305 protein-coding genes, 9 tRNA genes, 2 other RNA genes and 1 riboswitch (1 of these 317 only partly in view) are annotated in these 339,530 nt (G+C 62.0%); of the genes, 190 read left to right on the forward strand and 126 right to left on the reverse strand.

Annotation, left to right across the window (positions count from 1 at the left end; translation table 11 throughout):
* The 3 genes in view from D3250_RS03475 to D3250_RS03485 are tightly spaced (at most 14 nt apart) and all read left to right on the forward strand, a layout consistent with a single transcriptional unit that may run on beyond the window.
* Positions 1 to 1,427 carry the 3' portion of a flavin monoamine oxidase family protein gene (locus D3250_RS03475; protein WP_119901930.1) on the forward strand. The gene continues 349 nt to the left of window position 1, outside the view, so only the last 1,427 of its 1,776 coding nucleotides appear in the window; its start codon lies beyond the left edge, outside the window; its stop codon occupies positions 1,425 to 1,427.
* Positions 1,424 to 2,305: a carbon-nitrogen hydrolase family protein gene (locus D3250_RS03480; RefSeq protein WP_119901931.1), complete on the forward strand. Its 882-nt coding sequence runs from the start codon at positions 1,424 to 1,426 to the stop codon at positions 2,303 to 2,305. Before D3250_RS03475 ends, D3250_RS03480 begins: the two co-directional genes overlap by 4 nt.
* 14 nt (positions 2,306 to 2,319) lie before the next feature.
* The gene (locus D3250_RS03485; protein ID WP_119901932.1) at positions 2,320 to 2,811 is read left to right on the forward strand and encodes an Lrp/AsnC family transcriptional regulator; all 492 of its coding nucleotides are present in this window, start codon (positions 2,320 to 2,322) and stop codon (positions 2,809 to 2,811) included.
* 76 nt (positions 2,812 to 2,887) lie between these two features.
* Here D3250_RS03485 and D3250_RS03490 read toward each other — a convergent pair whose 3' ends face one another.
* The 3 genes from D3250_RS03490 to D3250_RS03500 are packed head-to-tail and all read right to left on the reverse strand — an operon-like array spanning position 2,888 to position 6,478.
* Complete coding sequence (locus D3250_RS03490; protein ID WP_119901933.1) at positions 2,888 to 4,957, reverse strand: TRAP transporter permease; 2,070 nt, start codon at positions 4,955 to 4,957, stop codon at positions 2,888 to 2,890.
* Positions 4,954 to 5,421 carry a DUF1850 domain-containing protein gene (locus tag D3250_RS03495; protein ID WP_158583057.1) on the reverse strand — a complete coding sequence of 156 codons (468 nt, stop codon included), beginning with the start codon at positions 5,419 to 5,421 and terminating at the stop codon, positions 4,954 to 4,956. The genes D3250_RS03490 and D3250_RS03495 overlap by 4 nt, the downstream gene beginning before the upstream one ends.
* 31 nt (positions 5,422 to 5,452) lie before the next feature.
* Positions 5,453 to 6,478 carry a TAXI family TRAP transporter solute-binding subunit gene (locus D3250_RS03500; RefSeq protein ID WP_264080517.1) on the reverse strand — a complete coding sequence of 342 codons (1,026 nt, stop codon included), beginning with the start codon at positions 6,476 to 6,478 and terminating at the stop codon, positions 5,453 to 5,455.
* Positions 6,479 to 6,797: 319 nt separating this feature from the next.
* Between D3250_RS03500 and lhgD the strand changes: the two genes are divergently transcribed.
* On the forward strand, positions 6,798 to 8,054 hold the full coding sequence (lhgD, locus tag D3250_RS03505; RefSeq protein ID WP_119901936.1) for an L-2-hydroxyglutarate dehydrogenase: 1,257 nt from the start codon (positions 6,798 to 6,800) through the stop codon (positions 8,052 to 8,054).
* 79 nt (positions 8,055 to 8,133) lie between these two features.
* Here lhgD and D3250_RS03510 read toward each other — a convergent pair whose 3' ends face one another.
* Positions 8,134 to 9,678 (reverse strand): aminopeptidase P family protein, encoded by a 1,545-nt coding sequence (locus D3250_RS03510; protein ID WP_119901937.1) that lies wholly within the window; start codon positions 9,676 to 9,678, stop codon positions 8,134 to 8,136.
* Positions 9,679 to 9,739: 61 nt separating this feature from the next.
* Between D3250_RS03510 and D3250_RS03515 the strand changes: the two genes are divergently transcribed.
* The 4 genes from D3250_RS03515 to D3250_RS03530 all read left to right on the forward strand — a co-directional run bounded on the left by D3250_RS03515 (position 9,740) and on the right by D3250_RS03530 (position 13,116).
* Positions 9,740 to 10,597 (forward strand): PHP domain-containing protein, encoded by an 858-nt coding sequence (locus D3250_RS03515; RefSeq protein ID WP_119901938.1) that lies wholly within the window; start codon positions 9,740 to 9,742, stop codon positions 10,595 to 10,597.
* A 40-nt stretch (positions 10,598 to 10,637) separates the two neighbouring features.
* Positions 10,638 to 11,270, forward strand: coding sequence for a TetR/AcrR family transcriptional regulator (locus tag D3250_RS03520; RefSeq protein ID WP_119902278.1), 633 nt, complete (start codon positions 10,638 to 10,640; stop codon positions 11,268 to 11,270).
* 89 nt (positions 11,271 to 11,359) lie between these two features.
* Positions 11,360 to 11,593 (forward strand): DUF3107 domain-containing protein, encoded by a 234-nt coding sequence (locus D3250_RS03525; RefSeq protein ID WP_119901939.1) that lies wholly within the window; start codon positions 11,360 to 11,362, stop codon positions 11,591 to 11,593.
* 8 nt (positions 11,594 to 11,601) lie between these two features.
* Positions 11,602 to 13,116: a DEAD/DEAH box helicase gene (locus D3250_RS03530; RefSeq protein WP_119901940.1), complete on the forward strand. Its 1,515-nt coding sequence runs from the start codon at positions 11,602 to 11,604 to the stop codon at positions 13,114 to 13,116.
* 43 nt (positions 13,117 to 13,159) lie between these two features.
* Here D3250_RS03530 and D3250_RS03535 read toward each other — a convergent pair whose 3' ends face one another.
* Genes D3250_RS03535 through D3250_RS03550 form a run of 4 tightly spaced genes read right to left on the reverse strand, consistent with a single transcriptional unit; the run spans position 13,160 to position 16,265 of the window.
* A complete protein-coding gene (locus D3250_RS03535; protein ID WP_119901941.1) occupies positions 13,160 to 14,080 on the reverse strand; it encodes an ABC transporter substrate-binding protein in 921 nt (306 codons plus the stop codon).
* A 25-nt stretch (positions 14,081 to 14,105) separates the two neighbouring features.
* Complete coding sequence (locus tag D3250_RS03540) at positions 14,106 to 14,768, reverse strand: ABC transporter permease (protein WP_119901942.1); 663 nt, start codon at positions 14,766 to 14,768, stop codon at positions 14,106 to 14,108.
* Positions 14,765 to 15,406: an ABC transporter permease gene (locus D3250_RS03545; protein WP_119901943.1), complete on the reverse strand. Its 642-nt coding sequence runs from the start codon at positions 15,404 to 15,406 to the stop codon at positions 14,765 to 14,767. Before D3250_RS03545 ends, D3250_RS03540 begins: the two co-directional genes overlap by 4 nt.
* A gap of 13 nt (positions 15,407 to 15,419) precedes the next feature.
* Positions 15,420 to 16,265 (reverse strand): ABC transporter ATP-binding protein, encoded by an 846-nt coding sequence (locus D3250_RS03550; protein WP_119901944.1) that lies wholly within the window; start codon positions 16,263 to 16,265, stop codon positions 15,420 to 15,422.
* Positions 16,266 to 16,445: 180 nt separating this feature from the next.
* Between D3250_RS03550 and D3250_RS03555 the strand changes: the two genes are divergently transcribed.
* Positions 16,446 to 16,964, forward strand: coding sequence for a GNAT family N-acetyltransferase (locus tag D3250_RS03555; RefSeq protein WP_119901945.1), 519 nt, complete (start codon positions 16,446 to 16,448; stop codon positions 16,962 to 16,964).
* Between the two features lie 339 nt (positions 16,965 to 17,303).
* Positions 17,304 to 17,597, forward strand: coding sequence for a hypothetical protein (locus D3250_RS03560; protein WP_119901946.1), 294 nt, complete (start codon positions 17,304 to 17,306; stop codon positions 17,595 to 17,597).
* Positions 17,598 to 17,779: 182 nt separating this feature from the next.
* On the opposite strand, the gene D3250_RS03565 is transcribed toward D3250_RS03560, so the two are convergent.
* The 12 genes from D3250_RS03565 to D3250_RS03620 form a co-directional block, all read right to left on the reverse strand.
* The gene (locus tag D3250_RS03565; RefSeq protein WP_119901947.1) at positions 17,780 to 18,115 is read right to left on the reverse strand and encodes a hypothetical protein; all 336 of its coding nucleotides are present in this window, start codon (positions 18,113 to 18,115) and stop codon (positions 17,780 to 17,782) included.
* A complete protein-coding gene (locus D3250_RS03570) occupies positions 18,115 to 18,438 on the reverse strand; it encodes a hypothetical protein (protein WP_119901948.1) in 324 nt (107 codons plus the stop codon). Before D3250_RS03570 ends, D3250_RS03565 begins: the two co-directional genes overlap by 1 nt.
* Position 18,439: 1 nt before the next feature.
* Positions 18,440 to 19,279 (reverse strand): phage major capsid protein, encoded by an 840-nt coding sequence (locus tag D3250_RS03575; RefSeq protein WP_119901949.1) that lies wholly within the window; start codon positions 19,277 to 19,279, stop codon positions 18,440 to 18,442.
* 109 nt (positions 19,280 to 19,388) lie between these two features.
* A complete protein-coding gene (locus D3250_RS03580) occupies positions 19,389 to 19,796 on the reverse strand; it encodes a hypothetical protein (RefSeq protein WP_119901950.1) in 408 nt (135 codons plus the stop codon).
* Positions 19,797 to 19,798: 2 nt separating this feature from the next.
* Positions 19,799 to 20,065: a hypothetical protein gene (locus tag D3250_RS03585; protein ID WP_119901951.1), complete on the reverse strand. Its 267-nt coding sequence runs from the start codon at positions 20,063 to 20,065 to the stop codon at positions 19,799 to 19,801.
* A 12-nt stretch (positions 20,066 to 20,077) separates the two neighbouring features.
* Entirely contained in the window at positions 20,078 to 20,512 is a 435-nt protein-coding gene (locus D3250_RS03590; protein WP_192892550.1) for a hypothetical protein, read from the reverse strand.
* Positions 20,509 to 21,051: a hypothetical protein gene (locus D3250_RS03595; RefSeq protein WP_119901952.1), complete on the reverse strand. Its 543-nt coding sequence runs from the start codon at positions 21,049 to 21,051 to the stop codon at positions 20,509 to 20,511. The genes D3250_RS03590 and D3250_RS03595 overlap by 4 nt, the downstream gene beginning before the upstream one ends.
* A complete protein-coding gene (locus D3250_RS03600; protein ID WP_119901953.1) occupies positions 21,048 to 22,349 on the reverse strand; it encodes a phage portal protein in 1,302 nt (433 codons plus the stop codon). Before D3250_RS03600 ends, D3250_RS03595 begins: the two co-directional genes overlap by 4 nt.
* Positions 22,346 to 23,818 carry a terminase large subunit domain-containing protein gene (locus tag D3250_RS03605; protein WP_119901954.1) on the reverse strand — a complete coding sequence of 491 codons (1,473 nt, stop codon included), beginning with the start codon at positions 23,816 to 23,818 and terminating at the stop codon, positions 22,346 to 22,348. The genes D3250_RS03600 and D3250_RS03605 overlap by 4 nt, the downstream gene beginning before the upstream one ends.
* A gap of 414 nt (positions 23,819 to 24,232) precedes the next feature.
* Positions 24,233 to 24,457, reverse strand: coding sequence for a hypothetical protein (locus tag D3250_RS03610; RefSeq protein ID WP_119901955.1), 225 nt, complete (start codon positions 24,455 to 24,457; stop codon positions 24,233 to 24,235).
* 157 nt (positions 24,458 to 24,614) lie between these two features.
* A complete protein-coding gene (locus tag D3250_RS03615) occupies positions 24,615 to 25,280 on the reverse strand; it encodes a hypothetical protein (RefSeq protein ID WP_119901956.1) in 666 nt (221 codons plus the stop codon).
* 246 nt (positions 25,281 to 25,526) lie between these two features.
* Positions 25,527 to 25,793, reverse strand: coding sequence for a helix-turn-helix transcriptional regulator (locus D3250_RS03620; RefSeq protein WP_119901957.1), 267 nt, complete (start codon positions 25,791 to 25,793; stop codon positions 25,527 to 25,529).
* Positions 25,794 to 25,883: 90 nt separating this feature from the next.
* Here D3250_RS03620 and D3250_RS03625 point away from each other — a divergent pair, with 90 nt between their 5' ends.
* From D3250_RS03625 to D3250_RS03635, 3 genes are read left to right on the forward strand one after another with little or no spacing between them, the layout of a single operon-like run.
* On the forward strand, positions 25,884 to 26,441 hold the full coding sequence (locus D3250_RS03625) for a helix-turn-helix transcriptional regulator (RefSeq protein WP_119901958.1): 558 nt from the start codon (positions 25,884 to 25,886) through the stop codon (positions 26,439 to 26,441).
* Entirely contained in the window at positions 26,425 to 27,564 is a 1,140-nt protein-coding gene (locus D3250_RS03630) for a tyrosine-type recombinase/integrase (RefSeq protein ID WP_119901959.1), read from the forward strand. The genes D3250_RS03625 and D3250_RS03630 overlap by 17 nt, the downstream gene beginning before the upstream one ends.
* Before the next feature lie 47 nt (positions 27,565 to 27,611).
* Complete coding sequence (locus tag D3250_RS03635) at positions 27,612 to 28,193, forward strand: arsenate reductase/protein-tyrosine-phosphatase family protein (RefSeq protein ID WP_158583058.1); 582 nt, start codon at positions 27,612 to 27,614, stop codon at positions 28,191 to 28,193.
* Here the strand turns inward: D3250_RS03635 and D3250_RS03640 are convergent.
* The 3 genes from D3250_RS03640 to groES all read right to left on the reverse strand — a co-directional run bounded on the left by D3250_RS03640 (position 28,185) and on the right by groES (position 30,973).
* Positions 28,185 to 28,970 (reverse strand): CPBP family intramembrane glutamic endopeptidase, encoded by a 786-nt coding sequence (locus D3250_RS03640; protein WP_119901961.1) that lies wholly within the window; start codon positions 28,968 to 28,970, stop codon positions 28,185 to 28,187. The two genes, D3250_RS03635 and D3250_RS03640, sit on opposite strands and share 9 nt — an antisense overlap.
* A 72-nt stretch (positions 28,971 to 29,042) precedes the next feature.
* Positions 29,043 to 30,641 (reverse strand): chaperonin GroEL, encoded by a 1,599-nt coding sequence (gene groL, locus D3250_RS03645; RefSeq protein ID WP_119901962.1) that lies wholly within the window; start codon positions 30,639 to 30,641, stop codon positions 29,043 to 29,045.
* 35 nt (positions 30,642 to 30,676) lie between these two features.
* The gene (gene groES / locus D3250_RS03650; protein WP_119901963.1) at positions 30,677 to 30,973 is read right to left on the reverse strand and encodes a co-chaperone GroES; all 297 of its coding nucleotides are present in this window, start codon (positions 30,971 to 30,973) and stop codon (positions 30,677 to 30,679) included.
* Positions 30,974 to 31,530: 557 nt separating this feature from the next.
* On the opposite strand from groES, the gene guaB reads away from it, so the two are divergent.
* The 5 genes from guaB (at position 31,531) to D3250_RS03675 (ending at position 37,426) form a co-directional block, all read left to right on the forward strand.
* Complete coding sequence (guaB, locus tag D3250_RS03655) at positions 31,531 to 33,042, forward strand: IMP dehydrogenase (protein ID WP_119902279.1); 1,512 nt, start codon at positions 31,531 to 31,533, stop codon at positions 33,040 to 33,042.
* A 12-nt stretch (positions 33,043 to 33,054) separates the two neighbouring features.
* Positions 33,055 to 34,188, forward strand: a complete 1,134-nt coding sequence (locus D3250_RS03660) for a GuaB3 family IMP dehydrogenase-related protein (protein ID WP_119901964.1) — start codon at positions 33,055 to 33,057, stop codon at positions 34,186 to 34,188.
* 166 nt (positions 34,189 to 34,354) lie between these two features.
* Positions 34,355 to 35,722, forward strand: coding sequence for an NAD-dependent succinate-semialdehyde dehydrogenase (locus D3250_RS03665; RefSeq protein WP_119901965.1), 1,368 nt, complete (start codon positions 34,355 to 34,357; stop codon positions 35,720 to 35,722).
* A gap of 170 nt (positions 35,723 to 35,892) precedes the next feature.
* Positions 35,893 to 36,723, forward strand: a complete 831-nt coding sequence (locus D3250_RS03670) for a FadR/GntR family transcriptional regulator (protein WP_147383471.1) — start codon at positions 35,893 to 35,895, stop codon at positions 36,721 to 36,723.
* Complete coding sequence (locus D3250_RS03675) at positions 36,713 to 37,426, forward strand: PDC sensor domain-containing protein (protein ID WP_158583059.1); 714 nt, start codon at positions 36,713 to 36,715, stop codon at positions 37,424 to 37,426. The genes D3250_RS03670 and D3250_RS03675 overlap by 11 nt, the downstream gene beginning before the upstream one ends.
* Here D3250_RS03675 and D3250_RS03680 read toward each other — a convergent pair.
* Genes D3250_RS03680 through D3250_RS03710 form a run of 7 tightly spaced genes read right to left on the reverse strand, consistent with a single transcriptional unit; the run spans position 37,407 to position 43,990 of the window.
* Positions 37,407 to 38,219: a gamma-glutamyl-gamma-aminobutyrate hydrolase family protein gene (locus tag D3250_RS03680; protein ID WP_119901968.1), complete on the reverse strand. Its 813-nt coding sequence runs from the start codon at positions 38,217 to 38,219 to the stop codon at positions 37,407 to 37,409. The two genes, D3250_RS03675 and D3250_RS03680, sit on opposite strands and share 20 nt — an antisense overlap.
* 2 nt (positions 38,220 to 38,221) lie before the next feature.
* Complete coding sequence (locus tag D3250_RS03685; RefSeq protein WP_119901969.1) at positions 38,222 to 38,974, reverse strand: gamma-glutamyl-gamma-aminobutyrate hydrolase family protein; 753 nt, start codon at positions 38,972 to 38,974, stop codon at positions 38,222 to 38,224.
* A complete protein-coding gene (locus D3250_RS03690; protein ID WP_225973108.1) occupies positions 38,971 to 39,693 on the reverse strand; it encodes a substrate-binding periplasmic protein in 723 nt (240 codons plus the stop codon). The genes D3250_RS03685 and D3250_RS03690 overlap by 4 nt, the downstream gene beginning before the upstream one ends.
* Positions 39,694 to 39,718: 25 nt before the next feature.
* Positions 39,719 to 41,206 carry a glutamine synthetase family protein gene (locus D3250_RS03695; protein WP_119902281.1) on the reverse strand — a complete coding sequence of 496 codons (1,488 nt, stop codon included), beginning with the start codon at positions 41,204 to 41,206 and terminating at the stop codon, positions 39,719 to 39,721.
* 29 nt (positions 41,207 to 41,235) lie between these two features.
* Positions 41,236 to 42,504 carry an NAD(P)/FAD-dependent oxidoreductase gene (locus D3250_RS03700; protein ID WP_225973109.1) on the reverse strand — a complete coding sequence of 423 codons (1,269 nt, stop codon included), beginning with the start codon at positions 42,502 to 42,504 and terminating at the stop codon, positions 41,236 to 41,238.
* Positions 42,505 to 42,510: 6 nt separating this feature from the next.
* On the reverse strand, positions 42,511 to 42,705 hold the full coding sequence (locus tag D3250_RS03705; protein ID WP_119901971.1) for a ferredoxin: 195 nt from the start codon (positions 42,703 to 42,705) through the stop codon (positions 42,511 to 42,513).
* Positions 42,706 to 42,760: 55 nt separating this feature from the next.
* Positions 42,761 to 43,990, reverse strand: coding sequence for a cytochrome P450 (locus tag D3250_RS03710; RefSeq protein ID WP_119901972.1), 1,230 nt, complete (start codon positions 43,988 to 43,990; stop codon positions 42,761 to 42,763).
* Between the two features lie 434 nt (positions 43,991 to 44,424).
* Here D3250_RS03710 and D3250_RS03715 point away from each other — a divergent pair, with 434 nt between their 5' ends.
* Positions 44,425 to 45,759: an ethanolamine utilization protein EutH gene (locus D3250_RS03715; RefSeq protein ID WP_119901973.1), complete on the forward strand. Its 1,335-nt coding sequence runs from the start codon at positions 44,425 to 44,427 to the stop codon at positions 45,757 to 45,759.
* Between the two features lie 330 nt (positions 45,760 to 46,089).
* Here D3250_RS03715 and D3250_RS03720 read toward each other — a convergent pair whose 3' ends face one another.
* The 7 genes from D3250_RS03720 to D3250_RS03755 all read right to left on the reverse strand — a co-directional run bounded on the left by D3250_RS03720 (position 46,090) and on the right by D3250_RS03755 (position 50,705).
* Positions 46,090 to 46,350 (reverse strand): GlsB/YeaQ/YmgE family stress response membrane protein, encoded by a 261-nt coding sequence (locus D3250_RS03720; RefSeq protein WP_119901974.1) that lies wholly within the window; start codon positions 46,348 to 46,350, stop codon positions 46,090 to 46,092.
* Between the two features lie 478 nt (positions 46,351 to 46,828).
* Positions 46,829 to 47,824 carry a PASTA domain-containing protein gene (locus D3250_RS03725; protein WP_119901975.1) on the reverse strand — a complete coding sequence of 332 codons (996 nt, stop codon included), beginning with the start codon at positions 47,822 to 47,824 and terminating at the stop codon, positions 46,829 to 46,831.
* A gap of 24 nt (positions 47,825 to 47,848) precedes the next feature.
* The gene (locus tag D3250_RS03730; RefSeq protein ID WP_119901976.1) at positions 47,849 to 48,229 is read right to left on the reverse strand and encodes an ImmA/IrrE family metallo-endopeptidase; all 381 of its coding nucleotides are present in this window, start codon (positions 48,227 to 48,229) and stop codon (positions 47,849 to 47,851) included.
* Positions 48,230 to 48,322: 93 nt separating this feature from the next.
* The gene (locus D3250_RS03735; RefSeq protein ID WP_225973154.1) at positions 48,323 to 48,604 is read right to left on the reverse strand and encodes a PIN-like domain-containing protein; all 282 of its coding nucleotides are present in this window, start codon (positions 48,602 to 48,604) and stop codon (positions 48,323 to 48,325) included.
* A 233-nt stretch (positions 48,605 to 48,837) separates the two neighbouring features.
* Complete coding sequence (locus D3250_RS03740; protein ID WP_119901978.1) at positions 48,838 to 49,389, reverse strand: site-specific integrase; 552 nt, start codon at positions 49,387 to 49,389, stop codon at positions 48,838 to 48,840.
* A gap of 348 nt (positions 49,390 to 49,737) precedes the next feature.
* Positions 49,738 to 49,829, reverse strand: a tRNA-Ser gene (locus D3250_RS03750).
* A gap of 87 nt (positions 49,830 to 49,916) precedes the next feature.
* Complete coding sequence (locus D3250_RS03755; RefSeq protein ID WP_119901980.1) at positions 49,917 to 50,705, reverse strand: tyrosine-protein phosphatase; 789 nt, start codon at positions 50,703 to 50,705, stop codon at positions 49,917 to 49,919.
* A gap of 82 nt (positions 50,706 to 50,787) precedes the next feature.
* Between D3250_RS03755 and ffs the strand changes: the two genes are divergently transcribed.
* Both ffs and D3250_RS03765 read left to right on the forward strand, forming a co-directional pair.
* Positions 50,788 to 50,884: signal recognition particle sRNA small type (gene ffs / locus D3250_RS03760), an RNA gene on the forward strand.
* Between the two features lie 73 nt (positions 50,885 to 50,957).
* Entirely contained in the window at positions 50,958 to 51,362 is a 405-nt protein-coding gene (locus tag D3250_RS03765) for a hypothetical protein (RefSeq protein ID WP_225973110.1), read from the forward strand.
* A 22-nt stretch (positions 51,363 to 51,384) separates the two neighbouring features.
* On the opposite strand, the gene D3250_RS03770 is transcribed toward D3250_RS03765, so the two are convergent.
* Positions 51,385 to 52,047 carry a thermonuclease family protein gene (locus D3250_RS03770; RefSeq protein ID WP_225973111.1) on the reverse strand — a complete coding sequence of 221 codons (663 nt, stop codon included), beginning with the start codon at positions 52,045 to 52,047 and terminating at the stop codon, positions 51,385 to 51,387.
* Positions 52,048 to 52,331: 284 nt separating this feature from the next.
* Here D3250_RS03770 and aceA point away from each other — a divergent pair, with 284 nt between their 5' ends.
* On the forward strand, positions 52,332 to 53,693 hold the full coding sequence (gene aceA, locus D3250_RS03775) for an isocitrate lyase (protein WP_119901982.1): 1,362 nt from the start codon (positions 52,332 to 52,334) through the stop codon (positions 53,691 to 53,693).
* A 49-nt stretch (positions 53,694 to 53,742) separates the two neighbouring features.
* On the forward strand, positions 53,743 to 54,321 hold the full coding sequence (locus D3250_RS03780) for an aldolase/citrate lyase/malate synthase family protein (protein ID WP_119901983.1): 579 nt from the start codon (positions 53,743 to 53,745) through the stop codon (positions 54,319 to 54,321).
* 103 nt (positions 54,322 to 54,424) lie between these two features.
* Here the strand turns inward: D3250_RS03780 and D3250_RS03785 are convergent, their stop codons facing one another.
* The 3 genes from D3250_RS03785 to D3250_RS03795 all read right to left on the reverse strand — a co-directional run bounded on the left by D3250_RS03785 (position 54,425) and on the right by D3250_RS03795 (position 57,616).
* The gene (locus D3250_RS03785) at positions 54,425 to 55,438 is read right to left on the reverse strand and encodes a glycine betaine ABC transporter substrate-binding protein (protein WP_225973112.1); all 1,014 of its coding nucleotides are present in this window, start codon (positions 55,436 to 55,438) and stop codon (positions 54,425 to 54,427) included.
* A gap of 70 nt (positions 55,439 to 55,508) precedes the next feature.
* On the reverse strand, positions 55,509 to 56,465 hold the full coding sequence (locus D3250_RS03790; RefSeq protein WP_119901984.1) for an ABC transporter permease: 957 nt from the start codon (positions 56,463 to 56,465) through the stop codon (positions 55,509 to 55,511).
* Positions 56,462 to 57,616: a quaternary amine ABC transporter ATP-binding protein gene (locus D3250_RS03795; RefSeq protein WP_225973113.1), complete on the reverse strand. Its 1,155-nt coding sequence runs from the start codon at positions 57,614 to 57,616 to the stop codon at positions 56,462 to 56,464. Before D3250_RS03795 ends, D3250_RS03790 begins: the two co-directional genes overlap by 4 nt.
* Before the next feature lie 207 nt (positions 57,617 to 57,823).
* Here D3250_RS03795 and D3250_RS03800 point away from each other — a divergent pair, with 207 nt between their 5' ends.
* On the forward strand, positions 57,824 to 59,320 hold the full coding sequence (locus tag D3250_RS03800) for an XRE family transcriptional regulator (protein WP_225973114.1): 1,497 nt from the start codon (positions 57,824 to 57,826) through the stop codon (positions 59,318 to 59,320).
* Here D3250_RS03800 and D3250_RS03805 read toward each other — a convergent pair.
* A complete protein-coding gene (locus D3250_RS03805; RefSeq protein WP_119901986.1) occupies positions 59,317 to 60,021 on the reverse strand; it encodes a haloacid dehalogenase type II in 705 nt (234 codons plus the stop codon). The two genes, D3250_RS03800 and D3250_RS03805, sit on opposite strands and share 4 nt — an antisense overlap.
* A gap of 123 nt (positions 60,022 to 60,144) precedes the next feature.
* Between D3250_RS03805 and D3250_RS03810 the strand changes: the two genes are divergently transcribed.
* The 6 genes from D3250_RS03810 (at position 60,145) to D3250_RS03835 (ending at position 67,301) form a co-directional block, all read left to right on the forward strand.
* Positions 60,145 to 60,906, forward strand: coding sequence for a LamB/YcsF family protein (locus tag D3250_RS03810; RefSeq protein ID WP_225973115.1), 762 nt, complete (start codon positions 60,145 to 60,147; stop codon positions 60,904 to 60,906).
* Positions 60,903 to 62,561 carry a 5-oxoprolinase subunit B/C family protein gene (locus D3250_RS03815; protein ID WP_119901987.1) on the forward strand — a complete coding sequence of 553 codons (1,659 nt, stop codon included), beginning with the start codon at positions 60,903 to 60,905 and terminating at the stop codon, positions 62,559 to 62,561. The genes D3250_RS03810 and D3250_RS03815 overlap by 4 nt, the downstream gene beginning before the upstream one ends.
* Positions 62,558 to 64,315: an acetyl/propionyl/methylcrotonyl-CoA carboxylase subunit alpha gene (locus D3250_RS03820; RefSeq protein ID WP_119901988.1), complete on the forward strand. Its 1,758-nt coding sequence runs from the start codon at positions 62,558 to 62,560 to the stop codon at positions 64,313 to 64,315. Before D3250_RS03815 ends, D3250_RS03820 begins: the two co-directional genes overlap by 4 nt.
* A 9-nt stretch (positions 64,316 to 64,324) precedes the next feature.
* On the forward strand, positions 64,325 to 65,050 hold the full coding sequence (locus D3250_RS03825; RefSeq protein ID WP_119901989.1) for a GntR family transcriptional regulator: 726 nt from the start codon (positions 64,325 to 64,327) through the stop codon (positions 65,048 to 65,050).
* A 128-nt stretch (positions 65,051 to 65,178) separates the two neighbouring features.
* Entirely contained in the window at positions 65,179 to 66,498 is a 1,320-nt protein-coding gene (locus tag D3250_RS03830) for an NRAMP family divalent metal transporter (RefSeq protein WP_225973116.1), read from the forward strand.
* 2 nt (positions 66,499 to 66,500) lie between these two features.
* The gene (locus D3250_RS03835) at positions 66,501 to 67,301 is read left to right on the forward strand and encodes a putative hydro-lyase (protein ID WP_119901990.1); all 801 of its coding nucleotides are present in this window, start codon (positions 66,501 to 66,503) and stop codon (positions 67,299 to 67,301) included.
* A 58-nt stretch (positions 67,302 to 67,359) separates the two neighbouring features.
* Here the strand turns inward: D3250_RS03835 and D3250_RS03840 are convergent, their stop codons facing one another.
* Positions 67,360 to 68,664 (reverse strand): MFS transporter, encoded by a 1,305-nt coding sequence (locus D3250_RS03840; RefSeq protein ID WP_158583061.1) that lies wholly within the window; start codon positions 68,662 to 68,664, stop codon positions 67,360 to 67,362.
* A gap of 29 nt (positions 68,665 to 68,693) precedes the next feature.
* Between D3250_RS03840 and D3250_RS03845 the strand changes: the two genes are divergently transcribed.
* From D3250_RS03845 to D3250_RS03860, 4 genes are all read left to right on the forward strand, one after another.
* On the forward strand, positions 68,694 to 69,473 hold the full coding sequence (locus tag D3250_RS03845; RefSeq protein ID WP_119901992.1) for a LamB/YcsF family protein: 780 nt from the start codon (positions 68,694 to 68,696) through the stop codon (positions 69,471 to 69,473).
* Positions 69,473 to 71,188: a 5-oxoprolinase subunit B/C family protein gene (locus D3250_RS03850; RefSeq protein WP_119901993.1), complete on the forward strand. Its 1,716-nt coding sequence runs from the start codon at positions 69,473 to 69,475 to the stop codon at positions 71,186 to 71,188. The genes D3250_RS03845 and D3250_RS03850 overlap by 1 nt, the downstream gene beginning before the upstream one ends.
* 137 nt (positions 71,189 to 71,325) lie before the next feature.
* Positions 71,326 to 71,553, forward strand: coding sequence for a hypothetical protein (locus D3250_RS03855; RefSeq protein ID WP_119901994.1), 228 nt, complete (start codon positions 71,326 to 71,328; stop codon positions 71,551 to 71,553).
* Positions 71,554 to 71,645: 92 nt separating this feature from the next.
* Entirely contained in the window at positions 71,646 to 72,587 is a 942-nt protein-coding gene (locus D3250_RS03860; protein WP_119901995.1) for a DUF368 domain-containing protein, read from the forward strand.
* Here the strand turns inward: D3250_RS03860 and D3250_RS03865 are convergent, their stop codons facing one another.
* Both D3250_RS03865 and D3250_RS03870 read right to left on the reverse strand, forming a co-directional pair.
* On the reverse strand, positions 72,588 to 73,118 hold the full coding sequence (locus tag D3250_RS03865; RefSeq protein WP_119901996.1) for a CBS domain-containing protein: 531 nt from the start codon (positions 73,116 to 73,118) through the stop codon (positions 72,588 to 72,590).
* Positions 73,115 to 73,645 carry a CBS domain-containing protein gene (locus tag D3250_RS03870; RefSeq protein ID WP_119901997.1) on the reverse strand — a complete coding sequence of 177 codons (531 nt, stop codon included), beginning with the start codon at positions 73,643 to 73,645 and terminating at the stop codon, positions 73,115 to 73,117. The genes D3250_RS03865 and D3250_RS03870 overlap by 4 nt, the downstream gene beginning before the upstream one ends.
* Before the next feature lie 182 nt (positions 73,646 to 73,827).
* Between D3250_RS03870 and D3250_RS03875 the strand changes: the two genes are divergently transcribed.
* Complete coding sequence (locus D3250_RS03875; protein WP_119901998.1) at positions 73,828 to 75,330, forward strand: hypothetical protein; 1,503 nt, start codon at positions 73,828 to 73,830, stop codon at positions 75,328 to 75,330.
* Here the strand turns inward: D3250_RS03875 and glsA are convergent.
* On the reverse strand, positions 75,327 to 76,409 hold the full coding sequence (glsA, locus tag D3250_RS03880) for a glutaminase A (protein ID WP_119901999.1): 1,083 nt from the start codon (positions 76,407 to 76,409) through the stop codon (positions 75,327 to 75,329). The two genes, D3250_RS03875 and glsA, sit on opposite strands and share 4 nt — an antisense overlap.
* A gap of 109 nt (positions 76,410 to 76,518) precedes the next feature.
* Between glsA and D3250_RS03885 the strand changes: the two genes are divergently transcribed.
* Genes D3250_RS03885 through D3250_RS03895 form a run of 3 tightly spaced genes read left to right on the forward strand, consistent with a single transcriptional unit; the run spans position 76,519 to position 84,039 of the window.
* A complete protein-coding gene (locus D3250_RS03885; RefSeq protein ID WP_225973117.1) occupies positions 76,519 to 77,766 on the forward strand; it encodes a DUF6361 family protein in 1,248 nt (415 codons plus the stop codon).
* Positions 77,759 to 79,567, forward strand: coding sequence for a phospholipase D family protein (locus D3250_RS03890; RefSeq protein WP_119902001.1), 1,809 nt, complete (start codon positions 77,759 to 77,761; stop codon positions 79,565 to 79,567). The genes D3250_RS03885 and D3250_RS03890 overlap by 8 nt, the downstream gene beginning before the upstream one ends.
* A complete protein-coding gene (locus D3250_RS03895; RefSeq protein WP_119902002.1) occupies positions 79,564 to 84,039 on the forward strand; it encodes a helicase-related protein in 4,476 nt (1,491 codons plus the stop codon). Before D3250_RS03890 ends, D3250_RS03895 begins: the two co-directional genes overlap by 4 nt.
* Positions 84,040 to 84,101: 62 nt before the next feature.
* Here the strand turns inward: D3250_RS03895 and D3250_RS03900 are convergent, their stop codons facing one another.
* Positions 84,102 to 85,451 (reverse strand): UDP-glucose dehydrogenase family protein, encoded by a 1,350-nt coding sequence (locus D3250_RS03900; RefSeq protein ID WP_225973155.1) that lies wholly within the window; start codon positions 85,449 to 85,451, stop codon positions 84,102 to 84,104.
* A 153-nt stretch (positions 85,452 to 85,604) separates the two neighbouring features.
* On the opposite strand from D3250_RS03900, the gene D3250_RS03905 reads away from it, so the two are divergent.
* Positions 85,605 to 87,179: an N-acetylneuraminate synthase family protein gene (locus tag D3250_RS03905; protein ID WP_158583062.1), complete on the forward strand. Its 1,575-nt coding sequence runs from the start codon at positions 85,605 to 85,607 to the stop codon at positions 87,177 to 87,179.
* Between the two features lie 242 nt (positions 87,180 to 87,421).
* Positions 87,422 to 91,498, forward strand: coding sequence for a glycosyltransferase (locus tag D3250_RS03910; protein ID WP_119902005.1), 4,077 nt, complete (start codon positions 87,422 to 87,424; stop codon positions 91,496 to 91,498).
* Positions 91,499 to 91,593: 95 nt separating this feature from the next.
* Here D3250_RS03910 and rfbA read toward each other — a convergent pair whose 3' ends face one another.
* Complete coding sequence (rfbA, locus tag D3250_RS03915) at positions 91,594 to 92,481, reverse strand: glucose-1-phosphate thymidylyltransferase RfbA (protein WP_119902006.1); 888 nt, start codon at positions 92,479 to 92,481, stop codon at positions 91,594 to 91,596.
* 75 nt (positions 92,482 to 92,556) lie between these two features.
* On the opposite strand from rfbA, the gene rfbB reads away from it, so the two are divergent.
* From rfbB to D3250_RS03955, 8 genes are all read left to right on the forward strand, one after another.
* Complete coding sequence (rfbB, locus tag D3250_RS03920; RefSeq protein ID WP_119902007.1) at positions 92,557 to 93,555, forward strand: dTDP-glucose 4,6-dehydratase; 999 nt, start codon at positions 92,557 to 92,559, stop codon at positions 93,553 to 93,555.
* A 1-nt stretch (position 93,556) separates the two neighbouring features.
* A complete protein-coding gene (locus tag D3250_RS03925) occupies positions 93,557 to 94,990 on the forward strand; it encodes a sugar nucleotide-binding protein (protein WP_119902008.1) in 1,434 nt (477 codons plus the stop codon).
* Positions 94,991 to 95,347: 357 nt separating this feature from the next.
* On the forward strand, positions 95,348 to 96,409 hold the full coding sequence (locus D3250_RS03930; protein ID WP_147383473.1) for a hypothetical protein: 1,062 nt from the start codon (positions 95,348 to 95,350) through the stop codon (positions 96,407 to 96,409).
* Positions 96,410 to 96,416: 7 nt separating this feature from the next.
* Entirely contained in the window at positions 96,417 to 97,541 is a 1,125-nt protein-coding gene (locus tag D3250_RS03935) for a hypothetical protein (protein ID WP_147383474.1), read from the forward strand.
* Positions 97,531 to 98,820, forward strand: a complete 1,290-nt coding sequence (locus tag D3250_RS03940; protein ID WP_119902011.1) for a class I SAM-dependent methyltransferase — start codon at positions 97,531 to 97,533, stop codon at positions 98,818 to 98,820. The genes D3250_RS03935 and D3250_RS03940 overlap by 11 nt, the downstream gene beginning before the upstream one ends.
* Positions 98,821 to 98,969: 149 nt before the next feature.
* Positions 98,970 to 101,156, forward strand: coding sequence for a glycosyltransferase (locus D3250_RS03945; RefSeq protein ID WP_119902012.1), 2,187 nt, complete (start codon positions 98,970 to 98,972; stop codon positions 101,154 to 101,156).
* A gap of 591 nt (positions 101,157 to 101,747) precedes the next feature.
* On the forward strand, positions 101,748 to 103,109 hold the full coding sequence (locus D3250_RS03950; protein WP_119902013.1) for a hypothetical protein: 1,362 nt from the start codon (positions 101,748 to 101,750) through the stop codon (positions 103,107 to 103,109).
* Between the two features lie 1,455 nt (positions 103,110 to 104,564).
* Positions 104,565 to 105,965, forward strand: coding sequence for a hypothetical protein (locus tag D3250_RS03955; RefSeq protein ID WP_147383475.1), 1,401 nt, complete (start codon positions 104,565 to 104,567; stop codon positions 105,963 to 105,965).
* Positions 105,966 to 106,136: 171 nt separating this feature from the next.
* Here D3250_RS03955 and D3250_RS11915 read toward each other — a convergent pair whose 3' ends face one another.
* Positions 106,137 to 106,349 carry a hypothetical protein gene (locus D3250_RS11915; RefSeq protein ID WP_225973162.1) on the reverse strand — a complete coding sequence of 71 codons (213 nt, stop codon included), beginning with the start codon at positions 106,347 to 106,349 and terminating at the stop codon, positions 106,137 to 106,139.
* A gap of 902 nt (positions 106,350 to 107,251) precedes the next feature.
* Positions 107,252 to 109,000, reverse strand: coding sequence for a hypothetical protein (locus D3250_RS03965; protein ID WP_119902016.1), 1,749 nt, complete (start codon positions 108,998 to 109,000; stop codon positions 107,252 to 107,254).
* A gap of 272 nt (positions 109,001 to 109,272) precedes the next feature.
* Between D3250_RS03965 and D3250_RS03970 the strand changes: the two genes are divergently transcribed.
* Genes D3250_RS03970 through D3250_RS03980 form a run of 3 tightly spaced genes read left to right on the forward strand, consistent with a single transcriptional unit; the run spans position 109,273 to position 113,209 of the window.
* Positions 109,273 to 111,699: a glycosyltransferase family 2 protein gene (locus D3250_RS03970; protein ID WP_158583064.1), complete on the forward strand. Its 2,427-nt coding sequence runs from the start codon at positions 109,273 to 109,275 to the stop codon at positions 111,697 to 111,699.
* Entirely contained in the window at positions 111,696 to 112,100 is a 405-nt protein-coding gene (locus D3250_RS03975) for a hypothetical protein (protein ID WP_119902018.1), read from the forward strand. Before D3250_RS03970 ends, D3250_RS03975 begins: the two co-directional genes overlap by 4 nt.
* Positions 112,100 to 113,209 (forward strand): ATP-grasp fold amidoligase family protein, encoded by a 1,110-nt coding sequence (locus D3250_RS03980; protein ID WP_119902019.1) that lies wholly within the window; start codon positions 112,100 to 112,102, stop codon positions 113,207 to 113,209. Before D3250_RS03975 ends, D3250_RS03980 begins: the two co-directional genes overlap by 1 nt.
* On the opposite strand, the gene D3250_RS03985 is transcribed toward D3250_RS03980, so the two are convergent.
* From D3250_RS03985 to D3250_RS04000, 4 genes are all read right to left on the reverse strand, one after another.
* The gene (locus D3250_RS03985) at positions 113,206 to 114,303 is read right to left on the reverse strand and encodes a hypothetical protein (RefSeq protein WP_119902020.1); all 1,098 of its coding nucleotides are present in this window, start codon (positions 114,301 to 114,303) and stop codon (positions 113,206 to 113,208) included. The genes D3250_RS03980 and D3250_RS03985 overlap by 4 nt on opposite strands.
* A gap of 47 nt (positions 114,304 to 114,350) precedes the next feature.
* On the reverse strand, positions 114,351 to 115,433 hold the full coding sequence (locus D3250_RS03990; RefSeq protein WP_158583065.1) for a glycosyltransferase family 2 protein: 1,083 nt from the start codon (positions 115,431 to 115,433) through the stop codon (positions 114,351 to 114,353).
* Between the two features lie 127 nt (positions 115,434 to 115,560).
* On the reverse strand, positions 115,561 to 116,160 hold the full coding sequence (locus D3250_RS03995; protein WP_119902022.1) for a short chain dehydrogenase: 600 nt from the start codon (positions 116,158 to 116,160) through the stop codon (positions 115,561 to 115,563).
* Positions 116,161 to 116,174: 14 nt separating this feature from the next.
* Positions 116,175 to 117,707 (reverse strand): alanine/glycine:cation symporter family protein, encoded by a 1,533-nt coding sequence (locus D3250_RS04000; RefSeq protein ID WP_119902023.1) that lies wholly within the window; start codon positions 117,705 to 117,707, stop codon positions 116,175 to 116,177.
* A gap of 212 nt (positions 117,708 to 117,919) precedes the next feature.
* On the opposite strand from D3250_RS04000, the gene D3250_RS04005 reads away from it, so the two are divergent.
* The 3 genes from D3250_RS04005 (at position 117,920) to amaB (ending at position 121,531) form a co-directional block, all read left to right on the forward strand.
* Positions 117,920 to 118,600 carry a GntR family transcriptional regulator gene (locus D3250_RS04005; RefSeq protein WP_119902024.1) on the forward strand — a complete coding sequence of 227 codons (681 nt, stop codon included), beginning with the start codon at positions 117,920 to 117,922 and terminating at the stop codon, positions 118,598 to 118,600.
* A gap of 117 nt (positions 118,601 to 118,717) precedes the next feature.
* Positions 118,718 to 119,905: an NAD(P)/FAD-dependent oxidoreductase gene (locus D3250_RS04010; protein WP_119902025.1), complete on the forward strand. Its 1,188-nt coding sequence runs from the start codon at positions 118,718 to 118,720 to the stop codon at positions 119,903 to 119,905.
* Positions 119,906 to 120,004: 99 nt separating this feature from the next.
* Positions 120,005 to 121,531 (forward strand): L-piperidine-6-carboxylate dehydrogenase, encoded by a 1,527-nt coding sequence (gene amaB, locus D3250_RS04015; RefSeq protein WP_119902026.1) that lies wholly within the window; start codon positions 120,005 to 120,007, stop codon positions 121,529 to 121,531.
* A 93-nt stretch (positions 121,532 to 121,624) separates the two neighbouring features.
* Here the strand turns inward: amaB and D3250_RS04020 are convergent, their stop codons facing one another.
* From D3250_RS04020 to D3250_RS04035, 4 genes are all read right to left on the reverse strand, one after another.
* Positions 121,625 to 122,251, reverse strand: a complete 627-nt coding sequence (locus D3250_RS04020) for a hypothetical protein (protein WP_147383476.1) — start codon at positions 122,249 to 122,251, stop codon at positions 121,625 to 121,627.
* Positions 122,252 to 122,253: 2 nt separating this feature from the next.
* On the reverse strand, positions 122,254 to 123,705 hold the full coding sequence (locus tag D3250_RS04025) for a sodium:solute symporter family protein (protein WP_119902028.1): 1,452 nt from the start codon (positions 123,703 to 123,705) through the stop codon (positions 122,254 to 122,256).
* Positions 123,706 to 123,783: 78 nt separating this feature from the next.
* On the reverse strand, positions 123,784 to 124,026 hold the full coding sequence (locus D3250_RS04030; RefSeq protein ID WP_119902029.1) for a hypothetical protein: 243 nt from the start codon (positions 124,024 to 124,026) through the stop codon (positions 123,784 to 123,786).
* Positions 124,027 to 124,029: 3 nt separating this feature from the next.
* Positions 124,030 to 124,998: an ornithine cyclodeaminase family protein gene (locus D3250_RS04035; RefSeq protein WP_119902030.1), complete on the reverse strand. Its 969-nt coding sequence runs from the start codon at positions 124,996 to 124,998 to the stop codon at positions 124,030 to 124,032.
* 233 nt (positions 124,999 to 125,231) lie between these two features.
* Here D3250_RS04035 and D3250_RS04040 point away from each other — a divergent pair, with 233 nt between their 5' ends.
* Positions 125,232 to 126,392: a Glu/Leu/Phe/Val family dehydrogenase gene (locus D3250_RS04040; RefSeq protein WP_119902031.1), complete on the forward strand. Its 1,161-nt coding sequence runs from the start codon at positions 125,232 to 125,234 to the stop codon at positions 126,390 to 126,392.
* 28 nt (positions 126,393 to 126,420) lie between these two features.
* On the opposite strand, the gene D3250_RS04045 is transcribed toward D3250_RS04040, so the two are convergent.
* Both D3250_RS04045 and D3250_RS04050 read right to left on the reverse strand, forming a co-directional pair.
* Positions 126,421 to 127,347, reverse strand: a complete 927-nt coding sequence (locus D3250_RS04045) for a LysR family transcriptional regulator (protein WP_119902032.1) — start codon at positions 127,345 to 127,347, stop codon at positions 126,421 to 126,423.
* 69 nt (positions 127,348 to 127,416) lie between these two features.
* The gene (locus D3250_RS04050) at positions 127,417 to 129,594 is read right to left on the reverse strand and encodes a thiamine pyrophosphate-dependent enzyme (protein ID WP_225973118.1); all 2,178 of its coding nucleotides are present in this window, start codon (positions 129,592 to 129,594) and stop codon (positions 127,417 to 127,419) included.
* A gap of 243 nt (positions 129,595 to 129,837) precedes the next feature.
* On the opposite strand from D3250_RS04050, the gene D3250_RS04055 reads away from it, so the two are divergent.
* Positions 129,838 to 130,560, forward strand: a complete 723-nt coding sequence (locus D3250_RS04055; RefSeq protein WP_119902033.1) for an acylneuraminate cytidylyltransferase family protein — start codon at positions 129,838 to 129,840, stop codon at positions 130,558 to 130,560.
* Positions 130,561 to 130,632: 72 nt separating this feature from the next.
* Here the strand turns inward: D3250_RS04055 and D3250_RS11925 are convergent, their stop codons facing one another.
* Positions 130,633 to 130,833: a hypothetical protein gene (locus D3250_RS11925; protein ID WP_225973119.1), complete on the reverse strand. Its 201-nt coding sequence runs from the start codon at positions 130,831 to 130,833 to the stop codon at positions 130,633 to 130,635.
* Between D3250_RS11925 and D3250_RS04060 the strand changes: the two genes are divergently transcribed.
* From D3250_RS04060 to D3250_RS04075, 4 genes are all read left to right on the forward strand, one after another.
* Positions 130,783 to 131,829 (forward strand): ATP-grasp fold amidoligase family protein, encoded by a 1,047-nt coding sequence (locus D3250_RS04060; protein ID WP_225973156.1) that lies wholly within the window; start codon positions 130,783 to 130,785, stop codon positions 131,827 to 131,829. The two genes, D3250_RS11925 and D3250_RS04060, sit on opposite strands and share 51 nt — an antisense overlap.
* 102 nt (positions 131,830 to 131,931) lie before the next feature.
* A complete protein-coding gene (locus tag D3250_RS04065; protein ID WP_119902035.1) occupies positions 131,932 to 133,914 on the forward strand; it encodes a tetratricopeptide repeat protein in 1,983 nt (660 codons plus the stop codon).
* Positions 133,915 to 133,918: 4 nt separating this feature from the next.
* Positions 133,919 to 135,595 (forward strand): glycosyltransferase family 29 protein, encoded by a 1,677-nt coding sequence (locus tag D3250_RS04070; RefSeq protein ID WP_119902036.1) that lies wholly within the window; start codon positions 133,919 to 133,921, stop codon positions 135,593 to 135,595.
* Positions 135,592 to 136,344, forward strand: coding sequence for a histidine phosphatase family protein (locus tag D3250_RS04075; RefSeq protein WP_119902037.1), 753 nt, complete (start codon positions 135,592 to 135,594; stop codon positions 136,342 to 136,344). Before D3250_RS04070 ends, D3250_RS04075 begins: the two co-directional genes overlap by 4 nt.
* Here D3250_RS04075 and D3250_RS04080 read toward each other — a convergent pair.
* From D3250_RS04080 to D3250_RS04135, 12 genes are all read right to left on the reverse strand, one after another.
* Positions 136,341 to 136,895: an adenylyltransferase/cytidyltransferase family protein gene (locus D3250_RS04080; RefSeq protein ID WP_119902038.1), complete on the reverse strand. Its 555-nt coding sequence runs from the start codon at positions 136,893 to 136,895 to the stop codon at positions 136,341 to 136,343. The two genes, D3250_RS04075 and D3250_RS04080, sit on opposite strands and share 4 nt — an antisense overlap.
* A 12-nt stretch (positions 136,896 to 136,907) precedes the next feature.
* Complete coding sequence (locus tag D3250_RS04085) at positions 136,908 to 137,714, reverse strand: GvpL/GvpF family gas vesicle protein (RefSeq protein WP_119902039.1); 807 nt, start codon at positions 137,712 to 137,714, stop codon at positions 136,908 to 136,910.
* Positions 137,711 to 138,034: a gas vesicle protein K gene (locus D3250_RS04090; protein WP_119902040.1), complete on the reverse strand. Its 324-nt coding sequence runs from the start codon at positions 138,032 to 138,034 to the stop codon at positions 137,711 to 137,713. Before D3250_RS04090 ends, D3250_RS04085 begins: the two co-directional genes overlap by 4 nt.
* Positions 138,015 to 138,995 carry a gas vesicle protein gene (locus tag D3250_RS04095; protein ID WP_225973120.1) on the reverse strand — a complete coding sequence of 327 codons (981 nt, stop codon included), beginning with the start codon at positions 138,993 to 138,995 and terminating at the stop codon, positions 138,015 to 138,017. Before D3250_RS04095 ends, D3250_RS04090 begins: the two co-directional genes overlap by 20 nt.
* Positions 138,996 to 139,001: 6 nt before the next feature.
* Positions 139,002 to 139,442: a gas vesicle protein gene (locus D3250_RS12120; RefSeq protein ID WP_318778940.1), complete on the reverse strand. Its 441-nt coding sequence runs from the start codon at positions 139,440 to 139,442 to the stop codon at positions 139,002 to 139,004.
* 58 nt (positions 139,443 to 139,500) lie between these two features.
* Positions 139,501 to 140,019, reverse strand: coding sequence for a gas vesicle protein GvpO (locus D3250_RS11935; RefSeq protein ID WP_119902041.1), 519 nt, complete (start codon positions 140,017 to 140,019; stop codon positions 139,501 to 139,503).
* Between the two features lie 11 nt (positions 140,020 to 140,030).
* Positions 140,031 to 140,273 (reverse strand): gas vesicle protein GvpG, encoded by a 243-nt coding sequence (locus D3250_RS04110; RefSeq protein ID WP_119902042.1) that lies wholly within the window; start codon positions 140,271 to 140,273, stop codon positions 140,031 to 140,033.
* 6 nt (positions 140,274 to 140,279) lie between these two features.
* Positions 140,280 to 141,035: a GvpL/GvpF family gas vesicle protein gene (locus D3250_RS04115; RefSeq protein ID WP_119902043.1), complete on the reverse strand. Its 756-nt coding sequence runs from the start codon at positions 141,033 to 141,035 to the stop codon at positions 140,280 to 140,282.
* Complete coding sequence (gene gvpJ, locus D3250_RS04120) at positions 141,032 to 141,439, reverse strand: gas vesicle protein GvpJ (RefSeq protein WP_119902044.1); 408 nt, start codon at positions 141,437 to 141,439, stop codon at positions 141,032 to 141,034. Before gvpJ ends, D3250_RS04115 begins: the two co-directional genes overlap by 4 nt.
* 60 nt (positions 141,440 to 141,499) lie before the next feature.
* Positions 141,500 to 142,678 (reverse strand): SRPBCC family protein, encoded by a 1,179-nt coding sequence (locus D3250_RS04125; RefSeq protein WP_119902045.1) that lies wholly within the window; start codon positions 142,676 to 142,678, stop codon positions 141,500 to 141,502.
* Entirely contained in the window at positions 142,675 to 143,310 is a 636-nt protein-coding gene (locus tag D3250_RS04130; protein ID WP_119902046.1) for a hypothetical protein, read from the reverse strand. Before D3250_RS04130 ends, D3250_RS04125 begins: the two co-directional genes overlap by 4 nt.
* Positions 143,311 to 143,486: 176 nt before the next feature.
* The gene (locus D3250_RS04135) at positions 143,487 to 143,966 is read right to left on the reverse strand and encodes an adenylyltransferase/cytidyltransferase family protein (RefSeq protein WP_119902047.1); all 480 of its coding nucleotides are present in this window, start codon (positions 143,964 to 143,966) and stop codon (positions 143,487 to 143,489) included.
* A gap of 159 nt (positions 143,967 to 144,125) precedes the next feature.
* On the opposite strand from D3250_RS04135, the gene D3250_RS04140 reads away from it, so the two are divergent.
* On the forward strand, positions 144,126 to 145,187 hold the full coding sequence (locus D3250_RS04140) for an LCP family protein (RefSeq protein WP_119902048.1): 1,062 nt from the start codon (positions 144,126 to 144,128) through the stop codon (positions 145,185 to 145,187).
* Between the two features lie 40 nt (positions 145,188 to 145,227).
* Entirely contained in the window at positions 145,228 to 146,640 is a 1,413-nt protein-coding gene (locus tag D3250_RS04145; protein ID WP_119902049.1) for a variant leucine-rich repeat-containing protein, read from the forward strand.
* Between the two features lie 14 nt (positions 146,641 to 146,654).
* Here D3250_RS04145 and D3250_RS04150 read toward each other — a convergent pair whose 3' ends face one another.
* The gene (locus tag D3250_RS04150) at positions 146,655 to 147,776 is read right to left on the reverse strand and encodes a CDP-glycerol glycerophosphotransferase family protein (protein WP_119902050.1); all 1,122 of its coding nucleotides are present in this window, start codon (positions 147,774 to 147,776) and stop codon (positions 146,655 to 146,657) included.
* 160 nt (positions 147,777 to 147,936) lie between these two features.
* Here D3250_RS04150 and D3250_RS04155 point away from each other — a divergent pair, with 160 nt between their 5' ends.
* Together D3250_RS04155 and D3250_RS04160 are read left to right on the forward strand one after the other, a co-directional pair.
* Positions 147,937 to 149,244 (forward strand): M16 family metallopeptidase, encoded by a 1,308-nt coding sequence (locus tag D3250_RS04155; RefSeq protein WP_119902051.1) that lies wholly within the window; start codon positions 147,937 to 147,939, stop codon positions 149,242 to 149,244.
* 16 nt (positions 149,245 to 149,260) lie between these two features.
* Positions 149,261 to 149,770 carry a MogA/MoaB family molybdenum cofactor biosynthesis protein gene (locus D3250_RS04160; RefSeq protein ID WP_119902052.1) on the forward strand — a complete coding sequence of 170 codons (510 nt, stop codon included), beginning with the start codon at positions 149,261 to 149,263 and terminating at the stop codon, positions 149,768 to 149,770.
* Between the two features lie 67 nt (positions 149,771 to 149,837).
* Here the strand turns inward: D3250_RS04160 and D3250_RS04165 are convergent, their stop codons facing one another.
* Together D3250_RS04165 and dapB are read right to left on the reverse strand one after the other, a co-directional pair.
* Positions 149,838 to 150,278, reverse strand: a complete 441-nt coding sequence (locus tag D3250_RS04165) for a hypothetical protein (protein WP_119902053.1) — start codon at positions 150,276 to 150,278, stop codon at positions 149,838 to 149,840.
* Positions 150,275 to 151,036, reverse strand: a complete 762-nt coding sequence (gene dapB / locus D3250_RS04170) for a 4-hydroxy-tetrahydrodipicolinate reductase (protein ID WP_119902054.1) — start codon at positions 151,034 to 151,036, stop codon at positions 150,275 to 150,277. Before dapB ends, D3250_RS04165 begins: the two co-directional genes overlap by 4 nt.
* 218 nt (positions 151,037 to 151,254) lie before the next feature.
* Here dapB and D3250_RS04175 point away from each other — a divergent pair, with 218 nt between their 5' ends.
* The 4 genes from D3250_RS04175 (at position 151,255) to D3250_RS04190 (ending at position 154,225) form a co-directional block, all read left to right on the forward strand.
* A complete protein-coding gene (locus tag D3250_RS04175) occupies positions 151,255 to 152,079 on the forward strand; it encodes a DUF4397 domain-containing protein (RefSeq protein WP_119902055.1) in 825 nt (274 codons plus the stop codon).
* A gap of 2 nt (positions 152,080 to 152,081) precedes the next feature.
* Positions 152,082 to 152,792, forward strand: a complete 711-nt coding sequence (locus D3250_RS04180) for a class F sortase (protein WP_119902056.1) — start codon at positions 152,082 to 152,084, stop codon at positions 152,790 to 152,792.
* A gap of 76 nt (positions 152,793 to 152,868) precedes the next feature.
* Positions 152,869 to 153,381, forward strand: a complete 513-nt coding sequence (locus D3250_RS04185; protein ID WP_225973121.1) for an RNA polymerase sigma factor — start codon at positions 152,869 to 152,871, stop codon at positions 153,379 to 153,381.
* Positions 153,374 to 154,225 (forward strand): anti-sigma factor, encoded by an 852-nt coding sequence (locus D3250_RS04190; protein WP_158583067.1) that lies wholly within the window; start codon positions 153,374 to 153,376, stop codon positions 154,223 to 154,225. The genes D3250_RS04185 and D3250_RS04190 overlap by 8 nt, the downstream gene beginning before the upstream one ends.
* Here the strand turns inward: D3250_RS04190 and D3250_RS04195 are convergent, their stop codons facing one another.
* Entirely contained in the window at positions 154,226 to 155,455 is a 1,230-nt protein-coding gene (locus tag D3250_RS04195) for a heparan-alpha-glucosaminide N-acetyltransferase domain-containing protein (RefSeq protein WP_119902058.1), read from the reverse strand.
* Positions 155,456 to 155,473: 18 nt separating this feature from the next.
* Here D3250_RS04195 and dapA point away from each other — a divergent pair, with 18 nt between their 5' ends.
* From dapA to dapF, 13 genes are all read left to right on the forward strand, one after another.
* Positions 155,474 to 156,469: a 4-hydroxy-tetrahydrodipicolinate synthase gene (dapA, locus tag D3250_RS04200; protein WP_119902059.1), complete on the forward strand. Its 996-nt coding sequence runs from the start codon at positions 155,474 to 155,476 to the stop codon at positions 156,467 to 156,469.
* A gap of 69 nt (positions 156,470 to 156,538) precedes the next feature.
* The gene (locus D3250_RS04205) at positions 156,539 to 158,173 is read left to right on the forward strand and encodes a ribonuclease J (protein WP_119902291.1); all 1,635 of its coding nucleotides are present in this window, start codon (positions 156,539 to 156,541) and stop codon (positions 158,171 to 158,173) included.
* Between the two features lie 250 nt (positions 158,174 to 158,423).
* On the forward strand, positions 158,424 to 161,396 hold the full coding sequence (locus D3250_RS04210; RefSeq protein ID WP_119902060.1) for an FtsK/SpoIIIE family DNA translocase: 2,973 nt from the start codon (positions 158,424 to 158,426) through the stop codon (positions 161,394 to 161,396).
* 59 nt (positions 161,397 to 161,455) lie between these two features.
* Positions 161,456 to 162,076: a CDP-diacylglycerol--glycerol-3-phosphate 3-phosphatidyltransferase gene (gene pgsA / locus D3250_RS04215; RefSeq protein WP_119902061.1), complete on the forward strand. Its 621-nt coding sequence runs from the start codon at positions 161,456 to 161,458 to the stop codon at positions 162,074 to 162,076.
* The gene (locus tag D3250_RS04220) at positions 162,073 to 162,687 is read left to right on the forward strand and encodes a CinA family protein (protein ID WP_225973122.1); all 615 of its coding nucleotides are present in this window, start codon (positions 162,073 to 162,075) and stop codon (positions 162,685 to 162,687) included. The genes pgsA and D3250_RS04220 overlap by 4 nt, the downstream gene beginning before the upstream one ends.
* Positions 162,688 to 162,782: 95 nt before the next feature.
* Entirely contained in the window at positions 162,783 to 163,184 is a 402-nt protein-coding gene (locus D3250_RS04225; protein ID WP_119902062.1) for a helix-turn-helix domain-containing protein, read from the forward strand.
* Positions 163,185 to 163,259: 75 nt separating this feature from the next.
* A complete protein-coding gene (locus tag D3250_RS04230) occupies positions 163,260 to 163,766 on the forward strand; it encodes a MarR family winged helix-turn-helix transcriptional regulator (RefSeq protein WP_119902063.1) in 507 nt (168 codons plus the stop codon).
* 5 nt (positions 163,767 to 163,771) lie between these two features.
* Positions 163,772 to 163,990: a DUF3046 domain-containing protein gene (locus tag D3250_RS04235; protein WP_119902293.1), complete on the forward strand. Its 219-nt coding sequence runs from the start codon at positions 163,772 to 163,774 to the stop codon at positions 163,988 to 163,990.
* Positions 163,991 to 164,196: 206 nt separating this feature from the next.
* Complete coding sequence (gene recA, locus D3250_RS04240; RefSeq protein ID WP_119902064.1) at positions 164,197 to 165,231, forward strand: recombinase RecA; 1,035 nt, start codon at positions 164,197 to 164,199, stop codon at positions 165,229 to 165,231.
* A gap of 6 nt (positions 165,232 to 165,237) precedes the next feature.
* On the forward strand, positions 165,238 to 165,885 hold the full coding sequence (locus D3250_RS04245) for a regulatory protein RecX (RefSeq protein WP_119902065.1): 648 nt from the start codon (positions 165,238 to 165,240) through the stop codon (positions 165,883 to 165,885).
* A 90-nt stretch (positions 165,886 to 165,975) separates the two neighbouring features.
* A complete protein-coding gene (miaB, locus tag D3250_RS11940) occupies positions 165,976 to 167,493 on the forward strand; it encodes a tRNA (N6-isopentenyl adenosine(37)-C2)-methylthiotransferase MiaB (protein ID WP_119902066.1) in 1,518 nt (505 codons plus the stop codon).
* Positions 167,480 to 168,415, forward strand: coding sequence for a tRNA (adenosine(37)-N6)-dimethylallyltransferase MiaA (gene miaA, locus D3250_RS04255; protein ID WP_225973123.1), 936 nt, complete (start codon positions 167,480 to 167,482; stop codon positions 168,413 to 168,415). Before miaB ends, miaA begins: the two co-directional genes overlap by 14 nt.
* A gap of 8 nt (positions 168,416 to 168,423) precedes the next feature.
* Positions 168,424 to 169,341, forward strand: coding sequence for a diaminopimelate epimerase (gene dapF / locus D3250_RS04260; RefSeq protein WP_119902068.1), 918 nt, complete (start codon positions 168,424 to 168,426; stop codon positions 169,339 to 169,341).
* Here the strand turns inward: dapF and D3250_RS04265 are convergent.
* Positions 169,325 to 170,698 (reverse strand): folylpolyglutamate synthase family protein, encoded by a 1,374-nt coding sequence (locus D3250_RS04265; RefSeq protein WP_119902069.1) that lies wholly within the window; start codon positions 170,696 to 170,698, stop codon positions 169,325 to 169,327. The genes dapF and D3250_RS04265 overlap by 17 nt on opposite strands.
* Positions 170,695 to 171,318, reverse strand: a complete 624-nt coding sequence (locus D3250_RS04270) for a class I SAM-dependent methyltransferase (RefSeq protein ID WP_119902294.1) — start codon at positions 171,316 to 171,318, stop codon at positions 170,695 to 170,697. The genes D3250_RS04265 and D3250_RS04270 overlap by 4 nt, the downstream gene beginning before the upstream one ends.
* 212 nt (positions 171,319 to 171,530) lie before the next feature.
* On the opposite strand from D3250_RS04270, the gene hflX reads away from it, so the two are divergent.
* Both hflX and D3250_RS04280 read left to right on the forward strand, forming a co-directional pair.
* Positions 171,531 to 173,126: a GTPase HflX gene (gene hflX / locus D3250_RS04275; RefSeq protein WP_119902070.1), complete on the forward strand. Its 1,596-nt coding sequence runs from the start codon at positions 171,531 to 171,533 to the stop codon at positions 173,124 to 173,126.
* Positions 173,127 to 173,129: 3 nt separating this feature from the next.
* Positions 173,130 to 175,157 carry an ATP-dependent DNA helicase gene (locus D3250_RS04280; protein ID WP_225973124.1) on the forward strand — a complete coding sequence of 676 codons (2,028 nt, stop codon included), beginning with the start codon at positions 173,130 to 173,132 and terminating at the stop codon, positions 175,155 to 175,157.
* Here the strand turns inward: D3250_RS04280 and lexA are convergent.
* Positions 175,144 to 175,866: a transcriptional repressor LexA gene (lexA, locus tag D3250_RS04285; protein ID WP_119902071.1), complete on the reverse strand. Its 723-nt coding sequence runs from the start codon at positions 175,864 to 175,866 to the stop codon at positions 175,144 to 175,146. The genes D3250_RS04280 and lexA overlap by 14 nt on opposite strands.
* Before the next feature lie 208 nt (positions 175,867 to 176,074).
* Here lexA and D3250_RS04290 point away from each other — a divergent pair, with 208 nt between their 5' ends.
* The 6 genes from D3250_RS04290 to D3250_RS04315 are packed head-to-tail and all read left to right on the forward strand — an operon-like array spanning position 176,075 to position 180,524.
* Positions 176,075 to 176,440, forward strand: coding sequence for a LysM peptidoglycan-binding domain-containing protein (locus tag D3250_RS04290; RefSeq protein WP_119902072.1), 366 nt, complete (start codon positions 176,075 to 176,077; stop codon positions 176,438 to 176,440).
* Positions 176,441 to 176,472: 32 nt separating this feature from the next.
* Entirely contained in the window at positions 176,473 to 177,579 is a 1,107-nt protein-coding gene (locus D3250_RS04295; protein ID WP_119902073.1) for a histidinol-phosphate transaminase, read from the forward strand.
* 12 nt (positions 177,580 to 177,591) lie between these two features.
* The gene (hisB, locus tag D3250_RS04300) at positions 177,592 to 178,224 is read left to right on the forward strand and encodes an imidazoleglycerol-phosphate dehydratase HisB (protein WP_119902074.1); all 633 of its coding nucleotides are present in this window, start codon (positions 177,592 to 177,594) and stop codon (positions 178,222 to 178,224) included.
* On the forward strand, positions 178,221 to 178,862 hold the full coding sequence (gene hisH / locus D3250_RS04305; protein WP_119902075.1) for an imidazole glycerol phosphate synthase subunit HisH: 642 nt from the start codon (positions 178,221 to 178,223) through the stop codon (positions 178,860 to 178,862). The genes hisB and hisH overlap by 4 nt, the downstream gene beginning before the upstream one ends.
* 20 nt (positions 178,863 to 178,882) lie before the next feature.
* Positions 178,883 to 179,638: a bifunctional 1-(5-phosphoribosyl)-5-((5-phosphoribosylamino)methylideneamino)imidazole-4-carboxamide isomerase/phosphoribosylanthranilate isomerase PriA gene (priA, locus tag D3250_RS04310; protein ID WP_119902076.1), complete on the forward strand. Its 756-nt coding sequence runs from the start codon at positions 178,883 to 178,885 to the stop codon at positions 179,636 to 179,638.
* Between the two features lie 10 nt (positions 179,639 to 179,648).
* Positions 179,649 to 180,524, forward strand: coding sequence for an SseB family protein (locus D3250_RS04315; RefSeq protein ID WP_119902077.1), 876 nt, complete (start codon positions 179,649 to 179,651; stop codon positions 180,522 to 180,524).
* A gap of 18 nt (positions 180,525 to 180,542) precedes the next feature.
* Here D3250_RS04315 and D3250_RS04320 read toward each other — a convergent pair whose 3' ends face one another.
* The 9 genes from D3250_RS04320 to D3250_RS04360 form a co-directional block, all read right to left on the reverse strand.
* On the reverse strand, positions 180,543 to 181,037 hold the full coding sequence (locus D3250_RS04320; RefSeq protein ID WP_147383477.1) for a MarR family winged helix-turn-helix transcriptional regulator: 495 nt from the start codon (positions 181,035 to 181,037) through the stop codon (positions 180,543 to 180,545).
* Between the two features lie 35 nt (positions 181,038 to 181,072).
* Positions 181,073 to 181,732 (reverse strand): CoA transferase subunit B, encoded by a 660-nt coding sequence (locus D3250_RS04325; protein WP_119902079.1) that lies wholly within the window; start codon positions 181,730 to 181,732, stop codon positions 181,073 to 181,075.
* Between the two features lies 1 nt (position 181,733).
* On the reverse strand, positions 181,734 to 182,528 hold the full coding sequence (locus D3250_RS04330; RefSeq protein WP_119902080.1) for a CoA transferase subunit A: 795 nt from the start codon (positions 182,526 to 182,528) through the stop codon (positions 181,734 to 181,736).
* 67 nt (positions 182,529 to 182,595) lie between these two features.
* Entirely contained in the window at positions 182,596 to 183,378 is a 783-nt protein-coding gene (locus D3250_RS04335) for a 3-hydroxybutyrate dehydrogenase (RefSeq protein ID WP_119902081.1), read from the reverse strand.
* 50 nt (positions 183,379 to 183,428) lie between these two features.
* A complete protein-coding gene (locus tag D3250_RS04340) occupies positions 183,429 to 184,892 on the reverse strand; it encodes a GntP family permease (RefSeq protein ID WP_225973125.1) in 1,464 nt (487 codons plus the stop codon).
* Positions 184,893 to 184,971: 79 nt separating this feature from the next.
* Complete coding sequence (locus D3250_RS04345) at positions 184,972 to 186,165, reverse strand: PucR family transcriptional regulator (protein WP_119902082.1); 1,194 nt, start codon at positions 186,163 to 186,165, stop codon at positions 184,972 to 184,974.
* An 8-nt stretch (positions 186,166 to 186,173) separates the two neighbouring features.
* Positions 186,174 to 187,493 (reverse strand): short-chain fatty acid transporter, encoded by a 1,320-nt coding sequence (locus D3250_RS04350; protein WP_119902297.1) that lies wholly within the window; start codon positions 187,491 to 187,493, stop codon positions 186,174 to 186,176.
* 244 nt (positions 187,494 to 187,737) lie between these two features.
* Complete coding sequence (locus tag D3250_RS04355) at positions 187,738 to 188,352, reverse strand: PepSY domain-containing protein (RefSeq protein WP_158583068.1); 615 nt, start codon at positions 188,350 to 188,352, stop codon at positions 187,738 to 187,740.
* A 73-nt stretch (positions 188,353 to 188,425) separates the two neighbouring features.
* The gene (locus tag D3250_RS04360) at positions 188,426 to 192,214 is read right to left on the reverse strand and encodes an FtsK/SpoIIIE domain-containing protein (RefSeq protein WP_119902084.1); all 3,789 of its coding nucleotides are present in this window, start codon (positions 192,212 to 192,214) and stop codon (positions 188,426 to 188,428) included.
* Between the two features lie 241 nt (positions 192,215 to 192,455).
* Between D3250_RS04360 and D3250_RS04365 the strand changes: the two genes are divergently transcribed.
* The 13 genes from D3250_RS04365 (at position 192,456) to D3250_RS04425 (ending at position 203,824) form a co-directional block, all read left to right on the forward strand.
* The gene (locus tag D3250_RS04365; protein WP_119902085.1) at positions 192,456 to 193,652 is read left to right on the forward strand and encodes a TadA family conjugal transfer-associated ATPase; all 1,197 of its coding nucleotides are present in this window, start codon (positions 192,456 to 192,458) and stop codon (positions 193,650 to 193,652) included.
* A complete protein-coding gene (locus D3250_RS04370) occupies positions 193,649 to 194,530 on the forward strand; it encodes a type II secretion system F family protein (RefSeq protein ID WP_225973126.1) in 882 nt (293 codons plus the stop codon). The genes D3250_RS04365 and D3250_RS04370 overlap by 4 nt, the downstream gene beginning before the upstream one ends.
* 5 nt (positions 194,531 to 194,535) lie before the next feature.
* On the forward strand, positions 194,536 to 195,465 hold the full coding sequence (locus D3250_RS04375; protein WP_158583069.1) for a type II secretion system F family protein: 930 nt from the start codon (positions 194,536 to 194,538) through the stop codon (positions 195,463 to 195,465).
* A gap of 20 nt (positions 195,466 to 195,485) precedes the next feature.
* Positions 195,486 to 195,674 (forward strand): hypothetical protein, encoded by a 189-nt coding sequence (locus D3250_RS04380; protein ID WP_119902087.1) that lies wholly within the window; start codon positions 195,486 to 195,488, stop codon positions 195,672 to 195,674.
* Positions 195,671 to 196,060: a TadE/TadG family type IV pilus assembly protein gene (locus D3250_RS04385; protein ID WP_225973127.1), complete on the forward strand. Its 390-nt coding sequence runs from the start codon at positions 195,671 to 195,673 to the stop codon at positions 196,058 to 196,060. The genes D3250_RS04380 and D3250_RS04385 overlap by 4 nt, the downstream gene beginning before the upstream one ends.
* A gap of 49 nt (positions 196,061 to 196,109) precedes the next feature.
* Positions 196,110 to 196,469: a hypothetical protein gene (locus D3250_RS04390; RefSeq protein WP_119902088.1), complete on the forward strand. Its 360-nt coding sequence runs from the start codon at positions 196,110 to 196,112 to the stop codon at positions 196,467 to 196,469.
* Positions 196,466 to 196,909, forward strand: coding sequence for a hypothetical protein (locus D3250_RS04395; RefSeq protein ID WP_119902089.1), 444 nt, complete (start codon positions 196,466 to 196,468; stop codon positions 196,907 to 196,909). Before D3250_RS04390 ends, D3250_RS04395 begins: the two co-directional genes overlap by 4 nt.
* Before the next feature lie 57 nt (positions 196,910 to 196,966).
* Complete coding sequence (locus tag D3250_RS04400) at positions 196,967 to 198,295, forward strand: HNH endonuclease signature motif containing protein (protein ID WP_147383478.1); 1,329 nt, start codon at positions 196,967 to 196,969, stop codon at positions 198,293 to 198,295.
* 127 nt (positions 198,296 to 198,422) lie between these two features.
* A complete protein-coding gene (gene prfB, locus D3250_RS04405) occupies positions 198,423 to 199,535 on the forward strand; it encodes a peptide chain release factor 2 (protein WP_119902091.1) in 1,113 nt (370 codons plus the stop codon).
* Between the two features lie 21 nt (positions 199,536 to 199,556).
* Positions 199,557 to 200,714 carry a cell division ATP-binding protein FtsE gene (ftsE, locus tag D3250_RS04410; RefSeq protein ID WP_119902092.1) on the forward strand — a complete coding sequence of 386 codons (1,158 nt, stop codon included), beginning with the start codon at positions 199,557 to 199,559 and terminating at the stop codon, positions 200,712 to 200,714.
* On the forward strand, positions 200,711 to 201,628 hold the full coding sequence (gene ftsX / locus D3250_RS04415) for a permease-like cell division protein FtsX (protein WP_119902093.1): 918 nt from the start codon (positions 200,711 to 200,713) through the stop codon (positions 201,626 to 201,628). The genes ftsE and ftsX overlap by 4 nt, the downstream gene beginning before the upstream one ends.
* Positions 201,629 to 201,678: 50 nt before the next feature.
* Complete coding sequence (gene smpB / locus D3250_RS04420) at positions 201,679 to 202,182, forward strand: SsrA-binding protein SmpB (RefSeq protein ID WP_119902094.1); 504 nt, start codon at positions 201,679 to 201,681, stop codon at positions 202,180 to 202,182.
* Positions 202,183 to 202,249: 67 nt separating this feature from the next.
* Entirely contained in the window at positions 202,250 to 203,824 is a 1,575-nt protein-coding gene (locus D3250_RS04425) for a DNA-3-methyladenine glycosylase 2 family protein (RefSeq protein WP_119902095.1), read from the forward strand.
* On the opposite strand, the gene D3250_RS04430 is transcribed toward D3250_RS04425, so the two are convergent.
* From D3250_RS04430 to D3250_RS04485, 12 genes are all read right to left on the reverse strand, one after another.
* A complete protein-coding gene (locus D3250_RS04430) occupies positions 203,790 to 204,281 on the reverse strand; it encodes a methylated-DNA--[protein]-cysteine S-methyltransferase (protein WP_119902096.1) in 492 nt (163 codons plus the stop codon). The two genes, D3250_RS04425 and D3250_RS04430, sit on opposite strands and share 35 nt — an antisense overlap.
* 105 nt (positions 204,282 to 204,386) lie before the next feature.
* Positions 204,387 to 204,762, reverse strand: a transfer-messenger RNA (tmRNA) gene (gene ssrA / locus D3250_RS04435).
* Between the two features lie 95 nt (positions 204,763 to 204,857).
* Entirely contained in the window at positions 204,858 to 205,262 is a 405-nt protein-coding gene (locus tag D3250_RS04440) for a CrcB family protein (RefSeq protein WP_119902097.1), read from the reverse strand.
* A complete protein-coding gene (locus D3250_RS04445) occupies positions 205,259 to 205,777 on the reverse strand; it encodes a fluoride efflux transporter FluC (protein ID WP_158583070.1) in 519 nt (172 codons plus the stop codon). Before D3250_RS04445 ends, D3250_RS04440 begins: the two co-directional genes overlap by 4 nt.
* 22 nt (positions 205,778 to 205,799) lie before the next feature.
* On the reverse strand, positions 205,800 to 206,519 hold the full coding sequence (locus D3250_RS12125; RefSeq protein ID WP_119902099.1) for a metal-dependent transcriptional regulator: 720 nt from the start codon (positions 206,517 to 206,519) through the stop codon (positions 205,800 to 205,802).
* 40 nt (positions 206,520 to 206,559) lie between these two features.
* Positions 206,560 to 207,423 carry a metal ABC transporter permease gene (locus D3250_RS04455; protein ID WP_119902100.1) on the reverse strand — a complete coding sequence of 288 codons (864 nt, stop codon included), beginning with the start codon at positions 207,421 to 207,423 and terminating at the stop codon, positions 206,560 to 206,562.
* A complete protein-coding gene (locus tag D3250_RS04460) occupies positions 207,420 to 208,151 on the reverse strand; it encodes a metal ABC transporter ATP-binding protein (RefSeq protein ID WP_225973128.1) in 732 nt (243 codons plus the stop codon). Before D3250_RS04460 ends, D3250_RS04455 begins: the two co-directional genes overlap by 4 nt.
* Positions 208,152 to 208,157: 6 nt before the next feature.
* Positions 208,158 to 209,075 carry a metal ABC transporter solute-binding protein, Zn/Mn family gene (locus tag D3250_RS04465; RefSeq protein ID WP_119902101.1) on the reverse strand — a complete coding sequence of 306 codons (918 nt, stop codon included), beginning with the start codon at positions 209,073 to 209,075 and terminating at the stop codon, positions 208,158 to 208,160.
* A gap of 25 nt (positions 209,076 to 209,100) precedes the next feature.
* A complete protein-coding gene (hisN, locus tag D3250_RS04470) occupies positions 209,101 to 209,922 on the reverse strand; it encodes a histidinol-phosphatase (RefSeq protein WP_119902102.1) in 822 nt (273 codons plus the stop codon).
* Positions 209,923 to 209,931: 9 nt separating this feature from the next.
* On the reverse strand, positions 209,932 to 211,008 hold the full coding sequence (gene rsgA, locus D3250_RS04475) for a ribosome small subunit-dependent GTPase A (RefSeq protein WP_119902103.1): 1,077 nt from the start codon (positions 211,006 to 211,008) through the stop codon (positions 209,932 to 209,934).
* A complete protein-coding gene (aroA, locus tag D3250_RS04480) occupies positions 211,005 to 212,336 on the reverse strand; it encodes a 3-phosphoshikimate 1-carboxyvinyltransferase (protein ID WP_225973129.1) in 1,332 nt (443 codons plus the stop codon). Before aroA ends, rsgA begins: the two co-directional genes overlap by 4 nt.
* A 14-nt stretch (positions 212,337 to 212,350) precedes the next feature.
* Positions 212,351 to 212,992 carry a DoxX family protein gene (locus D3250_RS04485; protein WP_119902104.1) on the reverse strand — a complete coding sequence of 214 codons (642 nt, stop codon included), beginning with the start codon at positions 212,990 to 212,992 and terminating at the stop codon, positions 212,351 to 212,353.
* A gap of 169 nt (positions 212,993 to 213,161) precedes the next feature.
* On the opposite strand from D3250_RS04485, the gene D3250_RS04490 reads away from it, so the two are divergent.
* The 3 genes from D3250_RS04490 (at position 213,162) to D3250_RS12220 (ending at position 214,233) form a co-directional block, all read left to right on the forward strand.
* Positions 213,162 to 213,794 (forward strand): sigma-70 family RNA polymerase sigma factor, encoded by a 633-nt coding sequence (locus D3250_RS04490; RefSeq protein ID WP_119902302.1) that lies wholly within the window; start codon positions 213,162 to 213,164, stop codon positions 213,792 to 213,794.
* Complete coding sequence (gene rsrA / locus D3250_RS04495; RefSeq protein ID WP_119902105.1) at positions 213,794 to 214,069, forward strand: mycothiol system anti-sigma-R factor; 276 nt, start codon at positions 213,794 to 213,796, stop codon at positions 214,067 to 214,069. Before D3250_RS04490 ends, rsrA begins: the two co-directional genes overlap by 1 nt.
* A gap of 89 nt (positions 214,070 to 214,158) precedes the next feature.
* A complete protein-coding gene (locus tag D3250_RS12220; RefSeq protein ID WP_373868394.1) occupies positions 214,159 to 214,233 on the forward strand; it encodes a 50S ribosomal protein bL37 in 75 nt (24 codons plus the stop codon).
* Between the two features lie 47 nt (positions 214,234 to 214,280).
* On the opposite strand, the gene D3250_RS04500 is transcribed toward D3250_RS12220, so the two are convergent.
* Together D3250_RS04500 and D3250_RS04505 are read right to left on the reverse strand one after the other, a co-directional pair.
* A complete protein-coding gene (locus tag D3250_RS04500) occupies positions 214,281 to 214,898 on the reverse strand; it encodes a GDSL-type esterase/lipase family protein (protein ID WP_119902106.1) in 618 nt (205 codons plus the stop codon).
* A complete protein-coding gene (locus D3250_RS04505; RefSeq protein ID WP_119902107.1) occupies positions 214,898 to 218,797 on the reverse strand; it encodes a multifunctional oxoglutarate decarboxylase/oxoglutarate dehydrogenase thiamine pyrophosphate-binding subunit/dihydrolipoyllysine-residue succinyltransferase subunit in 3,900 nt (1,299 codons plus the stop codon). Before D3250_RS04505 ends, D3250_RS04500 begins: the two co-directional genes overlap by 1 nt.
* A gap of 126 nt (positions 218,798 to 218,923) precedes the next feature.
* Between D3250_RS04505 and guaB1 the strand changes: the two genes are divergently transcribed.
* From guaB1 to D3250_RS04535, 6 genes are all read left to right on the forward strand, one after another.
* A complete protein-coding gene (gene guaB1, locus D3250_RS04510) occupies positions 218,924 to 220,405 on the forward strand; it encodes a GMP reductase (protein WP_119902108.1) in 1,482 nt (493 codons plus the stop codon).
* Positions 220,406 to 220,570: 165 nt separating this feature from the next.
* Positions 220,571 to 221,959, forward strand: a complete 1,389-nt coding sequence (locus D3250_RS04515) for a hemolysin family protein (RefSeq protein WP_119902109.1) — start codon at positions 220,571 to 220,573, stop codon at positions 221,957 to 221,959.
* Positions 221,956 to 223,029 (forward strand): hemolysin family protein, encoded by a 1,074-nt coding sequence (locus tag D3250_RS04520; protein WP_119902110.1) that lies wholly within the window; start codon positions 221,956 to 221,958, stop codon positions 223,027 to 223,029. Before D3250_RS04515 ends, D3250_RS04520 begins: the two co-directional genes overlap by 4 nt.
* Before the next feature lie 37 nt (positions 223,030 to 223,066).
* Positions 223,067 to 223,993 (forward strand): metal ABC transporter substrate-binding protein, encoded by a 927-nt coding sequence (locus D3250_RS04525; RefSeq protein WP_119902111.1) that lies wholly within the window; start codon positions 223,067 to 223,069, stop codon positions 223,991 to 223,993.
* The gene (locus D3250_RS04530) at positions 223,990 to 224,775 is read left to right on the forward strand and encodes a metal ABC transporter ATP-binding protein (RefSeq protein WP_119902112.1); all 786 of its coding nucleotides are present in this window, start codon (positions 223,990 to 223,992) and stop codon (positions 224,773 to 224,775) included. The genes D3250_RS04525 and D3250_RS04530 overlap by 4 nt, the downstream gene beginning before the upstream one ends.
* Complete coding sequence (locus tag D3250_RS04535) at positions 224,768 to 225,637, forward strand: metal ABC transporter permease (protein ID WP_192892551.1); 870 nt, start codon at positions 224,768 to 224,770, stop codon at positions 225,635 to 225,637. Before D3250_RS04530 ends, D3250_RS04535 begins: the two co-directional genes overlap by 8 nt.
* On the opposite strand, the gene D3250_RS04540 is transcribed toward D3250_RS04535, so the two are convergent.
* Together D3250_RS04540 and D3250_RS04545 are read right to left on the reverse strand one after the other, a co-directional pair.
* A complete protein-coding gene (locus tag D3250_RS04540; RefSeq protein WP_158583071.1) occupies positions 225,604 to 226,329 on the reverse strand; it encodes an alpha/beta hydrolase in 726 nt (241 codons plus the stop codon). The genes D3250_RS04535 and D3250_RS04540 overlap by 34 nt on opposite strands.
* Before the next feature lie 7 nt (positions 226,330 to 226,336).
* Positions 226,337 to 226,753, reverse strand: a complete 417-nt coding sequence (locus tag D3250_RS04545) for a Fur family transcriptional regulator (protein WP_119902114.1) — start codon at positions 226,751 to 226,753, stop codon at positions 226,337 to 226,339.
* 62 nt (positions 226,754 to 226,815) lie between these two features.
* On the opposite strand from D3250_RS04545, the gene D3250_RS04550 reads away from it, so the two are divergent.
* On the forward strand, positions 226,816 to 227,250 hold the full coding sequence (locus tag D3250_RS04550; protein WP_119902304.1) for an HIT family protein: 435 nt from the start codon (positions 226,816 to 226,818) through the stop codon (positions 227,248 to 227,250).
* A 157-nt stretch (positions 227,251 to 227,407) separates the two neighbouring features.
* On the opposite strand, the gene hrpA is transcribed toward D3250_RS04550, so the two are convergent.
* Complete coding sequence (gene hrpA / locus D3250_RS04555) at positions 227,408 to 231,283, reverse strand: ATP-dependent RNA helicase HrpA (RefSeq protein ID WP_119902115.1); 3,876 nt, start codon at positions 231,281 to 231,283, stop codon at positions 227,408 to 227,410.
* A gap of 128 nt (positions 231,284 to 231,411) precedes the next feature.
* On the opposite strand from hrpA, the gene D3250_RS04560 reads away from it, so the two are divergent.
* Both D3250_RS04560 and D3250_RS11955 read left to right on the forward strand, forming a co-directional pair.
* Positions 231,412 to 231,495: transfer RNA gene (locus tag D3250_RS04560), tRNA-Leu, on the forward strand.
* A 221-nt stretch (positions 231,496 to 231,716) separates the two neighbouring features.
* Positions 231,717 to 231,902, forward strand: coding sequence for a DUF8730 family Cys-rich protein (locus D3250_RS11955; protein WP_119902116.1), 186 nt, complete (start codon positions 231,717 to 231,719; stop codon positions 231,900 to 231,902).
* Between the two features lie 14 nt (positions 231,903 to 231,916).
* Here the strand turns inward: D3250_RS11955 and D3250_RS04570 are convergent, their stop codons facing one another.
* Positions 231,917 to 232,618, reverse strand: a complete 702-nt coding sequence (locus D3250_RS04570; protein WP_119902305.1) for a lysophospholipid acyltransferase family protein — start codon at positions 232,616 to 232,618, stop codon at positions 231,917 to 231,919.
* A gap of 83 nt (positions 232,619 to 232,701) precedes the next feature.
* On the opposite strand from D3250_RS04570, the gene D3250_RS11715 reads away from it, so the two are divergent.
* The 3 genes from D3250_RS11715 (at position 232,702) to D3250_RS04585 (ending at position 236,473) form a co-directional block, all read left to right on the forward strand.
* Positions 232,702 to 233,067 (forward strand): hypothetical protein, encoded by a 366-nt coding sequence (locus D3250_RS11715; RefSeq protein WP_147383479.1) that lies wholly within the window; start codon positions 232,702 to 232,704, stop codon positions 233,065 to 233,067.
* 94 nt (positions 233,068 to 233,161) lie between these two features.
* Positions 233,162 to 234,991, forward strand: a complete 1,830-nt coding sequence (locus tag D3250_RS04580; RefSeq protein ID WP_119902118.1) for an AMP-dependent synthetase/ligase — start codon at positions 233,162 to 233,164, stop codon at positions 234,989 to 234,991.
* Between the two features lie 138 nt (positions 234,992 to 235,129).
* Positions 235,130 to 236,473: a class II 3-deoxy-7-phosphoheptulonate synthase gene (locus tag D3250_RS04585; protein ID WP_119902306.1), complete on the forward strand. Its 1,344-nt coding sequence runs from the start codon at positions 235,130 to 235,132 to the stop codon at positions 236,471 to 236,473.
* Positions 236,474 to 236,482: 9 nt separating this feature from the next.
* Here D3250_RS04585 and D3250_RS04590 read toward each other — a convergent pair whose 3' ends face one another.
* Both D3250_RS04590 and D3250_RS04595 read right to left on the reverse strand, forming a co-directional pair.
* Positions 236,483 to 237,967 carry a protein kinase domain-containing protein gene (locus D3250_RS04590; RefSeq protein WP_119902119.1) on the reverse strand — a complete coding sequence of 495 codons (1,485 nt, stop codon included), beginning with the start codon at positions 237,965 to 237,967 and terminating at the stop codon, positions 236,483 to 236,485.
* A gap of 75 nt (positions 237,968 to 238,042) precedes the next feature.
* Positions 238,043 to 239,161: a polyprenyl synthetase family protein gene (locus D3250_RS04595; protein WP_119902120.1), complete on the reverse strand. Its 1,119-nt coding sequence runs from the start codon at positions 239,159 to 239,161 to the stop codon at positions 238,043 to 238,045.
* A gap of 12 nt (positions 239,162 to 239,173) precedes the next feature.
* On the opposite strand from D3250_RS04595, the gene dinB reads away from it, so the two are divergent.
* The 24 genes from dinB (at position 239,174) to nrdR (ending at position 266,778) form a co-directional block, all read left to right on the forward strand.
* Positions 239,174 to 240,388, forward strand: a complete 1,215-nt coding sequence (gene dinB, locus D3250_RS04600) for a DNA polymerase IV (RefSeq protein WP_119902121.1) — start codon at positions 239,174 to 239,176, stop codon at positions 240,386 to 240,388.
* 125 nt (positions 240,389 to 240,513) lie between these two features.
* Positions 240,514 to 240,927, forward strand: a complete 414-nt coding sequence (locus D3250_RS04605) for a DUF3040 domain-containing protein (RefSeq protein ID WP_119902122.1) — start codon at positions 240,514 to 240,516, stop codon at positions 240,925 to 240,927.
* 382 nt (positions 240,928 to 241,309) lie between these two features.
* Positions 241,310 to 241,741, forward strand: a complete 432-nt coding sequence (gene mraZ / locus D3250_RS04610; protein ID WP_119902123.1) for a division/cell wall cluster transcriptional repressor MraZ — start codon at positions 241,310 to 241,312, stop codon at positions 241,739 to 241,741.
* A 143-nt stretch (positions 241,742 to 241,884) separates the two neighbouring features.
* A complete protein-coding gene (gene rsmH / locus D3250_RS04615) occupies positions 241,885 to 242,886 on the forward strand; it encodes a 16S rRNA (cytosine(1402)-N(4))-methyltransferase RsmH (protein WP_119902307.1) in 1,002 nt (333 codons plus the stop codon).
* Positions 242,883 to 243,527 (forward strand): cell division protein FtsL, encoded by a 645-nt coding sequence (ftsL, locus tag D3250_RS04620; protein ID WP_119902124.1) that lies wholly within the window; start codon positions 242,883 to 242,885, stop codon positions 243,525 to 243,527. The genes rsmH and ftsL overlap by 4 nt, the downstream gene beginning before the upstream one ends.
* Positions 243,528 to 243,548: 21 nt before the next feature.
* A complete protein-coding gene (locus D3250_RS04625) occupies positions 243,549 to 245,324 on the forward strand; it encodes a peptidoglycan D,D-transpeptidase FtsI family protein (protein ID WP_119902125.1) in 1,776 nt (591 codons plus the stop codon).
* Positions 245,321 to 246,940: a Mur ligase family protein gene (locus D3250_RS04630; protein ID WP_225973130.1), complete on the forward strand. Its 1,620-nt coding sequence runs from the start codon at positions 245,321 to 245,323 to the stop codon at positions 246,938 to 246,940. Before D3250_RS04625 ends, D3250_RS04630 begins: the two co-directional genes overlap by 4 nt.
* Complete coding sequence (locus D3250_RS04635; RefSeq protein WP_119902127.1) at positions 246,940 to 248,400, forward strand: UDP-N-acetylmuramoyl-tripeptide--D-alanyl-D-alanine ligase; 1,461 nt, start codon at positions 246,940 to 246,942, stop codon at positions 248,398 to 248,400. The genes D3250_RS04630 and D3250_RS04635 overlap by 1 nt, the downstream gene beginning before the upstream one ends.
* Positions 248,401 to 249,507, forward strand: coding sequence for a phospho-N-acetylmuramoyl-pentapeptide-transferase (gene mraY, locus D3250_RS04640; RefSeq protein ID WP_119902128.1), 1,107 nt, complete (start codon positions 248,401 to 248,403; stop codon positions 249,505 to 249,507).
* Positions 249,504 to 251,030, forward strand: a complete 1,527-nt coding sequence (gene murD, locus D3250_RS04645) for a UDP-N-acetylmuramoyl-L-alanine--D-glutamate ligase (RefSeq protein WP_225973131.1) — start codon at positions 249,504 to 249,506, stop codon at positions 251,028 to 251,030. The genes mraY and murD overlap by 4 nt, the downstream gene beginning before the upstream one ends.
* An 11-nt stretch (positions 251,031 to 251,041) precedes the next feature.
* Positions 251,042 to 252,511: a putative lipid II flippase FtsW gene (ftsW, locus tag D3250_RS04650; RefSeq protein WP_119902130.1), complete on the forward strand. Its 1,470-nt coding sequence runs from the start codon at positions 251,042 to 251,044 to the stop codon at positions 252,509 to 252,511.
* 18 nt (positions 252,512 to 252,529) lie between these two features.
* Positions 252,530 to 253,624, forward strand: coding sequence for a UDP-N-acetylglucosamine--N-acetylmuramyl-(pentapeptide) pyrophosphoryl-undecaprenol N-acetylglucosamine transferase (locus D3250_RS04655; RefSeq protein ID WP_119902131.1), 1,095 nt, complete (start codon positions 252,530 to 252,532; stop codon positions 253,622 to 253,624).
* The gene (gene murC / locus D3250_RS04660; RefSeq protein ID WP_119902132.1) at positions 253,621 to 255,027 is read left to right on the forward strand and encodes a UDP-N-acetylmuramate--L-alanine ligase; all 1,407 of its coding nucleotides are present in this window, start codon (positions 253,621 to 253,623) and stop codon (positions 255,025 to 255,027) included. The genes D3250_RS04655 and murC overlap by 4 nt, the downstream gene beginning before the upstream one ends.
* The gene (locus tag D3250_RS04665; RefSeq protein ID WP_119902133.1) at positions 255,024 to 255,785 is read left to right on the forward strand and encodes a cell division protein FtsQ/DivIB; all 762 of its coding nucleotides are present in this window, start codon (positions 255,024 to 255,026) and stop codon (positions 255,783 to 255,785) included. The genes murC and D3250_RS04665 overlap by 4 nt, the downstream gene beginning before the upstream one ends.
* Before the next feature lie 323 nt (positions 255,786 to 256,108).
* Positions 256,109 to 257,299 (forward strand): cell division protein FtsZ, encoded by a 1,191-nt coding sequence (ftsZ, locus tag D3250_RS04670; RefSeq protein ID WP_119902134.1) that lies wholly within the window; start codon positions 256,109 to 256,111, stop codon positions 257,297 to 257,299.
* 33 nt (positions 257,300 to 257,332) lie between these two features.
* Positions 257,333 to 258,043, forward strand: coding sequence for a purine nucleoside phosphorylase YfiH/LACC1 family protein (locus D3250_RS04675; RefSeq protein ID WP_119902135.1), 711 nt, complete (start codon positions 257,333 to 257,335; stop codon positions 258,041 to 258,043).
* Between the two features lie 39 nt (positions 258,044 to 258,082).
* Positions 258,083 to 258,907, forward strand: coding sequence for a YggS family pyridoxal phosphate enzyme (locus tag D3250_RS04680; protein WP_119902136.1), 825 nt, complete (start codon positions 258,083 to 258,085; stop codon positions 258,905 to 258,907).
* Between the two features lie 49 nt (positions 258,908 to 258,956).
* On the forward strand, positions 258,957 to 259,583 hold the full coding sequence (locus D3250_RS04685; RefSeq protein WP_119902137.1) for a cell division protein SepF: 627 nt from the start codon (positions 258,957 to 258,959) through the stop codon (positions 259,581 to 259,583).
* A gap of 53 nt (positions 259,584 to 259,636) precedes the next feature.
* Positions 259,637 to 259,924, forward strand: a complete 288-nt coding sequence (locus tag D3250_RS04690) for a YggT family protein (RefSeq protein WP_119902138.1) — start codon at positions 259,637 to 259,639, stop codon at positions 259,922 to 259,924.
* A 95-nt stretch (positions 259,925 to 260,019) separates the two neighbouring features.
* A complete protein-coding gene (locus tag D3250_RS04695) occupies positions 260,020 to 260,976 on the forward strand; it encodes a DivIVA domain-containing protein (protein ID WP_225973132.1) in 957 nt (318 codons plus the stop codon).
* Positions 260,977 to 261,070: 94 nt separating this feature from the next.
* Complete coding sequence (locus D3250_RS04700) at positions 261,071 to 261,694, forward strand: signal peptidase II (RefSeq protein WP_119902139.1); 624 nt, start codon at positions 261,071 to 261,073, stop codon at positions 261,692 to 261,694.
* The gene (locus D3250_RS04705; RefSeq protein ID WP_119902140.1) at positions 261,694 to 262,635 is read left to right on the forward strand and encodes an RluA family pseudouridine synthase; all 942 of its coding nucleotides are present in this window, start codon (positions 261,694 to 261,696) and stop codon (positions 262,633 to 262,635) included. Before D3250_RS04700 ends, D3250_RS04705 begins: the two co-directional genes overlap by 1 nt.
* An 8-nt stretch (positions 262,636 to 262,643) precedes the next feature.
* On the forward strand, positions 262,644 to 266,183 hold the full coding sequence (dnaE, locus tag D3250_RS04710) for a DNA polymerase III subunit alpha (RefSeq protein ID WP_119902141.1): 3,540 nt from the start codon (positions 262,644 to 262,646) through the stop codon (positions 266,181 to 266,183).
* Positions 266,184 to 266,277: 94 nt separating this feature from the next.
* Positions 266,278 to 266,778: a transcriptional regulator NrdR gene (nrdR, locus tag D3250_RS04715; protein WP_119902142.1), complete on the forward strand. Its 501-nt coding sequence runs from the start codon at positions 266,278 to 266,280 to the stop codon at positions 266,776 to 266,778.
* Positions 266,779 to 266,870: 92 nt separating this feature from the next.
* Here the strand turns inward: nrdR and rpe are convergent, their stop codons facing one another.
* The 5 genes from rpe to D3250_RS04740 are packed head-to-tail and all read right to left on the reverse strand — an operon-like array spanning position 266,871 to position 271,428.
* Complete coding sequence (gene rpe / locus D3250_RS04720) at positions 266,871 to 267,518, reverse strand: ribulose-phosphate 3-epimerase (protein ID WP_119902143.1); 648 nt, start codon at positions 267,516 to 267,518, stop codon at positions 266,871 to 266,873.
* The gene (locus tag D3250_RS04725; protein ID WP_225973133.1) at positions 267,515 to 269,026 is read right to left on the reverse strand and encodes an RsmB/NOP family class I SAM-dependent RNA methyltransferase; all 1,512 of its coding nucleotides are present in this window, start codon (positions 269,024 to 269,026) and stop codon (positions 267,515 to 267,517) included. Before D3250_RS04725 ends, rpe begins: the two co-directional genes overlap by 4 nt.
* Complete coding sequence (locus D3250_RS04730) at positions 269,023 to 269,973, reverse strand: methionyl-tRNA formyltransferase (RefSeq protein ID WP_119902145.1); 951 nt, start codon at positions 269,971 to 269,973, stop codon at positions 269,023 to 269,025. Before D3250_RS04730 ends, D3250_RS04725 begins: the two co-directional genes overlap by 4 nt.
* Entirely contained in the window at positions 269,970 to 270,509 is a 540-nt protein-coding gene (locus D3250_RS04735) for a peptide deformylase (RefSeq protein ID WP_119902146.1), read from the reverse strand. Before D3250_RS04735 ends, D3250_RS04730 begins: the two co-directional genes overlap by 4 nt.
* 49 nt (positions 270,510 to 270,558) lie before the next feature.
* Positions 270,559 to 271,428 carry a cytochrome gene (locus D3250_RS04740; protein ID WP_119902147.1) on the reverse strand — a complete coding sequence of 290 codons (870 nt, stop codon included), beginning with the start codon at positions 271,426 to 271,428 and terminating at the stop codon, positions 270,559 to 270,561.
* Positions 271,429 to 271,546: 118 nt separating this feature from the next.
* Between D3250_RS04740 and D3250_RS04745 the strand changes: the two genes are divergently transcribed.
* The 22 genes from D3250_RS04745 (at position 271,547) to D3250_RS12180 (ending at position 293,239) form a co-directional block, all read left to right on the forward strand.
* A tRNA-Gly gene (locus tag D3250_RS04745) sits at positions 271,547 to 271,620 on the forward strand.
* Positions 271,621 to 271,650: 30 nt separating this feature from the next.
* Positions 271,651 to 271,721, forward strand: a tRNA-Cys gene (locus D3250_RS04750).
* Positions 271,722 to 271,749: 28 nt separating this feature from the next.
* Positions 271,750 to 271,821: transfer RNA gene (locus D3250_RS04755), tRNA-Val, on the forward strand.
* Positions 271,822 to 271,842: 21 nt separating this feature from the next.
* A tRNA-Gly gene (locus D3250_RS04760) sits at positions 271,843 to 271,916 on the forward strand.
* 71 nt (positions 271,917 to 271,987) lie between these two features.
* Positions 271,988 to 272,114: riboswitch (FMN riboswitch) on the forward strand.
* 13 nt (positions 272,115 to 272,127) lie between these two features.
* The gene (gene ribD / locus D3250_RS04765) at positions 272,128 to 273,207 is read left to right on the forward strand and encodes a bifunctional diaminohydroxyphosphoribosylaminopyrimidine deaminase/5-amino-6-(5-phosphoribosylamino)uracil reductase RibD (RefSeq protein WP_225973134.1); all 1,080 of its coding nucleotides are present in this window, start codon (positions 272,128 to 272,130) and stop codon (positions 273,205 to 273,207) included.
* Positions 273,208 to 275,235, forward strand: a complete 2,028-nt coding sequence (gene ribB, locus D3250_RS12130) for a 3,4-dihydroxy-2-butanone-4-phosphate synthase (RefSeq protein WP_119902148.1) — start codon at positions 273,208 to 273,210, stop codon at positions 275,233 to 275,235. It begins immediately after the preceding gene.
* Entirely contained in the window at positions 275,232 to 275,729 is a 498-nt protein-coding gene (gene ribH / locus D3250_RS04775; protein WP_119902149.1) for a 6,7-dimethyl-8-ribityllumazine synthase, read from the forward strand. Before ribB ends, ribH begins: the two co-directional genes overlap by 4 nt.
* A 23-nt stretch (positions 275,730 to 275,752) precedes the next feature.
* On the forward strand, positions 275,753 to 276,016 hold the full coding sequence (locus tag D3250_RS04780) for a phosphoribosyl-ATP diphosphatase (RefSeq protein WP_119902150.1): 264 nt from the start codon (positions 275,753 to 275,755) through the stop codon (positions 276,014 to 276,016).
* 12 nt (positions 276,017 to 276,028) lie between these two features.
* Positions 276,029 to 276,955 carry an ATP phosphoribosyltransferase gene (gene hisG / locus D3250_RS04785; protein WP_119902151.1) on the forward strand — a complete coding sequence of 309 codons (927 nt, stop codon included), beginning with the start codon at positions 276,029 to 276,031 and terminating at the stop codon, positions 276,953 to 276,955.
* Between the two features lie 43 nt (positions 276,956 to 276,998).
* On the forward strand, positions 276,999 to 277,763 hold the full coding sequence (hisF, locus tag D3250_RS04790; protein WP_119902152.1) for an imidazole glycerol phosphate synthase subunit HisF: 765 nt from the start codon (positions 276,999 to 277,001) through the stop codon (positions 277,761 to 277,763).
* A 13-nt stretch (positions 277,764 to 277,776) separates the two neighbouring features.
* The gene (gene hisI / locus D3250_RS04795; protein ID WP_119902153.1) at positions 277,777 to 278,100 is read left to right on the forward strand and encodes a phosphoribosyl-AMP cyclohydrolase; all 324 of its coding nucleotides are present in this window, start codon (positions 277,777 to 277,779) and stop codon (positions 278,098 to 278,100) included.
* The gene (gene trpE / locus D3250_RS04800; RefSeq protein ID WP_119902154.1) at positions 278,100 to 279,755 is read left to right on the forward strand and encodes an anthranilate synthase component I; all 1,656 of its coding nucleotides are present in this window, start codon (positions 278,100 to 278,102) and stop codon (positions 279,753 to 279,755) included. The genes hisI and trpE overlap by 1 nt, the downstream gene beginning before the upstream one ends.
* The gene (locus tag D3250_RS04805; protein WP_119902155.1) at positions 279,755 to 280,339 is read left to right on the forward strand and encodes a Trp biosynthesis-associated membrane protein; all 585 of its coding nucleotides are present in this window, start codon (positions 279,755 to 279,757) and stop codon (positions 280,337 to 280,339) included. The genes trpE and D3250_RS04805 overlap by 1 nt, the downstream gene beginning before the upstream one ends.
* An 83-nt stretch (positions 280,340 to 280,422) precedes the next feature.
* Positions 280,423 to 280,833 (forward strand): HGxxPAAW family protein, encoded by a 411-nt coding sequence (locus tag D3250_RS04810; protein WP_119902156.1) that lies wholly within the window; start codon positions 280,423 to 280,425, stop codon positions 280,831 to 280,833.
* Positions 280,834 to 280,844: 11 nt separating this feature from the next.
* A complete protein-coding gene (trpC, locus tag D3250_RS04815; RefSeq protein ID WP_119902157.1) occupies positions 280,845 to 281,660 on the forward strand; it encodes an indole-3-glycerol phosphate synthase TrpC in 816 nt (271 codons plus the stop codon).
* A gap of 56 nt (positions 281,661 to 281,716) precedes the next feature.
* On the forward strand, positions 281,717 to 282,925 hold the full coding sequence (trpB, locus tag D3250_RS04820) for a tryptophan synthase subunit beta (protein ID WP_119902310.1): 1,209 nt from the start codon (positions 281,717 to 281,719) through the stop codon (positions 282,923 to 282,925).
* Complete coding sequence (trpA, locus tag D3250_RS04825; protein WP_119902158.1) at positions 282,922 to 283,713, forward strand: tryptophan synthase subunit alpha; 792 nt, start codon at positions 282,922 to 282,924, stop codon at positions 283,711 to 283,713. Before trpB ends, trpA begins: the two co-directional genes overlap by 4 nt.
* Positions 283,714 to 283,726: 13 nt before the next feature.
* Positions 283,727 to 284,779 carry a prolipoprotein diacylglyceryl transferase gene (gene lgt / locus D3250_RS04830; protein WP_119902159.1) on the forward strand — a complete coding sequence of 351 codons (1,053 nt, stop codon included), beginning with the start codon at positions 283,727 to 283,729 and terminating at the stop codon, positions 284,777 to 284,779.
* A 220-nt stretch (positions 284,780 to 284,999) separates the two neighbouring features.
* Positions 285,000 to 289,601 carry a glutamate synthase large subunit gene (gltB, locus tag D3250_RS04835; RefSeq protein WP_225973136.1) on the forward strand — a complete coding sequence of 1,534 codons (4,602 nt, stop codon included), beginning with the start codon at positions 285,000 to 285,002 and terminating at the stop codon, positions 289,599 to 289,601.
* A complete protein-coding gene (locus D3250_RS04840; RefSeq protein WP_119902160.1) occupies positions 289,594 to 291,060 on the forward strand; it encodes a glutamate synthase subunit beta in 1,467 nt (488 codons plus the stop codon). Before gltB ends, D3250_RS04840 begins: the two co-directional genes overlap by 8 nt.
* 107 nt (positions 291,061 to 291,167) lie before the next feature.
* The gene (gene pyk, locus D3250_RS04845) at positions 291,168 to 292,700 is read left to right on the forward strand and encodes a pyruvate kinase (protein ID WP_119902161.1); all 1,533 of its coding nucleotides are present in this window, start codon (positions 291,168 to 291,170) and stop codon (positions 292,698 to 292,700) included.
* Positions 292,701 to 293,005: 305 nt separating this feature from the next.
* The gene (locus tag D3250_RS12180) at positions 293,006 to 293,239 is read left to right on the forward strand and encodes a tryptophan-rich sensory protein (RefSeq protein ID WP_225973159.1); all 234 of its coding nucleotides are present in this window, start codon (positions 293,006 to 293,008) and stop codon (positions 293,237 to 293,239) included.
* On the opposite strand, the gene D3250_RS04855 is transcribed toward D3250_RS12180, so the two are convergent.
* Positions 293,134 to 294,174 carry an FUSC family protein gene (locus tag D3250_RS04855; RefSeq protein ID WP_119902163.1) on the reverse strand — a complete coding sequence of 347 codons (1,041 nt, stop codon included), beginning with the start codon at positions 294,172 to 294,174 and terminating at the stop codon, positions 293,134 to 293,136. The two genes, D3250_RS12180 and D3250_RS04855, sit on opposite strands and share 106 nt — an antisense overlap.
* Before the next feature lie 344 nt (positions 294,175 to 294,518).
* Here D3250_RS04855 and D3250_RS04860 point away from each other — a divergent pair.
* The 5 genes from D3250_RS04860 (at position 294,519) to ilvD (ending at position 299,821) form a co-directional block, all read left to right on the forward strand.
* Positions 294,519 to 294,601 (forward strand) — tRNA-Leu (locus D3250_RS04860).
* A gap of 95 nt (positions 294,602 to 294,696) precedes the next feature.
* On the forward strand, positions 294,697 to 296,736 hold the full coding sequence (locus tag D3250_RS04865; protein WP_119902164.1) for a DEAD/DEAH box helicase: 2,040 nt from the start codon (positions 294,697 to 294,699) through the stop codon (positions 296,734 to 296,736).
* Between the two features lie 98 nt (positions 296,737 to 296,834).
* Positions 296,835 to 297,449: an ANTAR domain-containing response regulator gene (locus tag D3250_RS04870; protein WP_119902165.1), complete on the forward strand. Its 615-nt coding sequence runs from the start codon at positions 296,835 to 296,837 to the stop codon at positions 297,447 to 297,449.
* Positions 297,450 to 297,672: 223 nt separating this feature from the next.
* Positions 297,673 to 297,933 (forward strand): EamA family transporter, encoded by a 261-nt coding sequence (locus D3250_RS12185; RefSeq protein WP_225973137.1) that lies wholly within the window; start codon positions 297,673 to 297,675, stop codon positions 297,931 to 297,933.
* Positions 297,934 to 298,054: 121 nt separating this feature from the next.
* Positions 298,055 to 299,821 (forward strand): dihydroxy-acid dehydratase, encoded by a 1,767-nt coding sequence (gene ilvD, locus D3250_RS04880; RefSeq protein WP_119902312.1) that lies wholly within the window; start codon positions 298,055 to 298,057, stop codon positions 299,819 to 299,821.
* A 20-nt stretch (positions 299,822 to 299,841) separates the two neighbouring features.
* On the opposite strand, the gene D3250_RS04885 is transcribed toward ilvD, so the two are convergent.
* From D3250_RS04885 to D3250_RS04920, 8 genes are all read right to left on the reverse strand, one after another.
* A complete protein-coding gene (locus tag D3250_RS04885) occupies positions 299,842 to 300,621 on the reverse strand; it encodes a FadR/GntR family transcriptional regulator (RefSeq protein ID WP_119902167.1) in 780 nt (259 codons plus the stop codon).
* Complete coding sequence (locus tag D3250_RS04890) at positions 300,622 to 302,418, reverse strand: dipeptide ABC transporter ATP-binding protein (protein WP_119902168.1); 1,797 nt, start codon at positions 302,416 to 302,418, stop codon at positions 300,622 to 300,624.
* Positions 302,415 to 303,302 carry an ABC transporter permease gene (locus D3250_RS04895; RefSeq protein WP_119902169.1) on the reverse strand — a complete coding sequence of 296 codons (888 nt, stop codon included), beginning with the start codon at positions 303,300 to 303,302 and terminating at the stop codon, positions 302,415 to 302,417. The genes D3250_RS04890 and D3250_RS04895 overlap by 4 nt, the downstream gene beginning before the upstream one ends.
* The gene (locus D3250_RS04900; protein WP_119902170.1) at positions 303,299 to 304,243 is read right to left on the reverse strand and encodes an ABC transporter permease; all 945 of its coding nucleotides are present in this window, start codon (positions 304,241 to 304,243) and stop codon (positions 303,299 to 303,301) included. Before D3250_RS04900 ends, D3250_RS04895 begins: the two co-directional genes overlap by 4 nt.
* 21 nt (positions 304,244 to 304,264) lie before the next feature.
* Positions 304,265 to 305,833, reverse strand: a complete 1,569-nt coding sequence (locus D3250_RS04905) for an ABC transporter substrate-binding protein (RefSeq protein WP_119902171.1) — start codon at positions 305,831 to 305,833, stop codon at positions 304,265 to 304,267.
* On the reverse strand, positions 305,830 to 307,266 hold the full coding sequence (locus D3250_RS04910) for an amidase (RefSeq protein ID WP_119902172.1): 1,437 nt from the start codon (positions 307,264 to 307,266) through the stop codon (positions 305,830 to 305,832). The genes D3250_RS04905 and D3250_RS04910 overlap by 4 nt, the downstream gene beginning before the upstream one ends.
* 103 nt (positions 307,267 to 307,369) lie before the next feature.
* Positions 307,370 to 308,146, reverse strand: a complete 777-nt coding sequence (locus tag D3250_RS04915) for an SDR family NAD(P)-dependent oxidoreductase (RefSeq protein ID WP_119902173.1) — start codon at positions 308,144 to 308,146, stop codon at positions 307,370 to 307,372.
* A gap of 15 nt (positions 308,147 to 308,161) precedes the next feature.
* Positions 308,162 to 309,625: an aldehyde dehydrogenase family protein gene (locus D3250_RS04920; protein ID WP_119902174.1), complete on the reverse strand. Its 1,464-nt coding sequence runs from the start codon at positions 309,623 to 309,625 to the stop codon at positions 308,162 to 308,164.
* 166 nt (positions 309,626 to 309,791) lie between these two features.
* Between D3250_RS04920 and D3250_RS04925 the strand changes: the two genes are divergently transcribed.
* The 21 genes from D3250_RS04925 to D3250_RS11775 all read left to right on the forward strand — a co-directional run bounded on the left by D3250_RS04925 (position 309,792) and on the right by D3250_RS11775 (position 334,648).
* Positions 309,792 to 310,937, forward strand: coding sequence for a 3-isopropylmalate dehydrogenase (locus D3250_RS04925; protein ID WP_119902175.1), 1,146 nt, complete (start codon positions 309,792 to 309,794; stop codon positions 310,935 to 310,937).
* Positions 310,938 to 311,172: 235 nt separating this feature from the next.
* Positions 311,173 to 312,996 carry an acetolactate synthase large subunit gene (locus D3250_RS04930; protein WP_119902176.1) on the forward strand — a complete coding sequence of 608 codons (1,824 nt, stop codon included), beginning with the start codon at positions 311,173 to 311,175 and terminating at the stop codon, positions 312,994 to 312,996.
* A gap of 3 nt (positions 312,997 to 312,999) precedes the next feature.
* Positions 313,000 to 313,545: an acetolactate synthase small subunit gene (gene ilvN / locus D3250_RS04935; RefSeq protein ID WP_119902177.1), complete on the forward strand. Its 546-nt coding sequence runs from the start codon at positions 313,000 to 313,002 to the stop codon at positions 313,543 to 313,545.
* 35 nt (positions 313,546 to 313,580) lie between these two features.
* Complete coding sequence (gene ilvC / locus D3250_RS04940; RefSeq protein WP_119902178.1) at positions 313,581 to 314,606, forward strand: ketol-acid reductoisomerase; 1,026 nt, start codon at positions 313,581 to 313,583, stop codon at positions 314,604 to 314,606.
* 102 nt (positions 314,607 to 314,708) lie between these two features.
* Positions 314,709 to 316,304 carry a phosphoglycerate dehydrogenase gene (gene serA / locus D3250_RS04945; protein ID WP_119902313.1) on the forward strand — a complete coding sequence of 532 codons (1,596 nt, stop codon included), beginning with the start codon at positions 314,709 to 314,711 and terminating at the stop codon, positions 316,302 to 316,304.
* Between the two features lie 9 nt (positions 316,305 to 316,313).
* Positions 316,314 to 317,924, forward strand: a complete 1,611-nt coding sequence (metG, locus tag D3250_RS04950; RefSeq protein ID WP_119902179.1) for a methionine--tRNA ligase — start codon at positions 316,314 to 316,316, stop codon at positions 317,922 to 317,924.
* The gene (locus D3250_RS04955; protein WP_119902180.1) at positions 317,924 to 318,997 is read left to right on the forward strand and encodes a 3-isopropylmalate dehydrogenase; all 1,074 of its coding nucleotides are present in this window, start codon (positions 317,924 to 317,926) and stop codon (positions 318,995 to 318,997) included. Before metG ends, D3250_RS04955 begins: the two co-directional genes overlap by 1 nt.
* A gap of 15 nt (positions 318,998 to 319,012) precedes the next feature.
* On the forward strand, positions 319,013 to 320,086 hold the full coding sequence (locus tag D3250_RS04960; protein WP_119902181.1) for a branched-chain amino acid aminotransferase: 1,074 nt from the start codon (positions 319,013 to 319,015) through the stop codon (positions 320,084 to 320,086).
* Positions 320,087 to 320,184: 98 nt separating this feature from the next.
* Complete coding sequence (locus D3250_RS04965; RefSeq protein ID WP_119902182.1) at positions 320,185 to 320,958, forward strand: fumarylacetoacetate hydrolase family protein; 774 nt, start codon at positions 320,185 to 320,187, stop codon at positions 320,956 to 320,958.
* A gap of 73 nt (positions 320,959 to 321,031) precedes the next feature.
* Positions 321,032 to 322,567, forward strand: coding sequence for a glutamate--tRNA ligase (gene gltX, locus D3250_RS04970; protein ID WP_119902183.1), 1,536 nt, complete (start codon positions 321,032 to 321,034; stop codon positions 322,565 to 322,567).
* A 65-nt stretch (positions 322,568 to 322,632) separates the two neighbouring features.
* A tRNA-Gln gene (locus tag D3250_RS04975) sits at positions 322,633 to 322,704 on the forward strand.
* A 126-nt stretch (positions 322,705 to 322,830) separates the two neighbouring features.
* Positions 322,831 to 322,903 (forward strand) — tRNA-Glu (locus D3250_RS04980).
* A 324-nt stretch (positions 322,904 to 323,227) separates the two neighbouring features.
* Positions 323,228 to 323,641, forward strand: a complete 414-nt coding sequence (locus D3250_RS04985; protein WP_225973138.1) for a phage holin family protein — start codon at positions 323,228 to 323,230, stop codon at positions 323,639 to 323,641.
* Positions 323,642 to 323,739: 98 nt separating this feature from the next.
* On the forward strand, positions 323,740 to 324,975 hold the full coding sequence (locus tag D3250_RS04990) for an ion channel protein (RefSeq protein WP_119902184.1): 1,236 nt from the start codon (positions 323,740 to 323,742) through the stop codon (positions 324,973 to 324,975).
* Between the two features lie 64 nt (positions 324,976 to 325,039).
* Positions 325,040 to 326,527, forward strand: coding sequence for an NCS2 family permease (locus D3250_RS04995; RefSeq protein WP_119902185.1), 1,488 nt, complete (start codon positions 325,040 to 325,042; stop codon positions 326,525 to 326,527).
* A gap of 80 nt (positions 326,528 to 326,607) precedes the next feature.
* On the forward strand, positions 326,608 to 327,120 hold the full coding sequence (locus D3250_RS05000) for a flavodoxin family protein (RefSeq protein ID WP_119902186.1): 513 nt from the start codon (positions 326,608 to 326,610) through the stop codon (positions 327,118 to 327,120).
* 186 nt (positions 327,121 to 327,306) lie between these two features.
* Complete coding sequence (locus D3250_RS05005) at positions 327,307 to 329,769, forward strand: helix-turn-helix transcriptional regulator (RefSeq protein WP_119902187.1); 2,463 nt, start codon at positions 327,307 to 327,309, stop codon at positions 329,767 to 329,769.
* Entirely contained in the window at positions 329,766 to 332,387 is a 2,622-nt protein-coding gene (locus D3250_RS11975; RefSeq protein WP_225973139.1) for a helix-turn-helix transcriptional regulator, read from the forward strand. The genes D3250_RS05005 and D3250_RS11975 overlap by 4 nt, the downstream gene beginning before the upstream one ends.
* Positions 332,388 to 332,700: 313 nt before the next feature.
* Positions 332,701 to 333,351: a WecB/TagA/CpsF family glycosyltransferase gene (locus tag D3250_RS05015; protein WP_498365835.1), complete on the forward strand. Its 651-nt coding sequence runs from the start codon at positions 332,701 to 332,703 to the stop codon at positions 333,349 to 333,351.
* The gene (locus tag D3250_RS05020) at positions 333,348 to 334,379 is read left to right on the forward strand and encodes a glycosyltransferase family 2 protein (protein ID WP_119902189.1); all 1,032 of its coding nucleotides are present in this window, start codon (positions 333,348 to 333,350) and stop codon (positions 334,377 to 334,379) included. The genes D3250_RS05015 and D3250_RS05020 overlap by 4 nt, the downstream gene beginning before the upstream one ends.
* 107 nt (positions 334,380 to 334,486) lie before the next feature.
* Complete coding sequence (locus D3250_RS11775; protein ID WP_158583072.1) at positions 334,487 to 334,648, forward strand: hypothetical protein; 162 nt, start codon at positions 334,487 to 334,489, stop codon at positions 334,646 to 334,648.
* 138 nt (positions 334,649 to 334,786) lie between these two features.
* Here the strand turns inward: D3250_RS11775 and D3250_RS05025 are convergent, their stop codons facing one another.
* A complete protein-coding gene (locus D3250_RS05025) occupies positions 334,787 to 335,953 on the reverse strand; it encodes a trans-sulfuration enzyme family protein (RefSeq protein ID WP_119902190.1) in 1,167 nt (388 codons plus the stop codon).
* Positions 335,954 to 335,963: 10 nt separating this feature from the next.
* On the reverse strand, positions 335,964 to 337,184 hold the full coding sequence (locus D3250_RS05030) for an aminotransferase class I/II-fold pyridoxal phosphate-dependent enzyme (protein ID WP_119902191.1): 1,221 nt from the start codon (positions 337,182 to 337,184) through the stop codon (positions 335,964 to 335,966).
* Positions 337,185 to 337,240: 56 nt separating this feature from the next.
* Here D3250_RS05030 and thiL point away from each other — a divergent pair, with 56 nt between their 5' ends.
* Positions 337,241 to 338,314 (forward strand): thiamine-phosphate kinase, encoded by a 1,074-nt coding sequence (gene thiL, locus D3250_RS05035; protein ID WP_158583073.1) that lies wholly within the window; start codon positions 337,241 to 337,243, stop codon positions 338,312 to 338,314.
* A 16-nt stretch (positions 338,315 to 338,330) separates the two neighbouring features.
* Here the strand turns inward: thiL and D3250_RS05040 are convergent.
* A partial coding sequence (locus D3250_RS05040; RefSeq protein WP_147383482.1) for a UDP-glucose dehydrogenase family protein occupies positions 338,331 to 339,530 on the reverse strand: 1,200 nt, incomplete at its 5' end.

Here is a 339,530-nt window from a genome sequence, read left to right on the forward strand (position 1 = left end):
AGCTTGGAGGGATGCGGTTTCCCGTCTCCTCGACCAGCTTCTACCATTATCTCGAGCTCCTCGGGCTACGGACCGAGCCCTTCCCCAACCCGCTCACCGAAGCTGCAGGAAGCACGGTGATCGATCTCGGCGGGGAGACCTGGTACGCGGAAACCCTCGCTGACCTCCCCGACCTCTTCAAAGAGGTAGCCGAAGCCTGGGACGCGGCATTGGAGCGGGAGTTCGGCCTCAGCGGCCTGCAGGAAGCGATTCGCACTCGGGATGCCCAGACTTTGAAGTCGCTGTGGAACAAGATTGTTGCCGCGTGGGATGAGACGAGTTTCTACGAGTTCGTCTCACGGGCCGAGGAGTTCGCAGATCTCTCCTTCCGACACCGCGAGGTGTTCGGCCAGGTAGGTTTCGGCACCGGGGGGTGGGACTCCGACTTCGCCAACTCCATGCTGGAGATCCTGCGTGTAGTCGTCACTGAGTGCGACTCCCACCAGGAGCTCGTGGTCGGCGGAGTCGAACAGCTGCCTGTGGGCCTGTGGAACCGTGCCGTGAATGACAGCCCCCGTTGGCCGAAGGGCACCACACTTGCCAGCCTGCACACCCCCAGGCCCGACCCCTCGGAGGCTTCACGGACCGGAACGCCGCGCGGGGCCGTCGCCTCACTGCGCCGGCTCGCGGATGGCCGGATTGCCGTGACAGAAACCTCCGGGGAGGTCTGCAGCTATGACGCGGTGCTCGCCACCTGTCAGAGCTGGCTGCTCACCACCGAAATCGACTGCGACGAGAGCCTGTTCTCGCAGAGCCTGTGGATGGCGTTGGATCGTACTCGGTATATGCAGTCCTCAAAGACCTTCGTAGCCGTGGATCACTCGTTTTGGAAAGAGATCGACCCGCACACCGGACGGCAGGTGATGAGCATGACGCTGACCGACCGGCTCACGCGTGGGACCTACCTCTTCGACAACGGGCCGGACCAGCCTGGGGTCATCTGCCTGACCTACTCGTGGATGTCCGATGCGCTGAAGATGCTGCCCTACAGTGCGGAGAAACGCGCAGAACTGGCAATTCGGGCGCTGGAGAAGATCTACCCCGGTCTGGACATCCGCAGTCACATCATTGGTGAGCCGGTGACCGTCTCCTGGGAATCCAATCCCTACTTCCTGGGCGCATTCAAAGGCGCACTGCCCGGACACTACCGCTACAATCACCGCATGTACGGGCACTTCATGCAGGAGGACATGCCGGACTCCGAACGCGGCATCTTCTTGGCTGGTGACAGCATCTCGTTCACCCCTGCGTGGGCTGAGGGGGCCGTACAGACAGCTCTGAACGCAGTGTGGGGAATTCTCACCCACTTCGGTGGACGCACCCATCCTGAAAATCCCGGGCCAGGGGATCGCTACCCTGAACTCGGTCCAGTGGAGCTTCCGGAATGAGTTCGATACTCCGACTCGCTCTGGGCCAGGTCCCACCACGCACCGGCGCCAAGGTGGAGAACCTTCACACCATGGATGAACTGGCCGCTGCGGCCAGCGACGCCGGGGCAGACGTGTTGATCCTGCCGGAGATGTTTCTGACCGGCTACGTCCTGGGCAGGGCCCAGACTGTTGCGCTGGCAGAATTTGCGAACGGTCCTTCGGCGCAGAAGGTGGCTGCCATCGCAAGGGACCACCAAGTGGCCATCATCTACGGTTACCCGGAGGAAGATGACGCCGGGCGAATCTTCAACACCGTCGGGTTCACCGATTCCGACGGTGTGCGGATGCTTGACTACCGGAAACTGCACTACTTCGGCGACGTGGACCGCGAACAGTTCGACACCCAGCCGGTAGACCCAGTCCAGGGGAGCACCGGTGGGGCGACCGGTGAGGGCCAGCTGTCCGCCTGCCCTGTGGTGCCCTGGCGAGAGTGGCGGCTGGGAGTAGCAATCTGCTACGACATCGAATTCCCAGAAGTGGCACGGGGGCTGGCCCTCCACGGCGCAGACATCATCTGCGTGCCGACCGCCAATATGGCCGCCTACGACCACGTGCAGCAGATACTTCTGCCAGCGCGCGCACTTGAGAACCAGGTCTACCTTGCCTACGCGAACTACTGCGGGGAGGACTCAAGGTTCCGTTACGGCGGACTCAGCTGTGTCATAGGCCCCGACGGCGCCGTGCAAAGCCGTGCAGGGCGCGAGGAGGAACTCGTGATCTGCGAGATCAGCCGCGAAACCTTGGCGGCCTCACGGTTGCAGAACCCCTACCTGCGGGATCGGCGGTTCGATCTCCACCCCCGTCCTGACGATCCGGACTGGGGAGCGCCGAGTTGAGATACTCTGAGCAGATGGCAGGTGCTGGAACACACGACGCGATCGACGCAGCCATTCTCCGGGAACTCTCCCGGGATGCCCGCACCACTCTGTCCCAGTTGTCCGAGAGAGCAGGCCTCTCCGTCTCAGCAGTTCAGGGGCGAGTCCGCCGTTTGGAGACCAAGGGTGTCATCCGCGGCTATAAGGCTGAACTGTCCCCGGAGGCGCTGGGCAAGCCGCTCTCGGCCTTCATCGAAATCACACCGCTGGACCCAGCTCAAGCCGATGACGCACCCCAGCGGCTGGAGCACCTCGAAGCCATCGAAGCCTGCCACTCGGTGGCCGGCGACGCAAGCTACATGCTCTTCGTCCGCGTGCCCACGCCCCGCGACCTCGAAGCACTGATCCGCGACATCCGCCAGGCAGCCTCGGTCAACACCCGCACCACCGTAGTGCTCCAGACCTTTTTTGAGGGCAGACCGATCACCGTTCCCGCTCCGGAGGCTTTGCCGGATCAGCTGTCCTGAAGCGTGGCGATCCTGACCGGTGCGGTGATCAGCAGCATGCCCTGACCCCGCCCCGGCCGGTTGAGCCGCCCCTGGTTCAGATCGCCTTGATCCTCAAGTTCTCATTCTGGCGGGCCTTGATCATCTGCACCGCAAGGACTGCCAGCACCATGCCCAGACCTATCAGGTCATAGAGCAGGTTTGTGTTGAGCATCATGATTGCTCCGGCAGCGATGATCGGTCGCAGATACCAGGACATCGGCTCCATGAAGTGACCTTCGAGGGCGATGGAGAGCAGCAGTACGGCGACGATGGCGGACGTCACCACCCAGACGCCATCGATGAAGCTGACATCGCGCAGCAGCAGGTCCGGGTTGAACACGAAGATGTAAGGGATGACGATGCCGGCACCGGCGAGCTTGAACGCCGCTCCGCCGGTGGCCATCGGCCGGCCCCCGGACACCCCGGCTGCGGCAAAGGCTGCAAGCGCCACGGGCGGAGTGATATTGGCAAAAAGCCCGAAGTAGAACACGAACAGGTGGGCGACCAACGGCTCGACGCCAAGCTGTGTCAGCGCCGGGGCTGCCATCGTGGCGGTGACGATGTAAGCCGGGATAGAAGGAAGCCCCATGCCCAATACCAAGCAAGCGATCATTGTGAAGAACAGCGTCCAGAACAGCACGCCGCCGGAAAGTTGCACGATGGCAGAGGCCAGAGTCACGCCGAAGCCGGAGATGGTCACTACTCCGACGATGATGCCGACTGACGCACAGGCCACTGCGACCCCGATCGCCGAGCGGGTCCCGTCCTCCAGGGCTTGGAGGATATCCCGGAAGTTCATGCGGCTGGTTTTGCGCAATGTGGCGCAGGCAATTGTGACCAGGATGGTCAGGAGTGCCGAGTAGAGGATGGTGCGGCCCGAGAAGAACAGCATATAGAGCAGGAAGACCAGTGGGAGGAGCATATGGCCGCGCTCTTTGAGCACGGTCAGCACGGCCGGCAGGTTGTCCTTGGAGATCCCTTTCAAACCCAGACGGGTTGCACGCAGGTGAATCTGGGCGATGAGGCTGATATAATACAGCATCGCGGGGACAATAGCTGCCAGCGCGACCGTGGTGTAGGGCACCCCGATGGTCTCGGCCATGATGAACGCGGCGGCGCCCATGATGGGCGGCAGGATCTGTCCGCCCACCGAAGATGAGGCTTCCACGGCCCCGGAGAAGTTCTTGCTGTAACCGACCTTCTTCATGAGCGGGATGGTGAAGGCTCCGGTGGAGACCACGTTGGCGATTGCCGAACCGTTGATCGAGCCCATCAGGCCCGAGGCCAAGGTGGCCACCTTGGCGGGCCCCCCACGAGTCTGTCCCGCGATCGCCAGAGCAAGGTCGTTGAACAGTTGACTCATCCCGGACTTCGCCAGGAAAGCGCCGAACAGAATGAACAGAATGATATAGGTGGAGGAGACACCGATGGCAGTGCCGTAGATCCCCTCAGTCGTAGCGAAGAACTGGTAGGACAGAGTGTCCCAGTCGAAACCGCGGTGGCGCAGCAGCCCGGGCATATCGCGGCCAAACATGCCGAAGAGGATGAACAGGATCGCGAGGATCGGCAGAGCCCAGCCCGTCACGCGGCGTGCGGCTTCGAGGACGAGGACGACCAGAAGAGTGGCCACCAGCGCATCGGTCGCAGTGAATCGGCCGGCCTGGAGCACCAACTGTTGGTAGTTCAGCCAGATGTAGAGCCAAGGAACCAGTGAGAGCAGGGCCAGCGCCGCGTCGGGGATCCGCCACCAGTTTGCTTTGCTCCGGCGTGTGGGTGGGTACAGCAAGAACACCAGGAACAGCATGAGGCTGACGTGCAATGCGCGGTGGATCAGGGTGGGAGGGGCGCCGAAATACGCCGTGTACATGTGGTAGACGGCGGTGAAGACCGCCACTGCACTGATGACTAGGGCCAACGGCCTCCAGTGTGTCTCTCTGATGCGGGACTCGGCGTCATACTTCGCAGCGGCCTCGGAAGCTTGCTTCTCCTGGGCTCGCCGATCCTCCTCGGAATCGGGGACCAGCGTCAACGGTTCGCGCCCTGAGGTGTCGGTGTCTGTCTCTGCCGCACGATCCTCTGGGTGCTCACCTGAGTTCCCAGTAGTCGTCCTTGCGTCCCTGCTCATCTGGGCCTCAGTTCTATGGGTTCGCGGTCGGGCAACTCGTCGGGGTCTATGAGATCAGTGTCGCCGTCGACGCCGATCCGGTAGCCCACCCGGTGCGAGTGAATCCAACCGATAGCTTCGAAGGGACGGTCGATATTCTCGATCACTATCTTGCCGTCTTGGAAGGTGAGGTCCCCCTCATCCAAGGGCATTCCGGCTCCGTACTCTTCAAATTCGGTGCTGATCAGCATCAGTCGTTCTCCGTCGAAACGATACCTGTCCGTCCAACGGGACAACTCGATGGAGTGCAGCCAGGAGTGAGTGATGATCGCGCCGAGCTTGATATTCAGTTCTGCATACACTTCGCCTGTGCGTTGATGCTGGCAGAGCAGTCGGTGCCCCTGCTCCTCGGCACATCCGGTGACCAAGGCCAGCGCGGAGGAGGCAACTGCCGCACGCAGCAGCTGCCGCCTCCGCAGAGGCACTGAGAGAAGTAGCGCAGACCGGGTCGGACTACTACTCGTCGGCGTCCTCGTCACTGCCTTCATCGGTCTCGACGCCCTGCTCCTCGTAGTACCGCTCAGCGCCGGGGTGCAGGGGGATCACCAAACCGTCGGTGGCGGTGTCCAAGGTGATGTTCTCCGCCTCGGCATGGGAGCCATGGATACGATCAATGTTGTCGAACAGCGTGGCCGTGATGTCGTAGACCGCATCTTCACTGAGCTCGGAGTTGACGATCAGGTGGTTGGTCACGCTGACGGTCTCAACATCGGAGTCGTCATCGTAGGTGTCCGCTGGGATCGTGGCTTCCTGGAAGAACTCGTACTCAGAGAGCAGGTTCTCCCGGCCATCGCCATCGATCGGCACAGTGCTGAAGTCCGTATTGGTGGCCAGCTCGGTCAGCGATGGGTTAGGCAGACCAGAGGTCGCAAACAGCGCGTCGATGTGCCCGTTGGCCATCTGGTCAGTAGCCTCAGCGTAGGAGAGGTAGTCCTCGTTCACGTCGTCGTAGCTCATGTCATAAGCACCGAGCACCATCTGAGCGTTGAGCTCTACGCCGGACCCGACGTCCCCTACAGCCACATTTGCCCCGGCCAGGTCCTCCACGGACTCGATGCCAGAACCATCACGGGCAATCAGCTGCACGGTGTTGGGGTACATCGTCATGATCGCCATCAGACCCTCGCGCGGGTCATCCTCGAACGGTCCGGACCCCTCCAACGCTTGGACGGTGGCGTCCCCCATGGTCATGGCCAATTCGGCATTGTCATCGGTGATGAGGTTGATGTTCTCGGCAGATGCGCCAGTGGCCTGCACTGAGGTGTCTGAACCGAGTTCCTCAGCCAGCACATCGGACATCGTGGCGCCGATCTGGTAATACACGCCGGATGAGCCGCCAGTGGCCATAGTCAGGAATTCGGCGTCCGTATCGCCGACCTCCTCCTCTGCACCCTCAGCTGCTCCGTCTTCTCCGTTGCCATCGTCGCCGCATGCTGACAACAGCAGCGCACTGGCAGCCAATACCGCACCTGCGGATGTCAAACGTCCTCGTCTTACTAACATGGTGCTCCTCTAACTTTTGTGGCGCGTTGTTTCCTGTTGTAGTTCGTGAGCCATCTTACTTTGAACCTCCTTTTGAGAGGGACAAGACGATGGCGTGCTGATGCTACGTCCAATCGAGACGTGCGCAGTCGATGCGATCTCGCACCCCGTGCAGGATGATGGCGAGGTGTGACGCGCGTTTCACCGTACAGTGTTGCATGCAACAAGCCCATCGGCGTACGTTGACCTGAGAATCTCATGGGTGAGCTGCGGTCTGCTGTCGGCTGGGACACCCGCATACAAGCGTGAAGGAGTGTTGATGAGCCTGGGCCGAGTAGCCGTCATCGGAGGAGGGATCATCGGGCTGGCCGTTGCCCGGGAGCTCCTGGACCGCCGCCCCGGTTCGGAAGTGGTCGTCTATGAGAAGGAGGACCGCGTCGCTGCGCACCAGACCGGCCGCAATAGCGGTGTAGTCCACGCGGGCCTGTACTACACCCCAGGCGGACTCAAAGCCCGGTTATGCCGTCGTGGCGTCGGTCTGCTCCAGGAGTTCGCCCGAACTCACGGAGTCAGCTATCAGGAGTGTGGCAAGATCGTGGTGGCCAAGGACCAGGTGGAACTGGAGCGGCTCAAGAACATCTACCACCGGGCCACCGCCAACGGCGTGCCGGGGATCCGAATGATCGGTCCGGATGAGATTTCAGAGGTCGAACCGGCTGCGGTGGGCCTGGCGGCCCTGCATTCTCCGACCACAGCGATCGCAGATTTCGCCGGTGTGGCCGAGGCGTTGTCGCGAGAGATTACAGCGAGTGGGGGAGAGGTGCGGCTCTCGACTGAGGTCCGGAGCATTTCGGAGGGCGCGGCGTCGTCGGCCTCTTCCGCTCGTGGTGCTGTCAGGGTTTCCGCCGAGTCTGCGGGCACAAAAGGCGGCTCACCAAAGATTGATCACTTTGATCTGGTGATCACCTGCGCCGGCACCCAGTCGGACAGACTCGCCCGAGGCAGTGGGGAGGACGCTTTTCCCAAGATCGTGCCCTTCTATGGTGACTACTTCATGTTGTCAGAACAAAAGGCGGCCCAAGTCAACGGCCTGATCTATCCCGTGCCTGATCCGCAGTACCCATTCCTGGGGGTGCACATCACCCGGCGCTACGATGGAGAGGTCATGCTGGGTCCCAATGCGTTTCTCGCTCTGGGCAGGGAGCACTACAGCAGGCTTGGGCTCAATCCGCGGGATGTGTTGGAGGTTGTGAGCAGCCCAGGTTTCTGGAAGTTCGCGTCCAAGAACATCCCGGCGGCGATCCGCGAGACCCGCACCGCGATGAGCAAGCGCGTTTTCGTCGGGGAGGCCAACAAGTATATGCCCGGCATAGCGCTCAGCGACGTCACTCGGGGGTCACGGGGCATTCGCGCTCAGGCGATGAATGCCGATGGGAGCCTCGTGGACGACTTCGTCATCACCGGTTCTGCCCGTCTGGTGCATGTGCGCAACGCGCCCTCTCCGGCGGCGACCAGCGCTCTGGCTATTGCCGAGCACATCGTCTCTCAGGCCCTGCGCGAAGAGCACACTGTGTGAGGCGCTGCTGGAGCTGGAACACAGTGGAGTGTTCGGCCCGGGCGGACGCTCGGCCGCACACCCATCAGGGTCCCGGCCCTCAACCCTGAAGTTTGGCGATCCAGCCTTCCACGGCCTCTGGAGTGCGGGGAAGCGCACTGGAGAGGTTCTCGGCGCCGTCCTCGGTGACCAGCACATCATCCTCAATCCGAATGCCGATGCCGCGGTACTCCTCCGGCACTGCGAGATCCTCCTCCTTGAAGTAGAGCCCCGGCTCAATGGTGAAGACCATTCCCGGCTCCAGAATCCCATCCAGGTACAGGTCCCTTTTGGCCTGTGCGCAGTCATGGACGTCCAGCCCCAGGTGATGACTGGTCCCATGCGGCATCCATCGCCGGTGATGCTGACCCTCAGGTGAGAGCGCCTCCTCCAGCGGCACCGGCAGCAGACCCCACTGATCCAGGTGCTCGGCCAAGACAGTCACGGCCGCCTGATGGATCTCCCGGAACTGGATTCCGGGCTTGACGATGTCGAAAGCTGCATCAGCGGCAGCCAGAACCGCCTCGTAGACCCTCCGCTGCACAGACGTGAACGTCCCGGAGACCGGGATGGTGCGGGTGAGGTCCGCGGTGTACAACGAATCAGCTTCGACCCCGGCATCGAGCAGCAGCAGCTCCCCGGGCTCAATCCGGTCATGATTGCGGATCCAGTGCAGGACGGTGGCGTTGTTACCCGACGCCGCAATGGTGTCGTATCCCAGGTCATTGCCCTCCAACCGCGCTCGGGCGAAGAAGGCCCCCTCCACAATCCGCTCACCACGGTCGTGGCCGACGGCGCGGGGCAGGGCGCGCACCACATCCTCAAACCCGGCGATTGTCGCGTGTACCGAGTGCCGCATCTGGTCGACCTCCCATTCGTCCTTCACCAGGCGCAGTTCGGAGCAGAATTCCGTGAGCTCCGCGTCCAGCGCATCAGAAGCCTCCAGATCCACCCCGGTGTTGATCCGGGAGGTGTCCACCAGCGCCTCCACGTTCAGGTCGACCTCGCGCAGCAGCCTAATGCGGGTTCCTCCGATCTCTACCGCGCCGGCGTTCTTGGTCACGGCGGGCTCCAGCTCACCGAGATCCTTGGCTCGAATCCCTAGCCGTTGTTCGAACTCCTCCAGCCCCGGCCGCGGCCCGATCCAGAACTCTCCGTAGCGGGAGTCCGAGTAGAACTCCTCAGTGGAGCGTCCGGCCATGGGCTTGAAGTACAGGGTGACCTCGTGGTCGCCACCGTCGTCACCAGTGCCGGGCTCCACCGGTTCGAACACCAGCACTGCGTTGGGTTCGTGATCAACGCCCAGGCCGGTGAGGTGGGCGAAGGCTGAGTGGGGCCGGAAGCGGTAGTCGGTGTCGTTGGAGCGCACCTTCAGGGGGCCGGCGGGAACCACCACGCGCTCGCCGGAGAACCGCTCGGATACCGCCCGACGACGACTGGGGGAATACTCAGCGACCGCATCGGGGGCGTGGGTGCTCGTCGCCGACTCGGCCCAGTGGGAGGCCATGAACTGTTTGAAGGCCGCTGACTGCGGGCGCTGCGATCGGTTGTTGACCCGGTCTTTGAGCTGCTGGGCGTCCTGGCTGGTGTGCTCTTCGGATGTCATGAGTTTCAGTCTAAGTGCCGACTCTCGGCTTGGCATGAGGTGAGCTGGATACAGTAATAAGATGAGCTTTGACCTGCATACGCACTCCACGGCATCTGACGGAACAGAGCCTCCGGCGCATGTGGTGGCTGAGGCGGCTCGTGCCGGCGTGGCTGGCTTGGCGCTGACCGACCACGATTCCAGCGCCGGTTGGGCCGAAGCTCGGGCGGAAGCTCTCAAGCAGGGACTGGCGTTCATTCCGGGGATGGAGGTCACCTCTAAGACCGCCAATGTCAGTGTGCACATGCTCAGCTACCTCCACGATCCGGAGCACCCGGGGATGATGGAGATCAACGCTGCCGCACGCGGTGGCCGGATGGAGCGGGCTAAACGCATCTGCGACCGGCTTTCCGAAGACTTTCCGGTGACTTGGGAGCTGGTGCTGGAACACATACGGGCCGACACTTCGATCGGCCGTCCGCACCTGGCTGATGCTCTGGTAGCAGCTGGGGTGGTTTCCAGCCGGAGTGAGGCTTTCAACAAGTACCTGCACCGCGGAACCAAGTATTTCGTCGATCAGGAGAACCCGCATCCCGTGGATGTCGTGCAGCGGATCCGGGCCGCCGGTGGAGTGCCGATCATCGCCCACGCCATGGCTGGCGCTCGCGGAGGTACGCTGAGCCGCGCTGAGTTGGAGGAGCTCGTTGATGCCGGGTTGTGCGGGGTGGAGGTCTACCACCGCGACAATCCGGAACCGGGACGCCAGCTGCTGCTGGACCTTGCGGCACGGCACGATCTCATCATCACCGGATCCTCTGACTACCACGGCGTCCGCGGCAAACCGAACCTGTTGGGGGAGAACACGACTGAGGCTGAGCAGGTGGTGCGAATTCTGGAGCTCGGCGCCGGGAGCCCAGCGGTAGGCCCGCTGCCCAGTTAGCGTGTGCTCCGGTTCACAGGGTGCTCTAGACTCTTCAATCATGAGCACGGCACCGGTTTCCGAACCCACCAGAGCCAAACGGCTTCCGCGCGAGAAGCGCCGCCTTCAGCTGTTGGAGTGCGCGCTCCAAGTATTCGTAGCCAAGGGTTTTCACGCTGCCTCGATGGACGACATCGCGGAGGCTGCTGCTGTCTCCAAACCTGTGCTGTACCAACACTTTCCGGGCAAGCATGAGCTCTTCTTAGATCTGCTGGACACCCATCTGGGCCAGCTGCAGCACGAACTCACCACAGTGCTCGCAGAGGAGGAGACGAACAAAGGACGCGTCTCCGGGACGATCACCGCCTTCTACGAGTTCATCGCTCGGAAGGATGAGGCGTACCGGCTGATCTTCTCCTCCGGGATGGACAATGACGACGACGTCACTGAACGTCTCGAGCGGTTCCATGACGATATGGCAGGGGCCATCGCGGAGGTTATTGCCGATGACACCGGCCAGCCGATGGCAGAAGCCACCATGCTCGGTCATGGGCTGTTGGGCATGGCAACAGCCGCGGCCCGGCACTGGTCGATGCTCTCCGAAAGGCCTGACCTGGAGACTTCTGCGCAGCTGACAGCTCGTTTGGCCTGGAGAGGAATATCCGGATTCCCTAAAGAATCCGAGAGCTGGTAAAAGGTAGGATGGGAAGTCAAACTTGTACTGCGGCGTCGTCGTGCTCTCTTTCAGAGTGATCCGGCGCTGAACCCGAACCAAGGAGTGGCATGGAAGTACGCATCGGAGTCCAGAACGTTGCCCGGGAGATCGTCGTCGAGACAGACGCAACTGCCGAGGATGTTCAGAAGGCTGTCGCCGAGGCAATCGAAAAGTCCACGCCGCTGCTGAGCCTCACCGACCGCCGCGACAAGACCGTGGTGGTGCCGGTGAACTCCATCGGATACGTGGAGATCGGCTCTGACACCAAACAGACGGTGGGTTTCGCCGCCGTCGCTGAGTGAAAGTACGAATGACAGACACTTCAACAAACACGTTGACCTTCGCGGACTTCGCGGTCCGCAGCGAAATCGTCGAGGTTTTGGCCGAGAAGGGCATCACTGCGCCCTTCCCAATCCAGGCGGAGACGCTTCCGATAGCGCTGGCCGGAAATGACATCATCGGCCAGGCAAAGACCGGCACGGGAAAGACGCTCGGTTTCGGCATCCCTGTTCTGCAGCGGGTCGCAGCGCCCGGCACAGAGGCCTACGAGCAGCTCCCCAGCCCGGGGGCCCCGCAGGCGCTGATTGTCGCGCCGACCCGCGAGCTGGCAGTTCAGGTGGCCGGAGACCTCACTACCGCCGGCAGCAAGCTCCGCGCGCGTATCGCCACCATCTACGGCGGCCGCGACTACGAGCCACAGATCAAGCAGCTCAACGCGGGCGTGGAGATCGTGGTCGGCACCCCGGGACGGCTGATTGACCTGCACCGGCAGAAGCACCTGAATCTCAAGAACGTGAAGATCGTGGTGCTGGACGAGGCTGATGAAATGCTCGACCTCGGGTTCCTGCCCGATGTGGAGAAGCTGCTCTCCTACGTCCCTGACGTCCGGCAGACCATGCTGTTCTCGGCCACCATGCCGGGCCCAGTGGTCTCTATGGCGCGGCGCTTCATGACCAAGCCCACGCACATCAGTGCGGCCGATCCGTTCGACATGGGCGTCACCAAGAAGGACATCCGCCAGGTGGTCTACCGGGCTCACCAGTTGGACAAAGATGAGATGATCGCCCGAATCTTGCAGGCGGAGGGCCGCGGCAGGACGATCATCTTCACCAGGACCAAGCGCCAAGCAGACAAGCTCTCCGATGAGCTCAAGACCCGCGGGTTCGCCGCCGGCGCCATCCATGGAGACCTGGGCCAGGGTGCGCGTGAGCAGGCCCTGCGCGCATTCCGGAATGACAAAGTGGATGTGCTGGTCGCCACCGACGTCGCCGCGCGCGGGATCGATGTCACAGATGTGACCCACGTGATCAACTACGTATGCCCTGAGGACGACAACACCTACCTGCACCGCATCGGGAGAACCGGTCGTGCAGGCCAGAAGGGCACTGCTGTGACCTTCGTCGATTGGGAAGACATGCCCCGCTGGAGTCTGATTAACAAGGCTGTCGGTCTGGACATCCCTGAGCCGGTGGAGACCTACTCCTCCTCGCCGCACCTATTCGAGGACCTGGACATTCCCAAAGGGACCAAGGGTCGGCTGCCCCGCCATCGTCGCTCCAAGGAGGGACTCGAGAGTGAAGAGCTCGAGGACCTCGGCGGTCCCGGCGGAGCGCAGTCCAAAGGTGGTCGCGGCCGTGACCGCCGATCCGGCGGTGGGGGGTCCAAGAACCGCGGTCGCAGCGGAAGGGGCTCAGCGGACCGCTCCGCTGAATCAGGTGGGGACTCCGGCCCCCAGTCCAAGCAGGCGGCTCCTTCAGGTGCCGGGAGCGGACAGCGCCGCCGTCGTCGCCGCAGAAAAGTCTCCGGCTCTGAGAGCGGCGGCTGAAGACTCACGTCGACCACCTGGGAGCAGTGTTCGGCTGGCTGAGTCAGTCGAGCATTCCCTGGTCCTCCAACCACCACTGAGCCACGTCGGCGGGACTGTCCTGGGTGGACTGGGAGTGAGAATTAATGTCCAGCAGTTCCTGTTGGTCTAGGACGGCTTGGACCTCGTTGATGGCATCTCGTGCAGCGTCGTCCACACTCTCGGAGACGATCGGCACCACGTTCTGCGGGAGCACCAGCGACTCGGTGTCCTCCAGGATAATGAGGTCGTTGTCCTCAATCGCCGGGTCTGCGCTGTAGATGTTGGCGACCTCCACCTCCCCGTCGAGCAGTGCGCCCAGGGTCAGCGGACCCCCAGAGTCCTCCACGGGGACCAGGTCCAACTCCACTCCGTAGGTCTCGGCCAGACCCTCGATCCCGTAGGGCCGGGTCTCGAACTCGGCATTTGCCGCGATGCTCAGATCCTCGTCCACCTCAGCAAGGTCCGCGACCGTGCTCAGGTCGTGTTCCTGAGCGAACTCCTCGGTGACCACGTAGCTGTCCTGATCTGTGGCTTCGGCGTAGTCCAGCGCCTGGAGGCCCTCGGGCAGTGCCTCCCCAAGATCAGCGTGGACGGCATCAGCTTCCCCAGACTCATTGTCTGGGTCGAAGTAGTCGAGCAGGTTCCCCGTGTACTCAGGGAAGACGTCAATGGCCCCGGCTTCCAGCTCCGGGATGTAGACCTCGCGCTGGCCAATCTCGTACTCCCGCTGGATCTCGTAGCCCTCCTGCTCCAGCACCTGTGCGTAAATCTCAGCGATGATCGTATTGGAGTAGTACTGCTGGGATCCGACGACCAGCGCACCATTCTCACCGGCTGGTGAGGCGTCCTCGCCATTGTCATCGGTCTCCAGCGGATCCCCTCCGCCGCAGGCGCTCAGAGTCAGCAGTGCGAGGCCGGCGGTTGCTGCAGAAATACGTTTCATGGTGGTTCCTCTTCTTATTCGGGGATCAGACCAGACCCATCCGGCGCCGGAGCAGCCGTTGGGACAATTCGAACAGTGCATCCAAGATAATGGCCAGCAGTATGACGGCGATGGAGGCAGCCAACATCAGTGGGTAATCCTGAGTCCGCAGCCCTAGGAACAGTTGCCGACCCAGACCACCGGCCCCCACGTAGGCGGCTAGGGTGGCTGTGGCGACGACCTGCAGGGTCGCATTGCGCAGCCCGCCGATAATCAGTGGCAGGCCCAGGGGTATCTCCACCCGGAGAAGCACCTGCCAACCACTCATGCCCTGGGCTTTTGCGGCATCCTTGGTGGCAGGGCTCACCGACTCGACACCGGCATAGGCGCCGGCCAAAATCGACGGGACAGCCAGCACCACAAAGGAGATCATCGGCGCGGTGAGTCCAATGCCGACGAACAAGGCCGCCAAAGTGATCACGCCGAGGGTGGGCAGAGCCCGCACCATTCCGCTGCTGATCACCGCGAGCGCACGCCATCGTCCCGTGTGCCCCACTATGAGCCCGACGGGAAGCGCGATCGCCGCCGAGATGAGCAGCGCGAGGGCGGTGTACCAGAGGTGTTCTATCATGCGGGCGCCAAATCCCCCGGGCCCGCTCCATGCATCAGGGTCCAGAAGCACCTCAAAGGCCTCGATCAGGTGATTCATGATTGGCCCACTCGTGCCCACGGCATGATCAGGCGCCCCACGGCCACCAGGAGCAGATCCAACAGCAGCGCCAGCACCGCGGTGAGCACTATCCCCGCGGCGATGGAAGGAATGATGGCGCGTTCGAATCCGTCTGTGAACAGCGAACCCAATGACTGCACCCCAAGCACGGCGCTGACTGAGACTAGAGAGATGGTGCTGACTGACACGACGCGGAGCCCAGCCAGCAGCGCCGGGCCAGCCAGCGGGAGCTCCACGGAGAAGAACCGCATGGCCGGAGAGTAGCCCACCGCAGTGGAAGCCAATCTGACCCCGGCGTCCACGGAGTCCAGCGCATCGGCTGCAGAGCGGACCATCAGCGCGAGCCCGAAGATCGTCAGTGCCACGATGACGTTGAAAGTATCCCGGACTCCAGTACCCAGGAGGATCGGCAGAACGATGAACAGCGGCAGGGAGGGCACCGCGTAAAGCAGTCCGGTGCCCGAGACCACCACCTCACGCAGGGGCCGCACCCGGTTCGCGGCCCACGCGATCGGAACCGCGATGAGGAACGACGCCGCAACTGCCGGCAGGGCAAGCATCAGATGGGCAAGGGTGAGATCGGTGATGCGGGGCAGGTTGTTGAGAATCCACTCCATAACAGGCGCCGGCTCAGTCGGTGTCTGTGTGCTGGTCCGGTACCGTGTCGACCACTCCCAGCGGTCGGCCGCGACCGTCACTGACGAGCCAGCCACCACCATCGCGCGGTGCGGCGTTCAAGGACCGGCGCGCGGAATCGAGACCCAAGAACTGGGCGACAAAGTCATTGGCCGGGGCTTCAACAATCTCTTGCGGCTTCCCGATCTGGGCGACTTCGCCGCCTTTCTTCAGGACCACGATCTGGTCGCCCAGCGTCAGTGCCTCGTCAATATCGTGCGTGACAAAGATGATCGTCTTGCGCAGCTCGGTCTGGATGCGCTGAAGCTCCCGCTGCAGCTCCACTCGCACGAGCGGGTCAACGGCGCCGAAAGGTTCGTCCATCAGGAGAATGTTGGGATCTCCGGCCAAGCCCCGCGCCACCCCTACCCGCTGCTGCTGTCCCCCGGAGAGCTGTCTGGGGTACCTGCGAGCCATCGCTGCATCCAGCCCTACGATCTCCATCAGCTCGTTGGCTCGGCGGTGTGCCTCGGCCTTGGAGGCTCCGTTGAGTCGCGGGACGGTGGCAATATTGTCGACCACCCGGCGGTGGGGGAGCAGGCCTGAATCCTGCATAACGTACCCGATGCGCCGGCGCAGGGCCACCGGCTCAGTGGTGGCGACGTCGTCGTCGTCGATCAGGACGGCACCTGAGGTGGGATCCACCATTCGGTTGACCATGCGCAGCAGCGTGGATTTCCCGCATCCGGAGGAGCCGAGAAGCACAGTGCAGGTGTGCGAGGGCACATGCAGGCTGAAATTGTCCACCGCGACAGTGCCGTCGGGATATGTCTTGGTCACATTGCGGAACTCAATGGCCATGGTCAGCCCCGTTGCTCATGCGGAGGCGACGGGCAGAGCTGCGCCGAGGGCCGCACCAGGCGCCGTAGATGCCTTCCATAGGACCACTCTAGATCCTGTGATGGCGTTTTGGGGAAGCTGACGGCCTGTGTGCGGCATCTGTCCAGGAACTGACAGCGCGCTGTGAAAAGATAGTGACCTATGACAACCACCACGTCAGGCACGGCGTTGATCCGCGCAGCTCACCCCAGTGAGTTCTCCCGTGTCGGGGAGCTCACCGTCGCCGCCTACGTTCACGGCGGGCATCTGCGCCGCGAAGACTTCTATGTCCAGCACCTGGTCCGAGTCGCTGAACGAGCCGATAGCTCAAGCGTGCTCGTGGCGGAGGTGCACGGCCAGATTCTCGGCACTGCCACCGTCACGGACTTCGACGGGCCTTTCGCGGAGGTCTCCAGGCCGGGGGAGCTGGAGTTCCGGATGCTGGCCGTGGCGCCGGAGGCTCAGGGTCGCGGCGTCGCCCGGGCTCTGGTGCGGCATATCGTGCAATCAGCAGCATCTCGCCCTGATATCCGAGCCGTCACCTTGTGCAGCCTGAAGTCCATGACCGCAGCCCATGCGCTCTACGAGTCCGAAGGTTTCGTTCGGAATCCGGACCGAGACTTTGTGTTGGACATTCCAGCTAAGCGTGAAACGTTCCCGTTCTTCATCAGAGAGGTGTAGCTGGGCAATGACGCTGTGTGGAGTTCGCCTAGTTCCTTGTGTTTCCGGGGTTTTGTGTATCTGATTCTCAACGGCGGATTACGGTCTCACACGCTGTTCATGTTGGGAAAATGTTGGGGTACATGGACAACAGGCGACCTTCGGTCCCCTGCGGAAGCTGAACGTCAAGGTGCCGACCCCTGTCACTCAGTTATTGAAGGGCCTACTGTGTAGTTCATGAATAGTCGCAAAGCTTTTTTAGGCATACTTTTCACTTCGGCTTTGACTGTTTCAGCATGCGACGAAGGCGACTCAGAGTCGTTAGGAGATGGTGTTGATTCAGGTGTACAGGGAGTCCCAGTGCCAGAGGCGGCAGAAGAGCGGGAGGACACTGAGGGGATTTGGGATGTCCCCGACGCCAACTACGAGGAGGTGGTCTCCTGGTATGAAGAGCAACTTCCTGTCGGCGACGACTACGAAGACCTTGAGTTCTGCGAGACTCAAGAAACGGAGACCTCCACTCATTGGTTATGGTGGGAAGAGGCACCAGAAGGCCATGATGGAACGCCGTGGCTGTCAGTCGTGGTCTTCGAGGAAGACTCCGTGGACATCTTGATTACCTATAACGATGAGGACCCCAGCGCTTGCTACTAACTTGAGCCCGCTGATCAAAACTGTACCCTTCCACCTTGGCCTTACGGGAGCCGTCTAGAACGGTTGCCGTCTCAGCGAGGATGGAAGGGTACAGTCCGCAATTCAGTTCCATGCCTCCCGGTAGAGAGTATGCCCTTGGACTTCTCCACCGTTCGGTGCTTCTATTCTATCATGGAATCCTACTAGCCGGTAACTTGTTCAGAGACGAATTCATAATGACTTATCCGGCCCCTGAGCATCTGCGGCTGTATGCGCCCATCAACCCGGATCGTTTTCCCTCTCCAGGTCACTTCATCCACACCGGTCGGGTCGAAGTCGAACGGTGCTTTGAGCATTACACGGTAGCGGCTGATGAGCTGCCCTGAGTTGGCGTCGTCTCCGTCAGACGTGCGTGCTGGGTCAACCTGAGCTGGGAGCACCTTAGTCGTGGGCGGGGAAGTTATCGGCATTCCGAAATCGTCATATTCGCCAGTTTCTCCACCGGGGATATGGACGGTCACGCGGTCGTGGAGCAGCATCACATTGCCCTTTTGCGGTATCGGTTGAGCACGAATGTTTCGGCCAGTGTCCACCCTCTGAATGCGCCTGAGACGCGTGCGGAGCCTGCTGCCCATGACATCTGCTCAGGGTTGGCTACGAGGCGCGCTGTGGCGGCTACGAGGACGGCGTGAATGTCTTCTGTCACTTGCCCGTTCTGGAACCCTTTGCCCCGTGTGTATGCCTGCGCCATAGCTCGGACGATAGGCGCGTGTTCCCCGGCCAGGGCGACGACGGCGGGATCGTCTCCTTGACCGAGGAATTGCGCTATGTCCTCACCAGTGGGCGGTGGGACATGATCCATATCAGGCTCCCGCGCTATCGAGGACTACGACGCCTTGCGGGTGCAGCAGACCGAGATCGAACCGTGCGGTGACTCGGATTGCCTGCTGATCGTATTCGGCGTATCGCTGGTCCAGGATCTTGATCTGCGGGTTGGTGTCCCGCGCGACTGCCACCTGGGAGATATCTGCCAGCAGCGCTTTGCCCTGCGGAACCTTATTGGACACGGCGACCGGTACGCCGAAGAGCCGGTAAGTGGTGTCCCGTGTCAGGTCAGACTCCAGCAGGTAGCGCCCGTTCTGGTCTTTGAGCTTCCTCACCGTGATGAAGTCCCCGGCGTTGAGGAACCAACGGTTCGGTGTCACTTCGGCTGCCGTGGTGACTGCCAGAGCGTCCAGGAACGTATCTGCCGACTCCAGGTCCAGCGGGGCGCTCTGGGTGCCGGGTTGGTTGAAGAGTCCGGTCACTGAGTCGCTGGTGCCGTCGCCGTTGAGGAACGCATCGTCCAGCATAGAGGAGACGTCATTGACCAGTCGGGCGCGGAGAACGGCGTCCAGACCGACCACGGACTGGCGCGCCAGCTCGTTTGAGTAGCGTGTAATGACTTTGACCGATTTACGGTCCTCCGGCATGAGTCTTACTTCATCAAATTCTGCGGTGTAGTCGTCCGGGATCAGCTCGGACTCACCTATCCATGCGGGGGTGCCGGAGCCGACCAGTTTGGGGATACGCAGCGGTGACGCGGTGTCGAAGATTCGAGGTCCAGCGGCCAGCACTATCGAGGCTGTTTCCAGCGGCTGGATTAGTAGAGAGCTGACCTGCTCATGCAGCAGCTCCGGGGCGTCCGTGGTGTTCAGTGCCATGAGAAATGTCCTAACGATAGAGGTAAGTGTTTCTTCCTCATGCCGCCAGGACACTAGAGAGGGCCGACCACCAGGGCCGACCCTCTCATTGTATCACGCGAGTATTGAATTATTCGTCGGGTTGTTCTGGAACATCCTTAAGGTTAACCACTCTAATTCTTTCAGCAGGTAAGTGCCTTATTCTCATCCGCATTTCGAATACATGAGTTATCTTTTGCAGAATCTCGAAGGGGTCAACATTATGGATGAGAAAGTCTGTGACCTGTAGCTCCAACGCATCATCAAGTTCGCGCACTTCTGAGAAGTGCTCTCTGGTTGCAGCGACGACATGCATCTTACGACTCTCGGGGCGTTCGAACCCTCCGATGTCAAAACCAACAATTATCCACTTGTCGGGGTCAAGGCCCACCACCTCTTCAAGAGTGTCGGTGGTTTTCCGCTGGTCGAGTTGCGCTGTCCCCTTCCAATCGGGGTACGTAACCTGCGCTTCCTGTCGCCATACGTATGGTTCTTCCATATTTACCCCCTGCGGTTCCGAGAGCGAGAATTACTTAGATCCTCCGCTATGTCTTCCAATGTTGACTCGATGGAGGCAATCTGATCAGCACTCACCATTCCCCAGTGCCCGTGCTTCGGGTTTTCATAGGGCTGATTCGACTCTCTACGCGTCTGGCCGTAAACGGCTTCACGAATCAGGTAAATATTTTCATTGAGGCGTTCCAAGAGCCCGATGATGCTTTCGTTCTGGTTATAGAGGTCATCGAGTTCTGCGCGCGGTTCCCGCATAATATAACTCCCTTAGTTGGCCCCGGCCCGGAGTAGGCCGGCGAGATCTACGTTACCGGCTCCCCTTCCGCTGGCGCCTTGGCCGACGTCGCCACGGGGTCGGCGGGCGGCTAGGTGTGGTTTGGAGTGGATCAACTGCTCTATGGCCTCTGAGAGCGCTTCGGAGTCGTCCAGGTGCTCTTCGGTGAACTCCAGGTCTGTTGGGTCTGCTAGGCGTCCGTCCGCAGCGACGAGGGCGGTGTGCAGCCGGTGGGCCAGTTTGTCCGACTTCTGCGCCCGTTGCCGGAACTTCGCGTTCTCATCCCTGAGCTTCTGGACGTATTCGCGGGGGAAGGTGTCCTCTTCGGTGGTGTGCTCCTGCTCCTGGTCTTCGGCTGCCTCCGATGCAGGAGTAGTCTCCGGCTCTTCGGTGGTCTCGGTCGGGTCAGTGGTCTGTTCTTCGGTCACTGGTCTGCTCCATTCTCTGAAACGGGTACGGCTACGCAGCGGCATCCTTTGTGGTGCCACTGTTGATGTGTTGTTGGTAGGACGATGTCTGCCATGTCTAGGCAGATTTCGCAGGCGTCGTGTTCGACTTGTCTGCGGTAGAAACTCACTCCTTGGTCTCGCATAGCCCTGTTGGTCGTGGACTGATACGCCGCCATGACAATTGCCGCGCCAGCTATGCCCATAGCTGCCACGGGGTCCAGACCGAAGGATTGGGTGCCGGTCTGCTCGGTGATCGCGTCATAGGCGTGTTCCTCCAGGTCGAACTCCGGGCGGGGGGTGCTGGTCGCCCTGGGCCTTCCGGTGAGCCGGGACAGCTCCGCAGCGACCGCGAGGACCGCCAGCGAAGACGCCGCCGAAGAGCGCCGTGCGGCCTCTGTGGTCGCCAGGGCGTGGAACTCATCCCAGGTCAGCTCTTCGGCGTCCATGCGCCTTGCCAGGGCCTCCAGTCGTGTCCGTGCGGTGTCTGAGAGCCGCGCCACTGTGTCGTGAATGCTCATGAGAGCAGCGCCTCTAGGTCGGTACCTGCGCCGTCGAGGGCTTCACCACGGCGGGCGTCCCTGATCCTGCTGATCTGGTCCTCGCTGTAACCCAGCTTTTCGAGTGCTGCCGTAACTGGGAGGAGACCGGCCTGAAAAAGTTTGACCACGGCATCGGCTTCCTGAGCGACTGAGCGCGTAGCAGGATCGGCCCAGGTGAGCGTGATGTCAGCGGCCAGCGGATCGGTGTTGGTGCGGATAGCGTGCGCTAGTCCAGCGACCTTCTCCCAGCTCCTGCCGAAGGTGTGCTGCCGTTGCTCCACACGGGCCGTCAGTGAGGCTTCCGCAGCCCGTAGGCCGTCCGCGTTGGGCGGTTGGTTCGCCACGATTCCGGTGTAGTGCCCTGGGAGACTGGAGACTGCCATGATCTGCGAAACGATCGTGCGAATGGCCGTGTCATAGGAACCCAGGTCTGAGGCCGGGAGCTGCCCGAACTTCGACAGATCAGACTCCGCGATCATCATTCTGTTGGACTCCGGATACGGGTTATCGGCTTCGCCGTCCTCATCCTCTTCAAGCTCAATCCCGGTAGCCCAGCGGCGGGGCCGTGCGAAGTACTCCGAACCCACGAGGAGATCGGCCAGGAGTTTGTTCAGCGAATCTTGCAGCGGGATCACGTCCCGAAGCTCGGAGACCCCTTCATCTAGCAGCCGGTCTGAGTTGCGGAACTCCACCACCGGCACTACTCCCAGCGGATTCTCAATCGTCTCTGCCACGCGGTACTGGGCGCCTGCTGTGGCGTTCTGCGAAGCTGACCTGAACCGAGTGATCGTGTCGGGGCCATACAGGATTGCTTCCGAGCCGGTAGCAGTGTTCCACCTTTTCACCGCTGCCACGATCTGCCGGGTGCCCGGATCGCGTAGCGCGGTCATCTGGTGCGCTGACTCCACAGAGATCGTCGGCTGCCCGTAGTGGTCTGCCCAGACGATGCAGTACGCGGTTCCCAGGGTCAGGGCCTCACGGTGCAGGGTGCCTGCTAGTTGGTCGAGGTCGTTCCTAGTCCAGTCTGCCCACAGTGCCGGGTCGGGTTGGCCGTCCCTGGTGAATCCCGTAATCCTCAGCCTCTCCGAGATGGAAGTGACCGTGAGTCGGCAGAAGTTCGACGCCATGCGCCCGAACCTGTTTCCAAGTGCTTCGCGCGCCTCCGGTGATAGGAAGCTCAGTGGCGGGTTCCCGTTGTAGTAGCGGTCCAGTTGGTCGAGGTTCACCGCCCGCCCGTCGATTACCTGAATGAGTGACTGCAATTGCTCTTTGCTCATGATTTGAAGCTCCTAGCTCGTTTACGCTTTTTCTTTTTCATCGCCCGCCACTGCGCCCGTGAATGCCCCATGACGGCACAAGCTGCAAGGTCGATATGTCGTGTGGTGTGCTTCCGGGACTTATCCAGTCGCACGCCGCGCTCGCTCTCGTTGACCACCGCGTTACCGATATGTTCTGCAAGGCGAGGATCACCGGAATGTGAGACTTGGCCGTTGATGCAGGCGTTGTAGAAGTCAGTGGTCGCCGGGGTGATTCGTGCCGCGCTCCAGGGGAACTCTGAGACCGTGATGCCTTCCTTTTCCAGGACTTGCAGTGTCCGGGTCCACCGGAACGGGTCGGCCACCACCTCTAGGACGTTCCACCGTCTACAGGCCGCCCGGATCGCGTCCTCCACCTCTTCGACTGGCACGCGGTAGTTCTCATCCCCTGCCGGTTCCCAGAGACCCACCACGTCGAAGTGCGGTTCCATCCCGATACGGGCCACCAGTACCCCGGTCGCGTCCCCGTTGAAGCTGCCGTCCAGGGCGATCACCACGTCCTCACCTTCGGCGATCTCTTCGCCAGTGTTGAGTGACTCCCACTTCCCTTCAGGCAGGAATGAACCGGTGGTCTCGGTGACGAACTGACACAACCGCGCCCGCCGGAAAGTGCTCTCCCTGGTCTTCGGCGGAAGCAGCGCCCGGATCGTGTCCCTATTGAGAAAGTCACCTAGAGCCGGGTTCGCCAACTCCCAGCAGTGCTCACAATCCACCGGGTGATCGGTGAACCCAGCAGCGGAGAATTCCCGCCAGACCAGCGTCGTATCTTCTGGGAACTTCCGGTGGTAATCCCGAAGATCGGTCAACACAGAATCGTGAGGATCAGGTCCAGGTGTGCCGATGCCGATCATGGTGGAGCGCTCACGTTTGCCCTGAGCTAACGCGATCACCTCGAAAACGTCCCTATTCACGACGCCGACCTCATCCACGATCGCAAGTGACGGGTCTAGTCCCTCCAGGGCCTTCGGGGAAGCTGGCATGACTTGGAATGTGGAGCCCTTGCCAGGAACCTCTAGCCTGTCTTTGAAGGTGTGAATCCGGGTGCTCAGATCCTCGTTCAGCTCCACCATTCGCGCCGCCGTGCGGAACACGATTCCGGCCTGCTGTTCATTCACCGCAGCAACCACGATGGACGCGCCTTCATCACCGAGGATCAAGTCATAGAGTCCCAGCGCGGCCATCAGAGACGACTTTCCTTGACCTCTCGGAAGCATCCACCCGGCCTGTACCGGCCACGGGTCCGCATCCAGCACCGAGCCGACAAGATCAAGCTGCCAGGGCCTCAGACGCAGCGGAGAGCCGCTGCCGTAGCCCTTCGGGACACGGACGAACCGCTCACAAAACTTCCCGAACCGTGCGCTGCCAGTAACGCGGGGCCTGAACGGTAACGGTGACTCATCTGCCGCCTTCTTCGGGCCAGCTTTGACCATAATCCACCCCCTCCACTATGTTACCGGCGAGTAAGTTAGGTATTTGGCTTACCGGCCCGAAGTTTTCCGGCGGTCCGCTGTACCCCCGTCCCCCTGGTGTGCGTGCGTCACCGCGTGTTCGGTTGCAGTCGGAGCACACGACGCCGCCAGTATGTTCAAGCCGGATCGGTTGACGACGACGGAACCGCTCCCACGTCTCAGGTGTGTGATCCAGTTGCAAGTTCTCCTCCGAACCGCAGTCCGAACAGAAGTTCTGTAACTGGCGGGCCTTACGGGACAGGCGTGCCCACCGTGCGTCATAGCCGCGCTGTTGGGCGGTGCCATTCGGTTGACCGCGTTGCGCTTTCCGAACCTCTGGATAGTGCTCTTCGCAATAATTCGCTGAAGAAAGTTCTCCACAACTCAGACAAATCTTCATCGTCGCGTCATCTCCCGCAGCCGACGCGCCTGCTCAGCCAACTGTCGCTCACATTCATCAATACCTCGTCGCAGATTCTCCAGTTCATCGTCCGTTGGAAGAATGCTCAGCAACGGTTCCTCATCATTCAGGTCAGCAGCAGTAATACGAGTGCGCTTGAACATCAGGTGCTCTCCATCCAGGTAGCAGCCCGACCCGACCAGCAGGAGGGGCAGGGGCATGATTCATCGGTAGGGCCACGGTGGGGTTGAGGTAGGGCCATAGCCTCCACCACCCCCGGGGCAAGGTGGGCATACTTCCCACCAGGGGCCAGGGCAGCGATATAGGGGCAAGCACACGGGCCATACCCACACCGAATACAGGTAGGGGGTGCGGTAGTCACGCGGCGTCCTCCCAATCAACATTGGGATTCCGGAAGCGATTGAAGTGCTCCTGAGACGTCACCGGGTGAGGTTCGCCCCAAATGTCCTCAAAGGACTCCGAAGTGGCCGAGGAAGGGACCGATAACAATTCCCCTGTCTCATGGTCTATATGAGGAGGTAGATCCTTACCTGTCCAGGCCAGACCCTGTGGGTTTCCAGATGGGTTCCCAACTGGAAACCCATCTGGGTTTCTATCCCCTTCACAACCCATCTGGGTTTCCACCTGGGTTCCCAATTGAGATTCTTTCTTGGGGCGTCCTCCACCTTTGCCATTGACTCGATTCTTGGCATTCAGTGCCTTGATCTGCTCAAAGGTCCGCTGCTGTTCCATGTTGTGCAGAATCTGATAGTGGTCGCCGTTGTCTACCCAGAAGGTTGTCGGCTCACCGTCAGCGCCGGGCAGACTCTTGGTCGTCAGCTCGTGAAGTGCAGCTTCTAGTGCCCCGTCTGGAAACCGCCCAGCGAACCTACGAACGAAATTCTTCTGAATGCGTCCACCGTGGCGATTGTTCTGCTTCATAGTCCACACCAGCCCGTAGATGTGCAGGGCAATGGCAGCGGGGGCAAGCTCGGCGTCATCACAGTCTTCGTAAAAGTTGTCATCGAGCTTCACCCAGCTCATAACCCTCCTTCTGCGATCCATTCCGGGTGCCAAGTGGGAGCTGCTGTTGTACGCTGGTTCACAGTGATACTCCTAAGTGAGTGTCTTTCTGGTGAGCGGTCCGAGTTGTCTCTTGGCGGGGATTCTCGGGCCGCTTTTCGTTGGGTTTGGTGTCCCTAAAATGAGGGGTCTCGCAGTAGTGCTGAACCTGCTCGGGGCCGTAGTGGTAAGACTCCACAGAGCAGCGGGCGCAGTTGACGGTGGCCTTCATGCTGCTTCTCTGGTTTGGGCCTCATACTGCTCATTGATCCAGGCGTCCAAGTCGCTTTGCTTCCAGAGGCGGCGAACCCCGAGCTTAAAACTCTTCGGACCCTTGCCGATCTGCTGCCAGTACCTCATGGTGCTAGGCGTAGTACGCAAATATTCAGCCGTCTCTTCGATGGTCCGCAGTTGATCTTGAACGGGCCTGATATCTGAGTCGCGGCGGAGCTGTTGCTGTTCCAAGGTCTCTCCTAATGTCGATACTTCTTTCATTGAGCCCTGATTGGACTCGCAAAAATCATATCACGCAGTTTGCGCGTCGAGGCAATCGATCTTCAAGCAATTTCGTCGTATACTGTCGCCATGAAGCAGATGGATAAATGGATTGGGCAAAATGTGGAGCGACTCCGTGCTGCTGTCGAGATGAAACAAGCTGAAGTCGCGTTTGAGATGTCAGAACAAGGTTTTAAGTGGTCTCAACGAACTGTCTGGGCCGTTGAGAAAGGTGAGCGTCCCCTGCGCCTAGCTGAAGCGCAGGTTCTCGCGAAACTTCTCAGAACTGGCACAGGCCAGTTCGTGACGCCTCCTGAAGCTGTCAAAGTTGTGAACGCCGTTTTTGACGCAGAGAGGCTTTGTAAAAAGGCCCTAGGCGCCATCAGTGGGGGATTGGAGGATGCCAACGCCGCGCACATGATTGCAAGATCTACCCTCATGGATATGGAAGAAGAGGGTGTCGATCTAGACGCAGTGAGGGATGTTGTGCCGAGCAACGTCGTTGGAAGATACGAGCATGCCCTCGATCGGATTCGCCACTACGACCAAGGTGGGATTGCTACATTTCTGAACGAAGCACAGCAGGATTTCGCACGCATCCACGGGTGGGACGGCAACAGGAATCAAAGCGATGAACAAGAGAACTAAGACTAAAGAGCCGGGGATATACGCCGTCGAGCGTGCCAACGGAGGCAAGAGTTACGAAGTTGCCTACAGGAACACGGCCGGCCAGCGACGGCAAAAGACGTTCCGCAACTTCAACGCGGCCCGTGACTTCAAGCGCCGGTCGCACCACGAGGTCAAGGCCGGGACGTACGTGGACGCTGCCGACGGCAAGATCACCTTGGACGACTACTACCTCACGTTCAAGGCTCGGCAACTCTGGGATCAGTCCACGATTGCCGGCACGGACTTAGCGATCAAAGACTGCTCATTCTCCTCGGTCCCGATGGGCAAGGTCAGGCCTACGCATGTAGAGCGGTGGATCAAGGAACTGTCAGAGCGTCTTGCACCGTCCACGGTGGGTACGTACTTCCAGCGGGTGAATGTGGTCTTCCGAGCCGCGGCCCGTGATCGGCACATCGCTCAGAGTCCCTTGGAGAGCGCACGGCTGCCACGGGTCCAGAACGATGAGATGCACATTCCTTCGGCTGAAGATGTGGCGGTGATCCTGAATGCCTCGGAGGATCACTGGAGAGCACTCTGGGCAGTATGTTCTTTTGCGGGCCTGCGGCGTGGTGAGGCTGCTGCGCTCCAGGTCCGTGACGTGCGTGCTCTGGAGCGTCGTCTGCGGGTCGAGCGGCAGGTGTTGAACCTCAAGGGCGGCAAGGTTCGAATCAAGGCACCTAAGCACGAGTCCAATCGCACAATTTATATTCCAGAGGATTTGGTGGAGATGTTGAGTGCGCACATCGCCAGCGGAATCAACGGCGAATGGTTATTCATGGGGCGGGGTGGGAATCCTCCGCGGCCCGACGCTGTGGACTACGCCTGGCGCAAGACACTCAGGGCTGCCGATGTCGAGCACTTCGGTATCCACGATCTGCGCCATTTCTTCGCCTCTGGCCTGATCGCTTCGGGGGAGGATGTCGTGAAGGTTCAGAGACAACTAGGGCACCGTTCGCCCTCAATCACGCTCAACGTGTACTCGCACCTTTGGCCCGATGCGGAGGACACGACGCGGGCGGCCGCAACTGGTCTCATGCGCCGAACTTTGAAGCCTCATGTTGGGATTGAGTTGGGTTCTGAGTCCCAGAAAGCCGCTGACTAGGTACGATGTCCATAAACCGTTCTTCATCAGAGAGGTGTGAGTCCACGGTGTCTGAAACATTTTCCGTCCTAGCCGTCTGCACCGGCAACATCTGCCGTTCACCCGCCATGGAGCGGCTGCTCGCCCAGATCTTTAGGGATGAGCCGAACATTGAGGTCAACTCTGCTGGCACCTACGCCCACGACGGCGAGGACATGCAGGAGGCTATGAAACAGCGGCTGGCTGATTACGGAGCCGACACGGAGGACTTCACAGCCCAGCAGGTGACGCCCTCGGTGATCGACCGCGCCCACATCATACTTACCGCCACCCGGGAGCATGTTGCAGACATGGCAGCCGAGGTTCCTGCAGCCCGGCCCCGAATGTTCACCCTGCCGGAGTTTGCTCGTCTGCTGCAGAGTACCGATGCAGCAGAACTCGACGCCGCCGGAGACGGGAAGACTGCGGCGGAGACCCTGGCGGCCCTTGTCCCGCAACTGAACCAGGCACGGCGCCGCGTCGGCGCTGCCACCCGGGAGGACGACGTCGTCGACCCGTACATGTTGCCAGAGTCAGTGTTCGACACCTCATTCCGGCAGATCCGTCAGCCTGTGGAGCTGCTGGCGAGGACGCTGGGGGTCTCACACTGAGCTCAGGCCGAAGACCTGCAGCACCAGAGGGAAGGCGAGGAATGCCACGGCGTCGAGCAGGAAGTGCGCGATGACCAGTGGCATCACCCGTCCGTACTTCAGGTAGACGGCTGCGAAGATCACGCCCATGAGCGCATTGCCGAGCCCGGGTCCGAATCCCTGGTACAGGTGGTAGGCCCCACGCAGCAGAGCGGTGGCGAAGACCAGAACGGCGACGGCAGCTGGGGAGTCGGTCAGCTGCGGCCAGATGCGGCGTGCGCGGTCGAACAGGTAGGCGATCATGATGATCTCCTCCAACAGAGAGTGGCGCAGCGCGGCCAGCAGCAGCACCGGTGTGGACCACCAGTATTCTGTGACATCCGCCGGGATGATCTGCGCCGTCAGCCCGAGGCTGCGTCCGGCGAGGTACACGCCCAAAGTGCCCAGACCGATGAGCGCGAACAGGCCAGCCCCCCAAGCCCAGTCCTGTCCGGCTCGCCGGAAGTCCAGTCCCCAGCGGCGGAACGGGTTCCCACCGTGCAGGAAGACCAGGTAGAGCACCAGCACCACCGGGGCCAGAGCGAAGAGGGAGTCCAGCACCTGGAAGCTGAAGTCGTAGAACTCGTCCCTGGAACGTGAGCGTTGGACGGTGGCGGTCTGGTCCGCCAGCGGCGCAATGCTCAGCCGTTCAGCCAACTGCAGCACGGCGTACACGGCGCTGCGCCCCAAGGAGAGCGCCAGCACAATTCCGACCTCCCACGCATAGAAGCGGCGGTCAACGGTGGGGGCGGCTGTCATGGCATGAAGTGTAGAGAACAGAGAAGCCGGCCCGTTAACACGGACCGGCTTCCCCAGGGGTGAATCAGAGGATCAGTGGTCCTCTTCCTCGGCCTTCTTTTCCACCACCAGGGTCTCGGTGGTCAGCACCAGGGCTGCGATGGAGGCGGCGTTCTGCAGGGCGGAACGGGTCACCTTCACCGGGTCGATCACACCCTCGTTGATCAGGTCACCGTAGGTGCCTGTCTTGGCGTTGAAACCGTGGTTGGGCTCCAGTTCGGAGACCTTGGAGGCCACCACGAACCCGTCTTCGCCGGCGTTCTGCGCGATCCAGCGCAGCGGCTGCATCAGGGCACGCTTGACAATGCCCACTGCAGCAGCGGCGTCGCCGGTCAGTGCGCTGACGTCGGAGTCCTCGTCCAGCACGCTCAGGGCGTTGATGAGGGCGGTTCCGCCACCAGCCACGATCCCTTCCTCCAAAGCGGCACGGGTGGAGGACACTGCGTCCTCGATCCGGTGCTTACGCTCCTTGAGCTCCACCTCGGTGGCAGCACCGACGCGGATGACGCTGACGCCGCCAGCCAGTTTGGCCAACCGCTCCTGCAGCTTCTCGCGGTCCCACTCGGAGTCACTGGCATCCACCTGGGACTTGATCAGCGCCACGCGGGCGTCGACGTCGTCCTTGGACCCGGCGCCGTCCACAATGGTCGTCTCGTCCTTGGTGACGGTCACCCGGCGGGCGGTGCCCAGATCGTCGAGCCCAACCTGGTCCAGCTTCAGACCCAGATCCTGAGTGATGACGGTGGCGCCGGTCAGGGTGGCAATGTCCTCCAGCATGGCCTTGCGGCGGTCACCGAAGCCGGGGGCCTTCACGGCCACGGCGTTGAGGGTGCCGCGCAGCTTGTTGACCACCAGGGTGGAGAGGGCTTCGCCCTCGACATCCTCTGCGATGATGAACAGTGGCTTCTTAGACTGCAGCACCTTCTCCAACACGGGGAGGAACTCCTGCATATTGGAGATCTTGCCCTGGTGGATCAGGATCAGCGGGTCCTCCAGCACGGCTTCCTGACGCTCGGCGTCAGTGACGAAGTGCGGGGAGAGGAAACCCTTGTCGAACTGCATGCCTTCGGTGATGTCCAGCTCAGTGGACGTGGTGGAGCCTTCTTCGATGGTGATGACACCATCGGCGCCCACCGCGTCGAACGCGCGGGCCAGCAGTTCGCCGACCTCGTCGTTCTGCGCGGAGATGGCTCCGACGTAGGAGACTTCCTGCTGACCGTTGAGCTCGCGGGCGTTCTCCCGCAGGCGCCGGGTCACGGCGTCTACGGAGACCTCAATACCGCGCTTGATCTCGCTGGGCGCGGCACCGGCGGCTACGTTGCGCAGACCTTCCTTCACCAACGCCTGTGCGAGCACAGTCGCTGTGGTGGTGCCGTCGCCGGCGACGTCGTTGGTCTTGGTGGCGACCTCTTTGGCCAGCTGCGCGCCGAGGTTTTCATAGGGGTCGTCCAACTCCACCTCACGGGCGATGGTCACGCCGTCGTTGGTGATGGTGGGTGCGCCCCAGGACTTGTCGAGCACGACGTTGCGGCCGCGTGGGCCCAACGTCACCTTGACGGTGTCGGCGAGCTTGTTGATGCCTGTTTCCAGTGCCTTGCGGGCGGCATCATCGTATAGCAGCTCTTTTGCCATATGTTCTTACTCCTTCAGAAGTCGAGCGGTGGGTTCTATTTCTCGACCTTGGCCAGGACGTCGCGGGCGTTGAGCACCAGGTACTCCTCGCCGCCGACCTTGACCTCAGTGCCGCCGAACTTGGAGTAGATGACTACGTCACCTTCCGCGACGTCGACCGGCAGGCGCTCGCCGGCATCGGACACCTTGCCCGGGCCAACGGCGACAACTTCACCCTCTTGGGGCTTCTCCTTGGCGGTGTCCGGAATGACCAGGCCGGAAGCGGTGGTCTGCTCAGCTTCCAGGGGGCGGACAACAATACGATCCTCGAGGGGCTTGATGGAGACTGACACGTCAGTTCTCTCCTTTGCTGAAGTTGAATCTTCTCTTGGCTGATACCGGGCACGACGACGCCGCGCTCGGTCTTCTTGTTGCTCGCCTTGGGAGTGACCAACCGTCGTCGCGGGAGCCGGAGGTCTCCGTCAGGCTTTGATGGTCCCAGACGGTTGACGGCCGTCCTGGACTTAGCACCCGAGTGCATCGAGTGCTAACAGCACTATAGAACGCGCATTAGCACTCAATCAAGCAGAGTGCTAAGAAGCGCCGGGTGTGGCGCCATCGGCTGAGTCAGTCACTCGAACGCCACTTGCGAATCCAGCGCCACACCAGCCATCGCCCCTGGCTGTGGCAGCCAACCACACCACTCCCGAACCTGCCGCTTCCGCAGAGCGTCTCGGGATGTGGGGAATGTGCCGCGGAAAGTGTGGAGTTTCCGACATCCCGCGACGCTCTGCTGAGAGGAGTGGCACCAGCGCCAGCGTTATGGTCAGTAAACCGGCGCCGAGTAGACTGGCACAGGTGCGGCACCGAGCCGCTGCGAACGAATCCGAGAGGTCCCACTTTGAGCCACATCCATGACGAGGGACACGACCCCTTCGCTCTGGTCGGTCTGACCTACGATGACGTGCTGCTGCTGCCGGGAGAGACCGACGTCCTCCCCTCGGATGCGGACACGTCCAGCAGGCTGACCCGCAACATCCAGCTCTCGGCGCCTGTGGTGTCAGCCGCGATGGACACCGTCACGGAGGCGCCCATGGCGATCGGCCTGGCACGCCTGGGCGGAATCGGCATCATCCACCGCAACCTCTCCATCGAGGAGCAGGTCAAGCAGGTGGACCAGGTCAAGCGCTCCGAGTCCGGCATGATCACCGACCCGGTGACCATCCGCCCTGACGCCACCATTGCTGAATTGGACGAGATCTGCGGTCACTACCGAATATCCGGACTGCCGGTGGTTGATGAGGGCGGCACGCTGGTCGGCATCATCACCAACCGGGACACCCGCTTCATCCCGGACGCCGAATACCCCACCATCGCGGTGCACGAGAAAATGACCCGGGTGCCGCTGGTGACCGCCAAGGAAGGCATCTCCAATGACGAAGTCCTGAGGATCTTCAGCGAGCACAGGATAGAGAAGCTGCCGCTGGTAGACGACGACGGCCGACTCACCGGTCTGATCACCATCAAAGACTTCGACAAGGCCGACAAGTATCCGCAGGCCACCAAGGACGACGAGGGCCGTCTGCGGGTGGGTGCCGCCGTGGGATTCTTCGGCGACGGCTACGAGCGCGCCATGAACCTGATCGAAGCAGGTGCAGACGTGCTGGTGGTGGATACCGCCAACGGCCACACTCGCGGCGTCCTGGATATGATCGCCAAACTGAAATCCGATCCCGCAGTCCGAGGCACGGACGTCATCGGTGGCCAGGCCGCCACTCGGCAGGCAGCAGCCGCGCTGGTGGAGGCGGGGGCAGACGCCATCAAGGTCGGGGTCGGACCCGGATCCATCTGCACCACGCGTGTAGTGGCCGGAGTGGGCGTACCCCAGGTGACAGCCATCTACGAATCCGCCAAGGCCGCTATCCCAGCCGGTGTGCCGGTGATCGCCGACGGCGGCCTGCAGCACCCTGGGGACATTGGCAAGGCGCTGCTGGCCGGGGCAGACTCGGTCATGCTCGGCTCCCTGTTGGCTGGTGCCGCTGAGTCCCCGGGCGATCTGGTGTTCTACAACGGCAAGCAGTTCAAGGCTTACCGCGGAATGGGCTCACTGGGGGCCATGCAGTCCCGCGGGAGGAACACCAGCTATTCCAAAGACCGCTACTTCCAGGCGGATGTGCCCAGCGATGAGAAGCTCATCCCTGAGGGGATCGAGGGCCAGGTTCCCTACCGAGGTCCGCTCTCGGCAGTGTTGCACCAGCTCACCGGCGGGCTGCGCCAGACCATGTTCTATGTGGGGGCGAACACCATCCCGGAGCTGAAGGCCAAGGGTAAATTTGTCCGCATCACCACGGCGGGGCTCAAGGAATCCCACCCGCACGATGTGATGATGACCGTCGAATCGCCTAACTACCGCGGCCGGTAAGGAAGAGTACCTGTGAACGACATCCCGATCGGATTAGCTAAGTCTGGACGCCGGGCCTGGGCCCTCGACGACGTCAACGTCACCCCGTCACGCCGCACCCGCAGCCCGCAGGACGTGTCCCTGGACTGGCGCATTGACGCCTACACCTTCTCAATGCCAGTAATCGGCGCTCCGATGGACTCCGTGATGTCCCCGGCCACCGCCATAGCACTGGGCAAACTGGGGGGCCTCGGGGTGCTTAATCTGGAGGGGCTCTGGACCCGCTACGAAGACCCTGAACCGGTGATTCAGGAGATTGCGCATCTGGACGCTTTGGAGATTTCGCCGTCCAACACGCGCCGGATGCAAGAGTTGTACGCGGAGCCGATCAAAGCCGAACTGATCAAGGCTCGGTTGGCGGAGATGCGCGATGCCGGCGTCGTCGTCTCTGGCTCTCTCACCCCGCAGAACACGCAGGAGTTTTACCAGACTGTGGTGGACGCCGGGGTGGATATGTTTGTCATTCGCGGCACTACCGTCTCCGCTGAGCACGTGTCCGAGTCACGGGATCCGCTGAACCTCAAGGAGTTTATCTACGAGCTCGATGTTCCGGTGATCGTCGGCGGGGCAGCCGGATACACCCCGGCGCTGCATCTGATGCGCACCGGTGCTGCCGGTGTGCTGGTTGGGTTCGGCGGAGGGAGTGCGCGGACCACGCACCGTGCCCTGGGGATTCGGGTGCCGATGGCCACCGCGATCAGTGACGTCGCCGCCGCACGCCGGGACTACCTGGACGAGTCGGGCGGCCGGTATGTGCACGTGATTGCCGACGGGGGGCTGGGCTCCTCCGGAGACATTGTGAAGGGTTTGGCAATGGGGGCCGACGCCGTCATGCTCGGTGCCGCTTTGGCTCGGGCCGAGGAGGCGCCGGGGCAGGGTTGGCATTGGGGATTGGAAGCGGTGCATCCGAACTTTCCGCGCGGGCACCGCACCCGGGTGGGCACGGTTGCCTCCCTGGAAGAGGTGCTGCTGGGCCCGGGTCATCACACGGACGGGTCATCAAACCTGATGGGTGGACTGCGCCATGCCATGGCGTCCTGCGGCTACGTAGACCTGAAGTCCTTCCAGCGTGTTGCCGCCACGGTTTCTCCGGTGGGCCGAGGCTGAGTCAGTCTCATCTTGTTGGGGAAAGCCACCTTGCCAGTCAAAGATCTGGTTTTAGATGTTATCTTGGTTACATTCGGTGCACACCGAAGATCAGTGCGTCTCAGCCAGAGACGGCTCCTGAACTGAAGCGCACTGAGGATGATCGTTCCTCGGACCTGGAGGCTTAATGTCAGCGACATACCAAACAGTGGATCCGTCTACTGGACACGTGACGGCGGAATACCCCACAGCGAGTGATGGGGAGGTGGCTGAGGCGATAGAGGCCGCACACCGCGGCTATCGCACCTGGGCGGCGACGCCGCTTGAAGAGCGCGTGGCCGTGCTGCACCGGACAGCCAGCATCTATCGTGAGCGCGCCCAGGAGTTGGCGGAGCTCATTACTCTAGAGATGGGCAAGCCCATCAAGCAGGCCAGGGGTGAGATCGCCGTCTCGGCAGAGATTTTCGAGTACTACGCCGACCACGCCGAGGAGTTCCTCGCCCCCCAGAAGCTCTCTGTGGAGTCTGGATCAGCCGAGATCCACCTGCAGCCCACCGGGGTGCTCTTGGGCATCATGCCGTGGAACTACCCTCACTATCAGGTAGCGCGATTTGCTGCGCCGAATCTGGCGCTGGGCAACACGATTCTGCTCAAGCATGCCGCCAACTGCCCGCAGTCGGCGTTGGCCATCGTGGAGGTCCTCCGTCAAGCGGGACTTCCTGAGGATGCATACATCAACATCTTCTCCACGCATGAGCAGCTATCGGACGTCATCGCTGATCCCCGTATCCAGGGAGTTTCCCTGACCGGCAGTGAGCGGGCCGGCGCCATCGTCGCCGAGCAGTGTGGGCGGCACCTGAAGAAAGTGGTCCTGGAACTGGGAGGCAGCGACCCTTTCATAGTGCTCGACTCCGATGATGTCGCAGCCACGGCCAAGCAGGCGGTTTCCGGGCGGCTGTCCAACGCCGGTCAGGCCTGCACCTCGCCGAAGCGGCTGATCGTCGTCGAATCGGCCTACGACCGCTTCATGGAAGAGGTGGAGCAGCGCCTGGAGCGGATCCAGCTGGGGGACCCAGCCCAACCGGAGACACGTTTGGGTCCGCTCTCCTCTAAAACGGCCAGACAGGACCTGATAGGACAGCTGGATGACGCGGTGGCGAACGGCGCTGCGCTGCGAGCGGGGGGCCAGCCGGCTGAGGAAGGTTTTTACCTCACCCCAGCCCTACTGACCGACCTCAATCGCGAGTGCAGGCTGTGGCACGAGGAGGCCTTCGGTCCTGTAGTCATGGTCTACAAAGTGGCCGATGAAGATGAGGCGGTGGAATTGGCCAACGATTCTCCCTATGGGCTAGGTGCTGCCGTTTTCGGGTCGGACGCAGCGCAGACGGAGCGCGTTGCTCAGCGGCTGGAGACCGGGATGGTCTTCATCAACAGCAACACCGATTCGCAGGCTAACCTGCCCTTCGGCGGAGTCAAACGATCAGGCTTTGGCCGAGAGCTGGGGCCGCTGGGCATCGAGGAGTTCGCGAACAAAAAACTGGTTCGCCGAGTCTGAGAGTGCAGGGTGCTCGCACAACGAGGACACAGATGTGGAAGGCCCCGTGGGGTCCTGTCCTGTCCCAATGTGCCGAGATGGGCGCGTGTGAGACTCTTGGATCGTAAGAGCTTCGTCCTACCCTCTGACAGCCGGGGGATGTGATCAGTGCAAGCTCGTGGACTCTGGGGGTGACCGTGACCTACACCGACGCACATCAGGCGCACCAGCCTGCTGGGTCGGGCGCGCCCGGGGGCAGATCACAGGGTCTTCGGCAGCATATATACCGTGCCCTCCCGGAGATCGACAGGGCAGAGGCGATCGTCACCCGGTTACGAGACTCCATGTCTCTGGGACTCCTCAAGGAAGGCGATCGGCTCCCCAGCGAGGTGGAGATGGCCGAGTCCTTCGGCGTCTCACCGACCACTGTCCGGGAGGCTCTCTCAGCACTGCGTTCGAAGGGGCTGGTGGAGACACGGCGTGGACGGAGCGGGGGCACGTTCGTGGTCTCGCTGCCGGCGGCCTCGGTGCCGCTGATGCGTCAGCGGCTGGAGGGCCTCAGTGTGGTGGAGCTTCGCGATATGGGGGATCACCGGGCGGCGGTTTCCGCCGCCTCCATCCAGCTGGCGGCCTCACGTGCGGTCGATTCCGATCTCCATGCCATACAACGTCTGGTGGAGGCCTTTGAGAACGCGGAGGGCGCCCACTCGCTGGCCCGCGCGGACAGCCGGATCTGGTTGGAGATCGCAGTCAGCGCCCAGTCCAGGCGCCTCCTGATTGCCCAGCTGCACCTACAGCTGGAGTCCTCCGAACTGCTCTGGGCTCCCCTGGGGAACCCCCGGAGCAAGGAGGCTGTACTGCCCTACTTCGCCAGCATGATGGATGCCTTGCACCGGCGGGACCGGGAGGCGGCGGTCAGTGCGGCGACGCAGCGCATTCAGGACGACACCTTTCACATGATTGATCAGAAGCTCACTCTCGCCCTGCACGAAGGCTCAAAGGATGACACTCATGTCCGTTGAAGAAGAAATCCGCGGCTTCGCCCATGCCCTGGCCGAGGACCTGGACAGATTGTTCGACGATCTGGAAGGCGCAGCCGCTCTTGTGCGACGGCGCCTGGGCTCGGAGAATGCCAATTCTCGGCGCTGGGGGCCCTTCCAACCCGATCAGCTGCGCATGATGGAGGCAGAGGCGGACAGCCTGCTGGAGCGCCACCCGCTGGTTTACGGGGCGGGGATCATCTTCGATCCCGACCGGATCGTCTCCCCGGAGCAGCTCATTCCGTGGCGAGTCAGAGGGGAGTCCGGTGCGCCGGAGGCCTACGGATTCGATTTCGACGAGCACTCCCGGGACTACTACGACTTCCTCCAGCTGCCATGGTTTGCTGAGCCGAAAGCGACCGGTGAACCGAAATTCACAACCCCCTATGTGGACTTTCTCGGAGTCGATGAGTACATCCTCACCGCGGCTGTGCCGTTCGCTGACGACTACGGTTTTGTCGGCGTGGCGGGGTCTGACATTGAAGTCAGCACCCTCGAACGGGTGATGATGCGTGCAGCTAAGAATGTCTCCGGACGCTTCGTGCTACTAGGTGCTGAGGGACGCATTGTCTGCTCAACGACGGCGCGCTTCCTCCCCGGTGAGCTCCTTGAGCAGGACACCGTCAGCGGTCATCAGCTGATGCTGCCCACTCGGGTCCCCACGCTCAGCCTCTACTGGGAGTGAGTCTCGCCCGGGACCGAGCCTCCTCCAAGAAGGCGTTAAAGAGTGTGAACCTATCCTGCTCAGAGCCGTCATCGTCTTCGGGGTGCCATTGGACGCCGACGATCCAGGTGTTGTCGATCCGTTCGGTGCCCTCAACCACTCCGTCATCAGCCACTGCGGCCACGCGCAGTCCAGCGCCGACGGTGTCGACTGCCTGATGATGCCCGCTGCGTACGGTGAGCCGCTCACGGTCGAAGATTTCCCGGACCTTGGTGCCGGGCATAAGAGTCAGTGTCTCGTCCAGGAAGCTGGGCTCGCCTTTGTCGCCGTGGTGGAGGCTTGAGGGCTGAATGTCCGGAATGATGGTCCCGCCGCAGGCCACGTTGAGAATCTGTGACCCGCGGCAGATGGCCAATAGAGTCGCATCAGTATCCATTGCCCAACGGGTGATGGCTAACTGGCGTGTGTCCGAGACGGGATCGCGACCATATTCGTTGGCGACGTCGCCCCTGTGGCCGTAGAAACTGGGATCGATGTCTCCACCGCCAAGCATGAGAACCCCGTGGGACCGGTTGAGCAGCTCGAAATCTGGCTCCTCACTGGTGACATCCACCAGGTGGATGCGCGCCCCCAAGTCCTGGAGTGTCTGCAGCGTGACAGTGGTGAACCTGCGCAGCAGCCCATGGGTTTCGTGGCTCTGCTGCGGCAGATTCAGCTGAGCGACTACGACGATCTCGACGTCTGCCTCTGCCGGGGCAGGCCTGCGCGGCATGACGTCTTCACGGGTGAGAACCAGGTCCTCGGAGTTCGACATCCTTAGGAGACCTCCTGATGAGTGCGAGTGGTGCTGCGGGCGGTGGCGCGGTAATCCGCAGCGGCTGAAATGATCCAAGTGAACAGGGCGTGGTCAGTGGGATGGTGGTGTGCCCGGTCCTCCGGATGCCACTGTACGGCCACAATACGGTGCTGGGGATCTTCGAGTGCTTCGATGCAGCCGTCCTCAGCACGGGAGACCACCTGAAGGCCCTGGCCGAGTTTTCCCACCGCCTGATGGTGGTAGCTCGAGACATCGACGGTGGTGGCCTCTCCCAGAGCCTGGGCCAAGTGAGTTCCGGGTGTGATGTCGACGTCGTGGACAGTGTCGACATGCTCCTGAGGCTCGGTGGGCCAGTGTTGGATCATCGAACCCCCGCGTTCCACGTTCCACAGCTGCATCCCGCGGCAGATCAGCAGCGCTGGAATCCCTAAAGTCTCGGCCGCCAGGATTGCCCGAGCGTCGGCGTCGTCCTGGCCGGAAAAGTCGGTTGGGCTCAGCTGCTCGTCCGGCTTCTGGCCGTAGCGGGCAGGGTCTATGTCGGACCCGCCGGGCAGGACCAGGCCGTCCAGCAGGTCCCAGTCATGAAACTCCGCGCCGGGAAAGATCACCAGGGGCTGGCCTCCGGCGCGAACGATGGCCTCGAGGACCGCGTTGGCGACCACCGACCCTGAGTAGCGTAGGCCGTTGACGGACTTGGACCACATGGCTGGCACGCCGATGCGCGGCCGTGACTGCGTGGAGAGAATGGTCATGAGGGTCTCCCTGTGTGAAGCTCCGCGGGGAACGGCAGCTGTGGCATCCATTTGGCCCAGACCTCTGCCAGCTGTCCTGATTCGATGACTCTGCTCAGTGCACTGTTCAGCGTCTCAAGAAGTTCCGGCCTGTCTTTGGCCACTCCGACGCCCCACGCATTCTTTGTGGGGGAGGTGAAGGCGATGTCGAACTCCGGATCGTCTCCCAGCGGCACTGTGACCACATCGTCGTCGACCATGGCGTCCACGCTGCCGTCGCGGACAGCGGCGATCATGTCTCCGAAGACATCGTCTGAGGCAGTGAACGGCACCGGGATGGCTCCGGGGAACGTCTCAGCCAACTGCATGTTCGCGCTGTCAGCAATAGCGGCTACCCGCCGCCCGGAAAAGTCGTCAGGTCCCCGGGCGAAATCTCCGGCCCGGACCAACACGGACTCGTCGAATATGGCATACGGACGGGTGAAGTTCACCTGCTCCTGGCGCGTTGGAATGATGCCTTGGCCGCACCACACTGCGTCAGCCTCGTGGCGCTGCACCATGGGGATCATGTTGTCCCAGGACGTGAGCATCCAGGTCACGTGCGCTCCCAATTCCTGGGCCACCAACCCCGCCACCTCGGGCTCGTAGCCTGAACGGGTCCGACCGCCGTCGGGGGAGAGGTTGAACAGTGGTGGGGCGTGGGAGTCTATGCAGGCGAGTTTCAGGTCTTGCATCGCCATGAGGCCTCCTTCGGCGCTGTCGGGTTCACGGGATGGCCTGCCAGTACTGCTTATACTCCCACTCGGTGACGGCGCCGCAGTATCGGGCCCATTCGTCGGTCTTGAGCTCCAAGTACAGCGACGCCAACTCTGCGGGAAGGGTGCTCTGAATGTATTCGTCGGCCTTGAAAGCGTCCAGCGCATCGCCGAGGGTCATCGGCAGTGGATCGCCGGTTGAGCCCGGTGCAGGGGGCTCAATGCGGTTTCCGATCCCGTCTGCCATGGCGGCCAGCAGCAGGGAGTGCGATAAGTACGGGTTGACCGAAGCATCGGGCACCCGCATCTCGGCGCGGCCGTTGGCAGAGATGCGCACTGAGCTGGCACGGTCATCCAGACCCCAGTTGGCTCGTGCGGGAGCAAACTGTCCCGGATCCCAGAAGCGCTTGTAGGAGTTCACGGTGCTGGACATGACCAGCATCATGCCCGCAGCGTGTTTGAGAATACCCCCGATGGCCCAGCGGCCCAGCTGGGACATGTGCAGCTCCTCGACACCGTCAATGACGAAGGCGTTGTTGCCGTTGGCGTCCCAGAGGCTGATGTTGTGGTGACAGCCGTTGCCCATAGAACCCAGGTATGGCTTCGGCATAAAGCTGGCCTCCACGTCGAACTCACGCGCCACCTGCGAGCAGATCTGACGGTAGGTGACCAACCGGTCAGCGGTGAGCTCGGCGTCGTCGAAGTTCCAGTTGCACTCAATCTGGCCCTGGTCCTCGTAGTCGGTCTCGATCATGTCGAAGCCGAGCGAGGTGGCGTACTCCTGGATCCTCTTGTAGATGGGACGCATCCCCTCCAGGTTCTCCACCTGGTAGGCGGGGGAGTGCCCGGGAATCAAGACTGGTTCAATGGATTTTCCGTACCAGGTCATCTCCGGCTCCGTGCCGGACTTCATGGTCAGGCCAAAGGTGTCTTTCATCAGCTGATGGGTGCGCATCAGGTGGGCGCGAGAGTCCGTCCCCAACGGCCTGCCCCCGACCTCCGGCAGGTGCGGCGGCTCATAGGTGGTGCAGAAGATGCGACCGATCTCGCCGTCCCAGGGATACTGCTGGAATGTGTCCGGAACCGGCAGTGCAACAAACTCTTTGGCGGTGATGCCGCCGATCAGGTTGCCGAAGATATCGTTCTGCAGGTCGGAGATCGCGGTCCTGTGGAAGTTGATTCCGCGCTCCAGGTTCCGCACCACGTGCTTGGCGGGCACCATCTTGGCGACGGTGCGGGACTTCAGTGTCGGAATCGTGTAATAGATGTACTTAACTCCGGAGCGGGCGATCTGCTCGGTGATCCGATCCACGGTTTCCTCAGTGAGGTTCGCACTCTGGTGGCGGTAGAACGCCTCGCGGTCGGTCAGGGCTGAGTGTGCCCGGTGCTGATAAAGGCTGGTGAGGCTCTGACCTGCAGTGCGTGTTGCCTGGTGCAGCTGGTCAATGAGGGGTTCGTGGCCGGTGGGGAGATCGGTTTCAAGGTTTGTCGTGGTCATGATGTTTCCCATCTCGATGGTTGATCTGCTCAGTTGGTCGTCAGCTGCGTGGGGGCGAGGAGTTCGGACAGTGGCTGCCCGAGGTGGCTGCGGAGCTGGATCAGGCGTGCCGGTGGCAGTGCAATAGTCACCAGACCCACAATGGTGTTGTCTCGCGTGTAAGCGACGGTGACCCCCTCATCGAGGGCTTCCAGACTGCCTTCGATGACGCGGACATCCGTAGCGTGGTGCGGTACGCCCAGACCTTGGACGCGGGTACCGAAGACATCGCTCCAGAAACTGGGAACGGAGGAGTATGGTGCTGGCGGCTGATTGCCGGTGAGGTCCGCGACCAGGCTCCGTGCGGCGGTCTTCGCGGTGTCGATCGCGCCCTGCCAGTGCTCGACCCGGCGCGGCAGGCCGTCGGTCCATTGGTCCGGATAGCGAGCGATGTCCCCTACGGCTACTGCATTCTGGGCGCCGAGGACCCGCAGGTGTTTGTCCACCAGAACGCCGTCGGTGAGATCTAGCCCGTTGCCCTGCAACCACTCGGTGTTCGGCAGTGAGCCCACCGCTTCAACGATGACCTCGGCTTCCAGCTCGGCGCCGTCGTTGAGTCGTACACCCGCCACACGCTGGTGGTGCGGATCCGTCTGGTCGGTGAGAAACTCGGTGACGACTTTTCTGGTGCGGATCTGCAGTCCACGAGAAACGAACCAATCACGCATGGCAGCGGAAACGGTCCCGCCCAGGGCGCGGTGCATTGGACCATTGGAGCCTTCAATCAGCTGCACATCGCAGCCTAGGCTGATCGCAGTGGCCGCCACCTCGCAGCCTACGAATCCGCAACCGATGACGACTACCTTGACCCCGGGGGTGAGCCGCTGCCGCAGGGCCAGCGAATCGTCGAGGGTCCGCACCACATAACGCCCCGGGGTAGGCCCGGGGACGTCGAGCCGCCGGGGCCGAATCCCGGTGGCGATCACCAGGCCGTCGTAGTGCAGCGACTCACCAGAGTCCAAGGTGATTGTCTTATCGGTAAGGCTGCATGCTGCTGCCCGTTCACCGAGCCTGAACGTCAGCGGCGCAGCTGAGGCACGCTGCCGCAGGAGTACCGAATTCAGCGCTTCATCGGGGGAGTGCTGCGAGGCAAGTGTCTCTTTGGACAGCGGCGGCCGGTTGTAAGGCGGATGGACCTCGTCGCCGACGAGGACTATCTCGTCCTTCCACCCAGCGCCGCGCATCTGCTCGGCGCTGCGCAACCCTGCCATTGACGCTCCGACGACGACGATGCGGCGCCCGGTACCCTGAGCACTCACTTCAGATCACTGCTCACCTTTGAGGAAGATCGCCTGCACGGGGCAGACGTCCATGGCGTCTTCGATGTATTCAAGGTCCGCATCCGGAAAGTCCTCTTTGTACTGCAGGACGCCGTCGGCGTCGAGTGAGAAGTTGTCCGGCGCCGCGATCGCGCACTGTCCGTGGTTGTCACAGATGTTCCTGTCGACCCAGACCTTCATGAGCTGTGTCCTTTCCCGAGGGTTTCAGTCGTTGCGGATGATTTGGGATGCAGGGCTAACCCTGCGCTGTTTCACTGGCCTCGCGCTTGTCGAACGCGATCTTCAGCCTGACGGGGCCGGTGTTGCCCGAGTCCGGCATCCATTCATCGCCGCCTTCCACAATGCCCAGGTTCGTGATGCGGGTGGCCAGCGCCGGCAGGGCAGCCTGCATGTCGGACCGGGCCACGAAGTGACCCAGACAGTGGTGAACGCCGCCTCCGAATGCATAGTGGGGCTTGCGCTCAGCTTCCAGATTGATTCGTGTCGGGTCTGAGAACACTTCCGGGTCGGTTCCGGAGGCGTAGGTGAACATGTGCACGGTGTCACCCGGGTGGAAGGTGAGGTCCTTATGCTGAAATGTGTCGACCACCTCACGGGTGACCCACCGGGTGGTGGGGTTGACCCGCAGAGACTCTTCTACGGCGGCTTCCGCAAGCTCCTCGGGTCGCGATGCCAGCAATTCCCACTGGTGCGGCTGGCGAATGAAGGACTGCATCGCAAGACCCAGCTGGTTCCGGGTGGTGTCCATGCCGCCAAAGATCAGCAGGACCAGGAGATTCTGCAGCTGCGCGTCGCTGAGGCTGTCTCCATCTCGGCTAGCATCCACCAGGCGGGTGACGAAGTCGTCCTTGGGATTCTGCTGACGATCTGAGATCAGCTGGTCGGCGTAGCGGTGCAGCTCCTCGAGTGCCGCATCGATCTCCTGGATCTCCGCCTTGATATTCACACCCAGGGCTGCACCCACTGTGGAGGCGAGCCGGTTGATGGTGGGCCACTCGTCCTCATCAATTCCGAGCATGATGCATAGGACTCTTGTGGCGAAGGGGGCGGCGAAGCCTTCGACGAACTCGACTTCACCGCTGTCAATCCACTGGTCAATGAGTTCGTTGGCCAGTTCGTCGAAGCGGTCTCCGAGGGCCTTGATCTTTCGTGGGGAGAACGCGGGATTCGCCAGGCGCCTGATGCGGTGATGATCCTCGCCCTCAAGGACCAGCAGATTCTTGGCCCACCAATCGTGGAAGAGGCCATCGTGTACACCATGGTGCTGGGGCCACTTGGCTGACCCCTGAATCATTCGCGGGCTCTTCATAAGCGTGGAGACATCCTCGTAGGAGAGGACTGCGATCCCATAGTTGGTGCGGGCGTACCAGTGCGCATCCCGAGCATCACGCACGGCCTCGGAGGCCATAGCGAAATCCGAAGCTGAGATGTCCAGGTAGGGGACTGTGTCGGCTGTGGTCGGCATGCCGGTTCTCCTTAGTAGGGGTTGTCGTGATGATCGACTCGTCCTGAAGCAGCGGCTGCCGCGATTCGGGACTAGTTGTTATCTGCATCACTCCATGTGAGATGAAATACTAACAGGAATAGAGGTTTACGCAATACCTCTGGGGTCCTAGTGTTCGAGAGCATTGCTCTCGAATCGATTCCCGGGCAATGCAGGTGCCAGGTGAACCCACTGGTGTCTGGTGATATTGCAGAAACTGAGACGAAGAGCGAGGGAGGATTCGTCCGCTGTCAACACCTATGATCAATTTTGTTACCAAAACGTGACCTGCATCACACACCACAGGCTTTATGGTTTTATCAACCAAACACAGAGGTTTTGGTGATTCGCATCTTGATCACGCGGGCTAGGACCACCTATAGCTGGCGTGTGACTCGACGACGGAGGTCACGCTCATGGAATTCTTAGGTGAAGTCATCATTTACATAATGATGATATCTCTTTTAATTGGAGCAGGAGCGCATATAGTGCGTCCCAGTTCGCAACTCGGATTAGAGTTCAAAGAAGGCATTCTGATGATGGGTCATATTTTCATACCTATCGCAGGTATAATGACCCTTATTCCAGTTATCGTTCCGGCTATCAACACCGTCGTTGCGCCGGTATATTCCGCGATGCACTCCGACGCCGCGATCGCTACCAGCACCTTCATCCCTAGTGACTTGGGCGCCTATCACCTGGCGTATGAGGTGGCCGACGGGCACGGAGCCTGGATTCTAGCCTTTACCGTCAGTCTTACCGCAGGTGCGACTATCGCATTCTGTATTCCTGTGGGTCTGTCGATCCTGGAGCGGCGCGACCACAAGTACCTGGCACTGGGCGTCATGTCAGGGTTCCTGGCGATTCCGTTCGCCTCACTCTTCATGGCCATCATCCTGCTGCAGAGTGGTGTCCCGCTGCGTGAGGGAGTCGAGGCCACAGGCGCGGGGACGCGGCCCTTTGATCTGAGCTACGGCGAGGTATTGCTTAACTTGATTCCACTCGCCATCATGATGGGTCTGCTGTCATTGGCACTGCGTTTCTTCACGCAGAAGATGATTGCCGCGTTCCTCTACTTCGGGCGTTTTCTGCAGATCGTCACCACAGCAGCGGTTGCACTTTCCGTAGCTGAATACTTCACCGGAGCATTCTCAACTATCTTCGGAAGCTGGCCGCTGGCTCCCTTCATTGCTGACGCGGAGGATCAGTTCCGGGCACTCGAAATCGTCGGTTATATTGCTGTCATGCTCGCCGGAGCATTCCCACTCATTTACATGATTCGCAAGATTCTCGCGAAACCGCTGCAGATTGCAGGCCGGAAGATCGGCATCTCTGAAGCCGGCATAGCAGGCTTCTTGGCGACCATGGCTAACGCAGTGGCACTGTTCCAGCTCGTACGCCTCATGCCACCCAAAGACAAAGTTCTGACCATTGCGTTCATGGTCTGCGCGGCGTTCGCCGTGGGGGATTACCTCGCGTTCACTGCAACATTCCAGCCGAACATGATTGTCACGATGGTGATCGGCAAACTGGCTGGAGGCCTCCTAGCTGTCGGCTTCGCCATCTGGTTGGCCCTGCCTTACGCTCGCCGGCTCGAACTGCAGGACCGGGAGGATGGCCTCATTGATGAAAATGGGATCGGCATCACCATCCCGGAGGAAGCGCCTGAGCCGGTGGTAGTGCGAGCAGATGGTCCCCCCGCAGGGCGTGGTAAAGAATTTGGGCAAGTCCCTGGAATCAAAGATGCATAAGATCCCGCGATGAAGAGCGCGACGTTCGTCACAGCTTTCGCGGCGACCGGAGTGGAGACCCGATGGTCCGCGGGTTCCACCTCAGACTGAGATTCGCAGTCAACTCACCGGTCGCCGCGGAAGCTGACCGCGCGGGGGACCGTCCTCGCGCGACCTGTTCAGCGGAGTCCCTCGGACTGAACCTTGCCCTCCGGCGGAACTGAGGATCCCGTGTAGGGAGGACTTGCCGACCCGCAACACCGCCGGGTTGATGCTCTGACGCTCTCCCACGCAAATTGGGCCCTCACCGTCTGGTGAAGGCCCAATTTCTGTTGAGTGCTGCGACACCATCTACCGTTTGCCGGCGATTGCGCTCCAGATGAAGGAGACGATGAGGCCGCCGAGGATCGCGAAGCCCCAGGTGGGGAGGTCGAAGAAGGCATCGTTGACGTTAACACCGAAAATTGCTGAGGCGATCCAACCGCCTAGAAGGGCGCCGAGGACACCGGTAATAAGGGTGACCAGGATGCCGCCAGGTTGCTTGCCCGGCAGGATAGCTCGGGCGATAGCGCCTGCAATAAGTCCTAGGATGATCCAGCCGATGATGCTCATGGTGTTACTCCGATCTAGTTGGGGAAGCTGGGGCATAACAAGATACCGCGATCCGGACACCCAACGATCACTCTGCCTAGCGTGTCGCACCTCGGAGCGGACAGGCGCTGACCTGGGCACTTGTACAAGACGCCGTTCCTGGTATGACTGACACCGCAGGCCCGCAGCGGTCTCCTCGACCGGACCGAAGGCTTGACCTCGTCTTCAGCTCAACGATCAGTCATGGCGCATGCGCTACGCCAAGGTCTGCTCCACAATAAGAAAAGTGCCAGGCCACCGAATCAACGGTGTCCTGGCACTTCACAGGGCGGAGACGGAGGGATTTGGGCCCTCTAAAACTACTCAGGAGTAATGAGCCTGCATCCCAGTAACGACGCGGAAGTAGCCGATCTGAGGGCCGGAACGTTGCCAAGAAAATACGCTCCAGGTGCACCCGTGTGACAAGGGGTAATTCCAGGTGATGTCCCCCAGGGGACATCTACTCCTGCAACTCGGGGTGGATCATGCCGCCGTCGCGAATCTCCCAGATAGTATCCCGGACCATCACGTTGTCGAAGTTGATCTGATCCACCGTCTCGCGGTCGTAGAACACTCTCAAGATCACACTATCCTCAGTGTTCCCATACTGGTCAGTCATAGGGAAGGACCCCTCAATGACAATACGCGTGCTATCCGGATGCTCCTCGAGTGCCTCCTCAATGGCTTCCAGTGTGTCTCTCCGTGCGCCGTTGCGGATCATGTTCATGGTGAAGTTGTCCGCTATATCGAACTCAACCGTAGTTTCAGACCAGCCATCACCACCCTCCTGAGTGATAGTGAAGTCTGATTGCTCCTCTTCAGCCTCTTCCTGGGCTAATTCCTCGTCGTCCTCTTCCTCTGCCTCTTCATCCTCTGGTCTGGTGACATTGACGACGACATCTGAATCGTCCTCGATTAGCTCACCACTGTCCGGGTCTGTGGACACAGCTACCCAGTTGCTCGCGTCCCACACACCGCCTTCGGTATCTGTCTCGAAATCAACGGAGAATCCAAGATCCTCTAGAGCGTCGCGTGCCTCGTCGGCTGGCATGCCCTCAACTCCAGGGACCTCTGCCATTCCTTCCAGTCGCTCAGCCTCAGCTTCAGCCTCTTCGCGCTCGCGCTCTTCTTCGGCCTCACGTTCTGCTTCTGCCTGACGCTGCTCGTCGGCTTCTCGCTCGGCCTCTTCTTCTGCTTGTCGATCAGCCTCTTCCTGCTCTTCCTGCTCGGCACGGTCGTCCTCGGCTTGCTGAGCCCTCTCCTCAGTACCTTCGGGGTCCATAATGGCGAGGCACGCACCACCCACCACGGCAAGAATGAATAATGCTAGGAAGCCACCGCAACCAAAAGTAGCGATACGGGCAATCAGCGGCCATCGCCTAAATTTCTGCCAGAGTGATACCTTCTCGGGCGCACTGGCCGGTGCGGCGGTACGCGAATTGTGTTCTTCTGACATTGCTCCCCCTGAAGCTGCAAGTAACTACGCCACCATCGAATGACGCTGATCACGGCCTATGTGTTCATGGTAGATGCGGACAACCTTCGGGAGAACCCCCAGGTCAGTGGCGACCGCGCCCACGGTGTCGTGTGCTTGGGTGGCTTGGGACCATTCGGAGCGGCGGATCAACATCGTGGCGGCGAAGACATCAGCATCCCATTCCATGCGCTGATGGCAGCCGAAGTGCTCGTGATAGGCGTGGCCGAGTTCATGGCCGAGCGTGTATTCCCGCTGCAGCGGGCCCAGGTCTGGACGCAGGCGGATGGTGAGCGTTGAGTTGCAGTAGTCTCCCCAGGCACCTCGAAACGGCCTCTCGCTCACAATCTGCACGCCGAGGGCGTACGCGTAGTCCTCCAACTCCATAAGAGGCAACCCTAGGGGAGGGGTAGGAGATGGCTAGGGGAGATCGCGAATTGGCCACCCGGCTTCAGTCGCCAGAAACAGAGATCCGGCCTTTCACCCCGCCTCACGATGTTGGGTAGCTGTCGGCCGACATTCAGCCGTTTTTTCGACCTCGCGCAGCTGCCCTTTGTGCAAGGAAAAGACCTTCGCGCCATGAACAATGATCGCCTGTTGCTCTCTAGGGCGCCACCACTTTTTCTTGTCAGCGGTGAGGATCATCCACCCGCGTTGCGCAATCTCTGGTATCCAGAACTCGTCTATTTCTTTTTGGCCATCGTCGGCATAGAGGTCTCGCATGTGAAACGCGCGGTACCCGAACTTTTCAAGGCCGACCAGCTCACCGTCGAATCCAACAGCGACCTGAGCACACGGCCTTGGCCGGGGCGGGAGACGCTATGTGTCGCTAACGGGTGGAGGCTCCACCTCGGCGCGACTAGAGCTTGACGTTCTTGCTAATACTCATCACATGGCTGATCTCACTCAGAAGAACGAAGCGCCTGCCCGAAAAAGAGTGTTTCGCGGACTATATGAGATGGTCGAGCTCGAAGAACAGCCGTATCGTCGCTTGATTAAGATTCTGGGTGCTCCGTACCCAGGTTGGCTAGTATTTCTGCCGCTGAGGGAGGTATCCCCACCCGGCGGTTCGACAGCTCGGACTTAGGTGCGCCGACATACTCGCCGGTCTCGCGGTTCTGTCTAATCGCCTTGGATACCCGAATAGCCTGCCGGGTTTCGGTGATGGTCACGTCTCGGACCTGGAGCGCCCGCAACTCAGACGGCCGCAGTCCCGTCGCCAGCAGCAGCGAGCAGGCATCAGCATGTACGGGGTGCTTGATCCGGGAGATAATCGCCCGCGCCTCGTCCCTGGTGAGAAACATGTCCTCTTCCGAATCATCAGATTGCGTGACCTTCGGCAGCATGTCCGGCTTCATAGGAATACCGTTGCGGTGGTGGCGATCCTCTGCGTGCTTGAGCGCTGAAACGAGCCACCCGCAAACGTGGTAAGTCATCTTCGCACCCAGCGGTTTCGCTTCCAGGCTGAGCACGAATCGGCGGCAGTCATCCTCGGTGACCTGATCCACAGGCCAATTGCCCAACGCGGGCCCGATGTGATTCTTCATGTATCCGCGGTAGGTCTGCTTCGTGAACGCGGCAGCGCGGAGTAGCTCGAGGCGCTCTTCGCTTATCTGGGAGACCGTGGGAGCTTTGGATTTCTGCTTGGCGAGGACCTTGTCGGCCTTGGCGGAGTTGCCCTTGACTGCCTCAATGAGATGCTTTCATTCCAGCGCAGCTTTCTCGCTGTGATACGTGCTGGATTTCTTGTCACCATCTTCGCGCCAGATGACCCGCCATGTGGTTCCCCTGGGGCGTTCGCGCTTTTCGATGCTTGCCATGAGGCTATTGTAGTGAGAACTGGGGGACAGGCCCGGAATCAGTGGCTCTACTTCCGCTTGATTCCGGACCTCTAGTGGCGGAGACGGAGGGATTTGAACCCTCGGCAGAGAATTAACCCTGCACCACCATTCCAGGGTGGCTCCTTCGGCCGCTCGGTCACGTCTCCAAAGTTGTCCTCTACTTTCACGGACCGATACATCGTAGCTGAAAACCCAACCGCTTCGCACATCGGTCTAGCGAGTCAGCCCCGCGTTCACGCCACCAGCTTGTGGTGGAGGTTCTCAGCCAACCGCTCCGGGTCTGTCTGCTGCTTCAGCAGATCGATCAGACCGGAGGCTCCGCCAAGTTCGGTGAGCATAGAATCCATGGAGTCCGCGGGTGCCGAGAGAAGTGGGTGCTTGGAGGCAAAAAACTCTGCGGTCCGCCTGGCATCATCGGAGTCAATCTCAGCGTGGCTGGACCTGCTGTAGGCGGAATGGGCCAACCGGTCGAATATGGCCGAGAGATTCTGCTCCGTGCGCGCATAGTCCTCCACAATCACGCTGCGGTCCGCCCCTAGGAGCTGCAGCACCACGGCGGCCAGGATCCCGGTCCGATCCTTGCCGGCCGCGCAGTGGAACAGCACCCCTCCTGTGGATCCGCCGATCACTTCAAGGCCCTCGGCCACCTCATGGATATGGCTGCGCACCAGCCCCGCATACCACCGGCCCACATCGAGCGGAGAGGTCATGGACGGGGCCACCTCGATCAGCGCGAGAGGATGCACCGCCATCTCAGCAAGGGGCAAATGGTGGGCCGCGACGCCGAGCTCCCCAGCCAGCCGGTGGGGGGAGTGAGCCACTTCCGGGGTCGAACGCAGATCCAAAACTGCAGACAGTCCTTGAGCAGTCAGCGCGGCCAACTCTTCCCGCGGGGACATAGTGAGATCGTCGGCTCGCCACAGCACTGCAGGCCGCACAGACCCGCCTTCCACGCGTATTCCGCCGAAGTCGCGGAGGTTGACCAGGGGCCGGGTTGTGAGGGTGGCGTCGTCGATTGTCATTGGTGTCAGTTTAGATGACGCTGGTGTGGACTCCTGCGGAGGCGTGGTTCGCGTCGATCGCAAATCACGCGGTACTATGGAGTCTGACCCCACGCGTGGTGTCATCCTGCTGAACTCCCCCAGGACCGGAAGGTAGCAAGGGTAAGCGGGCTCTGGCAGGTGCGCGTGGGGTTCTTGATTTCTACGCGACGTAGAAAACGGCGGTAGAATGAGGTCTCAGACCTTTCTATCCGCACCCATTCAAGGAGCACCATGTCCCGCGATTACGTTGCCTCACCCATGCCCAAGCTCACGTTCCTCACTGGTGCGGTTCTGGTGGTAGTGGGCATCGGGGGATACTTGGTCTCCCTCGCCAATGAGACCGACCACTGGACGGCACTGATCCCGTCCCTGGTCGGCCTGCTCTTGCTGGTCAGCGGCGCGATCGCCCTGAAGAACCTCATGGTGGGCGTGCACATCGCACTGGTCCTTGCCCTGATCGGCGCCCTGGGCATGCTGATGCCGCTGGCGAGCCTGGGCGACCTCTTCGCGGGTGAGGCTGAACGTCCCGCAGCCGTGGTCTCAGCCCTGATCTCGCTGATCGTTCTGGTGGTCTACCTCATCCTGGGCGTGCGCAGCTTCCTTGAGGCTCGCCGCTGGAAGAAAGCCAACGCCTGAGGCTCGTGACCGCCCACCTCAGCTAGCACGCTAGCTGGGGCGAGAACATGCCCGCATCCTCAGCCTCAGCCTGGGCCCACGCCTCTTCCACAACCGCCAGGAACCGGTCATTGGGTGCGAAGTATGCTGGTTCCCCCCACCCCTGGCGGGCCATGTCCTCATTGACGAACACATCCTCCACGAACACGCCCGCCAGCAGCCGGTCGTAGCGGTCCCGCATCTCTTGGTCGAAGTCCAGCACGACGACGTCCCCAGGAGCCAGCAGCCCACTGATCGCCTCGGATGCCTCCGGGCCGCCGCACTCCACCGGCTCTGTGGGATGCACCGTCTCCGGGGTGTCGATATTGAGCAGCCGCACCCTCTCATCGTCTCCTTCGATGGAGACCACGATGGTGTCCCCGTCCACTACGCGCACCATTTCAGCCGCTACCGCATCCTCTGAGAATCCCTGCGGAACCTCCAGGGGACGCTGATTCCACCAGCTCAGCGTCCCCGCGGTCGCGACGGCCAGTATCACCACGGCCACCCACACCCACACGCTTGACGCCAACGGCCGCCGCCGTGAACCTGCGCGACCCGCGGCGGGAGCTACGCTGCGCTGCGCACCCCGCTTTCCACCCCGCCGCATCAACCGTGGGGCGAGACTGCGGGCGGAGTGCCTGGGATGTCGCCGTGAGCTCCTCATTGGGTCATCACTGTAGCCCTCCGTCCCCACATGGAATGAGCTCCCAGCGCCAAATGTCGAATCCATTCGTTCTCAGCAGCTGAAGAGGCCTCAGAGCGGACGGTTTTGACACTTGAGTGGGCCGCGGGACCCCATTCGGTTCGAAAAAGGGCTCCACTTCCGCCTGTTCTTCGAAAACGCAAAGAAATGCAAATCTTTACCTGAGTTGGGGTAGCGCAGGGGTTGCACAGTGGCGAAAACTTATAAATGTCAGAGATGACGGCCACGAATCAAAGGAGATTCCCATGACAGAGACCCTGACCAACGCCACAGCTCAGAACGGCACCCCGCAGGAGAGCAGCTTCCAGCCCGAAACCCGGGATGTGTTCGAGCAGAAGGCTCAGGCACTGCAGAAGGAATGGGACACCAACCCTCGCTGGAGCCAGACCACCCGCGACTACACTGCGGAGGAGGTCATCCGCCTCCAGGGCACCGTCCAGGAGGAGCAGACCCTGGCCAAGCGCGGTTCCGAGAAGCTCTGGGCTCAGCTCACCGAGGAGCACGCCGCCGGGAAGTTCACCAACTCCCTGGGCGCACTCACCGGCAACATGGCGGTCCAGCAGGTCAAGGCCGGCCTGCGCGCCATCTACCTCTCCGGCTGGCAGGTCGCCGGTGACGCCAACCTCTCCGGCCAGACCTATCCGGACCAGTCGTTGTATCCGGCCAACTCAGTGCCCTCCGTGGTCCGTCGGATCAACAACGCGCTGCTGCGTGCCGACCAGATCGAGTACCTGGAAGGTAAGCGCACCGTAGAGGACTGGGTCGTGCCGATCGTGGCCGACGCTGAGGCAGGCTTCGGCGGTCCGCTCAACGCATACGAGCTGATGAAGCAGATGATCGGCGCCGGCGCGGCAGGCGTGCACTGGGAAGATCAGCTGGCCAGCGAGAAGAAGTGCGGCCACCTGGGCGGGAAGGTGCTGATCCCCACCGGACAGCACATCCGCACCCTGCAGTCGGCCCGCCTCGCATCCGATGTCTCCAACACCCCCAGCGTGATCATCGCCCGCACCGATGCCGAGGCGGCCACCTTGATCACCTCGGACGTCGACGAGCGTGACAAGCCCTTCATCACCGGAGAGCGCACTGCAGAAGGCTTCTACAAGGTCCGTAACGGGATCGAGCCCTGCATCGCCCGGGCCAAGGCCTACGCCCCCTACTCGGACCTGATCTGGATGGAAACCGGCACTCCGGACCTGGAACTGGCCAAGAAGTTTGCTGAGGCTGTGAAGTCGGAGTACCCAGACCAGATGCTGGCCTACAACTGCTCACCGTCCTTCAACTGGCGCAAGCACCTCGACGACGAGACCATCGCCAAGTTCCAGCGCGAACTGGGCAAGATGGGCTTCACCTTCCAGTTCATCACGCTGGCCGGATTCCACGCCCTGAACTACTCAATGTTCGAGCTCGCCAAGGGCTACAACGCCGAGCAGATGAAGGCATACGTGGAGCTGCAGGAGAAGGAATTCGCTGCAGAGGCTCAGGGCTACACCGCCACCAAACACCAGCGAGAGGTCGGCACCGGATACTTCGACGCCGTCTCCACCACTTTGAATCCCGAATCCTCCACAGTTGCGCTGCGGGGATCCACCGAAGAGGGCCAATTTTAGTAATCACCGGGCCGCAGACCCGAGTGTGAGCAGATAAGGAACCATTGTCATGAATACCGGACAGACCATCACCATCAACGGAATCACGCTTGCCGGACCGACCGTGCCACGGCAGAACGAACTGTTCACCGGCGCAGCCCTCGAGTTCCTGGCAGTGCTCCACCGCGAGTTCGCCCCACGGTTGATTGAACTGGGGCTGGGGTCGGAGACGCCGCGGTCCTCGTCCGGTTGGCAGGCACTGGTGCAGCGCCACCTGACCGAGCCGCCGAGCAGCTTCATCAGTCCGCGGAGGCTCTCCCGCAGCGAAGAGCGGATCCTGTGCAACGGCAGTGCGCTGTCGGCGGGCATCGTGGACTTCGGTCTGCACATCCACCGCAACGCTCGGCGGCTGCTGTGGGAAGGTAGGGCACCGTTCGTCTCGCTCCCCGGTACTGAAGGGGAGGAGGAGCTGCAGCTGTGGCAGGAGCTCTTCGTCCGAGCAGAGGAGCTGATGGACCTGCCGGAGGGCACCATCCGGGCTATCCACCTTCGTCCCGGCGAGCCGGACATGGACGACGACGAGGACGGCCAGGCCTGCAGTGCGGCTGTGCTCATGACTCGTCCGGGGGCTCGCGCCAAGGTCGCTTGAGATCGGGGCAACTTAGCCCGCACACCCCTTAACCCAGTGCACCCCCGGAGCCTTCGAGGTCTCCGGGGGTGCAGTGCGTGGTGCAGCAGCTGAAGGCTCAGCTTCAGTCCATGATCTCTTCGATCAGGTCGGAGTTGTTATCCATCCAGGCGCGAGCACCGGCTTCGGGGTCATCCTCATATTCGTTGACAACGAGGTCCTCGAGCTCGGCGTACTCGTCGTCGGTGAGCTCGAATTCGCCCATCCAGTCAGCCACCTCGGGGAAGTCCGAGGAGAACTCAGAGTTGGCGATGAAGTTCAGCGTCTCAGGCTCGCCGAGTGCACCTTCGGGATCCTCAAGATCCTTCAGGTCCCACTCGCCGTAGGCCCAGAACGGCCGCCAAAGGGTGACCACGATGTCCTCTTCAGCGTTGATGGCGTTGTCCAGCTCGGTGAGCATCGCCGCGGTGGAGGAATCAGCCAGGGTGAACTCATCATCGAGGCCGTATTCGGGGAAGACCGAATCGGCGGTGACGCCCATGTGTCCGGAGCCCGGCTCGATGCCCACGACCTGACCGTTGAACATGTCAGCGTTGTCGGCCAGCTCTTCCAGAGAGTCGATCTCCGTGTACTCGGGCACCGCGAGGGTCAGCACAGCGCCCTCGTAGTAGGCGCCGAGATCTTCGAGGTCGTCGCCGTACTGCTCCATGTAGTCGGCGTGGGTGACCTCAGGCCATGCGGAGGGGTAGACGTGGATATCACCGTTGGCCACGCCGGTGTACAGCGGTGCGGCATCGTTGATCTCTTCGATCTCCACCTCGTAGCCTTCGTCCTCCAGGATGGCCTCCCACAGGTATGCCAGGGAGAGACCGTCGGTCCAGGAGGGGATGATGCCTAGGGTCACGGTGCCACCGTCGCCAGCAGCCTCGCCATCCTCGTCGCCATCCTCGTCGGCGTCATCTGCGTCTGCATCGGCATCTTCGTCAGCATCGTCGTCTGTGTCCGTGTCGGTGTCCTCGACGTCCGCATCATCGGGCTCTTCGCCGTTGTCGCCGTTGTCCTCGCCGCAGGCGGCGAGTGTCAGTCCGAGCATCGAGGCGATGGCTGCGGACTTCAGGAGTGTGGATGAAGTTCTCATCTTCTGTGGTCCTTTCCTACATAGGTGCGATTCTTCATTCTGTCCCGCCACTGGGGACGGATGGTCTGTGTCAGATGTCCCTGGCGGCGGTTGCCTGCTGCTCCGCCTGCTCCTTCGGCTGTGCCTGCTCAGGGGCCGGTTTGCTGCGGCGCAGCAGCTTGGTCAGGACTCCGGAGCCGTCGCCCACTGCCGCGGTGACGCGGTCCAGGTAGATGGCTAGCACTACCACGGAGAGCCCGGCTTCGAAGCCGAGGGCGATGTCCAGGCTGCCGATGGCCCGGGCCACCTCACCGCCGAGGCCGCCGGCGCCGACGAATCCGGCAATGACCGCCATGGAGAGCGCCAGCATGATGACCTGGTTCACCCCGGCCATGATGGTCTTCACTGCAAGGGGCAGCTGAATGCGGAAGAGGATCTGGCCGGGCGTGCTGCCGAAGGCGTGGCCGGCCTCGACCACCTCGCGGTCGACCCCCCGGATGCCCAGCTCAGTGAAGCGCACACCTGGAGGTAGGCAGAAGATCAGGGTGGCGACGACGCCAGCAGGAACACCGATGCTGAACAGCGTCACCACTGGGACCAGCCATACGAGGGCTGGCATGGTCTGCATCAAGTCCATAATGGGTCGGACTGCGCCGGAGACGCGGTCAGACTTGGCTGCAAGCACGCCGACCGGTATAGCGATGACCAGTGCGACGCCGGTGGCTACAAGCACCAGTGCCAGGGTGGCCATGGCGTTATCCCACTGGTCCATGGCGATGATGGAGACCATCAGCACCAGCGTGAGCACGGCGAGTTTCCAGTCACGGACCAACCATGCGATCAGCGCGAATATCACAGACAGCACGAGCGCGTCGGGCCAGGTCAGCAGCGTTTCCAGCCAGTCCTCTGTGAGGGTCTCCAGGCCGTTGCGCATCAGCGTGAAGGCTTCACCCAGGTTCGACCGCGCCCAGTTGAAGCCGGTCTCGATCCATTCCCCGACCTCTACCCGGGGTATGCCCATTCCGTCAGTTTCCGCGGCGCGAATCATTGGGCCACCTCCTGGTAGATGGTCTGGACCGAAGACGTGGGGGTGGGATCAGCCATAGCGTTGAGCAGCGTCACCCGGGGGATGACCCCGAGCAGCTTGCCGCTTTCGTCAATCACGGCCAGACCCGCGGCGTGCTCGGAGGCGGCTGTCATGAGTTCGGCGAGGTAGGTGTCCTCGTGGGTCGCCGGCATAGGCTTGATCAACCCTGAGAGAGTCTCCTTGCCTGCGGCGACTCCCTCGGCGATGTCGTGCTCGTACACCACGCCCTGCAGCACTCGGCTCTGATTCACCACACACAGTGAGCTGGTCTGGTTTTCGCGCATCAGCCGGTGGGCCGCACGCGGGCCCTGTTCGGAGCCCAGCAGTGCCACGGGGGGCTCTTGGATCTCCCCGGCAGTGAGCACTCGGGTACGGTCCACATCCTGGATGAACTGGGCCACGTAGTCGTTGGCCGGGTCGTTGAGGATCTGTTCGGTGGTGCCGATCTGCACAATCTTGCCGTCGCGCATCATCGCGATCCGGCTGCCTAGCCGCATGGCCTCATTGAGGTCGTGAGTGATGAAAACGATCGTCTTTCCCAGATCCTGTTGGAGCTCCAGCAGCTGGTCCTGCATCTCTTTGCGGATCAGCGGGTCGAGTGCGCTGAAGGCCTCGTCCATGAGCATGAGGTCGGTCTCTGCGGCCAGGGCGCGGGCCAGGCCCACCCGTTGGCGCATGCCGCCGGAAAGCTGGTCGGGACGCTGGCCGCCATAGCCCCTGAGCCCCACCAGGTTCAGCGCCTCAGTGGCTTTCTTCTCCCGATCGCTGCGGTTCATGCCGCGCACTTCTAGGGAGTAGGCCGCATTCTGGCCGACTGTGCGGTGCGGCATCAGTGCGAAGTGCTGGAAGACCATGGCGATCTTCTCGCGGCGGATGCTGCGCAGCCGCCGACTGTTCACCTTGGTGATGTCTTGACCAAAGATCTCCACGGTCCCTGAGGTGGCCGGCTGAATACCGTTCAGAGTGCGGATCAGCGTGGATTTGCCTGAACCGGAGAGCCCCATGACCACAAAGATTTCGCCTTGGGGCACCTCGAAGGAGGCGTCGATGACTGCTGCCATCCCTTGAGACTTCAGCTCCTCGCGGGTGGCTCCTTCTTTCAATTTTTTCACAATGGACTCAGGCCGTCTGCCGAATGCCTTGTAAACATTCTGCACACTGACCGCGTTGACGTGATTATTTTCGCTAACTGACAACCCTCAAAACTTCCTGTGCAAGTGCATCGTAGATACTCAAGATACCAAACCCTCATGAATGTGCTCTATATCACGCTTAACTAGAGCCCCGCTGAGCAGATGTTTCTGACCTACACTTGCTCCATGCGCGCACCTGAGCTCGCCCCAGAAGAGAACGACGACGCCCTGGACCTCATTGCCCTGGGACGCAGGGTTCGTCATCTGCGGAAGAAACAGGGCATGACCCTAGATGACTTGGCAGAGAAGGTCGGCACCGCTCCCAGCCAGCTCTCGCTCCTGGAGAACGGCAAGCGCGAGCCTAAGCTCTCCCAACTTCAGCAGCTGAGCAGAGCACTGGGTGTGGGGATGGAGCACCTGATGGGTGCTGAGCCGCCGTCGAAGCGGGCTGGTTTGGAGATAGAGCTGGAAAAGACCCAGCGGGGGCCGCTCTACGCCGCCCTGGGGCTGCCCACGGTGCGGATCTCCAACCGGCTGCCGATGGATGTCCTGGAGTCACTGGTGGCGCTGCAGCGCGAGCTCAAGCGCCGACTGGAGGAGCAGGCCGCCACCCCGGAGGAGGCCCGGCGAGCCAATACGGAACTGCGCGAGGAGATGAAGTCCCGCAACAACTACTACCCGGAGATTGAAGCCCAAGCTGCTGAGCTGCTGGAGAGAGTCGGCTACACCTCCGGCCCGTTGGGGCACCACATCGCGGCCCGGATTGCGGAGCAGCTGGGGTTTTCCATCCGGTTTGTGCCGAATCTTCCCAACTCCACCCGGTCGGTGACCGATCAGCTCAACAAGATTATCTATCTGACCCAGGGCCGTTCCCGGGACTGGGACTCGCGGTCGGTGCTGCTCCAAGCCCTGGGCCACCATGTGCTGGGCCACACTGAGCCCCGCGACTACTCAGAGTTCCTGCGCCAGCGGGTCTACACCAATTACTTCGCCGCGGCCCTGCTGATGCCGGAGAAGCCGGCGGTCGAGTTCCTCGCCACAGCCAAGAGCGCCAAGGAGCTGGCGATCGAGGACCTGCGTGACGCGTTCGCGGTCTCCTATGAGTCCGCAGCCCACCGGTTCACCAATCTGGCTACCGAGCACTTGGGGATCACGTGCCACTTCCAGAAGGTGCATGAGTCCGGGATCATTCACAAGGCGTATGAGAACGACGGCGTCAGCTTCCCGGCAGACCACTCCGGAGCCATCGAGGGTCAGACGATCTGCCGCGAGTGGACCTCGCGTCAGGTCTTCGACGTCAAAGACAAGTTCCGCTCCTTCAACCAGTACACCGACACCCCGTCCGGGACCTTCTGGTGCACCGCTCGCACCGAGGGGCATTCCTCGGGCGTGTACTCGCTGTCCATCGGGGTCCCGTTTGAGCACGCCAAGTGGTTCCGCGGCAAGGACACCCAGTCTCGATCGGTCTCGCGCTGCCCGGATGATCCCACCTGCTGCCGGATCCCGCCTGCGGGTCTGGCCGAGGTGTGGGACGGTCACGCATGGCCGGCCTCCCGGGCCAACACCCACCTGCTGGCCGCCATGCCGGAGGGCGCATTCCCTGGCGTGGACACCACCGAGGTCTACCGGTTCTTGCAGCAGCACTCTCAGGCGGAGACGGATCTCAGGCGGAGAAACTCCTAACGCCGCGCCTCGTCGGCACCCGGATCCTGGTGCCCCGTCAGCATATTCGCGAGTTCCTCCACGGAGCCGGCGGTGATGTCGGGTGCCGCGAAGTAGCGGGGCCAGCGCCCGTCGCCCCGATTGATCCATGCGGTGCTGAGACCTGCGCGGGCGGCGCCATGGATGTCCCACGGATGGACGGCCACCAGCATCATCTCCTCGGCACTGACCCCGCACTGCCGAGCCGCGTGCTCATAGGCGGAGCGCGCTGGCTTCCAGGCGGGTGCTTGCTCGACGGAGAGCAGCCGCTCGAAGTTCTCGCCGATCCCAGCCCGTGCGAAGAGCGTCTGCGCGACTTGCGCGGCCCCGTTGCTCAGCGTGACCAACCTGAACCCTGCAGAGTCCAGCGTCTGGATCCCGCCCGGCACGTCCGGGTGCACACCGAGTTCCCCTATGCCCTCCATGACGTGGCTGACAGCATCTTCGATTCCCCTGTCCAGGGGAACGTCCTGCAGCACCTCGCGCAGCATCTCTGTGCCGATGTCGGCGAAACCTACGTTCTCTCCGGTGGCGGCAAGGGCGAAACCGTCGCGCAGCAGCTGGGCGAACCACAGTCTCGCCAGGTGCCGGGGCGCTCCGATGTCCGCGAATCGACTAGCAAGCGGCGCCATATCGGACAGTGTCTCGTTGACGTCGAAGACTATGACTGCGGGGGTCGCCATGGACTGACTCTAGTTGGGGATGCCGTTCCCAGAAAACCACCAATCGCATATTGTTGAACAATCATGTGACCTACGGCATGCTAGGGGTGAGCGTGATTCTCTCCAGCAGGAAGGTGCTTTGAAGTGAATGCAGTCATTGATCTCAACAGCGACGTCGGTGAATCCTTCGGCAATTGGCAGGTGCCGGATCAGCAGATGGTCGAGGTGGTCTCCAGCGCGAATATCGCCTGCGGGTTGCACGCCGGCGATCCCATAACCATTCGATCCACCGCAGCCGCAGCGGCGAAAAACGGGGTGGCGATCGGCGCTCACATCGGTTACCGCGACCTGGCCGGGTTCGGGCGGCGGTTCATCGACTATGACCTCAATGAACTCTCCGCTGACATTCTCTACCAGCTTGGTGCTCTGGAAGCCATGGCCCGGGCCGCTGGCTCCCGCATCAGCTACGTGAAGCCGCACGGTGCGCTCTACAACACCATCGTGACGCACCAAGATCAGGCCAAAGCCGTGATCGACACCATCGCCGAATACAACCCGGACCTTCCGGTACTCCTGCTTCCCGGGGGTCATGCTCTGGAATACGCCCGCGACCAGGGTCTGCGTGGAGTGGCTGAGGCCTTCGCCGACCGGGCCTACAACCCGGACGGATCTCTGACCTCGCGTCGCCAGGAGGGTTCGGTCCTCGAGGACGTCAACCAGGTAGTGGAGAACATGCTCCGGCTGGCTCAGGATGGCGTCCTCATCGCACACGACGGTACTCGTATAGAGACAGAGGCCGAAAGCATCTGCACACATGGCGACACGCAGGGCTCGGTTCAGATGGCCCGTGCGGTCCGCGACGCCCTCATAGGTGCCGGTATCGAGATTCGCAGCTTCGCCGGATGATTACCGGCATTCGACCCGCCGGTCGGCTCGGCCTTCTGCTGGAGCTGGAGACTCTCGATGACGTGCTCGCCGTCCACCAGCATCTCAAAACCCACCCGATGCCGGGGCAGGTCGACGCCGTGGCCGCTGCCCGGACGATTATGCTCACCTTTGGTCACCGAGACCATGTCCGCGCTGCCCACCAGCACACTGACGCGTTAACAGACCTTGAGTTCTCCACCGGGGGGCGGGAGCTAAAGAAGCTTCAAGTGGTCTATGACGGCGAAGACCTTGCTGAACTCGCTGAGACCCTGGGGATGAGTACTGAGGCATTCATCCAATGGCACTCCGGCCAGCAGTGGGTCGGGGCCTTCGGCGGATTTGCTCCTGGGTTCACCTACTGCACCCCCGCTGAGAGCACCCAGCCGATTCCCCGCCGTTCCTCACCCCGCACGGCGGTGCCGGAGAGGTCGGTGGCTGTCGCCGGGGACTTCTCTGCGGTCTACCCGCGCGTCTCACCGGGTGGTTGGCAGCTCATCGGGCGGACCTCAGCCGATATGTGGGACCTGGATCGTGCGGACCCGGCATTGGTCTCACCTGGGGATACTGTGGTCTATGTCCCGGTGTCCGCGGAGAAGCTCACCCTCAGCGCCGAATCAGAAAACCACCCCGCACCGCAGCAGGATGCCGCAACCTCGAATGACTCAGCCAACCCTCCTGACTCCTCCCTGACTCCGCCACTGACCGTAGAGGATCCAGGGATGCAGCTGCTTATCCAGGATCTCGGACGGCCCGGATACAGCGACCTCGGGGTCTCCCGTGCCGGAGTGGCCGACGAGGCCGCCGCCCGCCAGGCGAACCGGCTGGTGGGCAACTCAGAAGGTGCTCCTGTACTGGAGTCACTGATGGGCGGAGTTGTGCTCAATGCCGCCCGCACTGCAGTCCTGGCCGTTACTGGGGCCGTAGTTGAACTGACCATCGCCGCAGACGATGAACACACCCGCCATGCACGCATGTGCGAGCCCTTTGCGTTGACCGCCGGTGAGCAGCTGCGGATCGGACCTACTACCCGTGGTCTGCGGGCAATAGTGGGTCTGCGCGGGGGAGTCGCTGGGCAGCCTGAGCTGGGGAGTCTCAGCAGTGACACGATGTCCGGGCTCGGCCCGGCGCCGCTGCAGATTGGTGACAGTATCACTGCAGATGACACCTCTGCCTGCGCGGCGGTGGGTGTGGCGGAGCCAACTACGCTGATTTCAGCGGGGGAGGACGGCAGCTTCACCCTCCGCTTCACCTATGGACCCCGGGAGGACTGGTTCGCCATGGCGGAGCAGCGCCGTCTCACCATCCAGTTGTGGCAGGTCACCCAGGAATCCAACCGGGTAGGTCTCCGGCTCGAGCCCGTTGACTCCCCGGGCACAGCAGCCCGCCCCCTGCAGCGGACCCGTACTGAGGAACTGCCCAGCGAAGGCGTGGCTCGCGGTTCCCTGCAGATGCCCCCTTCAGGCAACCCGGTGCTCTTCCTCAATGACCACCCGGTCACCGGTGGGTATCCCGTCATTGGCGTCCTCCTGCCTGAAGACCTGCCAGCTGCCGCCCAGTTGCGTCCCGGCGACATCGTCCGCCTGCTGGAAGACCCTGACCCGTTTACCCCCTGTGACTCGGAGGTTCCCTCGTGAAGAAGGTTCTCATCGCCAACCGCGGAGAGATCGCGGTGCGAATCATCCGCAGCGCCCGTACCGCCGGCTACGCCACAGTGGCTGTCTACGCCGACCAGGACCTCGACTCCCTCCACGTGGAGCTCGCCGATGAGGCCGTGGCGCTCCCAGGATCGGCTGCCTCCGAGACCTATCTGAACAGTGAAGCGCTGCTCCAGGCCGCTAAGAAGACCGGCGCCGACGCTGTCCACCCCGGCTACGGTTTTCTCTCCGAGCATGCCGGTTTCGCCCAGGAGGTCAGAGACGCGGGGCTGACTTGGATCGGTCCCGACCCGGAGACAATCCGGAAGCTGGGCAACAAGGTCACCGCACGCGAGCTGGCTGTCGCCGCTGGCGCCCCCCTGGTCCCCGGCACTGAAGGACCGGTGGCGGGCGGTGATGAGGTCCGCGCCTTCGTGGAAGAGCACGGGCTGCCGGTCGCCGTCAAGGCCGCCCACGGCGGCGGAGGCCGCGGCATGCGCGTGATTCGCCAGCTGGAGGAGGTGGATTCAGGCTACGCAGCCGCAGTGAGAGAAGCCGAGGCAGCCTTCGGGGCTGGGGAGTGCTACGTGGAACGATTCCTCGATAAGCCCCGGCACATCGAGGCGCAGGTGCTGGCCGACACCCATGGCAACGTGGTGGTGGTCGGCACCCGGGACTGTTCACTGCAGCGCCGCAACCAGAAGCTGGTGGAGGAGGCTCCCGCACCGTTCCTGACTGACGAGCAGCGTCGTACCGTCCACGAGTCTGCGCGGGCCATTGCTGTGCAGTCCGGTTACACGGGGGCCGGGACCGTAGAGTACCTGCTGAGTCCTGACGGGCTGCTGACCTTCCTCGAGGTCAACACCCGGTTGCAGGTGGAGCATCCAGTCACCGAGGAGACGACTGGGGTGGATCTGGTCGCTGAGCAGCTGCGCATCGCTGAGGGTCAGCCTCTGAGCATCACCAGCGACCCCGAACCCACCGGCCACGCCATCGAGTTCCGTATCAATGCCGAAGACCCAGCGCTGGGCTTTCTGCCCACGCCGGGGCCGGTCGAAACCTTTTCACCACCGACCGGCCCCGGCGTCCGCGTGGACACCGGAGTGCGCAGCGGTGATGAGGTCTCCGGAGCATTCGACTCCATGTTTGCCAAAGTCATCGTTACCGCGCCAGACCGCTCCTCCGCCTTGGCTCGGGCGGAGCTGGCTCTTGCGGAGATGCGCATCGCGGGCCTGCCCACCGTGCTGCCCTTTCACCGCGAGGTACTTCAGGCCGCAGATTTCCGGGCCGAGGGCGAGTCCGGGGTCCAGGACGCGGAACGATTCGGTGTGCACACCCGGTGGATCGAGACTGATTTCGCCGCGACCCTGGAGGAGTCTGCGCACCTGGCCTCCGCGCTGCGCCACCGGGAGCACTCCTTGCAGCGGATCACCCTGGAAATTGAGGGCAAACCTGTCTCCTTAGGCATTCCGGCCGCGCTGAGAACTCTGCTGGGCGCTGCTGCCCCGGCGCAGGAGGACACCAGCTCCGCAGCGGAGAACGACGGCGTTGTCACAGCAGGATTCGCAGGCACCCTAGTGCGTTGGGAGTCCGAGCACGGGCAGAAAGTGTCGGCCGGTGACGCCCTGGCGGTTCTGGAAGCGATGAAGATGGAATCCACCCTCACCGCCCCTGCTGCGGGCGTGTTCTCCCGGGCAGAGGTAGAACCGGGAGAGCAGGTCACCGCAGGTCAGCGCCTAGGCACCATCGACTAGATTGGGTTTATGCCCAGCTTCACCCCTCAGGACCTCGCCTCTGACCCACCAGCTGCCGCGACTGACATCTGGGACCAATGGCTGGCACCACTGGAAGCAGCGGACCACGCCTATGTGCCTGTGCGTGTCGCCGACGTGCTGCGTCGCGCGATCTCGGCAGGTCAGATTCTGCCCGGCACCAAACTCCCAGAGGTCAAGATCACCACTCGCCTGGGGGTCTCCAGGCATACGCTGCGCAGCGCGTTCCAGATGCTGTCAGCGGACGGGCTGGTGGACCGCCGGCCCAATCGTGGGGTCTTTGTGCACGTCCCCACCAGTGAAGATGTCCGGGAGATCTACCGCATTCGGCTCATCCTGGAGACCGGGGCGGTGCGGACCACTGTCTTCCCCCCGGAGGCGACCCAGCAGCTGATCCAGATCACCCGGGGCGCTGAGCGCGCCCGCGAGGCTGGCGATGTGCTCGCGATGGGCCAAGCCAATCAGGAGTTTCACCAGCGCCTGGTGGCCCAGGCCCGCAGCTCCATGCTCGATGAGCTGATGAGCAAGGTCCTCGCAAGGATGCGGTTGGTCTTCGCCGGGCGGCTGGGGGATCCGGACTTCCATGCGGCGTATGTCGCGGGGAATGTGAAACTGGCCGAGCTCCTCAGCCGGAATAGACGTGAGGAAGCCGAAGAACACCTGGTCAACTACCTGCTCAGTGCTGAACAAGACCTCCTGCGGCGCCTGAAGACGTAGCCAGCTCCACGCGGAGCCATGCACCGCCGGAGCCACTTTGTTGCACAATCCCCTTGTGTAGATTGTTCAACAACCGTAGGCTACGTCACACCAACACTCGCCACGGACTCACCATCGAGGAGCATACTGTGCCAGGAAAACCCAGCGCCGAGACTCGGGAAGACGCCTCGGGGGAGGCCACGCCGGAGAAGAAATCCAAACCCTCGGGACCCACCTTCCTCGCCACCCGGCGCACCGCGATGCTCGGGGCGATGTTCCTCATGGCGGTCTCTGCGGTAGGCCCAGGGTTCATCACCCAAACCTCCGAGTTCACTCTGCAGCTGGGTTCGGCCTTCGCTGCAGCCATCCTGATCTCCGTGATTGTGGACATCGCCATCCAGATGAACGTTTGGCGCACCCTCGGCGTCTCTGGGCTCTACGCCCAGGAACTGGGCAATAAGATCTTTCCGGGAGTCGGCTGGGCGCTGGCCGTGCTGATCTTCTTCGGCGGGATCGTGTTCAATGTCGGCAACATCGCCGGCGCCGGTATGGGCATGAACGCCATGATGGACCTCGACCCGCAATGGGGCGGAGCGATCTCGGTGGCTCTGGCTATTGCGATCTTCCTCTCCAAAAAGGCCGGGGTGGCCTTGGACCGGATTGTCGTGCTCTGCGGCGCGGTCCTCATTCTGCTGATGGCCTACATGGCGATCGCCACTTCCCCGCCGGTCGCCGAAGCCGCTGCCCAGACCTTTGTGCCCGTTCTTCCCGAGGGAGAGGGCCTGGGCACCTTCTTCTTCGTCACCACCACGCTGATCGGCGGCACGGTCGGCGGTTACATTACCTACGCCGGGGCGCACCGGGTGATCGCCTCCGGTCACACCGGCCCAAAGAACGCCAAGACTATCGCCAAGGCCTCCGTAATGGGCATCATCGTGGCCAGCGTCATCCGGTACCTGCTCTTCCTGGCGATCCTCGGAGTCGTCTCTACCTACTCCGTTACTCAGATCGAGCAGACCGGACAGGAGAACGTGGCCGCCTCAGCCTTCTTGCTGGTGCTCGGTGAATGGGGGTTGCGAGTCTTCGGTATCGCCTTCTGGGTTGCCGCGATGACCTCCATCCTGGGAGCGACCTACACCTCGGTCTCGTTCATCACCACCCAAAAGACCTCCGCCCGGCTGCGCTCCTGGCTTTTCGTCGGCTTCCTGGTCCTCACCTGTGGGATCTTCCTTGTCCTGGGTCAGGCTCCGGCCACTCTGCTGATCATGGCCGGCGCCTTCAACGGTGTGGTGCTGCCGCTGGGCTTCGCCGTGATCCTCATCGCCGCATGGTTCAAGCGCGGTACGCTGCTGGGAGGCTACGCCTATCCCAAGTGGCTGCTGATCGCTGGCACGCTGATCTGGCTGTTGACCATCTACATGGGTCTGAACTCCCTCACCGGCATCGCCGAGCTCTGGCAGGGCGGATGAGAATGAACACCACGGACCACCCCGCCCCCGCCGAGACCACCCCAGAGCAGGCCCGGGCTCTGTTCCGTAAGGGGCTGCGCCGTCCCACCACCGGTTACAGTGCAGGCTACGCGCAGGCCAATCTCATCGCAGTTCCTCGGGAACAGGCCTTCGATATGTTGCTCTTCGCCCAGCGCAACCCCAAGTCCTGCCCGGTGTTAGGGGTCCTGGAGGCAGGTCAGCACAGCTCAGAGCTCCTGACCGGCGGGGACATCCGCACCGACATCCCTGCCTACCGGGTCTACAAGAACGGTGAGCTGGTGGCAGAGCCGGATCACGTCATCGACGTGTGGCGGGAGGATCTGGTCGCGTTCCTCATTGGCTGCAGCTTCACGTTTGAAGCACCTTTGCTGGAGGCAGGTCTGCCGGTGGCCCATATTGACCAAGGCACAAACGTGCCGATGTACCGCACGGATAGGCAATGCCAGTCGGCGGGAACGCTCTCCGGACCGTTGGTTGTCTCGATGCGGCCATTTCCGCCGGAGAGCATTGCCACGGCGGTGCGCATCACCTCCCGCTACCCAGGGGTGCACGGGGCCCCGGTGCATATCGGAGCCCCGGAAGGTCTGGGCATCAGCGATCTTCAGGCTCCTGACTTCGGTTCTCCGGTGCACATCCCGGAGGGATGGATCCCGGTCTTCTGGGCCTGCGGGGTCACACCCCAGGCGGCTGTGATGCAGTCTTCCCCAGAGCTGGCCATCAGCCACGCTCCTGGACATATGCTGATCACCGACCTGCCAAACAGCCAACTTCAGGTGCCCTAACCCCCGGTGCTCTCGCGCCGTGTCCCCTCATCGCGAGTACCTCGACTCCTAAAGCGCCTTATACGGTGGGGGTCTTGGCGCTGGGGGCTGCGTCGCCGTCGTCGTCGGTTTTCGGTGGGATACGCGGCATCACGCCGGTGGCGTCATTGACCCAGTTGTGCGTGTGGCGCCGGGCCACTCCTTGCTTGACGCCGAACTTCCCATGCACCATCCAGTAGAGGATGATCGAGACGACCACCACGCCGGCGCATCCGGCGTACATCACGTGGAAGCCCCACAGATCCACCAGTGGGCCCAATAACAGGGGCGCGAGCCCGAAACCCAGGTCCATCATGATGAAGAAGGTGGAGATGCCGATGCTGATTCGGTAAGTGCGCAGTTTGGAGGCGATGATCGCCTGAATGGCCGGCAGCAGGGAACCGAACCCGAACCCGGCCAGCACCCCGGAGGCGACCATCACGCCCTGGTTGGGCGACCAGGCCAGCAGCACCATGGAGACCGCGAACGCGCATAGGGCGGGGATGACCACCGGGTTATCCCCGTAGCGGTCCTGGACTCTGCCCATGAATAGGCGCACCACCAGCATAGTGGTGGCGTAGACCACGAAGTAGAGGCTGGCGCCGTCGGACATGCCGATGGACTGGGCGAACCCGTTGAGGAACGTCATCACCGCGGCGAAGGTCAGCCCCAGCAGGGTCGCCACCAGCGCGATCGAGAAAGCCCGCGGTTCGATCACATCTGAGGGGCGCAGCCGCAGCCGATCCCGCATAGGTGTGCCGCGGCGCTTGACCTCAGGGGTGTTGACCAGGCAGGCGCAGAGGAAGGAGACTGCCGAGACGACCATCACAGCGTAGAACATGCCGTCGAACCCGTAGCGTTCGGTGAGTTGAATCGCGGCCAGAGGACCCAGGGCTGGGGGCAGCGAGTTGGCCAACAGGTAGTAGCCGGAACCTTCCCCGCGCCGTGCCCGGGGAATGATGTCGAACACCGCAGCGGTCAGGGCAGTCTGCCCGAAACCCAGAGCTATCCCGTGCACAATGCGCAGCACGATCAGCCACTGGTAGGAATCGACCCACAGGTAGAGAATGCCAGCCAGGGTGAATAGACCGAGGCAGATCACCAGGATCGGTTTGCGGCCGAGAGTGTTGACGTACTTCCCGGCAAAGAACCGGGCGCCGAGTGCGCCGATCACGAAGGCGCTGGCAGCGAAGCCTGCCGCAGTCTGGCCTGCACCGAACTCGGTGGCCGCATAGACTGCCATCCCAGTGACTAGGATGAAGAAGGCGGTGGTGATGGCCAGGTTGATCAAGATCGCCAGGATGAAGTTCCAGCTCAGCAGCGGTTCTTTCGTATCCTGATTCACACAGTTGATTCTTTCACGAGGGGGTGGCAGTGGTCGGAGATCTTCGCATCGACCTCAACGCCGATCTCGGCGAGGCTTTTGGGGCCTGGAGCATGGGCGAGGACGCCGCGATGCTCGCTCAGGTCTCATCAGCCAATATAGCCTGTGGTTTCCATGCCGGGGACCCCGAGACCATGCGGACCACCACTGTCAGTGCCGCTCGTGCTGGGGTGGCCATAGGCGCCCATGTGGCCTACCGGGACCTGACCGGTTTCGGCCGCCGGTTTGTGGACGCTGCCCTCGAAGAGCTCACCTCTGATGTGTACTACCAGCTCTGTGCCTTAGATGGCATGGCTGTCGCGGCAGGGGAGCGGGTCCGCTACGTCAAACCCCATGGTGCGTTTTACCACGCCTCGCACACTCACACACCTCACGCGACAGCCCTGGTGGAGGCCCTCACCCTGTTTGCTGAGGTCAGCGGGCGGCAACTTCCGCTGCTGTTGGCCCCAGGTGCCCTAGCTCATGACTTGGCGGCTGAGCGTGGCTTCGCCACATTCAGAGAAGTCTTCGCTGACCGCAGCTACAACCCCGACGGCACTTTGGTTTCGCGGCGCTCGCCAGGGGCGGTGATCACTGAGGTGCCCGCCGTGGTGGAAGCGATGCAGCGGTTTGTCGAGGAGGGCACCATCATCGCTACAGATGGCACTGTGCTGCACATGGATGCCGAAAGTATCTGCCTGCACGGAGACACCCCCGGCGCCGTGGCCATGGCAGAGTCGGTACGGGCTGCGCTCTCGGGCGCGGGGGCCAAAATTGTGAGCTTCGCCTGATGCCCGAGGCCGTGCGGGCCGCCGGGCAACGTGCCCTGCTGGCCGATTTCACCACCCCCGCTGAGGTGCTGGCCTTTCACCGGCAGCTCATCAGCAAGCCGCTGGCTGGACAGGTGGAGGCGGTCCCCGCGGCCCGAACTGTGCTGGTGGTCTTCCGTACCCGCCACCACACCCAGGAGGCGGCCAAACAGCTGCGCCGGATTCGGACACGGCCCGGCGGTGTGGGAGAGGGACGCGAGGTAGAGATCCGCGTCCATTACGATGGCGCCGACTTGGAAACGCTGGCGGAACACCTGGGCATGAGCCGCCAGGGACTCATCGATTGGCACACCTCCACCTCCTGGGTGGGCGGTTTTGCCGGTTTCGCTCCCGGATTCACCTATTGCCTGCCTGAAGCAGTGGCCACCCGCCGACGGTTACGAAAGGCCGAACAACCGTTCCAAGTGCCGAGGCTGAGCTCTCCGCGCACTGAGGTGCCGGCCGGGACCGTAGCGCTAGCCGGTGAGTTCTCCGCCGTCTACCCGCGCAGCAGTCCCGGCGGATGGCAGCTGATCGGCACCACCGACGCTGTGATGTGGGACCTGAACAGACCCGAGCCGGTGTTGATCCGCCCCGGGGATTCGGTCAGCTATGTGCCGGTGGCTGAACAGATCACGGTCACCGCTGCTCCGGACCCTGCCCGGAGGCGCAGCTATGTGCCAGCCGGGGATGTGGTGGTGGATGTGCTCAGCACCGGTCCGCAGACGCTGCTGCAGGACTTGGGCCGTCCCGGACGGAGCGGTCTGGGGGTGCCCCGCTCCGGGGCGGCAGATGTGCCGGCGCTGCGCCAGGCCAATGAGCTGGTGGGCAATGATGATTCCGCTGCCGGGTTAGAGGTCCTTTTCGGGGGCCTTGAGCTGGGAGTTCGGCACATTTCGGTGCTCGCGGTCACCGGCGCGGAGACCTCACTCCAGGTGGCGACCCCGGCCGCCCCAGAGACATCCAATATGGCGCTCAACGGCACCGGGGCTGCTCAGCGCAGCGAGGCCGGGGGTCAGGAGACCGAACGGGTGCGCGAGGTTCCGCTGCGAGCACCATTTCTGATGTACCCAGGGGAGCGGCTGCGCCTCGGTGTGCCTCAGCGGGGCATCCGAAACTATGTGGCGTTCTCTGGAGGGCTGGCAGCAGACGCGGTTCTGGGTAGCGTCGCCACAGACCTGCTCTCAGGTCTGGGTCCGGCTCCGGTGAGTGCAGGGGACACTTTCGCGCTGGTGGGGGTGCCTTCCGGGTTTGTGGGGATCGCTGATGTGGCGCGGACCCCCCTGCCGGAGGTGGAGGGCCGCACCCGGCTGCGGTTTGTGGCCGGGCCCCGGGACGAGTGGTTCGCAGGCAGGCACAGCAATCCGGGACTGGACGCTCTACGGTCACTGACTTGGACCGTCACAGAGGATTCGAACCGAATCGGTCTGCGACTCTCTGCAGGTGAGGACGCGCCCGCGCCGGCGATTCCCCGGAACCACACGGAGGAGCTGCCCAGCGAGCCGATGGTACGTGGCGCCATCCAGGTTCCCGGATCTGGGGATCCTGTGCTGTTCTTAGCTGACCACCCAGTCACCGGTGGGTACCCGGTGATCGGCGTCGTGGTCCGGGAGGACCTGGGACTGGCGGCGCAGCTGCCGCCCGGGGCGGAGGTCCGTTTCCAGGCGGTAGATCCCGACACTCTGGAACCGGTGTAACCAGCCCGAAAAGAGCTCCATACTTTGAGCAAACGGCCAGATGCTGTTCGGTCTATGCCAGGCCCCGTTGGCCAGACTGAGGCTACATGCTCAGTAGAGATGAGCATTGGAAGCGCAAAATAATCACAAGGAGTAACATGCTGACGACTTTGCACGATCTCGGTGTACGTTCCAACCACGCCTACAACGCCGGCCTAGTGTCGGTGGGGCTGTCCGTAGGAAGCTGGATGCTGTCCCGGATGGTCAGCAAGGACTCCAAGCCGCAGGCTGACCGCTGGGGAATCTTTGTTGGACACTGGGCCCCTACGTTCTTCGGCCTGGGTCTGGCCCTGTCACAGCTGGAGAAGAGCTCCAAGAAGAAGTGAATCTCAAGCTTCAGGTGGGACGTTGCTTAACAGGCAGCGTCCCACGTTTGTGTGCGCTCCGGATATGTTCCGCGGGACGGTAAGCTTCACCCGTGACTCACGCCCCTAACCACCAACACCAGGTCCCTGCCGCACCAATTGATCGCCCCACATCCGTGCCGGGCAACGTCATCCGCGGTGCCCTGATCGGGGTGGTGGAAACCGTCCCCGGCGTCTCCGGGGGCACCGTGGCCCTCGTCACAGGGATCTATCGGCAGTTGATCGACTCTGCCTCCGCGGTCGTCTCAGCCATTCGCGTGCTAGTCACCGGACCAGACCGAGTGAACAGCATGTGGGCGCACCTTTCCTACGTCCACTGGCGGGTCATCATTCCTGTGGTGATCGGAATGATCATCGGACTGTTCACGGCGGTGCAGTTCATCGGCGACTGGGTGGAGACTTATCCCCAACTGACCCGCGCTGCGTTCTTCGGCATGGTCGTGGTATCGATTGCTGTGCCGTTCCGAATGGCGCGGCGCTCTGCCGGTGGATCGTTGAGCCCACGGCATTGGGCGTTGGGGGCGGTGGCTGTGGCAGTGACGTTCCTTGTGGTGTCGCTTCCACCGGGGGTGGTTCAGCCGCACTGGTGGCTGGTTCTGCCGGCAGCGGCACTGGCCGTCTCGGCGCTGTTGCTGCCCGGGTTGTCAGGCTCTTTCCTGCTGCTGACCTTTGGACTCTACGAACCGACAATCAGCGCTGCAAGGGACCTGGACGCCGGGTACCTGGGAGTGTTCTTCGCAGGCGCCGCTCTGGGCATGGTGAGCATTGTGAAGGGCCTGAAATGGCTGCTGGATCGCTATCACACGGTGACCATGGTGGTCCTGGCAGGCGTCATGTTGGGCGCGCTGCGGACCCTGTGGCCCTGGCAGACATCAGACCGTGGCCTCCTGGCCCCTGACGAGCTGCTGGGTCCGGCCTTGGGCGTCGCTGCCGTCGGCGCGGCGGTGGTGGCAGTCCTGGTGGTTCTCGACGCCCGTCTGTCACGCGCTGAGTAGTTACTGCTGACCGTTGGGCTCCGAGTCCCGGGCCAGTTGAGCTAGTTCGTCCAGGACCGCGGGTCGGTGTTCAGCACACCATTGGAAAACTGCAGTGGGTTCCAAAGCGCCGACAATGTCCTCGCCGTCAACGACCAGAAGAGGCCGAACCCCTTCGCTCTTGAGCACCTCGGCAGCGGCACCCAAGCCCTCATCAGCCTGTAGGAAGCGGGAGGGCGCGACCACCACGTTGCCACACCTCATAGCCGACCAGAGATCGGGGTGTTTGGACTGGAGTTGCTCGGTATCTTCACGAGTAATCAGGCTTAGGGGACCGTCCTCTGGATCGGTGATGACGAGATACTCCACGCCGGCAGTTCTCATACGCTGCAGGGCGGTCTCGACTCCCTCAGAAGCCAAAACGTGACCATTCAGAGGCACGAGAGCATCACGCACGGTGGAGTTTGCGCTGGGTGTCCTTTGTCCTTGTGCGTCGGTCGCGCGGTCGGGTGGCAGCGGAGGCTGAGGCGAGCCAGCTTGTGTGGTGCTCATGAGGCGTCGTCCTCCCCAGGGTCTGCCTCGCGCAACACTTTCTGGCACGCGAGATCGTCCCAGGGTGCGGTGTGGTTCTCCAGGCACCACGTCCGCACCTCGGCGGGTCGTATCAGGCCGACTGGTGTCTCCTCGTCGAAGACCAGTAAGGGCCGGATGCCCCTGGCGCGGTATTCGTGCAGAACTTCCTCCACGGGGTAGTGGGGAGACAATCGTGTCTGGTTCGAAGCGATCGCCAATGTGCTCGGCTGGGTTTGCCACCCGGTCGGGTCAGTCTGCGCGGCAGTGAGTACGTCTTCGGCGGAGATGATCCCGATGACATCCTCATTGAGGGTCACCACTGCGAAGCCCTCATCACTCTGGGCGATTCGGTCCGCGGTCTCGCGTAACGAGCGCGTGGCCTCAATGGTCGGTTCAAGCGATCTCATCAGGTCGGCGATCTGCAGGCCGGCCGGCGCTTCGCGTTCCAGGGAACCGGATGGGGAGAGGGTGTGGGCGTCAGGATGACTGGGCAGCGTGGAGGACATGACTTCGCTTTAACGTCAGAATCTGAGAGTCCGCTGCTTGAACCCGTTGACATAAGCTTAATCACACGGCGGGCCGCTGATCAAGAATCGAAGAGACCCTGAACCAGGTCCCTACCCTTCTTCCGGTGGTCGGCCAACGGCGGCGGCCAGACCGGGTGACTTCAGCCAGAGCAGGGGGAATCATGAGCGGAGAGACAGCGGAACATCGCGCTAAGCCAGACGGGAAGCACGGTAAGTTCCTCGTCGCGGATATGGAATCGTCGGTCACCGCGGTGCGCATCGTGGCGGGCTTTCTTGGTGGGACTAAGACGCCAGTCATGAGTGGCGTGCCGTCGTCCAAAGCTGCGGCGGATGTGGTGAGTCTGATGCCGCAGAAGCTGCAGAAAAAAGCTTTCGAAGTGGCCGGGCGCAGCGCAGCGTTGCGGCAGAATAAGGTCAGCGAGATCGACGTCGACGCCATTGATCAATGGGTGGTGGACGAGTATTCCGCGGAGCGCACAGGACGGGAGACCTACCCCGCGGTCATGATCGGGGCAGTCTCGGGGGCGGCGTTCTTCCTAGCCGCCGCCCTGGGAATCCCATTCCTGCCGCAGACAACCCTAGTGGCGGTTAAGGACGCTGACCCGGCTCCCGATGATCCGAAGCACGCTCTGCAGCGCTGGGCCCCGACGGCGCGCGAGATTGCGGAGAACAATCCGCGTATCTCCGTCTACCACATGCATGACCCCGCTCAGGACCGGCCCATGATGGAGAAGGTCGCCTTCTTCAGGCTCAAGCGCGCAGGGCTTGGCCCGGTTTACCAGGAGTTTCTCCGGGACCGTCTGGCACCTGGTGGCCACATCATCACATTGGAGAACACCCGCACCTGGCGGGTGACCCAGACCGGCGAACGCAGCTTCTTCCAGCTGGGGTGCCTGGGTGGGCTGCTGGAGGAGGAGTATTTCACCGGCAGTCAGCGGCTCAGCGACTTTCTTCGGACGGAGGGCTCAGCGCACCGAAAATGGGACGCTCCAGCCGCCACGGGACGGCTGCCGGACGGTGAATGGGGGTTCGACCCCGCCCTAGCAGAGGAACTGGACGACGTGGCACGCCACAACGGGTGGCAGCGGCGTCGCCTGTATCAGAATGAGCCGCAGGACGCCTCAGCGTTCATCGCTGAGTTCTTCCGCGACTGGTACCGTCGGCTGGGCTGGGAGGACAACCGGCTGCTGGCCCAGACATACACCATGCTGGATCCGGAAGTCACGATTGCCACCGGTTCGGTGCCGTTCTGGAACAGGTTCCACATGCGGCCCAGTTTCAAGGTGCTTTCTGAGTACTTGGAGAGTACAGAGGAGTATGCGGAGATCCTGGTCAGTCTGTTCTCCAACGGGGTGCGCTCGCCGGGGTTGGTGGAGCTCTCCGAGTGGGAGGAGCTGGCCACGCGGCACGCGAGCACCCGGGGAGGGGCCATCGGCATGAACCCCAAGACCTTCCCCTTGGACGCCGGTCATCCGCTGCGTTACCGGCATGCGCTGGAGAGCGTCGGCTCGCACCGGGATCTGCCGGAGTCGCTGACTGTGGCGGATATCGACGCTTTCGCCCACACTTACGGGATCGCCCGGGACGCTGACTCACTTCCAGAGCATCGCGACGACGTCACCGGCGAGGGCATCCGGAACCCCGTCAGCTGGGTGGGAGGTTAACCACCTGTGGGGATCTCCGCTTCGGCGCTGTCGTCTGAGAGGTCTTTGAGCCACTGGGCGACGTCGCGGCGCTCGCTGGCCATCAGGTGGAGCCCCAGATCGGCACACAGGCGCGCAAACATCTCCACGCCCTGGATGCTGTTGCCCTCGTCATCCAACCGCGGGGCGAAGGAGGCCAGTCCTACCTGACCGGGAAGGACCCCGATGATCCCCCCGGAGATTCCGGATTTGGCGGGGATCCCGATCCGAGCGAGCCAGCGGCCGGAGCCGTCATACATCCCGCAGGTGGCCATCACGCTCAGGGTCCGGCGGGCGGCACCTTCGGACACTACGCGCTCACCGGTTTCGGGGTGGACGCCGTTGTTGGCCAAGGTGGCGGCCATGCGCGCGAGGTCCCTGACGGTGACCAGCACGCAGCACTGGTCGGTGTAGCCGCGGACCGCCTCTTCGGGTTCGGTCGCGAGGACGTCGTGGGTCTTGAGCATGTGCGCGATGGCAAGGTTGCGGTAGTCCTTGCTGTATTCGTCCTCAGCCAGCTCATGATCCACCTTCAGATCCCGCCCGGCGAACGCGCTGAGGCCTTCCACGATTCTGGCGGTGCGAGTTTGGACGTCCGGGCTTTGTGAGGTGGTGTGCTGGCCGTTGTTCTTGGAGTCGGTCGGCTGTGGGTTGACCAGTTGGTGGGTCACGATGGCCCCGGCGTTGATCATAGGGTTCAGCGGCCGGCCCGTGCCGCCTTCCAAGGAGAGCTCGTTGAACGCCTCCCCGGAGGGTTCGGTTCCTACGGACTCATGGACTCGTTCCAGTCCGGAGTCATCCAGGGCTAGGGCATAGACGAAAGGTTTGGAGATGGATTGGATGGTGAAGTAATGCTCGTCATCCCCGGCGCCGTATTCGGAACCGTCGGCGGTGACCAGAGCCAGGGCGTGCAGCGCGGGGTCCGTGGCGCCTGGGGCGGGGATGTCCTCAGAGATTTCCCCGGAGGTGTCCTCCCCACACTCTGCGAGCACATGGTTGAGGTACTCGCTCACGGAGGATGCGTCCTCGGGCTGCTCGCGGTCATCTTCGAATCGTGTCATGGCGAAAGACTAGTCCCTCAAGGACCGCGTCCGGACCACCTGTCACCTTGGGGCGGGCTGTAGGCTGGGACGCGTATCGCCAAGGAGGGCCGGTCAGAGAGGGGGGTCTGTGGCCTCATCGATCTCATGGCTAGATGCATCGGCCGAGGAGCGCAGAAGGATGCGTGAGATCCTCGGCCATTTCACAGATAAGGAGAGCCGAGAAGAACTCGGCCTCGGACAGATTCGTGATGCCCTCTCCGACGGGCTATTCCCTGGCACGTCGACACTGCACACACGGGCTCGCTATATTCTCTTCGTCCCGTGGATCTATCAACAGACTTCGGACCGAGGCGCGCCTCTCTCACAAGCCCGCCGGGCAGAACTTCAACTCGTCAAGACTCTGAAATCGGTAGGCGGACGAGATCAAGGGATCATTGGCTATGAGGCAGGCAGCACGCTCAAGAACGTGCCGTCGGAGCTCTACTGGTCCGCCCTGGGAACCTACGGGGTTCTCCGCGACCCTGGGCTGAATCGTGAGCAGGCGGTCAGCCTTCACGGTGCGGCTGTGCCGAGCGACGTCGACGAGGTGGGACACACCAAGCTCAGCGCTTGGCACGCCACCATTCCCGCAGCTCCGCCAGAGTTTCCGCAAAGCGTCCCCGGCGGCATGAGTCTGACGCACCATGAGGCCCAGTGGCTGTGTGAACGCATCAATTACAGTGTGCCTAACTCTATGCTCAGCCACTTGATCAGGCACCCACCGACAAGGGGGAGCACAGTCCCTTGGGAGGACTCCGCAGCAGTGGCAGCACAGGGCCAACCACAGCGCCTGCTGCGTCACGCCCAGCAATTCTCCGACACAATGCACGGTGCTCAGCTCCTCTATAATCTGCTGATCGCCGAAAGCTACAACAACGCGGGTTTCACCAACGAAGAAGGACGCCGAGAGCACTTTGAAGAGCAGCTGAGACAGTGGAGTTGGCGATACGCGGCCTCACAGGGTTTCGGCGAGTGGGACCTTGATGACTTCTTCGCCTCCGTCACGGCCGTACGGGGCTTACGGGTCAACCGTGGCAGCGAACGGTTCGTCCGCGACTGGGTCGAAGTCCTGCAGGGGGTGGAGCCGGCGGCGGTGGCCACGTCGGCTGAAGCTCGCGGCCTTGTCCGCAAGCGCGAACACCGAAACAAGGGTGTGATGGCTCGAATCGGCAACCCTAAACGCCTCGCTTCGTGGGGCGGCAGTTCAGGCGCCGGACGCTACACCTACCGTTGGCCTTATGTGCTCACCATCCTCGGAGATATTCACGCAGGCCTGGCAGAACCACCGGCTTATCAAGCTCTTACCGCCGATCCTGCGGAGCACTCTCATGCTTGACCCGAACAACCGTTCCCTGCTGACAGACATGCTGCAACCGCCCCGAGGGTACGTTCTGTCTCAGGCGGTCGGAACGACCTTCACGCTCGACCTTGCCTCAGCGCTGACCGTACCGCTGTCCTTCGCCTCGCGGATAGCCCCAGAGCAAGACGACGTCGGGATCATTGCCTCCCTGGCCCAGTTCAGTGACCGAATCAACATTTTCACGCAGGCTGGTGAGATCAGATCCGGTGTTCGCTCGGATCTTGTGGCGCTGCTGGAAGAGGTGGTTCACCCGGTCCACCCGCCCAGAGGCATCTTCCACCCGAAGGTGTGGTTCTTGCAGTACAGGGCCGGGAACAGAGCGGCCTACCGATTTCTGTGTTTGAGTCGCAACCTAACTGAAGATCGCAGTTGGGACTTATCGATCCGGCTCGACGGGTCCCCGGCCCCGGAGGAGCAGCAAACACACTGGGCTGAGGTGAACACACCATTAGTAGAAATGCTGGAGCTGCTGCCCGAGCTAGCCGTGAACCCCATCGGCGAGAGTCGCAGAGCCAGTATCGCGGCGTTGGCAGAGGATCTTTCTGCAGTGCAGTGGGAGCATCCGGAGGGTGTGAGCGATCTGCGCTTCCACCTCTTGAACGGATCCGCTGCAGGAGGTTCCACAGGACAAGACATGCTGCGATGGCCTGCCAAAGATGCACTGGTCATTTCACCCTTTGTCTCCCGGCAAGGGCTGCAGGCAGTCCAGGCAAATGTCGCTGAGAGAGTGACACTGGTGTCTCGGCCCCTAACCATCGATCAGCTCCCGCCAGAGTGCCTCGATGACAATCTTGCCCAGTATGTCCTCGACGACTTGCTGGCCGAGGTCGACGACGGCGGGCCAGAGGCACTCTCGGGCCTCCACGCGAAGGCAGTGTTCATGCGGCACCGTAGAAGGTGGAGTCAGGCGCGGGCTCTCATCGGCTCAGCCAACATCACAGGCGGTGGACTTCAGACCAACATAGAACTGATGGTGGAGTTCGCAGGGCTCGCCCGAGACTTCGGCCCCGAAGCGGTCATCGGTACGCTCCAACCACTGCTCGAACCCTATGAGAGTGCCGGAGGAGAGGACGAAAGCGAGGCTGATGCCGCCCGCCAAGCACTAGAGGCCCACATTCGCACACTCGCCGCTGGCCGATTCCACGCGAGGGTGATTGCCACGGAGCCGTTTGGAATTCGCGTCTGGTGCGAGCCCGAGACCCAGGAGTTGGTGGAGCAAATGCAGCGGATCGGCGTCAGCGTCAGCTGGGCCCTCCTGTCGAACTCTGGGGGACCACAGCGGTTGAGTGCCGGAGAAAGCAACGCTTCCGAAATCAGTGGGCTCCAACTGTCAGACATTTCCCCCTTTCTGCAGATCGTTGCTTCTCAGCGGGTTCAGGACCAGCGTATTCGGGTGACTACTATCGTTCAGGCTGAGCTTCACAATGACATTGCCGGTCGGCGGGATGCCATGCTCGCCCGAGGAATCGGCGACGGTGAGACGTTTCTGAAACTTCTCCTACTGCTGCTTGGCTCTGCCGGATCAGAATGGGCACTCGGCAGAGCCACCGGCGCAGCCACAGGGGACTGGAGCTCTTCACTGTCCACGAGTGGACTCTTGGAATCATTGTTGGGCTCCTTGGCGCGTGGGGGTGATGACCTGGACGTGGCGCACCGTGTCTTCAGTGAGCTCCAGGAGTACGCGGGGGATGAGCTCGACCTGCCCGAGGGCTTCACTGAGCTTTGGAACAATGTCTGGCACGTCCGGCGCAGTCAGCCGAGGGAGAGGGTGCGATGAGTGCCGTAGACCTGGAAGCGGTGTTAGGCGGCTTGCGCAGTTTTCAGCGTGACGCGGTTGAGCATGTCGATCAGCAGTTTTATGGTCCCCGTGCCGCTGAACACAGCGGAAGATTTCTCATCGCCGACGAGACCGGCCTGGGCAAGAGCGTCATCGGCCGAGGGATAGTGGCTGAGACCATCCGCCGCTTGGAAAACGACGACGCGGTGGAACGCATCAATATCGTCTACATATGCAGCAATCGTGATCTGGCGAGTCAGAACCTCGGGCGGCTGAATGTGACCGCCCAGAAAGAACTGGCAATGGCCACTCGGCTCTCGCTGCTTGCCAAGGAATCGTCCAAGCTGAGTCAGCCGCATCTACGCGTGTCCGATGGCGGCGCCAAACCCATCAACCTCATATCGTTCACTCCGGGCACCTCATTCACCACCGCGAGCTGGCGCCAGGGAAATGCCGAGGAGCGAGCGCTGCTTGTGCTTCTTCTCGACGAGATCCTGCAGCAGACTGCGCAGCAACGGCATCTGACGCGGATCATGTTTCGCGGCACCGTGAAAACGGTGGAGCGCTTCACCCACCGTCATGTGGAGGGGCTTGCCCGGAGCTTGGGCGCTGGGATCGACCCGGTGATTAGAGGCACATTCGAGAAGCTGGCTCGCAGCTCCGGTGCCCTGAATGAGTTTCAGCGCCTGCGCGACCTGATCGGTGGCGACCTCGTTAACGCTGACCAAAACGGTGCGGTCTCGGTCGGGCAGCGCCATTGGGACCAGGTGCAGGACATGATCGGAGGTTTGCGTGCCCTGCTGGCCAAGGCCGGGGTGGAGACCCTGCGGCCGAGCCTGGTCATTCTGGATGAATTTCAGCGATTTAAGAGTCTTCTGGACCCTGAGCGAGGCGGAGAGTCGGCCGAACTCGCCGACGCACTCTTCAGCTATCCCGGGGCTAAGGTGCTGCTGCTCTCGGCGACGCCTTATAAGCCGTTCACTCGCGCCGATGAGGACGAGGAGGACCACTATGAAGATTTCTTAGCAACCGTCAGTTTTCTGAAGGGTCACCACCGAGAGTCCGTCATTGCGGTTCAAGAGGCTCTGCGTCAATATCGCGAGGCAGTCAGTACCGGTCACGGTGCTGAAGACGCCGCTGCTCGCGTCCGGCGGGAGCTTCTCCCTGTGATGAGTAGGTCCGAGCGGCCTAGCGTCATTGACGATCGCAACCTCATTGAGGTCAAGCGCCTGGAGGTTCCAGTCCCCAGTGCTGACGATCTGAGCGAATGGGTGGCACTTGCGAAGCTCAGCTCTGGTCTGAACGCCGGGGTCAGCCCTGAGTACTGGAAATCGGTGCCCTATTTTGTGAATTTCATGAACACCTATCGCATCGGTCGCCAGATCTCGGAGATCCCACCGGGACCGACACGGCAGGCCACAGCTGGCCGCCTGCGGCAGATGCGCTCGCTGAAAGAACCGACCATTCAACGCCGCGCGGCAGTAGACCCAGGCAACGGACCGCTGCGAGCGCTCTTCACCCAGACACTGGACCTCGGGTGGTGGAAGCTGCTGTGGATGCCGCCCTCGATGCCGTACTTGAAACCCGGACCGATCTACGCCCCATTCTCGGATGGCAGTGTGACTAAGCAGGTCCTTTTCTCGGCTTGGTCGGCTGCTCCGACGTCAATCGCAGCAATCATGAGTCACGAAGCAGACCGGCGCATGCTGGGTGTCAGCCGCCGTGGAAGGGCCCAAGGGACCCCAGAAAGTGTGTCGCAGAGACTCACCTACCAGCAAGGTGATGGACACGGCGCGAGCCTCTCCACTTTGGCTATCTTCTGGCCCCACCCTCGCCTTCTGGAAAGTACCGACCAGCTGGAAGCAGCTCGATCTCACGGTGGCCCAGTCGACCCCGAAGATCTGTTGGAGCAATTGACAAGGATTCTTCCGGACGGCGAGCCTGCGGAACGCGCTTGGCAGGCGTTCTTCAACTATCCCGGCGCATTTTCCGAGCATGCTGCGGACCTTGATTTCGCGGAGGAGGAAGACCGCGGTCACACGAGCTTTACCGGGCTCCGCGCAAACATTGACGAGGCTCAGGACTACGCCGGTGGACAGGTGGGCCGCAGCCTCACCCACCCGGATCTGCCACGCATCGCAGCCTTCTCCCCGGGAAGCGTTGCCTTCAGGGCTGTTTCCACCGTAGCTGGCGATCGGTGTACAGCCCGTGGAAAGTGGCGGGCCGCCTTTGCCATTTCTGAGGGGCTGCGGGCGTTGTTCAACCGACCGGAGGCCCAGGCTTTGCTGGACCAGCTCGACTCAGACCCTTCAGCACTGAGACCATATTGGCGCCGTGTGCTCGACTACTGTGCCGATGGAAATTTGCGGGCCGTTCTCGATGAGTACCTCTTCCAACTGTGGTGTGAGACTGGACAGGCTGAGCTTGACGATGACGCGCTGATCACTATTGGTCGAAAAGTCGCCTTTGCCTTGCGCCTCAGACCAGCGCGCTACGTGGCGCACAAAGCAAACATGGAGCGCACTGATCTTCCCATGCAGGCCCGCTTCGCCGTTCGTTATGGAGGAGGGGAGCAGGCCCGCGGGGAGTCAGATGCGAATGTGGCGCGTCAATCGGCAGTGCGTGCGGCGTTCAACAGCCCGTTTGCACCGTTCGTGCTGGCGTCGACCAGCGTGGGGCAGGAGGGAATCGATTTCCATTGGTGGAGCCACTCGGTGGTGCACTGGAATCTTCCGCATAACCCGGTGGACTTCGAGCAGCGGGAGGGTCGGGTGAACCGGTATGGAGGGCACGCGGTACGCAAGAATGTGGGGCTTGCCCACTGGGGCGACGTGCTCCGATCTGAAGACAAATGCGCGTGGCATGCAGCCTTCACTGCGGCATCTGAAGTGGAGACCGAAGAGGGTGACTTTTCCCCGTGGTGGGTCTACCGTGGGCCGGCGCAGATTCAGCGAGTTCTGGTGCAGTATCCGATGAGTCGAGACATTGAGCGCTACGAACAGCTCCGGTCGGCACTTACCCAGTACCGTCTGACGTTGGGCCAACCTCGCCAGGAAGACATGGTGGATCTGCTGCGGCGCCGGAACGTCGACGCCCGGGACGTGCCCACTATAGATCTGCGTCCTCCACGATCGGCCGTGAGGCAGGAGCCCGGCCACAACCCGGGTGAGGACGTCTGGGAGGATGAGCTCATGAGTGAGGACCCAGAAGCGATTGAGCAGGACACCATTACTGTCGTCGATGACGGAGACGGGGTGTTGCTTTTGGGGCCAGAGGAGCACCTGTCTGCATTGGATAAGTACGCCGACCTGAGGCCTCACCGCCCATCGAGCTTCACGCTCTCCCGGGCGGGCAACGCACTGGGAGCTGTGGCAAGGCTGCAGGCAGCCAGTGGGCGATGGCTGAAGATGGACAGCGAATCCGCTGCGTTCCTACACAAGCACAGAAAGCTTGTTGTGAACGCGGGGGTCGTCCGCGGGGACAAAGGCCAAATTCTCAAACACCTCAAGTTTGAGAACGCTGCTCTGCTGACCCCGGCTGCCCCAGCCGCTCTTTCGGCAATGGCGACGCAGGCAGCTCTCGAGGCCGCGTTGAACGACATCAGCCAGTATCTCGCATCCATTGACGCGAAGCTTGACCAGTTGCTCAAACAGCGCAAAGTCGAGGTGCTCGGTCAGCTGGGCGGCGTCACTCTTGCCATAGATGAGGCGCATTCCCTCTACAAACACACCGGAAGGATCTCGGCCGTCACCTGGTCGAAAGTGCAGGCCAACTCACTCGCTCTGCAGACCATGCAGGCGGAGGCTGTCGCCCAACTTGAGGAGCTGGCTGACAACCTCAAGGAGCAGGTGGGAAACATCGACGGCTCAGCCCAGGTACTGGCAGACGTGCGTGAAGATGCCCCATTTTGGTTGGGAGTGTTGGCCAGGTGCATGGCATTGCAGGACCGGCAATACATGATCGAACTCGCACGTGTGTCCGATGAGGAACCGGAGCACGTTGAAGCCCACCACGAGGGCATCAAATTTGCCCGCTCAGAGCGGGCGCAGAGGATCAGTCAGCGACTGGCTGCCATCAGGAAGTCGGTGGAAGGCTGCGCGGAGTTATCGAACCTGGAGCGCGTCACCAGCCCCTTCGATGCCAGACGCATTACTCGTGGGGCGAACGACGTCAACCAGACCATTACAGACTTTGCGGAGAGCGTGGCTCTGGATCTCACCGCCCATGACCACCTCGAATCAGTCACGTGGGGTACTGCTGCCAAGGCGGTGATCGGCGATGTCGGCTCGCGTGCTGGTGCCGCGGGTGACCACGTGGCCGATCAGGCCAAAGGGATTACCGCCCGGTTGCGAGAACGGCGCGAAACCGCGCTCGAGACAAAGCTCGAGAAACTGCGGAACAAGCGCCGAGATAAGTCCGAACCTGCCGCACTGGAAGAGGCGGAGAAGCTTGAGCCATCCGAGCCAGATTGAGGTAAGTGGTCCGCCAGTTCGTATTCGGGTTTAACAGCCCAGTGCCCTTCAGGCAGTGCCGATCAGTCGTGGGGGGACTGGCGTCCGAGTTGGGTGAAGGTCCAGCCTGCGTTTTCCCAGTGGTGGGGGTTCAGGACGTTGCGGGCGTCGATGATGCGTCGGGTGGTGACCTTGTGGTTGAGGTCTTCGGGAGTGAGGGTTTTGAATTCGTCCCATTCGGTGGTGAGGATGACTAGTTCTGCCCCGGTGACGGCCTCGTTGAGGGTGTCGTTGTAGGTGATGCGGGGGTAGCGTTTGGCGGCGTTGTGGTTGCCTTGGGGGTCATAGATGGCCACGTCGGCTCCGGCGTTGAACAGTCGGGCGGCCACGTCGAGGCCGGGGGAGTCGCGGACGTCGTCGGAGAGGGGTTTGAAGGTGATCCCGAGGACGGCGATCTTTTTGCCGATGACGTCTTGGTCGAGGGTGTCGAAGGCCAGGGCGACGGTTTTTTTGCGACGGCGGAGGTTGATTTGGTCGACTTCGTCAAGGAAGCGCATGGAGTGATCGAGTCCTAGTTCGGCGACCCGGGTTTGGAGGGCGCGGATGTCTTTGGGCAGGCACCCGCCGCCGAAGCCGACTCCGGCGTTGAGGAATTTGCGGCCAATCCTGGTGTCGTGGCCGATGGCATCAGCCAGGGTGGTGATGTCTCCGCCGACGGTTTCGGTGACTTCGGCGAAGGCGTTGATGAAGCTGATCTTAGTGGCCAGGAACGCGTTGGCGGCGACTTTGACCAGTTCCGCGGTCTGATAATCGGTGCTGATCCAGGGGGTGTCCCGGTCGAGGGCCTCAGCGTAGACCGACCGGAGGGTGTCCTCATCGTGGGTGTTGGTGGTGCCGATGACCAGCCGGTCGGGGGTGAGGGTGTCTTCGACGGCGAAGCCTTCGCGCAGGAACTCTGGGTTCCATGCCAGGGAGAGGTTGACCTCTGGGTGTTTGGTCTCGGCGATGAGGTCGGCCAGGCGGGCGGCGGTGCCGACGGGCACGGTGGATTTACCCACGATCAGGGCGTCTTTAGTGATCGCCCGGGCTAGGTCGGTGGTGGCGGTGTCGACGTAGGTCATATCCGCCCCGGTGCCGCCGCGGACTTGGGGGGTGCCCACGGCGATGAAGTGGACATCGGCCCAGGCGCCGACTTCATCGAGGTTGGTGGTGAAGCGCAGTTTCCCGCCGGTGACGTGTTTGCGGATCAGCTCAGGCAGTCCGGGTTCGTGGAAGGGGAGGTCCCCTGCGGAGAGGGAGGTGATCTTCTCAGGGTCGATATCGACCCCGACCACGTTGAACCCCAGTTCGGCCATGCACGCGGCATGGGTCGCTCCGAGGTACCCGGTACCAATAACACTGACATTCTCCACAGTCGCACTCACGCGGACCATCATATGCACATTCCAAGCTGAGTCGCTGTGATGCACTGACGCACCTCGTGTCGTCCTTCTAACACGTCGGCAAAGAGAGCGGACTACACTGACCATGGCGAAAAAGCCCTCAAACGAGATTCGATGCGAAGAATAGTGGAGAGCCCACCAGTCATGATGAAGTCGTCCGCGGAAGCTGTTTCCGAACTGGCAGCGTCCACTGCTGCGAAGTACAGCACTGACACCATTGTGATTCTTGGTAAAGGTCCTTCCGCTGATCAAGTGCACTCCCGCGTTTTCAAAGACGCGGTGGTGATCGGCATCAATGACGCCGAGCGCATCCACCCCACCGACATCACCATCTTCTACGAGGACTGGGTGGGGGAGTCGGTTGCTGAGGACGGTCTGCGTTCTAGCGCATATGTCACTTCCACAAGTTTCCGTGCCGCAGAACGCACGGTTGTCAGACTTCCTTATCTGCCTTTGTCTAACGACGCCGAAGACCAGGTGTTGCTACGTTTTCAGGATCGCAGCGAGGTCGCCATTGAGGAGGCGATGTTCCTCACAGCGCTTGAGATCGCTCGGGCCGTGGCCGATCACCGTGAGCGTCAGCAGACGGTGTACATGGTCGGCTTCGACTTCACCCCCGATGCGGGTCAAGCCCGGGCGGCCTCATCGCAATACAGTCCTGAGCTTTCCTCTCGGCGTCGGGCAGGGATCGAGCTGCAGGAGTACATCCTGCAGAACGCGCTGTACACGCTGAAGGACACCAACCTCGATGTCCAGCATGTAGGCACCCGGGACTTCTCCCAGCTGACGCCTGAGCTACTAAACGAGCGATTTCATGTTGCGGTCGAGGTCTCGGACGTCCCGCAGCCGGTGGATTATGAAGATGTTGAGATGCCGCCGGTGGAGGTGACGGCGGAGATCACCACGAACCACTTCGGCGACTTGGACCGTTTGGAGAAGCTGGTGCGCGCGGCCCATGCCGCTGGAGCCGACTGGGTCAAGGTGCAGAAGCGTGACGTGGAGACGTTCTACACTCCGGCGCAGTTGGCTTCCCCTTACAAGTCTCCTTTTGGTGACACCTTCGGTGACTACCGACACCAGCTTGAGCTCGGTAAGGATGGCTTCCAGTTTCTTGACGAGCTGACGAAGGATCTGGGCATCGGATGGTTTGCGTCTGTGCTAGACAAGCCATCTTTCCAATGGCTGACTAACGAGCTAGACGTGCCTCTGGTCAAGCTGCCCTCGACCATTTCGGAGAAGAAGGACTACCTGCAGTACGTCGCGGAGAACTACAGCGGCTCTGTGGTCGTCTCGACTGGGATGACGGACAAATCATACGAAAACTGGTTGCTCGAGACTTTCACCAATCAGGATGCTCTCTATCTGTTGCACTGTAATTCTGCCTACCCGACCCCGGATGAGCACACCAACATCGGCGTGGTGAGGCACTACGCCCAGCTGTCTATCCAGAAGGGGAACAAGACCGGCCCTAGAATCGTCCCTGGTTACTCCAGCCATGACTACGGTTGGATGGCATCGGCCCTAGCCGTGGCCGCAGGTGCACAGATGGTAGAGAAGCACGTCAAGCTAGGTAATACCGAGTGGGCTCACTTTGACGCAGTTGCCGTAGATATGACCACTACTGCCTTCTCAGAGTATGTGGACGCCGTCCGGCAGGCTCAGCTCCATGTGGGATCCACCCAGAAGAAGATCACCGCCAGTGAGCACCACAAGTACTAAGAGGGCTCCTCTCCCGCGCGATTCGTCAATGTCGTGAGGTTGCGATCGTCTGGTCCAGTTCTGGACGTATCTTGACATCGGCGGCCACGGAGCAAGATCTATCACATCAACTGTCTGCAGCGTCCCCTCTCGTGGGCTGTCATGAGTTTCCGGCGGTGTTTTTCCTGTGCGGGAAAGACCCCACTGTTATTCTGACCTGTGCCGTGAGTGGCGGCACTTGAGACTAGGGGATTCGTAGATTGATGCAGTACAAGGTAGTCAATTTTCGCGCAGACCGCATCAGCGGCTGGCTGTTCGATCCTGACGCGCCCGCGGTGCGGAAGAGGATCGCCGTGATGGTCAACGGTGAGTGCACTACCACACTGATCTGCAACGTGTTTCGCGCCGAGTTGTCCGCGGACGCGTTCCCGACCCGCAACATCGGCTTCCTCGGATCCCTGCCGCCGAATCTGTGGACAGGCGAAACCCATCAGGTCAGTCTGCAGGATCCCACCACGGGGGAGACATTTGTTGAGGGTGCCCTGGAGACGCCGGATGCCCGGATCTCGGCAGAGGCTGAGGTCAGCGGGGACGTTCGGATCACTGCCCGTGGGGAAGTTGGTGGCTGGGTCGCGCGAGCGGGTGACCGTACTACGGTTCAGGTGCTGGTGGATGGCCAGGAGATCTTCAAAGAGCGTGCAAACCAGAAGAAGCTGCGGTTCAACGGCAATGACTTCGAGGTCACAGCGCCGCCAGAGTTCACCTTCTCCGCGCAGGTACCGCCAGAGTACTTCGACGACGAACAGCACTTCGTGGAGGTGCGCGTCAACGCCACCGAGACCACGGTTGCGCAGTCCACGCTAAGGCTCGTATCCGCTCATCGGGAAAAAGCGGCACTAGAAGCGGATCGGCTGGCCGCCGCAGAGATCGACAAATTTGAGCCGTGGCGGAAGGACAGCTCCCAAGCTTCAGCCGTTCAGCTGGAGATGCTCAGTGTCACGGCCACCTTCGCTCGGGCCAGCTTGGCGGGTGAGCGCCTCCATGCACGATTGCTACTGCGTGTGGGCGAAGAGACCGCGGTGCTGCACCCGGTGGCGGAGCCGCACGGCGACGTCGGCTCGCTCGATACGCCGTCACAGCACTATGCCGCTGAGATCGGCGCCGGCGTTGGTTTCGAGCAGATGAGTCTATTCACGGTCGGTGACCCTTTAGCGACCACCTTCGATCTCCGGCTTGGTGACGAGGGTGGTAGGCGCCCCGCGGGCGTGCCTCACACATTGGCGGAGGACCATGAGGGAGAACTCGTCCTCTCGCCTGCGGAGCTGGATGCTGGCACGTTCGGCGGTCACGCATTCCACACGGCCGTTTTAGATGTCCCCGTCCAGGTGGTGCTGGACGAGCTGACCGAGGACGGGCCCCGCACCTTAGCCTGGGCGGAGGCCTCAGAGGGCAGCAAAGACGTGCGGCGTCGGTTCGGCATATCGACCGGCTCGTACAGCCTCCCCCTCCCAGTGGAGGTGCTGCGGCGCACGTCCCATCTGACCCTGCGAGCGGTACACGCTCGTGGCGAGGAGGTTCTCTGGGAGGATGACGAGTTCTACCCGTCCAACCAGTTCCTGCTGGCTCAGAGTCTGAACACCTCCTCTCGAAGCAAGTCTTCGGACCTGGTGAAACGGGCCCGCCAGGCAGGCCGGGAACATTTCGTTGAGTCATTCTTGGGCACTTATAAGTACGGCCAGGCCGACCTGAGCATTGAGGACATCACCGAGGCACTCAATGCCGGTGAGCAGGGCGGCTGTGATGTCCTGGAGCCCTCATCAGGGGCCATCTGGTACTGGCTCAAGGAGCTGCGTGCGCACCCAGGCCGAATCGACTGGTTTACACAGACCGCAGTGCGCAACCGGATTGGTGACGCCCGAGATGTGCTCGCCTACGCAGCTTCCAAAGGAAGATTCGACTTTCCGCGAGTCCACGGGTTGTTGGAATCCGCACGTATTGAGATGTTCCGGCAGGATGCGGAGGAGCAGCTCCGCCGAGACCACTGGGCATCGGGCGTGTTGTCGCTTGCGCGCTACCTGTACAGCGCACCGCGGGACGAGATCGATTACCTGGACGCGCTGACGCTCTACGGGATGCTGGAGAAGTGGCGCGGCCTCGAGCGGATTGAGGCAACCGACCGTTCCTACTATGGGGATCTGCTGATTTGGCGGGGCGAATTTATGCGCGCCGCTGCAGTGCTCACAGCGGTGGATCCGGATCCAGTCTTCGACTATTCGCAGAACCTGTTGGCACTGAACGCGGTGAACCCGAACGTCAACGAAGAAACCAACCTGCCGGCGCCTTGGCACAGCGAGTTCAATGAACTGCTGAAGCAGGGAGGAGCCTCAGGAATTGGATTGCCCAAGGAGAAGGTGTCCTTCTACGCGCTGACCTCAGAGGTGGAGGGCCCGCATGCTCGGATGGAGGACGGCCCTCTGGTCAGCGTTATCGTGCCCATCTTTGAGCCGAGCTGCGCCACTGATGTCGCGGTAGCCTCATTACTGGGTCAAACGTGGGGGAACCTCGAGGTCATCATTGTCGATGACTGCTCGCCCTCAATGGATGAGCATGGAGAGCCGACTGGGTACCGGGAGCAATTGGAGCGCTATTCGGCATCTGACAGTCGGGTTCGTGTGGTATTCAACCAAAAGAACCGGGGCGCCTACTCGGTCCGCAACGATGGTCTGGATCTGGCCCGCGGTGAATTCGTGACGGTTGCGGACAAGGATGACTGGCATCACCCACAGCAGATCGAGATCCAGGCGAAGCAGCTGATGGAGAACCCGGAGCTGGTGGCAAATGAGAGTAACTGGATTCGTGTCGATGAGGACCTGAAGTTCATCATGCGCTCAGCTACCGGCAAGGTGGTGTACCCGTCGCTTCCGTCGTTGATGTTCCGTCGTGAACAGGTCGTGCGGGACCTGGGTTATTGGGACCCGGTGCGGAAGTCTGGGGACTCTGAGTTCAAGAGCCGACTTGAGAACTTCTACGGGACGAAAGTGGAGCCGGTTATCGATGCGCCGTTGGCATTCGCGCTTATGGACGGCGCAAACCTGACCCGCGAGGACATGGGAGTCGGATACCTAGCTCCGGATCGGCGCGCTTATCTGCGGGGTTACAAGCGGTGGCACCGCGACATCCGGGAGGAGGGCGCAGATGCGTTCATGCCGAAGTCCCCTCAGGAGCGCCGTTTCGTGGCTCCTCCGTCTTTCTTGCCACGGAAGGTTGCCGAGCCTCCCAATTACGATGTGGTGTTCGCTTCTGAGTTTGGGTTCCTGGCGGGAAACTCAACGTCCCTATTCAACGAGATTTCGGTGTGCCTGAAGGCGGGTCTGCGAGTTGGGGTGATCCCGATCCAGAACGGCTTGATTCCTTCTGCGTCGAAGCGTCAGTTCGCTCGGAAGGTGGATGATCTGGTCCTGTCGGGGCAAGTGGATCGACTTTCATTAGACGTTGAGGCCTCTGCTGACTTGTTGATCGTGCGGTGGCCTACGGCAGTCCAGGCGGTCCGCGATACGAGCGCTCAACTAAAAGCGGGGCGGGCTGTGGTGGTATCGAACCACCCTCCGTATGAGCCGTCGGGTGAGCGGCGCAGCTACGACGTGTCACAGGTGACCCGCAATGTAGAGCGCCTATTTGGCGTGCGGCCGTTGTGGGCCCCCCAGAGTGAGCAGATTGGTGCCATGCTGGCGCCGATGATGCCTGCTTCGGATTTGGCGGACTTTTCCTGGAAGGGCATCATCGCCCTGCAAGAGGAACACGCCAGGCGGAATCGTTTTGACCCGTCACGTAGGCCCGTGATTGGCCGTCACGGGCGGGACGATGCTGCGAAGTGGCCGTCTGACAGGGCAGTGTTCCGCCAGGTGTATCCAGTGGATGGTTCCGCGGAGGTCTGCATTCTTGGGGGCACTAAAGTGCCTCAGAAGCTTGGCTACCTGCCTCCGAGACCCAAGGGCTGGGAAGTGTATGTGTTCAATGAGATCGAAGTTGGGGAGTACCTGGCCCACAAGATCGACTTCTTTGTGTACTTTCACTCGGACGGGTGGCTCGAGGCGTTTGGCATGGCCATCATAGAAGCCATGAGCTACGGGGTTGTATGCGTGCTTCCTCAACATTTTGAGCCAGTCTTTGGTGACGCGGCTGTGTATGCGGAACCGCACGATGTGCAGAGTGTCGTCCTATCCCTTTGGGATGCTTCGGAGTACGCAGAGCAGCAGAGGCTAGCCCTTGAGTTCGTGGAGCGGGAGTGCACGCCTGAAGCGTACGTTCGGCGACTCCGCAAGTTGAACGTGGGCGTCTAGGTCGGCGAGGGCACTCCCCCGGTGGGACTGTCCGCACTGCCTTAACAATGGTGTGGAGAGGCAGGTTAACACCGAGTCATCAAGAGCCGGCTCGCTTAGTGACGGGTTCTCCCCGCTTGGGCTCGTTGCAGCAGGTATTGCCCGTATTCGGTCTTTTTCAGTAGTTGCCCTGCTGCCGCGAGCTCGTCCGTCGTGATCCACGCATTTTGCCAAGCGATCTCTTCGAGACACGCCACTTTGAGGCCCTGACGCTTTTCGATCGTCTCGATGTACTGGGCAGCTTCCAGGAGGCTGTCGTGAGTGCCGGTGTCCAACCAGGCGAAACCGCGGCCCAGCCTTTCCACTACGAGGTCCCCGCGATCTAGGTAGGCTTGGTTCACGCTGGTAATCTCGAGCTCATTGCGAGCGGAGGGTTCGACATCCTTGGCAACTTCGACGATGTCGTTGTCGTAGAAATAGAGACCCGTTACGGCATACGGAGATTTCGGCTCAGGGGGTTTTTCCTCAAGGGACAAGACTTTGCCATTTTCGTCAAATTCAACGACTCCGAAGCGTTCTGGGTCCTTGACGAGGTATCCGAACACGGTGGCGCCAATGTCTGTTTGGTTGGCGCGGCGGAGCTGGTCGGAGAAGTGCTGGCCGTGAAAAATATTGTCGCCGAGGACGAGACAGGCCGGGTCGTTGTCGAGAAATTTTTGACCGATGATGAAGGCCTGGGCAAGTCCGTCGGGGCTGGGCTGTACGGCGTATTCGAAGTTCACGCCGAAGTCTGAACCGTCTCCCAGAAGTCGCTGATACTGGGGCAGATCATCCGGGGTGGAAATAATGAGTATGTCTTGGATCCCTGCCAGCATCAGCACGGAGATGGGGTGATAAATCATAGGCTTGTCGTAAACGGGCAGGAGTTGCTTTGAAACCCCGCGGGTGATCGGGTGCAGGCGTGTGCCTGATCCTCCGGCAAGAATGATTCCTTTGCGTGCCATCAGTTACTCTCCAAATTGCGACAAAAATGGCGGACGAGATCCGTTGTGCATCCTACCGGCCATATGCTGAGGGGTATGAGTCGATTATTGGTGACCGGTGGAGCTGGGTTTATAGGATCAAACTTCGTGCATTACGTCGTGGAGCACACTGAATATGACGTGACGGTGCTGGATAAGCTCACTTATGCGGGCAATGAAGCGTCGTTAGCCGGGCTGCCGCCGCAGCGAGTGAAGCTTGTGGTCGGCGATATAGCGGACGAGGACCTGGCGGATTCTATGGTGGCTGAGGCGGATGCCGTTGTGCACTACGCCGCGGAGTCCCATAATGATAATTCGCTCAGTGACCCGACCCCCTTCCTACACACGAACATCCAAGGCACCTTCACGTTGCTGGAGGCCGCACGCCGGCACGCAACGCGGTTCCATCATGTGTCGACGGATGAGGTCTACGGAGATTTGAAGCTGGATGATTCGGCGAAATTCACTCCAGAGACTCCCTATAACCCCTCCTCCCCATATTCCTCAACGAAGGCTAGCTCCGACTTGTTGGTACGAGCGTGGGTGCGGTCGTTCGGACTGGAGGCGACACTCTCGAACTGTTCGAACAATTATGGTCCGCGCCAGCACGTGGAGAAGTTCATTCCCCGGCAGATTACGAATGTGATCGATGGTGTTCGCCCGCGGCTCTACGGGAAGGGTGAGAACGTGCGGGACTGGATTCACGCGGACGACCACTCCTCGGGAGTGCTGGCTGTTCTGGAGCGTGGCCGCACTGGAGAGACGTACCTGATCGGTGCCGATGGTGAGCGGAACAACCTTGAGGTCGTCCGCGCAATTCTAAGCGAGATGGGGAAACCTGCGGATGCGTTTGACCATGTGAAGGACCGTCCAGGCCACGACATGCGGTATGCGATTGACGCTTCTAAGCTGCGTGAGGAACTCGGCTGGGAACCCGGGTTTACCGATTTCGAGATTGGTCTGCGCGACACGATTGACTGGTATCGGGAGAACGAGAGTTGGTGGCGGGGGCAGAAGGCCGAGGCTGAGGCCAGATACGCGAAAGTGGGGCACTGAGATGAGGAAGCAGAAGAGCGTCGAAATTGAGACGGGTAAGAGGCTAACCGTCCGTGAGACATCAATTCCTGGGCTAAAAGTGCTCGATCTATCCGTCCATGGTGATACCCGGGGCTGGTTCAAGGAGAACTGGCAGCGAGAGAAGATGGTGGCGCTGGGTCTGGAGGATTTCGGGCCCGTGCAAAACAACATCAGTTTCAACGCGGCACCTGGGGTGACGCGAGGCATTCATGCCGAGCCGTGGGACAAGTACATCTCGGTGTCGACGGGTCGCGTCTTTGGTGCTTGGGTGGATCTGCGCGAGGGGTCCAGCTTCGGCACGACTTTTTGGTGTGAGATTGATCCGAGCGTTGCGGTGTTTGTGCCGCGGGGTGTGGGAAATGCGTTCCAGGCGTTGGATCAGAACACTGCGTACACGTACCTAGTGAATGATCACTGGTCTGCGGAGGCGCAGAATGAGTACACGTTCCTGAATTTGGCGGATGAGGCGGCGAATATCCCGTGGCCCATCCCCCTGAGCGAGGGGGAACTGTCGGAAAAGGACGAGGCGCACCCCCGGTTGGCCCACGTGATGCCGATGAAACCCCGGAAAACCTTGGTGATTGGTTCAACAGGTCAGCTGGGTGGCGCGTTAGCTGAGTTGTGGGCGGACCGCGACGATGTGGTGCTGGTCGGCCGGGACACAATAGACCTGGCACGCCCGGAGACTTTGGAAGCGGTGAACTGGGCGGAGTACGGGACGGTCGTGAACGCAGCCGCGTATACGGCGGTGGACGCTGCCGAGTCTGCGGAGGGACGGGAGCTGGCTTGGGCTGTGAATGCTGCGGGCCCTGCGCGATTGGCGCGGATTGCTTCTGAGAGGCGCCTGCGGCTGGTGCACGTTTCGACGGACTATGTGTTTGACGGCACCCGGCAGGTCCATGATGAGGATGAGCCGTTCGCCCCGCTAGGCGTGTATGGGCAATCCAAGGCTGCGGGCGATCATGCGGTGGCCTGCACCCCGAAGCATTACATTCTGCGGACTTCGTGGGTGATTGGAGACGGCAATAATTTTGTGCGCATTATGGCATCTCTGGCTGAGCGCGGCGTGGACCCGAGCGTGGTGAGCGACCAGGTAGGCCGCCTGACGTTCACGTCAGAAATTGCCAGAGCTATCGACCACTTGTTGGTGAGTAACGCGGAGTACGGCACGTACAATGTGTCGAACTCCGGGGAGCCGGTCTCGTGGGCGGAGGTCGCAAAGAGAGTGTTTGAGCTGTCGGGGCACGATGCTGCTCGTGTTACTCCTGTGACGTCGTTAGAGTACTTTGCAGGGAAGAAAGGGATTGCACCACGTCCGGCCCAGAGCGTGTTCGACCTAACCAAGTTGGAGTCCACTGGGTTTAGCCCAGGGGATCAATTTGCCGGCCTCCAGAGCTATCTGAAGGCCGGCTGAGTATGGCCGGAGAGTCAGGGTGGCGCGGCTGCAAGTCGCTCCCGACTGACGTTGGAATGGGAGATTATCGGATGTTTGTAAATTTAGTGGTGTCCTGGGGGAAGCAAAGCGTAAGGATGAGCAGCCGATGGGGGAGACGGATGTCTCCAGCCCGCGACTCTCTGGACCTCTATGCGCTGCGGTCGTCCGTCCCGGCCCTAAATTGAGATAGATGGCGAGTATGTTTATGTCGTGCTCTAAAGTTGACTGTTAAATTGCCTGCCGTATGCGCCGCCCAATTGCCGGTGGCTTTGAGGACTACTAATGATGTTGGATCAGATGTCTGGGACAGCAGTGTCACAGCTTGCACTAGTTAATATGACCGGTGAAGTCGATGCAGAATGGATGACCGCGCTCAAGGGGACTTCTTCCGCATGGTCGATGCACACCATGCCCCGATTGAGCGACATCCAAGTCGCACTAGAGGAGAAAGAAGACATTCACGCCGTCATCGTCTGCACTCCGCCCGAAAAGTGCATCGTGCGTGCGCTCCGAGCAGCGGGTGAACCATCGGAGGCTCTGGTGGCCTGGCAGGATTTTGCCGAGTCATTGGTGCGTCTGCACGGTCGGTTTTGGCAACGTATGACGGTCATCGATACCACATTAGCCACGCCGGACGGGTTCGAGGTGTTGGCGCAGCGAATCGAATCGGTTGCGGGGATCACCCTTAGTGGACTGAATGAACTTCCAGTCACTTCGACTGCCGCGCGGCTCGGTACTGAGACGGTGGATCTCGACCTGGCCGCTCTTCAGCTGCTGAGCATGCGTCGGCCGGAGCAGCTCCGCGGAGAATTGGAAGCTATCACCCTCTCCGACAGTACGAAGCCCTACATTCCGGAACTGGTGGAGTCCTATCTGCAGCAGCGTTCCCGGGGCCGTGAGTCTGTCCGGAAGCAGGATAGGGAGTTCTCGGCAACGAAAAAAGATCTTGAAGCGGCACAGGAAGAGAACTCGATGATCATCGAGCAGCTGCACAAGACGCAAGAGGAGCTAGAGCGTTACGTCCTAAGACAGCGCGAACAGAGTGCAAAAATAGAAGCGTTGAGCCGAGGACGTGAATACCGGCAGGCTAAGGTCGCTGAACTCGAACAAAAGGTCGAGGGGTTCCGCCGAGGGAGAGATTATCGGAAGGAGCGGATCGCAGAACTTGAGTCTGAACTTCAGGAGCGTGAAGACAAACTAAAGTGGCTGCGCTCGGTCTCTGAAAAGCATCGCCAGGCAGCGAGGGAGTTTAGAGCAGAAAGTCGTGAGCGGCAGGAGCGGATGGAGTCATTGGAGAAACGGCTGGCTGATCTAGATTCTAAGCTGAAGAGTATGAGGAGTTCACGCTCGTGGCGCTATACGAAGCCACTGCGTAGGTTGAATGGTACCGGGGACTGATGGGAGCATGGATCAGAGATCCCAAGAGTTGGGTGTTTTTTCGAGCGAGAGTGCGCCGTGGGATGTGGATGGGACGATCCTCCACGTAGGTTCTGTCGATGAGCGTCTGCTAAGTGGCTATCTTTCATCTACGGCTACGCAAATCTATGTGGTTGACGCTGATCCACTTGCACTTCAGTCTGTCGAAGATAAAGCGCAACGCGACAAACGCCTTGAGACAAGTCACCGTGTAATTTCAAGTGATCACGAGTGGACAACGTTTTATATATACAGTCAGACCGCGCATAACGGACTTCAGCCTCCCCAGGAAGTGCAGAAACGATACCCCGGTGTGCAACTCGTCAAAGAAGTCGACGTCGAGACGTGTTCTGTGGAGAGCTTGCTTGAGCAGGTTGCAATGAGTGAAGCTGAGACACATTGTCTGGTGGTAAACAGTGTTCACATTGCAAATCAAGTCTTGATGCAGTTTGGTGGGGTTGTGTCCTCCAACGTACGCCCACGCCTGGTGGTGCTCGGTAATCTGGATATTGCGGAGCAACTGGGCAGAAACGGAACGCTGCGCCTACTATATTCGCGGGGCTACTCAATCACCGAGGTACTCTCCCTCCACGAAGACTTCACCTTGCTGATGGCGCAACCGACGTCTCAGATCAAGGAACTTAGCGATCGTCTGAGGGAATCCCAGGGCGAAAGAGATGAGTGTCGGGAGAAGTTTGAAGACGCGAAGCAGAAATTCAGGGAACGACTTGCTGAATTGGAAGCCCAGCAACAGATTGAACTGGCTGAAGCGAAAAACCGGTGGGACCAGCAACAACGCAGGGACAAGAGCCAGACGAAAGAAGAAGTGCGGCTCAGAGACGAGCAGGACAGTCAACTCGCTGAGCTACGAGACGATCTGGTAAAGGCCCAAGAGCAGCTTGCGTCCAGCTCCCAGGAGCTCGAAGAAGCTGACCAACGTATGCAGAAAATTGCAAAGCGAAACACGGCACTTCGCACAGAGAACCAACTTCTGAAGGCCGAGGAAGAGGAACTCAAAAAGCGTCAGAAGACGCTGGATGCCGAGATCCTCAAGGTTGAAGTCCAGTTACAGATGCTCAAGGAGTTGCTAGTTAAGGCTCGCGATGACGATTGATGCCGAATGGTTGGCGGGTCGGTGGGAAGCCGTTTCAAGCTCCCCTGTTCAACAGTCCTCCGCAAATGATGGGCAGCGGTTCCAAGCATTGCTGCAGCAGGGTCGGTTTGAGGAGGCTCGAGAGATCATTACTTCCGGTTCCATGGAACCAACGGTTGCGGCTAAAGCGCTTTCGGCGGCGGTGCACACATCTCTGGGCCGCATTGCTTTGCTTAATAATAGGGAGTCGCAGGCTCAAAGTCACTTCCAGACCAGTATAGAGACACTCGCTCCTGCGTGGGTAACCGACAATACGGTTGATATGAGAGTCCAGGAACAATTGAGGCAACTTGATCTGCCCCCGCGGGTACCAGGTACTCCCTATGAGGAGTCTCAGAGGAGAGAATGGGTGGGAGAAGCGTGGCTTGAGGCAGCCCGTGGCACCTTTCCTAAGTCGACGGAAATTTTGATAGCTCTGGCGGAAGGGTCCTTCCTTCGGAAAAATTATGATGAGGCGATCAGGCATTGGCAGCAGCTGTCTGCAGTGATGCAGGGTGCTATGCCACAGGAGTTCTATAATCGCCTTGATAAGGCGTACCAAGCTCAAGGAAGCTTCCCCTCCGGCACTCCCGACGAGGAGCAACTGCGCGGTAGCATGGATAAACATAAGTTTCTGGAAGCGATGCATCGCGATTTGGACCCCGACTTATATCTCGAGATCGGCGTGCAGTCGGGTGTAAGTTTTCGCCTCGCACGGTGCCAAGCGATTGGTGTTGATCCAATGCCATATCCAAGCTTGGGCTTGAGCAAGAACCATACCTTGCTGCAAATGACGAGCGACACTTTTTTTGATGAGGAAGCGGAAGTGTGGTTAGTGAATTCTCCTGACCTTGTATTCATAGATGGAATGCATTTGTTCGAGTTTGCTTTGCGTGATTTTATTAACGTGGAGAAGTTTTCGTCGAAAAACACGATAGTAATAATGGATGATATTTTCCCAGGGCACCCTGCTCAGGCTGAGCGTGACCGTCGCACGCGGGCGTGGACTGGCGATGTATGGAGGCTCGCTCACGCACTACGTGAGTTTCGACCGGATCTTCAACTAGATACTTTAGATGTTAGTCCCACCGGGCTTCTGGTGATTCGCAATCTTGACCCGGATAACGTTCTTCTGAGCCAAAGGTATGAAACAATTGTGGAAGCGACACTGAAGACGGATTTAGATTTAGAACGTTACGTAGAGAGAAGTAATTCTATTGATCCACATAAATGGCTCAGTGAATCGAGACTAAAAATGTAATATATTAAAGTGTGTGCGTGTTTTATATTGGTAACGTGGTAAATTACTGAACTGTCAAATTACTGTCATGTTTATAACAGTGAGAATTGCGAGTCGGGATGCATTTAAAGTGATGTTTAAAGTAGAAGAAATGTTTTGGGAGGCACGCCGTGAGTATTCTTAAGAATGCTAACGAATACTTCCGAAACGCGGAGTACAAGAAAGCCGCTAATCTATATGAACAGGTCGGTCGCGTTTATCCGGAGCTGAGTTACACACTCGCGATGAACCTGCATCTGGCACTGCAACGGGCGAAACCAGGTAGGACTGGCCAGGCACCCGGTGACAAATACAAGTTGTTGAATGAGCGCTTCACCGTAGACGTTGTAATTCCCGTCTATAACGCGTTGGATGACGTTAGGCACTGCCTCTCGGCCTTGGCTACCGAGGACGATGGGTTCGACGTTCGTGTTTTCGTGGTTGATGACGGGTCCCGAGAGGACACCGCGGCGTGGCTAAGGGATTTCTGTGAGGCAAACAGCTCTCGATTCCATCTCTTCGTGAATAAGTTGAATCTCGGTTATACCGTCACCGTGAACCGAGGCCTACGATTATCTACCGCAGACTTTGTCGTAACGTTGAATAGCGATACTCGAGTAACTTCCGGCTGGCTTACGGCCCTCGTTCGGTGCATGGTTTCGGATGATTCGATCGGTATTGCAGGGCCGCTCTCCAACGCGGCAAGTTGGCAAAATGTGCCGGAACTTTACGAGGACACGAGCTTTGCGATCAATACGCTACCGACTGGCTTTACGCCCAACGATATGGCGCAGTGCGTGCGAATGGCCAGTCACCGAGTCTATCCGCGAGTGCCATTTGTCAATGGTTTCTGTTTCATGATTGCGCGGGATGTCTTTGAGGAGGTGGGCTTCCTCGACGAAGAGACATTCCCAACGGGATACGGAGAGGAGAACGATTTCTGTCTACGAGCGGCAGAGGCAGGGTTTACGATGGCGATAGCTGATGATGCGTACGTATTCCACGCTAAGTCAAAGAGCTTCGGACATGAAAAGAGAAAGGAACTCGCGAAACGGGGCGGGGCCGCGCTCAAGGCTAAACATGGTGCGGAGATGGTCAACACCAAAGCTGGTTTCATCAGAGAGATGGAGGAGCTTCGCTCCGTCCGCGCCCGAGTGAAGTCTCAGATGACGACACTAGTCAAACGATCGATCCGGGCTACTCCTTCTCGACCATTGAAGGTCCTTTTCTGCTTACCGGTCTCAGGGGGTGGCGGAGGAGTCCATTCTATCGTCCAGGAGACGCAAGGTCTGAGGAAACTGGGCGTCGACGCGACCGTCGGAGTTCCTGCCAAGCACCGAGATAAGTTCTTGCACGCATACCGTGATATTCGGGATGCGGAAGATTTGTTTCTCGGGGTTCGCGCTAAAGATTGGAGTAGAGTTGCAGCGAATTACGACGTGATGGTCGGGACCATCTTCACTTCCATGCCATTGGTGCGTGAAGCTGTGGATGCTTACCCCCATGTCATTCCGGCGTATTACGTACAGGACTACGAGCCCTTCTTCTATGAACCGGGTTCGGCGAAATGGGCCGAGGCTCGACAGTCATATGAGTTGATTCCAGAAGCGGTCCTTTTCGCCAAGACGCACTGGATCCGTCATAAGGTGCTCGAGGAGCACGGCGTGTACGTGCACAAAGTCTCGCCGAGCATCGATCACAAAACTTATACGCCGGTGTCGAGTCAGACTCTTCAACCCGCACAGCGGCGGAAATTCGTCGTATCGGCGATGATTCGCCCGAAGACGCCACGCCGAGGCGCGTACCGCACAATGGGGATCTTAGCTCAACTGGAGGCACAGTTCGCGGACCGCCTGCGGATTGAGGTCTTCGGCACCCCTCCGGAGGATAACTTCTTTGCAGAAGTGAAAGACGGTCCAAGTAGCTACGTGGCACACGGCTTGCTTACTCGTCCAGAGGTTGCCCAGGTTCTACAGAAGTCCGATCTATTCATTGATCTTTCGGACTATCAGGCCTTCGGACGAACAGCATTGGAGGCCATGGCTACAGGCGCTGCGGCCGTCGTCCCGCAATGGGGTGGGGGAGCCGAATACTCCTGGTCGAGCGCGTGCCTCAAGGTTGATCCCTTCGATCCAGACACTGGTCGCCAAGTCTCTGATTTTGTAGAGAAGCTCGCCGCAGCGCGCTGTGGCTCTGTGAAGAAAGAAGCGACCCGAGTGGCCCAGCTCTTTACGGTAGAACGCGCCGTGCTTAGCGAGAAGAATGTCTTTACTCACGCATTCGCAAAGGGTTGGAACGGGCTGATCGACGCCGCCTAGCTGAGTTCTTGCCGAAGGGCCAGTGTGGACGCAGATACTCCGGTAGCCAGAAAAAGCACCTTCGGAACGCAATTTGGCTGGGTTCCCAACGACGGTAAGCAACAATAGCGGGGTAGTCCCACGTCCCAGAACACCTGCATTAACTCAGGTGTGTGCCCATTGAGAAGAGCGACTGCATTCCCAGGCCAAGATCGTAGATGTCCTCGCCGCCTTCACGCAGGCAGGCCAAACCTGCCTCGTGATGCGTCTTCAGAGGGCAGCCGGTGAGCAATGAGGTTATGCGTGTCGGAATCCCATAGGCGCCGGTCTCGTGATCAGACCTGTACCGGACCGGACATCAGCACCATCTTGATCTGCTGAGTAATTGCTGACCTCAGGATGAAGTTGCAGTGCCTCCTGTGGTGAAGTGCTCATAGCTACCAGTTCGTGCTCTTGCTGCCCTGCGGCAAGGCGTTGCCTTGGCCGGGAGACCTTATGGGCGGAGAAGCATGAGATCGAAGGCGATTGAAGCGCAGGTCAGGTTTTTCGACGTAGTAAGCTGTAACAGGGCTATTAGAGTTTCTTGCCAAATAAGTAGAAAAGAGATCTTCAATGAACCTGATAGGTTTCACTGAGACGCATCGAGAGGCGCTGCGCACCATTGATTTTGCACACGATATAAAGTTCCGGTGTTGGTTATTCTTAGAAAGATATCCTGATCAGTGGTGTACTATATTTTCAGTAAAGCTATCCGAAGTATTATGTTCCGTAGAAGCGCGTTTTAGGGGAAGACATCTACAGATATATCACGGCGATGGATCAAAAGTTGGATTGCTTTTTTCGGAGACTTTGAGTGAGGATATATGGCCTTTAGGTCGATGGTTTTCACTCGCCTTCGAACGGTCCGTTAAGGAAACACACACGTCGCTCTCCTTGCAGGTATCTGGTGTGCAACGCTCAACGACAGTAAACACTAGCGATGGGACGCGACATCCTTACAAATTTACAGGAAAACAACAGCCAGCAATTACTCTTCTTGGTGACGATTCCTATAACGCAATGATGTCCTTTTACCATATAGAAGGACGGGCCCAACGTTACCTGGCCTTTCGAAGCGGCCGCATAGTATCAAATATCGCGGATCAGCAGGCCCTTGGCTACCAGAGAAGAGAGCTGACCGTCGGCACAGCAAACTATGGAATGCATGTTCACACTTTAGCGTCCGATTTGAATGAACATAATTTTAAATTGGTGGAGAAAAAAACAAAACATAACGCTGAAAAAAAATTTGTATCATGTTTACGAAAATTACAAAATGATGACTATAATTTACGTCGTATATTTCCGCGGGTGTACTGGCACGATGAAGTCGATCGCATGATGACCTACCTCATGGAGTACGTACCAAACGTCGGTGAGAAGCTCGATTCTGTGGACCAATTAAGAGCCCTACGTGCGGCAGCGGTGGCTCTTCGGCAGTTGGATGAGGCAGATAGACAATACGCAATAAGTGCCAAGTTGCCAGATACTTTAAGAAAAGGACAAACGTCGCTAGAGCTAGCTTTAGAAGATGACTCCCTCAATGAGCACTGGCCTAAGCTATCGAGAATCGTCAAATTGAGAGCAGAAATAGTAGACGCAGGAACTGTTTTAGCGCACAACGATGTTTGGTGGTCAAACGTAAGTTTTCATAAAAATACGTCGAATTTTAAGCTTATTGACTTCGGCTTAATTGGCAAAAATTATTACGGCGCTGATATGCATCACGTGTTCGTACGCTATTCTAGTGATACTGATTTAGTTAAGGAATATTTAAGTGTATACGCAGAGGTTTTTAACGTCAGTTTAGAATTGGTTAGAAAAGGTGCTTTGACTTACGCCGTAGAACGTGAACTAGCCCGTTATAGATCGCCGGGACGTCCAGATAAGTCCGTCTCGCTTTTCAACTTACGACGACTTTTGAGCTATTTATAATAAATACTAATTAGAATAATAAATTCCTAAAAATTTTTTAGTATATCTTCGGTTTACGTGATACTGAGTAATCGCGACTCTGCCGCTCTGCATGGCCTCGGCGTCGGGCGTAAATGTAGATGGCGCTTTTTGGGGCCAAAGTGTGATCGACGTATGCTCACCGAATAAGCATCCCGCAGTGGCAAGACGCAGGGATTTGTTGACTTTGCGGGATGCTGTCTGATGTTCGTCAGATGCGCCGGGATAGCTTTTCGGTCCACTGACCGGCCATCCGGCTCAGCGTTGACTGACAAGCCATGTGACTCGCCATCCGGCCGGTAATGGCGTACGACACAATGAGTCACCGTGTCTGCGCAGGCGACCCGCTCGATGGGGCCCGCCGGGCACCGCAGCTTCAATGCACGCCTATTTAGGATTAGCCAAGAAATTCGTCTTGGCGGCGTCCTCCGTTGAGAAGGTTTCTGGGACGTGGACCGCTAGATTTACGAACTCAATCATTCACTATGTACGTCAATCAAAATGTATGAAGATATCTTGCCAGATCCGCTTACCAAAGAGCTGCAGGACCATTTTACGGTGCCTTATGTGATACTCAGCCGAGCCGGCCGACTGGCATGCGGGCGAGCGAAAGGTGAATTTCGTGTTGAGCTCGGGCTTGGTTTTCATTGGGAAGGAGCGCTTTATTATTAATATTCAATTTATACAGAAAAATTTATGGGTCCATCTGTCATACGCTTGAAGATTTGATTGTCTATAGGATAATTTAACTCGTTTGGAAGATGTGTACCCCGATAAGTGCTCTGTTATGAGAACGAATTATGTTGTCGTGGGGAAGTCGAAGGTCCGGGGGTGGTGAGCGCGCTGGAGTGGCGTTCTGACTTGCCCACCACGGGGGTGACGAATAGCGCGGAGTCCTGATGTTAGCAGGCCACGAGCTTCTCCTCCTGTCATGTCTTCGAATGTGGTAACCACTGCCGGCACGTCGCTGGCGGCGGTAGTAATCCGTCCGGAGAGTCTATGGGCGGGGCATGCTCGGCATCCACGTTAACAACAAGCCCTTATGCTGGTCCGTCGTGCCGGATCCATGCTCCGCCGCGACCAGGCCCCGGATGAGAAGACCCCCCCGGATCATGAAGCGACTGGGGGACAACGATCATGCCCAGAGACTGTAGCGGCCAACACCACCTATCCTGCCGGAGAAACAGTGCCTCTTGGAAGCTAACGGGCGGGTAAGAGTTAGGTGCAGAGACATCCTTCCAGGCCGCACACAGTTAGGTGGGTCAAGGCGTCACCTATATAGTGCGGCAGGCTCCTAAGCTTTCAGCAGATCGGCGCGTCGCTCCCTCTATGCGGGGCATGAAGTCACACTAGGTGGTCAGACACTTCTGGCAGGAGGTGGATGAGTGGTTGGCCTTGTGTGCTTCTGGGTCGATTGCGTATGAGACCATCGATCTTATGGGTATGCAGGCTTCTTCGCTGAGCTCGGCGAATATGGCGCTGAGAGATAGTCGGCTGGAAGACGCCGTGCATTTCTACGCCACGGCCCTTCAGGAAACTCCGGAGCTGGCGAAACACATCGACTTCAATATCCATTGGCTCAGTCGGACTCTCCAAGGCGATGAGGAAAACACCGTTCTCGCAGCATCGACCCTTCACCCGCCCACTGGCAAAGAACTGCCATCTGGTGAGGTTCTCGTCATCGTGCTCTCGCATACTCTTGCCCGAGGGGGGGAAACCGGCCGACTCCTCTCGCGACGGGCGAACCACCGCGTAGGCGTCCTCGCGCTCCTCGAAGGTGGAGAATCGACTATCGAGGCGCTCATCAGAATCCTCCGAACAGCCGAAGCCAAGTACGCCCTTGTCGTTGCCGATGAGACTTTTCCCGCCAGGGACTGGCTCCGTCAAGCCCACCATGCGTTGACAAGCCACCACGCAGAAGTCGCCTTGGGCAACACGGGTGTACCCACGTCTGTACCCGAGTGGATGAACGCTTTGGCGCCGCCGAAGCTCCTCGCGCAGGCCCTCCGAAACCGAAGCATCGGTGAAGCAGAGAAGGTCGAGGTACCAAATTTCTTGCTAGCATACACCGGCGAAGGCGACGGTGGAGCGTCCGCGAGCGCCGATATACGGAGCAATATCCAAGTGGTGGAAGTCTCTCCCAGCGAGGAGCACCAAGAGATCACTCACGTATCGGAAGATGTGTGTGTCATTATGCCTAGCGTCGACGTGGACCGGGCCCGCCACACTGCTCAGTTGCTTCATGATCGTGCCGGAATGGCATCCAGCATCGTCATTGCTTGCGACGTTGAGCGACAAGGGTTCATCCCCACACTCAACCAGGTCGCCCGCAGCAACGCCGCATCATGGGTCGTCTATCTCGCTGAGGACGCCCTCCCAGGGGAAGCGTGGTTGCGAAAGGCCCATGAGAAACTGGTCTCAAACGAAAAGAGTCTGCTTGCATTCAACTGTGGCAAATGGCACGGGCGGGTCGCTGCCTTCGGGATGGTCAAAAGGTCATGGGCCTATGGTCTCTATGGGAACCAGATTTTATATGAAGGCTACCAATCACACCGTGCTGACAACGAACTAACGGTCCTCGCTAGAGCCCAGAATGAATTTCTGTACGCGCCGGACTGTGTGCTTGTGGAGTATGACCCGCGGAAAGACTTTCGTTCATCCGAGCGCGTCGCCAGCAATTTTCGGCGAGCAGACGCACGTCTGTTTCGGGAGAGATTCCAGGAGAACTTCGGTGGCCTCGTCACGTCTGAACAGCTAGAGCCGCTTGAGGAAGAATATCTTAAGGTAAGAGCGCACTATGCCAAGCAGGGCCCAGTGATGGGAGGCTCGCAAGTCTAGGACCTCCCTTCAAGCCTATGTAGATCTGGCAGCGAGCCGTGGCAATCTGCCTGAAGCCCCCCGCCTCTGTATCAATACCGGCGCGGAACCCCACCCCCTCACAGCTTCCGCTGGAGGGGGCCGGCCTCAAGAAAAGCGAGTTGGACCGCAACTAGTTCAAAGCATGGTCATCTAGTTGATGTGTGCCCTGCGAATAATTTCATCCACAATCGCTTCGCACAGGCCCCGGCTGTGACCAAATACTGGAAGGTCATGGACGAGCGGATTCGGACTGGAATTAACTTCGATCACTGTGGCTCCAACCGCGGATGTCACATTGGGCATCAGAAAGTCAACGCCAGCGTATCCGAGCCCAGGGATGGCCTCTGCGACAGTCTCAGCCAAACGAAGCACCTCTGAGGGAACTGTGTCAGTGATGTCAACATGTACCCCACCCCGTGAAAGGTTCGCCGTTCCATTCAGAAATTGAACACGCTGTGCCGCGATAACAGTCCGTTGGTCAACTCCAGCCCTGCTGAGGTAATCCCCGTCAGGGACGAACTGGAGATGACTAAGGTACGAGTGCTGCGACCGTGCTGCTATCAGGCGCGAACTAAGCTGGTTCAGGGTAGACACTCCGTCCCCCACAACAAAGGGGGGAATTCTTGCTGCCGCCGCCAACGCACGTCCGCTAACGACAGCTATACGTACATCGACCCCAGCAACCTCATCTTCGATTAGTATCCGACCCGCTCGGGAGGTCCTCTGAGCCCTCGTCCATGCGGCTTCAAGTGCCCCCGGACTTCGAATCCCAGTAGTTACCCCTTCCCCCTGGCTGCCGTCGAGGGGTTTCACAACAACGGGGTCTCCGCCACGGCTCTCAGCATATTCCATGGCTCCTTGTACGTTGCTTCGCTCCAATAACCGGAATTCCGGTGTCGGGATTCCGGCGCGGTGAAATAGCTCCTTAGTGAGGCTCTTGGACGCGCAGATTTGGCCAGCCGTAACACTGGATATGGAGGGGCGAAGCCCGGTCAATCCACCGATGCAAGTTGTTCCGTCAAAGAACAAAGAAACTCGCCGTTCAGAAACGACTTCTAGACCTCGCGACCTGGCAACTCGGCGAAGGCGACGACCCGCGGATTCGTACGTTTCTGAGTCCGTAAGGTCAGTCCATCGCGAAGCTAGATGTTTTTCTACAAAGCGAACGTTAGTGGTTGTCAGGTTCGAGTCCGGCGACAACGGCGCAAGTTCCATACGTCTCCTCGTGGTTTGCATTTTATTGCGACTTAGAGGTTCCACAGGCATTAGGTACTTTCTCGCGACAGATCTCCGTGCGTCTTCTCCAAGGAGTCAGGCTCGTGAGATACTCGTGCGTTTACTTCATTGGAAGCGGCAAGTGTCTGCTCGAACTGCACATTCTTGCCGCGCTGCAACTCGAGTTCTGCATTCGCGGATTTGATCCTCTTGCGCAAGCGCGCCACTTCTGCCGCGGTGCGTGTAGTGCCCTTTTGATAGGCGCTCAGCGAACGATCGTAAGTGGAGGGTTCCCAAGTCTTGCCGTTCAACGGGTAGTCCAGCAACGAAGGTTGCATGCGTTCGATAATTCTTCTGAACAAGGTCAGCTGGACTCGATCCAGTTCTGGAACCGAGAGCAGCAGACGTATCATCTTCCGCGAACCGAAGAGCTGATACGTGTCGAAGGTGACGTCTGATTCGACTATGTGGGCGTGGTTCCAGTTTGCGACTCGGTGTTCCCACAAGAACATGTCGGTAAGGCGGTACCCAGTCGGAATTGAGCGCAACTTAGTCTTATCGATGTACTCCTGAAAACCTGCCTCCCCGGGTTCCCACCACGGGTCGTCTAATGGACGCTTGACGTCTTTCCCGCGCTTGGTGAGGCTCGCCATCCTGCGAGCAGAGATTTCCATAGTTTCGGCGAAATGAAGACTCTGGGCGAAGTGCCATTTCCCCACACCGTTGATTTGGCCTCGAACGTGGAGTGAGTCATGGGGGAGGTGCTGATGATAGACCCAGGAGATCACCGTATTCGAACGTCGCGGACTCAGTTCGCGAAGCACCCGGACGTACGCCTCAGGGGGTTTCTCCGCAGTGTTTAGGTCAAACATTTGGTGGGGCAAGCCAAGCTCACTCGACATTGTTGCCGCCAGTTTGTCGCGATGAAGCTCGCCGCTCTGACGGCCCGACCCTAAAGCCTTAGTATATGTGAACGCCTGAACGTTCTTCTCACCCGATCGACCAAAGGCCGCTAACGAAGTACGCGAGTCCACGCCGGCACTTGCCGAAACGATGATGTCGCGGTCACTCTCTGTCAAGATGCGGACCTGCTTCTCGAGCAGAGGCACCACCACGTCAGCGGCTTCATCTACAGATAAGGGAACAAATGGCCGCGGACCTACGCGATGGACCCGACCGGATTCAACCGAGAGTTCGGTATTCGGTGTCAGTTGCCACACCTGGTCATAAGGTGTTGTGCGACCTGGAAAGTCATTCGTGCGAACCTGGCCCACCCATTTGGTGAAGCGACTCGGTTTTCGTTTCAGGGTCTTTCCTACGATCCCCACGTGGGAGGCGACTATAGAGACTTCACGGTCGTAGAAAACGGCGCGGGACCCGATGGCGTCGCTCTGAACGCGAACCTCATCGCCTTGACGAGCAAAAACGACGTACTGGCCGAACATCTCTTCCAACACATCAAGGTATCGTCGTCGTGATGCCCCCAATGCTTCTCTCAGTCGATGGGCGATCTTCTCTAAGTTGGTCGTTTCGAGCTCAGGATGCAATGCGTGTCCGCAGATCACTACAGACTCGTCTTCGTCACTAGATTGCGCCATCGCTATGCGTGGGTCCCATCGCAGGGTACGTCCGGCGAACTCGCGACGCCTCCAAAAGTTCGGAACGTCAGGTGATAGGCCGGAATCGTGCAAGACGTAGCCCCGGCTGAACCTCAGATGCGAATAATCTTCGCTGACGTCGATTTGAGACGCGTCGCGAGGAACATGGTGCGTCCCGCCGTAGAAGTCGGCATCAAACATAAATGTGGGCTCCTGAGGTTCTTTCGGTTTCTCTCCATTGTTGCCGATTGCACACGCGTTCAGTAGTCAGTTGTCCGCCCTTTGGCCGAGGGACCGAGAACTGGGCGTTTCGGAATCGCCGATCATGTGTATGCCAATGCTGGCATACTGGAGCGTGTTTTCGGCCTGCCACAAAATTCGGAGGACTATTGGCTTCTGCGACTGCTAGTGCGCAACAGCTCCTGCGCGGCCGTCTCCTTGAGCTTTACCTAGACAACGCAGGTCCCCGCTCCGTGGCGCTGGAGCGAACTGCCCTGCGAAGCGAGTCGTTGCACATGCGTGCCCTGTTGGCCTCTGCTGCTACACAAGGCACCCTGACCTTCGCTGAGTTGAGCGATCAGGTGCTCCGGGGCAGCATTAGCGCGTTATCGATCGACCCATACGCCTTAGGCCGACTTGCCTACGTGGTGGCGCTGCAAGATCGAAATACGAACGACACAGTTTTCGCTACGAGGGCTTTGGAGACTGTTACGAGCTCTGATCTTTCTGATGTGGAAGGTAACCGGTTCAGCAAGCTTTTAGCAGAGTTGTACTTCGAACAAGGGCGGTTCAACGATCTAAGTGCCCTCGCCACCCGTTACCCCGATATTCGTACACACTTCCACTCATACTTGACGGTGGATGCCGTCAGTCCCTTCCGAGGAAATGACCTTGGTGAGGACGAGTACGAGAGATGGCTGCGCCGGTTCAATTGGCAGTTCAGTCGCAACGACCTCAAGACGGTTCACTTGTATGAAGGCAACGACGTGCCGTTCAACCGACTCACATCTCAGCCTGAACTCGGCCCGCAACCGACTGGGCCGCTGGTTACCGTCATCATGACGAGCTTCAAACCCATACGCGGCGACGTGCTCCAGGCCACTCGCTCCATCCTTGAACAGACTTGGCGCCCCCTCGAGCTGCTGATCGTAGACGACGCCTCACCCAGTGAATATGGGGGTGTACTGGATGAGGTTGAAGAGCTAGATGAGCGGGTCCGTGTGATTCGGCTCCAGGTCAACGGGGGGACTTATGCAGCCCGCAATGTAGGCATAGCGCAAGCGAAGGGTGATTTCATCACGGGCCAAGACTCCGATGATTGGTCTCACCCGCAGCGGATACAAACCCAAGTCAACGATTTGCTGCACAACCCTCACCGGCCCGGCAACCAGGTGTACACGGTCAATATGACCGAGGACCTCGTGCGCATACGGCGCGGTTACGGCCCATTCATTCCGTCTGCTCCGACCCTCATGGTGCGGACCCACATCATGCGAGAGCTCGGCGGCTACATTCCCGCACGCAAGGCAAGCGATAATGAGATGCGCGACCGTCTCTCCGCCTATGCGGGCAACCAGGTCTATGCCATACCGGAGCCGCTGATCTTCATGCGGATCCTGCCAGACTCGCTTTCCCGGTCTGACTTCAGGCCCGGATGGCAGCACCCTGCGCGGCGCGCCTTCTGGAGCAGCTACAGAACCTGGCACGCCAGTGCCAGCCGCGATGAGCTGCGGCGCGCCGCTGACGATCCCGATCCGATCTACGTGCCGCCACGGTTCACCACCGCCCCTCAGGCTGCCGTGGAGACTAAACACCTGGATGTCGTGTTTGCCGCCGACTGGTGTGAAGATGGCGCCACTCAAGCAGCAGCGCTCAAAGAGTTACGGGAGCTCATGGACGGCGGTTACCGCGTGGGGGTGATGCACCTGGAGAACGCTATACATCTTTCTCGTTACGCGCGGACTTACAACCAGTCGATCCAGAAGCTGATCTCCGACGGCGAAGTGACGCACGTGATTCCGGACGAGACCTTCTATGACGTCACACTCATTCTGGTGCGTATCCCCGAGCTGCTGCAGTTCATGCCGCACGGTCGAGTCGGCTTTCATGTCCACCGGGTCGCCGCCGTCGCAGACAAACCGGTCTGGCAGGAGCCGGGGTTCGTCGTCCGCTACCTGCCTGCCGACTGCGCCCAGCATGCCAAGGAGTTCTTCGGTGCCCGGCCGGTCTGGATCCCCACGAGTCCCACCGTTCGGGATAACCTCAGTGACCTTGTGAACCCTGGGGAGCTGACCGAGAGTGATTACAGGACTCCCTTCGATCCAGGGGCGTGGGCCGTTCCGCGTCGGAAGCCAAACCCCTCTAGGCCCGTGATCGGACGGTGGGCCGGTGAGACCGCATGGCAGTGGCCAGAGGCCGGCGAGCAGATTCAGCAGATCTGGCCCATGGACGGTTCTGCCGACGTTCGCTTCTATGGGAACCCTGCAGCAGTTCTGAAGGTCCTGGGCCGCACCAAGCTCCCCGAGGCCTGGTTAAGCTTCCAGGTTGGCGACATTGACCGGCGAACCTATTACCGCTCTTTGGACTTCTTCGTTCACTATCCGCAGCAGCGGGCGGTGGTCGACTTAGAGCTGCCCGTGCTCGAAGCGTTGGCGGCCGGATGCGTCGCGGTGCTGCCCCCGTGGATGGAACACCTCTACGGGGAGTCCGCCGTCTATGCCGACCCGGAGGCCGTTCAGCGGACTCTCGCTGCTTACATGCGGGACCGTCATTCTTTCATGCAGCAGTCCCGCCGCGGCGTAGAATTCGCCAGGACTCACCAGAGTTCGGACTACCGCAAACTCATCGATGCCGTCATCGCTGGCGGCAACATCACTGCACAGGAGGATCCACCACGGTGAAAGGCTTGTCTGTTCCGCAGCTGGGACTGCTCTCGCTCACGGCGCTAGGACTGTTGGTTTCGTTGGTGGGGGTGGTGGCAGAGGCTTGGGTGGTCGCAGCGGCTGCAGCGGTGGCCAGTTTCGGGTTCTTTGTCATCCTGGTGGTCTTCACTCTGGCTGCACTGACTCGGTCCGTGCGGCGATTGGGGGAACTCGTTCGCAGTACAGCCCCACGACTGCGTGAGACCTCCGCCGGCATACGCCGCGTTGACCAGCGCACAGCCGAGCGGTTTAAGACCCTGGACTCGGCTGAGGCGCGCTTGGAGGCCGCCGAGCGGCGCCTGGTGGCCGCTTTCGAGGCTCAGAGCCAACGCGTGGAGGACAGCGTGGCAGAAGCTGTCCAACACAACGGTCAGCGCTGATGCCCGCAACTGGGTCAGAGTTGAGCGCAGCTGAGGTGCGGGACCTCGTTCAGCAGGCTGATGAGGCGATGCGGACTAAGCTCGGTACGATGCTCACCCCCAAAGCGCGGCGGGAAGGGGGTGAGGCCCACCGAGAGGAACTGCGCGAACTCCTAGCGGTAGCGTCTCCCCACCACGTGCGTGACGTCCTGTTACACCGCATGCGGCAGGAAAAGATGTATGTGGGTCGCGGATTGTCCTTCATGGGCTTCATCGTGGCGAAGACCGAAGTCGGACGCCTCGGAGGCCGGTTACCAGGGTGGCCACTGGCTGTCACGAGCACCGGCTCCGAATTCGTGGACCTGCTCAATGTCCGGCGCCCTGCCACCTACACGCGCGGTGTACGGTTCGCGGATCTGGAGCTCACGCCGGGGACAGTCGTGAAGCCTGACCGCGGTTCCGGTTCGTTCGGATGCTACCTCGTATACGCGGAGGACGACGTCGTCCACGTTAAAGACAACAGAACCTTCAGTAATCGTGAGGATCTTCAGCGGCATGCCATGGCGGTGTTGAAGGACCGGTCATCGGTCACTAGTGCTACGCACGATCGCTGGTCCGTGGAGGAACTGATCCTCCGAGACAAGGCTCTCAAGAAACCAGCCGTTGATCTGAAGTTCTGGACCTTCTACGGGCAAGTTGCCTTTATCAATGAGGTCAACCAGCATCCAGAGACTCGCAGAGACTTCTGGAATCGCGAAGGTGAACGCATAAGCCCACCCGGCTCGTGGGGCTCTCCTTCATTCGAGGGAGAAGGTGTGAATCCCGAATATGTGGAGCTTGTGGAGAGAATCAGTCTGGAGATCCCGTACCCCTTCATGCGTATCGACATGCTTCACGGGGACGGCGAACTGATTTTCGGGGAGTTCACCCCCCGGCCTGGCGGGTCTGACTACTTCACGCCCGAATGGGACCGCCACTTGGGCGAAATGTGGGGTCTGGCAGAAAATCGTCTGCAGCAAGACTTGCTCGAAGGAAAAGAGTTTGCCGCGTATTCCAGCTTGATCAAGAAGTCCCGCCGCAAGCGAAAGAAGGCTACGCCCCAGGCAAGAAAGAAGCGGACTCAGAGTTAGTTGTTGGCCAAAGCGGCGATGCGCTGCATAATGGCGCGGTTGGGCAATTGAGAGCGGCCATAAGCGGGATACCGGAACTCACGCAGCGCGGCCGCCGGGGCGACGCCAGATACCACGGCTTGGCCCTCGGGAGCCAGTGACGGGGTCAGAATATCCACTGCTGACGCTCCTAGGCCAGGGACAGACCACATGCCGCTGACTGCCAGGTCGGTCAACTCCGGCCCAATGTGGTTCGTGATATCCACGCTCCATCCCGCGCCCATCTGACCCCGTCTGTCGTTCGTGAGCAGACGCACCTGTTCCGGAGGGAGCACCCTTTGGCCCTCCACGAGGAGAATGTCGAGCAAGTCCCGAAGATCGGCGTCTTTCACAGGCTCTAGGTGCTCGGATGCGTTGCGCCGTTTGACCGCGGCCTCAGCTAATTGATCGAGGGTGCGATTCCCATCTCCTATCGCGTACAGGGGCAGGCGAGCGACGGCCGCCACCACCTCCTCAGCGACAACGAAGAGTCGCAGAGGCAACCAAGGCAGGAAAGTCTCCACCTCGATCTGCTGCCTCATGGTTGGCATGTGTGAGACTGCCTCAGAAGTGCGGTCCCAGGCTTGGAGAAGTTGATCTCGTGTCCTGAGATCCACGGCCAGCCCCCCATGCGCCAGCCCCGCCGAAGGGAGTATGCTCACCGGGCGCTTGGTACGGTCGAGGAACGCGGCAGCAGATTTTGCCTGCGACACGTGCAACGTTTTGGCGGACAGGAAAGGAACATCAGAAAGAGCGAGACACCGGCGGGTGAGCTCGGGTGAAACGGTGGCACGCAGCGCCTGATGGCCCACTAAGGTGCTCACCCCATCCGAGACTCCACCCACGCGAACACCCGATCGGGAAATGACGTGGGTGGAACCGATCTTCTGAACACGCAATCGTCGGCCCTCTGCGGCGTCCAGAAGCAGCTTGGTTTGGCTCTTCACGGGCGCCCAGGTGTTGGGATCTTCTCGCAGAAGCTCCCGGTGATTCAGAATGAATTGTTCTAAAGGGGTGGGCCCCTCAGCACCTCGTTCGGTATCAGTGACCGACGTGTGACCAAACTCTTCTCGCATGGGCTCCACAGTATTATGCTGTGGCTCGCCCTGAGCTCAAGACGTTGTCAACGAGCAACAGCGGCCCGAACTCCCTGCACCGTTCGGCGAATGACGTCAGGGTCTTCGGATTCAAGTGCTTCAAGCACGGTGTGAGCATCTGCCACCAAACGGGCTCGGGATGTTCGTGCTCCGTAGAGTTCAGCCATTCGACACGTCTGCCGCGCCAACTCCACGACAGCGGCGGCGTCGTGCTTGCGCAGAATCAGCATCGGCACATGCAATTTCAGCAGACGGTTCCAGTAGTCCGCGCGCATGCGACCGGCGCGCTTGGCGAGTCCACCGCCCTGACCCCGCGCCAGCGCCATGACCCCGAAGCAGTCATGGAGGAACTGCAACTGCTGCACAGCTGAAATCTCTGCACGGGAGACATGCACACGGTGGCCGGCATCCGGCTCCTCCAGGGTGATGAAATAGCAGTCGACGTCGTCGACGAACGTGACCGAATCAGCGTGAAGAAACGCGCACACCATAAACGGGTGGTCGGACGCGTAGACCAGCGACTCGTTGAACCGATACGGCAAGCCACGCAGGAACGCCGTGCGGAACAGCTTCTGCACGTGCAGACTGTTCAACCACCCAGCATGATAGGTGCCCGCAGGATCGTTGCCTTTGGGCTCGAGAACATTCGGCGCCGATCGATTGACCCCCACGTAGCGACCGACCACGATGTCCGCCACCTGACTCCGCGCCGCCCGCAGCATTGCTTGGAGCGCATCCGGGCCCAGATAGTCGTCGGCATCCACGAAGAAGACATACTCGCCAGCCGCGGAGTCGAGGACAGTGTTCCTGCCTTTGGATGGGCTCCCGGTGGCTCTGTGCTGCACCACGTGGAAGCCGCCCCATTCAGCTCGCTCCGCATAGCTGCGTGCGAGCTTCACTGTGGAATCCCTGGAGCCGTCATCCACCACCAGCACTTCGATGTGCTCAGGCCCCACGGTCTGCGCCAGCAGACTGTCCAAGCACCGGCCGATACGCTCAGCCTCATTGTGGCTGGTGACGCCCACCGTGACCCGAATCTCCGGCCCGGACGCAACACCCGTGAAGCGTTCCGGGGAGCGGAGCCGGCGGGGGAGTAGAGACCGGAGCACAGGAGCCTTCTGTCGTGTGGTGGGCGGGTCAGCTAGAAGCCTATCCGAGACGGACCCTGGAACTGGACTGTAGGGCCGGGCCAGGCGGGAGTCTCGCGCAGACCACTGCGATGCATGCTCTCCACTGTTACCAGATCCGAATGACCTTACCGTTCTCCAGGCCTGCCACTGAGCGGAGGAACGCATCGGCAACCCGGCGCCCAGTTGTGGGTTCGAAACCAGGGAAGACGGGACCGTACTTGTCGAGAGACTCTTCCAACACCGTGGGGCTGACGGCGTTGAGGCGTATATCGCGTGGCAGCTCGTGCGAGGCCACATGCACGAAGGATTCCAGTCCACCGTTGATGGCTGCCGCGATGGCTCCACCGCGCACCGGCACGGCGTTGAGGATGCCGCTGGTAAGAGTGAAGGAGCCGCCGTCGCTCACATACGGCAAACCCTGGATGACCAGGTTCATCTGACCAGCCAGTTTGCCCGACAAACCTTCTTGAACCTGTTCTGGCCTGGTCTGGGGTGTGGGCACGAACGGGCCGCCTCCGATAGCCGAGACCACAGCGTCCACCTTGCCCAGGCGCTCGAACAGGGCCTGGACGGACTGTGGATCGGTGGTGTCGACTGTGTGCTCTCCGGAGCGCGATGCTGTGAGAACCTCATGGCCCGCCTCGGTAAGCCGCGAGGCTACGGCCGAGCCAATGGTTCCGCTTCCGCCAATGACAACGATGCGCATAATAAGCCGTCCTTTCAGGTGACGTTCTGGTGCCGGGGTTTGCCCAAGATCGTGGAACGTTCGGACTCGGGCACCACAGGTATAGCCCCAGTCTGCATCCCGAGGCGCTGATCGAAAATTTCCTTGCGCAGCACTTTGGCCAGGAAGTAGATGCCCAGCAGGTTGGGGACTGTGACCAGGAAGAACATGGCATCGGAGAACCGAACTACCGTGTCCAAGGTGACGCTGGCGCCCACCACGATCATAAGGATGTAGACGACGTCGTAGATGAGTTCAGCGATCCTATTTTGTCCGAACAGGAACCCTGCGGTCTTCTTCCCGTAGTAGGAGAAGGCAAGAATGGTGGAGAACGCGAAGATGACCACACAGATAGTGAGCAGGACCGTGAAGGCGGTCCCGACTGTGGCAAAGGCGTCCGAGGTGATGGCCACGCCGTCGGACTCTGTGTCCGTGTAACTTTCGGTGACGATGATCGCCAAGGCGGTCATGGTGCAGATCATGACGGAATCGATGAAGGGCTCCCATGCGGCAACGAATCCTTCCTCCGCAGGCCGTCGGTTCTTGGTCGCTGAATGGGCCAGGCCTGCGGTGCCAACTCCGGCGGCGTTGGAGAACAAGGCGCGCTGGACCCCGATGATCACCACACCAATAATTCCCCCGCTGACACCTTCAGGGCTGAACGCGCCGGTGACAATAAGTGCGAAGGAGGCGGGTATTTCGGTGAAGTTCGCCCCTAGGATTGTCAGCACGCACCCAACGTAGAGAATCGCCATGATGGGCACCATGCGTGAGGTGACCCGGGCGATCGAGGTGATTCCGCCGATGATGACCACGCCAGCAATGACGGCGATGATGACGCCCACGACCCAGCCGTGACCTGCCAGAGGGCTGTCTTCGCCGCCGGTGGTGTTGATGAGCTGTGCTGTCAGTTGGTTGGACTGGAAGATGTTCCCTGCCCCCATGACGGCGATCATCATGCAGAATGCAAAACCGAACCCGAGTATCCGTCCCAGTTTGGGCCGCCCGATGGAGCTCAGGCCATCTCTCAGGTAATACATGGGCCCGCCGGAGACTGTGCCGTCCTGGTGGATCTTTCTGTACTTCTGGGCCAATGTGGCTTCAGACATCTTGATGGCCATTCCGAGCAGGCCGCCGATGATGATCCAGAGAGCAGCACCGGGACCGCCGACTGAGATGGCGACCGCCACGCCGGCGATGTTTCCCAGACCGACGGTGCCGGAGAGCTCGGTGGCCAGAGCCTGGAAGCTCGTGACCTGACCGGGATCACTGTGGCGGCTGTAGTGACCGCGGATGACTCTGAGGCTCAGCTTCATATCCTTGAATGGTCGTATCCGCAGCCAGTACGTGAGGAACACGCCGGCTGCCAGAAGCCAGACGATGAGAAGGGGAAGCTCCGTGCCGGCTATGGGCAGCCCGAAGAACACGACGGCTTCGAGAAAATCCACGACGGGGCCGAAGAAGTTTTCAAGAAATTGGTCCACCGATGTGACGGTGAGAGATGGCGACGACTCCGGCAGGATGTGCATGAAAACCTTCCTTGCCTGACTCAGGCGAAGATAGTGCTTCTATAGTTGACCAGCGTGTGATGCGTCTCACCATAGGCTTATCGATAACCAACTAGACTTTCGATCAGATGTCAACCCTTTCTGTTTCGGGGGAGGCCGTGGTTCCGTGTGATCAGCAGCTTGTAAACTGGCGATAACCAGCGGAATCTTGGGAAGGCCGAAAATTGCCAATAATGGATCCAGTGCGGGGGGAGTGGCAGGCCGCTTTCGACTCGTCGTCAATCACGCATTCGACTCTGAAGAGCTCGATTGAACTGATGATTCGCAGGGCCCTGCTAAACGGAGATATGCGGGCCGGCGAAATCTTCTCCGCAAACAAGCTGGCGCGACAGCTGGGAATCTCCAACAGCCCAGCACGTGAGGCCATGATGGAGCTAGTGAACAAAGGGCTGTTGGAGCTAGTCAGGAACCGCGGTTTCCGGGTGGTTCAACTCAGCGACCGGGATAAGCGCGAAGTCTACGAGCTGCGACTCCAGGTGGAGGTGGAGGCGGTACGTCGGGTGGCCGCCAGCGGCGTCAGTCAGAGCCAGGCACGCGAGTTGCAGCGCCTCGCAGACGAGACATCCGAGCTGGCTCACCCTGAGACGATCGGGGATTATCTGGAAGCTGACCAACGCTTCCACATCGCCATCGTCAATCTCTTGGGAAACCGCCGATGGACTGGCATCGTTGAGAACTTGCGTGATCAGTCCAGGGTCAACGGTCACTACGACTTCCTCAGCACCGATGAGCATTTGAGCGAAGCCACCGAGCAGCACCGGCGGATCGCTCAGGCGGTGAGTGACGGTGAGTCTGACCTGGCTGCTGCACTGATGGTCCAGCACTTGGAGTACGCGCGCCCGCGAAGCAGCTGACACCGTAAGGTCTTCCCGAATGTGATCCTTGACACGTCACGGTTTAGTGCCAAGAATGGTTATCGATAACCCCTAACAAAGGGTACTTCACGACACCACCAGGGAAGGCAGGGGCGCATGGACAGGACCGTCCCACTTGCTCTGAGCACCGCGGCAAATCAGCCTCGCTCGGCCGGTGCCGTCATCATCGGCGGTGGAATCATCGGGGTCAGCATCGCGTGGCACTTGGCGAAGTCAGGCGTCAAAGACATCGTGGTGGTCGAACGCTCTGAAATGGGCAGCGGTTCATCAGCCAAGCCACTTGGCGGAGTTCGGGCAAACTTCTCTGATCCTTCGAACATCGAACTGGGGCGACGTTCCCTGCACGCTTTCGATCGGTTTTCCGCGGACTTCGGGGTCGATATAGGCCTGGAAAAAGTCGGCTATCTTTTCTTGGCCAGAGATGAAGCTCAACTGTCTGGAATGACAGAGGCTGTCCAGGTGCAGAACGGTATGGGGATCAGCAGCAGGCTCGTCACCCCGGAGGAGGCTCATCGGCTCAATCCGTTCATTGACCCCGGCGCACTGACAGGAGCTTCGTACTCCCCGGATGACGGATTCGTTCAGCCCACCCGTGTTGTTGAAGGCTATGTGCGGGCGGCCCAGGAACTGGGAGTGACGTTCCTCAATAGAACCCAGGTGCTGGACATCACCACCTCGGCAGGGCAGGTGAGTTCTGTGCTGACTCAGCGCGGTGAGATCGCCACAGACGCCGTAGTCTGCTGCGCCGGCGCCTGGAGCGCACACATTGGCGAGATGGTCGGAGTCAGCCTGCCGATCGAACCGGTCCGGCGCCTCATTGGATTCACTCCGGACTGGGCCGAACCACTGCCCACGGTGCCCTTCACCCTAGACCTGACCACCACCATGTACTTTCACAATGCCGGGCGCGGCCTGCTGCTGGGCATCTCTCACCATGAAGATCCCAGCATGTGCCGAGACTACTCCTATGAGTGGCTGGAGGCTTTCCGCGAGGCCTCCACCGTCTGCGCTCCGGCGCTCAGTGAGACCGAGGTGACCCGGGGCTGGGCAGGACTCTATGAGAACACTCCGGACCGCAATGCAGTGATTGGTCAGGCTCGGGAGACAGCGGGATTCTTCTATGCCGCCGGGTTCTCCGGTCACGGGCTGGTCCAGGCGCCTGCTGTGGGTGAGCTTATGGCCGATCTGTTCGCCGGCCGGAGATCTTTCATAGACGCCACACCGTTTTCTGCAGAGCGTTTTGAAGAGGGCGGTGCGGTGCTGAAGGAGACGAACATTATTTGACCAGCGGTCAGCAGTGGATGTTGACCATGGCGTGCCGCTGCTGAACGGTATGCGGTGTGCGGACGGCTATTGAATGTAATGCGAAAGGAGAATTAGCTGATGAGTGTGGAGCAGAAGACAGCGGATCTTTTGGATGAGGTCCGGGGTGCTTTGCAGGCCTGTGGAGTAGAAGCAAGTGCCTTGCAGGGTTCCCACCCGGTGCACACGCCGGTCACGGGACAGCAGCTGCTCAGCGTAGAACCGCACAGTGCCGGTGACGTGACTGAGATGATCGATCAGGCGCACGCGGCCTTCAAGACCTGGCGTGACGTCCCTGGTCCGCAACGGGGTGCTGTAGTCAAACGCTGGGGTGAGCTGATCGCCCAGCACAAGTCTGACCTGGGGACCCTGGTGCGTGCCGAGGCGGGCAAGATCGTCTCTGAGGCTGAGGGCGAGGTCCAAGAGATGATTGATATCTGCGACTTCGCAGTAGGACAGTCGCGGATGCTGTACGGAAAGACGATGCCTTCGGAACGTGCCGGGCACCGACTGATGGAGAACTGGCATCCGCTCGGTGTAGTCGGTGTGATCACTGCCTTCAACTTCCCTGTAGCCCCCTACGCGTGGAACACCGCCCTGGCTCTGGTGGCAGGTGACCCGGTGATCTGGAAGCCCTCAGAGATTGGGGTGCTGTCCGGAATGGCCACGAATGCCCTGCTGGGACGGGCGATGCGAGACTGTGGCGCCCCTGAAGGGGTCCATCATCTAGTGGTCGGGGACCGGGAGGCTGCGCAGCCGCTCCTTGACGATCGGAGGGTCGAGTTGGTCTCGGCCACCGGTTCCACGCGCATGGGCCGTGAGGTGGCCCCGCGGGTCGCTGGTCGATTCGGCCGGTACCTGTTGGAGCTGGGGGGCAACAACGCAGCCATTGTGACCCCGAGTGCGGATCTGGATCTCGCCCTGCGCGGAATCGCCTTTGCGGCCGCCGGAACTGCGGGGCAGCGGTGCACCACCATGCGTCGGCTGATCGTTCATGAGTCAGTGGCAGACGAGTTGGTGGAGAAACTGCGGCGAGCCTATGAGACGCTGACCATTGGAGACCCAGGTGACAGTGGAGTCCTGGTGGGCCCCATGATCCACCAGCAGGGTTTCGAGGGAATGCAGGCGGCCCTGGAGGCCGCGAAGTCTCAAGGAGGCACTCTTGTCACCGGCGGTCAGCGCGTGTTGGCCGATAAGTACCCGGAGGCCTACTACGTGGAACCGGCGATCATCCGGATGCCTGAACAGTCGGCTGTGGTGTGTGAGGAAACGTTCGCCCCGATCCTGTACGTGGTCACCTATCGTGATTTCGACGAGGCCCTGGAACTGCACAACGGAGTCCCGCAGGGGCTCTCCTCCGCGATCTTTACCTCCGATCAGGCAGAGGCGGAGGTCTTCCTCTCAGCCCGCGGCTCCGACTGCGGGATAGCCAACGTCAACCTGGGGACTTCCGGTGCTGAGATCGGAGGTGCCTTCGGCGGGGAGAAGGACACCGGAGGTGGACGTGAGTCCGGTTCTGATGCCTGGAAGGTCTACATGCGTCGATCCACCAATACCGTCAACTACTCCGGTGAGCTGCCCTTGGCCCAAGGGGTTGAATTCATCTAGAACCCTCTCAAGAGTGACTGACGGGGCCCAGAGTCAGACTCTGGGCCCCGTCAGTCATGTGGGGCGATTGAAATGTACCGCAGGCAGAATCTTCTAGCGCGTCGTCGGGCTCAGTGGGGCCAAAGCGTCGGTGTCGAGGGACAGCCAGTCCGCTGACTGCCACTGCCGCGCCATGTAAGTCTCAGGCTCAACGGTGACGGCGTTGACGTGGACCACCCGCCGTTCGGGCACTTCTGCGGTGACCTTCCATAAGGGCATGTACAGCAGCTCCAAAGAAGCCAGCTGATGCTGAGGCTTCTTCAGCACATAGCCGCGGTTCACCGTGTGCATCACCGCTTGGACATACCGCTTGGCCTGCTGCTCCGTATTGATGACAGGTTTCACCTGCCGCCCGTCATCGTTTGTTCCGTGGCTCACCTCAGGAATCCGCTCCAGCACGCCCCGGTACCCGGAGACAGCATCGACGAAAGCAGCGTTGGGAATCCGTTTCGGTGGAAACGGGGGCCTGTCGGCGAGGGTGAGCACCTTGCCAAGCCACAGCGGGTGATAGATGAGCTCTTGGTCGGTGACCGACTCGCGAAGCTCAGAGAGTCGGTGCCAGCGCCAACCCCTGACCCCTAACGATTTGCGCACTGCTCTAAGCAGCAGATCAGGGTCCAGGGCGCTCGCGGTGCCAATAGTCCCTATGGGTGTGACGGTTGTGCCGTCAGATCTCTCCATCGTCATACGCTTTCTGCATCGCGTTCTTCAGAGTGCCATAGATCGACCATGGCCCGGGTTTCGGCAGTAGGTGGTGAGGTCAGCAGGCTGACCACCACAGTGAGCACCAGTGAGATGGGGGCGGCAATGATCGGCTCGGCCACCAGTGCAAAGAAATCACCGGAGACCAGCACTATGAAGGCGATCCCGCCGCCCAACATCCCCGCCAGAGCCCCAGGTGCGTTAGCTCGCTTCCACCAAATTCCCAGCACCACGGGGAAACCGAACGTCGACAACAGTGCTCCGCCGACCCAGCCGACCATAATGGCGATGAGCCCTGGCGGATCCCAGGCGATCCACATACCCACACCTGCGGCGATGAACATCACCACAATTCCCAGCCGCACCACCGTTTTTTCTCTGGCCTGGGGACGGATGAATCCCTTGAATAGGTCCTGAGAGACACCGGCGGAGATGGCAAGAAGCATGGCATCAGCCGAAGACATGATCGCCGAGATGAGTGCCGCCATCAGAATCCCCGCCACGATGGGCGGAAGGTAAAACTCAAGGACCTGAAGGAAGATCATGTCGGTGTTGTCCAGCTCCCCCGCGATGCCTAGCCCTGCGCCCGCCAACACCATGAAGAATCCGCAGGTGAAGATCGCCGCGTAAAAGATCGAGGCGATGAATGCGGATCTGCGCGCCACCTTGGCGCTCTTGGCTGCGAAATTGCGCATGACGGCGGAGGGGGAGATGACCCCGAACCAGAGGAATGCTAAGAAGATTCCGAAGTAGGTCATCCAGTGCTGTGTCACCGAACCGAGCTCCGGATCTACGGCAAGCGCATCGCTCAGCAGATTCGCGGGGCCAGCGTGGTGCACCCAGATTGCAGTGGCAACAATGGCGAGTCCGCCGAGCATAATGATGCCTTGGATGAGGTCCGTGTAGGTGATGGCCCACATCCCCCCCAAGGCCGCGTAGAGGGTGAAGCCAGCGCCGAAGAGCAGCACGGCAAGGCCATAGTCGATTCCGAGGACGTACTGACCGATGAGCCCTGAGGCAGTCAACTGCGGAACCATGTAGAAAGTCATGGCCACCACAACGATCAGCGCCGCCACCCCGGCGACACTGCGCCCGTAACGCACTTTGAAGTACTCGGGCATTGTGCGCACACCCGCCCGGCGAATTTGGCCGGAGATGAGGAAGACCGTGAAGGGCAGGATGGCCGTTGCCGCGAACGCATACGTCATAAAGAACGGCAGACCCAACTCCACGCCGCCACCGACGGCTCCCATCAGGGAGCTGGCGCTGGCGATCGCTGCGAACAACGCCACGCCGCCGACGAAGCTGTTGATCCGTCGTCCGGCAGACCAATAGTCATCCTCGGAACTCTGGGCTCGACGTGCGAAGTAGAGCCCCATGATGATCATGAGGACCAGGTAGACGACGATGATGATTGATTCTTGAACCTGCATGTTCGAGCCTTCCTGCGCGGGGCTTTTCAGGTTCCTGGCCGTTGGCGCCTACTGTGCCGACCAAGACCTGGCGTGGAGTCAGAGGTGGGAGAGAGCAGCGCTCTCACGGCGTTCCATCCATACGACGTAGTAGCCGGTGAGGAAGACGGAGACGGGCAGCGTGGCGAACATCAGCCATGCCACCAGCGAAACCTCAGCAACGTAGACCTCAGTGGGCCACCAAATGAAAATGACTGCGGACATCAGAAGCAGCACCGCTAAGAGGATCATCCCCGGATCAGATGCAATGCGCTTCGGCGTGAGATACGGTTCCTGCGTCATGGGTTATCCCCTGTCTTTCAAATAGATCGATGAAACCACAGCGAGGTCCTGCCAAGGCATGCCCGTTCCTTTGAAGAGTTTGGGGCGGTCAGACGGCAGTTCGGCATCCCCAGCGACGAGGTCGCGAAGGGCCACGGCGTCCTTCCAGCTGAACGCTCCTTCCTCCACAGCCATGATGAGGTCCCCGGCCTCGGCCTGAGCAGATTGCAGCGACTCGATGACGCAGGCTGAGCGTCTGACCAGGGAGGCGTCGACTTCTCGTGAATCGGGATCATGGGAACCGATCGCAGCTACTACTGCGTGATTCTGCACGAGGTCACCGTCGAACAACGGTGTGCTGGCCGATGTGCAGCACAGGATGACATCCGCCTCGGCGACTGACTGACTGTCGCCGGCAGAGGCAGAGATGCCCAAGTTCTGGACCTGACGAACGAGGGTCTCAACGCGGTCCGGAGTGCGACCGACGATATCCACGTGGTCGGGGGAGAAGACCGTGCTGACAGCTCGGATGTGCGGCAGGGCCTGGACGCCGGTCCCGAACAGCACGAGGCGACCGGAGGCTCGCGATGTCAGATGGCGGACAGCCAGCGCTGTCACTGCCGGGGTGCGCAGAGCGGTCAGGGAAGCGCCGTCCAAAATGGCAACGGGACTGAGGGAGTCTCCTTCAAACAAGACGTAGACTCCCTGGATCACCGGGAGTCCGGCATCCTCGTTTCCGGGCCGCAGAGTGATGAGTTTGGTTCCACACCACTGGTTGGTGGCAGAGGGCATCTGCAGCAACTGGCCATGGGGGGTGGTATGGCGTGTGCGAGATCCGTCCTGTTCTGGGTCGAAGCCGTCTTTCAAGGTCTGCTCAAGGACGTCGACCGCTTCCTCCATGGAAAGAAGCGCGTTGACTTGCTGCCCTCCGATCCAGTGGGGTGGTGGGGAGTCCTTCTCTTGTGCGGGTGGGATGTTCAGCTCGCTATTCATGGGGCCCCTCTGCCCTAATCGAGTTATCGCTTACCATCAACTCATGTCGATCATAGTGAGGTATCTCACAAATGGGAAGGGGTTCGGCGAAGTTCATGCCCAGGTCTGAATAGTGGTCGTCCGAGAGAAAGCAATCCTTACGCCTCCTTCTTGACTCGGTGGGCTCCCGACCTGGAAGCCTGTCGCTTCCAGTGCCAGGCTGAAGGGGTTCACGCTAAGAGACTGGAGTGTCAATGTCTGCTGATCCACTTGTGTCCATTGATCATTGGGGTCCGGAGAAGGTGGTGATCGTCTCTGACCGAAAATCGGGGATGCGCGGAGTACTGGTGATCGACAACACCGCCCGTGGCACCGGGAAGGGTGGGACGCGCATGAGCCCCACTGTGACGGTGGGAGAGGTGTCCCAGCTGGCCAGGACTATGACGTGGAAGTGGGCCGCCGTCGACCTCTTCCACGGTGGTGCTAAGGCGGGCATTCTTGGAGATCCGCGTTCCCTCGATAAGGAGCGAATCCTTCGCGCTTTCGCACGTGCCTTGGCCGACGAGGTGCCGAGAGACTACGTCTTCGGGCTCGATATGGGTCTGGCCGAAGAGGATGCGGCGATCTTTGTGGATGAGCTCAATGATCGTGGCGCCTCTACGGGGCTTCCTCGCGACCTTGGTGGCCTGCCCTACGATCAATTGGGTGTGACAGGCTATGGCGTGGCCGAAGCATCCGATGCCGCCGCGCAGCACGCAGGGATCGATCTGAAGAACGCGCGCGTCGCGGTGCAGGGATTCGGTGCCGTTGGCCGGGCCGCCGTGGAGCGCCTGCACGCCTTAGGCGCCCAGGTGACCGCCGTCTCAACGGTCGCTGGTTGCATTTGCGACCCCAACGGTTTGGACGTGCCGAGCCTGGTGGCTGCTTCGAAGGCTGCCGGAGACGATGCGCTGCGGGAGCATGCATCATTCACTGCCTCACCCCAGCAGCTGTTCAACATACCGGTTGATGTGCTGATACCAGCTGCAGCCGCAGAAGCGATCACTGAGGAGGTGGCACGCAACACCACTGCGCAACTGATCGTCGAGGGCGCCAATCTGCCGACCACGGCCCGGGCGAGGGAAGTTCTGCATCAACGGGGTATCGCCGTGGTGCCGGACTTCATTGCCAACGCCGGAGGGATCATTGCTGCCGCGCATTCCAGTGATGCGCGCTATTCCCCATTTGTGGTGGATCCCGGCGGGGTCTTCTCAATGATCAGCGAGAAGCTGAGAGCGAATTCGGTCCGCGTGCTGGCTGCAAGCCAATCACAGGATATTTCCCCGCTGAAAGCCGCGCATCACCTCGCCCAAGACCGCGTGATGTCTGCAATGCGGGCCCGAGGCTTCACCCCAGAGTCCACTCCAGCGGGGTGACGCCTCGGACCCCATTCGCAGCCCCAGCTTAACCGAGCAAGCTGGGGGAAGAATGTCGAGAAGAAAGATTGGCCGCCTCTGTCTGAATCGTGGCTATCAGAGAGTCCACAGCTGGGTCGGCTGAACCTTTGATGGTGAGGAGCTCAATGTGGCGCCGGATCGTGAAATCGGTCGGGGAGAGGGTGGTCAGATCTGAGCGGTTGCCGTATGCCAGCAGCGGCACCGCTGCCACTCCCAGGCCGGCCAGAACAAAGCTTGCGATGACGTCGTAGTCGTTGGTTCTGTACTTGATCTCCGGAGAGAACCCGGCTGCAGCGCAGGCTCGTTCAACTGCTAGGTTTCCTGCGCTTTCTTCCCGCGTGGAAATCCACGGCGCTTCAGCGAAGTCGCTCAGCGTGAACTCGCGCCCCGCGGTCTGATAACTGGGCGGCACCAGAAGGCGCAGCTCTTCGGCCATCACCGGCGTCCGGTGGACAGCAGCGGGCCACCCGCGCGGCACCAGGTCATAGCGGTAGGAGACGAGCAGGTCCAGATCACCTTCCAATAGCCGCGGAACCAGAAACTCCGGCTCGCCGTCGTGGAACCTGACCTCAACATCTGGAAAGACCCGGGAAAACCGGCCGAGCACTGCGGGAATCAGCACTTCGCTGGCAGTTGGGAACGACCCTAGACCCAGCCGACCGCGAGCACCTGTAGCCATCTCACCCACCGCCTGCTCCAGCGCGTTCAGGGCGCTCAAGGTTTCCCCGGCTCGCTCGCTGAGCATACGTGCCGACTGTGTGGCACGTATGTTGTGGCCGTAGCGTTCGAAAAGAGTAAGCCCAGTTTGTGTTTCAAGGGCGCTTATCTGTTGCGAAACCGCTGACCCCGTGTAGCCCAATTCGCGCCCCGCTGCGGCGAATGAGCCCAGTCGCATGACCACCGAGAAGGTTCGCAGATGAAGAGGGTTGAGCATAAGAGGATCTTACGGCACGTTGAACCCGTGGGCTGAGGTAAGGACGAAATGGGCTTCCTAGATCAGCACCTACTCCAGGAGTTCATGGACGGCGCGGATGATTTCATCTTCGCTCAGAAGCACGGTCTCTGCTGCCGGGCCCAGGGGGAGGAAGCTGTCCGCACTGGTGACCCGAGATAGTCTGCCCCGGTAGCCACCGTCGATCAGACTGGTTGTCACCGCTTCCGAGACACCACCGCTGCGGCGGGTTTCATCCACAACCATCACAGCCTCGAAATCTGCAGCGACTCTGCGAAGTGCCGCTTCGGGCAGCGGCGCCAACCACCGCAGGTCGACGACTGTGGAGTGAACGCCGGATTCGGCCAACGTGTCTGCGGCTCGCAGACTCATGGGGACACCATTGCCGAAGGTCACCAGCAGCACGTCCTTGCCGGCACCATGTCTGGCGATCTCACCCAGAGGTGTCGCTGCATGGGGTGCTTGTGGGGGAGGGTAGGCAGCAGTCCACCCACTGTCGCCTTTCTGGTGCAGATCTCGGGTGTGATACAGCGCGATCGGCTCCAAGAAGACACAAACTCGGCCATCACTGCGGGCCAGTTCGAAGCAGGTTCGCAACAGCCCCGGCGCCTCGGCTGGGTGGCTGGGCACCGCAAGAATGACCCCGGGGATATCACGCAGCACGCTCAACGAGTTGTCATTGTGAAAGTGGCCACCGAAGCCTTTCTGATAGGCCAGCCCCGCGACTCGGACCACCATGCCGTTGTGGTACTGACCGGCGGAAAAGAACCGCAGGGTCGCCGCTTCCCCCCGGAGCTGGTCCTCGGCATTGTGCAGGTATGCCAGGTACTGGATCTCCGGGACAGGGACATAGCCGGCCAAGGCAGCACCCAGAGCCGTGCCTAGGATGGTCTGCTCGTCCAAGAGCGTGTCGAAGATCCGTCTGCCGCCGAACCGCTTGCGCAACCCGCGGGTCACCCCATAGACCCCACCCTTGACCGAGACGTCCTCTCCGAATACCAGCACCCGTTGGTCGGCTGCCATCTGGTCGGCCAAAGTGGCGTTGATCGACTGCGCCAGCGTCAACGGTTTGCCGTCCTCGGGCAGCTCGCGGCCCCATATTTGTTGCCTGGCTGCGTGACTAGGCACCACCGGTTCCGCAGGTGCAGCTTCCGGCAGGGCCAGCGGGCTCATCACCGAGTCGCGGCTGGCCAGCCGAGGGGTGTCGAGAATATTCTCCGCACCGCGCATGACATGGTCTCGTGCGTCCTCATACTTCTCGACGACTTCGGAGGCGGTCATGATCCCTCCGTTCACCAGACTGAACGCAGTGCGCAGCAGCGGATCCCTGTTGTAGTCGGAGAGGATCTCTGACTGGGTCCGATACGCGATTTCAGCATCGGACCCGGCATGTCCCATGAAGCGCACAGTCTTCAGGTGCAGCACCGCGGGGGAACGGGATTCGCGCACGCTGCTCACCGCTTCAGAGGCCACCTCAAGCAACGAGGCGGGCTCGGCGCCGTCGGCGTACCAGTACGGGAGACCGGGGATGTTGCGCAGCGCCGCTTCAGTCCATCCGGGCGGAGTTCTGGTGCTGATGCCAATGTCATTGTCCTCGCACACCAGCAGCACCGGACAGTCCAACCCTCGGTGGTGCAGATAGGCGGCGGCGTTGAAAGCCCCCGCAGCAGTTGAGTGGTTGGCCGAGGCGTCGCCAAAACTGCACAGAACAATAGCGTCATCGGGCCAAGGGGTCTCGTCGCTCGCAGCCCTTGCCATTCCCAGCGCATACGCCAGGCCCACGGCACGCGGAATATGGGAAGCAATGGTGGAGGTTTGCGGGATGATGTGCAGGCCGGGGTGCCCGAACACCTTGTGCCGGCCACCTGACATCGGGTCATTCGTTGCTGAGGTCAGGCTGGCGAGCACATCGGCGATGCCGTGCTCGCTGCCTGCCAATCCGGCCCGCGCCGCGTAGAACCCGCCGGACCGGTAGTGCAGCAGGGCCGGGTCAGTGACCCGAGAAACCAGGCCCAGCACAGCGTTGCTCTCATGACCTGCTGAACCGATCGTGTAATAGCCCTGCCCCTTGGCCTGCAACCAGCGGGCGGCGAAATCCAAATGCCGACTCTGTGCCTGGGCGGTGAACAGGGCACGCAAATCAGCGGCGTGCCCGCTGACCCGCTGTTGGTCGCCAGACGGCTGATGCGCTTCCATAGTGCTTACGAAGTGCTCGTCGATGGTCTTCAATCTTTTCCTCCGGTTAGGCGCCCAGGGGCACTCCCCAGCCTGGCTCATGCCGAGCCCTCAGTACAGCGGCCCAGCGCACAGTCTGCTAAACGTGGCCCCAAGAATCCTTGTCCTCGGGCACCGTGTGACCTGGCCGCTCCGTTCTATCGGTCGGCCACGTCAGCTGCCACTATGGTGCCAGTCTGCCTCACGGGCGGGCCGTCGGCGGTACACTACGATGCGGACTGAACGGAGTGAGACTGAGTGGCGGATACAGACCCGATCATCGCTGTGGTGCCCTGCCGGGCTGGCAGTGAACGCGTCAAGCAGAAGAACACCCGTCCTTTCGCCTCCTACCAGGGCGGTCTGCTGGAGCTGAAACTGAAACAGCTCACGCGCACCCCAGGCATTGATCAAATTATCGTTTCCTCCAATGACCCGGCAGTGTTGGACTACACCGCAGGTTTCGCCCGCACCCACCAGGATGAGCGGATCGTGGCGTTGGAACGTCCAGACGAACTGGGGCGCTCCTCCACGCCGATGAGCGAGTTCATCGACTATGTGGCGCAGCTGCAGGACACCGGGACCATGTGCATGACACACGTGACCCACCCGCTGATCGGATCCCACCACTTCACCGAGCTGATTGCCGCATGGCGTGCCGCAGCCGCCCGCGGACACGACAGCCTGCTCACTGTCACCAAGCGCCAGACCTTCCTCTGGGATGAGAAGGGGCCATACAACTATGACCCCACCGCGGAGAAGTGGCCCCGCAGTCAAGACATCACCCCGCTGTTTGAAATCAACCACGGCGCCTACCTGATCCCATTCGCGGTCATGCGGGAGGCCGGCGACCGGGTGGGGCACAATCCACATATGTATGAGCTGCCGGAAAGCGTAGTGCTCGACATTGATTGGGAGGACCAGTTCAACCTGCTCGAAGACATTGTGCGTGCCAAAGAGTTGCGGGGCATCAGTATCCTCTGACCAGATGCCTTTGCGGACCGTGGAAGGTTCGTGTGTTAGAACAAGACATCACCAGCTTCCGGTGCCGACGCATCACCACGTGACCAGAACGGAAAGACGCTCATTCAGAATCTCCCAGCTGCCAACGAGTCGCCCTTTCTCCGCTTCACCGCTGCTGAGTTCCGCAGGCGCGGCACTCAACACCGAAAGGACCTCTCCAACAAGACCAACGTCCACCAGCTCCTGGAAGACAAGACGCTGGGCGGCACGAAGATCGGCCTGCCCAAGCAGCATGCGGTGCTGACATCCACTGAGCAGATCACCCCAGAGGTGTTGGGCGAAAGAGTGGCACTGAAGTTTGCTCAGGGATGGTCGGCAAAGGGCGTCATGCTGTTGGAGCGCACTGGGGAGGACACCTACTTCGACCACATGGCGCTGCGCGAATGGAGTCTGGAAGGCATTCGCGAACACCAAGACGCGGTAGCCACCAGGTTTCGACGCAAGAATCCAGCCTGGATTGTCGAGGAACTGCTGCGCGGCGCTCAGCCAGGGATGGTGCCCTTCGACTACAAGTTCTACATGTTTCAGGGGCAGATCGGGATGGTCGCGCAGATCGACCGAAACTCCTCCCCACCGCGCATGGTCAAGCTCGACCGAAACCTCAAACCACTCATCGCTGGCCGCGACTACCGGTTCAAGCCCCAAGACCTCCAAGCTGGGGTGCCCATCGTCCCGCGCTCAGCGGTGATGCTCTCCCGGTGGGCCATAGAGCTCTCACATATGACTGATGCACCATTCGTCCGGGTGGACCTCTACGACACCGCCAACGGGCCCTACTTCGGTGAATTCACCTTCTCCTCAGGCGCTGAGTTTCGGGGCACCGTCACCTACAGCGACAGGCTTCTGAATCACTTCGACAAGCTGTTCCGCGACGCGGAGAAAAGATTAGAAGGAGAGGCCCTTGAGCAGCCCCGGGGTTGGAGCACACTGCTGCAGTCACTGGACCCCGAAGAGCTCGCACCGCATCCGCAGATCCCGCTGACTGAATATGAACGCTACGCGTACTTTCTCTACAACCAAGGCAGTCTGGGCGGGGCCCGTCTGGCCCAAGCGCAAGAGCGGCTCCTGAAGGATGACGGTCACCCGAAAGTCACTCGCTACCTCAGCGACGCTCACCGGGCCGCAGGACGGCGAGCCCAGGTCCCACGCAAACCCATCACACCGGTGATCCTGAGGACCGCACGGAAGGTTTACAGAAAAGCTTCTCAGCGCAGTCAGCGTCCAGGCTGACAAACGCGCAGAGCGAGGCCCGTATGGATCCTGGAGGCAGGAAGAGCTGGACTGGGCTGGGCTCCCACCCTCCTGAGGACCACTGGCTAGACTGGCTCACCGATGGTTAAACGTTTGGTCATGGGCGCAGAAGTCGCCCAGAAGGCAATCCGCAGTCTGTCCGCGATCCCAGCTGCCGACACAGCGCTGGCGCGCGCTGTAATCGGGGCCGACCGCATGCTGGCACCCGGCAATGCGACGGACTTGAGCCCAAAGAAATCCGCGCTTGGGTCCTTCCGAGAAAAGGTCGCTACGGTCCTCTTCGAGGCCAACCGCGGCGGGGCCATGAAACTGCTCGATCAACTGGACCCGGAGACCATCAATGATGCGGCCACTTTGGAACACTTGGCGCTGCGCTTCACCAAACTCAAGGAGTACTCCGCAGCCCGTCTGCTGCGTGAACGTGCCGCAGTCCTGGAACCAGAAAACCCGCTGAGGTGGGTCGCGCTCTCCAGGTCGCTGCAACGCAACTCCTGGGGTGCAGTCGTGCACGACCCCGTCGCCGGGCTGGAACACGGCCCTTCTGCTGACACCGCCGCTGCACGGGATGCTCTGGCCAACGCCCAGCAGATTGCTCCAGATAACGCCAGCGTCCTCCACGAACGCGGCAAACTCGAGTTTGCTGGCGGGGACTGGACCACCGGGTTGAGCCTGATGCGCGACGCCGCAGAGATGGAACCGAAAGCTCAATGGTGGAGTGACCTGGCAGCCGCCTACCGAAAACCCCACGTCGCCGAACTGGACAAGTCGTTCGATGCCTACGAGCGTGCCCTGCAGCTGAAGCCCAGCAGCCCCACCGCGTTCAGAGGACTGCTGCTGATGGGGTGCCGCGCCGACCAGGACTGGGCGCGACTCTGGCGCAACGCCGAACGCTTCGAAGGCGCCCGCACACGCCGGGGCCGGGGCACACGCCTGGGGCTGATGACAGTCCTACGCCCGATGTTCGCCGACGGTGCTGCCGACGCAGACATCAGTGCTGCACTGGTGCGACTGAAGGTGGCCGCAGTCAAAGGACACCGACTCTCCTGGCCCACCACCAGCCTGCTGATCTACCGGCTGCACTTCGCCCAGCGTATGCAACCCGGTTTCGCGCTCCGACGCCACCAGGCTGAACGCACCATCGCCTGGTTGGGCACCGCCAGCGCCGCCCATAGCAGACACCGGCAGAAACTGCTCTCTGCGCTGCTCTACCTGGAGCGATATGAGGAGGCGCAGCAGCTGATCGACCCCATGCCCTGGGAGCCGAGCAGCACCCCGGAGCGGCACCGCCTGGAAAAGATGGCCGCCGACGTGCATCTCATCCAGGGCCGCCCCGCACCTTTGGTGGACTACGCCAGAGCGCGGGCCCAGGACCTGCCGCTTCCCAATGAGGAGACATTCCGCAGCCTCATCGCCGGCCAGCGGGTAGCCGTCGTCGGCCCCGCTGATACCGGAGACCGGCTCGGGGAGATGATTGACTCGTACGATGTGGTCATCCGGCCCCGGTTGATGACCGAGTTCAATGACGACGACGCTGCCCGCCTAGGCAGCCGCACCGACATCAGCTATTTCTCCGGTCGCGACCTCACCGACTTCATGCCCGTCGCCCGCGATGCCGTAGACAGTGGAGAACTGAAAATGGTGGTCGGGCGAGGCTTAAGCATGAGCAGCTTCACTGATGAGCAGCCGGATTGGCTCCGGTTCTACCGGCATGACTTCTCACTGGGCTTCCATGGACCACCCATGGGAATCGGTCGCATTCTCTATGACGTCCTGCAGTTCGAACCGGCCCAGATCGGCCTGTTCAACATCGACTTCTTCACCGGGCAGACCGCCTTCGGCGCCGGCTACCGCGAAGACAAGGACTCCGGCCTCGGGCCTTATTCCATCGTCAACGAAATCCTCCTCGCCCACGACCTGGTGTTCGAACACCGCCTCACCAAAGCAATCGCCGCCTCCGGGGTGCTCACCGGCCATGGCGTGGCCGGCGACGTGATGGGCTTGAGCGAAGCGGACTACCTGCAGAGCCTCACAGAATCTCCAGCCCTAAGAACGCGCATCAGGTGAGCCCGTGGCAGTAAGTCTCCACGGCCTGCGCTGGAAGATCGCGGCCGCTGCACTCTTCACCAGGACCGCCCGGCGGCTTGGGCGCATCCCGGCCAGCGCTTGGCTTATCCGCAATACCGCAGCGCGTCTGCAGCCGCGCGACCAGGAAGCCACCGGAACCTACCGGGGGATTGCTGCGGATCTGCTCACCCGCACTCTGCCCGCAGACGAGCAAGCTGACGGGATCACCTATGATCCTGTGGCCGGGCTCGTTCCCGGCACGCCTGTTGAACGCCCCAGACCGATCGACTTAGCCGCGCGCGCGATAAACTCACCCTCAGCAGGGAACCATCTGGCTGCCGCCGCAGCTCACCGCAAACCCTACGTCTCCGACCTCAGCGCTGCCGTGAACCACTACGAGCAGGCGTTCGCCGTCAACCCCAAAGACCTGCGAGCGGTGGAGGGGGCGCTGACCATCGGAGCGCGGACTCACTACGACTGGCCCCGCATCTGGAATGTGGTGCAGGTCCTGACACCACGACGTGGGCCGTTGCGCGCAGGCACCGGCTTCTGGGATGAACTCTCACGCATCTTCGCCCAGGCCCCGGGCCCGCACGCCGTGCAATGTGCAAAGACGATGTTGGAGGATCACCGGGGTGAGCTTCCCAGCCTGCATCAGCTGCTTCTGGAAGCCATCGCGGCACGGATGCAGTTCCTCGGGGAGTTCGCCGTCGGATTCCAGGTCCGGGAGGCCGCTGCGCGCAACCGGGTCAAGGAGCTCGCAGGGATCCCCCTAGAATCCGGGATCTGGCTCAAACACCTGCTGGGCGCCTACGCCTACCTTGAAGACCACCAATGGCTCCGCGCCACCGCAAAGACACCCCCCGTAGACCGCTCCGACCCGCGCACGCGCCTCCACGCCCAGAAGCTGCACGCTGATGCCGCCCTGATCATGGGCGACGCCGCCCCGTTGCAGGGGCACACCCTGGACCGCCGGCACACTATGAGACTGCCTGGTGAGGAGGGAATGAGCGAATTGGTTGAGGGCAAGCGGATCGCCGTCGTCGGACCATCCTCCGGTGACGGACTGGGAGAGCTCATTGAGTCATTCGACGTGGTGGTACGCACTCGCCACGCCCCCGCAGGGACCTACGAGCACGCAGGTGGACGCACCGACATCGCCTACTACGCCGGGCGGGACCTGCTGCGGGACTTCGCGGAAATCTCCGCAGCCGCCGAATCCGGAACCTTCCAGCGGGCTGTGACCCGGCCGTTCTTTGTTGAGGCACCCAGCCTGCAGAAATGGCCACAGTGGCTGCGGCCTGCACGGTTCGAACAAGGGTTGTACTTCCGCGGAGCACCGATGGGCCTGCAGCGCATCGTCTACGACCTGCTGCAGTTCCAGCCAGCAGAGCTCGCTGTGTTCAATGCGGACCTCTACGCCGGAGAGACCTTCGCCGCCTCCGGGTACCGGGCAAGCTACTCCGCCTTCGGTCCCCACAATCAGACCAACGACGTAGTGATCATGCACGACCTCGCCTACGAATTCCGCTGGACAGCCCGCCTCCACCAGGCCGGTCTCATCACTGCTCACGGCACCACCGCTGAGGTCCTCAGCCTCAGTGAGAATGACTACCTGAGCCGCCTTGAATCCGGCCCTCTGGGCGTTGGCTCCAAGGCGCGGGAGGGAGGAGTTTCATGATTCGCGTCATCTGCGTTCGGCACGGTGAGACGGAATGGAACCGATCCCACCGACTGCAGGGCCAGTCAGAGGTCGCGCTCGCAGCATCGGGCCTTCAGCAGGCCCGCGCAGCCGGGCTCTACGTCCGGGGGCAACATCCTCAGGCCGGCTACGTCTCTCCGCTGAAGCGCACCCATGCCACGTTCGCCGAGTTCGGTCTGGGGTTCGACCCCGTGGAGGACCCGCGGCTGGTTGAGCAGACCCTTGGTACCTGGGAGGGGATGAAGACCGCTGCCGCCAAGAGCGAATACGCCGAAGAGTACATCGCATGGAAGAAGGGCACCGGCACCCCGCCCGGGGGAGAGCACCCCAGTGCAGTGGTGGGCCGGATGAAAGCCGCCTTCTTCTCGATCGTGCGAAACGCGGCCGACATCGCACCGACCGCGTCAGTGGACACCGATTATGACCTGCGCACTGTGGTGATCGTCTCCCACGGCACGTCCACCAAGGCGTTGCTGGAAGGACTGGGGCTGATCGACCGTTCGCATGTCATCTCCCTCACCGCGGCGGCCATCAGCGTGATCGATGTGCCCCTGCACGGAGGGCCCTTGTCTTCCTCCCTGCCCCAAGGCGGGACACAGGTATACGGCGGACCAGAAGAGGAGGCTCAGGTAATCCGGCAGCTGAGCGATGAGCAGATTGAGGCGTACGCCAAACTCAGGATGTACAACCTCTCCCCAGAGGTGCTGGAAGCGGCGGCAGGCGGCTAACGGCTGGGGGGACGCGGAAATCGTCGGTCCGGAGTTGATCCCAGCGAGCGCAGTTGAGCAGTGCTGGGCGGCGGGGGAGTGAAAGCAGGCGGCACCGGCTTGCGCTTTTCCGCCTCCTCGGCGGCTTGGTCCTCACGCATGTATTCGATCGCTTCAAACAACAGGTCCCGGCGGATCTCCGAGGTCGAGGTTCCCTCGGTGCGCGGCAGGTATTCCACGTCGCAGTGCTTCCGCAGGTATTCGAAACGCGGAGAGTTGGCCCAGTCGGACCCCATGACTACCAGGTCTATATCGTGCGTCCCCACGTCCCGGCTTTTCTGCTCCCAGCTCTCTTCCGGGATGACCAGGTCCACGTAGCGGATGGACTCCAGCATGATCTTGCGCACCTCAAATGGGTGATAGCTTGGCTGCTTTCCCGGCTTCGCCTCATTGAACTCATCGGTGGAGAGGCCCACCACCAAGTAGTCCCCCATTGCCTTGGCGCGCTGGAGCAGGTGAATATGACCCCAGTGCAGTAAGTCGAAAGTGCCGTAGGTGAGAATGCGCTTCATGAATACGATTGCCTAGACGCTACCCGTTTGGCCCTGAGCGGTGACAAGCCCTGCGTCGATGTCCACAAAGGAGTACGGCGGCCATGGCCCTAGGAACCGGATCTGGGCCGAGGGTGTTTCCTCCTGGATCTGGGTCAGTTCCGCCCCCAGCTGTGAGGTGTGTGCTGAGTCCACCAGGCAGGCCGCCGTGAGCACTGAGACGGCACCTTCGGGACGCTGGGTGGTGGCGTAATCCTGGAGCTGCTGGCACTGGGCGGCGATTCGCGATCGGTACTCAGGGTAGAGCCGGTCTGCCGCCGTCTCGGTGAGCTGCTTCTGCACCTTCTGCAGGCGTTTCTCCAGCAACCTGCGCACACCAGGAGCCTTACCCTCCAGATCGGCCTTCAGTGCGGTGACCTCGGGCTCGTTCTGCGAGAAATGGTCAGTATCGAGGTTGATTTCAACGCGCAGCTCGGAGGTGCCGGCCAGATCGTTGAGTCTCTGCATGAGCTCCTCACCAGTGTCCTGCAACCAGCGGCGCAGCTGGTCCGTGGCAGTAGCGCCGGACTCCTCCGAACCGCGGGCGATCACATTGAACGACACCGGCAGCACACTGGGGGCCTGGTTCCAGCACTGATCGATCACGTCGCTGTGCTCCAACACCCAGCGCTTGACGTCGTCGTCCGGGCCCTCATATGGGCTGCTGTGGTGAGTATGCACCACCGCAGAAACGAGGTCAGCGTCCACTGTGTGCAGCGGACTGCCGTCGATTCCGGTGATTGTGGGAGCTGGGCTGCCCCCGGGAATGATGGCGTAGACGTAGAGCGTCGCTCCGCTCATGTGCTCTCTTTCTGAGCTTCCTGAGCCCACCGTTGCGGGTTGATGAGTTTGTCGACGACCTCATTGACGACGTCGTCCAAGCCTCGGTGCAGATCCATCACCGAATCTGTGATCCCGTGATCGGCCTTTATCTGGTCCATCGCTTCATCGAGCTCCAGAAGCGCTTCACCCAGCCGGTTCTGCTCCTCCTCGGTCAGGTCACCGCCTTCCATGCGGCGGACCGCCTGGGTCTCCAAAGCCTCCTGGATGACTTCAACCAGGGTGACGACCAGAGTGAGAACTCCATGTTTGAGGCTCTCCTCATTCACCTGCAGTGCCACTGGTCACCTCCTGGCTCTTCTCGGGCTGCTTGCCCAGCGCTTGCTGCCACCGGTCCAAGTCAGGACTGGCCACGCGGATGTCACCGCGGTCGGTCTCTAGGCGCAGCACCTGCGCATAGTCTGTGGGGTTGGTGTGCTTCTCCGGGTGAACCGCCTTCAGCTGGCTGGGTTCGATCCGCAGCGAGGGACGATTGTCCATGGGTGATTTCCAGGTCAGCAGGCCCTCTGGAGTCAGGGTGGCCCTCCCGCCGCGCCACATCGCCCCCTGGGCGAAGGATTCTAAGTACCACATGGTGCCATTCATTGTAGGCCCCTCATCTTCGGTGGCGGCTGTGCCGGTTGCTGAGGCCTCCGGGAGCTGACGCTGCTTACGGATCAACGAGAGCAGGTGCTTGGCGTCCAGGGCCGATATTGTGGTGTCGCTGCCATCACGGAGCACTACCTTCAGCCGGAGTCGTTCTTCACCGCCGATGGATGACTCCGTGAACGATTCGACGCTGGTGATCGCGTCCAGGTCGGCCTGCCACAGAGTCTCGGCAGGATCGCGTCTGTGAATGATGAGCCGTTTGTTGGTGAGGTACGCCCTGCCGGGCCGCCAGGTTCCATAGAAGTCATCCTGATAATGGCTGGCAGCCATCGCCGCGACGACCTCCTCGCCTTCGGCCATGGGCAAGTGGCGGGTGAGGGAACGCTGCACCCAGGCGCGGGTCTGTTCGTCCCACTGGCGCATCATGCCGTATTCGATCATCGTCTCGATACCCGCGATGGTGGCGCGGAGATTGATGCCGATCAGCGGCACATCGGCCACTGAGATGATCAGGTCCAGGTTGAGGTGCACACCTTTGTTCAGCAGCACCTCCAGCAGGTCAGGGAGGGTGGCACCCGGGTCCCGCGTAGGCTGCATGGCGGAGGACTGTTCCACAGCGGAGCTGCGGGGTGGTGTCAGGTCTTTGTCAGCCACGGACCATCACTTACTGGACGCGGCTTCAGAGTCAGTCTCTGACTCTGAGGTCTCCTCCGCGGACTCGAGTTCGGCCGTACCGTTCTGTTCGAGGCGCTTGGAGTACGCCGACTGCCAACCGCACCAGGGGCAGTACTCGTCCATCAGCTGCTTCAGCGGTGACCGCTTGGCACACTCCGGGCAGGTTTCCTTCTGCTCGATCGCTTCCTTCCACGCCACGGTCTCGCGGTCTGTCCCCGCGGGGAAGTCAAGACCAAATTTGGCCGCAGTCTCAAAAGAGGCAAGTGCTGCTCGGATGCGGATCCCTAACAGCTCCACACCGGCAACGGAGACCATGATGTCGGCGTTGAGCACCAGACCCTTGTCCAGAAGTGTTTCCACCACCTGCAGGAGGGTCCCTTCGCGGCTGCGTTGGGGTTCCATCGCTTCGCCGGGCTGTTTGGCCATTTTCTGTAAGTCCTCCGAGTGTGGATGTTCGCTCTATGGGCAGTTCTGGAAGAGCGGCTCAGGCGTCGGGGCGTCCCCGCACGTAGCGATTGATCCTCTCATAGCTGAGCAGCTCACCGGAGCTGTCCAGGTCTATATCGTATTCAGCAAGTAGGTCAGAGGTGCTTGGCACGCGCTCCGCCTCGAGCACTTCCAGAGTCACGTGCCAGCCGTCATCGCTTTTCTTGACACCGATGACAGACTCTGGCGCCCTCCCTGTCAGCGTGCTGAACTGTTCGATGGCCTTCTTGCTGGCGCTCACGGCGCCGAGACGAGATGACCTCTGTGGTGAGGAGGATGACTTAGCGGATGAGCTCGACGACGAGCCCTCGCTGGCCTTCCCACTCGTCCGGCGCGCCCCGTTGGATGACCCACTCGAAGAGCCCTGAGAACTGCTGCGGCTCTTCTGGGCTGTGCTGCTTGAGCTGCCCGAGCTGCTGGATGAGCTTGAGGCGCTGGCTTTCTTCCGGGGCCGCTGCTGGCTCGTGCTCTCCTCGGACTTGGTGCTCTTCTTAGTATCTGAGTCGCCGTCACTCACAGTGTCTCTCCTTAGGTTTGTCTGCGTCGTGTGGACTCCATGAGGCGAGCTACCAGCTCACGCTCCAACTCGGAAGCTTCCTCTGGGTCCAGATCCCCCGAGCTGCGGGCTGCCTCCACATCGCGGAGCTGCCGCCTGATGCTGCCCGGATCGTAATGTTGCCGCTCAGCCTCTTGGTAGATCTGCTCGGCCACCCACACTGTGCCGCGCAGTGGTGCTAAGGGTGCGGTGAACAGCGCGGAGAACAGACCCATGGTGGTTCACACCTCCGGAACGAAGTCATAGGGCGCCTGCGGGCCGACCAGTCGGAACTTGCACCGAGGATGGTACTCGCGTGCAAGATCCTCCACAGCCTCTTCGAAGGCTTCCGTCTGGTGACTTGCGACCAGTGCCGCCACCTCGGTCACATCGTCAGGCTGTCTCCGCTCGTGCTCTGTGAGGTCGTCGGTGACCTGATTGAGACGTTCCAGCACAGGCGCGGCCGCCTCCGGCTGCCGCTGCTCCAGAGCCTTAACCATAAGTTCGCCGAGCTGGATGCGCTGTGGCCGAGTCTCATCCTCCGTGGTTCCAGCGATGGTGGCCCGCAGCTGCTCGGCCTCAGGGACCTCCTGGACGATCTCCCGCAGGAGAGTCTCACGGTCAAAGGTCACCGTCAGTGTGTACTGGGCGTGACCAGTGACATTCTGGATGGCCGAGTGGTAGGCCTCCTCACCGGGGACCAGCACATCGTCGGCGACCGCCTGGGCGTCAGGAAGCACCGTGCCGAAGGCCAGCGGAAGCACCGGGGAGTGGCTGGCTACCTCGTCCAGCGTCTTAGTGTGGGCAAGCAGGTCATCCGGAGTTCCTAGTTCCTGATCCTGGTCTACCTCGCTGGCGAGCATAGCTACGCGCCCGTGCTCCACCAGATGCACCGGCTGGGCCTGTACACCCTGCAGGTCTGAGGGAAGCTCGGTCTGAGCCGGGACTACGCCGTAGAGGTAGACCTCAGCGGCGTAGTCCCTGACATTGCTGCTCATTCTGATTTACTGCTCTGACGAGTCCGGCGCTTCGGCTGCTCTTCCTCGTCGTCGTCATCGTCACCGGAGGTGAGGGCCTCTTTGACGCCCTCTACGGCACCTTTGGACTTGCCTTCGGCGCCGCCTTCGGCCATGCCGCTCATGAGGTCCGGGAGGTCCCGGCCTCCTTGGGCAGCGAGGTCCAGACGGTTGGTCGCCTCGGCGAAGCGCAAGTATGTGTCCACGCTGGCGATCACGATCCTGGCGTCGATGGTGAGAACTTCGATGCCTACCAGGGAGACACGGATGTAGGCGTCGATGACCAGACCTTTGTCGAGAATGATCTCGACGACGTCGGCCAAGGAGCTCGATGATGGGCGGTCCACATAACTTCCGCGGGACCGCTGCATTGTTCCTGTGCTCATTGCCATACCTACTCTCTGAGGGGCGACGCTGGGGAGCCCCGCGTCCTCATCAGGGTTGAGTTATTCCTCTTCCTCAGTTTCTACTGGTTCATCCTCATTCTCAACGTCCTCTTCAGGTTCGGCCTCCTCTTCTGGGACGGTCTCTTCTTCCTCAAGCGGCTCTTCGTCGGCAGGCGGTTCTTCCTCTTCCGCCGGCTCTTCTTCTGCGTCGGCGGGAGGCTCTTCCTCCTCTTCCTCGGCAGGTGCTTCCTCTTCGTCTACCGGCTCTTCTTCTTCGGCGGGAGGCTCTTCCTCGGCGTCTTCTGCCGGAAGCTCTTCCTCCTCATCCTCTGCTGGAAGCTCTTCAGCCTCGTCCTCAGCTGGCGGTTCCTCTTCGGACTCCGGCTCAGCCTCTTCTGACTCCTGCTCTTCCTCAGACTCGCTTTCCTGAGCCTCTTGCTGCTCCTGCTCCAGAGCTTCCTCGTGAGTCGTCACGACTTCGCCGTCGCGGATTTCACCTCTCCACCCTTCGACAGAGTCGGGATCGATCATCACATCAGTCATGACGTGGTGGACGAAGAACTTCAGCTCCAGTCGAAAACGACGTCCCACGGCCCGCCAAAGATTGCCCGTCTTCTCCACGAATCCTTGGGGGTGGTACTCACCGATCGTGAGCATTCGCGTGAGCGTGGGAGTCACCTCATGGAAGGAGACGCTTCCGCTGATGCTGCCTTTCTCCCCGGTGGACTCCCACACGATGTGAGAATCGGGAACCTGCTCTGTGATGGTCGCTTCCCAGGTTCTGTGGGACAGGAAGACCTGACCCTTGATGGTCAGCTTGGCATCGTCATCCCAGTCAACATGTTCGACCTTCTTCATGTAGTCGGGCCAGTCTTCATACTGGGTGAAAGCGTTGTAGGCGACTTTGAGTGGGACCCCGACATCGGTCCACTCAACGATGTTCATGAATTTCTTCTTAGCACCGCCGGATCCCCCTGAACCGCCACCCAGCGCGCTCTTGGCCTTATCGGCAGCACCGGTGGCGAGGCCTGATGCGGCAGCCGTCACCGGTGACTTGCCCTCGGACATCTTTTCGGCACCCTTCTTGGCTGCCTCGCCTGCGGATCCTCCAGAGCCCTCGAGTCGATCAGTGAGGCCGTCGACCTTATCCCCGGCGGAGCTCAGCGCTTTCCGACCGAGTGCCGTTGCGTACTCACCCAAGTGACTCTTGAGCCCGCTCCATGCATCCTGGTCGCTCATTTCTTGGCCCCCTGGCTCTTAGTGGAAGACGTCTTGCGCGCCCCACCGGTGTTGCGCTTAGCAGGAGTCTTCCGTGATCCGGAAGATTTCGTGCTGCTGCTGGAGGACTTCGAACCACCCGATTTAGCGCTCGAAGACTTGGCGGGAGCGCGACGACGCGTGGTCTTCGGCTTCTCCTCTGCCTTCTCTTCTTCTGCGGGAGCTTCTTCCTTGGACTCTTCCTCCGCAGCAGTCTCCTCTTTGGACTCTTCCTCTGCTGGAGCGTCGTCTTTGGGCTCTTCCTCTTCGGAAGCTTCCTCCTTCGGGGAATCCTCAGACTCTTCCGTGTCTTCGGAGCTCGCACCGGAGGCCTCCTGCATGGACGCGTTCAGCTTCTCTGTCCGCTCCTGCAGGGAGGAACTGAGGCGTTCCACGCCACTGGAGACAATTCCCTGCGCGGAGTCACCGAGTTTTGAGAGCTCGGGGGTGGAGGCCCCGAAAGAGTTCAGGGTCTTCTGGATCTCATCCCAGTTCCTGAAGATTGCGGAGCCTGAGGCTCCTGCGGCCATCGTCATGGCCAGTTTCAGTTTCTTCGTGCGGCCTAAGAGGTATCCGCCGGCGAGTAAGCCGGCTACCTTCATTTTGTCGTCCATCTAATCTCCCTACCGTTGCGTAGCGCTTATCCTCGGTGCTTGTTGCATCCGTCGGTCTGATTGGCACGCTAGTCACGGAGTCTGAACACTCCCTCTGAGTTAGCCACCAGTTAGGTAAGAGGATGGATGCAGACAAGGCAGGGGTCTCTCGTGTGCGAGCGCTCGGCGGACTATGACTAGGTGGAGCGAGGCAGGGCACTGAGCTGCATGGTCCTCGGCGCATGCTCATGGGGGTAGGTGCCAGGCACGGTCACCGCATCCGCAAGCAGGTCGCGGCGAATCTTGCTGGTGGAGATTCCTGGCGTACGGGGGAGGTACACGAGTTCGCAATGGTTGCGCAGGTGCTCGAATCGAGATGAACCCCTCCAATCGGAGCCCATCACAACAGTGTCGACGTGATAGCGCCGAATGTCATCGACCTTCTGCTCCCAGGTGGACTCTTCGATCACCAAGTCCACATAACGCACAGCCTCAAGCATGTCGCAGCGAGTGCTGAACGTATGGTACGGAGCTCGTACTCGTTTTTGCCGCATGGCGAACTCATCAGTGCTGGCGGCCACAATCAGATAGTCTCCCAGGGCCTTAGCGCGCATAAGCAGCCGGATGTGGCCCCAATGCAGAAGGTCGAAAGTGCCATAGGTCAGAACTCGCCGCATAGGTCCCCCAGAACTATTCCCTTGGCAGGTGCGGCGCCGCGGAGCGTCCGCCTCAATTTCAAGTGATAACTATTTCCGCATAATAGCAAGCAGATAAAAAGGGCATGTTTCAAGCATGGGTAGAAAATCTCGAGCCCCCGACACGTTACCGTGTACCCCGTGACAGAAGAACTTTTCGGACGGGCAAGCTACGACGAATCAGAACACCGAAGCTCACGCGGGCGCAAGATCACCATCGGCGTTATCAGCGGCGCGCTGGTGCTGCTGCTGGGTGCTGCCGCCGCGGCAGCGGTGTACCTGAACTCACTGCGCGGGGCATACGAAAGCTCCGTCAACGTGATTGATCAGGAGAGCACCTTTCCCGAGGCGGCTGACCGCCCGGAGCCCCCTACCCGAGGGGAAGACCTCGACGACGAACAGCTGAACATTCTGCTGATCGGGTCCGACTCCGGTGGCGGTTCCGGGGAGGAAGAGAATGTGCCGTGGCTGCCCAACTCTGCCCGTGCGGACACACTCATGTGGATGCACATTCCACATGAGCGGGACTCCATTTACCTGATGTCAATCATGCGTGACTCTTGGGTGCCGATCCCCGGGCACGGCGAGGCCAAGATCAACGCTGCACTTTCGATGGGCGAGGGTTCCTCGCTGGCGGTGCAGACAGTGGAGGATCTGATGGGGATTCCCCTGGACCACGTAGCCACCGTGGATATGGCGGGATTCCAGAACATGGTCTCCGAAATGGACGGTGTCACCGTGGATGTACCCACTTCTTTCACTTCCAAAGACGGCTACGAATTCAGCGCCGGACCCCAGCATATGGACTCCGCGAGCGCCATGAGCTTTGTGCGTGAGCGACAGTCCTTCAGCGACGGTGACTACACGCGAGTCGCCAACCAACAGGCTTTCGCCAACGGCGTGCTCAGTGAGGTGCTCACCGCCTCAACTCTGACCAACCCCGCACGCATCCACGGGCTGGTCTCCGACCTGGCTCCGCATATGACAGTCGACTCCGAGTTGGCCGACGCGGGGTACGCCACTGACATTGCCTGGTCACTGCGCGATGTCCGAGGTCGAGACATCGAGATGTTCACCCTGCCGAACCACGGACTCGGCACAGTCGGCTCAGAATCCGTCGTCGTGGCTGACCTCGACGCCTTCACCGAAGCCGGTGAAGCCATGCGTGAGGGTCGATTCAGCGAATACGCCGCAGCGAACTGAATGTGCGCTGAAACCCGGCTCAACCTATGCTGGGTTGACAATGACCAAGAACCACGACCTCGAGGCGCTGGCCTCCAATCCGCACACTGACTGGGACGTTCTTCACTGGATCGCTGAGAACCACCCCGAACTGCGCCCAGTCATCGCTGCGAATCCCGGTGCCTACCAGGAGCTTATTGATGCCCTGGGAGCCCTGAAAAATCCGGAGATCGACGCCGCCATCGCCCAACGTGAAGCGGCCGGGGGAGTCACCGGGGCACCAGAGCCGGTCGCTGAGTCTGCTCCAGACCCAGACATGGGGCCTGGCCCCACCAGCCCCATGGACGGCCTGTGGGACACCACCGGATACACCCTCGCCGCGCAGCAGGCTGCCGCCGCGACTCCGCCACACCCGGAGCCTGAGCCAATACCGGAAGCTCAGACTCAGCCAGCGCAGGAGCCGGTTCAGCCTGCTGAGTCTGAGGACTTCGCAGAACCGGCACCCGCTGCAGCACCCGCGCCTGAGCCGCCACCTGTGGCCGTACCGGCTGAGGCATCCCAACCGGCCGCTGCTCCGGAGACTGAGCCCGTACCGGAGCGCAGACGACGTGCCACGCCGATCTACCCCATCGCCGCGGCCGTTGTCGGGATCCTCGGCGTGGGTGCGCTGATCGGCCTACTGGTTCTGTTATTCGGCGGTGATGACGACGAGGACGTGGTGGCGGAATCACCCGCGCCCACCAGCCCAGCTGACGAGGAGGACGAGGAAGCCGACGACGCCGAAGAGCCGGACGCGGAGGAGACCTCTGAGGAGGACTCGACCGAGGACGATGAGGCGGAGGCTGAGCAGGAAGCCATCGAGGAAGCCCGCTCTGCGGTAGCCGGTCTCCCTGAGGGTTCCTCCTGCGAGGCTGACTCGGACGCCTCCGTGGTGGCAGCGTTCCTCTCAGTTGCTGCCGACGAGGACTGGGCGGATGAGGACGACCCCGAGATGCTGGAGTCCACCTTCGACTCGCTGCAGTCGGAATGCTCCACCACCCACGCCGCCTCCGTGTTCGAATCCGCACGCAGCGGCTCCCAGGCGCCTGATGAAGGCCACGGCGAAATGCTCACCTCAGTCGGCACCGACTGGGTGGACCGTGAGGTCGGGCTGCGTGGAGCCGAGCAGATGAGTGGATTCTCCGCCCAGGACGGCAACGTGGAGTGCGATTTTGACGACGGCGTGACGTGCACCGTCTACCAGACCAGTCCCGCGCTCTGCGAAGAAGGAACCACCTACACCATGACCGTAGACGGGGTGGATGTGGACTGCGACGCTCAGCTGGACCGCGGGGGTCGCGATACCCTCAGCGTGGACAGCAGCGCCACAGACGGATTCCTGGTGTGCACCGAGATGAGCGACCGCGTCAGCTGCTACAACAGCATCGACCCCTTCGGGTTCGAAATGTCCAACACCGGAAACTACGCCTACTGACCCTGTACAGGAAGCTAGTCCTTCAGCTCCAGGGCGTCCACGATCCGGTCCGCGCAGGCCGGCGGCTCATCAGGCAGCGATCCATCCTCCTGGGTCACAAAGTTCAGATGCTTGGCCCGGAACTTCCGATAGTCCGGATGTCCTATGCTCAGCGCCGTCCGGACCGCCTCAGTGGCAGACCCCACAATCGGCCCAGGTACCTCCGCCTCATAGTCCACCGCCAGCCCGCGATCCTCGGTGTAGTTCCCAATGTCATAGGGCCAGAACACCAGCGGGATGTTCCGCAGCGTGGCCTCGTAGGTCACCGCCGAATAGTCGGTGATCACCGCATCGGCCACGGCCAACCAGTCCAGGACCCCCACATCAGTGCCGATGATGGTGCGTCCACCATTGGGAAGCGGCGATTTGTCGATCGGGTGAGGCAGCAGGACCAGGGTGTTGGCGGCGTCGTGCTCAGCAAAAGCGGCGGCCACCTGGGTGTAGGGAATATGTTTGCCCCGCCGGAACGTGGGAATGTACACGACTGTGCGGCCACCGCTGGCCGCACTCTCCCGCAGCTGCGGGTAACGGGTGAAGATCCGTTCGCGCCGGGAAGCAACAGTCTCGCTGTCCAGCAGGTAGTCCACCCGTGGCATGCCCAGTGGTTGCACTCGGTGGCCCGGGATGCCGAACGCCGCGGTGTACACCGAGGCTGGCACATGCCCGGAGGCGCAGACAAACGTATAGTTCTGGTGCATCCGCATTGTCGCCGCCACCCGAGGATGCGGACCTTCCCGGGTGCCGGAGGCCAGGTGCCCGAACTTCTTGATGGCTCCCAGTGCGTGCCAGATCTGGCCTATGCGCAGCCCTTTGCGGTGATTGAGAATGCTCACTGGGATGATGTAGCCGTCCACCAGACAGCCGGAGCAGGTGGCCAGGTGATACATCTCCCGGAATGCCTTGGGGATGTACGATGCGGAGAGCTTCCTGTGTTTGATAACCACGATCCGATGCCCTGGGTGCTTCCGTTGGATCGAGTCCTTCAGCAGCCGGAAATCTACGGTAATCTGACGGGGCTCACGGGTGATCAGAACCACCTTGCGCTGCACCGGCAGCAGTTTCATGACTGCGTAGATACTCCGCGCACCAGTGATCATGATGCCAAGGGGAGTGGTCAGGATGCGATTCTCCAGGACCCAGTTCCTTCCCTCACGGCGGCAGCGTTGTTACCACCGCTACCCTAACGTACGCTCCGGACTTCCTGGCTGATATATGAGACGCCGCGGTCAAGGTTCAAATCCGGTAGCGTGTGCGGCTATGCGCGTCACCATCAACCCCGATACCGAGGGCGTCCTCAACAGTGACACTGGAACTACTGTCCGGCGCAGCGTGCTGCCCTGCGGAGTTCGCGTCCTCACTGAGGAGATGCCCGGGGTGCGTTCGGCCACCATCGGCTATTGGATAGGCGTCGGATCCCGGCACGAGGCCGACCATCAGCATGGTTCCACTCACTTCCTGGAACACCTGCTGTTCAAGGGCACCGCCAAACGCTCCGCGCTGGACATCGCCTCAGCGTTCGACGCCGTGGGAGGAGACTCCAACGCTGCCACCGGCAAGGAATCGACCTGCTACTACGCCCGAGTGCTGGACACCGACCTGCCCGTGGCGGTGGACGTGCTCACCGATATGGTCACCTCTGCGGTGATCGACCCCGCCGAGCTTGAGGTGGAGCGGGGGGTGATCCTCGAAGAGCTCGCCATGGATGAGGACGACCCCGCCGACGTGGTGCAGGAGCGCTTCGCCGAGCAGGTGTTGGACAGCCACCCCTTGGGCCGGCCCATCGGCGGCACCAAAGAGGCCATCGAGGCTGCCGTCCGCGAGGATGTGCTGGACCACTACCACCGCTGGTACCGCCCTGAGGAACTGGTCATCACGGCTGCGGGGGGACTTCAGCACGATGCGGTCTGCCGCCTGGTTGCCCAGGCGCTGGAGAGCTCCCGGTGGGACACCTCCACTCCCGGCAAGCCTTCACCGCTGCGCACCGCCCGGCATGAGCAGATCCCGGTCAGGGCGGGGACTGCGCGCTACACCAAGCCGGTGGAGCAGTCCCAGGTCATCCTCGGCGGTCGGGGCATGTCAGCCTCCGACCCGGACCGGTTCGCGCTGAGTCTGCTGCATGCGATCCTCGGCGGGGGCATGTCCTCCCGCCTGTTTCAAGAGGTGCGGGAGAAGCGCGGATTGGCCTACGCCACGTACTCCTTCTCCGCCGCGTTCACCGACGCCGGATACTACGGTCTCTACGCTGGCTGCCTGCCCAGCAAGGTAGACCAGGTGGTCAGCGTGCTGGAGGAGCAGCTGCAGCGCATAGCCACCGAACCGGTCAGCGCCGAGGAGCTCGCCCGCGCCAAAGGGCAGCTGCGCGGATCTACGGTCCTGGGGATGGAGGAGACTTCCTCCCGGATGAACCGGCTGGGCCGCGCAGAATTGGTACGCGGAGAGTTCGTGGACATCTCCGAAACCCTGACAGAGGTAGACGCCGTCACCGCAACAGACGTGCAGCGGGTGGCCTCGCGGCTGGCGGAGAGCCCCCGCGCCACGACCATCGTGGCCCCAGAGAAGGGCTGAGGCGTAGGGTGGCACTATGAGTGACTACGATCCACGCGCTCGGGTGATAGCACCAGTGATCGTCTCCACACGTGCAGCCACCGGAGAGCGCGAAGACAAGTCCACCGCGGTCATCGCCGAGTACGCGGAGCAGGTCGGGTTCATCTGCCGTCCGCCGGTGATCATCCCCGACGGCGAAGGTGTGCTCGCCGCACTGTCCGAGCTGGTGGTGCAGGTAGGCCCGGCCGTGATCATCACCTCTGGCGGGACGGGGCTGACCCCGGATGACCTGACTCCGGAGTTCACCAGGCCCATGCTGGACAAAGAGATCCCTGGGGTGATGGAGGCAATCCGCGCTCACGGACGCACCAAGAACGCGTTGGCCGCCCTGAGCCGCGGGGTGGCTGGAGTGAAGGATGCCACCGTCATCATCAACCTGCCCGGCTCGCCGAAGGCCGTGCGAGACGGGATGGAAGTGCTCGTGGAGCTGCTGCCGCACCTCTGTGACCAGGTTGCCGATATTCGCGACTCGCACCTCTGGGGCTGAGCCGCCGCGCAGACTGGGCCTGAGCGGACGGGCGGCACATTCGCCGGAGAGACAACGCCCCCGGGGGCTACCGCTGGCGCTGCATATTGATGGCGCGCTTCATAGTCTGCCGAGCGCGTGACCTGTCGCCAGCAATGTCATAGGCGTAAGCCAGCCGGTACCAGACCCGCCAATCACTCGGGGCCGCCTCCGCCTCGGCTTTGAACCGATCGAACTGCTCATCGGCCTGGGCGCGGTTCGGGCGCCCAGCAGGTGAGCGCTCCACTGTATCTTCAGGCAGGGCGTCCTCAGCATCGAGAATTCGTCCCAGCTTCTCGGTACGCACCCCAAACATGATCGCGTGCCAGAGGAACCAGACGCCTACGGCCACGATCACCAAGGTTCCTGCCCCCAGAAGCCTGGCCACCACGTCGTCGACCCTCAGGAAGCGAATAGCTGAGGTCACCGCTCCGGTCATGATGATCGCCACCAAAACGATCATTACCCAGGTCCAGATCTTATTCCTCACAGGCCAAGGTCCAGGTAGCCGTCCAAACCGTGGGTCAGGCCCGGGCGCTTCGCGACGGTGCGCAGTCCCAGCATGACCCCCGGCATGAAGCTGGCCCGGTCGAAGGAGTCGTGCCGGAGGGTCAGCTGTTCGCCTGCGGAACCCAGCAGCACCTCCTGGTGCGCAACCAGGCCGCGCAGGCGGACCGAGTGCACTCGGATGCCGTCGATGTCCGCACCACGGGCTCCCTCCACCTGCTGTGCGGTGGCATCGGGGGAGAGGCCCACCCCGGCAGACTGCCGCGCCTGAGCCATGAGCTCCGCGGTGCGCACCGCGGTGCCTGAGGGCGCATCCACCTTGTTCGGATGGTGCAGCTCCACAATTTCGGCGGATTCGAAGTACTGTGCAGCCTTGGCCGCGAACGCCGAAGCGAGCACAGACCCCAATGCGAAGTTCGGGGCGATCAGCACCCCCACCTCAGTGTGGGCCTCCAGTAGCCGGCGCAGCGCCTCGAGTCGTGAGGCATCCCACCCGGTGGTGCCGACCACCGCATGCAGTCCCTGCTCGACCGCGCCGTGGACGTTCTCCACCGTGGAATCGGGCACGGTCAGATCCACCACATGCGTGGCACCGGCTTCCACGGCCTGATGTAAGGAATCACCGCGTCCTAGCGCCGCGGTGAGCTCCATATCTGGAGCGGACTCCACCGCCCGCACCGCCTCCGATCCCATACGACCGCCGGCGCCCAGCACCGCGACTCTCATAGTGTGCGCACTCATGGCCACCAGCCTACTTTCCGCCGGAGAGTGGGACCACCGCGCTCCGGTATCCTGGGGCGGGGTCGGGATCACCGCCGGACAAGAAGTGCCGCATCACGGGTTTGCAAAAAACTTTCGCAGATTCTGCAACCTTTCGCGAAGGCGGCCGGTAGTCCTGGTGTGAGCACAACAGATGTGATCACCCCAACCGCCCCTGGGCATTACGAGAGGACATCATCATGCGTAAGTCACTTTCCCTCGCCGCAACCGCCGGCCTCGGATTGGTCATCGCCGGATCCGCAGCTCCGGCCTTCGCTGACAGCCATGAAGACGGCGCGGCGCAGCTGTCAGTGCTGCACGCCGTACCGGACCTTCCGGTCGACGTCTACGTAGACGGCGAACTCACCTTGGATGACTTCAACCCGGGTGATCTGGCCGGACCACTTGAACTGCCAGCCGGCGACTACGAGATCGCCATCACCGCCGCCGACGCTGAAGATGACTCTGACCCGGTTCTCGGCCCCGTCGATGTCTCACTTGACGAGGGCATGAACTACACCGCCGCCGCCCACCTGGACGCTTCCGGCGACCCAACGGTCACACCGTTCGTCAACGACACCTCTGAGCTCGGCGCAGGTGATGGTCGGCTGACCGTCCGTCACGTAGCCGCTGCACCAGAGGTGGACGTCTGGGCTAACGGGGAGGTCGCTGTTGAGTCCCTGGCCAACCCGGATGAGGCATCCCTTGAAGTGCCCGCCAGCACCGTGGAGGCCGCAGTCTCACTGGCAGGTGAGACCGATCCCGTGATCGGCCCAGCTGACGTCGACGTCGCTGAAGGCGCCACCACTATCGTCTACGCCTGGGGATCGGCAGAGGACGGCAACCTCGCGCTGGCCACCCAAGTCATCGACGGCATGCACTCCGCTCCCGACGGTGTCCCAGCCGGCAACTACCAGGTCACCCAGCAGGGCTCACCCGTTGCTTGGGCCGCCGGCCTCGGCGTACTGGCACTGCTGGGCGCTGGCGCCGCCATCTTCGGCGTTCGGGCCAAGAGCAACGCCTGAACATGATGATTAGCCGCTGCAGCTCATCGCGGGGCCTCCGCAGAAGTGTCCCTCTGCTGCTGGTGGCCGCCCTGACACTCTCAGGGTGCGCCACCAGTGGACAGAGCACTGCCGCCGAACCTGCTGAGCCAGCGGTCCAGGACTCCCGGGGGTCTGAAGAGCCCCCCAATCCCCAGACCCCCGGGCCTTCCTCCACCCCCGGCACGGCGTCGGAGATCGACGCCGTGCCGGTCCAATCCACCGAGCTCGGAGAGGTCGAGCAAACCCCAGCGCCGGTTCGGGTCAGCTATTCCGACATCGACGCTGACATCCCCGTCATCGCCCACGGAGTCTCTGAGGACGGACAGATGTACATCCCCGACGACGCCGCTGAAGCCGCCTGGTACAAGTACGGAAGGGCCCCCTCAGACGAGACCGGAAGTACCGTCATTGCCGCCCACGCCGGCTCGGTTCACACCCCCGTGGGGCCCCTCTACCTGCTGCACGAGGCGCAGCCCGGGGAGGAAGTCACGGTGGAGGACGAGTCTGGCCGGGAGCACGTCTACGAGGTGACCGAAGTCGAGCAGCAGGACAAGGAAGATCTGGACTTCACCCCTTACTTCTCCCGCGACGGAGACCACCACCTGGTGCTGATCACTTGCGGAGGCCAATGGAACCCAGATCGGAGCAGTTACAATGACAACATCATCGTGACCGCCAAACCCGCAAAATAGTCTGGAATCGTGTGAGGTGCCCCACCCTCCTCGAGCCTAGGCCAAAGGAGGAACCCTGGATACCCAGACTCTTGCGGTGCAGTTCGCTGCCGGCGATCCCTCAGCCATGCACGAGGTCTACCGGCGGCACGCCGCACTGGTGTTCTCCCTCTGCATGGCCTCCCTCAGGCACCGGCAGGACGCGGAGGATGCCACCCAGCAGGTCTTCACCAGGGCGTGGCGATCCCGAGAAACCTATGACGTGAGCCGACCCACCGGGGCCTGGCTGACCGGAATTACACGTAGGGTGGTTGCAGATACCCTGTCAGCTCGCGAGCGGCAGCGGCAGAATGCAGAGGCCACCGCGAATGAGTTGGTCCGGCAGGAAGCGTCTCAGCCAACCGACGTGGTGGTGGACAGATTGGTGGTCCAGCAGACCCTGGAGCAGCTGGAGCCGCCCCAGGACGAGATCCTGCGGCTGGCCTACACCAACGACCTGCCGTTGAAGAGCATCGCCGAGCGGCTCGGAATGCCGCTGGGTACCGTAAAATCCCACGTCCACCGTGGTTTAGCCCGTATGAGAGAGCGTCTGGAGGTGCATGATGGCTGAACAGTCTTCCACCAGTCACGGCCCAGCGCCCACGCGGCACCTCACTGACGAGTCTCTGGCCGACCTAGCGTATGCCTCCAAGACCGGCAGCATCGACGCTGGGCAGCCCAGGTACGCCGACCACCTCATCCTGTGCGCAGAGTGCCGCGAGGCGCTCGCGACCACCATCCGAGTCCTCGAGGCCCTGCAGAACCCAGTGGAGATGGAAGAGCCCCCGCCGGAGCTGTGGGACCGCATTGCCGCAGATCTCGGCAGTGAATTCGCCCCGGACGCGAACGATTCAGAGTCTGCCGCCACCAACACTGCTGCCGCGGAACCCCCATATGCTGACCCTGCAGAGGAACGATCCACCGTCCACTACCTGCGTCCGCGCAGAAACCTCAGCTGGTGGACTCCGCTGGCGGCCGCGGCCTCCGGACTGCTTATCGGCGGCGCCGCCGTGGCCGGTATCCTCCTCAACCAGGCTGATGCCGAGGAACCACCGCCTGTGGCAACTACTACCGTGATCGGAGAGGCCACCCTGGACCCAGTCGCTGCGGAAGAGTTCAGCGGCGCGGCGTCCATGTTTGAGACCGAGCAGGGCACCATGGAGATCACTGTAGAGATCACCAGCGCACCTGAGGCCGACGACGGATACTTTGAGCTGTGGCTCCGCGACGAGGACGCCAGCCGGCTCCACTCGCTGGGAGCGGTGAGCCCCGGCACCACCACCATCGAAGTGCCCGTAGGCATTGACCTCGGTGAGTACCCCGTGGTGGACGTCTCGCACGAACACTTCGACGGCGACCCGGGCCACGGAGGCGTCACGCTAGCCGCTGGCGCAATGGAACAGGCCGGCGAGTAGCTATCGCGGCCGCGGTCCCGCCGCCGCGATGCTGATGCTATGGGTGAGGGCCTCCAGCGGCCCGCGGCGCCGCAGCAGGACCTTCACCAGCCCTGCCGCTAGCGCCGCCACCACCAGCCACAGCAGCAGATCTGTTCCCACCAACCCAGTCAGTGGTGCGCCCTCAAGCCGCCAGAACGGGTCAAGAATGATCAGGTGCCCCACGTAGAGGCTCAGCGGCATCGACCCGGCGCCCGCCAATGGTGCCAGTGGCCATTTCAGGAATCGGACCAGGATCAGCATCAGGCCCAATACCGCCACCGCGCAACTGATGGTGTGCAACAGGTCTAAGTGGCTGCCCTGGTGGGGCATCGGGATCAGAAACCACAGGGGGTCGGTCACCAACGGCAGAAAATGGTCGCCGGCCTCAAGTGAGCCCTGGAGGGCGTCGTCGCTATCAGCGTAGGGTCGCATCCGCGCCAGCACACCGGACTCAGCCTCTACCATCCAACCCACCCCATAGGTAAGAACAGCGCCCCCGAGACCGGCCAGCAGAAGCCGCAGCTGTGTCGAGAAATTCCCCAGTTTCAGCCGACCCAGTGCCATGCCGGTGAGCAGATAGGCCGGCCAGAGAACCAGCGGGTAGTACCCGGTGACGAACAGATCCAGAGCCAGCAGCCCGGGCTGTGCAAGATCAAAGATCATTGGTGAGTGCCAGAGACGTGCGGCGGGCTCAGCAGTCTCCGGTCGCAGCAGATTCTGCAACCACCAGTACAGCACCGGCGAAGCCGTCACCCACCCGGTCGCCCAGAATGCCAGTGCTTTCGCGCTCATTCTCAGAAACGGCAGGGCCAGAATGAACAGCACCCCGTAATGGACCAGAATTACCGCGACCCCCGAGTCCAACAGGGAGACGAACAGTCCGAGGCCGATGATCATCGCAGCGCGCACCGCTATCACTTTCCTGAACCAGGCCGCCTTCGCGTTGGAATGCTCAGGCGCAGCCCCGTCTTTTCCCGCACCGCCGGTCAACAGGGCTAACCCCACCCCGGCCAGCAAGGCGAACAGCGCTGCCGACCTGCCGGAGAACAGCAGCCCGGCCCACGAGGCCTCTCCGCTGCCGGGGTAAGTACTGGGCACCACGTGCACCGCCATCATGCCCAGCAGCGCCAGGCCGCGGGCGGCATCGACCCCCCAGAGGCGCTCGCCACGGGCTGATCTGAGACGGGATCCAGGTGCAGTTGAGCTCACACAGGTAGGCTAACGCCTATGACTTCCGAGTTCTCCGCTGACAGTGCGCCGCAGGACCGAACCACCGCCACCGGCCACGAGTTCGATCCCTATCTGGCCAAGGGCGAGGTCCAGCACCCCGACCAGACCGACCCGCACTTCGGACACCTCATCACCGCCATGGTCACGCCCTTCACCAAGGATGACCGAGTGGACTTCAAGGCGTTCGAGGCATTGGCGGCCAAGCTGGTGGACGAGGGCAACGACTCGCTGGTGGTCTCCGGCACTACCGGTGAGACCTCGACACTTGAGGATTATGAGAAGGCCGACCTGGTCCGTGCGGCCAGATCAGCAGTAGGGGACCGCGCCAAGATCATCGCCGGCACCTCTACCAACCACACCTCGCACGACCTAGAGATGGCGTCCAAGGCTGAGCGCGCTGGCGCCGACGGGCAGCTTGTAGTCACCCCGTACTACAACAAGCCCTCCCAGGACGGGGTGCTGGCGCACTGCCGTGCCGTGGCCGACGCCGCCGACCTCCCGATGATGGTCTACGACATCCCGGGACGGACCGGCATTCCCATCGCCACCGAGACCATCCTGAGGCTGGCGGAACACCCGCGTATCATGAGCCTCAAAGACGCCAAGAATGACATCACCGCCACCACCGAGGTGCTGACCAAGACCGGACTCGAAGTCTACTCAGGCGATGACCAGAACGTGCTGGCCTGGATGGCCATGGGCGCTGCCGGCGTCGTATCCGTCACCGCTCATGTGGCGGCGCCCAGCTTCCGGCGGATGGTAGACGCGGTCCTGAACTATGACCTGAAGGAAGCTCGCATCGCCCACACGGAGCTTGGACCGGTGATCCGTGCCCTGATGACCCGCGTGCAGGGTGCGGTGTCCTCCAAGCTGGTGCTGAGCTGGATGGGTTTCCCCATCAACACAGACGTTCGCCTGCCCCTGGTGCAGGCAAATGAGGCCGAGCAGGAGCTCGTCCTCACCGACCTGCGAGAAGCAGGCTGGAAGCTATGAGATAAGGAGCCCCACAGCACTGTGACACCTGAAAAACTCCACACCCCGCCGAAACTCCGCCAAGGCACCATGCGGATTGTCCCGCTCGGCGGCCTCGGCGAGATCGGGCGGAACATGACCGTGTTCGAGCTCAACGGCAAGCTGCTGATCGTCGACTGCGGTGTGCTCTTCCCTGAGGAGGAGCAGCCCGGGGTGGACCTGATTCTGCCTGACTTCAGTTACATCGAAGAGCGGCTCGACGACGTGGTGGGGCTGGTGCTCACCCACGGCCACGAGGACCATATTGGAGCTGTGCCTTACCTGCTGAGGCGCAAGCCGGACATTCCGCTCATCGGGTCCAAACTGACCCTTGCGCTGATCGAGGCCAAGCTCAAAGAGCACCGGATCAGCCCCTACACGCTCACCGTTCGCGAAAGTGATGTGGAGAGGCTCGGGCCTTTCGAATGCGAATTTATCGCCGTGAACCACTCCATTCCGGACGCACTGGCGGTGTTCATCCGCTCTGAGGCCGGCACAGTGATGCACACTGGCGACTTCAAAATGGACCAGCTGCCCCTTGACGGGCGCATCACGGATCTGCGGCATTTCGCGCGGGTCGGTGAGGAGGGGGTGGATCTCTACCTTGCGGACTCCACCAACGCTCACGTCCCCGGTTTCACCACCCCGGAGAAGGAGATCGGCCCGGTGATTGACCAGGTCATCTCCAAAGCGCAGCGCCGAGTGATCGTGGCCAGCTTCTCCAGTCATATCCACCGTGTGCAGCAGGTGCTCGACGCTGCCGCCGCGCATGGCCGAAAGGTCGCGTTTGTGGGTCGGTCTATGGTCCGCAATATGTCAATCGCCAAGCAGCTGGGTTACCTGGACATTCCGGAGAACATACTGATCGACCTCAAGAAGGTTGACCAGTACCCGGACCACAAAGTGGTGCTCATGTCCACCGGATCGCAGGGCGAACCGATGGCCGCCCTGTCCCGCATGGCTAACGGCGACCACCAGGTTCAGGTAGGCGAAGGCGACACGGTGATTCTGGCGTCGTCGCTGATCCCCGGAAACGAGACCGGGGTCTACCGCGTGATCAATGGGCTGATGAGCCTCGGCGCCGACGTCGTCCACAAGGACAACGCCAAGGTTCACGTCTCCGGCCACGCCAGTGCTGGCGAACTGCTCTACACCTACAACATCCTCAAACCTGGCAACGCTATGCCCGTGCACGGCGAGCACCGGCACCTGATTGCCAACGGCAAGCTTGCAGAACTCTCCGGCGTCCCCAAGGAGAATGTGCTCCTGTGTGAGGACGGATCCGTGGTGGACCTGCGCGAGGGCACCGCCCGGACCGTGGGTCAGATCGAGGCCGGCTACGTCTACGTGGACGGCTCCAGCGTGGGTGAGATCACCGACTCCGAGCTCAAGGACCGCCGCACGCTGGGCGAGGAGGGCTTCATCTCCGTGATCACCGTGGTGAACCGACAGACCGGCAAAATCATCTCGGGTCCCGACATCCACGCCCGCGGCGTGGCTGAAGAGGACGATGTCTTCAAGAAGATCAAGCCGAAGATCGCTGAGGCGCTCACTGAGGCGATCGAAGGCACTAAGGAGCACACCACGCATCAGCTGCAGCAGATTGTGCGGCGCACGATCGGCTCCTGGGTCAGCCGGAAGCTGCGCCGGAAGCCGATGATCGTCCCCGTGGTGGTCGAAACCTAGGCACACTGGGCTGGAGGCCTCTACCCACGGGGGTTGAGGCCTCCGCTCCATTTGACCTCACGTCTCCGCCCTGGCTGATTTACCTCGGGTTGTCGGGATGACCACGCGCTCTACGGCCGTGTAAGACCGACAACCCGGGGTTTTTCGTTGGGGGAGGCGGAGGCGCTGGTGCCGGCAGAGTCAGCGGCAGAGGCCCTGCGGCCGCGCGTAAATGCGGGCCTTCCGGCGGACTGCGGGCTATGTTGGAACCATGGCGACACGTACTTCCCCCTCGCGGTCGTCCGGCAAGAAGAAGCCCACTTCCTCCGGATCTCGCGCGCAGACGTCGAAGCAAACCCCTCCACAGCAGCAGGAGCGCGGCAATCTGCTGGCGCGCGCGGCCCGCGGAATGTGGATGGCGCTGGCCACCCCAGTCGGCGGTTCGGTGCGCAGCATCGGAACCCAGGTGAAGATTCACCCCGATGACCGCCGCGACGGTGCGGGACTGGTGTTCTTCCTCCTTGCCGCGCTGACCGCAGTGGTGGACTGGTGGGGCGCGCACAACTGGGACCACTGGATCTCAGACGTCGTCCACCGGGTCACTGCCGGGACCTTCGGCTGGGCATCGGTGATTCTGCCACTGGCCCTTTTCATCACCGCCATCCGCTACTTCCGGGCTCCGCAGCAGCATGAAGGAAACGGGCGCGTCGCCATCGGGCTCTCCATCATTCTGGCGGCATCCGCAGGACTGTCGCACCTCTCTGCCGGGATTCCCACCATCAACCAGATCTTCTCGCAGTCCCAGGACGGCGGGTTCGAGCAGATGATCGACTCCGGCGGCGTTCTGGGCTACCTGGTGGTGGTACCCATGGCGACCCTCGTCACGCAGTACCCGGTGTGGGTTGTGCTCACGGTGCTGCTGGTGGTCGGGCTACTGGTCCTTACCGACACCCCCGTCCGGCGGATCCCCAGCCGGCTGGCTGTGGCTCGCGATTACATCATCGGTGAGCCCAGCCCGCGCGCGGAACGCCCAGACGCTCCTCGCGGCGGTGCGGCACAGCAGGAGAACGCGGAGTACTACGACGAAGCGGCACCTAAGCCTCCCCGCCCGAAGACCCGCAGGATCGGGCGCGGCAAGAAGGATTACAAGACCTCCGATCGGCCCAGCTTCTTTGCCAAGATCGCCGGCAACGACGCCGCCGCCACTTCCTCGGACACCGCGGCCACCGAAGCTGTAGACACCGCCGCGGCTGAGGGAGCCTACGACTCCTCAGTGCACGTGGAGCCTATCGACGAGGCGTCCCAGCTCAAGCCGGGGCAGAAGCGCCCCACCAGGCAGCAGCAGGAGATCGAAGCCACCAAGCGCGCTGCCGGGTTCTCCGGACCGGGCGCGCAGGGTAAGCCAACTTCGTCGTCCCCCAAGGCCACCTCCGTCCCGGAAGCCCCAGCCCCAGCTAAGGACCTACCGGTCCGCAGCGAACAGCTGGAGCTTTCCGGGGACGTCACCTACACGCTGCCGGAGCAGTCGCTGCTGCCGGCCGGGCCCCCGCCCAAGAACAACACTGAGGCCAACGCTGAGATTGTGTCGGCACTGGACGCCACGTTCCAACAGTTCAAGGTCGATGCCGAGGTCACCGGGTTCTCCCGCGGGCCCACCGTGACCCGCTACGAGATTGAGCTGTCTCCGGGCACCAAGGTGGAGAAGGTGACCACCCTAGAGAAGAACATCGCCTATGCGGTGGCCTCCAACGAGGTGCGCATCCTCTCGCCCATACCGGGGAAGTCTGCGATCGGGATCGAGATCCCCAACCGGGACAAGGAAGCTGTGGCCCTGGGTGACGTGCTGCGCTCGAACGCCGCCCGCAAGCTGGAACATCCCATGGTCATGGGCGTCGGCAAGGACGTGGAGGGCGGCTTCGTGGTCGCCAACCTGGCCAAGATGCCGCACCTGCTAGTGGCCGGTGCCACCGGCGCGGGCAAGTCAGCGTTCATCAACTCCATGATCACCTCCGTGCTGATGCGCTCCACCCCGGACGAGGTGCGCATGGTGATGGTTGACCCGAAGCGTGTGGAGCTCACCGCGTTCGAAGGGATCCCCCACCTTGTCACGCCCATCATCACCGACCCCAAGAAGGCTGCAGAGGCCCTTGAGTGGGTGTGCAAGGAGATGGACAACCGGTACGACGATCTCGCGCATTTTGGGTACAAGAAAATCGACGAGTTCAACGCCGCCGTTCGCGCGGGCAAGATCGTGCTGCCCCCAGACTCCAAGCGCGTGCTGCGCCCCTACCCGTACCTGCTGGTGATAGTGGACGAGCTGGCCGACCTGATGATGGTCGCTCCTCGGGACGTAGAGGATTCGATCGTGCGCATCACCCAGCTGGCCCGCGCCGCCGGCATCCACCTGGTGCTGGCCACCCAGCGGCCCTCCGTCAATGTGGTCACCGGCCTGATCAAGGCCAATGTGCCCTCCCGTATGGCATTCGCCACCAGCTCCGCCACCGACTCCCGCGTAGTGCTGGACTCGGTGGGCGCGGAGAAGCTGCTCGGCCAGGGTGACGCGCTGTTCCTGCCTATGGGCCAGTCAAAACCAATGCGTGTACAGGGTGCCTGGGTCAACGAGTCTGAGGTCGAGGCCGTGGTGGCGCACGTGAAGTCACAGCTGAAGGCCCAGTACCGGGAGGACGCGGTCAAGGCGATGGAGCCCAAGAAACGGCACATCGACGAAGATATCGGCGAGGACCTGGACCTGCTGCTGGCAGCCACCGAGTTGGTGGTGACGACCCAGTTCGGCTCCACGTCCATGCTGCAGCGCAAGCTGAAGATGGGCTTCGCCAAAGCAGGTCGCATCATGGACCTTATGGAGTCCCGCGGCGTCGTCGGACCCTCAGAGGGGTCCAAGGCGCGCGATGTGCTGGTCTCCCCGGAGGAGCTCGGAGAGGTGCTGGCCGCCATCAACGGTGAGTCCGGGGACGACGCCTCGCAACCCTTCGACGGGGCGGCCGAGGTGGAGCCAGCAGAATCGGTGCCGACCACCGCGGCCACCGAGGCCGTGGACGTACCGGCACACCGGTCCGAGCAGGAATCGGGACCCGGGGAGAGCGCAGAGGATGACTGGAGTGCGGACCTGATCGCCCGGGACATGGCCGAGCGCACACGCGATCTCAGTGAGGCGGTCGACTACCACGACGTCGCTGACAATCCGACCGGTTCTGAGGATGCTTGGGCGCTCACCGGACGGTGACGGGTGCCGCATAGGTGCACCGGTCGTAGAAGCTGGCTGTGAGTAGTACTCTGACTGTGATGAACGCCAACGCCAAGGCTCCGCTGCTGAATATCGCGAATGTACTGACTATGGTGCGTATCGTTCTGGTGCCGGTCTTGATCATCCTGTTGGTCGTCGACGCCGAGCCCTCCGGAGCCGGGGTCCTGCAGCCACTGGAATCAGGCGATGGAATTTTGCGTTGGGCGGCGGCCGGTGTGTTCGCTGTCGCCATGGCCACTGACGTCATAGACGGAGATCTGGCCCGGAAGCGGAACCTCATCACAGACTTCGGCAAGATCGCCGATCCCATTGCGGACAAGCTGCTGATCGGCGCTGCCCTGGTGATGCTCTCGCTGCTGGGGGAGCTGCCCTGGTGGGTGACAGCCCTCATTCTGATCCGCGAGCTGGGTATCACTGCCCTGCGCCTGATGATGCTGCGCACACAGGTGATGCCGGCCTCACGCGGTGGGAAACTGAAGACCCTACTGCAGACTGCCGGTCTGCAACTGATGCTGCTGCCGCTGGCGGTGATCGCCGGGTGGCTGGCGGAGGTCTCATTCTGGATCATGATGGCCGCTCTGGTGGTCACAGTGATCACCGGCATCGATTACCTCCTACAGGCGATGCGCATACGCCGCGCAGCCAGGGGAGGGTCATGATGGTCGACGGCAACGCGGAGCAGGCGGCACGCAAGACGCAACACTCCACAGATCCTGAGGCGCTTGTGCAGCGGTTGGGCCGCCGCAGCCTCACCGTCGCAACGGCCGAGTCGCTGACCGCAGGTGCGCTGGCGTCACGCATCGCCGACGTCCCCGGCGCCTCTGTGGCGCTGTTGGGGGGAGTGGTCTCGTACTCCAACGGGGTTAAGGAGCAGGTGCTCGGCGTGGATGCCGAGCTGCTGGAGTCCCGCGGCGCCGTCGACGGTGGCGTCGCCGCACAGATGGCCCGGGGGGCAGCTCGCGTCTGCGCGGCGGGGATCGGCGTGGCCACTACCGGGGTCGCTGGCCCCGAGCCGCACCAGGGCAAGTCGGTGGGGACCGTTTACTTGGGCTTCTACGTTGATGCGGGAGTGGTCCAGCGATTGAGGCTCACGTTTCCTGCGGAATGTTCCTCCGAGGACACGGTGTCGGATAGGGGTGCTCTGTCCGGCTTCAGACTGTTGGGTCTCAACGGAGACAGGAAGTCGATCCGTAAGGCCAGCGTGGAAGGCGCACTCCAGCTGGTCAACGATCTTCTGCAGACCGAACCGGCCAGTCTGCCCGACGCCTAAGCCGTTTCCCAGGGACCGGAGTTACCGTGGGGGAACAAAATGGCGGTGAGTCGAGTTGGATCTAAACGAGAGTAGTACATGCGAGGGAGATTCTCATGATGAGGCAGCCAGTCACCGTCAACGGTGTGACCCGGTGGAAGGACACCGGAGCTCAGGGCGCACCTGAAGCAACCCGTGAGTCCAAAGGTGTTGTCCTGCGCCAGGAAATCGGTGACGTTCTGCGCAGCATCCGGCAGTCAGAAGGACGGACGCTTCGTGACGTCTCTCATGATGCGCGGGTGAGCTTGGGCTACCTGTCAGAAGTTGAACGGGGCCAGAAAGAGGCCTCCTCAGAGTTGCTGGCAAGCATCTGCACCGCACTGAACGTTCCGCTGGCAGCCATGTTGTTCCAGGTGGCTGAGCGCATTGCCACCGCTGAGGGCTCCCGAGTGCCGGATACGGTGCCGACCGAGCTGCAGCGCGAATTCGACTCCGGAGAGTTGGAGCTGCTCCACTGATCCTGGCTCTGCGGGTATGCGGGGTTGGATTCGGCGCAGCGCGGGCTCGAGGTCGATGCCGCTAGACTTGACTGCATGGTTTCTGAGGATCGTCGCGTGCACGTCAGGGAACTGCAGCAGGAACTTCATCGGCTCTTTCTGCGCCGGCGGCACAACGCTATTCAACTAGCTAAGACAATCGACCCGGAGATCGAACCGGCTGCCTACTCCATCCTCTTTACCCTCCAGCGCGAGGGCGCGCAGCGCATGACCGACATCTCCAGGCACTTGGGGATCGGCAAACCCACGCTGTCCCGCCAGCTCACCACTCTTGCCGAGCGAGGGTTCATCACGAAGAAGGCCGACCCAGCCGATGGCCGAGCGATGGTGATCTCGCTGACCGAACAGGGGCGATCTCGGCTCGACACCGCGCAGCAGGAACGCTCCGAACGCTATCTGCACATGTTGGAACCGTGGTCGGAGGAAGACATCATGACCCTGTCCGGCCTCTTGGCGAAAATGAACCAGACCTACGCAGAGTACGACGACGCCGGCTCCTCCGGCGAGACCCAGACCGCACCCAATCAGCCCAAGGTGGCTTAGTGGCTATGCGAGAGTCACGATTCTGGATGTTGATGGAGGAGGAGTTCGGCAAGAACTATGCTCATGTTTTGGCTGATCAGTTGGTCATCACTCCCTTCCAGCTCACCGCCCGAGAGGCCCTGGGCGCCGGGGTGTCCACCCGAGAAGTGTGGGAAGCTCTCTGCATTCAGCAGGACGTTCCGGAGGAGCGCCGACTCGGCAGAGACATCCCGCCGAAGCCTTAGAATGCCGGGGGTGCCTGCGGATGAGTCCGCCCCGGCGTGTTGATCGAATATGTGTTCGATCATTGCGTAGAATTTTCCTCAGACGTGGTCGGTGCAGGTATGCCACGCTGCATCCCGCACACACCACCCGACCGACCGAGCGCATGTCGGGGGCTGCCCCTAGTCTCGACTGTGTCAACGAACAACAACTCTCCGTGAGGTGAATCATGGCTTCCAGCCCGGATCGTCAGAAGGCCCTTGAAACGGCACTCGCCCAGATCGATAAGCAGTACGGCAAGGGATCGGTGATGCGTCTGGGTGATGAGGTCAGAACTCCCATCGAGACCATTCCCACTTCCTCCATCGCTATGGATGCCGCCTTGGGCATAGGTGGGTTCCCACGCGGTCGTGTGGTAGAGATCTATGGCCCAGAGTCCTCCGGCAAGACCACTGTGGCGCTGCATGCTGTCGCCAATGCGCAGAAGGCCGGAGGCATCGCCGCATTCATCGACGCTGAGCACGCCCTGGATCCCACCTACGCGGAGCGCCTGGGCGTGAACACCGATGAGCTGCTGGTCTCCCAGCCGGACACCGGAGAGCAGGCCCTGGAGATCATGGACATGCTGATTTCCTCCGGCTCCTTGGACATCGTGGTCATCGACTCAGTGGCGGCTCTGGTGCCCCGGGCTGAGATCGAAGGAGAGATGGGTGACTCGCATGTGGGTCTCCAAGCGCGGCTGATGTCGCAGGCGCTGCGCAAGATCACCGGCCGGCTAGCCCAGACCAAAACCACCGCAGTCTTCATCAACCAGCTGAGGGAGAAGGTCGGAGTATTCTTCGGCTCCCCGGAGACCACTTCAGGTGGTAAGGCGCTGAAGTTCTACGCCTCAATCCGGGTGGATGTCCGCCGGATTGAGACGCTGAAGGAAGGCGTCAACGCCGTCGGCAACCGCACCCGCGCAAAGATCGTCAAGAACAAGATGGCCCCGCCTTTCAAACAGGCTGAGTTCGACATTCTCTACGGTGAGGGCATCTCCCGCGAAGGCGGACTCATCGACGTAGGCGTGGAGAACGGCCTGGTCAAGAAGTCCGGTTCGTGGTTCACCTACGACGGTGATCAGCTGGGTCAGGGCAAGGAAAAAGCCAGGACCTTCCTCAAAGACAATCCCGACCTGGCTGATGAGATTGAGTTGCGCATCAAGCAGAAGCTAGGGATGGTCGCCCCGGCTGAAGAGGACGGCCCCGAGCTCAAGGCGCTCTGATCCACTATGGCTGACCCCAAAGTAGACGCACTGCGGGAGACGCTGCAGAAGTACGAATCGGGCGAGCTGCGCTCGGACCTCTTTGGCGGCGATGCAGCAACAGGCTCAAACTCATCGGACACTGCGGCCGGGGCCCCTGCCAGCGGACCCACATCGGGAGATGAGTACAGCAAGGCGCGGGCCACGGTGCTCCGCAAACTCACCGGCTCACCCAAATCCCGCCACCAGCTGGCCGAGGCCCTGCAGGATAAGGAATTCAGTGCGGATGTGATCACCTCTGTCCTCGACCGGATGGAGGAGGTCCTGCTTATTGATGACGTCGAGTTTGCCCGCAGTTGGGTCCGGACCCGTCACGAGATGAAGGGCCTCGGATCGGCGGCGCTGCGCAACGAGCTGCAGGACAAGGGGATAACTAAAGAAACCATTGAGGTGGCCCTGGAGCAGCTCTCCGTGGAGGATGAGGATGCCGCCGCGCGCGAGCTCGTTGAAGGCAAGCTGCGCGGGGTCACCATCCCGGTGGGGAACGGGCCAGAGGACAGGAAAGAACGCGAGAAGATTACGCGCCGACTTGTGGGAATGCTCGGCCGACGCGGCCACAGCCCAGGTGCCGCGTTCCAACTGGTTCGTGAAGCGATGGAAGAGCGCAGCGCCTGAGGCGCCGGCAGTGGGTATGGTCGAAGATCGTGTCTCGACCGGTAGAATTGGTCGGCACGCAAACCGTACCCGAGACACTGCTGAGCTGACATGACTGAAGCGCTTCTGGACCGTACCGAACACTCCTCCGTGCTGCGCACTTACCAGGTGCGCACCTTCGGCTGCCAGATGAATGTGCACGACTCCGAGCGCATCTCCGGGCTCCTCGAAGAGGCCGGATATGCCAAAGCCGCAGAGGGCGCCACACCGGACCTCATGGTCTTCAACACCTGTGCTGTGCGCGAGAACGCAGACAATAGGCTCTACGGAAACCTCGGCCAGCTCAAACCCATCAAAGAACAACACGGCATGCAGATCGCCGTAGGCGGCTGCTTGGCCCAGAAGGACCAGGACGCCGTTCTGAAGCGCGCCCCCTATGTCGACGTAGTTTTCGGAACCCACAACATCGGGTCCCTCCCGACGCTGTTGGAACGCTCCCGGCACAACCAAGAAGCCAGTATCGAGATCCTCGAGTCATTGGAGACCTTCCCCTCTACGCTGCCCACCAAACGGGAATCAGTCCATTCCGGGTGGGTCTCCATCTCCGTGGGTTGCAACAACACCTGCACCTTCTGCATCGTGCCGTCACTGCGCGGCAAGGAACGCGACCGCCGGCCCGGAGATGTGCTCGCCGAAGTTCAGGCTCTGGTCGGCGACGGCGCCGTGGAGGTCACACTGCTGGGGCAGAATGTCAACACCTACGGTGTGGAGTTCGGTGACCGGCAGGCCTTCGCCAAGCTGCTCCGGGCCTGTGGCGAGATCCGGGGGCTGGAAAGAGTGCGCTTCACCTCGCCGCACCCCGCCAGTTTCACTGACGACGTCATCGACGCTATGGCGGAGACCCCCAATGTGATGCCTCAACTTCATATGCCGCTGCAGTCCGGTTCAGACCGAATCCTGAAGGCTATGCGGCGCTCCTACCGCGGCAAGAAGTTCCTCGGGATCCTCGACAAGGTCCGTGAACGTATCCCGGAGGCGGCTGTCACCACAGACATCATCGTTGGATTCCCTGGTGAGACCGAAGAGGACTTCGAAGACACGATGCGCGTGGTGGAAGCCTCCCGCTTCGCCAGTGCCTACACCTTCCAGTACTCCCCGCGACCGGGAACCCCTGCGGCTGACATGGAGGACCAGATCCCCAAGGAGGTGGTCCAGCAGCGCTTCGTCCGGCTGCTGGAGCTTCAGGATCGCATCACCGCGGAAGAAAACGCGACCTTGGAGGGCACCGTCCAAGAGCTGCTGGTCACCGCAGATACCGGCTCCAAGGGCCATGAGACGGGTCGCCTCTCCGGACGGGCACCGGATAACCGGCTCGTGCACTTCAGTGTTCCTGAGGGGGCAGAGCCCCCGCGCCCCGGAGACTTCGTCACCGTTCCCATCACCCACGCCGCCAGCTTCCACCTGCTCTCCGATCCTGCCCCGGAGGACTTCACAGTGCGCCGGTCCGCAGCCGGAGACGCCTGGGACCGTTGGCAGGCTGACTCGTGCGGCGTCGGGACCACCAAAGTCGACGCCGACAAGCCCTCGGCCGTCTCACTGGGTATGCCGGTTCTGCGTGTCGGACCCTGAGCCCATCGAGCAGGCCCCCCTCATTGCTGTGGTCGGGGCCACCGCATCTGGCAAGACGGGCCTGAGCTTGGAGCTCGCTCGGCGGCTCGACGGTGAAGTCATCAATGCGGATTCCATGCAGCTCTACCGCGGCATGGACATCGGCACAGCCAAGGTCACCCCTGAGCAGGCCCAGGGCACCCCGCACCATATGATTGACCTGCTTCACGTCACGGAGGAAGCCTCTGTGGCCGACTATCAGACCCAGGCCCGAGGCGCCGTCGCAGAAGTCCGCAGCCGGGGCAGAACGCCGATCTTGGTCGGGGGATCCGGACTCTACGTCCGATCTGCTCTCGATGTCATCGAGTTCCCACCCACGGATCCGCAGCTCCGCGCCCAGATTCAGGCCCAGCTTGAGGAGGAGGGAGTGGTCGCCCTGCGCGAGGAACTGCGTGAAGCGGATCCAGAAACGGCATCCGCGATCAAAGACGAGCGCCGCCTTGTCCGTGCCCTCGAAGTCATCCGACTCACCGGACGTACCTTCACATCTTTTATGCCGCAGCGTGTCTACGAACCCAACCTCAAGCCAGTGGTGCAGCTCGGGCTCCGCGTAGACCGGCCCCTGCTGCACGAGCGTATCTCCGCACGGGTACACCAGATGCGCCAGTCCGGCCTGCTGGAAGAAGTCCGCGACCTCGAGGCAGAGGGCCTACGGAGTGGGAGAACCGCCTCGGCAGCTATCGGCTACCACCAGTTCCTCCGCGTGGTTGATGGGCTTCAAACCGAGGAGGAGGCCGTGCAGGACACCATCGTGGCCACTCGGCGATTCGCCCGACGTCAAGAGACTTGGTTCCGGGCGGACCCACGAATCACCTGGCTGGACGCACCGGATGCTCAGCTCGGTGACTACGCCATGGAAGCAATCCGACGACAGACTGGTTGAATACCAATATGCGCTTCACCAAGGCACAGGCAACCGGTAACGACTTCGTGATGATCTCCGACCCGGAGGCCCACCTCGAACTCACCGGCAGCACAGTCACCCTGCTCTGTGACCGACACCTCGGCATAGGAGCTGACGGTCTCATCCGGGCCGTCCCGGCGCACAGATTCGATGACGGCGTCACAGCGCTGAGCGAAGCTGGACTGACCAGCACCGATGAAACGCCACTATGGTTCATGGACTACCGCAACGGTGACGGCTCCAATGCAGAAATGTGCGGAAATGGAGTCCGCGCATTTGCTCACTATCTAATTGCCGAGAAGCACATAGAGCTGGGCGAAGGGGACAGTATCCCAGTGCTGACCCGCGCAGGGCTCCGGACTGTGCGCAGAGTCAAAGAGGGATATGCCGTCGGGATGGGCGTATGGTCTTTCATCGACCCCCAAATGGCCTCCGAATCGGCCTCAGACTCACTGGTCCGGGCCCACGGTCTCACGGACCCGCGCCCGGCTCTGAGCATCTCGATGGGGAACCCGCACACGGTAGTTGCCCTGCCGGACGAGACCACCCTAGAGAAATTGGACCTGCACCATGCACCCACGGTAGATCCCACCCCACCGCATGGCACCAATGTGGAATTTGTGGTGCCAGCCGAGCCTCTGGTGGCCGAGAATCAGGGGCGTGTGAGCATGCGCGTTCATGAACGAGGTGTTGGAGAGACTCTCTCCTGCGGCACCGGTACGTGCGCGGCTGCGGCTGCCGTCCGGGTCTGGGCCGGGGCTGATGCGGTGGACACCTGGACGGTGACCGTCCCTGGAGGCGAGGTCAACGTCCGTTTCACTGCACGGACCGACGGTGCGGAGGACGTTGAGCTCGCCGGGCCGGCCGAGTTGGTCTACACCGGGGACATCAGCCTGCCCGAGTGAACAGCCGCTCGGCGTCTTCGCCGAGGCTGCGCAGCACCAATGAGGTGAACAGCACCGTGCCCACTGCCAGCGAGTCAGCCTCCCGCAGCAGCTGAAGCAGCTGCTCGGAAACCGCTGTCTCATGGACGCCATGGCTTTCCAGGTCCTGCAGGGCAACCCATTCCCACTCGGGGCCGACTGGCCATTCGGACCGTTTCGGGGTCCCAGTGTAGGCACCAGGAAGCTCCACGAACACCTTGCGACCGGAAAACCCCTCCAGCTCTGAGACGAAACCGGGGAGATCTTTCAACGGGGGCAGACAGACCAGCACCTGTTGGGCCCCGCCCAGAGCATCTTCAGCGCAGACCAGCGCGGCGCGGAGCCCGCTCCGCGACACTGCTGAATCCACCACGCAGCGCCGCGGGAAACCCCCCGCAAGCGAGCCCATGGGAGGTACCTCATGGACCGACAGGCGGCCCGGATAGCGCACGGACCGTGTCACCGCAGCCAGTTGCGTCACCTCCTGTGCGGGCCGGGTTAGGTCCTGCCCCGCAGCTGCGAGGCCAGCGAGCACCCCGGCGGCTGCGTTTTCCTGAGCGAAACCCGCCGGCAGGTGTTCCACCACACGGTACAGCCATGGGTCACTGACCAGCGCCGGCATGACCAGGCGGGCTCGATGCACTTGGCACTGCTGTTCGACGATTCTCTGCACGGCAGATGTCTGCGAGCAGGAGATGACCCACTGCGTCCGGCCCGTGATCACCGCTGTTTTGTCCTGTGCGACGTCCTCAACAGTGGGCCCCAGCAGATCCAGATGTTCACCGAATATGCTGGTGACGATGACCCCCTCCAGCGGCCAGTGCGAAAGGTCATCGGAGGCTCCGCCGATCCCCGCTTCAGCCACCACGAGCTCAGCGCCGATCTCACGGGCGATCAGAAACCCCATCAGCAGGAACAGTCCTGTGGGAGCCAAGTACCCGGAGCCTTCAGTGGCAGCGGGCAGCTGGTGCTGTGCCTGTTGGATCTTCATCAAGGCGCTGTGCCGCAGGGCTTCACCCACGGTGAGACCGTCCGATCGTATCCGGTCCGCATTGGAAAGGACCCCCGGACTCATCACCGAGACCACGTGAACGCCCTGGCTGGCGGCCGCCGCCGCAGCGTAGGCAGTGGCCGTGCCTTTGCCCTTCGACCCGACCACACCAATGGTGCGATGCTTGGCGCTTTCCGGAGAGTAGTCCAGCACTTCCATCAGTTGGAGCATCCGGGGCAACGACCGCGTGGTCTTCCCGCGCAGGGCGCGCCACTCAGAAAAGACCACCTGCTCCTCCAACTCAGCCAGGGACTGGGAGGCTGGTGGAGCGTCCTCGTGCTTCCTCACGGCAGGGGCCCGCGGCAGACGCGGATAATCCGGAAGCCCTTGACGCTGGTGGCGCGCTCCACAGCAAAGTCTTCGCCTACGGCAGCGAGCATGGACTTCAGCCAGGTCAGCAAAGAATCTGCACCCAGGTTCTTCTGAACCACCAGGTGCGCCTCACCCCCGTCCTCGAGACGAGGCAACCACAGCTGCAGCAGTTGGTGCAGCGCGGGTTTGCCGATCCGGATGGGTGGATTGGACCAGATGGTGGCGAACCTCAGGCCCGAGGGCACCTCCTCCGGGGCGCAGACGGTGACGTTGTTCAACTCCAGGGCAGCGACGTTCTCCGCGCAGAGCGTGCGAGCCCGTTCGTTGACATCCACAGCCCAGACGTGAGCCTGTGGTGACAGCATCGCTTGGGTCAGTGCGATCGGACCCCAACCGCAACCAATATCCAGCAGATGACCCCTCTCGGCCGGGGCGGGGGCCTCCCGGAGAAGAATCTCGGTACCCTTGTCGATACCGTCGGGGGAGAAGATTCCACCGGCCGTAAGCGCGGTGAAACGCTGCCCCGCCAGGGTCACCTCAATGCGGCGGCGCTCGAACGGGCCCTCAGGAGAACTGAAATAGTGCGCAGAATTCATCACTTGATAGACTAGTACGCATGTGGATTCGCCCAACTCAGTACGCCCGCCACCGTTCAGCGGCCTGATTATTACGCCCCAGCTCCCGGATGACCCGCCGCGGTCCCGGTTGAGCGTGTCCGAATCCAAGAACTACACAAGTCCCGCGCAGAGGAAGAGACGCATCGGTGTGAGAGCGCCTGAGTTGCTCTGGCCGTGCGGGCAAGGAATTTATGACTGAACATAAGAACACCCCCAAGTCTGCATCCACCATTGACGAGACGATCGCCCGCATCCTCGCTGCGGATGAGGCTGCACCGGCAGCAGAGTTGAAGGCCGATTCCTTCGCCGCCGATGAAGCGGACTTCACCGTCCAGGAGGAGTCCCAGCGGCGCAGCAGAATCCTCGGCGACCGCGCCCGGGAGCTCTCCGGCGACGAGACCCACACCACCCACGACGGTGAGCAGTACGACCTCTTCGAGCGCCGCAATCTGCGGCGGGTGGAGGGGCTCTCCACCGAGTTGGAGGACGTCACCGAAGTCGAGTACCGCCAGCTGCGCCTGGAGCGAGTAGTCCTCGCCGGGCTGTGGTCAGGCGGTTCTGCGGCGGAGGCCGAGTACTCCCTGCGGGAGCTGGCTGCCCTCGCTGAGACAGCAGGCTCCACCGTCTTGGACGGCTTCATCCAGCGCCGATCCACCCCGGACCCTGGAACGTTCTTCGGGTCCGGCAAGGCAGAGGAGATCAGGGAGGCTGTAGCAGAGCTCGGTGCGGACACTGTGGTGGTCGATTCCGAACTCGCGCCCTCCCAGCGGCGTGGCCTGGAGGACATCGTTAAGGTCAAGGTCATTGACCGCACCGGTCTGATCCTGGACATCTTCGCCCAGCACGCCAAGTCCCGCGAGGGCAAGGCGCAGGTGGAGCTCGCTCAGCTGGAGTACCTGCTCCCGCGGCTTCGCGGTTGGGGTGAGTCCATGTCCCGCCAGGCCGGCGGGCAGGTCGGTGGCGCAGGGGCCGGTATGGGCTCCCGCGGTCCCGGTGAGACCAAGATTGAGCTGGACCGACGCCGCATCAACACGCGGATGGCGAAGCTTCGCAAACAGATTGCGGCGATGAAGCCGGCCCGGGAGGCCAAACGGGCCAACCGCAAGCGCAACGCAGTGCCCAGCGTGGCGATCGCCGGTTACACCAACGCCGGGAAGTCCAGCCTGCTCAACCGGCTCACCGACGCAGGAGTGCTGGTGGAGAACGCGCTGTTCGCCACCCTGGATCCCACCACCCGCAAGGCCGTCACCCCGGACGGGATCGGTTATACGCTCTCCGACACGGTGGGCTTCGTCCGGCAGCTGCCTACGCAGCTCGTCGAAGCCTTCCGTTCCACGCTGGAGGAAGTGGCCGATGCTGACCTGATTCTGCACGTGGTCGATGCCTCCCACCCGGAGCCGGAGGGGCAGATTGCCGCAGTGCGAAGTGTGCTCGCCGACGTCGACGCTCATGAGGTAGACGAGATTATCGTGCTGAATAAGGCCGACGCCGCTGAGACCCACGTCATCGACCGGATCATGCGGCGCGAACCCCACGTGGCAGTGGTCTCGGCGCACACCGGTGAGGGCATTGCCGAACTCAAAGAGCGGATCAGCGCCGCGATACCACGACCCAACGTGGAGATGGAACTACTGGTGCCCTACGAGCATGGTGAGGTCGTCTCCCGCCTGCACGAAGAAGATGCGGAGATTCTTTCGTCAGCCTACGAAGAAGCCGGCACCCGACTCTCAGTCAAAGTCGGACCCTCACTGGCCGCGGAGCTGCAGGCTTTCCAGGTAGAGTCCTGACCTGTGGCGCAGGGGAGTACGGCGGCTACGCAGCCGCAGGCAGCAGAGCGCCTGTTGGACACCGCGGTCGCATCTTTCAACGGCAGCCGGCGGTCCGGCCAGGTGGAGATGACGTGCCGAGTCTCTGACTCGCTGCGCAGCGGGAAGCATCTGTTGGTGCAGGCCGGGACCGGGACCGGGAAATCTCTCGCCTACCTCATCCCCGCGCTGCATCACGCCGTCTCCACCGACAAACCGGTCCTGGTCTCCACGGCGACGCTGGCCCTCCAGGCCCAGATCATCGGCCGAGACCTGCCCCGACTGTTGGAGAGTATTCAGGATAAGCTTCCGCGACCTCCCCAGGTCGCCCTGGTGAAAGGCCGGTCTAACTACCTCTGCAAACAGAAGCTGGCTGGCGGCTTCCCCGAAGATGACGAAGACCAGGAAGCACTCTTCGCTGCCGCAGTGGAGCCCACTGGCGGTGTCACCACCTACGAGCCCACCTCAAAGCTGGGCAAAGAAGTGGTCATGCTGCGCGAATGGGCGGACACCACCGACACCGGTGATCGCGACGATCTGCCTACCGGAGTCACTGATAAGGCATGGCGGCAGGTCTCGGTCAATGCTGTGGACTGCCTGGGCCGGAAGTGCTCGATGTTCGAGGAGTGCTTCTCCGAGTTGGCTCGCAAGGATGCCCAGGAGGCCGATCTGGTGATCACCAACCACGCAATGCTGGCCATTGACGCCTTCGAAGGTTTGGACGTTCTGCCCGAGCATGATGCCGTCATTATTGACGAGGCTCACGAGCTGACGGACAGGGTCACCTCCGCTGTCACCGCCCAACTCTCCGCCCAAATGATCCAAGCAGCCGCGAGTTCAGCGCGGAGGCACACTGCCATCAACGTCGACGGTCTCCAAGCGGCAGCCGTCGCCATAGAGTCGGCCTTCGGCGGGGTGGAAGACGGATTGCTTGCCCGCGGTCTGAACCAACAGCAGGGCAGCGCCGTGGAGTCCACCCACAACGCGGCCCGCACCGCACTGTCAGATTCCAAACCTTCCGGCGATGCTGACGCGGATCCTGGGCGAACCACCGCCAGGTCCCGGCTTCAAGCCGTCCTCGACGTCACCGAACGGATGTTGGCCAGCCCGCAGACCGCCGATGTGATGTGGCTCTCGCGCCCAGGAACGTTCACCCCCGGTCGGGGATACCAGCCCGCGGACGTCTCCGAACCGCCGCTGCTCTACGTGGCCCCCACCTCAGTGGCCGGCCGACTGAGGGAGGGCCTCTTCGGCACCAGAACAGTCGTGCTGACCTCAGCGACGCTGAAAATTGGGGAGAGCTTCGACCCGCTGGCCGGATCGTTGGGGCTGCTTGGCCCAGAAGCGCCGAAATGGGACGGGGTTGATGTGGGGAGCCCCTTCGACTACCCACGCCAGGGAGTGCTTTACGTGGCGAAGCATCTGCCTGCTCCGTCGATGAAGTCTCAGGACGCTCAGCGCGAGGAGCTGGCCGGGCTCATCGAGGCCTCCGGAGGTGCGACTCTTGCGCTGTTCTCCTCTCGGCGTGCCGCCGAGCAGTCCGCAGAGCAGCTCCGAGAGATGTTAGACATGCCGATTCTGTGCCAGGGCGATTCTACGATGTCGGCCTTGGTGAGGGAGTTCGCGGAGGATGAGCAGACGTGCCTCTTCGGCACCATGAGTCTCTGGCAGGGCGTTGACGTCCCCGGCCGGGCCTGCCGGCTGGTGGCGATCGACCGCATCCCGTTCCCGCGGCCCGATGACCCGCTGAACAACGCCCGCAGTCAGGAAGTGGCCAAAGCCGGCGGTAATGGTTTCATGCAGGTGGCTGCCACTCATGCGGCCATACGGCTCAGCCAGGGTGCCGGTCGGCTGATCCGCACCACCGAAGACAGGGGAGTCCTTGCCATCCTGGACTCACGGCTGGCGACAGCCCGCTACGGGGGATTCCTCAAGAAATCCATGCCCGAGTTCTGGGCCACGGCCAACGGTGACGTCGCTCGCAACGCACTGAGTCGACTCAGAGACTCCTGAGCACCGTCACGACTTTGCCCATGATGGTGGCCTCGTCACCCAAAATGGGCTCATACATGCGATTCTGCGGCAGGAGCCACTGGTGCCCATCCCGGCGCCTAAGGACCTTCACTGTAGCCTCCTCCTCCAAGAGAGCCGCCACAATGTCACCGTTGTCGGCGTCGGGCTGACGGCGCACCACCACCCAGTCGTCCTCGAAGATGCCGGCATCGATCATTGAATCACCGCGTACCTGGAGCATGAACAGTTCGCCTTCGCCGGTGAGCTGGCGCGGCAGCGGCATCACCTCTTCGAGATGTTGCTCGGCGAGTATCGGGCCACCGGCGGCAATGCGACCAACCACCGGAACGTCTGCAGTCCGGGAGTCACTCGCTGCGCGGTAAGCATCAAGGTTCACCACGGTTGAGTCACTGGGGGAGTTCGCAGGCTCCTCGGCGGTGAGGACTTCTGTCAGCAGGCGGCCGGAGGAATCCCGGATGACTTCCATGGCACGGGGTTTTCCAGGATCACGGCGGAGATAGCCCAAATCCTGCAGTCGAGCCAACTGGTGCGTGACCGAGGAAAGTGAGGCCAGGCCCACCGCATCTCCGATCTCGCGCATCGAGGGGGGATAGCTGCGCTCAGCCAACGACGTCTGAATCATGTCCACAATGTGCCGCTGCCGCTCTGTAAGACGTTTAGGTGCGTTCTGCTCATCGCCTGCGTTCATGGGGTTCTCCTCGCCGGGTCGGGACCATGTCCGACCCTCCTGGTGTGATTGACCACGACACCGACGTTGTCGAATGTCACTTCGAACTTCAGGCTCAGGATAGCCGAAATCGCACATAGTTTCCATAGATGGGCGTCGGTGTTCTGGATAGAGTTCGAAGATATGTGCTATATATAGAACACAGGTTCGAATAAGGAGGAACTTCCCCATGACTGCCACCGCGAACTCTGACGCACTCCGCTTCCAGCGGGGCTCTCAGATGCCTGCACTGACGCGCCGCGGCCGTGTGTTGCTGCTGGGCGTGCCGACCCTGCTGCTGACGGCAGCGCTGCTCGTCGCAGCAGTGTTCGCCGGCGCTGCGCTGTTCAACCAAGCCCAGGCCAGCACCTCGTCCGAGCCAGGGCTGGAGGCCGAGGTCGTCACTGTGACCGAAGGTGACACGCTGTGGTCCATCGCATCGGCCACAGACAGCGGCACCGAGGTACAGGTGCTGATCACCCAAATTGCTGAGCTCAATGATCTTGACACCGCCCAGCTTGCCCCCGGCCAGGAGCTCTACGTCCCTGTCGACTGAGCAGCCGGTATGTTGGCGACTACCATGGTCTGGTGACTGAATCGCAAAGTGCTGACCTCCCGCTTCGGGATGAGCTCAAAGGCCAGGAGCCCTACGGCGCACCGCAATTGACGGTAAGGGCCATGCTCAACGTCAATGAGACCACTTATGACGTCCCCTCGGAGGTCGTTGACGCGATCACCCAAGAGGTGCGCTCAGCAGCCCAGACGCTCAATCGCTACCCCGATCGCGAATTCACCACCCTTCGTCGCAAACTGGCCGCTTATCTCACCGGCGAATCAGGGGCTGATATCGAGGCCCCGCAGATATGGGCAGGCAACGGCTCCAATGAGGTAATGCAGCACATTTTGCAGGCCTTCGCCGGCCCGGGACGCTCCGTGATGTCTTTTCCCCCCACCTACTCCATGTATCCCCTCTACGCACAAGGGGTCTACAGCCGCTACATCGCAGGAACCCGAAGCGCGAACTTCACCCAGGATCCCCACGACGTCGCCACGCAGATCAGAGAACGCCGGCCGCACGTAGTGATTCTCTGCTCGCCCAACAACCCCACCGGCACTGCGCTGAGTCTCGAGGTCGTGGAAGCGGCATACGAAGCAGCGTTGGAGTCTGCGACCATGGTGGTGGTCGATGAAGCCTACGGCGAGTTCAGACAACCCGGAACACCCTCAGCGCTGACGATGCTTGCTGACCGACCCAGGCTCATCGTCACCCGGACCATGTCAAAAGCATTCGCATTGGCTGGTGGACGACTCGGTTACCTCGCCGCTGCGCCCGCAGTGACGGACGCTCTCCGCCTGGTCCGACTGCCCTATCACCTCTCCGCTATCACTCAGGCTGCCGCGAACGCAGCACTGGACAACGCGCAGACTCTGATGGCGAACGTTCAGCGGATCAAGCAGCAGCGAGACCGGCTCGTCACCGAGCTCACCGCGATGGGGCTGCACCCGTACCCATCCGATGCGAACTTCGTGCTCTTCGGCGGGCTGCAGGATGCCCACGCAGCCTGGCAGCACCTGTTGGATGACGGCATTCTCATTCGGGAGGTGGCGATCGAAGGGCATCTGCGGGTCACCGCAGGAACTGAGACCGAAACCACAGACTTCCTGGACTCCTTGCGAAGCCACCTCAACGGTTAGGATTGACTCCTTATGTCAGCAGAACTGATCGCAGGCCGCGGAACCCCCTCACGGGCAGCAGAGATGCAGCGCACCACCAGCGAATCCCAGGTCAAAGTACGTTTGGACCTCGACGGCACCGGCGTCTCAAATATTTCCACCACCGTGCCCTTCTTCGACCACATGCTCACCGCGCTGGCCAAGCACTCACTGATCGATCTCTCGGTCGAGGCCCAGGGGGACACCCACATTGACGTTCACCACACGGTGGAGGACACTGCGATAGTTCTCGGTGAGGTGCTCCGAACGGCGCTGGGAGATAAGCGCGGCATCCGCCGGTTCGGCTATGCCTCCATCCCGTTGGACGAAGCCCTGGCCGAGGCTACCGTTGATGTTTCCGGCAGACCCTACTTGGTCCACACTGGGGAGCCCGAAGGTCAGCAGTACCACCTCATCGGCGGGCACTTCACGGGTTCGATGACCCGCCACGTGTTTGAGTCCATCACCTATCACTCCGGCATCTGCCTGCACATGCGTGTGCTCTCCGGACGAGACCCGCACCACATTGTAGAAGCCCAGTTCAAGGCCTTCGCACGTGCGCTCCGGGCTGCGGTCGAGTCTGATCCGCGCACCGACGAGATCCCCTCCACGAAGGGGGCCCTGTGACCACAAAGCCCTCCGTCGCAGTCTTGGACTACGGTTCAGGCAACGTTCACTCCGCGGTGCGCGCGCTGGAGCGCTCGGGGGCAGATGTGGAGCTGACCCAAGATGTAGATGCCGTTCTCAACGCTGATGGATTGGTCGTCCCCGGGGTGGGAGCGTTCGCCGCGGTCATGGACGCGCTCAACGCCATCGAAGCCCCGCGGTGGATCGGACGCCGAATCGCCGGATCCCGACCAGTTTTGGGCATCTGCGTGGGGCATCAGGTGCTCTTCGAACGCGGGGTGGAGCACGGGATCGCTGCGGACGGCATGGCGGAGTGGCCGGGGGAGGTCACAGCCCTGCCCCGTGACGTGGTAGTCCCGCATATGGGGTGGAACACCGTCCGTCCTCCCGAAGACAGCACACTCTTCCGCGGAATTGAGAATGAACGTTTCTACTTCGTCCATTCCTACGCGGTGCAGTCCTGGGACTTCGACCAGAGCATCGGGGCCATCCCGCCGCCGAAAGTCACCTGGTCGCATCACGGTGCCGACTTCATTGCAGCGGTGGAGAACGGTCCGCTGAGCGCCACACAGTTCCACCCGGAGAAGTCCGGCGACGCCGGCATGCAGCTGCTGCGCAACTGGATCACCTCACTCTGACCCCTCAGGAGAAGCCCCCTATGACAGACACCACTGTGCCCACACCCGCCGCGCTTGAGCTGCTGCCTGCCGTGGACGTCGCCGACGGCCAAGCAGTCCGCCTGGTCCAAGGTGAGGCCGGCTCGGAGACCGGGTACGGAGACCCCCTCGACGCCGCGCAGTCCTGGCAGGACCAGGGTGCAGAGTGGATCCATCTGGTGGATCTTGATGCGGCATTCGGGCGCGGACACAATCGCCACATCCTGCAGCGGGTGGTGCAGCAGATGGCTATCAAAGTCGAGCTCTCCGGCGGCATCCGCGATGATGAGTCGCTGGACCGCGCCCTGCAGATGGGCGCTACTCGGGTGAACCTTGGGACGGCTGCTCTGGAGGACCCGGAATGGACGGCCCGGGCCATCCAACGTCATGGTGACGCGATCGCCGTGGGCTTGGACGTGCGCGGAGAAACCCTGGCGGCCCGCGGTTGGACCAAAGAGGGCGGGAACCTTTGGGACGTGCTGGCCAGATTGGAGGACGCCGGCTGCCCGCGCTACGTAGTCACCGATGTCACCAAGGACGGGACCTTGCGCGGGCCCAACACCGAGCTTCTGGCGCAGGTCGCGGCGAAGACCAACCGGCCGGTGGTGGCCTCCGGAGGCATCTCCAGCCTCGAAGACATCGCAGCCCTGGCCGGTATGGTCTCCTCCGGAGTTGAGGGCGCGATCATGGGCAAGGCGCTCTACGCCGGAAAATTCACCCTCCCGGAGGCGCTGCGGGTGGCAGCCGACTCCAGCTAGTGCGGATCCTGTGACCCACGGTCAAAAACACCTCCCAGCACACATCGCCGCGCTGCTTGACCGCCAGCAGCGCAGCGCCGAGGGCCAGGCGGCTGACTCTGCCGGCATCCCCTGGGCTGGGCGCGACCTCACCGGAGCCGGAAACCCGCTGCACACCTTCGACGGCGACGATGGCCTGATCACACCGGTGCTCAGTGCAGCACGACGCCGACTGCTCGCCGGGGAGAGCGATGAACCCGGGTTCGTCAACGCGTTGGTCGGACAGCGCCTGTTCGCCCCGGTGATCGCCACCGGACACGGCGATGCCCAGCACGGGGACAAGGAGGCAGACATCTCGCTGGTCACCCTCGCCGCCGCAGACGGGCGTTCCGCGATGCCCGTCTTCACCTCAGTCGAAGCGCTTACAGCGTGGCATCCGGAGGCAAGACCGGTGGCGGCGGAGGCCGAGCGGGTGATGCTCGCCGCATTAGCGGAGGGAGCTCAGCTGGTGGTCCTGGACCCCGGTAGTTCTGAAGATGCTGGGGCGACGTTTGTGGTGCGCCGACCGGCGGTGGAAGCTCTGGCACGGGGCGATTCGTGGATCCCAAGCTATCAGGATCAGGAGCTGGCCCAGGCCCTGGCTGACGTCCCAGAGACCTGCCCGGGAGTCGTTGGGCTGCGCCTCAGTCCCGGCCGGGGCATTTTGAGCTCGGCTGCGGACGGCAGCACCGTTCTGGGCGGAGGTGTCGGTCCGGAGTTGAGCCTCGGCGTCGTCGTCGAACATGGGACCGATGAGGTGGGTGTCCGCCTGGCTCTGGCGGCGGTCCAGACTGCGGTGGAAGACATTGACCTGCTGCGCGAACGTGCGGACTCCGTTCAGATCATCAGAGTGACCGACAGGGCCTAGGCTGCTGGCCGGCTGCAGTTAGCAGGGCTCGTCGGCCTGTTCTGCGGTGCGGTAGATCTGATCGCAGATGATCTGCAGCTGCTGCGCCTGGTCGTCGTCCACAGCCGGATGAAAGAGCTGCTTGATGTGTTGGGCGTGGACGCGGGACGCCTCGGAGAAGACCTTTTCCCCCGACGGAGTGAGCCGGGCTGTCATACCGCGTTTGTCGTTCTCGTCAGCACAACGCTCTATGAGCCCCCGGTTGGCCAGCGACTTCACCTGATAAGAGAGACGCGAGGGGGAAAAGACCATCTGGGAGGCCAGTTGCCCCATGCGCAGCTGGTGGCTGTCCGCCTCTGCGAGCAGAAGCAGAATGTTGTACTCCGCGAGCTTCAGTCCAGTCACCGCGTGGAGGCGCTTCTCCATTCGGTCGCTGATGAGCGCCGAGGTCTCGAAGAACGCACGCCACGCCCTCGCCTTAGGCGAGAAACCGGTCAGGTCGCGCTCGCGGGATGAGGTCGGCTCGGGAGTCACCCCCACATACTACCGATGCTCATCCCGCAGGACCCTCAGTGCAGCGGAGCAGCCGTGGCCTCGCGGATCTGCTCTTCGCTGACCCCGGGGGCGGTCTCGACCAGAGTGAAGTGCGGGTTCGCCGGGTCCGTGCCGACGTCTATGACCCCCAGATCCGTGATGATTGTGTTCACCACGCCCCGGCCGGTCAGCGGAAGCGTGCACTGGGGCAGCAACTTGGAGCTACCGTCCTTAGTGCGGTGGTCCATCAGTACGATCACCCGGCGTGCGCCGTGGACCAAGTCCATGGCGCCGCCCATCCCTTTGACCATCTTGCCCGGCACCATCCAGTTGGCCAGATCACCGTTCGCTGCGACCTGCATTCCGCCGAGAACTGCGACATCAAGCTTGGCGCCGCGGATCATGCCGAAACTGGTGGCGGAGTCGAAGAAGGCCGCACCGGGATTAACCGTGACAGTCTCTTTGCCGGCATTGATCAGGTCCGGGTCCAGATCCTTCTCCTCCGGGTAGGGGCCCACGCCGAGTATGCCGTTCTCCGAGTGCAGGATAACGTCGCGCCCGGGCTCAATGTGGTTCGGGATCAGTGTCGGCATTCCGATGCCGAGATTGACGTAGTCGCCGTCACTGAGCTCCTCCGCGGCCCGTGCGGCCATCTGCTCGCGGGTCCACCCCTTGGGCTGTGTCTGCTCCGTCATCTCAGCTCGCCTCCTCTTCCTTAGCGGGGGTGCGCACAGTGCGCTTCTCAATCGGCTTGTCGATCTCGGCACCGACTTCGAGAATCCGGTGCACATAGATGCCGGGCAGGTGAACAGCATCAGGGTCGATCTGCCCCGGTTCGACGAGTTCTTCGACCTGGGCGATGCAGATCCGACCTGCCATCGCTGCCGGCGGAGAGAACTGCCGGGCTGCTTGATTGAACACCAGGTTGCCGTGCCGGTCCCCCCGGGCGGCGTGAACCAGGGAAAAGTCGGCCATAATCGACTCCTCCAGCGCGTAGCCGACTGTCTGACCGTCCGGGCTGCGGAAGGGGCGCACCTCTTTGGGTCCGGACTCCTCCAGAATATTTCCCTGGGCGTCGTACTTGGTGGGAATGCCGCCGTCGGCCACCGGGGTGCCGACCCCGGCGCGGGTGTAGAACGCGGGGATGCCCGCTCCGCCTGCCCGAAGCTTCTCAGCCAGGGTCCCCTGGGGCACCAACTCAAGTTCCAGTTCACCCTCCAAGTACTGCCGGGCGAACTCCTTGTTCTCCCCGACGTAGGAAGAGATCATCTTCCGGATGCGACCGGACTCCAGGAGCTTCCCCAGGCCCCAGCCATCCACGCCTGCGTTGTTGGAGGCGATGGTCAAATCAGTTGCGCCCTGTTCCAGCAGCGCTTCGATGATTTGAATGGGGTTGCCGGAGAGGCCGAACCCGCCCACTGCAAGCGATGCGCCGTCGGGAATGTCGGCCACCGCCTCTTCCGCGCTCGCCACTGACTTATCAACACTCATGACATTCCTCCCAGCTCTCGGGTCATTTTCCCAAATCCTCCGTGGTCAGCGGTACACGTCTGCAAGCTCACGCGGCGGTCCACCCACCGTCGATGGCGAATGAGGTGCCGGTTACCATCCCGGAGGCGTCAGATGCCATCCAGAGCGCCAAGCTGGCGACTTCCTCTGTCTCCACCAGACGTTTCACTGCCGATTCTGTCAGCATAATCTTCTCAACCACCTCGTCCTCACTGATCCCGTGGAACCGTGCCTGGTCGGCGATCTGCGTTTCAACCAGGGGGGTACGCACATAGGCGGGATTGATGCAGTTCGACGTCACGCCGTACTGGGCCCCCTCAAGCGCAGTGACCTTCGACAGTCCCTCCAAAGCGTGCTTCGCGGAGACGTAGGCCGACTTATAGGGACTGGCGCGCAGCCCATGCGCTGAGGAGAGGTTGATCACCCGGCCGAATCCCCGCTCATACATGCCTGGCAGCGCCGCACGAATCAGTAGGAAGGGCGACTCCACCATGAGCCGATGCATCAACCGCCACCTCTGCGGATCAAACTCTTGAACTGGGGAGACATGTTGGATTCCTGCGTTGTTGACCAATATGTCGGCATCCAGCGAAAGTTCCTCCAGCGCAGCCGTGTCTGCGAGATCGGCGACCCACACATCGCCGCCGATCTCTTGGGCCAGCTCCTGGGCGGCATCGCCGTTGAGGTCGCAGACAGTGACATGCGCACCGGCCGCAGTGAAGGTCCGGGCGCAAGCGGCACCGATGCCGGATGCCCCACCGGTGATCAGCGCACGGCGTCCACTGAGGGCATCGGTCGGCACTGTTGAGCTGCGGGCGGTCTGTGGATTCATGGAGTACTCCTAGGTGGTTGCTGTCGGGTGCGGTGCGCTGGGTCGGCGGATCAGAAGGAGCCGACCACAGAGACGAGCCCGGCGAGTCCGAGCACGACGACCACCGGTATCGCCAGAGTCACCATACCGAGGTCCTTATAGGCCTGGCGGTGGGTGAGGCCACAGACAATCAGCAGGGTCACCACGGCGCCCGAGTGGGGCAGGGTGTCCAGACCACCGGCGGCCATGGCGGTGAGTCGGTGCATGGCTTCGAGGCTGGTGCCGTCGGCAGTGGCCATTGCGCGCAGATCCTCGCCCAGGGCGTTGAGGGCGATGGTCATACCTCCGGAGGAGGAGCCGGTCAGACCTGCGGTGATTGAGGTGGTCATGATGGAGGTCCACAGCGCGCCGGCTCCCATGTTGAACACGGAGTCGCGGACGACGGCGAATGCTGCCACAGAGGCCACCACGGCCCCGTAGCCGACCTCGGAGGCGGTGGAGAAGATGGGGAGCATGGAGCGCTTCACGCCATCAGTGAAGCCAACCTTCAGCGATCGCACGTCCCTGAAGTTCAGCGCGATCAGAACTAGGATTCCCGCCAGGATAGCGATCAGCACAGCCCAGAGGCCGCTGCGTTCCTCCATGGTGATCTCGCCGAACTGCTCGTCCGCCAGGTAGCTCCAATCCAGCGTGGGGAAGATCAGCAGCGTGCAGGTGAAGTTCACGGCAAAAACGGTGAGCAGCGGCAGGAAAGGGAAGACTCGGTTGGCGGGGATGAGGGTCTCGAGCTGTTGAGAGGAGCCGTCGTCGGCCGAACCGCCGATAATTGGGGCGCTCTCAATGCTCTCGAAATGCTCGCCCTTACGGATCAGCGCAGCGCGTCGGTACTCCAACCAGAGGAGGCCCAGGCCAAGGATCAGTGCGCCGCCGAGAAGGCCAATTCCCGGAGCGGCGTACGCCCCAGTTTCGAAGAACTGACCGGGAATGATGTTCTGCACCTGCGGGGTACCCGGGAGGGCCGTCATGGTGAAGGTGAAGATGCCCAGGGCGATGGTGCCGGGGATCAGGCGGCGGGGGATGTCGGCGACACGGAACATCTCACGTGCCAGGGGGTACATCACGAAGGCGACGACGAAGAGGCTGATGCCTCCGTAGGTCATCAGGGCCGAGGTGAGAACGGTGGCGGCGATGGCGCTGCGGCTGCCGACCCAGCCGGTGACAGTGCGCGCGATGCTCTCCGCGTAGCCGCTGACGGTCATCAGCACACCGAAGACCGCACCGACCAGGAAGACGGGGAAGAAGCTCCCGACGAAGCCGGCCATGGCTGGCATGAAGATTTCGGTGTACGACGCCAGCAGGGGTGCGCCAGAGAAGATCAGGCAGACTGCGGAGGCGACGGGTGCAGCGAGGATGACCGGTACGCCGCGATATGCGAGTGTGATCAGCAGTACGAGACTGATGATGATGCCGGCTATGCCAAAGATCATGAAAATCTCCTGGGAGGATTCGATGGTGCTGGCCGTGTGGATGAGCACTGGAATCCAGCATCCTCGCCAAAGTGTGACGTGGGCTACATCTGTTTGATCAACATCCCAACAGAAATTTTGTATCTGGCTACGAAGAAGGTCTCCGATTGATGTCCCGGTGTTTGCCGGCGGCCAGTACCCAGGAGAGTTCAATGAGGGTATCGAGGTCGCCAAGATCGGCACCAGTGAGCTCGCTGAAGCGCTGGAGGCGGTAACGCAGCGTGTTGACGTGGATGGGAATGCTCCGTGCGGCAAGGGGGATGCTCATCCGGTGCTTCAGGTATGCGTCGACCGCTTCCAGAATGTGCTGGCCGAACTCCCCGGAGTTCTCCAGGGGTGCCAGGTGCAGTCCGTAGAGCAAATCCGTGGTCTCAGGGCAGTTGTGCACACCCAACCGCCATGACAGCTGAGCAAGATCGACGACGCCGGTGCGCCCGATACTTTCTGCTGCTTCAAGTGTCATGGAGGCTGATTGGAACGAGCGCGACAGCTCCTCGAGCGGCGTCGCCTCCCCGAGGCCGATGGTCAGTCCGTGGGGTCCTGTTCCTGGTTCTGGCCGATCCACCATGATGCCGACCAGGCAACTGCCCTGAACCGCTACCAGCACTCTGATCTCGGCCCTCTGGGCCCAGGACTCGACCCGCTGCATGCGATCCACCTCATACCCTGGAGGGGCACTGAGCACCATGGCGCGAAGAGGTTCGGTGGTGGGCACGTCGTAGAGCGTGGCGCCGCGAATCCGTTCAGCTGGGGGCATCGCTGTGGTCACCACATTGCGGATCCATTCGGCTCGCAGGGCTGAGTCGGTGACCGCGCGGGAGACTTTCTTTTCCTGGTAGACGGCGACTGCTCGGGTGGAGAAAGCGTCCCCGAGCGCCCACAGCAGCGTGGAGGAGGTGAGAATCTGTTCGGTGGGGATGCCCCACTCAGGTGCCCGGGTGAGGATGTTGCGGAAAATCAACGACAGCGAGACACGGAATCCCGCCAACACGCTGCCGATCGGGACTCCTTGGGCGTAGCGCTCCACAGCCAGTGCATCGGCTTCTGCCACCTCGTCGGGAGCCGGTTCGTGACCGTCCTGAATGGTCCTGATAGTCAAAGCGATATTCCGCCGAACCGAGGCCTCCAGCGACGGCCTTGGGACGTTCTCGTACCCTGGAACTTTCTTGTGCAGGTCCGTCAAAGTCTGGTCCACCATGGCCTGGTCGCTGCTCATCTGATCCAACAGCTGCTCCCACTGGGGGGATTGCTGCCGGCCGCTGTGGGCTGTGGGCGTGTACATAGGCGGGCTTACAGCGAGACAAGCAGCAAGGCAGCGCTGAAGACAAGTCCGGAGGCGATGAGAGTGATGGTTGTGTAGCCCAGGATGTCGCGCATCTTGAGCCCGGCGATCGCGAGCAGAGGCAGCGCCCAGAACGGTTGAATCATGTTCGTCCACTGGTCACCATAGGCAACCGCCATGATCGCAACTGCCGGGTCAGTGCCCAGCGATTCAGCAGCCTCGAGCAGGATGGGTGCTTGGACAGCGATCTGGCCGCCGCCGGAGGGGACGAAGAAGTTGACCAGCCCTGCTGACAAAAATGCGAACAGTGCGAAGGTCTGCTGATTCGATATGGCGACGAATCCTTCGGAGATCACGGAGATCAGCCCTGTGCCGGCCATGATTCCTAAAATTCCGGCATAGAGCGGGAACTGCAGGAGTATCTCGCCGACGTTGGAGGCCGCCTTCTTCGTAAGTGCGATCAGTTCAAAGGGGTTGCGCACCAGCAGCATGATCAGGGCCAGGAAGCTCCAGTTGACGATGTCCAGGGTCAGGCTGCCGCCGCCGACGAAATGAATGACGAGGTAGCCCACCAAGAGCAAACCGGTGGCAAGAGTGGGGATCCGCGAGGCATCGACCCGGTCTGCAGGGGTCACCACATCCTGCTCAATCTCCACCGCCTTCTCGCGGGCGTCGACGGTGAGCGGAACAATGGCCCGTTTGCTTCGGGGGGCAATCAGGTACAGCGCCAAGGCGACCACTGCGATGGTGACTGCAGCAGCGATGAGGTTCCAGGTGGAGAAGATCGTTTCGGTGATGGCCAGTGGCTCTCCGAGCTGGTCTGCGACGAAGGAGTCGGGGGTGGCTGCCAGCAGCGGACCAGATGCGGAGTAGCCCATGTGCCACACCACGAATCCGGAGAATGCGGAGGCCACCAGCATGGGGAAGTGAACCAGCTCATCGCGGCGGCGGAACTCATAGGCCACCTCACGAGCGAGCAGTGCCCCGGCCACCAGACCCAGGCCCCAGGTGATCAGCGACGCCAACGCCGCAACCACGAACACGAACAGGTATGCCTGGATGGCTGTCTTAGGTACTCGAGCCAACCTCACCAGCAGCTTGTGCACGGGTCGTGTGTTGGCGAGGATGTACCCGAGCAGGAGGATCAGCGCCATCTGCGTGATGAACTCCAGGAGACCGGCCAGCCCGAGGCCCCATTCTTCGACTACGGTGACTGGTCCGGCATCTGTCAGGACCACCGCCAACAGCGCGACCACGAAGGTCAGGATGATGGCAAAGACCAGGGCAGAAGGGATAAACCTTTCCACCAAAGTGTTCAGCGGGCGCATCAACCCCCCTAGGACCGCCCCGCCGCCTTGTCTGGTGCTCGTATCAGCGTTGCTTGCACGGTCCTCAGGCGTCTGATCGGACACGTCCGTCCCCTCCCAGCTAGGTGCTCCTCTTCCCAGGGGCAGGCATTCTCATCAGCAGAGCCCCCCTCTCGATGTGGCACAGCTTACCCCGAGCACGGGATATCTTGGGAGCGTTCCGCGCGGAGGTCTAGAGAGTCAGACCAGCAGAGTCCGGGACGACCTACTCGTCCACCTTCACAACTTCACCGGTCGCCACGTCCACGTAGACCTCAACGTCATTGTCCATCTCGAAATCCCACACGACGATGCCGTCTTCAGTGTCGAGTTCGCCTTCGTGCGGTTGGCCGCCCGATTCCTCTTCGGCGGTCTCCAGCGCTTCAGCGATGTCGATCTCGACACCCTGTGCCTTTTCCTCATCATCGTGGTGGATACCGTGGTCCTCAGTGTGAACGATCTCGAACGATTCGGAGTCGACTTTCAGATCCCACTCGGTGGAGCCGTCGTAGACGTGCACCTTCACATGGCCGCCATCATGGCTGCTGTCCTCAAACTCTGTGATGATCCCGTCAGGGTACTCATCGAGTGTCGTCTGAATAGCCCGGTACGTCGAGTGATCGTCGTCGGTGGCGCCGGCATCGTCAGTGGCATCTTCGTCCTGGACGTCGTCGTTCTCCTCTGAATTTGGGGAGGGGGACTCCTCCGTCTGCGCCGCGTCTTCGTCTTCGGGGAAGTCCTCTTCAGGCGCGCAGGCGGACAGAGCGAGTGCTGCTGCTGCGGTGGCGGACAGGACACTGAATGTCGAACGCGACAGAGGAGAGTGGGACTCGTTTGTCATAGTAATGAGTGAACGCCTTGTTTCTTGAGATGATCCGAGAATCCTCTCGACTGGGGCTGGAATGTGAAATGTCTCAGGCATCAGGAAGCGCCCATTGGACCATCACTGCCCCCTCGGGTCTGAGATGCACAGCCCGACCGGGGATGGGGCGCGGCAGCAGGGGGATGATTGCAGCGAAGATATCTGCCTGGTTTCGGCTGGTGGGGGACAAGATGACGTTTGAGCCTTCGGTGCGCGCAGCATGGGCCCACGGCAGCTGGGTGAAAAGGGCCGACGACGCCGCGGCCGTGGCCACGACAGGCACGCCGGCCGTGACTGCCTGCTGGATATAGCTGTGCTGCTGCGCGGTGCACCGGGGAGCATCGTCGACGAGAAGTGCCGAGGGTGGGTTTGCGGGTGCAGTGCCGCCTGGTCCTAGCAGGTGGCTGTCCTCCAGCTGTCGGTGCAGCATCCGCAGGCACGTTGACTTGCCTGACCCTGCCGGACCCAGAATGAGGTTCACCGGACCCAGCTGGAGTTGCGCGGGAACGCCGGTGAACTGTTGAATCCCCACCACGGGTTGTGAGTTTGTCTCCTGGAGGCTCGCCGACGGTTCGGGCAACGCCGCTGCCGGTAGGTGCTCGGGCAGCGGTCTGACTTGCAACCTTGGGCCGTTCTCTTCTGCGGTGGCCGCCAAGAGGCTGGGTTGCTCTGTGACCACCTGCACAGAGAGCCCGGGTGGAGGAACGTGTGGTGTGAGCAGTACTCCGCGGCCGGGGACTGGGTCAGTGGTTCGCAGTTTGGGCCACAGGTATCGGGCTTCGTCCGAGGTGCCCAGCGGAAGGTAGATCCGGGTGGGAACACGGGAGAGGAGCTTACCCATCGCCAGTTCTCGTCCGCCGCAGAGGACCACCGATATGCCAACCTGGGGTCCTTCTGAGGCCAGTGTGCCCAGCAGGTGGTCCAAGCTTTGCAGTCCGGTGTGTGCAGCCGCGTTCCACTGGGAGTATCCGGTCACGATCACCACCAGCGCCCGTAACCGTTCGGCGGTCAGGTGGCCCCCACCGACACGGCGACGGGTCAGCTCATCGGAGAGTGCGCTGAGCAAATAATCGACTTCCGCAATGTTCTCCTCGGTGAGCCAACTGCCCACTCGTGAGTGGTCCTTCATTCCCGCCAGTGATCGGTCTCCGTCAAGCAGGTACACGTCCGGCTGGAGCGGAGACGCAATCAGCTGTGCCGTCAGCCCGGCGGCGGCAGCAGCAGCGCCCGAGCCGACCTCCCCGAGAACAGCCAGAGACATCGGCTCGGCAGGGTTCAACACGAGGTCCTCCTGACGCTGCCCCGCAGGGTCGTCTAGGCGTGCCACAAGAGGGCACGTGGCGTCGTCGTCCAGCCGGTCCCGCGGACCGAGAGTCTTTGGCAGTGTTGGCAGGAGCGGGGTGTGGGTGCGGTGCGCCGACTCCTTGGAGGCAGCTTCTTGGACAGTGGCAACCACCTCGCTGAAGCTCGCCAGGGTCACGGACTCTCCGGGGTGGGCCTCCGGTCTCAGGTGAAGCGGTCGGTGACCGGATAATTGGGCGCTTTGGAACACTGTGGGCACTGCACCTGGTGTCCGCAGTGCCGCCCTTCCGGGTACGGTCGGCGGGATGGCGGCAGCCAGGGGGCTGCCGAGAACATCGCGTGACTCGTCCTCACTCCGCACTCTGAGGCAGATGCTGGAGCCGATATTGGCCCGGATATCGGCAGTGACCACACCCTGGGGACGTTGGGTGGAGAGCACGAGGTGGAGCCCCAGGGACCGGCCCAGTGTGGCTAAACGCATCAGCTCGTCCAGCTGATCAGGCAGCTCGTGTGAGAAAATTCGAAACTCGTCGATGACGACGAGAATTCGCGACAGTTGCCGGTCAGGGCGGAGCTGGCGGTACTCGCTATAATCCCCGGCGCCAACCTCCAGGAAAAGACGCTCTCGGCGCACCAGCTCACTTCTGATACCTTCCAAGGTTCGTTCGGCTGCCTCCTGCGACAGGTCAGTCACCAATCCGAGAGCGTGTTCGAGCTGACCGATCCGGTGGAACGCCGCCCCGCCCTTGAAGTCGATGAGCACCAGCCCCAACTCGCAGGGCGCATACCGAGCGCACAGTGAGACCAGCAGGGTCTTGAGCAGCTCAGACTTTCCCGAGCCGGTAGTGCCGGCGATCAGGATGTGCGGTCCATCACCGACCAGGTCAAGGTTGATATTTCCATCTGCGTTCCGGCCTAGAACGGCTGTCAATGTGTCGGCGGCGGTCTCGGTGAACATTTGCTGGGGAAGGGGGTACGTGCAGGTGGCGGGAAGCTCTGCAGCAGTCGCGGTTCTTCCCATGTGGGGGAGTGTCAGTCGCAGCTGCTCGTTCAGCGTCTGCGCCGACAAGCCGTCGAGCCTCAACTGCTCTGCGCGCACGTCTGATGAGCCTGCGCCCACCTGCCGTTTCACGGTCTGACTCCGCAAGTCCACCGACCAACCGGTGGTACCGGGTTGTCCTGGGCCGACGGTGAGCACGTGCCACGAGGCGACCAATGCTCGGTGTGCGCACGCGTCCACACGGGGGTCAGTGATGATCACAATTCGGGGTTGCTCTGCTGGTGCGGAATCGGACTCCAACAGCTGCCGGAACGCCGCCGCTGAGAGTTGTGAGACGCGCGATAGATCCCGCACTTCCGTCACGGTGGGTCCTCCGATGAGGACGACCTGTGCCTGGGGCGGGCAAAGTGTAAGTTGGATCAGGATCCAGCGGATGAGTCGTTGAGCTTCCCGATCGGCGCCGTCTATAGTGGTTTGTTCACCAGCGGCGAGGGTGATGCCTACCGCTGCCTGAACCCGTGTGTCCGTATCAACCGGGGCCGAGGCTGAGTCACAGTCCACCTCCGCGGTAACCTGTCCTGTGCCCAACCGCACTGCTGGCGTTCCAGATTCGGCGGATCCTGCGTGCACGGGCTCGGATGTCTCCGCTCGCAGGTCCCTCATCAACTCACCAGGAGAGCACAGCGCACCGAAGGTACGGGAAGCCCAGGTCTGGGCTGCGCGCACTACCTCCCCTCGGTACTGCCGCATTTTTCTTCTGCCATCCCAGAATATGGCTGAGGCAATCAGCGCGCTGGCTCCGCTGAAGAGTAGGAAGAACCACATACCAGTGAAGGCCACCAGCACCACACCGGCGACCAGCGGAACAAGGGCAAAGGCGAGCATCATCTTATGCTTTCCCTCAGGCGGGCTGCCTGCCACAGCCTGCGGAATCGGGGGCCAAAGCTGGGGGATTCGTGGCGCAGGCGGTTCCACGGCGATTCTGCAGGTGGTGGATCCGAGCTTGAAAGCAGCTTCGGTGGTCAGGCGAGCCGCGACGTCGTCGTTGGATCCCTTGGCTCGGTGAAGCGTTATGGCACGCGTTCCCACCTGGAGCACGGCTTCTTGGCGTGACATGGCAGGATCTGCTAACCGGATGTCGGCTCGACCTCGCCCGATTGTTTTTCTGCCGCGATGCACCGGCACGAGTCGACCGGCATCGGGACCCGAGTCCACGCACAGCTTCAGCTGGGGCGCGCGCAGCCTTCTCAACGTCATGGTCGGAGGAGATGCCAGGATCACCATACCCGGGTGAAGCAGATCGGAACCGACGTTGAGGGTGTGAACCTCGTGTCCAGAAGTGCTCAGCCGGACGGTCGGAGCCTGAAGCATCTTTCGCAGAGCTTGGTCAAGACTGGCGCCTGAGACGGCGTCTGCCGAAGCGTCGACGACGAAGCGCAGTTCATGATCGTAGGCGCCTGGGGCCTGCCGACGGACGGCCGACCAATGCTGGTAACTCAGAGCTCCGGGAGCATGCACCACCGTGAGGCTGAAGCTCATGCGCACTCCCTCCACGACTTTTGGTAGATATAAGATTTGTTTGATAACTCTACATATCGCTTTGGTCCACTAGATGCCTTGTGGGGTCACCTGTGGATAGCATGCCCGGAGGGTTGACTTATCCACAGGAGGTGAACAGGGGCTTTTAGAAACCTGGACACATGGTTAGGGTAGGGACCGCTACATCCGTTCAGCAGCGTTGCACCGTGAGAAACTGACCGGGTTACGTGGAGGCAGAGCCGTGGACGCAGTGTCCATTGTTGAAGATGAGGTTCGGGAGTCGATTCGGACACAGGGAATCGACCCAAGTGATGACCCCACCAGCACCAAGCGACTGGTGGACGCCGCCGTGGCGGACTATGACAAGCGCTCCATGGTCGCCGCTCTGCCGATGCTTGGGGAACCTCGTGCTGCTGCTGCCCAGATTTTTCACTCGGTGGCCGGATTAGGGGAACTTCAACCTCTCCTGGATGATCCGGAGGTGGAGGAGATCTGGTGGAACCAGCCAGAGCAGGTCTTCGTGAGTCGCTCTGGACGGTCGGAGCTGACTTCTGTGACCCTGACCGAGAACCGCGTCAAGGATCTGGTCGAACGAATGCTGAAATCCTCTGGTCGCCGACTCGACTATTCCACGCCCTTCGTGGACGCCGCGCTCACGGACGGTTCGCGACTCCATGTAGCCATTCCGGATGTTACAAGGGAGGCCTGGGCGGTGAACATCCGAAAATTCATTGCCAGGACCAATTCGCTCGACGATATGGTCCATATGGGATCGCTGACCGCAGGTGCCGCCCAGTTTCTCTCAACGTGTGTGGCGGGGGGACTAAATCTACTGATTTCTGGTGCTACGGGCGCGGGAAAAACAACCATGCTCAACGCGCTCACCTCCGCGATCGGGCCTCGGGAGCGGGTAGTGACGGTGGAGGAAGTTTTCGAGTTGCAGGTGCCCCTCCGTGACACGGTGGGACTCCAATGCCGCCAAGCAAACCTGGAGGGTCATGGAGAGATTCCGCTGCGTCGGCTGGTCAAAGAAGCTCTGCGGATGCGCCCTGATCGGCTTATTGTGGGGGAGGTTCGTGAAGCGGAGAGCCTCGACATGCTCATCGCAATGAACAGTGGCCTCCCGGGCATGAGCACTGTCCACGCAAACTCGGCCCACGATGCGCTGACCAAGCTCTGCACGCTCCCGCTCCTGGCGGGAGAGAACATCACCGCGGACTTCATTCTGCCTACTGTTGCCTCATGCCTCGACCTGGTTGTTCATTGTGTTCGTACACCGCAGGGGCAACGGTACGTCTCTGAAATTCTCGCCGTGGGCGGCCGAGTGGAATCAGGCACTATTGAGACGACCGCGCTCTTCCTCCACGACGGGCAAGTCCTGCAGCGGCGTAGGGAAGCGGTATTTGAGCACCAAAGACTTCCTGGGGGCTCCTTGTGACGGCCCCGCATGTTCCGCAGGCCGTGGCTCTGGGGCTGCTGTTCGGCCTCGGGCTCTTGTTCCTCCTCAGCTCGACCACCCCGCGTCGGAACTCCGCGGAGGCTTCGACGAAAAGCCGCACGGATCGGATTCGTCGGTTCCTCGATGAAGCTGGTCATCATCGTCTGTCAATTTCGGCAGTGTGCATGAGCAGCGTCGGCTGTGCAGGTCTCACATTCATCCTGATTGTGTTGATCACTGGCGCTCTCCCGGTGGGCGTATGCATGGGCGTGTTTGCGGCTCTCGTTCCCTGGGGAATCTTGCGCTGGCAGCTGAGCCGTCGGAGAAAACAGCTGGCCGAGGTGTGGCCTGATGTGGTGGACCATCTCAGATCAGCAGTGCGCTCCGGCCTCGCGCTTCCTGAGGGCCTGACCGAACTGGGAACCACGGGTCCGGAACCGCTGCGCGAACCTTTCACAGAGTTCGGGGCAGATTGGCGAGCTGGCGTTCCCATGGGGCAGGCATTGGAACGCCTCAAAGTCAGGCTCGCTGACCCGGTCGGCGATCGGATCGTGCTGGCCCTGCGGACAACTCGTGAACTCGGCGGAACGGACTTAGGAAGGCTGCTGGATACCTTGGCTGATGTGTTGCGGGAGAATGCGCGGACTCGCAGTGAGCTTGAGGCTCGGCAAAGCTGGACAGTCAACGGTGCCAAGCTGGCTGTCGCCGCTCCTTGGATCGTTGTACTTCTCCTGTCCGCTCGGCCCGAGGCCGCAGAGGCATATCACAGTGTGACGGGTATGGCCGTGCTCAGCTCGGGGCTCATCGTGTCACTGGTCTGCTACCACCTCATGCTTCGAATTGGTGCCCTCCCAGCCGAAGAGCGGGTCCTGATATGACGGGGATGAGCTTGTGGTCAGCGGTGGCGGGCTTCACTCTCGGCATCGGCGTACTCATACTCGTTGCGGGCCTTCCTGTGATGAATCAGCCACGCCTCGTTGAGCGAGTGGCGCCCCATGTGAGGTCGGTGGTTCCCTCGGCTTCCTCCAAAGCTCGGAGCGGAACGTCAATCTCTGCAGCCGGCAGGCTCTTGACACCTGCGGCGCATCGTTTGGCGCAGCTATTGCGGCGTGTTGGCCTTGCGCCCAGTTCGGAACTGCTGAGCAGACGCCTCCGGTACGCAAATCTGCCGTGGACTCCGGCAGAGTACAGGGTGCAGCAGTTGGGGTATGCGGCAGCAGGAGCAGCTGTGGGGGCCCTGATTGCTGTCTTATCCATGGCCGTCGGAAGGTTCCAACCGATTGCTGCCATTTTCGTCGTGGTCGCTGCGGCCGGTCTAGGTATGGCCGCTAGAGATGCCGTGCTCAGCAGTCGCATCAGAGCTCGACGTCGCCGGATGATCGCAGAGTTTCCCACGGTTGCCGAGCTCCTGGCCCTATCCGTCAGCGCGGGCGAATCCGCACCGGGAGCTTTTCAACGCATCAGCACAAGTTGCCGCGGCGAACTCGCTGAGGAGCTGACTGAACTCATGCGCCGGACCCGGTCAGGTACACCGTTTGTCTCTGCGCTGCGCGCCCTCTGTGCGGAGATTGAAGTACCTGCCATTGCTAGGTTTCTCCACGGTGTCGTCGTCGCCGTGGAAAGAGGCACCCCGCTTGCCGAGGTGATGCGAGCCCAGGCTGCCGATGTCAGGGACCACTCCAAACGTGAACTGATGGAGGCAGCTGGGCGCAAGGAGGTGGCCATGCTGGCCCCAGTGGTATTCGGGGTCCTCCCGCTCACCATCGTCTTCGCCGCATTTCCTGGACTTTCTCTACTACAGATCGGAATCTGACCCCAATGAATGGAGCAAGCATGCATCGCGTCATCGAGAACCTTCGCCGCCTCGTCTCCGCAGTTCACCAGGGGGAGCGGGGTGATGTACCAGGTTGGGTGATGATCACGCTGATGTCTGCCGTGCTTGTTGCGGGATTGCTCGTCCTTGCGCAGGACGCGTTCAGGGGACTGTTTGAACAGGCCATCAGCCAGGTGACGCAGTCGTGATCCTCGCTGCGGTGCGGTCCAATGAACGAGGGTCAGCCACCGCAGAGTTCAGCATGGTCGCCGCCTTATTGGCACTGTTGTTCATCGCGATCCTGCAGGTCGCGGGAATGATCCATATACGCAACTCCCTCACTGACGCAGCCTCTACCGGAGCACGTTTCGGGGCACTAGATGACCGTTCGGCAGAAGACGGGGCTGCGCGTGCTGAAGAGCTGATCCGCGGGACCCTCGCTGACCGCTACGCCCAGGAGGTCAATTATGAGTACATCGACGTGCCCGAGGGCAGGACGCTGCGCATCACTGTGGGCGCACGCGTGCCGGTGCTGGTCGTCGGCCCCGGGGTCGGAGAGCTCGAAGTCACGGGTTCCGCCTACGAATTCGAATAATAAGAGCGACGACGGCTCTGCGATCGTTGAGTTCCTGGCCCTAGCGGTCATGCTGCTGGTTCCCACCATTTGGTTCCTGATTGGCGTCGCTCAGATTCAGGCGGCAACATACGCCGCCATCGGGGCGGCCGATCAAGCGGTCAAGATGTACACCTACTCCGAGGCACCCCCGGAAGTGCGAGCTCAGCGCAGCGAGACCGCAGTCTACTCCGCGCTCGCAGATTTCGGCATTGGGCCTGAGCAGAGCACCATAAGCAGGTACTGCAGTGCGGACTGTGAGCAGCCGGGGTCCATGGTCAGATACGAGATAAATATCCGTGTGCCGATCCCGCTGATTCCTGAGTTCGGCGGTTGGGAGCAGTCGCTTGTTTCGGTCTCGGCATCCTCGACAGGGGTGCAGGGTGAATGAGACCGGATGAAGTCACGGTTCACAGTCCCAGCGACGAAGCTGGTCAGACCACCGTGCTGATCCTCGGGATGATGTCCACATTGCTGATGTTTGCGGCCGTGATTCTTGGCGCGACCATGGTCAACGGGGAGGCCCGCCAACTGCTCTCTGAGGCTGACGGAGCTGTTTCCGCTGCGGCCGTAGCCGCCCAACCAGTCCCGGGTGCCCCTCAGATCACCGAACAGCAGGTACGAACCGCTGCTGAGCAACATCTGGCCGGGGCAGGTGCGCATGAACGGCATGCAGGTCTTGCTGTGATCGATGCTGGGACCTCACCCGGCGGGCAGACGATCTACCTGCACCTCCGGGCTGAAGCCCAGCTGCCAGGCCTGCGCTGGGTGCTGCCCTCTGGAGTGGAGGTGACCGCCGAATCGCATGCCAGAATCGCTATCAACCGTTGAATGTCAGGTGCTCGCCGGGTCGGAGCGGTGTGGGTGGTGGCACATAAAATTGGGGGTATGGAACCTCAGTTGGAGACCCTCCCACCGGTGCCGGGTCCTGCTCAGCATCTGGCGGGGGTGCCGGAGCTTAGCGCCGCGTGGGAGCACCAGGTGGCCGCTCGGCGTGCTGAGTCTGCGAAGGTCACGCATCTGCTGGCCTACCGGGACCGGTGCGCGGCCCGGGTCGTCGGAGAACCAGCGGTGGTGCGGGCGGAGGCCGATAAGGCGGCCATCCGAGATGCCGCGACCATGGTAGGGCTCAGCGAACGTCTCACCACCACCGTGCTGAATCTCGCCGGGTTCGCCCGACAGACCCTGCCCTGTATGTGGGGTGCTTTCACTGAAGGTCTGGTGGATTTGCCCCGGGTGCGCAAAGTCGCGGAGGCCGCCGTGCCAGAGCTTAACCAACAGGCCATGCGTGAACTGGATGTCCGGGCCGCGGAAGAGGCAGCCCTCCGCAGGACGGGGGACTTTCACCGGTGGCTGACCCGGTTCACCGCCGAGCTGGACCCCGAGGCTTACGCCACCACCTGCGAACGGGCAGTCCAGGACCGGTACGTCCGGTTTCAAAACAATCCCAACGGGATGAGCTACCTAGAGGCGTACCTTCCTACCCTGGAGGCTGCCGCGATTCAGAAACGCCTCCGCGCCGCCGCCCGAGGTCTGGATTCACCACCAGCCCACGACCCCTACGCCACACAACACACAGTCGACGCCGCCGCCCACCCCGACACCGGCGATAACCCCGCTGCCGGTGATGGGCGGACTTTGCCGCAGCGGGAGGCTGATCTGCTGGCTGCCTGGTTGCGTGATGGGCGGGTCTACACTGCACCAGTGGAGGCGAAGATCATGGTCATGGTCCCAGAAGCGACACTGACTGGGGAGTCTGAGGAGCCCGGGGTGGCTGCGGACCGGTCCTGGCGGGTCTCTGCGGGCCAAGTCCGGGCCCTGGCCCGGGATCCACAGGCTGAGCATCAGTGGTACCAGGGCAGGGTTCGTCGGAACCGGAAGGAAGCAGACTTTGACCTGCTCTCCGCCCGGTATGTGGGCCGTTACCCGCCGCAGAGGCTGCGGGATGCGTTGATCTTCCGCGACGGGGCCTGCCAAGCACCGGGGTGCACCCTCGCTGCTGAACGTTGCGATATCGACCACCAACAGCCCTGGCACACCGGGGGCGAAACCACCGCAGAGAACCTCTGGGCGCTGTGCCGGCGCCACCACCGTATGAAATCCCACGGCCACCTCAGCCCACCTAGGCGGCACATCCCAGCAAAGTCCCCACCTCGCTCTGGCATGATAATGGCCAGCATGAACTGGCCGCCGACCCCCATCACGGTCGTGCACTGATTGTTCCGATTGCGCGCTGGTCGCGTGTACATTCGGGAGCTGGGCGAGCCGCTGCCCCTTCGTTCCCCTCGGCACGCCAGAGTGCTTGGTCCCTCCAACCTGGCGAGCCCGGTACTGTAGATACGTTATGGCAGAAACAGACTTTCCCGCCGAGCTCGCCGAACTGCGCGACACCCTGCGGCGCATTACCGACGTCATCGACGTCGACGCCCTCGCTGCCGAGGTTTCAGACCTCGAGCAGGAGGCCGCCGACCCCAACCTCTGGGACAACCAAGAGAACGCCCAAAAGGTGAACTCTCAGCTCAGCCACAAGCAGGCCCAGCTCAATCGGGTCCGCTCGCTGGATGGACGCATCGAAGACGCCGAAGTGATGGCCGAAATGGCTGCCGAGGAGAACGACGCCGAGACGGCCGCAGAGGCCACTGCCGAACTTGTTGCCATCCGCAAGGCCTTGGCTTCCCTGGAGATCGTCACCCTGATGTCCGGCGAGTACGACGAATACGACGCAGTAGTCACCATCAGGTCCGGAGCCGGGGGAGTGGATGCCGCGGACTTCGCTGAGATGTTGCTGCGCATGTACACTCGCTGGGCCGAGCGCCGCGACTGGAACGTCAAAATCCTCGACACGTCCTATGCGGAAGAGGCCGGCATTAAGTCCGCCACTTTCGAGGTTCAAGCGCCGTACGCCTTCGGCACCCTCTCCGTGGAGGCCGGCACTCACCGGCTGGTCCGCATCTCACCGTTTGACAACCAAGGCCGGCGACAAACGGGTTTCGCCGCAGTGGAAGTCATTCCTCTGCTTGAAGGCACCGAGTCAATCGACATCGACGAGAATGACCTGAAGATCGATGTTTTCCGGTCCTCTGGTCCCGGTGGGCAGTCCGTCAACACCACCGACTCCGCCGTGCGCATCACCCACCTACCCTCCGGCATCGTCGTCTCAATGCAGAATGAGAAGTCACAGATCCAGAACCGGGCTGCCGCGCTGCGCGTCTTGGAGTCACGACTTCTGCTCCTAAAGAAGGAAGAGGAGAAGGCGCAGGAGAACGAAATGAAGGGAGACGTCAAGGCGAGCTGGGGAGACCAAATGCGCTCCTATGTGCTCCACCCCTTCCAAATGGTCAAAGACCTGCGGACCGGTCACGAGGTCGGCAATGCCCAAGCGGTCTTCGACGGCGACCTCGACGGGTTCGTCGAAGCAGGCATCCGTTGGCGCGCCCAGGGCTCCTCCAGCAACTGACTCCGCAAGGCTGACTTCCCCATGATCCGCTTCGAACACGTCACACGCACTTACCGCTCCGGCGGCAGACCAGCCCTCGACGACGTCTCTGTTGAGTTCAACCGCGGCGATTTCGTTTTTCTGATTGGGGCCTCCGGCTCGGGTAAGTCCACGCTGCTGCGCATGATCCTTCGCGAGGGTCTGCCTCAGAAGGGCAAGGTCACGGTTGCCGGACAGAACCTGGTGCTGATGCTGGAGCGTCGGGTGCCGCACTACCGCCGCAGCATCGGCATGGTGTTCCAGGACTTCAGGCTGCTGCCGGACAAGACTGTGTACGAAAACGTGGCATTCGCCATGCGCGTCATCGGCGCCCCTCGAGGGCACATCAAGAAACAGGTGATCAAGACGCTGGAACGGGTCCAGCTGGACCACTTGGCTCGCCGTTATCCCCACGAAATCTCCGGCGGTGAACAGCAGCGCGCCGCCATCGCCAGGGCCATCGTCAACGAGCCGGCCATAGTTCTGGCCGATGAACCTACCGGCAACTTGGACCCTCGGGCCTCTGAAGAGGTGATGAAGATTCTGCGTTGGATCAATACCTCCGGAACCACCGTGGTGATGGCTACCCACGACCGGGCGATCGTCGACCAGACACAGCGCCGCGTGGTGCAGCTGCACAAAGGAAAGTTGGTTCGCGACGAGGCACGAGGATTCTACGATCCACCGGAGGGCAGCCCTGCCTGGGATATTCTCTCCGACGAACTGGAGCAGAGCGCACTCCAGGCCTCAGATCCAATGCCCATGCTGGCGCAGTCGCTGCCCGTCGGACCAGAAGAACCGGGCCGCGATCCGGAAGACGATTCAGACGCAGACGAACCTCCGGGATTCAGGGTCCGCGAATATCAGGTCACCTTTCCGGAGGATGACCCGCAGCACGACGACGCCGAAACAGAAGAACCAGCAGCTGAGGTGGACGTCGCAGCACTTCCCGAGTTCGATGATGACGAGGACACCTCCTCCTTGGCCCCGCGGGACCAACCCGGAGCACTGCCTTCCCCCGCGGACACCCCATCCGACGAACCCAGCATGCCGCGACCGCGAGCCTCCACTGCTGAGGCCACCTACGCTGACACCCAACACACCGCAGATCAGCTCAGGGCCTCTAAGCCCCGCGGGGTCTTCGGCAGGAGGAAGCGATGAACCAGCTGATGTACCAGCTGGGGGAGACCTTCAGCTCTTTGCGCAAGAACGTGGCCATGGTGTCCTCCGTGGTGCTGGTGACGTTCATCTCCCTGACTTTTGTCGGCACCGCTGCGCTGATGCAGCTTCAAATCAACCAGATGACCGAGGACTTCTATGACAGGTTGGAGATCTCTGTTTTTCTGTGCACCGAATCCTCGGCTGAAACAGTCTGCCCCACGGGAGCGGTCACGGACTCCCAGCGTGATTCGATCGAAGAGATGCTCGATACCGGGGCCGCGAATCAATACGTCGAGTCCTACCGGTACGAGAGCCAGGAGGACGCGCTTGAGAATTTCCTCGCTGATCGGGAAGACAGCGTTCGGGCATCAACTGTGACCGCTGAGGACATGACTGAGTCCTTCAGGCTGCTCCTTGTGGATCCGCAAGACTTCGGAATCGTCAATGAACTGTTCGCCGGGGTCCCCGGGGTGGAGAACGTCGCGGACCAGCAAGCGGTTCTGGATCAGATCTTCGGCATCCTCAACGGTCTTACGGTCGTGGCCCTGATCATCGCCGGGGTCATGATTCTGTGCACTGTACTGTTGGTCGCCACGACGATCCGACTCTCTGCGTTCAGCCGGCGTCGGGAGACCTCCATTATGCGGATGGTGGGGGCGTCGAAGTCGATGATTCGCACGCCTTTCATTTTTGAGGGCATCATCGCAGCCCTGGTGGGGTCGCTGCTGGCCTGCGCAGCCACGTGGGTTGTCGCAGAGTTCCTGATCGGCCAGTGGCTCGCTCAGCAGGTGACGGGCATCGTCTTCATCGGGGCGGCTGAATCGTGGATCATCATGCCTGGCCTGGTGCTGGCTGCCGTGCTGCTTGCCGGATTGGCCTCCTGGGTGACGGTCAGGAAGAACCTGCGGGTATAGTTGAAGGCTCACTTTGTCGGCCACTGCCACAAGACAGAAGGAGGTGCGCTGTGGCGAAGGAGAAGAAACCTGAGGCTAGAGACCCCAAGAACAACACGGTTGCCCGTAATCGGCGTGCCTACCACGACTTCACCATTCTTGATACCTATGAGGCGGGAATCGTACTGACCGGCACCGAGGTGAAGTCCCTCCGCGAGGGACAAGCTTCGCTAGTAGACGGCTTCGCTGCTTTCGACAGCCGCCACGAGCTGTGGCTGGAACAGGTGCACATCCCCGAGTACCTCAACGGGACGTGGACCAACCACCCCACGCGGCGCAAGCGCAAACTCCTGCTCCACGCCAAGGAGCTCATCAAGATCTCCCGGCAGATTCAAGACCCGGGGCTGACCATCGTTCCGCTGAGCCTGTACTTCAAGGACGGACGGGCCAAGGTGGAGATCGGGATCGCCAAAGGTAAGCGCGAGTTCGATAAGCGGCACACACTTCGCGAAAAGCAGGACAACCGGGAGGCTCAGCGAGCCATGCGCGTCAGAAACCGTTACGCCGCATCCTAGCTCCCGCGCCAAGAGCAATGGCCGAATTCCGCTAGACATGCGCGGTCGGCCGGTGTGAACTGTCCCCATGGATGTGCAGAAAAACGCCGCTGAACGTTACCGTGCCGTGCAGTCCAGGGATCGGCGCTTCGACGGACAGTTCTTCACAGCGGTGAAGACCACCGGAATATACTGCCGGCCGTCCTGCCCAGCCGTCACCCCAAAGTCCTCCAACGTTGAGTTCTTCTCCACCTCAGCTGCGGCACATGAAGCTGGTTTCAGGGCCTGCAAACGATGTCTCCCCGAGGCATCCCCGGGAAGCCCCGCATGGAACCTACGTCAAGACTTGGCTGGCCGGGCCATGCGGCTGATCCGTATGGGCGCGCTCAATGACGGAGACTTGGACGCCCTAAGCAGCCAACTGGGCTACAGCCCTCGGCATATTCACCGAACTCTGGTCGCTGAACTGGGAGCCGGCCCAGCCGCTTTGGCTCGAGCCCACCGCGCGCAGGTCGCCCGGAATCTGCTGGTCAGCTCACACCTCAGGCTGGCCGACGTCGCCTTCTCCGCCGGGTTCGGCTCGGTTCGGCAGTTCAACGACACCATGCGCCAGATCTACGCTGTCACGCCCACCGAGATCCGCACGAAGGCGGACCGTTCCGCCTGGTCAGTCGAGACTGACCCATCGACGCTGCAGCTGCAACTGAGCCTTCCGGTCCGGCAGCCCTTTGACGCGCCCGGCGTCTTCCAATTCTTGGCCGAACGGATTCTGCCAGGGGTGGAAGCAGCACAGCTGGAGGATCGGCGGCTCCGCTACAGTCGAACCTTGTGGCTGCCCCACGGGCCGGGAGCGGTGGAGGTCACCGCGACTCCAGACGTTAACTATGAATGGCAGTTGTCCATGAGGTGTGAGGTCACATCCTTAGCTGACGTCGGCATAGTGCTGGCGAGAGTGCGCAGGCTGTTTGACTTGGATGCCGACCCGAATGCGGTGGACGCTGCGCTGAGTGTGGACCCAGTGCTGCGGCCGTTGGTCGCCGAGGTGCCCGGCACCCGGCTGGTGGGGACCGCAGAGGCTGAAGAGTACGTGATCCGGGCTGTAGTGGGTCAGCAGATCTCGGTGAAGGCGGCACGCACACACCTAAGCCGGCTCGTGGAACGGATCGGCAGCCCGGTGGAGTCGTCATTTGAGGGGCTGAGCACGCTCTTTCCCACGCCCGCGCAGATAATCTACTCCGTCCCCGAGCCGCCGCTAGAAGGGCCCTTGGATCCGGACCGTCCACTCAGGCTGGCCCGTCGTTCGATCCGCACCGTCAGGGCCGCGTCCCAGGCTCTGGAGGAAGGAACACTGAGGCTCCATCCTGGAGTTCATCCGGATCAGCTGCGCACTGAGCTGGTGTCTCTTCCGGGGATCGGTCAGTGGACCGCCGCCTACTTGGCGCTGCGGGTGCTGGGACAGCCCGACGACTGGATGACAGGCGACGTCGCACTCATCGCCGGGGCGCGCCGACTGGGGCTGCTAAAGTCGGGGCTTTCTCCTGCAGCAGCCCACCGGCAGTTGGAGAGGCGCGCCCAACAGTGGTCTCCTTGGCGGTCCTATGCCGCGATGCACTTATGGAGAGCCGCCGCTAACGGCGCTCCCGGTCCAACAGACTCCGCTTGATGTCCACCCCGTACCGAAATCCGCCGAGCGTGCCATCGGTGCGCAGCACGCGATGGCAGGGCACAAAAAGTGCTGCAGCGTTTTTTGCGCAGGCACCGGCCGCGGCGCGCACAGCCGCAGGACTCCCGGAACGCTGGGCGAACTCGGCGTAGCTCACCGGTGTTCCGGGTTCCACCAGACGCAGGGTCTCCCAGGCGTGCTCTCTGTAGGGTCCGGACCGTTGCTGGACCGGCACCGTGCTGGGTGCGTCAACGTCACCGGCGTAGTATGCGCGCACGGCCTGCTCTGCCTGGCGCGCCACACGATCCGTGGCCGGGGATTGGAGGCGGGCTCTCAGCTGCGGGTGAATGAGCTCGCCCAGAGCCGCGGCGTCGGACGTCCACCCGGATGCCAGCACAGATCGGTCATCGGCAATGATGGTGAATGGGCCATCCGGGGTGTCGATAGTCGTGTGCATAGTTCCATTTTCTCGAGCTGCGGGGACTCGCGTCTAGCAGAAACCGGACCTGGGCCTGCTGTGCGGACACAAAAATGCCCGAGCAGGCGAACCCGCTCGGGCAATCTGTGGAGACGGCGGGAATTGAACCCGCGTCCGACCTGGATTTTCGTGGACTTCTACGTGTGTAGTCCGCTGAGCGTGTTACTCGGTCCCAGGTGTCTCACGGACAAGCACCTGACGGACCCAGCCGCATTTAGTGTCGAGAACTCTCCTTGCGGCGAGAAGAGCACTCCATTGGCCATCTAGCTGATGCCAGTCACTGAGCCGATGGCAAACTCAGGCTGACAGACTCGCGTCGCTGCTATCAGGCAGCGAGGGCGAAGTCAGTGCGCTTAGATTCGGCACTTATTGGGTTGCGCAAGGGGTATTTACGTGGTCACTTGGCGTCCACGACACGCTTCTCCACGATCACCTCAGATCGTCGAAACCGATCGTCCCCGTATGGAGTTGTCAAACCCGTACCCCCGCATATAGCGGGTGTATCAGTCTATCTCAACAGGTGAAGGACTGTCATAATTCCCACCCCGCCAAAGGTCACACAGCCAATTGCCATCCGAGGACAAGTCCCGCCACTGCGGCCGCCACACCGCAGACCACGTGAATGGACCACATGCCTACTGCTTTCCAACGTGCGCCCGCAGTCCACTTCAGGGCGGCCCGGAGCGCCACCGTGGCGAAAGTGCTCAACGCCCCGGTGAGGCCCAGAGCCAATAGCCCCACAGCGAATGGCTGCCACTGCGCCTGGTCGTCGGCCGCACCGCTGGCCGCCAGCGCGCTGACTAAGCCGACCAAGAGACCGAGGGAGAGGCAGCCAATAGTGTTCGCCAGCAGGATTCCGGCGCGCAGATAGCGATCCAGCAGAAACCGAGCTATGGCTCCGATGGCGCCTCCGACAGCACCGGCTGCGATCACGCTCACGGTAAGTTCGGGCATCATCATGAGCGATCACCTTCCTGAGTGCGCGCCCTGTCACCGGAGTACCCGAACATCGCTCGGCCCACAGCGATTCCCGCCGCCGCGGCAGCTGTGCAGAAGATCATGGAAATCACCAGGTAGGCGCCTGCCTCCCAGATCTCCGGAGGCACCACCTGTGTCGACGCCATCTGGGCGAAGATATCGGGCTGCTGCACGGAAGCGCCCGCCAGGATGACTGAGGAGAAAGTAGTGAAAGACCCCAGGAAACCGGTGCCCACGACCGGAAGTGTCCAGCGAGGGAGGCCGGGCCAAGCGTAGGAGAAGCCGAAAAGTACCCCTAACCCCGCCGAGCCGGTGAGGTTCACCAGTAAAGTGATCCAGGGAAATCGCATGAACTGTTCATCCGAGAGTTGGACCAACACGAGCCGGAGCACAGCGCCGCACGCGCCGGCGAGGGCGATCCAAGCCACCAAGGCAGGCAGCGATAACTCTCTTCTGCCAGACGGTTCACGTCCGACAACTTCCTCGGATGTAGGCACGGGGTACAGGATAGACCGTCGGTCAGCGGGCGGTGACGCTGACGCGCACGGCATGGGCGATCTCATGGCCGATCGAGACGTTGCGCTCCCCGTGAGGCCCACTGATCACCACATCTCCGTTTGCAGAGGCCACCACAGTCACCGCGGACCCGATCGGCACATCCTGCTCGTCGAGAACGCGCAGCGCCGCTGGAACACTGTCATCGACCTGCTCCACGCGCACCTCAACCTCGGCCGGGACTTGGCATAGCAGAGTGGTCTCTGGATAGCTTAGGCTCAGCTCTCGGGTGGGGATCGGATCACCATGCGGGTCGGTGACGGGGTGCCCTAGTCTTGCGTCGAGCCGCTCGATGAATGTCTCCGAGACCGCGTGCTCCAGGCGCTCCGCCTCATCGTGGACCTCGTCCCAGGAGTAACCCATTTCACGGACCAGCCACGTCTCAATCAAACGATGCCGACGGACCATCGCCAATGCAAGCTTCCGACCCCGCTCAGTGAGCCGGACCGGCGCATAGGGCGTATGGTCCACCAGCCCCTGCTCCGCCATCTTGCGAATCATCAACGAGACGGACGGGTTCGAGACACCCAGAGTCTTGGCCAGTGCGCTGGCGGTGACGTCGGCACCTTCCCACTCTGCCAACCCGTAGATGGTCTTCGCATAGTCCTCCACTGACGTCGTGGCTGGTGCAGCAGCGCCGGTCGAGGGGAGGGTCGAACGGCCCTGGGCTGAAGTGCGTGGCATAGGACCATTCTGCCAGCCTCAGTGCCAGCGACGCAGGGGTTCACACCGCAACGGCGTCAGACGGCCGACGACGCCGCCACGCCTGTGCGATCACCCCTCGCCTGGGGGAGAGGAAGTAGGCCAACGCGAACTGAGCCGTGGCAGCGAGCACAATGGCTCCACCGGTGGAGACGTCCCACCAGTAGCTGGCGTAGACGCCCGCGACAGCGGCCACCGCGCCCACCCCCGCCGAGAGCGCGAGCATCGCCCCGAAGCTGCGAACCACGAGGAATGCGGTGGCGCCGGGAATCACCAGTGCGGCGACCACCAGAATCACCCCGAGGGTCTGCAGTGCCGTGACCGTGGTCAGCGCCAGAAGTGCCAGCAGGACGCCGGTGAGGGCACCCACCGGGAGGCCGATGGCCCGGGCGTAGGTCCGGTCAAACGCAAGAAGGGTGAAGTCGCGGCGCTTGAGCAGCAGCACGGCTGCAGTCACTGTCCCGAGCGCGGCTACCTGGTAAAGATCGGCACGTGAGGTCCCCAGGACGTTGCCGAAGAGGATGTGCTGCAGGTGGGTCTGGGTGGTGACTGTTGACATCAGAACCAGCCCGAGGGCGAACAGTGAGGTGAACACCACCCCAATGGTCGTATCGCGTTTGAGTGCCGTGGTCTGGCCGAGGATCCCTATCAGAGCGACAGCGGCCAACCCGAAGATGAAGGCACCGATTCCTAAGGGGACGCCAACGATGAAAGCAAGTACAACGCCGGGGAGGATCGAATGTGCTACCGCCTCTCCCATGAGCGACCAGCCCATGAGCACCAGCCATGCAGAGAGCATGCCGCAGACTGCGGCAGAGATGACCGCCACCGCCAGTGCGTTCTGCATAAAAGGGTATTGCAGGGGAGTCACCAGCAGATCGATCATGACAAGGCTTCTCCGAATGCCTGCGCCAGCTTCTCATCGGTCAGCACCACTTTGGGCGGCCCCGCCGCCAAGACTTTGCGGTGGAGCAGTATCACCTCATCGGCGAGGCTGTGCACACCTTCGAGGTGGTGGGTGGAGATCAGCACTGTGGTTCCTGAGGACTTAAGGTCGTGCAGCACCTGGGTGATGAGTTGTTCGCTAGTGCGGTCCACCCCGGCAAAGGGTTCATCCAAGAGCATCAGCGGCGCGCGCTGAGCCAACGCGCGGGCCACGAACGCTCGTTTCCGCTGCCCGCCTGACAGCTCTCCGATCGACCGCCTGCGGATGTCGCTCAACCGGGTCTGCTCCAGAGAGTGGTCCACCGCATCCCGGTCAGCGGGCCGGGTGAGGCGGAGGAAACCCATGTGCGGGTATCTGCCCATCATGACCACCTGCTCAACAGTGACAGGGAAGGTGGGATCGATCACTTCATGCTGCGGCACGTAGGAGACCAGGTTGCGGCGTCGTGCCCGAGCGGAGTCCGTTCCGAAGATGCGTATGCGCCCCTTGGAGGCCGGCACCATCCCCAGCAGTGCGGAGAAGAGAGTGGACTTTCCGGATCCGTTGGCACCCAGCAGCGCGGTCACAGTTGCTGGAGCCAGACCAAGACTGACGTCCTCCAGTGCGGTGACTCCGGGGTAGCCCGCGGTGAGGGACTCGACTAAGACCGGTATGGGTGCAGTATTCACCTGAGCTCACTCCGCCTGGCTCAGTATGGTGTCCGTTGTGTGCTGCAGGAGCTCGAGGTGGGTGGGTGCGGGGCCGTCGTCGTCGGTCAACGAATCCACGTAGAGGGGGCCGGCAAGCTCTGCACCGGTGGTTTCGGCGACTTGGGATTGGGCCGCGTCATTGACGGTTGACTCGCAGAAGATAGTCTCAACGCGGTGCTCTTCGATGAATCGAATCTGCGCCTCCACCTGCTGGGGGGTACCTTCGTTCTCGGCGTTGAGCGGCCAGAGGTAGTGCTCGGTAAGCCCCAAATCGTCCGCGAGGTACCCGAAGGCGCCCTCACAGGTGACCAGCACTGGGTCGGACGCTGCTGCAGCATGGGAACGGAACTCTTCAGCGAGTGCCTGCAGCTCGGCCCGGTAGTCCGCTGCATGCTCTGTGAAGCGCTCCGCGTCCGCCGGCGCGAGTTCGCTGAGGGCGGACTCAATGTTGTCGACGTAGATCAGTGACTGCTCCGGAGAGATCCAGCCGTGCGGATCAGTCGGCAAATGTGAACCTGTTCCCGGATCATCCGGATGGCCCGGAAGCCTCGTGATGGGGCGGGCGTGCATGCCCTCGGAGGCGGTGACGGTGGGCGCGTCCGAGTGGGCTGTGAACTGGTCGAACCATTCTTCCAACCCCAGACCATTCTCGATGATCAGGTCAGCATCAGCCGCGGCCTGCACGTCCGAGGGGGTGGGATCGTATTCGTGCACTTCAGCACCAATAGGAGTAATGGAGCGCACCTGAACGCTGTCTCCAGCAATTGTCTCGGTCATATCGGCGAGAACTGAGAAGGTGGTCACCACCATTGGGGTGCCCTCTGTGGTGTCAGGTTGATCTTGGACACATCCTGTGAGGGCCAAGATGCTGATAGCCGGGACTGCCAGAGAATACTTGGGCATGCCCCTACTCTAAAGTTAGACATGCCTAAAAGTCGAACGTCGGCTCGTTGGGCTGGGACTGAAGGGCTTGAAGGGCCTCGCTGTGAAGTCGACCGTTGGTCGCGAGTGCGTTGGGCCCGGTGCAGCCTGGGTCGTTGTCCAGGGAGGTGAACTGTCCACCCGCCTCGGTGACAATCGGGACTAGGGCCGCCATGTCGTAGAGCTCCAGCTCGGGTTCGGCAGCAATGTCGACGCTGCCTTCGGCAACCATGCAGTAGGACCAGAAATCACCGTAGGCACGGGTGCGCCAGACATTCTTGGTCAGGGTGAGGAACTGGTCGATGCGGTCAATGTCCCGCCATCCGTCCAGCGAGGAGTACGAGAAGCTCGCATCGGCGAGGTTCGAGACCTGGGAAACAGCGAGGTGTTTGGCGGCTGAGAGGGATTTTCCGGTGTACGCGCCTCCGCCCTGGGCGGCCCACCAGCGCCGTCCGAGGGCGGGCGATGAGACGAGTCCGACCACGGGCTCGCCATGATCTGTCAACGCGATGAGTGTGGCCCAGACGGGCACGCCGCGGATGAAATTCTTGGTCCCGTCGATGGGGTCGATGACCCATCGCCGGGGACCGGAGCCGGTCTCGCCGTACTCCTCTCCGTAGACCGCATCTCTGCCGCGTGCTCTGGCAAGCTGTGCTCGGATCAGCTCCTCGGCCTCCCGGTCGGCGACCGTCACCGGAGTCAGGTCAGGTTTGGTCTCTACGGTGAAGTCCATCCGGTTGAAGTGCCGCATGGTTTGTGCGTCGACCGCATCGGCGATCATATGGGCCAGACGAAGGTCTTCGGTGTAGGGGCTGGAAGCAAGGCTCATGGCCTTACTCTACGGTGCTCCGAGGCGTTTCTCGCTCTCATCCTCGGGGCTGCCAGCGAGTGAATGGAGCAGGCTCCGCAGGCTGGCCAGGCGCGCTGGACCGTGACGGCCGGCGTGACCCCCCGCGACCCATTCATCCAGCGCGCAGCCCCCCGACGGCGACTCATGCCGACAGCCGGGCTCGCAGGAGGCAGAACCCTCGACGAGATCTTCAAAGGCACCCAGTACGTCATCCGGGTGGACGTGTGCGAGACCGAAGCTGCGTACTCCGGGGGTGTCCACGACCCAGCCGTCAGGAGGCACTCGCAGAGCCACTGCGGAGGATGAGGTGTGCCGTCCCCTCCCGGTGACCGCATTCACTCCGCCGGTGGCGCGGTCGGCCCCGGTGAGGGCATTGACAATCGTCGACTTCCCGACTCCCGAATGTCCGATGAGGACCGTGACCTGTGCAGCCAGAATCGTGCGGAGCTGGTCTAGGGCCGCGGGGGAGAGTTGCTGACGCTCCTCGTGACCGGAGATGACAATGGGCAGGTCAAGTTCGGCATAGTGCGTCACGAGCCCTGCCGGATCTGCGGGATTGGGGGCCAGATCGGCTTTCGTAATGAGCAGAATGGGTTTGACTCCGGCGTCATAGGCGGCGGCCAGGGCTCGGTCAACAAAACCCGTACGGGGTGCGGGTTCCGCCGAGGCAACCACTATCAGCAATTGGTCTGCGTTTGCGACAATGACTCGTTCCGCCTCGTCGGTGTCGTCCGCAGAACGGCGAAGCAGGGTGTGGCGCTCTTCGATGCGCACCAGGCGAGCTAGGGTGCCGGTAGCCGCGGTGGTGTCGCCGACGAGCCGCACGATGTCGCCGGGGACGACCGGTGACCGGCGCAGGGCCTTAGCCCGCATTGCAGTCACCACGCGTTCGGGGGCAGATCCGGTGGCCTCAATGAAACACGTGTAGCGGCCACGATCCACTTGGACCACACGCGCCAGTTCAGCGTGAGAGTAGTCCGGCGTCTCTTTCGTGCGGGGACGGGACCCGCGCTTATTGGGCCGCACCCGCGCGCGGGATTCGTCCCATGAGTCCCAACGATTCATGCCTGTACCAGTGCGGACCACCGGTCGGGGAAATCGGGCATGGTCTTCGCTGTGCTGCCGATGTTCTCAACGATGACGCCGGGAACGGCGAGACCCAACACCGCTGCGAATGTTGCCATCCGGTGGTCTGCGTAGCTGTGCACCGTTGCAGGGTGCCTTGCGGGGGAGAGAATGCGAAACCCGTCGTCGGTCTCCTCGGCCGCACCACCCAGGCGGCGTACCTCGGACACCAGCGCAGCAATCCGGTCAGTCTCATGACCCCGCAGATGACCCACTGAGGTGAACTTCGTCTCTGTGGTGCACAATGCCGCCAGGGCGGCCACGGTAGGGGTCAGCTCCGCGGTGGCGTCGACTGTCCCCGGGCTCACCATCTGCTCGGGCCCCCGGACGGTGAGAGTTCCGGCAGTCTCGGAATAGGGCGCGAGCGATACCTGACAACCGAAGTCGGTCAGAAGCTGGGGCCACCGACGTCCGATCTGTGTGGAGTTCAAAGGCCATCCAGGCATGGTCACCGTGCCTCCAGTGACGGCTGCAGCGCAGAGAAACGGGCCGGCATTGGACAGGTCAGGCTCCACTCGGACCGTGAATGGAGCTATGGGGCCTGGTTCCACGCGCCATGTGAAGGGCGCTGGGCTCTTGACGTGCACACCGAGTTCGGCGAGGACCTGAAGCGTCATCTCGACATGTTCCAATGAGGGCACGTCTGCGCCGGAGTGACGGAGGGTCAGACCCTGCGACATACCAGGTGCGGCCAGAAGCAGTCCGGAGACGAACTGGCTTGAGGCGGAGGCGTCTATCGTGACGTCACCGCCGCTGATTCCCTCTGGTGAGTGGACGGTGAATGGGAGGTAACCCGTTGCGCCCTCTTCCTCGACCTTCGCCCCGAGGGTGCGCAGTCCTTCCAGAACTGCGCCCATCGGGCGCACTCGCGCCTCAGGATCACCATCGAACCGCACAGGTCGCCGCGCCAAAGCGGCCACGGCGGGGAGAAACCGCATCACGGTCCCGGCGAGACCGCATTCCACCGAGACGGGTTCTGTGCCCGGTGTCAGCGGGCTGATGCGCACTGCGCTCTCGCCGGATGCTTCCCAGCCCGCAATACGCTCAGTGGTTGCGCCGAGAGATTCCAAGGCGGCAAGCATCAGTGCTGAGTCGCGGGACTCCAGTGGATTGACCACCACGCTGGGCCCCTCGGCGAGAGCGGCGAGCAGCAGGAATCTGTTAGTCAGCGATTTCGAGGCAGGTACCGCAATTTCCCCGTGCACGGGTGTCGAGCGATGCGGAGCCAGCCATCCTGCGTCGTGGCGAGGTCTCAGATGCTCGTTCACGGGGGCCTCTGAGATCAGGCGACCTTGTCCTTGGCCTTCTTCGCCTCAGCGGTCGCGGAGCGCACAGCTTTCCTCGCCTGCTTCTCCGCCTTCTTGAAGCTCTTCTTGGCGTCCTTTTCCCAGGTGCTGAGGGTCTTGGAGGCGTCATCACCGAGGTCCTCGGCCCACTTGCGGGTATTGTCTCCGAACCGTGTGCCCTGCTTCTTAGCGCGCTTGGAGATATGCTCGGCCCGCCAAGCCAGCGATGGTTTCCCGTTGAGGTCCACCAGGGCGAATCCCAAACCACCCAAAATGGAGATGTTTTTCAGCAGCGTCTTCCGCTGTGCGACCTCATCTCCAGGTGATTGCAGGTCAGCGGAGCGGAATTCGGCGTAGGAGTTCAGCTTATGGGCACCACACAGCGCCAGCGCGGCGATTCGGGGGAACTTGCCCACAGCCAATGCCACACCGGCGGCGACTTCGACTCCGCCGAGCACCTGAGCGGTGAGGCGAGGCTTCGCAGCGACTTGTTCAGCTTGTGATACAAAACCAGAGATGTCGTTTAGGGCGGGAGAAAGTTCCTCCGCAGCCTCATCGGGGTTGCGCAGCTTTTCCACACCGTCGTAGATGAACGTGGCGCCGAGTAGTGGCCGGGCAATTTTGCGGATCAGAGTCATGCTAGTTCCTCCTTGAGGCGGGAATCCCGCGCCTTAAAACGCTTGTCCAGGACTAATCTATCAAGTAGCTAGGAATGTGGAAGCCATCGCTGTGGTTCTGACTAGCATGACTGTGGCACTGCTAGACCGTCCCCCGAAGGATCAGGTGGTGGGCGTAGACTCATTAACGATGAGTGAGCATACTGCCCCTGGGTCCACACTGTCCGAGGAGATTGACGTCGCTTCGGAGACCGACGCCGCGCGCCGAACCAGGTTTGAGCGCGAGGCGCTGCAGTACGTTGACCAGTTGTACTCAGCGGCGATGCGAATGACCCGCAACCCTCAGGATGCTGAAGACTTGGTCCAAGAGGCCTATACGAAGGCGTATTCGGCTTTTCATCAGTACAAACCGGGAACCAATCTTAAGGCCTGGCTGTACAGAATTCTGACCAATACCTACATCAATATCTACCGCAAGAAGCAGCGCCAGCCGCAGCAGGCCAATACTGACACTGTCGAGGATTGGCAGATGGCGCAGGCGGCCGAGCACACAAGTTCGGGCCTGCGCTCAGCTGAGGCCGAGGCTTTGGACCACCTCCCGGATAACGATGTCAAGGAGGCCCTCCAACAGATCCCTGAGGAGTTCCGCCTGGCCGTGTACTTCTCAGACGTCGAAGGGTTCGCCTACAAGGAGATCGCGGAGATCCTCAACATCCCGATTGGGACGGTGATGTCCCGGCTGCACCGGGGAAGGAAGCTGCTGCGAAATCTGTTGTCTGACTACGCGAGCGAGCGCGGCTTTAAGCGGCGGGAGGAAGGCTGATGGGCACGGAGAACTGCAGGGACTGCGAGTCGACTGCTGAAGCGGTGGAACGTCTCGAGCGAATCTACGAGTACCTGGACGGGGCGCTGTCTCGAGACGACATCAACGATGTCCAGAACCATCTCAGTGACTGCCCAGAGTGCGCCTCCGACTATGATCTGGAATGCCTCATTCGCTCAGTCGTCAAGCGCTCCTGCACAGAGCAGGCTCCTGAAACACTGAAGCTGACGATCATCCAGCGCATCAGCCAGATTAAGATCGAAGCGCGACACTGAGCCCTCCCTGGTTGCAGTCCTGGGAGCCTTTCCCTGACCTTAGACTGTTCCTGTAAACTTGGGCAGGTTGTCAACGAAAGGAGTCCACTATGGGTAAGCGTGGACGGAAGCGCAAGGCACGCCGCAAGAACAGCGCCAACCACGGCAAGCGGCCTAACGCCTGAACGTTATCAGCGCAGTAGAGCTCCATCAGTGAAGAACTGGTGGAGCTCTACTCTTTAACGCCCAGCCAAGCGTGCCATCCGCGATGGAGAACCAGCCACGCGATGAGTCCGAAGGCCGCCTGGCCGGGGCGACCTTCGTTAGCGGTGAGATCGGTGCGCCACTGTGCGTGATCCGCCAACGGAGTGAACGCGTCAACGTAGGTATGGCCACGGCGTTCGGCAACATCCATGTATGCGCGGTTGAGCTCAGCCACGCGCCGATTGTGGTCCGGGTCAAGGCCCGGAACAGGCCCGACCACGAAACACCTGATGCCTTGTTGAGAGGCCCGATCAAGAATATTGGCAAGATTGAGCCTGGCTCGGGCTGAGGACGCCGACCGCAGATCCTTGTCATTGAGCGCAACCAGCAGGTATCGCTCAGCGGCGTCCTCCCCAGCGATGGGACCGAAGCGCGATGCAGCTTCCCCCTCCCAGCGCTTGGAGAGGGCTTCAACACCCTCCCCGGGAACCGCGAGCACATACGGCTCAAGCTGGATGCCATCCAGCGGAGTCTTTGACATCACCCGACCCAACCATCCCAGGGCTCGTGGATCCGCCGCAGGGGTCAGTAACTCATCGCCGATGGCCACCAGTCTGACCCTCCGCGGAAGTGTCACTTCCTCCATCACAGGTCCAAGTGGGGGAAGGCTTCGGCAAGTAGCGTGTCCAGTTCCATGGCATGGCGCTTCGCCTGCCCCACCGACGTGGCGGCCGACTCAGACCGCGCCACTAGTGAGAATTCCTGAGACAGCTGAGGAGCGAAATTCATCCCGAAAAACGGCCACGGGCCCTGATTGCGAGGCTCGTCCTGGGCGTAGACAAACGACTTGGCCTGCGTGTACTTGTCCAGCTCCTTCTGGAGCGTCTCGACAGGCATGGGGTAGAGCTGCTCGAGCCGCAGGATGGCGGTGGTGTCATCCTTGTGCTTGGTGCGCTTGGCAACGAGGTCGTAGTAGAGCCGTCCGGAGACGACGAGGACCCGCTTGACCTTGTCCGGGTCAACATCCCGGTCCGGAATGACCTCTTGGAAGGTGCCGGTGGTGAAGTCTTCGACCGAGTTTGCTGCAGCCTTCAGGCGCAGAAGCTGTTTGGGACTGAACACGATCAGCGGCCGGCGGGGGCGTGCGACAGCCTGCCGACGCAGCAGGTGAAAGACATTCGCGCCTGTTGACGGCATGACCACGGTCATATTGTCTTCAGCACACAGTTGGAGGAATCGCTCCGGGCGGCCCGAGGAGTGGTCCGGGCCCTGACCCTCGTAGCCGTGCGGCAGCAGCATCACGAGGGAGGACCGCTGGCCCCACTTCTGCTCGGCTGTGGCCACAAACTCGTCGATGATGATCTGCCCGCCGTTGACGAAATCACCGAACTGTGCCTCCCATAGCACCAGGGAGTTTGGGTTCTCCACAGAGTAGCCGTATTCGAAGCCCAGAGCGGCGTACTCTGACAGGTGGGAGTCGTAGATGAAGAACCTGCCCTGATCGTCGGTGAGATTCTTCAGGGGATACCACTCATCCCCATTGGTCCGGTCGTGGAAGACCGCGTGACGCTGCACGAAAGTGCCGCGGCGGGAATCCTGCCCGGACATCCGGACTGGAACGCCTTCCATGAGCAGGGAGCCGAAGGCTGCGATTTCCGCGAAACCCCAGTCGATGCCTCCTTCGCGGGTCATCTTGGCGCGCTTCTCCAGCAGCGCCTTCAGCTTCGGGTGAGGAGTGAATCCATCGGGGATATTCGTGTGCGCCTCGCCGATGTGCGCCAACCGCTCACTGCTGATGGCGGTGTCGTCGGGAGAGCGCTCCGGAGTCTCTTCCTCTTCCTGCGAGGCTGTCGGCGCGAGATCGCTGCTGGAGGGGCCCCCGCTGGCCTCGACTGTGGAGACCGGCTGAGTCTGCGCTGCGTGTGTCTCGGTGAAGACGCGCTCCAGCCGCTGACGGTAGTCCGCCAGTGCCTGGTCCGCTTCCTCCTGGGTGATATCTCCACGTCCAACCAGAGCCTCGGTGTAGAGACGGCGAGTGGTGCGCTTGGCCTCCACCAGGTTGTACATCTTCGGCTGGGTCATGGAGGGGTCGTCACCCTCATTGTGACCACGGCGCCGGTAGCACACAAGGTCTATGACCACGTCTTTGTTGAAGCGCTGGCGGTAGCGGAATGCCAGCTGGGCCACCCGAGCGACCGACTCGGGGTCGTCGGAGTTCACGTGGAACACCGGAGCCTGGATGGCCTTAGCCATATCGGTGCAGTAGGTCATTGACCGGGCGGCTGAAGGCGCGGTGGTGAAGCCCACCTGGTTGTTGACCACTACGTGCACGGTGCCGCCAGTGCGGTATCCGCGCAGCTGGGACATGTTCAGAGTCTCCGCCACGACGCCCTGACCTGCGAAGGCGGCGTCGCCGTGGATCAGCAGCGGCATGACAGAGAAGCTGTCGAGTTTGTCCGCACCGCGGTCCAGACGGTCCTGCATGGCACGGACGACACCTTCGAGAACTGGGTTGACGGCTTCCAGGTGAGAAGGATTCGCTGCCAGGTAGACGCGCGTGGTGTTCCCCCGGTCGGAGGTGAAGGAGCCGCGTGTGCCAAGGTGATACTTCACATCACCGGAGCCGGTGCTGGAACCGGCTTCACGGCCCTCGAACTCGCGGAACACCTGAGCGTAGGTCTTGCCAGCGATATTTGTCAGGACATTGAGTCGACCGCGGTGCGCCATGCCGATGGCGACCTCGTCGAGACCTTCGTCGGCGGCGCCGGAGAGGATGGTGTCCATAAGTGGGATTAAGGACTCGCCTCCCTCCAGTGAGAAACGTTTCTGCCCCACGAACTTGGTCTGGAGGAACGTCTCAAAGGCTTCCGCTGAATTAAGCCGAGCGAGGATTCGAAACTGCTCATCCCGGCTGGGTTTGGTGTACGGGTGCTCGACCTCCGTCTGGAACCATTCCCGCTCCTCCGGTGACTGGATATGCATGAACTCGATGCCGCTGTTGCGGCAGTACGTGTCCCGCAGCACCCCCAGGATCGAACGCAGCGGTAGGGTCTGCTTCCCGCCGAAACCTCCGGTGGGCCACTCGCGGTCCAGGTCCCAGAGGGTCAGGCCATGGTTTCCGATCTCCAAGTCTGGGTGCGCCCGCATTTTGTACTCCAGCGGGTCCACCGAGGCCATGAGGTGGCCACGAACCCGGTAGGAGTGGATGAGCTGCTGGATTCGAGCGACCTTGTTGATCTGCTCCTCAGGATTGACCTGGATATCCGCCGACCAGTGGATGGGCTGGTAGGGAATGCGCAGGGCTTCGAAAATCTCCTCATAGAAATCGTCTCTGCCCAGCAGCAGTTCATGAATGGTCTTGAGGAACTCGCCCGACCCAGCACCTTGGATCACGCGGTGATCGTAGGTGGAGGTCAACGTGATGATCTTGGAGACTGCCAGATTGTTCAGGGTCTTCTCTGAGGCGCCCTGGAACTCTGCCGGATACTCCAGCGCGCCGACGCCGACGATCACGGCCTGGCCCTTGGAGAGACGAGGGACCGAGTGCACAGTGCCGATCCCGCCAGGATTGGTCAGGCTCACGGTGGTTCCGGAGTAGTCACCGGGAGAGAGCTTGTTGTCGCGGGCCCGTTTGACCAGGTCGTCGTAGCCGGCCCACCATTCAGTGAAGCTGAGCTCCTCGGCTCCCTTGATATTCGGCACAATCAGTGCGCGGGTTCCATCGGGACGGGGCATATCGATCGCGAGTCCGAAGTTCACATGGGCGGGGTGGACTGCTGTGGGCTTGCCGTCGACCACGTCGTAGGTGACGTTCATAGAGGGATGCTCTCGGAGCGCCTTGAGCATCGCGTAGCCGACCAGATGAGTGAACGAGACCTTACCGCCGCGGGTTCGCTTGAGGTGATTGTTGATGACCGTGCGGTTGTCGATCAGCAGCTTCGCAGGCACCGCACGCACGGTGGTCGCCGTCGGAACCTCCAGGGAAGCGTCCATATTGGCAGCGATTGCCTTGGCGATCCCCTTCAGGGGCTTGTGCTCATCCTCTCGAGGCTTATCAGACTTATCGTCGGCGTCGGCTTTGGCGGGCTCCGAGGGAATGGGGCGGGTGGGGTCAGCTTTGCGCGTTGTCGCCTGGCGGGGGGCCTGCGACTTCGAACCGGTCTTCGAAGTCTCCTCCGACTTCGAGACCTTGTCAGCCTTCGGCTTCTGTGAGCCTGCCGGGTCGGCAGGTTTGGCAGTGGTCGGCGTCGTCTCATCCAGGGGCGGCTTCTGATTGCTGGCGGCTGGCTCGGAGTCGACGCTGTCCCGCGAAGTTTTCTTGGTGGCTTCGCCCTGGGCGGATTCCTGCTCAGAAGCCTTGTCTGGCTGAGCATCCTCTGGGGCACCGTTGGTGGACTCTGCCTCCGACTCCAGGCTGCGGAAGATGTCCGCCCATTTCCGGTCTACCGAGTCAGGATCTTGTCGGAACTTGTCGTAAATGTCGGCGACCAGCCATTCATTGCCGGGAAATTCTTCCGCGAGACGGCTGGACGTTAGCTCTGGCACTGTGGATACGCCTCTTCCATTGTGATCTGGTTGCCGGGCACGGCGTCGTGCCTCAGTGGATCATTCGCCCTCCAGCATAGTGACTTTATCCTCGTCGTCGCCACTGTTCGCGGTATCGTGTCCGTGATGCAACTGATCAATGACCCTGGCTATGACCTCACCTATGCGGATGTGTTCCTCGTTCCTTCGCGCTCTGAGGCCTTATCGCGCTTCGAGGTGGACCTTTCAGCCGATGACGGAACTGGCAGCTCCACTCCGCTGATCGCGGCAAATATGACAGCTGTCACCGGACGGCGCATGGTCGAGACGATGGCTCGTCGAGGTGGGTTGGGAGTGCTGCCCCAGGATGTGCGCACGGAGATCATAAGAGAGGTCACCGACTGGGTGAAGACCCGACACCCGGTGCTGGAGACTCCCCTCAAGGTCACGGGCGGCGACACTGCCCTCGATGTCCTGCATCTGTTGGACAAGCGCAACCACGGTGCCGTCTGTGTTCTGGACGAGGCGGGTCAGTTGGCCGGTGTGGTGACAGCGGACGACACAGTGGGGGTAGACAGGTTCTCCTCGGTGGCTTCCCTTATGCGCATGCCGCAGGTCCAGTTCACGGACCAGGACCTGCTGCCCGATGACGCCACCGAACCTGCCGTTGCCCTGGAGCCCGCTTTCGCTGCTATGGAGGCCGCAGGGACGAACTACGCCCCAGTCACTACTGCCTCAGGAGAACTTCTCGGTGTACTCACCAGGGCAGGTGCTCTGCGTTCGACCATCTACCGCCCGAACCTGGATAGTGCGGGTCGGCTGAAGGTGGCTGCAGCGGTGGGCATCAACGGCGATGTGCGCGGCAATGCGGAGGCGCTGCTGGAAGCGGGAGTCGATGTGCTTGTAGTGGACACGGCCCACGGACATCAGCAGAAGATGATTGAGGCTCTGGCTGCTGTCCGGCGAGCCGTGCAGGCCAGCGCGCTTCCGGTACCCGTGGTAGCTGGCAATGTGGTCACGGCCGACGGGACCCGCGAACTGGTCGAGGCTGGCGCGGACATCGTCAAGGTCGGAGTGGGGCCCGGGGCGATGTGCACCACACGCATGATGACTGCAGTGGGGCGCCCCCAGTTCTCCTCTGTCCTGGAATGCGCAGCGGCTGCGCGGGAGCTGGGTGCCCACGTATGGGCCGACGGGGGTGTGCGGTACCCTCGCGACATCGCCCTGGCGCTGGCCGCAGGAGCGTCGCAGGTGATGATCGGCTCCTGGCTGGCCGGAACCTACGAATCCCCCGGGGACCTCCTTACGGCTGCCGATGGACGGCGATACAAGGAGAGCTACGGTATGGCCTCTGCCCGCGCGGTCCAGCATCGGACGTCGACTGAGTCTGCCTTCACTCGCGCCCGCAAGGGAATGTTCGAAGAAGGTATTTCCACCTCCACCATGTTCTTGGACCCGGCACGGCCCGGTGTCGAAGACGTCATGGACTCGATCACAGCCGGTGTTCGCTCCTCGTTCACCTATGCCGGGGCTCGCACCCAGACAGAGTTCCGTCAGCGGGCCGTCGCTGGAGTCCAGTCGGCAGCCGGGTATGAGGAAGGGAAACCCGTTCCTACGGGCTGGACCTAGAGCTGGACTCAGCACTTTCGCCGCTCGGCCTTCAGGAGTGATGTGCGGGGCGTAATTCGTGCAGCGCGGTGTAGAATCTGGATTCTTATGGAGTATCGACAACCCGGCTTCCCCCGTACTGACGTCTGTTCTTTGGCCGGCTCACCGCGGAGGTGCTTCCGCTAAGTGGAGTGGATCCTCCTGCTGGTCGGCATCCTGCTGATTCTCGGCAATGGTTTCTTCGTCGCCGTTGAGTTCGCCCTTGTGGCATTAGATCAACCGACTGTTCAGCGCGCCATCGACCTCGGCGATAAGCGCGCAGTGCCGCTGATGAAATGCCTGAAGTCCCTGTCCACCCAACTTTCCAGCTGTCAGTTGGGCATTACCTTAAATACTCTGCTGATCGGCTATGTGACCGAGCCGGCACTGGGCAGTCTGCTGGAACCAGTGATGGAGGCGGCTGGAGTCCCGGACGCTGCGGCGTACGGAGTATCGCTTTTTGTGGCGATGCTCATCGCCACCCTGGCCACCATGCTGATGGGTGAATTGGTGCCGAAGAACCTGGCCGTAGCCGAGTCCTTCCGGATCGGACGTGCCTTGGCCCGACCTCAGCTGGTCTTCACCACGGTGTTCAAACCACTGATTATTGTGCTCAACGGCTTCTCCAATAAGGTGCTCAACAGGTTCGGACTTGAAGTCAAGGAGGAGCTCTCCGGGGCTCGTACGCCCGAAGAACTTTCGGCCATGGTGCGCCGTTCCGCCAGCCTGGGCACCCTGGATGAGCAGGCAGCGACCTTCCTGGACCGCACTCTGCGGTTCGCCGAACAGACTGCCACCGACGTGATGACCCCACGGCCGCGCATGGTCACCGTTGATGCCGATGCGTCCCTGGACGAGCTGATCGTCACTGCTCGGCGCACCGGATACTCGCGCTTCCCCGTGCTGGGTGAGTCGGGTATCGATGAGGTGCGCGGCGTCGTACACGTGAAGAAAGCTGTGGCGGTTCCGCGCGGGAAGCGCGAACCGCTGGTGGCTGCCACTGTGATGAGCGAGGTGACACGGGTGCCGGAGACCATCCACTTAGATGCGCTGATGGCGGAGCTCCGCCGGGCGCCGCTGCAGATGGCAGTGGTGGAGGACGAATATGGCGGCACTGCCGGGGTGGTGACGCTGGAGGACCTGGTGGAGGAGATCGTCGGGGAAGTGGCCGACGAACACGACGCTCTCACCCCCGGGGTTCTGCAGTCCGCGGCAGGAGAGTGGTACTTCCCGGGCCTGATGCGGCCAGATGAGATCAATGCGCAGATCCTCGAACTGGAGATCCCGGAAAACTCGGTCTACGAAACGGTGGCCGGCTTCATCCTCAACGGATTGGGGCGCGTCGCTGCTCTGGGTGATGAGGTGGAGTTTGCGGCGGGCCGGCTCCGAGTGGTCGGCATCGATGGCCGGCGTATCGACAGGGTGAAGTTCATTCCTGATCTCGAGTCACGCAGAGCAGCCTTGGAGGCACACGCTGAGCGGGTTCAGAAGCTTGCTGCCGAACGTGCTGAGCGGCAGAGGACCGGTGGGCGATGACCTCGGACCTGTTCGGGCTGGTGTGGCTGGTGGTTCTCCTAGCAGGCAACGCGTTCTTCGTGGCCGGCGAGTTCGCTGTGCTCTCCGCTCGGCGCAGTCAGATCGAGCCCAAAGCCGATGCCGGTTCGAAGAGGGCCAAGAAGGCGCTCTACGCGATGGAACATGTCAGCCAGATGCTGGCGATCGCCCAGCTTGGGATCACCGTCTGCTCGCTGCTGCTGCTACTGATGGCCGAACCGGCCATCCACCACATGCTCGCGGTTCCGTTCGAGGCGCTGGGCCTCCCCGATGCGGCCAGCTACGTTGTCAGTCTGGTGGTTGCCCTGTTGCTAGTCAGCTTCCTGCACGTCACATTCGGAGAGATGGTTCCCAAGAACTTCGCAGTCTCTGTGGCTGACCGTGCCGTGCTGCTGCTGGGTCCGCCCCTGGTGTTCCTTTACCGAGTGTTCATGCCAGTCATCTGGCTGCTGAACAGTTTCGCCAACCTGGTGCTGCGGGCTTTCCGGGTGACACCGCGGGATGAGGTGATCTCAACCTTCACCCTCGACGAGCTGGAGTCGATTGTGGCCGAGTCCAAACGCGGCGGTACGGTCACCGACGACGCCGGGATCATTGCTGGTGCCTTGGACTTCACAGAGCACACCGCAGACGAAATCATGGTTCCGGTGGAGGAGCTGGTCACCGTTCCCCAAGATGTGACGCCGAAAAAGGTGGAGAAGGCCGTCGGCCGAACAGGGTTCTCCCGTTTCGTCGTCGAATCGGAGTCTGGCACCTATTCTGGATACCTGCACCTGAAGGACGTCATGGCGCTGCCCGAGGCTTCGGTGGATTCGCCCATTCCGGTCACCGTGGTGCGCTCGCTGGGCAACATGCGAACCGGGGATGACTTGGACAGCTGTCTTGCGGCGATGCAAGCCTCAGGCTCACACCTGGCCCGTGTAATGGACGATTCGGGGGCGACCGTCGGCATTCTCTTCCTAGAGGACATTCTGGAAGTTCTCGTGGGCGAGATACATGACATTACGCAGGCGCGTGACAGCAGAAGGCAGCATTCAGTAGATAACGCTTGATTTTGAGAACAGTTTGCAACAAGTGTACTCTGAGTGCATGCGAAAATCTTCTCTCAGCGCCGCTGCGTGTCTCGGCGCCCTGATACTTTCAGGCTGCGGGGACGACGCTCAGGGAACGACTCCGCCGGCTGACGAAGCTGCAGCGGAGGACACCGGCCTCACCATTGTTGCCTCAATCGATGTATACACAGACCTGGTGGAGGCCATCGCGGGCGACACGGTGCAGGCTGATCCGCTGGTTGATTCCACCGCGGTCGATCCCCACTCCTACGAGGCGACGCCGCAGGACCGACTGGCTGTGGAGAACTCCGATGTGATCATCGCCAATGGTGGTGGTTACGACTCGTTTATCACGTTGCTTGCCTCGGCCGCGGCCAAAGAAGACCAGGTGTACCAACTGATCCCGGGGGAGAATGACCACGGCCACGAGTTCGACGGAACGTGGGAGAACGAGCACATCTGGTACGACTTGGAGCAGATGAGCGAGTTCGTACTGGACTTCGCTGATTACCTGGGGGAGCTCGCCCCGGAGAACGCTGATTTCTACGCGGAGAACGCCGAAGCACTCGCTGGCGACATCGATGAGCTGGCAGAACGGACCCGCGCCCTGGATGCTGAGGGTCTCAGCTATTTCGCCACTGAGGCCGTCAGCGGTTTCCTGCTCGATGAGACTGGTCTCGAGAACGTCACGCCTTTGGAGTTCCTCAATGCTGTCGAGCACGGAGACGACGTCTCTGCGCGACTGTACTCCGAGGCCCTGGACTTGGCTGAAGAGATAGAGCTTTTGGCCTTCAACCCGCAGACAGAGACGCAGCAGGCAGCACGAATCCGTGACGCCGCTGAGGACGCCGATGCTGTGGTGGTTGAGTTCACCGAGACGCTTCCGGAGGAGGCTGACGGATACTTGGGGTGGATGGACGCCAATATCGACCTCCTCGAGGGTGCCCTGCAGGAGATCCGTTGACCGATCCAGCACTCCAGCTGGAAGGCGCAGCCGTCCGATTCGGCGCTCGGACTCTGTGGTCAGATGTCAGCATCTCTCTCGAGCGCGGTGAATTTCTGGCCGTCCTGGGGCCCAACGGGGCCGGCAAGTCCACGTTCCTGAAGGTGCTGCTCGGATTGCAGCGGCTCAGCGCAGGAACTGCCCAGGTGCTGGGGAAGCCTGTGCGGCGCGGTTCCCACCGGGTGGGCTACATACCGCAGCATCACCAGCTGGAGCTGGAGACCCCGCTGCGTGCCCGCGATCTGGTAGCTCTGGGACTGGAGGGCCATAAGTACGGCCTTCCGTGGGTCAGTCACAAGGCGCGGGCGCGCATCGATGATCTGCTCGACCAGGTGGGCGCCCGCGACTACGCCCAGCGGCCTGTCGGGGTACTCTCCGGTGGTGAGCAGCAGCGGTTGCGGGCAGCCCAGGCCCTGGCCGGCAATCCTGGTCTCCTGCTCTGCGACGAACCTCTGCACTCGCTGGATCTCAACCACCAACGGGCTATCACAGAGCTGATCCGCCGACAGGCCGTGGACCGCGGAGCGGCAGTTGTCTTCGTCACGCATGAGATCAATCCCGTGATCGAACATGTTGACCGCGTCCTGTATTTTGCTCGGGGAGCTCACCGGGTAGGGACCGTGCAGGAGGTGATGCGCTCCGAGGTGCTCTCCGAGCTGTACCAATCACCGGTCGAAGTCATCGAACACAAGGGCAGGCTGGTTGTCATGGGCGAGCACTCGGAGGGAACACACCATGATTGAGCGGTTCGCCTCATCCTTCAGCACGGAGAACTACTGGGACCTGTTCCAGCTGGTGCAGAACTCTGTGCTCACCGCGGCGGTACTGGGACTGATGGGTGGAATCATCGGCGTCTTCATCAACCTGCGCCGGGCCGGGCTGGTCGTCCACGGGATAGCCGAGATCAGCTTCGCGGGTGCGGCCCTGTTCCTGCTGATGGGACTCGATGTTGTGCTCGGTTCGGCGCTGGGAGCAGTCGCGGCTGCGGCCCTGATCGGTGTCTTGAGCATCCGGGACCGGGAGGTCAGTGCTGTCACCGCAGTGCTCATGCCTTTCGGCATGGGTCTGGGCATCCTCTTTCTATACCTCTATCAGGGGCGGACAGCCAATCAATTTGGGTTGCTTACGGGCCAGATCGTGGGAGTCGACGACATTCAGACCCGGACCCTCATCTCTGTGGCGGTCCTGATCAGTGTCATCATCATCGTGATCTGGCGCCCCCTGATGTTCTCCTCTGTGGACCCGCAGCTTGCTGCAGCCCGCGGTGTGCATGTGAATCTGCTGACCATCGTCTTCATGGTCCTGCTCGGCGGCGCGGTCGCGATGAGCGTGCAGGTAGTGGGCGCATTGTTGGTCCTAGCGCTGCTAGTCGTGCCGAGCGCGGCAGCACTCAAAGTGGCCCGTCGTCCCCTGGTGGTGGTGCTGCTGTCGTGCGGGTTCGCGCTGTTCTCAGCCGTGGCCGGCATCATGATCGCAATCATGGGCACGGTGCCGATCAGCCCCTACATCACGACTATCAGCTTCCTGATCTACGTGGTGTGCCTGCTGGTGGGTCGGCGCCAGCGCGCCCGCTACTCCGCTGTGACAGCTGAGGCGATGAACTGAGTCGTGCGTCGGCCGACGAGCTCGGAATCGTGGTCAAGCGGCGCCACATGACGGCTGCGGCGCAGAATCGCCTCATGGGTCTGCGGAACCATGCGCTTCAGCAGGTTCGCTGACGTCGAACCGACCACATTGTCGATCGGTGACCGCAGCATCAGCACTGGGGTGCCTGCGTTCGCAAGCGTCGGCAGTGCCGCCCGAGCCTGCGCGAAGACTCGGTCCAACTCTCCCACCGCACGGAGCGGGGTGACGGGATAAGCCTCTTCGGTGACGTCGGGCTTCGCGATATCCCCAGCGATGGAGGCAATGGTGGGTCGGATTCGGGCCAGAACTCTGGCCAGCCGACCGGTGCCCAGTTTCAGCCGCAGGCCCGGATTGATCACGACGACGCCAGCCGAGTTCCTCTTCGCGGCGATCCAGAGTGCCAGGGCCCCTCCCATCGACAAACCGACGGGGACCACGACCTCGCAGCGAGCACCGAGCCGGTCGTAGGCCTGGGCTACGGCCTCCCAGACAGCCTCGGCGGGAGTGGCAGCCAAGTCTTCCCATTGGGTTCCGTGCCCTGGGAGCAGCGGCAGCTCCACCTCATAACCGGCAGCAGTCACGGCATCTGCCACTGAGCGCATGGACTCCGGAGTAGAGGTGAAACCGTGGAGGATGAGGGCACCTGCCCGCACATCTGGGATAGCACTCACATCCGGACTACACTGAGGAGCAGTTTTGACAGAGACCGTAGACCTCGAGGGTGTGCCGCACCTCGGTGAAACCGTTCTCCGCGGCAAGTCGACTGACCCATGACTCCATGTCCGGGGCTTCGAACTCGACGGCGAGTCCGCAACTTCGGCAGACGAGGTGGTGGTGATGCTCCTGTCCGGCGCAGAGGCGATAGATCGCCTCACCGTCATCAGGCCGCAGCACATCCAGCAGGCCTTCCTCCTGGTGAGTCTGTAGGACGCGGTAAACCGTCGCCAAGGAGACCTTTTCGTCCCTGTCGCTGAGGATTCGGTGGAGCTCCTGAGCAGAGACGAAGTCCTCCAGCTCGCTCAGGGCGGCCCACACGGCGCGTTTCTGCCGGGTGGATCTGCCTTTCACCTGAGGGGTTGAAATGCTTGTGCTCATGGTGCGATAAGGGTAGCAGGGAACCCTGTTCACACTGTGGAGTGGACTATAGAGTGGATGTCATGAGTACTGTGTTCAGCAAGGTGATCAGTGGGGAATTTCCGGGCCGTTTCGTCTGGCAGGACGAGCTGTGCGTCGGCTTGCTCTCAATAGCGCCGCTGGCTTACGGGCACACGCTGGTGGTTCCTCGCACGGAAGTGGACCGCTGGACCGACGCTGACTCTGCGCTGATGGCTCATCTGAGCACTGTGGCGCACCGCATCGGCAAGGCCCAGGTCGAAGCCTTCGGCTCCGCCCGGGCGGGCCTGGTGATCGCTGGGTATGAGGTGCCTCACCTGCACCTGCATGTCTGGCCGTCGAATTCGATGGCGGACTTCGACTTTTCCAAGGCTATGGAGGACCCTGACCCTGAGCAGATGGATCAGGCGGCGGAGAAGCTGCGGGTGGCGCTTCGTCTGATGGGAGATGCGGAGAACGTGCCCGCCGAGAACGACTGAGGGTCAGCAGTTTCCAGTTCTGAAGCGCCACTTCGTCTGACCATCCTGGGCGGGTGAATCCCGATCTTGCGCGTTCCACCGATGACACGGTCTGCGGGGGTCATTCTCCTGCGGACTCGGCTCGCCCCACGGGCAGCAGGAGCAACCCCCGCAGATGTCATGGGGTCTGCGCTCCGGCATGCTTGACGGCACGGCGAATGCGCTTGGCGCTCACCGGTTGTGTGGTACCCAACGGTTGGGCGAAGAAGTTGACTCGCAGCTCTTCGATCATCCACTTCACCCCGGCCAGCTCGGCAGGCACGGGCAGCTGTTGGGGGACCGCTTCCAACGCTGCGTCGAACTCATCCTCCAGCTGTTGGACCTGCTGCATATCTGTCGTATCCCGCGCCACGCCCTGCCCGGACTCGAGTCGGTCCAACCGGAGCAGCATTGCTCTGAAGTATCGCGGAAGGTGCCGCATCTGTGTGACTCCGGTGCTGACCACGAACCCCGGGAAGACCAGTTGCTCCGCCTGCGCCTGCATATCGGATACCGCAGGTCGCAGCGCTGCGGACTTCACAGAGCTGAGTCGGGCCCGGACCTCGGTATGCAGCGTGAGAACCTGTGCCAGGACGTCGGTCAGCGACAGCACGCTCTCAATCAGCTCCGCTTGAGTCTGCCGGGCAAGTCTCTCGAAGGATTCGGCGGTGAACGGCAGGTCTTCAGGCACCAGGTGATCCAATACTGCAGTGGTCGATTCGTTCACCAGGTCCTCCACATCACCGAACTGCCCGAATGCCAACCGCTCCCTGTTGCTGAGGTGGTCCACCACATAGCGCTGCGGGGAGGGGAGAACAGAGCGCATCAGCACCACCACGCCGCGCCGATGGGTACGGGACTGTTCCGCTGGGGACTGGGTGATGGTCATCCGCACGCCGTGGACATCATGCTTATCTGAGGGATCGGGTGTGAGTGCGGGGTAGCCGGTGATCTGCCGACCCTCCGCAGCTCCCTTCACCTGCCGGGAAATGGTCCCGAAAGTCCACGATGTCTGGTGGCGCTGTGAGAGGTCCACGCCAAGCGGCGCGGGCTCGGGTGCGCCAGAGGTCTTATCGGGGGACGGGGAAGCATTGCTGGTGACCGAACGGCCGATCGCTTCGCGGCTCTCCCCGCTGAAGCGAACCTGCAGTTCGGTCAGGTCGAACCCGGAGTCCAGGATGCGGCCACGGTCACTGACCACCCCGAAGGTGAATCGGAGGTGGTCTGGAAGGGCGTCGAAGTCCAGGTCCTCAGGTTCCACCACAACACCTCTTAGCCTTCGCAGAACTGTGGCGAGGGCGAGGCGCAGCGGTGTGGACGCGGCGTCGTACTCATCCTCCAGCAAATAGCGAGCCTGAGCTGCCACATCTGGCGCGGGCACGAAGTTGCGCCGCAGCTGCTTGGGCATGGACCGGATCAGTGCGGTGATCATCTCGGTGCGTCGGCCGGGAATGAACCACTCGAAGCGGTGGGGTTCCAGTTGGTTCAGAAACAGCACGGGGATGCGCACGGTGACGCCAGCTTCGTAGGCGTAAGTCAGTTCCAACTGTAGACCGCCGTGGTCGAAATGTTCCGGGAAGGCCTCCGGGTCCACCTGGTCGGCCTCTGGGGCCAGCAGAGCAGCATCTGGCAGGTCCAACAGATCGGGGGTCTGATCGCGCTGTTTCTTCCACCAGGTGTCAAAGGCGCGTTGGGAGGTAATGTGCTTGGGCAGGCGTTCGGCGAAGAACTCGACCAGATGGTGATCCGCTGCGCGGAGGTCTTTGCGGCGCGTGCGGTCCTCGAGTTCGGCGATTTCTTTGAAACGAGCGCGGTTGCGCTTGTCGAAGTGGTGGCGGGTGTTCCAATCGCCCTCGATCAGCGCATGACGAATGAACTCCTGGGCGGCGAACTCAGGATCGAAGCTCCCGTAGAGCACGTTCCGGTCGGCGACGATGGGAACACCGAACAGTGTGACCCGCTCAGTGGCGACCACTGCCCCGCGTTTGGCAGACCACACGGGGTCGCTGTAGCTGCGCTTCACCAGGTGCCCACCGACCTCTTCGGCCCAGGCCGGCTCCACCGCCGCCACCCCGCGTGCCCACAGCCGGGAGGTCTCCACCAGCTCCGCAGCCATCACCATGTCGGGGTTCTTCTTGAACAGTCCTGAGCCGGGAAAGATTGCGAACCGGGTGCCGCGGGCGCCCTGATATTCGCGGGTTCTTGGACTGTAGAGGCCGAGGTGGCTGAGCAGACCCGCCAGCAGGGATTTATGGATCGCATCATGCTTGCCCACATGCTCCACCGGATCCCTGGTGCGGATGCGTCGGGTGGAGAGTCTGCTCTGCTGGGCAAGCTCCCCGAGTTGGTGGACCAAGTCCTGCCATTCGCGGATGCGCAGCCAGTTCAGATACTCGCGGCGGCACAGTTTCCGGAACTGGCTGGAGGAAATCTCAGCCTGCCGTTCGCCGATGTAGCGCCAAAGGTTCAGCAGCGCGGAGAAGTCGGACCTGTCATCTGCAAACCTCGCGTGCAACTGGTCTGCGGTGTCCCGGTGCTCGGCGGGGCGCTCGCGCACATCTTGGATGGAGAGGCCGGCCGCCAGTACGGTCACCTCGGTGAGACAGTCGCGGCTGGAGGCCTCCACCATCATGCGGGCCAGCCGGGGATCCACCGGCAGCTGGGCGACGCGGCGGCCGGTGGGCGTCACCCGACCCGAGCGTTCTAGAGCGCCGAGCTCTGAGAGAAGGCGCACGGCGTCGTTGACGGCCTTCGCCTCTGGTTTCTGGACGAAGGGGAAATCGAGTAGCTCCCGGGGCGTGCGAGTGATGCCCATCGAGGACATCTGCAGCAACACACTGGCCAGAGAGGTGCGCAGGATTTCCGGATCGGTGAACTCCGGACGGGATTCGAAGTCCTCCTGGGAATACAGCCTGATGCAGATACCGTCGCTGGTGCGTCCGCATCGTCCGGCGCGCTGGTTTGCGCTGGCTTGGCTGATCGGCTCGATCGGGAGCCGCTGCACCTTGGTGCGGGGGGAGTAGCGAGAGATCCGCGCGGTGCCTGAGTCGATGACGTACTTGATTCCCGGTACCGTCAGCGAGGTCTCGGCCACGTTGGTGGCCAACACGATGCGCCTGCGTCCGCCGGGGTGGAAGACTCGCTTCTGCTCCTGCAGGGACAGTCGTCCAAAGAGCGGAAGAATTTCCGAGCCGTGGAGCCGTCGATGGTTCTTGATAATTTCGCTCAGGGCCTCGGCGGCGTCGCGGATTTCGCGCTCGCCGGGAAAGAACACCAGGATGTCACCGTCAGGTTCAGCACTGAGCTCGACCACAGCGTCGCAGATTGCATCGAGTTCGTCGCGATCCTCAGGCTGAGCTGTGCTCGTGCTGTCGGTATCCTCCAGGTCCAGCACTGGGCGGTAACGGACCTCCACCGGATAGGTGCGGCCGGAGACTTCGATGATGGGACAATCGCCGAAGTGTTCGCTGAAGCGCTCCGGGTCGATAGTTGCTGAAGTGACCACGACTTTGAGATCGGAACGTTCGGCGAGGACCCGCTTCAGGTAGCCAAGGATCACGTCGATGTTCAGGCTGCGCTCGTGTGCTTCATCGATGATGATGGCGGAGTACTTACGCAATTGAGGATCACGCTGGATCTCCGCCAGCAGAATCCCGTCAGTCATGAGTTTTACTGAGGTGTCCTGACCGACTTCTGCGGTGAATCGGACTTGGTACCCGACGGTACTGCCGATATCCGAGCCGAGCTCATCGGCCAAACGTTCAGCCACAGACCGTGCGGCCAGCCGCCGCGGCTGAGTATGCCCGATCAAGCCCTTGCGGTGCTCACCCAGCTCCAGAAGCATCTTCGGCAGCTGCGTGGTCTTCCCTGAGCCGGTTTCTCCGGCAATGACCACAACTTGGTGCTCGCGAAGGGCCCCAAGGATCGCGGTGCGCTCTTGGGTGACGGGTAGCTGCTCGGGGTAGTTGAGGCTCTCCGCAGTGAAGGCGGGGGAGGTGCAGGAAGTGACGGGCATATCGTTCAAAGTCTATCGGTCGGCGGGATTAGGAACTTCAGCCGTGGTCGGGTTAGGATAATTTTCGCTGTTTTCAGCAGTTTGAGGCTCCCAGGGGCTCGGAGAAATCCGGGATAACGGGGGCCATTGCGCGAGTGGCGGAATTGGTAGACGCGCTGGCTTCAGGTGCCAGTGCCTTCACGGGCGTGGGGGTTCAAGTCCCCCCTCGCGCACATATCGACAGTTAGGGCCCTCAACCTTCGGGTGGGGCCCTAACTTTTTCTCTGCCACCGGCAGGTTTGGGTTCCCCCTCAGTTCACTTCTCGTGGATGCCAGTCAGCTGCCCATGTTCGAGATTGCACTCACGCATACCCCATGGGGTATAGTAGTCTCGTTCATGACGATACCCACCTGGGTATACGGGGTTGGTTGAAGAAGTGATGAGGAGAACGTTATGTGCCGAGCGGTTACTTGCCGTACGTGTGGCAAGACAACGTGGGCGGGATGCGGGCAGCATGTCGCGACGGTGAAGAAGAACGTGCCTGCACGTGAATGGTGCAACGGTGAGCACACTGCAGCTCAGCTAGAGTCTGCCGGTGCCAACAGGGGCGGCTTCTTCGCCCGACTGTTGCGCCGCTGAACTCAGGATTCTTATCAGCTGGGAGGGCCCCCTGGGCCTCTTGCGCCTGTCCCTTTCTTGACGGAGGCGTACATGTCGACATACTGCTGCCCGGAAAGCCGCATGATCTGCGACATGATCTTGTCAGTGACTGCCCTTTGGGCAAAGCGATCGTCGGCGTTGGGGTAATAGGCGTCGAAGTGCAGCGGCTCTCCGATGATCAAACCCACTCGGTGAATTCGAGGCACGGTGCGGTCAATGGGCTGGACCTTATCAGTGCCAATCAGCGCCATGGGTATCACCGGCACCTGGGTGCGCAGAGCCAGCTGCGCCACCCCCAGCTTTCCTCGGTAGAGTCGGCCGTCGGGGCTCCTAGTGCCTTCCGGGTAAATCCCGAGCAGATCTCCGCGGCGTAGTGCCCCCTCGCCAGCGGCGAGCGAGTTCTGGCTAGCGGCGCCACCTGACCGATCCATAGGAATCTGCCCGGTGATGTCAAAGAACCAGCGGTTCCACTTTCCAGCGAAGCCCCTGCCCTTCCAGTAGTCGTTCTTCGCCAGGAACCTCACCGGTCGCGGGACCACCACTGGGATGAACACTGAGTCAGAGAAGGACATGTGGTTCGACGCAAGAATGGCGGCGCCTTCGGAAGGAATATTGTCCAAACCCTTTACCCAGGGGCGAAAAACAGTGTTGACGGCCGGCCCGACCACGAACCTCTTGGCATTTCGGTAAAACAGCAACGACGCCACGGTCAGACTCTCTCTCTCGGGCTGGCGGACATCGCTACTACTCTACTGGCGCGAGCCGATAGTCTGGTCCTATGAGCAACCGACGTGAGGGTGGGTCCCACCACAGGCGCAGCACGGCCCGTCCGCAGCCAGGACGCCCGGTCCCCAAGAACCTTGGTCAGCGTGGACCCCGCGACTTCAGCCCAGCCGCGGAAGAGGATGACTTTCGCCCTCCGAACCCCAAGAGTCCGGTGGCCGGAGCCAAGCCGGGCGTTGTCATCGGTGCACTGCTGGCCCTTGGTGGGATCCTCTGTCTGATCGTCTTTCCCTTCCTCCCGGTGAGCTTCCCAGGGTGGACGACTGCCGCCCTTATCGGCGTCATCCTCCTAGGCCTCGTAGTCCTGTTCTTGAACCTGCCCGCTAGGCGGGCAGGTTCAGACGACGGCGCGCGCGTCTGAGCTGAGAGCGGTGGTGCTGGTAGTGTGAACTGCAGCACATATACTGGGTAGTAAGTACAGATTGTCAGTACATCCCCTGGGAGGAGAAGGACCTGTGAAGGAATACGCCGTGCCAGCCGCCGTGGAGGTCGACCCCGGCCTCAACATTACTGATCTGCTGGAGCGGCAGGTCGCCGAGAACCCCGGCAACGCCCTCTTTGGTCGTCAGCTGAGTCCGGGGGAATGGACTGATGTCTCGGCCTCCAGTTTCCGAGACGACGTCGTCTCTCTCGCCAAAGGCATGATCGCCAAGGGTATCGACACCGGTGACCGGGTCGCCATCATGGCTGCCACGCGATACGAGTGGACGTTGTTGGACTTCGCGATCTGGTACGCCGGAGGCATCACAGTGCCGATCTACGAAACGTCCTCGCCGTCCCAGATCGCCTGGATCGTGGAAGACTCCGGAACCAAATTGGTTTTCGCTGAGACGGATTCGCACGCGAAAGCCGTAGACCGCGCGATCACCCAGGAGAAATTGGACTCGGTGGAGCACCTACTGACCATCGACAGCGAGGATCTCAACGAGCTGCGCAGCGCGGGCAGCCACATCTCCGACGACGAGGTTGAGTCCCGACGCTCGGCAGCGAACCTCGCGGATTTGTCCACTATCATCTACACCTCCGGGACCACCGGAAGGCCCAAGGGCTGTGAGCTGACTCACGGCAACTTCGCGGAGCTGAGCCTCAACGGCACTGCATCGCTGAGCGAGGCCATCCACTCTGGGTCCTCCACGGTGCTGTTCATCCCCCTGGCTCACGTCTTCGCGCGCTTCATCTCCGTGATCTGTGTGGCGGCCGGCGCGCGCGTGGGCCACACGTCCGACATCAAGGATCTGGTCGACGATCTGGGCACCTTCAAGCCCACCTTCCTGTTGGCTGTCCCGCGTGTGTTCGAAAAGATCTACAACGCTGCGATGATGAAGGCTGAGGGTGACGGCAAGGGCAAGATCTTCCAGAAGGCTGCCCAGACAGCCATCGACTACTCCAAGGCCCAGGAGGAGGGCTCAGCTGGATTCGGCCTCAAGCTCAAGCACGCGGTCTTCGACAAGCTCGTCTACTCCAAGCTTCGTGCCCGAATGGGCGGTGAAGTGAAGTACGCCGTCTCCGGAGGCTCGCCCCTGGGAGCCCGACTCGGTCATTTCTTCCATGGTGTGGGGCTGCATGTTCTGGAGGGCTACGGCCTGACCGAAACCACAGCGCCGATCACAGTCAACACCCCCACAGCGACCAAGATCGGATCAGTCGGACAGCCGCTTCCCGGCTGCGCTGTCAAGATCGCAGATGACGGAGAGATCCTCGGCAAAGGTGTCTGTGTCTTCCGCGGTTATCGGAACCGCCCAGATCTCGCCGACGATACGTTCGATAATGACGGCTGGTACCGCACTGGTGACATCGGGACCTTGGATGACGAGGGTTACCTCAGCATCACGGGTCGCAAGAAGGAGATTCTGGTCACGGCTGCGGGCAAGAATGTGGCCCCCGCCCAATTGGAGGACCAGATTCGCGCCGATGCCATTGTCTCCCAGGTGGTAGTCGTCGGAGACGGCAAGCCGTTCGTGGCGGCCCTGATCACTCTGGACCCAGAGACGCTTCCGGTCTGGCTTCAGCGCCACAACATTCCGGAAGACACGCCTATGGGCGAGCTGATCAAGAACCAGACGATCATCGATCACGTTCAGTCGGTCGTGGACAAAGCCAACGAGTCCGTCTCGCGGGCTGAATCGATCCGCACCTTCAGGCTGTTGGAGGATGACTTCACCATCGACTCCGGACACCTGACACCCTCCATGAAAATTCGACGGGCGGATGTCATGAAGGACTACGCCGACGTGGTCGAGGATCTCTACACGCAGGCTGCGGAGGCTCGCTCAGAGAAGTCTTGACCGTCGATCGCCCACCATTTGGAATCTTGATGTCCTTATTAGGCGAGGTGTAACGGGGACCATTAAGCTGTGGGGGTGACTGCTGCATACGACACCTCCACTGAGCCCCCGCTGACCGCCCCCGGTGAAATCGTTCACATGGGTGCCGCAGAGTATCCCGGGCTGGACGCGTGGCGGGACCTTCCGCTGAAACAGCAGCCTGATTGGCGAAATCACCCAGACTTCGCATCAGCCACTGCTGAACTGTCCGCGAATCCGCCGCTGGTGTTCGCCGGTGAGGTTGACAAGCTCAAGCGTCGGCTTGCCCAGGTCGCCAAGGGTGAGGCTTTCCTGCTGCAGGGCGGCGACTGCGCTGAGACCTTTGCAGACGTCACCGCTGACAAGATCAGTGCGAAAGTCAAGACCCTCCTCCAAATGGCGGTGGTGCTCACCTACGGCGCATCGCTTCCGGTGGTGAAGATGGGCCGTATGGCCGGACAGTATGCAAAGCCTCGCAGCTCTGACATGGAGACACGGGGCGATGTGACACTGCCAAGCTTCCGAGGTGAGATCGTCAACGGATTCGAGTTCACCCCTGAGGTGCGAATCCCGGACCCCAAGCGGATGGTGCAGGCCTATCACAAGTCGGCAGCGACGCTGAACCTGATCAGGGCATTCACTGAGGGAGGGTTCGCGGATCTGCGGGCGGTGCAGCAGTGGAACAAGGGCTTCATGGAGAACCCTGCTCATGCCAGGTACGAGCAGATCGCCGGTGAGATCGACCGGGCTGTCCGATTCATGAGCGCCTGTGGCGTCGAATTTGAAAGCCTTAAACGCACTGAGTTCTATGCCGCCCATGAGGCACTGCTGCTGGACTACGAGCGCGCCCTGACCCGGATCGATTCGCGCACCGGGAAGCCTTACGTGACCTCGGGTCACTTCGTGTGGATCGGGGAGCGGACCAGGGACCTGGATGGTGCACACGTGGACTACCTCTCCAGGGTGCGGAATCCGCTGGGGGTGAAATTGGGTCCTTCGACCACCCCGAGCACGGCCCTTGAGCTGATTGACAAATTGGATCCGCACCGGGAGCCGGGTCGGCTGACCTTCATTGTGCGCATGGGCACAGCCAATGTGCGGGAGAAACTGCCCCCGCTGGTGGAAGCCGTCCGGGACTCCGGGGCCAAAGTTGTGTGGGTGACCGATCCGATGCACGGCAACACCATCACCGCGAAGAACGGCTACAAGACTCGCCGGTTCGACGATGTGATGGACGAGGTTCGAGGCTTCTTCGAAGTTCACCAGGCTGCGGGTACCTACCCCGGAGGCGTGCACGTGGAAATGACCGGGGACGACGTCGCCGAGTGCCTCGGGGGATCAGACGTCATTGACGAATCCGCTTTCGACGCCCACTATGCATCCCTCGTCGATCCCCGCCTGAACCACAAGCAGTCCCTGGAGCTGGCTTTCCTCGTGGCCGAAGAGCTCACTCGGGTCACCTGACCCGCTGGGCTAGCCGCCCAGGGAAGGGACGAATCGATTGCTGATGCCCAACTGATAGCCCAGGAGCATCAGAACGGCCATGAGCATCAGCACGATCACAAAAGCCACGGCCTGCCGCACATGCGAAGGGCCGTTCAGCTGTTCCAGAGGACGCTGCCGCTGGCGTTTGTCCGCCCGTGGATCATAGGTGCGCCGAGGCCGCTCGGGCGTGAGCGGGTGGAGACCAGTTTGCGGCTCTTGGACACTGAGCCGACCCAATTGCAGCGGAACCTCCGCCACCGTCTGCCGGTCCTCCACTGCAAGGCTTCCCCACTGCTCCCGCTCGGACGCTTGCCTTGGGCCCGCACCCTCACGGGCCTGCGGCCTTGGGGCGGGAGGCGGGTCTGCCGATGCTGAGTGGCCCAGGGCGGCGGTGACGTCGTCGTCCCAACTGTTGCGGTCCTCAACCGCAGTGGGGAAGTCCTCCCCTCCCATCGCCACAGTGGTGGCTTCGGGTTCGTCCTGCTCCTCCTCAGCTGCGGGTTCAGTCCCGGATGAATCGGTATCCGGCGGTACGGCGGCCAGCACATGCGTGGAGGCGTTAGGGCTGTGGTCATGCTCCGCCGCCTCGGCGTGGTGCCGCCGGTGCTGGAGAAGTGCGCCGTCGAAGTCCAACTCTTCAGCGGTCAGCTGCTCCCGGACCGACTCGAGCATCTCCAGCATCTCATCAGCGTTCTTGGGCCGTTGCTCCGTCGCTGCACGAGTAGCGGAGCGGACCAGGTCATCCAAAGGCGCAGCTAGTCCGGGAACATACGCCGACGGGGCGGGCACGGTGGAGTTCACATGTTGGAAGGCCACCCGCACCGGCGTGTCTCCGGTGAAGGGCTGGACGCCGGTAAGCAGCTCATAGAGCAGAATTCCAACGGCATAGACGTCAGCACGCTCGTCGGCACCCTCGCCGGAGAGCAGTTCGGGGGCAATATAGGCCACAGTGCCCATCAGTGTGGAGGTTCCCGAGTGATGGGTGGCTGCTCTGGCCAGCCCGAAGTCGGCAAGTTTGATCCGGCCTTCCGGGGAGACCAACACATTTTCCGGCTTGATGTCCCGGTGCACCAGACCGGCGCGGTGCGCGGCGGAGAGACCACCGAGGATGGCCTGGGCATAGGCCAGCGCCAATCTTGGAGTCATGGGCCCACGTTTGAGCAGCGTGCGCAGGGTCGCCCCGGGGACGTACTCCATCACCATATACGCGGTCTCGCGCGTCTGGCCCTGATCGAGAACCTGCACCACATTGGGATGACTGATCAGCGCGGAATTGCGAGCTTCCTGCTCGAACCGCTGGACCACCTTACGGTCCTCTGCCATATGCGGAAAGAGCACCTTGATCGCCACGGGGCGGTGCAGCCGCTCATCGTGGGCCAGATACACCGTGGACATACCGCCACGTGCCACTCGCTTGTCGATGGTGTATCGATCGCCGATGGTGGCGCCGATCCAGCTTTCTTCGGAGCTCATTGGATCAGGGTACCGAAGTTGGCAGGGGATGAGTCGCGCGTGGATTGATCGGGAGCCGCCCCCGTTGAGGATGTCTCATGAGGTGCGGGAGACCAGCCGGTCAGCGACCGCATCGAAGTCCTGCAGCACCTCCGGGCTCACACCGAAATCTTTCAGGCGAGCCCGGGCCTCAGCGCTGCGGTCGGTCAGGCTGCGGATCTCCTCTTCGACATGCGAAAGAGCTCCTGCGGTGGTGAGGATCTCCTGTATCCGGGCTACCCCCGGCTCCGTGAGATCGGGGTCACCGAGCATGGCCTCCAACTCTGCGGCGTCCGCGTCCGGCGCACGGTGCAGTCCGTAGGCGATGAGCTCCGTGCGCTTGCCCTCGCGCAGGTCATCGCCCACTGGTTTTCCAGTCACCCCCGCGTCACCGAAGACGCCGAGCAGGTCATCGCGCAACTGGAAGGCGATCCCCAGTGGGAGGGCTGCTTCGGCCAGCGCAGTGGCGAGCTCGGGCGAGCCTCCGGCTAGGGCGCAACCGAGCGCTATGGGGTACTCCGTGGAGTACTTGGCTGACTTGTAGGTGAGGACAGTCCGGGCCTGGCGCAGTGCCTCAGACTCCGTGGCGTTGGGGCCGGCTACCTCAGCCACTACATCCAAATATTGACCAGTGATGACTTCTGTGTGCATTCGTCGGAAGACTCTTCCAGCACGCAGCGCGTTGTTCGGCAGCGCCTCGCTGGCCAAGTCAAAGAGCTCGGAGGCCCAAGAAAGAGCGAGGTCTCCGCTCAGGATTGCGCCCGTGGTGCCGAAATGTGCCGTGTCCCCGGACCAGCAGGCCTTGCGGTGCCGCTCTTGGAATTGGATGTGCACGCTGGGCTGAGACCGTCTGGTGGCTGAGCGGTCGATGACGTCGTCATGAACAAGCGCGGCAGCCTGGAAGAGCTCCAGTGCAGCCGCAAGGTTGAATAAAGCCTGCGGATCAGAGAGCTCCCTGTCGATTTCACCCGCAGCTGCACGCCACCCGATCCAGGCGAGCACCGGACGCAGTTTCTTGCCACCGCCGCTGAGCGCGATGAGCGAGTCGACCAGCGGCGCCGACGGAGCGGCGATGGCGGTGACTTGGTCCCTTTTCTCCGCCAGGAACTCTTCAACGCGTAAGTTGACCGCCGCCACGAATTGGGCCTGATCGTAGGGGTGTCCTGTGGTGGGCATACCCTTGATCCTATGGGTTCAGAGCAGTCCAAGTCTCAGGGACGCGCCTCATCCATTTTCGCCCATGTCGACATGGACGCCTTCTACGTGGAGGCGGAGCTCTTGGACAAGCCGGAGTTGCGGGGGCGGAAGGTGATAGTAGCGGGAGAGGGCCGATCCGTGGTCCTCTCGGCCTCCTATCCGGCGCGCGCGGACGGCGTCCGATCGGCGATGCCACTGACCCGGGCCTGCCGGTTGAGTCCGGAGTCCGTGGTCCTGCCGCCGCAGATGGACCGCTATCGGCGATTATCCGCTGAAATTATGGGTTACTTCGATACGCTCACACACCGTAAGGAGCAGTTGAGCGTCGATGAGGCGTTCTTGGATCTCACCGGCTCTCGCCGACGTCTGGGCACGCCTGAGGAGATGGGGCAGCTCATCCGTTCTGGGCTTCGCGAGAGGGTCGGCCTGCCGGCTTCGGTGGGGATCGCTGACCGCAAATTCATCTCAAAGATTGCCTCAACCACAGCGAAACCCGACGGACTGCTCGTGGTGCCTCCCCACCGCAGACTGGAGTTCCTGCACAGCCTCGAAGCTAAGCACTTGTGGGGAGTGGGAGAAAAGACTGCAGAAGCCCTAACCCACATGGGCCTGCGCACGGTCAGGCAGATCGCGGAGACTCCCAGGGACGTGCTGGCGCACCGATTCGGAGCCGTCGGCCACCACTTGCACGATCTGGCCTGGGGGAGGGACCCTCGGCAGGTGGAGACGCACCGGGTGGAGAAAAGCATCGGAGCTGAGGAAACTTTTGAGACGGACCTCAGTGACGACGCCGAACTCCAGCGCGAGCTGCTGCGTCTAGCCCACCGGGTCGCGGCGCGGCTGCGGGCCGCGGGGCTCAGCGCCAGCGGGGTGAGCCTGAAGCTGCGGTGGAGAGACTTCTCGTCCCTGACTCGCTCGGCTTCTCTGCCGCATCCCACCCAGTCTGCTCCGGAGCTGCATAGACACTCAGTGCGCCTGATGGCCGGGCTCGGGCCCAGGAAGCAGCCGGTGCGTCTGATCGGCATTCGCGCCGAGCGGCTGACCGGAGCCGACGGGAGCCTGCAGCTGAGCTTCGACGCCCACGACGACGACTGGCAGGCAGCTCAGCGAGCGCTGGACGATGTGGCGGGTAAGTTTCCGCAGGCTGCCCTGCGCCCAGCCACACTGTTGGATTCCAAAGACCAGCGAACCGCAGATGAAGTCTGAGGCCAGGCTGGTAATTGCGTGACAAATTCGTCACAGCTGAAACGCGGGCTAGGTGGTCAGCCGCTTCAGAAGATAGACTTATTATCCCTAGAACTTGAGACAACAGGACGACATAGGAGCATCCCATGCCACTTTCGGAGCGCGAGCAGCGGCTGCTGAAAGAGCTGGAGCAGCAGCTCCAGTCCGATGACCCTGGCTTCGCCAGCTCTCTCGAAGACTCTCCAGTCGGTGGCGCCTTCAATGTGCGCAACCTGGTTCTCGGTCTCTTGGTGACTGTTGTGGGCGTGGGTGTTCTGATCGTCGGGATCTACCAGCAGTGGATCCCACTGGGCATCATCGGCTTCCTCGTCATGGGAGCTGGCGTGTACTTCGCTACAGCTGGCGGCTCTGTTGGACCGAAGAAGGGCAACGGTGGCGGCGGCAACGGCAACGGTGGTGGCTCGGGTGGGTCTGGGCCGCGCAGCTCTGCGCCCAGTCCGTCCGGCGGTAACTTTATGAGCAATCTGGAGCAGAAATGGGAGGAGCGCCGACGGCCATAGCCTAGGGCCTCCACTCCCCACCACATCGACGCAGAACCCCCGCTTCGGCGGGGGTTTTTCGCGTCTGAGGCCCCTGGGCGCATCGACGCAGGCTGAAGCCCTCCACCGCTCCCCACCTATCACCACCGACAGATCAGATTCTTTAAGACCCTTGTCAGAAGCGCCCAAGGGGTGCCCTCCGGGCGGCTGAATACGCACCATGGACCGGAAACTGCTCAGGAGTGGTTGGAAAGTGGTGGGAAGTGGAGTAAAGTGGAGCGAGATGGGACGAAGCGTCCTGATCGTCCAGAGATGGGCGCCTGATCGAACGGAGTGCAGGGCCAGCGCATGCTGACTCGGCTGAAGTGATTGACGGTACCTAGCACAGCGAGGAGACGGCGCCATGTTTCTCGGCACCTATACTCCGCGCCTGGACGATAAGGGTCGTCTGATCCTTCCGGCGAAATACCGGGATGACCTCTCAGCGGGGCTCGTCCTGACTCGCGGGCAGGAGCGCTGCATCTACGTCTTCAGCACTGACCAGTTCGCGGCAGTGCACGGACAGATGCGTCAGGCACCGCTGACCTCCCGTCAGGCACGCGACTACATTCGTGTATTCCTGTCTGGGGCCTCGGACGAGACACCGGACAAACAGGGACGAATCACCATTCCTCCCGCTCTGCGCGAGTATGCAGGACTTGACCGTGAGGTCACGGTGATCGGGGCGGGTGACCGCGCCGAGATCTGGGACTCCACGGCCTGGAACACCTACCTGGAAGAGAAGGAGTCAGAGTTCTCCTCCACCGACGAGGAAGCCATTCCTGGTCTCTTCTGACCACAATTCAATATGGGCCCTTGAGTGAGCCTCCTTACCGGACTGAGCAGTCCTGACTTCACTTCCCCGATGTCAGGCCGCGCCAAGTCCGGTGGGGGAGCAGATTCAAGGGCCCGATTTCGTCCAGAGGTGCGGAGGTGATGATGAGTACTCAGCCAGCAGCCAACCGGCATGTGCCGGTGATGGTGCGACGCTGCACCGAACTGCTCGCTGAGGCCTGCCGACGGGTCAGCGCGGGGCAAGTGCCAGTGGTCATCGACGCCACGTTGGGCATGGGGGGCCATACTGAGGCTCTGCTCAGCGAAGTTCCCGAGGCGACAGTGATCGGAATCGACCGCGATCCGCAGGCACTTGACCTGGCCGCTCGGCGGCTTGAGCGTTTTGGTCCGAGGTTTCGGCCGGTGCGCACAGTCTATGATTCGGTCAATCAGGTCGCGGCTGAGCTCCAGGACGGCGAGACTCTCGCGGGAGTGCTGTTCGACCTGGGAGTGTCCTCCCTGCAGCTGGACGAGGCCGAGAGGGGTTTCGCCTACTCCTATGACGCACCTCTGGACATGCGTATGGACGCAGCCGCCGACTCGGCGGATCCCACCGCAGCGGAACTGATCGCCGAGATCTCTGAGTCTGAGCTGAAGCGCATCCTCTCTGAATACGGCGAAGAACGATACTCCGGCCGAATCGCTTCAGCCATCGTTCGGGAACGGCAGAGCGCCCCGCTGAGGACAACTGCGCAGCTGGCGGCTGTGATCGACGCCGCGGTGCCGGCATCCAGCAAGCGCACCGGGGGGCATCCAGCCAAACGGAGTTTTCAAGCGATCCGGATTGCCGTGAACCGAGAGTTAGAGGTCCTTACCCGGGCTGTGCCGGCGGCCATGGACGCTGTGGCAATCGGCGGAGTCGTCGTCGTTCTCTCCTATCACTCCCTGGAGGATCGCATCGTCAAGCGGGCCTTCGTGACGCGCACGAAATCATCCGCACCGGCCGGCCTGCCGGTGGAGCTGGAGGAGCATAAGCCCACATTCGAGCCGCTGGTGCGTGGCGCAGTGCCGCCCTCCGCGGCTGAAATCTCCGCGAACCCCCGAGCGGCCTCGGCCAAACTTCGGGCCGTCAGAAAGACCAGAACACAGGCAAGGAACACAGTATGAGCGTTCTACCGCTGGCGGGTTCGCAGTCCGCCGCGCGTCCCACCGGCAACCGAGCAGCCAGTTCCAGTGCGCGGAGCCCGGAGCTGAAAGCCCTTCCCAAGATTCGCCGCAGGCAGCGGGGTCTGATGGCTGGTGTACTGATGCTGCTTATCGCAGCACTCGGGGCGGTCCTGGCCACCAACATCTACGTCGCCAATGCACAGTACGAAGTGGTCCAGCTGACGAACGAACACCGGGAACTCGTGTATCAGAATCAAGCCCTGACCCAGCAGGTGCAGTTCCTGGAGTCACCCCAGGCCCTGTCAAACTCTGCGGTGACCATCGGTATGGTGATGCCCGCAACTGCCGGAACCTTCGATCTGAGCAGCGGCGAGATCGTCAGTGGCGCTGAGCGGGCTTCCAGCTCCGAGGTTCCCTCCAGCTTTGTCAGCTCACCCACCTCCGTGAACCCTGAGCCTTCTGCCGTCGATGTGACGGACCCCGCACTCACCTCAGCCAGCGGTCTGCTCGGGACCGGCGCGTTGTACACGCTCAGTGAGCCCACGCAGGGGGACAATGGTTCCGGCACCGACGCTGGAGCGCAACGTTCAGAGACGGCTCTGCGCGGCGGAACGATCCCAGCACCTGATCTGACTGACTGACACCGCAAGGAGAACGCACTTATGGCGCGAACCCTCTCATTGCGGATGCGCATCGGACTGGCAATTGTGCTGGCCCTGCTGGTCGTCCTTGGGGGGCGTCTGTTCCACATCCAAGGGCTCGACCCAGCCGGGCACGCACACCAGGCAGTCTCCAATAGGCTCCATACTGTGGAGCTTCCGGCAGCGCGCGGAGACATCGTCGACACTCAGGGTCGTCTCTTGGCCGGCAGCGCCGATCGCTACGACATCGTGGCCGATCCTAGGCTCACCGGGGATCACACCGTCCCTGACGCGGAATTGGGGATGCAGCGTCCAGTCACTGTGGAGCAGACTGCCGAGGAGCTGGCTCTGTTGCTGGACGCAGACTCTGCCGAGCTCCTGGAACAACTGACTGCCGATGACACGCACTACGCCACGCTTGCGCGCAATGTGACACCCGAAGTGCACCAACGGATCATGGAGCTGCGCGTTCCCGGGGTCTACTCCGAACCTGTCTCAGAACGGACCTACCCCTCCGGACCCGTCGCTGGGTCCATCATCGGCTTCGTGGGGTCCGACGGCCCCCTCGAAGGTCTGGAGTCAGAGGCCGACGAGGCGCTTTCCGGCGAACCGGGAGAACGCATCTACGAGGTGGGCGCTGACGGCGTCCGCATCCCCACTGCTACCTATGAGGAGGTCCCCGCTGAGGACGGCCAAGATGTGCGGCTCACCATAGACCAGGACGTTCAGTGGTTCGCCCAGGAGGCGATTGCAGACAAGACCAGCGAGTACAACGCCCAGTGGGGCAATGCCACTGTGGTGGACCTCCGTGAAGGTCGAGAGGGCGAGATTCTGGCAATGGCTGACTCGGAGACAGTCGACCCCTCCGATCCGGCAGAGACTGACGAGCTCTTCCGCAGACCATTGGCCTTGACTCAGGATTTCGAACCGGGCTCCGGGGGTAAATCGGTGACGTTTGCAGCGGCACTCGAGGAAGGCCTCGTCGAGCCCGAATCTGAATTCACTGTGCCTTACAGAATGTCGGTCAACGGCGAATCCATTCAGAATGCTCGCTCCCACGCTGACTACGAGATGACCGCTGCCGGCATTTACGCCCGCTCTTACAACACCGGCACCCTGATGATCGGCAACCGATTAGAGGAGCAGACCCGCTACGACTACCTCCGGAAGGTGGGTTACGGCGAGCCCATGGACATCGGCCTGGGCGTTGAAGGACAGTCAATTCTGCGGCCTCCGGAAGAGTGGGACCGCCGCCAGCCGTTGACCACCCAATTCGGTCAGGGGTACACGGGCAGCGTGCTGCACAACGTTCAGCTCTACCAGATGCTGGCTCAGGATGGGGTCAAGCACCCGCTGCGCATAGTTGACGCTCACCTTGACCCTGACGGGGACGAACACCCCGTGAGCGCCGAATCCGAGCGTATCTTCTCCTCAGAGACCTCCCAAGAGATGCTGAAGCTCATGGAGGGCGTAGTGGACTACGGCTCCGCCATGGGTGCTCAGATCGAGGGCTATCGGGTGGGCGGCAAGAGCGGAACCGCCGAGGCTGCCGGCGCCGCAGGAGGCTTTGACGGTTACACCGTCAACTTTGTTGGAGTCGCACCACTGGACGACCCGCAGTTCGTGGTGTCGATCACCGTACACAGACCGGCCGGCGAGTTCGGTGACTGGGACCTCACGAATACCTTCAGTGACATCATGACTCACACACTGACCAGCTACGACGTTGCACCATCGGATGCAGAGTCGGGGGCCTATGATGGGTTCGTGGGTCAACGTCAGGACTATCCGTGGTGAGTCGTGCAGGAGCCGTCGGCTCCGATGTGGGCACTTTGACCGAGCAGCTGATCGCTGCCGGATACCGCCCCATCGTCACCCCAGTGGCCAAGTCTTCAGATCAGGTGCGGCTCACCGGCGCCGCCATGAGCCCCAAACTCGTAGAACCCGGAGACCTGTTCGTGGCGGTCACTGGAGCTCGAGCCCATGGGGCTGACTTCATCGACGAAGTCGTGGATCGGGGAGCGGCAGCCGTACTCACGGACCCGGCGGGTGTCGTCAAAGTCCGCGAAGCCGCGGGGTACCGTCTGCCCGTCATCGAAGTCGCAGGAGTGCGGGATGCGGCCGGCCCGGCGGCGGCCGTGATCTACGGCACCACTGCGACCTCCGATCCAGCACTGTTTGGTGTCACCGGCACGAACGGCAAGACTACGACCACCTATTTTCTGCGTTCCCTGCTCAGAGCTGTGCTGACCCCCCAGGGTCGTAAGACTGGACTCATCGGCACCATCGAGATCGCCGCTGGGGAAGAACGGATCGCTTCGGAGATGACGACTCCCGAGGCCGTCGCTCTACACAAACTGATGCATTCTTTCCGGGAGAAGAACGTGGCCGCCGCCGCAATGGAGGTCTCCTCACACGCGATCAGCTACCAGCGAATCTCCGGGCTCTATTACGACGTTGCTGGCTTCACCAATCTCACTCAGGATCACTTGGATCTGCACGGGACCATGGAGGAGTACTTCGCCGCGAAGGCTGACCTGTTCCGCAGATCCCGCACCAGAACATCGGTCATCACCGTCGACGACGTGCCCGGCCACCAGATGGCGGCCGAAGCCACCGGTCACGTTGTGACGCTCTCGACCACCGGCAAGCCTGCTCAAGCTCACTGGGAAGTGACCGACGCCGAGCCCGCTGGCCTGGGCAGCGCGTTCACGCTGGTCCACCGCGATTCCGGCGAGCGCATCCGCACCTCCACCGCCCTGCCCGGCGCCTTCAACGTGTCCAACGCCGCCCTAGCTGCTGTCATGGTGCTCGAAGCCGCAGTCAGCGGTGAACGTAGGCAGGACTTTCAGCGGCATGACGTCGTGGAGGCGCTGGAGACCGCTCAGCCCTTCCACATTCAAGTACCCGGCAGGATGCAGGTGATCGCTGAGCAGCCGGCGGCTATCGTAGACTTCGCCCACAACCCAGACGCAATGATCCGCGCACTGGAGGCTGTGCGGCGACCCTCCGGGCGACTCATCATGGTCATCGGCGCAGCCGGGGAACGCGATGTGACCAAACGTCCCACCATGGGAGCGATCGCGGTGCGCATGGCAGACCACGTCATTATCAGCGACGACGATCCGCATGGTGAGGATCCTGCCGAGATTCGTGCTGGACTCCTCTACGGGGCCCGTGACGCCATCGCCACCGGTGGTCTGACTACCGTACTGGAGGAGATCGCTCCGCGACCGGCTGCCATTGACGCGGCTGTCGCTGCAGCCGGACCCGAGGACACCATTTTGCTGGCCGGGCGTGGCCACGAAGTCCATCAGGATGTGGCCGGAACTCGAGTCGAGATTGACGACCGGGAAGAACTCACCCGAACCCTGCAGGCCCGGGGCTTCAACACATTGGACGGAGGCGCCTGATGATAGAGCTCACCGCCGCGGAGATCGCGGAGGCAGTCGGCGGACGTCTTCGCGGGGTCGAAGCTCCTGGAAAACTGATGCTTACTCATGCGGAAACCGACTCCCGCACGATGAGGCCGGATGCCTTGTTCATCGCTAAGCCGGGTGAGGTCACCGACGGCCACCGGTTCATCGACGATGCTCTTGCCGCCGGTGCTGCTCTGGTGCTCGCTGAGCGAGAGACCGAGGACCCCGCAGGAAAATCCCATCCGGCGATCGTGGTCGAGGACGTTGTGCTGGCGATGGGCTTGTTGGCGCAGGAAATCGTCACACGGATCAGGCGACACTCCGCCACCACAGTGATTGGGATCACCGGATCGGCGGGCAAGACCACCACCAAAGACCTGTTAGCCGCCCTGCTGGGCCCGCAGGGTCCCACTGTCGCCCCGCAGGGCTCTTACAACGGTGAGGTGGGTGTGCCGCTGACCGTCTTCACCGCTGAACTGGACACCCGTTATCTCATCATTGAGATGGGAGCCGACGCACCCGGTAATATCCGGGAGCTGTGCAATATGGTGCGCCCGGACATCGGAGTGGTGCTGATGGTGGGCACTGCGCACGCCGGCAAGTTTGGCGGTGCAGACAAGATCGCCGAAACGAAGGGTGAACTGGCAGAACTGGCCAGCGCCCACGTCATTCTCAATGCCGACGACGCGCAGGTTGCCGCCATGGCCCAGCGGGCCGCAGCGCCCGTGAGTTGGTTCGGCTCCGTTGAGGCGCCCTCCGAGTCCTACGCAGTCGCGGCTCAGCAGGTGCGGCAAAGGCCCGATGGACGCCTGGAACTGACACTGGTGTTCGACCACCCCGACCACCAGGGCAGGGCCGAATTCCGAACCGTCAGTGGGCTCATCGGCGGGCACCACGTGACAAATCTGCTGGCTGCCGCGACCGCCGCCTACCGGGCCGGGGTGGCTCCAGCAGACATTGCGCAACGGCTGGCCGGCCTGGGCCCCAGCTCAAGATGGCGCATGGAGACCACGCAGATCCCGTGGGATGGTCACGAGGACGCGGTGACCATCGTCAACGATGCCTATAACGCCAACCCAGAGTCCATGCGGGAGGCGCTGCGCACGCTGGCGATTCTCATGCGCGACAACCAGCGGCGAGGTGTGGCGGTGCTGGGACCAATGCTCGAACTGGGAGAGGACTCAGTCTGGCTCCACCACCAGATCGGTGAAACCGTGGTGCGGTTGAACATCGACCTCACCTTGGTGGTGGGGGAGGAGGCATACGCTCTTTACCGAGGTGCCGTCGCTGAGGGATCTTGGGGCGCCGAAGTGCAGTGGGTCGCCACGCTGGATGAGGCTGAAGCGTGGCTGCGCACCGCCCTGCGACCTGGTGACATTGTCCTGTTTAAGTCTTCCAACTCAGCGGGGCTTAGACTTCTGGGTGACAAATTTGCCACCGACGGAAGGAACTGAGTGATCGCCGTAGTCATCGGTGCCGCCGCTGGGCTGATCCTCACCCTTCTCGGTACCCCCTTGTTCATCCGTTTCCTGGTCAAGCGCGGATACGGTCAATTCATCCGCGATGACGGTCCCACAACCCACCACGTGAAGCGGGGGACCCCCACCATGGGCGGGGCGGTGATCATCATGGCGGTGATCATTGCCTACGCCGCGACCCATGCAGTGCTGCTCCTCACCGGCGACGCGGCCAGCGGCCCCAGTGCCTCGGGTCTGCTTCTGCTGCTCCTGATGGCCGGCATGGGCCTCGTCGGATTCTTCGACGACGCCGCGAAGATCACCAAGAAACAGTCCCTGGGACTCAGCCCGTGGGCCAAGATCACCGGCCAGGGGGCCGTCGGCATACTTTTCGCGGTCCTCGCTCTGCAGTTCTCCAACGCCCAGGACATCACACCAGCCTCCACAGCTGTCTCCTTCGTTCGTGAGACTGCACTGGACTTCGCAGTTTTCGGGACCATAATCGGTGGAATCCTTTTTGTGATCTGGGCCAACATCATCAACACCGCGGCCACCAATGCGGTGAATCTCACCGACGGTCTGGATGGTCTTGCCAGTGCCGCCACCGCCATGGTCACCGCCGCATACGTCATCATCTCCATCTGGCAGTACAACCAGTCATGCGGAAGAGCCCGGGCGGTGGATGCGGTCTGTTATTCAGTGCGCGATCCCATGGACATGGCCACTCTGGCAGCGATCATCACTGGTGCTCTCATCGGCTTCCTGTGGTGGAACACATCACCGGCGAAGATCTTTATGGGGGACACCGGTTCCCTAGCATTGGGCGGTGCGCTGGCCGGCTTCGCCATTCTGACCCACACTCAGCTGCTCTTCGTCATCCTGTGTGGATTGTTCGTCATCATCACCGCCAGCGTGATCATCCAGGTCGGATACTTCAAAGTCACCGGTGGTAAGCGCGTCTTCCTTATGGCGCCCCTGCAGCATCACTTCGAACTCAAAGGGTGGGCCGAGGTCACGGTAGTCGTCCGATTCTGGATCATCGGAGCACTCGCAGTGGGCATGGGGCTGGCCGTCTTCTATGGCGAGTGGGTGCTCGCGCAGTGAGCGAACAGCCTCCGACACTGCCCCGACTCCACGGCTGGGACGGGCCCTGGGTTGGCCTGCGGGTGCTGGTGACCGGTTTCGGAGTCACGGGCTTCTCTGTGGCAGACACGCTGGCAGAGCTCGGCGCGCAGACAGTTATTGTTGACGGACAGGAAACCAGGTCAAGACTCGAAGACGCTGCCACTCTCTCCACGATGTGGGGCGACCGCCTAGACTTTCGCTTCGGCGAGACCCACACCAGCACGCTGAAGCACTTCGGAGCTGACAGCAGCGCCGCTGAGACACCGGATCTGATCGTGACCTCCCCGGGGTGGCGACCAGACTCTCCCATCATGAGGGCAGCAGCAGCTGAAGGCGTGCCCGTCTGGTCTGACATCCAGCTTGCCCGCCGGCTCGGGGCTCGCCCCGGGGCCAAGGAGCCCGACTGGCTTGTACTCACCGGCACCAACGGCAAGACCACCACCGTCAAGATGCTGGAAGCCATGCTGATCGCCGACGGCCGACGCGCTGTGGCCTGCGGGAACATCGGAATGCCGATTCTGGACGCCGTCCGGGACCCCGAAGGTTTTGACGCCCTCGCCGTGGAGCTGTCCAGCTTCCAACTGCACTACACCGAGCCGCTTCGTCCCACAGCCGCTGCGGTGCTGAACATTGCCGAGGACCATATGGACTGGCACGGGGGACTTGAGAGCTACTTGGCGGATAAGGCCAAGATCTACGAGTCCACACAGGTGGCCTGCGTCTACAACGTGGAAGACCCGGTGACCGAGCGCATGGTCGCTGCAGCTGAAGTGATTGAGGGAGCCCGCGCCATCGGGTTCACCACCGACTCGCCGGATGTGTCCATGCTCGGAGTCGTCGACGACATTCTGGTCGACCGGGCCTTTCTGGACAACCGGCGCCACCAGGCATTGGAACTGGCCACCCGGGCCGACTTCGGAAGTCTCGCCCCACGGCACCTGGTGGCCAATGCCCTGGCCGCAGCGGCGCTGGCGCGCGCTGTAGACGTCGCCCCAGCGGCCGTGCAGCAAGCCATCCGTTCCTACACGCCGGCGGACCACCGGATCCAGCCTGTCGCTCAGGCCGATGACGTGCTCTGGGTCAACGACACCAAAGCGACCAACCCGCATGCTGCGGCTGCATCTCTAACAAGCTTCACCGACGTGGTGTGGATTGCCGGTGGGCTCTCCAAAGGTGTCGATTACGACCCTCTGGTCCAAGAGGTCGCCGACCGGCTCCGCCACGTCATCCTTATCGGTACAGACTCCGCTCAGCTTCGTTCCAGCCTGGAGCGACACGCCCCCCAGGTGCCTGTCACAGAGGTCTCCGGCGGTGATGATGGAGAGGTCGTCATGCGCAGCGCCGTCGCAGCAGCAGACCGGTACGCCCGACCAGGGCACGCTGTGGTGCTGGCCCCGGCGGCAGCGTCCATGGATCAGTTCGCTTCCTACATCACCCGAGGCGAGCAGTTCATCGCCGCTGTGACCGCGCTGATGCGGGACAAAGGATTCACTACCCCCTAGGGAGGAGCACCATGGACAAGCGGACACCGCGTCTGCCCTCCTCCCGACGGTTACCCGGCAGCGGCGAATCCGCTGTGCTGACTCCCACCAGCGCAGCTTCCCCGCCCGAGGCTGCGGGGCCGCCTGCGGATGAGGAGGCGGGTCGCGGCCACCTGCGGCTTGTGGAAGACCTCGACGACGGCTACGGGAGCCCCGCAGATGAGGAAGGCCCTTCTGACGGTTCCCTCGGACGTGCCTGGAAGGCCCGGCAGGCTGAGCGCCGCGCCGAGCGCATCACCAAGTTCTGGAGCATCTTCGAGGGCGGGAACCCGTACACCAACTATTGGCTGGTGCTCGGAGCGACCATCGCATTGGCCGCATTCGGACTGACCATGGTCCTGTCGTCGACCTCAGTCGACGGAGGCGGTCAGCCCTTCACCACCGCCACACGACAAGCAGTGTGGGCAGGCATAGGTCTCCTCGGCATGATGTTCATGACAGTCGTTCCCACGCGGTGGATGGGCGCGATCGGCTGGGCGGCGATGATCGTCGCCAGCGTGCTGCTGGCGCTGGTGGCATTCTCGCCCTGGGGTCATACTGGTGGCGGGTCCACCAACTGGTTGCGTATCGGCCCAGTCCAGGGGCAGCCCTCCGAGGTCGCTAAGCTGGCTCTGGTCCTCTGGGGAGCAGCTGTGCTGGCTCGCAAGGGGAAGCTGGTCACCCAGTTCACACACTGGATGATGCCCTTAGTCGCACCCGGGGCGCTGTCGGTGCTGGTGCTCGTGCTCGCCGGCGGAGATCTCGGAACCAGTCTGGTGATCATCCTCATCGCCGCAGCGCTGCTGTTCACAGCTGGAATCGGGATGCGTTGGTTCGCCCTCGCTGCAGTCCTGGCGTCCGGCGCCGTTGCGCTGCTGATGTGGATCACTCCGTATCGCATGATGCGGGTCTACGCGTGGCTGGGGCTGAACTGCGACCACCCCACCGAGCCCTGCTACCAAACCGAGCAGGGGCTCTACGCCCTGGCCTCAGGAGGTTTCTGGGGTGTGGGGCTGGGACAGTCTCGCCAGAAATGGGATTACATCCCCGAGGTGCACAACGACTTCATCTTCACCATCATCGGCGAGGAGCTTGGCCTGCTCGGCACCGTGACTGTTCTGGGACTGTTCGCAGTACTGGTGGTCGGCATCTTCCGGATCGCGAATGGCATCACTGGACAGACCTACCACGCTCGGTTCGTCAAACTGGTATGCATAGGCATCATCGCTTGGATCGTCGGCCAGGCCTTCATCAATATTGCGATGGTCACCGGACTCATCCCCGTGGTGGGGGTTCCGCTGCCCTTCATCTCCTACGGCGGGTCAGCCCTCACCATCGCCCTGATCGCAATCGGGGTGGTTCTCAACTTCGCCCGCAGGCAACGCATAGAGGCGCGAACTCCCCGGCGGCGCACCAGAAAACGTCGTAAGCGGTCTACACTGGCACCGCCGACCACCTCCTGAACCACGCAAAGGAACCACATGACAGCTTCCACCGTCGTCTTCGCAGGCGGAGGAACCGCCGGGCATATCAGCCCGATGCTCGCTATCGCCTCCGCCACCGAACGCCTTGACCCTTCAGCAAATGTGTCGGTGATCGGTACCGCATCCGGACTCGAGACGCGGCTGGTGCCCGCCGCGGGATACGAGTTGGACCTGATCGAGAAGGTGCCTTTCCCGCGCCGGCCCAACCGGGACCTCTTGCGCTTTCCCTCCCAGTTTTCCCAAGCGAGCCGACAGGCGGAGCAGATACTGCAGGCCCGGGGAGCCAGAGTGGTCGTAGGTGTTGGGGGATATGTGTGTCCTCCCGTCTACCGGGCGGCGAAGAAGCTCGGCATTCCGGTGGTGATTCATGAGGCTAATGCCCGGCCGGGCCTGGCCAACCGATGGGGGGCCCGGCAGGCCGCCTTTGTGGGGACCGCCTTTCCCAACACCCCGCTGAAAGGTGCCATGCACGTCGGCATGCCGATGCCGGTGGATGTCTCCCAGCTGGAGAGGGACCAGATCCGTGTTCAAGCTCGGCAAGAGCTGGGTTTGGACACCGAGCGCACCACCTTGGTGGTCACCGGCGGCTCCTCCGGAGCCCAGAGCCTCAATACGATGATCACGCAGGCGCTGCCGGACCTTCTGGCCACCGGCGCGCAGGTGCTGCACTTGACTGGGCGGGATAAGGAGGTACGCGACGCCGGGGGAGGGCCACTCGCCACAACTGGCTACCATCAGCGCGAATATCTCGACGGAATGCATCTCGCATACGCCGCAGCAGACCTGATCGTCGCTCGAGCAGGGGCAGCCACGGTCTGCGAGGTCGCCGCCGTCGGTCTTCCAGCAGCCTTTGTGCCGCTGCCTGTAGGTAACGGTGAGCAGGAGCTCAATGCCCGCGCCTTGGTGGATGCCGGAGGCGCACTTCTGGTGAAGGACGATCACTTCACCCGAGCCTGGATTGAGCGCAACCTGGTGCCGCTGCTGGAGAATCCGCGGCTTCTGGCTACCATGCAGCAGCAGTCGGCAGCCCGAGGAATCACCGATGCGGATGAGCGAATGGCTCGTGCCGCCCTGGAGGCCGCTGCCCGATGAGCCTTCACAACCTCGGCCGCGTCCACTTCCTCGGCCTGGCGGGCGTCGGAGTATCAGCGGTGGCGCGACTGATGCTCGCCGCCGGCGTTCCGATTTCCGGCACCGATGCCAAAGAGCTCCCTGTGCTCGATGAATTCCGAGCAGCAGGAGTTCCGGTCAGAGTCGGTTACAGTGCGGAAAACATCCGATCTTTGGAAACTGAGGTCGGTGAGCGTATCAGCACGGTGATCGCCTCCTCGGTAGCAACCGCCGGCAACCCCGAGTACGACGCCGCCGCCGACGCAGGAGTGCGCGTGCTGCACCGCTCGGAGGGTCTGGCCGCATGTATGTCTGACAAGCAAGCCATTGCGGTAGCCGGGACGCACGGCAAGACCACCACCAGCTCGATGACAGCGGCGATGTTGGATGGCGTCGGATATGACCCCAGCTTCGCCATCGGCGCCAACGTGGCAGGATTTGGCACCAACGCCAGGCTGGGGGCGGGGGACTGGTTCGTGGCTGAAGCCGACGAATCGGACGGGTCCTTGCTGAACTACACTCCGCAGATCTCGGTGGTCACCAACGTTGAGCCTGACCACCTGGACCACTACGGCACCGCAGAGGCTGTGGAACAGGTGTTCATCGACTTCACCGAGCGGATCGAGAGCTCCGGCACACTTGTGCTCTGTTTGGACGATGTGGGTGCGCGTGCCCTGCTCCAGAAGGTTCATGAACCACTCACCGCACGCGGAGTGCGGATAATCACCTACGGTACAGTCCTCGATGCGGATCTCCGGCTGAGTCAGGTCGTGCCGGAGAACTTTCGTCAGCAGGGGGTCCTGAGCCTGCGGAGCGACGGGCCGGAAGCTCAGACCTCCACCATGAAGCTGCAGGTGCCAGGGCTGCACAATGCGCTCAACGCCACCGCCGCAGTCGCGGTGGGAGTGGCCGCGGGCCTCGACTTGAAAGAGTGCGCCGACGCGATCGGCCGTTTCAGCGGCAGCTCCAGAAGGTTTGAACTGCGTGGCGAGCATCACGGCATAGCCGTGTACGACGACTATGCCCACCACCCCACGGAGGTAGCGGCCGTCCTCAGCGGAGCTCGCAGCGCTACAGAGGGTCGGGTGCACGCCATCTTCCAGCCGCATTTGTTCAGCCGAACACGGGACTTCGCCGCGGACTTCGGCTCCGCACTGAACGCTGCAGACACCAGCATCGTCCTCGACATCTATCCTGCGCGCGAGAAGCCCATCGTCGGCGTCACCGCCGAGCTGCTGGGTCACCGCGTGCTCAGCCGCAGCGACGCCGCAGCGACAGTCGCGACTGCGGCCCAGCCCGGCGATATCATCCTCACCATTGGAGCCGGTGACGTCACCCACCTTGCCCCCGCAATCCTGACAGCACTCCGGGAGACCCAGCGGTGAGCACAGATGCTGAGGCCGCTCTCGAGTTTCCAGAACCCGAGGCGGTCGGAGTTCGGCGACGGCGCCGTCGGACTGTCATCGCCCTGGCCGCGGCCTGTGTGGGGCTATTGGCGCTGGTTGCCACGATCTACTTCTCTCCGCTCCTGCCGCTACGGGTTATCGAGGTTCAGGGCAACGAACTGTTGACCGAGCAGCATGCGGAGGAGCTGCTGGGCGATCTCTACGGTCAGCCGGTGGCCCAGGTCGGCACCGGTGAGGTACGTGAGCGACTCCGGGAGGAGAACGTCGTGGCCGACGTCTCCAGCCGGATCGAGCTGCCCGGGACTTTGCACGTGAACATCACGGAGCACCCCCCGGTGGCCGAGGTGCATCAGGACGGGGACGTGTTGCTGTACTCGGATCAGGGAGAGGTGATCCGGACCTTCGCTGGCGCTGAGCAGTTGGAAGCAGAGCCCTACGCTACCGCCGAGATCTCCTCGGAGGCTGCATTGGACGATGAGGCGGTCTTCGGAACCATCGTCTCCGTACTTGGCGAGTTGCCCCCCGACGCCCGAGCCCAGTTGGACTCAGCAACAGCCGACTCGATCGACTCTGTCCAGCTCCAGCTTGAGGACGGACGCACCATAGTGTGGGGCTCCGATGAGAGCGGCGAAGAGAAGGCGGCAGTTCTGCAGGCCATCCTCGGCTCCCCGGAGGAAGCCTTCGATCGGGCGGACGTCATCGACATATCCACGCCGTCCACGCCGGTTACGCGGTGAGTGCGCAATTCAGCAGGTAGGCTGGGGGCACAACTGAAGATCGCCGCACCCCCTGTTCAGCTAAGGTTCAAGCTCAACTTGAACCTTGCTGGCGGTGCCGGCGGAGCAGAAGAATGAGGCCTGTTACGAAGACTCCCGGCCGGCGAGAGGTACGTTGAGACGGCGTCTCCAGTGCAATGACTTCCCGAGGCATCCGCGAACTGCCTCGGTGAGCATCGGACGCACCGGGGACGGGGAAACAGTGAGGAGTCGTTCTCGGCTTCGCTCACCGGCGGGGGTCTTCGTGCATCTGTGACTTCTCAACAGCTAAGGGACAAACACACGTGGCTACACCGAGCAATTACCTCGCCGTGATCAAGGTCGTCGGCATAGGCGGCGGCGGCGTCAACGCCGTCAACCGCATGATCGAAGTCGGTTTGCGCGGCGTGGAGTTCATCGCCATCAACACGGACGCCCAAGCGCTGCTGATGTCAGACGCCGACGTGAAGCTGGACGTCGGTCGGGAGTTGACCCGAGGTCTGGGAGCCGGGGCCAACCCTGAGGTAGGCCGGCAGGCCGCCGAAGATCACACCGAGGAGATCGAGGAAGTTCTCCGCGGTGCCGACATGGTCTTCGTCACCGCGGGCGAAGGCGGCGGCACCGGGACCGGCGGCGCACCCGTTGTGGCGAGAATCGCTCGGAGCCTAGGTGCGCTGACCATCGGCGTTGTCACCCGTCCGTTCACCTTCGAGGGACGTCGGCGTGCCAGCAGCGCCGAGTCAGGCATCGAGGGGCTTCGGGACGAAGTGGATACGCTCATCGTGATTCCCAATGACCGACTGCTGTCCATCTCCGACAAGAACGTATCCGTCTTGGATGCTTTCCGTTCTGCGGATCAGGTCCTGCTCTCTGGCGTTCAAGGAATCACTGACCTGATCACGACCCCTGGTCTGATCAACCTAGATTTTGCCGACGTGAAATCCGTCATGCAGGGTGCCGGTTCCGCGCTCATGGGCATCGGCTCCGCAAATGGCGAAGATCGCGCGGTCAAAGCTGCTGAGCTGGCCATCGCCTCGCCCTTGCTGGAAGCCAGCATCGACGGCGCTCATGGAGTGCTGCTCTCAATCCAGGGTGGTTCGGATCTGGGACTGTTCGAGATCAATGAGGCTGCTCGGTTGGTTCAGGAAGTCGCTCACCCTGAGGCGAACATCATCTTTGGCGCTGTTATTGACGACGCACTGGGAGACGAGGCGCGCGTGACCGTGATCGCCGCTGGGTTCGACGAGGCCGATGTCACCTCCAAACCAGCTGTGCAGGCAGCCCCGCCTCAGCAGCAGCGGCCCGTGGCCCCTGTTGCCGGGGCCACCGCAGGTGCTTTTGCGGCTTCGGCAGGCTCCCAGGACACAGCCCCCCAGGCGCGCCCGGTTCAGGCACCAAACCCAGAGAAGTCCGAAGAGAAGCTCCCAGAGGTCGTCGAATCCGACTACACGGGTAAGAATGACGACGATCTGGATGTCCCTGACTTCCTGAAGTAGCGCAGCGCCTAAGGGGAAGGTCGAGGTCAGTCGGTGTCACTGCTGTGGTGGCAGGAAGTGGTTGGTCGATTCCGTCTGGGCTTCACCTCGCTTGCGGCAGGCAACTTAGCCCACCACGTCGGTCGCGGCGACGCCGCGGCCAACCGTCGGGGGCTTGAGGACCGACTGGGACTTCCTCCTGGAACTTTCCGCTATCTGAACCAGGTGCATTCGACGCAGGTGGTAGACGCCTCGCTCACTGAGTCGACCGTGACCGGGGACGCATGGGTCTCGCCCAAGGGGTCGGACTCCCTGGCGATCTTGGTCGCGGACTGCCTGCCAGTCCTGTTCTGGGCTGCCCGCGAGGACGGCACGCAGCTCAGCGCGGCCGCCCACGCTGGTCGGGGCGGTCTCCTCCGCGGCGTACTGGAAAGTACTGTGCGAGCCCTGCGGCACCATGGGGCAACTCACATCACAGCATGGATTGGGCCCGGCGCCTGCGCGGAATGCTACGAGGTCCCCCAGGAGATGTTTGGGCAGCTCACCGCCGACCGCCCGGCCCTTGCCTCCTCAACCCGTTGGGGAACGCCCGCCCTGAACCTGCGTGCGGAGTCCCGCGCGGTCCTGGAGCCCCTGGGTGTCACTGTCTGGGACGCCGCGGGGTGCACTATCGAGGATCCTGACCTATTTTCCCACCGGGGCAGCAAGGCAAGTGGCGCCCCCGAAGGGCGCATTGCCGGGCTCATTTGGCCGGCTGCTCTCTAGCATTGGGGCCTCCTCAGCACTCCAAGTAGGCTGGGCAACGTGGACTTCACGACTGCCTTCCGTTCCGCGGCGGAGAACGCCGCCGATGCCCGCAGCCGAGAGCTGGCGCTGAACCTCGCAACGGTCCACGAGAGGATTGACCAGGCCGTGAGCCGAGCCGGCAGAGCAGATCGTCCGGAGCTGGTTGTCGTCAGCAAGTACTTCCCCGCGGAGGATGTCCAGCGTCTCTATGAGCTGGGTGTTCGCGATATCGGGGAGAACAAGGACCAGGAGGCCGGAGCCAAAGCCGCTGCGGTGGCTACCTTGTTGGCGGAGAGCCGAAACAGCTCTTCCGCAGCATCCGACTCGCAGCGCGCCGAACTGTCGCAGAATGCGCCGCGCTGGCACTTCATCGGACAGCTCCAGACCAACAAAGCCAAATCCGTGGTCCGGTACGCACACTCAGTTCATTCCGCAGACCGGCCCAAACTTATCCGCGCCCTCGACACCGCTGCGGTGCGTGCAACCGCGGAAGGAATGCGCAGCAATCCTTTGGAGGTCCTCATCCAGGTGGACATGCGCAGCCCGCTCCCCGAGGATCACCGCGGAGGAGCAGCCCCGAGTGAGATGCTCAGCCTTGCCGAGCTCATTGCCTCCGCGGAGCAGCTTCGCCTCGGAGGGCTCATGGCGGTTGCCCCGCTTGGGGAGGCCCCGGCTCCAGCATTCGACCGGCTGAAGCAGCTTTCGCAGCTCCTGGCGGAGGAGCATCCTGAGGCCACGGCGATCTCGGCGGGGATGAGTCAGGATCTTGAAGCGGCGGTCAGCTATGGTGCGACACGCCTACGCATCGGGCGCGATGTCCTCGGTGAGCGGCCCCGCCGCTAGTAATGTCGGGATCGCGACACAACCGTTACCTTCCCCAGGAGCTTGAACCATGGCCGGTGCATTCAAGAAAACAATGATCTACCTCGGTTTAGCCGATGGTGATGACTTCCACGACGACAGCTTCGGTAGTGACGAGCGCTCCTCGTCCCGCCACGCAGCATCTGCAGGTGGCACCGCCACCAAGACGCGGCCTGCACCGGCGGAGTCGCAGCCCACCGGGGCGGTGGTGTCGCTGGCAGACCGCGCCCCCGCCACGGCCCCCGAAGGCGCCGACAACGCCGACCCGGCAGGCTCCTACAACAGCACCAACCTTGCGGTAGCCCCGGATTACCGGGCTCCAGTGACCCCCATCAAGCGTGCACCCTCCTCCCGGGACGAAAGCTCAGAAATGCGAAAGATCACCACTGTTCATCCCCGCTCCTATAACGATGCGAAGATCATCGGTGAGTCCTTCCGTGAGGACATCCCTGTAATCATGAACGTCACCGAGATGGGCGAGGGTGAAGCCAAGCGCCTGGTGGACTTCGCTGCAGGTCTTGTGTTTGGTCTGGGTGGATCGATCGAGCGCGTCACCAACAAGGTGTTTCTGCTGACGCCTCGGAATGTGGAAGTGGTGGCTGAAGAGAAGGCCGCCGCTGAGCCAGAGGCGAACGCCAAGTTCTTCAACCAGTCTTGAGGCGGCTCCGCAAAGATGGCTCAAACCAGCCTGCTGAGGTAGCCTGAGCACCCGTGGACCTCATCACAGCACCGCTTTATCTACTTCTGACCGTCTATCAGTTTGCGCTGATTATCCGGATCATCTTCAACATCACCGAGTCCTACGCCCGGCAGTGGCGCCCCAAGGGGCTGGTGTTGATGCTCGCCGTCGGCATCTACGCGGTCACAGATCCGCCACTGCGGTGGCTGAATCGGCGAATCCCGCCGCTGAACCTCGGTGGTGTTTCGCTCGACATGGCATTCATTGTGGTGTTCTTGGCAGTAGTGATCGCGAAATCGCTCATCGCCGGTTTCGCCTGACCTCAGCTGTCCAGCCATCCCAGTGAAGCGTGACTTGAAGGTTCGGGTCGAAGCGGTCAAAGTTGGCTGAGTAATGTGTGTGATGAGACGCTTGTATGCCACAACCGGCCACTGACGATGAGGTGACGCTTTCCATGGCTCTGATGCCAGATGACCTCCTGAACAAGGAGTTCCCGGAGACCAAATTCCGCCCTGGGTACGATAAGGACGAGGTTGATGACTTTCTCGATGAGGTGGTCGTCGAATGGCGGCGGCTGATTCAGGAGAACGAGGAACTCCGGGCAGAGAACGCCAAGCTGCAGGAGCAGCTTGACGGAAGCGACTACGTGGAGCCCGATGAGCTCAACGACGCAGGCCTCTCCGGGTATGCCGGCACCTCTTCCGAGGTCACCGAAGCATTCGAGCCGATTGAGGATGACGCTGCGGCCGAGCTGCTGGAGGTCTCTGAGGAGCCTGCTCCCTCAGATGCGCCGAAGGGCGATCCCAGCGTCACCGCCTATCCCGAGTACGCGCTGGGCACTCGGCCGGCGCAGGAGCGCCCCGCCGAGGAGCCCGAAGCTTCGACCGCTGGCCCCGCCGCGGAGGCAGCCGGCGTGCTTGCCATGGCTCAGAAACTCCACGATCAGTACGTCGCTGAAGGCGAGCAGAGCCGGGAGGCCTCGATCGCTGAGGGCCAGTCCAAGCGCGCAGAGCTTATCCACGAAGGTGAGACCACCAGGGATGAACTGATCACTGAGGGGACCGCGAAGCGCGCCGAACTGATCGAAGAAGGCGAGCAGACTCGAGCCGAGTACATAGCTGAGGGTGAAGCAAAGCGTTCGGAGCTGATTACCGATGCCGAGACACGTGCTGAATCAATGATCGAAGAAGCTGAACTGACTTCCACTCGTACCCTCAACGCCCTAGAGCGGAAGAAGGGCGATCTGGAGGCCCGTGTCAGTGAGCTCACAGGATTCGAGCGTGATTACCGTGCCCGCCTGAAGGACTACATTGAGAACCAGCTCGCTGAGCTGAACGCGCAGGGCACCATCGAGAAAGAGACCACCGGCTAGTCTCACCCCATCACCTGCGCAGGAAAAGGGGCTCCCTCAAGGGGGCCCCTTTTGCTGCGTGCTGAGAGCTTCACTGGCCTTGTAGACTCGACGGGTGCCATCAGCCGAAACTCCTTCCCAGCCCGACCCAGAAGAACCCAGCTCCGCTGGTTCCGCCGCCAGCAGACCCCGGCGCCGCGTTGCCGTCACCGTTGCGATCGTCCTCGCACTGAGCGCGTGGCTGCTGGACCAGGGAACTAAGTTGTGGGTCGAGGGGAGCATGGAGCTCGGGCAGCAGATCGACGCGATCCCCCCGGTGCTCTACTGGCGCTACCACCTGAACCCGGGAGCTGCGTTCTCGATGGGAACGGACCACACCTGGGTCTTCACCATCATCCAATCTGTCGTCCTCGGCGTCGGGCTGTTCTACCTGTCTCGGCTAGGAGGTTCGTGGTTGTGGACCTTGGGAGTAGGCGGCCTGATCGGCGGCGTGGCCGGGAATCTGACAGATAGGCTGTTCCGAGCGCCCTCCTTGGTGGAGGGCAGCTTCGAACAGTTTGGCCAGGGCCATGTGGTCGATATGATCGCTGTTCCGCATTTCGCGGTGTTCAATGTGGCTGACAGCTTCATCGTCTGTTCCATTATCGGCCTCTGTGCCATGATGCTCTTCGGCCTCAACATGGATGGCACCAGAGACGGTAAGAGGAAGCCGACCCCCGATGACGCAGAGGCGAATTAATGACTGACTACACCGTTCCAACGGAGCTGGCCGGCAAACGGGCGGACGCTGTAGTCGCCGGGGTGAGCGGAATCTCACGGACTGAGGCCGCAGGGTGGATCATTGACGGCCGAGTCACCTGGGCGCAATACCGCACCCAGGGCCGCAACGCCGGGACAGCCGTGAAGAAGTCAGAAAGGCTCCCCGAAGGTGCGCAGATCACTGTCGACGAGCCAGAACCGGTCGACCCGACTCACATTGAGGTGGAACCCGTGCAGGATATGACGCTGCTGTATGAGGACACTGACCTCGTGGCCGTGCACAAGCCAGTGGGGGTCGCAGCGCATCCTTCCCCCGGATGGCGCGGAGCAACCGTGATCGGGGGACTCATCGCCCAGGGCGTGCAGATCACCACTTCAGGAGCTCAGGAGCGCCGCGGGATCGTGCACCGGCTGGACGTCGGCACCTCTGGGGTGATGATCGTGGCGAAGACTGAGCGAGCCTACAGCATCCTTAAGGAGGCCTTCCGGAACCGGACCCCGGCGAAGACCTATCATGCGCTGGTTCAGGGGCTTCCAGATCCGCACGAAGGCACCATCGACGCGCCCATCGGACGGCACCCCGGTCATGACTGGCGGTTCGCCGTCATGGACGGTGGGCGCCCAGCCCGTACGCACTACCAGCTCATCAAGGCATATGGGCGCGTCAGCCTGATGGACATCAGGCTGGAAACCGGTCGGACACACCAGATCCGCGTACACTTCGCCGCCCTCGGCCATCCCTGCGCCGGCGACCTTACCTACGGCGCGGACCCCCACCTGGCCGCCGAACTCGGGCTCACGCGACAATGGCTCCATGCCGTCGAGCTGGGCATCGACCACCCCATCAGCGGGGAACGACTGACAATCCGCAGCGAATATCCGCAAGATCTCGCTGAGTCACTGCGGCTTCTTGATGACTAGGAGCGTCAATGGCTGAGAACTTCGTCCACCTGCACAACCATACTGAGTACTCCATGCTCGACGGCGCGGCCAAGATCGACGATCTGTTCGCGCGCACCGAAGAACTCGGTATGCCAGCAGTTGCCATGACAGACCACGGTTTCCTCTTCGGCGCCTACGAATTCTGGAAGACCGCGCAGAACTACGACGTCAAACCCATCATCGGGCTCGAAGCGTACCTGACCCCCGGCACACACCGGTCAGACCGCAAGAGAGTGCGGTGGGGAGAAGGAGCTGTAGGGGAGAAGGACGTCTCAGGCGGCGGCGCTTACACCCATATGACGATGTGGGCTCGCAACACCGAGGGGATGCACAACCTCTTCCGGCTCGGCTCCAGGGCCTCCATGGAGGGCACCTTCTACAAGCCGCGCGCTGATCGGGAGCTGCTGGGGGACTACGGTAAGGGTCTTATCGCAACCACTGGCTGTCCCTCCGGTGAGATTCAGACAAGACTCCACCTGGGCCAATACGAGGAGGCGAAGCACGCAGCTGGCGAGTTTGAGGAGATCTTCGGAAAAGGCAACTTCTACTGCGAACTCATGGATCACGGCCTGCCGATCGAGCGTCGCGTGCGGCAGGACCTGCTCAGACTCGCCAAGGACCTCCAGCTTCCGCTGGTAGCCACTAATGATCTGCACTACACGCACCAGCACGACCACAAGGCTCATGGCGCATTGCTCTGCCTGCAGACAGGGGCAACACTGGATGACCCCAATCGGTTCAAGTTCGACGCCGAAGAGTTCTACCTCAAGTCCCCCGCAGAGATGCGGCACCTCTTCCGCGAGGTGCCTGAGGCATGTGACAACACCTTGGAGATTGCTGCGCGGTGTCAGGTCACCTTCGATGAGAACGCCTCCTACATGCCGCGCTTCCCTGTTCCGAAAGGGGAGACAGAAGAGTCCTGGTTCATCAAAGAGGTGGAGAAGGGGCTGCACTACCGGTTCCCCGACGGCATTTCCGAGGAGGCCCGCGACCAGGCCCGCTACGAAATTGGGGTCATCACCCAGATGGGCTTCCCCGGCTACTTCCTGGTCGTAGCCGATTTCATCAACTGGGCCAAGGAGAACGGCATCCGGGTGGGCCCGGGTCGTGGATCCGGAGCAGGCTCCATGGTGGCCTTCGCCATGCGCATCACTGATCTTGACCCCCTGCAGCATGGGCTGATCTTTGAGCGGTTCCTGAACCCCGACCGCGTTTCCATGCCCGACTTCGATGTGGACTTCGATGATCGGCGCCGCGGCGAAGTCATCGATTACGTGGTCAGAAAATACGGTGACGAGCGAGTGGCGATGATCGTCACGTATGGATCCATCAAGTCCAAACAGGCTCTCAAAGACGCTGCCCGAGTCATGGGAGAGCCCTTCCAAACTGGCGAGACCCTCACCAAAGCGATGCCCCCGGACCAGCAGGGCAAGCCCATCCCACTGTCGGATATCCACGACAAAGACTCCAAGCGTTACGCCGAAGCTGGCGAATTCCGCGAGATGGTCGACTCAGACCCGCGATTGAAGGAAATCTTCGAAGTCGCTACCGGGCTGGAGGGGCTCAAGCGCCAACCAGGTGTCCACGCCGCTGGGGTCATTATGTCCTCTGACCCCCTAATCGACATCATTCCGCTCATGCGGCGCGAGCAGGATGGCGCGATCATCACTCAGTTCGACTACCCGATCTGCGAATCGCTGGGCCTGATCAAGATGGACTTTCTGGGCCTGCGGAACCTCACGATCATCTCCGACGCACTCGAGAACATCGAGCTGAACAAGGGAGTCGAGATCGATTTGGAGAACTTGGATCTCAATGATCGACCCTCCTACCAGTTGCTCTCGCGCGGGGACACGCTGGGTGTTTTTCAGTTGGACGGCTCGGGTCTGCGTTCGCTGCTTCGCCAGATGCGACCGGACAACTTCGAAGACATCTCTGCGACGATCGCGCTCTACCGACCGGGCCCTATGGGTGCCAACTCGCACACCAATTACGCGCTGCGCAAGAACGGACAGCAGAAGGTCACACCGATCCATGCGGAGCTCGAGGAGCCGCTCTCAGAGATCCTCGGCACCACCTACGGCCTGATCATTTATCAGGAGCAGGTGATGGCCATCGCTCAGAAGGTGGCCGGTTACAGTCTGGGGCAGGCTGACATCCTGCGTCGAGCTATGGGCAAGAAGAAAAAATCGGAGTTGGACAAGCAGAAGGTCGGCTTCTTCGAGGGCATGTCAGCCAGCGGATACTCCGAGCAGGCCGCACAGACACTCTGGGACATTCTGCTGCCGTTCTCCGATTACGCGTTCAACAAAGCGCATTCCGCAGCATACGGGCTGATCGCGTACTGGACCGCCTATCTGAAAGCCAACTACCCAGCTGAATACATGGCTGCGCTGCTGACCAGCGTGGGAGAGAATCGCGACAAACTCGCAATCTATCTCTCGGAGTGCAGACACATGGGCATCACCGTCACCGCCCCGAGCATCAATGAGTCAGCTTTGACGTTCACGCCTGTCGGTGATGACACCATCCGGTTCGGCATGGGCGCTGTGCGCAACGTTGGTGCGAACGTAGTCGCCGGGATTGTGGACGCCCGCCACGAGAAGGGGAAGTACACCTCCTTCGTGGACTTCTTCTCTAAGGTTCCTGCGCAAGTCTGCAATAAGAGAACGATGGACTCGCTGATCAAGGCGGGTGGTTTCGACGATCTGGGCCACACTCGTCGATCGCTGGTGACTGTGCATGAGCTTGCTGTGGATCAGGCGATTCGACAGAAGAAGGACTCGGAACAGTACGAGACCGACATCTTCGGCGCATTCGCAGACACTGAGGGTGAAGCCGGGAGCGGTTTCGAAGCGGTCAGGGTTCCTGAGCTGCCTGAGTATGAGAAGAAGGACAAACTGAACTTCGAGCGGGAGATGCTCGGCCTCTATGTCTCTGACCACCCCCTCTCGGGAATGGAACGCACACTGGCCGCGCATGCGGACCGGTCTGTGCCCAGTGTGGTCAGTGAGGATGGCCCGCCTGACGGGGCAACGGTCACCGTCTGCGGGATGATCACCGCCCTGGCACGCAAGATTGCCAAGTCAGGCAACCCGTACGCTCGGGCGGAGATTGAGGATCTCACCGGGTCCATCGAAGTCATGTTCTTCGGAAAGACCTACCAGGCGGTCTCGATGGTTCTTGCTGAGGATCTGATCGTTGCCGTGAAGGGTCAGGTCGACCGCCGGGAGGACGGGGGAGTGGTGCTCAAAGCGATGGATGTCACTGTCCCGGAAATCTCGGACGACGGTGGTGCCGGTCCGGTGGTGCTCTCGATGCCGGTCCAAAAGGCCACCGAGAGGGTGATTACCGAGTTGGGCTCCACGCTGCAGGCGCACAGCGGGACCTCGGATGTCCACATCAGGCTCCTGACCGGTGAAAAGGTGGAGCTCATGAAGCTGGGGGTCGCCTACCAGGTGGCACCATCGCCGTCGCTGTATGGAGACCTTAAGGTTCTGCTGGGACCTTCCTGCTTGGACAGCTGAGCCCGACGAACAGACTGCTACTAGATGTTGAGGCAAAAATGTTGTTCGACACAACATGTAGTGGCTAAACTGTTTAGTGGAGAGGAGGCCCTATATGTTCTGTCCGTACTGCCGCCACGACTCATCGCGCGTGGTGGACTCGAGGACATTGGAAGACGGATCCGGAATCCGCCGGCGTAGACAGTGCCCGCAGTGTTCCAAACGCTTCACCACCGTAGAGACCACCAGCCTCAGCGTCATCAAACGCTCCGGTGCCGCTGAGCCCTTTGACCGATCCAAAGTGATCAACGGGGTCCGCAAAGCGTGTCAGGGCAGACCAGTGACAGCCGATGACCTCGCAGTTCTCGCCCAGGAAGTGGAAGAAACGGTGCGCGCCTCCGGCAATGCCGAAGTTGATGCCAATGATGTCGGTCTGGCTATCCTGGGGCCGCTCAAGCGGCTCGACGTCGTAGCCTATATGCGTTTTGCCTCCGTCTACCGGGGATTTGAGAACCTTGATGACTTCGAGGCCGCCGTCGAAGAGCTCCGGCGGGAAGAGCTTGAGCCGGAGTCGGTTACGGCGAAGGTTGTGCAGCCCCGCTTCGGTTTCAGGTAGACTCTTTGTCATCCCGGTGGTGGTCTCTTCAGGGGAAGGTTGAGACCACCGCCGGTTTTCATGTGCAGGCTGGGTGAGCCGGCGCTGTTTTGTTAGCCGACGAGCTGGCGCAGCCCGCTGATGGCAGCGTCTGGGTCCTCGGCGGAATAGACAGCTGAACCGGCCACAAATGTGTCGGCTCCGGCCTCCGCAGCGCGCAGAATCGTTTCTCGGTTGATGCCGCCGTCCACCTGGACGGCAATCTTGCCGCCGAGGGCGTCGGAGGCCCTTCGTGCCGCGGCGATCTTGGGCAGCATTTCATCCATAAAGGACTGCCCTCCGAAGCCAGGTTCCACTGTCATGATCAGCAGCATGTCCAGATCGCTCAGCAACCCCAAATGGGGTTCCAGCGCTGTTTTCGGCTTCAAGGCCATGGCTGCCCTCGCTCCGTGCGAACGCAGAGCGCGGGCGACCTGCGCCGGCCGTCCGGCTGCCTCTACATGGAACGTCACCGACTCGGCTCCCAGCTCCGCGTAGGCAGGAGCCCATCGGTCGGCGTCGTTAATCATCAGGTGGACATCCAGGGGCAGATCAGTGGCGGCCCGGATAGCCTCCACCACGGGCAGACCTAGGGTGAGGTTCGGGACGAAGTGATTGTCCATGACGTCCACGTGGACAGCGTCTGCGGAGGGGATGCGCGCAAGCTCCGCGGCCAGGTTGGCAAAGTCGGCGCTGAGAATGCTGGGGTGAATCGCGGTCATGGGGCCTCTTTCCTGAACAGGGCAAAGAACATGGCATCAGTGCCGTGGATGTGGGGCCACAGCTGCACGCACCGCGCGGCGGTGATCCCAGGAGCAGTCGGACGCTTCCTGAGCAGTTCTCTGCCGGCAGGCAGCGCCAGGTCCTCCATAGGTTTGTAGGCGTCCAACAGCTCAAGCTCGGGATGTCTGCTCAGGGCGTCCTCCACTTGAACCAGTGTTTCGGCTGGGTGAGGCGAGCAGGTCACATATGCGAGCAGACCATCGGCAGTCAGAGCCTCCACGGCAGCGTCAAGCAGTTCAGCCTGCAGAACGGTCAGCTGCGCAAGGTCACTGGGCTGCCGCCGCCACCGTGACTCAGGTCGACGCCGCAGTGCCCCCAAACCGGTGCAGGGAGCGTCGACAATGATCCGGTCGTAGGATTCCTCCAGGTCACCGATGCTGCGACCGTCCCCGGTGCGCACGCTCCAAGAGTCTGTGCTGACCGCAGCCAAGGCCTTCCTGACCAGTTCAGCCCGATGCGGTGCAGGCTCATTGGCAGTCAGGTGCCCCCCATGCTCCGCCGCCAGGCTGGCCAGCAATGCCGCCTTCCCGCCAGGTCCGGCGCATAGATCCAGCCATTTCTCGCCAGGAGAGACAGCCGGCTCGGCGAGTGCCCTGGCGACCCACTGAGAGCCGATGTCCTGAACCCGAAGTACACTCTCACGGACTCCGCTGAGCCGGCCGATGTCGCCACCGCTGTACACAGCGGCCCCGTCGATGAGCTCTGAGCGCACAGCGCCTGATGCGACGGCCGCGTCCAGCGCATCAGCACCACTGTGCTGGTCGCTGGTGGGCAGGCCCACCAGGTGCACATCCGGGGCGGCGTTGTCGGCTTCCAAGAGCCGCACCAGCTGCTCCGGGTAGCCATGGAGCTTCAGCGACTGTCGCAGAGCCCGCACGATCCATGGAGGGTGCGCATGCCGCAGCGCGAGCGCCTCCAGCTCTCCGAGATCTGCCCCGAGCTGCTGCACCCATTCCGGCAGTGTGCGAGCTCCGACTTTCCGCAGCACGGCGTTGACCAGACCCGAGGGGCCCGCACCGATCTGATCGCGGACCAGCGCGACGGTTTCGTTGACCGCGGCGTGGTCATCCACCCGCATTGCAAGCAGCTGATGCGTGCCCAGACGCAGTGCATTGAGCACCGCAGGGTCGAGTTTCTCGAGGTCCCGGTCCACGTTCTGACGCAGGATGGCGTCATAGGTGCCCTGGGCGCGGAGGGTGCCGTAGGTGAGCTCGGTGGCGAAAGCGGCGTCGCGCTTGTCAAGCTTCGCGCGCCTAATTTCCGTCGGCAGCACCAAATTGGCGTAGGCATCGTCCAGTGCCACGGCCCTGAGCACCCGGAAGGCTGTCAGTCGAGCCGGATCGCCTCGCCTGGCCCGCTTCGAGGGAGCTGACTGACTGAACTTGCGTGGTCCTCCCCGGTGGCGCTGGCGTCCCTTGGCGTTGCGCCGATCTGGGTCTTCGATCACCGTTGGCCCCCTAGGAGCACATCGCCCTGTTGGCCCCGCAGCCAGTCCGCGGCAGCCATCATCTGCTTTCCGGCGGGCTGCACCTCAGTCAGCACCACCCCACCTCCATCACCGGTGGTCATGACAACAACGCGCTCTCCCCGATGCCGGTCCGAAGGCAGCAGGGCTACCTGGCCTGGAAGTCCTTCCGGCCTGCCGTGAAAAATGCGGGCAACCCCCAATTTCAGTCGGGACCCGTCCTTGAGCGTCCACGCACCAGGTTCAGGAATGGTCGCGTTGATCCGATCAGCGACCTGGCGCGCTGGTGCTGTGGGATCGATGAAGGCGTCTTCGCGGGTGAGCTTGGGCGCCAAGGATGGTTCGCCGGTCTGCGGGACGGGGTTCGCGGCCCCGCTCAACAGGCTCGGCATCAGGTCCAGCAGCATGCGGCTGCCCAACGTTGTGAGATCCTCAAGGACTCTCCCCGCTGAGGTCATTTCTGGAATCTCATAGGTCCTCGCGGCATGGATCGGCCCGGAGTCCATGCCCTTCTCCAGCTGAAAGATCGTAGCCGCAGTGGTTCGTTCGCCGTTGAGAATCGCGTGCTGCACCGGGGAGGCTCCCCGGTACTTCGGCAGCTCTGAGTAGTGGAGATTCACCCACCCGTGGCTGGGGACCTCCAGAGCCGGTTCAGGCAGCAGCGCACCGTAGGCCACAATCACCCCAAGCTCCGGCTCCAGGCGGCTCAGGGCAGCTGTCGTCGCGTCGTCGACCTTTGCCGTCTTCAGCACCGGCAGGCCCGCGTCCTGCGCGACAGCCGCAACCGGTGAGGGCGTGAGGACCCGCCGTCGGCCTACCGCGGCATCGGGCATGGTCAAGACCCCGGCGATCGTAATCTCAGAGGTGATCAGTCCCAAGAGCACATCGGCAGCAGTCTTGGGGGTCCCGGCGAAGACGATGCCACTCATGCCACCACTGCCTTCCGCAGGACGCGGTGAGCCTGCTTCTTGTGCTCGCCGGTCAAACGATCAAGAAATAACTTGCCGTCCAAATGATCCAGCTCGTGCTGGAAGCAGGCGGCCAGCAGGCCGGTGGCTTCCACCTGCAGCGGCGCACCATCGGTTCCCAAGCCGAAGAGCACGGCATGCGGGAAACGCTCCACCGGGGCATATATTCCACCGGCAATCGAGAGACAACCTTCGCGCAGCACAGCGTCCTCCTCTTGGTCGTCCGCACGGGGGACGAATCCTGGGCTGCCGGACAGTTCAAGTTCCGGGTTGATGACTGCACCGCGACTCTCTCCGACGTGCCAGGTGAAAATCCGGAGGCTGACGCCCACCTGGGGAGCGGCAAGGCCGATCCCGCTCACCTGCTCCATCGTCTGGTCCATGTCGCCGACCAGACGGCAGATCCGGCTCGCGGGGACGCCGTCGGGGAGAGGAACAGGAGAGGCTGGGCTGCGCAGGACCGGATCACCGATCTGCCGGATGGAAAGGACAGACATATGCACCATTCTTTCATCACCTCAGGCCCATGCTCGGCGGAGCAGTGGCTCAGACAGCTTCCGCCGCTGCAGGGGGAGGCCCGAGGGTGCGCAGGGCGTGTCCCTGTTCGGCGACGGCCCGGGAATGTTCCCACACCTGACGCAGTGCCCAGAACTTCCGCCAGTGCGCGCGCAGCCCTTCGGCGTTCGCCTGAACGGAGACCACCTCGGCCTCGGAGATTGCCACAGCCATCAGCAGAGGAAGCTCACCCTCGTCCCCCCGGTAAGGCCACGGTTCCCATGCGCCCGAAGCGGGGTCTACCAACATCTCCTCCGCGCGCATCCCTGCAACAAGCTGCATCACCACGGAGTTCCGAAGTGGTTTGGCACGGCCATCACGGCCCAAACCTTTGGTCTTGAAGTCCAAAATGCACGTGCGACCACCGATCTCAGCCACCAGATCCAAAGTGCCCGCATAACCGACGGCGTCATTCCATACCGTGACCTCTGCGGCTATAGGTGTGACCTGATACTGCTCCCACCAATGGTCGAAACGTTCCGCGAACCGCACCTCTCCATGTTCGGCGAGAACTGCTCTGGCAGCACCGGGATCGGCGCTGTGGCCCAGCACACTCAGAGCGACCTGTTCGGCGTACTGATGCACCCGGTCGCCGCGGGCTGCGGCGGCGTCGCGGAACCGCTCTGCAGCTGCTGCGGCGTGTCGGGCCAAACTCCGCAGGTCATTGGGAGATCCCAGCGCGCTGGAGAGCCGGGTGTCATTGATGAGTTCAGTGGCCGCCATATGGCCCGACCACCCCGTCATGTCTTGGGCTTCCTGCGCGATGACTGTGGTGATCGACGGGACCAGAGGAGGTTGCGACAGCGAACGTGAGTACATTCGGCCGAATTCGGTTGCATGGGCGAGTCGCGGATCAGTCATAGTCTTTCAGTCTGCCACGAGCCCACGAGACAGCGGCGGCCAGGCACGATTGGACGGTCTGCGTCGCAGTGGGTTAGAGTTTCATGTCGTTGACCTGCCGTTTCCGGCAGTAAGACACGCGGATGTAGCTCAGCTGGCTAGAGCATCACCTTGCCATGGTGAGGGTCGCGAGTTCGAATCTCGTCATCCGCTCGCGAGGGGCATGTGAACCTGAGCAACCCCGGTGGGGTGGCCGAGTGGTGAGGCAGCGGCCTGCAAAGCCGTTAACGCGGGTTCGATTCCCGTCCCCACCTCGCAACGGCCCCAAAGGCCGGGCAGTAGGCGTGATTGGCGCAGCGGTAGCGCGCTTCCCTGACACGGAAGAGGTCACTGGTTCGATCCCAGTATCACGCACAGCTGGCTTCGGTCAGCAACGCGGATGTAGCTCAGCTGGCTAGAGCATCACCTTGCCATGGTGAGGGTCGCGAGTTCGAATCTCGTCATCCGCTCACGAACGACACACGTGACGCTCGGTCTCTTCGGATACCGGGCGTCATTGTTTTTGTGGCACCATAGAGGCCACGTGCTCACGGGATCGGTGAAAGTCCGAACCGGCGGTCAAAGTCCGCGACCCGGCGCCCACTGCGCCGGTTGAACCGGTGCAATTCCGGTGCCGACAGTCAAAGTCTGGATGGGAGTAGCACAGAAGGAGACTGTTCATTGGGCACTGCCCACACGTCCAGCAACGGCGACATCATGCAGACTGCGCTGAAGGCTGCGACGATCGGCCCCAGAGGCGCAAATCCCCTAGTCGGCTCCATATTGGTGGATGAGCGCGGGCGCGTTCTCGCCGCCGGGCACCACCGGGGAGCAGGAACCTACCACGCAGAACGAGACTGCCTCGCCAGTGCGCTTGCTGCAGGGATCACGGATTTCTCCGCGACCAAGCTCTACACGACCTTGGAGCCTTGCACACACTACGGTCGCCAGCCGGCGTGCACCGACCTCATCACCGAGGCGGGAATCCCCACCGTGCTGATCGGCGCGAGAGACCCATCGACCAACGGCGGCGGGGTCGAGGTGCTGCGCTCCCGAGGAACCGAGGTGGTCGATGGGCTCCTTAGGAAGCAGTGTGAACAGCTCAACCACCGATGGAACCGAGCAGTCAAGGAAGATCGGATCTTCGTCACAGTGCACCTGGCGCAGAGCATCGATGCGCGCATCGCCGCCGCCGACGGCACGAGTCAGTGGATCACCTCCGAAACTTCGCGTGAGCACACCCATAGGATTCGACAGCGAGTCGACGCGATTCTGGTGGGCACCAACACGGTCACCACTGACGATCCGCGGCTGACCGCCCGAGACGAACGGGGCGCTCTGACACCTGGCCAGCCGCTGCGCGCAGTCATGGGGCGAAGCGAGATTCCGGACTTGGCGCAGCTCACACAGGGTCGTCCGGAGGGGGAGGGCTGGATCCATCTGCGCACCCGTGATCCGCTCACAGCCCTGCGGACCCTGGCAGAGACCCAACACAACGGTCATCCCGTCAAGCATGTGCTGGTCGAAGGAGGCCAATCCGTGCTATCGGCGTTCTTCGCCGCCGACCTGGTGGATGAGATCTTCGTGTACACCGCCCCGCTGATTCTGGGCACTGGCAGAGCCAGTCTGACGGACATCGGTGTGACAACCCTTGCCGAAGCTCGCCGCTACACACTTGACGCCGCTGACGGCGGCCCCACCACCATTATGAACAACGACGTCTGCATCCATCTGCAGCCGGAGCCGAAAGGAGCACACTGAATGTTTACCGGCATCATCACCGGCATCGGCAGTGTCATTGACCGTGTCCCCGATCCCGTCAAAGGGGTGGAGCGCCTGGTGTTCACCGCCCCCGACCATGCGGAAGGTCTTGGGCTGGGCGGCTCCATCGCAGTCAACGGAGTGTGTGTCTCCGCAGTTGAGATCATCGGTGACCAGCTGACGGCTGAGCTGATCCCCGAGACCCTGCAGCGCACCACTTTCGGTGGGCTCGAAGCTGGTGACCCGGTGAACCTGGAGCGCTGCCTGCCATCCGGTGCCCGGCTGGACGGTCACGTGGTCCAAGGCCATGTAGACGGCATCGGGACCCTTGTGGAGCGAGACCTCAGCGACGGACGCCACCGCTTCACTCTCCCCGCGGAGCTCGCCGAATTCGTTGCCGAGAAAGGCTCGATCGCGATCGACGGAGTTTCCCTGACCGTGACAGCTGCCAGTCCGGCGGGCGCGGGCGCCGCCCAGGACGAAACAGAGGAAGGCCCCTGGTTCGAGGTGGCACTCATCCCCACGACCCTGGCAGAGACCACGCTGGGCAGCAAGGAATTGGGCAGTACCGTCAACCTCGAAGTGGACGTCCTGGCCAAGTACGTTCGCCGAATGCTCACGTTCACCGCAAGAGCCGAAAGCGCTGGCGCCTCCGATGAGACCGCCACCAGCGCACCCGCGCTGCCCACGGTGCCGCAGCCAAAGACCCCGGCGCCACTGCTTGACCGGATCGAAGTCGCCCTGAATCACCTCGCCGCCGGACGCCCTGTGGTAGTGGTCGACGACGCAGACCGAGAGAACGAGGGGGACCTGATTTTCCCCGCCTCAGCCGCCACTGCTGAGCTCATGGGTTTCACCATTCGACACAGCTCCGGTGTCATCTGCGTGCCGATGACACCGGAGCGCGCGCGCCATTTGGACCTCCCACCGATGGTGAGCTCCAACCAGGATCCCAAGGGGACCGCCTACACAGTGAGCTGCGATGCGGGTGCCGTCGAGTCCACCGGCATCAGCGCCCATGACCGGGCCGTGACAGCCGGTGCACTGGCAAGTTCGGAGACCGAACCTGCAGACCTCACCCGACCCGGCCATATGTTCCCCCTCATCGCAGACCCGCGCGGGGTCCTCGGACGCGACGGTCATACGGAGGCCGCCGTAGACCTGTGTCGCCTCTCCGGGCAGTCGGAAGTGGGGGTCATTGCCGAACTCGTACACGACGACGGTTCCATGATGCGGCTGCCCGCCCTGCGTGAGTTTGCTGACACCCATGAGTTGGCGCTGATCAGCATCGCAGACCTCATCGAATACCGGGGCGGCACGCCCAGACCCGACGCGGTCAGAGAGGCTTACCTCACCTCCTGGGAGGCACCGCAGGAGGAGGCGGCCCGCCTTGTCAGTGGCGGACCCGTGGTGACGCTCCCCACCGACTTTGGGGTCTTCAACGCCCAGGTCTGGACCGAGCATGCCACAGGCCACGAACACCTGCTGCTCGCCGCCCAAAACCCTGACCCGGAGCAGCCTCTGGTGCGTTTGCACTCCGAATGCGTCACCGGTGACGTCATTCACTCCCACCGCTGTGACTGCGGCACCCAACTGGCCTCAGCTCTTGACACCGTGCACGAGGTCGGTGGGTACCTGCTCTACCTGCGCGGTCATGAGGGCCGGGGGATCGGTCTGGCGAACAAGCTGCGGGCCTACAAACTGCAGGAGAAAGGAGCAGACACGGTAGAGGCAAATGAGATGCTCGGACTGGCCGCGGAGCTGCGCGACTTCACCGGAGCGGCAGCAATCCTGCATTCGGCGGGGGTCAAGAGCCTGCGGCTGCTCACGAACAACCCGACTAAAGTGCAGGCACTGGCCGCGACCGGTCTCACCGTCGCGCAGGTGCCCAGCAACGGTGTGGTTCGTCCCGACAATGAACGCTACTTGCGCACCAAGCGCGACAAGATGGCCCATATGCTCGACCACCTTGCGCTCAATGAGCAGAATGAGACGAAGAAACACACCGTGACGAAGGAGTCCTTATGAGCGGAGCCGGAGCCCTGAGTATCGACCCGGAGGAGTTGTCGGTTCTTCGCCAGACAGCCCCAAGCCTGCGCGTGGCCGTCGTCGCTGCACGCTGGCACAAGCGGATCATGGGCGGGCTGACCGCTGGCGCCGAGAGGTTCTTGGAGGAGGTCGGAATCAGGCACGACGACGTCACAAGAGTGGCTGCCCCGGGCAGCTTCGAACTTCCGGTGCTCGCTGCTCGTGCGGCCCGCAGTCACGATGCTGTGGTGGCCCTTGGTGTGGTCATCCGAGGGGGCACACCCCATTTCGAGTACGTCTGCTCTGCGGCTACGGACGGTCTTACCAAAGTGTCCGTGGAGGCCGAGACCCCCGTGGGATTCGGTCTGCTGACCTGCGACGATGAACAACAGGCGCTCGACCGGGCGGGACTTGAGGGTTCTCGCGAGGACAAAGGCTATGAGGCCGCGCACGCTGCGGTAGCCGCCGCCACTCAGCTGCGCACGCTCAGCTGAGTGCTCAGAGTAAGCTGGGGGCGATGAAAACCTTTGACGAGCTCTTCGCCGAACTCTCCCGCAAAGCCAATGAACGCCCGGAAGGTTCTGGCACCGTCGCCGCGCTGGATGCGGGAGTTCATCAGATCGGCAAGAAGATCGTGGAAGAGGCCGCTGAAGTCTGGATGGCCGCGGAGTACGAATCGGTGGATGCGGCGGCCGAAGAGATCTCTCAGCTGCTCTACCATCTGCAGGTCATGATGCTCGCCAAGGGAATCGGACCCCAAGACGTCTACCGCTACCTGTGAGAGAGGCCCACAATGTCTGAGCTTTCCGCTGCTCCCACCACTGGCCCGGGGCCACAGGAGGGCCAGCGACTTCGTGTCGCGGTGCCCAATAAGGGCGCCCTCTCCGAGGCCGCTATGTCCATGCTCACTGAGGCCGGATACCTTCAACGCCGTGACCGCAAAGAGCTCGTCATGGTGGACGAGGAGAACGGCATTGAGTTCTTCTACCTTCGGCCCCGTGATGTAGCCGTCTATGTCGGATCCGGCATTCTGCACGTGGGACTCACTGGCCGCGATCTCTTTCAGGACGCACGAGTCGACACCGGAGCCGAAGAGATCATGGGGCTAGGCTTCGGGCGGTCCACTTTCCGGCTGGCCGGCCCTCAGGGGCAGTTCGCAACTGCCGGGGACCTCGCAGGTAAGCGGGTGGCGACCTCCTACGACGCCCTGCTGAGCCACTGGTTCGCCACCCAGCACATACCCGATGTGGAAGTGGTCCACCTCGACGGTGCGGTGGAGTCCGCCGTCCGACTCGGCGTGGCAGACGCTATCGCTGACGTGGTCGAAACAGGTAATACGCTCAAAGCCGCAGGCATGGAGACCTTCGGGAAGCCTGTGATGGTCTCCGAGGCCATTCTGATCTCCGGCAAGGGAGCCGCCCAGGACGACGACACGGTTATTCAGCGCGATACGGAGCGGCTGATCAGACGTCTGCAGGGCGTCCTCGTGGCACGCCAGTACGTGATGATGGACTACGACATCCGGCGATCCGACCTCGACGCCGCCACTGCCATCACTCCGGGATTGGAGTCGCCCACCATATCCCCCCTTGCGGACCCTGACTGGGTGGCTGTGCGGTCCATGGTCCCCGCCAAACGAACCAACCAGCTGATGGACCACCTGTACGAACTGGGCGCCCGGGCTATCCTGGTCACCACAATTCACGCCTGCCGCGTCTGACGTAACGGCAGCACCACCCTGAGGTGAAGGAAGAAGGAGCGCCGTGTCTCTGGCTGTACGGGTAATTCCCTGCTTGGACGTTGATGCCGGGCGGGTCGTCAAGGGTGTGAACTTTGAGCAGCTCCGCGACGCCGGTGACCCGGTGGAGCTTGCCCATCGGTACAACTTGGCCGGCTCCGATGAGCTGACCTTCCTGGACGTCACTGCCTCATCAGCAGCCCGCGAGACCACCTATGACGTGGTCACGCAGACCGCCGAAGAGGTGTTCATCCCCCTGACGGTGGGCGGAGGAGTGCGCAGCGCTGAGGATGTGGACCGGTTACTGAAGTCTGGTGCGGACAAGGTCTCGATCAATACAGCTGCCGTCGCGAGGCCGGTGGTCATCAACGAGATTGTGGCGCAGTTCGGCAGTCAGGTGCTGGTGCTCTCTGCTGATGTCCGGCGCAGCCTGGTCACTGACTCCGGATTCGAAGTCACCACCCACGGTGGACGTCAGGGAACCGGGATCGACGCGCTGGACTGGATCGCCGAAGCCTCCGAACGCGGCGTCGGTGAAATCCTGCTCAACAGCATCGATGCTGATGGCACGCAGGAGGGGTTCGACCTGGAGATGATTTCCGCGGCACGGGCCGTGACCTGGGTGCCGCTGATCGCATCAGGCGGCGCGGGGAAGCCAGAGCACTTCCCTGCGGCCATCGATGCCGGAGCGGATGCCGTGCTGGCGGCAAGTATGTTCCACTTCGGGCCAGTGGACATGATCGCACGAGTCAAGGAGTCGCTGCGCCAGGCCGGACACAGCGTCCGATGAAGGAGACACTGCGATGACAACGCTGCAGAACGTGAAGTACAACGCTGACGGACTGGTCCCCGTCATCGCCCAGGACACCGAGACCGGATCGGTCCTGATGCTGGCTTGGATGAATGCAGAGGCACTGCAGGCTACACTGCGGACCCGGCGCGGCACCTACTGGTCGCGCTCGCGGAGGCAGCTGTGGACCAAGGGGGAGTCGTCCGGCAACGTTCAGCACGTCAAGTCGGTGTCCCTGGACTGTGACGGGGACACGGTGCTGCTGGCTGTCCACCAGACCGGTCCGGCGTGCCACACCGGAACCGCGACCTGTTTTACCGGAAGAGAGATCGGCTGATGCATGCGCTGGGAGTCGTAGCTCCGGCCAGAGACGATTTTCTGCAGCTGGCCGAGGGTCACCGCGTGATTCCGGTCACTATGAAATTGCTGGCTGACGCACACACCCCGCTGAGCATCTACCGCGCTCTGGCGGCCGACTCCCAGGGGGCCGGTCAGCCCGGGACTTTTCTCATGGAGTCGGCCGCGCCTGGAGCTGCATGGTCTCGGCACAGCTTCATTGGCGTCAGCTCGCTGGCGACCCTGTCGGAGATGGACGGCCGCGCGCATTGGCTCGGCGCCCCGCCCGCCGGCGCGCCGACGGAGGGCAACACCGCGGAGGTGTTGCGGGACACGCTGGACTTTCTGGGCCCGCGCGCCTTCGCGGAGGAGCTGCCGCACCTCAGCAGCGGACTGGTCGGATATGTCGGCTGGGATGTCGTCCGCCACTGGGAGCGGCTCCAACACCCACCAGAACAGGGACTCGGCCTGCCGGACATGGCCATGAACCTCGTCTCAGATCTTGCCGTGCATGACAATCGCGACGGCACCGTCACCCTGATTGCCAATGCGATCAACACCGACGGTCGACCCTCCGGAGCTGGCCAAGCCTATGACGACGCCGTATCCCGCCTCCGGAGGATGCGAGATCGCCTGGCCCAGCCTGTGCGCCCCGGCCTCTCGGCCGCTGAACAGGGCTGGGTCCAGGCCGTCGAGGCAGATCTGGAGCACAAGGTCGAGCACAGCTGGGACCAGAATGAATACCTCGCCACGCTGGGCAGAGCGAAGCAGGCCATCGTTGACGGGGACGTGTTCCAAATAGTGGTCTCGCGTCGGTTCGAAGTCGAAACCGACGTCGACGCTCTGGCCGTCTACCGGATGCTGCGGCTGCTCAACCCCAGTCCCTACATGTATCTGATGCACTTTCAGAGACCTGACGGTGAGCCCTATCAGGTGGTCGGCGCCTCTCCGGAAGCCCTGGTTACCGTCGACGCCCAGCAGAACGTGGTCTCCCACCCCATCGCCGGAACCCGTCCCCGAGGAGCCACCCCCGCGGAGGACAAGACGCTGGCAGAAGATCTCCTCGCGGACCAGAAGGAGCGCGCTGAGCACATCATGCTTGTGGATCTGGCGCGAAACGATCTGGCGAAAGTCTGTGTCCCCGGCTCTGTGGATGTGACGAAGTTCATGGCCGTGGAACACTTCAGCCATGTGATGCACCTGACCTCCCATGTGCAAGGAAAGGTGGCGGCGTCGTCCTCCCCCTATGACGTTTTGGCCGCAACGTTCCCTGCAGGCACCCTGTCCGGCGCGCCGAAACCGCGGGCGCTCCAGCTGCTGGACGCCTGGGAACCCACTCGCAGAGGAGTGTACGGGGGAGTGGTGGGGTACTTCGACCTCTCCGGCCGGATGGATGCCGCTATTGCAATCCGGACCGCGATCCTCACCGGCGGACGCGCCTACGTTCAGTCAGGCGGCGGAATCGTGGCGGACTCTGACGATGAGGCTGAGCGGAAGGAGACTGTGAGCAAAGCCGCGGCGCCGCTGCGGGCGGTGCTGGCCGCTGGAAGACTGGTGCCCCTCCGGGGGTCCGCAGAGCCAGCTGAGGGCGGCTCTCCCTGCTGTGATCGGGGCATCCCGACTGCAGAAACTCCTACTGATAGGTGGCACCATTGATGGGTTATCTCGCATACATATTCCAGCGCCGAAATACAATACTCATCATCCAGCTGGGGGCAGTGCTGCTCCTGATTTCCACCGCGCTGACCTGGGTGACGGCAACGGGTCTGCCGGACACTGCCGCCGCCAATGAGGTAAGGCTCCTGGGTGGTGAGATGTCCCCGACGGTGCGGGCGATGGGCCTGGTGGGTGTGGCTGGCGGAGTAGCAGCGACGATCGCGCGCAAGTGGGTACGGGGGCTTATCGGTGCAGTGCTGCTGGGAGCGGGTGTCATCTCACTCATCGGTGCCGTGCTGACTCTGCTTGACCCAGCAGCGACTGCCGCCCCGGCCTTGGCTGAGTTCACCGGGACCACCGACCCTGCTGCCACGTACTCGCCGGGCTTCGCGGTGTGGCTGGCGGTCTTCGGTGCCACCATGCTGGTGGTCAGTTCTCTGGCAATGCTCCTGTTCTCCCCGGGCTGGAGTGATGAGAAGGCAGCCAAGAAGTACTCGCGCGGCAGGGCAGGTGCGGAGAATCCCGATGAGATCGACCTGTGGGACGACCTGTCCGACGGTGATGACCCTACCGCTAGCCGCTGAGGGTGACAGCGTGCAGAAATGACATCTGCTGATCTGGCAGAATGGGTACCAAGGAATTCGACATCGTGTAGAGGAGTAGGTCTATGGCTGTCAGCCAGGCGAACGCACAGGCTCAGACGCCTGTCCGTGACGTGGAGCAGGAACCCACCGCGAATGACGCGTTCATCCACCATGACCACATCGGCCACGGATCCACCCCGGCAGCCTGGGCGCTGTCGGGAACTATCGTGTTGGGCAGTGTGATCGCTGGGGTGGGCTTCATTGGGCTGGCCTGGTCGGCTGCGTGGTGGATTGCCATTGCGATCGGCGTTGCGCTGTTTCCCGTTGCGCTCATCCTTGGCCTGGTGATGAAGAAGGCCGGCTACGGCGTAGAGATGGATTCTGAGGCCGTCTTGAGAAACGGGCGTGATCCGCGAAACTATTCCGGTCCCGCTACGCCGGACAATACCCGTGGCGGCGCAACCAAGCGCGAGCCCGATGCCGGCACCAGCTGAAGCCGCACTGCATGACCACAGTCCTCGACGCAATCATTGAAGGTGTCCGCGAAGACCTCACTTCACGCATGGGGCGGACTTCGCTCGAGACCATCCGCGCCCAGGCCGCCAGCCGGCCCCCAGCTCTGGATGCACACCATGCACTGAGTGGGGGACGGGACGATGCCGCCGGCGTGCGGATCATCGCTGAGGTCAAACGCTCTTCGCCATCCAAAGGCGCCCTGGCCGATATCCCGAATCCCGCGGCACTGGCCGCCGCCTATCAGGCTGGCGGGGCAAGTATTATCTCCGTGCTCACCGAGTCGCGTCGGTTCGGCGGTTCCCTGACTGACCTGGAGTGCGTCCGTGGCGCCGTGGACATCCCCGTGCTGCGCAAAGACTTCATGGTGGAGGAGTATCAGTTTCACGAAGCCCGGGCCTACGGTGCCGACCTGGTGCTGCTGATCGTGGCAGCACTCGACGACGTTCAGCTCAGGGAGTTCCTTATCCTGACCCACGAACTGGGAATGAACGCGCTGGTCGAGGCTCACACCGTGGAGGAGATCGAACGGGCCGCCGCGGTGGGCGCCCGGATCGTGGGCGTCAATGTTCGTAATCTGAAGACTTTGGACGTAAACGTTGACCACTACTCAGCCATGGCCCACCACCTCCCGCAGGAGGTGGTGCGGGTTGCCGAGTCAGGGGTCGCCGGACCAGACCAAGTGCTCGACTATGCTCGCCAGGGTGCTGATGCTGTGCTCGTGGGCGAGGCGCTCGTCAAGCATGGCAACCCCACCGCAGCCGTTCGGAGTTTCCGGTCGGCAAGCCTTGCCAAGGAGGCACAGTGACGACTCAATACCGTGACGCAGCGGGCCCATACTTCGGTGATTACGGGGGTCGTTGGATGCCGGAGTCCCTTGTGGCGGCGCTGGACGAAGTCGCCGACACCTTCGCCAAGGCCAAGGCCGATCCTGAATTTACCCAGGAGTACTTCAGACTCTGCCGCGAATACACCGGACGCCCCTCCCTCTTGACGGAGGTGAAGCGATTCGCAGCTGAGGCCGGCCGGGCGCGGATCTTCCTCAAGCGTGAGGACCTCAACCACACCGGGAGCCACAAGATCAACAACGTGCTGGGGCAGGCCCTGATCGCACGCAGGTTGGGCAAAACCCGCCTTATAGCCGAGACAGGAGCGGGACAGCACGGCGTGGCCACCGCAACCGCGGCGGCCCTGTTCGGCATGGAATGCGTGGTCTACATGGGCTCTGCCGACACCCGCCGCCAAGCGCTCAACGTAGCCCGAATGCAGCTGCTGGGCGCTGAAGTGATCCCGGTTGACCACGGGGCCCAAACACTCAAAGACGCCATCAATGAGGCGCTGCGCGACTGGGTTGCCAGCGTAGACACAACTCACTACGTGCTGGGCACGGTGGCGGGTCCCCATCCTTTCCCGGAGATGGTCCGCTGGTTTCATCAGGTTATCGGCGAAGAGGCCCGCGAACAGATCCTCGCCCAGACCGGCCGGCTGCCGGATGCTGTCGCGGCCTGTGTCGGAGGAGGATCCAATGCCATCGGCATCTTCCACGGCTTCCTTGACGACCCCGATGTGGAGCTTTTCGGCTACGAGGCAGGAGGCGACGGCGTGGCCACCGGTCGCCATGCCTCGGCGATCACACTGGGCCGCTCCGGGGTTCTCCATGGGGCCAGAAGCTACCTCATGCAGGATGAGGACGGGCAGACGGTGGACAGCCACTCCATCTCGGCAGGACTTGACTACCCGTCCGTGGGTCCCCAGCACGCGTACCTCAGCGATCAGGGCCGGGTCACCTACCAACCGGTGACCGATGCGGAATGCATGTCGGCCTTCGAATCGCTCTGCAGAACGGAGGGCATCATTCCCGCCATCGAGTCGGCACACGCCTTGGCCGGAGCCGCGCGGCTCTCTGCCGAATGGGGCAGCGAAGGCGCAGCGAAGGTGATCGTTGTGAACCTTTCGGGCCGCGGTGATAAAGATGTGGCCACGGCCGCGGAATGGTTCGACCTGCTGCCAGACCAGGACACTGAGGACCAATCGGAAGACTCCGGCGCCCCTAACATAGGAGTCCAAGCATGACCCCCACTCCGCAGTCCAAGAGCGCAGCTGCGATCGATGCGGCCGCGGGGGAGGGACGGTCCGCCTTCATCGGATACCTTCCCGCCGGTTATCCGGATAAGGAAACCTCGATCCAGGCTGCCATCGCGCTTATTGAGAACGGCGCAGACATCCTCGAGGTCGGCATTCCGTACTCGGATCCGGTGATGGACGGCCCCGTCATCCAACAGGCGACCACAGAGGTGTTGGCCCGAGGATTCCGCATCAGTGAGGTCTTCGACATAGTAAAGGCCGTCACGGACGCTACTGGAGCGGCCGTGCTGGTCATGACCTATTACAACCTGATTGATCGGATGGGTGCCGAAGAGTTTGCCCGCAGACTTGTCGAGGCTGGCGGAGCCGGCGCCATCACTCCAGATCTGATACCGGATGAGGCTCAGGACTGGATCGCTGCCACCGATAAATACGGGTTGGACCGTGTTTTTCTCTCCGCACCGACCTCCTCGCCCGAACGGACCCAGCTGGTTGCCCAGGCCTCCAGAGGCTTCGTCTACGGAGTCTCTATCATGGGCGTCACCGGGGCACGGGACTCCGTGTCTGACCTCGCCGCACAGGTAGTGAGGGCCTCGAAGGCTGCCGGTGCCCAACGCGTCTGTGTAGGTCTGGGTGTTTCTGCCCGATCCCATGTGGAAGAGATCGGCAGTTACGCAGACGGTGTCATTGTGGGCACCGCGTTGGTAACGGCGTTACGCGACGGTGGAGCGGAAGCAGTGGGACAGCTGGCCCGCGAGCTCTCCGGCAAGTCCTGATACGGTGCCACCTATGACGCTCTCTGCTCTGCCTTTCGGTGCCCAGACTCTCTCCGGCTTCCCCCCTCCGCCCGTGCGCGGCATCGACCTACCCGGCCCCTTCTTCATCGCCTTCTACACGTTGGTCATCATGATCGGGATCGTGCTGGCGGTGGTGGTGGCCACCCGCCTGTGGAAGTCTCGCGGCGGCCAGAGCGATGACATTTTCTCCGCGATGCTCTGGGCCGTTCTGATCGGTATCCTCGGGGCGCGAATTTATCACGTGATCAGCTCACCCGATGCCTATTTTGGGCCTGAGGGCGACCTCACCAGGATCCCCCAGCTCTGGCAGGGAGGACTATCCATCATCGGCGCGGTGATGGCAGGAGCGGTCGCGGTATGGATTTTCTGCCGCAGGAACGGCATTAAGTTCGGTGCATTCGCTGACGCTATCGTGCCTGGCGTGCTTCTGGCCCAAGCCCTCGGCCGATGGGGCAACTGGTTCAACCAGGAGCTGTTCGGCCGGGCTACTGACCTCCCCTGGGGCCTAAGCATCGACACTGATCAGCAGCACCAGGGGCTGACGGGGAGCCTGCCTGCGTACGCCGCTGACGGCGGACTGTTCCATCCGACGTTCCTCTACGAATCGCTATGGAACCTGCTGGGTTTCTTCGCACTCATCGTTCTGTTCAAACGCTTCCAGTTCCGCCAGGGCCTGATCGCTTGGACCTACGTGGCCTACTACGCCCTGGGCCGCTTCTGGATCGAGTCGATGCGCATCGATGAGGTCAACAAATCGACCCAGTACCCTCTGCGGGATGTCATGGGGCTGGACTGGCGATTGAACCAGATCATTGCCTTCGTCATCTTCGTCGTCGCTGCAGTTGTCTTGGTTCGGTTGTTCATGACCCGGCCACGGACTCTAGAAGAGATCGCCGAACACACCGAGATATACACTCCCGGCTCCCCGCACCGGGCCAAGGACACCGCTCTGGTGGACGGCGCAGGAATAGGGGACACTGCCGAGACGGCTTCAGAGCCCAGCCTCGACCAGCCTCCCGGTGCAGGTCCACGGAGTGAAAACTGACGTCACTGACTTGCGCCGGCTCCACCTCCGGCGCAAGATAGAACACCAACACTCGAACGTTGAGTGTGCGCCGCACCTGCAGTGAATACGCACCCATATCTGATGCAGGCGCACCCGCAGCGCCCACCCATTGCGCTGAATCAGATCTGACGACGTTGTCACGCACCCCAGCGAGACGCCCCCTGAAGATGCCGCTCCTTTGAGGAAGGAATACACGCCTGTGAGCCCGAAAAAGGTGATCTCCCCTTACGAGCGTTACGCCGCCTTCCCTGATAAGGCCGGTCTCTACGACCCCGCCAAAGAGCACGAAAACTGCGGCATGGCCGCTATCGCTACCCTTCGGGGGGAACCTGGTCACGACATTGTTGACTATGCGCTCCACGCTCTGCGTTGTGTTGAGCACCGCGGGGCCACCGGGGGAGATGTCGGTACGGGAGATGGTGCGGGCATCATCACGCAGATCCCTGATGAGTTCTTCCGCGCCGTGGTGGACATTGAACTGCCAGCCGTTGGAGAGTACGCGGCAGGCACCGCCTTTCTGCCCAAGGAAGCAGCCGAACGCGAAGAAACCATGGCGAGCTTCGAGGAGATGGCTGGAGTTCAGGGACTGAGCGTTCTCGGATGGCGCGATGTGCCGGTGGATGACTCCCTGATCGGGAGCCTCTCCCGCGACGCCATGCCGTTCTTCAAGCAGGTTTTCCTCACGATGGCTGACGAGGAGTCTATCGAGTATCAGGACTCCGCTGAGGGCACACTCGACCAGCGAGCCTGGAGACTGCGGAAGCGGGCTCAGGTCCGGTTGGGCATCTACTTCGCGTCACTGTCTTCGCGGACCATCACCTATAAGGGCATGCTGACTACGGCTCAGCTGGAGCCCTTCTATCCGGACCTCTCTGATGAGCGGTACAAGTCCACGCTGGGCATTGTCCACTCCCGGTTCTCCACTAACACCTTCCCCTCCTGGCCCCTGGCCCAGCCGCTTCGGTATCTTGCGCACAACGGTGAGATCAACACCGTCGAAGGCAACCGGAACTGGATGCGGGCTCGCCAAGCGACGATGTTCGGCCCTGTATTGGGTGACGATCCCGAGTATCTCTTCCCCATCTGCACACCTGGAGCCTCCGACTCCACCAGCTTCGACGAAGCCGCTGAACTGCTGATGCTCTCCGGCCGGCCCCTTTCGATGGCCATGCGGATGATGATTCCGGAAGCCTGGGAGAACCACGAGTCTATGGACCCTGACCTGCGGGCCTTCTACGAGTATCACTCCACGCTTATGGAGCCGTGGGACGGGCCCGCGGCCATCGCCTTCACTGACGGTGACCAGCTGGGTGCAGTGTTGGACCGCAACGGGCTGCGCCCTGCCCGGTGGTGGGTCACTGAGGAGGGACTTGTAGTCCTCTCCTCTGAAGTGGGCGTTGCAGATCTGGAGCCTTCCTCGGTGGTGCGCAAGGGACGTGTGGCCCCGGGCATGATGTTCCTCGCAGACACCAAAGAGGGTCGCATCATCGAGGACGAAGAGATAAAGGCTGATTTCGCGTCCAAGCAGCCCTGGCGCGAATGGGTCGATGAGAACCGAGTCACACTTGAAGATCTGCCTGAGCGGCTGCACGTGAAGCACCCGGCTGGTTCGGTTCGACTGCGTCAGCAGACGTTCGGTTACACCCATGAGGAGCTCAGAATTCTCATCGGCCCCATGGCAGCGACTGGCGCTGAACCCCTGGGCGCAATGGGGACGGACACTCCCATCGCCGTGCTGGCTGAGCGACAGCGGCTGCTGTTCGACTACTTCGTGCAGACATTCGCACAAGTCACCAACCCGCCGCTGGACGCGATCCGCGAAGAACTGGTGACCTCGCTCTCACGACATGTCGGCGCCGAGGGAAACCTCCTGGACAATGGGCAGGTCAGAGCCAAGCAGATCAAGTTGGACTTCCCGGTGTTGACCAACGACCAGCTGGCGCGCATCGCCAATCACCGCAAAGAGGACGGCAGCAAAGCGGCCCTGCGTATCCGTGGACTCTTCCGCGCGGGATCCACGGAGGATGAGTTCCGCCAGCGGATTCGCACCCTATGCGAACAAGTCTCGGCCGCAGTCAATCGTGGGGTCAGCTATATCGTCATCTCCGACCGAGACTCCAACGCCCAGTGGGCACCCATCCCCTCTCTGCTCTTAGTCTCAGCGATTCACCACCACCTGCTGAAATCGGCAAACCGCACGAAGGCCTCCCTCTTGGTCGAGGCGGGTGATGTGCGCGAGGTCCACCATGTGGCGTGCCTCATCGGCTACGGCGCGTCCGCGGTCAACCCGTACCTGGCCATCGAGACGGCTGAAGACATGGTCCGCCGAGGTGAGATCTCTATGGTTACCGAGGAGCAGGCCGTAAGCAATCTCATCAAGGCCCTCGGAAAGGGCCTGCTGAAGATCATGTCCAAAATGGGTATCTCCACGGTCAGCTCCTACTGCGGCGCCCAAACTTTCGAAGCCGTTGGCTTGGCACAGAATGTGGTGGATCAGTTCTTTTCAGGCACTGACTCGCTCATGGGTGGAGTGGGTCTCGATGTCCTGGCCCGGGAGGCGCTGGAACGTCACTCCAAGGCCTACCCGCCTTCTGGAAACGGACTCGGCCGAGGTGATGAGCTGGAGGTGGGTGGAGAGTATCAGTGGCGGCGTGAGGGCCCTCCCCACCTGTTCAACCCAGAGACCGTTTTCAAACTTCAACATGCCTCAAGGACCCGTCGTTATGACGTGTTCAAGCAGTACACGAAGACAGTGGACGACCAGTCCAAGGCACTGATGACACTGCGTGGTCTCTTCAAGCTCGAAAACAGCCGTCCGCCGGTTCCGATCAGCGAAGTCGAACCGGTCTCGGAGATCGTCAAGCGGTTCCAGACCGGAGCTATGAGCTATGGGTCAATCTCTCAAGAGGCCCATGAGACACTGGCGATTGCCATGAACCGCCTCGGGGGGCGCTCCAACACCGGTGAGGGCGGCGAACACCCGCAGCGGCTAATGGACCCTGAACGGCGCAGTGCCATCAAACAGATTGCCTCCGGTCGGTTCGGGGTGACCAGCCAGTACCTCACGCACGCTGACGACCTGCAGATCAAGATGGCCCAGGGAGCGAAGCCTGGCGAGGGTGGGCAGCTCATGGGCAAGAAGGTTTATCCGTGGGTGGCCGAGACGCGGCACTCCACACCGGGCGTGTCACTGGTGTCACCTCCGCCGCACCATGACATCTATTCCATCGAAGACCTCAAGCAGCTGATCTATGATCTCAAGCGCGCCAACACCGGTGCTCGGGTGCATGTGAAGCTGGTGTCATTGCACGGCGTGGGCACTGTGGCCGCCGGAGTGGCGAAGGCTTCGGCCGACGTCGTTCTCATCTCGGGGCACGACGGTGGAACGGGTGCCTCACCGCTGAACTCCCTCAAACATGCAGGCACCCCCTGGGAGCTGGGTCTGGCGGAGGCCCAACAGACGCTGATGCTCAACGGGCTGCGTGAACGCATCACCGTGCAGGTCGACGGTCAGCTCAAGACCGGACGAGATGTGGTGATCGCCGCGCTGCTCGGTGCGGAGGAGTATGGATTCGCCACCAGCGCCCTGGTTGTGTCCGGTTGCATCATGATGCGCGTGTGTCACCTGGACACCTGCCCGGTGGGTGTCGCTACGCAGAACCCGACGCTGCGTGAGCGTTACACCGGTAAAGCCGACCATGTGGTGAACTTCTTCGAGTTCGTAGCCCAAGAGGTTCGTGAGTACCTCGCCGAGTTGGGATTCCGGACCATGGACGAAGCGATCGGGCATATCACCTCACTCAACATTGAGGATGCCAAACGCCACTGGAAGACTGAAGGTTTGGACCTGGGACGGGTGCTCAACGGTTGGGACCCGGAAGACCCACAGGTGGCGCGCCAACTGCGCAGGACGACCACCCAGGACCACGGACTGGACGAACACTTCGACGTGGACCTGATAGAACAGGCGCAACGGTCTATCCAACATGGCGAGCCCGTCAAGCTCAAACGAAACGTCGTGAACACCGACCGCGCAGTGGGCACCATGCTCGGCCACGAGGTCACCAAGGCACGTGGACTCTCCAGTATGGAGAGCAACACCATCGACATCAGCCTCAACGGACAGGCCGGGCAGTCCCTGGGGGCCTTCCTCCCGCACGGAATCACAATTCGCCTCTCCGGAGACGCCAACGACTACGTGGGCAAGGGTCTCTCCGGTGGGCGTGTCATCGTCGCCCCTGAGCCGGAGGCGCCCTTCGAGGCCTCGGACAACGTCATCGCCGGCAACGTGATCGGCTACGGAGCCACCGCCGGAGAGCTTTTCCTCTGCGGCCAGGTCGGGGAGCGGTTCCTGGTGCGCAACTCCGGAGCCACCGCAGTGGCCGAAGGCGTTGGAGATCATGGGTGTGAGTACATGACAGGGGGACAGGCCCTCATTCTGGGACCTGTGGGCCGCAACTTCGGAGCCGGTATGTCCGGCGGGACAGCTTTTATTTTGGACTTCGATCAGGCCCAGCTCAACCGGCAGGCGGCCGACAACGGGGAGCTCCTCCTGCTGAGCCCTGACGAGGAGGACCGGCAGATCATCTTGGACCTGCTGCGCCGCCATTACGAGGAGACGGACTCGACCTTGGCTGCCCGGCTTCTGGAAGATCCTCCCGCACTCCTGGCGCGGATCACCAAGATTCTCCCGCGTGACTTTGATCGGGTGCTCACTGCTCGCAGTGCGGCCCTCGACGAGGGCCTTGACCCCGACGGCGACGCCGCATGGCAGAAGATATTGGAGGTGACCAATGGCTGATCCACGTGGGTTTCTCAAGCACCGCGAGCGACAGGACAGGCCATCCCGCCCGGTTCCGGTGCGCATCATGGACTTCAAAGAGGTCAAGGAGCGTCAAGATCGGGGGGTGACCCAGACCCAGGCGGGACGCTGCATGGACTGCGGCATCCCGTTCTGTCACACTGGCTGCCCACTGGGGAATCTCATCCCGGAATGGAATGATCTGGTATGGCGGGATCAGTGGGCTGAAGCCTCCGAGCGGCTGCATATGACCAACAACTTTCCGGAGTTCACCGGCCGTATCTGCCCCGCCCCCTGCGAAACATCCTGCGTGTTGGGGATCAACCAGCCAGCCGTGACCATCAAGCAGTCTGAAGTCGAGATCGCTGATGAGGCGCTAGAGAAGGGCTTCGTGGAGCCTGTTCCTCCGAACCGGCTCACGGGCAAGACTGTCGCTGTGGTCGGTTCCGGTCCTGCGGGATTGGCAGCCGCTCAGCAGCTGACCCGCGCCGGCCACACTGTGGCGGTCTACGAGCGCGACGACCGGCTGGGGGGTCTGATGCGCTACGGAATACCGGATTTCAAGATGGAGAAGCAGCTGGTGGACTTCCGGATCACTCAGATGGAGGCTGAAGGGACCCGCTTCTACCCCTCTACCGACATCGGTTCGGATATCAGCTGGGACAGTCTCCGCGACTCCTACGACGCCATCATCGTGGCCACCGGGGCCATGGTCCCCCGGGATCTGCGAATACCGGGAAGGGGACTCAGCGGCATCCACTTCGCCATGAACTACCTCGTTCAGTCCAACAGGGCAGTGGCGGGCGACGACGTACTGGACCAGATCCATGCCAAGGATAAGCATGTGGTCATCCTGGGCGGCGGGGACACCGGCGCCGATTGTATCGGCACCGCCCACCGCCATCAGGCTAAGTCGGTGACCACCCTGGCCATCGGTAAGGAGCTGCCCCGAGAGCGGCCTGAGCATGAGCCGTGGCCAATGGACCCCCGAGTCTTCGAAGTCTCCAGCGCCCATGAGGAGGGTGGCGAGGTCAAGTGGTTGGCGTCCACTGTGGAGTTCCTGGGCGACGAGAACGGCCACGTCCGCGCACTGCGCGGGGCCGAGACTCAGTACAACAGTGACGGAACCCGCACGCCCAAGTCCGGCACAGAGTGGGAGATGCCGGCCGATCTCGTACTCCTGGCGCTGGGATTCACGGGTGCAGAGCCGCAGACGCTCACCGACCAGTTGGGAATGGAATTCGCCCCCCATGGGACCGTGCACCGCGCGGAGGACTTCCAGACCAACATTGAAGGCATCTACACGGTTGGCGACGCCGGCCGCGGCGCCTCGTTGGTGGTCTGGGCTATTGCGGAAGGTCGCGCGGCTGCCGCGAAAGTGGACGAATATCTGGAAGGCAGCACCCGGCTCCCCGCTCCGGTGTCGCCCAGCGATCGAGCTATCACGTTGGCTCCCTGATACGCGGGGCCGTTCTGCAGGAGCGCATTCTGCGATAGGCTCGCACACACATCCGGCCCAATGTCGTGCCGCACTCGATACCGCTCGACAACCACTAGAGGTGAGGCATGAGACACGCCAAAATCGTTGCCACGTTCGGCCCAGCAACGGCAGGGTACGAGAAGACGCGAGAACTGATCGAGGCCGGTGTGGACGTGGTCAGAGTCAACATGAGCCACGGCGAGTATGAAGTCCACGAGGAGACCTACAGCACTGTCCGGGAAGTGGCCAAGGACCTCCGGCGTGCCGTTGCCCTCTTCGCCGACCTTCAGGGGCCCAAGATTCGACTGGGTCGCTTCGCAGCCGGACCGCATGACCTTGATGTGGGCCAGCGCTTCACGATCACCACGCGTGATATGGAGGGCACCGCGGACCTCTGCTCCACCACGTTGGACACCCTTCCGCAGGACGTGAAGGTGGGTGACACGCTGCTGATCGACGACGGAAAAGTCAGTCTTCGTGCTGTTGAAGTCACGGACACTGATGTTGTCACTGAAGTTGTGGTGCCCGGGACGGTCTCCAACAACAAGGGCATCAACCTGCCCGGCGTGGCTGTGTCCGTTCCTGCGCTGAGCCAGAAGGACGAGGCTGATCTGCGCTGGGCACTGCGTACTGGCTTCGACATGATTGCCCTGTCGTTCGTCCGCGACGCTGCTGACATTGAGGCAGTGCACAGGATTATGGATGAGGAGGGTCGACGCGTCCCCATTATCGCCAAGATCGAAAAGCCCCAGGCTGTGGAGGCACTGCAGGACGTCATCGACGCATTCGACGCCGTGATGGTAGCGCGCGGAGATCTGGGTGTTGAACTGCCACTGGAAGAAGTTCCCCTCGTGCAGAAGCGTGCAGTGGAGCTCGCCCGACGTTGGGCCAAACCGGTCATCGTGGCGACCCAGGTGCTTGAGTCTATGATCGACAACCCCCGTCCGACTCGGGCGGAGGCATCCGACTGCGCCAACGCGGTGTTGGACGGAGCTGATGCGGTGATGCTCTCGGGGGAGACTTCGGTGGGCACATACCCGGTCCAGACAGTTCAGACTATGGCGTCCATCATTCAGGCCACTGAGGTCAAGGGATTGGAACGCATCCCTCAGCTGGGCACTAAACCGCGGACCCGCGGTGGCGCCATCACAAGGGCGGCAAATGAGATCGCTGAACAGCTGGATGTGCCATATCTGGCGACCTTCACCCGGTCAGGAGATTCCGCGCGTCGACTCTCACGGCTCAGACCCAAACAGCCCATCTTCGCGTTCACCCACGTGGAACACACGCATAATGTACTTTGCCTGTCCTGGGGCGTGCAGCCGCGGTGGGTGGAATTCGCCTCACACACAGACAAGATGACAGCTCAAGTGGAGAAGCTGCTGCTGGAGGAGGGAGTCGCTGCACCGGGAACGTTAGTGGTCATTGCCGCCGGTTCGCCTCCGGGACAGGCTGGCACCACCAACATGGTGAAGGTTCACCGAATCGGCGACCTGCCTGATGGGGGGCTCAGTGTAGAGGCGCTTCGTCGAGGGGAGGCCTCAGTCACGAAGGAGCCCGTTGGCCCGTGGCCCTCTGCCAGCGCATCAAGTGCCGCCTCCGCACACAGCGCGTTCTAGGCTTGGTGCGTCGGTCACTGCTGATGGGCCAGGTGCCACCATGACATGAGGACTGAGATCAGCAGGAACACCAGTCCAGTCATCCAGGATATGCGGAATGCGAGATCCCAGAGGCTCATAAAGCTCTCCATGAGTTGACATTACTCCTGCCTGTGAGAGAAAGGAACCTCTGCTGGGGAACTGGGACGCAGGCTCTGGGCTCCCACGGACTTCAGGCTCTTCATGGCTTCCTGTGCATGAGCATGGGTGTCGCCGCACGGCTGGTCTGGCGCAAACGCCACACCGTCAACGCCAAGCCCGCACTCATGATCTTCATTGCCATCGCAGGCACCGTCTGGAAGTTCTGGCCGACTTCTCGGGCAGCGGCGGTGCTGCTGCTTCCCTATCTGGCGTGGACTTCATACGCCTTCCACTCTCAACTTTTGCATCGCTCTCATGAACTGACGCGCCTCAGGGAGCCACGACTAGTGATGAACTCGTACGACGCCGCAAGAATTGCCACAAGCATCGCCCCGGCCAGTGTGAAGCCGACTCGCTGAATATCAGCCGTGAGGACATCCGAGCCGTCCATATTCATCAGAACCACTGCAATGGTCAGCGCGAACGCGTACACGGCATAGTTGGCCTTGCGAACGAGTAGAACGACGGCAACAATGAGGGCCACCGCCGCCAGCGTGTCCAGCAACAGCGGCTGGTTCACGAAGACTGACCCGGCAAGTGCCGCAGCGGCACCCCCAAGGACTGTGCCCACCGAACGGCTCACCACACGTCCCCAAGTATCAGCGAGACCTGGACGCACAATCACCAGGATCGTCAAGAGCAACCAGCCACCCGTCACCTCCGTGAGCCACGTCGAGGCCACGAATGCGGCAGACCCCAGCAGAACTGCGAGTGCGCCCCCATAACGAGCTGCCGAGGATTTGTTCAGAGGCTTCGCGGAGAGCTTCGGCAGGCGCGAATTCAGTAACGCGCTCACCGCCACCGCCCACAAACCACCCATCAGCACCATCCACACGGGGACCAACACCTGTCCGAGTCTGCCCGAGACCCAGTCGATTCCAGGCAGCTCAAGCGGCGGAGCTATTAGTGTCAGCGAGCACCATATGCAGGCCTGAACGGCGACTGCAGTCCATCCGTTCCGGGCGCATATCCCAAGGCCCAACCCTGCTGCCGCCATCAGCGCGGCCACCCCCCAAGGCCATGGATTGACCAGCTCTGCGCAGGCCACGAAGAGGACGGTCACACCGAGTGTGTCCCATGCCAGGCGCAGGCCGAACAGTGCGGCAATGAAAACGGGCACAGCGCCTGTCACGATGAACGGAGTCGCCGGTGCAAACTCGGTGCTAGACACGACGAATGCTGGCAAGGCGATCACGAGAACAAGTGCCATCATCAGAGCACCAGAACGGAAGGTCTGTGCTAGCTCTCTCCTGAAGTGTCTGCTGCGGGAAAGCTCATCGTTGGTGAACGCCATATCTACACCCCGGCATCAGATATCAATGAACTGCGTGAGCGTTGGACCTCACTGTATCCGTGAGGGTCAGAGCGCTCAACGAGTAGGACCCTGTGTTGATGCCTGTCTCTTGAGGGTTCGGGGCGTGGGGGTGCCTCTACCAGGGGGTCCACGCTCCGCCGTGACCAGCCACTGGGTGACAACACCACCGGACCATCAGTGCCTGGGGACACACGATCCTGCCCAGAAACCGGACCGGCCAACACCACCTACCCTGCCGGAAAGAAGGTCTCCTTAGAAGCTGACGGGGGCAGTGAGACGGCAAATTCTCTTCACGCGCTGTGGCAGGTATTGTTAACGGGCTTGCCCGCGTGGCGGAATGGTAGACGCACCGCACTCAAAATGCGGCGATCGAAAGATCGTGTGAGTTCGAGTCTCACCGCGGGCACTCTTGGCATGTCGTAGCAACAGACCATTGATACAAGGGGTCGGGCAGGTGAGCTCCACGAGCATTGCACGGCGCGACCCTCCGGTCGCGTGGTCATGAGCTCCGCAGCGGCCGAACTGGCGGATGATGTGTTCATCGTCGCCCGTGATCACCGAGGGGCCACTCTGCGGATCGAGGCCGTCGTCGCGGCCGCTGCGGTCGGCAAATGGTACGAACGTGTCATCCTGGAGCAGACAGATGGTGCAGTCGAGGCCACCTGCACATGCGCCGACGCTGATTGTGTGCACACGCAGGCCGTACTGATCGCCTCAGGGCTTGCCCTTCCTCCCCTGGGGCCCGGCCACCGACGCGCCGTCGCGCCGCCCCAGGTGGAGATTGGGACCTCAACTACCAGTGGTGACTGGTTTGATCTGGACATCACCGTCAGCATCGAGGGTGAAGAAGTTGACTTCGAGGCCCTCTTCGCAGCGCTTGTGCGCGACGACTCCATGTTCGTGCTGCCGTCCGGGACGTGGTTCCCCCTCGATTCCCCGGAGCTGGACCAGCTGCGCAGAATCATCGAGGAAGCGCGAGACCTCAACGATCCGCGCGGCCCGCTGCGGGTGAATCGGTACCAGATAGACCTGTGGGAGGAACTGGGCGAACTGGACCTGGTCTCGGCTCAGCAGCACCGTTGGTGGGAGGCAGTACACCAGCTCACTCAGGAAGACAGGATGGATGAGCTGCCGCCGCCGTCGGGTCTGCAGGCGCAGATGCGGCATTATCAGCGTTTCGGCTACAGCTGGCTGAGCTTTCTCTATGATCATGGGCTCGGCGGAGTCTTGGCCGACGATATGGGGCTGGGCAAGACGCTGCAGACCTTGGCAATGATTCAGCGAGTGCACGAGCACAGCCCCGATGCTGCCCCGTTTCTTATCATTGCCCCCACCTCAGTGATGTCCAACTGGAGCAGAGAAGCCGCAGAGTTCACGCCTGAGCTACAGGTGACTGTTATCAGCTCCACCGAGCCCAGACGCGGAAGCGAGCTCGCAGAAGCTGTTTCAGGAGCTGACGTCGTAGTAGTCTCCTATGCACTGTTCAGGCTCGAATTCGCCTCCTACGACGCCCTCCAATGGTCCGGTCTGGTCCTCGACGAGGCACAGATGATAAAGAACCACACATCTCGTGGGTACCGGGCGGCACGGAACCTGCGCACGCCCTTCAAACTGGTGGTCACCGGTACCCCGATGGAGAATAACCTGCAGGAGCTCTGGGCGCTCACCTCGATCGCGTGCCCGGGACTGTTGGGTGGCCGAAAGGAATTTGGGCGTGTGTTCCGCGAACCGATCGAGAAGGACCTCGACACTGCGCAGCTGACCCGGCTGCGCAGTCGGCTGAGGCCCTTTCTGCTGCGCCGCACCAAGGATCGTGTAGCCGCGGAGCTGCCAGCCAAGCAGGAGCAGGTCCTGGAGTTGGAGCTGGACAGCGAACACCGCCGACTCTACGACCGGCGGCTGCAGCGCGAGCGGCAGAAGGTCCTTGGGTTGGTGGACAACCTGACGGTCAATCGGTTTGAGATTTTCCGTTCGCTGACGCGACTGCGTCAACTGGCACTGGACGCAGAGCTGATCGGAGAGGGTAAGGCGCCCTCAGCCAAATTGGGCGCACTGGAGACCCTGCTCCAGGAGGCAGTCGGCGACGGTCACCAGGTCCTGGTGCTCAGCCAGTTCACACGATTCCTGGACAAAGCGCGGCAGGCGACGGCCTCTGCGGGGATCTCCAGTGCCTACCTCGACGGCTCAACCTCCGACCGTACGGCAGCAATCGAACAGTTTCGCTCAGGGGAGGTTCCGGTCTTCTTCGTCTCAATGAAGGCAGGAGGATTCGGTCTGAACCTGGTTGAGGCGGACTACGTAATCCTGCTGGATCCATGGTGGAACCCTGCGGCTGAGGAACAAGCGATTGACCGGGCGCATCGAATTGGACAGACACGGAGCGTGATGGTCTACCGATTGGTTTCCAAAGACACCATTGAAGCCAAGGTCATGGCCCTCAAGAAATCTAAGGCGGACCTCTTCAACCGAGTCCTCAACGGTTCCAATCCCGCAGACTCGGGGGAACTGACCGCGGAGGACATCCGCGCCATCATCAGCTAGGTGCCGCCGCGACTGTAACGGTAGGATCAGAGCTGAGGGCATCATCAAGCAGGGCGCATTTGGGCCGCTGCAACTCGCGACTTTGATCGAGGAGATCTGTGACTGAGGAGAAGGAAGCCTCCCCTGTAGAGACGGGTGAGGGCGCGCAGCGCAGGGTGCTGGTGGCTGAGGATGAGACGCTGATTCGCCTCGACATCGTCGAGATCCTCACCGGTGCCGGTTACCACGTGGTCGGAGAGGCCGAAAACGGCGAGAAAGCTGTGGAGTTGGCGCGCCAGCACTCCCCAGACCTGGTAGTGATGGACGTCAAGATGCCGGTGATGGATGGCATCACTGCGGCCAAGATCATTGCAGATGAGAAGATCGCGCCAGTAGTCATGCTCACCGCCTTCTCTCAGCGGGACCTGGTGGAGTCCGCCCGGGAGGCTGGGGCCATGGCCTACGTCGTGAAGCCCTTCGGTGAGAATGACCTCATACCAGCCATAGAAGTTGCCGCCGCGCGGTTTGATGAGTTGCGCGCCCTGGAGAGCGAAGTCTCCACGCTGGCGGAGAAGTTCGAGGCTCGCAAACTGGTGGAGCGGGCGAAATCACTGCTGATCTCGAAGATGTCTCTGAGCGAGGCCGAGGCGTTCCGCTGGATTCAGAAGACCTCCATGGACCGTCGCCTCACCATGCGGGAAGTGGCGGAGACCGTGGTTGAGCAGATGAGTTGATTCGACCGGCACGAGAGTCACTCGTGCTGCGGATCAACTCGTGTAGTCGTCCCTCATGCCAGTTCGCCATGTGTTTGTCACCCTCATCGTCATTACGCTGTGGGGCGCGAACTTCATCGCGATACATTTTTCGCTCGAGCAGTTCCCCCGCTGTTTCAGGTGGCGCTGCGTTTCCTACTGATGGCTCTGCCTGTACTGCTGTTCATCCCCCTCCGAAGGTGAAGTGGCGTTGGCTGCTCGGATACGGCCTCGGATTCGGCACTCTTCAGTTCTTCGGCCTCTACCTGGGGATGGCTGCTGGATTCCTGGAACCGTCGCGCCGTTCTCCATGCTGGTGCCGGTCGTAGGCATTCTGCTGGCCTGGCTGGTACTGGGGGAGACTCCCGCACTCGGTGAGATCTTGGGTGGCATGCTCGTACTGGCTGGTGTGTTCTGGGCCAACGGGCGTCCCCTCCGGCTCCCTCCTGCCCGACCGGCCCCGTAGCCGCCACGCGGTGGTCTTCAGGTCGAGGTCAGCGAGCCGCAGACCAGGAGACCGGTTCCCACGTTGTGAGACGTACCGGGGGAGCTGTGAGTCGATCAAGGGGAGGCGTAATATGGCACACATGCCTGAACCCGTAGATCACAACACTGCTGAAGCCTCCGTCCCTGCCCCTCCTACGCCGGTCACCGGGCCGAGCAGCCTGGAGAAGCCGCGTTCCTGGCAGGTCACGGACGGCTATACTCGCGCACCAGCCAGGGGCATGCTCCGAGCGGTGGGTATGGGGGACGACGACTTCACCAAAGCTCAGATCGGTATTGCCAGCTCCTGGAATGAGATCACACCGTGCAACCTCTCCCTGGATCGCCTGGCGAAGTCTTCTAAGGAGGGCGTGCACGCCGGCGGCGGCTACCCCATGGAGTTCGGCACGATCAGCGTCTCCGACGGAATCTCGATGGGGCACGAGGGAATGCACTACTCCCTGGTCTCCCGCGAGGTGATCGCTGACTCCGTGGAGACTGTTATGCAGGCGGAGCGCCTCGACGGCTCAGTGCTGCTGGCTGGCTGTGACAAATCGCTGCCGGGAATGCTCATGGCAGCAGCCCGGCTGGACCTCGCAAGTGTGTTCCTCTACGCCGGGTCTATCATGCCCGGAGTTGCGCGCTTCAAAGACGGCACGGAGCGGGAGGTTACCCTCATTGATGCCTTTGAGGGCGTCGGGGCTTGTGCGCGGGGGACCATCACCGAAGAGGACCTGGACGTCATCGAACGTGCCATTTGCCCTGGCGAAGGGGCGTGCGGAGGGATGTACACCGCCAACACCATGGCATGCATCGGAGAAGCTCTGGGCCTGTCCCTCCCCGGATCCGCCGCTCCTCCCAGCGCAGACCGCCGCCGCGACTACTACGCCCACAAGTCAGGCCAAGCCGTCGTGGAGATGCTGCGCAAGGGAATCACCACCCGCGACATCCTCACCCGTGAGGCCTTCGAAAACGCCATCGCCGTCACGATGGCCTTCGGCGGCTCCACAAACGCCGTGCTGCACCTGCTCGCCATTGCCCGCGAGGCAGGCGTGGACCTGCAGCTGGAAGACTTCAACCGGATTGGTGACAAGGTGCCGCATCTTGGTGACCTCAAACCTTTCGGCCAGCACGTCATGGTGGACGTGGACCGAGTCGGCGGCGTACCGGTGGTGATGCGCGCGCTGCTGGATGCTGGTCTGCTCCACGGAGACTGCCTGACCGTGACCGGAAAGACGGTGGCTGAGAACCTCGCCGAGATCAGCCCCCCGGATGTCGACGGAAAGATCATTCGGACCCTGGACAACCCCCTCCACCACAACGGCGGAATTGCCGTGCTGCGCGGCAGCCTGGCACCCGAAGGGGCAGTCGTAAAGTCTGCCGGCTTCGACGCTGAAGTCTTCGAAGGGACAGCCCGCGTATTCGAACGGGAGCAGCAGGCGCTCAAAGCTCTCGAGGAGGGCCAGATTCAGGCTGGGGACGTCGTCGTCATCCGCTATGAAGGCCCCAAAGGTGGGCCTGGGATGCGCGAGATGCTGGCGATCACCGGTGCCATCAAGGGCGCTGGCCTCGGCAAGGACGTGCTGTTGATCACCGACGGCCGTTTCTCCGGCGGCACGACCGGACTGTGCATCGGACACATCGCGCCGGAGGCCGTCGACGCCGGCCCCATCGCTTTCATCGCCGATGGCGACGCGATCCGCGTGGACATCGCCGGACGAACCATCGACCTTCAGGTCAATGAGCAGGAGATGCAGAACCGTCGCTCCAGCCCGGACTGGCAGCCGCTGCCTCCCTACGTGACTACGGGCGTGTTGGGCAAGTACGCCAAGCTGGTCCATTCAGCTGCTGAAGGCGCATACTGCGGCTAGCCGCTCTCCAGTGGGGCTTACTAGCCGACCAAGGGTGAGAGCGCCTGCAGCTCCAGGTCGGTGAGTCGGTCCTTGTAGAACCTGTAGATGTTCTCAGTGGCAGTCCGTCGCGCCCCGGCAGCGTCGCCGGCCTGGATGCGCTCCGTGAGTGTCGTCGCATCTTCTGCCGAACAGCGAAGCCGGGCCTCCAGGGCCGGAGCCTCAGTCTCTTCCCCCAAGCGTTGTCGAGCAATTGTGGTGAGCGCTTCATCCACGGCTTGACCGGTGGCCTGGAGGAGTTGGTTGCCGGAGGCGGCGCGGATAGCTGAGTGGAACTTCGAGAGCAGCTCTCCGAACTCTTCGGCGATGTCCGCTGTGGTCTCCGCGGTCGCGGCCCGGTGGGCCAGGTCGGTGAGATCCGCCGCGCGTGCGGTGATCTGTCGCTTCGCTTCGTCGTCGTCGGCCGCTGCCGCCAACAACGAGGCTTGGCCCTCAAGGAGGAGGCGGAACTGGATCAGTTCGGACCGCGTGGTGCCCTGCTGATGTGTCATGCGCACTAACGGACGTTCCAGAGCCTGCGGCGTGAAAGGCAGCACCTCGGCACCGCGAGGATCCCCTGCGCGAGTATTGACGACACCGGTAGCGTGCAGCACGCGCATGGCTTCGCGCACGGTCGGCCGTGAAACGGAGAAGGTCTCCATCAGCTTTCGCTCTCCGGGCAGCCGATCCCCAGGGTGCAGCCGGCCCTCCCGGATGCCCGCCTCGATCTGATCGACGATTATTTCGTAGGAGTTCATCTTCTTGACTGGTTCGAATCGCATCTATGGGGCTCCCTCTCGGACGTGGGGGATCGCGGCGACCAGTTCGGCGGTGTAGGGATGATCGGGGGACGCCATCACAGAGTCAGCCGGCCCGCACTCCACGATGCGACCCCCTTTCATCACGGCCACGACGTCACAGCTGTGACGCACCACGTTCAAGTCGTGGGAGACGAAGACTAACGTCAGCTGGTACTCCTTGACCAGATCATCGAGCAGGTTGAGTACCTGCGCTCGTACTGAGACGTCAAGTGCGGAGACTGCCTCATCAGCTATCAGAATCTGGGGTCGGGTGGCGAGCGCTCGCGCGATGGCGATGCGCTGACGCTGGCCTCCGGAGAATTCGTGCGGATACTTTCCGGCAGCGCTGATCGGCAGGCCCACTTGTTCCAGCAGCTCCTCTACCCGGAATCGGCGCTCTTGGCGGCTTGCTCGGTGTATTGGTTCAGCGATGATGTCCGTCACGCTCATCCTGGGGTCCAGCGAGCCCATCGGGTCCTGGAACACAAGCTGCATCGAGTCTCGGAGCCAACGAAGATGCCGCTCCGATCGCCCGACGATGGAGTTGCCCGCCACCTCGATACGCCCGGAGGTCGGTTGGTCAAGGGCGGTAAGGAGTCGCAGCAGCGTCGATTTGCCGCACCCTGACTCTCCGACGATGCCGAACCGCTGTCCGCGGGCGACATCGAATGAGACACCACGGAGGGCCTGGACGGTGCGGCTCTTGCCGAAAACCCGATTCTTGCCGTAGGTGCGGGTAAGATCGCGGACCCTGATGGCAGGAGAGTCAACAGTGTTGAACACTGCGGGGGCGCTCTCGGCGCACAGGGTGAGATGTTCGATCTCAGGCTGAGGCTCGGCAGGCACAGAGGCGGAAACGACGGGAAGTCCAGCGGCAGCGTCGGAATGGTCTGGGGGACTGTGCTCGAAGTCTTTGGGGGTGTCAAGGGTCAGGAGCCGGCCAGTGGTGGGGTGCGTCTCCAAGCTGGAGGCCGCGATCAGAGCCCGTGTGTAGGGATGCTCGGGAGCGGTGAAGACACGGTGGATTGAACCACTTTCGACTATTCGACCGTGCCGCATGATGATGACGCGATCGCACACCTCTGAGACGACCCCGAGATCATGGGTGATGAACAGCAGTGAGGATCCAGCGTGCTGGACCTGATGGACCATGAGGTTCAGAACCCGTTTCTGAACGGTCACGTCGAGTGCCGTAGTGGGCTCATCTGCTAGCAGGAGGTCAGGCCCGTTCGCCATGGCCATTGCGAGCATGACGCGTTGCCGCTGACCGCCGGACATCTGGTGGGGGTAAACAGTCGCTGTGCGGGCGGGATCGGGAATCTGGACTGAGGACAGCAGCTCATCGACCTTGTCTCGAACATTCGGGGTCTTGGGCCGATGGATCCGGATCACCTCCGAAAGCTGATCTCCGACTTTCATCAGTGGGTTCAGCGCGGTCATGGGTTCTTGGAAGACCATGGAGAGGCGGTCGCCGCGAATCCGTGCGAGCTCGTTCTCGTCGGCGGTCAGCAGGTCAAGTCCCTCCGGCTCGCTTCCGGCCGTGGTCGCGGCTGTGGGCACGCTTCCGAACGTAATGCGCCCTGTGGCGCTGAGGCCACGGTCGAGCAGCCCGATGACCGAAAGACAGGTCAGCGACTTGCCGGAGCCCGATTCACCAATGAGTCCCACACGCTCGCCGCGGCGGATTTCAAAGTTGATGCCGTGAACCAGCTCCTCGCTGCCGGCGCTGACTGTGAGGTTCTCCACACTGAGCAGGGGCTCTGCAGAATCAGTTCTCAACGCGTCACGTCCATTCTGGGGTCGAACCGGTCTCGAAGGCCGTCGCCTAGCAGGTTGAATCCCAACACTGCGACAGCGACAGCCATGCCGGGCCAGAGGATAGTCAGCGGTGCAATCTGCAGCACGGACTGACCGTCCTGGAGCATGCGACCCCATGAGGCAGCGGGCGGGGGAGTGCCCAGCCCCAGGAAACTCAGCGCAGCCTCGGCAAGGATCGCGATGGCAAAGCCGACACTGGCCTGCACGATGAGGATTCCGCGAATGTTCGGCAGCACGTGCCGCACGGCCAGGTACAGCGGACCGCGCCCGGCAGCGCGCGCGGCGAGGGAGTACTCCCGGCTCAGCACCTGCAGCGTGCCGGAACGGACCACGCGAGCCACGCCGGGCGCAAGCCCCAGTCCGAGAGCGGTGACCGCGGTGAGTGTGCTGGGCCCGAACACCGCAGCCAGGACTATGGCCAGCAGAAGAGCAGGAAAAGCCTGCAGAATGTCGTTTCCGCGCATCAGCCACATTCCCGCCCCGCGGTCCGTCATGGCGGCAACTATTCCGATGGGTACGCCGATGGTGAAGCCCACCGCGACGGTTCCCAATCCCACCATGAGCGGCACCCGGGAACCAGCAAGCACCATGGAGGCAATGTCGCGCCCCAAACCATCAGTGCCGAGCCAATGGGTGGCACTGGGACTGGCGAGTCGGTTGACCGCGTCAGTGGCAGTCGGATCCTGCGGAGTCCACATCAGAGACACTATGGCCATGACAAGCACCAAGGAGACCAGGGTGCCTCCCGCGATGACTAGCGGCGTCCCGCCTCGGCGACGAACATGCTGGCCATTCGTCAGGGGTGGTCGTGACGTAGTCACGGAGGCTGCGCGGTCGTTACTCATGAGGCGATCCTGAGTCGGGGGTCGATGACGGGGCGCAGCAGGTCGACAAGCAGGTTCACCAGCAGAACGAGGATGACAACGCACATGACGATTGACTGAATCATGATCAGGTCACGATTGGCGACGGCACGAATCAGGGTGGACCCCAGCCCTGGGATCACGAAGACCGTCTCAATGACGACGGCGCCGATGATGAGGTTGGCGAACTCGATGCTGGTCACAGTCACCACCGGTACCAGCGCGTTGCGAAGCCCGTGACGCACCAGTGCCGCCCCGGGCTTCAGCCCCTTAGCCCGAGCCGTGCGCATGAAGTCCTCACGCATGACCTCCAGCACGGCGGCGCGGGTGTACCGAGCAAGGATGGCGCCGTTGACGAGCCCCAAGGCGAGGGCTGGCAGTGCAATATGACGGAGGAAGTCCACTCCCGCCACAGGTGGCTGCCACCCTCCCGAGGGCAGCCATCCCAGGGCGACCGAGAAGACCGCTATCAGCAGCAGCCCAGCCAGGAAGTTCGGTATTGAGATGCCCAGCTGGCTCAGCCCCGAAAAGAGGGTGCCGTCGGGCCGGTGGTGCCGAACTGCGGCCAGGATTCCCAGGGGAAGGGCAATGAGGACCGCGACTCCGATGCCGCCGAGCACCAGCAGCAGCGTGACTTGAAGTGCATCGAGAACCTGAGGTCCCACCGGGGACCTGGAGGCGTAGGAAACCCCCATGTCCCCGGTGAAGAACCCCGTGATCCACTCCAGGTAGCGCACCGGAAGTGGTCGGTCGACGCCGAGCTGCTCGCGCAGCGCTTGGACCTGCTCTTCGCTTGCCTGGAGCCCCAATTGGGCCCGCGCCGGGTCACCAGGCAGTACGCCGAGCAGAAAGAAAACCACGAGCGACGCGACAAAGACCGTCAGGGCGAAGACACCCACCCGGCGAAGCGCGTTCAGCAGCACGACTCTCCTCAGCGGACCGAACTACTCGGAGACTGTCACATCGGAGAGGTCGATACCCACCCCGAGGTCGTTCAGAGGCAGTCCTGAGACACCTTCGGTGGCCAGACCGACGTTGGGCGGGTTGTACAACCACACTCCGGGGGTGTCCTCCACGAGGAGCTCGGTGAGCTCCTCCATGCTGGAGGCATACTCGTCGTCATCCGTTGCCGCGGCAGCCTCAGCGAAGAGATCCCGAGCCTCCTCCGAGTCGTAGCCCCAGTAGTACTCGGGGAATGCGTAGTTGTTCATGTTGCGCGGTTCCACGTGGTTGATGATGGTGAGGTCGAAGTCCTGATTGACCATATTCTCCTCAACCCATACAGCGGGGAACTCCTGGGTCTGCAGTGTGACATCTACGCCGATCTCGCTGAGGTTGTCCTGGATCACCTGCGCGGAGGCTTCTGCGTATGCGCGGTTGGGCACGTTGAACGTCAGTGAGAGGTCGTCGACATCGGCTGAGTCCAAGAGGTCTTGTGCCGCGTCCGGATCGTAGTCGTAGGTGCCGGTGAAGTCGATGTAATAAGGATCCGTCGGCACGCTGGGTCCGCCGAGTATCTCACCGTAGCCGGCCGTGGCAGCAGCCATGACAGATTCTTTGTCGATCGCGCGGTGGAGGGCCTCACGGACTTCGTCTTGGGCGAGCGCCTCGTGGTCGGGATTCATCGACATGACGACAACCCCCTGGCTGGATCCGACACGGACCTCGATTTCCTCTTCCGCCTCGAAGCTCTCGAACTGGTCGAAAGCTTCAGAGCGCAGGATGGCGTCTACGCCGCCGGTTCGAATCGCATTGGCAGCGGCGGAGGCGTCCTCATAGTAGACGAGTTCCACGCCAGCCACCCCAGCGGGGTCACCCCAGTAGTCATCATTGCGGGCAAACTCCATCCGCACCGCGTTTTCATACGTGACGAACTCGAAGGGGCCTGTGCCGTTGGCGTCAGTGGCAAGATCGTCCACACTGTCGGGGGAGAACATGGCTCCAAGCGGCCCGGCCAGCCAGAAGAGCGCGTTGTAGTCCGGCTCGGACAGGGCCACCGTCACCTCGTAATCGTCCACGATTTCGACTGAATCGATGGCCGCCAGGGCCTCCGGAGTGTTGGCCGACCATTCATCAAGCCGTTCCAGGGAGAATTTCACGATATCGGCATCGAATTCAGTGCCGTCATGAAAGGTGACACCCTCCTGGAGTTGGAAGGTGAATTCCTGACCGTCGTCACTGATTTCCCAAGATTCGGCCAATAGCGGCTGAATCTCTCCTTCAGCATCGAGCTGAACCAGCCCCTCGTAGACGTTGTAGAGCAGGGCCTCGAAGACAGCTGCACCACCGGTGGTCGTGAAGTCCAGGTTGGCTGGTACTGCGAACATGCCGATGCTGATGTTTGCATCCGAGTTCTCACCGGTGCTGGTGGCCTCGCCGCCTTCGTCCTCTCCATTGACGGGATCGTCGCCCCCCGCACCGCAGGCGCTCAGCGCCAGGGCGCTAACGGCCAGACATGCCGCGAGGGGTGTGCCAGATTGGAAGAGTTTCTTCATCGTGTGGGTCTCTTTCATGGTGCGGGTGTGTGGTGTTCTGCCAGATGCAGGCGTGGCCAAGGCCGTGCAGCATCACTGGGGCGTTCGGATTCGAAGAAGGAGGCTGCTGCAAGTGCCGTGCGGTCTGCGTGACGGCGGGCTGCGATCTGCACACCCACTGGGCTCCCTGCAGCAGTAAACCCTCCGTTGACGCTGATCGCTGGCATCCCGGAGAAGTTGTACCCCACGCAGAAGTGGATGTGGGACATCGCCGTCTCCACGTCATTTGACGGCATCGGCCACTCCGCCGGGAAGGCTGGTCCAGGCGAGGCGGGGGAGAGGACCAGATCGAAGGGGTCGGTGGCACGCAGCACCGTGCGTCCCAGGTCAATCTGAGCGTCGTGAGCCGCGAGCGACTCTTCGGCAGTGATCTCTGCGGCACCGCGGCACCACTCTGCGATGAAGGGCAGCACCCTGGACTGCTGGTCAGGAGTCATCGCCCGGTACTTCCTCCAGTGGCTGGCCCGCCAGAACCTGTCGATCAGACTCACGGTGCCTGCGGCTAGGTAAGGGGGCACGTTGGTGACTTGGGCACCGGCAGCGGCAAAGACCTCTGCGGCTTCGCGGATGACGGAGGCCACCTCGGGTTCCACGACGGTGCCGGCTCCCACGTCAAGCACCACACCGACCTTCAGGCCTACTGGGTCGAAGCTCAGATCGAGCCAGGCGGTGTCATCGGGAGGCAGCGACCAGGGATCGGCCGAATGCGGGCCGGTGAGTACGCTCATCGATCGTGCCACATCGGACACCGTGCGTCCCATCGGCCCGATGGTGCGCCCCGGGTACGGTGGATCAACGCTGATCCTGCCGTATGTGGGTTTGAAGCCGGCCACCCCGCACCACGAGGCGGGGAGGCGGATCGAGCCACCGATATCGGAGCCGAGGTTGATAGGGGCGTAGCCGGCGGCCGAGGCAGCCGCTGCCCCACCTGAGGACCCCCCGGGGCTCCATTGCAGGTTCCACGGGTTCCGGGTGATCGGATGGGCCGAGGCTATGCCTGAGGACAGCATTCCCAGTTCCGACATTGTGGTGCGTCCCAGCAGGCTGGCACCTGCATTGAGTGCCTTCTGCGCCACTGGCGCGTTGTGCTCAGCCGGGACCTGCTCGGTGGATGCTGAGCCCAGGATGGTTGGTCGGCCAGCCAGTTGTTGATTCTCTTTCAGGGTAAGAGGCACACCGTCCAGGGCGCTGCGCGGCGTACCCTGTTCCCAGCGGCGGCTGGAAGACTCTGCGGCGGTAAGCGCCTCTTCGTCGAAGCGCTCGGACATGGCTCGAAGCGCCGGTTCGCACTCGTCCATCCTCTGCAGACACGAGGTGACGACGTCGACCGGATTGAGATCTCCTGTGGCATATCCCGCAACCAGCTGCGCTGCGTCGAGATCGGCCAAGTGTGGTGTGGATGGTGGTTCCATATATCAACCCTGTGAGCTAGATCTTGAGTGTGGCCTCAATCACATCGGAGTATACATTACTGGTCTGGCCAGTAATCCGATGCCCTGAAATGTAGTTGGCGTCCTAGTCTGTTGGCGGAGTGAAGCGGCCATCCATCGCGGTCCAACCGCCGTCGACACGCAGGGTGGTGCCTGTGACATAGCTGGAGGCATCGGAGGCGAGATAAACGACTGCGCCGGCAAGCTCCGAGGGGACTGACCAGCGTCCCAGCGCATTCTTCGTCGCGTAGGCCTGATACCACTCTGGCTGTGACTTGATCTGGCCCGTCAGCGCGGTCTCCACAATGCCAGGGGAGATTGCGTTGACCCTGACTCCCACCCCTCCAAACTCCGCGGCGGCCGTCTTGACCAGTTGGACTGCGCCGGCTTTGGTCGCTGCGTAGACTGACTGGCCCGGTTCCACCACCTGATCTCGAATGGAGGAGAAGACGATGAGGCTGCCTCTGTGACGACTGACCATACGTTCGCCGAAGTACTTGATCACGGCGAATGTGCCTTTGAGGTTCAGGTCGACGACGCGATCGAACTCCCCGGGCGAATAGTCGATAATGCGTTTCCGAACGTTCATCGCCGCAGTCAGCACTACTATGTCCAGGTCTGGCAGATTCTCCGCGGCCTGCCGCACAGCCTCGGGATCGGTGACGTCCAACGTCAGAGACGCACCGCCTACCGCCGCCGCAGTCTCCTCCGCGGCTACCCGGTCCCGGTCCGCACAGGTGACCTGCGCTCCGTGGTCGCTCAGCGCCCTGGCGGCCTCACTGCCGATGCCGCCAGCACCGATAATCAGCGCTTGCCGTCCATCCAGCCGAAAAAGGTCCGTAAAGGTGGGTTGCTCTTCCATAGTGCTGCCTCGTGCTCATTCCGGCCGGATGATGGCCATTCGGGTGACGGTGAGTTCTTCAATTGCGAACCGGGGGCCCTCGCGGCCGATGCCGGAGTCTTTCACTCCCCCGTAGGGCATGATGTCGGAGCGGAAGCCCGGCACCTCATTGACAACGACGCCGCCCACCTCAAGTTCCTCGATGGCCCTGAAGGCGTTGGGCAGGGAGCGGGTGAAGATGCTGGCGTGCAGTCCGTAGCGCGAACGGTTGACAGCCTCCAGTGCGGCGTCCAGATCTGGCACCGAGCGCACGGCGACCACTGGTGCGAAGATCTCCTCGCACCAGGCCTGAGCCGTGTCAGGCACATCGAGCAGCACGGTGGGCTGCACACTGCGGTTCTCCACTGTGCCACCGTGGATGAGGCGTGCCCCGGCCTGCTGGGCCCCCTCCACCCAATCCAGCACACGCTCAGTGGCTGCCTCATTGATCAGCGGCGCCACATGAGTTTCAGCATCTCGCGGGTCTCCGGTACGCAGGGCGGCCACTCGGGGGGTGAGTTCGGCGAGGAACTCATCCCGCACTGCTTCGCAGACAATCACACGCTGCACAGCGATGCACGCCTGACCGTTGAAGTAGAAGCCGCCCCGCGCCACTGCATCGGCAGCTCTGGCGACATCAGCCTCGGTGTCCACGATCAGCGCAGTGTTGGATCCTAGCTCCAAGAGAGTCTTGCGAGGTGCGGCGTCGCGGGCAATCTGGTGTCCCACCGCGTCCGAACCGGTGAAGGACACAGCAGCGACGCGGTCGTCCCTCACAAGTGTGCGGCCCACTTCGGCGTCTCCGGTTACCACCTGAACAATCTGCGGCGGCACGTCGTGCGCGGTGGCTGCTTCGCGGACCAGCGCTGCCAGCCACAGCGTCGTCAGCGGCGTGGCGGGAGCAGGCTTGCAGATGACAGGGCACCCGGCGGCAACAGCCGGAGCGATCTTGTGGCTGGCCAGCAGCAGCGGCGCGTTGTACCCGGCTATTCCCACCACCAGACCGATCGGCTTGCGAGTCCAGAATCCCAGCATCCCCGCGCCGGACTCCTGCATGTCCAGCGGGACAGTTTCGCCATGGATATGCCCGACCTCTTCAGCCGCCGCCGACCAGGTGAATAGGGTTCGGGCAACCTCCACCTCGCAGTCCCTGCGCACTTTGCCCGTCTCTGCGATCAGCAGATTAGTGAACTCTTCAGCATTCTCGCGAAGGGCCGCGTGTACCTGCAGCAGGATGGCGCGGCGGGTCTGCGAGGTGAGCTGTCCTACTGGTCTGACAGCGGCCGCCCCTGCAGCCAGCGATTCTCGGGCGTGCTCCGGTTGGCCCACCGGGGAATGGGTGACCAGCGAGCCGTCATAAGGAAAGACCACTGCGGCGGTGGGCATGCTGTGGAGCCAGCCGGGGCCGATCGGCAGCCCTTCTGAGATGGGCGGTGGCTTGAAATCGGGGTGGTGGCTCATTTGTCCTGGTCCCTTTCGCCGGGGATTTGCTGGCGGTCCTCTTAAACTGGTCAGACCAGTGCGGAGGCAGTTATAGTGTGTTCCAGATCTCAGTGATTGGTCAAGTCATTGAAACGACGAGCACTGCCGCACGACAAGGCAGGTGAAAAGTGTGGAGGACTGCCAGATGAGCACTTACAGCCTGGCCGTGGTGGGCGGCGACGGCATCGGTCCGGACGTGACACAAGCTGCGCTGGCCGGGGTGCAGGCGGCGGCACATCGCTATGGCTTCACGGTCAGGACCACAATCTTCGACCTGGGGGCCGAACGCTTTCTGCGCACCGGCATGGTGATCGATGAGAATACGATCTCGGAGCTCCGCGAACATGACGCCATACTGCTCGGAGCAGTTGGGGACCCTCGCGTGGCACCGGGAGTCCTCGAACAAGGGCTCATCGTGGCCCTGAGGGTGGCCTTCGCTCAGTCCGTGAACATTCGCCCAGTGCGGCTCTACCCCGGCATCGAGAGCCCTGTTCGGGGCGTCACCCCAGAGAACTGCGATCTCGTCGTGATTCGGGAGAACACCGAGGGTCTCTATACGGGGGGAGGTTCACTGGCTCACGCCGGTTCGGGCAACGCTGTGGCCATCCAGAACTCGATCTCCACTGCCGCGGCCACCTCCGAAGCCGTCGACTTCGCCTTCCAGCTGGCCCAGGCTCGGCGGCGCAGGGTGACCCTCTGTCATAAGACGAACATTCTCCTCCATGCCGGGCAGCTGTGGCAGGAGACAGTCGACCGGATTGCTGAACGCTATCCCGATGTTGAGCACGACTACGTCCACGCCGACGCCATGTGCCAGCATCTGCCGCTGGACCCGGGCCGTTTCGACGTAGTCGTCACAGACAACTTGTTTGGGGACATCATTAGCGATCTGGGGGCTACCGTTCAGGGTGGACTGGGCCTGGCGGCCAGCGCGAACTTCAATCCCCGGGGCTCTGCCCCGAGCATGTACGAACCGGTGCACGGCTCGGCACCTGACATCGCAGGCAAGGGGTGGGCCAACCCTGCTGCCGCGGCGCTTTCGGCGGCGCTCTGCTTAGCCGGTCTGGGTGAGCGCGAAGCCGCACTCAGTCTGGAGACGGCAGTCGCTTCAGTCTTGGCGGAGCTGCCCGCCTTCGCCGGCCCGGAGATGGGATCCGACACCGCAGGCCTGGGGCACCGCATCGCGGAGCGTGTTTCGATCGTCGATCCGCATCGAGACGGAATGGGCGAGAAGTCCCTGATGAGTGCACTGGGCCGCCTCGCTGGGCGCAGCAGCCTCATGTCCGAATAATGAGACGGGTAAAACAAGTATTGACGTAGCTCACTCCGGACGAAAGTATAGGACTATGCGCCAGATGCTAGGACTAGTAGTAGTACTCGTGATTGCCCCCGCCGGGGCATGAGCGGTCTGCTGTTCTAGAACTGACGCGAACCGATCGATCACCCCGGCACGAGGGCCCCGTACAGGGACTCCGGATCGCCGGGGTTTCGTCTGTGTCGGGGCAGATAGGGATTGGACAGTGACCATGTTGACAACGACAACAGCCGACCACCGGCTCTACGGACCTGGGGGCAGCGCCGCGCCCGAGGACGTGACCGGCAGCAAAGCGATCATACGCAGCCTCGAAGAGCTCGGTGTCACGGACGTATTCGGCATCCCTGGCGGAGCCATTCTGCCCACCTACGATCCGCTCATGGACTCGAAGAAGCTCAACCACATCCTGGTCCGCCACGAGCAGGGTGCCGGTCACGCCGCACAGGGCTACGCAATGGCCACCGGGGAAGTCGGCGTCTGTTTCGCCACCTCGGGTCCCGGCGCCACCAACCTGGTGACCCCGTTGGCCGATGCTCACATGGACTCTGTCCCCATGGTCGCCATCACAGGACAGGTCAATGCTTCAGTCATCGGCACTGACGCGTTTCAGGAAGCCGACATCGTCGGAATCGCCACACCCATTACCAAACACACCTATCTGGTGACAGATGCTGACGAAATCCCCCGGGTGATGGCAGAGGCCTTCCATATTGCCTCCTCCGGCCGCCCTGGCCCAGTGCTGGTCGACATCACCAAGTCAGCGCAGACCGCACAGACCACCTTCGCGTGGCCGCCGAAGCTCGGACTCACCGGGTACAAACCTGTCACCCGGGGGCACGCCCGGCAGGTGCGCGAAGCCGCCAAGCTGATCGCCACCAGCCAACGCCCCGTCTTCTACCTCGGCGGTGGTGTGATCAAGGCAGATGCCTGCGAAGAGTTTGCCACCCTCGCTGAGACGGTCGGAGCCCCCGTTGTCACGACACTCATGGCACGCGGCGCGTTCCCGGACAGCCACCCCAACAATGTCGGTATGCCCGGGATGCACGGGAAGGTCTCGGCCGTCGCGGCACTGCAGCAGTCCGACCTGCTCATCACCCTCGGAGCCCGCTTCGATGACCGGGTCACCGGGCAGCTGGACTCTTTCGCGCCCGAGGCCAAAGTCATTCACGCAGACATCGATCCCGCAGAGATCTCCAAGAATCGGCACGCAGATGTGCCGATCGTGGGCTCGCTCAAAGAGATCATTCCCGAGCTGAACAATGCGGTGGCGGAAACCTTCGCCAAGCACCAGCAGCCGGACCTGAGAGCCTGGTGGCAGCGGCTGAACCGTCTGGTGGAGACTTACCCGCTGGGCTGGACCACCCCCGAAGACGGTGCCATCGCTCCACAGCAGGTGATCCAGAAGATCAGCCAGGCCTCCGGACCCGAAGCTGTCTACGTGGCAGGGGTGGGGCAGCACCAGATGTGGGCTGCTCAGTTCGTCGGCTACGAACGACCCCGTCAGTGGCTAAACTCGGGAGGGCTCGGGACCATGGGTTATTCGGTCCCTGCGGCCATGGGCGCGCAGGTCGGGAGCCCAGAGCGCACAGTGTGGGCCATCGACGGAGACGGCTGTTTCCAGATGACCAACCAGGAGCTTGCCACGTGTGCCATCAACAACATCCCCATCAAGGTCGCCGTGATCAACAACTCCTCCTTGGGTATGGTGCGGCAGTGGCAGACCCTGTTCTATGAGTCGCGCTACTCCAACACCGACCTCAACACGTCGCTGAACCCCTCCGGAGAGGAAGTCGTGCGTATTCCCGACTTCCTGAAACTGGCTGAAGCCTATGGATGCGTCGGACTGCGCTGCGAACGCGAGGAAGACATCGACTCGGTCATCGCCCAGGCATTGGAGATCAACGACCGCCCCGTCGTCGTTGATTTCGTGGTCTCCCGCGACTCTATGGTCTGGCCCATGGTCCCCGCAGGGGTCTCCAACAGCGACATCCAAGTGGCCCGCAATATGACCCCCGAGTGGGACGAAGAGGACTAAGCCATGGCATCTACCCCCACAGGCGGCGTTGCCCGCCGCACGCTCTCTGTTCTGGTCGAAGATGTTCCTGGTGTCCTGGCCAAAGTGGCAGGACTCTTCGCCCGCCGCGCGTTCAACATCCATTCCCTGGCAGTAGGCCCCTCCGAGATTTCGGGTCTGAGCCGAATCACTGTGGTGGTGGATGCAGACGCGAAACTCCTGGAACAGATCACCAAACAGCTGAACAAGCTCATCAATGTCATTAAGATTATTGAGTTGGAGCCCACCAACTCGGTTCAGCGCGAGCACCTGGTTATTAAAGTCAAGGCGGACGCGGCCGCGCGCCTGCAGGTTACACAGGCTGTGGAGCTGTTCCGGGCGAAGATCGTAGACGTCTCCACCGACTCCCTGACCGTGGAGGCCACCGGGGCGGCCGATAAGCTTGATGCGCTGCTGTCGGTGCTGGAGCCCTTCGGCGTGCGCGAGATCGTCAGGTCCGGCTCACTGGCCATCAGTCGTGGCTCAAAATCGATGACCGAGAAAATCTCAGCCGAGAAATCCTTCAAGTAAACAAGACCTCATCCCACAACTCGAGGAGAACACCTGTGACTGACCTGTACTATGACGACGACGCCGACTTGGGCCTGCTCAGCGGCAAGACCGTAGCCATCATCGGATACGGATCTCAAGGGCACGCACACGCCCTCTCCCTGCGCGACTCCGGGGTGGACGTCGTGGTCGGGCTCAAGGAGGGCTCATCCTCCAGGGCCAAGGCTGAAGAGCAGGGACTGAAAGTGGCCACCGTGGCTGAGGCGGCCAAGACCGGAGACATCGTCATGATGCTGGTGCCCGATCAGTACCAGGCCGAGGTCTACACCGCTGAGATCGCCCCGAACCTCGAATCAGGCAATGCCCTGTTCTTCTCCCACGGGTTCAACATCAGGTTCGGTTACATCCAGCCTCCGGCCGATGTCGACGTCGCCATGGTTGCGCCCAAGGGCCCAGGTCACGTGGTACGCCGCGAGTACGAAGCAGGCCGCGGAGTACCCGCCCTCATTGCAGTGGAGCAGAACCCCTCAGGTCATGCCAAGGAGCTCGCGCTGGCCTACGCCAAGGGCATCGGCGGAGCCCGCGCGGGCGTCATTGAGACGACCTTCACGGAGGAGACCGAAACCGACCTCTTCGGCGAGCAGGCAGTGCTCTGCGGCGGCGCCTCCCAGCTGGTGCAGTACGGCTTTGAAGTGCTCACCGAAGCCGGATACAAGCCGGAGATCGCGTACTTCGAGGTCCTTCATGAGCTGAAACTGATCGTTGATCTGATGGTTGAAGGCGGCCTGACCAAGCAGCGCTGGTCGATCTCCGACACCGCGGAGTTCGGCGACTACGTCTCCGGTCCACGGGTCATCTCGCCAGAGGTCAAGGAAAACATGAAGGCTGTGCTCGCCGACATCCAATCCGGTGCCTTTGCAGACCGGTTCATGAACGATCAGCGCACCGGCGCCAAGGAGTTCCAAGAGCTGCGGGAAAAGAACCAGAGTCATCCCATCGAGCCCACAGGACGCGAGCTGCGCAAGCTGTTCTCGTGGATCCCCAACGATGACGACTACACCGAAGGCACTGCCGCCCGCTGAGCACAGCTTCGTTACCGAACAGTATTAGAGTGAGTGGGGGCCGATGGCGGCATCGTCGGCCCCCACTCGTCATTCATCAGTGATTCGAACAAGAAGGAACCCGTGAGCACTCGCCCCGTCGTAGTCCTAGCCGAAGAACTCTCGCCGGCCACCGTTGAGGCCCTGGGCCCCGACTTCGAGATCCGCCAGTCCGACGGTACGGACAAGCCCCGCCTGTTTGCAGACATCGCTGAGGCCGACGCCCTCATGGTGCGCTCGGCGACCAAAGTTGATGCCGAGCTGCTCAGCCACGCAAGGCAGCTTAAGGTGGTCGCACGGGCCGGAGTCGGCCTGGACAACGTCGACATACCTGCTGCCACCTCAGCCGGTGTCATGGTCGTCAACGCCCCCACTTCCAACGTCCTCTCGGCGGCTGAGCTCACCTGCGGACACATACTTGGTCTCGCGCGCAATATTTCCCCAGCTCACCAAGCTCTGAAGGCCGGAGAGTGGAAACGGTCAAGGTACACCGGCGTGGAGCTTTCGGAAAAGACCCTAGGAGTCATTGGGCTTGGTCGAATCGGGGGACTGGTTGCTGAACGGATGGCCGCTTTCGGTATGGAGATTCTCGCGTATGACCCCTATGTCACCTCAGCTCGAGCCCACCAACTTGGTGCCAAGCTGGTCAGCTTGGACGAGCTCTACGCGCGAGCCGACGTAGTCACGATCCATATGCCTAAGACTCCGGAGACTGTCGGCATGCTCAATGCCGATGCCTTCGCGAAGATGAAGGACTCCGTCTTCCTCATCAACGTCGCCCGTGGGGGACTCATCGACGAAGCTGACTTGGAGGCCGCCCTGGCAGCAGGAACCATCGGTGGTGCTGCGGTAGATGTTTTCGCTACTGAACCCGCGACCGATCTGCCTTTCTTCTCCCACGAGAGCGTCGTCGTCACCCCCCACCTGGGGGCCTCCACCCATGAGGCCCAGGAGAAAGCCGGGGTCTCCGTGGCCCGCTCGGTGAGACTGGCCCTGGACGGTGAATTGGTGCCCGACGCGGTCAATGTCGCGGGAGGAGCGATTGACCAGTTGGTCCGTCCCGGCATTCCTTTGATGGAACGTCTGGGCCGCGTGCTGACCGCTTTGGCCACGGACGCATTGACCGACATCGAGACGGAAGCTGCGGGAGAGATCGCTGAGCTTAACGTCTCCGCTCTGCAGCTCGCCGCGCTGAAGGGCGTGTTCACTGACGTTGTCAACGATCCGGTCAGCTACGTCAACGCACCTGTGCTGGCTGAGCAGCGGGGCATCTCCACCCGTCTGACCACCACTACTGAGGTTGAGGATTACCGCAATGCGCTCACCATCCGTGCCGCCACATCCTCAGGGGAGCAGCTCTCCGTGCGCGGCACACTGACCGGCCCCAAACAGATACAGAAAATCGTGGGCATCAACGGCTACGACTTGGAGATCACACTGACTGACCACCTAGTGGTCTTCGAATACGGCGACCGGCCCGGCGTGGTGGGGACGCTCGGCCGGATTCTGGGCGAGCACCAGGTCAATATCGCAGGCATGCAGGTCAGCCAGAATACGAAGGAAGGCCGGGCGCTGGCCGTGCTGGCGGTCGATACGGCGCTGCCGGCGGGAGTGCTGGAGGCCATCGCGTCTGAAGTTAATGCCGCACTGGCCGCTGAAGTGGACCTGGAAGAGAGCTAGGAAGCACCGATGGCGTCTCGCCCCTCCTATTACTTGACCACTGCGATCACCTACCCGAATGCGGAGCCGCATATCGGTCATGCTTATGAGTACATCTCTGCCGATGTGATGGCCCGGTTCAAGCGGCTTGACGGTTTCGACGTGCGGTTCCTCACCGGCACGGATGAGCACGGGCAGAAGGTGCAGCAGACTGCCGAGCGGGAGGGGCTGACCCCCTACGAGCTCGCCACTCGGAATGCCCAAGCAATCAAGCGTGTCGACGACGAGGTGCTCGGCATCTCCTACGACAGGTTCATACGGACCACCGACCAAGACCACTACGAGGCCTCACAGGCCATCTGGCATCGCATGGTGGATGCCGGCGACATCTATCTGGATAAGTACGCCGGTTGGTATTCGGTGCGCGATGAGCGATTCTTCGCCGAGGATGAGACTGAGCTCCGACAGGACGGCCAACGGTACGCCGCGGAGACTCAGACCCCGGTGACATGGACGGAGGAGGAGAGCTACTTCTTCCGACTCTCCTCCTATCAGGAGAAACTCCTCGAGCTCTACCGGACCCACCCGGAGTTCGTTGCTCCGGCCACCCGCTTCAACGAGGTCATCCGGTTCGTCGAAGGCGGGCTGGAGGACCTGTCGATCTCCCGGACCACTTTCGACTGGGGCGTCCCAGTGCCCAAAGAGCTCACGGCTGGCGAGACCGACCTCAACCATGTGATGTATGTCTGGGTCGATGCGCTGACCAACTACCTCACCGGCGCCGGATTTCCGCACACCGATTCCGAGGAGTTCCAACGGCGCTGGCCTGCGGATCTGCACATCATTGGCAAAGATATCTCCCGATTCCACTGCATCTTCTGGCCAGCATTCCTCATGAGCGCAGGTCTCGCGCTGCCGCGCCGGGTGATGATCCACGGGTTCCTGCACAATGCAGGGGAAAAGATGTCCAAATCCGTCGGCAATGTGGTGGCCCCAGCTGCCTGGACGCAGACCTATGGGCTCGACACCGTACGGTTCTTCCTGCTGCGCGAGTTCCCCTACGGCCAGGACGGTTCCTACACCCACGACGCTGTGGTCGGGAGGAAGAACTCCGACCTCGCCAACAATCTGGGAAACCTTGCGCAGCGTTCGCTGAGCATGATTGCCAAGAACTGTGATGGGGCCATCCCCGAGCCCGCAGAGCTGCTGCGGTCGGATGTCGAAATCATCGAGCAGGCCGACTCCCTTCTGGCACTCTCTCGGGAGGCCTACCAGAGCCAGCAGTTCCACCGGGCGCTGGAGCGCACATGGTATGTACTCGGTGAAGCGAACGCGTACTTCGCCGAGCAGGCGCCCTGGAAGCTGAAGAAGACCGACGAAGCCAGAATGCGCACGGTGCTCTACGTCACCGCTGAGGTGCTGCGCAGAGTGGCACTGCTCATCCAAGCTGTCATGCCGACCTCTGCCACCCAGTTGTTGGATGCACTCGGTGTCGAGCCCGACGGTGACGCCGGCGCCACCAACGCCTCCAACGTCGGACCTCGGTCCTTCGCCGCTTTCAGGGACAAGCTGGTCCCTGGCACGCCCATCAGTAAGCCGCAGCCCATCTTCCCCCGCCATGAGGAGCCTCAGGAGACGTGATGAACCAGACTTTCAGCATCGCCATGATCGGAGGCGATGGGATAGGCCCTGAGGTAGTCGCTGAGGCGCGCAGGGTGCTCGACGCTGCACTGGAGAACGAGGATGCCACGCTGCGCTACACTGCGTATTCTCTGGGCACCGGGCACTGGTTGGAAACAGGGGAGACCCTCCATGATGAGACTCTGGAGAAGCTGCGTGAACACGACGCCATCCTTTTCGGAGCCGTGGGCGCCGATCCGCAGGACAAGCGGATCCCCTCAGGGGTGGTCGAGCGCGACCTATTGCTGAAGCTGCGCTTCGAGCTAGACCACTACATCAACCTTCGTCCCACCCGGACGTATCCTGGAGTCTCCACGCCGCTTGCGGCAACGGATGAGTTCGACTTCTTGGTGGTGCGCGAAGGCACGGAGGGACCCTACGTGGGAAATGGTGGGAGTCTGCGCCGCGGCACTGAGCATGAGATCGCGACCGAGGTCTCGGTCAACACGGCGCACGGTGTGCAGCGCGTGGTCGCTGATGCCTTCAACCGAGCCGCCTCCCGCCGGGGTCATATCACCCTGGTCCACAAGCACAATGTGCTCACCCACGCCGGGGGTCTCTGGCGGCGCAGCGTGGAGGAGCATGCGGCTCGTCACCCTGAGGTGAGTTGGAACTACATGCACATCGATGCGGCCACCATCCATATGGTGGCCGATCCACAGCGATTTGACGTGATCGTCACCGACAACCTCTTCGGCGATATTCTTACCGACCTGGCAGGAGCTGTCTCCGGTGGCATCGGAATGGCTCCCTCGGCCTCCATCAATGGCGCAGGCACAGCACCTTCAATGTTCGAGCCCGTCCACGGCTCAGCGCCCGACATCGCAGGTCAAGGTATCGCCGATCCCACCGCAGCCGTGCTCTCCGCCGGACTGATGCTTGAGCACCTCGGCCTGAACGGTGCGGCAGGACGCATCGAGCGCGCCGTAATCACCCAACTCAGCGAATGGGCCGAACGAAGCGCTGGTACGGCTCTCGGCACAGCCGAGCGCGGAGACGCCTACGTCAGTAGAATCAAGACACTGACGGACTAGAAAGGGCTCACCTATATGCAGTTCGAGATCTCCGACCATCCCGCGCCGCGTTCAGCCGAACAGATCCAGAAAGTGCTGGCCGACCCCGGCTTCGGCGTCAATTTCACCGACCACACCGCCGTGATCGACTGGACCGATCAGGACGGCTGGCACAATGCGCGGGTAGAGCCTTACGGTCCCATCACCCTGGACCCAGCAGCGGCGGTGTTGCACTACTCCCAGGAAGTCTTCGAGGGCATGAAGGCGTATCTGCACAGTGACGGCAGCATCTATACCTTCCGACCCCATGCCAACGCCGCGCGGATGAACAAGTCTGCCCGCCGGATGGCGCTTCCCGAGCTTGATGAGCACGACTTCGTAGCATCACTGGAACAACTCGTCACCGCAGACAAAGCCTGGGTGCCCGGCGGAGAAGGGGAGGCGCTATATCTGCGGCCCTTTATGTTCGCCACCGAAGCCTTCCTCGGCGTCCGGGCTGCGAAGGAAGTCAGCTACCGGGTGATCGCCTCGCCAGCGGGTAACTACTTCGGTGGAGAGCTCAAGCCGGTGCGCATCTGGGTCTCCCGTGACTACGTACGGGCAGCTCCCGGAGGCACCGGTGAGGCCAAGACCGGCGGCAATTACGCGGGCTCACTCGTCGCTCAGCAGCAAGCGGCTGAAAAGGGTTGTCAGCAGGTGCTGTTCCTGGACCCGCTCCATGAGAACGCTGTGGAGGAGCTGGGCGGAATGAACGTCTTCCTCGTGACCAATGACGGTCGGCTGCTGACTCCGGAGCTGACCGGCACGATCCTCGAAGGGATCACCCGTTCATCGGTCATCCAACTGGCCAAAGACCGGGGGCTCACTGTAGAGGAGCGGCGCATCACCCTGGACGAATGGGACCAAGGTGTTCGCAACGGGCAGATCACCGAGGCGTTCGCCTGCGGCACGGCGGCCGTCATCACTCCGATCGGCGAACTGGTCGACGGTGAACACAGCATCGCCTCTACCGGAACAGGAGAGGTGACTCAGGCTCTTCGTGAGGAGCTTCTCGGCATTCAAACCGGCACCGTGGAGGACCGCCACGGTTGGCTCCATCGATTGGCGTAAGGCTCAGCCCCCGTGGCCTGCAGGTCGTCGAGACCGAGGGCCCGAGGCTGAAGCCTTCAGCTCCACACCGACGGCCACCAGAGCGATAGAGTATCTCCATGCGCATTGCACGATTTGTCACTGATTCTGACCCCGCCTACGGCGTCGTCACCGGGGAACCGGGAGAACAGACGATCATCCAGCTGGCCGGCGACCCCTTCTACCAGGGCATTCAGGAGACCGGACAGACTCACAAGCTCGACGACGTTCGGCTTGTGGCCCCCATCATTCCGCGGTCCAAGCTCATCGGTGTCGGAAAGAACTACGCCGATCACGCTCAGGAGATGGGTGGGGAGCTGCCAGCCAGCCCTCTGCTGTTCCTCATGCCCAACACCGCGGTGGTGGGCCCCGACGAGCCGGTGAAGCTGCCCAGCTTTTCCGACGAGGTCAGCTATGAGGCAGAGCTGGCTGTCGTGATCGGCCGGATCTGTAAGGACGTCCCACTGGACCGTGTCCCAGAGGTGATCTTCGGCTACACAGTTGCCAATGACGTCACAGCCCGCGATGCTCAGCGCACGGACAAGCAGTGGGCGCGCGCCAAAGGCTTCGACGGGTCCGTTCCGCTGGGCCCATGGATCGAAACCGAGTTGGAGCCGGAGGGACTGCGGATCACGGGCACGCACAACGGCAAGACCGTCCAGGACGGCAACACCGCGCACATGGTCTTTGGTGTCCCCGAGTTGGTCTCCTACATCTCCGAAGCGATGACCCTCCTGCCTGGTGACGTGATCCTCACAGGCACCCCGGCCGGTGTGGGACTGGTGTCTGACGGTGACACATTTGAGGCGACCGTGGAAGGCATCGGTACGCTGCGGAACACGTTCAGGGTGTAGCCGCAGCATCTACCTCCCCCGCAACACCGAGCCAGAGGTCCGTAACGACGTATAAGGAGAGCACCACCCTGTGATGAGCGCACCTGCGGCTGGACCCTCAGAAATTCCCGCCGTGAATCCAAGCACTCCGGTGCGGGTCCGGTTCTGCCCTTCGCCGACCGGCACCCCCCATGTGGGGCTGATCCGCACTGCCCTGTTCAACTGGGCCTACGCTCGGCACACCGAAGGGAAACTCGTCTTCCGGATCGAAGACACTGATGCTCAGCGGGATTCTGAAGAGTCCTATCGGCAACTCCTCGAGGCGCTGCGCTGGCTGGGCATCGACTGGGATGAGGGCGTGGAGACCGGTGGTCCGCACCAGCCGTATCGGCAGTCCCAACGCATGGACATATACGCTGACGTGCTCGGGAAGCTCCAATCCGCTGGCTACGTCTATGAGTCATTCTCAACCCCCGAAGAAATAGAACAGCGGCATCGGGCGGCCGGACGCGACCCTAAGCTGGGATACGACAACCACGATCGTGAACTGACCCAGAAACAGGCCGATGCCTTCCGCGCCGAGGGCCGGGAGCCGGTGCTGCGTCTGCGGATGCCTGATGATGACATCACCTTCACAGACCTTGTCCGTGGTGAGATCACCTTCAAGGCTGGCTCCGCACCGGACTTCGTGGTCGCCCGCGCCAATGGGCAGCCGCTGTACACACTGGTCAACCCGGTCGACGATGCGCTGATGGAGATCACGCACGTGCTGCGCGGTGAAGACCTACTCTCCTCGACACCGCGCCAGATCGCTCTCTACCGAGCGCTCTACGCGGTGGGGGTCGCTCAGCGCATGCCGGCTTTCGGACACCTGCCATACGTGATGGGGGAGGGGAACAAGAAGCTTTCCAAGCGTGATCCCGAGTCGAACCTTTTTCACCATCGCGATCGCGGCTTCCTCCCAGAAGGCCTGCTCAACTACCTAGCGCTGCTGGGCTGGTCGCTGTCCGCCGATGAAGACATCTTTACGGTGGATGAGCTCGTCGAAAAATTCGACATCACCGACGTGCTCGGGAACCCGGCACGATTCGACGTCAAGAAGGCTGAGGCCATCAACGGCACCCACGTTCGCCGGCTGAAGGCAGAAGACTTCCGCGACCGGCTCGTCCCGTACCTGCGCGCTCTGGACCTGGTGGGGCAGGAACTCACCGAACGGGAGGCGCAGCTGCTAGATGGGGCGGCACCGCTGGTTCAGGAGCGCATTGCTCTGTTGGCTGAAGGTGCCGACATGATGGGCTTCCTCTTTGTTGCAGACGAGGAACTTGAGGTCGAGGACAAGGCCTTCAGCGGACTGGGGGATCAGGCCCTGGAAACCCTCGACGCCGCCACGGCAGCTTTGGAGACCATCGACGAAGCCTCCTGGAACACCCAACAGATTGAATCTGCTTTGCGGGAGGCGCTCATCGACGGTTTGGGATTGAAACCGAGAAAAGCCTTCGGCGCCGTTCGTTCGGCAGTATCGGGTCGCAAAGTCTCACCGCCACTGTTCGAGTCCATGGAGCTGCTGGGAAAGGAATCGTCGATGAAGCGATTAGAGCGATTCCGAAGTCTGGCGGAGGCACGGCACTGAGTTGTGACTCTTGCTGGCAGTCATGTAATATTGAGTGCTGTTGCGCTGGCTGCGCTGGCAAACATTGGGCTATGGTGTAATTGGCAACACGTCGGTTTCTGGTACCGTTATTCTAGGTTCGAGTCCTAGTAGCCCAGCGCTCTGATTTGAGGATCAGGCAGGCATCCTGCTAGGATGATCTGGCCCTCGGCGACGAGGGCATTGTTGTGAGACGAGACTTTGGGTCTCCAAGTGCTGCAACAATGCAAGACACAATTTCATAGGGCCCCATCGTATAGCGGCCTAGTACGCCGCCCTCTCACGGCGGTAACGCGGGTTCGAATCCCGCTGGGGTCACTAATGTGAAGTGTCAAGACATCGTTCTGTCGGTGTCTTGGCACTTTTCTTTTGGAGGGTCAGGCATGGCTCTGGGACAGGCTTTCGCGGCTTGTGAGTCGCCCGCCGATTTTCTCTGCGTAAGACCCTCGCAGATCCGTGAGCTACGTGTGGCCTAGGTGGTGCACTGCAGCAGTGGGAGTCGCGGATAACCCCTGGCCGACACCTCTTGACCTGGAGACGGCAAGGGTCTCTCATAGAGTCATTGACTCAGTCTCGTGTCAACTCCAACACAGGGTGCTGGCCAGTGCGACTCAGACGGACGCACCCGGAAGAGAGCTTGTCATGGTGCGCATGCTGCTTCAGGCCGCGATCAATGTGGTGACGGCCGCCGTCGCAATGCTGGTGGCCGCAGGCTTGATCGATGGCGTCACCGTCAAGTTGGCGGGATTCGTCACCGTTGTCCTCGTCTTCGTCCTAGCACAGGCCGTCTTGGCTCCCTTTGTGTTCAACATGGCCCGTCAGTACGCTTCCGCGATCCTCGGGGCGGTGGGATTGATCTCAACCTTGCTGGCCGTGTGGGTCGCTACCCTTGTGTCGGACGGCCTCACGCTCTCAACGCCGATGGCCTGGATCTTGACGCCCCTGGTGGTCTGGATCATCACCGCTTTGGGTACTTGGATCCTTGGGTATCTTGTGCTTGAGCGGTGGTGGGACAAACGCACTGAGGAGAAGAAGATCCGCAGGGCACTCTCATGAGGCCCATTTGGTCAGCGGCCTGCTGCCTCGGTGATCCTGGATAGGCGACACCCAGAGCGATGGAGGGTGTCAACAGCCGGGAGAGACCGACTGCGACCATGCTGGTCAAGTTGTCTGTCCCGGCGATACTTGTCGGGGTCCTCTCGGGGCTGGGCCTGTTTCTCGTAGAAGGAACGGCGCACCTGCTTCAGCTTGTCATCTGGAGGGACTTCCCGGGCCTCTTTAATCTTGATCCCGACTCCGGCTGGTACGTCTTCGCAGTCCTGAGCCTCGTGGGACTGGCGGTCGGTGTGGTCTGCACACTCGCGCCCGGCCGCGGGGGGCCTGACTCCGCCACCGTGGAGCTATTGACGCCGCCCCTGCCGCTCACTGCCGTGCCGGGCCTCCTTCTGGTGAGCCTGCTGGTGCTCGCTGGAGGCGTCAGCCTTGGTCCAGAATCGCCCATCATCGCTATCAACATCGCGATCCTGGTGGCGCTGCTCAGGAGAGTATGGCCGAGCATCGACGTGAAGCTCGTCATGCTAATGACCGCCGCGGGAACTATTGGGGCACTATTTGGAACACCAGTGGCCGCCGCGCTGGTCTTGACCGGGGTGCTGGCGGCTGCTGACACCGGTGGCGCGCTCTGGGACAAACTCTTTCTGCCGCTCCTCGCCGCGGGGGTCGGCTCCTTGACGATGCGGATGCTCGCTGGCCCTCAATTCGGGCCCACGGACATACCACCCCTCGGGGTGCCACACCCGTCAGATTTCTTGACCGGAGCCGTGGTCGCCTGCACCGCCGCACTGGTCATTCTCGTGGGGGCCTCAGCATTTCGGTCGCTGCATGCGGCTTTTCGCAGATTGCGCAACCCCCTCCTTTACACCACCTTGGGCGGTGTCATCCTCGGTGGTCTCGGAGCCCTCGGTGGTCCGATCACGCTGTTCTCAGGCGGTCAACAGATGGCAGATCTTATCCGGCATGCTGAGGACCACACCACCGCACAGCTGTTGCTCATCATTGCGGTGAAGCTGGCGGCGCTGCTAGTGGCGGCCACGGCCGGCTTTCGCGGAGGCCGGATCTTCCCGGCGATCTTCATTGGGGCAGCAGTCGGCCTCGTGGCTCAGTCACTCATGCCTGACATCCCGCTTGGCCTCGCGCTGGCCTGCGGGATCCTCGGTGCCGTGCTTGCTGAATCCAGAGACGGGTGGCTCGCGCTGTTCATCGCCGTCGTCGTGGTCGGTGATGTCTCGATCCTGGCTCTCCTCTGCCTGGTGATTCTGCCCGTGTGGCTTCTTGTCACGGGTGCCCCGAAAATGTTGGTTCGAACTGCGGACAATCAGGAATCCCTGTGACTCCCGTCTCGTCCGCTGAGTTCCGTTGGTCGGAATCACTCACCGGGTCCTAAGGTAGTGCTCTGTGAGCACTCAGACCTCCTCCCAGACCTCCGTGCCCAGGCGACTCGGGACCCTAGACCGGTATTTCCACATCACTGCCCGTGGATCGAGTATCGGCCGTGAGGTGCGCGGAGGCCTGGCCACTTTCTTGGCGATGTCTTACATCATCGTGCTGAATCCGCTGATCATCGGCGCCTCAGCCGACTCCACTGGCAACTTCCTCGGAGGTGGCTCAGAGCCGAATCTGCCCGCCGTTGCGGCTGCGACCTCGCTGATCTCTGGTCTGATGACCATCCTCATGGGCGTGATTGGCAAGTTCCCCATGGCGGTCTCTTCTTCCCTGGGGCTCTCCGCTTTCATCACCTACGGCATCGTGGTGCTTCCCGGCATGACTTGGGCCGATGCCATGGGGCTGGTGGTCATAGAAGGTGTGATCCTTCTGGTCCTGGTGCTCACCGGCTTCCGATCCGCTATCTTCAACGCCGTCCCCGGCGCGCTCAAGATTGCGATAAGTGTGGGCATCGGGCTGTTCATCGCCCTGATCGGAATGGTCAACGCCGGTTTCATCCAGAACAATGGCAGTGCCGGACTGGAGCTCGGCGTGGGCGGTTCCCTGTGGGGCTGGCCCATCCTCATCTTCCTCGTTGCAATGTTCGCCCTCTTCGCCATGTGGGCGGCCAAGATCCGCGGCGCGATCCTCTACTCGATCGTGGGTGCCACGGCCCTGGCGATCACGCTGGAATCGGTGCTCCGCGTTGGTCCGCGTACCGCTGAGGACGGCACTGAGAACCCCTACGGCTGGGGCCTGACCGTGCCAACGCTCAACCAGGACTGGCTGACCATGCCGGACATGAGCCTGCTGGGTGACTTCAACCTGCTGGGCTCCTGGCAAAGCATCGGTGTGGTCGCGGCCACCCTCACGATCTTCACCTTGCTGCTAGCCAACTTTTTCGACCTGCTGGGCACAATGGTGGGAGTCTCCAACGCGGGCGCGATCAAGGATGACGCCGGTGAGATCCCGCACTCCCGTCGAATTATGGTTGCCGACGCGGTGGGCACGATTGGTGGCGGTGTAGGTTCTACCTCTGTCAACTCCGGATTCATCGAGTCCACCGTGGGAGTTGGTGACGGCGCCCGGACCGGTCTGGCCAATGTGGTTACCGGAATCTTATTCCTGGCCACCATCGTGCTGGCCCCGCTGGCCGCCGTAATCCCCACCGAGGCCGCCTCGGCCACCCTGGTGCTGGTTGGATTTCTGATGATGCAGCAGATCGTACGAATCGAATGGACCGATGTGGAGATGGCGATCCCCGCTTTTATGACCATCGTGGTGATGCCTTTCTCCTACTCGATCACCAACGGGATCGGCGCAGGCTTCATCAGTTACGTGGGAATCAAAGTTTTCCGCGGCAAATGGCGTGAGGTGCACCCGCTGATGTACGTCACCGCGGCACTTTTCGTGCTCTACTTCATCTCCGGGCCCATCCAGGAGGCTCTGGGGGTTGGCTGACCTCCGCGTGCAGATTTGGGAGACCTGGTGTCCTACTGCGCGGCGGTGAGAGGATGGTGCTGTGAAAGGGGAATGACATCATGGACGCCGTCATCGTTTACGAGTCCGCGTGGGGGAATACCAAGGCCATCGCCGAGGCGGTGGCGGAAGGAATTGCCGCCACCATAGATGTGGGTATGGTCCTCGACGTCAACTCCGCTCCGCCCGCTGACTCGGTCGCTGCCGATTTGCTCGTGGTCGGTGCACCGACCCACGCCTTTGGGCTGAGCCGACCCCAGACTCGCGAGGAGGCCTCTCGGCGGGGCGGACACCCCGGGGACATCGGACTTCGGGAGTGGATCAACACCGCAGAGGGCCTCCGTCTCCCGGTCGCAGTGTTTGACACGCATGTCCGCCGACCGAACCTTCCGGGTGCGGCAAGCAACAAAGCTGCGAAGTTGTTGCGTAGGCGCGGCGCGTCGCTCGTGGCCAAACCGGAAAGCTTCTACGTCGATGGGTACGAGGGGCCGGTGCTCCCCGGGGAGATCGACCGGGCAACGAAATGGGGCGTCGAGTTGGCGCGCCTGCTGCCACAGTCCTCCCGTGGTGCTTGATCTGTGCGCTGTGCCCGCTCTACGCTGTGCCCGGTGGTTGTCTTGGTGACGCGGGCCTTCCTCGGTCTCGGCAAGTTGAGCGTACGGGCCTGCGAGAGCTGGCTTGGTGCACTGAAGCTTCTCGCTTCGGGGGATGACCCTCGGTCCCAACTGGGGAGCCCCAGGTCAGAGGGGGTAGGGTGAAGTATGGCTCAGATTGGAGCGACCGAAGTCGACCCCCTGCAACTTGCAGTTGAGCATCACCGCCGTGCAGAGAGCCCGCTGCTCGTGATCGTGGGTCCTTTCGGTTCAGGCAAGGGTCGCCTGGTGGAACGTCTTGAATTTCGTCTAGCCTCTTCCTTCGAAATGTGTCCGACGGCCGCACGCCCCGGAAACTACCTGAGCAGGCGCCTGACTGTGTTCGATGTTGCGGGGGTCCACACTCCACAGGACGCTGCGCGGCATCTTCTGGACCCCGGACGGCTCGCGGGCCACGCTCAGGGGACTCGTAAGCGAACTCTCGTCTTTCGTGACGTGGACCTCTTCGACGAAGACTCTCTCGAAGCTCTGCAGATCACGATTAGTGCGCAGCGGGTTGGTGTCGTGATGACCGGTTCTTCCGAGTCCAGGATCAGCCGCCGATTCGGCCGCACTCTCCGGGGGTCCCGGGGTCTGCGACTCGCGCTGTCAGCATTGTCCGATGATGAGGTTCGCGGGTTGTTGGGAGAAACGCTCGGTGCAGAGCCGACTCTCGCACTGAGCGAATATCTCAAGGGGGTCACCGGTTGTTTCGCTGAGGACCTGCGGATGGTCGCCCTCAGCGGGTGCGCTGAAGGTTGGATCGCGCTCACCGACGGCCGCAGCGCGCTGCTGCGTTCTCCGATCTGGTTGGACCGCAGAGCTGCCCAGGTTTTCTGCCAGGAGCTGGAGGGCGTCCTCAGCGGAGCAACGGTCGACCTGCTGCGGCAGGTCGCGCTTGCCGAACGTGTACCCACCCTGAACCTCTTGTCCGATGCCGCGACCCGGGACACGGTTGACTGGTGCGAAGAGGCCGGACTGCTGCGCTTCAACGGCGGATACACATCCGTGACGCGTGAGTGTCACCGACATCCGCTGGTTCTGTCGCCGGGAGACGAGCAGCTGGGCGAATGGGAAACAGCAGCTGACATCCTGCATCAGCAAAGCTGCGCACCCTCCCCGGAGAATGAGGCGGCTCTCTTGTCAGCGAAGGAGCATCTTGAGCGGGGTCTGCTGGAACAAGCACAGTTTCTGCTCAGCGGCATGCCGAGTGGAGACCCCCGAGTCTCCAGCGTCAAGGCCAGTGTGCTCGCCGTCAGCGGCGCACCACGGGCGGCACTGACCGCGTTGGTTCGGGGAAACTCAGAGGCTGTTGTTCCTCCTGACGTGGCCGCACTGGAGACATTTGTGCGCTCTGCGCTGCTCTCTCTGCCCTCCAGCGGCACCTCTAGCATGGCGCAGGTTGCCCAGCGAATGGGTGAATTGGATGACTTCCATCCCCACGCATGGTTGCAAAAGTATCCGGCCCCGTGGGAGCCGCTGGTCGCGTACTGCCCCAGTCGTTCCCCTCGTCTGGGATACCGGCAGCCCGAGGTTGAGGCTGAACTTTTGGCGCATGCGACACTCGCCGCTTTCGACGCTTATGCAGCAGTGCTAGCGGGAGACGTGAGACGCACAACCACCTCCTTGGGGGTGATCATGAGTGTCAGCGCTGCAGAACTACCCATTGTTGCTTTGTCGTGGATTCTGGAACGCGTCGGACTCACCCGCATTCTGGGGGTCCCCAATGAAGAAGTGCTGCCTGAACAGTGGATAACGGATGAAACGCCCGACCGCCGTTTGCTGCACGCCGTGACGGCGCAGGCCCTCAGCGTCCTAAAGGGAATCTTTTGCGGCGTCGATGCGGAGACTCTGCGCTTGGAGTTGAACGACCTATGGCTGCAGTTCGAGGTCGGCTTGCCTTTGGGCAACCTCTCACGCAGGCTTCTGGAGGCGTTAGATTTCGTGGTGTCAGGCCGTCGATCCGAGGAGGTCTTCGGTCCCACTGGGCACATACCCTCGGCGATAGGAACGACATTCAGGGATGTCTGCGCGGATGTAGTAGCGCTCATGGGGCGTCTGCTGCACATCTCAGCAGATGAGCTGATCCCCGCCTTGACCGCGAGCGCAGCCCAACGGCCGCTGGCCCCCGGGATGCAGCGCACCGCTATGCGATGCCTGCTGCTGCGACGGACCACAGAGCTGCCCGCGCATGTGTTGCACCCGCTGATGAGGATCTCCCAGGATTCCGGTGTTGAGCCAGAGGTTATTCAGGCCGTTCAGTCGTACCTGGAGGATCCTGGGTCAGCAGGCCGAGAGCTTCTCCTTCGAGGTGTGCCAAATCACCCAGCGTTTAGATTCTGTGTGGACAGGCGTGAGACTGCTGACGGCACTCGACATCTGCTCCACGATTACGCGGAGCGGTTGTCGGAAAGAGAGACTGACGTGGCGGCTCGCCTGATCAACGGCTTCAGCGCCGGTGAAGTGGCGCAGGAGCTCGGCATATCGGTGCGGACCGTTCAGGCGCACATCCGGAGCATCTACCGCAAGCTCGGTGTGGGTTCCCGGCTTCAGTTGCTCGCACTATCCACCGGACACGGAGACACTACATGAGTCTGCATACTCGGCTGGTTGAGTCTGCAGCCCTGGATCCTGGACCGGAACTGGCAGAGGATATTCTCGCCGTCCCATGCTCGCAAAGTGTCGCATTGACCCTTCCGGGTCTTTGGGGTTTGGATGACGTCATTGCCGCGCTCAGCCGCCGTGTTCCGACTCTTCATGTTGATGTCACGCACGGATCCGCCACGGGGACATGTGCACTCAGCAGAGCGTTGCCCGAAGCTGACTTTGGGGAATCCGTTTCAGAGTCCCCCTCTTTGCAGGATCGGTTGGCGCAGTGGGCTCACCGTGGCCTCACAGAGAGCGGGCGGGTTCCGTGGTTAGTGGCAGAGTCTGCGCACAAGATGGACGAACGGACGGCCGCGCTGCTTCAGGACTTCGTGCTCCGGGGTGCGCTGCGGCTTGTCCTTCCGAGGAGACGTCAGGCAGAGGTCTCAACCCTGGCGACCGTCTTGGAGCAGGGAGGCTGGCTTAGTGAGCTGGCTCCGCAGCTGTTGCGCAAACAGGTCTTGGAGAGCGCTTTGGAAGCTCATATGGGCACGCACGTCTCCCTTACGGCACAGCGCCAGATACTCCACCTAAGCGGAGGACACGTACCTCTGGCCCGGCGTGTGGTGGACATCGCGGTCGCCCAGGGAGTTCTGCAGCGGCGCGAGGACATGTGGATGTGGGAACCGGAAGAGGGCGCCCTGGGTGCCGCGTTGGCTCGCGAAAGCGCTGATCTCTTCAGTGGACTCGACGAGGCAGAGCAGAACCTGCTGATCCTGACTGCTATTGCAGGCAGGATCCCGGAGCAGTGGGCCGTGGAAGAGTTCTCCGATGAGGTTGTGCTCAGCCTCAAGAACCAATCGATACTCGGCCCGGACCACAAGGCGCCTTTGGGCGCTTTGGAGTTGCGGGTGCACCCTGCGGCTCTTCGCGACGCCGCCCGGGGCGCTACTCGTGAGGCAACAGCTTCGCGACTTTGGTTCGAATACGGCAAGAGGATCCCTCGCGCGGCCGGGGGCCCCTTGGCGGAGGCGGCGCTTGTCTGTTGGGCGGCGCGTTCAGGAGAACCGATAACACAGGGCTGTGCCGAATTTGCGGCCCAGGTGTGCATTGAGCAGGGCTGGTACGACCAGGTAAAACACCTCAAACAGGCGCTGGCCGCGGTGCCACCCTTCATGAGGATGTTGGGCGCGCGCGCGGACTCAGCACTCGGCGACATCGCCGCTGCCGTCCATGAGCTGCAGCAGGTCGCGGAGGAGGCCGAAAACTCGGCTGGATCAGGAATCGACGAGATGACTCAGCGCGGTGCGGTTACCCTGCTTCGGCGCATCAGCCTGTTCCATCCCGAGGTCGCCTTGCCTACCTTGGACAGACTTACGAGGGTGGGCCCGCGAGGGCAGACACCGTACTTAGACCGTGTGGTGGAGGCAACCGAGACCCCGGACACTGAGAAGTGGCTGCGGGAACTGGTTCAGGCGCGGCGCTTCGGGGGCTGGGCGGAGGCGGTCACAGCCCAGCTCTGGGTCGGTGTGAAATTGGGGCTCAGACGGCATCCGGAGCTGGGTCGGCTGGTTCTTTCCTCCCTCCTGGATGAGTTGGTCCGTGAGGGTGGGCAGTCCGACGTCGAGGAGACCGTCGTGGCCGTTCTCCTGATGATTATGATCGTGCAGGGATGGCGCACAGACATGATCCGCGTGGACTTCCACACGTGGAACGGAAGGGCTGTTCGCGGACCGGTCCTTCCCGGAGTGACCAATCTGGTCGCGGCAATCGTCGCCATGCAGCAGGGAAAAATGTACAGTTCGCGTCAGCACGCTTCGGCCGCTATGCGTGCCTTCAGTATCAGTGATCCCTACGGGTTGGGTCCCTTCAGTGCCTCATTTGCGATGGCTGCTTCGGCTTTCACGGATGCTAGGACCTCCGCGCAGACTCGCCGTGATTGCGCTCCACTGGTAGGTGAAGGACCAGTGCGGCGGGGGCTTCCGTCGTTGCGACTTGCGACGGAGGGGATGGCGTTGATTGGCAGCGAGCCAGCAGATGAAGACGTGGCGTCAATGCTCGTGAGGTTAGCGATCCAAGCAGCTGAAGAGGACGAGTGGATCCAGGAACAGCAGCTGCTTCTGTTGGCGACGCTGGGTATGTCTGCTGATGCCGCTGGCCGTGTGTTGGAGGCCCCGTGGGGTCATCAACCTGGCCGGCCCAGCATGATTTTCATGCTCGCTGAAGCTCTGACCACCACCGATGACCACGCCGCCCTCGAGACCGCAGAGGTGTTCATTGGCGCCAAATCGCAGCACTTCGGGTTGGTCATTCTCTCAGCTCTGTGGGCCCGCCGAGATGAGCTTTCCGCTGAGATCCGCGCTCGCATAGCCAAGACAGTTATGGCGCAGCGCCACGAGGCGACAGAGCCCTCGTGGATTCTGAACACGTTCGACGACCTGACATTGTGCGCGCGCGAACGTTCGGTGCTGGAGGGCCTGCACCGTGGAGACTCCACCCGCGTCATTGCCCGCGCCCTCAACATCTCTCCGCGCACCGTCGAAGCCACGGTTTCCGCGATGCTGCACCGATTCGGCTGCGCCAATAGGGTCGAGCTCATCTCGCTTGACCTGCTCGCCAGCTGAGATAACGCTGGCCCCGCAGCCGGGGTCCTACCGGCACTGAAGTCGTGACCTCCCCGTCCCACCGCTGTGTAGGTGCCCCCTTCGGCGCTTTATCGCGTATCTGCGGAGGCGACCCAAGAGCGATTGCGGTGAGCACCTAGTGGTCAGCCTCCGCTATCGCGGACTACGCGCAGCGATGAGAAAGACCATCGCATAACTGATTATTCATAATTGTCATCTCTAGTAAAAATAACTATTACCCCTGAATAAGACTCAAAATATTCTTGATTCAGCGTCCTAAGCGGCGCTTATTAAGACGTTTTCAGGGGGAAACATGCGTAATACTGGTGCAACGGCGCCTGGTCAAAATTCGGTCATCCCGTATGCCTGTCCCAGCGGCACTCAAAGTCGCGGCACACCGTATCGAACGCCTCTGCTTGATGTGGAAGTCACACAACTGAGTGCGGAAGACATGAGTCAGCGGATCTCCTCAGAGCTGAGTGAAGGACACCAGCTGACGATACTTGCACATCGGCGCAACGCTGGCTATCTGCTACCAACCGACGCGGAATTCTCCAAGCCGAACCACGACCTCGATGCTGTCGTGGTTGAGGATATGCCGGTCCGAGCGGCGGTCCTGCTGAGCAGAGCGATCCGGATGTACAGATCGCAGAGTTCCTCCGGGCGCACCGGACCTACGGACTGGCTTGCACTGGGGACTCTGCTGCCCATGGTCGAGCGCGTCGCCTGTCTCGGCGTTCTCCCCCGATCCGCTCAAACAGCGATTGAGGAGCTGGAGGCCCAGACCACAGCTCGGGTGATGGGTATAGCGGTGGATCCATGGCCTGGTCCGGAGGCGCCCGCGGTGACGGAGCAGATACTGAGTTTCAGCCCGCAGGTGGTGCTGATCGGTACAGGGACGCAATGTACTCGCATCGGTCTTTGTTATTGGGCTGCTTGGGAAACTGAGCAGGTGATGGCATGATCACGGTTGTCATTCCCGCCCACAATGAAGCCAGCGCGCTGCCGGCCACCATAGCCAGCCTCCGGGGACAGACCACACCGCCCAATGGGATCCTCGTAGTCTCGGACAACAGCACCGACGACACAGTAGCCGTCGCCCGATCCTGTGGTGTGGCAGTGATGGAAACCATAGGCAACACTGCTAGGAAGGCTGGCGCGCTGAACCAGGCCCTAGGGACCCTCACCCGAGCTGGTCTGGTCCTGATTATGGATGCAGACACCGAGCTGGTGCCGACTTGGATCGACACCGCGCTCAGGGCGCTTCAGGACCCAAGAGTGGGCGCTGCTGGTGCAGTCTTTCGCGGTCACACACCTACCAGCTACTTGGAAGTCTGTCAGTACCTGGAATGGTCCCGTTATGCGGAAGAAGGACGGCGTAAGGGCAAGACGTTCGTGCTCTCCGGCACAGCGGCGCTGATCCGATGGGAGGCTCTGGAGGATGTTCGCAGGGCCACCGGTCGCTGGTACTCGGAGGATTCCATCACGGAGGACATGGAGATCACACTGGCCCTGAAGTCGGCCGGGTGGGAACTCCGATCCCCGCCGGCGTGCTCGGCCGTCACTGAGATGATGCCGACGGTTAAAATGTTGTTCTTCCAGCGCCGACGGTGGAATCTCGGCGCACTGCAAAACGTCTCTGCCTACTGGGGAACTCCCGTGGTGCGGCCGTATGTCCGCCAACAGGTCATGCTCGCTGTATCAGTCATCCTGCTCTGGGGGCTGATTCTTTTCACAGTTATTGCTTTAGCCCTGAACGGGCCCGTCCCACCTCAGCCTTTTTGGTTGGCCGTCGGTGCAATTTTTGTGACGGAGCGGGTCCTCACTGTCTGGGATGAACCCATACGCTACCGGCTGTTCGCCGCTCTGGTACTCCCAGAACTGACCTACGCGGTGATTCTCCAATCCACTTACTTGGCGGCTGTCTGGCAGAAACTCACAGGCTCCGCTGGGACGTGGCAGCACGTCACCCCGCAAAAGGCCTCCGCTTGAGTCCCAAGAAGACGACCCATGGCCGCGTCAGCCCTGCTGGCTGAAGAACTTCCGCGCCGAACGCGCTGGAGAAATCGACATCATCATCGAGACTAAGGAGAAGAACAATGTACGGATCAGATCAGTCCCAAGTCGCAGCCCTGGCCGCCACCGGCACCGTGCTAGGCGTCGGCTGGCATTTCATAGCGTTCGGGGTCCTCATCATGGCAGGCTTGACGATGGTCACCATCGCCTCAGTCCTCCATCATCGGGCGCGAGGCGAGCGATAACCCTATGTGAATGATGGCAGGTCTCCTCCGGGAGGGCTTTGTGCTCCTGAGAGGAGACCTGCTCGTTCACGTTCTCAGACCGCCCTCCGGCGGTGGGACCCCCTGCCTGCCGTCGGAGGGCTTCACCCTGTCCATCGGCTATGCAGCGCCTGACAGGGCCCCGAGGAGATCTGCATAGAGGTCCTCGGGGTCCTCGATGCCGACCGAAAGCCGGATCAGCCCCTCCGGGACAGTAGGCGGCTCGCTGAGATGACGCCTACGCCGCTCAGCCAGGGACTCCACCCCGCCCAGACTTGTGGCAGGAGTCCAGACTTTCATATGCTCCAGAACGGCGTCGGCGATGGTCTGGTTCGAAGTCACCATGGTGATGATCGCTCCGAACCCAGTCAGCTGCGAGGCAGCACGTTCAAACTGCGGATGATCCGGCAGCCCGGGGTAGGAGACCCCAGTGAGCGGAATACTGTCATTATTGACGAGCTCGCTGAGCCGGGAAGCCAGGTAACCGGCATTGCGTTCGGCGGCATCCAACCGGACCGCAAGAGTCCGCACTCCTCGCAGCGCCAGGAAGACCTCCATCGGCCCAGGAATGGTCCCGTGCATACTCCTATGCCCATGGAGTGTGGCGTAGAGCTCCTCATCGCTGGTGACGGCAGCTCCCATGATCACGTCGGAGTGCCCGGAGAGGAACTTAGTGACTGAGTGGATCACCACATCAGCTCCGTACTGAAGTGGATTCTGCCGGAGGGGAGTGGCAAAGGTGTTGTCCACCGCCGTTCTCACCCCGAGGCGCTTGGCCTCGGCAATCAGGACTGGGAGATCTGCGACTTCCAACATCGGGTTGGTCGGCGATTCGATCCAGAGCAGGGCGCTTGTCCCGGCGGATTCAGCCTCAGTCGCGGCATGCCGGACGGTGGCGAGCACCTGGTCGGTGGCGGCGATATCCACCCGATGCAGTGCGAACATTCCTTTTCCAGCCATCTGTGTCGCCATCGATGAGAAGCCCTGGTAGGCGTGCTGCGGCATAATGAGGTGTCCGCCCAGCGGCAGCTGGCTGATCATTGCGGAGATGGCTGATTGGCCGGACGAGAACAGCAGGCCGTGGGTGCCGCCCTCCAGCTCGGCCAGCAGCTGTTCCAACGGCTCAAAACTGGGAATACCTTCGCGTGCATAAGCCTGCGAGTACTGCACGCTCGGGCGGTAGCTGTAGGTCGAGGTGAAGTCGACTGGATGGTTCACCGGCGAATTCGGTTCGTGGGGGCGTCCCGCGGCGACTACTCGCGTGCGTTGCTGGTGTCTCATGGCCATGGGAATCAGACTAGCGAATCCACTGGTCGAGTCTGCTCATAGCACGATCCAGGACCTCATCGTCCTTGCAGAAGGCGAAGCGGAGCATGCCATTCAGCGCGCTGCCAGTGTCCCGCTGGGTACTGGGCAGGGTCAATGCGGAGACTGGAATTGCACCAACCCCGGCGCGCTCGACCAGCTCCACTGCGAACTCAGCTGCAGTCTTGTCCGTCACGGGAGATACGTCGGCGAGTATGAAGTAACCTGCGGCCGGAAGGTATGGCCGCAGGCCTGCTTCCATCAGACCCGACATCACCAGATCACGTGTGCGCTGGAGCTGCTCTTGGTTGGCTGCGAAGAACCCTCGGTCGTCTCCCAGGCCTAGGGCCGTGGCCCATTGGTATGCCGGGGCGGAGGTGAAGGAAAGGAATTGCTTGACTCCCCGTACGCGGTTGACCAGGTCCGGGCTGCCGGTCACCCAGCCCACCTTCCACCCAGTCAGGGAGAAAGACTTGCCGACTGAACTGACCGCGACGGCTACTTCCTCTGCCCCGGGGACGGACAGTACCGGGGTGTGGGCTGCGTCGTCGAATACCAGGTGTTCATACACCTCATCACTCATCACTACGGCGCCGGCCTGACGAGCGATCTCCACAATTTCGGTGATCTCCGCTGCTGTGAACAGCGCACCAGTCGGATTGTGCGGTGAATTCAACAGGATCATCGATGTTCGCTCAGTGACTAGGGCACGCAGCGCGGCGAGGTCCGGCCGGAAGTCTGGCGCAGTGAGCGGCACAGTCCGCAGCTCAGCCCCGGCCAACCCCACCATCGCGCCATAGGAGTCGTACCAGGGTTCGAACGTCACCACCTCGCTGCCAGGCTCCGAGAATGCCAGGATGCTTGCGGCAATGCCCTCAGTGGCGCCGGTGGTGAACAACACCTGCTCGCTCGGGTCCAACTCCACACCGTAGTGAGCCTGCTGATGAGCGGCCACTGCTTCACGCAGAGCGGGCAGCCCGATGCCTGGAGGGTACTGATTAGTCGGGCCGGCCTCAGAGGTGATCGCCTCAGCAGCTGCCGCGCGCATCCACTGCGGGCCCTCCGCGTCTGGGAATCCCTGTCCGAGATTGATGGCCCCCGCCGCTATAGACGCCGCAGTCGTGCGTTCGTACACGGTGGGCAGGACGACACCTGCGCCGTGATCGTAGGTGTTGGCACCGGCAGCAGCTCGGGCCCAGGGAGGGGTAGGCATGGGTTCATCGTAATCGTGAGCGCCACCAAAATTTTGCCCGTGACAAGATGACCTTCATGACAGTCGATTCGCGAACCGTCTCCCAGGCGGGGGAGGACGCCATGGTGGCGGCAATCTGCCAGATCATTGATCCGCACAACGCGGAGCATGCCGGCTTACTGCTTGGGCCCGGGGACGACGCCGCAGTACTGTCCTGTACCAGCGGCCAGCCGGTCCTCACCACCGACACGCTCAGTGCCGACCAGGACTACCGGCGCACATGGTGGGAGGGGAGGCCCATGGAGGAATGGCCACGGGACCTTGGCACCAAAGCCGCAGCGCAGAATCTCTCCGACCTCAACGCGATGGGCGCCACGCCCATCGCGCTCCTGGTCAGCCTCACGCTGCCGCCAGAATTTACAGTGCAATGGGTGCAAGACTTCTACGCAGGGGTGGTTCGGGCATGCAGTCAGCCCGGGGCCATGGGGTGTGCGGTGGCGGGCGGAGATCTCGGTTCGGGTGCCGATATGTCGGTCACGATCACAGCAGTGGGGGAACCCCACCAGCCGGGCCGCCTGCTCAGGCGCTCCGGCGCTCGGCCCGGCGATATTCTCGGTGTCTGTGGGCGGCTGGGTTACGCTGCGGCCGGTCTGGCCCTGCTGGAGCAGGCAGTGGCTTCCGCCGACCGAGGAGCCGGCTTGGAGGTTCAAGGAGCAGCCGCTGGCCTCCTAGCGGAGTGTCTTGAGGCGCAGAAGCGGCCTCAACCCCCGCTGACAGCTGGTGCAGCGGCTCTGCGCGCCGGGGCTACCGCCGGGATGGATCTCAGCGACGGGTTACTTCGCGACGCAGGCCGTCTGGCTCGCGCCTCCGAAGTGAAGATCACCCTCGATGAGGCAGCGCTAAACGCTGAGGCGCGATCCCTCGAGCCCGTGGCTCAGCACTGCGAAGGCGCGCCCTACTCCGCGGCATCGGATTGGGTCGTCAGCGGCGGCGAGGACTTCGGACTACTTGCCACTTTCCCCTCCCCAGCAGAGCTCCCTGAGGGCTTCCGCATCATCGGTCACGTCGCTGAGACTGCCCCGGGTGAAAGTGCCGGTGCCGTTCTTCCCGGGTGGACAGGCGCCCCAGGCTGGGACTCTATGCGGGGTTAGCCTCACCGGGAGCCACTCAGCTGTCTTGTGCTTTTCTGCCGAGTTGGGTGAAGGTCCAGCCTGCGTTTTCCCAGTGGTGGGGGTTCAGGACGTTGCGGGCGTCGATGATGCGTCGGGTGGTGACTTGATCGTTGAGGTCTTCGGGGGTGAGGGTTTTGAATTCGTCCCATTCGGTGGTGAGGATGACTAGTTCTGCCCCGGTGACGGCCTCGTTGAGGGTGTCGGTGTAGGTGATGCGGGGGTAGCGTTTGGCGGCGTTGTGGTTGCCTTGGGGGTCATAGATGGCCACGTCGGCTCCGGCGTTGAACAGTCGGGCGGCCACGTCGAGGCCGGGGGAGTCGCGGACGTCGTCGGAGAGGGGTTTGAAGGTGATCCCGAGTACGGCGATCTTTTTGCCGATGACGTTTTGGTCGAGGGTGTCGAAGGCCAGGGCGACGGTTTTTTTGCGGCGGCGGAGGTTGATTTGGTCGACTTCGTCGAGGAAGCGCATGGAGTGATCGAGTCCTAGTTCGGCGACCCGGGTTTGGAGGGCGCGGATGTCTTTGGGCAGGCACCCGCCGCCGAAGCCGACTCCGGCGTTGAGGAATTTGCGGCCAATCCTGGTGTCGTGGCCGATGGCATCGGCCAGGGTGGTGATGTCTCCGCCGACGGTTTCGGTGACTTCGGCGAAGGCGTTGATGAAGCTGATCTTGGTGGCCAGGAACGCGTTGGCGGCGACTTTGACCAGTTCCGCGGTCTGATAGTCGGTGCTGATCCAGGGGGTGTCCCGGTCGAGGGCCTCAGCGTAGACGGCACGGAGGGTGTTCTCATCGTGGGTGTTGGTGGTGCCGATGACCAGCCGGTCGGGGGTGAGGGTGTCTTCGACGGCGAAGCCTTCGCGCAGGAACTCTGGGTTCCATGCCAGGGAGAGGTTGACCTCTGGGTGTTTGGTCTCGGCGATGAGGTCGGCCAGGCGGGCGGCGGTGCCGACGGGCACGGTGGATTTACCCACGATCAGGGCGTCTTTAGTGATCGCCCGGGCTAGGTCGGTGGTGGCGGTGTCGACGTAGGTCATATCCGCCCCGGTGCCGCCGCGGACTTGGGGGGTGCCCACGGCGATGAAGTGGACATCGGCCCAGGCGCCGACTTCATCGAGGTTGGTGGTGAAGCGCAGTTTCCCGCCGGTGACGTGTTTGCGGATCAGCTCAGGCAGTCCGGGTTCGTGGAAGGGGAGGTC

Origin of the sequence: Nesterenkonia natronophila (genome assembly GCF_003595215.1) — a bacterium.
Lineage (GTDB): Bacteria > Actinomycetota > Actinomycetes > Actinomycetales > Micrococcaceae > Nesterenkonia > Nesterenkonia natronophila.

What these genes read in the sequence shown, in the direction of transcription:
- D3250_RS03480 (WP_119901931.1), top strand. Translation starts at nt 1,424, where the DNA reads ATGAGTTCGATACTCCGACTCGCTCTGGGCCAGGTCCCACCACGCACC.
- D3250_RS03485 (WP_119901932.1), top strand. Translation starts at nt 2,320, where the DNA reads ATGGCAGGTGCTGGAACACACGACGCGATCGACGCAGCCATTCTCCGG.
- D3250_RS03490 (WP_119901933.1), bottom strand. Translation starts at nt 4,957, where the DNA reads ATGAGCAGGGACGCAAGGACGACTACTGGGAACTCAGGTGAGCACCCA.
- lhgD (WP_119901936.1), top strand. Translation starts at nt 6,798, where the DNA reads ATGAGCCTGGGCCGAGTAGCCGTCATCGGAGGAGGGATCATCGGGCTG.
- D3250_RS03510 (WP_119901937.1), bottom strand. Translation starts at nt 9,678, where the DNA reads ATGACATCCGAAGAGCACACCAGCCAGGACGCCCAGCAGCTCAAAGAC.
- D3250_RS03515 (WP_119901938.1), top strand. Translation starts at nt 9,740, where the DNA reads ATGAGCTTTGACCTGCATACGCACTCCACGGCATCTGACGGAACAGAG.
- D3250_RS03520 (WP_119902278.1), top strand. Translation starts at nt 10,638, where the DNA reads ATGAGCACGGCACCGGTTTCCGAACCCACCAGAGCCAAACGGCTTCCG.
- D3250_RS03525 (WP_119901939.1), top strand. Translation starts at nt 11,360, where the DNA reads ATGGAAGTACGCATCGGAGTCCAGAACGTTGCCCGGGAGATCGTCGTC.
- D3250_RS03530 (WP_119901940.1), top strand. Translation starts at nt 11,602, where the DNA reads ATGACAGACACTTCAACAAACACGTTGACCTTCGCGGACTTCGCGGTC.
- D3250_RS03535 (WP_119901941.1), bottom strand. Translation starts at nt 14,080, where the DNA reads ATGAAACGTATTTCTGCAGCAACCGCCGGCCTCGCACTGCTGACTCTG.
- D3250_RS03540 (WP_119901942.1), bottom strand. Translation starts at nt 14,768, where the DNA reads ATGAATCACCTGATCGAGGCCTTTGAGGTGCTTCTGGACCCTGATGCA.
- D3250_RS03545 (WP_119901943.1), bottom strand. Translation starts at nt 15,406, where the DNA reads ATGGAGTGGATTCTCAACAACCTGCCCCGCATCACCGATCTCACCCTT.
- D3250_RS03550 (WP_119901944.1), bottom strand. Translation starts at nt 16,265, where the DNA reads ATGGCCATTGAGTTCCGCAATGTGACCAAGACATATCCCGACGGCACT.
- D3250_RS03555 (WP_119901945.1), top strand. Translation starts at nt 16,446, where the DNA reads ATGACAACCACCACGTCAGGCACGGCGTTGATCCGCGCAGCTCACCCC.
- D3250_RS03565 (WP_119901947.1), bottom strand. Translation starts at nt 18,115, where the DNA reads ATGCTGCTCCACGACCGCGTGACCGTCCATATCCCCGGTGGAGAAACT.
- D3250_RS03570 (WP_119901948.1), bottom strand. Translation starts at nt 18,438, where the DNA reads ATGGATCATGTCCCACCGCCCACTGGTGAGGACATAGCGCAATTCCTC.
- D3250_RS03575 (WP_119901949.1), bottom strand. Translation starts at nt 19,279, where the DNA reads ATGGCACTGAACACCACGGACGCCCCGGAGCTGCTGCATGAGCAGGTC.
- D3250_RS03580 (WP_119901950.1), bottom strand. Translation starts at nt 19,796, where the DNA reads ATGGAAGAACCATACGTATGGCGACAGGAAGCGCAGGTTACGTACCCC.
- D3250_RS03585 (WP_119901951.1), bottom strand. Translation starts at nt 20,065, where the DNA reads ATGCGGGAACCGCGCGCAGAACTCGATGACCTCTATAACCAGAACGAA.
- D3250_RS03595 (WP_119901952.1), bottom strand. Translation starts at nt 21,051, where the DNA reads ATGAGCATTCACGACACAGTGGCGCGGCTCTCAGACACCGCACGGACA.
- D3250_RS03600 (WP_119901953.1), bottom strand. Translation starts at nt 22,349, where the DNA reads ATGAGCAAAGAGCAATTGCAGTCACTCATTCAGGTAATCGACGGGCGG.
- D3250_RS03605 (WP_119901954.1), bottom strand. Translation starts at nt 23,818, where the DNA reads ATGGTCAAAGCTGGCCCGAAGAAGGCGGCAGATGAGTCACCGTTACCG.
- D3250_RS03610 (WP_119901955.1), bottom strand. Translation starts at nt 24,457, where the DNA reads ATGCCCCTGCCCCTCCTGCTGGTCGGGTCGGGCTGCTACCTGGATGGA.
- D3250_RS03615 (WP_119901956.1), bottom strand. Translation starts at nt 25,280, where the DNA reads ATGAGCTGGGTGAAGCTCGATGACAACTTTTACGAAGACTGTGATGAC.
- D3250_RS03620 (WP_119901957.1), bottom strand. Translation starts at nt 25,793, where the DNA reads ATGAAAGAAGTATCGACATTAGGAGAGACCTTGGAACAGCAACAGCTC.
- D3250_RS03625 (WP_119901958.1), top strand. Translation starts at nt 25,884, where the DNA reads ATGAAGCAGATGGATAAATGGATTGGGCAAAATGTGGAGCGACTCCGT.
- D3250_RS03630 (WP_119901959.1), top strand. Translation starts at nt 26,425, where the DNA reads ATGAACAAGAGAACTAAGACTAAAGAGCCGGGGATATACGCCGTCGAG.
- D3250_RS03640 (WP_119901961.1), bottom strand. Translation starts at nt 28,970, where the DNA reads ATGACAGCCGCCCCCACCGTTGACCGCCGCTTCTATGCGTGGGAGGTC.
- groL (WP_119901962.1), bottom strand. Translation starts at nt 30,641, where the DNA reads ATGGCAAAAGAGCTGCTATACGATGATGCCGCCCGCAAGGCACTGGAA.
- D3250_RS03665 (WP_119901965.1), top strand. Translation starts at nt 34,355, where the DNA reads ATGTCAGCGACATACCAAACAGTGGATCCGTCTACTGGACACGTGACG.
- D3250_RS03675 (WP_158583059.1), top strand. Translation starts at nt 36,713, where the DNA reads ATGTCCGTTGAAGAAGAAATCCGCGGCTTCGCCCATGCCCTGGCCGAG.
- D3250_RS03680 (WP_119901968.1), bottom strand. Translation starts at nt 38,219, where the DNA reads ATGTCGAACTCCGAGGACCTGGTTCTCACCCGTGAAGACGTCATGCCG.
- D3250_RS03685 (WP_119901969.1), bottom strand. Translation starts at nt 38,974, where the DNA reads ATGACCATTCTCTCCACGCAGTCACGGCCGCGCATCGGCGTGCCAGCC.
- D3250_RS03690 (WP_225973108.1), bottom strand. Translation starts at nt 39,693, where the DNA reads ATGGCGATGCAAGACCTGAAACTCGCCTGCATAGACTCCCACGCCCCA.
- D3250_RS03695 (WP_119902281.1), bottom strand. Translation starts at nt 41,206, where the DNA reads ATGACCACGACAAACCTTGAAACCGATCTCCCCACCGGCCACGAACCC.
- D3250_RS03705 (WP_119901971.1), bottom strand. Translation starts at nt 42,705, where the DNA reads ATGAAGGTCTGGGTCGACAGGAACATCTGTGACAACCACGGACAGTGC.
- D3250_RS03710 (WP_119901972.1), bottom strand. Translation starts at nt 43,990, where the DNA reads ATGCCGACCACAGCCGACACAGTCCCCTACCTGGACATCTCAGCTTCG.
- D3250_RS03715 (WP_119901973.1), top strand. Translation starts at nt 44,425, where the DNA reads ATGGAATTCTTAGGTGAAGTCATCATTTACATAATGATGATATCTCTT.
- D3250_RS03720 (WP_119901974.1), bottom strand. Translation starts at nt 46,350, where the DNA reads ATGAGCATCATCGGCTGGATCATCCTAGGACTTATTGCAGGCGCTATC.
- D3250_RS03725 (WP_119901975.1), bottom strand. Translation starts at nt 47,824, where the DNA reads ATGTCAGAAGAACACAATTCGCGTACCGCCGCACCGGCCAGTGCGCCC.
- D3250_RS03730 (WP_119901976.1), bottom strand. Translation starts at nt 48,229, where the DNA reads ATGGAGTTGGAGGACTACGCGTACGCCCTCGGCGTGCAGATTGTGAGC.
- D3250_RS03740 (WP_119901978.1), bottom strand. Translation starts at nt 49,389, where the DNA reads ATGAAGAATCACATCGGGCCCGCGTTGGGCAATTGGCCTGTGGATCAG.
- D3250_RS03755 (WP_119901980.1), bottom strand. Translation starts at nt 50,705, where the DNA reads ATGACAATCGACGACGCCACCCTCACAACCCGGCCCCTGGTCAACCTC.
- D3250_RS03765 (WP_225973110.1), top strand. Translation starts at nt 50,958, where the DNA reads ATGTCCCGCGATTACGTTGCCTCACCCATGCCCAAGCTCACGTTCCTC.
- D3250_RS03770 (WP_225973111.1), bottom strand. Translation starts at nt 52,047, where the DNA reads ATGAGGAGCTCACGGCGACATCCCAGGCACTCCGCCCGCAGTCTCGCC.
- aceA (WP_119901982.1), top strand. Translation starts at nt 52,332, where the DNA reads ATGACAGAGACCCTGACCAACGCCACAGCTCAGAACGGCACCCCGCAG.
- D3250_RS03780 (WP_119901983.1), top strand. Translation starts at nt 53,743, where the DNA reads ATGAATACCGGACAGACCATCACCATCAACGGAATCACGCTTGCCGGA.
- D3250_RS03785 (WP_225973112.1), bottom strand. Translation starts at nt 55,438, where the DNA reads ATGAGAACTTCATCCACACTCCTGAAGTCCGCAGCCATCGCCTCGATG.
- D3250_RS03790 (WP_119901984.1), bottom strand. Translation starts at nt 56,465, where the DNA reads ATGATTCGCGCCGCGGAAACTGACGGAATGGGCATACCCCGGGTAGAG.
- D3250_RS03800 (WP_225973114.1), top strand. Translation starts at nt 57,824, where the DNA reads ATGCGCGCACCTGAGCTCGCCCCAGAAGAGAACGACGACGCCCTGGAC.
- D3250_RS03805 (WP_119901986.1), bottom strand. Translation starts at nt 60,021, where the DNA reads ATGGCGACCCCCGCAGTCATAGTCTTCGACGTCAACGAGACACTGTCC.
- D3250_RS03815 (WP_119901987.1), top strand. Translation starts at nt 60,903, where the DNA reads ATGATTACCGGCATTCGACCCGCCGGTCGGCTCGGCCTTCTGCTGGAG.
- D3250_RS03825 (WP_119901989.1), top strand. Translation starts at nt 64,325, where the DNA reads ATGCCCAGCTTCACCCCTCAGGACCTCGCCTCTGACCCACCAGCTGCC.
- D3250_RS03835 (WP_119901990.1), top strand. Translation starts at nt 66,501, where the DNA reads ATGAACACCACGGACCACCCCGCCCCCGCCGAGACCACCCCAGAGCAG.
- D3250_RS03850 (WP_119901993.1), top strand. Translation starts at nt 69,473, where the DNA reads ATGCCCGAGGCCGTGCGGGCCGCCGGGCAACGTGCCCTGCTGGCCGAT.
- D3250_RS03855 (WP_119901994.1), top strand. Translation starts at nt 71,326, where the DNA reads ATGCTGACGACTTTGCACGATCTCGGTGTACGTTCCAACCACGCCTAC.
- D3250_RS03865 (WP_119901996.1), bottom strand. Translation starts at nt 73,118, where the DNA reads ATGAGCACCACACAAGCTGGCTCGCCTCAGCCTCCGCTGCCACCCGAC.
- D3250_RS03870 (WP_119901997.1), bottom strand. Translation starts at nt 73,645, where the DNA reads ATGTCCTCCACGCTGCCCAGTCATCCTGACGCCCACACCCTCTCCCCA.
- D3250_RS03875 (WP_119901998.1), top strand. Translation starts at nt 73,828, where the DNA reads ATGAGCGGAGAGACAGCGGAACATCGCGCTAAGCCAGACGGGAAGCAC.
- glsA (WP_119901999.1), bottom strand. Translation starts at nt 76,409, where the DNA reads ATGACACGATTCGAAGATGACCGCGAGCAGCCCGAGGACGCATCCTCC.
- D3250_RS03890 (WP_119902001.1), top strand. Translation starts at nt 77,759, where the DNA reads ATGCTTGACCCGAACAACCGTTCCCTGCTGACAGACATGCTGCAACCG.
- D3250_RS03895 (WP_119902002.1), top strand. Translation starts at nt 79,564, where the DNA reads ATGAGTGCCGTAGACCTGGAAGCGGTGTTAGGCGGCTTGCGCAGTTTT.
- D3250_RS03900 (WP_225973155.1), bottom strand. Translation starts at nt 85,451, where the DNA reads ATGGTCCGCGTGAGTGCGACTGTGGAGAATGTCAGTGTTATTGGTACC.
- D3250_RS03905 (WP_158583062.1), top strand. Translation starts at nt 85,605, where the DNA reads ATGATGAAGTCGTCCGCGGAAGCTGTTTCCGAACTGGCAGCGTCCACT.
- D3250_RS03910 (WP_119902005.1), top strand. Translation starts at nt 87,422, where the DNA reads ATGCAGTACAAGGTAGTCAATTTTCGCGCAGACCGCATCAGCGGCTGG.
- rfbA (WP_119902006.1), bottom strand. Translation starts at nt 92,481, where the DNA reads ATGGCACGCAAAGGAATCATTCTTGCCGGAGGATCAGGCACACGCCTG.
- rfbB (WP_119902007.1), top strand. Translation starts at nt 92,557, where the DNA reads ATGAGTCGATTATTGGTGACCGGTGGAGCTGGGTTTATAGGATCAAAC.
- D3250_RS03925 (WP_119902008.1), top strand. Translation starts at nt 93,557, where the DNA reads ATGAGGAAGCAGAAGAGCGTCGAAATTGAGACGGGTAAGAGGCTAACC.
- D3250_RS03930 (WP_147383473.1), top strand. Translation starts at nt 95,348, where the DNA reads ATGACCGGTGAAGTCGATGCAGAATGGATGACCGCGCTCAAGGGGACT.
- D3250_RS03935 (WP_147383474.1), top strand. Translation starts at nt 96,417, where the DNA reads ATGGATCAGAGATCCCAAGAGTTGGGTGTTTTTTCGAGCGAGAGTGCG.
- D3250_RS03940 (WP_119902011.1), top strand. Translation starts at nt 97,531, where the DNA reads ATGACGATTGATGCCGAATGGTTGGCGGGTCGGTGGGAAGCCGTTTCA.
- D3250_RS03950 (WP_119902013.1), top strand. Translation starts at nt 101,748, where the DNA reads ATGAACCTGATAGGTTTCACTGAGACGCATCGAGAGGCGCTGCGCACC.
- D3250_RS03955 (WP_147383475.1), top strand. Translation starts at nt 104,565, where the DNA reads ATGGGTATGCAGGCTTCTTCGCTGAGCTCGGCGAATATGGCGCTGAGA.
- D3250_RS03965 (WP_119902016.1), bottom strand. Translation starts at nt 109,000, where the DNA reads ATGTTTGATGCCGACTTCTACGGCGGGACGCACCATGTTCCTCGCGAC.
- D3250_RS03980 (WP_119902019.1), top strand. Translation starts at nt 112,100, where the DNA reads ATGCCCGCAACTGGGTCAGAGTTGAGCGCAGCTGAGGTGCGGGACCTC.
- D3250_RS03985 (WP_119902020.1), bottom strand. Translation starts at nt 114,303, where the DNA reads ATGCGAGAAGAGTTTGGTCACACGTCGGTCACTGATACCGAACGAGGT.
- D3250_RS03995 (WP_119902022.1), bottom strand. Translation starts at nt 116,160, where the DNA reads ATGCGCATCGTTGTCATTGGCGGAAGCGGAACCATTGGCTCGGCCGTA.
- D3250_RS04000 (WP_119902023.1), bottom strand. Translation starts at nt 117,707, where the DNA reads ATGCACATCCTGCCGGAGTCGTCGCCATCTCTCACCGTCACATCGGTG.
- D3250_RS04005 (WP_119902024.1), top strand. Translation starts at nt 117,920, where the DNA reads ATGGATCCAGTGCGGGGGGAGTGGCAGGCCGCTTTCGACTCGTCGTCA.
- D3250_RS04010 (WP_119902025.1), top strand. Translation starts at nt 118,718, where the DNA reads ATGGACAGGACCGTCCCACTTGCTCTGAGCACCGCGGCAAATCAGCCT.
- amaB (WP_119902026.1), top strand. Translation starts at nt 120,005, where the DNA reads ATGAGTGTGGAGCAGAAGACAGCGGATCTTTTGGATGAGGTCCGGGGT.
- D3250_RS04020 (WP_147383476.1), bottom strand. Translation starts at nt 122,251, where the DNA reads ATGGAGAGATCTGACGGCACAACCGTCACACCCATAGGGACTATTGGC.
- D3250_RS04025 (WP_119902028.1), bottom strand. Translation starts at nt 123,705, where the DNA reads ATGCAGGTTCAAGAATCAATCATCATCGTCGTCTACCTGGTCCTCATG.
- D3250_RS04030 (WP_119902029.1), bottom strand. Translation starts at nt 124,026, where the DNA reads ATGACGCAGGAACCGTATCTCACGCCGAAGCGCATTGCATCTGATCCG.
- D3250_RS04035 (WP_119902030.1), bottom strand. Translation starts at nt 124,998, where the DNA reads ATGAATAGCGAGCTGAACATCCCACCCGCACAAGAGAAGGACTCCCCA.
- D3250_RS04040 (WP_119902031.1), top strand. Translation starts at nt 125,232, where the DNA reads ATGTCTGCTGATCCACTTGTGTCCATTGATCATTGGGGTCCGGAGAAG.
- D3250_RS04045 (WP_119902032.1), bottom strand. Translation starts at nt 127,347, where the DNA reads ATGCTCAACCCTCTTCATCTGCGAACCTTCTCGGTGGTCATGCGACTG.
- D3250_RS11925 (WP_225973119.1), bottom strand. Translation starts at nt 130,833, where the DNA reads ATGCTGCTTGGGCAGGCCGATCTTCGTGCCGCCCAGCGTCTTGTCTTC.
- D3250_RS04065 (WP_119902035.1), top strand. Translation starts at nt 131,932, where the DNA reads ATGGTTAAACGTTTGGTCATGGGCGCAGAAGTCGCCCAGAAGGCAATC.
- D3250_RS04075 (WP_119902037.1), top strand. Translation starts at nt 135,592, where the DNA reads ATGATTCGCGTCATCTGCGTTCGGCACGGTGAGACGGAATGGAACCGA.
- D3250_RS04080 (WP_119902038.1), bottom strand. Translation starts at nt 136,895, where the DNA reads ATGAAGCGCATTCTCACCTACGGCACTTTCGACTTACTGCACTGGGGT.
- D3250_RS04085 (WP_119902039.1), bottom strand. Translation starts at nt 137,714, where the DNA reads ATGAGCGGAGCGACGCTCTACGTCTACGCCATCATTCCCGGGGGCAGC.
- D3250_RS12120 (WP_318778940.1), bottom strand. Translation starts at nt 139,442, where the DNA reads ATGGCCAAACAGCCCGGCGAAGCGATGGAACCCCAACGCAGCCGCGAA.
- D3250_RS04110 (WP_119902042.1), bottom strand. Translation starts at nt 140,273, where the DNA reads ATGGGTCTGTTCTCCGCGCTGTTCACCGCACCCTTAGCACCACTGCGC.
- D3250_RS04115 (WP_119902043.1), bottom strand. Translation starts at nt 141,035, where the DNA reads ATGAGCAGCAATGTCAGGGACTACGCCGCTGAGGTCTACCTCTACGGC.
- gvpJ (WP_119902044.1), bottom strand. Translation starts at nt 141,439, where the DNA reads ATGAGCACAGGAACAATGCAGCGGTCCCGCGGAAGTTATGTGGACCGC.
- D3250_RS04125 (WP_119902045.1), bottom strand. Translation starts at nt 142,678, where the DNA reads ATGAGCGACCAGGATGCATGGAGCGGGCTCAAGAGTCACTTGGGTGAG.
- D3250_RS04130 (WP_119902046.1), bottom strand. Translation starts at nt 143,310, where the DNA reads ATGGACGACAAAATGAAGGTAGCCGGCTTACTCGCCGGCGGATACCTC.
- D3250_RS04135 (WP_119902047.1), bottom strand. Translation starts at nt 143,966, where the DNA reads ATGCGGCGAGTTCTGACCTATGGCACTTTCGACCTTCTGCATTGGGGC.
- D3250_RS04145 (WP_119902049.1), top strand. Translation starts at nt 145,228, where the DNA reads ATGACCAAGAACCACGACCTCGAGGCGCTGGCCTCCAATCCGCACACT.
- D3250_RS04150 (WP_119902050.1), bottom strand. Translation starts at nt 147,776, where the DNA reads ATGATCACTGGTGCGCGGAGTATCTACGCAGTCATGAAACTGCTGCCG.
- D3250_RS04155 (WP_119902051.1), top strand. Translation starts at nt 147,937, where the DNA reads ATGCGCGTCACCATCAACCCCGATACCGAGGGCGTCCTCAACAGTGAC.
- D3250_RS04160 (WP_119902052.1), top strand. Translation starts at nt 149,261, where the DNA reads ATGAGTGACTACGATCCACGCGCTCGGGTGATAGCACCAGTGATCGTC.
- dapB (WP_119902054.1), bottom strand. Translation starts at nt 151,036, where the DNA reads ATGAGTGCGCACACTATGAGAGTCGCGGTGCTGGGCGCCGGCGGTCGT.
- D3250_RS04175 (WP_119902055.1), top strand. Translation starts at nt 151,255, where the DNA reads ATGCGTAAGTCACTTTCCCTCGCCGCAACCGCCGGCCTCGGATTGGTC.
- D3250_RS04180 (WP_119902056.1), top strand. Translation starts at nt 152,082, where the DNA reads ATGATGATTAGCCGCTGCAGCTCATCGCGGGGCCTCCGCAGAAGTGTC.
- D3250_RS04190 (WP_158583067.1), top strand. Translation starts at nt 153,374, where the DNA reads ATGGCTGAACAGTCTTCCACCAGTCACGGCCCAGCGCCCACGCGGCAC.
- dapA (WP_119902059.1), top strand. Translation starts at nt 155,474, where the DNA reads ATGACTTCCGAGTTCTCCGCTGACAGTGCGCCGCAGGACCGAACCACC.
- D3250_RS04205 (WP_119902291.1), top strand. Translation starts at nt 156,539, where the DNA reads ATGCGGATTGTCCCGCTCGGCGGCCTCGGCGAGATCGGGCGGAACATG.
- D3250_RS04210 (WP_119902060.1), top strand. Translation starts at nt 158,424, where the DNA reads ATGGCGACACGTACTTCCCCCTCGCGGTCGTCCGGCAAGAAGAAGCCC.
- pgsA (WP_119902061.1), top strand. Translation starts at nt 161,456, where the DNA reads ATGAACGCCAACGCCAAGGCTCCGCTGCTGAATATCGCGAATGTACTG.
- D3250_RS04220 (WP_225973122.1), top strand. Translation starts at nt 162,073, where the DNA reads ATGATGGTCGACGGCAACGCGGAGCAGGCGGCACGCAAGACGCAACAC.
- D3250_RS04225 (WP_119902062.1), top strand. Translation starts at nt 162,783, where the DNA reads ATGATGAGGCAGCCAGTCACCGTCAACGGTGTGACCCGGTGGAAGGAC.
- D3250_RS04230 (WP_119902063.1), top strand. Translation starts at nt 163,260, where the DNA reads ATGGTTTCTGAGGATCGTCGCGTGCACGTCAGGGAACTGCAGCAGGAA.
- D3250_RS04235 (WP_119902293.1), top strand. Translation starts at nt 163,772, where the DNA reads ATGCGAGAGTCACGATTCTGGATGTTGATGGAGGAGGAGTTCGGCAAG.
- recA (WP_119902064.1), top strand. Translation starts at nt 164,197, where the DNA reads ATGGCTTCCAGCCCGGATCGTCAGAAGGCCCTTGAAACGGCACTCGCC.
- D3250_RS04245 (WP_119902065.1), top strand. Translation starts at nt 165,238, where the DNA reads ATGGCTGACCCCAAAGTAGACGCACTGCGGGAGACGCTGCAGAAGTAC.
- miaB (WP_119902066.1), top strand. Translation starts at nt 165,976, where the DNA reads ATGACTGAAGCGCTTCTGGACCGTACCGAACACTCCTCCGTGCTGCGC.
- dapF (WP_119902068.1), top strand. Translation starts at nt 168,424, where the DNA reads ATGCGCTTCACCAAGGCACAGGCAACCGGTAACGACTTCGTGATGATC.
- D3250_RS04270 (WP_119902294.1), bottom strand. Translation starts at nt 171,318, where the DNA reads ATGAATTCTGCGCACTATTTCAGTTCTCCTGAGGGCCCGTTCGAGCGC.
- hflX (WP_119902070.1), top strand. Translation starts at nt 171,531, where the DNA reads ATGACTGAACATAAGAACACCCCCAAGTCTGCATCCACCATTGACGAG.
- lexA (WP_119902071.1), bottom strand. Translation starts at nt 175,866, where the DNA reads ATGAACGCAGGCGATGAGCAGAACGCACCTAAACGTCTTACAGAGCGG.
- D3250_RS04290 (WP_119902072.1), top strand. Translation starts at nt 176,075, where the DNA reads ATGACTGCCACCGCGAACTCTGACGCACTCCGCTTCCAGCGGGGCTCT.
- hisB (WP_119902074.1), top strand. Translation starts at nt 177,592, where the DNA reads ATGTCAGCAGAACTGATCGCAGGCCGCGGAACCCCCTCACGGGCAGCA.
- priA (WP_119902076.1), top strand. Translation starts at nt 178,883, where the DNA reads ATGACAGACACCACTGTGCCCACACCCGCCGCGCTTGAGCTGCTGCCT.
- D3250_RS04325 (WP_119902079.1), bottom strand. Translation starts at nt 181,732, where the DNA reads ATGACGGAGCAGACACAGCCCAAGGGGTGGACCCGCGAGCAGATGGCC.
- D3250_RS04330 (WP_119902080.1), bottom strand. Translation starts at nt 182,528, where the DNA reads ATGAGTGTTGATAAGTCAGTGGCGAGCGCGGAAGAGGCGGTGGCCGAC.
- D3250_RS04335 (WP_119902081.1), bottom strand. Translation starts at nt 183,378, where the DNA reads ATGAATCCACAGACCGCCCGCAGCTCAACAGTGCCGACCGATGCCCTC.
- D3250_RS04345 (WP_119902082.1), bottom strand. Translation starts at nt 186,165, where the DNA reads ATGTACACGCCCACAGCCCACAGCGGCCGGCAGCAATCCCCCCAGTGG.
- D3250_RS04350 (WP_119902297.1), bottom strand. Translation starts at nt 187,493, where the DNA reads ATGCGCCCGCTGAACACTTTGGTGGAAAGGTTTATCCCTTCTGCCCTG.
- D3250_RS04355 (WP_158583068.1), bottom strand. Translation starts at nt 188,352, where the DNA reads ATGACAAACGAGTCCCACTCTCCTCTGTCGCGTTCGACATTCAGTGTC.
- D3250_RS04360 (WP_119902084.1), bottom strand. Translation starts at nt 192,214, where the DNA reads ATGAGCTTCAGCCTCACGGTGGTGCATGCTCCCGGAGCTCTGAGTTAC.
- D3250_RS04375 (WP_158583069.1), top strand. Translation starts at nt 194,536, where the DNA reads ATGAGCTTGTGGTCAGCGGTGGCGGGCTTCACTCTCGGCATCGGCGTA.
- D3250_RS04380 (WP_119902087.1), top strand. Translation starts at nt 195,486, where the DNA reads ATGCATCGCGTCATCGAGAACCTTCGCCGCCTCGTCTCCGCAGTTCAC.
- D3250_RS04390 (WP_119902088.1), top strand. Translation starts at nt 196,110, where the DNA reads ATGCTGCTGGTTCCCACCATTTGGTTCCTGATTGGCGTCGCTCAGATT.
- D3250_RS04395 (WP_119902089.1), top strand. Translation starts at nt 196,466, where the DNA reads ATGAGACCGGATGAAGTCACGGTTCACAGTCCCAGCGACGAAGCTGGT.
- D3250_RS04400 (WP_147383478.1), top strand. Translation starts at nt 196,967, where the DNA reads ATGGAACCTCAGTTGGAGACCCTCCCACCGGTGCCGGGTCCTGCTCAG.
- prfB (WP_119902091.1), top strand. Translation starts at nt 198,423, where the DNA reads ATGGCAGAAACAGACTTTCCCGCCGAGCTCGCCGAACTGCGCGACACC.
- ftsE (WP_119902092.1), top strand. Translation starts at nt 199,557, where the DNA reads ATGATCCGCTTCGAACACGTCACACGCACTTACCGCTCCGGCGGCAGA.
- ftsX (WP_119902093.1), top strand. Translation starts at nt 200,711, where the DNA reads ATGAACCAGCTGATGTACCAGCTGGGGGAGACCTTCAGCTCTTTGCGC.
- D3250_RS04425 (WP_119902095.1), top strand. Translation starts at nt 202,250, where the DNA reads ATGGATGTGCAGAAAAACGCCGCTGAACGTTACCGTGCCGTGCAGTCC.
- D3250_RS04430 (WP_119902096.1), bottom strand. Translation starts at nt 204,281, where the DNA reads ATGCACACGACTATCGACACCCCGGATGGCCCATTCACCATCATTGCC.
- D3250_RS04440 (WP_119902097.1), bottom strand. Translation starts at nt 205,262, where the DNA reads ATGATGATGCCCGAACTTACCGTGAGCGTGATCGCAGCCGGTGCTGTC.
- D3250_RS12125 (WP_119902099.1), bottom strand. Translation starts at nt 206,519, where the DNA reads ATGCCACGCACTTCAGCCCAGGGCCGTTCGACCCTCCCCTCGACCGGC.
- D3250_RS04455 (WP_119902100.1), bottom strand. Translation starts at nt 207,423, where the DNA reads ATGATCGATCTGCTGGTGACTCCCCTGCAATACCCTTTTATGCAGAAC.
- D3250_RS04465 (WP_119902101.1), bottom strand. Translation starts at nt 209,075, where the DNA reads ATGCCCAAGTATTCTCTGGCAGTCCCGGCTATCAGCATCTTGGCCCTC.
- hisN (WP_119902102.1), bottom strand. Translation starts at nt 209,922, where the DNA reads ATGAGCCTTGCTTCCAGCCCCTACACCGAAGACCTTCGTCTGGCCCAT.
- rsgA (WP_119902103.1), bottom strand. Translation starts at nt 211,008, where the DNA reads ATGAATCGTTGGGACTCATGGGACGAATCCCGCGCGCGGGTGCGGCCC.
- D3250_RS04485 (WP_119902104.1), bottom strand. Translation starts at nt 212,992, where the DNA reads ATGACTCTGATCCGCAAAATTGCCCGGCCACTACTCGGCGCCACGTTC.
- D3250_RS04490 (WP_119902302.1), top strand. Translation starts at nt 213,162, where the DNA reads ATGAGTGAGCATACTGCCCCTGGGTCCACACTGTCCGAGGAGATTGAC.
- rsrA (WP_119902105.1), top strand. Translation starts at nt 213,794, where the DNA reads ATGGGCACGGAGAACTGCAGGGACTGCGAGTCGACTGCTGAAGCGGTG.
- D3250_RS04500 (WP_119902106.1), bottom strand. Translation starts at nt 214,898, where the DNA reads ATGGAGGAAGTGACACTTCCGCGGAGGGTCAGACTGGTGGCCATCGGC.
- guaB1 (WP_119902108.1), top strand. Translation starts at nt 218,924, where the DNA reads ATGCAACTGATCAATGACCCTGGCTATGACCTCACCTATGCGGATGTG.
- D3250_RS04520 (WP_119902110.1), top strand. Translation starts at nt 221,956, where the DNA reads ATGACCTCGGACCTGTTCGGGCTGGTGTGGCTGGTGGTTCTCCTAGCA.
- D3250_RS04525 (WP_119902111.1), top strand. Translation starts at nt 223,067, where the DNA reads ATGCGAAAATCTTCTCTCAGCGCCGCTGCGTGTCTCGGCGCCCTGATA.
- D3250_RS04535 (WP_192892551.1), top strand. Translation starts at nt 224,768, where the DNA reads ATGATTGAGCGGTTCGCCTCATCCTTCAGCACGGAGAACTACTGGGAC.
- D3250_RS04545 (WP_119902114.1), bottom strand. Translation starts at nt 226,753, where the DNA reads ATGAGCACAAGCATTTCAACCCCTCAGGTGAAAGGCAGATCCACCCGG.
- D3250_RS04550 (WP_119902304.1), top strand. Translation starts at nt 226,816, where the DNA reads ATGAGTACTGTGTTCAGCAAGGTGATCAGTGGGGAATTTCCGGGCCGT.
- hrpA (WP_119902115.1), bottom strand. Translation starts at nt 231,283, where the DNA reads ATGCCCGTCACTTCCTGCACCTCCCCCGCCTTCACTGCGGAGAGCCTC.
- D3250_RS11955 (WP_119902116.1), top strand. Translation starts at nt 231,717, where the DNA reads ATGTGCCGAGCGGTTACTTGCCGTACGTGTGGCAAGACAACGTGGGCG.
- D3250_RS11715 (WP_147383479.1), top strand. Translation starts at nt 232,702, where the DNA reads ATGAGCAACCGACGTGAGGGTGGGTCCCACCACAGGCGCAGCACGGCC.
- D3250_RS04585 (WP_119902306.1), top strand. Translation starts at nt 235,130, where the DNA reads ATGGGTGCCGCAGAGTATCCCGGGCTGGACGCGTGGCGGGACCTTCCG.
- D3250_RS04590 (WP_119902119.1), bottom strand. Translation starts at nt 237,967, where the DNA reads ATGAGCTCCGAAGAAAGCTGGATCGGCGCCACCATCGGCGATCGATAC.
- D3250_RS04595 (WP_119902120.1), bottom strand. Translation starts at nt 239,161, where the DNA reads ATGCCCACCACAGGACACCCCTACGATCAGGCCCAATTCGTGGCGGCG.
- dinB (WP_119902121.1), top strand. Translation starts at nt 239,174, where the DNA reads ATGGGTTCAGAGCAGTCCAAGTCTCAGGGACGCGCCTCATCCATTTTC.
- D3250_RS04605 (WP_119902122.1), top strand. Translation starts at nt 240,514, where the DNA reads ATGCCACTTTCGGAGCGCGAGCAGCGGCTGCTGAAAGAGCTGGAGCAG.
- mraZ (WP_119902123.1), top strand. Translation starts at nt 241,310, where the DNA reads ATGTTTCTCGGCACCTATACTCCGCGCCTGGACGATAAGGGTCGTCTG.
- rsmH (WP_119902307.1), top strand. Translation starts at nt 241,885, where the DNA reads ATGAGTACTCAGCCAGCAGCCAACCGGCATGTGCCGGTGATGGTGCGA.
- ftsL (WP_119902124.1), top strand. Translation starts at nt 242,883, where the DNA reads ATGAGCGTTCTACCGCTGGCGGGTTCGCAGTCCGCCGCGCGTCCCACC.
- D3250_RS04625 (WP_119902125.1), top strand. Translation starts at nt 243,549, where the DNA reads ATGGCGCGAACCCTCTCATTGCGGATGCGCATCGGACTGGCAATTGTG.
- D3250_RS04635 (WP_119902127.1), top strand. Translation starts at nt 246,940, where the DNA reads ATGATAGAGCTCACCGCCGCGGAGATCGCGGAGGCAGTCGGCGGACGT.
- ftsW (WP_119902130.1), top strand. Translation starts at nt 251,042, where the DNA reads ATGGACAAGCGGACACCGCGTCTGCCCTCCTCCCGACGGTTACCCGGC.
- D3250_RS04655 (WP_119902131.1), top strand. Translation starts at nt 252,530, where the DNA reads ATGACAGCTTCCACCGTCGTCTTCGCAGGCGGAGGAACCGCCGGGCAT.
- murC (WP_119902132.1), top strand. Translation starts at nt 253,621, where the DNA reads ATGAGCCTTCACAACCTCGGCCGCGTCCACTTCCTCGGCCTGGCGGGC.
- D3250_RS04685 (WP_119902137.1), top strand. Translation starts at nt 258,957, where the DNA reads ATGGCCGGTGCATTCAAGAAAACAATGATCTACCTCGGTTTAGCCGAT.
- D3250_RS04695 (WP_225973132.1), top strand. Translation starts at nt 260,020, where the DNA reads ATGCCACAACCGGCCACTGACGATGAGGTGACGCTTTCCATGGCTCTG.
- D3250_RS04705 (WP_119902140.1), top strand. Translation starts at nt 261,694, where the DNA reads ATGACTGACTACACCGTTCCAACGGAGCTGGCCGGCAAACGGGCGGAC.
- dnaE (WP_119902141.1), top strand. Translation starts at nt 262,644, where the DNA reads ATGGCTGAGAACTTCGTCCACCTGCACAACCATACTGAGTACTCCATG.
- nrdR (WP_119902142.1), top strand. Translation starts at nt 266,278, where the DNA reads ATGTTCTGTCCGTACTGCCGCCACGACTCATCGCGCGTGGTGGACTCG.
- rpe (WP_119902143.1), bottom strand. Translation starts at nt 267,518, where the DNA reads ATGACCGCGATTCACCCCAGCATTCTCAGCGCCGACTTTGCCAACCTG.
- D3250_RS04730 (WP_119902145.1), bottom strand. Translation starts at nt 269,973, where the DNA reads ATGAGTGGCATCGTCTTCGCCGGGACCCCCAAGACTGCTGCCGATGTG.
- D3250_RS04735 (WP_119902146.1), bottom strand. Translation starts at nt 270,509, where the DNA reads ATGTCTGTCCTTTCCATCCGGCAGATCGGTGATCCGGTCCTGCGCAGC.
- D3250_RS04740 (WP_119902147.1), bottom strand. Translation starts at nt 271,428, where the DNA reads ATGACTGATCCGCGACTCGCCCATGCAACCGAATTCGGCCGAATGTAC.
- ribB (WP_119902148.1), top strand. Translation starts at nt 273,208, where the DNA reads ATGTTTACCGGCATCATCACCGGCATCGGCAGTGTCATTGACCGTGTC.
- ribH (WP_119902149.1), top strand. Translation starts at nt 275,232, where the DNA reads ATGAGCGGAGCCGGAGCCCTGAGTATCGACCCGGAGGAGTTGTCGGTT.
- D3250_RS04780 (WP_119902150.1), top strand. Translation starts at nt 275,753, where the DNA reads ATGAAAACCTTTGACGAGCTCTTCGCCGAACTCTCCCGCAAAGCCAAT.
- hisG (WP_119902151.1), top strand. Translation starts at nt 276,029, where the DNA reads ATGTCTGAGCTTTCCGCTGCTCCCACCACTGGCCCGGGGCCACAGGAG.
- hisI (WP_119902153.1), top strand. Translation starts at nt 277,777, where the DNA reads ATGACAACGCTGCAGAACGTGAAGTACAACGCTGACGGACTGGTCCCC.
- trpE (WP_119902154.1), top strand. Translation starts at nt 278,100, where the DNA reads ATGCATGCGCTGGGAGTCGTAGCTCCGGCCAGAGACGATTTTCTGCAG.
- D3250_RS04805 (WP_119902155.1), top strand. Translation starts at nt 279,755, where the DNA reads ATGGGTTATCTCGCATACATATTCCAGCGCCGAAATACAATACTCATC.
- D3250_RS04810 (WP_119902156.1), top strand. Translation starts at nt 280,423, where the DNA reads ATGGCTGTCAGCCAGGCGAACGCACAGGCTCAGACGCCTGTCCGTGAC.
- trpC (WP_119902157.1), top strand. Translation starts at nt 280,845, where the DNA reads ATGACCACAGTCCTCGACGCAATCATTGAAGGTGTCCGCGAAGACCTC.
- trpB (WP_119902310.1), top strand. Translation starts at nt 281,717, where the DNA reads ATGCCGGAGTCCCTTGTGGCGGCGCTGGACGAAGTCGCCGACACCTTC.
- trpA (WP_119902158.1), top strand. Translation starts at nt 282,922, where the DNA reads ATGACCCCCACTCCGCAGTCCAAGAGCGCAGCTGCGATCGATGCGGCC.
- lgt (WP_119902159.1), top strand. Translation starts at nt 283,727, where the DNA reads ATGACGCTCTCTGCTCTGCCTTTCGGTGCCCAGACTCTCTCCGGCTTC.
- D3250_RS04840 (WP_119902160.1), top strand. Translation starts at nt 289,594, where the DNA reads ATGGCTGATCCACGTGGGTTTCTCAAGCACCGCGAGCGACAGGACAGG.
- pyk (WP_119902161.1), top strand. Translation starts at nt 291,168, where the DNA reads ATGAGACACGCCAAAATCGTTGCCACGTTCGGCCCAGCAACGGCAGGG.
- D3250_RS12180 (WP_225973159.1), top strand. Translation starts at nt 293,006, where the DNA reads ATGATCTTCATTGCCATCGCAGGCACCGTCTGGAAGTTCTGGCCGACT.
- D3250_RS04855 (WP_119902163.1), bottom strand. Translation starts at nt 294,174, where the DNA reads ATGGCGTTCACCAACGATGAGCTTTCCCGCAGCAGACACTTCAGGAGA.
- D3250_RS04865 (WP_119902164.1), top strand. Translation starts at nt 294,697, where the DNA reads ATGAGCTCCGCAGCGGCCGAACTGGCGGATGATGTGTTCATCGTCGCC.
- ilvD (WP_119902312.1), top strand. Translation starts at nt 298,055, where the DNA reads ATGCCTGAACCCGTAGATCACAACACTGCTGAAGCCTCCGTCCCTGCC.
- D3250_RS04885 (WP_119902167.1), bottom strand. Translation starts at nt 300,621, where the DNA reads ATGCGATTCGAACCAGTCAAGAAGATGAACTCCTACGAAATAATCGTC.
- D3250_RS04895 (WP_119902169.1), bottom strand. Translation starts at nt 303,302, where the DNA reads ATGAGTAACGACCGCGCAGCCTCCGTGACTACGTCACGACCACCCCTG.
- D3250_RS04905 (WP_119902171.1), bottom strand. Translation starts at nt 305,833, where the DNA reads ATGAAAGAGACCCACACGATGAAGAAACTCTTCCAATCTGGCACACCC.
- D3250_RS04910 (WP_119902172.1), bottom strand. Translation starts at nt 307,266, where the DNA reads ATGGAACCACCATCCACACCACACTTGGCCGATCTCGACGCAGCGCAG.
- D3250_RS04915 (WP_119902173.1), bottom strand. Translation starts at nt 308,146, where the DNA reads ATGGAAGAGCAACCCACCTTTACGGACCTTTTTCGGCTGGATGGACGG.
- D3250_RS04920 (WP_119902174.1), bottom strand. Translation starts at nt 309,625, where the DNA reads ATGAGCCACCACCCCGATTTCAAGCCACCGCCCATCTCAGAAGGGCTG.
- D3250_RS04925 (WP_119902175.1), top strand. Translation starts at nt 309,792, where the DNA reads ATGAGCACTTACAGCCTGGCCGTGGTGGGCGGCGACGGCATCGGTCCG.
- D3250_RS04930 (WP_119902176.1), top strand. Translation starts at nt 311,173, where the DNA reads ATGTTGACAACGACAACAGCCGACCACCGGCTCTACGGACCTGGGGGC.
- ilvN (WP_119902177.1), top strand. Translation starts at nt 313,000, where the DNA reads ATGGCATCTACCCCCACAGGCGGCGTTGCCCGCCGCACGCTCTCTGTT.
- metG (WP_119902179.1), top strand. Translation starts at nt 316,314, where the DNA reads ATGGCGTCTCGCCCCTCCTATTACTTGACCACTGCGATCACCTACCCG.
- D3250_RS04955 (WP_119902180.1), top strand. Translation starts at nt 317,924, where the DNA reads ATGAACCAGACTTTCAGCATCGCCATGATCGGAGGCGATGGGATAGGC.
- D3250_RS04960 (WP_119902181.1), top strand. Translation starts at nt 319,013, where the DNA reads ATGCAGTTCGAGATCTCCGACCATCCCGCGCCGCGTTCAGCCGAACAG.
- D3250_RS04965 (WP_119902182.1), top strand. Translation starts at nt 320,185, where the DNA reads ATGCGCATTGCACGATTTGTCACTGATTCTGACCCCGCCTACGGCGTC.
- gltX (WP_119902183.1), top strand. Translation starts at nt 321,032, where the DNA reads ATGAGCGCACCTGCGGCTGGACCCTCAGAAATTCCCGCCGTGAATCCA.
- D3250_RS04985 (WP_225973138.1), top strand. Translation starts at nt 323,228, where the DNA reads ATGGTGCGCATGCTGCTTCAGGCCGCGATCAATGTGGTGACGGCCGCC.
- D3250_RS04990 (WP_119902184.1), top strand. Translation starts at nt 323,740, where the DNA reads ATGCTGGTCAAGTTGTCTGTCCCGGCGATACTTGTCGGGGTCCTCTCG.
- D3250_RS05000 (WP_119902186.1), top strand. Translation starts at nt 326,608, where the DNA reads ATGGACGCCGTCATCGTTTACGAGTCCGCGTGGGGGAATACCAAGGCC.
- D3250_RS05005 (WP_119902187.1), top strand. Translation starts at nt 327,307, where the DNA reads ATGGCTCAGATTGGAGCGACCGAAGTCGACCCCCTGCAACTTGCAGTT.
- D3250_RS11975 (WP_225973139.1), top strand. Translation starts at nt 329,766, where the DNA reads ATGAGTCTGCATACTCGGCTGGTTGAGTCTGCAGCCCTGGATCCTGGA.
- D3250_RS05015 (WP_498365835.1), top strand. Translation starts at nt 332,701, where the DNA reads ATGCGTAATACTGGTGCAACGGCGCCTGGTCAAAATTCGGTCATCCCG.
- D3250_RS05020 (WP_119902189.1), top strand. Translation starts at nt 333,348, where the DNA reads ATGATCACGGTTGTCATTCCCGCCCACAATGAAGCCAGCGCGCTGCCG.
- D3250_RS11775 (WP_158583072.1), top strand. Translation starts at nt 334,487, where the DNA reads ATGTACGGATCAGATCAGTCCCAAGTCGCAGCCCTGGCCGCCACCGGC.
- D3250_RS05025 (WP_119902190.1), bottom strand. Translation starts at nt 335,953, where the DNA reads ATGGCCATGAGACACCAGCAACGCACGCGAGTAGTCGCCGCGGGACGC.
- D3250_RS05030 (WP_119902191.1), bottom strand. Translation starts at nt 337,184, where the DNA reads ATGCCTACCCCTCCCTGGGCCCGAGCTGCTGCCGGTGCCAACACCTAC.
- thiL (WP_158583073.1), top strand. Translation starts at nt 337,241, where the DNA reads ATGACAGTCGATTCGCGAACCGTCTCCCAGGCGGGGGAGGACGCCATG.